Consider the following 461,373-nt stretch of genomic DNA (forward strand, 5'->3'; position numbering starts at 1 on the left):
AAAACAAATCCAAATTGAACGCCGTGATGAAATCGGCCAATTAGTACGGGCAAGCAACACTTTTATTCAGCACGTCCATTCGATTGTCTCAAGCGTTTTAACCAATGCTAATAAAGTGGCAGAGGTGTCACTACAGTTTATGCACAGTGCTGAAACAACAGAAAAATCAACCGACCAAATTGCGACGATAATTAATGAAGTTGCTCATGGCACGACAAAGCAATCGTCTCATACTACTGAAATATTAGAAATGATGCAAAAGAATGTAACACAAGTCGAACGTGGTAAAGAAAAGGTATGCAACACGACGACAAATGCAAAAAGTTCAACCACTACAGCCTATGCAGGAGAAGAAGCTATCCAAGAAGCCATTAAACAATTAGCAACTGTAAAAGAAACCGTTTCTTCTGTCTCTTCTTCCATCCATTCATTAGGTAAGCGTTCAGAAGAAATCGGTAATATCATCACGGTTATTACATCATTAGCTGAACAAACAAACTTGCTGGCATTAAATGCAGCAATTGAAGCAGCCCGTGCTGGTGAACATGGAAAAGGCTTTGCAGTCGTTGCAGAAGAGGTTCGTAAATTAGCGGAACAATCCAATCAATCTGCACAACAAATTACCGGACTTGTTCATGCTATCCAAGCGGAAACAGCAGAAACTGTACACATAATGGAAGACAATCTAGAGGCGGTCGAATCACAAGCTAACCTTATCCATAAAGGCGAACATTCCCTTAAAGAAATTGTTCATCAAGTAGAGGAAACCGAGCGTGCCGCAAAAGAAATCGAAGAGGTCTTCACGCTTATTCAACAAAACTCAAACTATGTTTTTGAGGCAATTGAAGGAATTTCAAGCATCAGTCAACAGTCAGCTGCTTCCTCTCAAGAAGTAGCCGCTGCTGCAGAGGAACAAACAGCAACTGTACAAGAAGTCACTGCGTCTTCCCATCACCTAGCCGAAACTGCCGAACGATTGAAACAAGAAGTAAGCAAATTTAATGTTTAAAAGAAGCCAGCAAGAATAAATATCTTGCTGGCTTCAAATGCTTTCGAGCATATTCATAGGGTAAATGTAAATAAATACAACGCAAAAATTAAAATGATACAAACCGTCAAAATCGTCAGCAGCCAAACAAAATAGCTTGATGCTTTAAAGGTTTGGTCATTAATTTGTTTCGTTTTCCTAAAGTAGCTAAATGTGGCCACTAAAATCGTAATAATTCCAATGATAAAAGAGATCAAACCGATGGCATTTGCAACTAGATCTCCTACTCTTGTGAACGATGCTTCCATCGTGTAGTGAAGATTTGTAATTAAAAAGCCAATCCCAATCACCGCAATGGCCGTGCGAACCCATGCTAAATAAGTTCGTTCATTTGCTAAATGCTGCTGGATATACTTTGAGTCTACCGTTGTTTTTTTCTCACTCATTTTTTCACCTTCATTAAAAAAGTTCCTAGTACCTCCCCTAGTATAACCTATAAGGATAAAATGTTAACTATTTTGCTTGCCTTTACTGATAACCACTTATTATATTTTCCCCCATTCCATAACGAACAACCAATATAAATATCTTTTTTTCAATGATGAATGTTTCATTTTAGAAAGGGAAGGAGACTATTAGACGAATATTAAGAAGGAGAGTGCGTATAATGGAAGAATGGATGACGAAATTTATTGAACAATACGGTTATCTCGGAATCTTTCTATTGATTGCATTAGAGAATATCTTCCCTCCTATCCCTTCTGAAGTGATTCTTCCGTTTGGTGGGTTTATGACAACGAAAGCAGACCTACATTTCCTCGGAGTGCTCGCTTCATCAACGACTGGTTCTGTTGTCGGTGCAATTGCCCTTTATGGCATTGGCTTATTGCTAGATGTGGAACGGCTTGAAAAAATTATTGAGCGTTGGGGACATATTCTCCGGGTTCGTAAAAGTGATGTTTACAAAGCAGATAAGTGGTTTGATCGGTATGGAAAACGGACGGTTTTCTTTTGCAGAATGGTCCCGCTTGTCAGAAGTCTTATTTCAATTCCTGCGGGTATGTCAAACATGAATTTTAAAATGTTTTTAACATTCACTACAGCTGGGACTTTAATATGGAACGCCCTATTAGTCGGAGCAGGCGTTGCTCTTGGGGAATCATGGCGAGAAATTCTAACCTATACAGGAGCCTATTCAAAAATTGTCGCTGTCTTACTGGGGGTACTAATTATAATTGCAATTGTTTGGTATGTAAAACGCCATCGTTCGTAGTTTTCGCGTCCGACGAAGCAAAAGATTTGCCACATTCCTTCTGTCAATATTACGATGTGCATGATTACTTACATCATAAGAGAAGGATGTGTCGTATGGATTTACAATTACAAGGAAAGTTAGTCCTCGTTACTGGCTCAACTCAAGGAATTGGAAAAGAAATTGCCGCTACATTTGTACGTGAAGGCGCAAGAGTCGTAGTTAATGGACGTACAGCTGAAAAAGTAGAACAAGTCGTGAAAGAACTCTCTAAATGCGGAGAAGTTCACGGTGTCGCTGCTGATCTTGCAACAGCAGATGGAGCCGAGAAGCTTATTCGAAAAGTTGATGAGCTTGGTGAGCTCGACGTCCTTGTAAATAACACAGCCTTTTTCGAGGTGAAACAGCTTGAAGATGTGACAGAAGAAGAGTGGATGGATTATTTCCAAACTAATATTATGAGTGTGGTACGGCTCTCTCGTCACTTCTTACCAAAGATGCTAAAACGTGATACAGGCCGTATTCTAAATATTTCGAGCGAAGCAGGGGTCAAACCATTAGCACAAATGATTCCATACTCCACTACAAAAGGGGCCGTTAACTCCCTAACACGTGGATTAGCTGAGCGAACGAAAGGTACAAACGTAACAGTCAATGATGTACTTCCTGGACCAACATGGACAGAAGGCGTAGCAAACTTCATGAAAGGCGCTGCAGAAGATGCAGGCGAAGACCTCGAATCATTCACAAAAAACTATTTCAAAAACAATGAACCGACTTCGCTTATCCAGCGCTTCGGCACAGTAGAAGAAGTTGCAAGCACAGTTGTCTTCCTAGCTTCCCCGCACGCTTCAGCTATTAATGGAGCAAGTCAGCGGGTCGAAGGTGGGATTATCCGCTCCATCTAGCATACAAGCTGCACAGCAGGCAAACGTTCTGCTGTGCTATATTTATGCCTTAATATAACCTGGAATCTCTGCTTGTAAATAAAGCTCTTCTCCAGAACGTCCATCTGCTGGATACAGCGCTGTGCGAAGCTCCAGTCCTAACTCTAACAAATCTATCTCAAAGGAAAGAAGGATCGCTATTAACCTTTCTGTAACAACCTTAACCTCCTCAGCTGTTTGAATGCTTGATAAAACAACAACAAACATATTATCGCAACAGGACAACAACTGATCACTCTCTCGAATATTCTGTTTGACTGCTTCCCCTAAAGCTGACATGCCTCCGGAAATTCGCTGCTGTAATTGTGCAAGCTGATGACAAGTTATTATAATGAGCGCTCCCTCTCTCTGTTGATGAAACGCTTCGTTCAAGTTATTTATTAAATGATTTTTATTAAGAAAGTGCTCCTCATACTTTACCCCAATCAAGGTGTCTCCCATCCTTCCTCTGTTCAATAATTCTGTTAAGTTCATATTACTATATTTTTTCAAATAATTGATAGTAAAAATACTATATACGCTAAATGTAGGGGTAATTTTTTGAGTTTGTTTGATTGACACAATGAGCGGGTAAACCAAAACCAACACATCATAAGAAAGGAGCATTTCATTTATGGGCGATAATAAAGGACTAAGCGATAAAGTAAAAGGCAATGTTTCTAAGGCAAAAGGCGAGGTTAAAGACCAAGTCGGTAATGCAGCTGATAAACCGCACCTTCAGCAGGAAGGGAAACGTGATAAAGACAAAGGTAGATATCAAGAAAAACGCGGAGAACTAAAGGACAAATATTAATGCAATCAAGCCGCCTGTATACATAAAGGCGGCTTGTTTTAGCTTCTTTCATTGATTAAATTCCCCCCTCTTCCCCCTCTCCATTTCTTTTTCACTTTACTAAAACCCTTTGTTCTTTTAGATTGGAAATTGATCTTTTTTCTATTTCATATCGTATTTATACTAAATACTCTATAATAAGGGCAACCAAATTAAAAGGAGCTAATGCTGTTGAAAGAGGATAACATACTCGTACAAAAAGTTGCTCAGGGCGACCAACATGCGCTCGAAACCTTATATGACAGGTATGAATCCCTGCTTTACTCATTTTTGATGAAAATGACTGGGCGGGCGGACCTTGCTGAAGAAGTGATTCAAGAGGTCTTCTTCAAGCTGTGGCGAAAGAAAGTCCACTTTAACCCAGCGAAAGGGAAATTTTCGAGCTGGCTCTTGTCAGTTACCCGTAATCAATGCATTGATCTGATGCGAAAACGTAAAATCACCTATGAATATACAGAAGAACAAGATGCACTACAGGTTGATTCAGCAAACATAGAAAAAACAGTTGTTTGGAAAGAAAAACAACAATTCGTTCAGCACTGTATTGAAGCATTAAAAGCTGATCAACGCGAAACGGTTGAATCATTTTACTATCAAGGCTTTACACAAAAGGACATTGCTCAGCGTATTAACATTCCACCTGGGACGGTCAAAAGCCGACTTCGCTTAGCACTCAAACATCTGAAAGACTGTCTGACTAAGAAGGGGGTGTCCCTAAGTGACTGAAAAACAGCAATGCCACCAACTACTTGATTATTACAACCGTGCCTTAACCCTTAAAGAGCATGAAGAATTCGAAAAACATTTAGAAACATGTGCTGATTGTAAGCAAGCACTACAGGAGCTTGAGGAATTACATGACATTATGCCTTACGCAAGCCCTTCTCTTACCCCACCGAAGCAAATGAAGGAGAGAATTTTCTCAAATATCCTTGGTGACGAACTACAAGAAAAGAAACGAAAAAGGGTTATTTTCAAAGGATTAAACCCATTACTAGTAGCATGCTTGCTTCTATCATTGCTTGGAAACTTGTGGGCTTATGTAAGTCTTACAAGTGAAGAAGCACCAGAAGAAGCAGTCCAAGTTATCAATACAAACAAACGAGTAGCGCTTAACCCGATGGATAACCAAGGTCAAGGTGCTGCAGCTCTTATCGAAAACGGCCAACAGCGCCAGCTTGTGGTAGAAGTGTCAGGCATGCCGCAAACAAAAGGCGATGAAACATTGCAGGTCTGGCTATTAAAAGACGGAAAGCCATACCGTTCAGGAACCTTTGTGCCAAATAATGCTGGTGAAGGTGCTGTCGTCTTCACGCTGGATAAAACGATGGCAGAGCAAGAATGGGACACAGTGGCCATTACCCATGAGCCGACACCAACAAGTGAAACACCACAAGGCCAAATGCTTATGGCAAGTGATTTTTAAGACGAACAATGTCGTTCGTCTTTTTTTTTGAAAAAAATTTATTTTTGTGTGATCCAAATGAAATCTCCTTTCGTAGGCTTAGTAGATTCTAAATTAAAAAGGAGAGGATTCATTGTGAATTGGAAAAAAACTTTAATCGCCGTACCACTTAGTGTGTCGTTAGTTGTCCCTGCTATGGCAGGCAGTCTCGCTACTGAGGCTCACGCAGCTGAAAAACCCTCTGTTGAAACACCCGCGGTTGACCTTCGTGCTCAACTTGGAACATTGTTAAGTGAACATGCCTATTTAGCAGTTGAAACGATGCGAAAAGGTGCAGAAGGAGCTCCTGACTTCCAAGCATCCGCTGAAGCATTAAATGAAAATACTGAAGCACTTTCAAAAGCGATTACCTCTGTATACGGAAAAGAAGCTGGTGAACAATTTAAGGATATTTGGAGTGAACATATCGGCTTTTTCGTTGATTATGTAAAGGCAACAGGCAATAACAATGAAGCTGGTAAAGAAGAAGCATTGGACAACCTCGACGGTTACAAAGCTGATTTCTCCGCCTTTTTAGAAAAAGCAACAAACAAACGTCTTGAAGCTGATATGCTCGCAAAAGGCTTGCAGGCTCACATTGACCAATTAATCGGCTCGTTTGACAGCTATGTGGCGGGCAATTATGAAGAAGCCTACATGCAAGAGCGCAAAGCAATTGCGCATATGCATATGGTTGCAAAGGGATTCTCCGCTGCAATCGCTGATCAATTCCCAGCCCAATTTAACCATACGAAAGCAGTCACTCCTGCTGGTGATTTACGTGCCGATTTAAATTATCTATTATCAGAACACGCCGGCTTAGCAATGATGGCGATGCAAAACGGTGTTGATGGTTCAGATGATTTCCAAGCTTCTGCTGCAGCCCTTAACGCCAATACAGAAGACTTAGCTGCTGCGATTGCGTCAATATATGGTGAAAAAGCAGGCATGCAGTTTAAAGAACTATGGGCAAGTCATATCGGCTTCTTCGTTGATTATGTAAAAGGCACTGCAGCAAATGATGAAGCTATGCAGCAAGAGGCATTAAACAACCTTGACCAATACCGACAGGATTTCTCGAAGTTCCTTGAAACTGCCACAGAGGGCGGCCTTGAATCAGACGCGGTTGCAATGGGACTCCAAACACATGTAAATCAACTAGTCGGTACGTTTGATAGCTATACTGAAAAAGACTACAACGAAGCATACGATACATTACGTGATGCGTATGCACATATGGCAAACCCCGCAAAAGGTATCTCCGGAGCCGTTGTTGCACAATTCCCTGACAAGTTCGCTCAAGCGGATAAGCAAGATGAGCAGATGAATATGCTTGTAACAAAGCTCCAAATTGGTCATAAGAAACTATGGTTAAATGACAAATCGCAAGCACTTGATGTCGCACCATTTCTTTGGAATAACCACACATTTATTTCACTACGTGCGTTAAGTGAAGCAGTCGGTGCTGAAGTTACATGGAACGCAGACGACCGCAGTGTAAAAGTAACAACAAACGGTAACACGGCAATGTTTTGGATTGGCAAAGACTATATGACATTCAACGGCGAGCGCAAGGACGTTGGCGCTGAACTAATGATTCGAAACAGCCGCACTCAAGTACCGCTTCGCTTCATTGCAGAACTTCTTGGTTGGAACGTTAACTGGGATGGAAGCAATGAAATGGTCACATTGACGAAAGAACAATAAAAAGACTCAACCCCCTGAGAAAAAGCTCAGGGGGTTCCTTTGTTTTTTCCTGAAGTTGGACTATCAACTTTTTGAAATTGTACATAAAAAAGCTACCAACTAATATAGTTGATAGCTTTAGAAAGGGTGTAATAATTTAGGGGGGATGGTTAAAGTCTATCCATTTAAGAATGTCTCTAAACGTCTAACTTTATGATTTTGCTAGTTTGTTAAATTCATAAACTTGATTCACAGTGATTTCATTACCAATTCAATACACCCTTTAGCATAAAATCACCTAAAATAATCCAAATATTCATGACTCGTTAACACTTCTAATTGATCGGTAATGCTCTCGATTGACTTCGCTTTATAGCTCATCGAACCCGTTCGCTTCGGTTGTTTTCGTGTACTGGCGAGACTTTTGTTCAAAGAAATCTGTTTTGCCTAAGTCAACTTCTTGATAAGCAACAATCCAGCGCAAAGGGTTCTGACGGTAGCCTTCAAATGGTGCTTCAAATCCTAATTGCTCTGCACGTTTATTCGCCATAAAACGAATATATGCCTCTACCTCTGGCATAAGGATCCCATCAATCTTATTACCAAGGATATGTTCTCCCCATTCAATTTCAAGCTCGGCCGCCTCTGCAAAAGTCTTCTTTCCGAATTCGCGAAGCTCTGCTGTGTCCTGTTCAGGGTATTCGCGCAATATCTCTTTAAAGATTTTTTCAAATAGCCCAACATGAATTTGTTCGTCCCGGTTAATGTAATTAATCATCGTGCTTGTTGCAACCATCTTTTGATTACGAGCTAAATGATAGAAGAACGCAAACCCTGAATAGAAGAACAACCCTTCTAAAATCACATCATAAACGATCGACTTTAACAAATTTTCAACAGTTGGATTTTCGGTAAAATCTTTATAGCCATTCGTCACAAAGTCATTACGCTTTCGTAAAATCGGCTCACTACGCCAATAATCAAATACTTCATCCTGCTGCTTCTTACTGACAACACTTGAAAGCACATAGCTATAAGAATGGTTGTGGATAACCTCCTGCTGAGCAAGAATAATCATCAAAGCATTTAGGCTCGAATCTGTTAAATAATCAGCAACCTTTCCTGCATAATCAGTTTGAATACTGTCCAACAGTGCAAGCAATCCAATAATCTTTAAAAAAGCATCCTGCTCTTCATCAGTAAGCTGCGGAAATTGCTTAATGTCCTTTGACATATTAATTTCAAATGGCGTCCAAAAGTTCGCGAGCATTGTTTTGTACTTCGGGTAGGCCCACGAATATCGAACATCATCCCAATTAAGAACATTCGAGCTTTTCCCATTAATGATACCAGTTGAACAATTCGGTGCTTCTGCATCCATTAACGTTCTTTTTTCTACAATTGTCATATGATCCTCTCCTTAACTATGGCAGTTTTCACAATCGTCAACCTGAGCACTTGATGTCGAACGTACATAATAGGTTGTCTTCAAGCCTGATTTCCAAGCATCAAGATGTAGGTCAAGCAATGCCTTTGCTTTAATATCATTGCGGACGTAAAAGTTGAATGAAACCGACTGGTCAATATGACGCTGACGCTTTGCATTCTGCTTGATGCTCCAATGTTGGTCGATTTGATACACAGTCTTGTAATACCATGTTGTCTTCGCTGATAAGTCAGGTGCAGTGACTGGAATTTTGAAATCCTTCTTTTCCTCTGAATATTCGCGCCGAAAGATCGGATCAATGCTCGCTGTCGAACCAGCAATAAGTGAAGTAGAGGAGTTCGGAGCTACTGCCATCACATAACCGTTACGCATGCCGTTTGCTTGAACACCTTCTTTTAAAGCCTGCCACTTTTCAGATGTATAGTTTTTCCGCTCAAAATAACGGCCTGTCTGCCATTCTGAACGTGGAAACGCAGGATATGAACCTTTTTCTTCCGCTAACTTTGCACTTGCCCGAATCGTATAATAAGCAATTTGTTCGTATAACTTATCACAATACTGCACCGCTTCTTCGCTTTCCCAAGCAATTCCTCTAACCGCTAATAAATGATGCCAGCCGAATGTGCCGAGTCCGATACCGCGGTATTTTTCATTTGTAATCTGCGCTTGTGGCACAGGAATGTTATTTAAATCAATCACATTATCAAGCATTCGCACTTGAATCGAAATCAATCGTTCTAGCACATCATCCATTACACTGCGCGCTAGTGAGATTGACGAAAGGTTACAAACAACGAAATCACCTGGCGTTTTAACAGTAATGATTTTACCGTCAACTGTTTGTTCTTCTTCCACCACTGTTGGACTCATGTTTTGCATAATCTCTGTACAAAGATTGCTGCAGTAAATCATTCCTTCATGCTTGTTCGGGTTGGTACGGTTAGCCGTATCTCGATAAAACATGTACGGTGTCCCTGTTTCAAGTTGTGACATCATAATTGATTTAAAAACTTCAATTGCCGGAACTTTTCTTTTGGATAACAAAGGATGTTCCACACACTTCCAATAGCGCTTACGAAACTCACCTTCTGCTAGTTCTTCGTCGTAGTAATCCTCCAATGAAAAGCCCATTGTCTTTCGCACTTCATGCGGGTCAAACAAATACCAGTCCTCCCGCTTCTCTACTAACTCCATAAATAAGTCTGGAATAGACACACCTGTAAATAAATCGTGCGTTCGCTGACGTTCATCTCCATTATTTAAGCGCGTGTCTAGAAATGCAAAAATATCTGCATGCCATACGTCCAAGTAAACAGCCACTGCCCCTTGTCTTTGCCCTAGTTGGTCTACTGAAACCGCCGTATTATTTAGCTGCTTCATCCATGGAATCACCCCGCCACTCACACCTTTAAATCCTTTAATATCACTGCCACGGCTGCGGATTTTCCCAAGATATACACCAAGTCCTCCACCATTTTTGCTTAAAGTTGCAATATCAGTGTTGGAATCATAGATGCTACGTAAGCTGTCATCGACTGTATCAATAAAGCAGCTAGATAGCTGACCATAGCTTTTCCCTGCATTTGCTAAGGTTGGGGTCGCAACTGTCATATATAAATTTGATAACGCCCAATACGCTTCTTGAATCAGCTGCAGTCGTTTTTCTTTCGGTTCATTTATCATCAAAGTCATCGCAATAATCATGAAACGCTCTTGTGGCAATTCATATACAGCCCCATCGTACAGCTTTGCCAAATACCGTTCAGCAAGCGTTACAATCCCGATATATGTAAACAAATAATCTTTTTCATAATCAATAAAAGCACCAAGTTGGTCAATTTCTTGTCGTGAATAACTTTCAAGTAACACTGAATCATAAATCCCTGCTTGTTGGAGTGATTGAATCAACCCATAAAAGGACCAAGCCTCTCGATTACTTTCTGCTTGCTCGTATAGCCTCTGCAAATAAAGATGGGCAGCTACATATGTCCAATCCGGTTCCTCAGCACAAATTCGTTCTTCTGCTGAAAGGATAAGCAGCTTTGTTAATTGCTGCTTGCTAAACATTTCTTTCATTTGAATAGATTGCAACAGCTTTTCCTTATAATCATCAAAATTAAGGTGAGGAAATTTCTGTTTAAGCTTTTCGATAAGTTCATTTATTTCAGTAACATCACCACTTTTCGGTAATGTAATAGCATGTTGTTTCGTTGCAAAAGCCACATTTATTCCTCCTAAGTATAAGTTTTCAACTTCTTAAGAGCATAAAAAAAACCATCCCTTAATATTAAGAGATGGAAGAGTACAACGTTGATAGACTAGTAGATCGCATCAAACTTGAAACCTACTAATTTACCCTCGTTGCATCTTCCTAGCTCCCGAAGAAGATACGACGCTTAAATAAGGCAGGTCTCCTGACTTGTGTATCACCCTACTCTAAGCCCTTCCCATCTTGTGACAGTGGTTTACGCTTATTTCGTCAACACTTACAGTTGCGGGGACAGCTCTGGATTTTCACCAGATTCCCTTTTCAGTCCTACATGGACACCTTATTTAACGGCATGAACACTAAATATAGTATTTTAATTTTCGACATTCACCAAATGTGGTGTTCTTTCATTATAAAGAGTGAAGCAATTCTTTTCAAGAGGGATTATTGCCGTGGTGCAAATAACATAATTCCAACACCAAGCAAACAAATGCCTGAGCCGAGCCAATCGTATAAATCAGGCGTCTTTTTATCTATCCACCATCCCCATAGCACCGAAAGCACAATAAATACACCGCCATAGGCAGCATAGACACGCCCAAAGCTCGGAAATACCTGCCATGTTGCAATTACCCCATATAGAAACAAAGCGACTCCGCCAAGCAGGCCGAGTATCCCCGCTTTTCCTTCTCGCAACCACATCCATATTAGGTACCCTCCGCCAATTTCAGCAATACCGGCTAATATAAAAATCATCACTGCTTTCAAAGCCACAGGATTCACCCCTCACTCACAGACATAAAAAAGAGCAGAACACTCACTCTTCTGCTCTACTCTATCATATTAACAGCAATCTGTTTCAGGCAAGCCTGTTATCGTCAAACTTTCGCCTTGACGGTCCAGTGTAGCATTGGTAATCATTTCTTCAACACCGTCTTCAATCGCAACAGTAATACCATTTACTTCTTGTAGTTGGTCATTGTCTTCTGCTTCGTCAAGCGAAAGGCCGACTTGTGGTCCACAGCAAGCCGTACCTGTGTGGTAGAAGCGGATATTTGAGGCTTCATTTTGCTCCATCGCTTCGATTAATAACTCTTTAGCCGCATTGGTAATATTCATTTTAAACGTTAACCTCCTTCATTTTCTCTTCTGACTGCCATGGGACAAGCGCTGTTTGATGTGCAAGTTCATTCTGCACTACTTGAAGCCATTGCACTTCACTGCTTGCTTTTTGTTTTAATATCGGATTCTTCGTCTCTGTCCCATATAAGCTTTGATTTACAATCCACCACCTTGGCTCAATCTCTGCCCGCTTTAAGTCCTCCTGCAGTCGGCGCGCTTCGTGAACAGGTGTTGCTTCTGGTAAAGTAACAATCAACACACTTGTTTCTTCTCTGTTACGCAGTCGTGGAAGAAGGTTCTGTACACTGACTGGAACTTCCCCTGTTGAACGCGTCAATTCCTTGTGATAAGACTGAGCCGCATCCAAAAGCAATAATGTATGACCTGTCGGGGCTGTATCAATTACGACAACCTCATCATTTGCTCGCCCAACAACATCCGCAAAAGCACGAAAAACCGCAATTTCTTCGGTACAAGGTGAATTCAAATCTTCCTGTAAATAAGCTAAGCCTTCTTCATGCAGCCCTTCCATCGCTCTTGCAAGAACTTCATCCTTATAGCGCTGAACCTCTACTTTCGGATCGATACGACTTATTCGAAGGTTCTCCCTTACTTCTTTATTTTTAAAATAAAATTCTAAATGTGCAGCTGGATCTGTTGTCGTTAAATGGACAGACTGCCCTTTTTCCGCTAACATAACAGCAACATTAGAAGCAATCGTTGTTTTCCCCACACCGCCTTTTCCCATTGTGAAAATCACACGGATATTCTGCTTTACCAAATCATCGATCATGTCATTGAGTGAGGCAAGATTCTCGACGAATCCTTCTGTTTCCTCTCCTTGTTTAACTTGCTTATCCTCTGTGGCAAAGAATTGACGAAGGCTTTGAAGTCCTGTCAGGGAAAAAGAAACAAATGGTAAGGAATACGTCTTAAGTTGCTGTAAATGACTTGGCAGTTGAGCCATGGCAGCTTGTTGCCGTTCTACGAAGGCGCTTGCAACTTCATCCCCACCGTCAATGTTTTGCATCAAGCCATTGATAATTAGAGATTGATTCATGATCCCAAGCTCTTTCAATTCTTGTGAAGCACGTTCCGCTTCATAAAAAGTTGAGGTATCAGGACGTGCAACAAGAATGAGAGTCGTTTGCTCTCGATTTGCTAAAGCTTTCACTGTTTTTGCATATAAGCTTTTCTTTTCTTGTAGCCCCGAAAGAGGACCAAGGCATGAAGCGCCATGTGTGCTCTCTTCTAAGAAACCACTCCAAGCTGATGGAAGCTGCAATAACCGCAACGTATGCCCTGTTGGCGCCGTATCAAATAAGATATGATCGAACCCATCCGTCATTTCTTCATTTGCTAAAAGGTTTGTGAATTCATCAAAGGCTGCAATTTCAACCGTACATGCGCCTGAAAGCTGTTCTTCCATTTGGTTGACTACAGCTTCAGGAAGCTTTCCGCGATAAGGACCGACAACTTTTTCCCGATACGTTCTTGCTGCTTCTTCTGGGTCAAGATTACAGGCAAAGAAATTCGCTATCCCCTCAATTTGTCTTGGCTTTGTGTTAAGCTCTACTCCGAACACATCCTGCAAGTTAGAAGCAGGGTCCGTACTCACAATTAGTACTTTCTTTCCTTCATCCGCTAATGCGACAGCTGTTGCACAAGCTGTTGATGTCTTACCGACACCCCCTTTTCCTGTAAAGAAAAGGAATGGTGTATTTGATACAACACGAGGGTGAAACCGCTCCATTACTGTCTCCACCTCTCCTATTAAATTTGTTTAAGATCGAATGAAAGCTTCGGCTTTTTCGGTTGCAGTTCTGCCTCATCAATACCAAACCATGCAGCAAATGTAGCATTTGTTGGGTATTCACCAACTAACTCAACTTTCTCATCTACAAGGACTACTGGAAGAGCATCTGGACCCTTTTCGTGTAAAACCTGATTAACGATTTTATTCTCAGCAAAGCTAGCTGGATCATTAGCAAGATTGTAACGCTTCACGTCAAATCCTTTTTTCTCTAATGAAAAAATAACAGATGCAACCCGTGTTAAAACTGGGTCCACACTTGGTCCACACACACCCGTTTCACAACACATTGCAGGGTCAAAAATTTCAACTTTCTTCATAACCTTCACTCCTTTTTCTTTATAAAAGAAGCCGAGAAAGCTCTCGGCCTTTATCTCTATTCACCCGTTTCGGCAAAACGCTTCAGACGCTCACCAATTTCGTCGCGCACACGTTGGAAGAACGTCCACTTCTCCCCTTCTGTTCCTTCCGCTTTAGCCGGGTCATCAAATCCCCAGTGCACTCGTTTAATATGCGGTGGTGTAACTGGGCAATTATCAGCTGCATGCCCACAAAGAGTAACAATTAAGTCTGCACTGTTCATGATTTCAGGGTCAATGATATCGGATGTTTGGTTTGAAATATCAATACTCACTTCAGCCATCGCTTTCACAGCGTTTGGATTTAAACCATGTGCTTCAATTCCAGCACTTTTCACTTCCCATTCGTCACCAAGATAGTGCTTGCCCCACCCTTCTGCCATTTGACTGCGGCAAGAGTTTCCGGTGCAAAGAAAATAGATTGTTTTTTTCGACATGTTTCATTTCTCCTTTGTTGTTAAATGATAAGCAGCCAAATATAAAGGCCAACAAGTGTAATAAAGAGTGTTGGCACGGTTAGAATGACACCAACTTTAAAATAATAGCCCCACGAAATTTTCACACCTTTTTGTGATAAAACATGCAGCCATAATAACGTTGCAAGTGAACCAATTGGCGTAATCTTTGGTCCAAGGTCAGAGCCGATCACATTCGCATAAATTAATGCTTCACGCATTACCCCTGAAGTATTCGTATCCGCTATTGCAAGTGCGTCAATCATAACAGTCGGCATGTTGTTCATAATGGAAGATAAAATTGCTGCAATAAAGCCCATCGCCACTGTCCCGACAAATAACCCTTGATCAGCTGCAGATTGAATTACACCTGCCAGCAAATCAGTTAAGCCAACATTTCGAAGACTGTATACGACTACATACATTCCAATTGAGAAGAACACAACTGCCCACGGTGCTCCCTTAATAACCGTTCTTGTCTGTACTGCAGGACTTCTGCGCGCCATCAGCAAGAAGAAAATCGCCACAATTCCAGCGATAAATGAAACAGGTATCCCTGCAAATTCACTAATAAAATAGCCTGCTAGAAGAACGATAAGCACACCCCATGATAAGCGGAACATCTTGAGATCTTTTAAGGCTTCATGTGGTTTGCGTAATTGAGTCAAATCATAGTCTGCTGGGATATGCTTACGATAATAAAGGTAAAGTACAAGAATACTTGCACCTAATGAAAAGAAGTTCGGTACAATCATTCGTGATGCATACTCCGCAAACCCAATCCCGAAATAATCCGCTGATACGATATTCACAAGATTGCTGACTATAAGTGGCAGTGACGTCGTATCTGCAATAAAACCACTTGCCATAATAAACGGCAAAATCATTTTCTCTTTGAAATTGAGCGCCCGTACCATCGCAAGGACAATCGGCGTTAAAATTAATGCAGCCCCATCATTTGCAAAAAATGCCGCGACAATCGCACCAAGCAATGTCACATAGATAAACATTTTCAAACCGCTTCCCCGCGCAGCACGAGCCATATGTAAAGCCGCCCATTCAAAGAAACCAATTTCATCTAAAATAAGTGAAATAATAATAATTGCAATAAATGCAAGCGTTGCATTCCAGACGATACCTGTTACAGTAACAACATCTCCAAAATCAACAACGCCCGCAAGCAGAGCTAACACTGCACCCCCACATGCTGAATAGCCAATTGACAAGTTCTTTGGCTGCCAGATAACGAGCACAAGTGTCAACAGAAAAATCAATGAAGCGAGTACGACTTGCGTCAAAACGTAAAACCTCCTACTTAGTTACATGAAATACGCAACCCTTTCCTTTCAAGCTCTTCTACTTTTTCCGCTTGATCAGGCAGGTGCTTCAGTATATTCTTTACCAGTGGATAATGTTCATTTTCCGTGTTTAACGAATAAATAATCCATTGGCTTTTCCGTTTTTCTTGAATAAGACCACTGTCTTTCAGTTTACGAAGGTGCTGACTAATCGCTGGTTGACTCATTTGAAAGATTTCTACAAATTCACATACACAAAAATCATCTTCAAGAAGCAAGCCAACCACCGCAAGCCTCGTTTTGTCACCGAGCAGCTTTAATACTTGAGCTGCAGCGATTACCTTTTGATCCATTATCAATAAGAATACCTCCTATCAAGTATATTGTTATTTGCTTATATAATAAAGTACTTATATAAAAAACACAAACAATTATTAACGGGAAATTTGTTAAATTACCATAAAAAAAGAAATATAACTGGGGATTACAAAGCGAGAGGTTCCGTTATGAAATCAAAAAGTCGGTACTCTAATAGGTTGATTTGACCTTTTAAAAGACACTTGGACCTAATAAAAAGTTATGCTGGGGGTTAAATTTAATTCATAAGCTTTTACTACCAGGCCCTTTCCACTTTTCGAGGAGAGAATCTTATTTTTTGTTTTTCATTTCCTCACTTAATTCCTTCATATAATTAGATACAAGCTGTTGAACTTTTTCATCGGCTCCGATGATTTCAAGATGAATGAGACACTTTTTAATAAGCGGGTGGTCATAGTTCAACTCTTCTTTCATCTTAACTCCCTCCTTCCCATAAACAGTCACGTATTTAGTAATTTTCTCCTAACAAAACTACTTTCCCTTGTGGCGCTTTAGCCACAATTTGGTTATGAAGGAAACGCAAATAAGCTTGAGGCAAACACCCCAAGCTTGTTTTCTTTCAATTTTTACTCCGTTTTCTTTATTTTATAATCAATACAGGACAGTCGACACGTTTAGCTACTTTGTGACTGACACTTCCAAGTACCATTTCCTGGAGTGTGTTAAGACCGCGGCTACCAATTGTGACAAGATCAAAATCATTTTCATTTGCATGCTTCACGATCGTCGGACCCGGTTCACCGTGTAAAATTTTTACACTGTAGTTGATACCAGCCTCTTCTGCTCTTCTTTCCACTTCCTCCATTTTTGCACGCCGTTTTTCAGCAATCCCCATGGAGTTCCAGTTATGTATAACGTCCCGCTTCGAGGTTTCCCCATCTACTACATAGACCACTTCTACAACTGCATTCGAATTAAGCTTTGCTAGTTCCAACGCTTTTTCTGCAGCCCGCAGTGAATGTTCTGATCCATCTGCCGCTACTAAGATTTTATTAAACAAACAATCGCCTCCAATTTTCACTCAGACACTCTCTTTCTACAGTATTACAAAGTATAGTTTGATAACTGAAAAAGCACAAGAAAGATCTGAAAATTCTTTTTTCATTATTTTTACTAAAAAAATTACAAATGACAAATCACCCTTTATAACTATGTATATAAGAGAATAACAGAGAATAAATAGAAAGTTAACGTTTACATGGAGATTTCACAAATCCTTCAAAAGACACTATAATGCATCATGTTAATAACGGACCCGACTTTCATGAGAGTTGAAAGTCACTATTTTCAAACAAAAATTTCATAGGAAGAGGTGCTGATTTGAACGCAAACAGTTTAAAACAAGCATGGTTTGGCAATGTGAAAGGCGATGTCTTAGCAGGTATCGTTGTAGCACTTGCATTAATTCCAGAAGCAATTGCCTTCTCAATTATTGCTGGTGTTGATCCAATGGTCGGTTTGTATGCATCTTTCTGTATTGCCGTTACGATTGCTTTTGTAGGTGGACGTCCTGGTATGATTTCAGCAGCGACAGGAGCTACAGCTCTTGTCATGACATCCTTAGTTGCAGAATATGGGCTTCAATATTTATTGGCTGCAACGATTCTAACGGGTGTACTTCAAATTATCATGGGGGCACTAAAGCTTGGACGTTTAATGAAGTTCGTTCCACGTTCAGTGATGACAGGCTTTGTAAATGCCTTAGCGATTTTAATTTTTACATCCCAGCTTCCTCATTTTAATGGGGAGTCATGGCCGATGTATGCAATGGTTGCAGGCTCACTTGCAATTATTTACATTCTACCTCGTTTTACAAAAGCAGTCCCTTCACCACTTGTGGCGATTCTATTTATTACAGCAATCGCAGTGTTCACAGGCAGTGGTGTACGAACAGTTGGAGATATGGGTGAATTGTCACAAACGTTACCAATCTTTTTGCTACCAGATATTCCATTAAACTTCGAAACGTTGCAAATTATTTTCCCTTATGCATTATCGATCGCACTTGTTGGTCTCGTTGAATCACTATTAACTGCGACAATTGTTGATGATATGACAGATACAGAAAGTGATAAGAATCAAGAAGCAAAGGGACAAGGTATTGCAAATATCGTTTCCGGTTTCTTTGGTGGTATGGCAGGCTGCGCGATGATTGGTCAATCCGTCATTAATGTAAAATCAGGCGGTAGAGGCCGATTATCTGCATTTGTAGCAGGTACATTCTTAATGACGTTAATTGTATTATTAAACGATTTCCTCGTACAAATTCCAATGGCTGCCTTAGTAGGGGTTATGTTCATGGTCTCTTTTGGAACATTTGATTGGTCATCTTTAAAGACGCTACACAAAGCGCCAAAGTCAGACACAGCCGTTATGGTCGTTACAGTTGTGACAGTGATCATGACGCATGATCTATCAAAAGGTGTAATTGCTGGTGTGATCTTAAGTGCCATTTTCTTTGCAGCTAAGATTTCAAAAGTTCATATTACTAGCATGGCAGTCGAAGGCTCTCATCAGAAAAAAGTGTATCGAATTTCAGGTGAATTGTTCTTCGCTTCTGTCACAGACTTCGTTAACAGCTTTGACTATAAAGAAGATATTGAAGAAGTTGATTTAGACTTTACCCGTGCACACTTATGGGACGATTCAGCCGTAGGTGCTATTGATAAAGTTGTGATTAAATATCACCAAAATGGAACAAAAGTTAACTTAATTGGACTGAATCAAGAAAGCAATCAGCTTGTCGATAAATTGGCTGTTCACAACAAACCAGGCGGCTTAAATAAAGCGGCCAACCATTAATACGAAACCACGCTTCTGCTACTAGCTTAAGCGTGGTTTTTTAACTGAGTTCCTCATTACTAAAAAAACAGACCTAAGCATGATTGCTTAGGTCTGGTTCATTTTATACTTTAAGTCCCGCTTCCTCAAATGTAATCATTTCACGATTCATCGCAGTTGCCGCTTCAATTAACGGGAAGGCCAGTACAGCACCGCTTCCTTCTCCAAGCCGCAAATCAAGGTCGAACATCGGTTTTAAACCTAAATGCTCCAGTGCTTTCTTTGCCCCTGCTTCTTTTGAAAGATGTGAAGGAATGAGATATTGCTTTACGTTCGGTTCAATTGTTGTCGCAATTAATGCAGCTGCCGAAGAAATAAAGCCGTCCACAACGACAGGAATACGGTTTGCTGCACAGCCAATCATGACTCCTGCCATTCCCCCAATTTCAAGCCCGCCAACTTTTGCAAGGATATCAACACCATCGCTTCGGTCTGGTTGATTGACTTCAATGGCTTTGCTAACAATAGCGGCTTTATGTAATAATTTTTCAACTGGATAATTCGCACCTAACCCTGTAACTTCATACGGGTCAGCCCCAGTCACAACAGATGTAATGGCTGCACTTGCCGTCGTATTCCCAATCCCCATTTCACCAGTCGCGATAACATGGACCCCTTTTTCAGCTAATTCATTAGAAATTTCAATACCTACTTCCAATGATTGAATAGCTTCCTCTCTTGTCATCGCAGGTCCTTTTGTGAAATTATTTGTTCCATACTTTACTTTATGCTGACGTACACCTTCTACATTAATGTCAGCGGCTACCCCAATATCAACTGGTACTACTTCAGCTCCTGTCTGCTTAGCAAAGGCGCATACCCCTGTAACTCCTTTGGAAAAAAGCTGTGTTTGAATAGCTGTCACAGTTGATGGATAAGCCGTTACGCCTTCTTGTACTACCCCATGGTCAGCGGCCATCACAACAACGGCTTTTTTGTTCATTTCAGGAAAGAGGTTTCTTGTGATACCAGCTAGTTGAATAAACAGCTCTTCTATCCTGCCTAGACTACCAATTGGTTTAATCAGTTGGTCTATCCTACTTCTCGCTTGTTCGCATATAGACTGATTAACATCATCAATACGTCCACATGTTTCGTTTAATAAATTCATAATTCCCCCCGCTTATCTCTCGTTGTCATAACTTTTTCTTATGTATTTACATAACAATTAAAATATTCACTTAGCTTACTTGTATTATAAGATTAATGTAGAGAAAAAGAAACCGAGGGAGTGAAGACAGCATGAATGTACAAATTGTTCTTTTTGATGGTTTCGATGAGTTAGATGCGATTGCTCCGTTTGAAGTATTAAAGCGCGGAAATGAAGCGGGGGCCAAATTTAACGTAAAGCTTGTTTCGCTGCATGAGACAGAAGAAGTAACAGCTTATTATGGGCTGAAGATAAAACCTGATTCTGCCATAAACCTTAATAATATACCTGATCTATTAATTGTGCCTGGCGGTGGATGGAACCATCGCGGCGAAACAGGAGCAAGAATAGAGGCAAAACAAAAAAAGTTGCCGAAGCTGATTAAATATTACTACGAACAAGGATCGATTATTGCAGGTGTTTGTACAGGTGGGATGTTAATGGCTGTTTCAGGAATTACAGAAGGAAGAACGACAACGATGCATCACCTCGCTGCTAAAGAAATGACTACCTACGGCTGCGAAGTCATTGGTGCCCGAATTGTAGAGGATGACCGTCTTCTAACAGCTCGTGGAGTTACGTCTGGCGTTGATCTAGCACTATGGCTCATAGAACGCTTTGCAGGAGCTCCAACAGCCTATGAGGTTGAGAAAAGACTTGAATATGAACGAAGAGGAACCGTTTGGCGAAAGAGCTAAAACAACAGGAAAGACCTGGTCCGATATTGGATCAGGTCTTTCTTACTTTTAATCTTCTTTTGTTCGAAATTGTTTTAACATTCCTTGGAGCTCTTCACTTAATTCGGCTAGCTTAGTAGCATCATGTGAGATATGACTTGCACCTGCTGCTTGTTGCTGACTTGCTGCACTTACCTGTTCTGCGGAAGCAGAGGACTGCTCAGTAACAGCCGAGATACTCTCCATATCTGCCCCAATCCCTTTGCTAATCGCTTCAAGTTCACGAATTGCACTATTGATTTGTTCATTTTGTTGCGAAACTTTTTCAACACTTTCAGTGATGTCTTCAAATGCATTTCCTGCTTGAATAACCGCATCAAGACCTTCTTCAACGTCTCTCGTGCCTGATTCAATAGACGAGACCGCTCGTTTGCTTTCTTGCTGGGTTTCTCCGATTATTTTTGCAATTTGCTCAGCTGAATGAGTCGTTTCAGCAGCAAGCTTACGTACCTCTTCTGCTACAACTGCAAAGCCCTTTCCACCATCTCCTGCTCGGGCTGCTTCAATACTTGCATTTAATGCAAGCAAGTTTGTTTGTTCCGCAATTCCTGTAATAATCGAGATGACATTTCCTATTTCTTTCGATTGTTGATCGACTTTGTCAATAATTGTTGCCGTTTGCTTCACAGTATCATTTGTTTTTGAAATCTTCTCGATGGCATCTTTGACATAGATGGTTCCTTGGTGAGCAGTTGCTTTACTTTCATCCGATGTTATTTTCACATCTTCCGCAAATTGTGAGATGTTGTCTAATGTATGGTTCATTTCCGAAACATTATTTGTTACATTTCCAACAGAGGTCACAATATCTGTCGTACCAGAAGCTAATTCAGAGATCGCTGTTGCCACTTGTTCAGCTGATTGCTTTGTTTCTTCACTTGCAGCAACCAGTACATCTGAAGAGCCTTTGACATGATTGGAGACACTGGAAATTTCACCAAGCAATTGTTGCATTTTTTTCACCATGGCATTGAAGTTCTGCCCTAAGGTTCCAATTTCATCAGCACTCTCATGATCAATATTAAGGGTTAAGTCTCCTTCCGCCACACGAGACGTTATTTCGCTCAATCGCTGTATCGGCCGTACCATTCGGGATGAGAAGACAATAACAATAACGACAGCGATAAGTAAGACAACAGCAGCCGTAACGAACGATAACTTCGCTAAATAAGATAGCTGCGTAGATGCTTCATCAACAGGTGCTGTTAAGAAGACTCCCCATCCAGTTGTTGGCAATTGTGTATAAAAGCTGTATTTGTCTACTCCTTGAAACGTATAGCGTGTAAAGTCGTGGTCGCCATTTTGAACACTTTCATGCGCTTTTGCAAGAGCTGGGACACCTAATTTTGTAACATTCTCTGACAAGACTAAGTCTTCGTCTGGATGGCTAATAATCAGCCCATTTTTTTGCGTAATAAATGCATAGCCTGTTTGCCCAATTTTCACTTCCCGAACAAGGGCATGTAAATTTTCACTTGGGAATGACGTACCAATAACACCGATAATATTGCCACTATCATTCTTAATTGGAGAAGCAAATACGATCGTTTCTTCCCCTGACGTTTTACTTTTCATTGGATCAGAGATGACATATGGTTCACCATTAATAATTTTGTTGAAATAGTCACGGTCCTTAATATTTGCCGTTTTCCCTTCAGTTGTATTTACATTTCCAGCTTCATCTGAAACGAAAAACATCGAATATGCAGGGTATTCATCCAGCTTCTGCTTCAAATATTTCATTTGCTGGGCTGTATCCATCCCATTAATATCCTGACTTGAAGCAATATTACTTAAAATTTCAACATGCTTGCTTAACCGTTCATCTAACTTTACTTGCAGTAACTCAAGTTGTGTCATGGCGTTTTCTTCAAAGTTTTGTTGCAAAAACTCCTTCGCCTTATTATGGTTGAGCCATGCTACTCCAAGCAGTGCAAGACATAAGATCGGAATAAAAATTGCCAACAGCTTAAACTTTACACTCTTCATTTTCCCCATCCTTTTGCTTAATAAAAAATTTACGAATAATTCCTTTTTATCACATATTGATATTTTTTTACATAATTTTAACCTTTAGATAGGTAAAAAGGTGTAAAGGTGTAAGGAATGTACAATAAATCATGTTAAAAAGAAATCCATTAAGCTCACAATGCAAAAGAAGCGCCCTGATTAATCAGGACGCTTCTTAACTACTATTGTATTTGTTTGTTCTCTTTTTCTGCACCTTCGCCTTCTTTTCCACGGTCTAGAAAGCGCAGCAGGTCACCTTCAATCACTTTATCTGAAAGCTCTAATTCATGCTGAGCCTTTTCTTGAATTGGTTCACACATTGAGCTATCAATTTGCTCACCAGTGTTGGCATCATAGCACGTGTCTCCAGCGTACAGATATTTATCTGTAATAAAGCTTCCATCACGCAAGACGACTAGTTCATCACGGTCCTTCTCAAATAAATCAGAACCGAACTGAATATCGCCTTTTGTTTCGACCCCAAGTAAGTGAAGTAATGTTGGCTTCATATCGATTTGACCAGATACTGTATCCATCACTTTACCATCCATACCTGGAATGTGGATAAACATTGGTACGCGCTGTAGCTTTGTATGTTGATATGGGTTGATTTCCGTACCCATAATCTCTTTCATCGCACGGTTATGATTTTGTGAAATCCCATAGTGGTCTCCAACAACCATAATCACTGAATTCTCATACAAACCTTGTTCTTTCAGATGAGTGAACATCTCTTGAATCGATTCATCTAAATAACGAGCTGTCTGAAAATATCGGTCAACTGTTCCGTCACCTGTCGTTGCTGGCTCAATCGTTTGATCCTCTTCAGACAATGTAAATGGATAGTGATGTGTCAATGTAATAAACTTCGCATAAAATGGTTGCTGCATGCTTTTAAGCATTGGAATGGACTGCTCAAAGAATGGTTTATCCTTCAGTCCGTAGTTAACGCTATTCTCAGGGGTAACTTCATAATTACGCTCTGAGAAAAAGTGGTCATATCCTAATGTTTTGTACATAATGTCTCGGTTCCAGAAACTCTTATTATTACCGTGAAGTGCTGCAGTTTCATAACCTTTTTCTTTCAGCATTTCTGTCATTGAATTGTATTCATTTTGTGCATTAGTTGTAAAAACAGCTCCACGTGACAATGGATAAAGGGAATTGTCTAGCAAAAACTCAAAGTCTGATGTCTTCCCTTGTCCAGTTTGATGATAAAAGTTCGGGAAGTAGAAGCTGTTTTTCTTTAAGCTATTTAAGAAAGGCGTAACCTCTTCACCATGTAACTTATAGTCAATTGCAAAGCTTTGCAATGACTCAACTTGTAAGATAATTAAGTTCTTCCCTTTTGCAGCACCAAATAATTCTCCCGGCTGATTCACATCACGCTGAACATAGTTTTCAACTTCGGTTAAGTCGTCACTTTCTGCAAATGTGCGTTGAGCTGATGCTTTGGAATGAACGACTAAATCATACATGTGATAGTTATACACACCTAAAAATTTCACAAGCATCTCACGATCGAACGTACGTGTTAACAGTTCAGGACGCTCATCATTCGCAAGATTAATATTTACGAATGCAAGCACAGCAGCCACTGTAGCAAACAAGACACGTCCTCGTGTTTTCTCTGCAGGCTTGAGTATTTTTTTGATAACCACATAGTAGACAGCAATATCAATAAATAACAAAATATCGTACGGCTGCATCAACCCTTTTGCACTGCCGCCTAAATCACCAAAGTTTTTAAATTGATATAGCACTGGGATTGTTATGAAATCTTCAAAGAAACGGTAGTAGACGACGTTCGCAAACAACAGCAATGTTGCGACGACATACATAATCATAAGCCCAAGTACTTTCTTTCTCTTAAACAATGTCATCGTAATCAGCGCCAAAATAATCGTTGAACTTAACGGGCTGATGAATAAAATAAATTCTTGCTTATTATTATCGAGCGGTAAATCAAAAAGAAACCGCATCACGAGATACGACTTTACCCATAACAGAAGAACCGTGAACAATAATGTGCGGTCCACTTTTAGTCCCTCTAACAATCTTTTAAATGTATCGTTCACAGACAATACCTCCTAGCTTTCCTTATCCACTACTAAGACGAGTTGAACTTAATAAAAGTTTCATAAACTTTTAATCTTTATTTTATATTCCTTTTACATTAGGATTTTACACTAAGATTACGGAAACGTACACTTTATTTCTTGGAATAAATGCCAAAAATTATCATTCGCCTTATCTTTGTCACAATCTAAGGGAAAGAAAACGAAAAGAAACAACGATGTTTCATAATAGCAGAAATTCGTAAACAAGCCAAGAAATAAATTTGCAATTAAAATTAAAAGAAAAGCTTGATAGCAATTATAAAGAACACAATCAATATAATAAATAATATCGATATTTGTTCTTAGTTTATGAGGGATTTTCAAAAAAACAATCAGAAAAAAGATAAGTTAACAAATGAAGTGAATATAAAAAGCTCAACTCCTTTCGCTTCAAACGATGTCGATTATTGCCGTGGAAATATTATTTACCACGACTATATTTTTGAAATCAAAAAAATTTTTCACAAGAAAGCCGGCTCTCTGAATTGAAAGCCGACCATTAAAAGTATCTTTTTAAAAACAAATTAATTTGCTAATTTTACTATTGAAAGTTACAAGGGAGAGTAAAGGTAAATATACTTCCTTCTTCTTTTATACTACTTACGTCTATCGTTCCTTGATGGGCTTGGATAATTGACTTTGAGATAGCAAGCCCTAAGCCTGTGCCTCCACTTTTTCGGGAGCGTGATTTTTCACCGCGATAAAACCGGTTAAAGACGAAAGGCAGGTCTTCCTTTGCAATACCGCTCCCATTATCAATAATTTCTACATTGAGATTGCCCTCATGCACATTCATGCTTACATCGATTCTCGTGCTGCCGTATCGAATCGCATTGTCAATCAAATTCGTAAGCACTTGCTGTATTCGCTGTGGGTCAATGTAAAGGCAGACAGAAGGAATCGGCTCAAAGATATCTAATTCAACTTTATGTTGGCGAGCGTCCATTTTTGCATCGTATAATACTTCTGAAAAGAATTCAGCACTATCGATTAACATTTTTTCGACCGGAAGTTGTTCTAACTCTAGTTTGGAGAACTCAAACAGATCCTCAATTAACCTGTCTAGCTGTTCAGATTTTGTCTGGATTACTTGAAGATAGCGTGTTTGCTTTTCTTCATCCCGCACTACGCCATCAAGCAGGCCTTCCACATAACCCTTAATCGAAGCTAACGGTGTGCGTAAATCATGAGAAATATTTGCGATTAGCTGTTTGCGGCTCTGCTCATATTGCTTTTGCTTTTTTAAAGATTCCTTTAAATGTGTTCTCATCAAATTAAAGCCATTAATAAACCGGCCAATTTCGTCATTTCGGCTATATGAGATTGGATAATCGAGATTTCCCTCTCTCATTTCCTCTGTTGCTGTATAAATTTCTTTTATCGGCTGTAAAACGGTTCGAGATATATACCACGTCCAACCTACAATTAATACGAGTAATGCAATCACTCCTGCTGCTAGGCTAACGAAAATGCCCTGAAGCATATGTTGAAACTGCCGAAAAGGCTCCACTTCCAATGAATTAGCAATAATGTCAACTTGAACAAATTCACCTTCACCTGTCTCAACCCGTACCTGCAAAAGCTGTGACATATCGGGAAGAAGCGACCTGTTTGTTTCCTTTTCATTCGGGCTAAACTTTCCCGAATCGAATAAGAGTTTGTCTTCTGCTGATTTAATTTTCAAACCGATTTCATACCTATTTAAAAGAGACGATATTTTTTCAAAAAAAAGTGCTTCATTATCAATATATTGAATATTTCTCCGTACTTCTGCTTTCACTTCAGAAAAGAGCTGCTCAATTTGCTGTTCATTTTGTCCAGCAGCCTTCTGTTCAAAACTGCTTGAGTAAAAGTAGAGCATTCCTATTGTAACAAAAATCGGAACTAGAATAATTGTTAAAAACGCAATGACAAGTCTTGTCTTTAGCCCAATCTTCATGAGGACCCCCGCTCAAACTTATAGCCGATTCCCCAGACTGTTTTAATAAACGTCGGCTTCGAGGGTGTTGTTTCGATTTTTTCTCTAATTTTACGAATATAAACAGTTATCGTATTTATATCACCATAGCGCTCATACCCCCACACGCGGTCAAAGAGCTGTTCTTTCGAAAAAACCTGTCCTTCATGTGTAGCAAGAAAATACAACAATTGAAATTCCTTTGCTGAAAGGTCGACTTGCTTACCTTCTACAAAAACGTTATAGCCTTTCTCATCAATTGTCAGTTCGCCAAAGCGAAGCAATTTCGCTGTTTCTTTCGGATTAGAAAAGTGATGAAAGCGACGAAACTGTGCTTTTACCCTTGCAACAACCTCACTCGGGCTAAAGGGCTTCGTCACATAGTCATCAGCGCCAATTCCAAGACCGATAATTTTGTCAGTATCACTTTTTTTCGCACTCATCATAATGATTGGAATATTTGAGGAGTTGCGTATAGCTCGACAAACTTCAACTCCGTCCATTTTCGGAAGCATAATATCTAGTAAAACAAGTGTTGGCTGCTCTTCCTCAAAACGTCGAAGTCCTTCTTCTCCATCTGCAGCTAGCACAACTTGATACCCTTCTATCTCTAAATAATCACGAAGCAACTCTGCAAGTTCCAATTCATCTTCAACGATTAAGATTATTTCTCGATTCATCCTAAACCGCCTTTATCCTTTTTCTTTGATTATGCCGCAACATCCCTCTTTTGAAAAACAGTCCATGAGATCGTTGTAAAGATTACAAAGTAAACAAGTAATACGATAACTGAAAATGTCATCGTCATTCCTTCAACGAGCGGTGTTCCAGACATATATTGTTGTAAATTTGTATTCGCGAATAAAATATATTTTGACCAATCATATCGGCTGAGTAGCTGGACGATTTGCTGACCCGTAAACATTAAAAATAATGAAAGCCCTATCGCTAATGAGCTGCTTCGGAAAACCGTTGAAATCATAAAAGCAAATGTCACCATCATAATTAAGTCAATACTTTTCAATCCATACAGCGTTAAAATGTATGAAACCATGTTATATTCTACTACCTGCCCACCACTGTATGCTAAATATGGAAGCTCAACACCCGTGAAGCCAAATAGAATAACTCCTATTATAAAAGAAGAAACAAACATGAATACAAGCAAAAACAAAGCAAATAAAAGAGTCGCAATAAACTTTGAAAGTAAGATTTTTGAACGACTAACAGGCCTAATCAGCAACAGCTTAATCGTCCCCCATGAAAATTCACTTGCAACAATACTTGCTGCAATTACGATTGTAAAAAGAGCCGCGATCCCGGTGAAGCTTGGCGCTGATGTCATGAATCCCCATAATGTCTTATCCTCCACAGGCGGTATGTCATGTTGGATTCGGTACTCATTAATAGCTATTTGTTGCTTGATTTGCTTAATACCTGATTCAGCCATTGGCATACTTTCTATCTTTTCAATCTGTTTTCTTAAATGCTCATTTTCTCCTTGCAGCTGCACTTGCCAGTTTTGCTGTTGATCATTGGTTGATGATACATATTTATTAAACAGACCGCCAGCGAAGACAGTCAGGATTAACAAGCCAATCATTACCCAAGTACCAGAGCGTTTATAAATCTTCATATTTTCATTTCGAACTAACTGAAGCATGCTAGACATGTGCTTCCCCTCCCGTCATCTCTAGAAACTTGTCTTCCAATGTTTGTTGCTCTGACACGATACTGTAGATTTTGTGACCATTTTTAACAAAATGCGCTACAATGGCCGGAATTTCATCACGAGCAACTTCGATAACAAGCTTTCTATTTATTACCGTCGCTTTCAACTCAGGAAAAGCATCTTTAAACTGCTTTTCAGCATTTTCAACATTTGCTACCTCAAAATGTACGGATAAAGCCTTATCATTGCTTACAAAATCGCTGACCGTTTCAACATTGATTAGCTTCCCCTGTTGAATGATCCCAATACGGTCGCACATTAGCTGCATTTCAGCTAGTAAGTGACTTGACACAAATACGGCAATCTTCTCTTCTTTTGCAAGCCGTCGGATATATGTGCGAATTTCACGAATACCTGCTGGGTCTAGTCCATTCGTAGGTTCATCTAAAATTAAGAGTGAAGGAGAATGCAGCAAAGCTTGCGCTAGCCCCAATCGCTGACGCATTCCAAGTGAATAGGTTTTTACTTTGTCCTTGATTCGCTCTTCCAGTCCAACGAGCCTTACAACTTCATCAATTCGTTCTTTTTTAACATTTGGAATCATTCTTGCGTAATGAACAAGGTTGTCATAACCTGATAAAAACTTATACATTTCTGGGTTTTCAATAATACCGCCTACATGACTTACCGCCTTCTCAAAATTTTTACGAACACTATACCCATTGATAAGAACTTCACCTTCAGAAATACTCATTAAGCCGACAAGCATGCGAATTGTCGTCGTTTTTCCCGCTCCATTTGGTCCTAGAAAACCAAAAACTTCTCCACGGTAAATGTCTAATGAAATATGATCAATAATTGTTTTATTCCCAATGTGTTTTGTAACATCCTTAAGCTGTACAATCGGTTTCACTTGCATATAACATGCCTCCCTTTGAACTTATTTTCTCAAGAAGGCCTTAATATACACTTATCAATTTATTAAAAAAGTATTAAAAAAGAATGCTTACCATAACAGCAAGCATTCTTTAAAATCGCTATTTAATTTTAGTACCCAGCAATAGCAACCCTCTATTTAAGCAACTAAATCTTTACACTCTTTCGCACATTTAAAGCAAACATCTGCACATTTTCGGCAGTGTTCATAATCTTGTTTTTGACATTCATTCCCGCATGCTTCACAAATAGTTGCACATACACCCGCTAAGTCAGTGACAAACGGCGTTCCTCTCACAAGTGCTTGTTCCAAATAGCCGCACATATCAGCACATTCTCGATCTAAGCGAATACATTCTGCTAACATTTCTGTATATTTGTCCTTTAAACATTCTTCATAACAATGGTTGCAAGCTGCCATACACTTATGCAATATTTCGATGAGATCGTGATATTTTCCGTGTGGCATGAAAAAGCCTCCTTTAAAATATCCTTACATTTCCTAGTAACACACACTTCATAACATTAAACATGAACCCATGGCTAAACTAAATAACTTGCTAAGGGGTAAAGTGATTCTTATTTATCTCATTATTGGAAAAATAAAATCTTTAATGATAAATTAGTATTATGATCATAATAAGTATAAAGGAGGAATTTTCATGTCAAATGAACTACATAATGTCCTTAACAAGCAAATTGCAAACTGGAATGTGCTGTATACAAAGCTGCACAATTATCACTGGTACGTAAAAGGTGAGCAGTTCTTTACGCTACATACAAAGTTCGAGGAGTTTTACAATGAAGCTGGCATCCATATTGATGAGTTAGCAGAAAGACTTCTATCAATCGGCGGTAAGCCTGTTGCCACAATGAAGGGCTATCTAGAGCTTTCATCGGTGGAAGAAGCAACAGGAGAGGAAACGTCTGAACAAATGGTTCAAGCGATTGCAAATGATTTCACTACACTTATTGAGGAACTAAAGAAAGGTATGTCTGTTGCTGAAGAAGCTGATGATGAAACAACAGGCGATATGCTGCTTGCCATTCATTCAAGCCTTGAAAAGCATGTTTGGATGCTACAAGCATTCCTTGGAAAATCAATCGGTTAACGCAAAAGGAGGTTGACTCTTAGGTCAGCCTCCTTTTTTCTTTATGAAGCAAGTCTTTTCTTCGTTTTTTGAGCAGGCAACTTTATAACAAAGGTAGTACCTTGTTCAACTTCACTAGTTACTTCAATTGTTCCTTTCAATGATTCAATGATCCGATAAACGACCATCATCCCAAGGCCTGTCCCTTTTATCCCTTTTGTTGAAAAATACGGCTCCCCTAATCGGTTTATTTGGTCTTTCGTCATACCAGAACCTGTATCAGAAATACATATCACAACATTCGATTTCTCAACTTTGCTTTCTACTCGTAGATATCCACCATTTGGCATCGCTTCGATTGCATTTTTCATTAAGTTGATAAAGCATTGTTGAAGCTTCGCTCGCTCACCTTTGATTGTTGTAGATGTAAAGTTTGTATCTATTATAACACTACTCATGTTAGCTAATGGCGTTATCACATTAACAGCTCTCTCTAATTCTTCTTCAACTTGAAACCGTTCACTCTCTTCAAAAGTAGGTTTTGCAAAAGTTAAATAGTCTCTTATGACTCCTTCTGCTCTATCTAACTCTTCAAGTGCAATGTGAATATACTTTTTGGACTTTAGAGGGAGCTTTTCTTCATTTAACAACTGCAAAAAGCCACGACTTGCTGTTAATGGATTCCGTACTTCGTGTGAAATACTTGAAGCTAAATGACTGACTACCTCTAATTTTTCATTCCGTATACTTTGTTTTCGAACAATTTCGTTCTTAATAATTGACTCGACAACATTGCACGTAATGAACGCTGCGATGAAATAAGCCAATAGATATCCTAACCAATGTTGATAATTCACCCAAACTAAGAGTTCAGGATGCATAAGCTCTGATAGCACGGCTGCTAATCCTGACATTGTCATAACTAACAGTATAATACTAGCAACACGAACTCTCGGCTCCCAAGTAAAAAACCGTCGATTCATCCACAGGACTGCACAAAGCCCAAAGATCACCACAATCATATTTGTATAAAAGCCAGCCATACCACCTACAAAAAAACGACAGATAACCGTAACGAACGATAACCCAACAGCAATCCATGTACCCCCGTATAGTCCCCCGACAATTAATGGCACACTTCGCAAGTCATAAATAAAGTCTTGACCGATATGAACCGGAAAAGACATACATAATACAATTGCCATCGCCGCAAAAGAAAACATCCCCAAGTCTCTTATCTTCTTTGACCATTCTCTTCTTTCAAACCAAAATTGATAAAGCAGTACTAAGAATAACATAAAGAATAAATTAGGTGATAATTCTTTTATAAACCAGTACACGGCCCCACCATTCCCATTTTTTATTTTATTTTTCTGTATGTTTACCAATTTATTAACCTATATTTCTTTAAAACACTACAAAACTCTCTTGTTAAGATTAATATGCTGTGGATATAAGATCTTATATGTAGGTATTGTACAATGTTTTTGCAATCTAAAAACATATTCGACAAAACTTCTTATAATTTTTCTGAATTTTTCATTATATTGCATAAAATGTCTTTTCATGTTAAGAAAGATCAAAAAACCGAAGGGAAAGCCCCTTCGGTTTTGAAAATATTACTTATTCTTCTGTGTCAGCATTTTCTTCTGTTGAAACGTGAACCGCTGCGTTAGAAGCTGCGTGCATTTTTGCTGTTTCATTTGCATGCTCACTTGCCTTTGATTTTGCTGCAGTTTCTTTTGTTTCTTCTTCAATTGCTTCTTCTTCAGGCTTTGCTTCTACATCTTCTGTAGCGTCTGTATCTACAGCTTCAAGCTTAGCGAGAACAGTTGTAAGAAAGTCTGCAAGCTTTTGAGCATCTTCCATTGTAAACTTGCTTGCCAACGCTTGAATAAGCTCATCTAGTGAAAGATTTGTTGCTTCTTCTACTGCTTCACCTAGCTCTTCCTCTGGTACGTCAACTTCTTCAACATCTGTTTCTTCTGTTTCCTCTTCTTGTGTATATCCTTTATCTTCTGTGTCCATTTCTGTTGCTTCTTCTGAATCTGTATTTTCTTCTCCTGCTGTTTCTTCAGTTGAAGCTTCCTTACCTTCTTCTTCGTTAACAGTTGCTTCTGCCTCAGTATCTGCTTTCTCTTCTGTAGCCTCTGAATCCATTTCAGTTGTAGCATGTACAGCTGCATTTGGTGCTGCATGTGCTTTTGCTGTTTCACTTGCGCGCTCACTTGCCATAGACTTTGCTTTATTGGCAACAGATGGGCTTACCTTTGTATCTTCTTCTGCTTGAACGTCTGCATCTGTTTCTTCTTCAAGTGTTGTATCCTCTGCTGAAACTTCAGCTTCAACTTTCGCATGAACAGCAGCATGTGATGCAGCATGTGATTTTGCCGTTTCGCTTGCATGCTTGCTTGCCATGGATTTTGACTTTTTCTTCATTGAATCTTTTGCTTCTTTTACAGCAACCTCTGTTTTTTCAATTTGCACTTTCTCAACTGAATCTTTCGCATGGCCTGCCGCTTCACTTACTTGACCACCAGCGAAAACTCCTACAGAAAGTACCCCTGCTAACACGAAAGATTTTACAATAGTTGTTCCTTTAATGTTCATTTTCATTTTGAATTCGCTCCTTTTTTCTAATTTGTTTTTAATTTAACGTACACTTAGAAAAAAAGAGCATTCTTTGGCGGTTGTGACGGGGGAGCATTAATCCATTGATTTTGAAAAACCCGTTCTCGAGAACCATAAGATTGAATGAGATTCAAACTTAGCTGTTTCTCGATTTCCAACCACTTTTCATTAAAATGACTAGCGTTCTGGCTGTTGCTTGTTCTGTCTTTAGACGAACTACCAGGCGTTTTCGTCTGTTGCTCTGAATGTATAATCTGAACGTCTACAGGATACTTTTCATGAGGCTGAGGTGGCTTTTCTTCTTGTGGTGCTGATTGTTCAGATGTCGTTTTTTTAGAAGTATCTTCATTTTTTTCGACAGGTTGGCTTGTACCATTCGCAACCTTTGGATTCTGAATTATTTTCATAGGTGTGTGACTCTCTACCTCAATACCCTTATCGTCGTTCGGTTTTTCAATTGGTTTTTCGACTGTCTTCTCAACCTGCTTCTTCTTAGGTTGAATGACCTTTTTATGTTGCGTAAGCTTATTTTTAGCCTTTGCTTGTTCCTTCTTTTCTCCCTGTTTCACTTCCGCTACTGTAGGCAACGTTTGTTTGGTGGTCTTGTTTGCATTCTTGTTTACAATATGTACGGCATTTTGTGCATGCTCTTTTGCTTGTTCTCGTAGCTGACCTTTATTTGGTTTTTCCATAGACTTTGCCTTTTCTTCATTCACACTGGCTTGTACTGGATTATTTGCTGTATCGGGCAGCTCTACAAGATGACTGTTTTGTTGAGCTGGCTTTGGAAGGATATTCTCTTTCTTCGCCATCGCGTCTGTTGGAAGCAATAAAGCCGTTCCTACGAGTAAGACTGTTATAATGACACTTCGGAAGTTCATCATCTCACCTCCTTTCTCCGTAAACTTCATTCATAATTAAAATTCGGCAAAACTCGACATTTTTTGTCCGCATTTCATATTTTTCTAAAAAATCAGCATTTTTCCCACCAAAAAAATCGCTTCCGCCTTCGGAAACGATTAAACGATGCTTCTATGTCATTTTCTCAACAGCTTCTGAAATATCATAATCACTTGGGTCAAGCTCGGTCGGTTTGCCAAGGGCAAGCTTAGCTAATTCTGCACCGAGATATGGACCGCTCGTTAAGCCTGAAGCCCCAAGGCCATTAGCGAGCAGCAAGCCTTCATAATAAGGACATACACCGAAGACAGGTAGAAAACCTGGCGTAAATGGCCGAAATCCTACCCTTGATTCAAGAATGGTGGCATTTTCTAACCCTGGCGCAATCGTCAAAGCCTTCGTAAAAATTTCCTGCATTCCACCTGCTGTAACACGGGTGTCGAATCCTTTGTTATCCTCATGTGTCGCTCCTGCCACTACACGCCCTTCATCAAATGTTAGGAGATAGTGATTAGTCGGTGGAATTACGACTGGCCAGCTATTTGTATCTTTATCCAGAAGTTCTAAATGAGCAATTTGTGCCTTCTGTGCTGTCACTTTAAAGTGAATATCTAATGGCTGTAACAGATGCTTAGCCCAAACACCTGCTGTTACAATTACTGTATCTGCTGTATACACTTGCTCATTTGCTTGAACACCTGTCACACGCTTTCCTTCAGAAATAAGTTGTGCTTCAGCTTCGACAAACGAAGCCCCGTACTTTTTGGCTGCCCGAATTAAAGCATTGCGGAGTGCACGCCCGTTTACACGAGCTGCTCCACTTACATGAACGGCACGATATTCATCTGATAACGGAGGGAACATCCGTTTCGTTTCTAAGCTTGATAAACGAGTAATTTCTCCAATTTCAGGGGCATCTTCTCGGCGTTTCAATGCACGCTCGATCATCTTTTCAAGCTTTCTCTCTTCTGTATGTAAGCTAATTGCGCCAACCCGTTTATAGCCTGTACTTGTTTCCCCATCTGCTTCTAACTCTTTAATTAACTGTGGATAGTAACGTGCTCCCCCACTAGCAAGCCGATACCATGTTTTATTACGACGCTGCGAAAGCCATGGACAAACGATCCCAGCTGCGGCATCTGTCGCCTGACCTTCGTCTTTCCTGTCCACAATTGTAACCTTCGCTCCTTCTTTTGCGAGCTGATAGGCTGTTGATGCTCCTAGAATCCCTGCTCCCACTACAATGTATGTTTGCACTGCTAACACCTTTTCCTATTTTTATTCGTCGTTCCTCTCGTTATTTTACAAGAGTTTTGGTCAGTGCTCAAACGAACAAATTTCAATCTTTCGTCTAGGAATGCGCTTCTACTTCAACTGGCAAATGTGCTGGTGCTTTCGGGACGTTTCGGGATTCATAATTAATGTTCTCGGACGAGTATATCGTAATAATCATCCTACCTCCTTGTACTTTTGCTCGGATGAGGACAGGCTGATTATAGTTATTTTTGAAAGCAAAGTCCGGGCCATACCAACTGACTGTTGCATCTCTCCCTGGTGGAACATACGGGACACGCCTGCTGTGTGAAAAGCGTTTTACAATCTGCACACCCGCTTGGTCAACAGCATTGAACAATGTGGATGAGACTTGGCATATTCCTCCTCCAATCCCTTCCGCTAACTCCCCTTTTACAATAACAGGGGCAGACATATAACCTTTTTCTTTTGTTCTTTTTCCGACTACTTGGTTAAATGAAAAAGTCTTGCCTGGAAACACGACATGGCTGTTAATCGCCTCTGCCGCAAGCTTAATATTTCGTGAACGTTCTTTATTAGTTGGATTGAAATAGGTAACATAAGAACCGATTTGTTTTGTGCGAATATTTGCAAGCAGTTCACTATCTACTTCTGGATGTAAAGTATGCTTTGGAATCTCCATTTCGGCTGAACCGCTACTGTAATAATAAGCATAAAATTGTGCTCTAAATTTATACTCGTTAAGCATATAGCCTGTTTTCCCTTCTTTAATTTTCCCATTATCATCAATCTTGGCGTTTACAGGCTTTAGGTGTATTTTTTCTTTTAATTCTTTTACAAATTGTTGATAACCTTGTTCATTGATAACTGTTTCCCCGAAAATAGGCATGTGCAGTTCAGCTCGATTAATTGAAGCAACTGGCTCTCCTTCATTTTTTACAGTTAAATTGTCAGTAACGTCCATTTGACTTCCCAGTAAATAAAAAAATGCAATAAGTGCAAATTTCATACTACGGCCACCTCCTGACAGTAGTATGTGCTAGGATCCACATTCTAAAAAATAAAAAGGATGCCCAAAAATTGGACATCCTTTTTTAATTGTTATGATGTTTTCTTACGCGGCTTCGGCTTAATATATAAACCAAGCTCTTTCTTTTCTTTTGTCAATGAACGATATAGTGAAAGCATCATAAGCACCATGATGAATGAGAATGGAAAGGCTGCAACAATCAAGGCATTTTGCAGCGCTTGTAGCCCACCACTATAAAGAAGAATTAATGCAACAGTTGATTGCGCAATACCCCATGTTAATTTAACAGCGTTTGGCGGCGTTAAAGAGCCATATGTCGTTTGCATCCCAAGCACGAATGTTGCTGAGTCTGCAGATGTAATAAAGAACGTACCAATAAGTGTAATCGCTACGAACGATAATAACGTTGATGCTGGGAACTGGTTAAAGATCGCAAACAATACTTCTTCTGTAGCAAACTGTGTTAAATCAACACTTCCTGCATTTTGGACTTCAATCGCAGAAGTTCCAAATACAGCAAACCAAAAGAAGCTAACAAGTGCCGGCAACAATAATACGCCAATTAAAAATTCGCGAATTGTTCGTCCACGCGATACACGCGCAATAAAGATTCCGACAAATGGTGACCAGGAGATCCACCAAGCCCAATAGAAAATAGTCCAACCGTTAATCCAAGCACGGTGTTCTTCATTTAAAGGCGCAATACGGAAGCTCATTTGGGCTATGTTTTGAATGTAGCCACCAATTGAGTCCGTAAAAATATTAAGCATCAAAATTGTTGGTCCAACAAAGAACATTAAGATTAATAAACCAATAGCTAAAATCATATTTGTGTTACTTAAATATTTAATTCCTTTGCTCAATCCAGACCACGCTGAAATCATGAATAGTACCGTAACTACAGCGATAATAAAGAATTGAGAAGTAAAGTTCTTAGGAATACCAAATAAATATGCTAAACCACCGTTTATTTGAGCTGCACCGAATCCAAGTGTCGTTGCAACCCCCACAACTGTCGCGAAAACTGCGAGCACATCTACAATTGTCCCAAGGAATCCGTCCATGCTTTTTCCTAACACAGGTTTTAATGTCGCTGAAATTAACCCTGGCTCATCTTTGCGAAATTTAAAGTAGGCCAAAGCTAATGCCACGATTGCGTATATTCCCCACGCATGAATACCCCAGTGGAAGAATGTGTAGCGCATCGCTTCTTTGTTTGCTTGAGCTGTTCCGCCTTCAGCTAGCGGTGGGCTCATGTAATGGGAAAGCGGTTCTGCTGCTCCCCAGAATACAAGCCCGATCCCCATACCAGCACTAAATAGCATTGCGAACCATGTGCCTTTTGAATACTCAGGCTTTTCATCAGGCTTCCCTAATTTAATTGTGCCGACAGGGCTGAAGATAAGAAAGATACAAAAAATCACGATCGTTGTCACTAAAATTAAATAATACCATCCAAATGTTGACGTAATAAATGACTGAATATTTGCTGTCACACTTTCAAAGCTGTCTGGTAAAGCAACACCAAACACAACCGACGCCAATACTAATGCAACTGTTATCCAAAAAACGTTTGATATTTTACCCATCCAATTTCTCCTTTTTTATTAAATTATTCCTTAGGCTGTAAAAAGTATCAGAATATTTACAATTATAACCAACACCCATGCCGAACCTCCTAAAGACAATCAGATATAAATATAACAGACTTGATAACATATTTCCACAAATAAAAATAAGTTTTTGTCCAAAAATGTCGAAAAACAGCTTTGAAGCAATAAAGATATCTTTTCCACTCTCATCAAACCTTAATCAAAATAAAAGCCTCAACTCTTATAAGGAAATCTCACTTATGCCTTATGAACAAGTTTTTGAGATGAGAGGAGGGGTAATATGTATATTAATAGCCATTTAGTGGGAGTGATTCGATGAGTGAAAATGCACGAAAGAGAGATATTGATTTAATATCCCCCGAACTTCGTAATCTTCTTAAATCAATCAGTACACCGAAAAAAATTTCAAAAGGAAGCTTTTTATTTCAAGAAGGAATGGAATCAGAAGAAATTTATTTAATACAAGATGGCTTAGTGCAAATTAGTAAGCTAACAGTTGACGGCAAAGAGCTTACACTGCGAATTTGCAAGCGTGACGATATTGTTGGGGAACTAACTCTCTTTTCTGACAATGCAAAATATATGCTAAGCGCACTGGCTGTTGAAGATAGTGAAATCCTAACAATAAAAAAAGAAAAATTAGAACAAGAGCTTGTAAAAAACTCAGAGCTGACATTCGAATTTATGAAATGGGTTAGTACGCATTTACGAAAAATCCAATCAAAAATCCGTGACCTTGTTCTTTCGGGGAAAAAAGGAGCTCTCTATTCAACACTAATTAGACTTTCGAACAGCTATGGCGTCCAAAAGGAAGAAGGCATCTTAATCGACCTTTCCCTTACAAATCAAGATTTAGCAAAATTTTGTGCGTCGACAAGAGAAAGTGTTAACCGAAGCTTAAGTGAGCTAAGAAAATTAGGCATCCTTTCAACAGAGCCCTCAGGGAAATTGTTCATCCGCGACATTGAACACTTAAAAGCAGAAATCGGCTGTGAATATTGCTCTGTTGACATTTGCAATATTGATTAATTTCCTCTGCATGTGCGAAACATCACATATCTTATCTCATTTTTCGTTTATACTTAAGTTATCAAGCATGAGAGCGGAGGAAGAACAATGATAAAATCTGACTATTTGTTATATCTTAAAAGTATTCCCGCCTTTCAAAATGCCAATAATTCGCTTCTTTCCAAAATTGGGAAAAACGCTAATCTTGTTGAATTAAAGCCAAACTTGGAAGTAAATGAATGTACAGAAACGGATCAGTTATATATTGTTCTAAACGGACAGGTCGAGTTGTCTCTCCAAAATAATTATGAACAGCTTGTTATCGCAGTGTTAGAAAGTGGAGAAGTCCTTCCTTTTTTTAATTCAAGTAACATGAACATCAAAACGACAAAACCAACAGTTTTGCTCAGTGTTTCAATTCACCTGCTAAGAAGGCTGATGCAGGAAAACCCAGCATTGCAAATTAACTTTCTTAAGTTGCTTCAAGAAAGCTTAAATTACTGTTATAACGTATTAGCATCTAATGTGCCGCGTGTTCAATAAAAAAAGAGGGTGACCTCCAAAAGAACTTTGAAGGTCATCCTCTTTCTTTTATAAATAAGGGTTTTCTGATCATCCGATGATGCGAGCTACAAAGTTTTCTAAGTTCGTCACATCAATAATATTTCGGTTGCATTGGTCACTGTCTATGCACATATAATTGCCATATGCTTTATAGGCGTCCACTGAGCTTGTCTCCTTATTAACAGCTGTTACGAGTGCCACTCTTTCATATTGATTGCAAAGTGAACACATATTTTTTTGTCGTATAGGTGTATATTTACCTTCAATGCCAATTAGCTCGCTATCCATTTCATAAACGAGATATATGGTGTTTGAACTATAGTCTTTCCAACCAATATACGTTAAAGATTTGTAATCAAGCTCTAATTTAGGCATTTTTAATTTCTTTACTTTTGGAAATAGACTCTGTAATTTCTTTGTATTAAGTTTGGGAAATTTCGTACGATAAATGGAAAGCATGTCCAGATAATTCGAGAACTCCTCTTCCTTCCGCATTTTCGCAATTGGGCGTAACAGCGCCTGTTGTTCAATTGTCATATCAGGAAACATATTAAAAACCTTCTCACGCGCACTTAATTTTACCGCTTCAATAATCTCAGGGTCTTTCACTGAATTAATCTGATATAGCACTTGATAAACTTGCTGTTTAATAAAATTAAAATGATGATTTCGAATAAATGGTTCCATCTGCATTTCCTCCTAGTTGTATGTTACGACCCTGTGAAAGAAGACCTTCAACGTAGTCGAAAAGAATCCTCTTAATCTACCATTCACCACTACAGACAGGTTGTAAACATATAGACAGACCCTTTTTCTTAATGTTTCTTTTACTTCAATGGAAGAAAGATATGAATCATCGATGTATCATCCTCTAATTTATTTCCGTTTATTAATTCTGCGGTGATTTCCGACAACAATGCATTCCCCATACCCTTATCACTATGGAATTTAGTTGATAAATAGTTGACAAGCTCTTGTTCATTGCATTTATACATATCGGATAAACCATCCGTATAAAGAAAAAGCCTTGCGTCTGTCTCCTCAAACGACATACTCTTACTATGGAATTCTTCAATGGGGATAATACCAATCGGCGGGATAAGTGATTCTAATTCTACAATCGTTTTCTCCATTACAAGAAGCGGCGCTGGGTGCCCTGCGTTTATATAGTCAATCCTCCGTTCTTTCGTATTAATTAATGCATAAAAGGCTGTAAAATATGGTTTTCGGTAATTATCTTCATAATTCATTAAAATCGACTTAAAGTTCGCTTGAAGGGCTTCCATTACCCTTTTTGGCTTCATATAAGTCGTTACAATTCTTCTTAAGTTCGAATGAATCGCCATTGTAATAAGCGCTGCTGGAATTCCATGCCCCATTACATCAATTAAAATAACTCCATACCTTTCTTCATCAATTTGATACCAGCTGTACAGATCACCCGACACTTCTGAACTTGAAAAATAAACCCCATGGATCAAAATTTTTTCATTCTCAATCGGAAGAGGCAATACACTTGTTTGAATAGTACTTGCCAGCTGTAATTCTTCTTGATGCTTCTGTTCTAAACGTTTTCGTTCACTAATGTCACCGCGAATACTAACATATTGATAGGGCTTATTTGTATTTCCATCAATAAAAGGAACGATGACGGTCTGAACCCAATAGAATGATCCATCCTTTGCTCGGTTACAAATTTCACCCGTCCAGCTCTGACCACTAGTGATCGTTTCCCACATTTCTTTGAAAAAAGTCTTTGGATGGTAGCCAGATTTAATAATTCGATGAGTAGCACCAATTAGTTCTTCCTCTTTATATTTCGATAACTCTATGAACTTGTCGTTTACATATGTAATAACTCCCTGAGCATTCGCTATGGACACAATCGCATGCTGTCCAAGGGCATATAAGATATTATTAAGTTGGCTATCGGCTTCCTTTGCTTTTTCTGCTTCGAGCATTCTTGTTTTATATTCATGATGTAATTTTAATGCTGATTTCACTTGAGCAAGCAAGTCGATCCGTTTAATTGGCTTTGTAAGATAAGAAAAGCACCCTGCTTCAAAGGCTGCTTCTAACTTTTTTTCATCATGAAAGGCAGTAATCATAACAACTGGAATATGTCCATACTCTTTACTTTCCTTTAGCGTTTTACAAAATTCAATTCCATCTACCTCAGGCATTTGAATATCAAGCAGAATGAGCTCAATTGTGTCGCATGAAACCTGCAAAACCTCTAACCCTTCAACTATAGAAGAAGCGGTGAATACGTCTTCATAGCCATATGCTTTTAGCATTTTCTTAATGAGCAGTAAATTCGTCTTATGATCGTCAATGGCTAATATCCCCATTCTTATCCCCCTGTATAACTGTCTCTTTCTTCTATTGTAAGCCCTTTTAACAATTTTAGTAATAAAAAAGTGCACCTCGTAGACAAGGTGCTAAGAGTTACGCGAAAAAGGATGTATAATACGACTTGCAACATTGAACCAATTAATTCGGTGATTGACCAATGCCCGTTCAACAAATTCTAAGCGAAATGCCTTTGTTAGAAGGTCAAGCTGATCATTACTTAACTGCTCAATTGCCCTGCGCAATGTAAGAGAATCATGATAGTTTTGAAATAACCCTTTTGTTAACTCTTCATACTTACCAAGCCCGCATAGATCGTGTGCAGCGTATATTCCTGAAATAATTGATGGCAGCTGTCCAAAACCTTGAAACGGGGTCATCACACCTAGACAATTACCTGTAAAGAAGGTATTACCAATTCTTGGATAACGCGCCTTTCCGATTACGAAATTATTTAATGAAAATGTCTCTGTTATGTGCAGATTTTGCCCCAACTTCTTACATGCCTCATCGTAGAATCGCTTCCACAACTCCTCTTTCTGTACACCTTCGTTTTCAGGATATTGCGGATAAGCAATGATCAAACTTCCTTCTGTTTGACAATGCGGAAGGAAGTAAGACACTCCTTTTGGTGCATAATGATGATTATGCCAAGTATGTATATCTGTAACTTCGAAGTTTCCCTTTACTAACGCTCCTTTAAAAGAAACCTTTACTGCTGTATCAAATGACTGTAGCATCTGTGTATAGCTAGGGTCACCGGTTGCTAGCACAATATGCGTGTACTCCTTAGCAATATCGTCATAGCTCACATCTTCATTAAAATAAATCTTCGTATGCAACTGTGCTTCAAGCTGCTTTTCATAGGAATGAGGATGTTTGCCCCGCATATTAATCGACCCTAAATGCCCTTCAAAACAAGCTGACTCATTAGGCGAATAAACATACATCTTACGAATATTACTGCTTGGCTTCAAATGTATATCATGTTCTTCTGAGAAATATTTCACGCCATCATCTATCGGAATATGCAGCATTGAAGACATCGTTTCTGCTACAACAAACCTATCACCAACCATCCCACGTTTTTCAAATATATCTACAAAATACCCATGCTTCTCCAAGGTGATTGCACATGCAAGTCCTGACAATCCTGCTCCAATAATCGCAATTTTCATCGTCCCACTCCATCCATTTCCTGTTAGGAATAGGTTTTGATAAAAATGAGTTCAATATTCAGTAGTATGTGTCGAATATTGCCAAGGAAATAATCCTTTACAAACAGAAGAACAGATTCTAGTCGTTTCCTATTCTATCTCACCAATCTCACGCTCCAAAATTTGTCCGCTGTCTGGGTGAACCCAGAAAATTCTCTTTACATTGTCATGAAATCCGTAGAAAAAATAATAGTCTTGCCGGTAATTTATTTTCACTTCCTCATAGTCATCTATCTCTATACCTTCTATATGCTCAAGCATTTGCCGTGCTTCCACATAGCTATAAATAGGTTTGAAAAAGAGAAATAGAATAGGCAAGATACTCAAGCCTACCAGCAAGCTTTTAATAAATTTCCTCATTGTTCGTGTCCGAAACTTTAATGCCCTTTCCCGCAAAACCAATGCCGAAACCGCTGTTATGATAAGTATCGCAAAAATATATTCCACCTGGATTGTTGGATAGGAACTAAGTAAAAAACAGAAAAAAATAAATTCGAGAACCGCGATAATACTAATTGTAAGTAATACTACCGAATAGGTCTTAATAATAATTTTCCGCTTATAATAATTTCCCCATTCTTCTCGCTGTTTTTTTAACCTATTTAAAGCTTCAAAACCATTAAGAATAAGAACGAAAATAAGCCCAAGTAGAATTGATAACCCGATATAATTAACTGTATCTTCCTTCAACATCATACCTAAAGGATTTTGAATAATAAGCACACCAATTCCTCCAAGCAGAATGATGAACGATTGAATGATGTTTCGCTTGTTCGTCATACTACCACTCCAAAATATTTATTTAAGAAATTCAGCCTAATAATAATGACTAAGGTTGGAAGTATAACATAATTATCCCTGCAATCAAAACGACAAAAGCTCCAGTCTTTATCAACTGGAGTTCTAAAAAGTATACCTCATAAAACATTATTCCAAAGTTATTTTCTAGTCATCATCTGGGTTTGGCTTGTCCCTATCGTCAGTTGTAGAAGCACTTTCTCCGCGGTCCGAACACCTTTCGTTATGTATGCGCCGCTGCTTAATAATAATAGCAAGCACGGCTCCCACTAGACCAAGAATCATTCCAATATCACTATTGTAATATAGTGACAAAAGAATCAAGATGGTTGATGGGATGACAATAATCATTTGTAATGTTCTCATCTAATCTCCTCATTGCTTCTATTCAATTTGTTGGTGACATCTCATTCTTTTTTAAATTTAATTTCACTATTTCCATTCACAAAATAACCTTAACATATTATCCCATAAAGTTCTAATTTTCTACTAATCTTTCTTTATAATTTCACCACTGTTTGGATGAATTAAAAAGGTTCCCTTCCCATCACTATTTTTCACTTGATAATAATAATGACTATCACTGTAGTTTGTTTTAACGTTAAAGTCAATAATGTTAACTGATTCAGTGCGCGCAAGAATGTGTTTCGCTTGCTCATAGCTGTAGGTAGGCTTTATTGATAAAAAAATAACCGGTAAAATGAGTATAATAAAAAAAACACCAATTACATTATATTTAATCGTCCGACGTCGTAACCTTTCTGCTTGCTGCCAAATAATAAGGTTCAAAATGATTACTATGTTAAGTGGTATGATGTATAAGGAAATACTCATCGTCGGATAAGAACTAGCATATATGAATAAACCAATCATCTCGAATACAGCAGTAAGGCTTAGTACCAATAAAATTTTCGGAAGCCTTAATCGCATTGAGTCCATATTAGCTCACCTGCCGTTCTGATTTTTGTTGTAACAACTCTTGCAAAGTATGAGCTATTTCCCACAGCAACCCCATAATTACTCCCAACAATACGGAAACACCATTAAAAGAATCTGTATCAGCTCCAATAACTGTGTCAAACGCTTGATTAATGACCAAACCTGTAAAGGCACCGCCAAATATCATTAAATAAATCGAACCATTTCGTATATTTTTCACCCTACTACCCTCCGCTTCAAATTCATACCCCTTGCACTCAGTTAACTCCATTTATGGAGCAAATGGATAAAACATAAACGCAACAAAGAACAAGGAAGCGACTACACCAACCCCATAAACCAAAGTAAACAAAATACCGAGTACAATCAGCGACCATCTTGTGCTCCCCTCTACTTCATAAGCTTTCTTAAAAATACGGAAATCAATAAGCACGACTAAGGTAATCATTAAGGTAATATAAAACGGAACAACCCAATCACCAAGCTCGATTGAACCGCCGCTTGAAAGCCATTCTCCTTTGTCTTTGAAGAACCCTGTCTTCGTCTTAATATATAATTCACCTGCTAGAAAGATAGCAATCATTCCGCCATATATACTGCCAAACCATAGCTTAACTTTCTTCGAAGCTCCTATTAAAAGGGCAGCTACAACCCCCCGCATAAAGCAGTGCGGCAATTTCCATATATGCTCCTCCTAAGTCTTTTTTTTGCAAGTTAACCCAACACAAAAAAACCATTCCCTAAAGATAACGAATGGGAATAGTAAATTGTTTCAAATTTAGCATAATTCTTCTTTTGAAATAGTGAAAATAGTTCAATTATCCTCCATATCTCTCAAAATTAGTATTTTACAAAAAACAAAAAGCTGCCACTTAGACAGCTTTTCCAATGTTATTCTTCTGGAATATCTTTATAATGGACGTAACAATTCTTGCCTTTATCTTTCGCATGATAAAGTGCTTCATCTGCATGTTTCATAAGTGATTCAATGTCTTGGCCATCTGCTGGATAAGCAGAAATACCGATGCTGAATGAAGAATCGATTTTATTTCCTTTAATATGAAACGGCTTTGATAGGTGAGCTAAAATTCGCTTGGCTGCTTCATCCGCTTCAGCTGGTGCAGAAAGTCGAGAAAGCAGAACGGCAAATTCATCCCCACCTAGCCTTGAAATCGTATCTTCTTCACGGATTACAGCTTGAAGTCTAGCTGCTACCTCCTCTAAGAAGTCATCACCGACATCATGGCCGAATGTATCATTAACCTTCTTAAATTCATCGCCATCCAAATAAAGAACCGCGAAACTATATTGATGGCGCTGAGCACTAGAAAACACTTTAGTAATGCTATTATAAAACAAACGTCGATTTGGCAGACCTGTCAGCTCATCAAAGAAAGCCATGCTATTCAGTTCTTTCTCATATTGAACCTGCTGCGTAATTTCCCTCGACACAAGAATGACATGAATCAAATTGTGTTTCTCATCACTAACAGGGTTTCCCTTTACCTCGTACCAAATCCATTCTTCATTATTTGTTCTCTTGCGGACCCGACATGTGAACGGCTGCTTCGTCATAATCGATTCATAGAAAAAGGCATTCAGCTTTTCCCTTTCCTCAGGATGGACGAGATTGCAAAGTGGTTGCTCCAACAGTTGATTCGGTTCATAACCGAGCAAATGACTATGTGAAGGAGAAGCATACGTGATTCGTCCATCTGTGCGGTGAACAGTAATCAAATCCTGTGAATGATCCGCAATTAACCGATAGCGTTCCTCACTTTCCTTCAATGCTTGTAATGCTTTATTCATCTCTGTCCGGTCTTGCCCGATACAGTACACACCAATTACCTTTTCATTGATGAAAATCGGTACATTATTAATTAATAACTGTCTTTCTACTCCATCTTTGCGAGTAATACGAGCTTCATAGGAAGATGACTGTCCTTCTAGCGCCTCATAAAAACGAGTACGGACGAGATCCATATCATCTGGTGTAATAAGTTGTAAAAAAGGCTTATCCGTTAGCTGCTCCTTCATACAGCCAATAAGTGTTTCGCAAGATGAATTCGTTTTCAATATATTCCCTTTTAAATCAAGTGAAAAAATTGCATCTGGACTATATTGAAAGAGTGATTGATAACGAGACTTACTTTCTTCTAAACGTCTTTCTGTCTCAATTCGCTGCTGATTGTCGCGAATAAACGAACTGATTGCCACTACCTCACCTTCAGAACTTCGAATAGGAGATAATGTAATCGAAACATGAACCTTCTCATTATTTCGGTTTGTTCTTGTCGTTTCATACGAGCGGATTGTTTCACCGTTTCGAACTCTTACAATAAGATCATTAATTTCATTTTCATACTCTTCCTCTGTAAAAGGAAGTCGCTTATCTATCAGTTCTTCAAGTTCCCACCCATATAATTCCTCAAATGCTGGATTAACCTGCTTTACAATGCCATCTGTACTAAGGATTGCGATTGCATCAGCTGAATGGGTTAACAATGAGCTAAGAATCTCATAGGTTTCCTCTAAATCACTACTCTTTTTATCAAACAACGGATATATTTTTTTTACATTATTCAGAACTTCTTTGAATCGATCCATATCGTTCTTCTCCCTTATTAATAAAATTCAGTATAGTAGCAAAAACTGAATTACAATTCATAATTTATCCATCATTTTTTTATCATATCATGAATAATGGACAGAGGAGAACTAATTCACTATAGTTTTATTTATATTAAACACCGTTTCAGAACATATTACTTCTTATTCATGAGATCTTTTGTAAAATATATGAATGGAGGTATGATGATGAAGAGCATTTATAGAAGTGAAAAAGGAAAAGAAACGATCCATGCGCATTATAGAACTTATCTCGATTCTTTTCCATTTGAGGTAGAACGAATATATGTAGAGACAAGCTTCGGAAAAACCCATATGCTTGTGACTGGACCTCAAAATGGTAAGCCGTTGTTTATTCTTCAGGGGGGGAATTGTATTAACCCAATGACCTTATCTTGGTTTTTGCCGCTTATAGAGCAGTATAGGATTTATGCCCCAGACACGATTGGTCACCCTGGGTTCAGTGCTGAAGCTCGCATTTCAGCAAAGGACAACAGTTTTGCTCAATGGCTGATAGAAATGATGGATTATCTTAATATTGAAAGCAGTGCATTTATTGGTCCTTCTTATGGCGGAGGCATCATTTTTCGGTTGGCTGCATACATGCCGAATAAAATTGATTGTGCTGTTCTCGTTTCACCTGCAGGCATCCAATTAGGCTCAAAACGGGAAATGATTAAAAAAATTCTCATTCCATTACTATTGTTTAAGGCAACCTCATCCGAAAACTACCTCACTACCATTACAAATATTATGTCAGCAAACAGTATGCAAGATATCGATAAGCAAATTATCGGGGAGATCTTTCAAACATTGAAGCTGGAACAGGAAATGCCTAAATTAACGGAAAAGAAAGAACTTATTCACTATAACGCTCCTACGCTAATCATTGCTGGGGAAGATGATATCTTTTTTCCACAGGAGCGATTATACAAAAAAGCGAAAGACATCATTCCGAACTTAACTGCCTTTAAAACATTAAAAATGGGCCATTTCCCATCACAAGAACATACCCTTTGTATCAACAACGAGATTAGACCATTTTTAAATAACTATTATTAACCAAACAAAAAAGACCGCTCTACCTTCTACAAAGGTGCTGCGGTCTTTCCACATTGCGATTAAACGATTACTTCGTTTCTTTATGCAATGTGTGGCGCTTTAAGCGTGGGCAGTATTTTTTAAGTTCAATACGCTCTGGGTTTGTACGCTTGTTCTTCGTCGTGATGTAGTTACGATCGCCAGTTTCTGTACAAGCAAGTGTAATATTAACACGCATGTCTATATCCCTCCATCAAACAATAATTTCAATTAATATCGCATAACGCTCCATGATCGTGAAGGCCTAAGCTCATACAATCACACCTTAATATCATAGCAAAACGTGACGTGACAATCAAGCATATGTTTTTTGGAGGGAGAACTTTTAGCAGGACTGCGTTTCCATTTGATTTTTGTAGGAAATTTGCGTATTCGAATCATGTTGCAGAGCTTCGTGCATAGAATGGATCGAATCCAATTGCTGAAAAACATGATGATATTCAAACAGTTCTTTTTCAGAACGTGCTGCTATCATATGAAAGTAAACGGAATCCCTTTCATATGGTGCGAGCATTCCTTCTACGCAAAGCGTACTGTCCACTCGTCCGCTTGCAAGTGGACGCCAGCATGCCTCATCAGGAGCATTGCGTAATTGATAGTAAGAAGGCCTAGCATCGTTCGACAATGCATAACGAATACTTTTATCAGCTGTTTTTGCATGGAGACCAAACAAGAAATATACGCCGTCTACATAATGGATAAAGCTTTGCTCGCATGGACTATAGAAACCAATTTGCTCATCTGTTTGTTCTTTAAAATTTTGATGAAACCATATCTCAAACGGTTTCGCCTTTTCTGTATTATTAAACAAGTCAACACGACGTTCAAAAAGAGGGAGCCCTGCATGAATCGTATTTACTGTTTCAAATGTTGTTTCCGTGCTTGAACCGATATGAAGAATTCCCCGCTCTGCCTCAAACCTCCGTTCAAACGCTTCAAGCCTATTGACCAAGCCATCACCAGACACATGTATTGTCACATCACAATTTTTATAACTTTTCATTTTAACTACACCCTTTGGAATTGTTGGATTTTTTTATTTATCAATTCAATTAAGACGTGTGGAATCTTTTTGTCTGTATAGATAACAATGCTGGGGTGATTTATTTCATATGTTAAATACAAACCTTCCCCAGACGAAAGTATTAATGAAAGAGCTTCTACATCCGGCGCCGCATAAAACCCTTCTTGTAAAAAGCTTTCTTTCAGTTGAGTCCATGCCTCATTTCCACAAGGCATTTCATAAAGAAAAAAACGCATATCACCTGAAGTGTGCAATACATTTTGATAACAACTATCTACCGTAAGCACGGTATGCTTGCCAATCCGCTCAAATGGCACATTCGGAAATGCGTGCTGCTTGTATGCACGTTCAAGTTCATATTGCTTCTTATTATTAAGTCTTTCACCGTTCTCATCTAAGCATTGAATAATGACATTGTCATCTTGCATCTCAAGATAGATACCGGCCACTCTTCCCTCATTTGCAGCAAGTGCAAAGCTTACGACTGGCAAAGAACCTGCCTTTTCTTCAAGTACATTAATTCCACCGCTCCGTACAGTATGAATAAAAATATCTTTTAGAAGGCTTGTATAAGGGTTGTTATCACTGCTTATGATAATTTCATCGCCCTCGCTAACAACTGCTTTGTAGGCACCTGCTAGATTTACAATGAATTCAGGTGTCATTTCAATATTTGCTTTTCCGATAATTGAGTGGCCTTGAAATAATGAAACAGGTTGATGATGCCCCCAAACAAGCGAGTGATCGAGAACTGTGTCATGCTCAATTTTTTTGTATGGCCATATCTTCACTTCCGGTCGGACAACAACATCTGCGCCAATTGTTGAAGCACTGCCAACAATGCCGTTCTCATATACCGCTGCTCCATTCCATAACACATTCTTTTCAGCAATAATCGCCCCGCGCAGTTCTGTTTTTTCACCGATATATGAATTTTGCCAAATGATGCTTTTTCTAATTGAGGCTTTATGCTGCACCTCTGCATGAGATCCGACTACAGAATAAGGGTCAATCTTTGCTCCTGAGCGGATAACTGCACCGCTTCCAATATATGCTGGACCTTTAATAAAAGCGCCTTCTTCAATTGAAACACCATCTCCCATCCACACACCGTACTCATCATTCCATACAGCTGAGAAATTGACATTAACTTTACCGCGAAGGATATCTTCATGAACTTGACGGTATTGTTCCGTCGTCCCAACATCCTTCCAATAGGCACTTGACGAATACGTATAAATTGGTTCACCCTCAGCAAGCAGACTCGGAATCAAATCACGACTGATATCCCATTCCACACCAACTGGAATATAATCGAAAATCCTACGGTTAAAAATATAAACGCCTGTATTCACAAGACGACTTTGCAAATTCGTACGGCGAGGTTTTTCTTCAAAGTCAGTAATTTTTCCATTTTCATCCGAAAAAATCACGCCATATTCTTGAGGCTTCGCAACTTCTACAGAAAACACCGTTGCAACTCCGCCATGTTTACGATGAAAAGCAAGTCCTTCTGCTAGATCAAAATCAGTCACAATGTCACCGCTTATTACGAGAAATGTCTCATCACAGAACCCTTGGGTACTATTGATTGCCCCTGCTGTTCCGAGCGGCTTCTTCTCTTCAAAATATTGAATATCTACATCAAATCCTTCTCCGTCTCCGAAATACCGCTTAATCGAAGTGGACATATACTCAACTGTTACCGCTGCTTCCTTTATGTGATAGCGTTGTAATAGTTCAATTAAATGTTGTAAAACTGGTTTTTCCATAATTGGAAGCATCGGTTTAGGAAGATTGCATGTCAGAGGCCGAAGCCGTGTTCCTTTTCCCCCTGCCAATATCACTGCTTTCATGTCAGGCACCCTTTCACTTAGTTCATTACCCTCACCGGCGCCCCATTCCCTATAGACTGCTGACAAGCACTTCTATCATTGACGTTTCTTACATCTGACTATGCTTTGTCTACAGTCAAATCTTATCTTTTTTTTGTATTATTTTGATAATTTAATGATACCATTTGTATTTCATATCCTACAATAAGTGGAAAATGTCGAATGCCGTCCTCCCATGCGCCTCAAGGTATTCCGCCTAGAAAAAAATTTCTGTTTCCTTTTACATTGTCTATATATATGAGGATCCGTTGGAAAAATGCATAAAACGACAAAATTACGCACTTATACATGTTTGAAAAAACTACAATTTTAGAGGTGATAATCATCAAAAAGAAATTTTTGAATGACAAGTTTTGTAGTACACTAGAGTTAACATTAAAAATTGGCAAACGATACCTAATAGTTTGGAGTGTTGACGCATGATGGAATGGGCAATTATTGGTTTATTTTCTGTCGCAATCATTCTATTAATTCTTTCTTTCTTTAAAGATGACAAATTGACAGAACTTGAAAACCAAGTTGACCAGCTTTCAATGACAATGATTAAGGAACATTATCAAATTAAGAAGAAGCTGAAAGTATTTGAAGAAGAGTTGATTCTTAACGAACAGCCCCTCACGGTTGAAAAGCAGCCAGTAAAGCCCCCTTATACGGCAATTGACCGTTCAGAAATGACCGACCAAGAAGAGGTACTGTTTCTCTATGACGCGGGGTTAACCTACGAGCAAATCGCCCAAGAAACAGGTCAACCCTACGATCAAGTGCAATTAATTATTGAACATATTGCAAAACGGGGGAGATAATAATGAGTCGCAATCACATCCGCTACTTTTCACTCGGATTAATCACGGCTTCATCCATCCTTTCACTCGTCTATTTCATCGAACCACAAACAGCTGAGACCACTCAAAAAGCGATTACAGAAGCAGACGTGACTGCTTACTTGGATGAACATGATTATGTCAAAGTGAGTGAAAAAGAATATTACGAACTTGTCGAAGCAAAGGAACAAGCCGACAAGACAAAGCAACAAGCAGAAGCAAAGCAACCGAACGAATTAGCTACTAACAATGCAACCGAACAAAAGAAGCCTGAAGCAAAACCGACCCAAGCCCAAGCTGAAAAAGCAGAACAACCAAAAGAAAAACCGAAGGAAGAGCCAAAACAAGCAAAGACATACACTCTTTCTATCCAATCCGGTATGAGCAGTGACGCTGTTGCCGCAAAATTAGCGGCTAACAAAATGGTAAAAAATGCAGATGACTACAATAACTATTTACTCAAAAACAATCTGCAAAGCTCAATTAGAATCGGTACATATAAAATCACAAGTGATATGACGTATCAACAAATTAGCAAAATTATTACCAAATCTACTAATTAAATAAAGAGTCACTGAAATCTAATATTCTCGTCCATAACATACAAAGCACCCAACCAAAAACTGGTATGGGTGCTTCTTATATAGGTGGCTTATAACGAAGAAATCTTCAGGTGCTTCATCACCTTCTTAATAACCGGCACGTGAAAGCTCTGCTTTCCAGTCTGCTTTCGTGATACAAATAAATGAAGCTTGTCCGTTAAGAGATTCCGTGCAATATGTCGGAAACGAAGCCCGTTTTCTTGACGTGTATCAAGAGCAATCGGCACTTGGTGGTGAATAGATTTCATAATTTCTGCATCCTCTGGAATTACCTCAAGCAATTCAATGTTAAGTAATGAAATAATATCTTCGACTGTAAACTGTGTCTCTTTCTCACAATAGCGATTTATGATCAAAAGCGGTGATGTTTCAAGCTGTTCGTCAAGCATACCAACAATGCGGTCAGCATCTTGAAGGGCAGTCTTTTCAGGTGTTGTCACAACGATCGCTTCCTCTGCAGCAGTAACCGCATTCTGAAAGCCTTGCTCAATGCCTCCCGGTGAATCAATTAATAGATAGTCATAGCCATCCTCAAGCTCACTTATGAGACGCTTTAGCGCATCAGGAGCAATTTCCGTATTCGAATATTCTTTAAAACCAGGGATAAAATGCAAATTTGACAGCCGCTTGTCTTTAACCAAAATGTTATCAAGTGTACAATCCCCATTAAAATAATCTCCAATATCAAAGATAACCCGTTCCTTTAAACCAAGCAGCAAATCAAGGTTACATAATCCGAAGTCAGCATCTATCAAACAAACCTTCTTGTCCATTAATGCAAGCGAGGTCCCTAAATTTGCTGTGATTGTCGTCTTGCCGACACCACCCTTACCGGAAGTGATTGTGATAATACGCGCCATCTTCCTTTTCCCTCCTGTCGAAACTCATTTCCTAATCCTTCACTCCAACAAATATGCCAAATGACCTATACTAAAGACATAATTACACCATTTTTCATACAAATACCTCTGTATATCGACATTTTTTTAAGATTCGAAGATAAATCCATTCTAATACTACTATAATAGTACTATTTAGACCTTAAAAGAATCTTAAAATTCTACAAATTTTTTATTTTTTTTAAGGATAATTGCAATTATTTGCTAGTGGAGTTGGCAAAACGATTTGAAATGAAATAGAGTAATTGAGATGATAGCCGTATTGCGCAGAATATTGTTAAAAAAATTAATGTCACCAGAACAACATTAATGAATCAGTATTTTGAATTTTAACGGTATTGATTGACAATGACTTATGTTAAATATTTCCCCTTTAAAAAAAGATTAAACACCTTCTTCTATAGAGCCAAAACAAAAACGCTGCTTCCTTACCTTTAAAGGAAACAGCGTTTTACCCTATTCATTCAAATCATAGCGGATGCCCTTTACAAGATAGAAGACTTCTTCGGCAATGTTAGTTGTATGGTCAGCAATGCGCTCAATATAGCGGCCAATGAAGGCAAGCTGCGTAATCTGTACGATCTCATCTGGAAAACGAGTTGACATCGGCATCAATTCTGGAACCATTTCTGCATATAAGCGATCCACATCATCATCTGTTTCAGCTACTTTCTTTGCAAGAACAACATCTTCTTCCACATATGCTTGAATCGCAGAAGAAAGCATTTCTTTGACCATTTTTCTCATTTTCGGAAGCTGTTCCATTTCAATGCGATGCTCGCGATTGCCCATCCGAATCACAGACTTAGCAATATTCACGGACAAGTCTGCAATTCGCTCTACATCTGCAGATATTTTTAAAGCAGCAATAATGCGACGTAAATCAATTGCAACGGGTGATTGACGTGCAATTAATATAATTGCTAAATCATTAATCTCTTCTTCCAAATCATCTGCTTTCTGATCTTCTTCAATCACTCGAAGCGCCATATCCACATCTTCATGCTCAAGAGCATAGAAAGCTTTATCCAATGAAACTTCAGCAAGCGTTCCTAATTCTAAAAGCATTTCTTTCATCGTTTTTAGCTTTAAGTCAAACTGTTCCCGTACACTCATTTCATAGCACTCCTAACGTTTACCCGAAACGTCCAGTAATATAATCTTCTGTACGCTTATCAGAAGGGTTCGAGAATAAGCGGTCTGTCTGGTCGAATTCGATAATTTCACCGTTTAAGAAGAACGCTGTCTTATCAGAAATACGAGCAGCTTGTTGCATATTATGTGTAACAATAACGATACTGAAATCTTTCTTCAGCTCTTGGACAAGTTCTTCGACTTTTAATGTTGAAATTGGGTCAAGTGCAGACGTTGGTTCATCCATTAGAATAACATCTGGCTCAATTGCAAGGCAGCGTGCGATACAAATACGTTGCTGTTGCCCCCCTGATAAGCCATATGCATTTTCGTTCAAACGGTCTTTTACTTCATCCCAAATAGCGGCACCACGAAGACTCTTCTCAACAATTCGGTCAAGCGTCTTCTTATCTTTGATGCCATGGATACGCGGACCATAAGCGATATTATCATAGATTGATTTTGGGAATGGATTTGGCTTTTGGAACACCATACCTACTTGAGTACGAAGCTCTTCAACCGGGTATGATTTATTAAAAATGTTGCGATCACGGTAATTGATTTCACCTGAAGTACGTACGATTGGTACCATTTCAACCATGCGATTTAATGTTTTAAGGAATGTTGACTTCCCACAACCAGATGGCCCGATAATCGCTGTTACTTGCTTTTCAGGAATTGCAATATCATTGTTAATAAGCGCGTGGTCATCACCATACCATAAGTTTAACCCTTTTACATTGAAAACCGTTTCTGCTGATGCTGGATTTGTTTTTGTTTTATTTTCCATTGCTTTTGCAACTTTCATCAGTTGAATCCTCCTTCATCTAAATAACCCTTCAAGATTAGTAACGCTTTTGAAATTTATTTCGAATAAACACAGCAATTGAGTTCATGATAATAAGCATTAATAACAGGACGATAATTCCGGCTGCTGCCACAAAGTGGAATTCTTCTTGCGGGCGACTCGTCCAGTTAAAGATTTGAATCGGCATAACTGTAAACCCACTTAAATAGTTTTCAGGCAAGTACGCAACGAATGTTAACGCACCAATCATAACGAGTGGAGCTGTTTCTCCAATCGCACGAGATAAAGCAAGAATCGCACCTGTTAAAATACCAGGAATGGCTGCTGGTAACACGACGCGACGAATTGTTTGCCACTTTGTCGCACCCATTCCAAACGATGCTTCACGAAGTTCTTTCGGTACAGAACGAATCGCTTCTTGTGCTGCTACAACGATAACAGGCAAGATTAAGAGACTCATTGTCAGCCCACCGGCAAGAATGCTTCGGCCAAGACCAAATGTACGAACGAAAATGGTTAAACCAAGAAGACCGAATACAATTGATGGTACACCTGCAAGGTTTTGAATGTTTGTTTGAATGAATGTCGTAAAACGATTTTTCTTTGCGTATTCTTCCAAGTAAAGCGCTGTTCCGACACCTAAGATAAGGGAAACTGGCGCAACAACTGACATCATCCACAAGCTTCCGTAGATCGCTGCTTTAATACCAGCCTCTTCAGCATGTCGAGAGGCGAAATTTTGAAAGAATGATAAATCAACATAACCTAATCCTTGAGTCAATACACGATACAATAACGTTGCTAATACAACCAAACCAAATGAAGTAGCTGTGATAAAGATATATTTGTAAAGGCCGTTCTTTTTTAGACGCTTTGACGTATTCTTTCTGACAAGTGATTGATCAACTAGTTTCATAATTAATATTCCTCCCTAAAGCGACGAGAAATCCATTGTGCAAATAAGTTCATCACTAGGGTGAATACGAACAATGTCATACCTACTGCATAGATACTATAATAAATTGTTGTTCCGTACCCTGCGTCACCTAGACTTACTTGAACAATATAGGCTGTCAACGTTTGGATGGAATCTGTTACATCCAATGTCACTTTCGGACTTGCTCCACCTGCAACGGTAACAATCATCGTTTCACCGATTGCACGAGAAATACCAAGTACGAAAGAAGCGATAATTCCTGATAAGGCAGCTGGCAATACAACCTTAAGTGCCACTTCTAAGCGTGTTGCACCTAAACCTAGTGCACCTTCACGCATTGCATTCGGCACAGAGCTCATGGCATCTTCTGAAAGCGAAGCAACCATAGGGATAATCATAACCCCAACGACAATTCCAGGGCTCAATGCGTTATAGATGGATAGTTCAGGAATAATACTTTTAAGAAGAGGTGTTACAAATGTCAAAGCAAAGTAGCCATATACAATAGTCGGCACACCTGCAAGTACTTCCAAAATTGGTTTAATCACACGACGTGTTCGGTCAGTCGCATACTCACTCAAGAAAATGGCTGAACCAAGACCAATGGGAATTGCCACAATCATAGCAATAACTGCAATTAATAGTGTTCCGTTAATAAGCGGCATAATACCGTAGTCCGGATTTTCGCCAAAGAACGGATACCATTCTGTACTCGTTAAGAACTCTACCATTGAGACACGGTCAAAGAATGTAAAAGTTTCAAACAATAGGGTAAATACAATACCCACTGTTGTAAGAACCGAAATACTCGCACATACAAATAAGAAAATCGGAACAAGCTTCTCAATTATTCCATGCATCGAACGTTTTGATTTTTTCTCTTTAATGATCTCGTTGACAGAGATATCCTCGGCAAAATCTTGTTTTTGCTTCGGTATTGCCATTATGAAAACCCCTTTCATTTACATGGCGAAGTGAGAAGTGAAGCTCACTTCCCACTTCAAACATTCATCTAATTACTTTCCAGCTGCTTCTTTCACTTTATCAAGCTGCTCTTGATATTTTTCATCTGGAAGTGCTACATAACCAACTTCCTCTGCTAGAGGACCTGCATTTTCAAGTGTATATTTTACATAGTCATACACATGCTCTTTTTCTTTAAGAGACTTCGTATTTACATATGTGAACAATGGACGAGAAAGTGGAGCATATTCACCGCTTTGAATTGTGTCACCATCAGGTTTTACTGCACCTTCACCGTTATCGATGCCTACAACGTTAAGCTTATCTTTGTTTTCAAGGAAATAAGCATAACCGAAGAATCCGATTGCTCCTTCTTCACCAGCGATACCGTTAACAAGTACGTTATCATCTTCTGAAAGCTGAGCGTCACGACGCATAGGCTCATCTTCAAGGATTACTTCATTCCAGTAGTCATACGTACCAGAGTCTGTACCAGGGCTGAAGAATTTAATTTCTTTGTCAGGCCATTCTGAACGGATATCAGACCATTTCTTGATTTCACTGCCTTCTTTCCACATCTTCTTAAGCTCTTCAACTGTTAAGTCAGTTGCCCAGTCATTTTCACTGTTTACTACTACTGAAAGACCATCATAAGCAAGTGTTAATTCTAAATATTCAACGCCATTTTCTTCGGCAAGTTTTTTCTCTTCATCTTTAATTGGGCGAGATGCGTTACTTAAGTCAGTTTCGCCAACTACGAAACGCTTGAAGCCGCCACCAGAACCAGATACTGCAACAGGTGCTTTAACTTTCGGCTGTTGTCCTGCATATTCTTCTGAAATAGCTTCCATAATCGGGAATACTGTTGATGAACCATCAATTGCTACTTCACCTTCAAGTTCGCCGCCACCGTTATTTCCTTCACCTTCAGCTGGCGCGCTATTTCCGCCGCCTCCGCATGCTGCTGCTACAACCATCACTGCAGCTAGTAAAAGCATTAGCATTGCTTTCTTCATGTGCTTCATTCCTTATTCCCCCTAATTTTTTTAAAAGATTGAGTTAGGCTTGTACATGTAACCTAACCTTTTGGGTTTGTGAAGCTTTTGGCCTGTTGCCCCGCTCCGATTAGTATATTACGCCTGTACTTTTAAAGACGTTTTAATCGAGTGTTAAGGTTTTGTAAACCTCGCATATTTCTACATACATCGGGAAAAATCTTTATTTTCAGAGAAAAAAAGAAAGTACCTGCCAATTTTGACAGGTACTTTCTTCATATGTTTCCTCTATTCAGTTGGTTGCTGTCCTTCAGCTGGCTCAGCCTTTTCTCCCTGTTCATCACCTTGCATTCGTTTCTTTTTCAAGTCATAATACGTTTCCATAATACGCTCACCAATATATTTATTAACAGCATAGTCATCATGTGTCCATGGCACAACTACTGCAAAGGATACTTCTGGGTTGTCATAAGGGGCATAACCGACAAGTGTTAAATTGTACGTCTGCTCAACTGGATCCCCAGGCTTGCGTTTTGGTCCATAATAGAAGGTTTGCGCTGTACCAGTCTTACCAGCAGGTTTATATTCAGCATCACCAAATGGACTATATGCTGTACCATTTGGTTCCTGCATAACTTGGCGTAACCCTTCTTTGACACGATTTATATGTTCATCACTCATACTGATTCGATTTAAAATATTTTTCTCATATTGATAAAGCACTTTACCTGGTTCATCTTTGTTAATCGCCGGTTCACGAATTTCTTTTAATAAATGAGGCTGAATGCGATAGCCGCCATTTGCAATTGTGGAAATGTACTGAGCAAGCTGAATCGGTGTATACGTATCAAACTGCCCAATCGCCAAGTCCATTAAGTTACCAATGCGGCGTGCTTCACCTGTAATTCCACCCGCTTCAAACGGTAGGTCAATGCCTGTTTTTACGCCAAGACCAAATTGACTGAACGAATTTCGCATCGCTTCAAATGCCTCTGGATTATTAAACGGTGCACTTTGATTTGGTTGGTAATTATATCCACCCATCATCATGGCAATCCTGAACATGTAAACATTCGATGATTGCTTCAAAGCTGTTAAATCATTAATCCAGCCCATGTTTTTCCACGATGACTTTTCAGACGTATTCTTAATGCGAATTGGTGTATCAAACAGCCGCTCTCCAGGCTCAATGACCCCTTGATCAAATGCAGTCAATACAGTCGCACCTTTGACGGCAGAGCCCATTTCGTAAGCTGATGTCACTGTACCAAGTGCATAATCATAAAACTCATACTTTCCTTCATCATTTTTTGTATACTTTTTACCTGCAAGCGATAAAACTTCTCCTGTATGCGGGTCCATCATTACTACAAATGCAGAGTCTAAGAAACGATTATAATGAGGATATTTCTGCTTCGCCTTTAACAGCTCTTCCTTAATAATTTTCTCAACCTCTTGCTGGAGCTCAATATCAAGCGTAAGTATTAAATCCTTTCCACGTTGACCATTTGCGACCACATTTGTTTTATCTAACTTACCAGAAGCGTCTATTACATTAATAATCTTTTCTTTTTGACCACGTAACGCATCCTCATATTGAAGCTCCAAGAAGCTCCGTCCAACTCGGTCGTTACGGCTATAGCCACGTGATAAGTAATATTCCAACGATTCAGCCGGTAGCCCTTGTTCAGATGACGACACATTGCCTAAGAAGGATTTAAACGTATCACCGTAGGCATACTTTCTATCCCAATCTGTCGTTGTATTGACACCTGGCAGTTCTTCAAGGTGCTCACTTACCACTGCATATTCTTCTTTCGGAACATTTTTCTTTACATATTGTGGTGTTAAATCATAGCCTTGATTCATCTCACGAAAAATGGCTAACACTTCAAGCTCTTCCTTAGAAAAGCTTTCTAGTTCTTCTTTTGGAATTCGCTCTAATTGCAGCTTATACAACTCTTTATCTTCGAGGTCCTCAATCTCTTTTTCAGATAATAATGCTTTCGCTTCATCTGGATGTGTTAGCATCCAATAATCTTTCTTATCTCGTTCTGTGACATGTTCTGGTGACTTCTCTATATACGCAGCAAGCTTGCGAGCAACCTTTAACGTATCCTCAACTGAAGTACCTTTCATACGGGTGTACGTAATTGTATTTAACGGTTCGTTATCAACAATCACTTGATTATTTCGGTCGTACATTTTCCCACGTGGAACTGGGGTATTAACAATGACATTTTCCGTTCGTTCAATTTCGTTCTTATATGTTTCTCCTTCGACAATCTGTACGACACCAAGCCGCAAGATAATACTTGAAAAAATCATAAATACGATAAAGAACAATATATTTAAACGAAACGGAATGTGAGATTTATTCTTTTTTTTCTTCACAAATCCTCTCCCTCTCCAATTAAAAAACAATCATTTTCTCTCTATATTATATAATGGATTTACATAGAACGAAAAGGGTCAGACTGTAGACCCTCCTTCTCCGTCCGCAAGCTCCGGCTTAACAACTGAGGCATTCCTTGTCGGCTCACGTTCTTCTTTTGGTTTAAAATAAATATTACGCACAAACAGTGAAATTACTAAGTGCCCTGCACCAATAACGGAAAGAAGTATTGGAATACTTGTTTGTTCATTAAAGAAGGTAACTGCAAATAGAAAGGAAACAATGGACGTAACTCGCCCGAAGTTTAAGTATAATTCACGAACGACAATATATTCAATCCTCATTTCTGCTGCACGCCAAGCCCTGCCTATTACATCATATGTAAGCGACAAATATGGCACAAGCAATAAAGGATACGCGATAGCAATAATAACCGCATAAACCATCAAACGTGGAAATGTCGGTGTGAAAATAATTAAGAAAATCCCAGCGTATAGAAGAAGACCACCTATTAAAATCGACCGCTTCCGATGGCGCGGTTTAATGAAACGCGTTGCTAAAAAGTACATGACAAACGCTACAGCTGAATTTAGCAACCCAAATGTTCCTAAAGCAAGCTCACTATTCGTTGACACGAAGACCCAAACAGAAATAACAAAAATAAATGTTCCTTCCCGTAAACCTTGAAAGTAATGTGCCCATAAAATGTTATTCCAGTTGCTGTTATTTTTGCGTTCTGCCATAATCCTTCGAAATGAAAAATTTCCTTTTGCCGGACGCCTTTTTAAAAAGAAACTTAAAAAGACAGCTCCAACAAATAAACCTAACGAAATGCTAAAAATAACTGTATACCCAGTGAACTTTTCCAAGCTAGAAATGATAAAGCCTGCCAGAAAAGGACCAATCATACCTGCAAATGATGTTAACAAGCCTAAAAAACCGTTAAAGAAATCACGTGTATCAGGTTCTGTTATTTCAAATGTAAGCACATTAAACGCAAGCCAGTAAAAACCATAGCCAATTCCAAGCAATCCACCTAACAGTAATAAAAAGCTTGAGGCATGCTCCCCAACAATTAACACAGTTAAATAAAAAATAGATAAAAAAATAACACCCATTCTCAGTACAATAACACGGTCTATTCGCTTTGCCCACCGCCCTGCTAAAATAAATGTTAGCGGCTGCATAATAACGATCGCTAAGTTATAAAGCGCAATATCACTGTACTGCCCCGATTGCTTCCACAAATACACATTTACAAAGGTATTTGATAGTGCAATGCTGAGCGCGTATAATCCACCAACAATAAGCAGTAAAATTAAATCTTTACTGACATCAATTTTCCCAGTAAAAAAACGCAATGCTTTGTTCATAGCCGACTCCCCTTTAAATGCTATTTCTAGTCTTCCGAAACAGTCATCTTTTATGCAAAAAAGGGGAGAAAGCACCAAATAAAAAAGACCGAAGACAAGTAAATCTTGTCTCCGGTCTTTTCTAAATTACTTAATTATTTTGCAGCGCTATAACGGTTTGCAACTTCGTCCCATTTTACAACGCTCCAGAATGCGTTGATATAGTCAGGACGACGGTTTTGGTAGTTAAGATAGTATGCATGCTCCCAAACGTCAAGGCCTAGGATTGGCGTTTTACCATCCATTAGAGGTGTATCTTGGTTTGGTGTGCTTGTGATTTCAAGCTCGTTGTTTTTGTTTACAACTAACCAAGCCCAGCCAGAACCGAAGCGGCCTGCTGCTGCAGCAGCAAATTCTTCTTTGAACTTGTCAAAGCTGCCAAATGTTTTGTTAATGTCCTCAGCTAGTTCACCTGTTGGCTCACCGCCGCCATTCGGGCAAAGAATTGTCCAGAATAGGCTGTGGTTTGCATGACCGCCACCGTTGTTACGTACTGCTGTTTGAATGTCATCAGGTACTTCGTTTAAGTTCGCCATTAAATCTTCAATGCTTTTGCTTTGAAGGTCGTTGTGACCTTCAAGTGCAGCGTTTAATTTTGTTACATACGTGTTGTGGTGTTTCGTATGGTGGATTTCCATTGTTGTTGCATCAATGTGAGGTTCAAGTGCGTTGTACTCGTAAGGTAATTTTGGAAGTTCAAATGCCATAAGTGAAACTCCTCCTTGTATTTTTAAGTATGTAATAGAAGTAAGAACCTTTTCGCAAGTTACTAAACAAAAATGTTTCAAAAGTTCTTACATTCATTACTTTAGCAGATGTGTCGTACTAGTTCAATTCTTTTGCTCATCATTTCCAAACCTTTGTTAGTATATGAAAAGTGACCAGCATTATACACTCGTATCCTTTTTCTAGTCCACTATAAAATGTACCCGATAATAAGAACTCCCAAACCATTAAAACGCAAAAAAACTGTCCTATTTATTGGACAGTTTGATATGAATGATTAAAATTTTAGTTGTTTACTTTCTTTTACTAACAATGGAAGTATTCCAACGTAGTAAGTAAAAGTATTTTGGTTGCACGATTGCACTACTCTTTTTTACTAACTTTGAAGTTGATTCGACGTAGTAAGTAAAAGTATTTTGGTTGTACGATTGCACTACTCTTTTTCATTAGCTAAGAAGTGATTTCGACGTAGTTAATGAAATTAATTTGGTTGCGGGGGCAGGATTTGAACCTACGACCTTCGGGTTATGAGCCCGACGAGCTACCAGACTGCTCCACCCCGCGACGGTTAAAAATATAGATTATTGAGTTCACTGAGCTTTACATGAGAACCATCCCGATTTCAGGTTGATTATTCAAGCTGTGGCTCAATCGGTATGCTGAAGTGATTGCTCCGATGCTTATTCGGACGTGCTCCACCCCGCGACGATAAGGAATTAAATTTTTTAAGTTCACTGAGCCTTACGATCCATCTTAAAAAATATTATGGCGGAGGAAGAGGGATTCGAACCCCCGCGGGCCGTAAAGCCCCTGTCGGTTTTCAAGACCGATCCCTTCAGCCGGACTTGGGTATTCCTCCGCAGTGTGTATGGTGGACCCTGCAGGACTCGAACCTGCGACCGGACGGTTATGAGCCGTCAGCTCTAACCAGCTGAGCTAAGGGTCCTTAATGGGGCGACTGATGGGAATCGAACCCACGAGTGCCGGAGCCACAATCCGGTGCGTTAACCACTTCGCCACAGTCGCCATTAAGCTTTTATAAAGTTATGTATGGTAGCGGCGGAGGGAATCGAACCCACGACCTCACGGGTATGAACCGTACGCTCTAGCCAGCTGAGCTACGCCGCCATATGGCTCCACAGGTAGGATTCGAACCTACGACCGATCGGTTAACAGCCGATAGCTCTACCACTGAGCTACTGTGGAATATTTTTTAAAAGACAAAATTGAATATATCATGTAAGAGAAAGGTTGTCAACCTCATCACTTTCTCTTAACGACGCAAGAAATACTATAACATAAAAAATAAATTTGTGCAATAATTTATTTTCCCAAAAAAGGATTCCAAATATATATATTCTTATTAAATTGGGCAGCGAGTTCCCCCGCTGCCCAACTAATTTACTTATGATTGTATTTCTTCCTCGCCAATAACCGCTTCAGCAATATTTACTGCATGGTCTCCGACACGCTCTAAGTTACTAATAATGTCAACAAAGATAATGCCAGCAGAACCTGAACAATTTCCTTGATTTACACGCAGGATGTGCTGCTTTCGAAGATTGCGTTCCATCTTGTCAATCTGGTCTTCTTTCTGAACAACTGCACGTGCATCCTCTTTATCAAGATTATGCAACGCTTGAATAGCCTGACGCAGTGTCGAAACAGTTAACTCAAACATTCCTTCAAGGTCTTTCATTGCATGCTCTGTCATTTTTACTTTATTTGAAAGCTGATAGTCAACAAGCTCAATTACATTCTCAAAATGGTCCCCAATACGCTCAATATCACGGACAGTATCCATTAGCATTGAATGCTTCTCAGACTCAGCATCTGATAGCTCACTTGCGGATAGTTCAATTAAGTAATCTGTTATTTTTCGATCCAAGTTATTTATGGCATCTTCATATTGCATCGCCATATCCGCATGCTTTTGCTGCTTATTTTGCATATAAAGGTGCGCTTCTTCCAGCCCTTTTACCGCAAATTCACTCATACGAAGCACTTCTTCTTTTGCTTGTCCAAGCGCAAGTGAAGGTGACTGCTGGATAAAGATCGGGTCTAAGTGCTGTGCTTTATACTCAACAAAGCTGTCTTCACCAGGAATGAGCTTCGTCACGATTAATGCAAGCAGTCCGATGAACGGAAGTTGAATCAAAGTATTTGTTAAGTTAAAGGTTCCATGAGCAAACGCGATTGTCATCGGTTCATTCAAGTTCATGGTACCTTGCAGCCATGTTATAAACGTCGTATATAACGGTAGAATAATCAAGAAAATGGTTGTTCCAATTACATTGAAAATAACGTGTGTTAATGCTGTACGACGAGCTGCAACAGTAGCACCAATAGATGCAAGGATAGCGGTAATTGTCGTACCAATGTTATCTCCAAATAATACTGGCAGTGCAGCATTCAAATCAATTGCACCTTGGCCAAACAACTCCTGCAAAATTCCGATTGTAGCACTTGAGCTTTGGACAATAACTGTAAATGCTGTCCCAATTACAACCCCAAGAATCGGGTTATCACTCATGCTAACCGTTAAATCTTGAAATGCTTGCAGGGAACGTAACGGCTTCATACCAGAGCCCATTAACTCTAACCCATAGAAAAGTGCCCCAAAACCAAACATTATCTGTCCCATATAATGAATTTTTTTGTTTTTAAAGAAGAATAACAGGATTGCACCTGCAGCAATTATCGGTAATGCATAGGCCCCTACATCAATCCCGATAATAAATGCTGTAACAGTTGTCCCGATATTTGCACCCATTACAACCCCAATTGCTTGACGCAATGTCATAAAGCCTGCATTAACTAACCCCACAGTTAATACGGTTGTACCTGAACTTGATTGAATCAAAATCGTTACAACTGCCCCAGCAATAACCCCCATAACTGGATTTGTTGTAAACTTGTCCAAAATATCTCGAAGCTTATCTCCTGCTGACTTTTGAAGGCCATCTCCCATATACTTTATCCCGAATAGGAAGATACCAAGACCTCCTAAGAATTCAAATATCATCTTTTGGACATCTAAATCCACAATATTCAACCCCTCATCTAAAAAATTTCGACATTCTTCATCAATAACCTTCACCATTATTAATTATACGTAATCCTTTTGTAAACCATTACACGCGTAAATTTACACAGAATTTACATTCGTTTTACGTTTCGTTTATAAAAAGGTCTATTAATTGAATATTCGCTATTTGTTTCAGTCGACATTATTAGATAAAATGTTCGATAGATATCATAAAAGGAAGTGCTCGTATACATGAATGTGTTCAAACAATTTTTCCAATGCTTTTATGCTTTAAGGAAAACAGCTGTCTATCGTTTTCAATCAATTGGCAAAACGATTCTGTACGTCTTTACGATGATGCTTATTATTTCGTTACCGACTGCTATTATGATCTACCTTGATGTTGACGACCTTTTCGAAAATGCAGCTAGTCAATTTAATGAAAATATGCCTGAATTTGAACTAAAAAACGGTCAACTGACTTCTGTAACGGACGAACCTGTTACGTGGACAAACAACGGCTATATCTACTACTTTGATCCAACGGGCGAAATCACAACCGAGCAAGTGACCAAACATGAAAATGCAGTCGGATTTCTTCAATCAGAACTTGTCTTAAAAAGAAGTCAACAACAGCAAACCTTACCATATGAGGGGCTATTTCTTCCTGAAAATCTAACTAAAGAAAAAGCGATTGATTTAATTAAAAAGCTTGAACAATGGCTACTGATTATTGGTCCGCTTTTCTTTCTCATCATGTATCTTTTCGCAACTGCATTAAAATTTATCGGCATCTCGGCTTTAGCTTTGGCTGGTCTTCTATTTAAAAATGCAATGAAGCGCAGGGTTAACTACAGCCAATTATGGAGGTTGTCTGCCTATGCAGCCACGATTCCAACAACAATCTTTGCTTTACTTGATGCCTTCCAAATAACAGTGCCAGGTGCCTTTCTTCTCTATTGGTTAGTTGCATTCCTATGTATCATTACCATCCTAAAAGGGGTTCCGAAACCCAAAAGTTGAACGCAGAGTTAACCATCACTAAAAACCACTCCGTACATGATCACTTTTTCATGTAAAGAGTGGTTTTTTGTTGACTTTTTTCCGAAATATTGTAATAATTAATTTACAAAACATTAACATTATTTACAACCATTTAATTTTATTTGTTAAATTTTCCTTGAGCTGTTCTAACGCCATAGACATACATATATATTATATTCTTAACTTTAAGGAGGGGCTAACAATGTTTATCGTTGAATATATTGCTTGGTGTGCTCTTATTTATGCAGGTTCCCTTGGAATTGGTTTAGCTACCCTTAAAACGAAATAAATTAAGATGCGAGCACTTAGCTCGCATCTTTTTGTTTGGCAATTTGAAATTCTTTCGTTAACTTAGCTAACGATTCGGACAGCTCCATTAGCTTCTTTCCAATTTGATGACTATCATTCATCTGACGCATCTGATCTTCTGATACGACCTGCATTTGCTCAGCGCTTGCTAATGTTTCCTGCGAAACTGACGCAAAGCTTTGGACTGATTGTTCAATTGTTGGTAACATCTGTTGCAATGATTGTAATTCCTGTTCAATGACTTGCATATCTCCGTTCATGACGTTAATTTCTTTCATTAAGTTATCAAATGAATGCTTTGATGTGACCGCAACATCTAAATGCTCAGAAATATTACTGCGCATTCCGTCAAATTGGTTTGCTGCTGTAAGTGAAATTTGCTCCATACTTTGAATGGAATGTGATATTTCTGTCGTAGCGTCTGATGATTGTTCTGCAAGCTTTCGTACTTCCTGCGCAACTACGGAGAATCCTTTACCAGCTTCACCTGCACGCGCCGCCTCAATGGCTGCATTTAACGAAAGAAGCTTCGTTTGTTCTGCAATATTGTTAATCAAATCAATGACATTTGCAATGGATAAAGAATGCTTTTTGACGTCATCGATTGTTTTTGCCATTGAAGTAAACTCTTTTTCAAACTCATCCATCGCATCAATCATATCTGTCATCCGACCTTCTCCCTCTTCAGCAGAGACGTTCATTTGTGATGCGCTTCTGAAAAGATTGTGCATATTCGTTAAAACGTGCTCAATCTGATGTTTCATTTCTCCAAACGTATGAATGTTTTCTTCAGAACGGGAGGCCGTTTGTTCAGCACCATGCTTCACAACATGGATTGCATCCATAAGCTGGTTATTATATGACTGCGCTGTATCAGAAGCGTGCCGCAGGTCATGGCCAGTCGATTCAAGTTGTGTTGTCGTCTGATTTACACGTGAAATCATTAATGACATTTGCTTCATCATTAAGTTAAAACTTTTTATTAGTGATGTAATTTCAGGGGTTGTAGTTGTAATATCAATATGCTGATTTAAATCCCCATTCCGTACTTTCCGCATCACATTTCGCAATTCAGTTAATGGCTTTGTTATACTTCGCACAATCATTCCAATCATTAAACTTGCAATAACGACACTAATACCTACTGCAAGTAGATTAAAACGCCCTAGCTGATAAATCGTCCCCATATAACTTTCGGTTGGAACAGCTAATAAATAGATCCCTCGTAATTCCTGGATAGTCTTAAATGCAAGTGTATAATCTTTATGATTTACCTCAGCATGGATGATACCATCTTCCATTTCATCTATGACTTTTAACACCTCTTGTGAAAAGGTCACCTTTGACGAGGCACTAATCGGAAACGGCTTTGCTTGTCCTCTTTCTACTAGAAAAAAGTCGGCTTCAAGACCGTCCTGAATTAACTGAGATGATTGCGTCTGAATAACTCTACGGTTCAAACGATTTTCAAATTTTTCCATATCCCCTGCATATGCCAACATCAAATTTCCAGCAATTTCACTCGTTGTGTCTACTTCACGTTCCAAACGACTTTCGATAATTTTCATGGTCGTTTCTTTTGACTTCGAATAAGATACATAACCGGTAGTGCTTAAAGACGCAACCAGTAATGTAATAAATAAGATAAACAAGCGTTGCTGCAAGCTAACTTTCATAAGAACTGTATCCTGAATCCACTTCATAAAACGACTTTCGCGTTTCTTCGGTGACCGTTTCTTTTTACTATTAAAGGAGCTTTTTGTCTGTTTATTTGTGAGCTCAAACCGCTTCCCATTCCCTATTTTCACACTAACACCCCTTTACCATATTCAAGTCAGAGTATGACAAACTTTTGTTAAAGAAGTGTAAAGAGGCGATAAACATTTTATTAAGAAGATACAGGAAATGAGAGAAATCTATTCCAAATGTCATCTTTCTACATGAAAAAAATATGTCCAATTTCGTTATTTTTCAAATGGACAAGCATAACTTGTAGTAAGAAATATTAAGGAGAGATGACAATGAAGAAGGTTCTACTTAGCTTACTAGCGACATTCATTTTATACGCAGCTTATTCAGACTTAACAACAGGTTCTCTTCGGGATACAACACCGGTTTATGCGAAAAAACAAGAGCAAAGGATTTCAGCACCATATGTCGAGCATAAAGTTCAGCCCGGAGACACATTGCTATCAATTACACAAACACTGCACGGTGGGAAAACTCCTGTTTTAATCGATCAACTTATCAAGGATTTTAAAAAATACAATAAAAACACAGAACCTATAAACATTCAAACGGATAAAGTCTATCGCTTTCCAACCTATTCGCTCGAGAAGAAACAATAACATACACCATCTAAAGCATTTTATGTTAGGATGGAGAAGACGTTAAGTTTTCCCTTCTAAAAGGACATCACACCCTTTATAATGAAGAAAGAAAACGAACAACAATGATCAAGCAAATTTGATCAAAGGAGCGATATTAGAAATGAATGAAATTACACATCGCACAAAAACACGCCCTGTCAAAGTCGGCAATTTGACAATCGGTGGAAATGATCAAGTTGTCGTCCAAAGCATGACAACAACAAAAACACACGATGTTGAAGCAACCGTTGCTGAAATCAAACGTCTTGAAGAAGCAGGCTGCCAGATTGTTCGTGTCGCATGTCCTGATGAACGTGCAGCAAATGCGATTGCCGATATTAAAAAGCAAATTAACATTCCGCTTGTAGTGGATATTCATTTTGATTATAAATTAGCCCTTAAAGCAATTGAAGGCGGTGCAGACAAAATCCGCATCAATCCAGGTAACATCGGAAAACGTGCGAAAGTCGAAGCTGTCGTAAACGCCGCTAAAGAAAAAGGGATTCCAATCCGCATCGGTGTCAATGCAGGCTCCCTCGAAAAACGTATCTTAGAGAAATACGGCTATCCGACTGCAGATGGTATGGTTGAAAGTGCCCTTCATCATATTCAAATTCTAGAGGAACTTGATTTCCATGACATTATTGTGTCGCTAAAGGCTTCTGACGTGAACCTTGCGATTGAAGCTTACGAAAAAGCCTCTCGTGCCTTTGACTATCCGCTTCACTTAGGGATTACAGAATCAGGAACACTATTCGCGGGTACTGTTAAGAGTGCTGCAGGCCTTGGAGCAATCTTGAGCAAAGGAATCGGTAACACTGTTCGTATCTCATTAAGCGCAGACCCTGTTGAAGAAGTTCGGGTTGCAAGAGAGTTGCTGAAATCATTTGGCTTAGCTGCGAATGCGGCAACACTTATTTCCTGCCCAACATGCGGCCGAATTGAAATTGATTTAATTAGCATTGCAAACGAAGTAGAAGAATACATTTCAACAATCAAAGCACCAATAAAAGTCGCAGTGCTCGGTTGCGCAGTAAACGGTCCTGGTGAAGCTCGTGAGGCGGATATCGGCATTGCAGGTGCACGTGGTGAAGGCTTACTATTCCGCCATGGAGAAATCGTTCGTAAAGTACCAGAAGAGATAATGGTTGAAGAATTAAAGAAAGAAGTCGACAAAATCGCAGAAGAGCATTATAAGAAGCAGGCTGAAGAAGCACAAGAAGCTTGACGAGAAATATCTCGTCAAGCTTCTTTTTTAGATTAGAACCAGACCCATTCAACGGTGGAATCAAACAACAGATTCTCGGCTGAACGCTTCTATGTTCTTTTCTATGCATATGCAATCCCTTTAAGCGATATCAAAAAAAGGGTGCAATAAATAATGATACGATAATCGCAGCTGCTCCGACACCGATAGCCCAAGCGCCTAAGCCTTCTGCTCCTCTTCTACGTGCCATAAAGCCGACAATAATGCCTGCTGCCCCTAAGATCACTGGCAAGAAGAACAGTGCAAGAATCGACATCGCTAGCGCAAACATACCAAGCCCTCTACCGTCAGTATCTTCAGCTTCTTGACGAGCACGCATATCATGCGCATCTTCTGCTCGAGTCTCACTGTTGACTTCAGGTAATCGAGCTGGTGCCATTTCAGCGGCTGTTTCTTCGCGATATTCACGCTCAGCGGCTGCTCGTACTTCCTCTTTATCGTAGGTTTTCGAATTGTTCTCAAAGTTATTTTCTGTCATTGTTCATCCCTCGCTTTCCTTTATAGAGAAGCATTCATAGTATGAAGCATAGGGAAGCGATTATAAGTGACAAATGTTTGCACTTCGAACAAATATGTTACAATATAACTTATGTTGAAAAGAGGTGGTTGCATATGAAATCAATTCGAATGGGTATCGACATTGACGGGACCGTCACATGCCCGAGCACATTTGTGCCATATTTAAATGAAGCATTTCAAAAAGATTTTACACTTGAAGACATCACACAATACAATCTTGTGCCATTACTTGGCGTTTCTGAAAAAGAAGTCGCTGCATGGTTTGCCAGAAATGAGCAACGCATCTATGCGGAGTCACCGCTTGCAGAAGGTGCGATCGACGTGCTAGATGACTGGAAGCACGAGCACGAATTCTTTTTCATTAGTGCACGAGGAAATCATTTGCTCAATACAACAAAAGAATGGTTTGAAAAACATAATATTCATTTCGACCATATTGAGCTAATTGGTCAACACGATAAAATCAAAGTCGCTCAAAACCACGATGTCGATATTTTCTTTGAAGACAAACATGATAACGCGGTTGAGATTAGTGAGGAATGCGACATTCCGGTCATTTTATTTGATACACCATATAATCGTAACCCTATCCCAGACAAAGTGATTCGCGTTTACAGCTGGCAAGAAGCCCAACACTGGGTCGAAAACTGGAAAAAAAGTGAATCATTACGACGAGAAGCATAAAAAAGCCCTCAGCATTTTCACCTTATTTGGTGATGCTGAGGGCTTTTTTCGACGTACAGGATGTACTAGCTCAGGCGTTGGCCCAGGATGTGCCGTTCTTAGCCAGCGTTCCTTTGATTTTGATCCAGCTATGGCGCCTAGGGGCTCGAGGTCATAAGTCAGCCTGCTGCGAGGACAAAAAACGGTCCTCTCCGCATTCTGCCTTATGCTTGTCGCCCCTGAGCAAGGCGCCTCCGCTTTTCTTTTGTCCAGCTATGGCGCCTAGGGGCTCGAGGTCATAAGTCAGCCTGCTGCGAGGACAAAAAGCGGTCCTCTCCGCATTCTGCCTTATGCTTGTCGCCCCTGAGCAAGGCGCCTCCGCTTTTCTATTTACATTCTGGGCATTTGCCGTAGATTTCGAATTTGTGGCCGGTGATGTCGTAGCCGGTGAAGTTTTCGTCTAGGCGTTCCATTGGGCAGGCATGGATTTGGGCTGTTTTGCCGCAGTCGAGACAGATAAAGTGATGATGATGTTCGTTTGTGGCGCATTTTATACGAAAGTGTTTTTCACCTTCTAATTCTGTTTCTTCCAAGATTTCTAGCTCAGCAAACAATGACAAGTTACGGTAAATTGTATCAAAGCTTAAGCTTGGGAACTTGCTTTTCATATAATCCAACACATCTTTTGCACGAATATAGCGATTATTTTCAACGAACAGGCGAAGCATTTCTTCCCGTTTATTCGTATATTTATACCCTTTATTTTTCAGCATATCTAAGGCATGATCAAGCTTCATAACGCTTTCCCTCCTGAAATAGAGAAACTATCTACGACTAATTTTTCTCCATACAATCGAACCTAACAAAATGAAGACAGCAAGAACAACAATTGTACCACCTGGAGCCAAATCTAAGTAATAAGCCCCTACAAGCCCTCCCATAACAGCTAACTCTCCAAAAATAACAGACATGAAGATGGTTTGTTTGAACCCTTTTGCAATACGAATACTTGCCGCCACAGGTAGTGTCATTAAGGAAGACACTAATAGTACGCCAACGATGCGCATAGAAGCAGCAATAACAAGGGCAACGATCACAATAATTATTGAATGAACAGCCTTTGTTTTAATACCAGATGCAATGGCATGTTCCTCATCAAAGGAAACAGCGAATAATTCTTTATAGAATAGAATCACTGTTGCAACAACAATGATCGTAATAGCAGAAATCATCCACAAGTCGCCGCGACTTACGGCTGTTACACTGCCAAATAAATAACTGAATAAGTCCGAGTTAAATCCATCTGCAAGTGAAATGAAAATAACACTTAAACCAATCCCACCGGATAAAATAATCGGAATAGCCAACTCCTCGTAATGCTTGTACACCTTCCGAAGCTGCTCAATAAATAGTGACCCAAGCACAGAAAAGCCCATTCCAAAATAGACAGGACTCAAGCCAACAAGCCCAAACTTCTTCTCTAACAGCATGCTTGCTGAAATGCCGGCAAGTGTAATGTGTGAAAGTGCGTCTGCAATCAATGATAGACGGCGCACAACGATAAACACTCCTAGCAGTGGCGCAATAAAGCCAATCATCATTCCTGTAAGCACTGCATTTTGCAAAAATTCATAACGAAAGAAGCCTTCAATCATGTGCATGCCCTCCATGATTATGTGTTAACACTTGGAGCGAATGACCATAGATTTGCGAAACATTCTTTTCTTCAAGCTGCTCAAATTCTTCGGCTTCTCCATGAAAATGCAAATGCTTGTTTAAGCAGGCCACATGTGTCACTTTATCAGTAATAGTCCCTATATCATGCGTAATCAGCAACAAGCTCATGTTTCGATTACGATTTAAATTCTCAAGCATGTCATAGAACATATTCACATTTTGAGCATCGACCCCTACTGTTGGTTCATCTAGAATCAACAGGTCCGGTTCGCTGACAAGTGCACGAGCAATGAAAACCCGTTGCTGTTGTCCGCCAGAAAGCTCGCCAATATTTTGGTTCGCATACGCCATCATATCAACCGCTTCAATTGCTTCATTCACTTTCTGCTTCTCTTTCTTCCCCATAAACCGAAAGAAACCGAGCTTTGAAACAAGTCCCATTGACACAACTTCATGAACAGTAGCTGGAAAGCCAGTGTTAAAACTGTTTGCTTTTTGAGAAACAAAACCGATACGGTCCCAGTCCTTAAACTTTTGAATAGGTGTGCCAAAAAGCTTTATGCTCCCGCTTCGTGGTTTCTGTAAACCGAGAATGAGTTTAATTAGAGTTGACTTACCTGAGCCGTTCGGACCGACCAGACCAAGGAAAGCTCCTTGCGGCAAGCTAAACGTAATATCTTCCAATACATCTTGCTTTTCATAACGAAAGTAGACGTGTTCAATATCTAAAATGGGTTCCTTCATGGTTCATCACCTATACTCACTTTAATAATTTGTAATCATTACGATTTATTACGATTTGCGTACCTAAGTATACTAAACTGATCTTCGAATGTAAACAATACCGCAAAAAAACCTGAGCTATACGTCTTGTACAGCCCAGGTTTCCTTTTTTAGCTATTGGTTATATGCAACAAGTTGTTCTTGTTTCTTTGCTTTATTTTGAATACGCTTCGCGTACCAGCTCTTAGCATGTCCATTTTCTTTCACGTAATTTTCCAAGCCATAAATGCCGCGATGATAAGCAGTTAATGCTTGGTCCCAGTCCCCTTCGTAACGTTCATGCAAAAAGTCCAAATAGACGACCGACAATTGAATGGAATAGTAAGGATTGTATAATAAGTCATCTTTGTATTCAATACCGGCCATATCTGCAATCCATGGCGCTGTATTTTTCATAAACTGGGATAACCCATAAGCATGTCCATATTGCGTTTTAGGACCTTTAAGCTTCGGGTCGAATGTGTCTCCTGTTTCAACGCGAATCAGCTCATATACAATGTATGGGTCAATCTCATACTGTTTTGCTTTGCTGATTAAAAATAGTCCCCATTCTTTTTTAAACTTTCCATCACTTTGTTCAACAAATTGATTGGCAAGCTTTTGAGCTTTCTGCCATTGTTTATAATTTGAAAAAGATACTTTCCCGATTTTTTCTTCCTCGTTATTCTGTGTATACTTCATCGCATCACGATACGTAATATTCTTTTCCTCTAACTCTGTTACCTCTGCCTCGAGCGCAGATACTTTATGTTGATAATGACTTTGCATTGCAACAAACACGCCTGCTCCAATGATTAACAGTGCCGTGAAAATATATCGAGGACGATTGATGAATTTCTTCACCTATAATCACTCCTTTTCTAAACTCATAGCGCTGATTGTAACGAAGTTTTTTACCTTAAGCAAGAGATAAATACACTCAAAAATAGGATAAATGGATGGTTGAAGCCCATTTCAAAGGGTTTAACGCCTTATTTTCTTGTAAAAACATTGACTAATCCTCATTTTCTTATGATTTCGTCAACAAACATGGTTTTTTTAAGTAAAAATCCAAAAATATGTTAAATAAAAAGCAGGTCGTAACCATCACGCCCTGCAAATTTCGGAAACGATTAATGAATCGGTGACTTGAACTTTGCACCTTTCGTTTCTTGTGTATTCATAATCGTAATAAATGCGCTTGGGTCCACATCATGGACAAGTGCTTTTAACTTTGTTACTTCTAATCGGGTAATAACGGCATAAATAACATCCTTCTCAGCATCCGTATAGCCGCCCTTTCCTTTCAACTTTGTCGTTCCGCGACCAAGCCGATCCAGAATTGCGTCCGATACTTCTTCATAACGGTCAGAGACAATAATAACAGCCTTTGTTTCATCAAGACCTTGGATAACGGTATCTATCGTTTTGAACGCTATGTAATAGGCTAAGATTGAAAACAACGCCTGTTCAAGACCAAATACGAAAGCAGCCCAACCAAAGATAAAAAGATTTATAAACATTACAAATTCCCCGACTGAAAACGGCAGCCGCTTCGTCATTAAAATACCGAGAATTTCTGTTCCGTCCATTGACCCGCCGTGACGTATAACAAGACCCACCCCAATACCGAGCGTTAATCCGCCAAACACAGCTGCAAGAATGGGTTCCTTCAAATCTATCGGTGCTGCATGGTGTAGAAAGCTTTCAATAATTGCAAGTGCTAAGATACCGAAAATCGATGAGAACACAAACGTCTTACCGATTTGCTTATAGCCATAGTACATAAATGGCATATTTAAAATAACAACAAGCGTCGCAAAGCTAATAAACGGCGAGAGATCACCGAATAAATGATCTAAAATAAGTGAAATACCAATAATACCGCCATCAATAATTTCATTTGGAACAAGAAAGAGCTCGATCGAAAATGCTGCAAGCCCTGCTCCAATGCAAATCATGACAAGTCGATACAATAAATGTGGTATGCTCTCCCTCTTATGCTGCTTCTTTGCCATAATTCCCTCCCGTTACTCCTTTTTACAACCCTCATTATGCAAGCGGAAAGGAAAAACTCACGGTAGTCCCAACACCAACTTCACTTTCAATTCGAAACGTCCCGTTATAATCATGAATAATTTTCTTACACATTGCCAGACCAATTCCTGTACCATTTTCTTTCGTTGTAAAAAATGGTTGTCCAAGCTGTAATAAGATATCCTCTGGAATCCCTGGACCATTATCCTGTACACGAACGACGTAATGATTCGAACTTACTGCTGTTGTAAGCGAAAATTGCGGTGAAGATTCCGTTCCATCAAATGCTTCAATAGCATTACGGAGCAAGTTCAACATCACTTGCTTAATCATTGCTTCATTAGCTAGTACATAGTGAGGGCAGTCTACTATATTATGGCGGAATTCGATATCATGAAGCAAACATTCTGCACGAATAATGTTGAGAATAGCACCAAGAACCTCATGCAAATAAACCTGCTCTTTTTTCTCATTCTTGCGGGCCATTGAAAGAAACTCCTCAATAATCCCTTCCATCCGGATCATCTCTGCCATAATTGTTTCATAATATTTGTCCCAGCCCTTTGTCATTTTCGACAATTGAAAGAAACCGCGAATAACAGCAAGTGGGTTACGGAGTTCATGGGCAACTCCTGCCGCTAGCTGAGCTACGGTATCCATCTGTTCCTTATAGACGAGTAAATTTTCAAATTTCTGTTGATAAGAATGATCATACAACATGACACATATGTTCTGACTCTCCTCTAAAATATGTGCTTTCAGCTGATAGAAGACGTCTTCTGTATAATAAATATGCTCGACCATCTGATTAATGAATAATACTTCCTTTATCAAAGACATCATCGTATTATGTAAAATATGCCCATTTAGACATCGGTCCAAGGATTCACCAATCATTTCCCCAGCATCCTTCTCGATAAACTTCACAAACGAATCATTTACAAATTGCACCTGCAAATCCTTATTCAAAATTAAACATGCTGTATCTAGATGATTTTTCACTAGCTCTTGAAAACATGTATCCTGCTTCCTACTTAACTCAATACTTCCTTTCATTCATCCGTCACCTCAGCAATAATTTTCCCAACAAGAACATGCACCATTTTCAACTGTTCCCATACTCTAATAAAAATTGTACTTTTGAAATCTTAAAAAATGCTTAAATCCTCTACGTGTGTATGTTATCGGCATATCGTAAACGAATCTTTAACTAAAGGACGTGACGTTGATGAACCCTTTTTTACAAACGATCGTCAATACGAAGATTAAACAATTAACCCCAGGTGAACTAATCCAAATGGCAGAGCAGTACGACATTTCCCTCACTAAATCCGAAGCTGAAAAAATCGTCATGATTCTACAAAAAGAAAACATCAATATCTATAACACGACTCAATTAAATCAACTGCTTGAAAAAGTACGCCGAATCGTTGGAAATGAAGCAGCAGGCAAAGCCGCTGAATTACTCGAACAATTTCAATCCGTTTTGTAAAAACATACAAAAAGAACGAGCTTTTGTACGCAGCTCGTTCTTTTTTATTTATCGGTATTAAACTCGACAACAAATAAACCAATTAAGCAAACAGCACTCACGATATAAAAAAACACCAATACAGATCCAGGAAAAAGGCGCAAGCCACTTGCTATAGGTGCAATCAACATGACAGCGATAAGCATAAGCCTTAATTGTAGGCCTGTCTTTTTCGTTAACTTCTTCACGATTCCCACCTCACATAAAGTAAAGACGCGAAAATGAATGAATTTTCGCGCCTCTCATCATTTACTCACCGCTTAAAATCTTTGTAAGCACATCTTCTTCAAACGATTTATTGCGGAACATCGTTATTTCATGTTTATATGGCGGCTTTTTATTTTTCTTATCTTCTCCGACATAAGGTGTTTCAAGAATCTTTGGAATATCATTAAATTGCGGATGATGCACAATCCTGTTTAATGCTTCAAACCCGATGTGACCGAAACCGATGTTTTCATGACGGTCTTTTGCAGCACCACGTTCATTTTTACTGTCGTTTACGTGTAGCACTTTCAACCGCTCAAGTCCAACGATTCTGTCAAATTCCTCAAGAACCCCATCGAAATCATCTACAATATCATAGCCTGCATCATGTGTATGGCACGTATCAAAACAAACAGAAAGCTTATCATTTAATGTAACGCCGTCCATAATTTTCGCCAACTCATCAAACGTTCTGCCACATTCGCTTCCTTTACCAGCCATTGTTTCAAGGGCAATTTGTACCTTTTGGTCTTTCGTTAATACTTCATTTAATCCTTCAATAATCTTTGCTATCCCAGCATCTGCCCCAGCTCCTACATGGGCGCCTGGATGCAACACTATCTGCTTTGCTCCAAGTGCTTCTGTCCGCTCAATTTCTGAACGAAGAAACCGAACACCGAGCTCAAACGTTTCAGGCTTTGTTGTATTTGCAATATTAATAATATATGGCGCGTGAACGACAATCTCATCAATACCATTTTCCTTCATATGTGCTGTGCCGGCTTCAATGTTAAGTTCTTCAATTGCTTTACGGCGCGTATTTTGCGGAGCACCTGTATAAATCATAAATGTCTTTGAGCCATAGGAAACAGCCTCTTCACTTGCGCCAAGCAGCATTTTCTTTCCTTTCATCGAAACGTGTGAGCCAATTTTCATTTCTTTCACTCCATTCCCCTATTTAAAACGATTGTTTCGCTTCATTTTACGTTTTACTTTTTCAATTTCTTGCTGACGTTTTTTCTTATAGCCAGGTTTGACTTTTTTCGGTTTCCGAACAAGCTTTTTAGCGGTTTTTTCGAATTCATCTGTTGTCTTTGCACGCTTTGCACGTTTATTACGCGGACCGATATCAATCCATTCATTATCCCGAAAATCAACATGTTTAAAGGAAATCCCCATCTTTTCAAGCTTATTCAATGAATCTTCGTCACTTAAGCTGTAGAGCGTAATCGCTTCACCCGAAAAGTCAGCACGCGCTGAGCGTCCAACACGATGAATATAAAATGTCAAATCATGGTGAGGAATATCTGCATTAAGCACATGACTGACACCTTGAATATCAATACCACGAGCTGCAAGGTCTGTACCGACCACGTACTGATATTCTGCCTTTTTGATTTTTTTCATCACATTTTTTCGTTCACGTGGTGTCAAATCACCATGTAGGCGTCCTACATTAAGCCCTTGTGCTAACAAATAATCCGCTATTTCATCTGCTTTCTTACGCGTATTAGCAAAAATCATCATCAAGTATGGATTAGCCATTACAGATAAATCATAAATTATTTTCATTTCATCACGATGACGCAGTGGCACAAGGTAATGGGTAATCTTCTCAGGTGTCGCTTGTGTCGGTTCCACATGGACAAAGCGCGGATTTTCCATATATTTTTTCATAAAAGGCTTCAGCTTCTCAGGAACGGTTGCTGAAAAGACAAGCATCTGTAATTTTTCAGGCATCTTTGCAGCAATTTGGTCCACATCTTCTATAAAGCCCATATCTAGCATTAAGTCGGCTTCATCAACGACAACCGTTTTTGCTGTATAAACAAACAACGCTTGTTCACGAACTAAGTCATTAATTCGGCCAGGTGTTCCAATCACGACCTGCGGCTGCGTGCTGAGCTTCTCCATTGTCTTTTGTTTATCTGTTCCGCCGATAAAGAATTTAACTGTCGCAGGTGTCTCTTTCGGAAAGCGATCAGCAATTTTACGAGCCTCCTGATAAATTTGCCGCGCTAATTCACGCGTCGGCGCTGTGATAACAGCCTGCACTTCGTTAAGGGTTGGATCGATATTCTCAAAGATCGGAAGCAAATATGCATGCGTCTTTCCAGTACCAGTCTGTGCTTGTCCAACCGCACTTTCTCCATTCAATATGCTCGGAATAATACGCTCTTGAATATCTGTCGGCTGGTAAAAGCCTAACTCCTGAACTGCCTCTATAATAAACGGTTTAAAATCAAAACGATCAAATTGTGTTTTCTTCATCAAACATTCTCCTTAAGTTAAATTCCATAGACTGTTCCGACGCAAAAAAAATTACGAGTCCACCTAACATTCTATTATAAGTGAAAAATAGGTCAACAACCAATTCTTCTGGGCATTTGTCTATTTTACATCGAAAGCACACCGAAACAAAGCATCTCTCATATTTTGTAATAGAGATTTGACTTGAACATTTTTTGAATCAGGATAGGAAAGGAGGAGTTATAAAATGTTCAGACCTCCAATGCCGCCCATGCCTACACGTGGCTATATGCCATTTTTCCAACAACAAATGTCACCTACAATGTTTCCTTCACAGCTTCCGATGGGTCAGATGCAAGGATTAAGCCGAGGGGGTGGGTTGCTTTCCCGTTTATTTAGTGGAGGGGCAGGGCGAAACGCCATGATGTTAAACGGCATGAGAGGCTTCTCTGGCTTCCCTGGTGCTCAACAAGGAATGCAAGGATTATCTGGCATGCAAGGTGGTCTCTCTAGCTTACAAGGCCTCACACAAGGTGCAGGCGGATTCACAGGTGTACTTGACAACCTTCAAAAAGGCTTAAAAATGGCGCAAACGGTCGGCCCAATGGTACAGCAGTATGGACCAATGATACGCAACATCCCTTCAATGATTAAATTGTATCAAGAACTTTCAAATATGGATGACGCAGATTCCAGCAACACTGAAAATGAAACAACTGAAACGGTCGTCGAAGAATCAAACGAATCTTCCATTGAACAAGAGACAACGAAAGAAAGCCGTCCTTACTTACTCTCGCCGCCTACTGACGATGAATTTGAAGAATCAGCTGATGATTTTGAGGACATAGATGAGAATACACTTGATCTTACGACAATTGGCGAATCACATATTGAGCAAGAAGAAAGTCTGAAACCAAAAGTTTCTCAGCCAAAGCTTTATATATAAATTTATTTTTTTAATATCTTGTTGTTTTGTATTCCATTCTGCTCTCCTTTATAATGAAGGTGGAATGTGCCCTGAATATGAATCTATCAGTAAGCTTTAGCACCAACTAAATAAAAGAGGTGCGAGCGAAATGGCGCATAATATACAGTTCGTAAGGCGTGTAGCTTCACCCTTTTCCACAGACATAAAGAGGAGGATAACAGAATGGAAGTTATTAAAATTGCCCCTCGAGGTTATTGCTATGGCGTTGTCGACGCAATGGTGATTGCACGAAATGCCGCTTTAGATAAATCATTGCCAAGACCAATTTATATTTTAGGAATGATCGTTCATAACGCTCATGTTACGCAGGCTTTCGAAGAAGAAGGTATCATCACCCTTGATGGTCAAAGTCGCTTAGACCTATTAGAAGGGATTAATGAAGGAACTGTTATCTTCACTGCACACGGTGTTTCGCCAGAGGTTAAGAAACGTGCAGAAGAAAAGGGCTTAACTGTGCTCGATGCCACATGCCCTGACGTAACGAAAACACACGATCTCATTCGAGATATGAAAGAAAAAGGCTATGAGGTAGTCTATATTGGTAAAAAAGGTCATCCAGAACCAGAAGGTGCATTAGGTGTTGCCCCCGATATTGTCCATCTCGTTTCCAATATGGACGATGTAAAAGACTTAGACATCCAATCTAATAAAATTATTATCACGAACCAAACAACAATGAGCCAATGGGATGTTCATGACATTATGGAAAAGGTTGTGGAACGTTATCCACATGCTGAATTTCATCGTGAAATTTGTATGGCAACACAAGTACGACAAGAAGCTGTAGCAGAACAAGCAAAAGAAGCAGACCTTACCCTTGTTGTCGGTGACCCGCGCAGTAACAATTCCTGCCGCCTAGCACAAGTTTCAGAAGAAATTGCAGGAACTCCTGCCCACCGGATCGCTGATGTGAGCGAAATCAGTCTAGATTGGCTGAAAGGTGTTCAAAAGGTGGCCATTACAGCTGGTGCTTCAACACCAACACCGATTGCTAAAGAAGTGATTAAATTCATCGAACAATATAACCTAGAAGACACCAGCACACATAATCCAGAACGTAAAGTTGCACTTAATAAAATTCTGCCAAAAGTAAAGAAAAAAGCATAACAAATGCCGCAGTCTCGCACTGCGGCATTTGTTTATTTTATAGAAATGTAAATGGGTCTGTATTCGGTTTTGAGGCGATTACCTCTGTTGCATACTTTTTCTCATCTAGAAAAGACTGGAGCACTTTTCGCACGCCGTCTTTCATTACTTTTTCAACATTATGGCCAGGATCGACAATGTTTAATCCTTCCATCATCGCATCATGTGCCACATGATAATACATATCACCTGTTACATATACGTCCGCGCCCTTGAATTTTGCATTCTTCCAGTACTTATTACCGTCACCGCCAAGCAGGGCAACTTTTTGTATCTTGTTGTCCAAGTTACCAACAACGCGAAGACCTTTTACATCAAATGCCTGCTTCACGTGTTCCGCGAACTCTTTTAGGGTCATTGCTTGGTCGAGCTTGCCAACACGTCCTAATCCAAGCACTTCACCTGTATTTTCAAGCGGATAAATATCATAGGCAGGTTCTTCATATGGGTGTGCTTTTAACATCGCACGAAGAACTTTATTTACCTGTGACTTTGGAACAATCGTTTCAACCTTTACTTCATTCACATGCTCTATTTCACCTTGCTTGCCGATGAATGGGTCTGTTCCCTCACCTGGTAAGAACATGCCAGTGCCTGGTGTATTAAATGAGCAATGGCTGTAATTACCGATATGACCAGCACCTGCGTCCCCTATCGCTTGACGCACACGGTCTGCTTGTTCCTCAGGTACGAAGACAACAATTTTCTTTAACGGGTCTTCATATGTCGGCACAAGTACGTCTGTTTCCTGTAAGCCGAGCGCTTCTGCCATAAGGTCATTTACGCCACCTTTGGCAACATCAAGGTTTGTATGAGCCGCATAGACGGTAATATCATGCTTCACCAGCTTTGCGACAAGCTTTCCTTGTCCTTCGTCAGTAACAAGCTGCTTTAAAGGACGGAAAAGGATTGGATGGTGAGCAATAATTAAGTCTACTTCTTCATCAATCGCTTCATCAACAACCTCTTCTAGAACATCAAGTGCAATCATTATTTTTTTTACTTTTTTATTTAACGTACCAATTTGTAAGCCAATTTTGTCGCCTTCAACTGCATATGACTTAGGCGAAAATCGCTCAAATGCTTGAATGATTTCTTGTCCATTCGCAAAGTTTGCCACTTTAAAGAACCTCCTCTGCCAATTTCATTCGCGATTCGATCTTTGCTCGCTTTTCAGCTAATGCTTCATTTTGTTCAGCACCTTCCATTTGCTGAACAATCTTTTTCCACTTCGCATATTCGTACTGCCACTTTTTACAGAATGCCTCATTTTTCTCTTTCATTAAAAAAGGACCAAACAAGAGTGCTGCTTCTTCACGAGCCTTATATGGCACATTAGCATCACCTCTGTCAGCAGTTAATATTTCATAAATCTTTTCGTCTTCCTCCAAGATTTGCTCACGCTTTAATTCCCAGCCATTGTCACGGAGCCAAATACGGATAAATCTCGCTCCGACGTTTGGCTGCAAAACAAGCCGTTTCACGCCAGCAAGCTTTTCCTTGCCATCTTCAAGAATTGAAGCAATTAATTGGCCACCCATTCCGGCTACAACAACAACATCCACCTCTCCAGGAGCCATAACTTCAAGACCATTTCCGCGGCGTACGGAAATTTTACTTTCTATCCCACATCGCTTTACTTGCTCAAGTGCAGATTTCCAAGGACCTTCATTAATTTCACCAGCAATACCTTCAGAAATAACACCACGTAAATACGCATAACACGGTAAATAGGCATGGTCCGAACCAATATCTGCAATCGTTGAATTTTTTGGAATCTCATCTACAACAGCGCATAATCGCTCTGATAATCGTATCTCATTCATCATTTTCACCACATTTTCCTTATTCCACAACTACTATCATACAAGTACACACAAAAAAAGAAAAGAGAAGGCGAACCGTCTGATACAAAAGAAAAAGCTTCTTGCCCCTAATCAGACAAAAAGCTCCTCTTTTTCACCTTATTTCTTTTCTGCTAGCCATTGTGCTAACTTGTCCTGTGCCTCACCAGTTACTAGGCCTCCAGGCATGCTTCCTTTACCGTTTTGAATAATACCCTTAATGTCGTCAGCTGATAGCTTGCTTCCAACCTGTGTTAAGTTTGGACCAGCTCCACCTTCAAGGTTCTGACCGTGACATGCTGCACAGCTTTGCTTGAAGATTTCTTCTGGATTTGCAGGTGCCGCTTCTTCTTGTGCTTCACCTTCTGCAGCTTCTCCTGGTGGATTACTTAACCCGTAACCTCCCAAGCCAACAATAAGAATAATACCAATAACCATCGTAATTAGGTAAGGCATTACTGGGTTGCGATTCATCTCTTTTCCTCCTTATGTATATGTACATTAGTACAGTGTACACGTACCACAAGCTATGTTAAAACACCTATATTTTACTGCAAATACTCGCTCTAGAAAAGGGGGTAGCCCTAAGTTATTCTCATTTTTATAAAAAGTTCATGTAAATGTCAAAACTCATCAAATATTTTAAAGAAAAATTACAAAAAAATTAAAAATTCTTAAAACTTTCCTAGAACGAATAATTGATATACTAAGATAGTATCATTCAATTCTTCTCATTTCACAAAAAACTATAGGAGACAAGCAATACAGCACTTGAAATTCCTGCAATTAGCAAATACGTTAATTTCGTTTTCCAACCTATAAGAGTCCAAGTCATACAGTTAAATAGAATGACGGTAACTAATGCCCACTGTGACGTACTTACATATGTACTCATTAAATGAACAGTTGCAAGGAACAAAACTAATGACCCCGTAATAATCGGTAAGTGCATCCATTTATCTTTTTTACGATAATAAATAATTCCAGTTATTACAGATACCCCTATAAATATGGAAAAGAGTCCGATTTGCAAAAGGAAAGACAATTCAGTAAAATAAATGACAAGAAATGTTATCGGTAATTGAGCGAACAAAATAAATAAAAGGAAATAAAATGGCATACGGGCTATGTTCACCTTATGCTTAGTCCTGGTCTTAGCCTGTTTTATGTGCTCCGTTTGTTGCGGTTCTTCTTCTCCCTCAGTATAAAGCTTGAGTAGAAAATCACAATACTGGGCAGGGAGTAAATGGTGTTCTTTCCAATAACGTATTTCTTTAATAATTGTTTCTTTGCGGTCACTCACTTCAACCACCTCAATGGGTTCTTTGAATACTAGAAAAACTTGGCCCATCGCCAAGTCAACCCTAGTGAAAGCCACCTTGTGTTCGCTATTATCCAAAAAATAGTTTACTCCATACGCAATGAAGTAAACTATTCTCTGAGCTGGACTTTATTCTAAGAAGTCTTTTAAGCGTTTGCTTCGGCTTGGATGACGAAGTTTGCGAAGTGCTTTTGCTTCGATTTGTCGAATACGTTCGCGTGTAACACCGAAGACCTTACCCACTTCTTCTAGAGTTCTTGTTCGTCCATCATCTAAACCGAAACGAAGTCGAAGTACATTTTCTTCACGGTCTGTTAACGTATCTAGCACATCTTCTAGCTGCTCTTTCAATAGTTCATATGCGGCTGCATCTGATGGTGAAGTTGCTTCCTGATCTTCAATGAAATCACCTAGGTGTGAATCATCTTCTTCACCAATCGGCGTTTCTAATGAGACAGGTTCCTGGGCAATCTTCAGAATTTCACGAACTTTGTCTGGTGTTAGTTCCATCTCTTCACCAATTTCTTCTGGTGATGGCTCACGGCCAAGATCCTGTAGTAGTTGACGTTGAACACGAATTAACTTGTTAATTGTTTCAACCATATGCACTGGAATACGGATTGTTCTTGCTTGGTCAGCGATTGCACGCGTAATTGCTTGACGAATCCACCATGTTGCATACGTACTAAATTTGAACCCTTTATCATAATCGAACTTCTCAACAGCTTTTATTAAGCCCATGTTACCTTCTTGGATAAGGTCAAGGAAAAGCATACCTCTTCCTACATAGCGTTTTGCAATACTTACAACGAGACGAAGGTTTGCTTCAGCAAGTCGGCGCTTGGCTTCTTCATCACCTTGTTCAATACGTTTTGCTAATTCAATCTCTTCTTCTGCTGAAAGTAAGTCAACACGGCCAATTTCTTTCAAATACATTCTTACTGGGTCATTTATTTTTATACCTGGAGGTACACTTAAATCATTAAGGTCGAATTCCTCTTCCTTGTCTAGTTGCTGCATATTTGGATCTTCTTCAGATTCTCCGATTACTTCGATTCCTTTATCCCCAAGGTACTCGTAGTATTCATCCATTGTATCTGAATCCAATTCAAAGGCTGATAAACGTTCAGCGATTTCTTCATATGTTAAGACACCGCGTTTTTTACCAATTTCAAACAGCTGTTCTTTTGCTTGCTCCAATGTTAATTCAGTTTCAACATTTTTTGAACGAGCTCGTTTTTCAGCCATATGTTCGCCTCCTTCCAACTAATAAACGCCGAACCACTCTCTTAATGCTTCAGCTGCTTCTTTAACTCAATAATCTTCATTCCTATTTGCGCTGCACGCACAATATCCTGCTGTCTTTCTGCTTCTTTCTTCTCTTGCTCGAATTCATGGACTTCCTTCCATCGCGGATGGTCCAATACACAACGAATATAATCGCTTAATTCATGTTCGGACACCTCAGCATTTACTTCTAGCATTGCTAGGTCTGAAACGAGGTTGCGCAACCCCTCGTCCTCAATTCGATGCATGAAATCACTAATCTCTAGGGTGTCATGTTCTTCATAATAAGCATAGAGCATAATCGCTATCGCATTATGTTCATCAATGTTAAAGGAACAGGCAATCTCATCCTGAATCTTTTCTGCGATATAAGCATCTTGCAGCATATGAGCTAACAAATACCGTTCCGCATTATGAAAAGCCGGAAGCAATTTTTTCTGCGTTAAAACTTTATATTGATGCTTATTATTTCTTTCAAAAGATGGATTATCCTTCGACTTGCGTGTTTGATAATAAATGCGACGTTGCTCATCTTTTAACGTATCTAATGATATTGAAAATTCATCGGCTAATTGTTTCAAATAGTGCTCACGTTCAACTGCTTTCGACAATTTCGTTATTTCTTTGAGAATATCTTCTATATATTGGATACGATCTCCTGCTTCTTGAAAGTTTTTTCCTTTCCGAAGCAGCCGCATTTTATAAGACATATAGGTCAAGCTTGCCCCTATTACACCTTTTCGAAAACTTTCAGCTCCATGTTTTCTGATGTAGTCATCAGGGTCCATTCCATCTGGCATAACGGCCACTTTCACCTGGCAACCAGTGGCTTGTAACATTTTCGCAGCCCTATCTGCAGCATCCATTCCAGCATCATCACTGTCATAACATATAATAACCGTATCAACTAGACGATGAAGAAGGTCAGCCTGCTCTTCAGTCAGTGACGTTCCAAGGGTGGCTACGCCATTTGTTACACCGGCCGACCATGCCGAAATAACATCAATATATCCTTCAAACAGCACGGCGGTTGACTCTTTACGCATGGTTTTCCGAGCAAGGTGAAAACCATATAAATTTCTTCCCTTCTTGAACAAATCCGTTTCCGGACTATTCAAGTACTTCGGATTACCATCTCCAATTGCTCTTCCACCGAAGGCAATTACATCACCGCGTTGGTTCCAAATTGGAAACATTACCCGCTCACGAAAGCGGTCATAATAAACACCATCTTGTTGACGCTGTGCTAAGATTCCTGCAGCAGACATTTTATCTAATTGGAAGCCACGCTTTTCCAAAAAAACAGCTGTCGTCTCCCAGGAATCAGGTGCATAACCGAGTTCGAACGCTTCAATTACGTCATTCGTGAAGCCGCGGTCCTTTAAATATTCAAGGCCACGTCGGCCCTCCTTTGTGTTTACGAGTAAATGATGGTAAAATTTCTTTAAAAGGTCATGTGCTTTACGAGTCTCATTCGTTCCACTTGGACTATCAGCATACCTATCTGATTGCTCAAATTGTGGAAGCTCAATATTAGCACGATCTGCAAGCATTTTTGCTGCTTCTGGAAATTCTTGACCTTCAATATTCATAATAAATGAAATAACATTCCCACCAGCTCCACAACCGAAGCAGTGATAGATCTGCTTATCTGGAGCCACCGAAAAGGAAGGCGTTTTTTCACCGTGAAAAGGACAAAGACCAAAGTAATTCCGTCCCTGCTTCTTCAATTGAACATATTCAGAGACTACGTCTACAATGTCATTCTCTGAACGAATTTTTTCAATCGTATCTTCAGGTATGCGATTTGTCATGTATTTATCACCGCGCCCTGTGTGGTATTCTTGATAAACAATTAAATTCCTGCAAGATTCGACAATATTTTTTCCAATTCTACACGGAAATGTTCTTTATCTTGTTTTGTATATGCTTTAGGTCCTCTTGTTTTTTGACCTGCTTGTCTTTGTTTCGCATGTACAAATCGAGAGAACAGTGCAGGTTCAATATTCGCCTCGTTATATTCTTTTCCTCGCGGGGATAACACATAAACGTTTCGTTTCAGCAAAAGCCCTGCTAGTCCAATATCTTGAGTAATAACAAGGTCATAAGGTTTTACATGATTGACAATATATAGGTCAACTTCCTCTTGGTTGGTATCGACAAAGACCCATTCACCACCAGGCTTATCATGAATCATATGGTTATAAGAAGAGATAAAAATGACTGAACAATGATAAGCAGCTGCAATCTCAACTATGTCTTTTTTCACAGGACATGCGTCCGCATCGACAAAGATCGTACACATGCTTTCGTCATATTTTTCTATTTCTACATCCCTCCTCATAATCCTTCTTTGAAATTTATGTTTTAAATTTCAGAATTTTGTCGAGCCCAGCAAAATTTTTGCAAAAACGAATCGTTTATCAGTGAATAAACTTATACTTTTCTAGTTTATTCCTAATTTCTCTACTCTAAACCTTTAAATAGTAACTAAATCACAATTTTTCATTATAATATACTTTAAGCAATTTGGCTATCATTTAGCCTAAACTTTTTTATAGAAAAGTTTAGGCTGTATGCCGTGAAAAATATAGAAAGCACAGTATTGACTGTGCTTTCTGAAGCAAACTTTCTTTGCTTTTATATAACGTACCATTTGATTATAAAGTTTCAATTTATTCACTACGATGATGTAGGATATTCAAAATAACATTAGCAGTTTCCTCTACCGCTTTGTGAGAAACATCAATGACTTCACAATCAATCCGCTTAATAACCCGTTCAAAATACTGAAGTTCTTCTTTAATACGATCAATGTTTGCATAACTCGCCTTGTCATTCAAACCAAGGGCTTTCAATCGCTCTCTGCGAATTGTATTTAATTTATCTGGACTAATTTTTAATCCGAAACATTTCATCGGGTCAACTTCAAATAATTCTTCTGGCGGTTCTACTTCAGGTACAAGCGGCACGTTTGCCACTTTTAAACGTTTATGAGCTAAGTATTGTGAGAGCGGTGTTTTGGACGTACGAGAAACACCGACAAGCACGATATCAGCTCGGAGAATGCCACGAGGATCACGCCCATCGTCATACTTAACAGCGAATTCGATCGCTTCTACTTTCTTGAAATAATCTTCATCGAGCTTATGTACAAGCCCTGGTTCATGTCGTGGGTCACGATTATACTTCGCTTGCATTTTATCAACCATCGGACCAATAATATCGACTGTTTCTACGCCTTGCTTTGTTGCCTCTTCTAATAAAAATTTCCGCATTTCAGGTACAACTAACGTAAAACCAACAATCGCGTCATTTTCTTTGGCTAGTTGAACAACTTCCTTTAAGGTCGCTGTATCTTCAACGTAAGGCACACGTTTTATTTCAATACCAAATGAATGAAATTGGCTTGATGCAGCTTTGACGACTAGCTCAGCCGTTTCGCCGACGGAATCGGAAACGACATAAACAATTGAACTACTCATTCCGTCTCCATTCCTTTCTATTTTGTAGTACAGGTTAGTGTATCACTATATCATTTCATCTTTTGCAAGTTCAAGCAACGCTTTTGTCATGTTTGTTTTGGTAATTCTGCCTACAACTTCATAGCCTTTCTCTGTCTCTTTCACAACTGGGACGGCATCAATTTGTTTCTCAATAATTTTCTGCGCCACATCAATTAATAAATCCTCTTTTTGAGCATACGTAATATTTGGCATGCGCGTCATAATAATGTTGACAGGGATGGCTTCAAGATCACGCTTCCCGATGCTTGCACGCAATAAATCCTTACGTGATAGCACCCCTACAAGTAAGGCATGCTTATCAACGACAAACAATGTTCCAACATCCTCAAGGAACATTGTACAAATCGCATCATAGACAGAGACGTTCTCTTCTACGACGACAGGAATTGATTGGTACTCATTCACACGAAGTTTGCGAATTTTCTCAGTCAACAATTGCGAACCAGTTTTTCCTGTATAAAAATAACCGACACGGGGTCGTGCTTCAAGGTAGCCAGCCATGGTTAAGATTGCGAGGTCTGGTCTAAGTGTTGCTCTAGTCAAATCAAGTCGATCTGCAATCTGTTCACCGGTAATTGGGCCATTATCTTTTACAATCTGCAAGATGTGCTCTTGCCGTTTATTCAGTTCGATTGTTCTCACCACCTTTGTACCATGGAAAACCATTAATGCTGAACAAATGCTGTTTCTATATAATATTATATCTGATATATACGATTTCCGAAAGAATCTTATATCATAATTAAAGATTTAGGTCATACTTTATAATACTAGCACATATAAGCGAGAAAAAAAGCCTGTTTATTCAACAGGCTTCTCATTCGAATAGCTTTATTTAAACACAATCTCATTGAAATGAGCAAATGTCTTGATTGTATTAGCGATACTTGCCATGAAGCTAAGTCGGTTTTCGCGTACTTTTTCATCTTCTGTCATAACCATAATATTATCAAAATAGTTGTCAATATGAGGCTTTAACGCAGCAAGCTGAGTATAGGCTTCTTTGACATTCCCATTGTCAATTGCTTCTACCACAGATGCTTCAACTTTTACATAGTTTGTATAAAGTTCTTTTTCAGGTTCTTCATGGAATAAATCGGCTTCATACTCTTCTGTTTTTGCCTTACTAGAAATATTCGTCACACGACTTAATGCTTCAACTGTTTCCTTAAATGTTTCATCGTGAAGCTTTTCTTGTAGTAATTCCGCTCGCTTCACAAGTACTGCAGGCTTCGCAATTGGACCGGCAAGCACTGCTTCAATCACATCATAACGAATACCTTTTTCATTCAAAATGTTTTTTAGGCGTAATTTGAAGAAATGAATAAGTTCGTCAAGTACATCGCTGCCTTGACGTTTTAATAATTGTAAATTCTTCATTTCCTCTACAGCTACTTCAAGCAATGTTTCAAAACGGATGCCCCATTCCTTCGTAATAAGCGTCTGCATAATGCCTGTCGCTTGACGACGCAATGCGTAAGGATCTTGTGAACCAGTTGGAATTAAACCGATGCCAAAGCAGCCAGCAATCGTATCTAACTTATCGGCAATACTGACAATAGCTCCAGAGTCAGTGCTAGGTACATCATCACCTGCTGAGCGCGGCATGTAGTGCTCATTAATGCCAATCGCTACTTGTTCATCTTCACCAAACAAGCGGGCATACTTTTCACCCATAATGCCTTGCAGCTCAGTAAATTCGTTTACCATATTCGTCACAAGATCGAATTTGCAGATAGTTGCAACACGATCTGCCTTCTGCTTCGTTTCTGTGCTGACTGAAGCAAGCGCACTGATTTGACCAGAAAGCTCTCGAACACGGCGAACTTTTTCTCCGATTGTTCCAAGCTCTTCATGAAAGACAATGTTATCCAAGCGTTTTAATGATTTCTCGATCGGTTGCTTCTGATCCTCTTCATAGAAGAACTGTGCATCAGCGAGACGAGCACTCAATACTTTTTCATTCCCTTTTGCAACAGTTTCAAGTGCACGTGCATCTCCATTACGTACAGTAATAAAATATGCCAACAAGTCTCCATTAGCATTTTTGACTGGGAAGTAGCGTTGATGCTCTTTCATCGACGTAATCAACACTTCTTCAGGCAAATTCAAGAATGCTTCATCAAATGTTCCATACAAAGCAGTTGGATACTCAACAAGGTTATTAACCTCTTCAAGCAGGTCTTCATCAATCGGAATAACCCAGCCTTCATCATCGGCAAGGTTATGTAATTGTTTACGAATTGCTTCTTTGCGTTCCTCAGCATCCGCAAGGACGAATTGTTCTTGTAATTTCATTTTATATTGGCTAGGGTCTTCGATTGTGATTTGTTCACCTAAGAAGCGATGGCCATACGTTGTATTGCTTGTTTTGACGTTTGTAATTTCAAATGGCACTACCTCTTTCCCAAATAGGCAAATGAGCCATTTGATTGGACGTGCATAGCGCATTTGATTTGTTCCCCAGCGCATATTTTTCGGGAAGTTCAAGCCTGTAATCACATCTTTCAATTGCGGAAGAAGTGTGAATGTTGGCTGACCTTCAGAAAATTTATTAACGAACACATACTCTGCGCCTTTAATTTCCTTGAAGAAAATGTCATTCACATCAGCACCTTGGCCTTTAGCAAAACCTTGTGCCGCTTTCGTCCAGTTACCTTCTTCATCTAAAGCAATTTTCCTTGCAGGTCCACGTGCTTCTTCACTAATATCTGCTTGCTTTTCTGCCACACCTTTTACAATGACTGCAAGGCGACGAGGTGTTGAGTAAGCTTGTACCCCTTCAATTTCAATACGGTTTTCTTCAAACCACACAGCAACTTTATCAGCAAGCTGCTCCATTGCATCCGTTACGAAACGCGCAGGTAATTCTTCTAGTCCGATTTCTAGCAATAAATCTTGTTTACTCATGATCAGCTGCCTCCTTACCTTTCAACATTGGGAATCCTAACCGTTCACGCTCTTCTACGTATGCTTTTGCTATGCCACGAGCTAAGTTACGCACTCGGCCGATATAACCTGTTCGTTCTGTTACAGAAATCGCACCTTTTGCGTCAAGCAAGTTGAACGTATGGGAACATTTCAACACATAATCATAGGCAGGGAAGACAAGACCTTCTTCCATAATGCGTTTTGCTTCTTTTTCATATGTGTTAAATAAGTTGAAAAGCATTTCTGTATCAGACATTTCAAATGTATATTTGGAATGCTCATATTCTGGCTGATAAAAGATATCCCGAACTGTTACTCCGTCAGTCCACTCTAGATCAAAGACATTTTCTTTATCTTGAATGTAAGACGCCAAGCGTTCAATTCCGTATGTAATTTCCACCGAAACAGGTTTTGCTTCAAGGCCACCGATTTGCTGGAAGTACGTAAACTGGGTAATTTCCATCCCGTCAAGCCATACTTCCCAACCAAGGCCTGCTGCACCTAGCGTTGGATTTTCCCAGTTATCTTCTACAAAACGAATATCATGCTCAAGTGGATTAATCCCAAGCGCTTTCAATGAATCTAAGTAAAGCTCTTGAATATTGTCAGGAGAAGGCTTCATAATTACTTGAAACTGATGATGCTGATATAAGCGGTTCGGATTTTCTCCGTAACGGCCGTCAGCTGGACGACGTGAAGGCTCAACATAAGCAACATTCCAAGGCTCAGGTCCAAGGCTTCGCAACAATGTCATCGGGCTCATCGTCCCTGCACCTTTTTCAGTATCATATGCCTGCATGATAATACAATTTTGATTGGACCAATGTTCTTGTAATTTCAAAATCATTTGCTGGATATTCATTTGTACACCTCCGAATAAATTTAAACTCTTCTTCGAGCATTAAGAAAACTCTCGTCTCTATGCTCGTATGCAACAAGCATAGGGACGAGAGTTCTCCCGCGGTTCCACCCTATTTGCCTTCTAAAAAAAAGGCCACTTTATAAGACGTGCTCCAGAGCGCCTTCCTTACTTCTCTATTCCCCGGCTCGCACTATCCCAGGTTCGCTTGTATAGAGATGAGGTAAGTACTACTCTCTTTCAATGCACATATAATGTTTGTACTTAATTTTATTAGAAATCATACATAATCCGCAACAAGTTGTCAACTTTCATTTTCAAAGTGGCTTAACTGCTCCAAGAAACGTCGAGACTTAAGAAAAACACCAGAATGTGCTTCATTATAAGCGGTTATCATCTTCTTCAACTCATCTTTTGTCTGTTGTTTAACAGAGACTGTACCGAGTTTTTTTATATCAAAATAAAAGAATAAGCGAAGTAGTTTCAATGCAGGCTGACTGACTTGCATTCTGTACGGATCGACGTTGAAACATTGATTACATAGCAAACCGCCCTCCCGAACGGAGAAGGCGAAAGTTCCTTCTGTGCGACCACAATTTGCACACCCATTTAAGTAAGGTGGGATGCCAGCTACCTCAAACATCTTCACCTCATAAATGTACATAAGAATGTCTAAGTCAATTCCTTCATGCATATAGATTAACGTCTGATACAGCAACTCAAAAAGAAATGGGTTTGGCTGCTTATCTTCTGTCAGCTTATCAGTTAATTCAACTATATACGCAGCATAAGCAGTCTTAAAAATATCCTCGCGCAAACTTCGAAATGATTGAATGAGTTCTCCCTGCTGCATGGAGCCCATCCCACTTCCTTTCTGCACGAGGAAACTTCCGTACGTAAAGAGCTGCGTTAGAGAGGCGAGCCGGCTTTTCGGCTTTTTCGCCCCTCTGGCCATAACAGCTATTTTCCCTAAATCTCTCGTAAAGAGGGTTACGACTTTGTTCGTTTCGCCATAATCACTTGTGCGGATGACGATTCCTTCTGTTTTTGTAAACAATCACGTCACCGCCCATACTATTAAGCAAAAAAGGTCTACCTAAGCTAAAGGAGTGTTGATTTCTGCCAGTTCTTCACTTTCGTCTTCAGGCTTTCCATTGTCTCTTTCAATTTCTTTCATCAGAAGATACGTATCAATATTTCCTGTTTCACTGAAAATCTTCCAAGTCAGATCTAACAAAAGAAACCCCACCTTTCGTGATTAGTTACACTAGCTGTGCTCCTCTTATCTTTTAGCTTGACCCTTGAATACTACAAAGATGTAAGAGAAATTTTGCTAATGGTTAAGCTTAATAATCATCCTTACGATAACCGTAGTCATTCAAATGAATTTGCTTATTTCTCCAATCTTTCTGTACTTTAACCCACAGTTCAAGAAATACCTTTGACCCAAGTAACGTCTCAATATCTTGTCTTGCCCGTTTGCCAACTTCTTTCAACATCTTACCTTGCTTTCCGATTATGATGCCTTTTTGAGAAGAACGTTCAACAACGATTGTTGCGCCGATATCGATTATATTACTGTCCTCACGGCGCTCCATATTTTCAATGTATACAGCAATCGAATGTGGTATTTCTTCTCGCGTTAGGTGAAGCACCTTTTCACGGATAAATTCAGAAACGATAAAACGTTCCGGATGGTCTGTCAGCTGATCTGCCGGATAGTACTGCGGCCCTTCTGGCAAATAGCCTTCAATCTGCTCAAGCAATGTTGATACATTATTTCCTTCAAGAGCCGAAATTGGTACGACTTCTGTAAAGGGATAAAGCTCCTTATATTGAGAAATAAGCGGAAGCAATTCATCTGGATGTATTTGATCGATTTTGTTAAGTACTAAAAACACCGGCTTCTTTCTTGACTTCAACCATTCAATAATAAACCGGTCGCCTTTTCCGATTCCTTGTTCTACGTTCACCATGAACAATATGATATCCACTTCATTTAACGTCGCTTGTGCAGCATCGACCATGAAATCTCCTAGCCTAGACTTCGGCTTGTGTATGCCAGGTGTGTCAATAAACACGATTTGGCTGGAATTTGTAGTATATACACCTTGCACTTTATTACGAGTTGTTTGCGGTTTGTCACTCATAATCGCAATTTTTTGCCCAATAACACGATTAAGAAATGTTGATTTTCCAACATTCGGACGTCCAATAATTGCCACAAACCCTGAACGGTAGCCTTCGTTATTCATTTAGATCCTCCGGTACGAATGCTCCTGGTAGTAATTGCTGCACAGTTGTCTCTTCAACATCGCCTTGTAGGTTTGTTAAAATAACGGGCATATCAGCTGGGCATAGCTCCACCATTACTTGACGGCAAGCACCGCATGGAGGAACTGGTCGGTCAGTGTCAGCAACTACCGCCATCGCTTGAAAGTTCCTTTCCCCTTCTGAAAAAGCTTTAAACATTGCCGTTCTTTCTGCACAATTGCAAAGACCATAAGCAGCATTTTCAATATTACATCCTTTGACGATTTCACCAGCTTCGGTTAGTAGAGCAGCGCCAACCTTAAACTTTGAATATGGTGTATACGCCTGTTCTCGTGCCTCTTTCGCTGCTTGAATGAGTGTTTCTTGATTCATAAAAACAATCCTTTCTTTCCCCTGTAAGTCCTGTTGCTGTAACTTCTTCAATTCCATTACTGAATCTATTTCAGTTATCAAACTTTGTATTCGGATCTTCTCTCTACCCACCAATAAACAAATGTCTCTCTATTCCTATTCTACAACAAATTGAATTCGTTTACATTATGTGTTTGTAAAGAAATTTAAAATGGGCTTATAAAATATTGCGATACCAATCACTACTGCGATAATGGTGTAAATGAGCACCGCAGCTGCCGCAATATCTTTTGCTTGCTTGGCAAGTGGATGAAATTCTTCCGTAACAAGGTCAACCACTTTTTCTACGGCAGTATTCATCGCTTCTAGGCTAAGAACTCCACCGATTAATAATAAAATAACAAAGATATCTTCTCTCGGCAGGTGCAAAAGCCAAGCCAATACAAGCACCAAAATTGTTATAACGACATGAATTTTCATGTTACGTTCATGTTTTACCACATAATACAGCCCACAAAACGCGTAAGAGAAACTTTGCCCTAGCCGCGACTTCCCTCTACCTGTGAAGGCCATATCCTTCTAAAATTTCCTTTTGTCGATTGGTCATGATTTTTTCATCTTCTTCATTCATATGGTCATAACCTAATAAATGTAAAAATCCATGCACACATAAAAAACCTAATTCACGTTGCATAGAATGCCCATATTCTTCTGCCTGTTCTTTCATCCGATCAATGGAAACGATGATATCTCCAAGCATACGTGGCAAATCAGTTCCTTGAATTTCAAGCTCACCTTCACCCATTTCCTCTAAGGCAAATGAAATAACATCGGTCGGATTGTCTTTTCCGCGATAATCGCGATTTATTTGTTGAATTTCCGCATCATCAACAAATGTTACTGACATCTCTGCATCTTTTTCAACGTTTTCTTTCGTAGCTGCATACTGTAGTAGCTTGTTCATTTCAGTTCTGTCTTCCTCTGATAAAAATCCTTGTTCATCAATAAAGTCAATATTCATGCTTGCTTCACCTTCTTCTTTGGCATTTCTGGATATTCAATTCGTGAATGGAAGATGCCATTCAATGTTTCACACATCGTTTTTGCTGCAATATCAATTTCTTTAAGTGTTAGATCACATTCATCAAACTGTCCATCTTGAAGACGGTCAGAGATAATATTACGGACAAGATTTTCAATTCGCTGCGGCGTCGGGTTCTGCATTGAACGTACGGCTGCCTCTACACTATCAGCAATACCGACAATTGCAGATTCTTTTGTCTGTGCTTTCGGACCTGGATAGCGAAAATCTGACTCACGCACATCCTTCGACTTCTCTTTTGCTTGATGATAAAAGTATTTTAACAAGGTTGTACCATGATGCTGCTCGGCAAAATCGATAATTTCTTGTGGGATTTTATATTCCCGCAGCATCTTTGCACCATCATATGGATGAGCTGTAATAATCGTTTTGCTGAGTTGTGGGGCAATTTTATTGTGCGGATTTTCCATATTAAGCTGATTTTCAATAAAAAAGCGTGGTCGTTTTGTTTTACCGATATCATGGTAATATGCCCCAACACGAGCTAAGAACCCGTCCGCACCAATTGCTTCACATGCTGCATCTGCCAAGTTTGCAACCATCACGCTATGATGATATGTTCCAGGTGTCTCGGTAAGAATCTTACGTAACAACGGATGATTCGGATTCGAAAGTTCAATTAACTTTATTGTTGATAGCATTCCAAAACCAGCCTCAAAAAACGGCATAAGACCGAGCGTTAACACGGCTGATAGAAAACCAGACAATGCAGCCATCAAAAGATATGTGCCAATTTCCAAACTTGTGTATTGTCCGTTTTTTATCATAAACAAAGCAGTAATAGCTACCATATTTACCACTGAAATATAAAACCCTGCTTGTAAGATTTTCGAACGGCGGTTATGTTTACTTAAGAAAATAACCCCGGTAATCCCACTCAAGAAAAAGTAAACACCAATAATAAAGTTAAAAGACTCAATGGTATCCTCATTAAAAATAATACTTCCGCAAATCGCAAGCGTCATGCTTGTAATAATAGCTGAACGATCGTTAATGAGCATTTTGATCAGCATGGTTGCCATTGCCACAGGTACAGCATAAGCGATAACTGAAAACTGCTGAAAAAGGCTCAAAATCTTCATCAGCGCAATCATAATTGCATACACTAGAACATAAATCACTAAGTATTTATTTTGACTATGAACTAAATCTGTCACATCTTTAAAGAAATAAGCGGTAAGAACGATTAAACACATAACAAGCAGCCCAAGTCCGATATATGTTAATGGATTAAGGCGTTCGTCCAACAACCCCACTAAATCAAGCTGACGGTATACATCACGATCAACAACTTGTCCTTCTTTTACAAGTACTTGACCTGCACGAATTTTCACAGGCTGAACAGATTCCATCATTTGTTGCTTCTTTTCAGCTGTACCTTTTACATCATATACATAGTTAGGGATTATCGCATATTGTCCAATTGCTACCATTGATGAGCGAAGGCCCGAAGGCAGGTTTACCTTTCGTAAATCTTTTGCAATCTGCTCTTTCACCTTATCCTCTTCCCCAAACTTAATGCGCCCTTTCATATTGCTCTGTACAGCAGTAATTGTTGTGTTTTTTGCTGTATCCAGCTGATCAAGCGATGCTGTCAGTAAATATGTCATCTCCTGTGGTGTAATCGCTTGACGCATTTCTTCTGCAACCTGCTTTTCAAACGCTGACAGTCTCTTACCCAAATTTTCCAACTCTTCATTTGCTTTAACCTTAATAGCCGCATCAAACAAATCCGCAACCATATCAACACGATGCTGTGTATACTCAGTTTTTAAAATATATTGATCTTCAACTGCAGCCGCTGCTTCCTGCCGCTTCTGCACAGTAGACTCCCAGTCTTCCACCGTGACAGGAGACAAAATATCACGATCAGCAATTGAAAATAACGTGATATTCAACTTTTCCGGCTGAATATTACTAAACATGGCGACGTAAAGCACGATACTTAGAAGTAAGTACAAGCTGACTGTAACGGCACGTTTATCTTGGATATGCTGCAAACTCGTTTTCCAACTTCTAATTGGTTTCATCCCTGCATTACCTCTTCCCTGGTACCCTGAAGGAGACCGCTCTTTGACTCCATAACAGATTGACTTATGACCTCGAGCCCCTAGCCGCCGTAGCTAGACATCTTGAAAAGCAAAGGCGGGCCGCTTAGAAATATTGTTCACTGGAGGCTTCTCACATAGAGGCGCTTTTTGCCTCGGTGTGGGAAGTTGAAGTGACACAAATTTCTGCCCGCCGTAGCTAGAGCAAAAAGAAGCCTATAACCTTTCTTTTCTCTACCATGTGAAAGCATTAGAAAAACTCGGCGTAAGCCGAGCTAATATGAAAACCGAAGCACGGCTTACACTACGCAAAACGAATAACCCTTTCTTTCCCTAAGACAAAGCGTTAAACAGTGTAAAGATAACCCAACGAAAACAAGGTTTCATTGGGTTAAGCTTCGTATTGTTCGTATGCTTCTATAATACTTTGAACGAGCGGATGACGAACTACATCTGCTTGCTCAAGATATAGAAATGAAATGCCTGACTTCCCCTTTAATACATGCTGAGTAACCGCAAGACCTGACTTTACGCCTTTCGGAAGGTCAACTTGTGTTATGTCGCCTGTTACGACCATTTTGGATTCAAAGCCAAGACGTGTTAAGAACATTTTCATCTGTGCAGGAGTCGTGTTTTGTGCTTCATCTAAAATTACAAATGAATCATCAAGCGTTCGACCGCGCATATAGGCAAGTGGTGCAATTTCAATTGTGCCGCGCTCAATTAAACGCTGGGTATGTTCTGCCCCTAATACATCATTTAATGCGTCATACAATGGGCGCAAATAAGGATCAACCTTTTCTTTCAAGTCACCTGGCAGAAAACCAAGACTTTCGCCTGCTTCTACTGCTGGTCTCGTCAAAATAATGCGCTTCACCATACCTTTTTTCAAAGCATCAACTGCCATAACTACGGCTAAGTACGTCTTCCCGGTACCAGCTGGGCCGATTCCAAATACTAAATCGTTTTTCTTAATTGCCGAAACATATTTACGCTGTCCTAGCGTTTTTACACGAATCGGCTTACCTTTGGCATTTTTCGTAATCTCTTGCTCGAATAATTCTGCAAATTGATCAAGCATCCCTTGCTGGCCAAGCTGAATCGCATAGACAATATCACGTTCAGAAATGTTCGCTCCTGAACGGATGACACTTAGCAATTGATGAAGCACCTCACCAATTAACTTGACGGTTTCTTCATCTCCAGATACACCGATTGCTCCGCCTCTTGTTACAATGGATACTTCGAGTTTTTCCTCGATAATCTTCAAATGCCTGTCGCCTGTACCAAATAAGGCGAGTGCTTCGTTCGGATTTTCCACATGTAAATCAATCGTATGCAAATCTTTTGTCATCCTTTAGTCTCCTTGAATGATTGGTTGTTCCACTGCAATATCTTCTATTACTTGGTAGTGTATTGTTAGTTTTACTTTACCATTCTCAATCGCTTGGTGCAAAACTTTTTCGCCCTTAATAACAGCATCTTTTCCAATCCGACTGATTAGTTCTTTTTTCGCCATTTTCTTACCTTCCATTACTGCTGTTTTCTGGTCATATTGTCGAAGAGATTGCTTTTTTTCGAGGTAGAGTTTTTGTTCATATGCAAATGGTGTTGTCCAATTTAAAAGCAGAAATGGCGTTTTCTTTGTATTCGTTTCATACGCTTCGTATGGCACCTCTTTGAACCCCCAAAATGGGAAGGAAAAGTTTCCGATGTAAAAAAGGTGCTTTGCCTGCTTCTCGCCTGTCAGTACACTGAATTTCGTTTTAAGCGGCACTACAACTCGTGACTGGTACCACACTTCCCCGAGCACTTCTCCTTTTGCAGCAGCCATTTTTGTTTGCCCTTCTTTGCCAATAATGCCTGAGACGAGCACGTCACCTTTGTCGACAAAATCATCAACTGATACAATCGGTTGTCCTTCTTCAACAAACATGTCATGAATAACAGCGCGCTTCTTCGCAACTAAATGTTGCGGCCCTTTCACTTCCTGAAGCTCTACCTTTTTCTCCTCAACAACCTGGAAGTGATAGGTTGTACCCTTTCGCTCCACACCAAGCCATGTAAGCCCGTCAACCTGAAGTGTTAATTCCCGCTGAATTACAGCTGTATCTGGCAGTGTAATGATTAGCTTTCCCCGTTTAATGCCATATTCATTAACTGCTTTCCGAAGGGCATGCTCGACATCTGGCTCTGCCCCTTTAATTTCAATCCCCCACACCATATTTGAAAGCACAAATAATAACACAATGAACGCCAGCAATCCTCCTACAAACCCACTGTTCCGAAGTGCCCTTGTTTGTAAAAAAGGCAATCCTCTCCGCTCGATAAATCGCAGTTTACAGTGATAAGCACGTGCGTAATGTCGAAGTGCTTTCACATCCTTTACTTGTACATAAGCTATAAAACTTTCTTCACCTGTTCGTTTCATTTCCCACATATGTATGCCCATTTTTGCACTATGATTTAAAAAAGGCTCAAGCAGCCTGCCCTCTACGACGACTTTCGTATATCCATAAAAAAAGGATGTCCAATGATTTTTCAACATCATCCCTCCGTATAGGACTGTCATTTATTCCGAATCATCTATAAAGCGAACCTCATCAATTTGTCCTTCAAGCAAAATTTCTTCTGGAAGCATTGTTTTAAGCACAAACTCCTTTCCCATTACAAGTAGCTGACCTTGCTTTAATGACAAACGCAGCTCATTGTCCGAGAACGCCAAGAGGCCGCGGTGATTTTCAATATATATGTGAAGCTGTCCAATCATTGTTATTCGCGGCAAATCCATCACAACATCTGCAGGAAGTTCAGCCTTCTGCATAACCCAGCGCTTCATTTTCTGTCTCCATTTCCTCAATTGACGAACCCCCTTTCAACTCATATTTATGACCCAACCAACACTTCTATCACTAATAAATAATATAATGGAGAATGTGAACTGCTTTACGAAAATAAAAAAAGCGCTGATGCCGAAATGGCAATCAACGCTTTTTCTGATAGATTCTTGCTGCTGAATGGGGTTTGCGAGAGCGAGGTTCTCCTAATATCTCTGAGAACATCACACCTTCGACGACTCTTTTTTTGGATAACGATCCAAATTGCCCTTCTATTTCTCGTTTCTTTCTTTTCTTTGGCTTTGAAACTTGCGGCTTTGCTTGTACTGTTTGCAGCTCCTGTTGCTTTTTCTTTAACTCTTCATAATAACTCTTAATAGAGCTCGTTTGCTCGCTAGGAGTCTCTTCAACATGGATAGACTCTCTGCGTACAGTTTCTTGCTTACGCGGTTCATAGGGTTGCTGTGGCTTTGATCTTTGCCGTTCGCGGGGTTTTTGGGGCGACTCCTTATTGCTGTCTCCGCCTGCAGCCCGCTTAATAACCCCCCACAATCCAACCAAAATAAATACGAGCACTGGTAGGTTTGCTAAGATCATTTCAAAGAGCTGTTCCATTATTGATCACTTTCGTCTTCATCGTCATCTTTCGTCAGCTTACCAATGGAATCACGCATATCTGTATCAGCCATCACATTTTGAAAGTTCATATAATCCATTACACCGATATTACCAGAACGCAACGCTTCAGCCATCGCAAGCGGTACTTCCGCTTCCGCTTCTACTACTTTTGCACGCATTTCTTGAACACGCGCACGCATCTCTTGTTCTTGTGCAACTGCCATTGCGCGACGTTCCTCAGCCTTCGCTTGCGCAATATTTTTATCTGCCTCTGCTTGATCCGTTTGTAATACAGCTCCGATATTTTTACCAATATCGATGTCTGCGATATCAATTGAGAGAATTTCAAATGCTGTTCCTGCATCAAGGCCTTTTTTCAGCACTGTTTGTGAAATCAAGTCTGGATTTTCAAGTACTTTTTTATGGTCATGTGAGGAACCAATTGTACTTACAATCCCTTCACCAACACGAGCAATCACTGTGTCTTCACCAGCACCACCGACGAGGCGGTCAATATTTGCACGAACAGTAATACGAGCTTTCGCTTTCACTTCAATCCCATCCATCGCCACACCAGCGATAAATGGTGTTTCAATTACTTTCGGGTTAACGCTCATTTGTACAGCTTCAAGTACATCACGTCCCGCAAGGTCAATCGCAGCACAACGCTCAAAGCTTAATTCAATATTTGCACGTTGCGCAGCAATCAATGCATTGACAACACGATCAACATTACCACCTGCTAAATAGTGACTCTCCAGTTGGTTTGTTGTAACATTCAAGCCTGCTTTATGTGCCTTAATTAATGGATTAATGACACGGCTTGGGATAACACGACGCAAACGCATTCCCACGAGTGTAAAGATACTGACATGGACACCTGCGGCTAACGCCGAAATCCACAGCATCACCGGAACAAATGTAAATAACACAATTAACGCAACAATAATAAGACCAGCAATTAATAATACTGCAATTGTATCTGGACCCAACATTTCTTTCCTCCTCTAGTTCGTACTCTTATAGTTGTTCTTCCTTAGCCTCTCGCACGATAATTCGTGAACCAGAAGCCTTAATGACGACAATAGGTTGGTCAGCAGCGATAAATCCTCCTTCTGTTACGACATCAATGCGGTCCTCCTCAATGAGCGCGGTGCCCGCTGGGTGCAGCGGTGTAATCGTTTTCCCGACCTTCCCGACTAATTCTAAGCGATTTTCATTTGACACATACCCTTTATCAGTGGATGTCGAGTCTGACAAAATAATATGCCTAAAAATCCCTTTCTTATAGCCAAGAAGCTTAAATAAAACAACTGAACCAATCACTGTAACAATAAAGGCAATTAAAATCGCCATTGCCATATACCCCACATCATTTCCACTTAAGATTAAACTTATAATAATTGCCGCCACACCTGCTAATCCGACAATCCCACCTGGAACAAATAATTCTGCTATTATTAGTACAATCCCTGCTATCAGTAAGATAATCGATTCCATTCCAGCTAACCCAGCCACTAAATGACCGTAGAAGAACAACACAAGTGCAGATGCCCCCATAATCCCCGGAATACCAAACCCAGGTGAGTAGAGCTCAACGACAAGCCCTAAACTTGCAATAGATAACAAGATAGGCACCACAACAGGATTGGTTACAAAACGAGCAATATGCTCAGCAAGTGATACCTCTGTTTCCTTAATTGTAGCCCCTGACATCTTTAAAAAATCTAAAATCTCACCTCGTGTTTCCACAATGGCATCTGCATAGCCAACTTCCTTCGCTTGGGAGGCTGTTAAAGTAAGCAGCTTGCCTTTCGGTGCGTCATATTTCGGTAAATCAACAGACGGATCTGCCATTGCAATTGCATAGACAGGGTCTCTGCCGCTATATTCTGCAGCACCTTTCATCTCAGCACGCCAATAGGATTCTGCCTTTTTGCCGGCCGTGTTTCCTTGCTGATCAATGATCGCTGCCGCTCCCATGGTTGCACCGGGTACCATCACAATATGATCGGCATTTAACGCAAGGTATGACCCAGCAGAAATGGCATTTTTATTAACAAATACAGTTATCGGAATCTTCGTTTCACGCATTAACTTCGCAATATCTGTTGCAGCAGGAACCGCCCCGCCAGGTGTGTTCATTTCGATAACAATTTGGTCAGCACCAGCTTCTTCTGCTTCTTCAAAAGAACGCTTCATAAATTGAAGAAGTCCTTTCTCAACTTCCTTTTCAAACGGGACGAAATAAACTAATCCCTTCTCTTGTGCATTTGCAGGAGTCAGTAGAATGCTTGAAAGCAATCCAACTAACAGCAGCGGAAGAATGACCAACCGCATCCACTTCATTCTGCTCCACCTCCCTTTATAGGTGTTCTATATTAAGTTTTCTATTGAAAGGAAAATAATATGCGTACCTCTAATACGTTAGCGATTTAAAAAAAGTTTCAAAGATCCGTGAGAAACTTCATAAAAATTACTTTGCCAAATAAAAAAGAACAACATCCTCGCAGGATGTTGTTCTTCCTTTATGAAAGGTGTTTCATGACTGCTTGGTTCACTTTGGAACCATCAGCTTTCCCTTTCACCTTGGGCATAATCGCGCCCATCACTTTTCCCATATCAGCTTTAGAAGACGCTCCAACTTCTGCAATTGTTTCTTGCACAATTTGGTCGAGTTCTTCATCTGACAATTGTTCAGGCATATATGTTTGCAACACATCGATTTCTGATTGTGTCTTTTCCGCTAAATCATTACGGCCTGCTTCTTGGAACTCGTGGAGGGAGTCTTTGCGTTGTTTCAGTTCACGATTAAGGATAGTAAGCTCTTCATCTTGCGAAAGCTCATCTTTGCCTAATTTAATCGCTTCGTTTTGCAATGAAGCTCTTACCATACGAATTACTGCAAGCTTATCTTTGTCGCGGTTTTTCATTGCTTGTTTCATATCGTCGGTTAGACGTTCAGCAAGCTTCATCAGAACACCCTCTCTTAAAATTTACGCTTTTTACGAGCCGCCTCCGATTTTTTCTTACGACGAACGCTTGGTTTCTCGTAAAATTCACGCTTGCGGTACTCAGCAAGTGTGCCACTCTTAGAAACACTGCGCTTAAAGCGGCGAAGAGCGTCCTCTAAAGATTCGTTTTTGCGAACGCGAGTATTAGACATAATTTTCCCTCCCTCCGAAACAGCCAATCACAATAAAAACATATCTACATGAAGTAGACACGTCTTTGGTCATTATATAACATCATGTATTTATTTGCAACAACATGATTTTTCGTCATACGTTGAGAACCTGTCCATATATTGGTGTAGAAGGAAGGTGTTCGGCGTATGCACATGTTAAGCTTTTTAATGGTCTTTATTATGATTTTTTTAATGGGGATGTCGATTATGCGTTATGGACTTTTTCACCTTGCCCATGACACCTTACAGCAAAAGTTAGTTCATATCACTGATACTCCATTGAAAGGTATGCTGGCTGGGACTTTGATTACCGCTGTTCTTCAAAGCAGCTCTGCGGTTACAGTAATGACGGTTGCACTTTGTGCAGCTGGGTATCTAACCTTTGAAAAAGCACTCGGTATTATTCTCGGTACCAATATCGGTACTACGGTCACACTTGAAATGATCAGTATCGACCTTGGACAACTAGCCTTACCTCTGCTTATTTTTAGCGCTCTTCTTATGATGATATCGCGAAAAAAATTATTTGACGTTGGAAGCATTTTATTTGGCTTTAGTTGCTTATTCATTGCAATGAACGGGTTTTCCTCACTTGCAAGCTTTTTTAGCGAATCACCACTTTTCACAAACTTACTTACAGCAGACACGAAAGGACATGTAAACGGGATTTTATTCGGAACCGTGTTAACAGCTATCCTTCAATCTTCCACTGCTGTAACAGGAATGGGTATGGGTATTATCGAAAAAAGCTCGATTCCTCTCTCAACAGGTATCGCCGTTATGCTAGGCGCAAATATTGGCACATGTATAACAGCTTTTTTAGCCAGCCTTCGTGCAAATAACCATGCAAAATTAACTGCATACGCTCACATTTGGCTAAATATTATTGGGGTCCTTGCCTTTTACCCACTTATTCAACTGCTGACAAATACAGCCATGATACTTGCTGATTCACCTGATGTTCAGCTCGCTCATGCCAGTGTTATTTTTAACGTACTTGTCTCACTCATTTTCTTACCACTAATTAAGCCGTTTGCAAGCTTCATCAAAAGGGTTCATCGCCAGGAATAGAAAAACCTCAAGGCAATACTTTACCTTGAGGTTTCGTTTTAAGAAATTTTTTCGCCGACATGATCATCTTCTACGACACGGACAAATTCACCTTCGCTGTATGGATAGCCCGCTTTTGTAATTTTCACTTTTACAATTTGACCGATCATTTCCTCAGTGGCTGGGAATTTCACCTTCAAATAGTTATCTGTATAGCCGACATAAAGGCCGCTTTCTGGGTCTTCCTTCGAAATTTCTTCTGGAATCACTTCAAGCACGTCACCTTCATATTGAGCTGCATATTCTTTTGCAAGCTGGTTTGAAAGTTCGATTAAGCGATGAACACGCTCATTTTTCACTTCTTCATCCACTTGGTCTTCCATACGTGCTGCAGGTGTGCCAGTACGTTTTGAATAAGGGAAAACATGAAGCTCTGAGAAACGGTTCTCTTTAATAAAATCATACGTTTCTTGGAATTCTTCTTCTGTTTCACCTGGGAAGCCTACAATCACGTCCGATGTAACGGCAAGCCCTGGTAACGCACGGCGCAAGTGGTCAAGGCGTTCTTGGAAGAACTCCATTGTATACTTACGGCGCATTCTCTTAAGCACAGAGTTTGAGCCTGATTGCAGCGGCACATGTAAATGGCGAACAATTTTATCAGACTGATCCAACACTTCAATAACCTCATCTGTTATTTGGCTTGCTTCAATAGAAGAGATTCGAATGCGTTTCAAGCCTTTTACTTGCTCATCCAAGTCACGCAGTAATTTAGCAAAGTTATAATCTTTCATGTCTTCACCATAACCGCCTGTATGAATGCCTGTTAAAACAATTTCTTTGTAGCCAGCATCTACAAGTTGCTGCGCTTGTCGAACAACTTCTTGTGGATCACGAGAACGCATTAAACCGCGAGCCCATGGAATAATACAAAATGTACAGAAATTGTTACAGCCCTCTTGAATTTTAAGCGATGCACGCGTACGGTCTGTAAAAGCAGGTACTTCAAGCTCTTCATAGACACGTGTTTTCATAATGTTGCCAACACCGTTGATCGGTTCACGTTCACGCTTATATTGCTCAATATAATCTAACATTTTCGTACGATCTTGAGTACCAACTACAATATCAACGCCTGGAATTGCCATAATTTCAGCAGGTGATGTTTGCGCGTAACAGCCTGTTACACAAATCACTGCATCAGGATTACGGCGAATGGCACGACGAATCACTTGACGACTCTTCTTATCGCCCGTATTTGTTACCGTACATGTATTAATAACATAAACGTCAGCACGTTTTTCAAAATCTGTTCGTTCATAGCCAGCATCAGAGAACAATTTCCAAATTGCCTCTGTTTCATAATGATTTACTTTACAACCTAATGTATGAAAAGCAACTGATGGCATGATGTTCACCTCAATAGTTCAGTTTGATAAGAGACAGCTGAAAGAAAATAAAGAGGTGCTGTTTCCGTTCGTAAAATGCGTGGTCCAAACCCACAGGAAACAAACCCTTCTGCTTTCAATGCTGAGACCTCTTCTTCTGTTAAGCCGCCTTCCGGACCAACAACAACAAAGATTTTATCGTCTTGCTTTATGTTTTGTAAAGCTTTTGCAAGCGCAGCTGTCTCACCTGCTTTCGCTTCTTCTTCATACGCGATTACTTTCACGTCCGCGTCTTTTGCTAAGCGTAATAATTCTTTAAACAAGACAGGTGTAGAAACCACTGGAATCACTTGGCGATGCGATTGCTCAGCCGCTTCCTTTGCAATCTTTTGTAATCGTTCCTGCTTTTTTCTTCCCTTTTTTTCATCCCACTTGACAATTGAGCGGGATGCAAAAAAAGGCAGAAAGCCCCTTGCACCAAGCTCAGTTCCTTTTTGAACAATGTATTCAAGCTTGTCTGATTTCGGTAGTCCTTGAGCAATTGTCACTGCCACAGGCAGCTCTTGCTCTTCTTCAAGCTGTTTAACTTTCTGTAATTGAACTGCTTGTTTGTCTACTTCTTGTACTTCACAGAGCCAGCTTTGACCGGCTTCATCGCAACAAATCACTTCATGGCCAGACTCCATCCGCATCACACGTGAAATATGGTGCGCATCATCACCTGTAATCGTATTATTTGTTCATTACTGACTTGATCATTTTGAATAAAATAACGCTGCAAAGCTGTTCACCTGCTTCTAGTTCTTTTTCGCAATAATTGCTACCCAGTCTTCCATATTTAACGTTTCTTCAATATGGAAACCGACTTCTTCTAAAGCGTGCTTTACTTGATCTCGTTTTCCTTTAATAATTCCTGATGTAATGTAGTAGCCGCCTTTTTTCACTTTATCATAAGCGTCCTGCGGGAAGCGAAGAATGATTTCAGCAAGCAGATTTCCGACAATGATATCTGCTTCACCTTCAACATAGTCTAGAAGGTTGTTTTGTTGAACAGAAATTTGATCATGAACTTTGTTTAGTTTCACATTCATTCTAGCACTCTTAACTGCTACGTCATCTAAGTCATATGCGCGGACACGTTCGGCACCAAGCAATACAGCAGCAATACTTAATACACCGGAACCTGTACCGACATCGATCACATCATCGCCTGGACGTACATACTTTTCAAGTGCTTGCATACATAGAACAGTTGTCGGATGTGTCCCCGTACCAAACGCCATACCCGGGTCAAGCTCAATAATTAACTCATCTGTGTTAACAGGCTGATAATCTTCCCAAGTTGGTGTAATCGTAATCCGCTCAGATACTTTCACTGGCTTATAATATTTCTTCCACGCTGTTGCCCATTCTTCTTCATTTACTTCACTAAGCTCAACCGTGTTATGCCCAAGGTCGATATCATACAGGAGAAGGTTGTTAATGCTTTGTTTAATCTCTGCAACTGTTTCTCCTAAGAAACTATTAACCGGGAGATACGCTTTAACCATAACACCTTCTTCTGGATAATCATCAGGATTCAAGTCATACATCTCTCCTAATGATGTATCCCATACTTTCACAAGGTCCTGCGGGTCTTCAATCACAACCCCACTAGCCCCTGCCTCATGCAAAATGTAAGAAATTGGTTCTACCGCTTCTTGTGTCGTGTGGATGCTAAGTTCTGACCATTTCATGTTTACCAGCTCACTTTTTTTGATTTCATGAACAACCTGCATGCCGATAACAGCATGCAGGCTGATTACTTCATCTTAATGAAAGTATAAAGGAAACTTACTCACCTTTAAAGGCGCGCTTCATTTTCGAAAAGAAATTGCTGTCAGTTGTTTCATCTCCGCTCACTTCACCGAACTCTTTCAACAGCTGCTTTTGCTTACTAGAAAGACTTGTCGGCGTTACAACCCGAATTTGTACGTGCTGGTCACCTTGACCATAGCCACGCACATTTTGCACACCTTTACCGCGCAAACGGAACTTTGTGCCTGTTTGAGTACCAGCTGGAATTTTCAGCTTTACCTTTCCGTGTAATGTTGGTACCTCAACTTCATCGCCAAGAGCAGCTTGAACGAATGTTAATGGCATTTCACAATAAATATCTGTATCATCACGCTCAAAGAACTCATGCGGCTTGACATGGAAAACAACAAACAAGTCACCAGGAGGGCCTCCATTGACACCAGGCTCCCCTTGTCCTGATACACGCATTTGCTGTCCCTCATCCACGCCAGCTGGAATCTTCACATGAATTTTCTTGCGTTTTTGAACCTTGCCGTCACCGCCGCATGTCGGACATTTCTCACGTACATACTTTCCTGTTCCGTTACAATGATGACATACACGACGGTTTACAATTTTGCCAAACGGTGTGTTTTGCTCAACATTCATTTGACCTGCACCATTACAGTGTGGACATGTCTCAGGGGTTGTGCCAGGCTTAGCCCCACTTCCATCACATGTGCCGCACTCTTCTTCACGCGGAATTTGAATGTCTGTTTCCTTACCGAAAGCAGCTTCCTCAAATTCCAATGACATTGTATATTGCAAGTCAGCACCTTGTCTTGGTGCGTTTGGATCACGACGTCGGCCGCCTCCACCAAAGAACATATCGAAAATATCGCCAAAGCCGCCGAAGTCAGCTCCGCCGCCTCCAAAACCGCCAAAACCTTGGTTCGGGTCAGTATGGCCGAACTGGTCATATTGTGCACGCTTCTGATCATCACTAAGGACTTCGTATGCATCTTTTGCTTCTTTAAACTTATCAGCTGCATCATCTTCCTTATTTACATCTGGATGATATTTGCGTGCGAGCTTGCGGTATGCCTTCTTTATCTCATCTTTTGAGGCATTTTTGTCGACGCCGAGAACCTCATAATAGTCTCGCTTGCTCATCAAATACCCACTCCCGATCATTTTTCACATAAATTTTATATTATCATTGATTGTAGACTTTTCGCAACAGTTTACAAGATCGTTATCACAGGAAAAAGCAGGCTGCTTTCTCTGTTTTCTTTTTCAAAAAAAGTCAAAGTCAAGAGGAACCTGACTTTGACTTTTTTAGGTCGTTATTTATTGCTTATTTCTTTTCGTCGTCGTTTACTTCTTCGAAGTCTGCATCTACGACGTCGTCATCTTGATTGCCTTCGCCTTGTGCTTGCTGTTGTGCTTGTGCTTCTTGAGCTGCTTGCTCGTAAAGCTTAACAGAAAGCTGTTGTACGATTTCTTCAAGTGCTTCTTTCTTTTCTTTGATTGCATCGAAGTCATCGCCTTCTAGTGCTTCTTTCAATGCATCACGTGCTTCTTCAGCTTTTTTCTTTTCTTCTTCTTCGACTTTATCGCCAAGGTCTTTCAACGTTTTGTCAGTTGTAAATACCATTTGGTCTGCTTCATTGCGAAGTTCTACTTGTTCACGTTGCTTCTTATCTGCTTCTGCATTTTCTTCTGCATCTTTAACCATTTGTTCAACTTCCTCATCAGAAAGACCAGAAGAAGACTTGATTGTAATTGTTTGTTTCTTACCAGTACCTTTATCAGCAGCAGATACATTTACGATACCATTTGCATCAATATCGAATGATACTTCGATTTGTGGTACGCCGCGTGGTGCTGGTGGAATATCAGTTAATTGGAAACGGCCAAGTGTTTTGTTGTGTGCTGCCATTTCACGCTCACCTTGAAGAACATGGATGTCAACAGATGTTTGGTTATCAGCAGCTGTTGAGAACACTTGTGATTTGCTTGTTGGGATTGTTGTGTTACGTTCGATTAGCTTTGTAAACACGCCACCCATTGTTTCAATACCAAGTGAAAGTGGTGTTACGTCAAGAAGTACAACATCTTTAACGTCACCAGTCAGTACGCCACCTTGGATTGCTGCACCAAGTGCTACAACTTCATCCGGGTTAACACCTTTATGTGGTTCTTGACCTGTTTCTTTCTTGATTGCTTCTTGTACAGCTGGAATACGTGTAGAACCACCAACAAGAATTACTTTATCAATTTCGCTTGCAGACATGCCTGAATCTTTAAGTGCTTGACGAGTTGGTCCCATTGTACGTTCAACTAAATCAGAAGAAAGCTCTTCGAACTTAGCACGAGTTAAGTTCATTTCAAGGTGAAGTGGACCTGCATCGCCTGCTGTGATAAATGGTAGAGAGATTTGCGTGCTTGTTACACCTGAAAGATCTTTTTTCGCTTTTTCAGCTGCGTCTTTCAAACGTTGAAGTGCCATTTTATCTTTTGAAAGGTCAATGCCGTTTTCTTTCTTGAACTCACTTACAAGGTGATCGATGATTACTTGGTCAAAGTCGTCACCACCAAGACGGTTGTCACCTGCAGTTGCGCGTACTTCGAAGATACCGTCGCCAAGCTCAAGGATCGATACGTCAAATGTACCGCCACCAAGGTCATAAACAAGGATTGTTTGGTCTTGGTCTTCTTTATCTAAGCCGTATGCAAGTGCTGCAGCTGTTGGCTCGTTAATGATACGCTCAACTTCTAAGCCAGCAATTTTACCAGCATCTTTTGTAGCTTGACGCTCTGCATCATTGAAATAAGCAGGAACTGTGATAACTGCTTTTTCAACTTTTTCCCCAAGATAATCTTCTGCATATGATTTGAAGTTTTGAAGAAGAATTGCAGAAATTTCTTGTGGTGTATAGCTCTTATCCTCTACTTCTACTTTATAATCTGTACCCATATGACGTTTGATTGATTGAATTGTGTTTGGGTTTGTAATTGCTTGACGCTTTGCAACTTCACCGACTTGACGCTCGCCGTTTTTGAATGCCACAACAGATGGTGTTGTACGGTTACCTTCTGGGTTTGGAATTACCTTTGCTTCGCCGCCTTCCATGACAGCCACACATGAATTTGTTGTACCTAAGTCAATACCAATGATCTTACTCATTGATGAAAGCCTCCTTTATTATTATGCTATGTATTTTCATTAGCGAATTATTGATTTACCTTTACCATTGATGGACGAATGACACGGTCATTCAATTTGTAGCCTCTTTGAAGCTCTTCGACAACAACATTTGACTCGTAGTTCTCATCTTCAACCTGCATAACTGCTTGATGCAACTGTGGATCAAATTCCTTTCCAACAGCCTCGATCTCTTCAAGACCTTCCTTCTTAAGTGCCTCGATAAGCTGATTATGCACCATTTGCATTCCTTTGAGAACAGATTCTGTACTGTCCTTTTCAGGGTCGACAGCTAACGCGCGTCCGAAGTTATCAAGCGCAGGTAAAACCTCTTCAATCAAGCTTTGTGCTCTATATTTACGATCCGCTTCACGCTCTTTGTTCACACGGCGGCGGAAATTTTCCATATCAGCCTGTGCGCGTAAATAACGGTTGTTGTATTCTTCAACTTTCGCTTGCAGTTCTTCAATTTCAGCTTGCTTCTTGGCAAGTTCATCTGTTTCTTGTGTTTCTTCAACTGAAACCTCTTCTTCAACAGCTTCTGCTTCTTTTGCAAGCTCTTCTTGCTCTTGGTTTAGTTTATCCTCAGCCAATCCCTTCACCTCCCTTATTACTCTAACAGCATAATGTGCATTAACACTATTGCATATATCTGCAAAACAATCCAATTAACATTCATTTATACATAGGAAAGCGATGGAAGTCCTTACCACTTCCACCCCTTAACAATATTGCCATTGTTACTTGGATTGATACAGTGACGAAAGAACCTTTGACAAGTCTGCAGAAAAGACATTCAACAAGCTGATCACTTTTGAATATTCCATTCGTGTTGGCCCGAGTACTGCAATTGTACCCATATGTTCGTTGCCGACTGAATAGGACGCTGTAATAATACTGCAATTACGCATCTCTTCGATTTTATTTTCTTGACCAATCTTAACCGAAATACCTGACTTTGATGTTCGCAGCATGTCATAGACAAGCTGGTCCTGCTCGATAAGAGACATAAGCGAACGCAATTTCTGTAAATCATTGAATTCCGGCTGAGAAAGCATATTCGTTTTTCCGCCAAAATAGATTTTTTCACTCTTTTGACTGCCAAATGTCTCAATCAACATTCGGTATACTTTCTCGTAATTGTAGAGATGGCGTTTTAATACATGCCCAACTTCCTCATTCAATCGTTCAGGCAACTCAATAAGCGGAATACCTTTCAAGCGCTCATTCAGGATATTGACCATTTTTTCTAATTCGCCTGGCTCTATCCCTTCTGGCATTGTAATTGTTCGATTTTCGACATGACCTGTGTCCGTCACGATTATCGCAACGGCCGTCGTATCTGTCAACGGAATCATTTGAAATTGCCGCAAACGAGTCTCGAACATTTCAGGCCCAAGCACGATTGATGTGTAACTTGTGAATTCCGATAAAATCTCTGCTGACTTCTGTGCCACCCGCTCTAACTCAAACACACGATCCGAAAAGAACGTATGAATAGATTCAAGCTCTCCTCGTGATAACTTTGACGGAGCAAGCAAGTTATCTACATAAAAGCGGTAGCCTTTTTCTGATGGAATTCGACCTGATGATGTATGAGTCTTCTCTAAGAAGCCCATGTCCTCCAAGTCTGCCATTTCATTGCGGATTGTCGCCGGACTGAAGGTGATTTCTTCCTTCTTCGCGAGTGTTCGCGATCCGACCGCTTGTGCAGAATGGATAAAATCATCAATGATCACTTGTAAAATCAACAGTTGGCGTTCTGTCAACATATGATGATCACCTCTGTTAGCACTCCTTTACATCGAGTGCTAAATCTAATATTAAATTACCAAATCCATTGTTGGATTGTCAACGTTAAGAATCCACTCTGCACAAAAAAATCGTTACCCGTTTTTATGTTATTCAAACACACCGAGGAAACTTTGAAAGACTTCATTCCCAAGTAAGAACCCTTTCTTTGTTAACCTTATGCGCTCCTCCGATTCTTCAAGCAATCCTTTTTTAACTGCATCTTTAATTTGCTTGTCAAACACCTCGTTCATACTTTTACCATAGCGAACGAAGAAACGTTGCTTGGACACACCTTCACGCTTTCGCAAGCCGAGAAACATTTCCTCTTCCATCTGCTCAGAAAGAGAAACCTTATGCTCTTCAATATACGGAAAGCCATTCTCTTCAATTCGTTGCATGTAATGAGGAAGCGGGCCAGCGTTAACTCTGCGCACCCCTGCAACATAACTATGTGCGCCTGCACCAAATCCAAAGTATTCGTTGTTATGCCAATATGTTAAGTTATGTTTGCTTTCATACCCTGGTACTGCAAAATTGCTAATTTCATATTGGGTAAATCCTTGGTTCTCCATTTCGGTCATTAACACTTCAAACATTTGCGCTTCATTCTCTTCACTCGGAAGGCGTAACTTCCCTTTTTTCATTAAATTGTAAAAGACAGTCTTCGGCTCTATTTGTAATGAATAACCAGAAAAATGCTTCACACCAAGACCAAACGCCGTTTGTAGCGTTTCTTCAAAAGAACTCATCTCTTGTCCAGGCAGCGCGTAAATTAAGTCTACATTGATATTGTCAAAGCCGACTGCTTGTGCTGTTTCAATGGTCTCAAATACATCTTTTGCCCGATGTGTGCGGCCGATTTTTTTCAACAGCTCATCATTAAATGTTTGGACACCGAAGCTTAATCGGTTTACTCCATAGTCTTTCATAAGCTGCAGCTTCTCTTTTGCCAAACCACCTGGATTTGCTTCAAACGTATATTCAACATTTTCAACAGCAAGCGGTAAGATGTACCGTTCAATCGTGCTCAAAAATTGTTCCATCTGTTCCATATTCAACGAAGTTGGCGTACCACCACCAACAAAAATCGTTTCTATTCGATCTGTCGGAAACCGTTCAAGTGAATGCTTCACTTCTGTATCAAGTGCTCTTAAATAGTCTTCAACAGGCTGGTTCTGAAGGAACACCTTATTGAAGTCACAGTAATAACAAATATGTTCACAAAACGGAATGTGAAGATACACTGCTTTTGCCATTCATTTTTCACCTTCCACAAACAAAAGCCGCAAGACAGTTGCTTGCGGCTTTGTGTTTTTTCCATTTATTTCTTCTCGTCGCTGTCCATTTTCAGAACCGCCATGAATGCTTCTTGCGGGACTTCGACGGACCCAACTGACTTCATTCGTTTCTTACCTTCTTTTTGCTTTTCTAGTAGCTTACGCTTACGAGAAATATCCCCGCCGTAACATTTTGCAAGTACGTTTTTACGCATTGCCTTAATTGTTGAACGAGCGACAATTTTGTTTCCAATTGCTGCTTGAATCGGTACCTCAAATTGCTGACGAGGAATAAGCTCTCTTAGCTTATCAGTAATAACCTTACCCCGCTCATATGCGAAATCACGGTGAACGATGAAGGATAACGCATCGACTTGCTCACCATTCAATAAAATATCCATCTTCACAAGGCGTGACTCTTTGTATCCGATTAGCTCATAGTCAAACGATGCATACCCTTTTGTTTGCGATTTCAACTGGTCAAAGAAATCATAAACGATTTCCGCAAGCGGAATATCATAAACAATATTAACGCGGTTTTCATCCATATATTGCATATCAATGAAATTACCACGCTTCGCTTGGCATAATTCCATAACCGGACCAACAAAGTCGTTCGGAACCATAACGGTTGCTTTCACATATGGCTCTTGTACTCGTTGAATGCTTTGTGGGTCAGGCATGTTAGATGGGTTATCGACAATCACTTCTTCTCCATCTGTCAGTTCTACCCGATAACTAACGCTTGGCGCAGTAGTAATCAAATCAATCTTGAATTCACGTTCAATCCGCTCTTGAATAATTTCCATATGCAGCATCCCTAGGAAACCACAACGGAAACCAAAACCAAGCGCCTGCGATGTCTCCGGCTCATATTGTAGCGAAGAATCATTTAACTCAAGACGTTCAAGTGCTTCCCGCAAATCATTATACTTATTCGAATCAATTGGATAGAGACCACAGAATACCATCGGGTTAAGACGCTTATAACCAGGAAGTGGCTCAGCAGCAGGTTTCTGTGCACTTGTGATCGTATCACCGACGCGCGTATCCCCAACTGTCTTAATAGCAGCTGTTAAGAAACCAACATCCCCTACTGTTAATTCATCCTGCGGCAATGGTTTTGGCGTGAAGACACCAAGCTCCGTTACTTCGAATTCTTTTCCTGTTGCCATCATACGAACCTTATCGCCGACTTTAACAGAGCCTTCTACAATTCGAATGTACGCAATAACACCACGATAAGGGTCGTATAAGGAGTCAAAAATAAGCGCTTTTAACGGCGCCTCTGGATCACCTTGTGGCGGTGGTACTTTTTCTACAATCTGTTCTAAAATTTCATCAATGCCAATCCCAGATTTCGCACTTGCTAATACAGCCTCTGAAGCATCAAGACCGATTACATCTTCGACCTCTTGACGGACGCGCTCAGGCTCTGCACTTGGAAGGTCAATCTTATTAATGATCGGAAGAATTTCCAAGTCATTATCAAGTGCTAAATAAACGTTCGCGAGTGTTTGCGCTTCAATGCCTTGCGCTGCATCCACAACAAGGATAGCACCTTCACACGCTGCAAGACTACGAGACACTTCATATGTAAAGTCGACGTGTCCTGGCGTATCAATTAGATGAAAAATATACTCTTCTCCGTCCTTCGCTTTATATTTCAATTGGACAGAGTTTAATTTAATTGTAATGCCACGCTCACGCTCTAAGTCCATCGCATCGAGCATTTGGCTTTTCATTTCACGCTGTGTCAAGGCGCTTGTTTTTTCTAGTATACGGTCTGCTAACGTACTTTTCCCATGGTCAATATGTGCAATAATAGAAAAATTACGTATGCGCTCTTGCCTTTTTCTCTTCTGTTCATTATTCAAATCGATCACTCCCACCATAACGGCAAAGATACACTAGCATAGATTATAGCAGTGAAGGTGCAGTCACACAAGTTTTCTTCGCTGTACACGTTACGATAATAAAATAAAAAGAACAGCAGTCAGAGCCACTGTTCTCTAAATTGGAATCTTCTCGATTATTTTTTCAAACGCAAAAATGCTTATTTCAATGATTTTTGTAAAGAGGGTTTCTAATATCTCTGACAGCTTCTTACCTAATTCTGAGAAAAAGTTGAAAGACTTGATGTGCTGGAGCTTCTCCTTCTTCTCTTCAATTTGGGTAGCATCAACCTCCTTGCCGAGCACAGAAGCTTCCACTACTCCATCTTCTCCTTCTTCGACACTTATCACTTCTTTCATTTCTGGATCATCATAACCTCTCATCTCTTCCATACTATTGTTCGCTTGCTGCATGCCAAGCAGAACGCCGAAAAATAAGAGTAGCGCAGAGCCAGCAGACAGAATAAGAAATTTCCACATTGCACATCCCTCTAATTGTTCACTTTTTTAGCCTGCCAATAATATTCCGCAAAAACATCTGCAATAGCTGAAGTCGTCCGATAGACTTCCTCAAGTGTATTCTCTGTTCCACCCATTTCGATAATAATCGCATTTTCAGATAAGTCTTGGTTGAACTTTCCGTTTGTTCCTGGTCCAGATTTTGTCGTGACCCCACGGCTAATACCTGGATATTGCTTCGCTAACAACTCATGTAGATCTGTTGCCAACTTTAAGTTCCGCTCATATTTGGCATGTTCTCCACCAATTACAAAATAAGTACGTGCATAGTTTTTTCCGTTTATTTCAACGGTTGTATTTTCCTTCGTCTGCCAGTCTCTGTGAATATCAAAGAAAAATTGCAAATCACGATTGTTTGCAATCGCTTGTTTGACAACAGGTCTTGACTGATCGTAAGAGCGTGAATAATGAATCCCGCCTTGCAGCAATTGACCGGTAATATCTGTCGTATCAACTGTTGCCCCAATCCCCCGCGCTTCCAGCTCTTCTGCTAATCGTGTTCCTACAAGCGTTACGTTTGCTTTACTATGGTAGGCTTCATCTCCACCTTTTGCCTCAGGAATCAGCGGCAAATACGATTCTCTTGAATGCGTATGGTAGATGAAAACAACTTGCTTTCCATTTGTCGTCATTTTCGGCTTTGCACTTTCATCTGGCTTGTCTGCTTTTTCTAAGCTTTCAAGCGATGCTTTACGCTCTTTCAACAGCACTTCTACAGGCGGTGCTGATTCGTACGGCATATTCGTATAGTCTGTCCCTTCTCCAGCCACAATAATTTCTCCGTCATAAATTGAAAAGTACGGCAGCTCCCGCCCTAAAAAGCTGCGCGGGTCGTCAAAGTTAATATTCGTGGCAATCTCAAATAAAAACGAAGAAACTTTCGGTCCAGCATTTCCCTCTGGAAGCACTTGAGAGAAATAAGGATTTTCAAACGTCATCAGATGAAGAAATGATTCGCCTGTTAACTTTGCTGCCCATTGATGTACTGATGAGGAAGAAAGCCGGTACTCTGGCTTCAATGACGTTAACGTGCCGATCATGATAAAGAGAATCATCATAATAACGGTAAAGAAAACAACTAACCGCACAATATGTGGACCTTCAATAATGACACCAATCCTTTGTGTTCTTGGAGGCCTCATCTTTCACACCCTCTCATCGCTATACTAGTAATCAGCATATGAGATGATAGAAAGAATAGAACTAGAAAAAGAGCAATGACTAGAATTAACGGGTATAGACCCCAACATTGTCATCGTTTATCGTTGGATGAAGAGCATCATTCAAGCCTTCTGCAATCAAATGAGCCATATCTTCCATGAAAATATCGACTTCTTTTGGGGTTACCATTAAGTTATGACCGATCGGTGCAAGAACCTCATGAATTAGACGCCTCTTCTCTTCATCAGGTAAAGTGCCTACGATCCCCAAGAACGTCTTCCGTTTCTCCTCATTCGGAAGGTCCTCTTCACTCAATGTCCGCTTTTCGCCAAACTGCATGCCAGCCGGTGCAAGCGAACGGGAAGGCTTATCTCCTTCACTCAACTCTCTACCAAAGTGCTTCAATAGAAAGTCAATCGCGTCACTTGTAATTGTCGCAGCATCCACAACTGTCGGAATACCAACCGCAATAACTGGAATCCCATATGTTTCCTTACTTATTTCTTTCCGTTTATTACCGACACCTGAGCCTGGGTGAATACCTGTGTCAGAGATTTGAATGGTTGAATTAACACGTTCAATCGACCGTGAAGCTAGAGCATCTACCGCAATAACGAAGTCAGGCTTTGTTTTTTCAATAATCCCGGCGATAATATCACTTGTTTCTATGCCAGTTAACCCCATGACTCCAGGCACGACACCACTGACAGAGCGATAACCATCTTGGACTCGTTCTGGTTCAAGCGTGAACAAATGCTTTGTAATGAGAAGCTGTTCAATCATCATCGGACCAAGCGCATCAGGTGTGACATTACGATTCCCAAGCCCGACAACAAGACATGTATCCTCGTCTTTAATGCCACACTCTTTCATTAAAGAAACCATTTCACGTGTGAAAGTCTGTTCAACACGCCGCTGAAATTCCGAATCACTACCTCTTATTTCTGGCGCTTCAATCGTAATATAGCGCCCAGGTTTTTTTCCCGTTATGTCAGCACCTTTATCTTCAATGCGAATATGCGTTAATTTGATCCCGTCAACCTCATGTTCTTTCACAACAACGCCATCAATCGTATTTTTCTTTTGTCCTTCTTGGCCCTGCCGTTCTACTGCCATATCCCGTGCTTCCAATGCCAAATCAGTCCGAACGGCATACACCGACAAATCAAGCGGTTCACTCATGAAAAGTCCCTCCTTCTCGTTACCATTTCTTGCTGACAGTTTTGCCATATACAGTGACATTCATGCACACTTAAATGAAAAACTCTTAATCCTCTATTGCAAAGAAACCGTCCGTTTGATAGAATACTTTGTGTTCTATATAAGAGTGAAAGTTAAGCTTCCATTCAAGGAGGTGAAAGGAATGCCAAACATTAAATCTGCAATCAAACGCGTAAAGAAGAACGATGTACGTCGCGTACAAAACGCTGCAATCAAATCTGAAATGCGTTCAGCAATCAAGAAATTCGAAACATTAGCTGATAACAAAGATGTAGATAGCGCAAAAACAGCTCTAGTTGACGCTGTTAAACGTATTGACAAAGCTGCTCGTAAAGGTCTAGTTCACCGTAACAAAGCAGACCGTCAAAAATCTCGTCTAACTCAAAAACTAAACGAACTTTCTGCTTAATTGCAGGAACGTAAAAGAAGCGTCCTTATTCACGCTTCTTTTTTGATACAAACAGGGGGAGTAGCGATTGGTTCGCACTCCCCCTGTTTCTATTCTTTCTTCAGTTTCATCAAAAACAATTCCACTGCCAGCTGTTTATCCAGCTTACCGCTTTTAATTCTGTAGTCCACTTCTGCCAGCTCATCCATCAGCCTTAACAGCTCATTCATTTCAAACAAATTGGCTTTTTGCATTGCAAGCTTTACACGAAATGGATGTACTTTCAGCGTTGAAGCAATTTGACTTTGTCCATACCCACGGCTTGCCAGTCCTTTCACTTGATACAATAAGCGAAACTGCTGTGTCAGCAAGGCAAGAATTTTGATCGGTTCTTCTTTTTGCTCTAACATATCATAGAAAATTCGCATCGCCTTTTGTAAATCACGTTTTAACACCATATCTGTTAGTGAAAAGATATTTTGTTCAAGTGAACGTGAGGCAAGCATCTCAACCATTTTCACGGTAATCTCTCCAGTATCAAATGCATAGAGAGATAGCTTGTCCATTTCTGTGCTCAGCATCATCAAGTCTGGCCCAACTGTTTCTAATAACAAAGCAACAGCTTCTGGCTCTATACTAACTCGCCGTTCTTTTGCCTGCTGATTAAGCCATTGCTTAATTTCTTTTTCCGTCAACGGGGCAGCGTGAACAAACCCGCCTCTTTTCTTGATTGCTTTAACTACTTTTTTTCGTTCATCCAGCTTCTCATACGGGGCAATCATCATGACAATCGATTCTGAAGATGGATCTTCTATATAACGCTCTAACTGCTTCAAGTCGTGCTCTACCTTTTGGTCATTCTTTTGAGCCGTCAAGAAATAAGCATTCTGAACAATCACGACCCGTCGTTCCCCCATAAAAGGAAGTGTCTCCGCATCTTCAATTGCCGCTTGAATCGGTGTTTCTGCCATATCAAAGAAGGATAAATTAAAATCACGATCTTCTTCACTTAATGTTTTTTGAATAAGTTTTTGTTTCGTATCCTCAATTAAAAAATTTTCTGTTCCATAAAATAGGTAGACCGGATAAAACATTCCATTCTTTATTTCACGTTGAATATCAATTATGTTCAATTTTCATTCACCTCAACCGCTCTCATCTTAAAGCCTTTCTTTAATAAGGGCAAGCGGTTTTTCCGAACAATTTTGACAACAGGACAAGTCAGTTAATTTTCCGGGAATTGTGGATTTATTAAGCAACACTATGTAAAATAAAAGGAAGAAGCAGTAGGGGCTTCTTCCCGATCTATATGAACGCTGAAGTCTGAGGCCTAGGACATCTGACTTCAGCGGTTAAAACGTGTGCATTTATAGTCTAACCGGCTGTTTTTGAACTATTTGTGACAACTCTTGTCAAGAAAGGCAAGAGTACAAATCCATCACTCACAGCTTATGGATTTTTTTTGCACCATCACTTATACTAAAAACTGCAATAGGAGGGATACATATGAACGAGTTTGAAAAAAACGTCCAAAGTAAACGCAACGACGCTGTTGACTCTGGTGTTGGCTTTGTAGTATCATTCGGATTCTTTTTTACAATCTTTATCATCGCGATTGTTATGAAATTCATCGGAAGCTAATTTATTTGTTTCCACAGGAGACTGCTTACAGCAGTCTCTTTTTCAGTTGTAACTATCTCCTATCATCACCTAATCTCTACTGTATCGTATGGTAGAACTGTCCGAAAGGTTCCACGATTCTGTGAAAAATTCCATTGAATCGCCCCAAATTGATCCGTCCTTAACACGGCTACCTTATTAGCTGAAAATCGCTTCAGCACTTCTGCATGCGGATGGCCATAGCGGTTGTCTTTTCCTGCTGAAATTACCGCTACCTGTGCCCCAATTTCCTGAATAAACACTTCTGAGCTCGATGTTTTACTGCCGTGGTGGCCGGCTTTTAATAGATCAGCTTGAAGCGCCGGAAAAGTGCGAAGCAGACGTTGTTCGCCTTCCTCCTCTAAATCCCCTGTAAATAACCACTTTTTCTTCCCAAGCTGCGCCCAGAGCACAACGCTTCTGTTATTTTTTTCGACTTCACTTCCAAATGGTGATAACACATAAAAGCTCGTCTTCCCTTCATGCCAGCCTTGTCCTGATTTGACACGAACAACATTCGTCTTTCGCTTCAACGCTGTTTGCAGGACATCCTTTTGCCAATCAGACGAATAATCTGCCCCACTTCCAATCATTAATGTCTTCACACGCATTGCTTGCAAAATATCCTCCGCATCTCCAATATGATCATAATCCCCATGTGTTAAAACAAACCGTTCAACTCGCCGCACACCATTTGCTTTTAAAAATGGTACGACGACATCCTTTCCAATTTGAAAGGGGTTATCTGTCTGTTTCCATTTCTCTTCACCGAAAGAAACGAGACCACCTGTATCAATGAGCATATTAGAGCGTCGATATGGCAGCTCAATATAAATGCAATCTCCTTGCCCGACATCTAACACCGTTACTTCTCCCCAAGGGTTTAAATACGGTAAACACCAGAGAAAAATAAGTGCAAGCACTACACGCGAAAACGAGACAGTAAAAGCACGGACATTGTCGTACTCTTCCCATGCTGCAAAGAAAAAAATACACGCTACACTGTACAGCATATTCCACCACATAGGCGGCCTGCCGAAGGTTAATGTCAGCCAGTCAATCCTCTCAAAGCACTTAAGAAAAACATAAGAAATCTGTAACAAGCCATTTTCAAACCAAATGAGCACATCAGAGAGTGGTGGAAAGACAAAGTGAAGAAAGAATGCGATAAAGGACAGTGGCATAATAATTAACGACATAAATGGAACAAACAAAAGGTTTAGAGGGATACTTAATAGTGAGAAGCCATAGAAATGATGCAGCATGACTGGTAGAGCACTCAACTGTGCAATAACCGTCACATATAGCATCTGTTTCCATGTCGATGAAGTTCTTGAAAAAATCGCGACAGAGGAGAGAATTAAAGCTGCGCTTACAATAAATGAAAGCTGAAAGCCTGCTTCAAACAAATAGGCAGGTCGATAAATTAGCATACATAAAGCCACAAGACTAATGCCATCAATCGGCAAGAAGTGAGCCTTAAAGCGAAGCGTAAACAACACACACATCGTCATCATCCCTGCCCGCACAACAGATGGAGCAGCGCCAGCGACAAGCATGTAAAGTGGCAGCAAGCAAAAGAGAAGGACATATGTTTTTTCCCTTGTAAGGCCAATACGTAACAATAGATAAAACAGCACTGCTGTCATAAACCCAACATGAAGACCTGAAATTGCCAATAAGTGAATAATGCCAAACTGCTGAAACAGCTTTTCTACATCAGCTTCTAAGTCTGCACGCCAGCCAAACACTAACGCTTTCGTAATTCCTTCTGCCGGCTGTGGGAAATGCTCACCTATGTATTCCAAGCCACTTTGCCTCCATATAGCTGGTTGACTCCACCGATATTTTGCAGGCGTACACTGCTCAATTCGAATAACATCAGGCTTAAATACCCAGTAAACATTTTGAGCATTTAAATAATCCTTGTAATCAAATGCACCGAAGTTACGAGCTTCTCCAGGTGCTTCAAACTTTCCAGTTAGCTTGCACGTACTGCCAACCTTTAAAGCCTTCAAGGTATCTCGTTCTTGCTTTGAAGCTAGCTTATAATGAACGAGGACGTGCTCATTGCCATTCAGGCGGAAGCGTACTGTATCACCATTAAATTCAGGGATTGTCGAGATCTCTCCAGTGAGGTTGTTCATTTCAGAAGTAATTGTAGTGGAGTGAAGTTGTTGATAAATAGGGGTATAGCCAAAGAAGAGGATAAAAACAAGAAGCATAGTCAGCATCGCTTTCACTGATTCACGCCGATACAAATAAACAAAGAATACGATTGTGATAAACAGTCCGAGCCATCGAAAAGATTGTGACAGCCATATTGCCATACATGCTGCAAACGCCGCATAACACCATTTTCCTTTCAAACCCACCCCTCCTATAATTTGTAAAAGAGCGGAACAGCTCCGCTCTTACATATAACTTGTAAATAACTTATTTGCTTGCTCATGAAGTTGACGTACTTCTTCTTCATTACCGCCGCTTTGGGCTAGCTTTTGAATCAAGCTTGATACGAACTGAAGCTTTTCATCGTTTTTGAAATCAATAATCATTTCATCCAGTTCAACTTGTTCCATGTGTACACCTGCATCGCGGAAAAGCTCTTCTGCGTACGGATGGTTTTTGTAATCCTTTGCATAATAGACAGCTTGAATGCCAGCTTGAATAATTGCTTTTGTACAGTGAATGCAAGGAAAATGGGTCACATAGATTTCTGAGCCTTCCGTTGGCACTCCAAACTTTGCACATTGAAGCAGGGCATTCATCTCCGCATGAATGGTCCGTACACAATGGCCATCAATCACATAACAGCCTTCATCCACACAGTGAACCCCACCTGAAACTGACCCGTTGTATCCACCGGCAATAATTCGTTTATCCCGCACAATTGTCGCTCCAACACTTAAGCGTGTACACGTACTTCGTAATGCTAATAGGTGACTTTGTGCCATAAAATATTGATCCCAAGAAATTCGTTCCATACACTTGTTCCTCCAATTCATCCCAACACGTTTTTTAATACCATTAAGTGTACAGAAATACTACAATTTTCGTCAATCTTTCTTTCTATTGAGCGATAATATCATCCTTCAGCTTTTCAAGTGAACGTTCTCCTATCCCTGAAACTTCTAACAGCTCTTCTACTGTTTCAAATTTTCCATTCTCTTCACGATAAGCAAGGATGGCCTCTGCTTTCGCTGGACCAACTCCATTAAGTGTTTGCAGCTCTGCAGAAGTAGCACTATTAATGTTTATCTTCCCTTCTTCTGCAGGTCTCAACGGTGTCCCTGCCACAATGTCTTCTTCACCTTCCTCTGGCACGTAGATAAGCATTTCATCACTTACACGAGAAGCGAGGTTTACAGCCTCTTGTGCAGCTTTATCAAGAAAGCCCTCTGCCTTCTCTATAGCATCAATTACCCGGCTTCCTTCCTGCATTTCATAGACACCAGGGGAGTGCACGGCGCCTTTCACATCAACAACGATAAGAACCGGTTCTACTTCCTGCAGTTCTTCCTTCTCAGGCTCTTGTACTTGAAAGAGTTCTTCTTCAACTTGTTCTGTGACTACATCATTCGGCCTAAATAAAAATAAAAAAAGACAGACGACTACAAGGAAACCAATTATACTTGAAAGGATCTTTTCACGGTTCGAAAGCTGAAAACGTAACATTCAGCGCCTCCTTTCTCGGAAAATCTTCATAAATGAAAACATCACTTCATACTGTTTAGGAGAGAGATTGTTTGCAAAGGGAGGGAACGTACAAGATGAAAATTGGAATGATAGGCACAGGAAACATGGGAACAATTCTCACAGAAGCATTTGCTGAGTCTAATGCGCTTGCCACAAATCAATTACTTATTACGAACCGAACGATCGAAAAAGCAGAACGTTTAAAGGAAAAATACCCGGAACTTCAATTAATGCCCTCAGCAGAAGAAATCATTGAGGAAGCTGATTATATTTTTATTTGTGTAAAGCCATTGGAATTTTATTCTTTGCTAAGTGGAAGGGAACCTGAGGAATTACAGGGGAAATGCTTTATATCGATTACAAGCCCTGTGCATACAGAAGAACTTGAGACAATGCTGCAATGCCCAGTGATACGCGCAGTGCCAAGTATCACCAACCGCGCTCATTCTGGTGCTACATTAGTGACGTTTGGAGAAATGTGTCAAGAACAACAAAAGAAAGATGTGCTCACCCTCTTAGAAGCCATTTCGACCCCTATTATTGTCGATAATGATTATATTCGAATGGCATCTGATCTTGCCAGCTGTGCACCAGCCTTTTTCAGTTACTTAGTGCAAGCCTATATTGATGCAGCGGTAGAGCAAACTAACATTTCGAAAGAAAAAGCAACACTGCTTGCAAGTCAAATGCTAATCGGTGTTGGAACGTTACTTGAAAAGCAAGTGTACACCCTACCTTCACTCCAAGAAAAGGTTTGCGTTAAGGGCGGTGTAACAGGAGAAGGAATTAAAGTCTTAGAAAAACACGCGGCAGGAATGTTTGAAGAGCTTGTAAAAGTTACCCATGACAAATACGCAGAAGACCGAGAAAACATTACAACCCAATTTAACACCTATATCAATTAATTACCACATCATCATGTAATTTCCTGCAAAAAAAAATCATCCGCATGAAATTTTTAGCGGATGATTTTTTTTGCTACGTAAAAGAGGCGTTCATTTGCATCATGCTTTTCAGAATGAAAGTCATAAACTTTCTTCTCAACCAAAAAACCTGCTTCACGAAGCCATTCATCATAGCTTTCTTCTGGGTATGTACGCTGCACATGTGTTTCATCAAATCGTTCATAAATCCCATTATCTTCAACAAAAAAGGTTAAATCATGCTCTACCGTTAACGGCGTTTCCCCTTCAAAACATTGCCAAATAAATGAAATTGCCGGATCATTTGAAGCATATGTTTGTCCAATAAACAGCTCTTTCATCTTATATACGGTATGCACATCAAACAAAAACAATCCATTATCAGTAAGGTTCTCATATACAGATGAGAATGTTTCCTTCACATCTTCTTCTGTCTGCAAATAATTTAAAGAATCACAAAAAATCGTGATAATATCAAACGGCTCAAATTGGCTCAACTTAGCCATATCCTGTTTCAAAAAGGTGATTGGTAAATGCTTCATATGTGCTTTCTGTTGAGCAACCGCCAACATATCTTCTGAAAGATCAGCTCCTGTCACAACCCAGCCTTTTTCTGCTAGTCTTACAGAGAGCTCACCTGTTCCACATGCTAAGTCTAGCAAGCGTTTTCCCTCTATGTTATAGTTGTTTGCTTGCTTTTGGACAAATTCAGTCCATGAATCATACGGCGCATCACTCATTAACTCATCATAAAGATAAGCAAAACCTTCATATGCCATCGTTCCACTCCTTTCTTCATAAAAGAAAACCCGGCGGATGTGCCGAGTTTTACATTATTGATGTAATTCTAATTCTTCACGAATATCTTCAACTGGTGCATCGCCCCAAAGACGTTCTAAATTATAATAGTCACGTTCTTCACGGTGGAAAACATGTGCGACAACATCACCCATGTCAACTAATACCCAACGTGCTTCATCCATACCTTCTAATTTTTTCACTACAATGCCTGCTTCTTCAGCCTGGTCTTTCATTTCCCGGGCAATCGCTTGCACTTGCTTTTCAGAATTCCCGTGACAAATAATAAAATAATCTGCCACAAGAGAAACACCTTTCATATTTAAAACGACAAGATCTTCTGCCCTTTTGTCGTCAGCCGCCTTTGCAGCTAATACAGCTAATTCACGTTCAGTCATTTAGCTGTTCGCCTCCTTTTTCCTCTTCATCACAAGGGAATTATATGTTTCGAATGTATCTGGATAAATCATTTGCTGTTTCTTTAACAAGAAATGCATCGTATTATGCAACGCCTTCAAAACAGCGGCATCTAAGCTTTCTTTTGCCAGCTCTCGCACTTCTTCTACGCCTGGAAACTGACGCCCCGGTTCAATATAATCCGCTAAAAAGACAACTTTATCAAGCGTTGTCATATGTGGATGTCCTGTCGTATGGTAGCGAATGGCTTGAAGTACCTCTCTATCCTCAATTCCAACCTCTGTCCTAACTAAAAATTCTCCGACAGGCGCATGCAGCAGTTCAGCTCCATGCTCAAGCAAATTTTGTGGCATATTTTGTTCTTGTACAATACGTTTCATTTCGTCTTTATGACGAAATTTCGCATAATCATGAAAAATTGCCGCAAGTTCCGCTTTCTTCTCATCTGCACTGTATTTCTTTGCAAGCTGTATTGCTGTTTCCACAACACCTAATGTATGTTGATAGCGATGCTCAGTTAACTGTTCCTTCACAATTTCCAGCGCACGGTTACGTTCCATACAACTGATTCTCCTCTATATAGTTTTTCACAATATCCGGCAATAAATAAACGGTATTTCTGCCTTTTTCAAAACGCTCCCGCAACGATGTTGAGGATACATCAAACTGCGGAACATCGACATATTGGACCGGATAATCTGTTTGAAACTGATAGCCAGGACGCTTCACACCGACGAATTGTACAATTTCCATTAATTCGTCAATTCGGTGCCACTTTGGCAAATACTCGACCATATCAGCACCAATAATAAAGAAAAACTCGGTATCAGGGTGCTGCTGTTTCAACAATTTAAGCGTATCAATCGTATACGAACGCCCATCGCGTTCAAACTCAATTAGTTGCATAGCAAAATGTTGATTCTCACCAATTGCCCTGCGCACCATTTCAATTCGATGCATACTGTCTGTCACCTTCCGCTCTTTGTGCGGCGGGACATTACTTGGCATGAACCATATTTGTTCTAATGATAACGCGCTTCGGACTTCTTCTGCAATCAACAAATGCCCATTATGCGGAGGGTCAAAAGTTCCGCCAATAATGCCGACCCGTTTCATAACCCTCCTCCTTTCCTCTTAAGGAAGTTTAATTTGCTTGTTTTCTTCTGATTCCTTATAGAGCACAATTACATTGCCGATCACTTGTACAAGCTCAGCATCTGCACCATTGCTTAATTCTTCTGCTACTTCCTTACGGTCATATTCGCAGTTTTGCAGTACGCTTACTTTTATTAATTCACGAGCTTCTAGTGCCTCTTCAATTTGTACAACCATATTTTCATTTACGCCGCCTTTACCAACTTGAAAAATTGGGTTCAAGTGGTGGGCTTTTGAACGTAAATATCTTTTTTGTTTTCCTGTTAACATATTTTAGCCTCCAAGCTGTTGTCTTACGATGCTCTCCATTCGTTTCATATCGGGCTGAATGCCTGTCCATCTTTCAAACGCAAGGGCTCCCTGCCCAACAAACATTCCTATGCCTCCATGTATAATAGCACCTTTTTCTTCTGCTGTACTTAACCATTTTGTTTTCAATGGGTTATAAATAATATCACTAATAATTTTCCCTTTTTCTAATCTACCTAATCTGAGCGGCATTTCATCAACTTTGGGACTCATGCCAACTGCAGTTGTCTGAATAATAACATCATAATCATTTATTGCTGTTTCAGCCTCCTCAAGGCTCAATGCCTTTGAAGCGGATGGAAATGGACAGTCTGCAATAATCGTTTCTGCTTTGGAAACAGTCCGATTCGCAATATCAACTTGCTTAACTCCACGGTTAGCTAATGAAACAAAGATAGCTCGCGCCGCTCCGCCTGCTCCAATCAGCAGTAGTTTCTGTGCTGAAAGCGGTGCTGTTAATTTCGGCAGTAATGACTCGATATAACCTTGTCCATCCGTATTATAGCCGATTAACTTACCATTTTCATTCACAACTGTATTGACGGCTCCGATTGCTGCTGCTTCTTCATCAATGACATCTAACAATGGCATAATATTCACTTTATGCGGAATCGTTACATTGAAGCCTTTTACACCTAACGCTTTTAACCCCTTTACTGCTTCTGTCAGTTCATCTGGATGCACATCAAAGGCATGGTAATGATGCGGCAAGTCTAGCGCTGCAAATGCATCATTATGCATGACAGGCGACATTGAATGTCCAACAGGATGTCCGAGCAGACCATACAATTCCCCCACAAATAACGCCCCCCTTATTATTAAATAATGGATGGTCGGATTGAGACACTAACTCCTTTTGGTACATATGCTCTTACCTTTGTTCCAGGTTCATTTACGACAACCCAGCCAAGGCCTGAGAAGACAATATCTGTTTTTGATTCACGAATCGTAAATTCATGCTTCACAAGCTCTGGAAATTCATCTAGTTGCTCTGGATATGGCGGTGTTAATAATTCACCGACGTTATTCTTATAGACGTCATCTGCTTTCTCTGTCTTTGTACGGTGAATATACAAGTCATTTGATACATAACAAGTAAAGGAAGTGCGTCCGCCTGAAACATGATCTAGGCGAGCAAGACCTCCAAAAAACAAAGTTTGCTCTTCATTTAGCTGATACACTTTCGGCTTAATTTCTTTTCTCGGTGTTATTACTTTAAGCCCTTTTGCGTCAACAAAATGAGCCATCTGATGATGATTAATAATGCCTGGTGTATCATACATCACTGCTTGGTCGTCAAGCGGAATATCAATTAAATCAAGCGTTGTGCCAGGAAATTGTGATGTTGTAATGACATCGTCCTTCTCATCAGAGAACTGTTTAATAATACGGTTGATAAATGTGGATTTTCCAACATTCGTACAACCAACAACATACACATCCTTGCCTTCCCGGTATTTATCAATAAGTGCTGCCAGTTCCGTAATGCCATGGCCTTTAGCTGCACTAATAAGCGCCACATCAATCGGCTTCATTCCAAGCTCTTTTGCCGAATGACGCATCCAATGCAACAGTTTGTTTTCTGTTACTGATTTCGGCAGCACATCCTGTTTATTTCCTACTAAAAGAATCGGGTTCTTCCCTGCAAAACGATGCAGGCCAGGTAACCAGCTTCCATTAAAGTCAAAAATATCGACAATCTTTACAACAAGAGCATCTGACTTCCCAATTCCATTTAAAATTTTAAGAAAATCATCATCTGTTAAGGAAACATCTTGAATCTCATTATAATGCTTCAAACGAAAGCAACGCTGACAAATGATATCGTCTTTTTCCAGCGCTGAGGGTGGCGCATAGCCCATTTCCTTCTTATCTTCTGTTTGAATCCTCACACCGCAACCGATGCAATACACTTGCTCTTCCACGTTCATTCCTCCCAATAAATCATCCCTTTTCGCTTCATCCAGCTTAGGATGCGTCTTTCCACACGGCGATTGAATTTTGTAATAAAACCATCTGACTGCGCAACAGGCACGACAAGAATCGTATGAAAACCTGCGCGATTTCCTCCTAATACATCTGTGAGCAGTTGATCGCCGATTACAACGACATCACTTTTCTTAAGCATCATTTCTTTCAAAGCACGCCTAAAAGCCCGCCCCATCGGTTTACGGGCCGCATAGATGAACGGAACACCTACAGGCTCTGCAAATTTACGAACACGCGCTTCTTTGTTATTTGAAATGATCATAACGAGAATCCCGTGGTCTTGCATAGATCGAAACCATTCTTGCAGCTCAGGTGTTGCATCAGGTCGGTCCCATTCAACTAATGTATTATCTAGATCGGTAATGACCCCGCGTACACCTTTTTCTTTTAATGCTTCCGGTTTTATATCCAAAATCGATTGTACATGTTGATCAGGTAAAAAATTCTTTATCAACTATATCCACCTCTATCTACGATACACTTTTACACACTTCGACTCACATTGGTATCTTCACTATGATAACGGATTTAATCGTCACTTTCAAAATAAAATTAAACACCATAATGGGTTAAATCTCGTTAAGATAGATGTTGTCCTAAAAACTTTCGACATTTTCTGACAAAACTAAGTGCCTGTGGATAACTTTGTACACATTATCCCCCTTGTATTATCAAGGCTAATACCATTTACAAACATATTACCCACAATTTATCCCCTTTACTCTGTGGATATAAGAACGATTGTTCTCTTTTTTGTTTCGTGATAAAGTATACATATCAACAAGAGATGCTTCATATATGCAGATACATCTTCAGATATACTTGTAAACATTTGCTGGAGGTGAAAGTATGCGTGCTGTAAACATGCAGAAATTATCAGATGACCTATTGATTGAATCATATTTAAAAGCGATTGAGTTACGTTTAAGCCCAGAATTTATTTTATTGATCGAACAAGAAATTGAACAGCGTTCCCTAACGAATAAAGTGAAAATTTCCTAAAAACATACGATTTATCGCAATACATTTAAACCGCTTTCCAATTTTGGAGCGGTTTTTTTATTTTTTTATCGTTTTTTGCAACATTCCTATAAATTTTTCGTATAATAAAGAGGCTTAGTCTGTTAAAAATTTCACAATATAAACTCTTTTCGAAAAAGTAAATAAATATTTGTTTTCTTTTTAAATAGGAAGAAACAGAACGAATCTTTTTATACCAACGATTCATAGCCGATTTCTGTTGAATAATAATAGGCTTTGTGCTTACAATTATAATGATGTTTTACACTTTTATTGCTATAAGAGAAAATTCAGTAGTGTTTTGAACAGTTCTTAAGACCCTAAAACTGAGCTTACTCTTTTAGCTTGCAAGATTAGAATATAAATAGAAATCAAAGAATTTTTTTATGCTTTAAAAAGGGGGAAATGTCATGCTGCATCTCGCCGTATTAGCGCCGTTATTATTCGCGGTGTTTGTACCGCTCTTGTATTCCAAAGTACGACCGTTACATACAGGCTGGTTTGTCCTCGTTGTACCAGTTACATTGTTTTCTTATTTTCTAACCTACTTCCCAACGATTCAAAATGGGGCAGCATTTAAACAGCTTGAATGGATACCATCATTAGGCATCAACTTTGACCTTTATGTCGATGGGCTAAGCTTACTATTTGCATTACTTATCACAGGTATTGGTTCACTCGTTGTACTTTATTCAATCTTTTATTTACATAAGAGTGAAAAGCTCGGACATTTCTATGTCTATCTCTTAATGTTTATGGGCGCCATGCTTGGCGTTGTTTTATCAGATAACTTGTTTGTATTATATAGCTTTTGGGAGCTGACAAGTCTATCGTCCTTCTTATTGATTGGATATTGGAATCATAAGGAACGTTCACGCTACGGTGCTCAGAAATCACTGTTAATTACTGTGTTCGGTGGACTATCCATGCTTGGGGGCTTTGTTCTTCTATCGATAACAGCTGGTTCAACAAGCATCAGGACAATTATTGAAAATGCAGATGTTGTTGTGAACAGCCCCGTATTTGCCGGAATTTTAATCCTAATTTTACTTGGCACATTCACAAAGTCAGCACAGTTTCCATTTCATATCTGGTTACCTGACGCAATGGAAGCGCCAACACCAGTTAGTGCTTATCTTCACTCCGCTACAATGGTTAAAGCAGGTATCTACTTAGTTGCACGTTTGTCATTGCTGTTTGCAGGGACAGACTTGTTCTTCCTGCTTGTCTCAGGCTTTGGCCTATTAACGTTGTGCTGGGGTTCATATATGGCTGTACGCCAAACTGATTTGAAGGCAATTCTCGCTTTTTCAACGATTAGCCAACTCGGTATGATTATGTCGATGCTTGGTTTTGGAACTGAAATTGCTGTTTTTGCGGCAGTCTTTCATATTTTTAACCACGCAACATTTAAAGGGTCTTTGTTTATGGTTGCGGGTATTGTTGACCATGAAACAGGAACACGGGATATTAGACGCCTTGGCGGTTTAATGACGTTAATGCCGATTACTGCAACACTTGCGTTATTCGGTACGTTTTCGATGGCAGGTGCACCGCTTCCTATTTTGAACGGTTTCTTAAGTAAGGAATTGTTCTTTGAATCGACTTTACACATTGCACATGAGGGTTCAAGTATTGTCGCAGCTGTTGCGCCATTCTTCCCTGTTGTTGCGATTCTTGGTAGTATCTTTACGTTTGTTTATTCAATGCTACTATTCTTTAAAACGTTTACAGGAAAAGGCGACTTAGCGCAATTGGAGAAAAAGCCGCATGAACCACCATTTGGCATGCATCTCTCTCCAATTATCCTTGTCGCATTCATTGTCGTCATTGGCTTGCTTCCAAATATCATTAACGGACCATTGATTACACCAGCGGTTAAGGCTATTCATGGGTCTGCACCACATGTTCATGTTGCATTCTGGCATGGCTTCAAGAGTGTACCACTGTTCATGTCACTTGTTGTCCTTTGCTTCGGTATATTTCTTTACTTAACACGTGAGAAATGGGCAGCAGTCTATAATATGCTCCCAGGCCCACTTAGTGCGAACAAAGTATATGACTACTCAGTTAAGAACATCTATACAGCTTCTGAGAAGATTACAAAGCTATACATGACAGGCTCACTGCGTCTGTACATGTTAATTATTCTAACTTTCTTAGTCGCCTTAACAGGGGTTGTTATGGCACTTACAGACGGATTTGCCATTTCTACAGAAGACTTAGCACCAATTAGTTGGACGGAAATTCTGATCGGGCTTACGATGATGGGGGCTGCGGTTGGTACTGTATTTGCGAATAATCGTATTACAGCGATTCTGGTATTAGGTGTCGTCGGTTATGGCCTTTCACTGCTATTTGTTATTTACCGAGCACCAGACTTAGCTTTAACACAGTTGATTGTCGAAACAGTTACGGTTGCGTTATTCCTGCTTTGCTTCTATCACTTACCGAACTTAGAGAAACGGGATAACAAATCTGCAAACAACGTTATTAACTGGATTATTTCAATTGCTGTAGGAACGATTGTGACACTTGTTGCAATCGCGTCTCATAGCTCCAAAATGTTCGAAACCATTTCAGACTATTTCGTAGAAACGTCAGTAGAACTCGGCGGCGGTCATAACATCGTAAACGTCATTCTTGTTGACATGCGTGGTCTTGATACCATGCTGGAAATTACAGTACTCGGACTTGCAGCACTTGCAATCTTTACGATGATCAAACTGCGGAAGAAAGGGGAGGCTGAATAGGGTATGGAAATTTTCATGTGTATTACAGCCGGTGTACTCTTTACAATGGGCGTATACATGCTGTTACAAAAACAAATCCTGCGCATTATTATTGGCACAGGCCTCATCTCGCATGGAGCTCATCTGCTGATTTTGACGATGGGAAAACTGAAAACAGGAGCTCCTCCCATCATCGTAGAGGGTGTTGAAAAGTATACGGACCCCTTACCACAGGCGTTAATCTTAACGTCCATTGTTATCAGCTTTGGTGTCACATCGTACTTGCTCGTTCTTGCTTATCGCACATATAAAACAAACAAAACAGATAATATGGAACAATTGAGAGGTACTGAAAATGAGTAACTTAGCCATTCTGCCAATTCTACTACCGTTTCTAACTGGTGTGCTGGCTGCATTTCTTCATAAACGATTAATTGCAGTACGCACAATTACAATTACAATGTCAATTGTCACGTTGCTAACATCTTTCTATCTGGCTACAATTATTTTTAACCAGGCACCGATTGTTCTTGAAGCAGGTGACTGGATCGCACCATTTGGGATTGTGCTTGTTGCCGACAAGCTTGCGATTACACTTGTTTTAGTAACAGACTTAATTGCGGTGGCCTGTGCCCTTTATGCATTCCGCTCACTTGATGAGGAAAAAGAACGCTTCTATTTCTATACTTTTTTCCAACTTCTTATTGCAGGTGTGAGCGGCGCATTCTTAACAGGTGACTTATTCAACTTGTTCGTATTTTTCGAAGTGCTATTAATGGCTTCATACGGTCTCATCATTCTTGGAGGCTCCAAAGAACAGCTAAGAGAATCATTGAAATATGTGTTAATCAATTTATTCTCTTCGATGCTTTTCGTTACTACTGTTGCATTTCTTTACTCTGTTATAGGAACAGTCAACATGGCTCAATTAGCGGAACGTATCGGTGAGGTTGAACAGCAAGGTATCTTAACAGCGATCTCAATTCTCTTATTCTTAGTATTTGCAACTAAAGGGGCTCTTTTCCCGCTGTATTTCTGGCTTCCAAAGTCGTATGCAGTACCAAGCCCTGTTATTTCAGCACTGTTTGGTGCTCTCTTAACAAAAGTCGGCGTATATTCGATTTTACGTGTTTTCACGTTGATTTTTATTCATAAGACAGACATTACACATGAGCTATTTGTTGTTCTCGCAGGTATTACAATGTTATTTGGTGTTATCGGGGCTCTATCTACACATAATATTAAGCTGATTGTTGCCTATAACATCATCCCTGCTGTTGGTTTTATGATGATGGGGATTGGCGTTTTCAACGAAACAGCTCTTGCTGGAACAGTGTATTACCTTGCACATGATATGATTGTTAAGGGCGCCTTGTTCTTACTTGCAGGAGCAATTATTAAAATTACTGGCACATCTGACCTTAGAAAAATGGGCGGATTAATTCACAATCATCAATTGCTTGGCTGGTTATTCTTAATAGCTTGTATAACACTTGCAGGTATTCCGCCATTCAGTGGTTTTATCGGAAAATATTTGCTGCTAACTGGTGCTATGGGTGAAGGACGATACTTCATCGTTGGAGCAGCTCTTCTATCAAGCTTATTAATTCTGTTATCGGTTATCCGCATATTCATTAATGCATTTTGGGGAGAAGTCAAACTTGAACGTCATCAAGAAAAAGGCAGTGAGAAAGGCATGGTCGCTCCAATTGCCCTACTCTTAGCATTTTCAGTCATGCTGGGCTTAGGTGCTGAATGGTTCTATCCATATATTGACCAAGTTGCAGAAGCACTTGCTGATCCGTCTATCTATATCAATACGGTGCTAAAGGAGTAATGACAATGACTTTTCAAATTGTTTTGAACATCCTTGTTGCATTTATATGGATGTTTTTGAATGAATCCTATGACTTCTCCACCTTTGTAATCGGCTACATCATTGGGATTTTTCTTTTATTCATAATGAGACGTTTTATTCCAGACTTTTTTTACATGGAAAAAGTGCTAGCCATTTTGAAGCTTATGCTTCTCTTTATTAAAGAGTTAATCTTAGCAAACTTATCTGTGCTGAAATTCGTCTATAAGCCAAATTTGAAAGAAGCGCAGCCTGGAATTTTTGCTCTTCCAACAGAGCTTAGTACGAACTGGGAGATAACATTACTTGCTAATTTAATTACATTAACTCCAGGAACATTATCTGTCGCGGTTTCTCATGACCAAACAACTATTTATATTCATGCAATGGATATTCCAGATGTTGAAGAATCCATTAACGGCATTAAAGATACGTTTGAAAAAGCAATTATGGAGGTGACAAGATAATGACGCCATATTTACATATCGTCATTGATATTTGTTCAGTCGCCACCGCTCTATCATTAGTTATGTTGTTATACCGGGCAATTAAAGGCCCGACAAGCCCAGATCGAGCTGTTGCGCTTGATACAATTGGGATTAATTTAATCGCCTTAACAGCGTTATACGCGATAAAAATTGAAACGACAAAGTTTAACGATATTATCTTGTTAATCGGTATTTTGGCCTTTATCGGAACAGTGGCCATCGCAAAATTCTTAGAAAAGGGTGTTATCATTGATCGAGATCGTCATTAGTTTCTTTCTAATAAGCGGCACCTTTTTTATTGTTTCTGGCTCCATTGGGATTCTTCGGTTTCCTGATGTGTACACAAGGTTACATGCTGCATCGAAAAGCGCGACTCTCGGTGTAGCTGGTATCTTAATTGCGGCTTTTCTTTTCTTTCTAGCTGAAGAACACGTCGTTAGCGGGAAGTTAATTCTTGGAATTATCTTTGTTCTGTTAACAGCTCCTGTTGGAGGGCATATGATTTCTAGAGCAGCCTACTTAAGTGGTGTGAAGCTTTGGGAAGGAAGCGTAAAGGACGAATTAAAAAACGTTACACCAAAAAAAAGACACGCACGGAGTTTAATACTCTGTACGTGTCTTTTTGCTTTAACGCTGACAGGTCCAGTAATAGTAGCACCCTCCACCAAGTACAAGCAGCAAAATAAGCAGGATGACAATTAACCAATAACCGCTGCCATAACCATAATACGGTGATGCAGGATAACCGTAAGGAGGATAATAAGGTGCGCCAAAACCATAACCATTAGCCATTGCACTTCTCTCCTTTAGATATTTTTACTACAGCATATGCCCTTGTAGACAAATTCGTTATGGACAAACGTCTAATTGTATAGGACTGACAATATAAAAAACGATGCTTTATTTAGCACCGTCAATTGAAGCGGAAGCGTGTAATTTGATTTGGCGAATAAGCAGCTCCTGCGTATCATCAAAAATATCTAATTCAATTCCATATATAAATGTATCAATAAACTTTTCCTGCCAAAGAACAGTGCCTTCAATCGAGAAATCTCTTTTCATCAATTCAAAATGAATCTCGATTTTTACTTCATTTTGCTTCGCATTTAAGTCTAATGGGGCTTTAATTTTCAAACCTCGTGGGCTGATATCATGAATCTTTCCTGCACCCTGTTTACTATTGTAAGGTTTATCATTTATTTGAATGATCGAAAATTTGCAATCTAAAGGGGTGCCAAATTCATAGCGAAATGCCTCGTCTCTTCGATAGATCATCATTTTCACCTCGAATACTTTAGAGATGGTGGAGATATTTATTTCTGATTATATCTTTCATTATCGTACAATCCAATGCTTTTTTATAGAAAAAGGCGAAGAAAAATTCTTCGCCTTTTCGTTTGCTATATTCGATAAATCATTTGTTGAAGGTGTGTACGTAGCTCTTTCAGCCCGACAATTTCTTCTTCCTTTGCAGGATAGAACTGCAATAGATGACCATATTCAAACGGGCGATAAACTGGTGAATGATCATCGCCAGGGAAAGCACAAACAACTGAATGGACAGGCTGGTGATTGAATTCATTTTGATTGTAGATATATTTCATGTTACCATACGCATCCATCTGTTTTGTTGCCCTCGTGTCACCATATGTCTGTGGATTAACGATATTACGAAGCGGGCTATACTTTACTTCAATAATCATCGTTTGAACAAACTTCCATGTATCACTGCCTTCTTCATACAAATCAACCCGGATATCAGGCTTTCGATGTTCACTATTTAAATAAAAATGCGTACCCTTCATTAATGCCTCTTGTGCCTTCAGCTCGATCATTTGATTATAAACTATATCAATTCGCTGACTATCTTTCGTCAATGTAACAGTAAAACCATCAGGAAGACCAGTCCCAGTAAGGGCAGTGGCAATTCGTCCTGACAAGTCTTTCTCTGGAGCAAATCCGCTCTCCATTACGGCGCGAACTGCTCCAAAGAAAACGTAGTATTCGTACAACAAATAAGATGGATGATATACAGGTACTAAAACATTGCTCGTCTGAAGCGTATGATCAAAGCATGCACGGCTTTCCCGCCACAGTTTTACAAACATTTGATAACCACTATGTCTACCGTTTAAAAGACGTGGCGGCATTTGTAAACGAATTCGGCTCCAAAAGACGTTGCTATAAACAGCTGTTAATTGTCGTTCCATCATTTCAAGCTCCGCAAGCACCTGTTCATAATCAAATAGCTGTTTCTTTTTCTTATTTAATTCATGCTCCTTCGTATACAACGCATTACGCCGGGTCAAGAGATGGCGTTCAGGCGTACGTGTATCTTCTAGCAAAAGCTCATACCTTCGTTTATATGCAGCTAGGTCTTCCTCCTGCATCAATACTTCTTCTTTTATTTCTTGAAGTGTACGATGCAAATCACGTATGCCTTGCTTTAAATCATCTATTAAGCGAAGCAAGCGAAATTTCACAAGGCGGTTTGCTTCATTATCGGTTTCTTTAACGAGACTTCGATTATAATAACGCTCTCCTCTCTTAACGCTTCCTTTTAACGTATTTTCAAAACGAGCGCTTCGGTAATCAAGCCGTTTCGGAAATGACTCTTCCGTATACACCTTGCCGATTTCAATGTGCGGATTGCTCATAATCATATGCAAGGATGAAAACAAATCCTTCCGATTATCTTGAAACCAATGTAATAGGCGCCAAAACGATGAACGGTGTAGTGGGTCAGACCGTTCTGCAAATTGCTTTTGATGCAAATAATCGACAATCAACCCTTGGAGCTGTTCATTTAATTGTTCATGAATCATCTCCATCTGCTTGCTGTTTAAGTTCTTCGGCAGAACCCGATAGCAGCTATAATACACATTGCCTTCCCAAACGATTTCGACAGGATAGACACCGCAACGCCATGGATATTCTTTACCTTTTCCATTTTCGAAAAGCTTTACTTCTGAAGTGTCCTGGTTCAAAGCATACCAAGACTGCGGGTCATCCCCATTTGATATACGATATAAACAGCCCCAATAGATTCTGACAGACGCATTCGCTTCTGTCTCAAGAATAAGCGTCAAATCAGTCAGCTCTGGAATGGAGATTTCATGCTTTGTTAGTTCTTCACGTCGTTCAGTAAATGAGAGTGTCTTCGTCTCATACCCAGCTTTCACATAAAGTTGAAAAGGCAATAATGCTGATACTGAATCAGTGGACGGGCTCTCCGGCACTGCATTAATTTGCAAACCCATACACACTCAACTCTTTTCGTTTCTGTTCGAGAACTTTAATTGTTTCAGAGAAATCAGAGACCTTCTGTGCTTCTTCGTTTTTCAAATACGTAATTAATGTGCCATCCATTGCTTCATTTCCGACAAGCGGTCCGACAAATGCTTCTAAACCTTTAATCTTTGTTGTAATTCGCTGCTTTACTTGAAGGTCAAATGCTCGTCTTCTTGAAATCAGCATCTCACCGTCTTCATTAACAGGAATATTTGAAATATATTTTGCAATCGCACTGACGACACGGAACGATATACCTTTTTGGTAATCTTGTTCATTTAGAATACGATTCATTTGATCAAGCACTTTCAACTCTTCTCGTGAAAGCTTGTTCAAACCTACCTTATCCTGAACCCAGTCCTCTCGCATTTGTTCGTACTCAATGACCATGAAGTCTGATTCTGTTTCATCAGTTGTTTGCTGCTGCATCACTTCCCACGCTTGTTCAAATGAAATCTTACGCGGGGTTATCACGTTCGTCCGATCAAGCAGACGGTCTGAAAATGCCTTCGTCGTTTCATCAAAGTTTACCGTACCGATAAAAAGGACATTATCACGAATCGTAACAGAATGATGATAGCCATTGACACAGTGACTGTTTTTATTAAAGAGTGCAAGGCGACGCTGATCGAGCGGCAATTCAAGCAATGTAATAAATGGACTAAACCAATACTCCACCTGTGATAAGTTCATCTCTTCAAAAATCACCATATACATCTTGTCTGGATGACGTTCTGCTTCAACCAATAAGCTTGTTAAGCCTGTTTCGCTTTCATGGAAGACTCCTGTCGTCGGATTTAAATAACCCAAAATATCATTCGGCTCATTGTAGGAAGGATAGACCGGCACGGTTAATAGCTGCTTACCAGGCTCCAGCCCCATTGTTTCTCCGTACAATTGCGCAAGCTGTGACTTCCCTGTTCCAGCCATTCCACCGAGAATGGTAATGCTGTTTGTTTTCACACTCGTATGAAACGAATATAAATCTTCTGTATTGTAGAATAAATTTCTCTTGGCAGCCCTTTCATTTAATAACTGCAAAAATTGCATTTCACTTTCTACAAACGTGTGGGCTTCAGGGAGAATCTTCTCTGTAACAAATGATATACTTGGTTCTTTAGAAAACGGCTCTACCACACGAATCTCTTCTGTTTTCTTACTTAGGCGCTTTGCTCGTTCTTTTACAATTGCTTTGAGGTCGTCCAAGCTTTCTTGTGGGATGAAATAGAGCTGATCATTAATTCTTGCATGAACGAACTTACGTAATTCAGGTACGTCCGCATAAATAATCTCTTCTTCTGTTTTCTTCTGTGTATAGGTTGTTGGGTTTTGCGTAGGACTTATGGAAATATTCGCATAAATAGTTTGGTGGTGAACGAGAAATTCAGGTGATGCAAACATATTCGGATAGCAAGGTAAGACGAAAGGACGGTTCTGTGCCAGTAATTTTGTTTCAAAATCTTCTTTTCGTTCTGCTGGCTTCAACTCTGGTCCTGGGATGGCAATATATGATTTGGCAGGCTGTAATTCTTCTTCAATATCTTCAAATTCAACATAGATATGATCTCTCGCTTGATTTACCCGAAGACGGAAAATAATTAACTTCCCTTTCAGAAATTCTTCTACTTTTTCGATCTTATCTACGTAATGAACACGTCGGTAATTCATCCATTCATCTAATTTTCGAACATTGTTATCACTTTTTGTTCCCCCGGTTAGTATGTTATTTTGATAGGTAAAATGCTCTTTGATCTCGTCTGGAATCGGACTTAGACATCGAATATAAAAATTCAAATCTTCATCAAGCTCATTAAATCGTTTCACAGGACTATCAAGCATCGTATACTTTAATTCATCAGGAGTCGCAAGTCTTCCGAGAAAGTAAGCGGAGGCCTCTAATTGTTTGTGCAACTGAAAAGGTATAATTGTCTCAAGCTTCATATTTCCATTCCCCTTCTAAGTAATATGCGATCTTTCGGACTACGGCTTGCTCATTGCCGTTAATAAAACATGTAAATGGAGACACTTGTCGCGCGACGTCTTCTAATTCAAACTGCTTCGATGTTGATAATCCTGTTGTATGAATAAATAATAGCTGGTCGCGATATTTGTCTTGCGCCTGCAAGAAGTGCTCGATGGGAACAATTTGCTCATCAAGCATGTACCCTGAAAACCTATCTGCCTCATAATCCGTCACAAGCCACACAGCTTCTCCGTAAAACAGCGGTTCATGGGTGCTTGTTTGTTTCGTATGCTCCACTTCTTCTAATTCTTTTTTCAATGCTGCAAACTCTGCTTTATAATATGCATGTAATTGACTTAATTCCTTCTGCTTAGATTGCTTGTCCTCCTGCAATGTTTCAATTGTTTCATTCAAATCATTAATTGTTTGCTCGTATTCATTTTTCAATGCAAAGGTTTCTTTCTTCTTCTTATCTAATGCTGCAGCCAAATCGTGACTGCGGTCTTGTTCTTTCGTTAGTTGTTCTTGCAGTTCTGCTTTCTCTTTTTCGTGTAACGTAAGTTTGTCTTGGATGGTTTCAAGACGTGTCAGTAAGGATGCATTTAATACCTTTTGTAAGTACATCTGTTCAATTATCGGCCACTCTCTCCACTCATCGACTGAACGTAAAATAAATTGAATATTCTCACTGCTCTCTGCATGACCAGCCCTTTGCAGCCATTCCTCTAAGCTACATTGTTCAAGATTGATGTGAATTTCTTCACTTGCTACTAATGATTGAGCTAATGCTTCAGACAACTCCTCAGCTTCTGTTGCTAATACGTAAAGCCAGTCTTCACGACTGCCTTGTTTATCAATTAGTTTATGAAATAACGGTTTACCTGCTTTCACATTGTCTCTCATCTTCTCTATGTGTTCGTCATACCAATTTGGTAATCCATAATAGGTTAAGATGAGACATTCAGCTGTGCTTAACGTCTCGTCTTGCATCACTTTCAATAAAAACTGTTGGTCATCTAATTCTGTATATTTTTCACGCTCATTTTCATAGTATTTTTTAAAGCCATTTTCTAATTGGAAAAATTGCTTCTTTGCCCGCCTAATTTTCATTTGTAAGCTCGTCACAGGTGCGTTTTCTATCTTTTTATTAAACCCTCTAATCTGCAGTCCTAAAGTTTTCGTTACACCTGCAAGCTCTTCCTTCGTCCATACATCTAGCAGCACCTCTAGCAATGTTTCAAACTCTCGCACATTTTTCTGTTGTAATTGTGCTGTCGACATTTCACGTCCCCCTTCATTCCCTTTTCGTAGAACACTCTACTAGTTAAAATTTAACACAACTGGGAGCCTATTTGTGTCCAAATATCGAAAACATTCTTGAACGTTTCGGGTGATCGAAAAAATGAGAAGCCCGCAGGCTCCTCATCTTTGTTCTTAATAGGCATCTTTTACAAGCTTCACAACTTCTGTCTGTTTCTCTCCATTTCGATAGAATGTTACTTTCATGCTCTCCCCGATCTTTTTCTTCGTATATAAGAATTTTCTCAAGTCCATATCATCCTTAATACTTTGTCCGTCTAGAGAAACAAGTACATCATATTTTTTCAAATTCGCTTTATCAGCTGGGGAACCAGGAACGACTTCTAATACAGCTACGCCATCCTTCACACCTTCTGGGAGCTTTAATGTTTCTTGCCAATGATACTGCGGGATATCTGATAGGGCTTGTAGTGCCACACCGATATAAGGTCTTTCTACTTCATGATGGATTTCCAAATCTTCAATAATCGGTTTTACTGCCGATGAAGGGATAGCAAGTCCAATTCCTTCTACAGATGTTTTGGAAATTTTCATCGAATTAATCCCGACAATTTGTCCTTTCATATTAACTAAAGCACCGCCACTGTTCCCAGGATTAATCGCCGCATCGGTTTGAATGACCTCTGACTGCCAATCAGGCTTTCCGTCGCCATTTAGATCAACTGGAATATCGCGATTTAAGCCACTAATAATCCCTTGTGTTACAGAGCCTGCAAATCTTTGACCTAACGGGTTGCCAATTGCAATAACAGGCTCCCCTAATTGTAAATTTTCAGAACCTCCAAGCTCCGCTACTGTCTTAACATGCTTTCCATCAATTTGCAGAACCGCTAAATCTGTCAGTGGATCAGTTCCGATAATTTTCGCTGATTCCTTCGTTCCATCAGTTAAGGTTACTTCCACACTTTCGGAGTCCTCAACAACATGATTATTCGTTACAATGTATGCCTTGCCATCAGCTTTCTTATAAATAACGCCAGACCCTGTCCCTGCCTGAGCCTGTTCTTCACCAAACATTGCTACACGCTGCATACTATTCACACTTACAACCGCATCGGAAACCTTCTCAACCGCTCCTTGAACATCACTTTGATTGTTTTCTATCTTTGCCTCAGATGAATTGACTGCCCTGTTATCATCATCTTTCGCAAATATGACCGAACCTTGTCCAACCGTAAGCCAAATCACAAAAAATAAACTCGTTATCATTGAACCGACAACTCCGCCGAACACAGAATACTTTATCCACTTAGAAGATGATTTCTTCTTTGACACATGTTGATCATAATAACCCATTACGAACTCCTCCTTGTTGGGTTTCTTCTCATTGAGCTGGTGCTATTTCCGCATTACTCATTTTGAATAGCTTTAATTTAGCAACTGAATGTGTCAGGAATATGTCAACGAAGAAAAATTTTCTTTTCCCATAGGACACGCACAAATACCTATATCCCTTCATATGATAGGTAAAGCAAACTCTTGTGGAGGTGAGGCTGTGTCGGGATTATTGATTGCGATTTCACACCTTGTGAAGGATGTCTGGTTCTTCGTCTCATATGTCAAAAACAATGCCTTCCCAAAACCACTGCCAGAAAAAGAAGAACAGAAATGCATTAAGCTGATGGCAGAAGGCGACAAGGAAGCACGCGACAAGCTGATTGAACATAACCTGCGGCTTGTGGCACATATTGTGAAGAAGTTCGAGAACACGAATGAAGATTCCGAGGATTTGATTTCAATTGGAACAATCGGTCTGATCAAAGCAATTGAAAGCTATTCGGTTGGCAAAGGAACGAAGCTTGCCACATATGCAGCTCGCTGTATCGAAAACGAGATTCTTATGCATTTACGCTCTTTGAAAAAAACAAGAAAAGATATTTCCTTGCACGATCCAATTGGCCAGGATAAGGAAGGTAATGAAATATCCCTTATAGACATATTAAAATCTGAAAATGATGATGTGATTGAACTAATCCAGCAAACACTTGAACTTGAGAAAGTTGCGAAGTATATTCATATTTTAGATGAACGGGAAAAAGAAGTGATTATCGGACGATTCGGTCTGCAGCAAGGTGATGAAAAAACCCAGAGAGAAATCGCCAAAGAATTAGGCATTTCACGCAGCTACGTCTCCAGAATCGAAAAGCGAGCGTTAATGAAGCTATTTCATGAATTTTATCGCAATGAGCAGAAGAAGCGACGGAAAACAAAGACATAAAGAAATGCGGTCCTCCACTTTATTGGAGGCCGCATTTTTATTGTGCTTCATTTTTTGGTTTATTTTGAACAGGTACCGCGTTGACATACTGTTCGAGTGTAATGTTTTGTGAATGGATTTGCTTTGCTGCTTCTACTCCTACATAACGGAGGTGCCATGGCTCATATTGATAGCCTGTGATTTGTTCTTTCCCTTTTGGATAGCGGATAATGAAACCGTATTTGTACGCATTATTCTTCAGCCATGTACCTTCTTTCGTTTCTTCAAATGATTGAGTGAGCTTATAGTTCATCTCTGGACTTGTAACATCAATTGCAAGACCTGTCTGATGCTCACTTTGACCTGGTAATGCCACGGCTTCATTTGCTTTCTCTTTGCCAACTCGGTTTACTTGCGCTTGATAGATTTGGTTTTGGCGATCATATGAACGATAGCCAGAAGCTGCGACTAGGTTTAAGCTCTGCTGTTTTGCACCAGCAAACAACGTTTCCAATGCTTTCGCTGCATTCTTTTGCATATGTTTCTTTGGCAACGCTTCTTCAAAATAAAAAGGGACATTTGGAATAACAAGCTCTGGCTTATAGTCTGATGGCAGGAAATTTGTTTTATTAACGAGCACTTGTAAGTTTGTCGGGTTTGTAATGACTTGCTTGCCATTCACTGACTTCACATATGTTGGGACCGCTTCTTGTTGTTCGTCCAGTTCTTGTTGCGGCTTTTTTTCTGGTTGTGTTTGTTCTTTGCTATCTTGTTTTGCGTTATCTTGCTCTGGCTTCTCTTCTGGTTGTTCTGTTGACTGTTGCTCTTGTTTGTTTGACTCTTTATCTACAGATTCTTGATCTGCTTCATCTGATTGATTCGGCTGTTGTTCTTGTTGTTGCTGGCTTTGGTCTTCATATGGCTGATCTGTTTCTAAGCTTGCACAGCCGGCGGTAAAGGTAAGTGATAATGCGGCAAGTATATAAAAAATTCTCTTTGTCTTCACGGTAACATCTCCTGCTGTTAGATTACGGTTCTTTCTTTTAACATACTAACGAACATTCTTAATGAAGACAATATATAAAAATCCTCTTCCTTCATATATAGAAGGAAGAGGATACATAACAAGGGCCCTTGTTTGTCTTAAGGGAGTCAATTCTATGGAGTGTGAAAATTCTTAGACAGATTCTACTTCGTTTGTTTTGCTAACGATTGCAATAATCTCGTCTGCCACATCATTTGCAAGTGACAAGTGTGAAGTGAAACCTACGCACGAGCAGTTCATTTCACCAAGCACATAGCAATCATTACCATCAGCATCTGTGTCAAGAATGAAGTCCGCAGTCCAAATTAGTGGAAGATCATAGCCTCCAAGCTTTGTAGTGATGGACTCTAAGCTGCCGATAAATAAATCCATCAAGTCTTTCCAATCTTCAGGCTTGTCATAGCGATATTGCGCACCTGAGAATAATGTTGCTGAGAATGCGTCTGCACCTTCTGCAGGTTTCTTATGCACGACATTCATCGGCTTATCATTAATCATAAAGATGCGAATTTCTCCTTCTTTAATACGTGGCATAAATGGCATATCAACAAGCATACCATTATCTCCAATAATGTACTGTTCACAGAAAGTCATGAATTCACCAAGTTCACGTTCTTCAACATGGTTATCCTTTGCTTCTGTACATTTAATCTTTGCATCTAATTTGACACTGCCGTTCTCATCAATTGCATCTTTATCCTGCAGCACAACACGCCAAATTCCTTCGCCAGTCGAGCCACGGTTTTGCTTCAGTACACGTTCACCATTAGCAATTTGTTTCGGGAAATTCTCCTTGAATTCTTCAATACTATAATATGCAAACGTATCTGTTGGCACTAAATCTGTATCACGAAGTTTTACGAGTGCATCTTTCGCACCGTAATTCGTCATTGCATCAGGATGTGCCATACCGATTACGCCGTTATCTGCAAGCTTACGAAGCATTTCAAAATATGCTTTCTCACTTTTCAGATTACCAGGGTTAACCCGACTTACATATGCGTCAGCTGTTTTGAAAACGTGTTCAAAAATTTCATCCTTCTTCTCATCCGAGTAGAAGATAACCTCTGCATCCCAATCACGCTCTTTAAGCGCGTTCACCATTGGCATAGTATCAGGTCTGTAACCGTCCGGGCCCTTGTCTGTACCTTCACGGACTTCAAAGAAAACGACTTTCTTCTTCAAATCTTCCACACTCCCTAATTATATATTTGATATTTGTTCAAGTATGAACAAATTAATCAACAAAACTATAACAATATTTAAAATATTTAACTTATAAATACATCTTACAACACAATTGTTAAGTTAATCTATAATAATTATGACAAAATTATGGATTTTATGTAATTGTTTTGTAAATATGTGAATTATAATAACTATCTATATTGTTAAAATAATCACAAATAGGTAATTATAACTATATAATCAATTCGTTAATATAAAACGTAATAATTCTTGTTTGCAAATCAGAACAATTACGATATAATAAGCAAGGACTTCATTTTAAGATGGCATAACGAGATAATATAAGAGGAGGTTTTACATATGAAAAATTGGACATTTTCTATTTTTGTTCTTATTTTGCTACTAGGTTCTATTCTTAGCGGATGCAGCGGACAACAAACAGATGAAGCTGTGCAAGCTGATGATGAACAGGGAAAGGAAAAATTAACGATTTATACAACGTTATTCCCGCTCCAAGATTTCGCGCAAAAAATTGGCGGTGAGCACGTCGAAGTGGACTCACTTATTCCAGCAGGTGCAGATGCTCATACCTACGAGCCAACAACTAAAATGATGATGAAACTAGCTGAAGCAGACCTATTCATCTATAACGGTGCTGGCATGGAATCCTATGCAGAATCAATGGCTGAATCCTTACAAGCTGAGAACGTCAAAATTTTAGAAGCTTCAAAAGAAATTGATTTAAAAGAACATGTTCACGCAGACGGGCATGAGGAAGATGCTCACTCTGAAGACGAAGCACATACTGAAGATGAACACGGGCATGAGGAAGACACTCACTCTGAAGACGAACACGGACATGAACACGGTGATAAAGATCCGCACGTATGGCTTGATCCAACGCTAGCTATTCAACTTGCAGAAAATATAAAAGAAGAATTAGTAAGCTTAAAGCCTGAAGAGGAAAAAGCATTTAATCAAAACTTTGAACAATTAAAAACAGACCTTCAAGCACTTGATCATGATTTTCATGATGTAGTAGAGAGCGCAAAGAACCCAAAAATCCTTGTTTCTCATGCTGCTTATGGCTACTGGGAACAAGCATATGGTTTAGAGCAAATTAGTATTGCTGGTCTCTCACCATCAAATGAGCCATCACAAAAAGAGCTTGAAAAAATTATTCATATTGCAGAAGAAAATCAAATTAAATACGTTATTTTCGAACAAAACGTTAAACCAAAAGTAGCAGATATTATTAAGAATGAGTTAAACGCAGATACTCTTCAACTTCATAACCTCTCTGTACGCACAGAAGAAGAGGTTAAAACCGATGAAGATTATTTCAGTCTTATGAAACAAAATATTGAAACATTAAAAACAGCTCTTAACTAGTTATAAAAGACCCAGCTGCCATTTCATACAGCAGCTGGGTCTTGTTCTTTTCATTTATTCAATTGAACGTACATATTCAGCAAGGGCTCTTACTTCTCCATCTGATAAATCTGGCTTTTCTTCATATTGATGTTTATTAATTGCGCCTTCAATTGTTTCTGCACTGCCATCATGTAAGTAAGGAGCCGTTGCCCATACGCCTCTGAGTGTCGGCGTGTCAAATTGATTTTTCTGACGTGGGTTTTTGAATTGTGCTCGTGCGTCACCGTCAGAATCTTTATCATTCGGATTAGTTGTCCCTATATCATGCAAATAATCCGTGTTATCAGTCGTTAAATTTCCGTCCCCGTCAACTGCTTTCACACTATCAGTAAAATTCGTTCCGCCATGACATTGCAAGCAGCTCGCTTTCCCTTCAAAAAGCTCTTGTCCTTTACGTGCTGTATCAGTCAATTCACCATTTTCATCTCGATATGGACTCTTCGGAGGTGGGAAAGAATCTGGCTGTTCCAGAAATGCAAGAATATCGTCATACATTTTCTGGACATCCTTAGGAATCGGCTTACTAGGGTCGAGTTCCATCATGCCGCCCATTTCCCCTTGAACCGTATGAATATAATCGGTAAAGTCATCACGGCTTCCATCCCAAAGAAATAAACCTGTTTCTGTTGTAACAACATTGCTTGGTATGTTGCGTGGTCCCTTTGGTGTAGTCAAGGTTAAACCGTTCATCTCACCATCAGCATGACAGGAAGCACAGCTCATCCAGTTGTTTCCTGTCAGGTCAATTGCAAACTCATCACTATTTCCGCTGTAGAACATCGTCTTGCCGCGACGTACTTGAGCTGAAAGAGGGTCCTTTTCAATTAGTGAAAGATTATCGCCATCCATCTTCACCCTGGCGTATGAGCTATCTCCACCTGTATCAATTGTCGCTAAATCATGACTCATTGCATTGTGTACATAAGCTTTCTCACCATCAGGAGACACGATAATTCCCCGTGGGTTATCCCCTTTAATTCGGCGAACGATTTGCATTGCATTTCCACCTCGAGATAAGTCAAAGACAACCAGGTCTTCACTGCCACTCATCACCGCATACGCCTTATTTCCGTCAGGTGAGAAAGCGACATCATAAGGGTTTGAAACAATCATTGCTTCATTCTTTGAATCCTGTACATTTATTTCTTCAAACAGTTCTTTTCTTTCATCAACCAGCTCTTTCTCTTCCTTCAAATCCACCACAGAAATTGCCGGAAAAATCGTTTCTTCAAAATGGATCGGAGTATCTGTATTCGTTAATAAATGCGGTATCCATGCTTTCATACCATCAGGCGAAATCACGAATTGCTCTAATGCATTTGGAATCCCTTGACTTTTTTTCGGATCATTTTTGTCTGGTGAAGCTGCCAATTTTATTTTCTTCGTCACCTCTAGATTTTCTGTAGCAATGACATTAATTTTTGCATCTAAATATTGTGGCACATAGAGTTTGGAACCATCTGCATTAATTGCCACGGTACGCGGGCGTGCCCCTACCTTCACCGTTTTAACTTCTTTCTTTTTTTGAAGGTCATAGACCGACAGTGTGCCTGAACGATAATTCGCTGTGTAGAGTTTCTTTCCATCTTGTGAAGTAATCAGTCCATAAGGCTCAATTCCTGTTTCAAGCGAATCAACGACTTTTTCTTTTTCTAAGGAGACAATGTCAACTTTATTATCCATCATACAGGACACATACAATGTTTTCTCATCAGGGCTTAAGGCCAGCTGCTTCGGCTTCTTGCCAACGGGAATTTCAGCCAGCTTTTTCTTTGATTGTGCATCGACTATACTTACCGTATTTACGTCAATATTAGCTGTATAAATCTTTGTACCTTCATTGTTCATAAGAATATTATTACTGTTAACTGCTTTCTTTCGGATGACCTCTTCCTTTACCACTTCCGCCACTGGATTTTGACAGGCGGAAAGCGCCCCTAATAAAACTAGGAGCGCTCCTATGAAAATAAATAACTTTCTATATCCCATACCTAATCCCGCCTTTTATTTTTTCACTTCTACCTCAACAAGTACTGGTGAGATACCAAATTCGCCATGACCTGCTTGAATTTGCGGTACAGTATCCCCATCTGTATTACCACTGTTATCATCCTTCTTATAGAAATCGCCAGTATCCCAGAACTCACTAACCTGCATGCCTTCTTCTAGTGATGGACCATCAATAACTGTACGATAAAAGTCTGTATATCGTTCGATAATGACATCACGCTCAAGATTTTCTGGTGCTTCGCTGTCACTTCCTTGATTGCTTAAGTTTTGAATACCGATACGGAAGACAGCTGAAAGAGCTCCTGCTGTGTATGGTGTATAGGTCATGTTATCACCATTTGTTTTATAGGCTTTCGCTTCTTCATCCCACATTTGTTTATCCATCGCTTGATAGATTGAACGTGCTGCGTCACGGTATTTGTCATCCTTTGTAGCCAAATAAGCAGCAGTAAGACCACGAATCGCTCCAAGTTGAGCGTCAAGTGTCGGCTCTGATTTGTCAGCTCCTTCGCCAATTGTATAGCTGTTTGCAACAAGACCATTATCAAGCAGCATTTTGTCCATAATGAATGAAGCTTGCTTTGTAATCATTTCAATTGCTTTCTTACCTTCTTCAGTCTCAAGGCCTTTTGCTGCTTCCCCGCTTGCATAGCCTACAGGCAGACCATCAACAGAACGTTGGAAAAGACGGAGTGCTTCCATTGTATAACCAGCATCAAACATATTCACTGTTTTACCTTGCTCTTCTCCGTTATGTTGTTCTACAAACGCCCCTTCAGCTTCATTGTAATGCATCGCTTCAATATTTTTGAACAGCATGTAGAGAACATCGCGATTTAATGTGTATGGGTCGTCTGATGCTACATCATTTGCTGGGTTGTCATCGATATTTTCTTTCGGTGCGCTCGGGTATGGATTGCCATCAAATAACGCACGGAATGATGGTGCTACATTTTCATTTGCAGTACGCTGGTCAGTCATGCCATAAAATTCAGCTGAAGGCCAAAGCATAAGCCACTGGTCGCGCAGCATACTACTTGCATCCGTTACTTCCAGGCTGTCTACGGTTGGAATCCCACTGTCGCCTTTCTCTTTCACACTAATTTCATGCGGCAAATAGAGAAGCTGTTCCTTAGGGTTATAAGCTACTCCTGACTTTCCTTGTTCAAGCTTTTTCGTGCTTGGGTTATAAAATAAATTGCCGTGAACGTATTTTAACTTATTCCAGATGCCTTCTGTTAAGATCATCCCTTGCATACCATCTGCACTACTTACACCAAGAGCAATGTTTTTGTCGTCATCATCTTTCGGTGTTTCGCCACCAAGCTCTTCATCTCCATCAACCGTATGGAAGCCGCCCATAAAATCGCCAGCCCACATTGCTTGCTTTAAGAATGTTGAGCCATAGGCTGCTGGTACAAGTGTTTTGTCCATCTTTTCACGATCCCAGCGTAAGCTCTTGAAATCTACTTGATAGACAGGAACATATGACCCATCCTCATTTGAAGCATATTCTTCTGTATTCACTTTCTCTATGTAATGCGGGTCCCCGCCTGCAAATTCAATAAAGGTTGGGTACATGTTGCGGAAGATTTCTTCTTTCGGATATCCTACTGCATCAGCCATTTGGTAGAAGCGCTCACCAAGCATTTCGCCTGGGTCTTTTTGATTTTTCTCTGCTAATTGATTTAGCATTGGGGCATTTACCATATGTAAACCAAGTCCTGATTTTTCAATTACCTCATACATTGCTTCCTCTGAATATTCATAGGATTCAACACCCGCTGTGTAATCAAATTCAGAAGGTTGATTGACTTCTTTCGGATCTAATACATCTAAGTTCAAACCAAGTCCTTCAACAAGCGGTTCACCTGATAGTTCAAATTCAGTATAGGCAAACATATTACCTGCTGTATCAAAGTGATAATCTTTAACAGGAACACTGACAGCACTTTTCTCTGCTTCTTCTTCTGCAGGCGCACTTTCATTTGTTGATTCTTTCGGTGTACAACCTGCTAACATAAGTGCAGACACGATTCCAAGCGAAGTGAGTGCCTTCCACGGTAACTTCTTCATTTATCTTCTTCCCCCTATATTCTCATAAAAATGATAATCATTATCAACATTTCGTATTATACATGAAGTGAGAATAAATCTCAATATCATTTACATGTAAAACACTGGTCTCTCCTCAGCTTGTGGTGCAGCTTGGCAATCCTCCTGCACAGGACAATATGTACAATGCTCTCCCTGCATCCCCGGCTTATAGCTATGAAAATTTGCAAACGCACCCTTTATCATTTTAATGTCTTCAAGAGCTTTATCATAATCACACGCCTGTGGGTAAAAAGTATAGGAATTACCATTAAGTAATGAGTCAACTTCAATACATTCAGGTAAACGGTTAAAGGCATTTTGCGAAAACACAATAACCATTTGCTTAAACAGCTGAACGAAACCAACATTTTCATCAACTAAAAACTTTCTTACTCGAAAACTATTCTCTGACCATTCAGCTACTTCAAAGTGTAGAGCTAAATGAGCATCAAGTTCGTTTAAATAAACATGGTGTTTCTCTTGAAGCATTAATGGTTGCTCAGCCGAAGAGTGTTTTCCTAATGATTGCAGCAAATGATCACTCACAACCGCGAGAATTTCATAATAATGAGCTTTTGAATGGAAAAGTGATACTTCTATCTTATCCCAATTCCGATCAATCAGCTTCAATACCGTAAGTGATGTCCGTTGGTTCACAGGGGTTTCATAATAATGCTTCACAACTTGATTAACTGCAGCTTGAACGACTTGTTTCCAATTCAATGATGATTTTCTTTTAGCAAATTCGTTATGATAAAATTCGCATGGACAGCGCATAAATGATTGAATGGCTCTGTCTGACATTGTCTTTACTTGAATAAGATGCTCCTTCACTTTATTCACTCTCTTTCTTATGAAATCTTTTCTAAGGTCTTCGCAATTGCACACCAAGAGCGTCGTGCAAAAACAGTTGGAATATTTCGTTTTTTCGCCTTGCTTTTTATGACGTTTGCTAGGTTGTGGTTAATGAAATCTGTTAACACGAGAATAATATCCACTTGCTCTGGAATCTCCCGGTGTACTGCTTTTACTTTTCTGCCATTTATATGTGTAATTTTACCGAAGCCATAATCCTTTAAGTTCGTTTCAATGTTCCCTAATCGATCAGCACCTATGATGAGAATATTTTGCATTTTCACCACTCCGTTTTATCATTTGTTTTCATTCTAATTGAGAATGATTATCTATGTCAACATAATTGAGAAATATTTTCACTAGAATATTTAAAAAAATGCTTCACAAACTAAGTGCCGTAAGTCCATATTTACTTAAATTAGGAGGAATAACTGATGGCACAAGATGTTCTATGTGAAGTAAGAAACTGTTCATACTGGGGTAACGGTAACAAATGTACAGCAGCGGAAATTTACGTTGTTAGTCATGCAGGAAATCAAGCTGAAACACAGCATGAAACAGACTGCAAAACATTCCAAGCAAAGCATTAATACAAAAAATCCGCTCATTTGATGGGCGGATTTCTCATCGTTTAGGGCATGTACGACAGTAGTCGGCCCCGTCTAATTGGTAATACAAGCAGCATGTTTGCCGAGTATTTTGTGGAGAATAAAATTTTGTTAACGGCTGAAAACGAGTTCCGAATAGTTCGGAAGATGCTTCATGGATTAGATAATGAAAATCTTCTGCAGCTCTTTTCCGAACAACCTCATCCGGGTGGTTTGCTAGAACTTGTTCATAGAGCCAGGAAATATATAATGCAGTGTTTTCCCACAGTGTCATAACAGGGGCACATGCTGAATTCTGTAATGCCTGCCAGACAGGTGCAAGATGGTCTAAAAATAACTTCCTTAAGACTGTATCCCGCCACTTTTCTCGCTCTCCTTCAATTGGCTCGATAGTTTGGAGATGCTCTAACCGCAGCTTCGGAAGCCAAATGCCATTCTCTTCGGCTCCCTCAATATAAATATTTTGAAAAGATAGTTCCATTTGCTTGTTATAAGCAGTCATAGCATAAAGAGCATGTACCGAAACGAGATAAGCGTACCGTTTTGAAAATTGCAGTGCTGTTACGACATAATTTGGTGCTTTGAATTTCGGACGCAACTCATCTAAGTATTCATTCAAAAAACTTACCTGCAACAGTTTCTCTGAACAGACGGATGCTCCACTTTCAATCGTCGTTAGGCGAAAATCATTCTTTAGCGTTTCAAGCTCGCTTCTGTTGAATCGCATCTGCATAACGCTGCTCCTTTTGCTTATTAAGAACTCTTCCTTTTCCGTGCGGGATACAAAACGGCGTACCAAACAGTGGGTCAGTCGTAATATCACAGTTCATGCCGAAGACTTCACGGACCATTTCTTCGGTGACAATCTCTTCTGGACGTCCTTGGGCGTAAATCTTTTTATTTTTCAGTGAAACGATATTATGAGCATAACGGCAAGCAAGGTTCAAGTCATGCAGCACCATCACAACTGTTCGTTGTTGCTGTTCATTTAACTCAAATAATAAATCAAGAATTTCAATTTGATGAGTTAAATCTAAATAAGTCGTCGGTTCATCAAGCAGAATAATATCCGTATCCTGGGCAAGCGTCATCGCAATCCAAGCTCGTTGACGTTGTCCCCCTGATAGAGAGTCAACAGCGCGATCTGCAAACTCCGTCATTTGCGTGGCTTGCAAGGCGTCTCCTACAATCTTCTCATCTTCTTCTGACCATTGCTTCAGCCATGACTGGTACGGATAACGTCCTTGCTTCACTAGCTGTAACACGGTTAACCCTTCTGGAGCTTGCGGACTTTGTGGGAGAATCGCTAGCTCTCTGGCACATTTTTTCGCTGACATTGTTTGCATTTGTTTGTCATTTAAGTAAATCTGGCCACTTTTTGGCTTTAGTAAACGAGCAAGTGAACGAAGTAATGTTGATTTACCACAACCATTTGCACCGATAAAAACAGTGATTTCCCCTTTAGGAATTTTCAAATCCAGTTCATCAATGATAATTGTTTCTCCGTAGCCGAGTGTTAGTTGTTTTGTTTCCATACCATTCATGATGTTTCCTCCCTATTGATTCTTACTCTTGTATAGTAAGTAAATGAAATACGGTGCTCCAAACGCTGCCGTAAACACACCTGCTGGGACTTCGAGCGGGGAAAATAATGTACGCCCTGCCAAATCAGCGAGCATAACAAGAATACCGCCAACCATTGCTGAAACAGGCATTAAAGCTCCAAACGTTGAACCAACAAGCCGCCTTGCAATATGAGGTGCCATTAAACCTACAAAGCCAAGTCCTCCTGCAAACGCAACAGCCCCACCCGTAAGCGCGGTACTTATTAATAGCAATAGCATGCGGTCTTTTTGAAGTGCACTTCCAACACCTTTCGCTAAATCTTCGCCTAATTCTTGAATATTCAATTGACGTATCATCAGCACACAGATAAGAAGTAAGAAAACAGTCCAAGGAACAAGTATTTGAACATCAGACCAAGAAGATCCATATACAGTCCCAGTCAGCCAAACATTCGCCTGATTTGCGCGATAAATCGGTCCAACAACCATAAAAAGCGTCGTTAGTGACTGCATCAACACGGATATACCAATTCCGATTAAAACTAAACGAAGTGGCGAAATGCCATCTTTCCATGCAAGCAAGTAAACAACAATTCCGATAATAAGTGCTCCTAGAAAGGCCGCAAGCGGCATCCACTTAATACTGACAGTTAGTGCATTGTTTTTATCACTAAAAATAGCAAGAAATGCGACGACTGCAGTTGATGCACCACCGACAATCCCAATAATGTCTGGTGAAGCAAGCGGATTGCGAGAAATGCCCTGTAGAATCGAGCCTGCTACCGCTAAAGCAATCCCTGCAAATAAAGCGATGATAATTCGTGGTAATCGAAATGATTGGATTACCAATGTATCCATTTCAGAGCCCATTCCGAAAAAAACTTTTATCACATTAAGCGGTGAGATCCGCATTTCTCCAAGCGCAGCACTTCCAATAAATACAGCAAATGATAAGAGTAAAAGCACCATTGTAACTTTTAATGCCTGTTTGCTTACTAAATACGAAACAGCTGGCTTTTTTATACGAAAACGAATGTATTTCTTCATAACCCTGACACCCCGCGACGAGCAATATATACAAAGAATGGTGTACCGATAATTGCAGTCATTACCCCAACCGGGACTTCTTGCGGCATAATGACATACCGCGCGCTAACATCGGCTACCATTAGTAAAATCCCGCCAAGTAAGGCTGCATAAGGAACAACCCAGCGATAATCCATTCCAACTAATGCACGAGCAAGGTGTGGAACAACGATACCGATAAAGCCAATCGGTCCCGCTACAGCAACCGACCCGCCAGCTAAAACAATAATCACAATAGCAGCACCTAATTTTACAAGACCTGTTCTTTGACCTAGCCCTTTTGCGACATCCTCTCCCATCATAAGCGTATTAATAGGCTTCGCAAGCAGGAAAGAAGCGAACCAGGCTATGCTTAGATAAGGGAGCAAATGGACAAGCTGCCCCATCTTTCTGCCTTGGACCGAACCAGCAAGCCAAAACAAAACTTCTTCAAGTGCTTTTTCATTTAATACAAGCAATCCTTGGGTCATCGATTGAAATAGAGCTGCCATTGCAGCACCAGCAAGCGTTAACTTTAATGGCGTTAACCCCTCTCTCCCGAATGAGCTTAAGAAATAAACCGATATCGCTGCAACTGCCGCTCCTAAGAAAGCAATCCACGTCAGTCCAGTAATCGAACCAACTGATAAAAATGAAATAGCTGTTACGATAAACAGCGAGGCGCCAGCATTTACCCCAAAAATTCCTGGTGATGCAAGTGGGTTACGAGTTAACGCTTGCATTAATGCTCCAGAAATAGCAAGACTCGCCCCTACCGCAGCACCAATTAAAGCTCTAGGAGTGCGTGAGTTTTTTATAATATAATGTTCATTTGATTGATCGAAGTGAAAATATGCATTGTAGGCTGTACCCCAATTTGTATCTGTATATCCATATACAATACTAACTCCAATACAAAATAGAAAAATGAACAAACCAATAAGTAGTCCAATCATTCTTGCCGAAGTTGTTTTCAAGACCATTGCTGTATCTCCTAACCATAACTTTCTATTACCCTTTAAGTTTATGAGAATAATTCTCACTTGTCAATGATATTGAAAATTATTATCAATTATCTATTGACAACCATTCTCAATGGTTATACGATACTTACTGTAATTGAAAATCGTTCTCTATTAGAAAGGGGTATACAACATGAAAACTTGGAAGTCTTACATAACAATGGCTTTACTACTTTCTTTTATGCTCGTATTAAGCGCATGCAGTGGTTCATCTGAAGAAAGCAAGGATGCTGCTCCAAAAGAAGAAAAAGAAGCTGCAACTCGAACAGTACAGCATGCGATGGGGGAAACAGAAGTTCCTGAAAACCCAGAGCGTGTCGTTATTCTTACAAATGAAGGAACAGAAGCCCTTCTTTCAATGGATGTGAAGCCTGTTGGAGCTGTTCAATCATGGACAGGTGAACCATGGTACAAACATATCGAAGACAAGATGACAGATGTAGAAGTAGTCGGAACAGAAAGTGAGCCAAATATCGAAAAAATTGCGTCTCTTAAGCCTGATTTAATCATCGGAAACAAATTACGCCAAGAAAAAGTATATGAACAGTTAAATGCAATTGCACCAACTGTATTCTCTGAAACACTTAAAGGTGAATGGCAGGAAAACTTCAAGCTATATGCAGATGCATTGAATAAACAAGATAAAGGTCAAGAAGTATTAGACGAATATAATGCACGGATTGAAAGCTTCAAAGAACAAGCAGGCGAAAAGCTTGATCAAAAAGTGTCAGTCGTCCGCTTCCTATCTGGTGATGTGCGCATCTATCAAAAAGATTCATTCTCAGGTGTTATTCTTGAGCAATTAGGTTTCCAACGCCCTGCTTCTCAAGATGTTGATGCATTTGCTGAGAAAAACGTAACAAAAGAGCGCATTCCTGATATGGATGGAGACATTCTGTTCTACTTTACGTATGAAACAGGTGATGGTGAAGCTTCACAAGTCGAAAAAGAATGGACAAATGATCCGCTATGGCAAAAGCTTAATGCCGTTCAGCAAGGCAATGTTCACAGAGTAAGCGATGCAACATGGAACACATCTGGCGGTGTCTTAGCAGCAAACGAAATGCTTGATGACTTAGAAAAAATCATTTTAGAAGAACAATAAGAATTGAGGCAGTCACAATTGTGGCTGTCTTTTCTTTTTATTTGCGATAAAATGTACGAAGGCATCATTTGAAAGGGGAACACTTTATGAAGAAGTTCATTTATTCTTTGTTACTACTCCTTCTCTTAGCTGTAAGTGGTTGTTCCGAGGAACAAAACAATACATTCGAGGCAACGGTACCATATGTTGTTGATGGTGATACATTAGACATACGGTTCAATGGAAAAGAAGAACGTGTAAGGTTGTTGCTAGTGGATACGCCTGAAACGAAGCATCCTGACAAACCTGTTCAGCCATTTGGTCCGGAGGCTTCTACTTTTGCAAAAGAAACACTTGAAGGCAAAACCGTAGAAGTCGAGCTTGATGTATCAGAGCGTGACAAATACGGACGTTTACTCGCTTACATATGGGTAGATGACAAGCTCTTTAACGAAATGCTGATTGAGCGAGGATTAGCTCGTGTAGCCTATGTCTTTGAGCCAAATACGAAATATGTAGACAGCTTTTATGAAACGCAAAAAGAAGCTCAAAAAGAAGGAATCGGCATTTGGTCGATTGAAAACTACGCGCAAGAAGACGGCTTCCACGCAGAAGAACAACGACAATCAACAAAGCAAAGTGATGATTGTACAATCAAAGGTAACATCAATTCTAAAGGGGATAAAATATACCATACAGAGGAATCACCATGGTATGAGCAAACAAAGGCAGAAATGATCTTTTGTACAGAACAAGAAGCACAACAAGCAGGCTTCCGCGCTCCACAATAACAAATAATATTAAACAAAGAAGACCAGTCCTCTTACATTGAGGATTGGTCTTCTTCTGTGATACGTCGTTTTATTTTCAATGAATTATAGTAAAAAAAGACACTTCCGAACAAGAATGCAAGCGTTGAGCTGAACATGACCATCAGTTGTGTTGACGTCTTTTCATCTGCAAGCAAAATGGCGCCCATAAAAAAGAACGAACCGAAAATGAGCAAGATATAGGCATATCGTGCATAATCTGTCATCTTTGCTTTCAATGCTTGAATCTGTTTGTCTTCCATGGTGCCACCTCCATCTCATAACCGATAGTTTCACTATAACATAGAAAATAACGGGGAAATGGAAGTAATATTCACTAATGTTACCGACTGTTGGTAGCTGCTTACTGCATGTCTTTCATTTTATCAACGAACGCTAATACGAGCTCTGAGGAATGAAAGGCAGCTTTATCTAAGAATTGTTCAAATGATATGTTTGAGTCTTTTCCAGCAATATCTGATAGGGCACGAATAACGACAAATGGCATATCAAATTGATAGCATACTTGCGCAATTGCCGCCGCTTCCATCTCTGCTGCATACAAATCAACGAACTTACTGCGGACGAATTCAACCCGTGCTGGATCATTCATAAATGAGTCGCCTGTTACAATCAAGCCCTTTACAGCTTGCACATCAGTAATTTCCTTGGCACACTCCATCGCCGCTTCAACAAGCTTTGCATCAGCTGTATAAGCAGCCGGCATGTTTGGCACTTGACCATATTCATATTCAAAAATAGTCACATCAACATCATGGTGACGCACTTCTGTTGAAACGACTAAATCGCCAACATTTAGTGAAGGATGAAAACCGCCAGCAGAACCTGTATTAATGACCATATCAGGGTTATGACGGTCTAACAGAATCGTTGTTGCCATTGCTGCATTTACTTTCCCAATTCCAGAACGAAGCAAGACAACTTCTACCCCATTAATGTCCCCTGTGTAAAACTCACAATTTGCAACTGTATCAAGTTCACGGTTTCCCATTTTATCTTTTAGGATTTGCACCTCTTCATCCATCGCACCAATAATACCAATTTTCATAACCTAACCTCTTTCCTTATGTACGTAGTCTGTTTCATTATACGTCCCCACCTGTTTCTTTCGCAAACCCAATTTAAAAAGAATATGATTTATATTAGAATAAGAGCGTACATATTGATGAAAGGACGATTGCTATGCAAATTAAACTTGATCGTATAGAAGATAAAATTGAGTTTTTCGAAGCAGGGACATTAAAGGAACTTGAAAAGAAAGTAAACGAAAAAGTTGAGCAAAATCAAGCGATTCTTCTACAAGTTCACTCCGTTTCCCACCAGTCACATGTTGATTATGAATCAGGTCGTACCTACTTCACTGCCGTTGTTCATTTTAAAGCTAAATAAGAAGAAAGCACCTCATGCTAGTGAGGTGCTTTCCATTATCCATGAGGATTTTGCTTTAACGTTTCAACACGGACAGGTTTCCAGCCTTGGCCTTCTACCCATTGCAGTAGTACCCGATATGTTTGTGACTTATCCTCTGGACTAACTGTGGCAGTTGAGGAGTTTGGACTTCCTCCATTTCCAAGCCACCAAACGACCATTTCATCTTGACTTAAGCCTGTCGCTCTTTCAACTGCTTGAAGCATTTCGTTCCAATCTTTTGAGCCTTTTTCATAAGAGGTGACATGGTTCCCTTGTTGATTTGTTTCAACAGGCTTCCAATCCCCAGTGATGACCTCGTTCACATTTTCTTTATCACTAGGCTTTCGGGTAACCTCGACGTCATCCTCATTCTCTTTGTCAGCATCTTTCTCTGACTTGTTCTTGCTGTCTGCTTCGTCCTCTGATGATTTATCTTCTTTCTTGTCCTTCTCATCATCACTAACAACCTGCTCCTCTTGCTTATCGTCTTTATAAGAGTCAGGCGTCGTTGGACCGTATACAAACTCAGAATCTTTGCCGCTGCCAACGAAAAAACTAACCATAAAGAGCAATAACAATGCGGCGAAAAACCCTGCGAAAATATACATTAACTTACTCGACTTTTTTCCTTGCGTCCGTTGTTGATAACGTGACTGTTCTTGAGGCATCTAGACATCCCCCTGTTACCTAAAATTAGTCAAAATTCCCCTAACTTATTCGCATTCGACAATCGAATTGTGGGGCATTATGTTATTCCCTACTCTAAAAGTCATTAATCATTTACTTGAATGATCAGAATCATAGACAGCTTTAACCATTTTTGCAAAAGTGTCATATGTCTTAGTCTGCCATGTCGTTTCATTTAAATCAACGACCACGAGGGCATATTTCGGATCTTCTGTCGGGAAATAACCTGCAAACCATTTATTCACATATCCTTTTTTGCCAATTTCAGCAGTACCTGACTTACCAGCAACAGAATATGGCAAATGGCTAAAACTCTGTCCTGTTCCAGTTTGTACTACATCGCGGAGCATTTGTTGAAGCTTACTAACCGTATAAGGTGATAGCGAAACTTCCCCAAGCTCCTGTGAATTGAAATCATATAACACAGCACCGTTTTTATAAATGATTTTATCGACTGCGCGCACTTGTTTCTTTTCTCCGCCTTCAGCAATTGAAGCCATCATATTTGCTGTAGCAAGCGGACTAATGCGAACTTCTTTCTGCCCAATTACTGTTTGTGAAATAGCCCGCTGAGAACCTTTGTCACGCTCGTCATCCCAGACGACTCCCCCCATTTCTTCTGGAAAGTGTGTGAATGATTGTATATGGAAAACATCCCCCTGCCAACCGACAGAAGAAAGTAAACCAAGCTTGTCTGCGTATTCTTCTATTATATCGGGGTTTTCCTTCACCATTTCATTACCCAGCTGTGCAAATGTTCGATTACAGCTTTGTGCAAAGCTTTCTCGAAAATTAAGCATGCCAAGCTTTCTTGATGCCAGTCCATCCCCATATAAATTTTCGTCACAATTAAAGGTACGGTCTCGAAGTTCAATATTTTCTAAGGCTGCGGCAGCTGTAACAACTTTAAAGATCGAGCCAGGGATTTGTGGTAGGACCATATAATTCTTTCCACCATCATCTTTAAATGGTGCCTGCATGTCCAGGTGCGGCCGGCTTACGCTTGCCAATACTTCTCTGCTTTCAATATCTAATAGCACTAAACCGCCTTTTTTCAACTTCAATTCATCTACTATACGTTCTGCTTCTGCTTGAAGTTCCCTCGATAACGTTGTTTGGACAGTTAATGGATAAAAAGGATTGGCAGGTGCTGCATATTTTACATCCAAACCAAATAACGGACTGCCTTGGTTATCAACATGATAAAGAAGCTTCGCCTCTCCCTCTTGAACGAGAAACTCATCGAACGCACGCTGTAAGCCTGTAATTCCAACTGGTGTCTGATAGGTCAGCCAGCCTTTATCCAGCTTGTCGCGATAACGCTTCTCTAATAATTCTTCATTCTCACGCACAAGTCCTATAAAATGTTCGGCAAAAGGCTTAGAACTTTCAGTTTGATGATAAGCAGCAATCACACCTGGCACCTTCAGGTCATTTATTGCCTTCATCTGCTCTTCTGTTAACTGTAGCGGACGATTATCACCAAATACAACAGGCCCTTCTGCCCCTTCCACTGTGTCCTCTAGTTTATCGACGGGCACTTGAAGAATCCGTGCGACCTCTTCTGCCTTCCAATCAAGCTGCTTCAAGAAAGGAAACAAAATTAAGCTTGGGTAATAGTTATCATAGAGTGGTTCACCATTTCGGTCAACAAATCTTCCTCGCCCTTGGTCAAGTACAATATATTGTGTACGCTGCTTAACACTTTCCTCTAACAAATTAACGTGATGCTTCGAAAAAGATTCTGTAGCGAACAGTTGAATATATGCTAACCGTGCTAGTAAAATGAGCAAACCCAATAAAATAATAAAAGCTGTATGATGAATTCTTAGTTTTGGTTTCATAAAAAACACCTCGCCTACATTTTCGACGAGGTGTTTGGAATTCAAACGCTTGTAAGAGAATATTTATTTAACATCAACGATTCTAACGTTGATTTCGCCGCCTGGAGTTTGGACAACAACCTCTTCCCCAATTCCACGACCGAGAAGTCCTCTTGCCATTGGGGAGTCATTTGAAATCTTACCTTCAAACGGGTCTGCTTCTGCACTTCCGACAATTTGGTATGTTTCCTCGTCACCATCTGGAAGTTCAACGAATGTAACAGATTTACCAAGCGAAGCGATTCCAGTGTCTCCTTGGTCCTCTTGAATAATAACAGAGTTACGAATCATTTTCTCTAATGTTGCGATACGTGACTCGACGAATGCTTGCTCATCTTTCGCAGCATCGTACTCTGAGTTCTCGGAAAGATCACCGAAGCCGCGAGCGATCTTAATGCGCTCTACTACTTCTTTACGTTTTTCAGACTTTAAATATTCAAGCTCTTTTTCTAACTTCTCTTTACCTTCTTCGGTCATAAAATAACTTTTTTCTTCTGCCATGACTGGTCAACTCCTTCACCAAAATAAAACTTAATTTCACTACTTGTCCTATATTAATATTCGTATTGCTCTCTCGTTCTTCATTCTGTCTGTTCTTACAATACGATGAAATGAACAAAAACATGTATAAAAAGCACAGCTTTTTCATCTTCTTCTCTAAAAGGTGAAAAAAGCTGTACTTTGAGCATTTATAATAATGTTTGTTCGATTGTTCACTTCAAGTGATATACTGCTTTTTCTATGCTATTACAAAATACGGTTTTCTTCAAGAATTGTTTGAATTTTAGTTACCATTAAATCAATCGCTACGTTATTCTTCCCGCCTTCAGGGATAATAATATCCGCATAACGCTTCGTCGGTTCAATGAACTGTTCATGCATCGGTCTTACAACAGACACGTACTGCTCAATTACAGAATCAATTGTTCTGCCACGCTCTTTCATATCACGCAATAGACGACGGATAATACGTAAATCTGCATCAGTATCAACAAATAATTTGATATCCATTAAATCTCGAAGACGCTCATCCTCTAGAATAAGAATGCCTTCTAGTATAATCACGTCTTTCGGTTCAATTGGAATGACCTGGTCAGAACGGGTATGACGCTCATAATCATATACAGGCTTTTCAATTGGTTCATAATTCAGCAGCTTATGAATGTGCTCAATTAATAGATCATTATCAAATGCAAGTGGGTGGTCATAGTTAGTCTGCAAACGCTCTTCCATCGGTACATCATGTTGATCTTTGTAGTAATAGTCCTGCTCAAGAACTAAAATGGATTGATCAGTAAAATGTTTGTGAATTGCTCTTGTCACAGATGTTTTTCCTGAACCCGATCCACCCGCAATGCCAAGGACTACGGGCTGTTTCCCCATGTTACATGTTCCCCTTCCGCATCATGTTATAAGGATATACAGGTTTGTCCACTTTAAAACGGACAATTTGCAATGGATGTCTTGCAGCATCAATTTCATTACCATCTTCATCCCAAATCTTATCGATCACTTGATTAAAGTTTTCAATCTCAGGACCGAAGAATTCTACTTCATCTCCAGGACGGAAATGATTACGCTCTTGAACGGTTACCATTTGTGTTTCTTCATTATAATCCATCACAAGACCAGCAAAATCGAATTTTGTTCTTTGGCTATGATTTTGGAATAATTGCTCTTGATATCCTGGCACCCCTTCAAAGAACGCTGGTGCTGTTGGGCGGTTTGCACATTTATCAAGCTCTTCAAGCCATTCTTTCTTAATCTTGAAGTTATCTGGGTCGGCGCAATAAGCATCAATAACTTTTCGATAGACACTAATAACCGTTGCTACATAGTGAATCGATTTCATACGCCCTTCAACTTTCAAGCTGTCTACTCCGATATCAATCATTTTTGGAATCGATTGAATTAAGTTCAAATCCTTCGGACTCATCGCAAATGGCGCGTCTTCTTCATTAAATAAGCGCTTCTCACCAGCACCGTCAAGAGCCATTAAGTCATAATCCCAACGGCAAGACTGACAACAGCCGCCACGGTTTGAATCACGTGCCGTCATATGGTTACTTAATGTACAACGGCCTGAATAAGAGATACACATTGCCCCATGGACGAATGCTTCAATTTCCACATCAACTTTTTCTTTAATTTCTTTTACTTCCTCATAGCTTGTTTCACGTGCAAGCACAACACGTTCTAGGCCTTCTTCCTTCCAGAACTGAGCAGCCTTCCAGTTTGTTAGAGACTGCTGTGTGCTTAAATGACGCTCAAGCTTTGGAGCTACGCGACCACATGTCTCAATGATTAATGGGTCGGCCACAATAATACCTGTAATGCCTGCTTCTTGAAGCCCAATTAAATATTCTTCAAGTCCGTCCATATTCTCGTTATGGGCATAGATATTTGTTGTCACATAGATTTTCGCACCGTATTGATCGGCAAACTTAACGCCTTCTGCCATTTCCTCTTGTGAAAAGTTATCCGCATTTGAACGTAAGCCAAATTCACGTCCGCCAATATAAACGGCATCTGCACCGTAACGTACGGCAATTTTCAACTTTTCAAGGTTTCCTGCAGGGGCGAGAAGTTCCGGCTTTTTCGTTATGACACGCTTTCCGTTCTCAACCTTTGAAGGTACAGCAATTGCCATCTTTCCCACACTCCTTAGTAAACTGTTTCTTTATAGAAGAAACCGGTATCCAGCGGACGATTATCAGGCTGAATGGCTTCAATTTCTTCTAACAGTTCGTCTTTTTTCTCATCATAAGCATCACGGTCATCAACACATAGATCAATCGCTTTACGCCAGATCTTCGTTACAGCGATGATATATTCAGGTGATTGCAGGACACCGTCAATTTTAAAGCTATCAACACCTGCATCAACCATTTCGTCAAAGTCATCTATGATACACATATCATTTGGACTCATAATGTGTGTGCCATTTGCATCTTCAAAAATCGGGTATTTATTATCACGCTCTGGGTCGAAAAGGAACATGTCCTTCTTCGCACGGCGATTTTCAACTTCCATCATTTTCCCTTGGTACTCAAAGTAATTCCCAATAAGTGAACGTTTTGATTGGAACATACATGTCATACCGTGTACTTGTACTTCAACTTCGACTTCTGCATTCTCTGCAATTTCTACAATTGCATCCATGTTAATTTCCCGGGCCAACACAGCACGTTTAGCACCTTTTCGGCCCCAGTAGTTACATGTAAACCAGTTTGTTGCTGTTGTTTCAGTGTTCCAATGCAGTTTCATAGCCGGTGCTACTTCACGGGCTGTCATCAGCACCGCTACATCACCAAATACAATCGCATCCGCACCTGCTTCACTTACAAACTTTACGTAATCAGGCAGTTCATCAACAACATCATTATGAAAAAGACCGTTCATTGCAATGTAGACTCTTAAGCCAAGATCCTTTGCAACTTCGATTGCTTTTGTAACATCTTCTCGTTTAAAATCACCAGCAAGACGCAAACCATAACGCTGTTCACCAATAATGATGGCATCTGCACCTGCATCTGCTAATGGTTGTATATCGTCAACGCACGTTGGCGTTACTAATAGTTCTGGCTTCTTCAACCTTCTCACCTCTTTGTACTTACTGCGATTCCATCTCCAACAGGTAGAATCGTCGTATCGAAACTTGACTGTTCAACAAGCCAAGTGTTATACCCACGAATTTTATCGGCAATTTTCTTCATGCGTTTATCCGCATCCTGACCATTTGCCACGAACCCTTTAAAAAGGACATTGTCTGAAAGAACAACACCGTTATCTGTTAAAAACGGTGTGTACATTTCAAAGAAGCGTTGATACTGACCTTTAGCCGCATCAATAAATATACAATCAAAAGGAGCATACTCTTTCACTGCTTGTTCCTGGTCAAGTGCATCACCGAACAACACATGAATACGCGAGGTCAGCCCAGCCTGTTCAATATTATGGAGTGCCTGCTTATAGCGTTCCTCATCACGCTCTAATGTGACGATTTCTGCATGTGGAAGAGCCTTTGCCATTCGAATTGCTGAATAACCGATAGCTGTTCCCACTTCCAGAATACGCTTTGGCTGCTTCATACGCAGCATTGAAAGCATTGTCTCAATCCCGATCAGTTCCATAATCGGTACGTGATTTTCCTTCGCAAATTGCTCCATTTCCTGCAATAGGCCATCACGCGCTGGGATAAGCTCCTCTACATATTGCTGTACATGTATTGGAATAAACAAGTGAAACCGCCCCTCTCTATTTCTAACCATCCTTCTAGTCAACTTATTAGAACCTTGGACTAGAAGTGAACCCGATATATTTTAACATAACGATAGGGGGAATGCGAAGTATTTATCACATTCCCCACTGAAAGCCTGTTGTTAATTTTTCTCTTTATATTGATCCCATTCATGCTTGTACTTATGCTTAACCTCGTTGTGCTCTTGAAGTGTTTTTGTAAAAATCACTTCACCGCTAGGTCGTGCGTAAAAGTACAAATACTTCGTTTCTGATGGGTTTAGAGCTGCTTGAATCGATGTCTCTCCTGGACTTGCAATTGGTCCTGGTGGAAGACCTGCATTTTGGTACGTGTTATATGGTGAATCAACTTCAAGGTCATCATAGGTAATCTGCACTTGGTGCTTTCCTAATGAATAAAGCACTGTTGGGTCCGTCTGTAATGGCATTCCTTCCTCAGTACGGTTATAGAAAACAGAGGAGATCTTTTCACGGTCAACTTCTTCTGTTGCTTCCTCTTCAATTAATGATGCCATTGTCATCACTTCATGTACAGAATATTGCTTCGTAGAAACGTCTTTTTCATATGCTTTCAGCACAGCTTCCGTTTTGCCAAGCATCTTTTCAATTATCTTTTCAAGCGATGGCTTCTTTTCATAAAAATGATAGGTTGCCGGGAACAAATACCCTTCAAGCGGATGCTTCACATTTCCCGCAAGAATTTCGTCTGTAAGTAGCGACGGATATTTCTTCATTAATTGTTTCACATATTGACGGTCATCTAACTTCTCCATAATTTCTTCTTTTGTATGATCGGTTTTCTTAGCAAGAATACCTGCGATTTCTGTAAGCTGCTTGCCTTCTGGAATCGTAACCTTTAATTCAGCCTGTTTCATTACTTTTCCTGTTTTCAGCTGAGCAATAATGTCATCGATTTTCATAGAAGGGCTGAAGACATAATCACCAGCCTGGAAACCTGTTTCGTTTTTGAACTTAATATAGTAACGGAACATTTTGTCATCTTTAATAACACCATTTTCTTCTAATATATTTGCAATTGAACGCGTCGAAGAACCAATCGGGATCGTTACATCAATCATTTTCTCGCTTTCCAGGTTGACTGGCTTTAATGCAGAACTAATATAGAAATAGCCACCGACAGCCCCACTAACGACGAGCAAGCCGACAGTAAGAACAATTGCTAGAACAATTTTTCGCACTGTTTTTGCCTCATCATGCCGTTCTTCAAAGCGGTCAGGCTTATGTTGGTTATCATCTGAATTTGTCGAACTCACACGCTCTCCTCCCCTCATGCGTCTCATTATACTACAAATTCCGCAAAATTCCCTTCCCAAATACAGAACTTAGACATAAAAAAACGGGGCCTCTTTTATAAAAAAAGAAGTCCCCATTCTTCTTACTCTTGTCCGTCTGTAAATGTGTTAAGCATTTCTTCAACCATATCCCATTCTTCATCCGTTTCAATTGGATAAAGTTCTAGGTCGTCTGGCTTTGTGCCTTTATCTTCATAACGGAATGCAAACACTTCTACATCCTCTTCATCGTCTACATTTGTATCAGCCGGTACGACTAGCATGTAGGATTTTTCCGTTTCATCTACATCGAATGTAAATAAAATCTCAAATAAATGCTCTTCCCCGTTTTCATCAGGGATTACGATACGTTCTTTTTCTTCAGCCATTGATGTCACCTCTTATTGTTTACTGTCTAAGTAGCCCTGCAAAATCATTACAGCGGCCATCTTGTCAATTACCTTCTTACGTTTCTTTCGGCTGACATCTCCTTTAAGGAGAACACGTTCAGCCGCCATTGTTGATAGCCGCTCATCCCAAAGAATGGCTGGGAGGGCTAGTTCTTGCTTTAACAGTTCCGCATATTCTTGACATGCTTCACCACGGGGACCGATCGTACCGTTCATATTCTTCGGCAGACCGACTACAATTGTGTCGACATTATATTGTTCGATCAACTCACGGATTCGCTCGATTCCTGTTTCTCGCATTTCATCATGCATATCAACTTTAATCGTTTCAATTCCTTGCGCTGTCCAACCCATTTCATCGCTAACTGCAACACCAATTGTTTTCGTCCCAACATCTAGACCCAATACCCGCATGACTACTTCCCTTTCCGATTTGTTTCTAAGTAAGACTTCACCAATTCCTCAATTAACGTCTCGTTCAAGTTTGCGGATGATGTTCCGCGCATCCTTATGACGAGGGATATACGCGGGGATCCCCTGACAATAAATACCCGACAATTTGATTAATTGGATGATAGCCTTTTTCTTGCAATGCATCGTGTACGGTTAATAAGACGTCCTTTACATTGGTGTCTACCGGTTCATCGTCAAAATTAAATTTCATCGTTTTGTCGAACTGACTCACGAAACGACACCTCTCATTTCTTGCAAAATTTTAGAAGAAAGAAAAGGTGAAAAGCTTGTCCTTTTCTTTCTTCTTCCTTCAAAACCAAATCTTCAATCAATATCTCTTTTCATTGTACACGATGAGCTTGGAATTAGGAAATAGATTTGACCCATTCTTTTGAATAAGCGAGAGCATCTTGTAATTGTTCAGGATTTTTGCCTCCTGCTTGAGCCATATCTGGACGACCGCCACCGCCGCCACCACAGCGTGTTGCAACTTCTTTAATCAGCTTACCAGCATGGAAACCTTTCTCGATTAAATCTTTTGTTACACCTGCAGAAAGATTGACTTTTTCACCATTTACTGTACCCAAAATGACGATGCCTGAACCAAGTTTATTCTTCAACTCGTCCACCATACTGCGAAGGTTATTCATATCCGCAGCGTTTACTTTTTTCGCAAGCAATTTCACACCGTCCATTTCTTCCACTTCATCAATAAGACTGCCTGCTTCAATGTTACTTAGCTTTGCAGATAGTGATTCATTTTCACGCTGAAGGCCTTTTAGCTCATCGTTTAATGCATCGATCCGTGAAGGGACATCTTTTAAGTTCGTTTTCAGTTTAGATGCGGCTTGCTTTAAGACGCTTACTTGATCATTAAGCAAACGATATGCCGCTTCACCTGTTACCGCTTCAATACGACGAGTACCTGCACCGATACCTGATTCAGAAACGATTTTGAACAAGCCGATATTTGCAGTGTTGCCTACATGACAACCACCACAAAGCTCTAAGCTATAATCACCAACACGTACAACACGGACGATATCACCGTACTTTTCACCAAATAGCGCCATTGCGCCCATTTGACGTGCTTCATCAATCGGTTTATTCATTGTTTCCACTTGAATGCTTTGCCATACCTTATCATTCACAATTTCTTCGATTTTCTCTAGCTCTTCCGGTTTTACTTGTCCGAAATGTGAGAAGTCAAAACGAAGACGGTCAGGTGCTACTAATGAACCTGCCTGGTTAACATGACTGCCAAGTATATCTTTCAATGCTTGGTGCAGTAAATGTGTCGCAGTATGATTTTTCACGATCTTACTGCGTTTTTCTGAATCAATAACACCTGTTACGTTTAAACCTTTTGTTAACGTTCCTTTTTTAACAAGAACATGATGCAAATGTTGACCATTCGGTGCTTTTTGGACATCTTTCACCTCAAGCTCTAGACCATTGCCGATAATTTTACCTTGGTCAGCAATCTGTCCACCACTTTCAGCATAAAAAGGTGTTTTATCAAGAATAAGGTGGCCTTCTTCACCTTCAGAAATGCTGTCTGCGTATTCTTTGTTTTGCAGAACAGCTGTTACAACAGCTTCAACACCATCTTTATCATAGCCTACAAATTCACTCTTTTCTGCTAAGTCAGACAGAACGCCGCCTTGAATTTGCATTGACCCTTCATCTTTACGAGCTGCGCGAGCGCGTTCACGCTGTGCTTCCATTTCACGTTTAAAGCCAACTTCATCAATAATCATGCCTTCTTCTTCCGCATATTCCTCTGTTAATTCATACGGGAAGCCATATGTGTCATACAACTTAAAGGCATCTTCACCAGGAATAGTCGTGCTATTGTTTGCTTTTTGCTTCTTAATAACATCTGAAAGAATAGCAAGTCCTTCACTTAATGTTTCATGGAAACGCTCTTCTTCTGTCTTAATTACATTTTGGATGAAATCTGTTTTTTCTTTTACTTCTGGATAATAATCAACCATAATTTCCCCTACGACTGGGACAAGCTCGTACATGAACGGACGATGGATATTGATTTGCTTTGCATAACGAACAGCACGGCGCAACAAGCGGCGTAATACATAACCGCGGCCTTCATTTGAAGGAAGAGCTCCATCACTAATTGCAAATGTTACTGTACGAATATGGTCCGCAATGACTTTAAATGCGACATCTTTTGCTTCAGATTCGTTGTAGCGCTGTTTTGAAATCTCTTCTGTCGCACGAATAATCGGAATAAACAAATCTGTATCAAAGTTTGTACGAACATCTTGGATAACGGATACCATACGTTCAAGGCCCATGCCTGTATCAATGTTTTTCTTCGGAAGCGGTGTGTACGTATCATCTGGGTTATGATTGAACTGTGAAAATACAAGGTTCCAAATCTCAAGATAACGCTCATTCTCACCGCCAGGATATAATTCAGGGTCGCTTGAATCATTACCATATTCTTCGCCACGGTCGTAGAAAATCTCTGTATTTGGACCACTTGGACCTTCACCAATATCCCAGAAGTTCCCTTCCAAACGGATAATCCGGTCTTCTGGTACGCCAACTTCATTTAGCCAAATGTCATAGGCTTCATCATCTTCTGGGTGAATCGTTACAGATAAACGATCAGCCTCGAAGCCAATCCATTTATCATCCGTAAGGAACTCCCAAGCCCAATGAATTGCTTCTTTTTTGAAATAATCGCCAATTGAGAAGTTACCGAGCATTTCAAAGAATGTATGATGACGTGCTGTTTTCCCAACGTTTTCGATATCGTTTGTACGGATTGATTTTTGTGCATTACAAATACGCGGATTCTCAGGGGTTACACGGCCATCGAAATATTTTTTCAATGTCGCTACACCGCTGTTAATCCATAATAGTGTAGGGTCTTCATGCGGGACTAGTGATGCACTCGGTTCAACATCATGTCCTTTTTCTTTAAAGAAATCTAAGTACATTTGACGTACTTGAGCTGACGTTAATTTCTTCATCGTATTGCCTCCTTGGATTGAATTGCTTTATTTTTGAACATAAAAAAACTCCCATCCCTGCAAAAAGCAGGGACGAGAGTTGATTCTCGCGGTACCACCCTGATTATGAACGAAACGAATCGCTCATCACCTCAAGTCTACCATAACGCGGTAGCAACGGCAGGTTTTAGACCCTGCACTCAGGACTAGCGTTCCGTTACTCTTCATTCAGGATTTCTCTCAGCCGCGGAAATCCCTCTCTTAATGAATGGGCTTTAACGTACTCGGTCCGTCTTCGTATTGCTTCGAAGTCATTTGTATGCGGTTATTATAGAAAATTCTATTACCTTTTGTCAATGTTTGCTGAAATGTTCAACAACATGAAGGATGACAACTTTAATAACAGATAAGACTGGAACAGCAAGGATAAGTCCAACAATTCCACCAATTTCACCACCAGCAAGCAGTGCAAAAATAATAAATACAGGATGCATATGCAAGCTCTTTCCGACAATCAGCGGTGATAATAAGTTCCCTTCTAAAAATTGCAGAACGATGATTAACACAACGACAACCCAGACCATTTTAATAGATACAGTAAAAGCAATGATCACAGCCGGCACCGCCCCAATGATCGGTCCGAAGTACGGAATAATGTTTGTAATCCCAATTATAAATCCAAGCACAAGCGGGTATTTCATACCTGTAAGCCACAGGGTTACAGCAGCTGCAGCTCCAATAACCGTACAAACTAACAATTGACCGCGGATATATTGGCCAAGTGTTGTATTAACATCACGAAGCACAACCCATAACGACTTTCGCCATTTACGAGGAGTTAGGTACCAAGCACTTTTTTTTTACGAGCGGGTAATCTTTTAATAGGTAGAAAACAATAAACGGAATGACCGCAAATAAGAAAATCGAATTCAGTAATTTTCCTGTGCTGTTTAAAAGGTTTGTGACGGTATCCTCTGCTTGATTTTCTGCCTTTCGTAAGAACTCATCTAAACCATCATGAAACCCTTCTGGTAAGAAGGCTGTCCGCTCATACATCGCTTGAAGATAAGTCTGATATGTTTGCAAAAATGTTGGGATATTGCGGCTTAAATCTTTCAGCTGTTCCACCATTATTGGGGTGAAACGATAGACAGCAAACGCAGCTCCACCAAAAAACAACGAATAAATTAGTAATACTGCAAGCGGTCTGGGCATGTTTCGAGCATGAAGTCCTTCAATTACAGGATGCAGTAAATACGCAATAAATGCAGAAATAAAAAATGGCAGCAACACACGCCAAAGCCCATGCCAAAAAGGGAGCCAAATTGGTGAAAGGCGCATAAAAAGAAAAAGAATAAGTGCAATTAAAACAAGATTCACTAAACGTATTAACCAAGTGACATTCGATGATTGCTTCATAAGAAAATTCCCTCCTGCCTATATTTTGCTTAGGCAGAAGGGAATTTATCCTTCTAACGAAATGCGCGTCGCATACGTCGGCGCATTCGTCTCATCGTCCGATTCATATTCATGTTGTTGCCATTGCTCATCATATATGCTGCCCCAATCCCTGTACCGATTGCCAGCAAGGAAGACATCATACCCCTCATTCGTTTCACCACCTCAGTAAAGAAAACTACATCTCAAGACGCGTTTCTTCTTCGGTAAACAAATCATCAAGCGAACTTAACGACCCATCTTCCTCAACTTGGTGCAAGTGTAAGCGGTCTTTCGAAATTGAAAGCTCGACGAAACAACCCCAGCAGTAATATTGGTTTACCCCAATTTTCCCTAAATCTCTGCAATTACAGTTTGGGCATTTCATTTACAGGCATCTCCTTTTTCATATCGTGCTTGACATGTCATCTCGACATGTGATAAATACTGCTTCTTCACCAATGGAGCAAGTTGAATACGCAGGAATTCTTTTCTTCCCCTCTGTCACATCAGCAAAAAAGCCATCCGATACTTGATATCCTGTAATTTTGCCCAATTCTTCCTGAAAGTATACGTCAGCAATCATTCCTAGCTTTTCGCCCTCTGTTGTATAGAGCGATTTTCCCCAAACACCTTTTTTCGGATCATGAAGATGATGCTCGTTTGGTTGCAGTACAGGTCGGTGGAATGCTGACTGTGTATAGGCTACGATAATTCCATCCCGACCGACGGCGCTCACCTTTTCGAACGGTAAGTAGCGGTCTCGCTTCAAGAAACCTTCTACATCAATGATAAAGCCTTTCACATTCCCCGCTTCATCAATACATACTTCTTCAATGACACCGATTTTTGCACCAGTTTGTTGAAGGAAAACAGGCAATCCTCTAATGCTCGAGAATGTTCGCAAAGGCTCTCACCTCTTTCGAACATTCTTATTTTCCTCACTCGTCCATGAAGTCATACGGTGAAAGGTTTTCCACATCTTCATTTTCAACAGGCTCACTGCTTTGAAAAACAGCCTGGAGACGTTCAGTTAGCGAAGTTTGACGCTTTGCATCGTCTGTACGTTCTATTCCCATCCGAAACGCTTCAACTTCCCCACATAAAATTAAAAAATCCTTACTGCGTGTTATCGCTGTATAGATTAAATTTCGGCGGAGCATCCGATAATAGCCTTTTACTATCGGTAAGATAACAATCGGAAATTCACTACCTTGTGCTTTGTGAATTGAGCAACAGTAAGCATGCGTAATGTTATTCAAGTCTTGTCGCGTGTACTGTACTTCTGTTCCATCAAAGGAAATAATCGTGAGATCTTCTTTATCCACGTTTTCTTTTGCATAAAGAATACTAACGATTTCGCCGATATCCCCGTTAAATACTTGGTCCTCAGGCTGGTTCACAAGCTGGAGAACTTTATCACCGACACGGTAAAGCTTGTCAGCGAACTTTAGTTCACGTCGCTGGTCGCTTGCAGGGTTGAACTCATCCTGAAGTACTTCATTCAGCTTTTCAATCCCTGCGCTGCCACGATACATTGGAGCTAACACTTGGACATCACGAGCGGTGTAGCCTTTTTTCAGCGCATTGGCACACACTTGAAGGACCACATCTGCAATATTGTCTTGCCGACAGCTAAAAAATGCTCGATCTGCTCTCCCCTCGGTTATATCATGAGGAAACTCACCACGCTTAATGGCATGAGCAATCTCCACAATGGAAGAACCTTCAGACTGACGATAGATATCCGTTAACTGCACAGATGGAATAACATCTGCTTCAAGTAAATCCTTCAATACTTGACCAGGTCCCACCGACGGAAGCTGGTCTTCATCACCTACTAGAATCACCTGCACATCAGCAGGCAGTGCTTTAAATAATTGATTGGCAAGCCACATATCTACCATCGATACTTCATCAACAATTAATAGCTTACCGTTAATCGGATTATCTTCATCATGCTCAAAATCAGAGCCATTCCAACCTAATAAACGGTGAATGGTAACAGCAGGAAGTCCTGTCGCTTCACTCATACGCTTAGAAGCACGTCCTGTTGGGGCAACAAGCAGCACTGGAAAAGGATTTTCTTCACTGTCATAATCCTTTACATCTAACGAACAGCCGTGCAGCTCTGCATAAATCTCCACAATTCCTTTAATAACCGTCGTTTTCCCTGTACCAGGACCACCAGTTAAAATCATCATCGGTGAAGAAACGGCTTTTTGGATCGCATCCTTTTGAGACGGAGCGTATTGGACGCCAAGGCGTTCTTCAAGCTCACCTAATGCTTTTAAAAATTCAGATTCGGGAAATTCGTCAGCAAATCCAAGCTGATCGCTTAGCCGTTTTACACTCGTTACAAAGCCTTTTTCAGCAAAGTAAAGGGACGGTTCATATATACGCGTCTCTTCTGTGACAACTTTACCTTCTTCTTCAAGTGCTGCGATTTCGGTTGCCAGCTCTTCTTTAGTCAGTTGGAGCTCACCATTTTTATCAAGCAGCTTGATTGCTTCCTCATATAGCATTTCAATATCTAAGTAGACATGCCCCTCCTGCAAAGAGGTATGAGTGAGCAAATACAAACAGCCTGCACGCAAACGTTCCGGGTGTTTCTCGGATAACCCGAATGCTTGTCCTAATTCATCAGCTCTGGCAAAACCGATCCCTTCAATATCTTCAATCAGCTGGTATGGATGATGTTCGATCATCGCAAGCGACTGTTCTTTATAAGCTTGATACACTTTCATTGAAAGCTTCGGGCCGAACCCATAGCGGGACAGCACCATCATTACCTGCTCTAACCCTTCATGCTCAAGCAACGTTTCATATAAGTTGCGTGCCTTTTCCTCTGACAGCTTCGGTACACTGTCTAATACAGTTGGGTCCTGCATAATACGTGAAATGGCACTTTCACCAAGAACATCGACAATATGCTCTGCTGTTTTCTTCCCAATCCCATGAAACAGATCGCTTGATAAATACAACACAACACCTTCTTTTGTTGAAGGAAGCTCTTTGCGAAAGTGCTCAATATTATATTGCTTTCCATATTTCGGGTGTGTGCGAAACTTCCCGTAAAATGTATAGGTTTCATCTGGATGCAGGGATGGGTAATTCCCATTCACAATAACTTCTTTCTCATCATAATTCTCATTCGTTTCAAGTACACGCACACGAGAAACCGAATAGAGGCTGTCTTCATTATGAAAGATCATCGCAACGATAACGCCTTTTATGTACTTTTTCTCTTCTTCTAGCGGAAAGGATTGTTGGTCCATCCGAGCTCGCTCCTACCTCCACGAATGTTCGTGTTAATTCTCATTCAGCAATGCTTCAATCTTTTCTTTACCGTTCGCAGCAAGCATATGGTCAGGCTGTACCTCCAGCGCTTTCTTGAACATCGCAAGCGTTGTTTCGGCATCATCTTTATAAGCGTAAGCCACACCTAAGTTATAATAAGCATCAGCATGCTCATCGTTCATAGCTACCGTTTGCTCTAACACGTTAATTGCTTCATCAATTTGATTTGTTTGTGCTAGGCATAAGCCATATTGGAAATGAGCATCAACATCATCTTGATTTAATTCAACTGCGCGCTGAAAATACGGCAACGCTAGCTTCGGCTGGTCAAGCTGATAAATCGACATAGCCAGCATAAAATAGGTATCTCCTTCTTCTAAGCCTTTTTGCAGTGCTTGCTGGAACATATCCTTTGCATCCGTAAACTGTTCCATTTTGTAAAAGGCATTCCCAGCACCATAATAAGCCGTCGCCATCTGCTCATCGATTTCAAGTGCTTTTTCATAGAAGGCAACTGCACGCTGTAATTCACCTAGTGCCGTTAACAAATTTCCGAAATTTGTATACGCTACCGCATCATCTGGTTTTTCTTCAATTGCTTCAGTAAATACTTTGGCAGCTTCTTCGTACTTTCCGGCCTGCATATATTGAATTCCTTGTTTATTTTTATCCGTCATGTTTGCACCTCTTTTTCACAAATCATCATTCTCACACTAGTATAACAAAGAATAAACCCCAATCCGATCATGGATTGAGGCAATTTTTGGGTTTAAACGTAATTCAGCTGTTCGCCATTTTTGTAGACTTTATCAATCGTTGCACCGCCAAGACATTCATCCCCATTATAGAAGACAACTGCTTGACCTGGTGTAATGGCACGCTGTGGTTCATCAAAGATAACTTCAACATGGCCATTATCAAGCATGTTCACTGTCACACCTTTATCTGGTTGGCGGTAACGGAATTTCGCTGTACACTTTAGCCCGCTCTCGACTAGTTTATCTGTTACCCAGCTTACATCTGTTGCAATCAATCTGTCAGAGTAAAGCAGGTCATTGTGAAAGCTTTGCGCTACATAGAGGACGTTGTCTTCTAGGTTTTTACCGACAACGAACCACGGATCTCCGCTTCCACCGATACCAAGACCATGGCGCTGTCCAATTGTATAGTACATCAAGCCGTCATGTTTTCCTTTCACTTCACCATCTAATGTTTGCATATCACCAGGCTGTGCAGGCAAGTAATTGCTTAGGAACTCTTTAAAATTCCGTTCACCGATAAAGCAGATACCTGTGCTGTCCTTTTTCTTCGCCGTTGCAAGCCCAGCCTCTGCTGCAAGCTTACGCACCTCAGGCTTAGGTAAATGGCCAAGCGGGAACATGACTTTTGACAATTGTTCCTGTGTTAGTTGATTTAAGAAATATGTCTGATCTTTATTCTCATCAACACCGCGAAGCATTTTCACTTCACCGTCACGGCGTTCAACTTGTGCATAATGACCTGTTGCTAAATAATCAGCTCCAAGTGTCATCGCATGGTCTAAAAACGCCTTAAACTTAATCTCTTTATTACACATCACATCAGGATTTGGTGTTCTGCCTGCTTTATATTCCTCAAGGAAATACGTAAACACCTTGTCCCAATATTGCTTTTCAAAATTAACTGCATAATACGGGATACCGATTTGATTACACACTCGAATAACATCATTATAATCTTCTGTCGCCGTACATACGCCGTTCTCATCTGTATCATCCCAATTTTTCATAAAAATGCCGATCACATCATAGCCCTGCTCCTTTAACAGCAGTGCGGCCACAGATGAATCGACACCGCCTGACATACCGACGACAACTCGTGTATCTTTCGGTGCTTTTTCCATTGTTGTCACCTCCACTTAACCCTATAACGAAGCCAAGCGTTTAACCGCTTTGGCAATTTCAACTGCAGCCTGTTCCACTTGTTCAACTGAATTTCCATAGCCAAAGCTAAATCGAACAGATGCAATTGTTTCAGGTGCTTCGCTCCCAAACATGGCCGTTAATACATGAGACGGCTCAATCGACCCTGCCGTACATGCCGAACCGCTTGAAGCTGCAATCCCTGCTAAGTCAAAATTCACAAGCAGTGCTTCAACATTTGTTCCTGGAAAATAAATATTCAAAATATGCGGCATCCCGTTCTCTATGCTGCCGTTTACTTGGAATGAAACATCTTCAGCTTTCAAGGTTGAAATCATTGCTTGTTGATAAGCACGATATTGTTCTTGACGCTCTTCTAGCTCTCGGATAGCAAGTTCTGCAGCATGCGCAAAGCCGACTATTCCAGGTACATTTTCAGTCCCAGCCCGGCGTTTACGTTCCTGCTCACCGCCGTATGAACGCGGTGTAAGCTTCACACCGTTTCGAGCATATAAAAAGCCCGTTCCCTTTGGTCCGTTAATCTTGTGGGCGGAAACAGACAGTAAATCAACATGACATTCATTTACATTAAGGGGCAGAACACCGTACGCTTGGACTGCATCTGTATGAAAAACGACATGTGGAGCTGTTTCTTTCAGCATTGCACCAATTTCACTAATCGGCTGAACCGCTCCTATTTCATTATTGCCATACATAATCGTAACAAGCAGTGTGTCATCACGTAATGCTTCCCGCACATCTTTCACTGCTACCACACCGTTACGGTCAACAGGCAAATATGTTACATCAAAGCCTTCTGCTTCTAACTGTTCACAAGCATGCAGAACAGCATGATGCTCAATAGCCGTAGTAATAATGTGGCCGTTTTTCTTCTGATTTGCATATACGGTACCGAAAATAGCAAGGTTATCTGCTTCTGTTCCACCGCTCGTTACAATAATCTCATTGGCAGCTGCACCAATTGTGTCCGCTAATACTTGCCTTGCCTCATCTAAATATTTACGGCTTTCTCGTCCAAAATGATGAATACTTGAAGGGTTGCCGTACACTTCAGCAAGCAACGGTGTCATCTTTTCAATTACACTCGGATGGACAGGCGTTGTTGCTGCATGATCGAAATAAATCCGTTCCATCTTAATTACTCACCTGCTTTACTCGTTCTATTAAATATAGAACATATATGCTTCTTGTTCTGCATCGTCATCATAGTCTGCTAAATATTGCAGTGTTGTTGTATCAAGTACATCTTTCACTGCATCACGAATTTTAATCCATAAATCACGTTTTGCCGGTTCTTCATCATCAATTACTTCAACAGGACTGATCGGCCCTTCAAGCACACGAATAATATCTCCAGCTGTAATACTTTCTGCATCTTTTGCTAAAATATAGCCGCCGTACGCACCGCGAATGCTTTTTACAAGTCCTGCGTTCCGCAATGGTGCAATTAACTGCTCTAAGTAATGCTCTGATAAGTTATATTCTTGCGCAATTGACTTCAAAGACGTCGGGCTGTCGCCTGTCTTCTTTGCTAGCGCGATCATTATTGTTAATCCGTAACGCCCTTTGGTTGAAATTTTCATTTTTTCACCCCTATAAAATACGTCAAACACATTCTCATTTAAACACGCATTATTATAGCACGAAATACGCGGTATTGCATTTAATGGCGATTAGTGCTGACTAGCACTCCTCCGTATTTTCGGCTGTGCATACATCCATTTTGACAAGAAACGACGACACTGCGGAAGAGCCGCCCCGACAACTGCGCCGATCGTCACGCTAAAGATAATCGTCCCAATAAAAATAGGGCCTCCAAGCAGCCAGCCAAAAAATAACACTCCCATTTCCATTGCAAAACGGATGCGCGGAAGTGTCCAACCTGTCATCTCGGTTAAGACCAACATCAAACTATCACGCGGTCCTGCCCCACAATCCGCCGCGATATATACCCCCATTCCGTACCCAATAATAAGAATACCGCTAAGAAGCATCACAATCTTCCCTACTACTGTCGACGGTGTTTGTAAAAATGGTAACAACATATATAAGTCAATGAAAACACCGACAAGCAGCATATTCAAAAATGCGCCAATTTGCGGAAGCTTCTTTGCCAGCAACGCAGAACTCCCTAACACAACTATCCCAATGATAATCGACCAACTTCCAATTGTAAGACCAACTTGCTTAAATAATCCGACATGAAGTACATCCCATGGAGCACTCCCTAAGTCTGCTTTAATCATAAGCACAATGCCAAATGCCATAATCAATAAGCCAACAAAAAAGACTAGCCATTGACGCATATTTATCTTTCTCTGCAACCCATTCACTCTCCATCCCCACTGCGTTATAGGAGGCGCTCGAAGCCCACCACCATTTAGAAAATTATAACATAACTTCTCTTCTAAACGATGTCAATGTAAACTGTTTGCCACACCTCATAAATCACGGTACACTTTTTGCAGAAGGAGCGATTTGCATGCTGAAAAAACCGTTAGCATACCGGATGCGTCCGAAACAGCTTGAAGATATTATCGGGCAGGAACATCTCGTTTCAAAAGATAAAATTTTATATCGAATGGTGAAAACGAAACATCTCTCATCGATGATCCTTTATGGACCGCCTGGAATTGGCAAAACATCGATCGCCACTGCGATTGCAGGCAGTACAAACTCTGCTTTCCGCACGTTAAATGCAGTCATTCATAATAAAAAAGATATGCAGGCAGTCGTTGAAGAAGCAAAGATGTCAAATCATTTAATTTTAATTCTTGATGAAGTGCATCGTTTAGATAAAAGCAAGCAAGATTTCTTACTACCGCACCTTGAAAGCGGCTTAATTACATTAATTGGCGCAACAACTGTAAATCCTTATCACTCGATCAACCCTGCAATACGAAGCAGGTGCCAAATCTTCGAACTTGAACCACTTGCACCGACAGATATCGAAAAAGCAATACTACGTGCATTAGAGGATGAAAAGAACGGCTTAGGAAAAAAGAATGTTCAAATCAAGGATGAGGCGCTAACAGGGCTTGCTGAGCTATGCGGCGGAGACGTCCGCAGTGCACTAAACGCCCTTGAGTTAGCTGTGCTTTCAACTGATCCAGATGAAGAAGGGATCATTCACCTAAGCAAACCGACAATCGAGGAATGCATTCAGAAGAAAACCTTCACACACGACAAGCAAGGTGATGCGCATTATGATGTCCTATCCGCATTTCAAAAATCGATCCGCGGCAGCGATGTGAATGCGGCTCTTCATTATTTAGCCCGGTTGATTGAAGCAGGCGACTTACAAAGTATAAGCCGCCGCTTGCTTGTCATCGCTTATGAAGATATTGGACTTGCCCACCCGTCCGCTGGTCAGCGTACACTTGCAGCAATTGAGACGTGCGAACGAATTGGTTTTCCTGAAGCACGTATTCCACTTGCAAATGCAGTCATCGAGCTTTGTCTTGCACCAAAATCTAATTCCGCCTATAAAGCAATCGATGCTGCGCTTTCTGACATTCGTTCTGGGAAAATCGGTGATGTACCTGCACACTTGAAAGATACACATTATAAAGGCGCAGCAGAACTTGGACGAGGTATAGAATACAAATATCCGCATGACTTCGAGAACGGCTGGGTTGAGCAGCAATACTTGCCTACCCCAATTCGAAACCGTGTCTATTACGAACCAAAAACAACCGGAAAGTTCGAACAAGGCTTAAGCAAAATCTATAACAACTTAATAAAGAAATTCAAATAAAAAAGTGCCTGGTTTCCCTCAGGCACTTTTGCTTTGATCAAATGATTCCTTCAATTGCTTCATTGATTGGTGAACTTGGTCCACTTGTTTCAATTGTTCAGTAATCGCTTCGTTCATATGAATCATTTGTTGTGTCGATTCATCTGTTTGCTTTGATACTTCTTCCATGGCCCCTGATATTTCCTTCGTCGCCTTCATTAAGCCGGAAGCATTGTCATTTAAAGTCTGCACAAGTTCAGAGTTTGAAAAGATAACCGAAATAATTTCTTCAAAATGCTGATTCATCCGCTTCACTTCTTCTGAGCTTTGGGTAATCTTTTGCACACGCGCATCAAAGGTTATTGCGATCTTTTCCACATTGCCAAGTATTTGTGTCACACGTTCTGTAATATTTCGTGTCGCCTCAGCTGAATTTTCCGCAAGCTTGCGCACTTCTTGTGCAACAACTGCAAAACCTTTTCCATGCTCCCCAGCTCGTGCTGCTTCAATGGAAGCATTTAATGCAAGAAGGTTCGTTTGATCCGAAATATCATGTATTAAATTAACGATGTCATTGATTTTTCGGATTTCATCAGAAAGATCAAAGATTTCTTCTTTTGAAGCAAGCGCTCCTTGAGCTGCATTGTTAATCATCTCTGTCGAATGTTCGATTTGTTGCATTCCTTGCTTTGATGATTGCTGCATTTCCTCAAATGATATGTAAAGCTTTTCTAAGTCACTTGAAGTAGAGGACATATTTTGTTGAATCATATCTGCAGACGTGTTTGTTTCTTGGTAGACGGCAAGCTGCTCTTCCGCCTTTGCAGATAATTCTGTAAAGACCGTATTAAATGTTTGCATATTATTACGCATTTTCGAAACATTATCGGACACTTGATTAGATTTGTCTTCTACAATGGTTAATTGTTGCTCTTGATTGTTCTCAAATGCTTGGATGTTATCAAACAATGTGTTAACTCGTTCACGAAGTAAAGAAATTTCATTGTTTCCTTTTAACTCGACCCTTGTCTCTTTGTGACCGTTATCAAATTCATTGATCGAGTGTGTAATGTTTTTAACCGGCTTAATGACGAAGTATTCAAGCATTAATGCAATCATAATCGTTGCCACAATGATATTCATCGAATTATTTAAGAGTAACCCAATAATCCCAAGATTCACTCCAGTGGCTTTAATCGCATCTAAAATAAACTTCGAAATCGCAGCATTAAAGAATAAAACTAGTACTAATGCAATAATAAATTTAAACCTAAGCCCCTGATAGAAACGAATTTGTTTCAATTCACCCATCCCCTTTAACCAACACTAATAGTCCTCTATACCCAAATGACTAGGAGATAAAACCATATATTAGCGGAACTAATATAGCTTTCTATTTTCTTATCGGCTATATGTATAAAGAACTGAATAACGAGAGATAATGAGATTTAAAAGCGAAAGTTAAGAGAGGAGCATTCATACGATGAAAGTTCGTCAAGATGCATGGTCACATGAAGATGATTTAATTTTAGCTGAAACCGTTTTACGTCATGTCCGCGAAGGAAGCACCCAACTGAAAGCATTTGAAGAAGTAGGTTCGCACTTACATCGCACAGCAGCAGCCTGCGGGTTTCGCTGGAACTCAGAAGTTCGTCAAAAATATGATCAAGCAATGGAAATTGCAAAAAAACAGCGTAAAGAAAAGCAGCGCAGTGAGGGAAAACAGTTTGCGATTGTTGAGATGCAGGAGGAGCCGCAAGAAAATATCCAAGAAATTACATCAACAGAAAGCACAACAGGGACACTCACGATTGATACAGCGATCTCCTACCTTACTCGCCTTAAAGTGGACGGTAATCACTTAAATCGTCAAGAAAAAGAGCTACTACAACTGCAAACAGAAAATGAAGCATTACAGCAAAAACGTACATCTCTTCAAAAGAAATTGGATACATTAACGGTTAAACATAAAGCGATCCAAGAAGATTATCAGTCATTAATCGGGATTATGGACCGTGCGCGACAGCTCGTTTTCCATACACCGGCTCCTGCTCAATCTAATGAACAACAAGCTTAAAAATTATCAAAGCGCTGAGAATTTTTCCCCAGCGCTTTTTTCTATGCTTTTCTTTCAATTGTTACGCCTTCTAAGATCTCACTTACGACATGTGCTGCCATAATCAGACCAGCTGCTGATGGCACAAAGGCATTTGAAGCTGGTGGTAACTTTGCTTTTCGAATCGATGTATCTTCATCCGGGACAATTTCTTTGCGAATATCTTCGCGAATACGAATTGGGCTTTCATCAGAGAAGACAACAGGAATTCCTTTGCGAATGCCTTCCTTTCGCAGCCGCTGGCGCACGACGCGAGCAATTGGGTCCGTGTGCGTTTTAGAAATATCCGCAATTTGAAAGCGAGTCGGGTCCATCTTATTCGCAGCACCCATACTTGAAATAATCGGAATTTCACGTTGAAGACATTCTTTCATCAAGTGAATTTTATATGAAATGGTATCAGATGCATCGATCACATAATCCGGCTTATAAGAAAAGAATTCTTCATATGTCTCTTCTGTGTAAAACATTTTTAGTGAAATAACTTCACATTCGGGGTTAATGTCTTTAATTCGTTCTTTCATCAAATCAGCCTTTGGCTGTCCAACTGTCGATAGCAAGGCATGCAGCTGACGATTTACATTTGTAATATCAACATCATCTTTATCCACAAGAATCAAACGGCCAACACCGCTTCTTGCTAAAGCTTCCACTGAAAAGGAACCGACGCCGCCGATACCGAGTACAGCAATTGATTTATTTTTCAAAAGTTCTAACCCTTCTTTACCGAAGGCAAGTTCATTACGAGAAAATTGATGCAGCATTTCTTCACACTCCAACATCTTCGTTATATTTTTTCATTGTATCCGAAAATGACTATAGCATACTTACGACAAAAATCAACCAAACCAATCGGAATTATATTGAAAATCCTTTGTTATGGTGCTATTACCCGTTAACAGTTCTCCTATAACATGCAAAAACCCTAAGAGAATAGCTCCCTTAGGGTTGATTGAGGAAATAAGTAAGTCCCGCAATGCCGTCATTATTAAATCCTTAGTTTTGAACCCGCTCTCGGCAGGTGGGTGCCCTGTTCCAAGTTTTATACTTCCTCTAACGAGAGGCCTGTACGCTGCTTGGAAACTTCAAGCTCCCCTAAATATAGCTGTTCGGTCAAAACGTTTCGGTTAATGACGAACATCTCAGGACTTTTGTTAATTGAATAATAGCACACAGGATGAAATGTTGCAAGTAGAACATTTCATCCTAGCGCATCTTTTTATATGATCATTATATTATTTTGCTCTAAGGTCACTTAAAGACGAATTTGTAGGTTTAAATCAAGCAATTGATCGGTACTTACATCGCCAGGAGCTTCTGTTAACAGGCAGCTTGCATTCGCTGTTTTCGGGAATGCAATTGTATCGCGAAGATTTGTACGACCTGCAAGAATCATCACTAAACGGTCAAGACCAAAGGCAATACCGCCGTGTGGTGGTGTACCATATTCAAATGCATCAAGAAGGAAGCCAAATTGCTCACGAGCCTCTTCTTCACTGAATCCAAGTAACTTCAGCATGCGCTCTTGAATCTCGCGTTCATAGATACGCAATGAACCACCGCCAAGCTCGTAACCGTTTAACACAAGGTCATAGGCTTGCGCGCGAACCTTCTCTGGCTTGTCATCTAGATATTGAAGATCTTCACGCACCGGCATTGTAAACGGGTGGTGTGCTGCAAAGTAGCGGCCTGCTTCAGGATCGAATTCAAGAAGCGGCCAATCTGTAATCCATAGGAAGTTGAATTTCGTTTGATCGATTAGCTCAAGGTCTTTTCCAAGCTTAACGCGCAATGCACCAAGGCTGTGTGCAACAACTTCTTTCGTATCCGCTACAAATAATAATAGGTCGCCTTCTTCTGCTTCAAGTGTTTGTTTAAGAGCTGAAACTTCTTCTTCACCGAAGAATTTCGCAATTGGACCACTGAAGCTTTCACCATCAGCTTTCAGCCATGCAAGACCTTTTGCACCGTATGGTTTTACGAAGTCTGTCAGCTTATCAATATCTTTACGAGAATATTTATCAGCAGCACCTTTTACATTGATCGCTTTTACTTGACCACCGCTGTTTACTGCACCTGCAAAGACTTTGAAGCCTGATTCTTTCACGATTTCTGATACTTCAATAAGCTCCATACCAAAGCGTGTATCAGGCTTATCAGAGCCATATCGTGCCATTGCTTCGTCATATGTCATACGCGGGAATGGTGCTTGGATGTCAAGACCTTTTGATTCCTTCATGACACGTCCCATCATTTTTTCCATCATTGCAAGAAGCTGCTCTTGGTCCATGAAAGATGTTTCGATGTCGACTTGAGTAAATTCCGGCTGGCGGTCAGCACGTAAATCTTCATCACGGAAGCAACGTGCAATTTGATAATAACGGTCGAAACCAGAAACCATTAACAGCTGCTTGAAAAGCTGTGGGGACTGTGGCAATGCATAGAACTTTCCATCATGCACACGGCTTGGCACTAGGTAGTCACGTGCACCCTCTGGCGTACTCTTCGTTAACATTGGTGTTTCAACTTCTAAGAAAGTCTCTTCATCTAGGAAATCACGAATTGTTTTCGTTACGCGGTGACGAAGCTTGAACGTTTCTTGCATTTCAGCACGACGTAAGTCAATATAACGATATTTTAGACGAAGCTCTTCTGAAACGTCTTCATCATCCACAAGAAACGGCGTTGTTTTTGCCTTATTTAAAATCGTTACATCATTTGCTTGAACTTCAATTTTGCCTGTATCAATTTTGTCATTGTATGTTTTCGGGTCACGTGCAAGCACTTCCCCTTCAATATTAAGAACAAATTCACTGCGGATTGTTTCTGCAATCTTTAATGCTTCCTCAGAAATTTCTGGGTTAAAGACAACTTGAACAATTCCTGAACGGTCACGCAAATCTAGAAAAATTAAGCCGCCAAGGTCACGGCGCTTTTGTACCCATCCTTTTAATTGAACCTTCTCACCTACATGCTCTTCTCTTAAGTCTCCACAATAATGTGTTCTGCCATATGCTTTTGACATGATTGTTCCTCCTCATTCCCCAATTGTTTTTGTCATATATGCGATGAATTGGTCTAAAGCAACCTCTTCTTGTTCACCTGAATCCATATTTTTCACGTTAATCACTTGTTGTTCAAGCTCATTCTCACCAAGCACTGCGGTATATTTTGCTGCTAGGCGGTTAGCGGATTTGAATTGTGCTTTCATCTTCTTACCTTGATAATCCTTCTCTGCTTTCACGCCTGACTTACGCAGTTCATTGAGTAATTCTACTGCTTTTGTTTCAGCTTTCTCACCAAGAGCGATTACGTAGCAGTCAATCGCCTGTTCTATTGGAAGATCGACACTTTCTGCTTTTAGCGCCAATAAGACACGCTCGATACCAAAAGCAAACCCAATACCAGGTGTTTCAGGTCCGCCGATATCTTCGACGAGCCCGTTATAACGGCCGCCGCCAGCAAGGGTCGTAATCGCACCAAACCCTTCTGCATCACTCATAATTTCAAATGTTGTATGATTGTAATAATCAAGTCCACGAACAAGCGTTGGATCAACGACAAAGTCAATATTCATTGCCTCAAGATACGCCTTTACTTTTTCAAAATACGCACGTGAGTCGTCATTTAAATAATCCAGAATAGCAGGAGCCGTTCCCATTAGTTCATGGTCACTGTCCTTCTTACAATCTAAGATTCGTAGCGGATTCTTCTCAAGGCGCTCCTGACAATCTGAGCAGAACTCCCCGATACGCGGCTTGAAGTGTTCAACAAGCGCATTACGATGTGCTGTGCGACTCTCATCATCACCAAGGCTGTTAATAACAAGCTTCAAGCGTTGTAAGCCAAGTGATTGGTAGATGTTCATTGCAAGCGCCACTACCTCTGAATCAATTGCAGGGTCATTACTGCCGAGTGCCTCCACACCAAATTGGTGAAATTGGCGCATACGGCCTGCTTGTGGACGTTCATAACGGAACATCGGTCCTATGTAAAATAACTTTGTCGGCTGCTGTGGCAGTCCGAATAATTTGTTTTCTACAAAGGAACGAACGGTTGATGCAGTACCTTCTGGACGAAGTGTAATACTGCGATCACCCCGGTCTTTAAATGTGTACATTTCTTTCTGAACGATGTCTGTTGTATCACCGACACCACGCTGAAATAATTCAGTGTGCTCAAAAATCGGTGTACGAATTTCTTTGTATTGATAGAGTTCGCATTGCTCGCGAACTATCTTCTCAATATATTGCCAAATTTCAACATCACCAGGTAGAATATCTTGCGTTCCACGTGGAATTTGAATTGCCATATTCATGCTCCTCCTTGTTGTCTATCGAAAGTTCAACATAAAAAAACTCCCGTCTCTTCTTTACATCACATGTAAGAAGGGACGAGAGTTTACCCGCGGTACCACCCTAATTAAAGCAAGTAATCTTGCTTTCACCTCAACAGTTAACGCCTGTATACGTCCTTCTCCTAATCAGCTGCGCCTTTCAGAGAGAAACCTTCAGAGTGTTGTTTCATTAAGTCATCATGTGGAATGCTTTCAGCCGCGTCATCCCTTCTCTGTCCATGTGTATTCTTAACTACTTTTCTCCGTCATTGGTTCAATGGTATGATTCCGTTCAAATTTTTCAATTGATTTTAATGTTACGGCGGATTTAGCATCTTGTCAAGACGAAACTTATCCTTTAAATTAATGTTGTGATATGGAAAAATTATGATCGATTCGACTGGTCTTTTAAATCTTTAAAACTGTTAGTACAAACGCCAAATTCATAAGAAGAAAACATCTGATTTGTTTGTTCTTCTTGCAGCAAACTTTCTTGGAATGAAGAATTTTCTATTTGATGAAAGGGACGCGTACAAATTTCCATTTTTCGTTTTAAATGCATGAACATCTTCCTTTTTATGCGAACTTGTACTCTCTTTTCTACTATGCCCATTCCAAACGGATTAATTTCAAGAAATCACAAGGAATTTTGCAGAATTTCCTCGAAAGTATTTGATTGAGATTCATGCACCAAGAAATACCAATATTATCAAAAGGGGGACTTCTGTTGTTTAGACAAAGTATTGCTATTGCTTTTTCGTGCATACTTATTTTTTCACTTGTATTCACTTCAGCACATACGGCAGAAGCCAAGCAAGCAAAAATCGCTGGCGACACAGTTATCGTTCGAGATAAACCAGGGTTAAATGGTGACATTCTCACAAAAGTTCACAAAGGTGATACATATGAAATCCTCGGTGAACAGCAAGATTGGGTTAAAATCAAGTTAGATAATGGAAAAATCGGCTGGGTTGCATCATGGCTCGTAAAAAAAACGGAAGCAGCTCCGTCTAATGGCAATTGGGTAAGCAGTAATGTGGACTCTCTGCGGGTTCGCAAAGGACCGGGTCTTCAATACGAAGCGATCGGTTATATGAATCCAGGAAAATCCTTTAAACAAATAGCTTCTGTAGAGGATTGGGTCAAAATTCAATACAACAATTCAGAAGGCTGGGCAGCCGCACGCTTTATAACAAATAGTGCCGCAACACCATCAAGCACTGCAGTAAGCAACAAAAGCGCTAGTGTAGCCGTACCGACATTAAACGTACGTAAAACTCCTGATTCATCAAGCACGCTTGTCGGTCAATTAAAAAATGGTCAATCTCTAAGTATCATGGATGAGAAAAATGGTTGGTATCACATTAAAGCCGGAAGTGTAAGCGGCTGGGTTGCTGCAAAGTATACAAATACAAAACAAGCTAGTTCAAAACCAAGCCAAACGACTTCCTCTGGGAAGGTGAAAGTAAGTGTTCCAACCCTTAACATTCGAAAACAGCCAAACACGAATAGTGAAATTACTGGAAGCCTTAAACAAGGAGAAATTGTATCATACTCTTCAAACCAAAATGGCTGGTACCAAGTAAATTCAAACAATCGAGCAGGTTGGATTTTCGGAAAGTTTGTAACAGAACAGGGACAAACTGCAACCAAAGCAGAATCTGGGCAAACAAAAGTCGTAACCGCAACGATTTTAAATATCCGAAAAGGACCAGCTATTTCAACATCGATTATTGGTCAGCTTAGTGCGTCTGATAAAGTAACTGTCATTGCGACAGATGGTAAGTGGAGTAAGGTTTCAACTGGTAATGGTACTGGCTGGGTTTACAACGAGTTTTTAAGTGACTCATTGCCGGAGAAAAAACCAATAACAGAAACAATTCAAATCTTAAATGCAGGTACGAACCTACGCAGCAAGCCGTCCTTAACCGCATCTATTGTAGACCAAGCAAGTAAGGGCGAAACGTTCCATGCAGTAAAAGAAAACAAAGACTGGTATAAGGTCCAGCTTAAGAACGGTCAAACTGCTTATGTTGCAGCTTGGATTGTATCAAGTGCATCAAATGCAAAGAAACATACAGATCCTTCTAATCCATTGAAGGGAAAAACAATCGTCATCGATCCAGGCCACGGCGGCCGCGACGGGGGGTACGGCCGGCAGTGGTGACACACACGAAAAGACATATACGTTGAAGTCAGCATTATCGCTCGCAAGTAAGCTTAAACAAAACGGTGCCAATGTGATTTTAACGAGAAGTGATGACAGGTACATCACCTTAAACTACCGCGTTGACATCTCGCACTATTATGATGCAGATGCTTTTCTAAGTTTGCATTATGACAGTACCGGAGATAAGAGTGTGAATGGAATCGGCTCTTTCTACTACAGCAAGCAGAAAGACTATCCGCTAGCTGAAGCGATTCAACGTTCACTTATACAGCAAACTGGACACACAGACAGACAGGCACGGTATGGAAATTACCACGTGCTGCGCGAAAACCGCCAACCTGCTGCTTTAATTGAACTAGGGTTCTTATCAAATGCAAATGAAGAAGCCATTATAAAAACAAATGACTTTCAATCAAAAGCAGTAGAAGGCATTTATAAAGGACTGGTGAATTTCTTCAAACAGTCCTAATGGGTTATTGGGGAATAGGGGGATATTTATGAAAAGCTTACGGGCAAAGATTTTAATCAGCTTTTTTATGGTTATTATTTTCAGTGTTATTATGGCACTCTATAACAACTACTCAATCTCAAAAGTAAATCAAGAAACAGAAGAAATCATTACAAAAGAAGTCCCATTGCTGATTACAGATGAAAAGCTCGCTTTAAACATTTCACAACGCATTTCACTTGCACGGGGGTATGTGCTATACGGTGATGAAGCGTACAAAGAAGATTTCTTGAGATATACAGAAGACAGTCAACGAATTCAAAATGACCTTCTAAAAATCAGTGAGTCTGAGGAAGTAAAATCATTGATTGATAAAAGTATTGAATGGCGCAAAATGATTATTGATGAGGTGTTTGCGGCTTATGACAGCGGGCAACAAGATTTGGCAGCACAGTTGTTAGCGGAGCAGGCTCAACCGCTTGCTCGTGAAATTATGGGCGGTTTCGAAGAGATGGCATTATCAAGGGAGGCCCATACCATTGAGCTTGGGAACAATATTATTAAGCAAGGAAAAAATATTTACCTTAGCGCTACGATTCTGTCCATTATCGCGGTTGTGATTGGTATTGTCATTGCCATGAGGACGGCAAACCAATTAACAAACCCGATTGTGAAAGTAATGAATCGTCTGCAGGAAATCGGTAAAGGAAACTTAGACAATGAACCTATTCATCATACTGACAATACAGAAATCGGTTCTCTTATTCATTCAACAAATGAAATGAATGCTCAGCTTAAAGATTTGGTCATGAAGATGTCTTCTGTTTCCACAACGGTCGCTGAACATAGCCATGACCTGACCCAGTCATCTAATGAAGTGAAAGAAGCCACAACACAAGTGGCCACAACAATGGAAGAGCTGGCAACAGGCACAGAAACACAAGCAAGTACAGCATCTGATTTAGCAGAAGGCATGAAACAATTTTACCAAGAAATTATGGAAACAAATGAAGCAGGTGATTATGTTTCAGAAGCTTCACAGCAAGTTCTGTCGATGACGAAAAACGGTCGCAAACTGATGGATAAATCTGTTCATCAAATGAGTGTCATTGATGAAATCGTGAAAGAAGCGGTCGAGAAGGTAAAAGGACTGGACAACCAGTCGAAAGAGGTTTCAAAGCTTGTCCAAGTGATTAAAGATATTGCCGACCAAACAAATTTATTAGCATTAAACGCAGCGATTGAAGCTGCACGAGCTGGAGAACATGGAAAAGGCTTTGCAGTTGTAGCCGAAGAAGTACGCAAGCTGGCTGAACAAGTTTCTCATTCCGTCGTCGATATTACGAACATTGTGGATAGTATTCAGCAAGAGTCAAACGGAGTAGCCTCCTCACTTCAGCATAGTTACGCACAGGTTGAAGAAGGAACAAATCAAATTAAAGTGACAGGAGAAACGTTCGCTGATATCCAGCACGCTGTAACAGATACAAATGAACGAACAGAGAAAATCTCAGCTACATTGAGAATATTGGCTCAACAGAGTAAAGACATGAATATGTCTATTGAAAATATCGCCTCCATTTCTCAGCAATCAGCAGCAGGAGTTGAACAAACATCCGCATCTATGGAAGAAACCAACAGCTCCATGGAACAAATTACAGCAAGTGCGGATTCACTATCAAACTTGGCTGACCAGTTAAATACATTAATCGGCCGCTTTCATTTAAGCAAAAGATAAAAAAACAGCCCCATTCACTTAGCTGAATGGGGCTGTTTAATGCTTATTTGCTTTTACTCTCCACAATCAATGTCACAGGGCCATCATTGGTAAAGGAAACATCCATCATAGCTCCAAAACTGCCTGTCTCGACTGTCACACCCTTTTGACGGAGTAAGTCGTTGAATTTCTCATACATTTCTTTCGCGAAGTCAGGCTTCGCCGCTTCCATGAAGTTCGGACGACGACCTTTGCGACAGTCTCCATACAATGTGAACTGTGAAATGGAGAGCACTTGACCTTCTACATCTAATAAAGAATGATTCATCTTCCCATTTTCATCTTCAAAGATTCGAAGGTTCGCTACTTTATCTGCGACATATGCAAGGTCTTCTTCTGTATCATCATGGGTAATCCCGACAAGCAGCATGAGACCGAAATCAATGCTGCCTATCGTTTCCCCTTCCACATCTACTGCTGCTTGTTTTGCACGTTGTACGACCACTCTCACGTTCAAACGACTCCTTCATTATGACTGCGTAATTCTTCGGACTGAATAGACATCTGGGATTTGTTTTATTTTATCGGCAATCTTTTGTAAATGACTAATGTTTTGAATGGACAAGGTCATATGGATAAACGCCATTTTGTTTCGATCGGTGCGGCCTGAAACGGCTGTAATGCTCGTCTTCGTATTATTCACAACGTGAAGCACTTCATTTAATAGGCCACTACGATCAAATCCTGAAATTTCAATATCAACGTTGTATGACTTTCCTTCTTTTGATCCTTCCCACTCAACAGGCAAGAGCCTTTGCTTGGCATCTGCTGTTTGAATGTTCGGGCAATCCGCTCGGTGTACAGAAACACCGCGACCTTTAGTAATATAACCGACAATATCATCGCCAGGGACAGGGTTACAGCATTTTGATAAACGAACAAGCAAGTTGTTAACACCTTTTACACTGACACCTGTATCGGTTTTTTTGAATGGAACATTCTTCACTTCTGAGATAGCTTCTTGAAGTGTTTCTTCCAAATCCGACCCGCGCTGACGGCGAACATACTCTGTCAGCCGCGTTGCAATTTGAGCAGCGGTAATGCCATTGTAGCCAACTGCGGCGTACATATCTTCTTCATTAGAAAAACTAAACTTTTCAGCTACACGCTTAATGTTAGCTGCTGTAAGCACTTCACTTGGTTCAACCTCATGGCGGCGGATTTCCTTGTCAACAAGCTCTTTCCCCTTTGCCACATTTTCCTCGCGGCGTTGTTTCTTAAAGTACTGACGAATCTTATTTTTCGCCTGCGACGTTTGGGAGAGCTTGAGCCAATCTTTGCTTGGACCATAGGAATGCTTCGAAGTCATAATTTCGACAATATCACCTGTACGAAGCTGGTGATCAAGCGGAACCATTTTGCCGTTTATTTTGGCACCAATGGTTTTATTACCAACTTCTGTATGAATGCGATAAGCAAAATCAATTGGCACAGAGCCTTTAGGTAATTCAAATACATCACCTTTTGGCGTAAAGACAAACACCATATCTGAGAATAAATCAATCTTCAGCGATTCCATAAATTCTTCAGCATCTGACGTATCATTTTGCCATTCAAGTATTTCTCTAAACCATGTCATCTTTTCCTGAAGGCTTTCCTGCTTCTCATTCAGCTTCTTGCCTTCCTTATATGCCCAGTGTGCAGCAACCCCGTATTCAGCAATCTCATGCATTTCCTTCGTACGAATTTGCACTTCAAGCGGGTCACCTTTAGGACCGATTACGGTTGTATGAAGGGACTGATACATATTCGCCTTTGGCATCGCAATGTAATCTTTGAATCGGCCTGGCATCGGTTTCCAGCACGTATGAATAATGCCAAGTACAGCGTAGCAATCCTTAATACTGTCAACAAGCACCCTTACAGCAAGCAAATCATAAATCTCATTGAATTGCTTATTCTGTAAAGCCATCTTTCGATAGATGCTGTAAATGTGCTTCGGACGACCTGAAATATCCGCATTAATATGGACATCACTCATCCGATTCTTGATTTCCCCAATCACTTCTTGAACATAATTTTCCCGCTCTGCACGCTTATTTTTCATTAAGTTCACAATACGGTAATACTGCTGAGGGTTTAAATAACGGAGTGCTGTGTCCTCAAGCTCCCACTTAATGGTTGAAATACCGAGACGATGAGCAAGCGGTGCGAAAATCTCTAACGTTTCATTTGAGATACGTCGCTGCTTCTCTGGCGGCAAATGCTTTAATGTACGCATATTATGAAGCCGGTCTGCAAGCTTGATGAGAATAACACGAATGTCCTGTGCCATTGCGACGAACATTTTGCGATGATTCTCCGCTTGCTGTGCTTCTTTTGATTTGTACTTGATTTTACCAAGCTTTGTAACGCCATCAACAAGCATCGCCACTTCTTTGTTAAAGGCTTTCTCTATATCCACAAGTGTATAATCCGTATCTTCAACCACATCATGTAAAAAACCAGCCGCTACCGTAATTGGATCCAGCTCTAATTCAGCGAGAATCCCAGCAACTTGAATCGGGTGAATGATATACGGCTCCCCCGACTTTCGATACTGCTCCCGGTGCGCTTTCTCAGCAAGCTCATATGCTTCTTCAACAAACAATGAGTCTTCCTCAGATAAATATTCCCGAACAAGATCCAACACTTGTTCAGCTGTTAACACATTATCCTTTGCCATGGAATCACCTTAATACAAGAGAATATAAATATTGTTTCTATTATCATGAAAAAACCGAACAATGTAAAGTGCAAAAACTTTCTGTACATTATAATAAAAGTGAAAAGCGCCTGCTCATCGGCGACCAGCACAAGACAAACGCTTCGAGCTAGACACCTCTAAACTGATAAGTAAAACAAAGAGTACCCTTCTAGAGAGCACTCTTTGTGTTTAATAGTGTAAGACTAATTTTAATATTGCATTAATGTATAAACGTCATAGCCTTTTAATTTTTCGCGACCATTTAAGTACGTTAATTCAATTAAAAATGCAAGTCCAGCTACAACGCCACCAAGCTCCTCAACAAGCTTAATTGTCGCTTCCATTGTACCACCTGTTGCAAGCAAGTCATCTGTAATTAAGACGCGCTGACCTGGTTTAATTGCATCCTTATGCATCGTTAACACGTCTTTTCCATATTCAAGACCGTAGTCAACTTTGATGACTTCGCGTGGCAGCTTTCCTTCTTTACGAACAGGAGCAAAGCCAATTCCAAGTGAATAAGCCACAGGGCAACCAACAATAAAGCCGCGTGCTTCAGGTCCTACGATAATATCAATATCTTTATCACGTGCATAGTCTACCATTTCATTGACAGCACTTTGGTAAGCTTTTCCGTTATCCATAAGTGTAGAAATATCTTTGAATCGTACGCCTTCTTTTGGCCAATCTTCGACAATTGTAATGTACTGTTTATAGTCCATTATTTTATTTCCTCCTCTAACTTAACACCATCACACATCTGCTGAAATGATTTGCGCAATACTTCATACGATGAGTATAGGAAATCATTTTCAAGCGTCATCTGGGTCTTCTTCTGCTGATAAATCTTTGAGTCAGATATATCTTTTTTTGCAGGCTTTTCCATTAGATTAATAAGTCCATTCTCTATTGTAGCAAAGTTCAACTCAAAAAACACCTGTGACATGAAATGAATCATATCAACAGACCAGCCTTTTCGCTTAGCGAGCAGCGGCGCATATTTTTCAAGGTTAAATGGCTGTTGCTTCAATAGAAATCCATAGTACCATTTAAAATGCTCACGTGTTGGAAGCATGCTGAAATAATGATCATCTTTATGATCAAGCACTGCATACAATCGTTCCGGCATACCATTTTGAAATAATGTTTCTAATTGATCGAGTGTATGTGGGAGGTCAAGCAACATTAAGTAACGGTCGCTTATGTTTGCCCCGTCTAACTGCTGAACCATTGCAATCTTTTCCAGCCAGTATTCAAGCCCTAATCTAGGGATTGTTTCCTCACGAAATGCCACCATCAACAGCTTATCTGCAGGTAAATTATCAATCACTTGGTCAATTCGCTTCTTACCACGCAAATCAAATAATTGCCAATTCTTCACTTCTGCATCTTGCACAACAATTTGCGGCTTTCGCATACCGTTCCACTCATTAACTGAAAGCTCACCATACAACGCGACTGGAGAGGACGGCGAAATTTCATCAAACAAATAGCCCATGCCAAATCCGATGCCGTCTAATGTCCCTTTACTGCTATCGATCGCCACTTTCAAATGACTCTGGTCACTACCGATGCGACGAATAACTTTCAAACTAGCATCTTCAATCATAACTTTTGGCTTCGGATTACTAACGCCGAACGGCGCCAGCTTAGCCATCTCTTCAATGACATTTAAGTCGACATCATCAGCCGTACAAATTAAGTCTACATAATCAACTGGAATAAAATCTTCAGCCGATAGGACTTCATTTGCAAGCTCATTTAACCGCTCGCGAAAGAGTTCAATATTTTCAACACGTAATGTCATTCCAGCTGCCATCGGATGCCCGCCATAGCCCATTAACAAATCCGCACATTCTGTTAAGTTTTCAAACATATGAAAGCCTTCAATACTTCGGGCTGAACCTTTTGCCTCACCTTTTTCATTGTCAATTGATAAAACAATGGTCGGGCGGTAGAAGCGATTCACAAGACGAGATGCAACAATCCCAATCACACCTGCATTCCAGCCTTCACGTGCAATAACGATAACAGACGGATTTTCAGCTTCCATCAGCTCTGCTACTTCTGCAATCGCTTCTTCCGTCATCACTTGAACAACTTGTTGACGCTCTTTATTTAAACTGTCTACCTGCTTAGCAAGAAACTCAGCTTCTTCTGCATCTTCCGTCATAAATAAATGCACCGCCGGGTCAGCGTCTCCTAGGCGACCTACCGCATTTATCCGTGGTCCAATGCCAAAGCCCACGGTTTCTTCTGTAATCGCTTGATTGTTTAGCCCTGCTTGCTTTAAAAGGGCACGCAAACCAGGATTAATTGCTGATGCAATTTGTTTTAATCCTTTTACAGCTATTAGACGATTTTCATCAACTAAAGGAACAAGATCAGCAATCGTACCAATCGCCGCAAACGCTAACAAATGTTCGGGTGCTTTCCCAAGCAAGGCATGTGCCAATTTGAAGGAAACGCCTGCCCCTGCTAGTTCACCGAAAGGATATGGCTCGTCCCCAATACGCGGATGAAGAATCGCATACGCATCAGGAATCACTGCCGGCGGCTCATGGTGATCCGTAATAATTAGATCGATACCAAGCTCCTTTGCAACTTCTGCTTCATGTGCACCTGAAATACCAGTGTCAACCGTCACAATTAAAGAGACACCCGCTTCCTTTGCTTTGCGGAATGCCGCCTCATTCGGACCATACCCTTCGTCAAAACGGTTCGGGATATAAAAGTCAACATTGGCACCGAGCTCATGCAATGTTTTCAGCATAATCGTCGTACTCGTTACACCATCCGCATCATAATCTCCGTACACGAGCACTTTCTCTTGCTGCTCGATTGCGCGCTGAATGCGTTCTACAGCAATATCCATTGAATGTATTAGAAATGGGTCATAAAAGTCTTGTGTGTCTACATGAAGAAACTGTTGTGCTTCTTCTACGGACTGAATTCCTCTTGTGGCGAGTAATTGCGCTACAAAAGAGGATACATTTAATTCTTTTTCAATCTCCGTTGCTAGTTCATTGGAAAACGATTTTACTTTCCAACGGGATTTCGCTTTTAACATAAAAACACCCCTCGACCAACCTATTATACTAAATTGGTCAAAGGGCGGTAAACCGTTTTTCGGCAACTGCCATTATTTCATTGTTGCTCACTTAGTTACGCTCATCATCGACTAATGAAACGGTCGATGCTTCTTGTACTTTATGCTTGTCACGGGTGTGATTGTTTTGCTGCGCAACTTCTGCCTCAAGCTCTGCTTTCTCACGCTCTAACCCTTTTACTTGACGCTGCAGCTTATAGATACGGACAAGTCCACCAAAACCGATGATCAGTGCCCCCATTAAAACTGAACATAAAATAACAAGAATCAATGGCCATTGTGCTGTTCCAAAGAGATAATTCACTTCAACAGCGTCTACATTAATAACGGCAAAGACAGCGACGATAACAGCAAAAATAATTGCAAGCAGCATACTCCATTGAATTTTCAAGATCACTCTCCCTCACTTTCTTTATTTCTCTGCATTATAAGGGTTGATATGCACCATCACATCTTGAACATTCGACACTTTCAATAGCTTTTCCTTTACTTTTTTTCCCACGCTATGACCTTTTTCGACAGTCATCAACGGATCAACAGCAATTTTCAAATCAACGATGACATAATGACCGTGTTCTCGTGCATGCAGTTCATTGATTAGTTTCACTTCTGGCACCGTGTATACGACTTTTCTTAGTTCTTCAACATCCTCTTCATGCAGGACGTGATCGAGTGTCGTATGAATGGATTCAGCTCCTAACTTCCATGCCATCTTTACAACAAGACCAGCAACGAAAACCCCCGCTACAGGGTCAGCGTAAATAAGCCAACCAATCTCGAAATAGCCTCCTACCATCGCACCGACAATCCCTACGAGTGCAGCAAGTGATGAAAAAACATCTGAACGATGCTCATAAGCATTGACAATAATAGCATCACTTTTGATTCTTTTACCCAGCCGGTACTTGTATTGAAACATTACTTCCTTAACAACGATCGAAATACTAACACCAATTATAGCTGCACTCGTTGGGGCTTCAAGCGGCTTGAAAAAGCTCTTAAAAGAAGAAAGACCAATTTCAAACCCGACAAGCATCAGCAGCACCGCCACAATAATCGCCGCAATTGATTCCGCTTTCCCATGTCCATACGGGTGATCTTCATCAGGCGGTTGCTTTGCTGCCCTTAACCCAACATAGACAGCAATTGAACCCATTACATCAGAAAAAGAGTGGGCCGCATCCGCAATTAATGCGCGGCTGTTCCCGATTGTACCGAGTACACCTTTTACAACTGCAAGAATAATATTTCCTACAACACCGACCATTGCGGCAAATTCAGCTTTCTTAAAACGCTCTTCCTTTTGCACAGCATTCACTCCTTGTGCAAGATTCACTTCTACTTATTATTCCCTAAAAGACGTGAAAGAACCGCGACATCTAGTCGCGGTTCTCAGACAGTTGAGAAACGCTCACATTCTGCGTTGCTTGATTTCTTCCGGTGCTCAAGACCACCTCGGTCGTTCCGCTCCTCAGAAAACCAAGCGCCTTGAATGCTAAGCGTTTTCATTCAGTCTGAAGATAGCTCACGATGAAAAGAACCGCGACATCTAGTCGCGGTTCTTTGGGCGTTCTATACTTGTGCTTCTGGTTCGTTATCTTTTTTCTTTTCTTTGTGGATTGGTTTGAAGCCATTTTTCTTCAGCTGCTTATACTTCCATTTCAGCCAAAGCTGAGATGCGATAAATAGTGAAGAATAAGTTCCGGCTACAAGTCCGATTAACAGGGCAATTGAGAAGCTACGGATTGATTCACTACCGAAGATTAATAACGCACCTGCTGCAAAGATAACAGTAATAACCGTGTTAATTGAACGAGATAATGTTTGGACTAAACTTTTGTTTACGACATCTGCTAAGTCTTCATAGGACTTGATACGCTTTTTCAGCTTCATGTTTTCACGAATTCGGTCAAACGTAACAATCGTATCGTTAATCGAATAACCAACAATCGTTAACACAGCGGCAATGAAGGTAATATTTACTTCTAATCGTAACAGGCTAAATGCCGCAATGATGAAGAATGCGTCATGCAGTAAGGCAACGATTGCTGCCAGCGCGTAATAAATTTCAAAGCGAATTGTTACATACAGAATAATACCAACCGAAGCAATCATTACTGCGATAAAGGCGTTGCGTGCCAGCTCTTTACCAACAGTAGGTGAAACCGTACTTACACTCGGTTCAGCTCCGTATTGTTTATCAAAATAGGTTTTTAATTGCGCAATTTCACCTTTATCAAGTACACCGATAAAGCGTGCTACTCCGATTTCATTGTTATTTCCTGAAAGCACAACTTCATCTGGCTCTAAGCCAAGCTGTTTGAAGTCTGACTCTAATTTCTGTGCTTGTAAAGGTTCGTTGGATACGACTTCAACACGTGTCCCACTTGCAAAATCAATTCCTAAGTTCAAGCCCATTGTTCCAAGCAGACCGACACCAAGAACGACCATTGCAATTGAGAACATGAAGTATTTCTTTGTATGCTTGACAAGGTTTAAATTCTTGAAGCGTTCACTAATTGGGACACCTTCTTCAACATCAGCAATGTCATGAATTTCATCCTTCTTAACATTGAAGAAGCCAGGCTTACCGTTGAAGAAACGGCTGTTGACCCATAGACCAAGCAATAAGCGCGTTCCATATACAGCGGTAATGAAGCTGACGAGGATACTGATGATGAGCATCGTCGCAAACCCTTTTACAGAGCTTGTCCCATACATAAAGAGAACAGACGCCGCGAGAATTGTTGTAATGTTTGCATCCAAAATTGTTGAAAGTGAGTTTCGATTCCCTGCACGGAATGCCGACATGATCGACTTTCCAACTTTTATTTCTTCTCTAATCCGCTCATATGTAATGATATTGGCGTCAACGGCCATACCAACACCGAGGATAAGAGCTGCAATTCCCGGCAATGTTAGAACCGCATTCATCCAATCAAAAACCTGTAAGATTAAGAAGATATAGACAGACAATGTGACCATTGCGATGAATCCAGGGAAACGGTAATAGAAAAGCATATATAAGAAAATAATCGCAACACCAATGATACCGGCAAATGTCGTTTTTTCTAGTGCTTTTTCCCCAAATTGTGCCCCAACTGATGTTGAATAGATTTCATTCAACTTCACTGGCAGTGCACCCGCATTCAATAAGTCAGCAAGCTGCTTTGCATCTTCTACAGTAAAATTCCCAGAAATCATGACGTTTTTCGTGTTCAATACTTCATTAACACTAGCTACAGAAATGATGTTCTGATTGTCCGGGTTTTTCTGATATGAATCGCCCTCTTGATAATCCAACCATGTCACCATATAATTGTTCGGCGCTAAGGATAAGACATGCTTTGTCGCTTCTGCGAACTCCTTTGCATCCTTTAACGTAAGCGTAACGATCGGTTGGTTTTGGTCGTTAAACGACTGTGCTGCTCCACCTTCAACGAGATCAGCCCCATCTAATAACAGCTTATCGTTCACATCACGAAATGAAATGTTTGCTTGAGTGGAAAGAATGTCCCTTGCTTCATTCTGATTCTCGACTCCTGCTAACTGTACACGTATTCGGTTGTCGCCTTCAATCTGAATATTCGGCTCGCTCACACCAAGTACGTTTACACGTTCATTTAACGCACTTACTGTACTAACAAGGGTTTCCTTGTCAATTGTTTGCCCTTCTTCTGCAGGCTCAACTTCATATAAAACCTCGAAACCACCCTGCAAGTCCAAACCGAGCTTAATGTCTTTTGCAATACCTTCTATGGTCGTCCCTATTGTTCCAGCAAGCAAAAGAACAATAAGAAAAAAGGCTACAATCCGCCCTTTCTTCACCATGACAGTGTTCCTCCTTCATATCCCTACATCTAAATAAATCAGCATATCACAAGTTTTGTCGAACCTTTAAATAAAATGCCAATATCCCCATTATAGAGAAATTTGTTTTTGAATGTCAATTTTCCGAATAATTGTACAGTCAACAAGAGCTGAGCAGTTTAAGAAGGATTTTCCTCATTAGCTGGCGGTTCCTCTTCAGGAGCCACATCACTCTTCTGCTTTTGCTCAAAATCTGCAAACCAGTCTTGATCATTTCGGTAAGACTCTTGCGTTAAGTAATTCATATAATCATGCGGTGATAATGATAAAACATCACTCACCACTTGATGAAGACGCAGCTGTTCATTTTTGTGCCAGCGCTTCTTCTTTAAACAGCTCCACACGTTATCCGCTGTCGCTCGTGTATAGCCAAGGTAATGTAATTCATCTACTTTACTTTTTATCGCAGGTTGAACTTGGTGTCGATATGTATCAACAGAATGCGGTTCAAACAATTCTTCACTCACGTGTAAAACCTCCGCTCATTTAGAAAATTGAATACGATAAAATTCCAATCCCGAGGCCTGCAATAATAACACCTGTTGTAATCGCAATTAATGCGTAACGAAAGCCAATTGCAAAAATAGAAGCCGCCACACATGCACTGTATGCACCTGTTGTTGGCAACGGTACCGCTGTAAAGAGGATGAGCCCAATTGCTCCATACTTCTCGACATTTCCACTTTTCTTCAGTGTGCGGTGATAAAGCCAATCATACATTTTTTCATACCATTTAAAGCGCATAAGCCAGTTACTAAGCGGCTGAAATAATAATAATAACGGAATAATCGGTAGAAAATTGCCAAACACACTTAGAAAAAACGACTTCCAAAACGAAAACTCAAATGTGGCATATGCCAATGGAAGTCCGCCTCTCAGCTCCAGTATCGGCATCGCTGATACGAGGATGACAATTAATTCTGGAGGTAGAAAGCTAAAGTTTTCAACCAAATAATCTACAATTTTCTCTTTCAAGCAAAAGCACTCCTCTTCTTACTTCGAACATTTTCTTTTTTAAAATATAAATGCGGTTCAAGCTTGTCATGCTTGCCCCCCTAATAAGCATATAGATTATTGTAGCGAATATCCATCTTTTTTTGAAGGCAGGGGGAAGCATGACGAAACAAACTTTTTTGAAAGGAACGCTTATTTTAATGGCAGCGGGATTGGTTACCCGTTTTCTCGGTTTTGTGAACCGAATTGTCGTCGCCCGGATCATGGGTGAAGAGGGTGTCGGCTTATATATGATGGCTGTCCCGACATTAATCTTGACAATTACCTTAACACAGCTCGGTCTTCCTGTTGCCATCTCTAAGCTTGTTGCTGAAGCAGAAATTGCAGGTGACCGAAAGAAGATAAAACGAATCCTCGTTATCTCGCTTGCAACAACCGGGACATTGAGTATTCTGTTTACAACAATGATGATGGTGGCTGCTCCAATGCTGTCACGAACACTTTTAACAGATGAACGAACCTTCTTTCCGTTAATGGCAATTGCACCGATTGTACCGATTGTCGCGTTATCTTCTGTCTTAAGGGGTTATTTTCAAGGGCTGCAAAACATGCGCCCTGTTGCCCTCTCACAGGTGATTGAACAGGTTGTTCGCATCACGCTTGTAGCAGTAATGACAAAGATGTTTTTGCCTTATGGCGTGGAATACGCCGCTGCCGGCGCAATGGCCTCGGTTGTTCTTGGTGAATTCGCATCGCTTATTTATATGATTACGATGTTTAAGCTTCGCAAACGAATAAAGATTCGCCGCCACTTTTTCTCGCAAATCAAATCTGGCCGTAAGACATTTTCAGAACTGATGAATATCGCTTTGCCGACAACAGGAAGCCGTTTAATTGGCTCGCTCTCGTATTTCTTTGAGCCAATTGTTGTAGCACAAAGCATGGCACTTGCCGGACTAACTGCTGTCACGACGAAGCAGTATGGTGAATTAACAGGCTATGCGCTACCCTTGTTGTTTCTGCCATCATTTATTACCCAGTCATTGTCTGTTTCATTAGTTCCAGCAATCAGTGAAGCTGCCGCAAGAAAGCAGCACCACCTTGTTGAACACCGTTTAAGGCAGGCACTGCGGCTTTCACTTGTAGCAGGGGGCTTATCTGTTGTTATCATGTACATATTCGCCGAGCCACTTATGCAACTGATGTACAGCCGGACAAGCGGAGCAACCTATGTCCAGCTTATGGCTCCATTCTTCTTATTCTTCTACTTTCAAGCACCATTACAGGCTGCTCTGCAAGGACTGGACTTAGCAAAGGCGGCAATGATGAACAGCTTAATCGGATCTGTGGTAAAAATCGCCGCCATTTTCGCTCTTACATCCAGGCCTGAATTCGGGATGATGGGTACGGCGCTTGCGATTGTAATTGGTTTTCTACTTGTGACAATGCTTCACTTCGCAACTATTATAAAAGCAATTAGCTATACGATTCATGCTAGGGATTACGTCAAGAGTTTGCTTGTCATGGGAATTTCAGGGATTTCTGGACATCTGCTCTATACAAATGCATTTTCAGAACTTACGATTTTTCCAAAAACAATGCTTGCAATTTTAGGTACGACGCTATGTTATTTCGTATTTCTGCTTGTATTTCGGTTGGTAACAGAGAAAGAATTAGCTCGAATTCCATTTATCAAGCCGCTAGTTCCCTTGTTTTTCTGGAACAGGTAAATGAAACCAAACGTTTGGAGATGACTCCAAGCGTTTTTTTGTAAACAAAAAAGACCACCGGTTCCTCCGTATGGTCTAAAATTTATTTATCACGTTTATCAACAAACAGCTGTCCTTTATCATCTAACGTACAGTATGAAATATCCTCAACCTTCTCATAGCCTAATTTTCGCAATTCATTTCGCAGCCATACTTGAGAGCGATTCAACAGCACTAAATGGTCATCTTGGACACGGCCATCCATAATTAATGGGTATGGTGGCACACCGTCACTTCCTTGCTGCTCATCCTTTTCAAACACAGATAATTTTCCTGATGGTTCTAATATTGCAAACTCCACGTCAGCGACTGATTTAACATCTTTGTCACGCAACTGCACCATTAAGTCATCAAAATTGTAACGCTGCTTTCGCATCTCTACTTCATCAATTGAACCATTGTTAATAAGAATCGATGGCTTTCCGTCCACTATTTCTCGAAGCTTTTGATTCTTTAACGATAAGTATGCCATCCCAATTTGGATAACCATAAGCACAAGAATAGGAAGGATTGTATTCAGAAGAGGTAACTTTGGGTCTTCGATTGAGAGTACAGCCATTTCAGCAATCATAATAAAAATAACGAGATCTAAAATACTTAATTCCCCAATTTCACGCTTTCCCATTAGACGAAACACAATAATAATTACAAAATACAGCAGCACTGTTCTGCTGATAATCGTTACAATCTCCATTACCTGCACCTCGTTTTGTTTGCATAATCTGTTGTTAGTATTGAACGGGCGCAGATGAAATATGAAAGACGAAGCGTTTTTTTTAAATAAAATAAATTAGATAACGAATATACAAATAGACGGTTGAAAGAATTAATGAAAAAATAACAACAGGCAGTCCAATTACAAAGAACTCCACAAATTTGATCGGCTGTTTTGCACCAGCTGCAAGGCCTGCGACAACGACATTTGCTGAAGCACCAATCAATGTTGCATTCCCTCCAAGGCAAGCGCCTAATGCAAGCGCCCACCATAATGGGTCCAAATTATTCATGCCGTAATCTTTAAATTCAAGAACCACAGGAATCATCGCGGCAACAAATGGAATGTTATCAACAAACCCCGATAACAGCCCTGAGCTCCATAGAATAAACAATGACGTCTTGGCTACATCGCCTTCTGTCTGCAGAATGATACTCCGAGCAATTTCATCGATAATGCCTGTACTTTCTAAGCCTCCGACAAGCATAAATAACCCCATAAAGAAAAACAGTGTAACCCACTCAACATCTCTAAGAATATCTTCCACTTCAATATTTCGGTATGTAAGCAGCATTAACAATAATGCGCCTGCCATCGCAATGCTTGTCAGCTCAATATGCAGCACAGGGTGCAGCACGAACCCAGCAATCGTACAGCACAAGACAAACAATGACTGAAACAAGGTCATATCTTTACGTAAATATTCTGCTGCCTGAATATTCATCAGTTCAATCCGTTTCGCTTCTGTCACCTTCAGCTGCTTTCGATAAAACCCTATAAGCGCCAGCATGACAGAACCAAAAATAATGACTACAATCGGTCCAAGGTTGAGCAGAAAATCATTAAACGTTAAGTCCTCGACAGCTTGGCCAATCATAATATTTGGAGGGTCACCAATCAGCGTTGCTGTACCCCCTATATTAGAAGCAAGAATTAACACAATTAAATACGGTGTCGACGGAAGGCCAAGTCTAGCAGTCATCGTTAATAAAACAGGCGCAAATAATAGCACAGTTGTGACATTATCTAACAATGCAGAACCGACAGCTGTTAACAAGGCCATAACAACGAGCAACGGTATCGCTCTGCCCCCAACCTTTTGCGCAAGTGTAATCGCAATATACTCGAACACCCCTGTTTTGCTTGTTACCGCAACAAGAATCATCATCGAAAACAACAGTGAAATGGTATTCCAGTCAATATACTTACCGAATGCGTCATCAAGTGTGTAGATGCCCCCAAGGATCATGAGCAAGCCGCCGGCACCTGCAATTAAGGCACGGTTCCACTTTTCTAACACAAGCATGACATAACAGCTGCCAAATATGACAAGCGACATGACCATGTCCATTCAGGTAGCCCTCCTTGTCCTTCATTCTCTATATACCTATGAAGAAATCCCGGAAAAATCACTCTTCTATTCAACCGCTGACATGCATATGCTTGTATCACACCACTGTATTGAAAATATCGGAACACATCGGGAGGGAAAAAGAATGGGGAAACATACGTGGATGGCTGTGCTGTACGGCATTATCGCCATTGTCGTTATCGTTCTTGTCTCAAGCATGATCCTGTCATTGCTTCTTAAAATGACAAACTTAACAGAGCAGTCGCTTGCATGGGTTATTTTAGTTCTTTCATTTTTAGCTTTATTTATTGGCGGATTTATTTCAGGTGGGAAAAATAAAGAAAAAGGCTGGCTAACAGGCGCCGGCACTGGAGCACTATTCACAGGGCTCGTCTTTCTTATTCAATACCTCGGTTATCAGTCAGCATTTTCGATGGAACAAATGCTTTATCACCTCGGCTATATTATGACAGCCGTACTTGGGGGCATTATCGGTGTGAATATGAAAGGTGGAGAAAAGCGAGCTTAAGGACCTAGCCACAAAAAAACACACTTCCCAGTTAATCGGGAGGTGTGTTTTTTTATGTATGCGTTATGCTTTTACAACTTCACGAACCGCATTACGGTCAAACGTTAAGCGTGAGCCATCACCGCAAAGAATGACAACTGTGTCTTCATCGACCGCATCAATTTTGCCATGAAGGCCGCCAATTGTAATCACGCGATCATTCTTTTGAATACTTGCCTGCATCTCTTGCACTTGCTTTTGTTTCTTTTGTTGAGGACGAATCAACAAGAAATAAAAAATCGCAAACATTAAAATAATCGGCAATACTTGTACGAGAAAATCCATTTCCTTTCACCCCTTTCAGCTTTTACAATATGAATCTACCCACTCCCGCAAGGAAGCGGCGGGAATGGAGAGGATCTTCAATTAGAAATTCTTCGCATTTGGTTTGTTGAAACCATACTTTTCAAAGAATTCATCTCGGAAATCTCCAAGACGGTCTTCTTGAATAGCTTCGCGCACTTGCTTCATCAATTTTAACAGAAAATACAGGTTATGATAAGTTGTAAGACGGAAGCCAAATGTCTCATTGCATTTTACAAGGTGGCGAATATATGCGCGTGAATAATTGCGGCATACATGGCAATCACAATTTTCATCCAATGGACGGTAATCGCGAGCAAACTTCGCATTTCTAACAACTAAGCGTCCCTCACTCGTCATGCATGTACCGTTACGCGCAATACGTGTTGGAAGCACACAATCAAACATATCGACACCACGAATTGCACCATCAATTAAAGAGTCAGGTGAACCAACCCCCATTAAATAACGCGGTTTCTCATTTGGAAGATGCGGCGTTGTGAACTCAAGCACGCGATTCATCACATCTTTCGGCTCACCGACTGATAATCCGCCAATTGCATAGCCAGGGAAATCTAAGGAAACAAGGTCAGATGCACTTTGCTTTCGTAAATCTTCATACTCACCGCCTTGAACGATACCAAATAAGCCTTGGTCTTCTTTCCGTTCATGGGCTCTCAAGCAGCGCTCTGCCCAACGGCTTGTACGCTCAACAGATGACTTCATATAATCATATTCAGCAGGGTATGGCGGACATTCATCAAATGCCATCATAATATCTGAACCGAGTGCATTTTGAATTTGCATCGCTTTTTCTGGAGAAAGGAAGAGCTTCTCACCACTTAAATGGTTGCGGAAATGAACCCCTTCTTCTTCAATTTGACGCAAATCGCTTAAACTAAAAACTTGGAAGCCGCCAGAATCGGTTAAAATCGAGCCGCTCCAGTTCATAAATTTATGAAGGCCACCTGCTTCTTTTACAATATCTTCACCAGGACGAAGCCACAGATGATAGGTGTTACTTAAAATAATGCCTGCTCCCATTTCCTCTAATTCTTCTGGGCTCATTGTTTTTACTGTTGCTAAGGTTCCTACAGGCATAAAGACAGGTGTATCAAACGAGCCGTGTGGTGTATGAACGCGGCCAAGACGTGCACCTGTTTGTTTACATGTTTTTATTAATTCGTAGCGAATTGCACTCACAATTGTGTTCCCCTTTCGTTACCCTTCAAGCTGATTCGTAATAAACATCGCATCACCAAAGGAGAAGAAGCGATACTTCTTCTCAACTGCTTCCTGATAAGCAGCTAAGACATTCTCCCGGCCTGCAAGTGCGCTGACAAGCATAATAAGTGTGGACTTCGGTAAATGGAAATTCGTAATCATCGCGTCAATTCCTTTGAACTGATAACCCGGATAGATGAAGATATCCGTCCAGCCTGATGCTTCTTTGAATTCACCGTCATAGGCAGAGGCGATCGTTTCAAGGGTCCGAGTCGACGTCGTACCAACTGAAATAATCCGGCCGCCTTTTTCACGCACAGTATTCAGCAGTTCTGCAGTTCCTTTTGTCATTTGATAGAACTCACCGTGCATGTCATGCTCTTCAACGTTCTCCACGCTGACAGGGCGGAATGTACCAAGTCCGACATGAAGTGTAATAAATGCCGTGTGCACACCTTTTTCACGAATCGTTTCTAACAATTCTTCCGTAAAATGAAGCCCTGCGGTTGGTGCAGCAGCTGAGCCGCGCTCTCGAGCAAATACAGTTTGATACCTGTCACGGTCATCAAGCTGTTCCTTAATATAAGGCGGAAGCGGCATCTCTCCTAAAGAGTCAAGCACTTCATAAAAAATACCGTCATACATAAACTCAAAGTTACGTCCGCCATGCTCGTTTGAACCAACACACTTTGCCTTTAAACGTCCGTCGCCAAAAGAAATAACCGTACCTTCCTTCACTCGTTTCGCAGGCTTAACAAGTGTTTCCCACATGTCACCTTCAATTTGCTTTAACAATAATACTTCAATCTTCGCACCCGTTTCTTCTTTCACACCATACAACCGAGCCGGAAGCACTTTTGTATCGTTTAAAACGAGGCAATCACCTGGGTTCAAATAATTCAATATTTCTTTAAATGTTTCATGTTTCGTTTGGCCTGTTTCTTTATCTAATACCATCAGCTTTGATGCTGTTCGGTCCGCAAGCGGTACTTGTGCAATCAATTCTTCTGGTAAATAAAAATCAAATAAATTGACATCCATAGCTCTATCTCCTTCTTTTGCTTAGCACATTATCGGAAGCGTCCAATGATGTAAAAAATAATCGTTAATACAATACTTGCGATAATGGATAGTGTCAATGGAAAGTAAAACGTCACATTTCCTTTCTTGAACACAAAGTTGCCTGGCAGCTTGCCAATGAACTGCCATAACAGCCCCGAGAACAACTAACGTAATGCCGATACCGATTAAGACTTTGCTCATCAGTCGGTTGGCACCTCCATTTGAAAATGTTCATACACTTGTGCTGTTACCATTCGCCCGCGCGGCGTTCGCTGTAAGAAACCGATCTGCATTAAGTATGGCTCATATACATCTTCAATTGTATCGGATTCCTCACCAATTGAAGCAGCAATGGTATCAACACCAACAGGACCGCCGCGGAATTTTTCGATCATGCTTAATAATAATTTATGGTCAATATGGTCAAGTCCTAGACGGTCAACTTGTAATTTCTCAAGTGCATCAACTGCAAGTGCTGCTGTAATCGAACCATCGCCTTGTACTTGAGCGAAATCACGCACACGACGCAGCAGCCTGTTCGCAACACGCGGTGTCCCACGTGAGCGTCTTGCCACTTCAATTGCGGCCGTTTCAGCAATCTCAACGTTAAAGACATCTGCTGTGCGTTCGACGATTTCTGTTAAGTCTTGGACATTATAATACTCTAAGCGGCTTAACACACCGAAACGGTCACGCAATGGCGCAGACAGCATGCCTGCCCTGGTTGTCGCACCGACTAATGTAAACGGCGGCAAATCTAAGCGAACAGAACGGGCACTTGGGCCCTTTCCGATTACAATGTCTAAACAGAAGTCTTCCATCGCAGGATAGAGTACTTCCTCCACCGTCCGATGCAGGCGATGCACTTCATCAATAAACAGCACATCTCCTGGCTCCAGAGCTGTTAAGATCGCTGCCAAATCACCAGGCCGTTCAATCGCAGGCCCTGAAGTAGTCCGCAGCTGCACACCCATTTCATTTGCAATAATCGCTGCTAATGTCGTCTTCCCAAGACCTGGGGGGCCATATAATAACACATGATCCAGCGTTTCCTCCCGCATCTTAGCTGCTTCTATGAAAATATTTAAGTTATCTTTTACTTTATTTTGGCCAATATATTGTGATAAAGTCTGCGGTCGTAATGACTGTTCCAGTGACTGTTCTTCTATTTCCGCTTCTGCAGATACTAGCCGTTCATCCACCATCCGGCCTCAACCTCCTGCATTATTTCAACAATAATCGTAATGCTTCTTTCACATACTGATCCGTTGTTTGTTCTTTCTCCGCAAGCTTTGGAATAACCTTCTTCAATTCACGTTCGGAATAGCCTAGCACCTTCAATGCTTCAATCGCTTCATCCAATTGTTCAGAATTTACGCCTGTTGTTTGATGCTTTTCATCCTGTGCAAAAAGGTTAGGAAAGGCATCTGGAAATAAATCATCAAGCTTGCCTTTCAAATCAAGGATCATCTGACGTGCCGTTTTCTTTCCGACACCAGGAAACTTCGTTAAGTACTTGTCATTTTCCTCTTCAATTGCACCTACAACTTGTTCAGGTGCACCTGAAGCAAGAATTGCAAGCGCACCCTTTGGCCCGATGCCTGAAACACTTAACAATTTCATGAAAAGCACTTTCTCCTCGCGTGTTTCAAACCCGTACAATGCTTGCGTATCTTCACGTACATAATGATATGTAAACACTTTAACTCGTTCATTTAATTTCTTCTGAAAGACAAACGGATTCGGACAGAACACTTCATAGCCAAGTCCGCCTGTATCAACAATAATCGATTCAGGACTGACATATTCAATCATACCTTCAATAAACGCGATCAACTTCTTCTCTCCCTTTGTTATACGAATGCGAACATGTATTTCTATTTGTTCATTCTATCATATCCGTTTACAAAAGTATAAGTTGACAGTATACCAATATAACACAACTTCATGCCTTCTTTCACCTTCTTTTTTTGAGATAGAACAACAAAGAAGCTGATCAGAATGGGTTGATCAGCTTCAGTAGGGCTTAGAGTTAACTGTATATTTACGAAAACTTTCTATTACATCTTCATACTGCTTCTTTGTTTTAATTGGAATCCCGTTCTTTAACTGCTGATGCTGAAGACTTTCAAGCTTCCCAACATCAATTTGAAAGAACGATTGAATAACCTTCTGCTGTTCGGGTTTTCCTGAAAAGATTGTCAAGACGCCTTGTTCATCTAATCCAACATATCCGTTTGCCTTCAGCAAAGGAGAAATATCGTTAATCTGCTTGCGAAAAATGACTTGACCACCTTCTTGATGTACAAGCTGCCAATCGGCGTAAGCAGACCAGAAATCTTCCATTGACCAAATAATTTCGGTTACTTTTTCTTCGCTCATTTCCCCATCCATGTAATGACGCTGCAAGGTCACCTCTACACTTAGCGGTTGAGCAATTTGTTCAACAACCTCACTCTGTGCTGGCTGTGCGGCTTTTTCTGTATCAGGCTGAGCCTCAACCTCATGAATCATCGGCAGAAAGAAAAAGGTCATAACCCCGCCAAACAACATCCCAAGCGCAAGCAACAGAGCAGCCTGTAGCTTTGAAATACGAGCAGTCATCACATACCTCACCTCGTACAAAGAAAGAGTAGATTGCAATCACAAATAAAAAACTTCTATCAGCATGATTAAGTGTTCTTACGCATAGCTTAACCACCTAATAGAAGTTTTATCCATTGACTACGAAACTTTCTCTTAAAGGCGAAGGGCAGGCTCTCCCATTTTGGCCGCTACAAAAATTTCTTTCGATAACTTTGCAAAAATTTCACCGCGCTTTGTATCCTGTGCATTTTTTCGTCGCTGTATATTTTCCCCACTTTGAATGTCCTACCATACAATACCCTATCCTCACGATTAAAAATTCGCGATTTTTCAATATATCATAAGAGGAGAACCTTCTAAAACTGTTCTGGCAGCTTTGCAAATGTTACAGCAGGGAATGGACCTTTGCATTCTGGCATAATGCCAAGTGACTTTAATTCAATACTCCACTCATCAACCATTTGAACAAGCCCTTCAGCTGATTGGCAGCTGATTAAATACGTTCCGTGCCACACCATATCATCCGTAAGGCCAGACTCTTGTCTGCTTAATAAATCCAGCTCTATATAACCGTCACTAATCGCCATAAGCTCCATATGTAATCGTTGACACACTTTTGCTTTCTCCATTTCAATCGCTTCGACAACTGTTTTTTCAATTTTCTTTTTCTCGAAAAAACGCTCTCCAGCTGGCAGTTCTTCCAACTCTTTGTATTGTCGCTCGATTTCAGGATAGCGCTCATCCATCATATATTCCCACGCGCTGTCATCCGTGTAGATGATAAACGTCCATTCATCCCTCCCTTTAATAAGGCGATGCTTTTCTTCAATTTGTTCTTTATAAGTATGTAGTACGTTTTCACACTCCGCCAATGAAGAGTACATCGTCCCATATGGCATCGGTAACAGAGTGAAAGTAGAATGGAGGCGTGAAAGGACTTGGTAATACTCTTCATATGTTATACCTTTATCTGTATACACGACAGCAAATTGGTCATTGCTAAAAGTTTCAAACGGAGCTAAAGAAGCTTGGACGACTTCTTCTACAGGAATAATTCCATATATGTATAGTGTTTGACCCTCCTCCATCAATATCACGCTCCTTTCAATTGGTAATCTATTCCCCTGTAGATATAAGAAATAAACCCACCATTTTTCAGGTGGGTTTATTTTTTGACATCTGTTAGCGGGCGTTGTTTTCGAATGGACGTGTGATTGCGTTGCCTAAATCATCCATAACACCACGGAGGTCTGAGCGGACTTCACGCATGCCTGCTCCGTCGCGAAGACGGTTGTCGATGTTTGTGACACGGTCATACATGCGTTCATCTGTTACGACACGTACGTTTTTACCGTTTGCCATTTGTTCAACCTTTGCGCGAACTTTGTTTTCAACATCTTTTACGTTGTTATCGTTCGTATCAACAGCAACAAGCACGGTGTCACGAGTAACGACTGCACGACAGTCATCAATATTGTTCATTTCAGAAACTGTGCGTGAAATACTTTCAGCCATTTTCCCGTTGTAATTGTTGTAATAAGACTTGTTAGCACGACCATCTAATGAATTATTCATTTGACCGTAATAGTTGACATCTTTACGCTTGTACTCCCCAGCTTGAGGTGTAGCGTTATTACGCATACCACGGTTCATATAGCGGTCAGTATCGCCACGCTCTTGATTTGTATAACGTGTTGTATAGTCACCCATACCCCAACCAAAGCCACGGCTATCGTCGTTATTTGTGTAATAACCAATCGGCTGTGTTGTGTCATTGTAACGAGTATCAAGTGCTTCATTATCTTGGGCACACCCTACAAGACCACCAAGCAAAAATGCAGTTGAAAGTGTCATTAACGTTTTCTTTTTTATCATTTGAAAAGCCCCCCTTCACTACTTAGAGTGACTAAGAGAGGCCTTCTTTAATCTGAGAAATACAGGGTTGATTATTAAAATTTTGGCGGTGATGCCGCAAGTGCACGTTTATGTGCTGTGTTGCGGTGCATGCGATCAATGATTTCTTTATCTTTTTCTGGAATTTCCTCACCGCGTAAGTATTTGTCAATTGTGTCGTAAGTCGTTCCCATTTCATTTTCATCTGTTTGACCTTCCCAAAGGCCTGCACTTGGTTTCTTTTCAACAATTTCACTTGGTACGCCAAGTACACTTGCCATTTCACGTACTTCACCTTTTTCAAAGTGAACAAGTGGTACAAGATCAACACCGCCATCGCCGTGTTTTGTAAAATAGCCTGTATGCCATTCAGCCGCGTTATCTGTGCCAACCACAAGATACCCATAATTGTTTGCGACTGCATATAGTGTACTCATACGCAGGCGTGCACGTAAATTAGCATCACCCATTTGTGCGCGGTCTTTGTGCCATTCGCCTTTATTCGTTAGTTGTTCTTCAATTGATGAAAACAATTCTTCATGTGTTTGCGAAAGGTCAATTGTAACGCTGTCAATGCCACAGCTATCGATTACTTTCTTCGCATCATCCTCGTCACCAGGATTGCTTTTGCACGGCAAAATAACGCCTAACGAATTGTCAGGGAATGCGCGTTTAATCAGGTGGGCGACAACCGCTGAATCGATTCCACCGCTGACACCTACAATTAGGCCGTTTAATCCCGAACCTTCAACTTTTTCTCTAAGCCATGAAACAAGCTTTTCAATTCTTTGCTCCATAATGTCATTCCTTTCCCCGTCAGTGTAGTTTGTTCATTATCTTATCATAGCTTGAATTTCTTCAACAAACAATTTCCGAGCATGATACTCTTTCAATGTCCACTGTTGAAGCTGTTTAATTTTCTTCTTAGATCCTTTACCACGAATCGACCGATTCCATTCACGAAAAAGATCTGTTGGATAGACGAGGGCTGCGATAAACCACTTCTCTGACGCTACCTGCGGAAAGGAAGAATTTTTACTCAGAGCGGTTAATGACCACTCTAAATGAGGCAGAATACGATTCGCGTACTGCAGGAAATCATATTCAGACGGAGCAATAGCCGCAAGGTCAAAATCAATTAAATACAGTTTGCCCGAGACACTGCGAATAAAATTATGCTCAGCTGTATCTCCATGAATGAGATAGCCGTTATCTTGTGCTTTTCGTTCAAGCTGAGGGAGCTTTGTACCTTGCAAGGCTGCCATACTCCAATAACCCCATTGCAACAATTCATGGACAACCTGCTTGCCTAAGTACGCTGCAAAAAGATGGGCATACTGATAAAATGTCGTGTAGCGCTCACTCCATTTTTCAAGTAATAAAAACTTTGGAAACTGCTGCTTCACTTCACTTGGAACATCTGCCAATGCATGATGAAAAGCTCTCAACAGTGCTGCACCATCATTTCGGTCACGACTTTTCGAATAAAGAAAGGAATGGCCATGCTTAATAAACGGAGTCATCGCCCAATCCTTATCGTTCAGTTGAATATGAAGCTTTCCATTTGCAAATGGGATAAATTGATACGTATGAGTAAACGCTGTTTCTTTTAATGCATTCGTTAGCGCTATTTGTGAGTGTAAGCGTGTATGAGAAGGGAAGCCTTTAATCATATAACTTCCTTCCTTACAGTAAAGCTTTATAACATAAGGCCGGACGATTTGGACCTCATCTACCTCAAACCCTGTAAGCTCCGATAAAAAGAGACGATTTCTAAAGAAATCGTCTCTGGCATGCTTCGTCATTCTTATTCGCTTTCCTCATCAAGATAATCATATTCGCGCATATAACCGCCGCCATAGTATGGATTCATCATCCCACCATCACCGCAGCCACAATCGCCACCGTAACCACCCATTTGTGGCATCATCTGTTGCTGAGGCATTTGCATTTGGTCCATCATCGCAGGGCTTACCGCTTGCGGCTGACCGTACTGAGGCATCATACCACCATGCATCATACCAGGCATCATTGGCATTTGGCCGTATTGCGGCATTCCTCCATATTGTGCTGGGCTTACTGCCTGCGGATAACCACCATAGCCTCCTGGAAGTCCTGTTCCTGGCATCATCGGCCCCATAGGTACACAGCCATAAGGAGAAACTGGCATCTGCGGCATCATCGGTTGTTGCATCATTGGCTGCTGCATCATTGGTTGCTGCATCATTGGCTGCTGCATCATTGGTTGCTGCATCATAGGCATTTGTTCCATTTCAACTCCTTGTACTTGGGGCATTTGCGGCATTTGCGGCATCTGTGGCATTTCTGGCATTTGGTACTTCATATCTTCCATCTCCTCTTTCTGTGTCACACCGGCTACTTTCTTTTCCGGCATTTTTTCTGGTTGTACGGCTGGCTTCTTATGAGGTGAGCTTTCACTTTCCATATGTGACGAGCTTTCCATATGCATTGGCATCATCATCGGCATCATCGGGTACTGCGGCAGGTTAAATGTATAATTCGCATACATTTGCTGCTGCATCTCGGGTGTTTGATAATTCATTTGCATCGGCATCACAGGCATCTGCATTGGTGCAGGCTGAGGTGCAGGTGCTTCTGGCATTTTTACCGGCTTAACAGCTTCTTTCTTCTGCGGCGCCGGCTTCGCTTTCGGTGGCATCATTTCTTTCGGCAGTGCCTTTTCCGTACTAATTGCCGGTTTGTATTCCGTTTTTCCTTTTACAGGAGCCATTTGTTTCATTTTCTCTTTCTTCACCGGCACACTTGATGTCGGGATTTTAATTTTCATCCCGGGCATAATCATATCAGGGTTACTTAAATGTGAGTTCGCTGATTTTAACTTATCAAAGTCAACTCCGTACTTTTGGGATAGCTTCCAAAGTGTATCCCCTTTTTGCACGATATGAATCTTCACAGTTACTACTCCCTCCTCAAAAATCTCTATATCTTATGAGTGAATTAGGCATTTTGCTACTCATGCTTCACAACAAAATATGCAGGAGTTTATCCGTTTATGTATGACAACCATCAACTGTCCAAAAAAATCTCCGAGTTTGTTAAAATAAACTTATGCACAAAACCCACTCGTTAGATACATATGCGAGCTTTTTCAAAGAGAGGACGATCTGAATGACAAAAGAGAATAAAAAAATACTTGGAGAAGAAAGAAGAGAGTTAATACTCCGTTGGTTAAAGGAAGCAAAAGCACCACTCACAGGAGGGGCACTGTCTGATAAAACCAATGTCAGCCGCCAAGTGATTGTTCAAGATATTTCATTATTGAAAGCACGAAATGAGCCAATTATCGCGACAAGTCAAGGCTATGTATACTTTTCATCACAAGAGCAGGAGAATAAAATCGAGCGTATTATTGCTTGTACGCATAAGCCTGAGGAAACAAGAGAAGAGCTGACCATTCTCGTCGATCACGGCGTTACCGTTAAAGATGTGAAAGTAGAACACCCGCTATACGGCGACTTAACAGCCTCGGTTATGGTGAAGAACCGCCTTGAAGTTGACCAATTCCTACAAAAAAATCAAAGAAACAAAGGCATCGCTCCTTTCTGAGTTAACAAACGGGGCACACCTTCACACCATTGAAGCTGACTCCACAAGCCAGCTTGATGAGGCATGCCAAGCTTTAAAAGAAGCCGGATTTCTTATTGAATAGAGGATCAAGAAAACCCGAACATTTTGTTCGGGTTTTCTTGATCTAGCAACAAATGCAGTGGCCGCTCCATCAAAATACTACGCTAAAGCTTATTTATCTTTTCTATTGACGATTAGAGTAATGCCCCACATCTACCTTAACTACCATTTGCGATCCGTTGTCCAACCTTATAGTATGGGTAGCTTCCGAGGACTTTTACTGTGCAGCCAAGTACTTCTAATTCTGCTTTCACACTTGGAAGTAACACGTCATCCATTTTCATTTCGACATCTATAATAAAGAAATAATTTCCGAGTCCTGTTTTCATCGGACGGGATTCAATTTTAGATAAATTCAATTTACGCCAAGCAAAGGCTGACAATACTTGATGAAGAGCACCGGCATAATCGGATGGAAGGGTGACCATAAATGTAGTGCGATAACCTTGGTGTTCAACTTTCGTTTCGGGAACGACTTCCTGACGATGCAAAATCACAAACCGCGTATGGTTGTTATCATAATCATGAATATCATGTTGAACGATTTCAAGCCCATATTCCTTTGCCGCAAGCTCGTTACCAATCGCAGCTGCCCGTAAGTCAGGGTGCTCATGCACAAATTCAGCCGCCGCACCTGTTGACTTTGTATAATGAAAATTCACTTTCGGAAGGTGCTTATGTAAATATTGGTGACATTGTGCAATCGCATGTGAATGAGAATGAACTGACTCAATCGTTGTCCAGCCTTCTCTGTTATTAGGATGGACCATCAAATGCTGACGAATCGGTACAATAATCTCTCCAACAATCGGAAGCTGCTGCTCATGTATGATGTAGTCGATCGTTAAGTTGACTGAGCCCTCGATCGCATTCTCAAGCGGCACAACGCCAAAGTCAATCTCTCCATTCTTCACGGCATCAATACAAGCAGGAATCGTCTCATATGAAACGGAATTTTCCTCTGAAAAGACTTGCTGCACTGCTAGCTTTGTAAATGTTCCCTTTGGACCTAGGTATCCGACTGTTATGGCCATTTTCCTTCTCTCCTCGTTATAGTCTCGTCTATTTATGCTCCTGTTCCCAAAATTTCGACTTTTTCAACGAATTCTAATTGTCTCAACTGGCTTAGTAATGCGTTCAAATCACTATGCATCCCTTGTGTGTTGAGTGACAAGGTGACATTAGCTTTACCTTGAAGCGGGATCGTCTGATGAATCGTTAACACATTACAGCCCATTTCTGCTACAACTGCTAGTAAGTTTGAAAGTGCGCCTGAACGATCTTCAAGATGAAAAAACAAGGAAATAATCTTTTCTTTCATCATCGTATGAAACGGGAAGATACAATCACGGTATTTATAGAATGCACTACGGCTCAATCCAACCGTTTGTACAGCTTCTGCCACTGAATCTGTCTTTCCTCGTTCGAGCAGCGCTTTCACCTCGAGCGTCTTCTTCATAGCATCTGGCAAAATATCTTCTCGTACTAAATAAAATTGTACATCTTTCTCACTCATTGTTGTTTCCCCTCCATAAAACCGCCTACACTATTTTACGATTGGACATTGGAGAGAAAGAAGGCTGCTCGGTTACAAACAGCCTTTTTTCACCATATCAAACATTTATTCACCTGTCATATTGTATCTTGTCCATCTCGTTAATCTACGAATTCAAATTCATACTCTAACAAGCGAACGGTATCGCCGTCTTTCGCTCCTCGTTCACGCAAGGCATCGTCCACACCAAATGAACGAAGCTGACGTGCAAATCGGCGAATCGACTCATCGTGATTAAAGTTTGTCATCTTAAACAAGCGTTCAATCTTAGAGCCTGAGATGACATAAGCACCGTCATCATCACGCGTAATCGTGAATTCTTGTGGACTTGCCACATGCTTGTATAAAACGTGTTCTTCTTCCTCTTCCTCAAATAACGGAAATTCAGATGTTTGTTCAAGTAGATCTGCCACATGGAACAGCATATCACGCATCCCTTGTTGTGTTGCCGCTGAAATTGGGTACACAGGTACATCTTCACCGACTTTTTCTTTGAATGCTTGTAAGTTCTCTTCTGCGTTCGGCAAGTCCATCTTATTCGCAGCAACAATTTGCGGACGCTCTGTTAAGCGAAGGTTATATTCCTTCAGTTCATCATTAATCTTCAAGAAATCATCGTATGGGTCACGGCCTTCCATACCGGACATATCGATAACATGAACGATAACACGCGTGCGCTCAATGTGACGCAGGAACTGATGCCCAAGTCCGACCCCTTGATGTGCACCTTCAATTAAGCCTGGCAAGTCAGCCATGACGAAGCTCCGCCCATCATCTGTTTCAACCATCCCAAGGTTCGGGACAATCGTTGTAAAATGATATTCAGCAATTTTCGGCTTTGCTGATGAAACAACAGATAGAAGGGTTGATTTTCCGACGCTTGGAAAACCGACAAGCCCAACATCAGCAAGCAGCTTCAACTCAAGCGTTATGTTTCGCTCTTGTCCCGGCTCACCATTCTCAGCAATTTCAGGCGCTGTATTTGCAGGTGATTTGAATCGAATATTACCGCGTCCGCCGCGTCCGCCATGGGCAATGACAGCACGCTGTTCATGCTGAGTTAAGTCAGCAAGCTTCTCACCTGTATCCTGGTCAGAAATAACTGTTCCAGGTGGTACTTTTACAATTAAATCATCGGCGTTTTTACCGTGCTTGCTCTTTGACATTCCATTTTCACCGCGTGATGCTTTGAAATGTCTTTGATAGCGGAAGTCCATTAACGTACGTAGGCCTTCGTCAACTTCGAAAACAACATCTGCGCCGTTTCCTCCGTCACCACCGGCTGGTCCGCCCTTTGGTACGTATTTCTCACGACGGAAGGCTACAATCCCATTCCCACCATCGCCTGCTTTCACATATATCTTGACCTGGTCGACAAACATGTCGGTCACCTCTCATTGTTGTTACATCTTCATTAACAATTCATCTGCAGCTCTATGGTGCATTCATTGTGATGGAGACTATAATTATTACACTGAAGCTCTTTCGATGTTTCCAGTGCTTGTAGCTTTGTTTCAAACTGTTCACGGTCTGCCCAGTCTGCTTGAATATCAAAATAGTAATCCACACAGCCTTCGCCAATTTCCATTGATAAGCTGACATGGTTTTCCCCATGCGGCACAACAGATTCTTTCAATAAATGAAAAAAGGCCTTACACCATTTCAGTATATCCTCTTCACAGTTCGATAAATCTCTTTCATCACCAAGTACTTCAAAGTCAACCTTGATGATATTCTCTCGCCAATTGTATGTCATTAAGTATGCAGCAAAATCCGGCATATTTAAACTAGATAGCTTTCCTTCATTTCGAGCATCAATGACGATTTCTTCGATAAGGTCATTTACACGTTCATATCGCTCTAGCGCCAGATTCCCTTTTATCAATTGAAGTTTATTTAACCAATCATGTCGAGAGTGCCTTAGAAGTTCAACAGTATCCCATTTTATATCCATAACTGCACTCCTATATATACAATTTAAATGCATTATAGCAAAGATTATCGAAAACTTGTACTACAGACATGAGGCATTTGCTTAAAGATTTCTTAAGGGCAAAGAAAAACTCTAACCTTTTGTGTAGGTTAGAGTTCTCTACTGTCATTATTGAGCTTCTGGATATACACTCACTTTTTTACGATTACGACCCACGCGCTCGTATTTAACAACACCAGCTACTTTTGCAAATAGTGTATCGTCGCCACCGCGGCCAACGTTTGCACCTGGGTAAATTTTTGTTCCACGCTGACGGTAAAGGATTTCACCGCCGTTAACGAATTGACCGTCTGCACGCTTAGCGCCAAGACGCTTTGAAATAGAGTCACGACCGTTTTTAGTCGAACCTACCCCTTTTTTCTGTGCGAAGAACTGAAGGTTAAGACGCAACATCTGTTCCACCTCCTCTAAAGTTCGATTACTTGTATATGTTTGCCATAGTCACGTTCAATCGTTCGTAGTGAAACGAGCATTCCTTCAAGCAAGACTTGGACATTGTGGCTTGTCTCTCCATCTAAATGAGCTGGAACCGTACAAGCTAGATAACCGCCGTCTTCTGCTTGTTCCACTTCAAGCGGAACCTCGCAAAGCTCGTACACGGCATTTACTGCTCCAAATGAAACAGATGAAACGCCTGCACAGACAAGGTCATATCCATATGGTCCGCTGTCCGCGTGCCCGCTTAATGTGAACGATTGAATTTTATCGTGAACGTCGCGTTTAATTTCTACTTTAACCATCATTCAATCCTTACGCGTTGATTTTTTCAACAACGACTTTTGTGTAAGGTTGACGATGACCTTGCTTACGCTTGTAGTTTTTCTTAGGCTTGTATTTGAAGACAGTGAGCTTCTTAGCGCGACCTTGCTTCTCAACTTTCGCAGTTACAGAAGCTCCTTCAACAACTGGGTTGCCAACTTTCACGTTGTCGCCGCCGACCATAAGAACTTTATCAAAAGTTACTGTATCGCCTTCAGTTACATCAAGCTTTTCGATGTAGATCGCTTGACCTTCTTCTACTTTCACTTGCTTACCGCCTGTTTCGATAATTGCGTACATTCTCTGCACCTCCTCTTAGACTCAGACTCGCCATTACAGGTGCAAAATCACTTTGCTTTAAAGACCTGCTCTGCGCGGTTGTAGCAACGGGTGCCACAAATAACAACACAGCTAACTGTACCATATTCTAAAAGTTATTGTCAACGATTATCGAGCAATTTCGCTGACTCGATTAGTTCAGCAGCTTCTCCTAAGCGACGAATATGAAATCTTTGCTTTAATGCAGCATTACGAACAAAAAAGATTTGCTTACGACATACTGCCTCAAGGTGCTCGAACCAATGCTGCTTAACGTATTCTGCAAAGGCCGGCAACACCTCAATAAGCACAGCTTCATCATCACTGCCTGCATACTCTATGAGTTCCTGTTCTAATTGTGTCACAGACGCCTCCTCTGTGAACGTTTTCCCTGTACCGTGACAACACGAACACTTCTCAGTTAATAGCTCACTGACAGACTGACGTGATTTCTTTCGCGTTACTTCCACAAGCCCTAAGCGTGTAAAGCCAATAATATGTACCGTCATCCGGTCTTTCGCCGTTTCTTGCCGAAGAATTTTCAATACTTCTTGCTTAAATTTCGACTGCCTCATGTTTATAAAATCAACCAAAATGATGCCACCAATGTTACGGATACGAAGCTGACGTGCAATTTCCTTTGCGGCTTCCTTGTTCACATCCGCTAATGTTTTCTCCTTATTTGTCCGTCCCGTAAACTTTCCTGAATTCACATCAATGACCGTTAGCGCTTCCGTCTGTTCGATTGTAATATTTGCCCCATTTTTCAGCCAAACGAACGGCTTTACTGCTTTTTCAACAGCTGTTTCAAGCTTATAAGCCACAAATATATTTTCTGAGTTCTTATGAAGGTGAACAGGAATAGATTCATATCCGAAGAGCTGTAGCTGATCAACAAGCAATCGTTTCCCTTCACTTGAATCGACAATGAGCTCATCACATGCAGAAAGAGGCCATTCATGAATGACCCGTTCAACAATCGTTTGCGGACGTACGAGCGGAGCAGGCGCTGACAGTTGTTTGGCCTTCATAAAGGTTTGGCTTGCTTTCTCCTTTAAGAACATCCACTCTCTTTCAATTTGCTCATCTGAAGTGGAGGCGCATTCTGTCCGAAAGATAATGCCTTCTTTCTCTTGACGTAACCTGATCCCTAATTTTGTGAGCCGCTCGCGTTCCTGTTCATCTTCAATTTTTTTCGAAACAGCTGTGTACTCACTGTTCGGCATATAAACGAGATATTTCCCCGGAAATTCGACAAGCTCTGTGACGACAGGACCTTTCTCGCCGACACCTTCTTTTTTCACTTGAACGATTAGCTCCTCGCCTTCGTGCACGAGCGATGAAATTTCTTTCTTCTCTGCACTATTTCGAAAAGCAGTCAATTCTTTACGTTCTAAGTAAGCGAATTTCTCAAAGCCGATATCAACGAATGCAGCCTGCATCCCAGGTACTACTTGGCGGACTCTTCCTTTAAAGATTTCCCCGACAATGTCATCATGACCAATACTTTCAATCATCAAGTCTTGCAGCTTTTCATTTTCAAGCCATGCAGCCTGCTTTTGGATGGATTTCACAGATAAAATAATTTGGTTCATACCTTCACCTAGCTTCTTTTCTTTTTTCCATCCTACATTTTAGCCGAAAAGTTCACCAACTGTACAGTTTGTCTGCTTTTCAGCAAAAAAAGCGTGCAGCACTTCATTTTCATCAAGTGTCAGTTGTCCACCGCCTTTTAATTGCATAATAATTTGGTGCTTATATCCACGGCAAAAGCCTGAGAAGACTTCATGCAAGTACGTCGTTTCCTCAACAAGAATGGATTTAAGCTGAGATATTTCCGTCTGCCTGCCATAATAGCGCTCAAGCAGAAAGCGCACATGCGTAAATTTCTGTTGTTTCCATTCTAAGACTTGAGACAACAACAAGAACCCAAGTATGATCCAAAGATTTAAATGATAGTAAGAAAAGATAAGATGAAGAAGAAGAACGATGCCAAATGCCGTAAAGGAAACAAGCAGCGCATAGCGATAAGCTTGAAGAAAAGGAACTCGACTTGAAAAAAGCGTTAATAGAATCCGCCCACCATCAAGCGGCCAGATTGGCAGTAAGTTAAAGGAAAGAATCATAACATTATGAAGAACAAATATGTTATGGAAGGTTTCTCCGATAAGTCCTGTTAGAAACAGAAGATATGACAGCCCAATCATCCAAACGTGCTGTGCTGGTCCTGCTAAAATTACGAGCATCTCTTCCTTTAACGGCCTGTTGCCATGTTCGTCAACCTCCGCTACCCCGCCAAATGGAAACAGCTCAATTTTCTTGATTTTCCAATTAAAAAAATGGGCCGTTGCGGCGTGACCCATTTCATGAATGAAAATAATTGCAAACACCATCGCCGTCTCCATAAATCGTCCTGACAACACACCAATTGCAGCAACAATCCAGAACAGCGGATGGATTGTACATTTTTTCATCAAGGAAACGAATTTACTCAAATTTGATCACCTGACTTGGATCGATGAATTCGCCATCACGCTTCATCGCAAAATAAAAGGAACCTGAGTGATTCTCTGCATTTGAAACCTTTCCAAGCGTCCCTTTCTTCTCAACCCATTCATAAAGTGCGACATCGATATTTTCAAGATGGCCGTACCATGTTTCAGTTCCATCTGGATGCTGAACGACGACAGTCTTACCGAGTTCGTCTTTCACACCTGCATAGATGACGACGCCTTTGTCAATCACCTCCACCTCAATACCTTGCCCTGTTGCTAACATGACACCTTGTCCATTCTTCTCAAATGTCTCCAGCACCTTCCCTGTTACAGGCAAAGCATAATCGAGCGGCTCATCAACGTTTTGCGCCTCCTGCGGCTTTTCTTGTACTGGAAGAAGCGACACAGGCGTCCCAAACGTTTCGTTATACCACTTTGACACGGCGGCAAACTGAAATTCTTGTTCAAACGTCTTCTCAACAAATGCCCTCGCTGAATCTAGCTGCGGATGCTGCGTCTTAAAAAGAATACCAGTCGTTAAAAATAAACAGCTAGCAAGCATCACCTGCATCACAAGCTTTTCTGGTGAAAATGTCTTTTTCTTTCCATCTTGCTGAAACGACGGTTCAAACAAATTCCCATCCGGCGGCGCGCCGAACCGTTCTTCATCTGAGGGAATAAAAGAAGCACCTGACCGCGGCGTACGAACAGGCTGCTGAAGCTTCCGTTGCTTCTTCCGCCGCTCAATTCGTTTGCGAGCTTCATTCACACGATTTCTCATCACTCACCATTCCTTCACTCTCTTGGCTTTGTACATCATATGACTTGTCCGAGAGAGATATGACCAGAAAAGGGGGAAAGAGAAATCGGTCGGCTGGTGAAATAAAACAAAAAAACACTTCGCAGAACCGAAGTGTTTTTAACGAATGCCGAAGAAGCGTTTGACCTTCTCCATAACTGTTGGTTTGTCTTCTAATGAAAGTAATGGTACGGATTCACCAAGGATGCGTCGCGCCATGTTTCGATATGCGATTGATGCCTTACTAGACGGGTCGAGCGCAATTGGCTCACCGTTATTTGAAGCTTTAATGACACTATCATCATCTGCAACGATACCTAGTAATTCAATCGAGAGAACATTCACAATCTCATCAACATCCAGCATGTCACCATTTTTCATCATATGATTACGGATACGATTAATAATTAAGCGCGGTGCTTCAATTTCTTCTTGCTCAAGCAAACCGATAATCCGATCAGCATCTCTTACAGAAGAAATTTCAGGCGTTGTAACGACGATTGATTTATCTGCACCAGCAACAGCATTTTTGAAGCCTTGCTCAATCCCTGCAGGACAATCGATTAAAATATAATCATAGTCTTCTTTTAACTCTTCAACGACTTTTTTCATTTGTTCTGGGCTTACAGCTGATTTATCTTTCGTCTGTGCAGCTGGAAGCAAATACAAGCATTCAAAGCGCTTGTCCTTAATCAATGCTTGGTTCAAACGACAGCGCTCTTCTACGACATCCACCAAATCGTAGATGATTCGATTTTCTAATCCCATTACAACATCTAAGTTTCGCAGCCCAATATCTGTATCTAATAGGCAGACTTTCTTTCCTGATAAGGCAAGCGCTGTACCGAGATTGGCAGTCGTAGTTGTTTTACCTACGCCGCCTTTTCCCGATGTTACGACAATTGCATCACCCACATCACATTCCCCTTTCTAGCCTCGTTAAATTCGGTCTAAGATGTGTCAATGTCTGCAGACGGTCTAAGATGATCTGTTTTTTCTCTCTATCTATGTAGGCACATTCCATTTCACTGGTTCCATCGTCTGAAGATGAATCAGGAGCACGGCTAATATAATCACTGATTCGCAGTTGAGCCGGCTTCATAACTGAAGCAGCGACAACCGAATTCTCCTCTCCGTAGCAGCCGGCATGCGCAATTCCTCGCAGTACGCCCATTACGAAAATATTTCCACCAGCCATAATCGTTCCTCCAGGGTTCACATCACCGATTAATAATAAATCACCCGGTACCTCTAACACTTGACCAGACCGGATAATCTTTGTTACAGATACAATCTCAGAGCTTCGTTTCCATTCAATCGCAGCTTGTTTGGAAATGACATCTGATTCGATCGTTTCAACAACAAGGTTCTTTTTTCCACGAATCAGCTTTCGTATATCTTCTTCCTGCTCCTTCCGCAAATAGCGGTTTCCTGTCTTGATATGAACGGTGATAAGCGGAACATCTTCTTGTTGTTGATGATTCGAAGATAACTTTTCCTCAAGTTCATTCATAATGTCTTGAAACGAACAAGTATCATCTAGATATAATGTCAGCCCATCCTTTGTACCCTTCATCACAACTAACTGTTGTTTTTGTCCCATTCCGCAATCTCACCTCAATTCACATATATTCGACAAATTTAAAGGGTTTCCTCCAATATACCTTCGTAACGGAAACAGAGAAGTGTACATATCCCTACATAAGTAAATATTTCCTACAGCGCTTCTTTTCTTTTTTTGTAAAGCTGTTCAAGAAGTCTTCGCAATGGATAAAAAGCAATAATTGTGAAAACACTGTTCAATAGCAAAGTCGGTAACAAGCGAATATTCGTGAACACTTCCCATGACATATTGGCCGAACCAATCAAGGTGTACACACTGTAGTTAAACACTTCAAGCAGGGCTGTAGAAAGGATGCCAAGCAATAAAACAATAAACAAATTCGCATGCAGCATCCTTTTTGCATAACCCATCAAATAAGCGATTACCCCGTACATAAACATATGTATGCCGAGCACTTCCGTATAGAAAACATCGAACAGAAAGCCGAAAATAACCCCTTCATATACCGCATGCTGACGGTCATAATAGATACCAATCATAATTAATAAAATTAATACAAAACGCGGGACAAAGATTCGCTCAGCTCCGAATACTTGAGCTCCAAGTAAATCTACAAAGACACTTTCCATAATGAAAAAGAAAAAGATAATGAGAGGAAGGATATATCGACTCAACTCGCTTCCTCCTCACTTTCTTCAGCCTCTCCCTCAGCAGGTGTTTCATACTGAGAGTCAAGCTTAGAAATTGCCGACCGGTCAAGAATCATCACATGATCAATGTTATAAAATTCAGCTGCTGGCTTTACAAACGCCGTTTGCGTTAGCCCGTATTCATCTGGTTCGACTTCAGTAATTTCTCCGACGACAAGCCCGCGTGGAAAGACGCCTCCGAGCCCAGAAGTAATAACGGTTTCGCCTTTCTTCACCTTTAAGTTTGCGGGAAGACGCTTAAGCTGGAGTGCTTCCTTCTCATCTTCATAACCTTCAATCAACCCAAAGGCATTTTCATTTCCTTTTACAATCGCGGAAATCCGATTTGTTCGGTCAAGGTCACTTAACAGCTGAATGGTCGATGTATATTGCGACACATTTTTCACTTTTCCGACTAGCCCTTGTGCTGTAACAACGGCCATATTTTTCTTCACACCATGCTGTGCACCTTTATTGACAATAATAAGCTCATCCCATTGTTCAGGGTTACGCGCAATGACGGTAGCTTGAATGGAGGTGAAACTTCGCAAGCTTTCCTTCTTGTCAAGCAGGTTACGCAGCCGTTCATTCTCTTCTTCAAGCTCTTTCGATTTCACCGATAGCGCAACGTACTCATCAAGCCTTGATTTTAATAGCTGATTTTCCTTATACACATCGCGAATTTCTCCGACGTTTTCAAAGAAACCCGCTGCATATTGAGCGGGTCGATGAAAGACTGATTGAAACCAACCGACAGAGTCTTTCACAAATTGTTCCGGCCATGTTAATTTATCCCTGTCATTAATCGAAAGTCCAATTAACGTAACGAGTAAAATAATGCTGATAAGCAGCAGAATCAAGCGTTTGTTCAAAAAAAATTGTGGCATGTTTTACACCTTCTTACGAAAAGCGCAGAGCGCCAGACATTCGGCTTCCTGTCTCCGACTGCCTCCAAGATGTGTTCGCCTTGAGACGGTGAGCCACTGGCGCTCGGAGCTAGACATCGTTGAATTTTTTTAGTTATGTTTTGCGTGAACGAGAAGTGATTCCTTGCTTAGATCGGAATAAATGAAGGTTTTCTAATGCTTTTCCTGTTCCAATTGCAACACAATCTAACGGCTCTTCAGCGACAAGCACTGGCATCTTTGTTTCTTCACTAATCACTTTATCTAAGTTACGAAGCAATGCCCCGCCACCTGTTAAAACAATCCCACGGTCCATAATATCTGCCGCAAGTTCTGGCGGTGTCTTCTCAAGTGTATTCTTTACAGCTTCGACAATTGAATCAACTGTATCCTGCAATGCACCTGTAATCTCATCTGCTGTTATGGTAATCGTCTTCGGCAGTCCTGTTAACAAGTCACGACCGCGAATATCCATATCTTCAATGCTTTCTGCCTTAGAAGCCGATCCGATCTCAAGCTTAAGAGCTTCTGCTGTTCGTTCACCGATCATAAGGTTGTATGTTTTCTTAATATGTTGAATAATCGCGTCATCCATTTCATCACCTGCGACACGAATAGACTGACTTGTAACGATTCCGCCTAATGAAATAACGGCTACTTCTGTCGTTCCACCGCCAATGTCAACAACCATACTTCCTGTTGGTTCCCAAACCGGTAAGTTCGCACCAATTGCCGCAGCAAACGGCTCTTCAATTGTAAATGCTTCCCGCGCGCCAGCTTGCTTTGTAGCGTCCTCAACAGCACGCTTTTCAACTGCGGTAATTCCAGATGGCACACACACCATCACGTTCGGTTTGCGTGAAAAAGCAGACTGATTCTTTTGAGCCTGCTTAATAAAATGCTTTATCATAATTGCAGTTGTTTCAAAATCGGCGATAACCCCATCCTTCATCGGCCTTACAGCTACAATGTTTCCAGGTGTTCTACCGATCATATTCTTCGCATCATTTCCTACTGCTTCGATCGATCCTGCATCCGTACGTAACGCGACTACAGACGGCTCACGAACAACAACACCTCTTCCTTTCACATAAACGAGGGTGTTCGCTGTTCCTAAGTCAATGCCCATATCTCGCGAAAAACCACCTAAACCTAGCATGTATGTATCTTCCTTTCTTAATGTCCAAACGAATTACATATTTGAATATATTTTTCCTAAAAGGCAATTTGCGTTCTTAGTTCAAACGTTTAACATTTTAATTATAAGACAAAAAAAAGGAAAAGGATAGTGTTACACATACCCTTTTTCTTTCATGCTTACATATTTTCTTTCCCCAATTATTAGGTGGTCTAACATTTCTATGCCAATTAATTTTCCACATTCCACAAGTCGTTTCGTTACTTCAATATCTTCTCTGCTAGGGCTGGGGTCGCCAGAAGGGTGATTATGAATACAGATGATCGAGGCAGCTGAGCGTCGGAACGCTTCTTTGAAGACCTCACGCGGATGCACGATCGAGGCATTCAAGCTTCCGATAAAAATGGTTTGTTTGTGGAGGACTTGATTTTTCGTATTTAAATAGAGGCATATATACCTCACATAAATACAAAGATAAGCCTCTTGGTACCTTATTCTAAGTTTATTACACCCAAATGCCGGTACTCAAGGTAATTTAGGTGGTAACTTTTTCTACTCAGAAACAGCATTGTCTATTTGGAAAATTTTTCTCTTCTATATAAATGTGTATGTTTTGCAATTAAGAAAGGATAATATTACCTTCGGTTAGGTTTACTGAAATATGACAGTACAGGTAAGAGGTTTATAGAAAGTTAAAATTATTCTAATAAAGCCGCTTAACATTTAGTTTAGCGGCTTAAATTCAGGAAGAACATTTATTTCTTTGTAATCCAGGAACATTGAACAGACATACCCTCCATTGCCAACCCAGTCATGTGTAATACACTTAACTGCATGCTCCACTAGCTCTTCAATAGAAGGTTTATGTTCAAACCCAAGATAAGCAATGTAGATGTCACCTTCTTCTCCATTCCAGTCTTTGAAGAATACAATTGATACTTGGTATTTTTGCTCTGGCATTTGGTTCACTCCTTTTGTTTTGTTAACAAAAGGATATGATTTTTAATCGTATGAATCAAAACAGGGATTTGTTAAATTCGCACTTTAAATTCTGTTAAGCTTTGTCAATATGCGTCGAAAATAGCGTGGTTTGGGCTTGAATTTCTCTATTCAAGATGCGAATTTATGAAATTGGTATTTTTATTTTTTCTAATAAAAAAACCTTACTCATTAGAGTAAGGAGCAAGTTAATAAGGGTGGTAAAAATCTATAAAAATTATAATAAAGGCTAAAGAGGTAATCGGAAAAACAATATCCCCTATAGAAATTCTTCCTTTTACTTCTTTTTTAAAGAATGGAATTAGACCTAGGGTGAAATGTTGAATAAAGTATAATAGGCTAAATACAATAAGAAAAGTTCCAAACACAGATATCCCATTTAATATTAAATTCAAATTCAACCCTCCTTTTCCATCTTTACTTTATTAATTATTTTTATTTTCTAACGCATTGAGTAACTTGCTTAATTCTTCAGGAGTTTCAATATCTAAGTCATCCATATACTCAGTCATAATCATTTCTTTATGTTCACGCTTTTGTTTATCATTAAGGAAGTTATTCACTTCGGATATAATGCTATTGCTTTGAAATTCCAAAGAACCAGGTCCATCTTGACTTGGAGGATTAATCGTTATCCCTCCACCTGCAGCTGAAACAATCAACACTCCTAATGCAAGAATTGAAAGCATTGGACCTCTTAATTTTACCTTTCCGGGTGAATTTACATTTATTTGAGTTTCAATAGCGTCCAGGTCCATATAAATTTTATCCGAAAACTCATTTAATTCATCGGCTAAATCGAGAATTTCTTTTCCTAGTGCAAAAAAAGATAACATTGGAATGTTCTCTTCTTTCTTCACTTTTAAAGATAATTGAGCATATTCTCCTCTTATATAAAAATCATGGATCATACTTTCAATTACATCATTATATTCATTTGCATCCGTAATTGTGTGTTGAGCATGTTGCAGAAGTTTGAACATAGGCATATCAACATCCCATTTGTGCACCTCTTTAATCCATTTTACCTTTTTCCTTTTCTCATAAGGGCATAACTTAGGATTAGCTTCTAATTCTTCTTCTGTAACAGCTTCTATATAACACTCATCTTCTAATACTTCCCCAATGGAAAACTTATTAGACGAAACACCTGTAATAACTACTGTGTCACCTTTTTTTATATGATTTTTAAAAATTCTTAGTTGGCTCGCAGTAGTGCCAGGTCTAGGTTTATCAGGGTAGTGTTCTTTTATCTTATGTGTCAATTCTTCATTGGTCAAATTATTAATATCTTCTAACTTAATCTCTTCCCAATTGATGCCTATGAACCCTTTCCTTCTAAATTCCCCGTAATACTTTCCTGATTGAGTTCTTACTAACCAGTAGTTCTTATCAGCCGGAATTACTGGAAACATATTCATAGCGATCCCCCCACTTATGTAATTTTTTTCTTTTTTCACTTTACTATAAAGTAGCAAACAAAAAAAGTCTTAACACAAATAAAATATAGCCCTGATGCTGCCACCAGGACCTTCAACAACTACTCATATGGTCGGTACTTCTTTCGAAGTTGCCCGAACTCTTTTTTCTTTTCTAAAATACTGCTCTTCAAGAAGACCTTAGGCTATTCCTTAGCTGGCTGTAACTTACCGCCTCTTACTAAATGTCCTATTCGAGCTTTTGATACCCCAAGCAACTCTGCCGCTTCTTTCACAGACAAAAGTTGTTCATTCAAATAGTCCAATAACTCTTAAGCGGATACAAAATGGTATTTCATTATTCTTACCTACTTCCAAAAGGTTTACTTAATGCGAACAGGCTGACTACCAAAGCTTAGACACTAACGATCATTGTTATCATGCCCACTTAAACCCCTCCTCGCTATGTGCTATTTTTCAGATTGGGAACGGAGGCGCAATCCCTAATGCTTACTTGACATCGGCTTACTTGTCGGTATCTTTTTGCTTTCGCGCCCTTATCATGTACAGGTTGATGAAAGTAGTGAGCAAATTTGTAATTGCTGTGATTAGCAGTATCCACTTACTTCAATATATAAGCCCTCACAAAATTGGAGGGCTTTATTGTTATTTCAATTCTTTCTGCAGTTGCTTCAAAGCCCACTTCCCACTCCCACTTGAAGTACCTTTCTCATGCAGTAGTTTAGCTAGGTACAAAATTTGATTTGTGTTGTATTTCTTCTCCATAAACTCACCCCTTATGACAGCTTCATAATCAAATTCAGGGCAGGCTTTCCAAGCGTACCCCGGGAATTCATTGTGCCCTTTGGTGCGCCTGTAGTTAGGCATGTCCTTTTTTAACGCATAATGCAAGTCGTACAAAGATTTCTTTTGTTCATCCGTGGGTTCTTCACTCCTAAAATCACCAACAAGACAAATACCGATAGCCTGCTTATTGGAATTTCCTACGTGATAACTTAACACACCAGGATTGTGACACCAGATAATTGTTCCATCCTTTAAGATAACAAAATGATATGCAATTCCTGGCCAACCGTGAGTACGAACATGGTAACGAGCAAATGCTTCAGCAGAACCCTCTTTAGTAAGTGAATGGTGAATAGCTTGATCACGTTTAGATCCAATTCCATAATCCTTATACTCCTTCCACGCATGAGAAGGCAGCTTGTAACGTCTATCAACAAGCAGCGGCAACAATTCAAAATTATACACTTTTTTCACCATCCCCAATACCAGGTGTAGCCGGGTCGATTACAATACCTCCAGCTACTAATACAGATAAAATTGCATCGACCAAACGTTGATATTCACCCGCATCTATAACATCAAATCTACCAAGAACTAACCCGGTAAGAGAAAAAAGAGCTACCCAAAAAGGATAGCTGCGCAACCGAGATTTAACATCGATTTTACTCATCTTAAAAACCTCCATTCAAAAATTTATTTAATGCTGCTATCAATTGAAAAAGCCACGGCGAGGCTACCGTGACTGTTAAGCCAATAATCCATTTCCGATTGTTTTTTCTATCTTCTTCAGTCTCCTGTACGACTTCCATTGCTCTTTTTGCTAATTCAGTCGCTTCTTTCGCTTGAGCTAGAGCTTCTTGGCTACGCTGGTCTGCCGTTACTGCAACATCTGTTTTCTCTTCCATATGCGTCATGCGTTGTTCCAGTCGCTGTAACACCTGGCCCATCCCCTTTACTTCATCGAATATTTCCCGAAATCCAATTGTTACACCATTTTGCTCCAAACCTCTTACCTCCTTTTTTCATAAAAAATAACGCTTTAATTTAGCGTCTTCATAGTTACCTCTGTATGTGATTGTTGAGCCAGTATTGTTTATGAATTCAACCGAATAGTTCCCCCATTTAATTGCAATCTCACTGCTGTCCGCCTGTCTGTACTTTCCTTTGAGTCGCAAATCAAAGGATATATTTCTGTTTGCTGCTTCACCTGCAGATGAAGCAATTTCTAACAAAAAGGCAAAACCAATAAAGTCAGGCGAACCATCTGGTGTGGAAGAATAAAATTGTTTAATCTCTTCCCATGTTAGCGATTCAATATCTGCTTTTGTGTTCCCTTCTGCGGCAGCAAGTTGAGCATCCGGACCACCTCCTTCAGTTAAACTGGAACCTACAAGTACAAACGAAATTCCATCCCATTTGTACCAGTCAATTCCGTCTCTTGTGAGCAAAACTCGAACATGGCCGTTGCCGCTTTCCAAGAATTCAAGCAAAATCTGATGTATCTCTTTCACATCACGCAAATCAAAAAGCCCGTCTGCGATGACGAGCTGAGCTTTTGGAACGGCGCTTATTTGTTGCTGCATTGATGGCACTGTACTATCTGGATTAGCCACACGATAAAAAAGTTTTCCGTCAGTTAAAACAGGCGCTACGATTGTAGGGTCAATCGCTTCCATTCCATAATCATTAAAATCAACTTCTGTCGGTTCTGCAGCTGTTGTTACAACTTCCCAAGCCCCCGTTTGTTGGTTATAGGTTTTCCATGCATTTTCGTGGTAAACCAAAGCCTTAATAACTGATAATCGCTCTATCTCTAGAATTGGTCGAAATCCACCTAAATTAGTTAAATGGGCTGTTCCATTTGCACCTGCAGACCAAGATGATGCAAACTCATTACCTCTACTGCTTCTGTAGGCAGACGAGGAAGATGTCGTAGAACTCCAACTCCATATACCATTCCAATTCCAAACATTATTGTCCCCGGCCACAAAAGAATGTTCGTATATACCTAATTTACTAATACAAATAGGAATACTTCCGGAACCACCGTCATTTCGAACTCCATTCGATATGAATAAACGGTAATCTTCGTATAGTGTGTCGTTGTCAATTGTAAAATACTTCTCTACGTTAGGCCTCCAATTCGTGTAAGTTATAGTTTGTGTGTCTAACGTTACCCAGCTAGACCCATCGTATCCTTGAAACTCCCATGCAGTAGGTACGTATGCTATATTCCCAGTGGTGGACGGGAAGTAAGGAACCTTTATCCCGTAAGATTTTACAACTTTGGTTTTTTTATGTTTATAGCTTAACCACGAAGGAAATGTACCATTACTTTCCCAAAAATCTGAATTGTCATTATTAAATGCTTTATACCCGAGGGTGATACCAGCGTCTGCATACGTCGAACTTTGGTTAACCACACCCTCAGGAGTTGTGTTACTTGTCATATTTGGAACAGAACTTACGTTGTTAACAATGTACTTATCCCATTCATTATTAGGGTCGGTAGCATCTATGCCGCCTGTTAGTATTCGAGTAACATAATTAAAATCACTAGACTGAAACGTATTTCCGTCGTTCATAACTACTCTAATGTTATCTACATAAAAATCCGCATACCTTAGTACTGCTACGGATTCAACACTTCCTCTAAACTCAATAACTTTTTTGCCAGTAAGATTAGAAACATCGATTTCTTGATTTAAAAATTCAACGTTCCTTTCCGTTTTATCCCAGTACGTTACCCCGTCAACGATAAAATAAGAATGTCCGTAATTATTCTGAACATCCTCGTGGGATAAAGTTTTGGCATCAAAAATAATCTTGTCAATATTGGTAAGGTCTACTGTTTGTTGTATTCCTATATGGTGCTGGGACGAGAAAGTACTACTATACGCACAGTTAAGGTAAAAAGATTTCCCACCACTTGTGGACCAATCTGTTTTTACACCAGTCCCTTTTGTTCCATCTGCTTGAGGTAAGTGTTTATTAAAAACCCAACCTATACTTTCACCTAATTCAAAATCACTGTTTATAATAGGGGATTCTACTTCTAGACTTGATAAAGGAACACCACTACCACTCGCAATACCTGCACTATTCAACGTATCCCAACTAATACTGTGTTGAATATTTCTGTCAGCTACTAAACGTTTTCTCCCGTTCCAATCTTCCACCATGATGTAATAGAAATCTCCATTAGGTGTAGCTGAACTTGATGTAGGAATAAAATCATTAATTCCATCAACATATGTTTCTTCTCCTAGATTAGAAAAAGCACCGACTTTATTTGCACTTGCAGTATAGTGACACCGAATGCGTTTACCTACTTCTAGATCACGAATGTCAGTTACTTCGTCTGGATGAAGGAGTCTGCCTGTGTTATCTATGTCGATATCAGACAAACTAAAAATAGTTGAATCATTACTTCTAAATTTTATACTATGTTTTACATTTTCTAATCCGCTTATCTCGTAAAAGAGAGTACTTTCTTGGTCAGATCCTAACTCACTAAAGCTATCAATGATTAGACCGTCTAATTCTACTTGAATATCTGAACTTCTAGTTGTATATCTCCATCCAATAAACCTAAATTTTGTACCAATGAAATCAATAGAAATTTCTACATCTGTTGATATTTGATTGTAAGAATCGTTAAAATCTAACCCTTCACCTTTTAACGGGATATTTCTGTAGGAATACCTCTTCCAACCACTTTCGGGTGAAGTTATTTGATTGCCAACAGACGCAACTAGCTCTCCACTTTGCACATCTAACGCATCTAAAGTAGCCATCCCATTAGTAGGGGTAATCACTACATTGTATATTACATTTTTATCTAAATTTAGTAGTTCAAATATTAAGGTTATGTTTTGAGCTGAACCTGCTTCGTTGTAATGATACTCTTGTCCGTTTATTGTAATTTTCACATCGGTTGATCGATTAGATGCACGGTACGTAATAATTCTAAGACCTGTTCCTTTGAAGCGAAATTGAACTTGACCTGATGAGCCAAAATAATAATGTGTTCCACCATACAAGTTGGGGCTCGATTCTGACCCTCCGCCTTTTAAATTAATATAACTATGCTTATTGTCATACCTTTTCCATCCGCTCTCTGGGGCTGTAAGTTGATCACCTACTGTAGCCATTTACAACTCACTCCTTTCTTTTAGTTTTCTTTGTATTGAAACACAGGGCGGAAACCCCTACTAGAAAAAATTTCGTTACTTAATTGTCCGTGTATAGACAAAGAAGAATCATACCCTCTCCCAATTCTATGCTTATTTCTTACGTCAGTTCCCAACCATCCATTTACAGGTGTTTCTTGACATAGCGTTACAATTCCACTCCAATGAAACACTTCATCTAAAGTAGCCCCATCTGCAATTAACTTACTAGGAAAATTCACAATGTATTTATCCCACTCATTATTCGTTGGAAAGCCACCATACCCTTTATCTGTTAAACTCATATTTCCATTTTCGTCTGCGCAAGCACAACCACCTGTGAGAGAACGAATGTATCCATTTTTAACGATAGTGTTATTTTCATCTAGGAGGTTAGAGTACTTTCCCTCTATCCACTTCTTGCTATTTAGCCAATCCCAACTTTGTGAATGAAGAACCACTCTATCTGCTACTAATAACCCTTTGGCTACTTTAATGCCGTACCAATAATACCCTGACATACCTGTTACTCCACCTATCGGAGATTCTGAATTTCCATTATCTACGTTTATTTGCCAAGAGTCGTAGTCAACCCAATTCCATAAAATATAATCCCCGATCTTCATATCCACTATATTTGTCCTTAACTGTCCTGTTGTTGCTGGCGCTGGCATATTAACCACCTCTATACTTTCTTTAAAAATGAACCTCCTAAAAACTAATTCTTTCAACATTCTTAAACTGTCTAACGTCAATCTGCCCTTCAAATACTTTCACTGAACCTTGCACACCAACTTCATTCATCTCAGATGTGTATTCTGTCTTCAACTTCATCTCACCATCGAAAACAACATACTGGCTATCAAATTTAAAGTCTGAAGCTTCACCATTTGTAAAGCTAGAATAATCGATTGACACGTCTGACTCTCCTTCTAAAATCAAGGCAAACGCGTGTCTGTCAAACGTAAAATTCGATGTTGAAAGGTTGATTGATTTGACGTCTCCTGGTCCAGCTGAAAGTTTAACAAATTGCGAATATCCATTTCCCCCACTGGAACTGACGATGGGCTGTATTTTCCCTGAATTCACATCATTCTCAAATACTTCAGATGAGGTAAAATCAATAGAAGCAATGTATATAGCTCCATTTTTTACAATTAGGTTATTTACTTTATACTCCTCGCCCTGCTGCCATTCTTTTGCTCCACCTTGAGATGAGATTGTGATTGTTTTTCCGATTGGATCTACGGTCAAATCGATGTTTTCACCTTGTAATAATTCCACGACATCATTCACTGTTGTTGCAGCAACATCCACTCCATTAGCCCGCACTGTTGCAAAATATTTGTTTTCACCAAGTCCATATTTGGCTAGCTGCATCTTAGAAGGCATACACGTTCACCTCACTCATGATCAATAAAAATTTCAAATTGCAAAGGTTCTAATCCAGTATATTGCGGAGCACCCTTCTCAACCTTTAGCCAAAACATCTGCTCTCCGCCTGGAACCAACGATGTAATTGCCAGTGTATCGCTATAAGTACCTGGAACGCCTCCAACGTCTGAAGATATGTCAGCCCACTGGTACCCGAATTTTGAATCGTACTGTTGAACCATTAGTTCAATATTTTGTGCAGTCATTACATTACTTGGGTTTTTTAGCGTCATTTGTACTTCCAGTTTTCCGTTCTGCATGTAACCGATATCTGTCTCTGTATCAGGTGCAAGTTCAGCTCCATTTTGTTCAACGATTAGATATGTTCCGTATTCATATACATCGCCGCCATAAAATTCTGAATCAATAGAGCCTATTAATGTATTGGTTTCATCTTTAACGTCTATTCTGCCGCTTAATGCGAGACGAGGAATTTCAAAAAGCACATAAGTGGTGCTTTGTTCAACTAGTTTTGATGAAACAAGTGAATTCGAATCATCATACAGTTCAACATTCCAACCAGGGAGTACATTTGTAATATAGAGTTTATCCCCTTTGCATAACACCATCCTATCTACATCAAAAGGAATGGTGCTGCCGCTTTTTAAAATTACACCAGCCTTTCCAGCTTCAAGTTCTGCGCTGTCTATATATTCAACTGTATCTCCTGTAACTCCGTAGAAGTCCCACACAAGCCCCATTCTTACTGCACGATATTTATCGTAGCTCTTTCCGCTAGTAAGCAACGTTTCTAGCAATTCGATTTTTGTTTCACTATCTTTCCAAACAATTAAGCCTGCCCTATCTACACTTTCGACTGGTACAAAGTCTGCCCAGAATTCAAGTGCTATGTCTTGTACAGGCAAATTAAAAAGCGCAAGAGTGTCTCCTGCGCTTGGCATTAATCTTAAATAACCTGGATTTTCTGTAGCATTAGCTTGACCTGAAATATTCCACCTAGAGTCTAGTATGTCAAATTGGTCATTTACAATAAGACCCGTTTCCCTGCGGTACATCCGCATAGCTGTCACCGCCTTAATAAAACTTTCTCCAATCCCAAATTGAATAAAAATTCGGCTTACCGAGCATTAGCCAAATTAATTCTTCTTCATCAATAAGCGTGCCAGGAATAGTTCCGCCTGGGATAATGCTTTCCCATCGATTTATTCTTTTGAAAGTCTCTAAAAATACATATATAGCACCCTTCTCAATAAATCGATTGCCCGACACATCCATGTGATATAGGGAAGGGATAATCTTTTTAGCATTTCCTGAATCATTAAACAAAAGCTGTGTATCGTAATGAAGATCGCGTGTGAATTTATCAAGCCAGTGCTGATAAGCATCATATACGTTTATTCGTGTACCGTTATGACCTTCATGCAATATAACATGTGAATGATTTACTCTTTCATTAAATCGACTTTCGAAGAAAAGCGAATCGCGTTCATTCTTCCGAAGGTACTCTTCGCTAAATAACTGTTTGCTTGTTATTAGTTTTTTTCTAGTCAGGTTTATTAAAGATGAATTCATCATGTGTTGGATTTCTTGTCTGCGTCCTTCAACATCTCTACTTAAAATGGACCGATAAAATTGTTTGACTGCAGCTGTTTGATAAATGTGTTGCAACGAAGTTTGCAAAGGGGATCCTTTGAATCGATAATTCTGTGAATTAGTTGCTTCAAATGTAATGTTTCTGATTGCTTTATCATGTGTGAACGTATGGCCAAAGAAACTGAGAGACCTTTTATAAGTGCTGATACTGCTTAAATTTGCTAACCTCATTTGGTTTAATTGCAGTCTAACGTTTTCAATCATAAAGGATGTATAGTTTAATAATCGATTTAGATAATCGTCTTGATGCTTTATTGTTTCTTTAATACCGTGTTTGACTGATTGTTCTTTATGAGATGTAACTGCAACCTTTGGTACCTGTTTATAGCGTTCATCTTCAAATAATAAAGATTCTTTGCCAAAGAGTTCCCCATTTTCTTTATTAAGATGAACTGACCGGTGTATAAATGCTTTTCGAAGTTCATCAGCTTGAACTTTCCCCGCATTCAGTGCAACTAACCTTAGTACCTTCTCCTGCTTCTCATTCAATGTATGGTGCTCATTTTGACGAGATAGTGTTAAGCTACTAGTTATTTCTGAATCATAAATATTGTTCCTCTTAATTATATGTGAACCAGCACTGACGGAATCTATTTCATTTAATCGTTTAGACGCTTGCGTGTTCGATATGCTAACCGATTGAACTCGATCACGTTCAGCTATGTGTTTATCCGTTATTTGTATTTCTTGCTCATTCTGCCTTGATACATAGCTTGGGTGTACAATCTCGATTTCATTTGACTGTATTTTTTGTACAGATTCACGCTTATTGTGGTAAACGTGATGTTTATGAATACGGTCACCTAGTTTATTTTCAACATGCTTGAATTCTCTATGCTTTGTTCCTGATAGTTTTACATCATTTTCTTTATGTGAAATGTTTTCTCTGTCCATTGAACTTTGCACTGATACAGCTGGTTCATAAACACTGTATTTATTCATTCTTTCTGCAGCTAAGAATGAATCTAGTACCGAATGGACGCTTTTAATTCTCTTTCCGTACGAATGTCCCTCAACCAGCTTGGCAGGCAATACAGAGCGTACAGGAAGCCTGAAAATATATCGAACTTTTGTATAAAGCCACGCCTTGTACATATTCAATTCAAAAGAATATTTTTTACTTAGCTCATGCTGGTTAACGTGCAACGCATATAGCTTTCTCAAGTATACGTCTGCTATCCGGCTTCTTATGATGTATGGATTAGGTTCACAATGAACATGTACTTTCAAAGCATACCGTTTTGATTTAAAAGAAGTGCTGGCTTTTATTCCATATTGCTTTACCTTCACCGGCCAGCACCTCCTCATTAATTACGTAAGATTATCAACTAATATCGCCACTCCAATTGGAGCAAACGGACTCACATTTTCAATACAAAACGGTGTTCGCGGTGTAGTAGGTAATGAATATCGATACTTTTGTTTATATAAATAACTTGCTAGAACTTTTGCTCCAGCTGTCGGTGGGGTTGTAAATTCAATTGTCTTCGTGTCAGGGTTATAAGTGTAATCAGAACCTTCTATTACTGCTGAACAATCTACCTGAACCTGCAGCGTACCTGTTTGAGCTGTTCGCTTTGTATCAAAGGTTTTACGTTCACTATTTCCGTCTCCAAGCCATTCGTTGGTAACGGTTTCTTCAACCTCTAAATCATCCGTTTGAGAAATACCTTTCGGGTGACATGCATACATATCATCGAGTTCCCCGACTTCTCCATCATTGGGGTGAACGATAAATATTCGACTGAAATGATGTTTGTCAGTATATTTAGATGGATTCAAGCGCCCATCATTTAATGGATCAATGGCCTTATCATGTGTAAAGAAGCTCAAATAATATTTTTGATAATACGCTCCTCCAATCGATTGCTGAATCAAGACACTATCATTTCCGTTTGATGTTTCTGCTCCGTAATCGATTATCACAGGCCCCAACTTGCTTCCAGGGCTGTATTTGATTTCATCGGAATCTCTTGTTCCTGATATGAGCGCCATATTCATTCTTGGCGATTGGTCAAACAGCTTAACCTTGCCTGCGTAGAAAGGGGAAAAATAAGCCTCATCAGCTCCACCAGCTGCATCAGGACGAAAGATTCCTGTTATCCGGTCCTTATTGGCTTGCCCCCAATAATACATATAGGAGTCGCGTTGCCACGCTGCACTAAATTGATCAGTAGATACAAATGACATTACGGTAGGTGGTGACGGAATCATATAAACAAGTGATTGATATACAGCTTCCATCAAACTTTCTATATCATCAGGATTAAATGAGTCTACTTCATAATCATTTATAGTGGTATTTGCAGTTCCTACCGGTATTCCACCTGCTAAAGATGTATAATCTACTGTTATTTCAGAACCTAATGGCGGAGCTGTATTAAAAGTGATTAGACCTGTTTCGTTGTCTACTGTATACTCTGTGGCGTCAACAAACTGTGCATCAATGTATACCTTTAAAGTTCCGCTTTTGATAGGAGAAGACGGTGTATAAAATTCTGTTGTAGTTCCATCTCCATCAGCAAGTTTTAAAGCTACATTTCCTGGAACGATTTTAGTATATGATACGGAAACAACCTTCCCGCTTGAAGGGGCGGTATTAAAAGTAATGTCTCCGGTTTCCAAATCAACTGTATACTCTGCAGAATCAACTAGATTATTATCTAAATAAACTTTCAAAGTTCCGTCTTTAATTGGTCCAGAAGGTGTTTTGAAGATAATTTTCACACCATCTCCGTTACCAATGGTAATTCCTGTGGTCGTTCCTTTCTTTTCTTGAAGATATACGGTTTTAAACGTAAAAAAAATAAGCCTATTTGGAGGCTCTGGTGCATTCCAAGCTAATTTGTATGTTGCCGAAACAACTTGACCAGGTTCCGGAGGCGTATCGAACGTCACTCTACCAGTCACTAAATCAACTTCATATTCTGCTTCATTGACTGGCACATCATCTATATGCAGCGTAAAGGGTTCATCGTCGCTAATAGGAAGGATTTTAACTTGAAATTCAACTTGTGTTCCATCAGCTATTCCTAGTTTTCCAAAGTTAGTATCGTTAAAAATAATACGCTGATCATTAAATTTAGAAGCGCTAGTATCATAACCATGCACCATACCCAAGTGTCTTATCTGCCCGTCTGTCCCTTTTGAGCGAAACAAACGGACATCTCCGAATTTTTGCCCTTTGTATATTCGATATTTCAAGAAATTATTCCAGCCTTCATTTTGAAAAAGGTCAGTTAAATCATCAGCAAAGCTTTGAATATATGAGGTTTTATCAAACCACGTCATGAAACATCACTCTCCTCGAGTAAACCTAACCCTACAGGGCGATAAGCAGTAGCAGGTATTTTAGTGAACGGTGAGATAGCCTCAATTAAAAAATAACGATAGTTATCGTATGAATCAGGACAGTATTGCTTTTCTACCTTTAAAATATCACCGTCTTGAATGGACATTGGCATTGTTGCAACGCAATTAGGTAAAATTCCTACATCACCATCATCCGCATGTTTAATGTAAATTGTAGATGAATGAACTTTGTTTGTATGTCTTGAAGGATTGTATTGATAATTCAAAAATGATGAACCGCTCTGGCGGAACGCTCGCGGGTACTCACCCCCATTTGGTCCTTTCCGTTCTGGCGGCATAGCGTTAGGCGAAACTTTCATGTTCAAATGGTGTGCTTGGTACCTCGAACCGCCAATTGTTTTATGAACCATAATGTTATCTACTCCGTTAGATGGGTTAGACATGTAGTTTTTTTGCAACGGTTGCAGAATAGAGTTTATTGGAGTCACACTATCAAATTCATAGTTTTGTTGTTTAGATGCCGTCGCACTTCCGGCAAATAGTGCATTCATTTTAAGTGTTTCATCGTGACACGCAAATTTCCCCCAAAACACAGGCATCATCGGAACTTGGTTTGAATCATAAGCAGCCGCTGCATCCGGCTCGAATATGACAAACATGGTTTCTCCATCTAACTGACCTCGAAGACGAATAATACTATCATTCCACCAGTTTGTATTTGTATCGACAAAGTTTGCTCCATGATCTGATTGATAGCTTTCAAGTGCTGGGACACGAATTCGTGCTTCCGCGATTGGCGACTGTAATAAATCTGGACGCGATTCCACCACCGTCACACGTAAAATTGGGTCACTTTGCGTAGGAATTGAATCGACTTTTGTTTCTATCACTTCAATGTCAAGCGCTGCTCGTTTTAAATCCCCTTCCCAAACAATAACAACATCCTCACCAGCTGGGGAATCAGTATTAACCTTTGGTACATGATTTGGCTCTTTTTCAAGCATGTACATGTACAATGTGTGTCCTTGTTTAAATAAAGGGAATTTATTTGTAAAGAAATTGGCTAAGTTAGCGTATTGATTGGCTTGGTCATTTTTAGGCTGCGCCTCATTTGGGATATCAAACATCATCATCGAAATATCTGCACCTATGGCCAAACCAAAGTACATGCCGGCCTGAGACTTCCAGATATAATGGTTCGCTACAAAACAATTAAATTTTGTAGAAGGAAAGGTCTCACTTAAAAATTCAGGGTCTAACCACTTTTTATCAAAAGCTACTTTCTTGAATTGCAGGACTAATTCCCATCCAGCTGTTGTTAATAACGATGATAAATTATTTTGAAGTTGTCCTTCTTGAAGTCTTTCATCGATCCAAGGCATCTTTTAACCTCCTAATCTCTTAACATAGAAAAATCGACAGCTACAGATTTATTACTGCCGCTGTCGTTGTGATAAATGAGTTCTATTTTTTCACCGGCTTTCACGGGAACGATGGCCATTAGATATATACCTTGCGGCACACGTTTGATATAAGATGATTCAATAACGAGATTGCTGTTCACTTTCAAATCCCATCTGTCCAACTCTTCATTTCGTCTAGCATCAACTGCAACAGCAATCAGCTCAACATCGAATGAAAGTGTGAAAGAATCTATTACAGGTCCTGTGCCATTTGGTATGGTGATGCGCCTTCCAAGCGTGTATGGTTTTGGCTTCGTTGGATAAAACGGTGGGTCAAGGCGACCTCCGCCTAGATAACTCGTTTCAAAAACCAATATTCTTCCTCCTATGGGATCGTGATTGTCGGCGGGATGGTTCCACCGCTTCCGCTACCAGGTGTGCCTAACGTTTGAACATCAACACTTTCTAAAATGCCATTTGTATATTGAAGTGTATATGTTTCGCTGTATCCATTTGGACAAGATGCGATTACCTGGTACAGAAAAACGCCACTGTATATCAAATCAACGGTATAAACAGTTTGTCCGTTCTCTTCACCAATCACTTGCGTCAACCTTCCATTAGATCGAACAAGACGCACCGGAACTTTTGCATCCAAGCAAGTGCAGCACGTTTGACCATTTCCTAGCCCGTCTACCTCTTTTTTCATCATCTTTTTTAGCATGTATTCAACCGGATAATACAAGTTATCGTGCGGTACCAAGCATTCACCTCCTACGTAAATTCAAGTTCGAGAAAATCAAAATATCCCTGTTCTGAATAGCTGGTCCGAATACCTTTGACCACATATTTTGCTGAAGCAGTTGATACAATCTCTTTTACTCGACATAAATCATATAATTCAATTCCTGGATGACCTACACTGGCAACTGATATTGACCGAAACTTCTGCCGCATGCGACGAAAGAAAGCTGCAGCTGCCATTTGTCGTTTCGCTTCCGTATCTGCCCACGGTATGTCAAGGACTTCTTCTCTAAACTGTCCATTCATGACATGATCTCGAAAAAAAGAGTTCACATAGGCATTCATACCATTTTCTGATTTGACCAGTACGTTTGAAAATATATCAATATCATCAATACGGTAACTCAACGACTGCAGGTTAATTGTCTCATCGAGGACATGGTCAGCTTGACTGCTTTGAGAATACTGCGGAACAGGCTCAACAATCGTCACACCGTCTGAGTTCGAGTGAATACGAGTATATGTGGAAAGTATTAAATCTGATACATACGAATCCCATGTACGACCTCTCTTAATCTCAAACTCTTTTACATCATAAATACTGTTTGTACCATGAATGAGTATTGGTGAAGCGCTGATCGATAAACCTATTCGGCTGTGAATATCAATCAATATGTCTCGAGCTGTTGTGTTTGTGTACTTATAGCTTTCACCAGTGATATTAGGGGTCTCCACCAATACTTTTTTATACATTGTTCTCCCAGTAATGGTTATTGTCTGCATTTCCGCATTCATAGCAACGGTATCCACTAGACCAGTGATTTGTTTTAGTAAATCATTTTCTGTTCCATAGCCAAGCCAAATTTCAACTTTTGTATTTGGCCATATCACCCCAGGCCAAGCATCTGACCAAGGATTATGAGATGGCTGCCCTCGGTCCATGCGGCTCAAGTCGTCGATTTTCCATTCCGCATAATCCGGCGACAGCCAGCCATCTTGATTGTCTGCTACAATGCGGAATTCTCCTGCTGGCGTATCCCAACGTTGGTCAACATCAATACTCATCACGCGATCTAAACGCATTTGTTCATTCGTGTTTTTATTGAAAAGGAAGACCGCTTGATTAGGCGCTCTTCCCGAAATTTGAAACTGTGATGATAAGTATTGAAGTAAGTCCGGATGAATCAGCCTCAATGTCCGACACCTGCCAATGCTGGTGAATGCAGCACACATTTCACCAGATATATTTTCCCTTTCTTGACTTGTTCTAAGGATTGAGGCAATAGAACACCACCATACATTCCTTCTTCTCCTTTTAGAATGTAGTCGCTTGTCAATCCCTTCATAAACTGATGATAGTTTGTTGTACCTTTGAAGATTAGCTGCATTTCAACCTGACAACCACGTTCAGATGTTGACTGATATCGTGTAGAACCATTTAATATGTTAATGCGAATCATTTCTTCCAGTGGCTGAGGTGGTTTTGCAAGTTCAATAGCTTCAATGATCTGCAGTTCCGGAAACTCTGTACAGTTCAAAAATCGTATTTTTGCTTCATCCCCAGCTTGGTAATTGCGAGTATTAAACTCAATAGTGCGGACACCTTCATCCACGAATACATAATGACGCGTCCACGGCCAACTAGCTCGATATGATGCTTTTTCATCACCATCAACTTTCACAAAAAATTCCCCTTGGCCAAGACGGCCATTTGCATCATTCGCTACTTTAGCATAAAAATCAAACGCCACCCAACCAGGTGTCGGAAAGGTGATATTTCGTAGAACACCACTTGTTACAGCAACTTCACCTGGTTCATTTACAAAGTTATTTCCACGTCTGTAAAGCTTTTTGAATCCCATATCCCTCACCTACAGCTTTCGAATTGCATAATTAAAGAAGTCTTGGGAAGCGTACGTTTGAATGTTTTTTCGAAGCTTTTCAATTGAGTCAACATCCGCAACATTTTTTACATTTAAATATAGATTTTCGATTTTAATAGTCTCTCCTTGCTGACCGCCAATAAAAGTTTTGGTAACAGGACCTGTGTTTTTTGTAGGATTGGTTTCTCTTCCGATGTTTGATCGCATAACTTGTCCTCTTTGCTTGCCTTTATCGATTATAGATGGGATAGCCAGATTAGATAACTCTGTTGCATTCGCCATTTTTTCTGCAGCTTGCCCGATTTTAGGCAAGTACCTGGTCATCCCAACCTCTAGCCCTTCACCTAAAAATCCACCGTATTCCACAAACACCTTAGACGGAGAAGCAATTCCTAACTTTTTCTTGAAGAATCCCATCACATTGTCCGCAACATCTGAAATAGCCTCTCTTGCCGCTTTTACTTTTGATTGAATCCCTTTCACTAATCCATTTACAACCTCGGCTCCTTTTTGAAAAAACTTTCCACTAAAGCTACCAATGATGTTAAGCATTTGTTGGAATTTTCGCCTTACATTATTCGCTGCATTTGCTAAGGCTCTTCCTACATCATTTGCGAATCTTCGAAATCGATTACCTAATCTTTGTGTTGCCCTCGAGATTTTATTCCAGTTTCGAACAACTAATACAACAAGTCCTACTACAGCCCCAACAATGAGTGCTATTGCAATAGTCCAAGGGTTTGTAAGTAATGGTATTAACATGCCTGCAAATCTAGCTAAAAAACCGCTTAACCTACCAAATATCCCAAAAACATTTCCAAGAACAGAAGGGGTTTTCCCTATTATTTGTCCAAACTTTGAAGCAGCTCCACCGGCTTTTGAGAATGCGCCAATAACTTTTCCAATTACTGACGGAATACCGCCCATAAACTGTGAAAGTATAGAAAAAAGCGTGAATATATTTCCGATTGAGCCAGCCAATGTCCCAATAATCATTAAGAGAGGTCCAATTGCAGCTGCAAACGCACCCCATTTCACGATATTTTTCTGTTGTTCAGAAGTAAGTGAATTAAACCACCCTGATAACAACTGAATTTTTTCCGATATAACTGGAAGCCACTGTTCAGCAATATCAAGAAGAACTTCTCCAAGAGGTATCAAGGCTTCTTTAGCATCCCCTATGACTCTTCTCATTCGTGCAGGAAATGCCTCTTTAATTGCCTCTCCTGCTTTGTCTGCAGCTCCCTCATACCCTTCAAGGCCACCTTGAACTTCAGCGAAAAACGTCGTAAATTCTGGACCTAAATCTTCTAGGGGTGTTCCCATCAAGGCAATTGCCAACGCGTCACGTTCTGCTTGGTCTTCAATAGCTGCCAATGAGGCCATGACGGTAGCAAACGCAGCATTCGATTCTTCTCCGCCACTCCGAATTTGCTCCATTACTTTTTCTGCTGGCAGGCCGAGGGCTTCCAAAGCCTCAATGCTGTCTTTTCTTCCTTCTTCACCAATCAGCAAAAATGTTTCTTTTGCAGTATCTCCAAGCTTGTCTAGTGACCAAACGCCCTTTTCAGCACCCTTTACAAAGATGTTCATCATTTCTTCTGATGTATAGCCAAGTGCCTTGAACTGTGGAGCATATTCAGAAATAGAGTCCATTAATTCGTCGCTAAAATCAGCTCCGTTTTGAATGGCATATGTCATCATATCAAAAGCTTTTTTACTATCATCGCCAAAAGTGGTCATTAATTGTTTTGCTGCTCTAAGAGTGCTGTTAATGTCTTGATCGAACTTTTGCTCGAGCATCACGGCATTACGAGTAATTTCCTCAAGCTCGGCTTCGTCCTTAATATCCTTAAAAAGCTGTTTTGTTGTAATCAATGCATTAGCAACTTGCTCCTGGGACTCACCAAAACCCTCATAGAAAACGTTTTGGACCGACTTCGCCAAAGATTCAGCTTCCGCTTTAACAACTCCTGTTTGCGCTTGAATATCTGCGACAAGGTTTTCGTATTCCATCGCAGCACTTACGGCTAAACCACCAATGCCGACAATAGGTGCTGTTATCCCAGCAGCTAGATTCCCTCCGACATCCTGAAAGTTTTGCCCGATGTCATTAAATTTATTTCCAAGCTCATTAAATGAACGTCCGACACTTTCAGCAGCTTGCGCTGCTCGAGATTCAATTCTCCCGATTTCTCGAATGGCCCCAGCATGTTCGATGACAATGCGACCGACTAGATCAAACAATTCAATCACGATTGTCACCACCAATCATACGTAATATATTTTGAGCTTTATCAATAGCTTCTTTAGCAGTTATTTCTTCCTCTTGATAAGAGCCGAGTCCAACACCATTCAAATATTCTTCATATTCCATCGGCTCGCCGTCAAAGATGCCAATAATCATATTCCGAATTTGCCAACCAAGAAATGCTGTCTTTGCATACTCATTTTTTTCTTCTTCATGCTTCCACTCGGAAATGTCCTGAAAAAGCTGCATCAATCGTGCATACGGCAATATATCAAGTACGTATTCATCGGTCCATCCATACCGTCCTTGGACTAAGTCTACTGCTTTTCTTACAGTGCGCTCGCTTTGTTCGCTATAGTCGCTCCCGTTCTTTTCTGAACGCTCATTTTGTCCATCATGGCGTTCACTTTGCTGAAAAAAGCCTTCATGTCGTTCCCTTCAAATACAGTTTGAAGTACATCGATTAGAGCGTCTGCCGGCATTTCTTCAAACTCTTCAACCTTCACTCCGATCTTGCTTGCAGCAAACTCCATAACTTCATTTTCAATGCGAGTTATATTTGAAACTAGTTTAAACCCTACTATTTTATAGTCGATCGAGCCTTTACCCGCAGGATCTTCACCATCTTTTTTACTTTGCTGCATCATACTTGCAAACTCACCTAATCCTAGCTTTGAAATCATGCGAACAAAGCGAAAAACATCCCGCGTTGAGAGACGTTTCACTTTGTATTCAGTTCCATCGATTGTGACCTTATCTCCCTCATTGAGTAATTCTTCCATCTTAATCCCTCCAAATAAAAAAGACTTGCTAAACGCAAGCCTTTTAATCTTTTAAATTATGGATTTACAGTGTATAAGAACGAGGCGACCATTGAGGTATCCGCCCCAACTACAGCAATAGCTTTAATTGTCGCTGTTGCTGTCAAATTAATAGGGGTCCCGCTATATAGTGTTCCTGTACTTGGCGTTGGTATACTTCCGTCTGTCGTGTAGTATATTTCTGCTGTCGGGTCTGTATGAAGCAATTCAACATCAACTGACGTTGTATGCGTTGTTCCGCCTGTAGGGTTAGCTGTAGGCATTGCAACAGGACTTCCGCCTTTAGGATACAAAATATAAAAAGGGATTGTTGTTGGTGCATCTTCTGTGTAACGTGATTCAAATTCTGCTTTTAACACCACATCATCTTTGCCCGTTCCAAACGGCAAATTAAATGCATCGATACATCGAGCGCGCTCCAACACAATAATAACTGGAATAGACTTCCCGGTAATCTCACCTACCAACGCGAGATTTTGAGCAGATGTTGGGGCAATCTCACCGTTGTGCTTAATAATGTCATAATCTGTATCATGAGTTTGAGCATTGAAAGATGGTAATTTCAAAAGAAGGTTATCGCGACTAATTTCAAGCAAGTTTGTCGAGACCTTGGCCACAGCTTTTATCAGCCATTCTGCACCTTCTACCGGTCCAAGCGTACCATCAATCTCAGCAACATGATATTCAATATCCATATTAACTTCATTACCGCCTTTTGTGGCGCCTAGCAGTTCTCCCCATGTTGACTCATCGTTTACTTTAAAGGCAGACAAATCAAAGTTTTTGTATAGAGCGCCAGGGCCAATCATCAGACGCTTGGTAGAACCACTTCTTAGGCCTGAACGATATTTATATGACATTTATTTCCCTCCTTTACAGTTCGTAACGAATGATAAACTTTACATTTAGCCCGAAAACGCTAGGGTCTTGCGATTCAATAGGTGTTGCTCGATCTAAGATAGAAATAATTCCGTCTGGCATGAGCCTGCGCCTATGAAGAAGATCTTTCAGTCTTTTATAAATAGCATAGACCGTTGATTTATTATTCTCTGCAAAAACATCAATTGAAAGCACTAATCGATTCAAAAGCTCATTCGCTTCCTGTGTATCAGACTCATTCCGCATCACAATATATGGCATATTCATTTTTTTCGGTGCATTTTCCTGAGCGATAGCCCTGAATCCTTTGTACGTAGAAAGGAGCGTTGCTAATAACATGTCATTTTCAAGAATACCTTGAATGCGATCGATTACATTCATCTTCGACCACCTACAATTTGTTTGATTTCTTCTCTTTTTTCTTCGAAAGTCGGCTTTAAATATGGTCTAGGTGCTTGATTATAGCGCCTTCCAGCAGCATCTACACCTACAAACCCAAATTCAAGCCGACGGGCATAGGGAACGCCGCGTGGACCTACCATTCCAACGAAACGATCTGGTAGTTGTTCAATTTCAAAGGAAATTGAACTTCTTAACTGCCCAAATAAAACTGCAGGCGGATCGCCTTCTGCCGAAGCAGTATGCCTCCGGTTTCTTGTACCAGGTACTTTATATTCATTGCCTGCTCCAGGCTTACTAAGTTTATCGATTACAGCATTTCTGACATGCAACAGCGCTCTGGTAAGATTTTCTTGTTCGAGCGCCTGTATGTCTTGCTGCGCTTGGCGAAAATAACTTCGAAATTCCATACCCATAATGTCACCCACTTTCCTTAATGACCAACACTACTTTTCTGATTTCAAAGTTTAAGTTCAATCTCTCCAAGGGTACTTCATAATGATGGCCGACATGTGATGGGTCTCTTGGCTCACTTTTAACTTCATAAAGTTTACCGTTATGAACAATACGGTCATTAGGTTCGATATCTTCCGGTAAACAGTAGAGAGTAAATACTGGTGTAAATTGCTGTTGTTCGTATTGTTTGACCTCATCATTTTTAGGTGTGCTTGTAGAAATACGACACTGGATATCCTTTTTGTGAACGAACTCTTCTTTCCATTCGTAGCCGTCGCGATATTCTTCTTCTCTAAAAACTGCTGCCGTATGAATCAATTGCTTCTTAAAACGTCGCTGACTTTTTCGGCTTGGTCTAGTCTTCATATTGGATATCTCCTATATCGTTCAAGGACAGACTTAACAGTATCAGTAATCCCTCCAACACCAATTGTTGATATTTTTGCGTATGACACCGACCAATCACCGATTTTTTCACTCGTAACCTGCTCATCTTCTTTACCTTCTTCATCAAAAAAGACGCTGCCGATTAGTTGTAGGCAAGCGTCTTCTAAATCATATGGCAATGTCCGAACATTTTCGGTATCGTTTGGCAGTACATAACCAGCCGTATATTCAACCACAGTGTCTTCCTTCCACTCAGCTTTGCGGTAAAGCATCCCTTCTTCTTTCATGAGAGTGACGTTAGTGTTTGTTTCACCATCAATTGAAAAAACATCTTGGACAGGATATTGCTTTAACAACAGCATATTTGTATGTGTTGCTTGAGCTACTTCTGTATGTTGCTGCAGCTTGAACTTTCGATTGCAATAGCCTTCAATAGTAGAAGAAGCAACGTTAATAGCACGCTCAATCAATTGATTTGGTACATTGTCTTCTTCATAGATACCTAGATAAGATATGGCTGTTGCAACGGTTGTTAGTGCGTTAGCAGAGAGCATTAAGACTGTTCCCTTTGCATCGCAGATCGATATTCAAATTCTTCAATTGCGCTCAAGTCAACCGTTAACTGCAATGAATGAGTAAAGATGCTATTCTTTAGTATTCGCAAATAATCAGTGACGTGACAAGTCAGAACCTGTTCATCTAAAAATATTTTAACCATTTCTTCAACCATCTGATTGTCATGACGAAAGTTTGCTACACCTAAACGAACGCTGATATTGCTGATATGCTTTTCAACCAGTTCAATTGCATCATAAGCTTCAAAATAGGTCGGTTGAAACTTCTTAATCACGTTTTCAAGCTTTAAAAAAACTTTCTTTTCCTCATCGGTCGGCTCTCCAGAAAAATTAACTACATGATCCGATTCATTTGGCGATGCAACAAAACTAAACTCACGATAGTTTGCGTTCATTTTTCCTCCCTCACTTCTTTTCTTCCGGACCATCAACTTTAGTAGCCTTCGGTCCTGGTCGTTTTCGACCGGATCCTTTTTCAACCTCGGCAATTCCAGATTCAATCCACTGTTCCGCGGTCTTATCATCAACATCAATAACAGCGCCGGGCTTTTTAGTTCCCGATGCTGTCATAATGCCCGCTTTTAATTTAATTTTCATTACGCACCAGCAACCTTCAAGACACGAATTGCCTTTGGACGAACAACACCGCCACCGACACGGCGCTTGTATTTGAAACCAATCAAGCCGTCTTCAATGTAAAGCTCATTCAAACGTGTGATAGAACCACCTTTACGATCAACAATACGATAACCAGCATTATAATCACCAAACGTAGCGATTTCAGATTCGTTTGCCACAGTGTCAAAATCATCCTGCGTATAAATTGGCTTGCCAAGGAAAGTGTTTGGCGTGCCAGCTTGTACGCTAGGCTGCCATAGGTAGTCACCTTGACTATTTTTGAGCGTGCGTAACATCATTTCCGTCTGAGAATGTACGACATACGAACCGTTTCGACGATACTGTGTAGGTACGTCATACATCAATTTAATGAAATCATCAATTGTAGCTGTACCAACCCCTGCAGTCACAGTACGCTGAACATTTGAATTAACCAGGATTCCTTCAGGCTGCTCGTTTGAGTGTCCAGTACCTTTTAAGAATGCTGTATCCTCTGCTTCAGCAAATGCACGGTTGAACGAAGATGCCATGAACTGCTGAAGGTTTAAATCAGTGTCTTCCAGCTCGTCCTCACCGATTTTGGTCAGGCCGAGTACGTCTTCGACATAAATCCATTCTTCATCCGGAGTCATATCGCTTTCAAAGTCTGCTAGTTTCTTTGTAGATGACGTTTCAAGCTTACCCCATCCTACAGATACTTCTGTCATTGAACGGCGGCGAATTCGGTCACGGTTGGTAGGGCGAACCGAAGCAAGTTGACGGAATACCGTCAATTTCGGAAGCTCGCGATAAATCTCTGCGTCCAGTGCTTCAGGTACAATAATTTGGCCTGTTGTGTCTTCCACAAGCGCCTTGCGTTCTTCCGGTGACATTCCACCTTTTCCTTCACGCAGGAATTTAAAGAAAGACTTTTGCTGCTCTGGTGTCAACTTTCCTTCCTCTGGATTTTGTGCTGGGTCGTGGTCTGGTTGAAATTTTCGATTCATTTTTGTTTCAGCTTGGTCGAGACGTTCTTTCAATTCGTTGAGCGTCTGATTGATGGTGTTAATTTTATTTTTCGTTTCCTGCGTCGCATCACCAAACTTTTTAATTTCATCAGCCTGCTTATCACCAGCTGCTTTAAGCTCCGTGAACGCTTCTTGAATTTGTGTAGCAAGTTCCTTAGTGCCACTGTCTCCGTTGAAATATTGAATATTTAAGTTTAATGGCCATTGAACTGCCTTTTTTTCTTTCATTGCCATTCATATTTCCTCCTTATTTTTCACAAAATAAAAAGCCTTACTGCATTGATTTAGCGTAGGCTTTCATTTCATCTACTATAGATTTTAGTTGCTTTTGTTCATCTTCATTTGGCAAGTTATCAGGTTCATCTTGCGTCTGAGGTTCCGCAGCATTAATAACAGCTTGCATGGCCTCAATAGCTGTCTTTAATAATTGACGATTTTTTTCACTGAGTACACGTCCGGCTTTCACTTCTTTTTGTAGCTCATAGACCACATCTAAGTGATTCCAAACATCATCAAGAGTTTTTACTCCACTAACTAAAGCTTGGCTATTTGCTCCCCAGGTAACAAAGCTGTATTCCCATAACTTTAATTGCAATAACTCTCGAGCATTTTCACCTTTATTCCATTTATCTTTCAAAGTATTAAACCCAATTGAAGTCTCACTAATCACACCATCATTCGCAAGAATAATTAAATCATTTCCAAGTGTCGTCTTAGAAATTTTGCTAACGGTGTACAACCCTTTGCTATCTTCTTCAATATGTTTTGGTAAACCAACTGGTGATTTAATATCATGCTGCCACAAAACTTTAATTCTACTTTTATCCTGTTTAACGGTTTGAGAAAACGCGCCTTTACGAACAATATCTCCATCTGAATCCTTAAAATCAAAGGTAGATACGTAAGCCTCAATCTCCCGTTTCTCCTCATCAACTTTAAATTCAGTTGGAAGTGACTTATACTTCAAAGTTTTCCCTCCTCTCATTCATCTGCAGGCTGATACTTCTCGCAACACCTGCACTGTATAACTTCTTTAGCAGGTCCGTCCGGGTCACCTGGATACATCATAAAATGACCGCCAACATCATATGGCTCATCGAACGGCTTTGTAACACCGTCCATTTTTTCATGAGACTTTCGAGTACGCTTATCTCTTGTTGCTACCCATGTTTTTGTAAGTGGAATGCCAGTGGCTTGAGCGCCTGCGCGATTACCATAATTACTTGCGCCAATTACTTCGGTTCGAGCAATGCGTATCGCTCGATATTTATCGAAGTCTTCATACTTTCGCTCAATATTTTTGGCAATTTCCTGTGTGCTTAATCTGTTGGCAACACCATCACCAATAACGAATTTCAAAAGCTCAATTGTGTATTCACTAATCCCTACTACCTCTTGCGCTACAATATCCGCAATGTAAGCCTGGATAAAGCTATTCTGCTCTTCAAAAAGCATAGCAAACGGGTTGAGCTTCACCTCAATATCTCCTGCAGCCTTTTTCAAATTGGTAAAGGAATCACTTCCAAATTCTTCAGTGACCGCAAGCCACACCGCTTTCAGTGTCTTCTGCCATTCAGTAGCTTGACTCTGCAGTATCTCTTCAACCCCATCTTGGCCTAATTTTTTATAAGCAGCTACAACCGTTTTCTTTTCAGCTTCAAACCTTTTCTTCACCTGCCTTTCAGCTGCTTTTATGAAAGGTCGCCTTCGCCTTTCGAAAGATTGGAAGTATCGGTCATTTGACTTTTGTTCGAAACTTTTTTCTTCATCACCTTCAGGAATATCAGTTTGATCATCAGGCGCATCTTCTCCCTCTGGGATAACACTTGCAGGAACTAATCGCACATTCCCGCCTTCAATCGCTTCATACCCAGCTGCTTCTCTTGCTTCGTTTATTTTTAGCCAACCGGCTGCCACTGCCTTATTATTTCGCTCGTAAACAGCATCTCGGTTTTCTTGAAGGGCTTCAACACGATCGGTGTCTACGGCAAGGAATAAGTTTTCTCCAAATTGAGGTGCCAGTTCATTATTCATTTTAGAAATTACTTTATTGAATACCGGAAGAACTGTTTCTTCATAAAAAGCACGCCTTGCCTCTTGGTAATTCGAATAGGTGGCATGCTCTTTATCTCCTACAATTTCAGGAGGAACACCAAAAGCCGCACATATCTCAGTGCGGCTCAATTTTTTTGATTGTATAAAATCCATATCTTTAGGATTAATTCCAATTTCTTGCCATTTCACACCACCATGCATCAAAAGGGCTTTTCCTGCATTTTTGATACCTGTATAGCTAGCATTAATCTTTGACATCATACGATTATATTGAGTATCATTCAAAGGCTCTTCATGTATCCAGGCTCCACTAGGACGTCCACTGTTCTGTAATAACGAAGCATTCCACGCGTTTGCTGCGTTATCTTGATCAATTCCACGTGCTGCCACTTGTATTGGAGACCACCCATAAAAATCCTCTAAAGGCGCAAAAAATTTAGTATGCATTACCTTTTCACTAGGAATTAAGATTTCTTCTCCGTTAGCCTGGTACAAATAAGAACCAATATATTTTTCTAGATGAGGGACAACACTTGTCCTATCAGGCCTTAGTAGCCATAATTCTCTTGATGGTCCTTTATTCGGTCCGTTCATCTCCACATAACTGTTTCCAGAAAGCATTTGAAAAGCAACCCACGCTTCAAAAAATTCTTGACCACTCTGTATAGCATTAGGTTTTTTCAATAAATCTAGCAATACATGTTGTTCAATTTCAGTTAACTCCTTACCTTTCTTTTCATAAAGAATAATAGGTAGGTATGATGCTGATTGAGCAATTGCCATGACACATCGATAAACCCAAATATTCCTTTGAAAACCCTCTTCAGCTAACTTTTCAAATCGTTGGGGTGTCCAAATAGGTTGCCCAACATACATGCTGACAATTGCTCGCTGCACTGCCTGAGATTTCATTAACCACTTGCTAATAAAATTCAACAACTATCACCTCCTCTATAACCCATGAGTGTAAATGCCATAACGTTCAGCATCCATTGCATGGTCATTCTTTTTGACCGGCTTATCTTCGCCACGTTCAGCAGCCTTCTCATCCCAAACATAGGAATAACGTTCTCTAATTAAATTTTTGCAACTTTTATGAGTGTAATTACGACCTTCAGAAATTGTAGTCGCAACATTTCTTATCCCATCTACTACACTATTTTTTGCTTTACGAACCATGAGTTTGCCATGCAAATGTATTTGAGCAATGAAAGATGCTGCAGAAGGGTCAATAATTACCATATCGGTGTATCCTTCACAAAAGGCTTCTAAGTCTTCATAGTACTCTCCATCGGTTTTTTGCTTACCTTTATTCCGACCATCATAATAATATTCTTTCAAGTTATAAAAGGTCGGAATACCCTCTTTATCGTAATAAATCCCTTGCAAGATAAATGCTGTAGGGTTCTGGGTTCCATAATCGATTGTAACTTGGTACTCATGAATTTCTTTCGGCCATTCATTTATGACATGCTCCTCTTCCTTCCACATATCATAAATGACACCCTCAGCTAAAACCCATAGGCCGAGAATGTAACGCTTAAAGAAAACACCGCTGTACATTCGCCGATAGCGCGCTTTCACCTTTTCAGAAAGAGACAGATTGTCATCCATCGTAAAATGTAAATGCAGCATGTTCTTTTCTTTCAGCTTATCCAGCCACTCTAACTTGAACCAATGGTATGGACCCGCAGGGTTACAGTTAAACCATAGCTTTGAACTTTCAACTGAACACCGAGCAGTAGCTTGGTCCACAAAACTTTTTGGCATTAAAGCAGCTTCATCAAAGAACATGCCAGCAAGAGTAATTCCTTGGATAAGGTCTTGCGAGGACTCATCTTTCCCGCCAAATAAATAAAAGTAATTAACTTTCCCTTTAAAAGTAATTGTTAAGTAGTTATCTGCACGATGGTCTTTTACTTTATATCCCCGGGAACGTAGCATGCGCTTTAAAGGGGTAATCACATTCCGGCGCAAAGCACCGATTGTCTTACCAGACATTCCGAGATTTTCTTCATGGAACGTCTCCATACCCCACATCACATAAGACAAGGACATGACAACCGTTTTGCCTGCACGAACGGAACCATCACATATAATACCGTCTTTCTCTTGATGTGGTGAATCATCACGCCACCAGGTCAATACTTTGAGCTGCTTTTTACTAAAAGGTTTAAATTGAAAAGGCGCAGGCTTTTTCTTTCTTCTCATCATGAAAGACACTTTATTACTCATCAGTGTCTTCATCTGACCACACCTCAACTGTTGTAGCATTCAATGCATCAATAAATCCGTCATCATCATACTCAACCAGTTCTTCAGAATTCCTAGTTTGCTCAATTTGCAAACGTGTCTGTTCAAGCGTTCTCTTATGTTCAAACACTTCTTCCATTTCATGTTTCAGCTTAATGGCTTTTAGCTTCTTATCCTGCACTCGAGTCAGCGCCTCTTCAATACGCAGAATATCATCGATAACGCGGTATTCTGTTTCTTCAACTTCTGTAATAACCAATTGCTCCTTAACACGAGGGACCACTTTCTTATCGCCTGTCTTTTCATCCACTACCTCAACAGGCTCTTTGACAGCCTTACGTTCCTGTAGAACGCGCTTTTGTTTCTCAGTAAGGCCATTCATTAAGTCTTGAATACGCTTGAGCATGCGCCGTTCTCGCAGGCTTAACAGACGTATATTTTCTTCAAGCTGCAGTCGTGGTCCTGTATCGATAGCAAAGAACATTGTTTGCTCTTCTTCATCCAGGACATCCAGATAAATCGTTTCAAACTCACCTGTCACCACTGCATTCTTGTTCTTCTGAGGTGCCCCGCCTCCTGGGTTTCCTAGTGCATTCTTATTGCCTTTGGGCGCTCCGCCGTTATTGCCTTTTGCATTCTTGTTACCCTTTGGGGCGCCACCTTTTCTCTTACGTTTATTTGCAGTACTACAATCATTTTTTTGCAGTACTGCATTCCATTTATCGCGTGACTTCCATGATGAGATTGTCTTTTCTTTCTCTCCAAGAATTTCTGCGATTTTTCTGTTTGTGATATTTCCATTGTGTTCTTTAAAAAGTTCAAACGCCTTGTCACGATTTGGATTCCTTGGTCTTGGCACTACATCTCACCCACCTCCCGAAAGAGCTTATGTTGAGTTTGTTTTATAGATCATCCTTCTGAAGCTCCAAGTCAATCTCGATAAGTTTCTTTAAGTCATCAACTGACTTAATTTCAATGCGCCCATCTTGGAAGTCTTTAACCCAGCGAGCAATCCCGGCTTGGATGATACGGCGATACTTTTCTTTGGATTCAAGTATGCTTTCTATGGTTTCAACTTCATATTCAAGTAAGAGTTGTTCTTGGTCATCATCATTAAAGGAACATTTGTTCTTATTTTTCATTGTATGCACCCCTGACTTGAATTAAAATAGTCATAAGATAGTGGAGCACATTCCTATTCAGCGGCCGCGGTGAGTCCACTATCTTTTTCCAGGGGTGTCTGGTTAAACAATTGGGAGGGCGTTGCAACGTCCTCCTTTTTTATAGCATGTTTTATGCTGCTTGCTTCCGATGTATCAGCACCGGCTCTTCGCCAGTCATCTCATAGAAACGCTTTTTAATGACATCACAAAAAACCAGATCCAATTCCATCGTCCGGCAAATTCGATTCATTTGTTCACATGTCATTAGCGTTGAACCACTACCACCAAAGAAATCAATTACAATGTCACCTTTTTTACTGCTGTTTCCAATTGGAATGGCCAACAGCTCTAAAGGTTTTTGAGTTGGATGCACATACTTCGTAACATCTCCTCGAGACACTTCCCATACTGTTGCTGGTTCTGGGTTTTCAACCTGCAATCCTGATTTCCAAACGGTGGTCTGCTTTCTATCCCCATACCAAGCTGGCGACTTGCCCTTTAAATGAGCATAAAAAACAGGCTCATGTTGAAAGCGATACTGAGCCCAGCCATATGATGCAGCGTTTTTCACCCAAATACATTGGGTTCTTACAGTAATACTCGCAGCATTCATATTATTCTCAAATTCCCGTTGATAAGAGGAACCATGAAAAACATAAATAGCTGCTTTTGTATCCATGATGCTTTTATAATTTTCAAAGACTGCTTTCAAAAAATCATTAAACTCTTCATCACTCATATCATCATTTTGAATCTTTCCTCTACCTGAGGAATTAAGCTCTTTAGATTCACTTTCAACTGCAACGTTATATGGCGGGTCCGTAACAATTAAATTGGCTTTATCCCCTCTCATTAGTTGTTTTACATCTGATAGCTTTGTCGCGTCTCCACAAACAAGTAGATGCCGGCCCAACTTCCATACATCCCCATATTGGGTTTCTGCTTCCTGAATTTCATCTAATGCTTCCTGGACATCAAATTCATCTTCTTCAACCGGTTCCTCAATTTCTGTATCTGTTTCCAACCCATTGAGTAATTGATCAAGTTCATCCTTTTGATAACCTGTCTGTACAGAAATTTCGTCCAAAGAAAAGTGCGCTGTTAGTTCTTCTAACAGCGCACTTAACATTTCTTCATTTGTTTGACCACGTAAATGACTAAGACTGATATTGAGCAGTTTTGCTTCTTCGTCAGTCGTTTCCACAATGACACAAGTAATTTCTTTTAAGCCAGCTTCTTTAGCAGCTCGCCAACGCTTTTCACCTTTGATAATGGTCATATCGTTTCGGACTAAAATAGGTTGAAGTACACCGTACCTTCGGATGCTTTCAACTAATGAATGATAGATATCCTTCTCCATGGTGTTTGGGTTCCATGTAGTGTTTTGAAGCTTTTTTAACGTTACATTCTCTATTCGCACTGCAATAGTCCCCTTTGCTATTTCTTGAGTTATGTTAGCTTTGGAGCCAAAGAAAAAGCACCACGATGGGTGCTGTTAATCAGTCCTTATATGTATTAAGATAATCAATTTCAGACACAAGATAGATGTCTGGAATTACCTCATTATCAAAACCAAGTACATGATGTATTGAAGCAATTCTATATTGTTGATTATATTTTAATTTACTTTTTCCGATATCATCACAAACCTTCTCGATTTGAGTCATTAGTTCATTTGCTACTAAAACTACGTCACCTTTTTGTAATGGGTAGGCATAACTGACTTCCCCTACATGGTGATAACCTCCAGTTTCTCTCTTATAGCCAAGATAAATATTATATTTGTACATTTAGTTCATCTCCTTTCTATGCCAACATTCGACAAAAGGAGATATTTTCCTTCACAAACACCAATAAAGCTTGTCCTCTAATGAACAAACTAATACTCTCCTCACTTTTTATGGCATACGCTTGATCCTTTGCTCATATCAATATATTAATCCAAAAATCGGAGGGTGATATAATTGAAGTGTAAATTTTCCAAAGAATTCGTTTTAGTTATTAGCAATAAGTCCTTCATTAGGTTGTATCTTTTTCATGAGGCGGGGGCACTAATCAGAGAAATAATTGATAAATGGCCCATGCCCCCTTTTTATTAGAACCCCCTAATTTGGGGTTCTTTTTTCATTTCTTAATACATCTTATTAAAGTAAATTATATATATTACAAAAAATTTCATTTAATTTACTTATGTCAACCATAAAATTTGTTGTTTTTCCATTCACCCGGAATCAAACCAAGCCCCCTTAAAGCTTATCTAGCCCAAGCGTGCAACCTTACACCATGAATGCATGATAAAATACCGCCATATCTTAATGCGTTGGAGGATTTCCACAGCTGCATTGATTAGCGGTTATTAGATAAATTATTATGAAATTATTAAGAGATAGTCACATTCAGAAGGACTTTCACCTTCTCACCTCGTAGCCACCACCGCAATTCAGCGCTCAGAACTCCAGCTGCTCCTCCATAAACCGTACAGCCTTCCCGGTTCCGTAGATGTACCCGAGTACGTCTTGATAAGGAAGGCGACGCTTCTCCCAGAGTTTTTCCCTCTAAGAAAAGCTTACTTTTTTCATAAATTATATTAGTCCCCCATTTTATCCCTTGATTCCTCGGGGTTTTATCGAACATTAGTAAATTAAATGAAAAACCTATATGATACCGAGTGCTGTTGCTATTTGAAATATAGCCTGTTTTTTGACTGTGTAATATAAATCTTTATCAATACCCATTTCTATATAAACTGTGATATCTTTGACTCTTTCTGGACCGAGGTACTTTCTTTCAATTACTTCACGCTCCAAGGTGTCCAAAGACTTTTCCAATGCACGTTGCATTTGCCTATATTTTAATTTACATATAACTTCTTCATCTTTTGAACGCATAGAAGGAAATAAACATGAAACTCCCTGTTCTTCAAGCTCCTTCTGGTTCTCCACGGCCACACGAATTGCTTTAAATAGCTTCAGTTCTGAAGCAACTTTACGACGGACTTCTTTCTCATCGATTTCTGGAAACAATGAAAGCTGAGCTGGCATAGCTTGTCCTCCTTACTTGAATCGTTTTTCTTCTACATTGAACAAGTACTGCAGATATTTAGAGCGATGAACAGGTTGAAGTACTCCTGTGCGTTTATCTTGCCGATACTGGTTTACTTTCCAGCGAATAATGTATTTCATTTAATTCACCTCTTTGTGCAAAATAAAAGAGGACACTAATTAAGTGCTGCGTGTGCAGCTAGCTTAATCAGTGTCCTCCAGTGGGCTGGTAGAACTTTAAACAGAAATATTAATTTATGGCTAAAAGGTTCTTTTTCTTTAAGAATTGACAAATGTCTTCGTAATAAGGTAGGTCAGGATATAATTGAAAAGTCCAATGCTCTTTCTTTAAAGCACTTTCTTCTGCATCAAGATGTTTGACCTTCTCTATCATTTCTAGCGGATTTCTCCCTTTATAATATAAAGGGTTTCTTGGATTTTTCTCATTTAATTCTTTCACATGTGCTCTATAATCTTCCTTAGTGCATTCATTCACCTTCATAAAATGACTAATTAACTCTTTTATTCGCTCTTCTGAATTGCTTCTCAAAGCAGAATGATTAAAGTGTTTAATACTATGACAATTGTAGCACAAGCATTTAATGTTCTTAAGAATCAAAACCCGACTTTCTTTATTAATTTTCCATTCTTCATGAGCTTGCAACTTTTCCTTATATCCACATACCATACACTCGTTGTTGTTTCTCCGATAAATTTCATACCTAATTTTATCCCAAAGGCTTGCGGGGAGAACTTTCCTTAAATTTTTGCCTTGTACGTATAATGGCATATTCAAAGTAATTGATAATTTCAAATCCATTTGATTACCTCTTTTTATCTAAAGTAATAAATAAATTTACGAATTAAAATATTCTCTAACTCTACCTTTTAGTATTAGGACGTCACTTTCTAAATCTAAGATATGCATCTTATCATGACAATTAGGACAAAGTGCTACTGTATTATAAATAGAATCTTCTCCGCCCCTTGACAACCAGTCAATATGATGAGTGTGAAGGTGTGGTTCTCCTTTAGAGTTAATAAAAGGTGCCAACTTCTCGCACAACTGACAAACGCCATCGGCCCATCGCTTAGCGTATTCTATTACAAGGGGATCCCGTACATATGTTGTAGTTGTAGTTCGTCTCTTAGCCCCTCTACTATTTGCATGGCGAGCTCTTTCTGCTAATTCTTCATCGGAAAGTCTCTTTACTTGCTTCTGTTGATATTCAGATTTCTCATCTAACAACTTTTTAGGTATATTAATGGGGCCTTCTCCATTAATTACACTTAGTGGAAATACCCAGACAGTTCTCAATTCACCACTATCATCTGGTTGGATTGTTTGATATGGTTGTCCTACTAATTGGACCTCTCCCATAAAAATGTATTGCCCTTCTCTAAAAACTTCAAATAGAAAAACAGATACACCGTTATGAGTAGACTCAGCCAAAGTTTTATTTTGCATATAATTAAGACTTTGCTGCCCTAATTGACCCATACCAGTATAATGTAATAGTCCATCAATCCATTTATCTTCATAAAGAGACTTGGTATGGTCTGACACAAGAACCAAGCTATTTGTCGTGTTTGATTTTCTCATACCTCCTGAAACACCACATTTAAAAATGTTCATTAATTCTCTATTATTTAAAATATCTCCTGGCTCTAATCCTGGTTGGAACTCCATTTTAAACATCTCCCTCTAACAAGCATTCATCAAACTAAAACCGGACAACACATAAGGACTTGCTTGATTCAATGTCTTCCGTAGACCAGCTATGTTTTTAAATAAGGTTTGATATCTATTTCAGGCAACGATACTTTAATATTGTCTTGTATAATGTCAACACTTTGAGATATTTGGGCAAGCAAAATATTTGATCCTATAAAATCACAAAAACCTCTACCTGGAAAATCATCGTTAACTATGTATGAACTAACTAAAAATTCACCAATCCTTTTAAATTCACTATTTATTTCTTCTCCTAAAACAATTTTATTACAATAAGCATTAAGTGAACTGGATAAAACATCTGCTGCTTGTATCAAAGGATTTTTCTTTGAATCACTCATTTGAAAATAACTTAGCTTATCTATAGAAAAAATGATGTTTGCACCATTCTCCAATACAAATTCCTCAGTATTTGCTGATTGAGAATATAACTGAAAAGTTTCTGGGTATGCTTTCCTAAATTGTGCAACTTCATCATGAAACATTCTGATTTTTTTAATTCCTGTATACTTTGAAAAACTCTCAATCATCTGAACGAAAGAGGTAAATACCGGGAGATTCAATGTGTGCAATGCATTTCTATCCATTGCATTCATTGTATGGGTTTCTTCCTCTAAAATTTCAGACATATACTTATCAGAACCTTTAATAGCAAAAGCAAGATCATGAAGGCCATTGGTCTCCAAATCTTCTACTAGATGTAATTGGGCATCCTTAATAGCTTCTAAGGTTGGATTGTTATGTGCTTCAGCAAACTTCTCAATTGCACCACTCGATATATGATATATTATTTCAGCTATATTTTTTTTCTGTTGATTCATCCAAGAAAAGGTTTCAGTAATTCGATCATTATATTCAGAATCTAAGTATGCCTCAACCATCTTAGCAGCCACACAATATCTTTTTTCAGCTATTATAAAAAAAGGCATACATTGAGCTGCCCCCATTTCTTCGATTAACTTTGAACTAAATTCAGCTCCTCTTTTCCTCTTTAATATTTTAGCACCTTTTAGCTCTTTAGCTTGAGGATAATAACCTTCTTTTAAATACTCAATTCTGTTTTTTGCTCTATAAGAAATACTTCTTTCTATCATCCATCCCGACAAAACATAAATAGGCTGGTTCGGGTCTAAATAATTTCCACCTGTGTTACCTGCTTCATCGCAGTAAATATCATAATTCATTTTTATCCCCTCTTTTTATTCCCTTATAAATTATAGTCATAATTCCCCGTTTTCCCTAAAATTCTTCACCCTCTTCATTCCTCATCCTCTTAACCTTCCCTTGATGCGTAATTATCTTATACTCCCCATGTTCCGGCAATCGACAAAATTTCGCTTTCCCACCACAATATACGACAACAAACGGCCTATTCCCTTCTTTTTCTAAATCTATTTCCAGCTTCATACTTTCACCAATTGTTAGCTCTTTTGATTTCATAAGGATTCCTCCTAAAAAAATAATAGTGTTATTGATCGAGTCTTTAGTCAGGGGGGGAAACCTGGCTTTTTTATTACAGTAGTATTTCTACAAAAATTATTGGTTATTATGGTAAATTAGTTTGACATTAATAGAAGAATAAAGTAAATTATTAGTAGTATTTTAATATTTGTGGAGGGGTTGGCATGCTGGTAATGCTAAGACGATTGATAATCGTCTGGTCGGATACCCGATCCGGGGGTTCAATTCCCCTCTCCTAACCACCAAAACATTTATACTTTAGACTTGATAGATTAAAAGAGGACAACTATGCATACACTGCATTTTTTGTCCTCTTTTATCATTTATTTCATTCTTTTAACTAAATCATTGGTTAATACGTTAAGCTGCCCCATCCTCACTCTGGTCATCCTCCGCTCCTTTACTGTCCGGCTCTTTTTTATCAGCACCCACTTCTTCTTCCTTATCCTCAGAGGAAGAACTTTCTCCTTGTTTCCATTCCCACCACTTCTCAGCTAGTGGAGCCACGCGCACTCGATACTCATCAATCAGATCCACTATCTTTCCTGAAGACATATCTAGCTCATTTGCAAGCTTCAAATACGTTTCTCCTTCTAGTCGGCGTTTTACAATGTTTGCAAAGTCACCCGGTAAGTCATCATAGTTAGGTGAAAAACCTTCACTAATAAACTGGTCAATGACTTCACGATCAATCTCTTTTTTCTCTTCCTTCGTAGGAATGTCTTCGGCTGGCATTCCTAAATCAGCTTCAAGCTGTTCCTGATCCGGTTTCACTTCTGACACAACCCCTCGTTGGTCCACTTTATACTGGATCATAGGTGTATCTGTCTGTGTATTCACTTCCACACTAAAGTTCACTATGGCTGACTCCATTGAGATATCAACCTTACCGCCAACCATTTCAGAAAGAGAATCAACTTTCCCTTTCAGAAGATTGACCGGAGCCTCAAGCTTAATCTCAACGATACCGTCCTTCTTAATCTGCGCATTCTTTACTAACGCTTTATAATCGATGTATGGCATTGTATTGTCCTCCTCATTATTGAATCAGTGATAACTGCTGCTCTTGTGCTTCCAGTGGCTTCACAAGAATTTCCACTCTTGGTTTTTCGCTGTACCACTTGCTGACTTGTAGCTCGACAACCTGGCTATCATCCTTCCAGATGACTTTGTTGCAGGCATCTTTGATGCCCTTTACATAATTGTCAACATCCGGCTTTGTCACCGGTCTAAGTTCCCCACGCTCAGCAGCTGCTTTCTTTTTCTTGCTGAAGCTCTTGAGTGAGGGCTTGTACACTTTCACATGCAAATACAACGGCCCTTCTAAGAGCTTCCTTGGAGCATGTTGAGAGGCGACCAACTGCACGTACGTTTTAAAATCTTTCGACTTTTTAGGGTCGTACATTCTCACTCTACCGTTAATAGTGGAGGCTCTTGGGCGTCCTTGAGCAACTGGTTCGCCGTATACCGTAAAGGTAATCATGCCCCTTCACCTCTGACATTTAAAAACTCTTCTTGCAGCTCACTGTACGTAAGCTCACTTAGGGAACGGCCGTTTATTTTATTGACTCCAATCCTTGCAAGAAATCCGATATATTCTTGGCGCTTTAATTCTACTGCTTTTCGTAACAATCCAGCTTGGTCATTCATAAAACTTCCTCCTTTCGCTGTTCATTCAACCGGTCAAGGTATTCATCAAACATCATCAGTCCCTTGATTACTTCAAGCTTTGAAATCGACTTGAGCTGCTCGTGCATTTCACTCTCGAAATCCTCTTTTTGCAAGACTTTACCGGTACACTCATAATGCTCTACTAACCTTTGAAACATTGGATTAGCACTCATTGCATGGCCCCCTGTCTACTTAAATCAACAAACCGCCCATATTCTTTTAAAAATGCGAGTTCAACTGTCCCGACAGGACCATTACGCTGTTTTGCAATAATCGCTTCTACAATGTTTTTCATTTCAGACTGCTTGTCATAGTAGTCATCACGGTATAAAAAGGTGATAATATCCGCATCTTGTTCGACGTTTCCGGAATCGCGAATATCGGACATCATTGGGCGTTTATCTTGACGAGACTCTACGCCACGGCTCAATTGTGAAAGCAATACAACCGGCACATTAAATTCTCTAGCCATATGCTTCAATTCACTTGAGATATGACCAATAGCTAGGTCATGACGTTCAAATTTTCCAACTGGTGTAATAAGCTGGAGATAATCAATAATCACAAGATGTTGTTTGTCAGGTTGTTCTTTTATCGATTTTCGAACTGCAGCCCGAATATCAAAAACCGTTTGAGCTGGTTTGTCATATATATTCATCAGCCACTTTTCAAAAATACCGATAGCTCGAGCGATAGCCTCATGGTCTTCAGGAGTAAAACGTTTAAAAGGATTCTGCCACTTGGATCCGTCTACTCTTGAAATGCCTGACAAAACTCGTTTGATAAGCTGGACATCACTCATCTCAAGGCTAAACACGTTAGACACACCGCCTTTATGTGAGTGATTCATCCCCAAATTTAATGCAAAAGCCGTTTTCCCTATTGAAGGACGAGCAGCCACGATAATTAAATCGCCGCCCTGAAGTCCACCCGTCATATCATTAAAATCCTTTAATCCAGTATCAACGCCAGTAATATCCCCACGCGGCGTATTCATTTCTTCGAATATCTCGATAAGGGCTTCCCTTTTAGAACGTGGTGCAGCCATGTCTACTTCCTGCAGCTCGGCAAGCTGATTATATATTTCAACAGCATTTTCATCTGTTGGATCCATACTTAGCCTTGAACCGAGCTGGTATCTCATTCTTTGCTGAAAAGCTTTGATAACCATACGCTCATATGTTCGAATTGTGGACGTAGAAGGGACTGAATCAGCCAACTTACTCAGGTAATCGACTCCGCCGATCTGCTTGACTGATTCTCCTAACTGAGTAACAACCGTAACCAAATCAATATTTATCCGTTCTTCAGCAAGCTTTCGCATGGCCTGAAAGATGTTTTGGTGTCCAGGTCGTGTAAATTGCTTGGGTTCAAGTCTGCAATCATGAATTAACTCTCCGTCCAATAGAATTGAACCCAGCACAGCTTGTTCTGCTTCGATGTTCTCCATCAAGGGTCTAGGTGTATTCATAAAATCACTCGTCTTTCAGCAACTTGTTATATTTATGCCTTAGCTTTTCTGGTAAAAAATCGACAAACGTTTTCGTATGTCCTGCTTTTCTAGCTTCTGCGACGGCCCGTTCCCACTGTCTGATATTCTCAAAGTGTGTATTCTCTTGTTTTGGCTGGGCTGCAATCTCAGCGATGGTTGGTGGAAATTTATTTTTAGCCATATGCTCATCAAGGTTGAATAGCACACGTTCATAAGGCATTGGAGTCAACTGCTTTACCCATACTTCGATTCGCTTTTCACCTATGCTTCCAGTCAAATCAAACTGAGTATAGGCAGCTGCAATCCGTTGTAAAATGTCAAAAGCTTGTTCCTCGTTCACAGTTCATCCCCCCTAGCCAACGCCATGCTTGCGTTTATATTCTTCAATGGCAGTCAGCGAATCATTTTTCTTTTTGGGTTGTTTAGAGAAACTTTGCTGAACAGGCACTCGCTGCTTTTCATGCTGAACAAGATCAGGAATCGTTTTTATCCCTGCCTTTGCCCAATTAGAAAGAGTCCGCCAAAGATATTGCATAACCCGTTTATCTGAATTACGCACACGCTCTATAGCTTCCAAGACTAATGATTCCTCCATGCCGTCCTGGTCAATATAGGACCCAAGCATTTCAGCATGGTTAGGACGCAAATCAAAATCAAAAACCTCACGCCACAATTCAACAATGTCTCCCCAAGTTGGTTTCTTAGGTTCGTGAACACGATCAGTCAGTCTGTCATTCTTTCTATCAGTCAGTCTATTTAATACTGCACAACTGTCTGCACGATTGCCTGCATGACTGCCTGCATGACTGCCTGCATGATTGTCTGCACAACTGTCTGCATTATTTGCAGGCAAATGGGTTTTACCTACATGGTTGTCTGCATTATTTGCAGACAGAGATAATAACTGATAAATTGCTGCTTGATTACCTGACCGAGATTTATAATCTATATAGCCTTTTGTTTTAAGCTCATTTCGAGCTTTATAGAAGGTTCTTTCTTTTAAACCAGCTTTCATACATAGCACCGATGCAGCTACCGTAAATCCTTTTGCCAATCCGTGTTTATTGCTTATGTGCACTAAGGAGTGCCATAGAGCAATGGCGGATGAAGTCAGTGGATTTGTTTCGAGCTGATCATAGAATGCATGAATGGTTTGTTCGTAACTCATCTATTCACCCCCAATAGTTAATCTATCCTTTCACAAAAGATGAAGCCGTCTCTTGCTTCCACTGGCTTGTAGTTCCGGTAGCCTTTCTTTAAATAATCCCTTACCTGGCGCTTGAACTCTTCAACATCCGTAAATTGCAGCTCCCAAATCTCTTTCTTTATCTTCACTCTATAAAGCACACCATTATCGATTAATTTCATTCAGATTGCCCTCATTTCATGAATGAGCTAAGGTACGTAGACAACCTTTCCTGTTAGTTCCTGAACTTCACGTTTGAACTCAGCTTCATCACTGTTTGTATCGCTTAAATGAAGTATCCAAATTTCCTGAACACGAGTTAAGTCATTTACTTTAAGAAATTCCTTTACATTCTCAAGGCTAAAATGGGACCGAATAAGACGCTTCTTCATAGCCTTGTGTACTTTGCCTGTTGCAATGTTCTCGTTTAGGATGCTCATGCTGTAATTACACTCAACCATAATGTGAGTTAAGCCTTTAAACCTGTATTTGATATAGTAAGTATCCGTAGCAAATAAAACCTTCTCGCCACTTTCATTCATTAACAAAAAGCCTAGTGGCTCTGATACATCATGCTGAACATCAAAGGGAAGAATCGTCCACGTGCCTATCTTAAATTGCATCTTAGCCTGAACTGGCTTTACTCGATGATGGACAAGGTTTAAAGCTTTTGCAGTGCCAGCAGACATGTAACAATCTATTCCGGCCTTAAGAACATCTTTGACAGACTTAGAGTGGTCACCATGTTCATGAGTTATTAAGCAACCCTTCACTTTAGACATTTGAAAGTTAAAACATCGTTGGATATCTCTATACCTAATCCCACATTCCAGCAACAAAGGAGTACTGCCATCATCAATGCGATAGCAGTTCCCCGCGCTACTAGAGGCTAAAGCTGTAATCTCAATCAAAACCCAGGACCACCAGTTCCGGTATCTTCGAAACGGATCGCCTGTTGCTTATGTTCTTCTGGCTGGTGACTAGCCGTAACTGGTTCTTTTTGTTGCGGAATATTCACCGTGTTTGATTGGGTATTTTCTAATCTTTCAGGCTCTGCCGGCGCTTCCTCATATTCAATATCAAGAATCTCCTGATTAGCATTTTGTTGAAGCTCTTCCTGCAGTTCTGCTTCTTCTCTTGCATCATCTGAACGATTGAAATGCTTCATTACAAGGCTGCCATCATCACTAGAGTTTAAAAACTTCTTGCACGCACGGTTAATGACTGTTTTCTTGGCCATTTCCTGTTTGAATTCATCATGCGTGCTGCCTTTCTTCTCAACCTTCTGGTCCTTGCCCCAAAATTGAGCTTTGCTCCAAGCCTGACGAATCTCGTCTATAGTCATTAACTCGTGATAAGTCTCCTCATCTTGCATTACAATCGTTGCGTAAGCACCTAGAATTTTATCTTTATTGATATTGCCAAACTTTTGCTTATGCGCAAGGTTCTTAACTCGGCCATTTTGCATTTCGTATTCAACCTCATCCCCTTCATAAATGACCGCAGCATCAATGCTTTTAGCACCCGTAACCCGTTTTGTTACGGCCATTGTTCCAAAATAAGAACGTTGGAAAGTAAGTTGATTGCCATATGCAATAAAATACCCTTGCTTCTTAGCTGGATTAAGGCCCTGCACAACCATATCTAACAAACTATTTGCAATAGAATCCTTTGTACAGTGTTCCAACACAGGGCCATACTTATCTTTTCCAACCTTTGCTTTCGTGCTTTGAAGTGTTAACCAAGCGCTTTTCATAGCGTTCTCAGGGCTGTAGTTCGCAGGAAAGTGGATTTCTCCACGTTCCTGGAACTCTTTCACTTTATTAGCTACAACATCCACCGTATCTTTTTTAACCATCGCTAACTCATTTTTGTTTTGAGCCAACTAAAACACCTCCTAATCTACTTGCAAAAACGTCATATATGCTCATTTAGATAGCCTCCCTCATATGCTCAGGCAACACTTCAATTCGCAATTCCTTATCCGGTTCACTAACAACAAGGCTGATAACTTGTGCATCCGTATCAATCAACCTTGTAACAGCTTCACTGTTGTCTACGAAAATTGGAGCTTGGAAGCCATAATGCTCTGATAGTGTATTAATGATGTCTAAGCCAATGTTGATTCGAGCTGCGTTATTCAAACCACCTGAATACGGCACACCCTCGTATAGCGTTTCACACGTTTCTTTTAAGCCATCGTTGATTTGAGTATCGAACAACTTAAAGCGAGCGTACTTAAACTTACTATTGATTTTCTCTTCTAACAGATTGACCTTTTGACGTATGAACTGCTCAGTAAGATAAAGCTGTTCTTCTAGTTGCTCAAATTCTTGAGCAAGCGTCTGTTCTTGGCTTTCCAGTTCAGCAATACGTCTTTCACATAATCGAATCTGAGCGAATTTAGCTTTGTCCTGCTCAATCATATTGATTTCATTGACCAGTTGACGTATTTCTTGGTGCACTTTATTCTCAGCTTCATAAGTAGATGCCTTTAACTCTTGAATCTCATGGCGTACTGCCTCAGTCTCTTGAAGCTTCTGATTGTAAGCTGGATTTTCAGTAATTTCTGTTGTATTAGATTGGAGTGTTTCGATGTCACTCTTCACTTTGGTTAGTCCTTGTTGTACTACTGCAGCTTTCTTCTTCAAGTCCTCAGTTTGTGCTTGATATGTTTCAATTGATTGATTTAAGTCTGAAATTACACTGTTAGCAGCTAAGCCTTGTTGCTTAATACGTTCCAGGCGTTCGGCTTTCTTACGGTTAAATTCTGCTTGAGCTTTTTTATGAGCTTCCTCTATTTGTTCTTCAGGTAAAGCTTGTCCACACGTTGGACAATTCTCATCATGGTGGAACTCATGTGTTTCTGCATTCACCTTATGCCACTGTTCACGTAGTTTATTTGCTTCTACCTCACGGTTATGGATGGACTCCTGGTTTAATCGAATTTGGTTTTCACAACGCACAATATCTGTATTAATCCCGTCTAAACGGCTTTGCGTCTGATATAGAAGCTGACGTTTTTGGTCGATTTTTCCGTAATTTGATTCACGTTCTTGATTCTTCAACTCCATTAATTCAGATTGAATCTCACGCAGCTTCTTTTCTAACTCTGATACTTGACCACCTGAACGAATTCGATTTAACTCTTGCTCTTTTGCTTCACGCTTACTTTGCAGTGATATGATTTGTTGCTCGATCTGCTGTTCATTTAAGCCAGCCACCTCTGGAATGGAACGTCTAACTTCACCAATTCGAACAGGAATCCGTTCTAACTCCTTATTAATCTCTGCACGACGAGCAGCAATCACTTTTCTTTGATCATCGATACTTCTACCATTTAAGATGCTAGGTAACTTTCTAAGCGATGAATCTGAAGCAATGACTTCCTCATCTGTAATATCACCGCAAATTTCAAGCAGAATCTCACGCCGTTTCTGCCAATGTAACTGTTCATTGAAATATGCAGGGTTTGTCAGAAGCTTAAAGATTTCTTCATCGATTATTTGTGAAACCTTATCAGCAAACTCTTTCTTCTTTGCTGGAACACCATCGATATAATAATCCGTTGTGTGCCCACTGAATTTTTTAATGGCTGAACCGCGCTTTTTCGTCCACTTCTCGTAATAAACTTTGCGCAAGCTCACCATTTGACCATTGATAGAGAATACACCTTCCACTTCGTGCTCTAACCCTGAAAGTTCTTTGCCGCGTTGATCAACTCGTTTGATTTGAAACTGCTTTTGATTGTGGCTATCTTTGTCAAAGAGCAACCAAACGAATCCATCAAATAACGTCGTTTTACCAGTAGCGTTATCTCCAAAAATACGGACATTTTGACCTTCAGCATCAAGGACGAAATGGGTAATGCCCTTAAAGTCGCGCAAAGAAAGTTTTATAAGCTTGATTTCCTTCACCTTTATGCCCCCTTAACTTGATTATTTTTCAGCTCAACAAAACGTTCATATTGTTGGCCGCTTTTAAATTGAAAAACAGGATTTCCGTTAGGTTTAATTGTGATACGTCCGCCAGCTAACGCTAGTGCTTTCTGAGCTGCAAAATCACTGCTATAAGGAATTTCACGCAATCTTCTCGCCTCCTTAGTTGAAAACAGAGGGCAAATTCAGATATACTAAAAGCAAATGTTATGGAACTTGCCCTCTAGATGGTCCGTGTTGCCGCACGGGCCATTATTCATTTCGATAGATAACACTGTACAAAAAGCAACCTCCGTCTTCGTCAGGCATGGTATTTAAATGAACTACCTCAACGTCCGGATTCTTCTTTGTCCATTCGTTAAATTCAGCTGAACCTACTAACTCAACCGAACTCAATAACCCTGATATCTCAGCATGACCAGTCATACATTCACCCCACTTTCTCATTCTGCAGCTCTTTCAATTGCTCTAATTTCTCAATAATCGAGATTTCTGTTCGAGCTAACTTTCTAGCGATATGTCGGTAACTGTATAACTTTCCATCACCAATAAGCTCCATATGCCCCAGAAGGTAAAACTCTTCATCCAAGGTGTAAGGCGGAAGAACATCTGAACCAATTTGTTGTCCTAGCTTCGATATTTTCACACCGACTTGGCATGTTCCAATACAATAGCGATGTGCCTCATGTTGACCGTATAAATTCCTGTTTTGATTCAAGATTTTGCAATCTCGACAAACGTTATCTAACAAGCGGATAACCTTGCGACGAATAACCGCCGGTTCAATCATTTGCTGTCCTCCTTTCGTATGTATTTGATGGGTCAATTCCCATCGTCATAGGCAGGAATCGGAATGGCAGTTCAGGGAGGGGTGAACCTGAAATTCCTACCTATGACGACAAGAACTGAAGTCCTTGCCGTACCACTTAAGTGGTGTTAAGATGTGTTTAAGCATGTAAGTTATTTTCCAACCTGGGAGCAGTGAGTGTGGGCACACTTACTGCTCTTTATTTGTGCTCCCATTTTCCAATTCAGTGCGAGCAATTGACGTTTTGCCTCCAACTCAACAGCTATTAGTAAGCATGGATTGCTAAGCGCTTTGGCGCATTCTTCTTTTACTTCCTTAGCAGTCATTAAACGACTAGCAGTTAAAACTCCATTCACATTTGTTCACCCTTTCAAATTAATAGATTCTTAATTACAAAGGTCTTGCTAAAGAAACTGTGCAATACAGCTGCATAACAAAAGGTTGCTGTTTCTCAAATGCTTTATTTCTTAACATTGGAATATTGTAGGCCATTTCCAAATCGGTCATTAGATTTGAAAGACGAATCCCTTTGATATGTTTGGGCGCGTTAGAGTCAACAATTTCATTGAAGCGTTTGGTGTATTGAAGCATTTCACCTGCGGTCACTGACTTCACCCCCTATAACAATGCGTGGTTCCCACTCCTGAATAACTACCTTCGATTTACAAATATTGCAGAAGCAACTGTTTTCTAACCAAGTAAACCAAACTTGTTGATCTGGCTTGAAATCTTCTAAACACTCACCACAATACTTGGCTGTTGTTCGTTTAATCGATGACAACTCTTCACCGCCTTCACCTTAATCCCACGTTTATTTAAACTCTTAATAAGTGCGGAAACCTGATTCTGCTCTACTCGAGCTTTCGTTAAACGTTGCAGTTCCTCACGACAACGTTCAGCTTCTGCCTTCCAATACTCAGCTTTGTCCATATCGCCAGTGATATCTTCATGATGATAAGTACGTTTTAAACACTCGATCATACAGTCATATAGTTTGCTAGCTTTCTGAACATCTTCAGGTAATACAATCTCTGAAAAATCCACTTTTCTATCCTCCATGAGCTTTAAGCTACATTTTTACGGTCTGCTTTTTTATACTTCCTAGCTATCAACTTCACTTTGTGTTCAGCCCATAGCTTTATCCAACTGAACCCATACTCTTTGCAAATCACTGCAACAAAATGCTTTAACGCGACGATTGCATCAATCGCCTCCATTAAGGCCCTCTTTAATTCATCACGTTGATGAGCTTCCATGAATGATGGGTTATTCGATAAACAAACTTTCTTAATTGCCTCCAATGCTTCTTCCAGCTCTTCCTCTGTTTTTGCTTTAACACTTGCCCGGTGTAGGTCTACAGCTTGGCCATCAAGCTTTCCAATTCCCCACCCGTAATATTCAGCTACTGCTTCAAGAGCCACAAAGGGGTCATTAAATTCATTAGTTAGCTGCTGTGCAATGTCTGCTGGAAGCTTGGCGCGTTCTGTTTCATAAGCTGAAAAGGATTCTCTTGATACATTGAAATCAAATGCCATCTGCTGTTGTGTTCTCTTGTTGTCGTCACGAAGTTGTTTCAACCTCTTACCGACATTCACTTAATTCACCTCTCTCTTTACCGCTATCCCAATCATTGTTCGATAGAATAATAGATAGCTAGAATTTAATACTTCGATTCGTTCCAGTAGAACGATGAACAACCTGAAGTTCATTCGGTAGACTTTTAACAACCAGCCAATTATTGAAGTTGTAGCCGGCATTAGCAATCAACTCTTTTTGCCGGCGTGTTGGCTTCTTACCTTGTTTCAACTGCTCACCTTCTTCCACAGTTAATTTGATGTTTTTCAAAGGGGCTCCATAAAGTATTGGAGCAGACGTCCTTAAGAAAAACTTTGCAATTTCAAGCTGCAATTCCGGCGAAAGGCTTTTTTCTTGTGGTTGTTCATGAGATGCGGTTGCGTTTTGTGACATGAATATTACCCCCTAGCTCGCAGTTGTAGTATCTTGTCGCTTTTCGCTACATTCATTAGCAAAAAAAATAGTCCAATCAAAATTCAATTCCTGAGCTATCTTTTGTGCTACTTGGACGCTCGGGCGACGAGAACCTGTTTCAATTTGAGTATAATAAGGTCTTTCAATGCCTACTTTCTCCGATACAACTTCTTGTGTATAGCCTTTTTCTTTCCGAAGATTAACAAGCCAATTACGTTTCATGCTACCACCCTCTTCCTTTTTGTAGCGATATGCGACTTGTTAACCTAAATATACAGTAGCAAATCGCTACAGTCAATGCTTTTTTGATACTTTTCGCCACAAAAGTTTATTTGTAGCTTATTGCTACAGTATAATGAGAATATAAAAGGAGGGGAAAAAGTGTTAGGAGATATTCTGAAACGCTTGAGACAGAGCAAAGGCTTAACTCAAACTGAACTTGCAAAAAAGTTAGATTTGACTCGAGGCACCTATGCACATTATGAAATAAACAAACGACAGCCAGATTATGAAACCCTCCATAAAATTGCAGATTTTTATAATGTTTCTACTGATTATTTACTTGGAAGAACAGATAAACCTCGCCCCGCAGAACCCAAAACAGTTCGTGTTGCTGGGCAAGAGTTTGAACTTTCTTCTGAAGAATATAAAGTCTTTGAAGAAATGAAGAAGCACCCTATTATGTTCCATGACTTAGCTAAAAATCCTGAGAAAAAAGTTAAGCAGCTAATTAAAATGTGGAAGTTCCAACGCGAAATGATGGAAGATGATGATGAAGAAGGCGAAGGTTTTGGAGAGTTCGCAGATGATTGATTACTATAGATTTTATAAGACACGCCTTAGAGTCTAACGTGTCTTTCTATTTACCCTTAAATAGAACGCACGTTCTTAATTTGTCGAATCAAAAGAACTATTGTCGAAATAGCACCTACATAACTTACATTTTGTTACAATGTTGATTGACTATTCATAGTACAAAAGGAGGGTGCATATGGGCTTTGGATTTAGAAAAAGCATAAAAATAGCTCCTGGCGTTAAAATGAACGTCGGAAAAAAAGGAGTTGGTGTCAGCGTTGGAGGAAAAGGGTTCAGGCACTCTATTAATTCAAGTGGGCGTTCAAGAACTACCTTATCTATTCCTGGAACAGGGGTATCTTATTCGAGTTATGGAAAGTCATATAGCTCACAAGCATATCAACGACGGCAAGAGTTAGCCCGTCAAGAAAGAGAATTGGAAAAGTTAGAACAAATAAGACGAAATGAACTCGAAGTGAAGTTGTTTGAAAATAAGTTAGAAATGATTAAGTCAATTCACAAGGAATCTGATGAGCCAATTAACTGGCATAAAGTCAAGTTAACTCCTCCCCCATTTATTAAAAATGAAACAGGACCAGCCGAGTATAAGGCCTTAAAAGCCCTAAAAGACTATGAGCCTTCATTTTTAGATAAGCTGCTGAAGAAACAGGTAAAGCAAAAAGTAGAACTTGAAGCACAAGTAAATAGAGCTAGATTAGAAGACCAACAAGCTTATGAAGAGTGGGAATATATGAATGAGACAGCCGAAAAAATTCTATCTGGAGATATTGATACTTATTTAGAGGTAATTAATGAGCTCAATCCTTTAGATGATTTGCTTGAGTTCGGTAGTGGCTTTGAATTCTTTGTAGATAAACCTGAATTATTGGAAGTGGAGTTCGATGTTCATACAGAGTTAGTGGTTCCAAGCAGTTTGAAAACCTTAACCAAGACTGGAAAAGTCTCAACAAAAAAAATGCCTAAAGGCCAATACTACGACCTGCAACAAGATTATATTTGTAGCTGCGTATTAAGAATTGCGCGTGATATGTTCGCACTTCTTCCTATAGAGACAATTTATATTCATGCAATGGATGAACAAGTGAATTCTGCTACCGGTCATAAAGAAAAGATTACGTTGTTATCAGTAAAAATCGATAAAGCAACATTAACTCAATTAAATTTTGACAGAATCGATTGTTCTGACTCAATGACCAACTTTGAGCACAACATGAAATTTCTTAAAACCAAAGGGCTTCAACCAGTTCAAAAATTACAAATTATAGAGAATTCCGTTACCAATTAATTTAAACATTCCAGTTCATTGACTGAGCTCACTCAGTCTTTTTCTTTAAACAGGAGTGGATATTTTATGCATCTAAGAAATATTATGTTAAATGAATCGCAGGATCATTATGAATCTCATGCTAATAGAATTATCAAACGATTTAACTTTAAATATCCTGATGAAATTGATATGTATCAGATTTGTTTTAAGTTTGGCATTAAAATCAAGCCACTCGCTGCTCCCTTCTATCCTTTTGAAATTGAAGAAGGAACAGAGTCATATGCCTCCCCGTTCCCAAATAGTAATCGTGGGCATATTTTCTTGAAACCAAATCTGGACCCTATTAGGAAGAAGCTGCTACTTGCTGAAGAATTTTGTCATATTCAGTTGCACTACCATAATCAACTTACTGTTTCTTCTCTTGAAATAAACAAATATGAGAAACAGGCTAGACGAATGGCAGCTTACCTCTTAATGCCTAAAAACTTTTTGGAAAATATCTACGTAACTGCAATCGATCAGTCAGTACTTGTATCTGATATTGCTGATCACTTTCTTGTCACAGAAGAATTTGCTCATTATCGTTTAAAACTGGAATTCGGGTATAAGGTTGAGGGGTTTAGCACAATCAGAAAGCAGATTCATAGTCTGGAGTGGCTAGAATAAAAGTCGGTGATTTCAATGTCGATATATTAGAAGGTTTGTCGAAAGCGTAGACCTTTTATCATAAATTGTTAAAATCATCCTATAAGCATATCACCCAAATTTAGGGGGTTATACCTTGGGCTTAAAGTTCAGAAAGAGCTTCAAAGTTGGCAAAGGAGTTCGCGTAAACGTAAGCAAGAAAGGTATTGGAATGAGTGTCGGCACTAAAGGAGCTCGTGTCAGCAAAGGACCGTCAGGTACACGTATCACGACTTCGGTACCTGGAACCGGACTTTCGTATGAGCAACGTGTTGGTCGAAAAAAAGGTGGTAAAAAAAGCAGCAGTCAAAGAACACAGCCAAAAGAAAAAGCTGAACCTAAATATGTTGTCACTGGATGCTTAGCAACTATCTTTCTTCTCTTCTTAGCAGGTGGTTTTATATGGTTTTTAATAACCATTCTATTTTAATAAAAACAAGGAGGCATTGTATCATGAAAAAGAAATTAACTTCTATTACTCTTGCAGCTGGTCTTATTCTTAGTTCAACTCCAGCTGTTGTCGACGCCCATCCTGGACGTACTGATTCAAGTGGAGGTCATTATTGCCGGACTAATTGTACTGAAAAATGGGGTCTTCAATATGGAGAATACCATTATCACAACGGTGGAGGTTCTAGCTCTTCAAGCAGCAGTAGTAGTACTTATACAGCTCCTGCTCCTAAGCCAGCACCAAAGCCTAAAGTTCAGACAGCTAAAGTCTACTTAAATGGTGTGTATCAAGACTACGATCAACCAGCTGTAGTAAAAGATGGACGTACTCTGGTTCCTCTTCGTCCAGTTTTTGAAGCACTAGGAGCAACTGTTCAATTCGATGCTGCTACTGAAACGATTGTAGCTACTAAAAAGAACCGTACAGTTGAACTTACAGTTGGCTCAACTTATGCAGAAGTAAACAATTCTGCTACTTATCTTGATGCTGCAGCTCAAGTAATCGATGGCAGAACAATGGTCCCTCTTCGCTTTGTTAGTGAGGCCATGGGAGCAACTGTTAAGTGGGAAGATGGACAAGTTAAAATTTCTTACTAAAAAATGAGGCACGCAGCAATGCGTGCTTTCCTCTTAGGTGGTGGATAGTTTGAAGAAGACCTTCCTCGCTCTTGTAATTGGAGCAATGTTACTAACAACTGGATGCGGAGATGGTGTAATAGTTGGCCAGAGTGACGAAACAAGCTCAAATATTAATGCCGAGCAAGACACAAAACTTGAGAACGAAGCTAAAGTAACTAATGTTGTTGATGGAGATACAATAGACATTATGCTCAACGGAAAAGAAGAAAGAGTTCGTCTTCTATTGGTCGATACACCTGAAACCAAACACCCTAATAAACCTGTTCAGCCATTTGGTCCTGAAGCTTTTGAATTTGTTAAAGACACCTTAACGGGTCAAACTGTTCAAGTTGAGTATGACGGACCTAAACGAGACAAATATGATAGGTTATTAGCTTATATATGGGTTGATGGAAAGAACTTTAATCAAATGCTTTTAGAAGAAGGATTGGCTCGGTTAGCGTATGTTTATGACCCACCCTATACACATTATGAGACATTTATGAAAGCGCAGAATAAGGCCATGAATGACCAACTAGGCATCTGGAGCTTGGATGGTTACGTTGCGGAAGATGGGTTTCAAGAAATTACAAACGTTGAGATTAATAATGACCAACCAACGAAGAACTACCTTCTGCTTCCGGCCTACAATATGATCCATTCGGACCCGATAGAGACTGTAGTGATTTTGAAACTCAAGCTGAAGCACAGGCTTTTTTTTGAAGCTGCAGGAGGACCAGCGAAAGATCCGCATCGACTTGATGGGAATGATAATGACGGGATTGTTTGTGAGGGATTGAAATGAACCAAATTATAACCGCAATAATAAAATTACTAGAACAACAAAATAAAGTCTCTATATCATTAATTATTATACTAGTAATAACTTTATTCTTTAAATATGGAAAAGATATTATTTCGCAAACAAGCCAAAAGACAGAAATAGAAAAATTATTTCTTCCTAAAGATGAAGTTAAATGGCATTTTGTAACAACCAAAATATATGATTATATTTTCTTCATATTATTCCTAACTTTTCTTTCCTTTATTTTTCATGGAATATCTAAGGTTGAAGAACCGGAAGTTTTGGTTGAAATTCTAGGATGGGGATATTATTTATCTTTACTCCTCCTCCTATCAATAGTATTTACAAAAAAAGTTTATTCCACAAAAGATAAGATTAAATGGATAGATATCCTTTTCAGCAAATATTCAAACTTTATATCTAAAATACATATTAATTTCAAAAAATCGGAAGATATGTATTTAAATATCTTTATAGGAAATTTCGCTATCCTATTATTACTATATTCATATTTTTTTGCAAGTATTTTATTTAACCTAAATGGTATAGTCTGGGCAAAAATTTTGATATTTTCTCTAGTACCCTTATTGTTTTTAAGCTTATATTTTCGTTTAAGTAAATACTTTAAGAAAAAAGGAAATAATTATAAATATACATTAAAATTAATAGACGAAGAATTTCTAAAAGAAAATAGATTGTTCATTCATTATACTATAAAAGATAATTACACTGTATTATCAAAAACACCTGATGAAACTAAATCTGATTCAATATATTTATACGACAGCAACCAAAATATTCTTTATGAAATCAAAAAAATAATTACTTAAGCTTACCCGTTAATTCGGGTTTTTATCTACCCATAAAACCGAACATATATTCTATTCAATGTAATTATTAGAGTACTTTGTAACCCTCAAAAAGTGAAATCTAATAATAACTTTGCATTCAGAATTATAACCCATGATTCTTTATATCTGTTTTGGGGTCTTCTTATCTTAATGGCGAGCAAAGCATACAGGCATAAACAAAATTATTAGAAGATAAATTTCAAAGGATGGGTTAACCATGCAAACTGCAATATATATTCGTGTATCAACTGAAGAACAAGCCCGTGATGGCTTCTCGATCTCAGCCCAGCGTGAGAAGTTAAAATCATACTGCCACCTTCACGATATGGATAACTATAAGTTCTATGTTGATGAAGGCATATCAGCAAAAGATACGAACCGCCCACAATTACAAGCCTTGTTAAAACATATTGAAGAAGGACATATCGATACAGTACTTGTTTATCGACTTGACCGTTTAACTCGCTCTGTCGTTGACTTATACAAGCTCCTAGAAACATTCGATAAATACAATTGTGCATTTAAATCAGCTACAGAAGTATATGACACAAGCTCGGCCATAGGACGTTTATTTATCACTCTGGTGGCTGCAATGGCTCAGTGGGAGCGTGAAAACCTTGGTGAACGTGTACGTATGGGACAAATAGAAAAGGCTCGACAAGGCGAATATGCAGCTAAAGCTCCGTATGGTTTTGAAAAAGATGAAAATGACAAATTAATCATTAACGAACGGGAAGAAACAGTGATCTTAGATATTATAAAGAAAATTAAATCTGGGGACTCGATTCGAAAGTTAGCAAATGAACTTGAGGAAAGTGGTATTCCTCCTATAAGAGGATACAAATGGCACATTGCGACTATCTTAGACATCTTACACAACCCTGCGCTATATGGAGCATTAAAATGGCGTGATGAGATCATAGAAGGAACTCACGAGGGAATTGTATCAAAAGAGGAATTTGAGCATATCCAGCAACTGCTTCACAGCAGACAGAATTTCAAAAAGCGTAAAACTTACTCTATTTTTATTTACCAAATGACTATTGTTTGTCCTACTTGCGGAAATCGATTAAGCTCTGAACGCAGTAAATACTACCGCAAGCGTGATAAGAAGTACATTGAGAGTAACCATTATAGATGCCAAGCGTGCGTGCTAAATAAGAGAAAAGCAACTGCAGTGAGTGAAAAGAAGATTGAAAAAGCTTTCCTGGAGTACATGAACAGCTTTCAATTCTATGTTAGTGCAAACCAAACAGCAGCCACAGCAGAACCGGATGAACGTGAGAAAATCATATCTGAAATTAAAAGAGTTGAACGTCAGCGTGAGAAGTACCAAAGGGCATGGTCAAAAGATTGGGTGACAGATGAAGAATTTTCAGAACGAATGAAAGAAACACAGGCTGAACTTGAAGAACTACAAATGCAGCTCAAACAAGTACAGCCTGCAGAAAAAGAACATGCTCTATTAAACGGAGAAAAGTTAAAAGCTATCGTAAATGACTTTAAGTTAAATTGGGGGAAGCTGAACCCTGTTCAAAAGAAAGAGTTCATCCAGACGTTTATTAAGGAAATTCACTTTAGCAAGACTAACGGCAAGGCTACTGTGCTCAGTGTACAGTTCTATTTATAATTCTTTGTGTTTACATCTAGTATAAGCAAACGAAATGCTCTTGTGATAGAAAGCGCATCTCATCCATAACAAGGTTAGCGCCATCTTCAGGTGAACGAATCGTATAGCCTTGTTCAAATTTCAGCCGCTCCAACCGTTTTCCTAGCTCAATTACAGCTAAGAGCTGAACAGCTTTCACCTCACCGATTCCTTTTAAGGCTGTCAGCTCTTGAAGTGATGCGTTCTTCAAGAGCCGTAGCCCGTCAAAGTGCTGAAGCAGCCTTGAGGAAAGCTGCATAACGGAGTCGCTTTTTGAACCGGTTCTTAAGATAATCGCCAGTAGCTCTTGGTTTGTTAACCGTTCTGGTCCTTCTGAAATAAGGCGTTCGCGGGGCTTTTCACTCTTTGGAAAATCACGAATCATAAGTGTGTCAGTCAATTGTCTGTCCGGCTATGCCGAACACGCACCTCCTTTAATGAAACGACGGTGCTGTTGTTCTACTTCCCCTCTTTAGCCGAGCACACCTTTTACACCAAGTGCACGTAATTCCTGGATAACGCGCATGATAGGCAGGCCGACGACATTAAAGTAATCGCCGCTAATTTCTTGTACAAAAGCACCGCCTAAATCTTGAATTCCGTAACTGCCTGCTTTATCAAACGGCTCTCCTGTTTGAATATAAGCGTCGATTTCTTCATCAGTTAATTCGCGGAACGTGACGTTCGTCGATTCATAGAATGTTTCTGTGCCTGCGTTAGTGATAAGCGCAACCCCTGTATAGACGATATGTGTGTTGTTTGAAAGCATCTGAAGCATTTCTTTCGCTTCCTGCCTATCTTTCGGTTTACCTAAAATATTACCTTCAAACACGACGACTGTATCTGCACCTAAGACAATGCCTTCTGGAAAAGCATTGGCGATATCTTCAGCCTTTTGCTCTGCTAACTGCATCACCACAGCTTCAGCGGATGCGCTTTCATCGACTTCTTCGTCTACCATGCTCGGCGCGACGACAAATGAAAAGCCAAATTTCTCAAGCAATTCTCTTCTGCGCGGGGAAGATGAAGCAAGGACAAATCGTTTCATAAATTTTACACCTCAATACGGTTTTATCACTACTCAGCATAGCAAAAGGAAGATGCTTCGACAATTGACGAAATTTACATTTTTGCAGGCAATAAAATGGTTCGTTTCTTGAAAATTCCTTTACGTCGGTATACGGATCCTTTTCCTCTGTTTCAATTTTTCATTTCTGCTTTTCATTTACGCTTTTTTGTTATTTTGCTCGGCAACCCACTTTTCATACGACTTAATCCCTTGAATAAGCTCCTGCTGTGCAGCATATGCATCATACGGAGACTGCTGCTTGGCGAACTTCTCTAGATATGTGGAGGCGGATTGAACATTTTTATAAAAAGGATACTTTTGAGCGTTGTCTTTCCATTTTTCAAGCAAAGCGGAAGCCTGCTTAATTTCTTCTGAAGAAACCGTCTCGCTCGTTAATACGTTGGAGGACAGAGTAATAAAGGATGTAAAGGTGTCGTGAATTGCGGTCACATCTTCTTTGGCAACATTCGCTTCTTCACTTCCACTTACCGTAAATGCCTTCACATAAACGTCTGCACCCCCGTCCTTAATCTTCTGGCCGAGTGCTTTTGCTTCCGCTTCATTCATCGCCGCACCAACAAATAGAAGCATCGGACTTGCATCTGTAAACACGACAGCAGGCTGTCCTTTTGCTTGGAACGTTTCAGCCATTTTCTCTGCTGATTTTTCTGTTGAAAAAGCACCACCTTGAACCATATACAGCGATAATTCTGGAATAGCTGTTGTCTTCTGTGTCGTTGCCACACTTGCTGGTGCAGATGCTTTGACCGCTTCTTCTTGTGCAGGCTGAGCTGCTTGTTGCTTCACAAAACCACCATTTTCACTCGTCATAAAAGAAAGAACAGACAACCCCAATCCTAACCCGACAAGAATGGCGATTGCTGGTATTAGCATTTTTCGTAACGACGGTGGTGTCGGCATTGTTCGCTTCTTCAATGCATTCACTTTCATACTTTTCATCTTCATTCTCGGTTTCTTCGTTCGGTTGCGGAACTCTTGGAAATCTACAATATTTTTTTCTTCTTTCGGTCTTGTCTCATTCTCTGGAAGAACCCATGGAAAAGAAGAATCTTGCTCTTCTGTATGAGAAAGGGACTCTTCATGCTTAAAGTCTTTTTCGCTGCCATTCACTCGAACTGAAATCTTTTTTCCACTCTGCTTGTCCATTTCTTCACCCCGCTTTTGTTAAAAACATTCACTTATGCGCTCAATGCTAGCACAGTTCCAAAAAAAAAGAACAAGACATTTGTCGTCTTGTTCTCAACGATTTGCGGCAAAAAACGGGGTGCTATCTCAGCTTACGACAAAGGGATTTTCAATACTTGACCGACCTCAACTCGATTCCCTTCTAAATTGTTCGCACGCCGAATAATTGCTTCTCCCTTTCGCGAACCGTAATATTTTAATGAAATTCGGTACAGATTTTCATTCTCTTGGACAGTATGCTTGATCACTTTGGCCTTAACAGCCTGTACTTGCGGCTTCGGCTTAGGTGCCGGCTGTTTCTGTGCAGACTGATTATTAGGTTCAGGTGCTTGAGGCTTCGGCGGCTCCTCTTCGATTTGAGGCTCTGCTTCCCGTTCATACGGCACCGCGAGCGGGTTATCTTTGTTACTTGGCGGAGGTGTGTCGATTGAAGGAAGCTTTTCAATTAACGTCGCAAGCTCAGGCATCGAATAAGCAGACAGGTTTACTTGATAAGTAAGTACTTCTTCCGATTGCGGAACCATTACCTTCTCAGGAACCCCAGAGAACGCCAGATTTTCAATAAGCAGTAAACGGTCCATCTCTTCAATCGTCGTTAAAAACTGCTGCAATGATTGATAGTCATTTGACTCTACCGAAATACTAATCTGAACTTTCTGCAACCCTTCCGGCATAGGTACTTCTTCTTGAGGTGTTCCCGCGGCTTCACCTGAGCGCTCTAACGGACCTTGTGGCGAAGCCTGTTCAGCTTGCTCAACTTCGTTTTCTTGGAAGCTCATCGTTGTAATATGACTGTCACTGACTACTTCAGCTTTTTCAAAATTTAAGATAAGTTCTTCAACCCGACCCTCTGTTGGAAGTTTCTTTTGCAGCTTGGTCACTTCGATATCTTCTAGAATGTTTTCTTTTCGTTCATTTCGCTGCATTGCTTCCAATGTATTCTCGTTTACTTCAATTTGCCGTTCGATACTTGTCAGTTCTTTATGAATAGGTCGAATAAGAAAGAAATACGTCAAACTTGCCGCAAGAACAATTATCCCTAAACTAATCGCAAAAACAATGGTTTGCCTTTTTGTAAGCTGTACTTTCATTCTGTTTCCTCCTGCAGCCTTGGGAACGCTGTAGCATCAAAGGTTAAGTCATACTGCGCGGTATAACGCGGAACTGTTTCAACATTTGAATTCTCTTCAGCAATCGGTGCAGTTGATAACGATAATAGCTTCGCTTCTGTAATCGCTTCTGAATCCTTCAAACGCTGTAAATAAAAAGCCGCTTCACGGGATGTATCAAACTGCACATTGAGTGAGACTTTTTCATCGTTTGTAATATTAACGCTAAGAAAAAAACCTCGCTGTGGAAGCAGTTCAGCTAAGTGCTTAATCAACGACACTGTCGAATATGATTTCTTTTCCGTCCAAACGACCGCATTCTCTAACTGTTGAAATGTTTGGGAACTTTCCACTTTCGCTTGTTTTTCTTTTTCAATTTTCACTAACTGTTCAGTGACACGCAGCTGGTCTTCCTGCTTGTCTAGCTGAGCCGCCTGTTTCTGATAATCGCTATACAGCCAAAAGGAAGCCAAACTTACCAGCGCAATAATGAGGACAATAAGAAGCAATGGGGCTAAGTTTCGCCTTTCCCGGTCTGGTATTAAGTTAATTTCAACCATCATTGCACCTCTTTTTTCATCGCCAAGCCAATAAGCTCAAAGTAATTGATGGACAGCCCCTTTTTGCCTCTTGATACAAACAGCTCTCGGTTAAGTATTTCCACGGGAATTTCAAACCTTGATTTTAACATCGTTTCGATTTTCTCTAGTTGCGGGTAATCGCCAGTAATCAGCACTCTCGTAACAGCCTCGCCGCCCTGCTGTAAGGAAAAACGATAGAAATCTGCAACTCTAACAATCTCATTAACAGCTTCTCGCAAATGAACGTCAATGTCTTCATCTGCTGCCCAAACGAGCTTCTCGCCTTCCTCTCCAGCTTGTACTTCCCATTGCTCATAATTTGTTTTCATCTTTATGTTCCGTGAAAAGATTGGTATATCTTTGTGAAAGATCGTCGTGTTCACATGATTCAAGTCAACGTTTAAGACAAGCAAATGCTCTTGCTCATACTCAAAACCGACTTTATTTAATAACCGGCAAAGCGATAAAGAGGCAATGTCCGCCACCACTGGTCGTAGCTTCACCTCTTCTAACAGCTCAATATATTGCTGCACAGTCGCTTCAGGCGCCGCTACAAGAATTACCTTTTTCCCTTGGTCCGTTTCTTCGATTAACGAAAAATCAATCACTGGATTTTCAAACGGCAGATGAATTGTTTCCCCAAGCTCCAAGTATAGATGACCTTTGATTTCATCTGCTGGTATTTGCGGTTCCACCTCGTTTGTCCTCACAATGACAGAGCTTTCAGGAACGAGGAAAAAGATTTTCTTTCGCTTCAGCTTCCATGTTTCAATACATTCTTCTAATGTAAAAAGTAAGGTTTCTCGGTCAATAATCTTACCATTATGTATAACACCCGGCGGCAAATAACGCTCTCCATACGAAACGATTGAGCGAAGGTTTGTTTGCTTTGCTTCGACATAGCGAATCACATAGTCTTTGATGACCAATGCAATTCGTTTATCCTGTTTTGAAAACCAACTCATATACTATCACCCAATCATCGTAGTAAACTGAATTAATATAATGAAAAATACGCACGCAAGACAGACTCTCCGATAAAATAAGCCATCAGCGCTCCTAATGCAATATGTGGTCCAAAAGGAATTGGTTCACCACGCTTTACAATTCCAGTTAATAACCCAATGATACCATAAATCATCCCTAAAAATGTGGCAAAAAAGAACGCAAGCAAGACAAGCTTCCAGCCAAGCACAAGCCCAAGAACCGCAAATAACTTCACATCACCACCGCCCATACCGCCACGACTGATAATCGCAATGAAAAGCAGCAGCCCAAACCCTACCACACTCCCAATATATGCATTTACAATTGAACCTATTGGAATAAATACCCTTAATAGCGCAAATAAAATCCCAAATACAAGCAAAACTTTGTTCGGAATAATCATATACGCCAAATCAGAAACCGTTATAATTATTAACAATGAAATAAACAACAGCGAAATGATTAATTCTGGATTCCAACCAACAAAAACAGGCGAAACCGCAAATAAAACCCCTGTTAACAGCTCCATCAACGGATAAATCGGTGAAATCTTATACCCGCACGCCCGGCATTTGCCTTTTAATAATAAATAAGAAAGAACTGGAATTAAATCACGCTCGGAAAGTGTACGTGAGCAGGAAGGACAATGTGAACGAGGAAAAACAATCGATTTCTTTTGAGGAACCCGAAGACCAACAACATTGTAGAACGAACCGAAAAGTAAGCCTAGAAGAAACAATACAACACACAGCCAAATTTCCATTTTCATCAACCTTTGTCATTATTATAAAAACCGCACCAATAGTATAACATTGGTGCGGTAAGAATTGGTTAATCTTATTTACCGATTGGTTTTAAATCAACATAATCTCTTCTCTTATCTGAGCGCAGAGCTTCAATGTTAATTAAGCCTGTATTCTTTGTGCCTGAATTAATTTCATCTTTTAAATTATTATTATCTGCTCCACCGATATAAGCGAAGTGTTCAGTGCCTTCTTTGCGAATAAGTTTCACATAATAATTAGGGTTACGATTATCATCAAGTCTAATGACAACCCGAGTTGATTTGTCTTCACTGTACGACCCTTCAGCTCCCGGAATTTCTGGTAAGCTTTCTAGATAGCCTTCTTCAACTAGATAACCTAACGAATACCCATAATCAAAATAAGCAGCATGTGCTGGATTTGTTGTTGTACCAGGCAAGTCCCCATTATTGCCTTCCATATCTGAAGCCATTGCTAACCTTGCTGCTGAAACGAGTTGTTCTGCATTGGCGATGTGTGCATCTTTCTTGCTGTTTTCAATAATATTGCCGATGCTTGGGACCGCAATTGCTGCGATAATTCCCAGTATTACGATAACTGCTAGCAATTCAATAAGTGTTAATCCCTTTTCATTGCGGGATAACCTTTTGAGCAATTTGCACACCCCCATACCCCATTACTCTTCTTATTTATTTATCAGCATCCAACCCAACTAAATCTCTCCCCTCACCATCTGTATCAGAACGAAGCTTAGTGATTGGCTGACTATTAATATAGAATTTGCTTCCTGTAGTTAGCGATATTGTATAAGACGGATCATTAGTTGAATCTCCTGGATTATACACGACTCTGGAAGTTGCTTTATTATATCCACCAGCATTTCCTGGTGATTCAGGAACACTTTCTAAAAACCCTTCTGAAACTAAATGTTCCATAGAATATGTGTTTGTAGCAATATCACCATCTACATTAGCTGCTTTCGCTAATCTAGCTGCTGAAACCATCTGCTCAGCATTTGCAATATGGGCATCCTTCTTGCTGTTTTCAATGATGTTCCCGATGCTTGGTACTGCGATTGCTGCGATGATGCCTAGGATGACGATAACAGCTAGTAATTCAATTAACGTTAAACCCTTTTGGTTGCGTAATAATCTATTAAGCATTCAAAGTTCCTCCAATTAAATATGTTATTTTGCACTTCCATCAAGTTTCACTTCATCTCTTCCACCATCAGCACGTAAATCAGAAATTGTTTTTTCTTTTATATAATAATCTTTATCCTCAGAATCTAAAGACACCGTATAAACATCTTTATTGCTTGATGTTTCTTCACTCACAACTACTTTAGAAGAAGCTTCAACGTAAGCCCCGGCGTTACCAGGTGCTTCAGGTACATTTTCTAGAAAACCTTCTTTCACTAAACCTTTCATGGTATAAGTACCAACTACATCATTAGTGGCATCGCTATCCCCATCTGCACTCATAACATTAGCAGCCTTAGCTAACCTAGCGGCTGAAACCATCTGCTCGGCATTTGCGATGTGTGCATCTCTTTTACTGTTATCGATAATATTACCGATACTCGGTACAGCGATTGCTGCGATGATGCCCAAAATCACGATAACTGCCAACAGTTCGATTAATGTTAAACCACGGTTGTTTTTCAAAAGCGCTTTGAACTTTTTGACCATGTGTACTCTCCCCTTTTGTTGATTTGATTTATGAAATAATAAAGCCAATTTTCCCTGAAGCAAGAAAATTGGCCGGTTGCACTAGTAGCTCCAAACCGCCCAAGTGCCCATATACAGACGGTTTTTCAACGCTTTCCTTATGAACTTTTTACCACATAGCAAACTATTAATCTTATTATATATAGGTTAACAAGAAATTTCTAGTATTTAAGTTATTTTTTCACAAAGTATACCTACATACCTATATTATCAAAGATCGCAAACATTGGAACGGCGATAGAGGCGACGATTCCACCAACGATGACAGACAGAATGACAATCATTAATGGTTCGATTAATGATTTGATCTGCTCTGTAGCCGTATCGACTTCTGATTCATAGAAATCAGCCACTTTATCAAGCATCGTGTCAAGAGCCCCAGCTTCTTCTCCGACGGCAATCATTTGTGTGACAAGCGGCGGAAAAGCCCAATGTTTTTTCATCGGCGTAGCGATGGATTGACCATTTTCGAGTGAGTTTCGCGATTCTTGCAGCACCCTTCCGATGACTTCGTTGTTGACAACCCGCTCTACAATGGTGACAGCTTGTAAGATCGGAACTGAGCTTGCGAACAATGAGCTTAAGGTCCGAGTCATCCGTGCTAAAATGGCCTTTTGGATTAGATTCCCGAAAATAGGGGACTTTAAAACTAGAATATCCAAATAATATTTTAAATGTTTATTTTTTCTAATATAGGCCAATATTACTGTGGTTACGATAAAAAACAGAACGACGACCCACCAAAATGACTGAAACCACCCTCCTAAGCTCATAACAAACTTTGTGATTGCCGGCAGTTCTGCATCAAAGGACTCGAACATACTAGCGAATGTCGGAACGACGGTAGATAATAAGAAGATGACAATACCGATTGAAACGATACCGACGAAGGCTGGATAAGCTAATGCGGATTTAACCTTTTGACGTGTGGCGTGCTGCTTTTCATAGTAAATGGCCAACCGATCTAGTATATCGTCCAAGTTACCGCCAGTTTCACCTGCTTTTATTAAATTTACAAATAAAGCAGGAAAAACTTTGCGGTGCTTGTCAGCAGATTCTGAAAAAGTCGTACCTTCCTCTAAGTTCTCTGCAATATCTTCGAGCGCTTTTTTTAACGTTTTGCTGCTCGTTTGTTCTGCAAGCACTTTTGTAGAATTTACGACAGACAGCCCGGCTTTTAATAGCGTTGAAAATTGACGGATGTAGATGACGAAGTCTTTGAGCTTTACTTTTGCTTCGAAAAACTGCAGGTCCTTATAAAGGATACTGTTGATTTCGTCAATTTTGATAACCCTTGTCCCTTTGTTTCGTAATTCCACTAACGCTTCTTTTCGAGAGTCCGCTTTTATCCGTCCTGTTGTTTTTCGACCTTTTCTGTCTCGTCCTTGGTAGCGGAAAACAGCCATTACATTTGCCCTTCTAACAAGTATGGTTCAGCCGTCTCTTCTGAAATCCGTTTCTTTTCAAGTAATTCCTTCACCGACATTGTTAGTGTATGCATGCCGACTGATTTGCTTGTCTGCATAACACTTGTAATTTGATGAATTTTTTCATTGCGAATTAAGTTTTTAATCGCGGCGTTATTAATTAAAATTTCAGTTGCGGCGACACGGCTTTTCTTGTCGGCTGTTTGAAATAAACGTTGGGAAATAATTGATTCTAGGACGGACGCAAGCTGGATGCGGACTTGCATTTGCTGACTTGGAGGGAATACGTCAATAATCCGGTCAATGGTTGACGGTGCATTTGTCGTATGTAACGTCCCAAGCACTAAGTGACCTGTTTCAGCCGCTGTAATAGCAGTCGAAATGGTTTCTAGGTCACGCATCTCGCCGACAAGAATAACATCTGGGTCTTGGCGGAGGCATGCACGAAGCCCGTTCGCAAAGTTTTGCGTATCAAAGCCGATTTCTCGCTGGTCAATGATGCAATAGCGATGCTTATGCAAATACTCAATCGGGTCTTCTAACGTAATGATATGGCGCTTCATCTGATGATTCATGTAATCAATCATCGCCGCAAGAGTCGTCGATTTTCCGCTTCCTGTCGGTCCTGTAACAAGCACCAGCCCTTGGTTACGAGCGGCAACTTTCTTTAACACGTCTGGCATGGAAAGCTCGTCTAATGTCGGAACTTTCGTCGGTACAACCCTGATCGCAAGGCTTACACACGAACGCTGCATATAGGTGTTCACCCGAAAGCGCGACACACCAGGAATGCCGTAGGAAAAGTCGAGCTCACCCTTTTCTTTGAAGGTCTCCCATAAGTCTTTCGGAATAATCGCTTTGGCCATTCCTTCTGTATCTGCAGGCTTAAGCGTGTTTTTACCATATTGCTTTAGTTCCCCATGCAAACGAAGAACCGGTGGTACACCAACGGTTAGATGCAAATCTGATGCGCCAATGTCATGTGATGTGCGCAACAATGTATCAAGCTGTTCCTTCATTCATTTTCACCTCACTAGTCATCTACTGCGACGCGCAGCACTTCCTCAATTGTCGTAATCCCTTGCTTCGCCTTCAGCAAGCCGTCATCAATTAAGAAAATCATCCCGCTTTTCATCGCATATTCCTTCAAATTCGCAAAAGAGCGGTTGTTCATCAGCCTGTTTCGCAATTCATCATCAAGCACTAGAATTTCGTGAATTGCAACTCGGCCCTTATAGCCTGTTTCATTGCATTTACTACATCCCTTTCCGCGGTAGAGCACACCAGGTGTTAAGCCGCGTTTTCGGAATAATTTCTCCTCCATTTCAGTCGGTTCGTATTCGGTTCGACAGTCTTTGCATACTCTGCGTAATAAGCGCTGAGCAACAATACCTGTTAAGGATGATACAACGAGAAACGGCTCAACCCCCATGTCAATTAAGCGCGGAATTGTTGCAAGCGAGCTGTTCGTATGAAGCGTGCTGAATACTAAGTGCCCTGTTAATGATGCACGAATTGCAATTTCTGCTGTTTCCGTATCACGAATCTCGCCGACCATTACGATATCCGGGTCTTGGCGTAAAATTGATCGCAACCCTTTTGCGAAGGTTAAACCGATGCCTGCTTTTACTTGCACTTGGTTAATCCCTTCGATTTGATACTCAACAGGGTCTTCAACTGTTACGATATTAACCCCTTCACTGTTAAGATGGTTAAGTGCTGCATATAACGTGGAAGATTTCCCTGAGCCTGTCGGGCCGGTAATCAGCACCATTCCCGTCGGCTGTTCAATTAACTTCAAGAAGCGCTGATAATTGATTTTATTGAAGCCAAGCTCTGACAGCTTATTCAACGCACTGCTTAAGTCGAGAATCCGGATAACAATCTTTTCACCAAAGACAGTCGGCAATGTCGATATCCGTAAATCAACTGGCTTTTCTTTAATCGTTATTTTAATCCGACCATCCTGTGGCAGCCGAACTTCAGTAATGTTCAAGTTTGCCATAATTTTAATTCTTGCTGTTAGCTGGTTTTGGATGTCTTTCGATAACGCTCGCTCTGTATGTAAGATCCCATCTACACGATAGCGAATAAGTATGCGGTTTTCCTGTGGGTCAATATGAATATCACTTGCCTTCTGCTGTGCACCCCATGCGAGCATATCGTTCACAAGCCGAACGATCGGCGCATCATCCTCATCAAGTGCTGCCGCTCCACCAATATCATCTGCCATTGATTGTTGAAGGCGATAATTCTTTTGCAGGGCGTTCACGATGTCATCTTTTGTAGCAATTGCGGGCGAAATTTCAAACCCTGTCGTTAACCGCAAGTCATCAATCGCAAAATAATCCATCGGGTCGTTCATCGCCACATACAATGTGTTGCCTTCTTTACGAAGCGGGATAACTAAGTTACGTTCAGCAAACTCCTTCGGCACAATTTTCAGCAAGCTCGTATCAACCGGATAACGATACAAACTAATGTGCGGAATACCTAACTGATATTCCAGCACTTCAATTAATTGGTCCTCAGTAATATAGCCATTCGCTAAAAGCGCATCACCGAGCTTTTGTCCTTTTTCTTTTGTTTGCAATGTATGACTTAACTGCTCGTCACTAATAATTCCTGCTTCAACAAGCAATTCACCTAAACGTTTGCGCTGTTCTGCCATCAGACATACTCCTTATTTAAAATAAGTCATTTTCCAATTCTGCCAGCGTTGACCGCCGTTTATCTTCATTGGTACGGTTCTGTTCCGTTGGTTTCTCTTCCTCTACCTGCAGCCGTTTTTCGAAAAAGTCGTCCTCAACCTCAATTTCTTCTACAGGCTCGCTTTCAGTACGCTCTTGCTCAGGCTCTTCACCTATGTCAAAGAGTTCGATTTCAAGTGCAGGAGATTCCGGCTGTGATTGCGGTTCTTCTCCTTCTTCTTGTCCAATATTCCAGCCAAGCTCTTCTAATTCGATTTCAACTTCAGGCTCATCCCGCACAGGCGATTCTTCTTCCTTTTGTCCAATTTCAATATCAGTAATCAGTGCTTCATCAACTTCCGCAATGAAAGACGGTTCTTCTTGTGGTTCCTCTTCGGGCTCGAAAGGTTCAAAGTCATGAAGTTCTTCCACTCCACTTTCCTCTAACGAAGTGGCTGCTAATTGGTCAGTCGGTGCTAATTCTTCAACGTGTTCTTCTTCAGGCTCAACACTTACATCCTCAGCTGGCAATGGTTCTGTCTTGAAACCAAGCATCCTGTCAATCTCTTCTTGTTCCATCTTAATTGACTTTGGCGCAGGCTGTGGAGTCGAAACCGGCTTATCAGCTTCTGGTTCTACTATGCTTTCTTCTGTTTGTTCCTCAAACTCCTCAGCCCGTATTATTTGCTGCTGTAGATAGAAAGCGGCGATTACAAGCAAAACCAACGCCACCGGCATCGCTACAAACCATGGATAGAGGGCAAAGAATAGCTTTGTAATAATAACAATTAGAAGTGAAGCGCCTGAGAACAGCAATGCATGAAACTTTGAATATTGAAATGGCCGTTGCTGCAGTACAAAATAAAAAATCAGTGCACTGACGAGCGCTATCGGTAAAAAAATCACGTTCTCACCTCGCTTCAGCTATGATTCTCTCTATTTTCCTTTTTGAGGACCTTCTTCATCACCCCAAAATTGTTCATCAGTTGGTGGAAGAACAGGTGTGTTACTGTTGTCAGTTGGTGCTTCGGAATCTTCATTTTGTTCTGGCTGTTCCCCGTTATCATCGGTTGTTTCATCCGAGCCTTCCTGATTGCTTGTGTTACTATTACTGTCTGTATTATTGCCTGCATTCCCATCAGCACCGTTCGAACCGGTTGCTTCAGAGGCCAGGCCTGATTTAACAATTTTCGGTTGTGGGGGATAGAAATCATCAGAGACAAGCTGTTTGCTAATTTGTTCACCGAATTGATTCGAAACCGTTTGATAAACATCAATAGCAGCTCCATCTTTCCCTTCAAAATCTACGCTTGTTTCCCACGGCCGCAGCATTGGAGTATATTGCACAACTGTTCGAGGTTCATACGTTTCTTCATTGTAAGTATTCCAATCATAGCGATATTGCAAAGGCAACCCTTTTATCGTTGTCACAAGTACACCGTTTACAAGTGAGAAAGTTACGTCATAAGGCACCGCATTTGGGTTGTAAAATGCAAAATCCATACCTTCATCATTCACCTTCGCTTCAAATCCAAGCTCCACATAAGGCGGATTAGTTGTACCGATAAAACGTTCTTTTATTAAGAAATTTGTCTTTAGTACCGCTTTATAAAGCCCTGAAGCAAGCACACTAAGGCCTCTCAACTCTTCATCTACGATAATATCTTTCTCGTATTCTGCTATTTCTAGCAGAGAAAATGAACTGTTCGCATTTACCGTCACGGTTCCTAATTTCTCTACCCAATGCTGCGCTAGCGGGGGCTACTTCAGCATCAAGTGAAGCGGTTTGCATTGTTACAAACTCTCGCTCATACAGTTCCCGCTCTTTCAAAAAATTTTCAAGCTGAAAAACCTCTTCACCCGTTTGAAAGCTGTTCGCCCTAGCTAGCATCACTTCTTGCAACAACTCTTCATTAACCTCACCTAACAGCTCATCCGGCATAAGCTGCAATATAAATTTTTCAAATATTTCACCATTCAGATTAAAGGTAACAGGCGAAACTTTACCGTCATGGCTCATGTTTACTGTTTCTTTTAAATCAACGATGTATATTTGATCGTCGACTTGAATCTTCTTATCTAAGTATGACATCACATAGTCTGTCTCTTGCTTCCATGTATCCACTTCTGTCAGCACATGCTCCCTCGCTTCATTCACAGTCATGCCGCTAATATTAATCGGCCCGACAAGTGTCCCTTCTTGAAAGCGTTCCTCTGTTGTCAAAACATTTGCCATAACAAAACTTCCAGTCTGAGATAAAGCGAAAATCAATACTACTTGAGCAAGTAAAATATATAAAATTTTCATATTAAGCTTCGGCATTTTATCACAACCTTATGCTTCATATTCTTGAAAACAATGTCAATAACCTCACATGTCTATCCATTTTTATATTATAATAGGAAGATACCTTTATTCTACACTTTTTTCGAATTTATGGCAGGTGGTGAGCACATATGCTTTATACTTTTTTCGCTAAATTGAAAAGCTTCCCTCTCCAACAACGGGGCTACACACTTGTTGAGGTGTTACTGGCAATTACAATTCTTTCAGTTATTTTTGTTTCTTTCTTCTATTTTTTCACAAATGCCTATCAATATACGAAGGAAAATCAAAGTAAGACCGTCGGCATACATGCGGCTCGTAATGCTGTCATTTACTTAGAAAATCAGTCGTTTGCTGATGTGAAGAATCATATAGGTGCGACAATTTCTACTGCCGATTGTGCAAGTACAACGTACAGTGACTTATTCACAGACGCCGCATTATGTGAGAGTATTTTAAATCCAAAGATTAATAATGTTCACTATGAAGTGGCACTAACAATCTCTGAATATGAAAATGGTGATCTAGATTCATCCGGCAACCTTCCAACTGTAGATGAAACCAAATTACAATCATTGCTCGTTCACACCTCTGCAAAGATTAAATGGAAAGAAGATAAAAATAATCGCGAACGAACATCTGTGGAAGGAGTGGTTGTTCATGAATCACTTCGATAAATATATACGAAACGACCGCGGCTTGACGTTGATTGAGCTGCTAGCAACGATTACAATTTCCGCTTTCATTATCGGCGGTATTTCCACTGTGTTAATCATGGGTGTGAATACATTTAACAAAACAATGGTTGAAGGTGAGATTCGGGATGAAGCTGATTATTTAGCATCGATGGTGATGAAGGAAATTTATGAGTTTTCACCTGATTATGTGGAAGAATTGAATGAGACGGGAAAGACTGGCATTATCGCTTATAAGTTCTCTGGCTATACAATAAATGACGAAGGTGTTCTTCTCTCACCGAAAGGAAAAGAGCCTGCACAGCAATTAGAGATTTTCTTAGAGGAAAATGCAGCTGGTAGCTCCGACTTAAAAGTGATCGGACCTTTCGTCTATAGCACCACAGCCGAGCCTGTAAAAATATTGAATGAGAATGGTATTACAATCGAAGAGAGTTCAAAATTAACTGTGAAATTCTCACAAGGTGACACCTACAAAGAAAGTGGTCAACTTTCTTTACAATTATCACTTACGAAAAATCCGGTAGAAAGCATGCTCATGGAAAGTACCTTTGGATTTTAAGCGAGGTTATTATATGAAAAAATTATTGCAAAATGAAAAAGGTTCAGCCCTGCTTATGGTCATACTGATGATGACGATCTTTTCAATCTTAGGATTAGCTGTACTGAAAGCTTCCCTATCTGGAGCAGTCAGAACAGAAACAAAGGAAGAGGATATCCGCAGTGTTCATGAAGCTCAGAAAGCCGTCCAACAAGGCACTGCATTACTGCAAGCTTATTTTGAAGAAAAGTCGTTAAAATCTATTGATACTTACGAAAATACAGATATTGCAAAATTCAACAATCTAGAGTTGACATACGAAAAGCCAGGCGATGGAAATAACCATAAAGATATTACTTACACAATTAAGAATATTACTGGAGATTACGGTAACATCGACACAAAGACCGACTATACAAGGGTGTTTAAAATTACTTCACCTGCAACCGATTCAGACACAAGTCATAAACGTACCTTCAGCCAGAAGGTTATTTTATCAGCAACACCAACTGCCCTTCAGCATGCTGTCGGCGCCGGGCAAAAGCTAATTCTAAACGGTAGTCCGGAAATTCATGGAGACGTGTTCACACAAAATCTTATCATGGATAAAAATGGATATTATATTTATTCAGGTGCACAGCAGCCATTTAAGACCCCTCAATTCACCAAATTTAAAGGCTTAAACCCTTCTGAAAAAGCTGTTCTTACACTGACTGATGAAACGGTTATGAATTATGTAAAAGGATTAAGCCTAGAGGATGATGAGCTTGCAGTTGAATACATGGCACCCGAAAAATACCAAGCTATCAATGTACAGGAAACATATGAGAAGAAACGGAATGAATTATATGAGAAGAAGCAGGGTGAATTAACCCCGGATGACTGTCTTGCCTTTGACGCAAATGGGAATGTACCGACTTCACCGACGGCAACGAATAGTCCTTTTCTCTTAAGCCATACATGTCCAGACAATCCGGTTGATGAGAATGGTGTAACCTTGGATGTTAATGAGTTTTCTGTGTACAATTTGCCGGATAGCTACGAGAATGAATGGATTATCGTTGATGGTGATTTAAATATCGTCGGCGTGCCAGATGGCAGTGCTTCAGAGACCGCGATAAAAGCAAACTTTCTCGTTGATGGTGATATTTATATCACGGGAAATGTCACACTTGAGTCGACGATTTATGCCTTAGGAGATGCGGAAATTCATGATGCAAATATTCAAGGGAATAGTGGTGAACAACTCGCCTTATTTACAGATGGGAAATTAATTTTATCAAGGATTAATGAATATGAAGCACCTGAGCCATCAAATGGCGAAATTAAAGCTTTTCTTTACAGCTCAAAAGACATTGATTTATACGCGGTCGGCTCCTTTATTCATATTATTGGAGGGATTTTTTCCGAGCAAACCTTTACCATTAATGCAGCTAGAGGGAATGTTACAAGTGTTGACGGAAACGGAATTGGTATGACAAGTGGCAAACCTCGCTTAATTGTAAAGCATGACCCAAAGATGATCTTTAACGCTGGGGCAAACGAGCTTCCTTTTGTTGATAAGCTATATGTTTTCACAGAAGGTATTAAAGAAGTAAAGTAAAAAAGGTATCCAATGTAGGATACCTTTTTTGTATTACCAGCGACCATCACTGCCTTCAATTGTTTTATTCACTTTCACATAAATGACAGTCGTTGCTGTGATTACTTCCCCATCTGGCTTCGTATAGGTCACTGTAATAACGGCATAGCCGCCTTCTTTCACAGCTGTCACGATGCCATTGCTGTCAACGGTTACAGCAGATGAGTCACTAGAACTCCAAGTTAGGTCTTGTGGGTTGAGTGCTGTATTACTAGGATTTACCTCAAGCTTATCAAATAAGTTTAGCGTCTTTCCTTCTGCTAAGGTATAGGAATCACCTAAAGAAATAGATGTTATTGGGATTTGGTCGATTTCAATTATGAATCGAAGTACACTATTTTCTTTAGCAAACCCACCTGATGCTCTGACCGTAAACTCTGTAAACTGTTGGTCTAATATTGAGGTATAAAGGCTAGCTTCGGTTAATTCAACCTCGGCTTCCCCTTCTTGTGTTAGATAGTAACGAACCTCACCATTGAAAGGTGGAATTAACTTATTAACATTTAATCCAATACGTGCAGTATCTGAGTCAATTTTATATGTTTCCGTAATGTTTGTATAAGGCACTTCAATCATGCTATTATCTTCTTTTTTTATTTTTACGTATGGAAGAAGATAAATGATGTCCTTACTTCCGTCGTTATACGTAACTTCGATTGCTGCTTGATTATCAATAAAACGCAAATCTTGAACTGCTTTATTTGATAATGTTACAGCAGTCGTTTCATTTAAATTAGCGAGACTGTTTCCTTTGTTTTTTGTTATATTTCCATCCGCCGCTCCCTCATAAAGTACAATTCCAGTACTATTCGTTTCTGTTAATTGTACATCTAAATGTATTGGTTCAGTTGGAGCTATTAGAGTGTTTGATAACGTTCCTTGATAATTACTATCTTCATAAAAAACAGTGGCAGGTGGTAACAGTTGGTCCATTGCCCAATTTGCCTGTAATTCGATTTGGGCAGTTAACGTTGAAGGTGTAAATGTTGTTTCTTTCTCTTCAACATTCTCCACTTTTGAAAAAATTGTTATTTTTTTAGGTTGTTTTCCAGTATTATTGTCGTCAAATTTATTGTTTGGAGACAATTGCAAATACTTTTCAGTACCGTCTACATACGTAACCAATACAGTAGTCGTCTCTTCAAAGTTCTCATCAGTTCGAATCGTTAGCTTCCAGTTTTTATTACTGTTTACCTGTATTTCAGTAATTCCTTCTGCTCCGTTATATTTATTTGCTCCTGACTTTTCAATTGGAAGATTGATAACCGTTTCTTTGATACCAAGATTATCCGTATCACTTCCTTCATAACTAACATCGTTCAAAGGAATGACCGCAATTCTTTGTCCGTTTGCATCAGTTTCGATTGAGTATTCGGTACCAACTAAATCAACACCATCAGGTAATGGCTGCTTTATTTTAATACCAGTTAAGGTCCCTGTTTTATTTCCACCACCTGGGGTTAAATCATAATTTACTACAAATGTGTTTTTGTTATCTTCAACATTTTGCTCATCTCTTCGTTTATACAGGTTTGTAACCTTGTCAGGGTCTGCAAAGCTTGCTATGCCGTTAAAAATTGGTGCTGTCTTATCGTGAACATTGATTATTATAGGTTCGATTGATGTTGCTGTAATCTCATTTCCTTCTAAATCTTTATACACAAGCTTCATATCGTCAAAGGTATACTCACCAGTTTTACTGAATGTTAGTGGTAGACTCTTTAGCTTATCTTCCTCACTGAGTACTGGGGTACCTTTCCCGACCTCGTATGGTACATCACTTAAACTAATGACCGTATAACCATCTTCATCTTCTGTTACATTTGCATCAGCCTGTAAACCGACATTGGCTGGCAATTTAACTTTTAGTTTTACTTCAGTCATTTGCAATCGATCGATTGTTTCGCTAAATTCTGTAAAAATTGTATTAATATCATCTGTTGAAGCATTTTTAGCTTGACCGCCTGTAACGGAAGATAATTCAGTTAAATATGGCATATCTAAATCGTTTTTCGAGCCAAAACCAATTGAATATAGTTTAATATCATTATTTGCAATCTGTGTTGCCGTATCTCTACCGTGCTGTTTTATTTGGTTGACAATTTGAGCATATGAGTAACCTAAATTATACTCGAATCCATTCTTCTTATAATAAGCATAGGCACTATTACCGACTATTCGATAAAATACTTCTATTGTTTCTAACGTTTCATCATAGATCGGGTTATTCCAACATTCTTCATACTCTACTCGTTCCCAATGTCCACCCCAGCCACCAACCCATTTATATCTATAATTTGTTACACATTTTCTTTCATACCTAATAAATACCTTGTCAGTTACAACTTCTTCTTGAGCTTCAGAAAACGTTGGTTCTCCATCTGTTAAAAAGATTATATATTTATTTCTCTCCGAATCCTTTAATAATTTATTTGCTTTTTCTAGTGCTTGGGTATAATTTGTACCTCCATATGCAGATAAACTTTGTCCGAAGTTTTCAATTTTATTCAAATCTGAAGTAAGGGGTTGAAAGCTTCCATCATTATTATATGAATCAACCGATTTTCCTACTTCACTTGAGAAAGGAATAAGAGCGAATTTATCTCCATTATGGTTATTTACTTTAAAGTAATCAACTGCTTCCTTCAAAGCTTCTTTCGCTGAATCAATTTTCTTCTCTCCTCTTACCTTCTCATCCATTGACCCAGACACGTCAAATACAAATACGACATCAATCGGCTGTCGCACTCCTTGGTCTGTTTCTCCTTTTGGGATTAACTCAACATTTAAGTTCCCTAATGCTGGCCCTGAAGAAGGCTTCAAAATAGCAGATTGAGAGGGAGATACTGACACTTCTAAAGAAGGCTCTGCTGCAGAGGCGAATGCGATATAGCCTAAGGCTGACAGAAAACCAATTAACACAATGATGACAGACAAACGTTTTAGATTAAATTTCCGAGTCATTCTTTCATCCCCCTCTCAATAAATTTACATAAGTTAATTATTTGACCAATATTTTCAATCTATTTTATTACTATTATACCAGAAAATAAACGATTTTCACTCTACATACATAGGTGATTTCAAATTAAATTAATTCAGCACGCACCCCAGCCACAAAATACAACGACCCAGCAAAGAGAATCACATCTCCCTCACCAGCATATCCCTTCACTGTTTCATATGCTTCCTGCCAGCTTTCATACACGGCTTTTTTTTCAGCTTTGGAGATTTCGTATAAGTCTTCTGCTTTGGCTGCGCGAGGGAAGTCGAAATCGACAAATGAAAGGCTTTCTGCAAAGTCGTCCAGCACGTTTAGCATTTCATCTAACTTTTTATCGTGAAGAGCTGCAAAAATAACGTGTACGTTTTTACCAGGGTAGTAGCGTTCCACTGTTTGCTGTAGTGTCTGCATGCCTTCTGGGTTGTGGGCACCGTCGATTATGACGGTTGGGTTCTGTTGGACAACCTCAAATCGGGCAGGCCAGCTTGCTTTCTTTAGGCCTTCGCGCATTTCCTCTTCGTCTACAATTAAGGAATAAAAGCGTTTCAAGTAATCAACAGTCATTAGCGCAAGGGACGCATTTTTCACTTGGTGCAAGCCTTTCATGGTGATTTCCAGGTTGTCTACGTTCATAAATGGTGACTGGAAGCTGAATGTTTCACCTGTTTCTGTGCGTTGCTCGTTCAGCGTCATAAATTCCTTGTTGGCACGATAGATCTTTGTGCGTTTGCCTTTCATTTCGTCTTCGATAACTTCTAGGGCTTCAGGCTGTGTGACGCCTGTGATGACTGGAACACCTGATTTGATGATGCCGGCTTTTTCACGGGCAATTTCTTCGATTGTGTCGCCTAATATATTTAAGTGGTCATGACCGATATTTGTAATAATCGAGACGAGTGGATGAATGATATTGGTTGAATCTAGACGGCCGCCAAGCCCTGTTTCAAATAGAACAAGGTCTGGATAAGCCGTGCGGGCAAAATATTGAATTGCCATTACGGTAACGACTTCAAATTCAGTCGGTGCGCCTAATTCCGCATTGTTATCGAGCTGTTCGACGAGCGGCTTCACATCATTGACCGCTTTAAGCAGGTCATCATCACTAATCGGCTCGCCATTCACACTAATCCGCTCATGAAATGACTCGATGTACGGAGAAGTGAATGTCCCCACAACAAGGTTAGACTGCTGGAACATATGACGAAGAAAGCTGACGACAGACCCTTTGCCGTTCGTTCCTGCGATATGAATCGTTTTCAAACGGCGCTCTGGGTTGCCAAGCTCCTCTAGCATCCATTCCATCCGCTCTAAGCCCGGCTTCATACCGAATTTCTCTCTGCTATGAATCCAATTCATTGCTTCTTCGATTGTTGTAATCATCATAATTCCCCCTGCATCAATCGTTTTTTTATCCACTAAAATTGTACTATATTCCGCTTTTTTTCGCTAAAAAGAAGAGCGAACCCCATTAATCAGGATTCGCTCTTCTAGTTGTCTAGCTGCGGACGTTATCGACTTGCCTAGTTACCCTTTCAACTCTCCAATACGTGCTTGGACTTTTTCACGTTTTTCAACGTAGTCTTTTTCTTTTGCACGCTCTTCTTCAACAACGTGTGCAGGTGCTTTGCCAACGAATTTTTCGTTGTTTAGCTTTTTCTGTACGCGGTCAACTTCTTTGTTGAGCTTGTCCAGCTCTTTTTCAAGGCGAGCAATTTCTTCTTCGATGTTGATTAAGCCTTCGATCGGCAGGTACAGATCAGCACCTGTGACAACAGCTGTCATTGCTTTTTCTGGAGCTTCTAGGTTTGTTTCAAGCTTCAGTTCGCTTGTGTTACAGAAGCGCTCTAAGTAGTTTCTGTTTTTCGCAAGCTTAGCTTGTGTTGCTTCATCCTTTGGCTGAATGTAGAGCTTGATTTGCTTGCTCATTGGTGTGTTCACCTCAGCACGGATATTACGAACGGAACGGATGATATCAACGAGCAGGCGCATTTCTGCTGATGCTTCCTCGTCTGTATGATCAGCTTGTACTTGCGGCCAATCTGCGACTGTAATTGACTCGCCTTTTGTCGGAAGGTGCTGCCAAATTTCCTCGGTAATAAACGGCATGAATGGATGCAAAAGACGCATCGTGTTATCAAGCACATATGCAAGCACTGAACGTGTCGTTTTCTTAGCAGCTTCGTCTTCACCATACAGCGGAAGCTTCGCCATTTCGATATACCAGTCACACACATCATCCCAGATGAAGTTGTAAAGCAGACGGCCTGCTTCACCGAATTCGTACTTTTCAACCATGGTTGTAACGCCTTCGATTGTTTCGTTCAAACGTGTCAGTACCCACTTATCAGCAACTGATTTTTCACCTGATAGGTCAAGCTCATCATGCGTGATACCGCCCATGTTCATCATTGCAAAGCGAGATGCGTTCCAAATTTTATTCGCAAAGTTCCAAGTCGACTCAACCTTTTCCCACATAAAGCGTAAGTCCTGACCTGGCGTACTGCCTGTCGCAAGCAGATAACGAAGGGAATCTGCCCCGTACTTGTCGATAACATCCATCGGGTCAACCCCGTTGCCTAGTGACTTACTCATCTTACGGCCTTCCGCATCACGAACAAGACCGTGGATTAACACGTCTTTGAATGGACGCTCACCTGTGAATTCAAGCCCTTGGAAAATCATCCGTGATACCCAGAAGAAGATGATGTCATAGCCTGTTACAAGTGCTGACGTTGGATAGTAGCGCTTGAAGTCAATGGAATCCTCTTCAGGCCAGCCCATTGTCGAGAACGGCCATAGCGCACTTGAGAACCACGTATCAAGTACATCCGAATCCTGCTCCCAGTTTTCAATATCAGCAGGGGCTTCATGCCCGACATACACTTCACCTGTTTCCTTGTGATACCAAGCTGGAATACGGTGACCCCACCATAGCTGACGAGAGATACACCAGTCGCGGATATTTTCCATCCAGTGTAAGTATGTTTTTTCGAAACGGTCAGGTACGAAGTTGACCTTCTCTTCTTTCTTTTGAAGCTCAATTGCTTGGTCAGCAAGCGGCTGCATTTTTACAAACCATTGCGTTGAAAGGTATGGCTCGACAACCGCTCCGCTGCGCTCAGAGTGACCAACTGAGTGCATATGGTCTTCGATTTCGAACAGAATGCCTTCTTCTTGAAGGTCCTTTACAAGCTGCTTACGGCACTCAAAACGGTCCATGCCTTCATACTTGCCAGCTTTGTCATTCATTGTGCCATCTTCATTCATAACAAGAATGCGCTCAAGGTTGTGGCGGTTCCCGATTTCAAAGTCATTCGGATCATGTGCAGGCGTAATTTTCACCGCACCTGAACCGAATTCCATGTCTACATAATCGTCCGCAACAATCGGGATTTCGCGGCCTGTAATCGGAAGCTTAACCGTTTTGCCGATTAGGTCCTTATAGCGCTCATCTTCAGGGTGAACGGCAACGGCTGTATCACCAAGCATCGTTTCTGGACGAGTTGTTGCGATTTCGATATGACCAGAACCGTCCGCAAGCGGGTAGCGCATATGATAGAAATGACCTTGAACATCCTTATAAATAACCTCGATGTCAGAAAGCGCTGTTTTCGTCGCTGGGTCCCAGTTGATAATATACTCACCGCGGTAGATTAAGCCTTTTTCATACAGCTTAACGAAAACTTCACGGACTGCTTTAGACAAGCCTTCATCCATTGTAAAACGTTCGCGTGAATAGTCTAAGCCAAGGCCAAGCTTTGACCATTGGTTACGGATAAAGTCTGCATATTCCTCTTTCCATGCCCATACTTGCTCAAGAAATTTCTCACGGCCAAGGTCATAGCGGGATTTTCCTTCTTCACGAAGCTTTGCTTCAACCTTTGCTTGTGTCGCAATCCCAGCATGGTCCATCCCTGGAAGCCATAGCACATCATAGCCTTGCATCCGCTTAATGCGCGTTAACATATCTTGAAGCGTTGTATCCCATGCGTGGCCTAAATGCAGCTTACCTGTTACGTTTGGCGGCGGGATAACGATCGTGTACGGCTGTTTCGTTTCATCATTTTTCGCTTCGAAAAACTTTCCGTTTACCCAATACTCATACCATTTACTTTCAACCCCTTGTGGGTCGTATTTCGTTGGTAAATTTACTTCTTGATTACTCATCATTCGTCCTCCAGTTCTTTTGATAAAAGCGAAAGGCGATTGCCTCAAGCTAGCTTTTAAAAACAAAAAACTCCTTCCGTTCCTATAAAAGGACGAAAGGAGTTGATTTCGCGGTACCACCTTTTTTCACTACGTGCAGACTGAATCTACACACACCTGTAGTGCTCTTAGTTTCAGGATAACGGCTTTTCACCGGCTCTTTCTACTTAGCATACCGCTGTTCAAAAAAGCTGCTCGAGGGCGACCTTCCACACATAACGAACACCTAAAGAAGCTCTCAGCTGCTGCTTCTTCTCTCTGAAAGGGGCTATGGGTGTACTCTTCCCTGTCTGCGCATCTTAACATTATTTTAAAAAAAGTATTCATACAGTCCAATTTTACATAAATTCGAAATGAATCGTCAATAAGTTTCGTCAAAATTTGCATGTTTTAAACGTATAGGCACAATTATTGGGTGTATGGCATACATTATCATAACCACAAGTAGCACACAGAAAAGGAGGAAGATGAATGAGTCGTTTTTATCGTCATCGCTTACCGCCATGGCTTCGCCAATGTGTGATTGTCATTGAACAGATCACGCTTCCGCTGGCGGCATTTCAGCTGTTAAGAACATTATTTATTCCGACCACATTTGATATTTTGCTGTCCGGCTTTTTAATTTTTCTTTATGTTTGCTTTATGATGAAGTGGATTTAGGCGGTTCATTTGAAGCAGGTTTCTTTTCAAGTGTGTCAAACACAAAATGAGAAATATTTTGTTTTAACCAAACAGCCCGCTGAAGTCGCTTAACCTGCTTCAGCTCGTTTTTTTGTTCACGGTGAGCTTGGGCGAGCTGAATGTCATGCTCGATCACACGCATCGAGAGCAGTTCCCAGCTTAGCAGCAGCTTTTCTTCTTCTGACAGTGGAAATAAGCGCTGATACGTCTGCATTGCGGTCAGGATTGATTTTCGGCCGTATGGCATTTTATAAAATTGATGCTCAATCAAAAACTTCAAATCTAAAATCGGCGGGCCGATATATGCGCGTTCGAAGTTAAGTAAATAGGGCTTCTCATTACGGTGATAGACGAGATGCTCGAGTCGCAAGTTTCCGTGGCATAAGCATGTGCGCTCTTTCTCCTTCTCTTCTGTCTGCTCATACCACGCTTCGAGCTTTTGCTTGGCAACCTCATCGACCTTCATTAACTCGGTATAGTGAAGGCAATAATTCAGCTCATAAGGCGACATATACACTTGTCTCTCACAGTATTCCAAATACTTCTCCAGCTTCTGACGCCGCTCATCCCACTCTTTCAAACTATATTCATAAAACTGCTTACGTGCCTCTTGTGTAATTGTTTGCTGCTGTGTTGTGCGTTGATGCAGACTAGCTGTTGCTTTGAAAAGGTCCACCACCCGCTCGCGTGCACTTACTTCCTTCGTTTCAACCCACGGCATTAAATAATAATAGGATGTGCCGTCATAACTGAAATAGTGCTTATGCCGCGTCGGAATAATTGGCACAGCATGATGGATATTACTTTGCTGTAGCAGTAGCGATATTTGCGACAGATGATTTGCATGCATCGCGTCGCTTCCAAGTTTTTTGAGCGCATAGACACCGTCCCATGTATACAGCTTATAGAGCCGCCCTTGCTCCTCAATATAATGCGGCTTCAGCTTATACTGCCCAAGCACCGACTGTAACTCTTTCATCCAAACACCTCCTGTCTTTCAATAAAAGCCCCACACCTTCCTCTTTGAAACAGCCTCCCTACCTTTCAAAAAAGACAGTAGAAGCGAAAAATGCTCGCATCAACCACAATTGTGCCGATACGAGCATGTTTTCTATGTGTTATTCGATTCTGCCGGCGGCGGTTGGGATATAAAGAATTTGGCCTTGTTCGATTTCATTACTGCTTTCTAGCTTATTAACTCGTAAAATTTGGGTTACAGGTACTTCATAGTTATCAGCAATTTCATCGAGTGACTCACCCTCTTGAATAATTCGCATCTTCACCTTTGTGAAAGCTTCCCGCTCGTTTGTCAGCATTTTTGTTAAGTACAGGGCGTTGTCATCACGTGTATGTGTTTTCACATTTTCAACGCCTTTTTCTTCTTGCTCTTCAGCAGGCTCTTCGTAGACCGGCTCATTCAGTTCTTCTTCACGCTCTATCACTGGCTCCTCATAGGCTGGCTCTTGTGCAATTGGCTCAGCTTCTTCTTCGATTTCTTCGATTTCTTCTACGTCATCGTACGTTTCAGCTTCGCGGAAGACGGAGAGCTCTGTTTCTTCTGGACGAGCTTTTACTTCAATTTGCGGTTCGTCGCGTTCTGGCTCCTTTTCTTCTTCTTCCCAGTCGTCAGCTTCTTCCTCTTCCAATTCAGGCTCTTTGCGTACTTCCACTTCAAACGATGGCACTTCCTCTAAATCCTCTTCCTGCTCCTCTTGCTCGACCTCCTCAAGCTCTTCCTCTTCCATCACTGTTTCAGCTTCTTCATCCGTTTCGACTTCTTCTTCACGGTCTTCGTTTAAAATGCCGCTAATTTCAATATCAGCGCTCAGCTGTAAGCGGTTTGACTGGGGAAGCTCATAATCAAATGACTCAATCGATACATAGACATCATTTAAATCTGCAATCCGTTCAATTGGAATTGTGATATCAATTGGAAAACGATGCTCCATCGCATAGATGCCATCTTCTGTTTCGTTCACTTCATCGACGGTCCGGCCCATCGCCGTATCGCGGAATGAATCAATGGACGCGTCATTTTCAACTTCTTCAGCACCACGATATTCTGCTGAGAGAAGCAAGCTGCCGACAATTGAAACATACTTCGCATTTTCCTTAATTGAAATTTCTGGCTCTAACGCAATCGATACTAAATCATCTACCTCTTGACCTCTATGAAATCCAACTGATTCTTGTACATGAAAACGCAGGTTTGAAGAACGAACGTCTGCCAATGTACATCCTCCTTTCAGCTCTCACACATATTTCATTATCCACAGTAAACTCATTGTTGAGGGAATTTCATAAAAATAGCTATGACATTAAAGGTGTATGTGCGAAGGAAGAGTATTATGAAGAAATTTTTTGTGGAACGAAAAAGCCGCACGATCTTCGGCTTGAGATCGTACGGCTTGAAGTGACTTATTTTTTAATTTTCGCAAAGACGCGTTCTGCGGCTGCGATTGTGTATTCGATATCTTCATCTGTATGTTCTGTTGATAAGAACATGCCTTCAAATTGGGAAGGTGGCAGGAAGATGCCTTCTTCAATCATTTCACGATAATATGCTGCAAACATGTCTAAGTCTGATGAAGAAGCCGCTTCGAAATTGACGACATCTTTATCTGTAAAGAAGAAGCCGACCATCGAGCCTGCACGGTTAATCGAATGTGGAATACCGTGCTTCTTAGCTGCTTCGCTTAAGCCTTCTTCTAAGCGCATCGCTTTCTGTTCAAATTCTTCGTATTTAACAGGGGTCAGGCGTGACAGTGTTTCATAGCCTGCAGTCATTGCAAGCGGGTTACCTGAAAGTGTACCTGCTTGATAGATCGGTCCGTCTGGTGCAATGCGGCGCATAATTTCTTCTTTACCGCCGTATGCGCCGACTGGAAGGCCGCCACCGATTACTTTACCAAGACACGTTAAGTCAGGTGTGACATCGAAATAACCTTGTGCACAATTGTAACCTGTACGGAAGCCTGTCATAACTTCATCAAAAATTAATACAGTTCCGTTTTTCTCTGTTAGTTCACGAAGCTCTTCAAGGAAACCTGGCTGTGGTGGAACAACGCCCATGTTCCCAGCAACAGGCTCAACGATAACACCAGCAAGATCGTCACCAAATTCTTTGAATGCATAGCGTACGCTTTCAATATCATTGTATGGCACTGTAATCGTGTTCTTCGCAACTGATTCAGGGACACCAGGACTGTCTGGGAGACCAAGTGTCGCAACACCTGAGCCTGCTTTAATAAGAAGAGAATCGCCATGACCGTGATAGCAGCCTTCGAATTTCATAATGATATTACGTCCTGTGTAGCCGCGAGCAAGACGCAGTGCGCTCATTGTCGCTTCTGTCCCAGAGTTCACCATTCGAACAACCTCGATTGATGGAACACGCTCAATGACAAGCTCAGCAAGCTTGTTCTCAATCTCAGTTGAAGCACCGAAGCTTGTCCCTTTTTCCGTAACTTTCTTCAATTGCTCAACAACTTCATCATGGGCATGACCTAAAATAAGCGGACCCCATGAAAGAACGTAATCAAGATACTCGTTTCCGTCAACGTCATAGATCTTTGAACCTTTGCCGTGGTCCATGAAGATTGGGTCCATGTTTACGGATTTGAATGCACGCACAGGGCTGTTTACACCGCCTGGCATGAGCTTTGTTGCTGATTTGTAATGTGCTTTTGATTTATCAAAACTGCGCATGTGGAACTCCCCTTATCGCAATGTTTTACTTACCTTCATTCAACCATTTCGCTGCATCTTTTGCAAAATACGTAATAATCAAGTCTGCGCCAGCACGCTTCATCGCTGTTAACTTCTCAAGGACAACTGCTTTTTCATCAAGCCAGCCGTTTTGGGCAGCTGCTTTAATCATCGCATATTCGCCGCTCACATTATAGGCAACCATCGGCGCGTTGAAGCGGTCTTTCACTTCACGGATGATATCTAAGTACGCAAGCGCCGGCTTGACCATTAAGAAATCTGCACCTTCTTCAAGGTCAGATTGTGCTTCACGAAGTGCTTCAAGGCGGTTTGCTGGGTTCATTTGATATGTTTTACGATCACCAAATTGCGGCGTGCTGTCCGCTGCATCACGGAACGGGCCGTAGAATGCAGAAGAATATTTCACTGCATATGACATAATTGGAATGTGTGTATATCCTGCTTCATCTAAGCCTTTACGAATCGCGGCTACGAAGCCATCCATCATGTTTGAAGGAGCAATAATATCTGCTCCCGCTTCCGCCTGGCTTACAGCTGTCTTTGCAAGCAGTTCAAGTGACGGGTCATTTTCAACATCACCATTTGAAATGACACCACAATGGCCGTGGTCTGTGAATTCACAAAGGCATGTATCTGCAATGACAAGCAGCTCAGGGAAATGCTGTTTAATTTGTGTAATCGCCTTTTGCACAATACCATGCGAATGATATGCTTCAGAGCCGACATCATCTTTATCATGCGGAATGCCGAATAGGACAACCGCTGGGATGCCTAAGCTTTGAACTTCTTCAATTTCCTCATTCAAACGGTCCAGTGACAATTGGAAGACGCCTGGCATCGACGGAACTTCCTTACGAATGCCCACACCTTCTGCCACGAATAATGGATAAATTAAATCTTCTGTATGTAAATGTGTTTCTTGTACCATCGCACGCATCGTTTTCGATGAACGAAGGCGACGATGACGCTTGAATTGTAGGTCTTTCATGCTTTTAAAACCTCCCTGAGTTAAAAAACGTTGCAATCGTATGTAGCAGCCCTTCAATCGTGTATTCCTCTGCAGTCAGAATGTTCGGGTAATGGTACTTCTCCGCTTCTTGGGCAGTAATTGGACCGATGCAGGCAACTGGCAGGCGGGCAATCGCATCGTGCCATGCCTCTCCGTCTAAGAGCTCAGCAAAGTGTCTGACGGTTGAAGGGCTTGTAAACGTAATCACATCAACTTGATGCTGAAAAATAATTTCCTTCAGATGCGCTTTCGCTGCATCATTGCGGGCTGTGCGGTAGATGACAACATCATCCACGTTACAATTTATTCCCTTTAACTGCTCTGGTAAGTCCATTCTCGCAAGATTTCCGCGTGCAAGCAACAAATTTGTTCCAGCCGCTAATGAAGGGGCTAGTTCATCAAACAGCACATCAGCCGTGTATTCGGTTGGGACGAAATCCACCGCAATGTGCTGAGCTTCAAGGGCACGCAATGTTTTCTTGCCAACTGCTGCCACTTTCGGAAGACTGTTCTTCCAGGTTGGAGCGGCATACCTTTCTGCATAGTGGACGAAAGCATCGACGCCGTTTGAGCTCGTTAACACAAGCCAATCATAATCACTAAGCGCAGTCAGGACCGCTTCTATCGGTGCTTCATCATGCGGAGGTGCAATCGTGATGAGCGGGACATTGACCGGAATGCCGCCATATTGCTCAATCTGCTTGGCGAAAGACTCGACTTGATGGGCAGCTCTCGTCACAAGCAAACGGACACCTTGAAGCTCAGTCAAGGTGTTCGTCATTACTGGTCGAGCTCCTCTTTCACTTGATCGAGAATTTCTTGTGCACCGCGCTCTTTCAAGCGTCTTGCCGCTTCTTCACCAAGCTGGACAGGGTCTGTTCCATATAGGTCTTCACGCAGTACGGTCTTTCCGTCTGGTGTTGCCACAAGTGCTGTTAGCTTAATTTCGTTTTCATCCGTAAAGATTGCGTAGCCTGCAACAGGTACTTGGCAGCTTCCTTCCATTTGGTAAAGAAATGCACGCTCAGCAGTTACGGTTGCTTCGACTGTTTTATCCGTCAGCTTCGCAAGGGCGTCCAATAATTCCTTGTCGTCTTCACGGCACTCAATCGCAAGCGCACCTTGACCGACAGCAGGAACACTAATATCCGCATCAAGGAATTCTGTTACAACATTATCAGACCAGCCCATACGTGCTAACCCTGCAGCTGCTAAAATAATTGCATCAAATTCTTCTGTTTCAAGCTTTGATAAACGTGTGTCAATGTTTCCGCGAATCCATTTGATTTCAAGGTCAGGGCGTGCTGCTAAAATTTGCGCACCACGGCGCAGACTACTTGTTCCGACTACTGAACCTGCTGGAAGATCAGCTAATTTCACATGATCCTTGGAAATGAACGCATCACGGTGGTCCTCACGCTCAGGAATACAACCGATAACAAATCCTTCAGGCAGCTTTGAAGGCATATCTTTCATGCTGTGAACAGCCATGTCGATTTCTTTGTTTTCCATTGCCTGTTCGATTTCTTTTACGAATAAGCCTTTTCCGCCTACTTTGGAAAGTGTGACGTTTAAGATTTGGTCACCTTTTGTCACGATTTTCTTTACTTCAAATTCAAATGGCAGGCCTGCTTCTTTCATTTTGTTAATGAACCAGTCTGTTTGTGTAAGAGCTAAATTACTTTTTCTTGAACCGATGACAATTTTTCGCATGAGAAACCCTCCGTCTTATGTCTATGATTTATACCCAAAAATGAAAATTTGAAAGTGTGCCAAATAGGAAGAAATTCGACAGCAGTACGAGGAAAGCGCCGATATTCCAATAAGCAAGCACTTTTCCTTGAAATCCTTTTCCTACTCGCAAGTAAAGATAGGTGCTGTAAGCAAGCAGGACTAAGAATGAGCCAAGCACCTTTGCGTCATACCAATGAAATGGGTCGAGGCTGATGTATGCCCATACGATTCCTAAGATTAATGAGACAAGCAACAGCGGCACACCGATCATGCTTAAGCTAAACGACATCTTCTCCAGCGTTGAAAGGTTACCGAGCCGTCTTAACCTTGTGCCCCATTTCTTCTTCTTAATTAACGTATATTGCAGCTGATACATCGCCGAGAAAATGAACGAAAGAGAGAATGCACCGTAAGACAACAATGCAATCGTAATGTGAATCACTAACAACTCAGACACTAATTGTTCTGACAAAATATCTGATTTATATTCCACTGGTGCAAACAAATGCAATGCCATAATAATGAAACCGAGTACATTTGTAAAGAAAACAAAAAAATCCACTCGAAAAATGCGGTTAATGACGAGTGAAAATGTGACAAGCACCCATGTATAAAAGTAAAGCCCCTCCGCCATGTTCAAAATCGGAAAGCGCCACATTTCGATCATACGGGAAGCTAGAAATGTTGTTTGCAAACCCCAAACAATAGAAAGCAACCAGAAGGCGTACTTATTTGCCTTCCGGTTGTTTTGCAAGAAATCAATGAAATATCCAAGCACACTTAAGGCATACAGGATAATTGTAATATCGTAAATCCAGCCAAACGTAAACATATACCTAATCCTCTCTTAGGATTGTCAGACTGCCGGTCTCCGTGTCCATTCAGCCTGCCTAAGCTTCTCTATTGCTACAAGCTCTAATTTTAGGATTGTTTCGATGTCTGGTGCGCTAACGTCCATCTCTTTTCCTTTTCAATTGGTACGACTACTTTGTTTTGAGCTTTCTGTAACTCAATCTCTTGCTGGACTTGTTCTTCTAAATCAAAGATTTTCATAAATAGCTTTAATGATTCTTCAGCTTCAGGCTCTGCTGCAAGCTCTTTGACGCGTGTAATCGGCTCGCGCAGCAATTGATTAATGATGCTCTTCGTATGCTTGTTAAGCACCTTTTTCTCACGGTCTGTTAAGTTCGGCATCTTGCGTTCGATGCTTTCCATCGTTTCTGCTTGAACGGAAAGTGCACGCTTGCGCAGTGATGAAATAATCGGCACAACGCCAAGTGTATCCATCCATTGTTGGAAGGCGATGATGTCCGCTTCAATCATCAAGCCGATTTGCTCAGCAGCCTGCTTGCGCTCAGCTAAGTTTGCTTCAACAATGCCTTCAAGATCATCAATATCATATAAGAAGACACCTTCAAGGTCATCAAGGGCAGGATCTAAATCACGCGGTACGGCAATGTCCATCATGAACAGTGGACGGCCTTTGCGTTTTTTGTCAATATTTTTCATCATATCCTTCGTAATGACATACCCCTTTTTGCCTGTGGAGCTGATGAGAATATCGCCTTCTAGTAAAGCCTTTTCAAGATTATCAAATGAGTAAGCTTGTCCGGAGAAACGCATCGCTAATTCCGTTGCTTTCTCGATCGTACGGTTGATGACAGTAATTTTCGCAGCACCGCTTCCGTGCAAGTTTTTCGCTGCTAGTTCACCCATCTTACCTGCGCCGACGATGACAACATGCTTATCTTCTAGACTTCCAAAAATCTTCTTTGCCAGCTCAACTGCTGCATAGCTGACCGAAACTGCATTTTCACCGATCTCTGTTTCTGAATGGCCGCGCTTTGCAAGTGTAACAGCTTGCTTGAAAAGCTGGTTAAACAGCGTGCCTGTCGTTTGTTCTGCTTGCGCAAGAAGAAACGCATCACGAACTTGCCCAAGGATTTGGGTTTCCCCAAGCACCATTGAGTCTAAGCCACACGCAACACGGAACAAATGCTCCACTGCATGCTCATTTTCATATATTTTTAAATAAGGAGAAAACTCCTCAATTTCGAGTCCGAACCATTCTGCTAAAAATGCTTTTGTATAGTAACGCCCTGTATGAAGCTGATCAGCCACGACATAAAGCTCTGTACGGTTACAAGTCGAGATAATAACATTCTCAAGAATGCTTTTCTGCTGACGAAGCGTTTGGTGCGCTTCTGATAAGCTTGCCTCGTTAAAAGTAAGCTTTTCGCGTATTTCAACAGGGGCCGTTTTATAATTTAAGCCAACAACAAGAATGTGCATCTTTCATACACCCCCACAAAAAAATCGCCAATCCGAAAATTCAACTATACATAATAATAACATACCCTGTTCGCTTACTTGTTAAAAAGTGTGAACAGAATATGACAACCTTCCCCCACCACAAAATAAATGTTTTCCAATAAATTATGCAGGAGAAATGCGACGTTTGTCATATACCTACCTTTAATCATACCAAACTAAAAACGTACGAATCAAGTACCTTTCGGGTGAAGGAGTGAGGCAATCGAATGAAAAAATATGGAATCCTGCCAGGCACGATCTTAATTGGTACAGGTTTGTATTTTTTTCTTTATCGAATGGATACGTTTCAAAATGGGCAGCAATTTTTCTCTTGGCCGACATTTTTGTTAATTATCGGCTTTGCTTTTCTACTTCAAGCATACATAGGAAAGGACCCTGCGAGTATTTTTTCCGGTGTGATGTTCACTGGTATTGGCGTTCACTTTCACGGACAGAACATGTTTGAGGCATGGCCTGTGCATTGGGGCGTGTACACCCTGCTCCTCGGCATCGCGTTCTTACTGCAGCACCAAAAGATGAAACGCGGCATCCTTCCAGGCATCCTCTTTCTCTTAATCTCGGTGATTGGCATCTTTGACACTGAAACGACGCAAGTAGTCAACCAAACAGGCGTCCTTGGCAAATGGTTCATGACCCTCTGGCCTGCCGCACTGATTGCGATTGGATTTTATTTATTGTTTATGAAGAAGTAGGCGGCTTCCTCTTCTTTGCGAGTTTCATTGCAATGAACTGCGGGATAAGATTTAACAAGGTAACCACGATCAATAATTGGTTCGGAGACAACGGCTTAAAATAACCGCCCCAACGTGGATCTCCAGTCATCCTGCTAATGAAAAAAGAAGAAATCAAGGCAGATGCCACATTCCCAGCGAGTATGACTGTTGTTCTGCCATTGAGAGCGAGAAGCGATGTTGTGATAATCATAATTAGGTACCCAATCATTGAACGATTTGCGAAGTCTTGATACATCGCAAAATAGACAAACGGAAAACAGTATACTGCAATGAGGAATTTCCTCATCAGTTTTTCTCTCCTCCTCATGCAAAAAGCCGGCGCTCTGCCGGCTTTTTTTGCTTATAACCTTGATTGAATGGCCTTCCACACTTCATCTTTCCCTTGTCCTGTTTGAGAGGAGAAGAGGATAAGGTCGTCATCTGGTTCCATTTCTAAAGTTTGTTTGACGATTTTCAAGTGCTTCTGGATTTGACTTTTCTTCACTTTATCCGCTTTTGTAGCAGCAACGATAACTGGAATCTCGTAATGCTTGAGAAAGTCGTACATGACGATGTCATCGTTGGATGGCGGATGTCGCAGGTCAACGATTTGAACGACGACCCGCAAACGCTCTGACGATGTAAAATAAATCTCCATCATCTTGCCCCATGTTTCGCGTTCCTTCTTGGAAACCTTCGCGAATCCGTAGCCAGGGACATCAACGAAATAGAGCATCTCGTTAATTAAAAAATAGTTTAATGTTTGCGTCTTACCTGGCTTGGAGGAAATACGGGCTAAGTTTTTGCGGTTCGTCAGCTTATTGATAAGCGACGACTTGCCGACATTAGAGCGGCCCGCTAGTGCGACTTCCGGATAATCCTCTTCAGGATAATGCTCTGGATAGACCGCACTCTTAATAAATTCAGACTTTGTTACTTTCATTACTTTTCACCTGCTAATGCATGTTTCAATACGTCATCTAGATGTGAAACAAGAATGTAATTTAAATCTTTACGCACACTTTCTGGAACATCTTCTAAGTCCTTCTCGTTCTCTTTCGGAATAATGATATCACGTAAGCCTGCTCGGTGTGCACTTAATGATTTTTCTTTTAAGCCGCCGATTGGCAGAACTCGACCTCTTAAGGTGATTTCACCTGTCATGCCGACTTCCTTGCGAACAGGTCGCTTCGTGAGCGCTGAAATAAGCGCTGTTGCAATCGTAATCCCTGCTGATGGACCATCTTTCGGAACGGCACCTTCTGGAACGTGGATGTGGATGTCATTTTTCTCAACGAAATCTGGATCGATTTCAAGCTCATCCGCACGTGAGCGAATATAACTGAAGGCTGCTTGTGCCGATTCCTTCATAACATCACCAAGCTTACCAGTCAGCGTCAGCTTACCTTTACCAGGATATAACGATACTTCAATCGAAAGCGTATCACCGCCTGCTGAGGTATATGCCAGGCCAGTTGCGGCACCAACTTGGTCTTCGATTTCAGCGCGGCCATAACGGAATGTCGGCTTGCCTAAGTAATCTTCTAAGTTGTTTTCGGTGAAGACAACACGTTTGCGCTCTTCGGAAACGATAATTTTCGCTGCTTTGCGGCACAGCTTAGCAATTTGTCGCTCTAGACTGCGGACGCCTGCTTCGCGTGTATAGCGGCGAATCAGCTTCAATAACGCATCATCACGGATTTGGATTTTTCCTTTTTCAAGACCGTGATCTTTCACTTGCTTCGGCAGTAAGTGATCGCGGGCGATATGCATTTTTTCAATTTCCGTATAGCCTGCGATTGTGATGATTTCCATCCGGTCAAGCAGTGGCGCTGGAATTGTACCGATATTGTTGGCTGTTGCGATGAACATGACGCTTGATAGATCAAATGTTTCATCAATGTAATGATCACTAAACGTCGAGTTCTGCTCTGGGTCTAACACTTCAAGCATTGCAGAAGACGGATCACCACGGAAGTCGCTTGACATCTTATCAATTTCATCCATCAGGAAGACAGGGTTATTCGTGCCCGCTTTCTTCATGCCTTGGATGATACGACCTGGCATCGCCCCGACATAGGTGCGGCGATGACCGCGGATTTCTGCTTCATCACGAACGCCACCTAATGAAATGCGGACGAAATTACGGTTCAATGAGCGTGCAATTGAACGGGCCAGCGATGTTTTCCCGACACCTGGAGGCCCTGCAAGACATAGAATCGGACCTTTCAGTGAATTCGTCAGCTGCTGAACAGCTAAATATTCAAGAACACGTTCTTTTACTTTCTCAAGGCCGTAATGGTCTTCGTCAAGTACATTTTCGGCGTTCTTAATGTTTAAGTTGTCTGTTGTTTCTTCATTCCACGGAAGGACTAATAACCAATCAATATAATTGCGAATAACAGAGCTTTCCGCGGAGCTTGCTGGGACTTTCTCGTAACGGTCTAATTCTTTGAATGCCGCTTCTTCTACCTTTTCAGGCATTTGTTTCTCTTCAATTTTCTTCTTCAGCTCGGCAACTTCACCTGTTTTGCCGTCTTTGTCACCAAGCTCTTTTTGAATGGCCTTCATTTGTTCGCGAAGGTAGTATTCTTTTTGTGTACGTTCCATTGAACGCTTCACACGTTTGCTAATTTTCTTCTCAAGGTTTAAAACTTCTTTTTCATTATTAATAATCGAGATTAAGCTTTTGAGACGTTCCTGCACGTTGAAAATCTCGAGAATCTCTTGCTTTTCTTTTATTTTCAATGATAGATGTGATGCAATTAAATCTGCCATTCTGCCTGCATCATCAATATCTGCGACTGAAGCGAAGGTTTCAGCTGAGATCTTCTTCGATAGCTTTATGTATTGCTCGAACTGGTCCAACAATGTGCGAGTGAGTGCTTCTTCTTCGACATCGTCTTCTCTTTCTTCTTCGATTTTTTCAACTTGTACTTCATATAGATCGTCTTCATTTGTATATTCGATGACGCGCGCCCGGTCTAATCCTTCTACTAGTACACGGATTGTACCGTTCGGCAGCTTCAGCATTTGTTTTACTTTCGCAAGCGTACCTACTTCGTAAATGTCCTCTTTGCTTGGCTCGTTAACCCCAACTTCCTTCTGAGTTACGAGGAAGATAATGTGCTCGTCCACCATTGCCTTTTCCAATGCTTGAACAGACTTATCGCGTCCGACATCTAAGTGCAATACCATAGATGGGTACACAAGCAGCCCACGAAGCGGCAGAAGCGGGACTTGCATCTGCGTCTTGTTTGCCATGAAAAACTACACCTCCAAAGTCTAAAACGGACCAAAAACTATTTAAACCTTTGTACAATTCTATCTTATTACTTCTCCGTTTGTCTATTAGTAAGGATACCAGAAGTGCCTGCTGGATAGGAAGAATTCACTAAAAAACATTTGAATTGCACATAAAGGCGCTCCCATGCCAGCGAATCCTTCAATTAAAGCGGTGTGAGCGGAACATCCTCTTTCATGAGGCTGAACTTTCTCTTAGTGAACGCTCCTATTACGGATAAGTCGATCCACTAGGCCTGGAGCTCCGCCCTTTTTCCCTTCATCGAACAACATCCGTGCACCTTCAATTAAAGTGGTGTGAGCGGAACATCTTCTTTCATGAGACTGGGTTTTCACTCAGTGAAATCTCCTGATACGGGTAAGTCGATCCATTTGGTGTGGAGCTCCGCCCTTTTTCCCTTCATCCGAATAACCTCCGTGCACCTTCAATTAAAGCGGTGCGAGCGGAACATCCTCTTTCATGGGGCTGCGCTTTCTCTTAGTGAACGCTCCTATTACGGATAAGCCGATCCACTAGGCGTGGAGCTCCGCCCTTTTTCCAAAAAACAGAGAAAACTTGGCTTATACAAACCAAGTCTTCGTATGACGTTTTTACAGTGATTGTGACGGCGGGAATGTTGTGCCTGTAGCCGGGAGAATGTCTTCGCCTTCTTTGACTTCTTTAACTTCTTCTGTCAGTGCGGCTTGGAAGACGTCACTTAAGTGGGTGACGGATTTGATCTCGATGTTCTTAATGTCACCAAACATCTGTTGGTAGTTGTCTTTCGGGATGATGACCATTTCTGCACCTGCCTGCAGAGCTGCTTTAATCTTAGCTGGAACACCGCCAACTGGCTTGACGTTGCCATGAATACTGATTTCGCCTGTCATCGCGACTGTATGTTTAACAGGAACTTGATAAATGGCGGAGTAAACGCCTGTTGCAATTGCAATACCGGCTGATGGACCGTCGACTGGAACGCCGCCAGGGAAATTAATATGAATATCATAATCGCGCTTAATGTAGCCCATTGATTTTAGAACGGTCATCACATTTTCAACGGAGCCTTTGACCATACTTTTGCGGCGGATTGATTTTGCGCGGTCGCCGATGCTTTCTTCCTCCACAATGCCTGTGATTGTGATTTTTCCTTCTTTGAAAGCTGGGATAGCTGTCACTTCAAGCTCAAGCAGTGCGCCTGTATTCGGGCCCGAAACTGCTAAGCCGTTAACAAGACCTGGCTTTGCTTCTTCGTGAATCATTTTCTCCCAGCGTGGAGTTAATTGGCTTGATTGGATGACCCATTCGAGGTCCTTCTCTATGATCTCTTCCCTTTTTTCATTGATTGCCAAACCACCTGCGATTTGCATTAAGTTGACTGCTTCCCGCCCATTTGTTGCATATTTGGCAAGCAGGTTCAAGCTGTCTTCTGTAATCGACAGCCCAATCCTCTTAACAGAGCGGCGGGCAATTTGTTTCACCTCGTCACGCTCTAGGGAACGGAAGAACACTTCTAAGCAACGGGAACGAATCGCTGGTGGAATCTCATCAGGTGTGCGTGTTGTCGCACCAACCATGCGAAAATCAGCCGGCAGACCATTTTGAAAAATATCGTGAATGTGGGACGGGATTTGCGTATTTTCTTCGTTATAATACGCACTTTCTAGGAAAACCTTTCTATCTTCAAGCACCTTGAGCATCTTGTTCATCTGAATCGGATGAAGCTCTCCAATCTCATCGATAAAGAGCACTCCGCCATGCGCATGGGTGACAGCACCTTGCTTCGGCTGCGGGATACCAGCCTGCCCCATCGCACCAGCGCCTTGATAAATCGGATCATGTACAGAACCGATAAGCGGGTCGGCAATTCCGCGTTCATCAAATCGTGCTGTCGTGGCATCAAGCTCCACAAACACAGCGTCATTTTTAAAAGGTGAGCGTGCATTTTTCTTTGCTTCTTCTAAGACAAGGCGTGCTGCGGCTGTTTTTCCGACCCCTCGGGGACCGTAGATGATAACGTGCTGTGGGTTTGGTCCGCACAGCGCCGCTTTCAATGTGCGAATGCCGTCCTCTTGGCCGACAATGTCAGCAAATGATTTAGGACGTACCTTTTCAGCGAGCGGCTCGGTTAAGGAGATCGCCCGCATCTTCCGCAGCTGCTCCATTTCTTTGCGTGATTCTTTATCAATCGAAACCTTCTGTGTACGCTGATTGCGTAATAAATTCCAGAAATACAGCCCAATAACAATTCCAAAAAACAGCTGCACCACAAGTGCAATTTGTGTCCACTCCATAACAAACCTCCTGCAATATGTACTCGTTACATCCTATTATCTCCCCGACTTGCCATAGATAAACAGGAACAGAAGGAATGAACCTTGGAAAAATCATACTGCACTTAAGCACAAAAAAACGGAGTCACCCCCTTGCTCTAAAGAGTAGAGCAAAAAGGAGTTAGACTCCGATAAGTCAGCCTCAAATTAATGAATTGTTATGCACTTTCACGTGGTGTTTCTTGGTCAAGCACAGTGCCGTCATTTAAGATTAGCTTTGGCTTCGCATCTTTTGTAATCGATTCTGCTGTAATGACACATTTTTCGATGTCATCACGTGATGGCAGATCGTACATGACATCAAGCATAATGCCTTCAATGATAGAACGAAGACCACGTGCACCTGTCTTACGCTCAATTGCCTTCTTCGCAATTTCAAGCAATGCATCCTCTTCGAAGTCAAGTTCCACATCATCAAGTTCAAGCAATTTTTCATATTGCTTAACAAGTGCATTCTTCGGTTTTGTTAGAATTTCAACAAGTGCGTCTTCATCAAGCGGCTCTAGTGCACCGATTACTGGAAGACGACCGATGAATTCTGGGATTAAACCGTAGCGTAGTAAATCTTCTGGTAAAACTTTTGCCAGAAGTTCGCCTTTATCTAGATCAGCTTGAGAAGCTTCGGAACCGAATCCGATGACTTTGTTACCTAGACGGCGTTTAATAATTTGGTCGATCCCATCAAAGGCACCACCACAAATAAACAAGACGTTTGTCGTATCGATTTGAATGAATTCTTGATGTGGATGCTTACGGCCACCTTGAGGCGGAACGCTTGCAACTGTTCCTTCAAGAATCTTCAGCAACGCTTGCTGAACACCTTCACCAGATACGTCACGCGTAATCGAAGGGTTTTCAGACTTACGGGCAACTTTATCGATTTCGTCGATATAGATAATCCCTTTCTCAGCCTTTTCAACATCGTAATCCGCAGCTTGGATTAGTTTTAGTAAAATATTCTCTACGTCTTCACCGACATAACCTGCTTCTGTAAGTGAAGTGGCATCAGCAATGGCAAATGGTACATTTAAGATGCGAGCAAGTGTCTGAGCAAGCAATGTTTTACCGCTTCCTGTCGGTCCAATCATTGCGATGTTACTCTTTGAAAGCTCAACATCGTCTACCTTGCTGTTTGAGTTAATCCTTTTATAGTGGTTATAGACAGCAACTGAGAGGTTCTTCTTCGCTTGATCCTGCCCGATAACATAGTCATCAAGGATTTCACGAATTTCACGTGGTTTCGGCACGTCCTTAAACTCAACTTCTTCTTCAGTACCCAGTTCTTCTTCTACGATTTCAGTGCAAAGCTCGATGCACTCGTCACATATATAAACGCCAGGACCAGCAACCAACTTACGAACTTGGTCTTGGGTTTTACCGCAAAACGAACACTTTAATTGACCTTTTTCATCGTTAAATTTAAACATGAAATCACCCCTTGCAAAAATTAACTGGGAAAGCCGAAAACCTAGGTGATTTGAGGTGGTATGAACTACCCTTGTCCCCAAATTGCCATCTTATGTCTTCTCAAAACTGATTATGTATTGCATTGTACCATACGAAACGTAGAGAGCGTTAATTATAAATCTCGAGCGCAAATTATGTATGAACGGATGCGGCCAGCGACTGCTACGAAAAGCTGTTGTTATTAACGTTACTTTCCATAAATGCAGGACTTCTAAACATGCTGACTTTCAGGAAGATTAATATGAGGCTGAAAGTTATGTGTATAAAACAAGGCACGAGGAACTCGCGCCTTGTTCGTCTTATTTATTATTATGCAACACTTTTGCGATTCTCTACAAGAAAATCGATTGCTTTGCGAACTTTTAGATCTTCTTTCACGCGATCTGTTGAGCCGCCTAGCATTTTCTTAAGCTCGTCTGCAGATGTTTGGTACATGCTTGCCATGTTTTCAAGCTCTGCATCTACTTCTTCATCAGTTGCTTCGATGTTTTCAGCAGCAGCGATTGCTTCAAGTGTTAGGTTTGTACGTACGCGCTTCTCAGCGTCTTCTTTCATTTGGCCGCGAAGTGCACTTTCGTCTTGACCTGAGAATTGGTAGTACATGTCAAGATTCATGCCTTGCATTTGCAGGCGTTGTTCGAATTCACGAAGCATTTGGTCCATTTCAGCTTCAACCATTGCTTCTGGAATGTCGATTGTTGCATTTTCAGCAGCTTTTTCAACTAGCTGGTCACGCAGGTTCGTATCTGCCTCACGCTCTTTACGTTCTTTAATTTGCTCTTGTAGCGTGCTTTTTAAACCTTCTAATGTTTCAACTTCGTCATTTACGTCTTTTGCGAACTCGTCATCAAGCTCTGGAAGCTGTTTATTTTTGATTTCGTGAACTGTTACTTTGAATGTTGCTGGCTTACCTGCAAGCTCTGTTGCATGGTATTCTTCTGGGAAGCTAACTTCTACGTCTTTTTCTTCGCCAGCCGCAAGACCTACTAGCTGCTCTTCGAAACCAGGAATGAATTGACCTGAGCCAATTTCAAGTGAATAGTTCTCAGCTTCGCCGCCTTCAAATGCTTCGCCATCTACGAAACCTTTGAAATCCATGACAACTGTATCGCCATTCTCAATTTTCCCATCCTCTTTCACAACTAGCTCTGCATGTTGTTCTTGCATGCGTTTTAATTCTTCTTGTACATCTTCGTCTGTTACAGTTGCGTCTTGCTCTTCAACTTCAAGACCTTTGTACTCGCCAAGCTCAACCTCTGGCTTCACAGTAACTGTTGCTGTGAAAATGAAGTTTTTGCCTTTTTCGATTTGTTCTACATCGATATCTTCTGGTTGTGCAACTGGATCGATTCCAGCTTCATCAATTGCACCAGCATATGCTTGTGGAAGCATAATATCTACTGCATCTTGATAAAGTGCCTCTACACCAAAACGTTTTTCAAACATAAAGCGAGGCATTTTCCCTTTACGGAAGCCTGGTACATTAATTTGTTTAACAACCTTTTTGAACGCTTGATCAAGTGCTTGATCGACTTGTGCAGCGTCCACCTCTACAGTTAACTTACCTTGGTTGCCTTCTAGTTTTTCCCACTTAGCAGCCATGTTCCTTTTCCCTCCAACATCTATTATTATCCATTTAATTTAATGACATTTCCCTATCTGGGAGCTTCATGTCTTTTGTTCAACAGCTGTTTTGTCAGCTGGATACGATACCTTTGTCACTGTTTTCGTAGATGACTTTGATAGGTACACACACTTACAACCATTACATTATAACACGAATTCGCATGGTTTCAATAGATACGGCAGATTGTAAGCAGGCTACTATTCAAACATTTCAACCTGCTCGACTTCCCACAGGAATTTCACTACCGGCATGATCGATTCTAGTTCGATTTCATAGCGCTGTGCAAGCTCGTGCAAATTGACGCCTGTCCCTTGCATATCAAAGCCGATCTTATGAAGCGCCGCCGCCCACACTGCCGCTTCTTCTGGTATAAATGGCAGAGGATAATGCATAAGCACAGTCCTTCGCCATAAGTCTAGCGTCAGTTCATATAGAACAGGATTTTCATGGCCGAGCACACTTTCAAGCACTGTGTCGACCTCCTGCTCAAACGGCTGTTCATTCGCATATAGAATGCGAGTCGGGTTGACGGTGATCGCTCTCGCAAACTTTCGAACGGTTACGTCACGGTCAATCTCTTGTTCTTTCAACATTTGAAGCAGTAACGACTGAATAAACGGATGGTAACTGCTGTCTCCGAGAAAGTGCTCAATCTCTTTCAAGTGCGGGCGGAGGTTTGCTTGCTGTAACGCTTGAATAATCGCCAACTGTTCACTAAGGTTCTCAGCCTGTAGCAATTGCTGCAGTTGCTCTTCAGTCCCTTCTTCCTTCGGTTCCTGCGGCTCGACTTCTGGTTCTTCACTAATCCGTCTGCAGACGTGGAGAACTTGATAGATTGCCTCTGCATACTCAGCAGGCGGCTTCTGTTCCTCCAGCACCGCTTCAATTGTTGTAACAACCTCGCTGTATTCCTTCAACTGCATCAAAATTGTTGTATAAATTTGCAACACTTCAAAATAGTTATCAACACCTTCATTCAGAAGCTGCTGACACCGCTCTTTCGCCTCATAAAGCCTGCCTAACTCTAGTAAACATAGAACAATTCCAATCTCCGCTTCTGCGATGTACGAATGCTGCTGCAGCTGGGTGAAGTACTCAAGCGCCTTCTCATAACCCTTTCTGTCCAGCTCCTCCATCCCAAGCTTCAGCAGCCGCTCATCCAAACGCGGAAACGGTACAACCTTCGATTTCTTCTCTTCCTTCATAGCATCGCCTCTTTTGCTCAGCCCATATGTAGCTTACAGTGTAGCAATTCATAAAATAAAACACAAGACGACATAATGACACAAACAAACCTTGGCAACATTGCGCCAAGGTTTGTTTGATTATTTAGCAGCTTCGTATGCTGAGATTTTTTCTTCGTATGTTAAAGTGACGTCGATTTCATCCCAGCCGTTCATAAGCATCTCTTTCCAGTATGGGTCGATTTCAAAGGATTGCTCAAAGCCGCTGCTGTCTGCGATTGTCTGTTGTTTCAAATCAACCTTCAGCTCATAGTCTGCTGCTTCTGCCTTCGCTTGTAGTTCTTTGACCGCATCGCTGTCAAGACGAATTGGGAGAATCCCATTTTTCAAGCAGTTATTATAGAAGATATCCGCAAATGATGGGGCGATAATCACTTTGAATCCATAGTCTTGCAGAGACCACGGCGCATGCTCACGTGAAGAGCCGCAACCGAAGTTAGGGCCTGCAACAAGTACTGTTGCCCCTTTATTTTCCGGCTTATTTAATTCAAAGTTTTCATTGTCGCTGCCGTCTGCGTTAAAGCGCCAGTCGAAAAATAAAAATTGACCAAAGCCTGTGCGCTCAACACGCTTTAAGAACTGTTTCGGGATAATTTGGTCTGTATCGACATTGACTCTTGGCATTGCCGCTGCTTTTCCTTTGTGCACGATAATTGGTTCCATTGTTCCACCCCTTATTTTACTAGTTCTGTTTGGTATTTGCGGACGTCGACGAAGCGTCCTTCAATTGCCGCTGCGGCTGCCATTGCCGGGCTGACAAGGTGTGTGCGGGCGCCTTTTCCTTGGCGTCCTTCAAAGTTACGATTGGAAGTTGATGCACAGCGCTCTCCTTCAGGAACGGTGTCTGGGTTCATACCAAGACACATACTGCAGCCTGATTCGCGCCATTCAAAGCCAGCTTCTGTAAAGATAGCATCAAGGCCTTCCTGCTCAGCTTGCAGCTTTATTTTTTGCGAGCCTGGTACAACAAGGGCACGAACACCTTGAGCAACTTTGCGTCCTTTTACAACTTCAGCTGCCGCACGCAAGTCACTCATGCGGGAGTTCGTACAGGAGCCGATGAACACGTGCTGGATTTCAATTTCGCTGATCGGTGTGCCAGCCTTAAGGTCCATGTAAGCAAGTGCTTGTTCTGTCGCCTTCTGATCCGTTTCCGATGTAAAATCAGCTGGGCCAGGTACATTTTCATCAATTGCAGCACACATTGAAGGGTTCGTTCCCCATGTTACTTGCGGCGCAATTTGTTCGCCTTTCATTTCAATCACAGTATCATATTCTGCACCTTCATCTGTTGCAAGAGCTTTCCACTCTTCAACTGCCGCATCAAATGCTTCATCCTGAGGTGCTAAGCGACGACCGCGGATATATTCGAATGTTTTCTCATCAGGGCTGATTAGACCAGCTTTCGCGCCGCCTTCAATCGACATGTTACAGACAGTCATCCGCTCTTCCATGCTCATATTCTTGAATACATCGCCTGTATATTCGATAACATGGCCTGTACCGAAATCAACGCCGTGCTTACCGATTACGGCAAGGATAACGTCCTTTGCAGTAACACCTGTTTGCAGCTCGCCGCTCACGTGAACTTTCATCGTTTTCGGCTTGGATTGCCATAGTGTTTGCGTTGCAAGCACATGTTCAACCTCACTTGTTCCAATCCCGAATGCAAGGGCACCAAACGCACCGTGTGTGGATGTATGGCTGTCACCACAGACAATCGTTTTACCAGGCTGTGTTAAGCCAAGCTCAGGTCCGATGACGTGGACAATCCCTTGTTCAGGGCTGTTTAAGTCGGCAATCTCAACGCCAAATTCTTCACAGTTTTTGCTTAGTGTATCGATTTGCTTCTTCGCAATTTCGTCTTTAATATTAAAACGATCGTCTGTCGGCACGTTATGGTCCATTGTCGCAAATGTTAAATCCGGACGACGGACAGGACGGTTCTTCAAGCGAAGACCTTCAAATGCTTGAGGTGACGTAACCTCATGAACGAGATGCAAATCAATGTAGAGCAATGCAGGCTTCCCTGGCTCTTCCATGACCGCGTGTTTGTCCCAGATTTTTTCGATTATCGTTCTCGGTTTCGACATGCTTTTCTCCCCCTATACTTCTAGTAATAACGATGTCAGCCAAATGATTGGCTGACATCCTGTGTGTTCTATTTGGAGTCAGCCGGATTAGTTCGCTGACACTTGTTTGGCTTGGTGAATGTGCGCTAGCGCTTCAAGCACTTTTTCCGTCATTTCATTTGTAGAAAGAGCCTTGCTCGGATCTTCAGCAATATCTGCTGTGCGGTGACCTTGTTCAAGGACACGCTCAACTGCTGCTTCAATTAACGATCCTTCTTCAGACATTTCAAATGAGTACTTTAACATCATTGCTGCTGAAAGAATAGTTGCAAGTGGGTTCGCTTTGTTCTGTCCTGCAATATCTGGTGCTGAACCATGTACAGGCTCGAACAAGCCAGGCCCCTCTGCTGAAAGGCTTGCTGAAGGAAGCATTCCAAGCGAACCTGTCAGCATTGCAGCTTCATCACTTAAGATATCACCAAACATGTTTTCCGTTACAATGACATCAAGTGCCTTCGGATTGCGTACAAGCTGCATTGCCGCGTTGTCCACGAGCATATGGCTGTATTCAACCTCAGGATAATCCTTTGCCACTTCTTCAACAATTTCGCGCCAGAATTTGCTTGATTCAAGCACGTTCGCCTTATCAACGGAAAGGAGCTTTTTCCCACGAAGTGTCGCAAGCTCAAAGCCTTTGCGCACGATGCGCTCGATTTCTGAACGGCTGTAGAAAAGCGTATCAACAGCTGCATCTTCTCCGTCTTCTGTCTTCGTCCGCTCACTTGGCTGGCCGAAATAAATGCCGCCTGTTAGCTCACGTACAATCATTAAGTCGATTCCCTCTAATACAGAAGGCTTCAAGGTTGATGCATCACTTAAGCTGTTAAAAGCCATCACTGGACGAAGGTTCGCAAATAAGCCAAGTGCTTTGCGGATACCAAGCAAGCCACGTTCTGGACGAAGGTCTGATGGGTTGTTATCCCATTTCGGACCACCGACTGCGCCTAATAGGATCGCATCACTATTGCGGCAAATCTCGACTGTTTCATCAGGAAGAGGTGTTCCGTCCTTATCAATCGCCTCTCCACCGATTCTTGCAAACTGAAATGAAAAGTCATGTCCATAGTAATCTGCTGTTCTTTCAAGCACTGAAATGGCGCTTTGTACAATCTCTGTGCCAATGCCATCGCCAGGCATGACTGCGATTTGTTTCTTCATCGAATTGCCCCCTTGTTCCACTTATCCTTTTACGACTTTTTGCTTCTCTTCCTGCCATTGTTCTTGAAGCAATACACGATTTATCGCACTTAGGTAGGCTTTCGCAGATGCTTCTAGGACGTCTTGTGCTGTTCCGCGTCCGCGTGATGATTTATTATGGAAGTTCACTCGTACGTATACTTCAGCCAATGCATCGCGCCCGCCTGTGTTTGATTGAATGCGGTAATCATCCAATTGAACTGGTGACTCAATCATTCGCTCTAACGTGTTATAAATCGCTTCAACACTACCTGCTCCAGTGCTTGCTTCCTGCAGTTCATTACCTTCTGGGTCTGTCAGTGTAATTGTCGCTGTTGGAATGTTATTTGTACCAAATTGTACTTGCAGTGCTGTCAATTCATAGTAAGAAGCGGAGGCGCCAAGACGCTCTTCTGTCATTAATGCCATTAGGTCATCATCTGTGATTTCCTTCTTCTTATCTGCCAGCTCTTTAAACGCGATGAAGACACGGTTTGATTCTTCATCTGACATCTGATAGCCAAGTGCTTCCATATGTGTACGGAACGCATGGCGGCCAGAGTGCTTGCCAAGAACCATTGAATTGGATGCAACACCGACAAGATCTGGTGAAATGATTTCGTACGTTGATTTTTCCTTCAGCACGCCGTCTTGGTGAATGCCTGATTCGTGTGCAAAAGCATTCTTTCCGACAACCGCTTTATTTGCTGGTACGACCATGCCTGTTAGCTTCTTAACAAGTGTGCTCGTACGCATAATTTCATTCAATGTAAGGCCTGTGTTGGCATTGTAGTAATCTTTGCGAATGTGAAGGGCAACAGCGATTTCTTCAAGGGCTGCATTACCAGCACGTTCACCGATTCCGTTAATCGTACATTCGATTTGGTCTGCACCATGCTCCACTGCAGCAAGAGAGTTGGCAACTGCCATGCCTAAGTCATCGTGGCAGTGAGCAGATAGTTCAACCTTATCAATGTTCGGAACGTTTTCCTTCAGATATGTGAACACTTTGCCGTATTCAATTGGTGTAATATAGCCGACTGTATCAGGAATATTAACAACGCTCGCACCTGCATCGATGACTTCCTTCACAATTTTCGCTAGGAAAGGAAGGTCTGTGCGACACGCATCCTCTGCGGAAAATTGGACAATTGGGAATTTGCGCGCTGCATATTTTACTGATTCAACAGCTGTTTCAATGACTTCTTCAGGTGTTTTGCGAAGCTTGTGTGTCATGTGGATTGGTGATGTCGCTATAAAGAGGTGGAGGCGCGGTTCAGCGCCTCCTTTCAAAGCCTCCCAAGAGATATCGATATCACGCATGTTTGAACGTGAAAGACCTGTAACAGAACATCCTTTGATTTGTTCAGCGATTTCTTGTACAGCACGGAAATCACCTTTGGAAGCGGCCGGAAAGCCAGCCTCCATAATATCCACTCCAAGACGTTCAAGCTGCTTCGCTACTTCCATTTTTTCAGAGAAGTTAAGGTTTACACCAGCGGATTGTTCGCCGTCTCTTAGTGTCGTATCAAAGATGTTAATTTTTCGCACTGCTGACCACTTCCTTTGGTTTTTTCGCTTTTACGAATGGCATCATTTCACGTAGCTCACGACCAACTTCTTCGATTAGATGTTTGTTTTCACGTGAATTAATTGCGTAGAACTCTGGACGGTTTGCTTGGTTCTCAAGGATCCAGCCTTTCGCGAATTTACCAGTTTGGATGTCTTTCAATACTTCTTTCATGTTCTCTTTCACACGCTCATCTACAACGCGTGGGCCTGATACGAAGTCACCCCATTGTGCTGTGTCAGAGATTGAATAGCGCATACCTTCTAAGCCGCCTTCATACATAAGGTCAACGATTAATTTTAATTCATGTAAGCACTCGAAGTATGCAACTTCTGGTTGGTAACCAGCTTCAACAAGTGTTTCGAAGCCTGCTTTTACTAGTGAAGATAAGCCGCCGCAAAGAACTGCTTGCTCACCGAACAAGTCTGTTTCTGTTTCTTCTTGGAAAGATGTTTCAAGAACGCCAGCACGTGCTGAGCCGATTTGCTTCGCATATGCAAGAGCTGTTTCTTTCGCGTTACCTGTTGTATCTTGATAGATACCGATAAGTGCAGGTACACCAGCGCCTTCAGTGTACGTACGACGTACTAGATGACCAGGGCCTTTCGGAGCCACTAGGAATACATCAACATCTGCTGGAGGAACAACTTGGTTGAAATGAATGTTAAAGCCGTGTGCGAATACAAGTGAGTTGCCTGCTTCAAGACCTGGCTTGATTTCGTTTTCGTATACTTTCGGTTGATACTCATCTGGTAGAAGAACCATAACGATATCTGCTGCAGCAGATGCGTCTTTCACTGACATTACTTCGTGGCCATCTTCTACTGCTTGATCCCAAGACTTACCTTGACGAAGACCAACAATTACATCAACGCCGCTCTCTTTCAAGTTCAACGCATGTGCGTGACCTTGTGAACCGTAACCGATGATTGCTACTTTCTTTCCATTAAGTACTGCCTCATTTGCATCGCCATTGTAATATACTTTTGCCATATTAAACATCTCCCTTTAATAGTTAAGTTTTTATTTTAAAATTATTGAATTAAACTAATGGAACGATTATCTTGGTTTGGCTTCACGCCTGTTCCTCGCGCAAAGGCTGTTGTACCTGTGCGAGCAACTTCTTTGATGCCATACGGACGAAGCAGCTCAATTAATGCTTCGACCTTAGCGGAATCACCAGTGACTTGAACGACGGTTGTCGTCCGGCTAACATCTACCACTGTCGCACGGAACGGGTCGATTAACCCTGAGATTTCACTGCGTGTCTGTGGTGTTGTGATGACCTTAATCAGCGCCAGTTCACGTGAAACCATCGGCTGGTCTGTAATGTCTTGAACTTTAATCACATCAATTTGCTTGTTTAATTGCTTCGTCAGCTGTTCAGCCTTGCGGGCATCATCAACATTAACGACGAATGTCATTCTTGAAATATCTGGTGTTTCAGTATGGCCAACTGTAATGCTCTCGATATTGTAGTTACGGCGAGAGAATAGGCCAGTAATACGGTTTAGTACACCTGAACGGTTATTTACTGTTGCAGTTACAATACGCTTCATAGTTTCACCCCCACCATTTCACTCAAGCCTTTGCCTGGCGCTACCATTGGATAGACATTTTCTTCAGGCGTTACTCTAAAATCAATTAACACTGGACCATCAATCGCAAGCGCGTCTTTCAATGCTTGCTCTGCTTCTTCTTCTGTTTCAGCACGAAGACCTTTCACACCGTAAGCGTCTGCCAGCTTAACGAAATCAGGCTGACCAGGGATAAGTGATTGAGAATAGCGCTTTTCAAAGAATAGCTCCTGCCATTGACGAACCATTCCAAGTGATTGGTTATTTAAAATAACAACTTTTACCGGAAGGTTGCGCTCTGCCATAACGGTTAATTCTTGCGCCGTCATTTGGAAGCCGCCATCTCCAAGAACTGCAACAACTGTTGAGTCTTTTTCAGCTAGTTGTGCGCCGATTGCTGACGGGAGGCCGAAGCCCATTGTGCCAAGTCCGCCGGATGTAACCCAACGATTCGGCTTTGTAAAGGAATAATATTGCGCCGCCCACATTTGATGCTGTCCAACATCTGTTGTAACAACTGCCTCACCATTTGTCAGCTCATGCACTAATTGGATTAAGCGCTGCGGCTTGATTTCTGGTGTTGCCTTCTTGTAAACGAGCGGATATTCTTCCTTCCAGTTGTACAGCTTCTTGCGCCAAATTGTCGTATCTGCAGGTGTTCCGTTTTCAGCGACAAGCTGTTTTAACGCTTCACGTGCATCCCCAACAACCGGGATATCTGTCGGTACATTTTTGCCGATTTCCGCTGGGTCGATGTCGATGTGTGCCACTTTTGCATTTGGTGCAAATTCTTCAAGGTTGCCTGTTACACGGTCATCGAAACGGGCGCCGATACTAATCAACAGGTCTGATTCTGTAATCGCCATGTTTGCTGTATACGTACCGTGCATACCAGCCATTCCAAGGAACAGCTTATGGTCGCCTGGGAATGAACCGAGACCGAGCAACGTGTTTGTTACTGGAATTTGCTGTTGCTCAGCGTATGCTAACAGCTCTTCGTGTGCATCGGCATGAAGAACGCCAGCTCCTGCTAGAATCAACGGCTTCTTCGCTTGGCTTACGGCTTCTGTCAGCTTACGGATTTGCAGATGATTTGGCATAACCGTCGGCTGATAGCTCGGAATGTTCACTGGCTGACTGTAATCAAATTCCCCTTCAAGAATCGCAATGTCTTTCGGAATATCGATTAGGACTGGACCAGGACGGCCAGTTGTCGCAATATGGAACGCTTCTTTAATTGTTTTTGGCAAGTCTTTGATATCACGGACTTGATAGCTATGCTTTGTAATTGGCATTGTAATTCCAATCACATCTGCTTCTTGGAAGGCATCTGACCCGATGACGCTTGAGTTTACCTGTCCTGTAAAAACAACGAGTGGGAGAGAGTCCATCATTGCATCTGTTAAACCTGTGACGATATTTGTCGCTCCAGGGCCAGAAGTTGCAATGACAACACCAGGCTTACCTGATACTCTTGCATATCCTTCAGCAGCATGAATGCCGCCTTGCTCGTGACGTGTTAACACGTGGTCAATACCTGCATCATATAAGGCATCATAGATTGGTAGAACTGCGCCGCCCGGATAGCCGAAAAGCACCTCTACATTCTCAGCCTTTAATGATTCGACAAACATATTAGCCCCATTCATTTTTGTACCTGACATTTGCATCTCCTTCTCTTTTAGCTCTGCACCCATTCGAACTCCTCCTCGGTTTGTTTTCTCCTAATCTCCTAAAGACTGAATGTTATGTGGTTATGAAATATTCTGAACTTGACTATTAGCTGAATATTTCGTTTTTTTGTTATTTAAAAATAGCTACGTTAACTTTTTTTGGGGTGATTTCCGCTGCAGGCGGTGGGTCTTCACCTGTCATGCAGCCAAAAAAAACAGAAGACCTTCTCACCCCATACAAGCCCCGTTGGCTTAAAGGGGTGAAAAGGTCTTCCTTTCCACGGTACCACCCTTTTTCGCGGGATTCTTTCGAATACCGCCTCGAGAACAGCCATCAGACTGTTCTTTTTTGTTAACGAGCAATGACCTGTGTCAACACTGCCCGGCCAATCCTAATCCTACTGTTTCAGATTGGCGCTCTGAGGTGAGCTTCATTACAGGGATAACACCGGCTCTCAGCGTATACCGGCTCTCTGGAGATATCCAGCTGCAACTACTTATCCTCTTCTGCGCTTTTGGTTATTTATTTATGAACTCATTTTTGCATTTTTATATACTTGAACTCCGTCTGATAAGACTCGCTCACGGAATGCTTTTAATAATGTTTGTGTATGTTCACCTGGCTTACCGTCTCCAACTTGGCGACCATCTACTTTGACGACGGCAATTACTTCTGCTGCCGTTCCTGTTAAGAACACTTCATCTGCAATGTAGACTTCGTGTCGTGTAAATGGTGTTTCAACGACTTCATAGCCATGTTCCTTCGCTAATTCGATAATAACATTTCTCGTTACACCTTCAAGGGCCCCTACGTGACCAGGTGGTGTAAGAATTTTGTTGTCTTTAATGATAAAGATGTTATCTGCGGAACCTTCTGCCACATAACCTTGGTCATTCAGCATTAATGCTTCACTTACATTTGCAAGATGTGCCTCAATCTTAACGAGGACATTGTTCAAATAGTTTAATGACTTAACCATTGGACTTAATACGTCTGGTCGGTTGCGGCGGCTTGCCACTGTGACAATTTCAAGACCTGTGTCATACAAGTGCTTCGGAAAAATCGAAAGCGGCTCACAGATTACGACGACGGAAGGTCGTTTACACTTATAAGGATCAAGACCTAAATCGCCGACACCTCTTGAAATAACGAGGCGAATGTATGCATCTTTTAGTTCATTCTTTGCGACTGTTTCTACCATGATATCCGTTAATTCCTCTTTTGTATAGGGAATATTCAGCATAATTGACTTTGCTGAGTTATATAAACGGTCAACATGGTCTTTCAGGCGAAAAATATTCCCGCCGTATACTCGAATCCCTTCGAAAACACCATCTCCATATAGAAAACCATGGTCGTAGACGGAAATTTTCGCGTCTTCTTTCTTTACAAATTCGCCATCGAGATAAATCCATTGTTCGCTCATACCGTCACGCTCCATTCGAATTGAAATGACTGTTGCCATTACTAGTGCTAGATTTAAAGGATCAGTTCGTAAGTAGAATATTATCTGTACGATAATTCTGAACATGAGTGAAGCGAATCTTTCATTGCGGTTAATTCGAGTACCAACAAGTGTTGTTCGCTTTATTTGAGGACTATCTTACGCCGAATTCAATGTTGCGTCAACACCTTTTTTTAAAATTATTAGATAATTTAGATTTGTTCTACAAATTGTATTCGCTTACATAATTGAAAAATCAACTATTTTCCCTTAATCAGACTTCATCAAACATTTTTTGATAATAATATTTTTGGGTTAGTTTTCTTGAAGCTGGATCATTTAGGCGGGCGGTTCCAAGCTGAGTGGTGAGCGAAAAGAAGGTGTTTTTTTACAGGAAAGTTATGATATTTGTATAGCGGTGTATGGAGGGTTTTTAGAGAAAAATAAAAAACCGTTGAACAAATGTTCACCGGTTTTGGAACGTCCCAGGAGAGATTCGAACTCCCGACCGACGGCTTAGAAGGCCGTTGCTCTATCCTGCTGAGCTACTGGGACAAGTATATGTATGGAGCGGGTGATGGGAATCGAACCCACGACATCAGCTTGGAAGGCTGAGGTTTTACCACTAAACTACACCCGCACAGCATTTATTTGCGACATAGTCTAATATATAAAATTTCATTGCGTTTGTCAAGAGGATTTCGGGGCCTGGTGTTGACCCCGTTTTCCTCCTTTATAACGTAGTCGTTACGCTTAGTTCTTTCACTTCTTCTCCTGCATCTGTATAGAATGACACAACTGCTTCGTTGTGCTTGACATCTAAGATGGCGTATGTTTTCTCTCTGCGCAGGCGCGGTAAGCGGATGCTGCCTGGATTAATGAATAATACGCCATTTGTATATTCAGCTCCTGCAATATGGGAATGGCCGTAGCAAACAATCTTCGCGCCGACTTCTTCAGCACGGTATTGTAAGTTCATTAACGACATTTTCACATTGTAGAGGTGGCCGTGCGTGACGTAACAGTTCACATCCGCGATTGGTACAGTGACATCATTCGGGTAGCTGTCGTCGTAGTCGCAATTTCCCCTTACACCTGTAAACGGCGCCATCTCTGCACAATCTTGCGCAAGCTCGGAATCACCGCAATGAATGAAGGCATCCACCTCTTCCTCATGACGCTCGTGGATTACCTTTAAAATGTCCGCATCGCCGTGATTATCACTGACAATCAGCACTTTCATTAAGAATCCTCTCCCTTAAAAAGGATCTCATCGTTCTCCAGCATAACACTCAGCTTCTTTAACGCATTCGCACGGTGACTAATTTCATTCTTCTCTTCTTTTGTCAGCTGTGCCATTGTGCGCTGTTTATCTTCTACATAAAAGATCGGGTCATAGCCGAAGCCGTTCTCACCCTGCGGTGCGGTCGTGATTTTCCCTTCACATGTTCCTTCGACAATGACTGTTTCTTTCCCCGGTACCGCCACAGCTAACGCGCAGAAAAAACGAGCAGTGCGCTTCTCATCAGGCACTGCGCTCATTTCTTCAAGCACCTTCGCTAAGTTCGCCGCGTCATCCTTGTCCTCACCTGCATAGCGGGCTGAATAGACACCTGGGCGACCGTCGATTGCATCTACAATCAAGCCGGAATCATCTGAAATGACAGGTGTTTGAAAACGCTCCGCAATTGTTTCCGCCTTCTTGCGTGCATTAGCAGCAAATGTGTCGCCGTCTTCGACAACATCAGGAATATCGCTGTAATCGAGCAAGGATGTAACTTTGATACCGAACTTTCCAATGAGATATTGAAACTCTCGCACTTTGCCTTTATTTTTCGTTGCGATAATGACTGATTTCATTTTTTCGCCGCTCCCTATTTACGCATTTAAAATTTTCTCTGTCAGCTCGTCTCCGATGATTTCTTTTTGTACATCAATTAATTCACTTACCCCTTTATTCGCAAGTGTAAGCATCTCATTCAGCTGCTGTGCTGAAAATGTTGCTTCTTCCCCCGTGCCCTGAAGCTCCACAAATTCACCGGCACCTGTCATAACAATGTTCATATCAACATCTGCCTTCGAATCTTCCTCATAGCACAAATCAAGCACGGCGCCTTGTTCTGCAAGCACGCCGACAGAAGTTGCCGCTAGAAAGTCTTTGATCGGAAACTTTTCAAGCTTATGCTTCTCAACAAGCTTGCCGACTGCAACCGCGACCGCAACAAATGCCCCTGTAATGGAAGCCGTTCTCGTTCCGCCGTCCGCTTGAATGACGTCACAATCAACCCAAACCGTCCGCTCGCCAATGCTGTCAAGGTCAATAACAGAACGAAGCGCACGCCCGATCAGACGCTGAATTTCCATTGTTCGGCCTGACACCTTTCCTTTGCTTGACTCGCGAATGTTGCGCTGCTGTGTCGCACGCGGAAGCATCGAGTATTCAGCGGTAATCCAGCCTTTTCCTTGCCCACGCAAAAAAGGCGGCACACGTTCTTCAATGCTTGCTGTGCAAATCACTTTCGTTTCACCAACCGAAATGAGCACAGACCCTTCTGGATGCTTTAAATAATTATTTTCAATATGTATATTTCTCAGTTGATCGGCTTGTCGTCCGTCATTTCTCACTACTACGTCCTCCTCGTTCATTCACTTGCTACAGTTCATAGCTATTATCTTATGATCTTTTTCATGCAAACATACGAAAAAAGGCGGCAGATAATATGCCAGCCTAATCACTCGGTTCCTATTATAACAAAAATCTCTCTCTAAAAACTACCTGTATTGACGCTTTGCGGACGTGAGACAGGTTCTGCTATTTCATTTCCTTCTTCATTATAAAGGACAGACTCCCCATTCACCTGCAGCGCTACCTTTTCAACATCAGGCTGTTCGGTCAGTGATAACACCAATGAATTTAGCAAATGCTCAGAAACAGCTGTCCCCTGCAGACTACCAAGCAATGCTTCATTAAAGTTCAACGTCACGACCCCATCTTCACGCTTCGGCTCATTCACCAACGTCATATCAGGGTGGAATTCACTGAGCAATTTCGAATCACGGGCAGGACCTTCAATCAACTCCTGGACCGTCGTTGCGACGATATCTTCTGACGCTTTCGCTTCCACACGTCTTGTTACAGGCACGTAATACATATCCTCATCGTTTTGTGCAAGAAAGTAAAGCGTCATCGCTTTACTATTCTGTACGTCCACCACATCACCATCATCAAAGTTTATGCCATTCGCACGGCTCATTCCTTCATTAATCGGCGTGCCATTCACCGGCATAAACGGCTGTTCATGCCCATTGATGCGAATTTTCACGCGATCAATGTTATCAAACTGCGTCAATGTCCACGTAATAGATTGCAGAATCTTCATCTCATCCTCTGGCGCATAGTTCGCAAACTCTTGTGAAAAGTCTGCAACGACCGTGCCTTCCTCTGGAATGTTCACACCTAAAATCTGCGTCCCCGGCGGAAGTACAGCTTTAAAGCCATTTGGCAGCAATTCCGTTACAGGTCCTTCCTGTACAAGGTATTCCAGTGACTGCTTCGCCACTTCCTTCGTCTTCGGAAGCGCTAACGACTGCGGCACCACATATCCATTTTGATCAATAAAGTAAAGCTCGCGGCTCGCTGATTCAGCCTGCTCCTCACTCTTCTGCTCTTCAGGCTGTTCTTTCAGCTTCTCCTCGCTTACATATGTTACATCTTGTGAAGGCTCCACTTCCTTCGCAGCTCGCTCTCCTTGAAACATTCCACACCCCGATAATAAAAGCACGAACGCCGCGCCAATGACGCCTGCACGAGAAATTTTCAAAGTCGGCATGTCATTCCCTCCTAAGGCAGTTTGTACTACCATGTATACGAGCTGTAAAAAAAAATAGACCAACCAAATCATAAAAAAACGCTTGAGCTTCACTATCGCCCAAGCGTCTCCCCTCTTATTTCAGTTTTTTTATTTTTTCTTAGCTGTTAAGCGTTACTCCCCCTTAAGCTTCTCAATCTCTTCTTCCGACAAATCAATAAATTCCTTAATTTCTTCTACTGTCAAACCCTTTTGCAACATCTTACGCACTACTTCTTGCCTTCCTTCTTCTCTCCCTTTCTTATGCCAAGATGTTTCAATCTTCATAACAGCTTCCTCCTCTTCTTGTGGTAAGGTGCGCAACAAAAGCCCTCCGGTTTCGGATGGGCTACAGCTCAATTGCATGGACGTTTTCAACATTTTGTTCAAACCACTTAGATGCGATTTTTTGGAACATTTCTTTTGAGCCTGTTGTGAGAAAGAGGTGGTTCGGTGTGACGTCATCTGTAACAAGCAGGCCGCTATGGTCGAGGATGGTACTGACTTCACGTGCCGTTTCATCGCCGGAGCAAATAATCGACACATCTGCACCGACCACTTCTTGGATAAGCGGTTCTAGAATCGGATAATGCGTACAGCCGAGAATTAATGTATCAATCTTTGTATCTCGCAATGGCTGTAAGGATTCCTTTACAATCTCGTAAGCTTCCAAGCCTTCAAACTCACCGCTCTCAACAATCGGCACGAATTTTGGACAGGCAAGCATCTCCACTTCCGCCTGACTATTAATACTTTGCAGCGCCTGCTTATAGCTGCCACTTTTGATCGTATTTTCTGTGCCGATTACACCAACATGGTTATTTTTCGTTATTTTCAACGCCGCACGAGCTCCAGGGTGGATAACGCCGATCACCGGAATGCTCAGCTTGTCGCGAATTTCTTTCAGCACGAGTGCTGTGGCGGTGTTGCACGCAATCACAAGCATCTTAATATGATGCTTCATCAAATAATTCACCATCTGCCACGTATAAGCTTTCACTTCCTGACGAGGGCGCGGGCCATATGGACAGCGCATCGTGTCGCCAAGATAGATAATTTCCTCTTTCGGAAGCTGACGCATGATTTCCTTTGCAACTGTCAATCCGCCGACTCCCGAATCAATTACGCCTATTGGTCTATTCAAAAGATCGCCTCATTTTTCTTGGTGTTTAGTATGTAAATTCTATTGCTGTATTGGACAAAAAAACTATTCGTACCACTCGTATATTTTACGCCTCACAATTCTTATGCGCCATCATTTTTTCTCGAAAAACAAAAAATAGCAACCGGCTTTCAAGCGAAAGCCGGTCTGCTCGTTACAACTCTAATTCGCCCATGCGCAGCAGTTCCACGACAGCTTGTGAACGTCCTTTGACTCCTAGTTTCTGCATGGCATTTGCGATGCGTAGTCATTGCAAAATACGTACCTTTTTTGACCTACCCTACACTCAGTTTCTTTCAAACTCGTAATGAATGTCAACCGTTCCATCTGGGTAGATGACAATGGCTTTGATTAGTGTTTGAAAAACGCTGTACAAATCACTCCCGTTCAGTTGCACAAAAGCTTCCCTCACATCTTTCACACTCGCATCAGTGGTTGCTGTCTGCCCGAGCATAGTGATTTGCTCACCAAGCCCTTGTATCTCTTCTTCCAGCTCCGTGCGCTTTGCTTCGAATTCATCCTTTGAAATGATTTTATCGAGGTACAAATCGAGTGCATCGTTTTTCTTCGCTTGCAGTGCGTCAGCTTTCTTCCGCAACGCACTCAGCTGGCCTTCACGCTCTTGCTCGCTTTCATTTTCAAGCTGAAGTGCGACATGATTTGCTTTTTCAATGATCCGTTCAATGATAAAGGAGCGAAAATCGTCGTACTGAATCGGGGCGTGGTTAACGCACGCATGCGTTCCTCCTCTGCGGTATGCACTGCATTTTAAGTAATTCCATGCACGCCGGCCGTTTCGTTGCTTTCTCCCTGACTGGAGAATCACAATATTCGCGCCACAGCTACCGCACTTTAGCAATCCGCGAAACTCATTCCAGGCGGACACTTTCTTTCGAGTGCGGATGTTCTCTTTATCGTTCGCTTGCTCAAACAGCTCTTTTGAAATAATCGCTGGGTGGTGATTTTCGAAAATCAGCCACTTCTCAGGCGGGTTCTGCACCTGCTTCTTGCGCCCTGCCACCTTCACAGAGCCATATTTATTTAAAATAAACGTCCCATAGTAGAGCGGGTTTTTCAATATGCGCTGGATCGTCGTAAGCTGCCATTTTCCTTTTTGCTTAGACGGGATGCCACGCTCATTCAGCTTATGCGTAATTGCCTTGTAGCCGAACTTATCGAATGTGTACCACTGATAGATCTGCCTGACGACTTCGGCTTCTGATTCGTTAATGACAAGCTTCTGTTCGATACGGTCATAGCCGTAAGGAACCTTTCCGATATGCTCGCCGCGCCTCACTTTCGCCGCAAGTGCAGCCGTTATGCCGCTTGATAAGGTGCGGCTGTACTGCGCAGAGAACAAAGACCAGAGCTCGAACGCCATATCATTTTTCCCAGCCTTATGTGAATCATAGCCTTCCTCAATCGAAATAATCCGCACGCCATGCCCCGTAAGCACCTCGCGAATCTCCAGTGAATCCTTCAGATCACGCGCCAGCCTGGAAATCGACTTGAACACGATCATCTCAATCTCTTTCTTCTTCGCCTTTTGTAGAATCAACTGGATTGCCGGTCGCTGCACAAGCAATGTTCCGGTGATCCCTTCATCCTTATAAACAGCCTCATCATCCCACGTAAATCCACTGCGCTCCAGCCAATTGCGGCATATATCAATCTGGTTTTCAACTGAAGACACCTGCTCATCTCGGTCCGTCGACACCCTCACATATACAGCATAGGTCATGTTCATCATCTCCATGGATAAGAACCTTTTTTTCTATTTTATATATCTAAAAACGACCTAAAGGCGCATCCAATTTCAAAAATTCACTCAAAGTTCCGTAGTGACCGTTTCTTCCCTTTAGAAAAATAAGGAAATAACGCCTGATATAACAGCTTTTCCAGCCGCTTCTCCCCATACGTTTCCTTACCAAGCTTCAACGGACTAGCTTTCTGCTTCTTCATCCACACCACCTCACTGCCAATCTATGCAACGTGAGGATGCGGACGACCCTGGGGATTTTCAGCACGTTAAATAAGCAGGAATATGTTAAAATTAAAGAAGATGAGTAGAAGAGGAATTTCCGACAGATAGATTTAAGAAATTTTTCAAGAAAGGAGGAAGAGCACATGGAAGAGATGTTCAAACTCGTTTTAGAGAAGCTCGATCACCTAAACGACAGCATGGACGAGATGAAAGAACAGATGGTCTCGATGGACAAGCGAATGACTGCAATTGAAACTCGTATGGATTCAATGGAATCTTGTATGAATTCAATGGAATCTCGTATGGATTCACTAGAAAACCGCATCACATATATTGAAGAAAACATGGCTACAAAAGACGATATCGCCCAGCTTGACGCAAAATTGAATGCCGTTTCTAAGCAAATTGCCGAAAATACAGAAAGCAAAGCTGTCATAAGCGACCTCCACACAAAAGTTAATGGCTTAACAACAGACGTCACATTATTAAAACGTGTCGTTGCAAATCAATAAGAGGCATGGATTAGACTGCGGGGAGGCAGTCTTTTTTGTACCCCCAAATTTATGAACATTCTGTGTACTCGCTGACAACTTAACATCATAAAGATTATAATAATAATGAGTACATCACCTAAATTAATCCAAATTCCCAATGAATTTTTTGAATATTTATGTAAAATTAGATATTGTGATTGTTATTTTGTATAAAAGTTGGTGAGGGAAAATGAAGTACACCGGCAGAATCGTTACATTTCTTATGGTGCTATCGATTAATACAACATATATCTTGTATTACTTTGCTCGAGATGGTGCGGTCAGCCCAATCGAAATCATTGGTCTCCCAATGATGTTAGCGCTCGCATGGTGGTTCGGGAACCAGTATGACAAGGCAAAGTATTATTCCGAGAAGGATACTCTAACAGGAATTTACAATCGACGTTTCTTGGAGGCTTGTTTTCCGAAGATTAAAGCTATGACAAAGCGAAATGGCCAAAAATTTGCCGTTCTCGTCATCGATATTAATGATTTCAAAATGATTAATGATCGTCTCGGCCATAAAGAAGGGGACCGTGTACTGAAAACTGTTGCTCAAGAATTAGTGAAAAGTGTACGAGATGCCGATATTGTAGCACGGTGGGGCGGAGATGAATTTGTCATCCTTTCCCCTGATCTGAAAATGAGAGAAAACATTGAGCTCATTGTCCAGCGAATCCATTACAACCTCTCTGCAGCAGACCTCGATGTAACCGTTTCCATTGGAACAGCCCTTTACCCGGATGATGGCGAAAGCTTTGAAGATTTATTAAAGGTCGCTGATCATCATATGTACGCGATGAAATTCCAAAGCAAACAACCCGAATACATCCCCTCTCCTTCTAACTAAGAAATGCGGCGAACACTAACGCCGCATTTCTCTTAAAATGTTGACCATCCTGTATACTCTTGAACTCGATAAATCACTTTTTTCCAAATTGAATTATCTTCATACGCTGCATAATCAGCTGTGTAGCTTCCACCTTCATTCGTCCAAATGCGCTCAAAATAACTGGAAACGTCTTTCTCCAAGCGATGACCTGTTGGCACAACAAGCTTCACATCTGTCTCCAAGTTAAAATCACCAATGTTTCGCTTCGTATAATTAGCTGATCCACCGATAATTTCCGTTTCTTCTTCCCCTTTAAAAAGCATCATTTTCGTATGGAACTGCTCACCATGTGTGTTGTACCAGCGCACAGCAATATTGCCGGCCCCTTTTGCGATTAATTCACTTGCGACAGGCCTTGTCGGAATACCATTTTTCGTTCGCCCGAATGCATCCTTATTGGGGTCAAGCACAAGCTTTATGAGCACGTCTCGTTCAGCTGCTTCAACGAGTTTTTTGATCACTTTTCGGTCAGATAAGTAGAAGGCCCCCACAAACACTTCGTCGCCCGCTTTCATCCGGTCCAACGAAGCGAGTATTTCATCACGGATCGCTCCCTCAGTGATTAATTTCGCTTTGATGGCACCTGTTTCCGGTTGTTTGGCAAATGATTTTGTTTCTAGTGAACCGTCTGAGAAATCTGACACCGCTTTTTCAGATTGATAGATGTCAGCTAAAAGATTGCCTTCCACAACAAACGCAATATTGGAATGACGGCCACTCGCATCATGCGGATTTGCCGACGTAACGAGCGCTTGCTTCTCTGTAAGCACAACTTTACGGTGATTAGCTTTAAAGTTTACGAGTTTCAAATAGGAAACCAACGAGACATCTGGCGAATCAGGACTAAATGGATTTGGCAAATAGCCGTTCCCCCACGGGTCCATCCATTGCAAATAGGCACGCCAAAACCCCGAATACAGGGGATTCGAATCACGCAGTGCACTTAAATTTGTATAAATCACATTAATCCCGTTATCTTCAAGCTTCTGAACAAACTGTGATTCATAAGAGGAATAAAATGTATTAATTGGGTCCGTTATAAACGTGATCTCCATCTCTGGTGATGCTTTCTTCTTCGCAATCAGTTTTTTCGTCAGCTGTTCTGAGATTTCAGGATAGCGCCCCTCCCCCTCCGTCTTACGCTCATATTCATCATTAAACAGAAACATATCAACGACAATATACTGCTCCGCTTCATCAATTAATCGGAACACACGCTCAAAGATCTCCTGCTCCTGCACCAAATCCCCGTTCTTTTCATAAGTGAGGTCATATAAAAATTCCACATCAGAAACGCGATGATAAGGCCCGTTCACAGAAATATCATTTGGAAGTGGTTTTATTAACCCGTAGACTGAGGTAAACAAAGAGAAAACCAATACGATGAAAAGAAATGTTTTACGTTTATCAATTTTATTATTTATAAGGTTCACATCATTCGACTCCTTTGTTACAATTCCACCCTAGCCTAATTTAAAAACGATATTTGCAAAGACTACACATCACATTTGAAATATGATTCCGCACAGTTTTTTCACTAATAAATAACTCCGCGGCAATTTCTTTTGTTGTTTTGTCTTGAACGAGCAACTCAAAAACTTCTCTTTCTCTTTTGGTGAGTAACGGCTTTGGCTGGTAGTTATTGTCCTTCAATCAATTGCTCCCTCCTTACTGGATCCTAAAGTTAGATTCAGAAGGGAATATATTCGTACTACATCTTATTATCATTTAGTAAAAATGGTTCCAAAAAAAGCACATTAGTTGAACTCTCGTACATTCGTTCTTATAATAGGAGATAGAGGTGGTTTTCACTTGAAATTACAAGATTATATCTACACTTCCCTAGAAAGGGAGATTATGACACTGTATCAGTTTTTCGGAATTGTAAGTCCGTCGCAAATTGATATGTCCCAAATCGCCCAAAAATTAAATATCTGGCTTTCCTTTATAGATTTTGAGAAAAAGTCATTACAAGCAGTACATTCAGATTTGTATATCTTTCTCAATAAGAATGACACAAGTGACAAACAATGGTTTGGCTTTGCCAAGGAATTAAGCCATTTCATTCATCATCACAAAAAGCAGCTGTCCCTTCCTTCTTCCGCAGTTACACTCTCTCATACGAAATCAAAGCAATTGGCTATGCACTTCTGTATCCCGACTTTCATGCTGACAAAATTAAATCTTCCAAATCATAAAAACAAAGCCATTCACCATATCGCTGACACATTCAATGTCCCAATTTCATTGGCAAAAGAACGCTATGAAGAGTTTGAAAAAGAAATCGCAGGCTCCCAATTCTTTAAAGCTCTGAATCAGAAAGTTCAAGCGGATCCAGAGAAAGAACGCCTAAAAGCTGTATGTAAAAAATATAACCTCCCATTAAAGATTAATCATTATGAACAGTTAACAACTGAACAAAAAGAGAGATTTGTCAAAAACTTAAAAAGTTGGTTTGGACTTAAGAATAAAAGTGAAGGTGACTAGCTGCCTTCGCTTTTTATTTTGTCCAAAATCTTACCTGCTCTACCGAAAGATATTAGTAAAAGCGGTAAGCTGCACCTCTATCAAATAATCCCATAAAACACTTAAGGTTTTTTGACTAAAACCTCCTAAGGTAACTCTTTTTATTGTATAATAGCAATAATTCAAACCTTTTAAAATTTTTATAGAGATTAGTGTGGCGAACGGGGAAACAGGGAGGAAAAACTTCATGTATAACATTAAGTTAGTCGATTTAGAAGCAACACATAAGGAGTATATCACAAGTTGGGTGAAAGAAAGCTTATCAGAACAAGCGACCATCATCACGCATGATGAACAGCACGCCCAAGTTGATATGGTGATTGTTCAAGTGCTCTCCACTTTCGACTGGGTTAAAGTAAACCGGTTAAGAAAGAAGCACCTTCAATCCAAGATCATTGTCGTGATGAATCAAGACATGGTTCACACTGCACCAATTGCTGTCGAATTAAATGTCCATTCTCTCCAAATTACGCCATTAAGAAGAAATTCGCTTATTCGGGCTATCCAGTCTGCTTCAGAAGAATTGAAAGACTTGCCGATTGTGAGAGAAACATTTTTACGCAGACTACTATATGGGGAAATCAAAACATTCGATGAGCTCGAACAATATAAGCGCTTTGCAAAAATGACCAACATTCCAAACGTCGTCTGTATACTACAAGGAAATGACCGTGCACAGGAGTTTATTGAAAATGAAGAAGGCCAAAGAATTCTTCGTTCCCACGTACGCTCTGTCATCAAGAACCATTTATCACACTGGGTAAAAGATGTGTCCTATGTATCATTCAGAAAATATTTAGCCGTCTTATTTCATATTCCGTTTATCTACAAATCAATCCGAGAATGGGACCAGCTTAACCATCATCTGTTCAAATTAATAAACGAGATTCATAAAGAATACGGCATTACACTGCACGTGGGGGTTGGCTCTGTCTACAATGACCCATTGAACTTGTATCAGCCGTACCAAGAAGCGAAGAAAGCACTTACCTACTCATTAAATGAAAACAAGCTGCTGTGCTTCTATGAAGAATTAACAAAAGATGAGAACTTACAGAAGTGCATCGAATATATTTCAAGCAATTATCATGAAGATTTATCTATCAAGAAAGTGGCGAACAAAGTTCATTTAAGCCATACGTATTTCTCAAGATTATTTAAGAAAGAATTAGGCATTTCATTCGTTGAATATGTCACAAATGTTCGAATCAAACGAGCAAAGTGGCTGTTAAGTCATACCAACGACACGATTGAAGCCATCGCAGCCCAAGTCGGGTTCAATACACCAAACTACTTTAGCTCCATTTTCAAAAAGCACGTTGGTGTGTCTCCAAGTGAATACCGAGAATCCCATATCATTACAGTTAATGATTAATTTTAAAATGGGACAAAGGTGAGCGTTCGTTCAGAGCTCACCTTTTTTCTTTCGACAAAAAAGGACAAAAGCCACCTATTAATCATGCGAAATCGCATTAATTTTTAGAAAAATAAAAATATTTTATATTTTTACAGCAAAATATTGTAAGGTATTTATGGGATTTTTACAGTATAATCTTAAGTGTTATATATCAGTTTTTATTCAATCTGATAAGAAAAAATGATTGAGAGGAGGTTGTACCTACAAACTGAACGACCACTCAGTTTATTTCCAACTAAGCAAAAGGGGGACAATTATTGTGAACGCTTACAAGAAAGAAGTATGGTTTACTGCCATTATGTCAATTCTGTTTTTGATTTCTGGTCACATGGGTTTTATCTTTTCAATTTTCCCAGTTGAAGGCACATTTATGGGCTTTCCAATTGACTATATTATCCCGATTCTTATGGGTTGGTTCGGTGTACTTGCCCTAACAATTATCACAGGAAAAATTGCAAATAAAATTGATGTCGCAATTGAAGAAGAAAATAAACTTAACTCGAAGAATCGTTCTTCTGAAGGTTCGAAGGAGGTTATTTAATGGAAGCGCAAAATTGGCAATTAGAAAATCCAATGATCGGGTTAGTCGTACTCGGTGCCTTCTTCCTAGCTTTCTATCTAATCAGCTGGTTCTCAAACCGTGCGAGTAAGTCAGTTGAAGATTTATACGTAGCAGGCGGCGGCGTTGGTCCTATTACAAACGGTTTAGCAATGGCTTCAACTTATATGAGTCTTGCAACATTCCTTGGGGTTACAGGTCTTATCCTTAAACTACAAGCACCTTTCGTATTCTTATGGATTCAAATGATTCTTGCTATTCCATTAATCACAATTATTTATGGTACGAGCCTACGCCGTATGGGCGCATTCTCTCCGGCTCACTTTGTGAAAGAGCGTTACGGAAACAAAGCAGCGATTATCGTAGCACTTTGGATGATTCTTATCTCTATCATGTACGCATTAGGACAAATGATCGGTGTTGCGAAAACATTTGAAATGTTATTCGGTATCCCTTACTTGACTAGCTTATTCATCGGTGGAATTCTAATCACTGGCTATGTAACAATTGGTGGTATGAGTGGTGCAACAAACAATGCCGCTGTTCAAATGGTTATCATTGCTCTAATGTTTATTCTTCCTTTAGGCGCAATTATGAAAGCAATGGGTGCTACTGGATGGTACTTCCCACCGCTTTTATACTCTGACATGGTTCCACAAATGTTAGAAACATTACCAACCTTCTTTGATTATCAATTTGATTCAAAGTGGTATTTCTCAATTATTCCTGCCATTACTCTTGGCTCACTTGGCCTGCCTCACTTAGCGATGCGTATCTACACAGCATCAAGCCTTAAGAGTGCTCGTCAAGCAATGATTTGGTTCGCACTTGTTCTTGGTCTTGTTTTCTCTGCAACATATGCAATGGGCTTTGCTGGCGTATACTTCAACAGTACAAACGGCGGCATTATCGCTCCAGAAGATGCAGACAAACTAACAATCATCTTGAACCTTGTATACAACCCTGAATGGGTAACAGCTCTTGTAATCGCAGGTGCAATCTCTGCAGGTATCTCTACATTAAGTGGTAACCTACTTGCAATCGGTGCCCTTCTTTCACAAGACATTATTACAACTTTAAAACCAAATATCAGCTCAAAAGCAAAAGTTCGTCTTGGTTACATCTCAATCTGTATTGGTGGTATTATCAGTGTCCTGCTTGGAATTAAGCCACCAGCATTCCTAGTTGTAAGTATTCTTTGGGCATTCGGTCTTGCGGCTGTAACAAATGCTCCAATTATCCTGTTGGGCGTTTGGTGGAAAGGTGCAAACAAATACGGTGCGATTACATCAACAGTTATCGCTGGTGCAATCTATGTTGTCGTTTCACCATTCGTATTCCCATCCATTACAGTAAGTGGCCATGCATTAACAGATTCTCTTGGATTGTCTGGCGCAATGCTTTGTGTACCAATCGCATTCTTACTACACATTGTTGTTTCAATGATTACAAACAACATGCCAGCTCTTCGCAACAGCTTAACAACTGATGCTGATGCGAAACTAGTAGAGCGCATCCATGGCTGGAGTGACGTGAACCCACTTCGCTACAACAGCAAAATCGGTGCTGCAACAGTTGTGATTCTTAGTGTCGCAACAATTGTGTGGTCCTTAATGCCTTGGAATATCTAACTTTCCCACAGATTCAGGCGTATTATACGTCTGAATCTGTCCTATTTTGTTCATCTAAGTCGGAGGTGACCTATGAATCTCATTCAGAACGTCCTACAAGCAATTCTATTAAAAGATGCATCTCTTCAGAACATTGCACAAAACGAAAAATTTAACACCCTTTCAAACCTTGCTAACCTAGCACTCGGTGTGGCGTACGGCCTTTTTACTATTCTTATCAACTATGATTATATTCAAAGCTTTCAAACAGAAATGCTACGGACCATTTTTATACCATTATTCTTCATTACCTCTGGCATTATTATGATGTTTATTACAAAAGTCGGCTTTATGTTTTTACTTTGGGCCGGAAGCCGTGCATTCGGCGGTCCAGGTCTCATGCGTGTATTAAATCGAATGACGGGCTTCATTTTAATCCCTGGTGTATTCGCATTACCAGCCTTTGTTCACTTCTCAAAAGGCAGTACACCTTCTGTTATCGCACTTATTGCTATGATCTTTGCGCTTGTTTGGATTTACATGCTTGCTGTTAAGTCATTAATCGTCTCACAAAACTTAGCAGCATGGAAGGCGTATATAGCGGTTATCGCTGTCTTCACCTTTTTCACAAGTGTCTATTACCTTGTCATTCCACCAGCTTCATAAAAAGAAGGTGTCCAATTATCGTATGGACACCTTCTTTTTTATTTTGGGTTAAATTTCCTAAAATGAAGGTTTCATCAAAAATAATGTTTTACAAAATACATTACGGGCTATGACTATTTATAAGCTTACACTAAAGGAGGCTAATGATGGCACACAGCCAATACCAAACCCTTATTGACACCCTACATGAATGTATGGAAGCTTGTAACCATTGCTATGACGCTTGTTTAAAAGAAGACAATGTAAAAATGCTAGCCGAGTGTATCCGTTTAGACCGTGAATGTGGAGATATCTGTTCATTCCTTGAACAAGCACTAGGACGCGGCACCCCATTCGCAGCAGAACTAGCTAGCGTCTGTGCAACAATTTGTGAAGCATGCGGAAATGAATGTAAAAAACACGACCACGACCACTGCAAAAAATGCGCCGACGCCTGCTTCAAATGCGCCGAACAATGCAAAAAAATCGCTTAATATACCGAAAAGCGGAGGCGAATCGCTCAGAAACCTTTTTTGCATACTCCTTCACGCATAGAGGCGTTCTTTGCCTCGGAGCGGGAAGGTGATTTCTATTCGCCGCAGCTAAATCAAAGGAACGCTGGCTAAGAATGCCACGTCCTGTGCATCGAAAAAATGGTTGTCCGAGGAGTCATTACATCTGACTATTTCGGACAACCATTTTCTTATCCTACATATTCTTGCAGCTTTGCTTTCATACTGTCCGTCCAGGCTAATGGCTTCCCTTCAGCTTTGGAAATATGTACAATTCGACCCCGGCCTGCTAAGCATGCTTCGCCATTCTCATCTTCTGCTTTGTAGTGCAAATCGAGTGACGTGTTACCTAATTGATGAACCTTTACATAGATCTTCAGGTCATTGTAGACATAGATTTGCTTTAAGAAATCACATTGCAAATCGGCTGTTACAATCAATGATTCACTGTTCTCCTTCATCCACTCATCCATAAACCCAAGATCTTTGAAAAATGACACACGAGCCTGCTCAAAATACACAAACGCAACCGTATTATTTAAATGGCCAAATAGATCTGTTTCTGAGAAACGTACTTGTGTCGGTGAATAATACTGAAACCCTTCTGACCATGTTTTGAAATCATCAATATATGAAATTTTCCCCATATGAGCCCCTCCTCGCTAAAAGAAAAGGGTCAGATCCCTCGCTATTAAGCGGAGGGAATCAGACCCCTGTGATTCAACCTATTTTTAATCGATTATTTGTCGCTTCCGAAGAAGTTCTTGAATGACTGAATCGCTGTGTCGCGGTTTAATGCAGCAATCGATGTTGTCAAAGGAATACCCTTTGGACATGATTGGACACAGTTTTGTGAGTTACCACAGTTTGCAAGTCCGCCATCGCCCATTAATGATTCAAGACGCTCTTCTTTGTTCATTTCACCTGTTGGATGTGCATTGAACAAGCGCACTTGAGAAAGCGGTGCTGGACCGATAAAGTTTGCATTGCTGTTTACGTTTGGACAAGCTTCCAAACATACGCCACATGTCATACATTTAGACAACTCATATGCCCATTGACGCTTCTTCTCTGGCATTCTTGGACCAGGCCCAAGATCATACGTACCATCAATCGGAATCCATGCTTTTACCTTCTTCAAAGAATCAAACATACGGCTTCGGTCGATAACTAAGTCACGAACAACCGGGAATGTACGCATTGGCTCAAGACGAATCGGCTGCTCAAGCTGATCAATAAGTGCCGTACAAGATTGACGTGGTTTGCCGTTGATAACCATTGAACAAGCGCCACATACCTCTTCCAAACAGTTCATATCCCAGTTAACAGGTGCTGTTGTTTCACCTTTTGTGTTTACTGGATTACGACGAATTTCCATTAAAGCAGAAATTACGTTCATATTTTTACGATATGGTACCTCGAACTCTTCTTGGTAAGGGGCAGATTCAGGTTTATCTTGGCGAGTAATAATGAATTTAACCAATTTGTTCTCACTCATTATTTAGCCTCCCCTTTCTTTTCATTCGCTTTCTTCTTAGAGTAGTCACGTTTACGTGGCTCGATAAGTCCAATATCCACTTCTTCATAAGAAAATTCTGGTGAATTTGTTGCTGGATTAAACCGAGCAATCGTTGTTTTCAACCATTCTTCATCATTACGTTCTGGGAATTCTGGCTTGTAATGTGCACCACGGCTTTCATTACGGTTATATGCACCAAGTGTGATTACACGAGCAAGGTGGAACATGTTTTGTAATTGACGTGTAAACATAACACCTTGGTTCGACCATTGAGCCGTGTCATTAATATTGATGTTCTTCCAGCGCTCCATCAGCTCTTGGATCTTCTCATCAGTTTGCTGAAGCTTATCATTTGTACGAACAACCGTTACGTTATTGTTCATCCATTCACCTAGCTCTTTATGAAGAACGTACGCATTTTCTGTACCATTTAAGCCCATGATTTCATTGTTCTTATCTTCTTCAACCTTCAATTGACGCTCAAATACTGCTTCTGGAATCGCGTCAGCTGATTTTTCAAGGCCGTTCATATATTCAACAGCATTCGGGCCGGCAACCATACCACCGTAGATCGCAGATAGTAATGAGTTTGCACCTAAGCGGTTCGCACCGTGCTGAGAATAGTCACACTCACCAGCTGCAAATAGGCCAGGAATGTTCGTTTGTTGATTGTAATCAACCCACATACCACCCATTGAATAGTGAACAGCTGGGAAGATTTTCATTGGTACTTTACGTGGATCATCACCCATGAATTTCTCATAGATTTCAATGATACCGCCAAGCTTAATGTCAAGTTCTTTCGGATCTTTATGCGATAGATCCAAGTACACCATGTTTTCACCGTTAATACCAAGTTTCAAATCGACACAAACGTGGAATATTTCCCGTGTAGCGATATCACGAGGTACAAGGTTTCCGTATGCAGGATATTTTTCCTCTAGGAAGTACCATGGCTTACCATCTTTATATGTCCATACGCGGCCACCTTCACCACGTGCTGATTCACTCATTAGACGAAGCTTGTCATCACCAGGGATTGCAGTTGGGTGAATCTGAATGAACTCACCATTTGCATATTTAACACCTTGCTGGTATGCAGCTGAAGCCGCTGAACCAGTGTTGATAACAGAGTTCGTTGACTTACCAAAGATAATACCAGGACCACCAGTTGCCATAATAACGGCATCACCTTTGAAGACTTGCGTTTCCATAGAATGAAGGTTCTGTCCAACTACACCACGACAAACACCATCATCATCTAGTACAAGTGAAAGCATTTCCCAGCCTTCATATTTCGTTACAAGACCTGCTACTTCGTGACGACGTACTTGCTCGTCCAATGCATATAAAAGCTGCTGACCAGTTGTTGCACCAGCAAATGCAGTACGGTGATGCTGTGTTCCACCAAAGCGGCGGAAGTCAAGCAATCCTTCAGGTGTACGGTTGAACATAACACCCATACGGTCAAGCAAGTGAATGATTCCAGGCGCTGCTTCTGTCATTGCTTTTACTGGAGGTTGGTTCGCTAAGAAGTCCCCACCATAAACCGTATCATCAAAGTGCTCCCAAGGTGAATCCCCTTCACCCTTTGTATTAACGGCACCATTAATACCGCCTTGTGCACATACAGAGTGAGAACGCTTAACAGGCACTAATGATAACAGGTCAACATGAACCCCTGCTTCTGCTGCTTTAATAGTTGCCATCAAACCGGCAAGACCGCCACCGACAACAACAAGATTTCCTTTACTCAATATGACCCACTCCCTACAAATGTTTACTTAAATGTTTATCCGAACTCGTTTCTTACATTCCTGCTAGCTCAGGGCTTACAAATGCAAATAGGGCACGCATCCCAACATATGTTAGACCAACGAATACAGCCATTGTGACATAAGTAGAAATACGTTGAGAACGAGGTGTTACAGTGATACCCCAGCTCACAAAGAAAGACCATAAACCATTAGCAAAATGGAAAACAGTTGATACAACACCGACGATATAGAAGACGATCATTGCAGGGTTATTTAAAATATTTTGCATCATTTCGAAGTTAACTGGCGTTCCAAATAACGCAGCGATACGTGTTTCCCATACATGCCATGCGATAAAAATCAATGTTACAACACCTGAGACACGTTGCAACAAAAACATCCAGTTACGGAAATATCCATAGTTACTTACATTATTTTTTGCTGTGAAAGCAATATATAGTCCATAGATCGCATGATACAATAACGGTAAGAAAATAACGAATATTTCTAGAAAATATCGGAAAGGTAATTCTTCTAAAAAGTGTACCGCTGAATTAAATTTCTCTGCTCCCTGTGTTGCCATGAAGTTCGTAATAAGATGCTCAAGTAAGAATAAACCGACTGGTATAACACCAAGCAACGAGTGCAATCGTCTGTTCGCAAATTCTTTATTACCTGCCATGGAAATCCCCCCTTATAATTTTCGACAATTTACGTAAAAAAAAACAAAATCTGCAACCCTTTTAATCTTTCTATATTCGGCTTGTTACACCCTCCCCCATTTAATGAAAGTTTATGCCCCAGAAGCCGACTAACATTAAGGCTCCTATGAATAATTTGTGACAAGTTTATTGTACTCTTGTGCACAACCTCCGTCAAGAAAACGCGTACATTATTTTTTCAAAATATTCGGTTTATTACAATATTTTGAAAGTGTGTTATAAATTCTTGACCTGCCACTCTAATGAGCATCGCTTCATCTATTTAATATCCCCTTTCGACATACTTTTTTTATTCCCTTGTTCTACTTTTCAAAAATAGTAATTTGTTAAAAATCTCACATAATTTTATAAAATATCATTGCCTATCTTATTTAAAAGCGTAATAATTATTTTGTGGAAAGGGGATGCACCACCATGAAATCTTCAAATCTATTTTCGATAAAACAGGCAACAGAAGAACTTCAATGTCCAGCATTTGCGTATGAACTGATGCGCGAAGTGCTTCTTCCTGATCTTCTAAGTGAAGATTATGAGGAGATTAGTTATTTTGCTGGAAAAAGACTTGCACGCAAGTTCCCGCTCGAAACAGTCCAAGAGCTTAATGAATTTTTCGAAACTGCAGGTTGGGGAACGCTGCAACTAATTAAAGATAAAAAAATAACACTCACATATGAGCTGACAAGCCCGCTTATTGAAAAGCGCTTCAATTATGATAAAGCACCATCTTTTCATTTAGAAGCCGGCTTTCTTGCAGAACAAATCCAGCAAATCAACGGTACACTCACCGAATCATCTGTCGAATTAAAGCCACGCCAAAAGAAAGCGGTCATCACCGTTCAATCAGAAAAATAGCGATTTTTCTGATTGAACGCATAGATGATTGTACCTAATTCGAAAAATTTTCAATAAATTCCTTGCATCCTCTTTTTGTTAACTTATAATGTAATTAAGTTAACATAAGGGGGTTTTACTTTGAATTGGAATTTATTAGCTGAGAAAAGTATAAGCGGTGAAGGATTAACAAACGAAGAGGCATTAAGCGTATTGGACGCTCCAGATGACGAACTTCTACCTTTAATGCACGCAGCTTTTCAAGTACGAAAGCACTATTACGGAAAAAAAGTAAAATTAAATATGATTATGAATGCAAAATCAGGCCTTTGTCCTGAAAACTGTGGATACTGTTCACAATCAATTGTGTCAGAAGCGAATGTTGATACATACAATTTGCTTGATAAAGAGCAGTTAATGAAAGGTGCCGAACATGCATACAACTTAAAGGCAGGTACATACTGTATCGTTGCCAGCGGACGCGGGCCTACAAACCGTGAAGTTGAAACTGTTGCGGAAACAGTAAAAGAAATTAAAGACCGCTTCGGCATGAAAATTTGTGCATGTCTTGGAATTTTAAAACCTGAACAAGCAAAGCTGTTAAAAGCAGCAGGCGTTGACCGTTACAATCATAACGTCAACACATCAGAAAGCCATCACGAAAACATCACAACATCTCATAACTATGATGACCGCGTAAACACTGTGAATACAGCGAAAGATGCAGGCATGTCACCTTGTTCTGGTGTTATTGTCGGCATGAAGGAATCAAGACAAGATGTTGTCGACATGGCGCATAGTTTGAAAGCGCTTGATGCAGACTCCATTCCAGTTAACTTCCTGCATGCAATTGACGGCACACCGCTAGAAGGAACGAGCGAGCTTGACCCGCGTTATTGCTTACGTGTCCTTGCTCTATTCCGCTTCATTAACCCAACGAAAGAAATCCGCATTTCAGGCGGCCGTGAAGTAAACCTACGAGGGCTTCAGCCATTAGGCTTATATGCAGCGAACTCGATCTTCATCGGCGACTACTTAACAACAAGCGGCCAAGAGCACACAAGCGATCACCAAATGATCGAGGATATGGGCTTTGAAGTTGAGTTAGTCGAAGAAAAGCAAGCTATTTAACGCCAAAAATCCGGAAACAGCATTAGGCTGTTTCCGGATTTTTATTTTTTCTTCTCATCTTGTAAATAGCGTACCACTTCTTCCGCTACGTGCTGCGGCAGACTTGCTTCCTTCAGCTCATCTACCGTTACTTCCTTCAGCTTTGCAACAGAACCGAACTTTCGGAGCAGTGCTCTGCGCCTTTTCTCCCCGATTCCTGGAATGTCATCAAGCACCGAACGAAAAGCACCCTTCCCGCGAATTTGACGATGAAACGTAATCGCAAAACGGTGCACCTCGTCTTGAATCCGCTGTAAGAGATAAAATTCCTGACTGTTTCTTGGAAGCTCAACCGGCTCAGGCGGACTGCCAAACAGCAATTCTGACGTGCGATGCTTGTCATCCTTCGCTAAGCCACATAACGGAATATCGAGCCCAAGCTCATTTTCTAGCACATCAATTGCTCCTTGCATATGCGCTTTTCCGCCATCAACGATAATTAAATCAGGCAACGGCAACCCGTCTTTCAATACGCGCGTATAGCGACGCCTAACGACCTCACGCATGGATGCATAATCATCAGGACCCTCGACAGATTTCACCTTATACTTTCTGTAATCCTTCTTCGACGGCTTTCCATCAATAAATGTCACCAGCGCTGAAACTGGGTCGGTACCTTGAATATTTGAGTTATCAAACGCCTCAATTCGCAGCGGTGTTTCAATGTTCAGCTGCTTTCCGAGATTTTCAACCGCTTTAATCGTCCGCTCTTCATCCCGCTCAATGAGCGCGAATTTCTCCTGAAGAGCAATCGACGCATTTTTCGTGGCTAGCTTTACGAGGTCTTTCTTCTGTCCACGCATAGGCTGGCTTACTTTTACACCAATCAGCTGCTCTGCATATTCACGATTCACCTCTGGAGGTAGAAAAATCTCCTTCGGCTTCAGATGATTTTTACTTTCATAAAATTGCCCGAGAAATGTGAGGAAGTCCTCTTCGGCTTCATCATAGAACGGAAACAGCGACACATCCCGTTCAATCAACTTACCTTGCCGAACGAAAAAGACTTGCACACACATCCAGCCTTTATCATAAGCAAAACCGAACACATCACGGTCTTTCAGCTCCTTAAGCGTCATCTTCTGCTTTTCCATTACCGCTTCAATATGGGCAATTTGGTCGCGGTACTCTTTCGCGCGCTCAAATTCCAACGCTTCAGATGCTTGCTGCATCTTCCCAGCTAACTCTTTCTTGATGTCCTGATAGCCGCCTTTTAGAAAACGAGTAATATTTTGGACAATTTCATTGTTCTCTTCAGCCTCCACCTCTTTCACACACGGAGCCAAGCACTGACCCATATGATAGTACAAGCACACTCGGTCAGGTAGCTTCGAGCATTTGCGCAGTGGATACAATCGGTCCAACAGCTTCTTCGTTTCATTCGCCGCCTGGACATTCGGATATGGCCCGAAATATTTGCCGCCATCCTTTTTCACCTTCCGGGTCGTAATTAAGCGAGGATGACGCTCATTAGTGATTTTAATATACGGATAACTCTTATCATCCTTCAGCATGACGTTATATTTTGGGTCATACTTTTTTATGAGATGAAGCTCGAGAATCAAGGCTTCAATGTTTGACGATGTAACGATATATTCAAAGTCTTGTATTTCATTGACAAGACGCAATGTTTTCCCATCATGTGAGCCAGTAAAATAAGAACGCACACGGTTTTTCAATACCTTTGCCTTCCCGACGTAAATAATCGTGCCATGCTTATCCTTCATAAGATAACAGCCTGGCTGGTCAGGCAAAATGGCCAATTTCTCTTTCAAATGGCTCTTCATAAAAACCACTTCCTTCACGTACTGCCTTTATCATAACATATGTTCGCACTTTTTAAGTCTGCCATATGTCTAGTTCTTTTTCCACTTATAAAGCTTAATTTCACCGTACACAGGGTCAAACAGCTCGTTCGAATGAAATTCCGCCACCTTCTCAACCTGACCGCTAATTTCCATTCCTTGCTGCTGAAAACCTTTCAATAGATGGTCAGTCACATATACCGTCTCCGTATCTGAATCCTTCATTTCTTCTTCAAAATAATGATATGTCCACAGCCGCTTATGCGGATAATCCGCCTGCAGGTATCCCATCACCCGTGTCTCTTCCCACGTGTACACGATGAAATTACCTGACTGCTCCTGTAAATAATGTGCCAGCTGATAGGTTGCGGGCAGTTCTTCACTCCGCTCATGCATCAACGACACACTCGTAAACAGCTGCACCCCAACGAGCACAACGACCATCAGCTCTGTCTTTCGCTTCAGTATCACAATCATTAACAGAAATACAATAAGCAGAGCAAACGGGGCAATATGCCTTGGTTTATCAATATTTTGTGCAAAAAGCACCCAAAGAAAATAACTGCCTGCCATCGTAAAGAGCAGCAGAAAATGTTTCTGTATAAAATGCTTCCGTGCCCCAATCAGCCCAAGCACAACGACTACAACAGCTCCGGCCATTAACCATGAATGAGCAAACAACGCACTCCATAGCCACTGCTTCGTCACAAGTACCGCAAACCTCGTTATCACAGAACCATCATCAGCCGCCGCAGTTCCGCCCCAATCTTCAAAATGGCCTTCCGTAAATGATAGCGCAATCCGCCAAAATGAGTGAAAGCCTCCAAGTGAAGCGACAAGCCCTGCAACCCAGATGAACTGAAAGAACACATTGACGCTCACATGCACCGCAAATCTGAACCACTTATTTCCTTCATACCCGCTCACATCTTTTATAAAAAGCCAGACCAAGCCAATCCCGAAACCAAGATAAGATAAGCGAATACCCATTAGCACCCCAAAGAAAAATCCCGGTAGCCAAATCCAGCGCCATTTCCCCGTTTCAAGAGCAACAAAAAGCGACCAAATATACCACCACAGCACCGCAATAGCCGCTGTCTCTGACATTGGCTGAACAGTAAGCACATTGAAAAAAGGAAGTGACTGTACAACGAGCACAACGAGCACAGCTTTTACAGGCAACAAATACCGTCTGCTAATTAGAAAAACCGGCACTACCGACGACCAGGTTAAGACCATATTAAAGAGCACAAGCGCTTCCACCGGGTCAGCCACAAACGACTTTAGCAGCATCCCGCCTAAAATAAAATACGGATAGCCGGGAAAATGAGGACGCATCTCAAGCAAATCAAACCGCTCCACTCCAAGCGCAAAATCAACCGCATCCCACGACGCCGCATAATCTGTTAGAAATACGAGGCGTAGCAGCGACACAGCCACCACCAGCCCCCAGACAAACCAAAACATCAAATTATTTCCCTGAAAATAATGTCGATTCCTCAACCACCAAACCTCCGCATCACAATTTCTCTCAAGCCAAAACCCTGCCACTCAATCAAGGTGGTGGGAGCGAAGCCTCCTCTCATAAACGAAAACCTCTTCTTCCCAAAGAAAGCTCCTTCTCCAAAACAACCGCTCATTTCGTGTGCGTACCTCCGCCCCTTTTCCAAAAACGACAAAAGACCCGCAGCGCTGACGGGTCTTTTCGGAAGGGGATTATAAATTCGAAACGTTACTTGTATTTGTCTTTACACTACTTTTTTCCTTTTTTCGCAAACGGAAAGGGACTCTTCCACTGTGAATGAGTTTCATCCACGCGAAGACAAATGCAAAGTAGAGCCAATAAATAGCAATTTGTTCAAATGACGGGTTGTGACTGTAGCCGAACATTGCTGCCATGAACAAGCCGATTTGTCCACTAACCATCACTTCGTTGCCTGTGTCACGTTCATAGTGCGCTTCATCCTGGTAATGCTCTGGCATCACATGAACGATGTTGTACATTTCTGTCGGCGTACCATCTGCTTGCTCAAATACAGAACCCATTTTGCCTAAATCCTGCAGCGTACCGACACCTTGGACAAGCAAGCCGGCTGCGATGAACATAATCATAATGCTTGTGATTTGGAAGAACGCCTTCAATGAAATCTTCATCGTACCTGTAAAGAACAGATAGCCAAGAATTAACGCAAGCATCAAGCCACTCAAGGCACCGTAGTTTGTTACTGCCTTCTCGATATCTCCGCCGCCGATTGCTGCGAAGAAGAACACTGTTTCCACACCTTCACGCACAACGACAAGATACGTGTGAATAATCAGTGCGGAAACACTTCCGGCTGTAATCGCCGCATTCAATTTCTTTTGCAGTTCACCATTTATATTGGCTGATTCCTTGGACATCCACACAACCATATGGGTCAGCAATAATACGGAAGCAAACATAATCGTCACTTTCATATAAACCTCTGAACCAAAGCTTGCAAACCCAGTGAAAACAACCTGGAAGACAAGTGCTACAAGAAAGCTTGTGACAAGCGCAAGCCCGACACCTGCGTACACCCATTTATGATATTTCTCAGCATTTAACCGTGTTAAGTATGATAGAATCAACCCGACAATTAAGATGGCTTCCAATGCTTCACGAAGCGTAATCAAAAACGCTTGAAAGTCCATTTGAAAATCCCCTTCCCTCTGTGTATGATGCAGACTGTTTTATAAGCGCCTTTTTTCAGTCTGTCTGTTTATTGCTGTCTTTTCTTTCGTTTATTCATAATGATTAAAATCACTAAAATTCCAAATAATCCAAGTGAAAACCAGAGCCAGAACGGACTGCTTTCACCATTTTCATCTCCAAATAGATTCAAATTCTCTTCAGTTAAATGTGATTCTCCGTCTTCTTTTGTCTCAGGAACAGGGAAGATTGGAGCGACACGGTCTATAATTGATTCGATTTCTTTCTCAAATGTTTCTTTATCACTTTCTTGGTTTCCAATGCCGAACAGGCCAGGATTCCCAAGGGATTCTAATGAGGTATCGAAGGAAGCATAAATGTCATTTACATACGCTTCATCTTTTTCTTCTTTCACGTATGGCGCAAGTACATTGAAAGTCCCGCGTGCTTTTGCAAGCAGAAGCTTTGCCTGCCCATAATCATCAAATTGCTCAACTGCGAAATGTAGCCTGCGCTCAATATTCAAACGCATCGCCGCTTGATAAGACTCAAGGATTAATTCTTTATCCTTTTTCTCGAAGCCTTCTTCAATGAGCGGAACGGTTTTCGTAAAGTATAGATCGAATTCTTTTTTGTATGTATCGTATACTTTACGCGCACTTTCCCAGTCGTCATTTTCAAGATGTGTTTTCAATTCTTTATACGCTTCAGCCAATTGCTCTTCACCAGGGTCTCCGTATGAATACGCATACACTTGTGAAACACCAGTAAAAATGAGAATCATTGTCATTAAAAAGGGTAACAGTAATTTTCGCATCTTTAACTTCCTCCTACTGAAAATGATAATAATTATCAACGAAATTGTCAATAAAAGATAAGCAATTTTGCTTACCTTTTATGACTTAACTGGTTATCGGGTACGATATGTGCATCTTTATCAATATTTACCTTTTCAACTGGTCGGAACATTTCCGTCGTGATTGCTGGAAGCACAGATGTCATATAGGACTTGAATTTGATAAATGACTCACCTTTCGTGCGCACTTTATATTCAATTGGAATCTCCTGCACACGGAACCCTTTGCGGACTAAATTTAACGTAACAACTTGGGCATAGTTGTAATCATGAATAATTTCCGCATGCTCTGCTGCTTGCTTTGAGAAAGCACGCATTCCTGACTGCCCATCATAAATCCATTTTCGAAGCAGGAGGGACTGGAGCATCGTAAAGCAATAATTACCAAGACGACGGTGGAGCTTCATGCCTTTAATTGTGCCAAGGAAGCGTGAGCCCATTACATAATCGGCTTCCCCATTCAATATTGGTGCGACAAGCTCAGGAATCTGCCATGCTGGATATTCGTTATCCGCATCAATCATCACGGCCAGGTCACCGCTGAGTCGGACGCTTTCTTGCAAGCCAGTTCGAACCGCTGCACCAAGTCCTTTATTTTTCTCATGCTGTACAATGTAATCAGCACCTGCTTGCTTGGCAACTTCGATGGTGCGGTCAGATGAGCCGTCATCGATGACAAGCACCTTTACCTCCACCTGCTCATGAAAGTGACGAGGAACGAGCTTTATCACCTCTGAAATCGAATCTTCTTCGTTGTAGGCAGGAAGAAAAACAATGATGCGCTGTTTATTCATGTTTGCCGTCCTCCTTCATTGCTTCTGTCAATACAGGACCTCTGCTATGGCTCGGATATGGCGCTCCAAGCAAGTACGCTATTGTCGGCGCAACCGATACAAGGCTATGCTTTTCTTTCACAAGATGGTTCTGCTTAATCGTTGGTCCGTGCATAATAAACGGCACATAGCGCTCGCCTTCATCTAAATGGCCGTGGCCCCCGATACCGTCAGCTTGTCCATGGTCTGCGCAAATCATTAGTGTTGTGTTTTCCATTTTACCTTCCGCTTCAAGCCAGCAGACAAAGTCTTCCACTAATGCATCTGCTTCTTGAATCTTTTGAATGTATTCATCATACAGCACGCCGCGACTGTGCCCAGTTTGGTCTGTGCTGATCAACTGCACAATGAACAAATCTGGGTCCTGTTCTGCGATAATATGCTTTGCGCGTTTCATGATGTTCGGGTCTGCCTCATCATTGTGCATCACAGCTGTAACCGTCTCCACATCTGAACCCATCGCATCAACAAGATGAGCAATCCCGAGCAGGCGTCCTTTTTTCCCTACTTTTCGCAATGAATCGAAAATACTTTCAACCTTAATGCCAAGCTTCCACACCATGTTCGACGTAATTCCATGTTCAAACGGATACGTCCCTGTAAACATCGAGGAAAAGCATACGACCGTCCGCGCTGGATAGACCGTTTCCATATTGGCATATTCGGTTCCTTCGAGACGGAGTTTATCAAGAAACGGTGTATTCGCTTCTTCAAACCGCTCTTTCCGCATTCCATCGATTACAATGACAATAACCTTCTCATTCACAGGTGTACTTGGCGGCTGTACATTTTGCGTATAATTTGGAATCACATTAGGCTTCCAGTCAAATAAATAACGATGCAGAACCCATGCAAACAGCCAAATTCCGAGGAAAAACACGCCTACTGTCGTCCACTGCAGGCTGTCCCCACGTGCAACTGCCTCATAATGAGTCCACCAAAGTGAAAGCAGGAGTAAAAATTTCGGCAGCTGCTCCTGTGCATTTCCGCTCGTTGAATCACTATTTTTCAAGACAAGCTTCCAAAAACGCGTGAAATTCCACCACGTCGTGCCAATCCGCAAATGATAATAGAGCGTTCCCCAGAAGAATACTGTGAAGAAGAAATAAAGCCCTGCCGCAAACAGCCACAAGCTTAAGTTCACACTATCCCACATTAACAAATATGCAATCAGCGGAAGCCAAAGAAAGTTCCGCAAAAACAAAGGAAAATCATAGATAAAATAAAGAGCAAGCAACGGCACAATCACAACGAAGCTTACCAACAGTGCCGGCCAATCAACCGACGCAAACAGTGCAAAGATCATCATCGCCCCAATTGTAAAAATCGGCGTAAATGGCTTTCCTTCATTCAGCAGGTTCCAGCACCGTGCCGCGAACTTTTCAAAGCGTGATGCTTTTTTCATCGTTTTCCTCCTCCCTTCCACTTCAATTCTTGCCATGATACATGAAAAGGCGCAATTAATAATAAAATCGCACCAACAATAAATGAAAAGAAAAACTTAAATGCATGTACTACAACGGCGATATGATAGCCTTCTGAAAGCGGAATATGCAGCACCGCAAGCGACGCACTCATTACGCTTTCATATGTACCAATTCCGCCTGGCGTAATTTGAAAGACACCGCCGGCAACAGACATACTGTTCACCCAAATCGCACCGAGCGGACCAAGCAGTCCATTTGCAAAAAGATACAGTACAACTGCTTCAAGCACCCAGCTGACAAACGTCAAGCTAAGCACCGCTACACCTTTCTTACCAGTCAGCCCTTCCCTTAGTGTCCGCCAATGCTTCTCAAGCCGTGGCAGCTGTTTCCGCACAAACGGCAAAGATACGATGAAAAAGCATGCAACACTAACTGCAAGTATCCAGCCTAAAAGCCCAATCGAAACGTTCACTGCCAAGAATACAGCGCCACTTCCAGCAATTAGTCCAAGGAATAGCAAATCAAGAAGCCGTAGTACAACGACCGAATGTGTGCTCTCTTCCCAGCTTAATGCTTTCCTTCTCACAGCTGTCATAACCCGTACCGCCTCACCTGCTTTAAACGGTAGTAAATGATTAAAGAACAAGCTAAGCCCAACCCCATAAAAGGCTTCCCGCACCGACAGCTTCCGGGCCACATAAAGATGCCAAGCCACTGCCCGCAAATAAAAGGCACCAGCATAAAGCAGAACGACAACGAGCAATAACAGAGGACTGTCTAGGAATGGCTGCAAATATGTAACGAGGCGTTCAAATGAAAAGAACTGCATCGTGATATAAACGAACAAGCCGATAAGCAGAAAGGCGACACTGCGCTTTAAGAATGATAGCATCTTTCTCTTCCTTTTCGATAGCATTCACTCAAGCAACCATTATAGCATACAGAACAGCACCGCGAGACAGTCGAAAAGCCGCTGGATATCAGCGGCTCTGACTTCAAACGATTATTGTAATTCATTTAACGTTGAAATAATTTGTTCGCTATACTTTGCTGCTTCTTCTGTATTCTCGTTCGAAACAGCTTCAAACCATTTTTCACCGTTTTCCATTGCTTGCTTTGTTTTCTCTTCGCCAAGCTTTTCATTCAAGTACATTTCGATATCCTTCATGAAGACATTTCCTTCAAGTGCTGCACCACGAGCATCTGTTACTTCACCAGCTTCAAGCTTTGTTGGCACCTTTTCATGGTAGCTCTTAATTTTACCAACGAAGGCGTTCGCAAATAGGTCTTTCACTTCAGCTGCTTTAATTGAAGCTGGCTCTGTTTCGTTCAAGCTGAACAATGTATTCAGCTTGTTCGCAGCTTCTTCATCTCCACCGCTAAGAGAACCTTTAATTGCTTGATAGAAGCCCCAGCCTTCAGCTTGCATAATTTGTAGTTCTTCTTCATTACCTTCTGCAACAGCTTTTTCAATCTTTTCAGCGTAAGATTGTGCTGCTAAGTAGTAGCTACGGTAAATCGATTTATCTGTAATTTGCTTATATACTTTGTAGTCGTCTACATTTCCACTGTTAAGTGCTTCTTCTTGAGCAGACAGTCCAGCATTGATGCTTTCTTCCATGCTGTTCTCACCACTTAATTCATAATAAGAATCACGCTTCACAGCTGTTGGGATGAACACGTCTTCTGCTAATGTTTTAATGTCTGCAAATAATGCTTTTGCTTCATCTGATTTGTCAGCTTCCATCGCCTCTGCAACTTGGCCATGAAGACCTTTTTGCTTTTGATAGAAGTATGATTGTGTTGTTTTGTCGACTAATTGACGTGCAATGTTTGGCTTAAGGTCACCGCTCTTGCCGCCTTCAAGCGCTGCTGTAATCGCTTGGTCAAACTCTCCATTCACTTCTGTTACAGCCGTTTGCAGGCCACCTTTATACTCTTCTAAAACTTTGTCCCAATCTACTTCTTGGTCTTCTTTTGCTTTGCCAAGCTCGTCCATCATTGCTTGGTATGTCGTAATTTGCTCTGTTACTGCGCTTTGCTCTGCTTGCTCATTGCTTTCTTGTTCTTGGTTTTCTGCTGGCTGTTCTTCTTGTTTCGGCTCTTCTGTTGCTTCTCCACCGCCGCTGTTACAACCTGCAAGAATTCCACCTGCTAATAGCATTGTTCCAAATAGTTTAAAAGCTCTCTTTTTCTCCATCTGTTCAGTACTCCCCTTTTTATATGTATAAGTAATAAGTGCTGATAATGATTTTCAATAACAATTATGATTATATTAAGAATGATTCTCAGTGTCAACAACTTTTTTCCTAGAAATAATTTTTCCAACAATAAAAAGGGACCAAGTCCCTCAACACCACCTCGATGATGTCGAAGGAACCTAGTCCCTACACGTTAATTTCTTTACTTATTATTGATGTTTGTTAAGAAGCTCAACAAGCGCGTCCTTCGGTTGGAAGCCAACAACTTGATCCACAACTTCTCCGTCTTTCATAACAAGAAGTGTTGGAATGCTCATTACGCCGAACTTACCTGCTGTTTCTTGGTTCTCATCAACGTCAAGCTTAACGATTTTTACTTTGTCGCCCATTTCAGAATCAAGTTCTTCAAGTACTGGTGCGATCATTTTACAAGGTCCACACCAAGGTGCCCAGAAGTCTGCTAGAACAATACCTGAACCTGTTTCTGATGCGAAATTTTGGTCATTAGCATTTACAATTGCCATGTGTAAAATCCTCCTCTTAACTAATACTGCTTAATGGAATTCAGTTCACATTATAACACTGCAGTGAATAAGTTAGCTAATCTTTTGCTTATATTTAAAATGTACCCATTTTTATCGTATGTAACACATCCTGTTTTGTAGAAGCAAAAGAATTTCTTATGCTTATCTTAGCAAACCTGCTCTACTTGTTCGAACATCATGCTTAGAAACACAACCGAAAGAACAAAAACGTGCAGGCTGGCTGCCCGCACGTTTTTCAAATTATGCGTTTACTTTTGCGTTTTTAAGCTCTTCCGTTAACATTGGAATCACTTCAAACAGGTCGCCAACGATACCATAATCAGCAACTTGGAAAATGCTCGCTTCTGGATCTTTGTTAATCGCAACGATAATTTTTGAGTTTGACATACCAGCTAAATGCTGAATTGCGCCAGAAATACCAGCAGCAATGTATAGGTCAGGTGTTACAACTTTACCTGTTTGACCGATTTGCAGTGAATAATCGCAGTATTCAGCGTCACACGCACCACGAGAGGCACCAACTGCACCGCCAAGAAGCTCAGCAAGCTCATCAAGAATCTTGAAGCCTTCTGCACTCTTAACGCCACGTCCGCCGGCAACGATTACTTTTGCTTCAGATAGATCAACGCCTTCAGATGTCTTACGAACAACTTCTTTAATCACTGTGCGTAAGTCTTTAATTTCAGCGCTTACTGATTGCACATCACCTGAGCGTGAATCGTCTTTTTCAAGGGCAGGAACGTTGTTTGGACGAATTGTCGCAAACACGATGCCATCTGTGATAACTTTCTTTTCGAATGCTTTCCCTGAATAGATCGGACGCGTGAAGACAATGTTTCCGTCCTCAGCCGCTACGTCAACTGCATCAGAGATCAAGCCTGAATCAAGCTTGCTTGCAAGACGTGGTGACAAGTCTTTCCCTTGTGCTGTATGACCCATTACAATGCCTTCTGGGCTTTCTTGATCAATAACAGCCATCATTGCTTGTGCGAAACCGTCAGATGTGTAGTTCTTTAATTGCTCATCTTCTACTGTAAGCACACGGTCTGCACCATATGCGATTAACTCATTTGCAACTCCGCTTACGTTATCGCCGCAAAGAACGCCGACAACTTCGCCGCCTTCTGCGATTGTTTTACCAGCAGCTACTGCTTCAAAAGATACATTACGTAATGCTCCGTCACGAACTTCTCCTAATACTAATACTTTGCGTCCCATAATTTATCTCCCCTCCGTTTATATTACTTTTGCTTCTGTTTGCAGCAAGTTCACTAATTCTTTTACTTGGTCGTTCAATTCGCCTTCAAGCACCTTACCTGCTTCTTTCTTCGGTGGCAGATAAATTTCAACGACTTTTGTTTTTGCCTCAACATCATCTTCATCTAGATCAAGATCATCTAATTCAAGCTCTTCAAGTGGCTTCTTCTTCGCTTTCATGATACCTGGAAGTGAAGGATAACGCGGCTCGTTCAAGCCTTGTTGTGCTGTTACAAGTACAGGAAGTGATGTTTCGATAACTTCGCTGTCCCCTTCAACATCGCGCTCGATTGTTGCAGAATCGCCGTCTACATCAAGCTTTGTAATTGTTGTTACGTAAGGAATTTCAAGCAGTTCAGCCAGACGAGGACCTACTTGACCAGAACCTCCGTCAATTGCAACGTTACCACCAAGGATGATATCGTATTCATTTTCCTTGAAGTATTGTGCAAGGATCTTCGCAGTTGAGTACTCATCGCCATCTTCAAGGTCATCTTCTGTATTCACTAATACAGCTTTGTCAGCACCCATTGCTAGCGCTGTGCGAAGCTCTTTCTCAGCTTCTTCGCCACCGACAGTAATAACAGATACTTCACCACCGTGCTCGTCCTTCAATTGAATTGCTTCTTCAATTGCATACTCATCGTACGGGTTGATGATGAACTCTGCGCCTTCCTCTTCAATGACACCGTTTTCAATAACAATTTTTTCTTCCGTGTCGAAAGTACGTTTCATAATTACATAGATATTCATATTTTCCCCTCCTATAAAATCGCTTTCATCTTGTCGAGCATACGCTCAATTTGGGTTGAAAAAAATTAACGCCCTGTAAAGTTAGGCTTGCGTTTTTCGATGAAGGCATTGACTCCTTCTTTGCCATCTTCAGACATGAAGACCTTCCCAAATAATTGTGCTTCACGTTCCACGCCCGAATCGAATGTGTTATTCTTGGCATGGTTAAGCAAATCAATGACATATTTGACAGACAGCGGACTCTTTGAAGCGAATTTTGCTGCTAGCTTTTCCGCTTCTTCAAACAACTGCTCTTCGTCGTAAGCGGCATTCACTAGACCCCATTTCAAAGCATCTTCACCGCTAATCGGCTCACTAGTCAGCATCATCTCGCATGCTTTTGCAGAGCCTACATAACGCGGAAGGCGCTGTGTTCCTGCAAATCCAGGGATGATTCCTAGCTGAAGTTCTGGTAAACCAAGCTTTGCATTCTTTGTTGCAAGGCGAACGTGACATGACATCGCCAGCTCTAATCCACCACCAAGTGCAGCACCGTGAATAGCAGCGATAATCGGCTTAGCAAATGTCTCAATTCGGTTGAACAACGCTTGACCTTTGTTTGCAAGCTTCTCATAATCTTCTTCTTTCTCCAAGGTTGTAAATTCTTTAATGTCTGCACCAGCAGAGAAGAACTTACCTTCGCCGCGGAAAATAATCGCGCGAATATTATCATCCTCTTCTAAAAGATCCAAAGCTTCTGAATATTCATCTAACACTGCTTGTGCTAGCGCGTTAGCTGGTGGACGATTTAATAATATTGTAGCAATATTTTCATTTTTTTGAATGGTTAAAAATTCCACTCACTCAGCCCCCTTGCCGAATTTTATGTATGATCTACACTGATCCCATTTACAAGCATATCAGAAACGATGGCCGTATTGGCAGTTAAATCATATCGCTCTTCTTTCATAATCCAGCTTGTCACGATTTCATCCATCGTACCGAACACCATCTGCCTTGCAAGACGGACATCTAAATTCGGCTTAAACACCCCTTCTTGCTTACCTTCTGAAAGTACTTGATCAATCAAATTCAAATAGGCTTTCAAAATGTTATTAATTTTCAAACGAAGCTGCTTATTTGATTGACGTAATTCCAACTGCGTGACAACAGCCCAATGCGGTTCTGTCGCAAAATGAGAAAAGTGCATTTCCACTAATGTTATTAACTTCTCGGTTGCTGTCGATTTTCCTGCTATTTTTTGATTGATTTTTTCGACAAATTGCCCCATTTTTTCTTGGAACAACGAAATGAGAATATCTTCTTTGTTCTTAAAATACAGATAAATCGTACCGTCAGCAACACCTGCTTGCTTAGCAATCTTTGAAACTTGTGCATGATGATAGCCATTCTCTGCAATCACAATCACTGCTGCATCTAGAATCTGTCTGTATTTTGGCTTATTTTTCTTCAAGTTTCATTTCTTCCTTTCTAGCAAAAGAGGATGATCTACCTCTCACTATTTATCATAACCATATAATCTCCTCCCTCGCAACAGAAAATCTGCAACTGATGTGAGGGAGGTTCATTTTTTCTGAAATGAATGATTGTTCATTCATTTGTTATTCTACTGAATAGAGTGAAAAATGTCAATATAGGGTTTGTTATTTCTTCTTTCCTAATGCTTGTTTCTTTGCTTCTTCTGACAATGTTCGGCGTAATATTTTACCGACAGCTGTCTTTGGCAGTTCTTGACGGAATTCGACTGCCCTTGGCACTTTATAGGCTGCAAGATTTTCTCGACAATAGGCCTCAAATTCTGTTTCTGTTAAGCTTGCACCTTCTTTCAAAACGATAAATGCTTTCACGCTTTCACCGCGATATTCATCTGGAATGCCGACTACGACGGCCTCTTGAATTTGCGGGTGTTCATAGAGCACTTCTTCAATTTCTCGTGGATAAATGTTAAACCCGCCAGCAATAATCATATCCTTCTTCCGGTCCACTACATAAAACCAGCCCTCTTCATCCATGTAGCCTAAATCACCTGTTAAAAGCCACTCATCATCAAGAAACGCTGCTTCCGTTTCCTCTGGGCGTTTCCAATAGCCTTGCATCACCTGTGGTCCTTTCACAACAATTTCGCCTACTTCACCAGGCTTTGCTGGCTGTCCGGTTTCCATTGAATGTACATAGCTGTCAGTTTCAGGCCACGGAATGCCGATACTTCCTTTGACTCGCTTTTCCCAAACAAAATTTGCATGTGTAACAGGGGATGCTTCTGTTAAACCGTACCCTTCTACAAGCTTTCCACCAGTAGCCGCTTCAAAGCGTTCTTGTACTTCGACTGGAAGCGGGGCAGAGCCACTAATACACGCCTTAATTGAAGATAGATCATACTGCTTTAGTTTCGGATGATTGAGCAGGGCGATATACATCGTCGGTGTGCCTGGAAACAGCGTCGGCTTCTGCGACTGAATTGTCTTAAGCACTTCATTTGGATTGAACTTCGGAAGCATAATCATTTTTGCCCCGATTAGCACTGAATAATTCAAAACAGTTGTCAGCCCAAACACGTGGAAAAACGGTAAAATGGCCAGTATCCGCTCTTCACCTTCTTTGCAATGATACAGCCATTTCCGACACATCAAAGCGTTTGCGGAAATATTGCGATGAGTGAGCATCACACCTTTCGGTTCGCCCGTCGTACCGCCTGTATACTGCAGCAATGCCAAGTCTTTGTTCGGGTCAATTTCAATCTCCAGGTCGACATCCTTCCCATGCTGAATTGCCTGCTTGAAAAGATGCACATATTCGCTCGCTTCAACATTCACAAGCAGCTTTGCCTGCTTCTTCTGGACTAAGGGGTAGAGTCGATTCTTCGGAAAGGGGAGATAATCTTTGACGCTTGTCACAATCGTATGTCTTACATCTGTGTGCTTCTTGATTTTTGCAGCATTCGGGTAAAATAAATCAAGGCAAATGAGAAATTCAGCACCTGCGTCATTCAGCTGATAACGCATTTCGCGGGCTGTGTACATCGGGTTCATCTGCACAACAGTTCCGCCAGCCATTAGAACAGCGTAATAACTGATCACACCTTGAGGACAATTCGGAAGCATAATAGCAGCTCGGTCACCTTTCTTCAAACCGAGATTTCGCAAATAATCAGCGAATTTACGGACTTGGCTGTACAGATCCTTATACGTCATTTCAAAACCAAAGAAATAAAGCGCTTTCTTTTTTGGAAAAGCTTCTGCCGTGTCCTGTAAATAATGATGAAGCGCCTTTCCGTCCTGTTCAATCTCAGCCGTTATTTCTGTTGGATAATGAGACAACCATGGCTTCTCTAACATTTTCTCCATGCTCCAGCTCCTTCCATCCACTTATATTTTCTTGCCTATTTCTATTATATATGATTATTGTGGCAATTTTGAATATTTTGTTTAAATAATTATTGGAAAAATACTGTTCATGTATTTTTCACATAAGAAAAGAGCCGACACTACTGCCAGCTCTTTCGTTTATGCAAATAAAATCCACCATATGACGCCAAATAAGAGAAATCCAGCACACACTATCATCAAAATTTTTGCGAGTCTTTCCATCCTAGTCTCTCCTTACCCAATTCCTGAACCGATGACATAGCTCAGCCCAATTGAAATCATCATTGAGATAAAGCCGACAGCACGGTTGTCATTTTCAATTTCCACATCAATATTGAACTTTGGCGTAAGAAATTCGTACATGAAATAACCAAATAATAAGAGCAAAAAGCCAAATATTCCTGATTTCATCATTTGAATAAGGGTATCATTATGTTCAATGGAATAACGAAAAATATTCGCAATTCCAAAGATTTTCCCCCCTGTGGCCAGCGCTACTGCAAGGTTCCCCTTCTTAATTTCCTCCCAGTTGCGATACCGGGTTACCAGTTCAAAGATCGCTAAAAAAACGATCATACACAGCACAGCGACACTGTACTGTGCTGCGGTTTCCACATAAATATTTTCCCAAAAGTTCGTCATTACACACGCTCTCCCCACATGTTGGATTCCGTGTTTATTTTAAGTCAGCAACCGTCGCACCGCTTCCGCCTTCATTCATACCGCCGAGACGAATATTTTTTACTGAGCGGTGACCATTCAAGTAGTCATGCACCCCTTTACGAAGCGCTCCTGTTCCTTTACCGTGAATAATCGTCACACTCGGATAGCCTGCTAACAGCGCGTCATCGATATATTTTTCCAGACGAAGCTGTGCATCTTCATAACGCTCACCGCGCAAATCTAACTCAGGCTTAACGTGATAGTTTTTCCCTTTTACAGAAGCAAGCGGCTTCTTCTCAACCTGCTTCGGCGTGTTGATGAATTGAAGGTCCTCTGTTTTCACCTTCATTTTCATAATCCCGATTTGTACTTCGTATTCGTTGTTTCCTGTCTTAGAAATGATATGACCTTTCTGATTAAAGGTTAACACTTTCACTTCATCACCAGGCATCAACTCTTTCTGCTGCTTCGCTTTCGGCTGTGCTTTTTTCTTTGATTTCTTCAGTTCAGGAGCAGCATCCTCTAGCTGCTTACGGGCTTCGATTAGTTCATGCTCTTTCACATCGGCATGCTTTTCTTGCTGAAGCTTTCTTAAGTTCTTAATAATCTCGTCTGCTTCGGCTTTCGCCTTCTTAACGGCCTGCTTCGCTTCTTGCTGTGCTTTCTCATACATCTCATCGCGCTCATCTTGAAAGGCAGCAAATTTTTCTTCTAAGTCGTGGCGAATCGTTTCCGCTTCTTCACGGAGACGAACGGTATCTTCCATTTCCGCTTCGGCGCGCTTCTTGCTTTCTTCTAGCGATGCAATCATATTCTCCACTTTATTTGATTCGGCGCTCATATGGCTCTTCGCTTTGTCAATAATCGTATCAGCAAGGCCTAACCGTTTCGAAATCTCGAATGCATTACTGCGACCTGGAACGCCTAGAAGCAGACGGTACGTTGGGCTCAATGTTTCTACATTAAACTCGACACTCGCATTCATAACGCCTTCTCGGTTATAACCATATGCCTTCAGCTCAGGATAATGGGTCGTCGCAACTACTCTCGCACCACGGTTATACACTTCATCAAGAAGTGCAATCGCCAGTGCAGCACCTTCCTGCGGGTCCGTCCCTGCCCCTAATTCATCAAACAGCACTAACGACTCGTGATCCACTTTTTCTAAAATATCTACAATGTTCGTCATGTGGGAGGAAAACGTACTTAAGCTCTGCTCAATCGACTGTTCATCACCAATATCAGCGTAAACTGCTTTAAAGACGGTCATTTTCGAGCCATCAAGAGCAGGAACCTGCAAGCCTGACTGTGCCATTAACGTCAATAAGCCAAGTGTTTTCAGCGTAACCGTTTTACCACCTGTGTTCGGTCCTGTAATGACAATTGTCGTAAAATCTTCGCCAAGCTCAATATCATTCGGCACCACTTCATCCACCGGAATCAACGGGTGGCGCGCCTTCTTCAAATCAATTACCCCATCATTGTTCATTTCCGGTTTCGATGCCTTCATACTCTGACCGAAACGCGCCTTCGTGAACATAAAGTCAAGCTCAGCTAAAATATCAACATTTACACGCAACGCATAAGCATCTTCGGCAACAAGCACTGTTAATTCTTGGAGGATTTTCTCGATTTCCTGCTTCTCCTGCACTCGTGCTTCCATCAGTTGATTGTTTAACGTCACCACTGACTGTGGCTCAATGAATAATGTCGCACCTGAAGATGACTGGTCATGCACCATCCCACCGAACGCTGTGCGATATTCCTGCTTAACCGGCACAACATAGCGGTCATTTCGAATCGTTACAATGCTGTCAGACAGCATCTTTTGCGTTGATGACGAGCGTGTAATGTTTTCAAGCTTTTCCCGGATACGCGATTCCGTTGTACGCAGCTTCGAACGAATCGAACGCAGACGGTCACTTGCACCGTCCATTACGCCGCCGTTGTCATCAATGCAATTGTTAATGCTCCGCTCTAGTTCAACAAGTGTTTGCAGCTCATCAATATAGCCTTCCATAATCGGAAGCTCAATTTCCTCTTCAAGCATATTCAATACATACTGCTTCGCTTGGCGAGAGGCATAGATCGTACTCGAAATATCCAACAGCTCCCGCGCATTCAAAATCCCCCCGATTTCCGCCCGTTTGACACTAGGGCGAACATCAAAGATTCCACCAAGCGGAAAACTTCCTTTCAACCGTAAAACCTTCGCCGCTTCATCTGTCTTGGCTTGGGCATCAATCACTTCTTCTAACTCATATGCAGGCTTCAACCGTTCTGCCTTTTCTTTTCCAAGAGATGAGGCAGCATACGTTTGAAGCTTTTCTTTTATTTTATCGTATTCTAAGACGCGCATCACACGCTTAAACACGGCATAATCCTCCTTGTTCGTTCACTTTACGACTGCTCATGCCGCTTCAAAAAGCCGCGCAGTTCTTCAAGTTCCCACGTATTGATCACAGACTCCTTCTTCACCCACCCGCGGCGGGCTGCAGCTGTCCCGATTTCCATATGCCCGAGCATATCGATTCGATGAGCATCTGTATTAATAACGAGCTTCACGCCTGCATCCTGCGCCTTCTTCAGCCATTCTGCAGCTAAATCCAGGCGGTTCGGATTGGCATTCAACTCAAGTGCTGTATCTGTCTTTGCCGCTACTTCAATTAACATCTCTAAATCTACATCATAGCCCTCACGACGTCCAATTAACCGGCCTGTCGGATGAGCAATAATATCGACATGATGACTTTCTAGTGCATTTGTTAACCGCTCCATAATCGTTTCCCGCGGCTGTGAAAAGCTCGAATGAATCGACGCAATGACGATATCAAGCTCACCTAGCATCTCATCATCATAATCCAACGTCCCATCAGGCAAAATATCCATCTCAACTCCTGATAAAATCGTAAAATCATCATATTTCTCATTCACTTGCTCGATTTCTTTCTTTTGTTTACGAAGCCGTTCTGCTGTCAGCCCATTCGCGACTTTCAAGTATTTCGAATGGTCGGTAATCGCAATATAGGAATAACCTCTTTCCCGTGCCGCTTCTGCCATCTCTTCAATCGAATATGCGCCATCACTCCAGGCTGTATGCATATGCAAATCACCGCGAATATCTTCTAACTGTACAGCTTCATATGGCTCTTTGAACACATCAAGCTCATCTGTTCCTTCTCTCATTTCCGGCGGAATAAATGCAAGCCCAAAATGCGCAAAGAATTCTTCCTCAGATGCAAAAGTAAGCACTTCCCCTGTCTCGTCCACTTCAACGCCATACTCACTAATCTTCTCGCCACGCGATTTCGCCAGCTGACGCATTTTCACATTATGGTCTTTTGAACCTGTGAAATGATGAAGTGTTGTCGCAAATGCTTCTGGTTCAATCAAACGAAAATCAACCGAAATGTCATAATCCCAATCCATTACAACAGACACCTTTGTATCTCCAGAAGCGATCACATCTGAAATACGATCAAGCGCTAGTATTTGTTCCCGAACATCTGCAGGTTTTGTTGTTGCAATAATAAAATCTAAATCCTTAATCGTTTCCCGAACCCTACGCAAGCTTCCTGCCCGTGAAAACTGTTCAATACCTGTCATTTCCTCAAGCTGTGCTTCAATCTTCTGTGCAACCGGCAGCATAAACGCGATTGGCAAACGGTCTGGGCGGCTGCCGATATCTTCGATCGCAGCTAGAATCTTTTCCTCTGTTTTCTTTCCGAAGCCAGCTAGTGTCTGCACTTGATTGTCTTCACACGCCTTCTTCAAGCTTTCCATATCGGTCACGCCGAGCTGTTGATAGAGCTTGGCAATTTTCTTCCCCCCGAGACCAGGAAGCTTTAACAGCTGCAACAGTCCTTTCGGCAGTTCCTCAACAAGGTCTTCTAACGTCTCAGATGTGCCTGTTTCGACTACTTCTTGAATGACAGCAGCTGTTCCTTTACCAATGCCTTTCATTTTTGAGAAATCATCAATATCAGACAGGCTCCGGTCATCATTTTCTAACGCCTGCGCTGCTTTCCGATAGGCTGACGTTTTGAAAGGATTTTCACCTTTTATCTCCATGTAAACTGCGATTGTTTCCAGTACTTTAATAACGTCTTTCTTGTTCGCTTTCATCTTTTACACCACCATCCTAACGGTTAAAAAACTTCTCCTATCGATTGGAGAAGTTTTGCTAAATTGCTTATCATGTTTGCTTCGTAAAGCTCGTCACACCGTAGTGCTCAAACCATAAGTCTTTTAGTTTCTCGGAAAAGACTGGTGTATGCTCGACCATCCCTTGTGCCAGCACTGATTGATTCAATGCTGTCTGCACAGATTCAAGCGGCACTAACGCCCCTACGTATAGCAAAAAGAATAAAAATAAATAGACTTCAACAAGGCCAAGTGCTCCACCAAGCCAGCCGTTGACTGTACTTAGCAGCGGCAAGTCAGCAAGGAAATCAAGCATCGTGCCGATAATCTGCATCACAATCTTAGTCCCGAAGAAAAGAATCGCAAATGAAATAGCACGATAATACGCCATCTCTGCATTCACTGTATCTAATAATAACGTTAGCGATGTATCTTCAGGCAAATTCGGGTACGGAATCCACAAACGAACGTGCGGCGTTAAATCGTCAAAATACATATACGCCACAACGAACGATAAGATGAAACCAACGATATGTACAATTTGCAGGACAAAGCCGCGCTGAAACCCGACAAAAAAACCGCCTGCTAATAAAATCAAAATAATCAAATCAACCATTGTATTAGTTTTCCTTTTCTTTCTCGTATTTCGCCTTTAATTTCTCATAATCATTTTGTAATTTCACATAATCATGTACAATATTCACAGCAGTCAATACTGCAAGCTTGTTTGTATCGAGGTAAGGGTTCATTTCATTAATCTCTCGCATTTTGCCGTCCACCATGCTTGCAACCATGCGGACCCGGCTTGAATCCTCATCCCCAACTATTGTATATTGTTGACCATATATATCAACCGTAGTTCGCGTTTTTTTATCCCCTGACACCTAAGAAAGCCCCCTTGTTCTTAAGATACCGTTCAAAAAGATCGATTAAAAGAGGACTAAAGATAAATATCTCTGTCGAATTTCTTTTTGAACAACGCATAAGAATCCTATTATTTATGATAACATGAAGCATCTGCTTTTCAAAACATTTAGATAGAAAAGGAACGGACGCTTTTTCCTGTTTCGTTCAGCTGTCCGGGTCATTAAGAAAGGATGTCTAATTATGTCGAATGCCGTTATTCAAGCATCAACAAGTGTGCTCACAAAAATGCAGGCACATTACGCTAAATACATACAACCGAAACAACCTCAAGGAAGTGTCTTCACTGCAAAGCCACCTGGCTGTACAATTACCGCCTACAAATCAGGAAAAGTACTGTTTCAAGGACAAAATGCTGAAGCGGAATCTGCCAAGTGGGGTACAGCGCTTGAGAAGAAAACAAAAAAGCCGAAAGCAACGTCACAATATGCTCCGCCATCTGACATTGCGAGTCAATCAATTATCGGCTCTGATGAAGTGGGCACTGGTGATTATTTCGGACCGATGACAGTGGTCGCTGCCTACATTTCCACTGACAATATGGACTGGCTAAAGAAGCTCGGTGTCCGTGATTCTAAGCACCTTAATGATACACAAATTGAAGAGATCGCCAAGGTGATTATGCCGCTTATCCCGCACAGCCTGCTCATTCTTCATAATGAAAAATACAATGAGCTGCAAGCAACAGGAATGACTCAGGGCAAAATGAAGGCGCTGCTTCACAACCAAGCGATCAACCATGTCGTCAAAAAAATCGGCGATGCCTCGCTGGACGGCATCCTTATCGATCAGTTTGTACAGCCTGATACGTATTTCAAACATATCACAGGGAAAAAGCGTGAATGGCGTGATCCGATTTATTTCAGCACACAAGCAGAGGGTGTACATCTATCTGTCGCAGCCGCATCGATTATTGCCCGCTATGTATTTGTGAAGGAATTCGAAAAGCTCAGCCTCCAAGCAGGCTTCACGCTTCCAAAAGGAGCCGGCCCACAAGTAGACAAAGCAGCTGCACGCCTAATCAAGCAGCATGGGGAAAAAGCGCTTTCAAAATTTACAAAAGTCCACTTTGCTAACACTGAAAAAGCAAGGCGGTTAGTTCGTTAAGAGGTTTCTAACACTATTCGTAAGCTACGTTGATCTAGTGTCCACTATAAAGAAAGCAGGTGCTCCCGAATGTGGGTGCACCTGCTTTTTTTCAATATTTAACCGCGCAATTGTGCACCAAGCTTTTCTTCTACAGCTTTTAGCACACCTTCGTGGACTTTTGTTACTTCTTCGTCTGTTAATGTTTTTTCCGGGTCAAAGTAGCGAAGTGAGAATGCAAGTGATTTCTTGCCTGCTTCTAAGTGTTCGCCTTTGTATAAGTCAAAGATTGATACTTCCTTCAACAGCTTACCGCCTGCTTCTTTAATGACAGCTTTGACGTCATCTGCTGGTACGTTTTCATCTAAAACAAGCGCAATATCGCGTGAAATTGATGGGAAACGCGGGATTGGTTCGTAATGAACCTCTTCCGTATCAGCGTTCAACAGCTTCTCAAGTGACAGTTCGAATACATATGTTTCATTCAAATCAAGTTCATTTTGTGCCTGTGGATGAACTTGACCAACAAAGCCAAGGTATTCATTGTCAAGTAAGATTTCCGCTGTGCGGCCAGGGTGCATTCCGTCCTTGTTCATTGCTTTAAACGTAATACGTTCGTTCACACCAAGCTCAGCGAATAAGCCTTCAAGCACACCTTTTGCAACGAAGAAATCAACTACCTTCTTCTCTCCTTGCCATTGGTTCATATGCCAGATACCCGTGAATGCACCAGCGAGGCGCTCTGTTTCCGTCGGCTGTTTCGTTACTTCCTTCTCACCTGACAAGTACACACCGCCGATTTCAAATACAGACACACTGTCAATCCGACGTGCTTTGTTATAGCTTAATACTTCAAGCAAGTGCGGTACAACGCTTAAGCGAAGCGTGCTGCGTTCTTCACTCATCGGCATTGCTAAGCGGACAGGCTCAGCTGTAATTGTTTCATCCTTGTATTGATGAACTTTTTCTTCACTTGTAAGTGAGTACGTAATCGTTTCATAGAGTCCTGCACCTTCAAGGTAACGTCGTACTTTGCGGCGATTTTGCTGATAAGGTGTCAGGCGGCCTGGTGTGAATTCACTAACAGGCAGTGTGATTGGCAAGTTATCATAGCCATACAGACGAGCCACTTCTTCAATTAAATCTTCTTCAATTGTAATGTCCCAACGACGCGACGGAACAGTTACCGTAAAAGTACCGTTATCTTCGTTGTATTCAAATTGTAGACGGTCAAAGATTGCCGCTACCTCTGATGTGCTTAACGCTGTACCAAGCACTTTATTAATACGTTCAACAGTAATCGAAACCGTTGTCGTCGTTTGTTGTAGGTGGTTCACTTCCACACGTCCTTGAAGCACTTCACCGCCGGCAAGCTCTGCCATTAATTGCGCAGCGCGGTCAGCGGCTAGTGGAGCACGATTTACATCCACACCTTTTTCATAACGTGCGCTCGCTTCACTTCGTAAGCCATGGTCTTTCGAAGCCGTACGGATACGCTGTGCGTCAAAGATTGCTGACTCAATTAATACATTTACCGTGTCACTGCCAACCTCTGAATCAGCACCGCCCATTACACCAGCAAGTGCAACAGGTTCTTTGCCGTTCGTAATCACTAAATGCTCATCTGTTAATGTACGTTCTTCATCATCAAGCGTTGTCAGCTTCTCACCTTGTTTCGCGCGGCGGACGACAACTTCCTTTGAATCGAAACGATCATAATCGAATGCATGAAGCGGCTGACCGTACTCAAGTAAAATGAAGTTCGTAATATCAACGATGTTGCTGTTTGGACGAATGCCCGCAGCCATCAAGTAGTTTTGCAGCCACATTGGTGATGGACCGATTTTCACGTTTTTCACGATACGTGCTGCATAATACGGGTTATCTTCAGGTGCTTCAATTTTTACCTCAATGTAGTCAGAAGCAGGCTCGCTCTGCTCTTCGACAGCTGTGTTTGGAAGCTTTACGTCTTTGCCTAGGATTGCCGCTACTTCATACGCAACACCAAGCATGCTTAAGCAGTCTGCACGGTTTGGTGTTAAGCCAAGCTCAAGCACCTGATCATGAAGGTTTAAGTATTCAAGTGCATCAGAACCAACTTCTACATCACCCGGGAAGACGAAGATTCCGTCTGCGAATTCTTTTGCAACAAGCTTGCTTTCGATGCCAAGCTCCTGAAGTGAACAGATCATGCCGTGCGACGCTTCACCGCGTAGTTTTGCTTTTTTGATTTTGAAGTTGCCTGGTAAGACAGCGCCAACCTTAGCAACAGCAACGTGCTGACCTGCCGCTACGTTCGGTGCACCACAAATGATTTGTACAGGTTCTTCTTCACCAATATCGACTGTGCAGACATTTAATTTATCCGCATTTGGATGCTGGTTACATTCTTTCACATAACCGATGACGACATTTTTAATACCTTTGTTTAATGCTTCAACCGCTTCTACTTCAATACCAGTTCGAGTAATTTTCTCAGCTAAGTCTTCTGCAGAAATGCCGTCTAATTCGACATATTGCTGCAGCCAGTTATAAGATACGTACACTTCGACACCCTCCTATTACGCGCGTTTAAATTGTTTTAAGAAACGAACATCATTTGTATAGAAATGACGAATATCATCAATACCGTACTTTAACATCGCAATCCGCTCCGGACCCATTCCGAACGCAAAGCCTGTATATTTCTTCGAATCGTAGCCGGCCATCTCCAATACATTTGGATGAACCATACCAGCGCCGAGAATTTCAATCCAGCCTGTGCCTTTACATACGTTACAGCCTTTCCCTCCGCACATTCCACAAGATACGTCAACTTCAACAGACGGCTCTGTAAATGGGAAGAAGCTCGGGCGTAAGCGAATTTCACGCTCAGAACCGAACATGTGCTTCGCGAACGCATCTAATGTTCCTTTCAAGTCACTCATTCGTACATTTTCATCAACAACTAAGCCTTCAATCTGTGTAAACTGATGAGAATGTGTTGCGTCATCTGTATCACGGCGATATACCTTACCAGGGCAAATGATTTTCACAGGACCTTTACCTTGATTCTTTTCCATTGTACGTGCCTGGACAGGAGACGTATGCGTGCGCATTAACAGCTCTTCCGTTATGTAAAAGGAATCCTGCATATCACGCGCAGGGTGACCTTTCGGCAGATTCAACGCCTCGAAGTTGTAATAGTCCTGCTCAACCTCTGGGCCTTCAGCAACCTCATAGCCCATATTCAAGAACAAGTCTTCAATCTCTTCGATAACCGCTGTTAATGGATGATGATTCCCTTGCTCAACAGGACGTCCTGGAAGTGTCACATCAATTGTTTCTTGTGCCAGCTTCTTTTCCACCGCTTCTTTCTCAAGCTGTGTTTGCTTCTCATCCACTGCTGTTGCGATTGCTTCACGCACCTCATTAGCAGCCTGCCCAATCTTCGGGCGCTCCTCCTTCGAAAGCTTCCCCATACCCCGAAGCACTTCCGTAATCGGGCCTTTCTTTCCTAAGTATGAAACACGGATATCCTGCAGTGCTTTCAGATCAGCAGCATCTTTTACTTTTTGCAGCGCTTCATCACGAAGCTCATTCAAACGATCTAGCATCTTTGCCATTCCTCCTTTGATTTGAAAAACATTTCAGGCGGTGTGAGCGCAGCTCCGCCAACTTTCCATAGAAAATAAAAAAACTCCGCCCCTAATGAAAGGGACGAAGTGTAGTATCGCGGTACCACCCTTTTTAACAACAAGCAAAAGGATACCTGCTGTTCGCTCAATTACGATAACGACTGTTGTATCAGCCGGGGCACCTTTACTTGCGTTAATCAAGGTCCAAGTGCCAGCTCCGAAGTGAATTCAGCTGCTTCTTCCATAGAAACGCTCTCAGTCTGTGGCGCTTCTTCCCTGAATGGCGAGCTTCAGCTTACTACTCTTCATCACTGCTTTTTAAGGAACTATTCGATTATTAACGTATTATAGTATAACACAGCTTGAACAGCAACTGTAGACGAAATTTTGGGCATTAGCCGCGTAAATGATAGAGCAGAACACCGCAAGCAATTGCTACGTTTAATGACTCCGCATGACCGTGAATCGGCACGTACAGGTTTTGCGTCGTTTGCTCTAATAAGGCAGGCTGAACGCCACTTCCTTCATTGCCGACGATTAAGGCAAACGACTCTGGCGCCTCAATTTCTGCATAAGGAACAGCGTTGTCAAGCGCACTCCCAAAGACAGGTACATCTGCTTCTCTCAGCCGATCTACCCACTCACTAAGATTTCCTTTTATAACAGGTAGATGAAAGAGCGAGCCCTGTGTTGAACGGATGACTTTGCTGTTATAAAGGTCAGCACAGCCTTCACCCGCAATGACGCCATCAAGCCCAACTGCATCTGCTGTACGAATGAGTGTGCCTAGGTTTCCAGGGTCTTGCACCCCATCCACAAGCAGCAGCTTTGTGCCATCTAGCTTCACACCCACTTCATCACTGTTCATTTTACAAACAGCTGCGATGCCCTGCGGTGTTTTTGTATCACTTACTGCCTTCATGACGTCCTTGCTGACAAGGTACACCTCTGTATTCACATTTTGCAAAAACGACGGAATCTCTTGATCGTCCTGAACTAAAATCGCTTCAAATGGGACATTGTATGTAGCAGCTTCTTCAACAAGGTGTGCCCCTTCAATTAAGTAGCTCTTACTGTCTTCTCGATGTTTCTTTTGATGCAAGCTTTTCCAATGCTTGACATGGTTATTCTTTGCCGACTGAATATGTTTCAAGGTCTCCACCTATCTTTCCTTACATATAAAAAATACTTTTTGCTAAACCTAAGTTTACGCTTCAACAGAACTTAAGTGAGGTGATATGTAATGAATCTTAACTTGCGCAATGCCATCATATCAAATGTGGCTGACAACTCCAAGCAGCAGCTAGAAGCAACAATTGTCGATGCAATTCAAAGCAATCAAGAAAAGATGCTTCCTGGTCTTGGCGTATTGTTTGAACTCATTTGGCAAAACTCGAATGAAAAAGAACAAGAAGAAATGCTAGATGCTTTAAAAAGCGCTCTTTCCACTCAGCAAAGAGCATAAGAAAACTCCCACAGCCTTATGGTTGTGGGAGTTTTTGCTTTTGACCAGCTGCGAAAGCCAAATCGTCGGGCTGCTTCGCTTCTTCTGTCGAAGGTAAAGAGCGACCTTCTCTGTCAGAAGCTCCACCAGCCGATCGATTTAAGCGGGCTTTCTCCGCATTTCTTAATTAAATGTAATCTCTTGTACTTTAGCTGCATCTAAGCGTTTGATAACCTCAACGATTAGTTTGACTGCATTGTCAAAGTCGTCACGATGTAGCATTGCTGCATGTGAGTGGATGTAGCGTGTTGCTACTGTGATTGAGAGGGCAGGAACACCGTTTGCTGTTAGGTGGATGGAGCCTGAATCTGTTCCGCCGCCTGCCATTGAATCGAATTGGTATGGGATGTTGTTTTCTTCCGCTGTTTCAACAACGAAGTCGCGCAGGCCTTTATGTGAAACCATGGATGCATCATAAAGGATGATTTGCGGACCTTCACCCATTTTACTGTTTGCTTCTTTGTCCGTGATACCTGGTGTGTCGCCAGCAATCCCTACATCAACAGCAAAGCCGATATCAGGCTTGATGAAGTTTGTCGCTGTTTTCGCACCGCGTAAACCAACTTCCTCTTGAACTGTTCCAACACCGTATACTTCGTTCGGATGGTCAGCACCTTGAAGGTTCTTCAACACATCAATTGCAATCGCACAGCCGATACGGTTATCCCAAGCTTTCGCAAGAAGCATCTTCTCGTTGTTCATTACTGTAAATTCAAAATAAGGAACGATCGAATCACCCGGAAGAACGCCCCATTCCATTGCTTCCTCTTTGCTTGATGCACCGATATCAATGAACATATCTTTAATGTCAACCGGCTTTTTGCGCGCTTCTGGAGGCAAGATGTGAGGTGGCTTTGAGCCGATAATGCCTGTTACATTGCCTTTTTTCGTCATGATTGTGACACGCTGTGCCAGCATAACCTGTGACCACCAGCCGCCGACTGTTTGGAAGCGAAGGAAGCCTTTATCTGTAATTTTTGTTACCATGAAGCCGACTTCATCTAAGTGGCCAGCAACCATAATTTTCGGTCCGCCTTCAAGTCCTGTTTTGCGAGCAATAATGCTTCCTAAGTTATCATGCATAATTTCGTCTGCATATGGTGCAATATACTTTCTCATCACATCGCGTGCTTCACGCTCATGACCCGGAATCCCTTTCGCATCTGTTAAGTCTTTCAGCATTGTTAACGTTTCATCCCACTTTGTCATATGTACCGTTTCCTCCTTCATTCATTTCAAGTATGTTTTTTAATAAGCACTTTCATTATTATACCCTTTTATGGCATTATTCACAAAAAATGCGTTTCCAAATTGCAGAAAGTTTGCTTAATAACCGCTGTCCTGCCGCTCATGATTCACTTCATTTTTCGCATCATAAGCCAATTCAATCTGCTCCACAGAAAAGCCTAATAGCTTTCCTAATATAAAGAATTCTGTCATCACTTGTTGATAACTTTCGACATCTTTTTTCTCTCGAATTTCTTGAATAACAGCGTAAAGCTGTTGAAATTGTTCCACAAGTGTCGTTTCTTTAAACGGCTGCTCTGCAACAACCTTATCCTCAAATCCAAGCTCAATTCCGATCGATAGAATGAAATGAAGGCCATCAACGTATTCCTCTAACACAATGTCCTCTGGTGCGGAAGGCTTCTTACTCCAAAACTTAAAGCATCGTGTTTCATTTGCCAGCTCACCAAGCTCAACAAACAGCGCCAGAACTTTTTCCTCAAACAAAGTACGATTATGTAATTGATGTTCTTCTTTAATACGCGCATCCAGTGTTCGTTGCATATCAAATAATTTTTTTAAAGAAATCATAAAAAAATCCTCCTTTTTTGAAACCTTTTTACCTCCCATCCGTATATGTACAAAACGGACGAACTACAGGCAGGTGAGTGAAATGTTTGTCATACTCTTCCGCTTATTTATTATAGCGGCGATCATTGCCCTTATTTACACCTTTACAAAGTATTTACTAAATCCGAAACGTAAATTAGAACTAGCCCAAGAAAGAGGGACTTTTTATTACCTTGATGACAAAAGCAATGTGCGCAAAAATTTATTTATTACGTACAAAGGTGTGCTTTTTGAAGGTGAAAAGTATTTAGGCACAACAGAACGAGCATTTGAAGTTGTGTCCATTACAATTTGGCCGCTTCATCCCGACAAGCTGCAAGGCTTGAGTCGTGATGATTTTTATTTTATCGAAAAAGAGCTGTTAATTCAGTACCCAGAAGCAACGATCGAATGGAAAAGTCCTGTCAAAGAATTCCTTAAAACACATTGATTAAGCTTGGCGCCGGCCAGGCTTTTTTTATTGCATCATTAAATAAAGCACGCCACCATAAATCAGTAGATTCAATAAGATACAAAACGGAACACCTACGACAAATGAGCGGTGTTTTGTTTTATGCCTAAACTGCTGCATACCGCCGTAAATACCAAATGCTCCGCCAAGCACTGCAAAACGCCACAATGTCTTTTCGCTTATACGGTTCCTTTGCTTTCCTTTGATAGCACGCTGTTTGTCAATGTAGACAACGATGAAGGCAGTTAAATTCATGCCAACCGCTAAGACAGCAAGAATAAGGTAACCCATTTCCATTCCTCCCGCATGCAAAAAGGTCACCCCTCGTTCGGGATGACCTCTATCTTAAAATTTATTTAAGGTTTTGTTTTGCAGTTTCAGCAAGTGCTGCGAAACCTTTTTCATCGTTTACTGCAAGGTCAGCAAGCATTTTGCGGTTTACTTCGATACCAGCTTGCTTAAGACCAAACATAAGACGGCTGTAAGAGATACCGTTCATGCGTGCTGCAGCATTGATACGAGCGATCCAAAGCTTACGGAAGTCGCGCTTCTTCTGGCGACGGTCACGATAAGCGTACATTAGAGATTTCATTACTTGCTGCTTAGCAGTCTTAAATAAAGCATGTTTCGAACCATAATAACCTTTAGCTAGTTTTAATACGCGTTTACGACGACGACGCGTAACTGTTCCACCTTTTACACGTGGCATAGCAATTCCCTCCTATTTCATACAATCCGTTTCGATTTTACTTCATGTTGTCAAGCATTTGACGGATACGTTTGTAATCGCCTGCGCTTACCATTGCAGACTTACGAAGCTTACGCTTTTGTTTTTGAGACTTGTTCGCAAACAAGTGGCTTGTATAAGCGTGTGAACGTTTTAGTTTACCAGAACCAGTTTTCTTGAAACGTTTTTGCGAACCTTTGTGCGTTTTCATTTTTGGCATATCGGTTTCCTCCTTGTCATTGCTGCGACAGACAAGTACTGAATTACTTGTCCTTATCAGGTTTTGGTGCAAGCATTAAGAACATGCTGCGACCTTCCATTTTCGGCTTTGTTTCCACTGTACCAAGTTCGGCACACTCTTCAGCAAAGCGTTCTAATACCTTTTGACCAAGGTCTTTATGGGTAATGGCACGACCACGGAAGCGAATGCTCGCTTTCACTTTGTCGCCCTTTTCCAAGAATTTACGTGCATTACGAAGCTTTGTATTGAAATCATGCTCCTCAATACCTGGGCTAAGGCGCACTTCTTTAATATTGATGATTTTTTGTTTTTTACGAGCTTCTTTGTCTTTCTTCTGTTGCTCGTAACGGTATTTCCCGTAATCCATGATACGGCATACCGGTGGTTTAGCATTCGGCGCAACCATTACAAGATCAAGGTTTGCGTTTTGTGCCATTTCTAATGCTTCATTGCGAGATTTAACTCCAACTTGGTCCCCGTTAGCACCGATGAGACGTACTTCGCGAGCGCGAATCGACTCATTCACAATCATGTCTTTACTAATAATCAGCCACCTCCAAGGTTTATTCGTGCTGCCATTACAGCAGCGTGATTCAGGATTTCCTAAATCTTTTGTTGCACGCGTTCGTTTGGGAGAAGATTTTGTTCGCACAAAAAAAGCGTCGGTACACATTGCACCCACACTACTCCTATCGCAAACTAAACCAAAGTTTAAGTTTAACAATATAAAACCCGCCAACTGCGCCCATGCGCGTCAATCAGGTGAGAAGCTGTGGTGCCTCTTCTTGCCGCAAACGTCTATTTATTTGATTACCTTGGTAAGCATAGCATAATTTCATTTCAAATGTCAAGAAACCATGATCGCTTCACAACGTTTTTTATCTTACAGGAAATCAATTCACTTGGCAATAGTTTTTTAAGAAACATTTTGCTCTACAAAAAATGACTGAGGAAAACTCCTCAGCCATTTTACACGGTTTTATTTATGATTGTTTACGACGTCTTTTAATTCTAAGACAAACTCGCTAAGTGGTTTTGTTGCTGAGTCTTTTTCGCCATATTTGCGAACATTAACCGCTTCTTCACTAATTTCGTTGTCCCCAACAACAAGCTGATAAGGGATCTTTTGCATTTGTGCTTCACGGATTTTGTAGCCAATCTTTTCATCGCGCTCATCCACTTCAACACGGAGACCTTCACGCTGCAGTTGCTCTTGCACTTTCTTCGCGTAATCAAGGTGTACATCTGCTGAAACTGGAATGACTTTTGCTTGAACAGGCGCTAACCATGTTGGGAATGCTCCTTTGTACTCTTCAATTAAGAAGGCCACAAAGCGTTCCATTGTTGAAACGACACCGCGGTGGATAACAACTGGGCGGTGATCTTTTCCGTCTTCACCTTTATATGTGAGATCGAAACGCTCTGGCAGCAAGAAGTCAAGCTGTACAGTTGATAATGTTTCGTCTTTTCCTAGTGCAGTGCGGACCTGGACATCAAGCTTCGGGCCATAGAATGCCGCTTCTCCGTCTGCTTCAACATAGTCTAGCTCAAGCTCGTCCATCGCTTCCTTCAGCATTGCCTGAGCCTTGTTCCACATTTCATCGTCATCAAAGTATTTCTCTTTGTCTTCTGGATCACGATATGATAAGCGGAAATAGTACTCATTTAAGCCGAAATCTTTGTACACTTCTTGAATTAAGTGAACAACGCGGACAAACTCTTCTTTAATTTGGTCGTGACGAGCGAAGATATGAGCATCATTCAATGTCATCCCACGCACACGCTGTAAGCCAGTTAGTGCACCAGACATTTCATAACGGTGCATTGTACCAAGCTCTGCAATTCGGATTGGTAGCTCGCGATAGCTGTGCAAGCTGTTCTTATACACCATCATGTGATGTGGACAGTTCATCGGACGAAGCACTAAGTCTTCGTTATCCATTTCCATAATTGGGAACATATCATCTTGATAATGGTCCCAGTGACCGCTTGTTTTATACAGCTCAGCACTTCCAAGTACAGGTGTATACACGTGATCATAACCTAGGCGTTCTTCTTTATCAACGATGTAGCGTTCGATAATGCGGCGAATTGTTGCGCCTTTTGGAAGCCAAAGCGGAAGCCCTTGACCAACCTTTTGTGAAACTGTAAATAAATTAAGCTCTTTGCCAAGCTTACGGTGGTCGCGCTCTTTTGCTTCCTCAAGCAGGCGAAGGTGTTCGTTCAGTTCGCTCTTCTTAAAGAAAGCTGTTCCATAGATACGTTGCAGCATTTTGTTGTCACTGTTTCCACGCCAGTACGCACCTGCAACGCTCATTAACTTGAATACTTTAATTTTACTTGTTTGCGGAACGTGAACGCCGCGGCAAAGGTCGAAAAATTCGCCTTGCTCATAAATTGTCAACGCATCACCTTCAGGGATATCATCGATTAATTCAAGCTTCAGGTCATCACTGATTTCCTGATACATTTGCTTTGCTTCATCACGGCTAACTTCCTTACGCACAACCTCTAGGTTTTCATCGACAATCTTCTGCATTTCCTTCTCAATTTTCGGAAGGTCTTCTGCTGAAATGTGTTCAGGTGTATCGATATCATAGTAGAAGCCGCCCTCAATAACCGGGCCAACGCCAAGCTTTACGTCGCTATACAAACGCTTAATAGCCTGTGCCATTAAATGCGCTGTACTATGACGAAGGATCTCAAGTGCTTCATCTGTACCTTCTGTCACAATTTCAATTGCACCATCCTTTTCAATCGGACGGCGTAAATCAATGATTTCACCATCTAACTTACCTGCGAATGCTTTTTTCTTTAAGCCAGGGCTAATGCTGGCTGCAATATCTTCAGTTGTCGTTCCCTTAGGAAACTCCTTTACCGCGCCATCTGGGAACGTAATATTAAGAACGTCAGACATACTTTTTCACTCCTTCATAAAATTTTGCATATAAAAAACACCCATCCCTAGAAAAGGGACGAGTGTTATACCCGTGGTTCCACCCTAAATTTCCATACAGATAGACTTCACCTGTACAGCTTCATTAAATGATAACGGCATTGGAGACCGTCGACGGTTGTTGCCCCGTCGAAGTTTAGAGGTGGTAAGCAGATCTTCCGTGTTAGGAAGCTCCCAGCCTTGGCTTCCCTCTCTGTGAACCGTAAAAATTGCTCATGTCCTCATCATCACTGTTAACAAACTCGATTAATAACTTATGTAGGATATTATATGCACAATTTGACACAAAATCAAGAATCAATTCGAGTTTGTTTCAGAGAGCCCCAATTTCTTTTTGCATGAATCGATATTCTCTCAAGAAAGATATTTTGCAATGTCCGCACAACACCTCTATCAGGCTCGTTTGTATAGATGTATAACCTTGCAGGTGCAATCGAAATGAGCGGTGCAATGACAGATGCTCCGGCATCTAAGTCATTCATCCGCCACAGTTCCTCATCAATTAACTGCAGTAAACGCTCTCGCTCAATGACTGACCCCGATGGAAGAAACACTTGAAACTCCTCCTCATCCACCACATGCAGCTCCCAATAAAGCGGCGGCTTCTCACTTAAGTAGTGACGTAAATGCTCCACAAATGCTTGATATTCCTGCTCAAGCTTGTATTCATCAATTGCCGCTTCCACCGTGACAAACAACCTCTCCTGATACTCCTTCAGTCGAAAATGTAAAAAAGACTCAAATGAAAAGGAAATATTCGGAGTTAAGAAGTTTTGCAATGCCTCCTCAATCAAATCAATGTGTGTTCGCTGTTTGCTGATTCGCTGCTGATAAATGACATCCTCCTTCTCACCATCAAGTAAAGAACGAGCAATCGAAAGAATCTGTTCCTGCTCTTCCTCATCTGTAAAATAAAACATCTGGCGAATCATTTGCTGCATCCATCGATTCTCCACCGTTGTCACAATAAACGTTCTCATGATTGGGATAAGCCATGTATGTAAGCCGCGCACACTTTGTCCGCCGCAATGGATTCGAATGATATTCTCTGGTGAAAAATGCCGTTCAATCTCAAAGTCTTGTTTTTTCTTCACCAACCGTAAAGCATCGTAGAAGGATGCCGCTTCCTCCCCTTTACGAAAATGAATCGCGATCACATTAGTCCCCCCTTCGCCAACAAACAAACATCGTTACCGTTACTCTTTACATTTATATGGGGACAACCTAAAAAAATACCGCCAGCTTTGAAAGCTAACGGTATTTTTTCGTTAATCAGTCATTAAATCGCGATAATTTGTGCCGCTGATCGGCATGGGCTTAGCTAAATACTTAATTCGCTCCATAATCCGGGCTGCCTTCAACTGTTCAACTTCACCACGCTGGGTATACGTAAGGTGGTGCTCAAGCTCTGAAAAGCTGGCATTAGAGGCGAAGAAGGTCGGCAGCTTCTCCATCATACGATATTGAAGAATCGTTCCGAGAACTTCATCCCTTACCCAGCTTGATACAGACTCAGCCCCAATATCATCGAGCATTAAGATTTCAGCAGTTTTTACGACTTCAAGCTTCTTATCCAACGTGCCGTCTTGAAGAGAGCCTTTAATCTCACGCAAAAATTCAGGTACATAGACGAGCATTGAACTCACATCGCGGTCAGCTAATTCATTCGCAAGGGCGCCAAGCAAATAGGTTTTCCCTACACCAAATTTGCCATACAAGTATAACCCTTTTTGAAAATGCTCTTTCTGATAAGTCCTTGCAAAGTTTAATGCCGCTTTAAATGCTTCCATCTTCTCTTTATTCGCGTTATTGAAATCAAAATCATCAAACGAAGCTCTGAGCACTTCTTTCGGCATGTACATACTCTGCAACATCCGTTGCTGACGCTGACGTTCTTCTTCTCGCCGCTGCTTTTGACACGTTTCATACTGGATATCAATACGAGAACCGCTAATAAACAGCCGTGGCCAATGCCCTTTGAAAATATTTTTGCACTCTCTTGCACTCGGACATTCACTGCAATCTTTCTTCTGTTCGACAAATTCATATAATTTCACTAAAGAACGTTCAATCATGTCACGGTTTAATTGTTGCTCATGCTCAGAGATAAATGCTTGTACATCGGGGTCATTCATCACTGTCTGCTTTAACATATCATAACGCTCTTTAAACCCCGGGCGGTTTGCGAAAGCGCGGAGTGATCGTTGAATTGGTTCCATCATTCCACCCTCTTATAGCTTAATTATCGTTCAGAACGTTTCTTTCGTAATTCTTCTTCTAATTCTTTGCGCATTTGGTCAAGGGACTCATCAGCTTGTCCTGATTGCTCATCTGTTTCATCCTTCTTAAACCAATCTGGAAGCTTTTCTTTCCGCACAAACTTCCGCTTCGGTGCTGAAGAGGAACGCTTTGACTTGTTCTCTTCCCACTCTTGATACTTTTGGTGCTCTTCTTTGGCGATCTTCATCGCCTCAGGCACTGTTCTCACATTCTTTCGCGCCCAATGGGAAGCAATTTTCCTCACGTACGGCTTTGACAGCTTCATATCACTTCTTAACATAACATATTGAAGCAAGACATTCACTACTCCAGCAGGCAGGTTCTGCTTAAGCATCACTTCTTCAACAAGCTGCAAATCCTCCGTTGACGGTACAGCCCCGTTTGACAGCTCATAAATGCACTCATATGGGGATATATTCTCCAAGTGTGCCACTAACTGCTCTTCTTGTGTTTGCGGCTCTTTCCCTCGCATCGTCTGTGTCGGAATTGGTTGATGCCGTTCACTAAGAGTCGGAAGATCACCGCCGTGCTCAAGCTGATACCAGTCACGTGCCGCTTTACGAAGCTGGTCAATTTCAATCTCATCAGTGGCTGGATTTAATGCTTGAATGACTAGCTTCTGCATCTCTAACGGACTAATCCGATACACAAACGCAAGCTTAACAATCACATCTTTCACATCTTGCGTAAAAACCTCCCGCGGCACCATTGATTTCGATAATCCATTATAAAATAACTCAAAATCAAATGACCGCTCCTCAATGCTTACAGGCTTCGCTTTCTCCCGCTCTAAATAGGCTTCTCCTGTTTCAGGCTTAAAATGCTCAAAAGCTTCCTTGCTTCTAGCTGTTAACTCAGATGCCGAAACAGACGAGAATGTCTCATAGAAGCTTCCAGTAATATCCTCATACTGTTCCTTTTCAACCGCCTGCTCAGAAAAATATTGCTTTAACTGATGAAAAGCACTTTTTCCAATTCGATTATATAAATAAACGTTCAACACACCGTCATAGAAAAACTGTGACGGCGTTAATGGAGGCTGAAGTTCGTACAAAAATGTCCGCACATTATCTTCATCTTTTTTCACATAGGTTTTCAACAGCCCAATGCCTTCTAGCTTCAACCTTTCGTTATAAATCACTTGCAGATTCAGCTGCATGCTATTCATTAACCGGTGATGACTAACTGTTTCAGTGAAACCATCAAGCCTGTCACTCTCCGTCCAGAGTGTCATATACAAACTCGTCGCCACTGCACCAATGAGCGGTTGATAAAGCAATGTGACGACATTCCGGTCATATGCATGCAGTAAGCCATTTTTTCGAACAATATATCGATCAACAGGAAGCACTTCTTTCCAATGCTGTGTCAATGCTATGCCCCCTTTATCTACAACTTCTATCCAACTTAAAATAGGAGCTTATACAAAGCTCCTATTCATCCCGCTTAATTAAGTCTTTTAGTTCTTTAATAAATACGTTTATATCTTTAAACTGACGATAGACTGAAGCGAAACGTACATAAGCTACTTCATCAATCTCAGCAAGGCGATCCATAATCATTTCTCCGATTTCCTCACTCTTAACCTCTGATGTGCCTTGATTACGTAGCGTTCTCTCGATATCCTGAACCATATCCTCTAGCTTCTGTAATGGTACTGGGCGCTTTTCGCACGCTTTAATTAATCCGCGCAGCATCTTTTCACGACTAAATTCTTCGCGTGCCCCTTCTTTTTTTACGACGATTAATGGAATTTCCTCCACCTTCTCAAATGTCGTAAACCGATAATGACACGCTTCACATTCACGTCTTCTTCTAATTGAGCGCCCGTCTTCGACAGGACGTGAGTCAAGAACCCTCGTCCCATTATGTTGACAATTTGGGCATCGCATGCAACCATCTCCAACCTTTAATCCGTTTAACTTTATCTTATTAAAAACACGAAACAGACACAAGCTATTTCCGTGAATGATCAAAAAAGAGGTGTGACTGTTCACACCTCTTTGGTTCTATTCCAATATTATTTTACAGTGCTTTTACGCTGCGATTTTCAACTTGAACAGGACCCATTCCGCGCGGTACTTCGATGTTCTCGCGTTTCTTGGATTCAAGTGCTTCTGCAATGTAATCCGCTGCAACATTCGGATCGATTCGGTCTCCACACGTATACACATCGATTGACGCATAACCGTGTTCAGGAAAGCTATGAATCGTTAAATGAGATTCAGAGATAATAACTACCCCACTAACACCATGTGGAGCAAATTTATGAAAAGCTACTTCTCTCACTTCTGCTCCTGCCTTCAATGCTGCATCCACAAAAATTCGTTCAATTAAATCCATATCATTTAACTTGTCAGTGTTACAATCCCATAACTCTGCAATGACATGACGACCCATTGTATCCATATTCATCGTCCCCCTTTAGGAATTTCAAAACTAAACAAGAACAGAAGCACGAAATGCAAACTACCACGGGGGAAAGTTAGTCCAAAGAGGTCCTAACCCTTTAAGTAGCCACATCATCTTCCGCTATATGTTTCACGGAGAACAGTATACTTCGTTTAGAAACGAATTGCAATAAGGAAATTTATTTTTTTACAAATAATATCTCTTATTACGCTTGACTTCTTTACATACTGTATCCTACATGGCTTTATACTATCCTTATCGTTAGCCTCTCCCCGTCATGAACGGCCGCTCCTGCCTGTTAATCATTCATATTTTTCCTGTTTTTTACCATAAATGAACCGGTACAGGGAATGTACCCTCGTACCGGCCAAGATTAAACATATTTACATTATGATACTTTTACCTTCGCGTCTTCAATAATTCCTTTTGCTACAAGCTTAGCAAGGTCAACAACACGATTTGAATAGCCCCACTCGTTATCGTACCAAGCAAGTACTTTTACTTTCTTCTCTCCGATTACCATTGTTGAAAGGCCATCGATAACAGCAGACAGCTGGTTGCTTGTAAAGTCGATTGATACAAGCGGCTCATCTGTAATGCCAACGATATCTTTAAGCGGACCTTCAGCAGCTGTACGGAACGCTTCATTCACTTCTTCAGCTGTTACATCACGCTCTAAGTCAATAACTAAGTCAACGAGTGAAACGTTTGGAGTTGGCACACGCAAGGCCATTCCATGTAACTTACCTTTTAATTCCGGAAGGACAAGTGATAACGCTTTCGCAGCACCTGTAGTTGTCGGAATAATTGACTGACCGCAAGCACGTGCACGGCGCAAGTCTTTATGCGGATTATCTACATTTTTCTGGTCGTTTGTATACGCATGAACAGTTGTCATTAAACCGTTTTCAATTCCAAATTGTTCATGTAATACTTTTACAACTGGCGCTAAGCAGTTTGTTGTACATGATGCATTTGAAATAACATGATGCTCGTCATGTACATAGTCGCCTTCATTAACACCCATTACGATTGTAATGTCTTCGTTCTTTGCAGGTGCTGTAATGATAACCTTTTTCGCACCAGCTTCGATATGTGCGCTTGCTTTTTCTTTTGAATTGAATTTACCTGTTGCTTCGATTACAATGTCAATACCCATGTCTTCCCATGGAAGTTGTTTTGGATCACGATTATTTAAAAGTGCCACACGTTTTCCGTCTACAATTAAAGCATCTTCTTCTGCTTTTACTTCACCTTGGAATACGCCATGTACACTGTCATACTTAAGCATATGTGCAATAGTCTCCGCAGGATAACTTGCATTCACCGCTACGACTTCTAATGTGTCATCATGAATCGCATTACGGAAAAACATTCTTCCGATACGTCCGAAACTATTAATCGCTACTTTTGCCTTCATGATAATCTCCTTCCGAATATATGTTATACTTTAACTACCCTTTCTGAAAAGTAGTATAACATATAAAAAATATTTGTGGGGAACTTTTTCATACTTTTTTATACGATTTATTATTAGTAATATTCAGACAACAAATAATATGTCCTTAAAATAGGAGAAAGCCTAAATAACACGAAAAAATCGGCTATTTATTTAGCCGATTTGTATATTCCATTGCTTTAGAATCTCGATTAATTGCTCCTTCGTTTCTTCTACTGTTCCATTGTTATCAATAACCTCATCCGCTAAAGATTTTTTCTCCTCAAGCGGCATTTGCGAAGCAATCCGAGCTTTCGCGTCCTGCTCACTAAGCTTATTCCGTTCCATTAAGCGTTGTAATTGAACGTCTTGATCAACATAGACAACAATTGTTTTATCAACCAAGTAGGTCAGCTTGCTTTCAAACAGAAGAGGAATATCCATCACAATTACTTGTTCACCTGCAGATATGTATGCTTCCTTCTGATTATTCATATATGCTCTTACAGCTGGATGCACAATCTTATTCAGCTTAATCCGTTCATTTTCGTCATTAAAAACAATGCTCCCAAGCTTCTCACGATTAATCGTACCATCTTCATATAAAACACTTTCACCGAATGTTTCGACAATTTTACGATACGCTTCTTCTCCTACTTCGACTACCTTCCGAGCTGCTTCGTCGGCGTCAATAACCGGAAAGTTCAGCCCTTTTAACATATAAGAAACCGTGCTCTTTCCACTAGCTATCCCGCCTGTTAACCCTATTATCATTGTTATAATCGCCACCCTATGTAAATATGCATGTCGGACAAGGGAGACCGAAATCCCCAGTCCGAATCTCATGTTATATTTTCAAAATCCCTAAGATAATTAGCAAAACACCTGGCAAAAATGCAAAACGCTGCATCCATTCAATATTTGCAAACAATTTTCCAGCCGTCAATCCAGCTGTTACAAATAAAGAGCTCATCACAGCAGTCGCCACCGCCATTATTAGCGGGGAATAGCCAAGCAATGCAGCTCCAATCCCTGCCCCAAACGCATCTAAAGATAAGGCCAAACCGAGCAAAAGCGCTTCGACCCCTGTAATTGTTCCAGAACGGTCAATATCCGCTTCCATCGAATTTCGTAAGATCCGAATCACAAGCCCAATCGATTTAATTTCAAGATTAAATAGCACGGCTTCTTCATTCATCTCGACCCTTTCTTTCTCAGGTCGAAAAAATTGATACAGCACCCATGCCCCGATTCCAATCAGCACAGCGCCTCCCATATGTTCAGCCGCTGCCGGTGAAAGCAGTTCCGCAATTAAAGAACCTCCCGCCATCGCAATCAGCATTGTCACCATTGAACAGCAGGCAATTACGAAAATTGACTTCATGGGAAGCGACATTTTACGAAGCCCATACGTAAATCCAACACTAAAACTATCTAAACTTACAGCAAGTGCTAAGAACAGTAAGGAAAGAAAGTATTCCATTATGAAAAAGCCCCTCCCTCCTAGGCGATACACCACTATATGCACCTAGCGATTAGGAGGTGACTTGATTACTTCTGACAATTCGAACAGAAATGCGTTCCTCTCCCGCCTACAACTGTCTTTTCAATTTGCTGCCCACATTTTTGACACGGCTGACCTTTTTTTCCATACACATACAGCTCCAGCTGAAACATACCGATTTGGCCTTGGGTGTTCACATACGAGCGAATCGTACTGCCACCTTTTTCAATGGCTTCAGCTAATGTCGCAATGATTTCGCGGTGTAACAGCGTTGTTTCTTTTATCGCTAATGTGTTGGCAATTCGTTCAGGATGAATCCCGCTTCGAAATAACGCTTCATCAACGTATATGTTTCCTAACCCTGTCACAATCACTTGGTCAAGCAGGGCTGTTTTCACCTTGCGTGTCGTCCTCTTCAGCCGCTCATCTAAATAATCAATCGTAAAACCTTCAGCAAACGGCTCGGGTCCAAGCTTATTCAGCGGTGGGTGCTTCTCTTCTTCTCCCTTTCGAAACACATGCATCGTCCCAAACTTCCGCACATCCCGATAACGTAATTCAGTCGAATCGGTAAATTTAAAAAACACATGTGTATGCTTGTCCGCTTCTTCATCTGCTTGATGCAAGCCATATTTCCCTTCCATCCGAAGGTGAGAAATGAGCACATCATCATCTAAGATAAACTTCAAAAACTTCCCGCGGCGTTCGATATGACGGATCGTCTGACCGCAAAGTCTCTCACAAAACTGATTCACATCATCAGGCTCTTTCACAAGCTTCGGCCAGCGAACTTCAATTTGTTCAATCGTTTTCCCTTTCACGAGCTCCAACAGAGTCCGCCTGACTGTCTCAACCTCTGGTAATTCCGGCATCTCACTTCACCTCAAATGCTGCAATTTCATTGTCATATCCATCTATTTTATCACGGAATAGAAAAAGGAGCAGGCATCCCGCTCCTCTTCCCTTATTTTGCATCAAACCATGTCGGACCGTATGAATAATCGACCTTCAACGGTACATCTAGTTTTAATGTATTCTCCATCACTTCAGGTACCAGCTTACTTAATGTTTCAATTTCATCCTTCGGCGCTTCAAATATTAATTCATCATGTACTTGAAGAAGCAGTCGCGCCTGCAAGCCTTCACTTTCTAAGCGCTCTGCCATATCAATCATTGCCTTCTTAATGATATCAGCTGCACTCCCTTGAATTGGGGTGTTCATCGCTGTTCGCTCAGCAAATCCGCGTACATTAAAGTTACGGCTCGTAATGTCAGGAATATAACGACGGCGATGCATTAATGTTGTAACAAACCCCTTATCTTTCGCCCCTTGAATGCTTGAATGCATATACTCCTGCACACCCGGAAAGCTTTCAAGATAGCGCTCAATAAATTCCTTCGCTTCCTTTCGGGTAATACCTAAGCTCTGAGACAAGCCGTAATCACTGATTCCATATACGATACCAAAGTTCACAGCCTTTGCTTGGCGACGCATGTTTGACGTCACATCTTCTTTCTCCACATGGAAGACATCCATCGCTGTCTTTGTATGAATATCCATATCCTGATTGAAAGCTTCTATCAAACGCTCATCTTGTGCAATATGTGCCAGGACGCGCAGCTCAATTTGTGAATAGTCAGCCGCAAAGATAACCCAGTCCTTTTCAGATGGAACAAATGCTTGGCGAATCTTCCTTCCTTCTTCAAGACGGATTGGGATGTTTTGCAGGTTCGGCTCTGTGGAACTTAAGCGGCCTGTCTGCGTAATTGCTTGGTTAAAACGTGTATGAATTTTATGACTGTCTTTATGCACTACCTTCAACAAACCTTCAATGTAAGTTGAATTCAACTTTCCTAATTGACGGTAGTGGAGAATTTTTTCTACAATTTCATGCTTGTTCTTCAGCTTTTCAAGTACATCTGCGGACGTTGAATAGCCTGTTTTCGTCTTTTTAATGACTGGAAGCTCAAGCTTTTCAAACAAAATAACACCAAGCTGCTTTGGAGAGTTAATATTAAATGACTCACCTGCCAGCTCGTGAATATCTTTTTCCATATCAGCCAATCGTTGGTTTAAGTCTTCTCCCATTTCCTTCAATCGGTCAACGTCAACTTGGACACCTGTTGCTTCCATTTCTCCGAGAATAATTGAAAGAGGCATCTCTAGGTCCTTGAACAAATCGTATTGTTCATTTTTCTTTAGTTCATCAATTAACCGTTCGTGCAGCTGAAAGAGTGCCTCGCCCTTACGAGTAAGATGCTGTGCAAGAACGTCTCGCTCTGGAACCTTTCGTTTCGCCCCTTTTCCGTAGACCGCTTCATCGTCCTGTACAAGCTCTAAACTGTTCCGGCGGGCAATAGCAGAAATTTCATGATTTGATTCAGATGGGTTAAGCAAATAAGATGCGATAAATAAATCAATGTCGATGCCTTTTAGCGTGAGGCCTTGCCAACTAAGTGCTACAACTGCTCGTTTCGCATCATAGACAATCTTCTTTTTACTTTCATCCTCCGCCCATGCTTTTAAGTCATCAGATGCGAGTGCGACATCTGTCGGGATAAAAAAGCGCCCATTTTCGTTAACCAGCGCAAAACCTTGAATGTCTGCTTCGTGATAATTTTCCTCTATCATTTCAACAATCAGCACTGCTTCGTCTGTCAGCATTTCCTCATTTATCTGTTCTGCAACCGTATAATCAATTTCCTCAAGTGGTTTCTTTTCCGCAACTCCATCATCCCCAATACGTGAAAGCAATGAGTTAAAACCTAAGTCTTTGAAAATCGCACGCACTTGTTCTGCCTTGTAATCACTGTAGGCTGCATCCTGTAATTTCACTTCAATTGGTGCATCGCACATAATTGTTGCTAGTTCTTTGCTCATCAATGCTTGTTCACGATTATCTTCAAGCTTTTCTTTCAGTTTCTTCCCGCTTACTTCATCAATTGAATCAAGCACTTTTTCTACCGTGCCAAATTGCTTTAACAGCTTTAAGGCTGTTTTTTCGCCGACACCAGGCACACCTGGAATATTGTCTGATTTATCACCCATCAATGCTTTCATATCAACAATCCGTTCAGGTGTAAAACCATATTTCTCATCGATTGCTTTCAAATCATATGTATCAACATCTGTAATTCCTTTACGTGTTAGTGCTACCTGCACGCGTTCTGTGACAAGCTGTAGCAAGTCTTTATCCCCAGTGATCACCTTCACATCGATATCCTCATCTGCCGCTTGCTTTGCAAGTGTACCGATAATATCGTCTGCCTCGTAGTTCTCTAGTTCATACCGCGAAATGTTAAAAGCATCAAGCACCTCACGAATAAATGGAAACTGCTCCGACAGCTCAGATGGTGTCTTTTCACGTGTTCCTTTATATTCTTTGTATGTATCGTGACGGAACGTTGATTTCCCTGCATCAAATGCCACAAGCATATGTGTCGGCTTCTCTTCCTCTAAGATTTTTAGAAGCATTGTCGTAAAGCCGTAAACCGCATTCGTATGCACACCTTTATCATTGCTTAATAACGGGAGTGCAAAGAACGCACGATAAGCAATACTGTTACCGTCCACCAGAATCAATTTATTTTTACTCATAAAAACCTCCTGATTTGAATCTATAAAAAAGCCGCCATTTCCTCTTTCTATTTTATCATGAGTTGAAATAGAAAGGAAAATGCGCGGCGGTTATCGTTATTCAGCTATCCCTTGGAGAAGCTCTGCATAGGAAGAATCAGCAGGTAATAGAATAACTGTTTCTCCATCAATTGTTTTCTTATAGGATTCAAGTGTGCGGTAAAGATGATAGAAGTCTGGGTCTTTTGAGAAAGCTTCATTGTATGTTTGAGCAGCTTTTTGTTCCCCTTGTGCCCGGATGGTAGCAGCTTGCGCCCCAGCTTTCGCGAGCATTTCTTTTACATCGCGATCTGTTTTGGCAATGATTCGGTTCTTCTGAGCATCACCCATTGAAAGATATTCTTGTGCTTTTGATTCACGCTCAGAAATCATACGAAGGTAGACAGACTGCTCATTCTCTGGCGGTAAGTCGATCCGCTTCATGCGTACATCTTTTACCGAGATCCCATAGTTATTTTTCGTAAGCAGGGAATTTACTTCGTCTGTGACACGTTCATTTAAGCTGCGGCGGTTTGATTTCTCATCATTAATAATTTCATCGTAATTTAAGCGACCAAGCTCTGAACGAATGACCGAATAAATAAACTCCTCCATCTTCGCTTCAGCATTTACAACATTTCTTACGTTCGAAATCATTTTCTTCGGATCATCAATTTGCCAAATGGCATAGTTATCAAGAATCATTCGCTTTTTATCTTTCGTATTCAATTCCGCTTTGGCAACATCATAGATCATTTGATTCTTTGGAAGTGTTGTAACCGACTGAATAAACGGAATTTTATAGCTTAAGCCTGGGTCTTTATCAATACGAACAATTTCCCCAAACTGCCTGACAACGCGGTATTCATTTTCTTTTACAATATAGATGTTGCTTATCGCAGTAATCAACAGAATGAGAAGAAGGATAATGAGCAATCCACTGCGCCAGTATTTCTTCCAATCGAAATCAAGATTCGATGATTTCCTTTCGCCCATGTTTATGATGTTTTTATCGCTCATTGATTGTCACTTCCTTTCTTCTGCTCCTGTGGTGCTGGGACTGGCTTTTCCATTTGCTGAAGCGGTAAGTATTTCAATGTATTGCCTTCATCATTCATAATATAGACCTTTGCCTCAGGAAGCACCTGCTCTAATGTTTCTAGGACGAGGCGCTCTCGTGTAATAGCTGGCTGGTTCTTATATTCTGCATAAAGGGCATTAAATTGAGCAACATCTCCGCGTGCTTTCTCAATACGGGCTGCTTTGTCACCTTCTGCCTGCGAAATCATCGCATCACGTTCACCTTCTGCTTCCTTGCTTCGTTTATTCGAGTATTTCTTTGCTTCATTTATTTTTGTATTCATCGTTTCACGGGCATCTGTTACTTTTGTAAACGCTGTGCGGACTTCTTTATTTGGTAAATCAACATCTTGAAGCTTGACGTTCAAAACAGAAATCCCGATATCATAATTTTCGACAAGTGAAATTAACAACTCACGGACATCTGCTTCAATTTCTGCTTTTCCGCTTGTTAATGCTTCATCAATCTTTGAGCTTCCGATAATGCCACGAAGTGAAGCTGAGGTTGCATTGTAGAGTACTTGCTTAGGATTTTCTGTGTTAAAGAGATATTTTTTCGGGTCAGTGATTTTCCATTGCACAACAAGATCTGCTTGCACAATATTTTCGTCACCTGTAATCATCTTCGTATCTTCTGGGTTCTCAGCCGTCACCTTTTCACCTTTCTGCTCGTAACCAAATTGCAGGCTGTATGTTTCTTTCGAAAGGACTGTTACAGACTGAATCGGCCACGGAAGCTTAAAGTGTAAGCCAGGCTCAGAAATGCCTTCTTGCACTTCACCGAATGTCATCGTAACCGCTTGTTCAGATTCATCCACTGTATACCAAGTCGTAGCCCCAATAAGTCCTAATAAAAGGAGTGCCACAACAAAACCGATAATGCGATATACCTTCTTTATGTTCATCGTATTCCCCCTCTTCCTAATCACTCTAATTGTATTACGAAAGAATACTTATAGAAGTTCCGCTTTTTTGTAGGAATTCCATTTCTAATTTCAACCAAAAGAAAAAGGACAGGAATGGGGTTACATTCCTGTCCAAAGATGGTTATTAGATGAAGGGGTTTTCAATTAGTATCATATCAAGCGTTTGTTAAGGAGGATTAAAATAATTGTTAACCTAATGTTAATTGTTGTGTTTAAATAACACAGTAAACACGGTTCCTTTACCCAGTTCGCTTTGTACTTCAATTTTCCCCTTATGTGCTTCTACTAAGTGTTTCACGATCGCAAGCCCAAGTCCTGTACCTCCGGAATTACGACTTCGGTCTTTATCAACTCGATAAAAACGTTCAAAAATACGTGGAATTTGCTCTTCTTTCATCCCAATGCCCGTATCTGCGACGGATACAGAACAATATTTGCCGCGTTTCCCAACCGAAACAGTTACCGAACCTCCTGCATGTGTGTAAGAGAGGGCATTATTAATCAAGTTGATAAAGATCTGCTTGATTCGATGAGCGTCTCCTTCGACAAGACAAGGTTCCTCTGGAAGATCGAGTTGCAGGTCTATTTCCTTTTCCTCTGCTTTATGACGAAGAATAAGCTCAATATCTTCAACAACACTTTGTAAATCCACCTGCTGCAGATTTAATTGAAACCCTTCCTGCTCAACTTTCGATAAGTCGAGCAAATCTTTAATAATATTTTGCAGCCGACCACTTTCTTTCAAGATAATATTAATGAAATATTCTCGAAGCTCAGGGTCTTCCATTGCGCCATCAAGAAGGGTTTCAGAAAACCCACGAATCGAGGTCATTGGGGTTTTTAGTTCGTGAGACACATTGGCCACAAAGTCTTTTCGCATTTGCTCAAGACGCTTTAGCTCAGTGATATCGTGGAAAACAAGTACAATCCCTTTCCACTCTTCGTTTTCCCCAATAATTGGCGCACCGTACACTTCAAAATGACGACGTTCAATCTTTATCGCTAAATGAAGCTGTTTGCGCACTTGCCGCTCTGTCATGAATACTTCTTCCACCACCCGGATCACTTCTTGGTGCGGAAGAGCTTCATGGTAAAGCTTATATAATAAATCTTTCGGGTTAATATGAAAGAACCGCTTAATGAACTTATTAACAAGAATAATATACCCTTTGCTATCAATTAAGATAAGGCCGCTTCCCATATTTTCAATTAACGTTCTTAGCCTGTCATTTTGCATTTCTTGAGCAGCCGTCATCTGCTGCAGATTTCTCGCTAAAATATTAATTGACTGACTGAGCATCCCTGTTTCTTCAGCTCTATCTTCATACGTCCGCGCCCGATAATTTCCTTTAGCAAGCTCATTTGCAACACGAGTTGCGTCTTCAATCGGCTTCGCATACTGCCTAGTAATACGAATGCCAAGCATTAGAATTATCACAAATGCAAGCCCTAAACTTAAAATCAGAAGCCACCAAATTTTCTTATTGAACTCTTTTAAAGGTTCAACCGAAAGTGATAGCACTAAATACCCTTCCTGTGTGTCATAGTTAAGAGGTGCTACATAGTGAAACAAACCCTCTAGATCATTCATTTCGTAGAAAGGCTCAAAATTCGTATTCTGTGTACCAATATAACGCTGTAACTTAGAAATTCGCTCTAAACTTGTATTTGTAAAATTCTCATCAGCTGTTTGAGCGACAATCTTTCCATTTGTCTTAAGAATGGTAATGTCAGCATTTAAATTCCCGCCAACTTCCTTAATTGTTTCAGCAATTGGTGTATTTGTCTCAGCTGAATTCTCGATCATTTGCGTAATCAATGCCGCTTCTTTATCAATTCGCCCTTCAAACGTATTAACGTAAAAGCTTTTAAACAACTGACCAATTAAGATACCAAGACAAACTAGGACAGCTAATATTAATGTCGCAAGCGCAAAGGTGATTTTTGAGCGGAATTTACTCATTCAGCTTTCGGCGCCTCCATTTTATAGCCTAAGCCGCGAATTGTTTTAATATATAGCGGCTTTTTCGTATTTGTTTCAATCTTTTCACGTAAATGACTAATATGCACATCTACAATTCGGGTGTCGCCAGCAAAGTCATAATTCCAGACAGCACTTAGCAATTGGTCGCGTGTCAATACACGGCCTTTATGCTTTACAAGATAAGCCAGAAGCTCAAACTCTTTCGGCGTTAAGTCCAGCTGTTTACCCATAAAATAGGCTTCATAATGCTCCGGCATAATGACAAGCTCTCCAAGCTCAACTTTTTGCATTTGTTCGTCATTGTTATCTTCACTGCCAGAAACCATTACCATTCGACGCAAAATTGCTTTCACGCGCGCCACAACTTCTCTCGGGCTGAATGGTTTTGTCATATAATCATCTGCACCTAGCTCAAGGCCAAGCACCTTATCAAATTCATCATCTTTCGCCGTAAGCATAAGAATGGGTACGTGAAGCTTTTGTTGGCGTAACTCTTTACATACTTCAATTCCATCTAATTTCGGAAGCATTAAATCAAGCACAATTAGATCTGGCGCTTCCTCTTGCGCTTTCTTTAGAGCTGCTTCCCCATCCATTGCTGTAATCACTTCATAGCCTGCTTGCTCCAAGTTGTACTGAAGCAACGTAATAATCGATTGTTCATCATCTACCACTAAAATTCGCTTACTCAAGAGCACTTCCTCCTGTTATGTATATTAAACCCCTTCGTTTCATCTCTTTTTTCTGTTTAACTTAATCATACTATGAAATACATGAATGCACAAAATGTAGTTTTACAATATATTTACTAACTAAAAAAAGGCACCCTAAACGGATACCTTTTGTAAAACGCTTTTTAATTTTCTGGATTTTTTAGCCATAAAAAAACTAAAAATTATCAAGCATTCGACCTGTGATTGGTTCAAATGGATATGGTGGGCATACATCAATTGTACCTTCTACAACAACTTCACCGCTTTCGCTTGTTGCAGAAACACCAATGATAACGATGTGTTCATCTGTTAAGACTTCGCGTACTTCAAACTCATAATTGATATTTTCATAATGGTATGCGGGATGTGGAAATGAAAACTGCTGTGCTTTTATCATGCTTCCTGGGCCAGGAAGATATTTTGTTACAGCAGATGTAATGATACCTGTAAGCATAATAGGAGGCACAATTGGCTGCTTCTGTGGTGTTCTTGAAGCGTAATCATGCTGAATATAAAGTGGGTTTGCGTCATCTGTTAAGCCAAGATATAACAGCAAATCCTTGTCTTCAATCTTTTCGGTGATGACGAGTCTTTCCCCTGTGGAAATTTCATCAATCTTACGACCTTGTGTCTTTCTTCGTTTCATAAGCATTTCAAAAAACCTCCCCATCTATTGAAACCGCTTTCAAATTCATTTTATCGAAAACAGGGTAGAAAATCCACCCTGTTTTCGATAAAACAAAACTATTCCAAAACTTTCATTACATTTTTAACTGATTCAACAGACTTCGCTAATTGTGCTTTTTCGTCGTCTGAAAGATCAAGCTCGATGATTTCTTCAATGCCATTCCCACCAAGAATTGTAGGTACGCCTAAGTAGATACCTTCATGTCCGTACTCACCTTCAAGGTAAGCAATTGCAGGTAAAACACGGCGCTGGTCCTTCAGGATTGCTTCAGCCATTTGAACAAGTGAAGCAGCTGGTGCATAATATGCACTACCATTACCAAGCAAACCTACGATTTCACCGCCACCCTTACGAGTACGTTCAACAATGGCATCAAGACGCTCTTGAGGAATCAGCTTTTCTAGCGGAATACCACCAGCATAAGAGTAACGTACTAATGGCACCATATCATCGCCGTGTCCACCAAGTACGAAACCTGTTACATCTTTAACAGATAGATTAAGCTCTTGAGCGACAAAGGTACGGAAACGCGCTGTATCAAGTACACCAGATTGACCGATAACACGGTTTTTCGGGAAGCCTGACTCTTTAAAGACAGAGTATGTCATCGCATCAACAGGGTTTGTTAATACAATGATATAACAATTTGGAGAGTACTTAACGATTTCTTTTGTAACAGTGCGCATGATTTTTGCATTTGTGTTTACAAGATCATCACGGCTCATACCAGGCTTACGTGCAATACCAGCTGTAATAATGACAATGTCAGATTCAGCAGTATCAGCGTAATCTGATGTACCAACTACATTGGCATCGAACCCTTGAACAGGACTTGCTTCAAGCATATCTAATGCTTTCCCTTTCGTTGGGTCTTCCATATCTGGAATATCAACTAATATAACGTCACCCAGTTCTTTTTCTGCAGCCATTAATGCAGTAGTTGCGCCTGTAAAACCGCCACCAATTACTGAAATTTTTCTGCGCTTAATTTTCATTTCCCAATGCCCCCCTATTCATTTCATTGTGCTTAGTTGTAATTATTTAGAGCCGCACATGTAGAATGACGGCTCTAAATATTACTTATTCAAGCATGAATTACTTCATGTTATTAATTAAAGCATCACCGAACTCAGAGCATTTCACTTCTGTTGCACCTTCCATTAGACGTGCGAAATCATAAGTAACAACCTTGCTACCGATTGTTTCTTCCATCGCATCAGTTACCAATTTCGCAGCTTCAAACCAGCCAAGGTGTTCAAGCATAAGTACACCTGACAGGATTACAGAAGATGGGTTTACTTTATCAAGACCGGCATACTTAGGAGCTGTACCATGAGTTGCTTCAAAGATTGCATGTCCTGTTTCGTAGTTAATATTTGCACCAGGAGCGATTCCGATACCACCAACTTGTGCAGCAAGAGCATCAGAAATATAATCACCGTTCAAGTTCATTGTTGCTACAACATCAAACTCGCGTGGACGAGTAAGGATTTGTTGTAGGAAGATATCAGCAATTGAATCTTTCACAATGATTTTTCCAGCTTCAACAGCTGCATCTTGTGCTTTGTTCGCTGCATCTTTACCTTCTGCTTCCACAATGCGATCATACTCAGCCCATGTGAATACTTTGTCACCAAACTCTTGTTCAGCAACATCATAACCCCAGTTTTTAAATGAGCCTTCTGTGAATTTCATGATATTACCTTTGTGCACAAGTGTAACGCTCTTACGGTTGTTATCAAGTGCATACTGAATTGAAGAGCGAACTAGACGCTTTGTACCTTCTTCTGAAATAGGTTTGATACCGATACCAGAAGTTTCTGGGAAACGGATGTTTTTAACGCCCATTTCATCACGAAGGAAATTAATGACTTTCTTCACATCGTCAGAGCCTTCTTGGTACTCGATACCTGCATAGATATCTTCTGTGTTTTCACGGAAGATGATCATGTCAACATCTTCAGGACGCTTAACAGGTGATGGTACTTTGTTGAAGTGGCGAACTGGACGCACACATGCAAATAAGTCCAATTCTTGACGAAGCGCAACGTTCAATGAACGAATTCCGCCGCCGATTGGTGTTGTTAAAGGACCTTTAATTGCAATTATGTACTCACGAATTACATCCAACGTTTCTGCAGGAAGCCATTCACCAGTTTGTTTGTACGCTTTCTCACCAGCTAGAACTTCTTTCCAAACGATTTTCTTTTCGCCATTATAAGCTTTATCTACTGCTGCCTCAATTACGCGAGAAGCTGCTGCCCAAATGTCCGGGCCAATGCCGTCTCCTTCAATGTAAGGAATAATAGTGTGGTTCGGTACATTCATTGATCCATTGTTAACTGTAATGCGTTCTCCTTGTGTCAATCTAATTACCTCCTAAAAAATCATCGTATCTTTTCTCTCTCTATTTTTATTATTAAGGTTATGAAAGAAACAGGCAAGGAGTTTTTCTCCTTGCTGCTTTTAACAATTATTAACGTTGCTCAAGTGGTACGTACTGCTGAATTTGCGGGCCCAGTATATTCCGCACGAGGGCGAATTAAGCGGTTGTTTGAATATTGCTCAAGAATGTGAGCTAACCAACCTGATACACGGCTAACCGCAAAGATAGGTGTGAATAAGTCATGATCAATGCCTAAGCTATGATAGACAGATGCTGAATAGAAGTCAACATTTGGTGGAAGGCCTTTTTCAGATGTCACGATTTCTTCCATCTTACGAGACATTTCATACCACTTAGCTTCTCCAGCAATACCAGTCAGTTCTTTAGACATTTTTCGCAGGTGCTTCGCACGTGGATCGCCTTCACGATATACACGGTGACCAAAGCCCATAATCTTTTCCTTATTCTCGAAAGCACGTTGCACATAGCCTTCAACTTTTTCTACTTCGCCGATTTCAGTAAGCATCTTCATTACGCGCTCGTTCGCGCCACCATGAAGAGGACCTTTAAGCGCACTAATAGCCGCTGTAACACCAGAGTATACATCGGAAAGTGTCGCTACACAGACACGTGCTGTAAACGTTGATGCATTTAACTCATGATCAGCGTGCAATACTAGCGCCTTATTAATTGCTTCTTCTGAAATGTCTTTTGGAACTTCACCGTTTAACATGTACAAGAAATTTGCTGCCATTGTTAAATCTGTACGAGGTGCAATTGGTTCTTGTCCTTTACGGATACGTGAAAATGCAGCGACGATTGTCGGCATCTTCGCTTGAAGACGAATCGCTTTACGATAGTTTGCCTCTTCATCCATTACATCTGCTTCACTGTCAAATAAGCCAAGCATTGAAACGGCTGTGCGAAGCGCTGCCATTGGATGAACCGTACTTAAATCATAAGATTTTAAGTGCGCAACTATTTCTTCAGGAATTGTTGCTTCCTCAGCTAGTTGGTTCTTAAGCGTTTCCAACTCATCTTTGTTTGGAAGTTTTCCGTGCCACAATAAATGAATTACCTCTTCAAAGCTTGCATTCTCTGCTAAATCATCGATATTATAACCAACATAAGTTAATTGGTCATCAATGATAGAACTAATTGATGATTGTGTTGCTACTACCCCTTCTAGACCACGTGTAGTTGTCATTTGACCCCACTCCTTTTTCAAAAAAATTCCCCTACCCAACTGTTCAGTCGTCAAAATAAGAAAATGCTTTCATTTCTCATAGTGAGAAAAATATGTAGGAAGGATTGGTGGAAACCTATGTACATTATAAACAATTATCAGACTTTTGTGAATGAAAAGTGTTCAATTAATTTTCATAAATATTTCTTATGACCCAAATAATTGCACGACTCTCATTGCTAGATAGGCAATACCAGCCCCAATTAATGGACCTACGGCGACACCATTAAATAAAGCAACGGCTAAAATGGTTCCGACTACAAGCGCTGCTGTTATATGCGGATCAGTTGTTAATAAGTGAATACCACTTTTAGCAATAAGTGCAACTGCCACCCCCGACAGAAGCGCGATCCATGCTGTATATGAGCGCAAAGCTTCCGTTAATTGCCTAAAACCAATTTCTCCTGTTGCAATTGGTGCTAAGACCCCGATTGTAATAACTGTCACACCCCAGCTGATGCCTTTTTGCTGAAGATAGGGGAAAATCTTCTCTCCTAAGCCGGTCATCTTGACAGCTAACAGGAAAAGCACCGCAATATTAAGTGATTGGTTCTTGGCAACAATACCAATCCCTAATAAAACGAGTAAAAAAACCGTTGCTTGTGAAAACAAGGTGATGTCATCCTTCCCTTTATGCGCTACCACAATTTATACTATCATACACATCCATCTTCTCCAAAAAAATGTTTTTGAAGCTTCGTATATTCAGAAAAAATAATTCTCTTTTGAAACATTGAAACTTAGGGAAAGATGGTAGCGTATATAATAGAGTGAAACAGGGAAAGGAGTGAAACTTTTTGAATACGACGCTTTGGCAGCGTATCTTACGTTTTATATTCGTCTTGGCGTGTATTATTATTGGTGGTTATGTGGCTTTTCAAATTTCGACCGTTACATATCCTTTTATTATTGCCTTAATCATCGCCTATCTCATTAACCCGATCGTTAATTTACTAGAGCAACGGTCAAAGATTCCAAGAGCGCTTAGTGTATTTATCGCACTATTATTTGTTTTTGCAGCGCTAGGAGGATTGCTTACATTAATTGTTGTAGAGGTTATCTCAGGGACGAAATATTTGGCTGATGTTGTACCAGGCCAGTTCGAAACACTTGTTATTTATTTCGAAGATTTCCTTACTGACCAAGTGATCCCGACATATAACCAAATAATCGGTATTTTTAATACGCTTGAGACAGGTCAACAAACAACAATTATTGAGAACGTTAAAAATCTTGGTACAAAGTTTGCTCAAAACGTTAGTGGGTGGCTAGAAAACCTGCTAAGGAGTATTCCTGATTTGTTCACCTGGCTTCCAAACGCTGTCACTGTACTTGTTTTTTCACTACTTGCGACATTCTTTATTAGCAAGGATTGGTACAAACTTGGTGCACTATTACGAAAGATTTTACCTTCAAAAGTTAAAACAAGTGGTAGAACAGTATTTACTGACTTACAGAAAGCTTTATTTGGATTCATACGAGCGCAATTCACCTTAATTTCGATTACAGCTCTAATCGTCATTGTCGGACTTCTGATTCTTCGCGTAGACCACGGCATTACTATTGGACTTATCATCGGACTTGTTGATTTGCTTCCATACTTAGGAACAGGACTTGTATTCGTCCCATGGGTCATTTACGCCTTGTTTTCCGGCAATACAGGCTTAGCGATTGGATTGGGTGTACTATACATCATTGTAGTTGTCCAACGGCAAGTGATGGAGCCGAAAATTTTATCCTCAAGCATCGGGCTTGATCCATTAGCTACACTCGTTGCATTGTTTGTCGGCTTTAAGCTTTTCGGCTTTCTCGGCTTAATCATCGGCCCTGTTACACTTGTCATCCTGAAAACTCTTCACGAAGCAGGTGTTATTAAAGACCTTTGGCTTTTTATTCTGAACAAACGAGAAGTATAAAAAAACCGGTTGCTATTGCAGCCGGTTTTTAAAATCGTTTTATCATCGTTATTTGACCGTTATCAATCATTCGCTTGACAATTTTGCGGAGACCGACTTTCGCAATCCCCCGTGTCGCTGGGATTAGGAGAAAGAACCCAAGTGCATCTGTAATAAAGCCTGGCGTTAACAAAACAACCCCGCCAACTAATACACAAATTCCATCAAAGACCGCCTCACCTGGAAGCTCTCCTCGCTGCATTTGCAATTGTGCAAGACGTAAAATTTCCAAGCCTTCCTTCTTCGCCAACCATGCCCCAATTACACCAGTTAATATAATTAACAAAATTGTCGGCCAAGCACCAAGTGTATTACCGGAAAAGATTAATAAACCGATTTCTAAAGCAGGTACAATGATTAGAAATGGCAGAATATATCGCAAGTTACTCACACCTTTCAGAGAAAACAACCTCTTATAGACAAGTATAACGATTTACCTAAAAAACATCCACGATCGTCTTCTCTCTATACAAAAAAGAGAAGGAGCGCAACCCTTCTCTTTTCTTACTTACAAGACATTCATTTGGCCATTGTAAATATCTCCACGTACAGCATCCACTGTTACTTCTTGTCCATCTTTAAATGCTGTCACTGCGTTACCAACGCCTACAATGACAGGAATACCTAAGTTCAAGCCTACCACTGCAGCATGACTTGTAAGTCCGCCTTCTTCTGTAATAATAGCTGAGGCTTTCTCTAATGCTTTCATCATGTCACGGTCTGTTCCATATGTGACAAGCACACAGCCTTCTTCCGCTTTATCGAGCGCTTCTTGTGTATTTTTTGCAATCACAACTTTACCAGTTGCTGACTTTCTGCCAATTCCTTGACCGCGGCCAATGCTATCACCGACAACATGGACTTTCATCAAGTTTGTCGTTCCTGACTCACCAACAGGTACACCTGCTGTAATAACGACTAGGTCCCCATTATTCACAACACCTGAATGAAGACCTTCTTGAACCGCGATTTCAAGCATTTCATCTGTAGAGCTTGATTGCTGACCGAGCTGCGGGGTGACGCCCCAGACAAGTGCTAGTTTGCGTGTCACATGCTCATTAGAAGTAACAGCAACAATCGGAGCTTTCGGACGATATTTGGAAATCATCCGAGCTGTATAGCCGCTTTCTGTTGGCGTTACAATCGCTGATACATTTAAGTTCAGTGCAGTATGGGCAACTGACTGGCTGATTGCTTCTGTAATTGTTTTGCCGATTTCACGACTTCTGCCTGCTAATATTTCATGGTACGCAAGAGCTGTTTCAGCTTTGGAAGCAATATTTCTCATCGTCTGTACAGCTTCTACGGGATAATTTCCAGCAGCCGTTTCACCAGAAAGCATAATCGCATCTGTTCCATCAAAAATCGCATTTGCTACGTCACTTGCTTCCGCACGAGTTGGACGCGGGTTACGCTGCATGGAATCCAGCATTTGCGTTGCTGTAATAACAGGCTTTCCAAGCATATTACATTGACGAATAAGCTCTTTCTGTACAAGCGGTACTTCCTCCGCTGGAATTTCCACGCCTAGGTCACCGCGGGCAACCATTAAGCCGTCAGACACTTCAAGAATACCTTCAATATTGTCCACACCTTCACGATTCTCAATCTTAGGGACAATATGAATGTTTGCATTATGCTTTTCTAATAGTTCACGGATTTCTAACACATCAGAAGGACGCCTTACAAACGAAGCAGCAATAAAGTCGACACCTTGTTCGATTCCGAATTTGATATCTTCTGCATCCTTATCTGTAATACCCGGTAGGTTTACACTTACATTCGGAACATTGACACCCTTTTTATTTTTTAACACACCTGTGTTCATTACGTTTGCAATAATTTCATTGCCTTCTGTCCCTGTTACTTCAAGCTCAATTAAGCCGTCGTCTAGCAAAATTTTTGAACCTTGGTGTACATCATTAATTAAGCCTTCATATGTGACAGAAATACGCTCTTTCGTGCCAAGCACTTCTTCCATTGAAACACGGATTTCTGAGCCTGCTTCAAGCTGAATTTCGCCATCCTTCATATTATGCGTACGAATTTCAGGCCCTTTCGTATCAAGCAAGATTGCAATTGTTTTATTTAGGCTTTCAGCTGCTTCACGAATCGTTTTAATTCGAGCTGCATGTTCTACATGATTGCCGTGTGAAAAGTTTAACCGAGCAACGTTCATACCTGCGTTCATCAACTTTGTTAAAGTTTCAATGTTTTCACTGGCAGGTCCAATTGTACAAACAATTTTCGTCTTTCGCATGGATGTTTTTCCTCCCAAATGTTAAATCCTTATTCCGATACACTTATCTTGTGATAAATGGATCGGTTTTAAATGGATAATTCACTAGATAGCTTGTAAATTTTATCATCAATGAGATGCTTTTGTGAAAGAGCATCAAGAATGTCATGGTCAACTAATTCATTGTTCTGAATGCCAACTACACGGCCAGCACTTCCAGCGATTAATAACTCAACAGCTTTTGCGCCAAGGCGGCTTGCAAGCATGCGGTCCACAGCTGTAGGTGAGCCACCGCGTTGAATATAACCAAGTACACTTACACGTGTTTCGAAGTTTGTGCGCTTCTGAATTTCTTTCCCGAATTCTACGCCACTTCCAACGCCTTCCGCAACAATGATAATACTATGCTTCTTCCCACGAGCATAAGCATTATTTAACCGTTCAATAATATCGTCCATCTCATAATTCATTTCGGGAATAAGAATGGATTCTGCGCCACCAGCAAGGCCTGCCCAAAGAGCAATATCCCCTGCATTTCGGCCCATTGTTTCGATAACATATGTACGTTCATGAGATGTTGCTGTGTCGCGAATTTTATCGACAGCATCAAGAACTGTATTCAACGCTGTATCAAAACCGATTGTAAAGTCTGTCCCTGGGATATCATTATCAATGGTGCCTGGAACCCCGATACAAGGATAGCCTTGCTCTGTTAATTTCTTAGCACCTTGGAACGAACCATCACCGCCAATGACAACTAAGCCATCGATGCCGTGCTTTTTCAACTGCTCAATTCCCTTTTGCTGACCTTCATAAGTCTTGAACTCTTCACAGCGAGCTGAATAAAGCATTGTGCCGCCTCGATGAATAATATCCCCAACAGAACCTACTTCGAGCTTCTGGATATCTCCATTAATTAAACCAGCATACCCATGATAAATGCCATACACTTCAAGCCCGTGAAAGATCGCTTTCCTTACAACGGCGCGTACTGCGGCATTCATACCTGGTGCATCTCCACCACTCGTTAATACACCGATTCTTCTCATTCAGAACACCTCATTTATTTAAAATTATCATCTTCAACTTCTTCAAGATCTTTTCCTTCTTCAAAGTAAGTATAAACACACATCTCACCTTGTATTAATTTGTGAGGATACCAATGGAAATCCCCTTCTAAATATAGCCAAAAGTCAACTATTAAAACAAATAAATTTATAGATATGGTTTAAAAATAACATGAAGAATCACGGAAAACAATACGAAAGTCTGACCTCTTACAACAAAGAACGTGCCCTTCACAACAGTGTTCCGGAGCACGTTCTAGGTATAATCAATGGTTAAACGTTTTCAAAGCTATACTTTCCGATTGCTTTATATTTTTCGTAACGATGTTCAATAAGCTGTGCTGGCTCTTTGTCAATCAACTCATTAAACGAACGCTCAAGAACTTCATCAATTTGATTTGCCTGCTGTTCCACGTCCTTATGAGCACCACCTTGGATTTCAGGGATGATCTCATCAACAACGCCAAGCTCTTTCAAATCAGGGGCAGTAATTTTCATCGTTTCCGCTGCCCGCTGTGCTTGGGTTGAGTCTTTCCATAATAAAGCAGCTGCACCTTCTGGAGAAATAACGGAATATGTAGAGTTTTCCAACATAAGAATATGATTGGACACACCAAGCCCAAGGGCTCCGCCGCTTCCTCCTTCTCCAATTACAATCGAAATAACAGGTACTTTTAACCCTGCCATTTCAAATAAATTTTTGGCAATCGCTTCACTTTGACCGCGCTCTTCTGCCGCTTTACCAGGGTAAGCGCCTTTTGTATCAATAAACGTAATAATCGGACGGTTGAACTTTTCCGCCTGCTTCATTAAGCGGAGCGCTTTTCGATAACCTTCTGGATGAGGCATACCGAAATTACGGCGAATATTTTCTTTCGTATCTTTCCCGCGCTGATGCCCAATAACTGTCACAGGCATATCTTTATACTTTGCAATCCCGCCGACAATCGCTTCATCATCTCCGTAATACCTGTCACCGTGACATTCGAGGAAGCACGTAAATAAACGTTCTACATAATCAAGCGTTGTAGGTCGAGCGCCATGACGAGCAATTTGTACACGATTCCATGGTTGTAGGTTTCCGTATATTTCATTCTCAAGTCGTTCAAGACGTTCTTCTAGCTTGACGATCTCATCTGTTAAATCGATATTTTTTTCTGCCGTAAACTTCTTTAGTTCTGTAATTTTATCTCGAAGCTCAACAACCGGGCGTTCAAAGTCTAACGGAGCATTCATTATTTCTTCCCTCCCGTCTGATGAATATCTAGTACTGTCGCAAGTGTTTCTCTCATTTCAGGTCTCGGAATAACACGATCAAGCTGGCCATGTTTCATCAAAAATTCTGCCGTTTGAAAGTCTTCTGGTAGCTTCTCACGAATTGTCTGCTCGATAATTCTGCGCCCAGCAAAACCAATCAATGCTTTCGGTTCAGCAAAGTTATAATCACCAAGTGAGGCGAAACTCGCTGAAACCCCGCCAGTTGTTGGGTGGGTCATAACAGAGATAATCAACCCGCCATGGTCACTAAGCTTCTTCAATGCAACACTTGTCTTCGCCATTTGCATTAAGCTTAAGACACCTTCCTGCATTCTTGCCCCACCAGAGGCTGTAAAGATTATAAACGGCAGCTGTGCTTCAATTGCTTGTTCAATAGCCCGAGTAATCTTCTCACCGACAACCGAGCCCATGCTACCCATCCGAAAACGAGCATCCATAATCGCAATCACTGTTCCAAGTCCATTTATTTCTCCTTTTCCCGTCACAACTGCTTCATTCAAATCTGCCTTCTTCATATCTTTCAGAAGTTTTTCTTCATAATCAGGGAAATCTAGTGGGTTTTCTGAGATCATGTCTGCATCAAATTCTTCAAACGTGCCTTCATCAAACAGACTGTTAATTCTCTCATATGCAGTCATCGGATGATGGTGCCCACATTGTGGACAAACCATTAAATATTTCTTCATTTCTTTCGTATATAGAATCGTTTTACACTCCGGACATTTCGTCATTATTCCTTCCGGGACATTTTGTTTTGCTTCCTCTGAAGGAACCGAAGCATATTTTTTCTTTTTGCTAAATAAATCTTTTAACAAGGGTATAACCTCCTCAATGCTCTGCATCACTTGCTTCTATTGTACACAGCAGGACTTGCTTATTTTGTAGAAGGTTGTCAAGCACTGTTCGACAAGTGGATACTTTTCAACTTTTCTCGTCATCGAGAAGTGTGTAGTAAATCTGTTCGTAATGCCGAAACGGCAATGGAGAAGCAGAATCACACACTGTTTGATAATAGTTGTTTAACATCATCCAAATTCGAAGCAACAGATGGTTTTTCGATGCTTGAACAATCAGCTTGTACAGTTTCTCATGATGTGTCATATGTATGGTGCCTGTGCGTTCATAGTAATCCCTTAGTTCATGAAATACTTCGCTTACTTGATTCTGTTCTTCTTCATTAATTCTTACACGTGCAAGGTTTAATGCCTGTAATTCAATCAGTTCAGTTGTTTCTCGCAAATCATCCTTTGCATGCTTTGCCTGCAGGACAAACGCAGCGATAACTTGGATTAACTCATGTTTTTCGGCATCCTTGATAAAAGTTCCTTCTCCCCGACGTGTTTCAATTAAGCCAACAAGTTCTAGGGCCCTTAATGCTTCACGCACAGATGAGCGAGCAACCTGCAATCGCTCTGCTAATTCACGTTCAGAAGGGAGCTTATCACCTTGGTTCAGCCCATCTTCTTCAATAATCATCCGTAGCTGTTGTAATATTTCAATATAGACTTTCTGTTTGATTGTCACCGTTCTTTTCATCCCCCACTTTCTCTTCTGGTGGGCTCATCAAATTTTTACGGTATGGGAAAGGAGCAGGAAGGTATTGCCCCCCTGCTCCACAACCTTATTGGTCTCCGTCTTCGTTAATCATTGTTAAGCGCCGTGTTTTTTCAGCAACTTGCTCTGGGGAAACAGTTCGTCTTGCAACCCCTGTTTCAACAGCAGCCTTCGCAACTGCTGCTGCAACGGCTGGAGCTACGCGTGTATCGAACGGTGCCGGAATAACATAATCAGAAGAGAGTTCATCTTCAGAAATTAATTCCGCAATCGCTTGGACAGCCGCAATTTTCATTTCTTCATTGATATGAGTCGCGTATGCATCAAGTGCCCCACGGAAGATACCAGGAAATGCAAGTACATTATTGACTTGGTTCGGGAAATCAGAACGACCTGTTCCAACCACCATTGCACCTGCTGCTTTTGCATCTTCTGGCATAATTTCAGGAACAGGGTTTGCCATTGCAAAGATAATCGGATTGTTGTTCATGCTTTCTACCATTTTCTGCGTCAAAGCACCTTCAACTGAAACTCCGATAAAAACATCTGCTTCTTTAATAACATCTTCAAGAGAGCCTTCAATTTTTTGAAGATTCGTGCGTTTGGCAATTTGTTCTTTCATATCATTCATACCGTAAGAGCGGCCTTCGAAAATTGCTCCTTTTGAATCACACATAATAATGTCACGTACCCCATAGCTGCGGAGCAATTTCATAATCGCAATACCAGCCGCACCTGCTCCGTTCATGACAACCTTAATATCTGATTCTGATTTTTGGACAATTTTCAATGCATTGACAAGACCTGCTAGTGTCACAATCGCTGTCCCATGCTGATCATCATGAAAAACAGGGATGTTTGTCTCTCTTTTCAAGCGGTTCTCAATTTCAAAGCAATTTGGTGCAGCAATATCCTCTAGATTAATGCCGCCAAATGTTGGCTCTAACCGTTTAACCGTTTCCACAATTTCATCAACATCATTTGTATTCAAGCAAATTGGAAAGGCATCAACACCTGCGAAGCTTTTGAATAAAACAGCTTTCCCTTCCATTACTGGCAATGAAGCTTCAGGGCCGATATTCCCTAACCCAAGTACAGCTGTTCCATCTGACACAACCGCAACCATGTTGCCTTTCATTGTATAGTCATAAACTCTTTCTTTATTCTCATAGATTTCCTTACACGGTTCAGCAACCCCTGGTGAATACGCCAAACTTAAATCACGCGCATTTTTCACTGGTACTTTTGCTTTTACCTCTAATTTTCCTCCGTTTACACGATGAATATGTAACGCTTCTTCACGTCTAATGGACACTTTTCGTTCACTCTCCTTGTAAATGACGGGCTGCTAAAAAATTCACTCAAAGCCAGACCTCTGTTGAAACTAATAATGAATGATTTGTCGGTTAATAACGATTTTTGTATAAAATAAAATGTATTCTTCGCTCATAAATAGTGGTCTGACCACGTAACTAGACTTTCTTAATTATAACAAACGTATCTCCCCTGTAAAGTCTAATGATTTCTAATCACCACATTGCTTTCACCAAGAAGATGACGGAGCTTTGTCAGACAAGCTTCTGAGGGATATGCATGAAATTGCTTGGTTAATTTTGTCGCTTTTTTATCTTTTTCATAATATAGGATCACTTCTACAGGTCCTGGAAACTGACGTAGAATTCCACTGATTTGCTGAAAGACCTGTGAGCTGTGATGTTCAATATCAACCTTTAAATAGAGCGTTTGATTGAGCAGCCCTTTCAGCCGTGAAGCCGGCGTTATTTTTTTGACGTTTACTTGCAGTCTGCCGTTTCTACGTTCAATATATCCGTCTACAACGTACGTTTTTTCTGATTGGAGGAATAAGTTGTATTGTTGATAAACATCTGGAAAGATTACAGCATCTACTTCCCCTGTTGAATCACTGAAATCAGCAAATGCCATTTGATCGCCTTTCTTTGTCTGAATCATTTTCACCCGGTGCAAATACACACCAAGCTTTACAAGCGTCTTATCACGCATTGCCTCTAATTCATGTATAGATGTAATGGCTAACTTCTCGAATAACTCCTTAAATTCATCCGCTGGGTGTGCTGACAAATAAAAGCCAAGCGCCTCCACCTCAAAACGTAGCTCGTCGCTTACCTCAAACGGTTCGGCCTCCGTATAATCAGGCTTCGGCACAACTTCTTCATCAAGGAAAAAGCCACCCTCATCCTCTGAAACTAACTCAACATAACTAAAGGCTGAATCCAAGCTTGCCAATAACACTGAACGCTCCTGCTTGAAATCATCAAAACAGCCTGCAAAAATAAGTGCTTCCATCACTTTACGGTTAATCACTTTTAACGACACTCTACGGCAGAAATCAAACAAATCTGCAAAAGACCCTTGCTTCCGCTGATTAAGAACTTCCCGAACAGCAGTCATCCCAACGCCTTTCACAATCGCTAAGCTGCAACGAATCGCCTCTCCTTCGACACGATAAGCAGCATAACTCTTATTAACAGAAGGGGGCAAGACCTCTATTCCTTTTAGTTTCGCTTCTGCTATGTATGCAGCTGTTTTGTCCTCATTGCCAAGCACACTTGAAAGCAAAGCAGCCATAAAGCAAAGCGGATAATTTGCCTTCAAATATGCAAGCTGATACGCAATCATACTATATGCAACCGCATGACTTCGGTTAAAGCCATAATTCGCAAATTGAACGATTAAATCATAGATCTCTTCTGCTGTCCGCTCATCATAGCCATTTTCCGTACACCCTGAAACAAAGGATTTACGCTGTTCATTTAGCACCTCTCGCTTCTTCTTACTTACAGCGCGCCGCAGTAAATCAGCCTGTCCGAGCGTAAAGCCAGCCATTGTAGACGCAATCTGCATGATTTGCTCTTGATACACGATAATGCCATATGTTTTTTCTAAGATCGGCTGTAAGACAGGATGCGGATAATGAATTGGCTTCTGACCGTGCTTTCTCGCAATAAAATCAGGAATTTGCTCCATTGGCCCAGGGCGATATAAAGCGTTAACAGCGACAATATCTTCAAAGCTTGAAGGTTGAAGTCGCTTTAATACACTGCGCATCCCTTCTGATTCAAGCTGAAATACACCTGTTGTATCTCCATTTCCGAGCAGCTGAAAGGTTTTCGCATCATCAAATGGTAAATCCCTTACTGATACTTGCCGGCCTGTTGAATGACGAATAAGACGTTGAATGGATTCGATTAAACTCAAATTTCGTAATCCAAGAAAGTCCATTTTCAATAGCCCTGCTGCCTCTAAATCTTCCATCGGGTATTGTGTTAACAACATCCCATGCTGTCCTGCTTGTACAGGAACATGCATTGAAAGTTCTCGCTCACTAATCACAACCCCCGCAGCATGTGTAGACGTATGGCGCGGTAGTCCTTCTATTGCTGTTGCTATTTGAAATAAGCGTGCTGCTTCATCAGATTGTTGCAACAACGCTCGTAATTCGTTCGAACTCTCAAATGCTTTTTTTAAGGTCATACCTGGTTTTGCTGGAATTGTTTTTGCTAAGCGGTCAATATCAGGTATTCTCATTCCTAACGCACGTCCTGTATCTCGAATTGATGCACGCGCTGCAAGCGTTCCAAATGTAATAATTTGGGCAACATGCTCACGGCCATATTTTTGCGCGACATATTCAATAATTTCGTCTCGGCGATGATCAGGAAAATCAATATCAATATCAGGCATGCTGACACGCTCAGGATTCAAAAAACGTTCAAATAAAAGATCATACTTTAATGGATCAACATTTGTAATGCCTAACACATATGCAACAAGTGAACCGGCCGCTGAGCCACGTCCAGGCCCTGTTAATATCCCTTGCTGATGTGCATACTTCATAAAGTCCCACACAATTAAGAAGTAATCACTGAACCCCATGCTCTTAATAATCGCAAGCTCATGTTTCAGCCTGTCTTGTGCGTAACTGTTTTCCCCATAACGTTTCTGAACACCTCTCTCACAAAGCCGCTCCAACCATTCATCAGCCGTTACACCTTGTGGAACTGGATATTTCGGGAGAAGTCGCTCACCTAGCTTTAGATGCACCTCACATTTGTCGGCAACTTTCTTTGTATTCGCTAACGCGTTTGGATAGGATGCAAACCGTCTTTTTAGTTCCGCTTCAGATTTCAATTGAGCCTCTTTGTAAGCAAGGTCCTTTAGACGTTCATCCTCAAGAGTTATATTATGCTTAATCGCCAGCAGACATTGATAAGCTAATGCGTCTTCCTGCTCCAAATAATAAACTGGATCAATTGCAGCGATTTCTATACCATGTTCTTCTGCAAGCGTAACAAGCCTCTCTTCAAGTGCAGTATTTCGCTGTGAAAGACCTACATAAAAGTCCTCCCCATATAATGTTTTATATTGTTCAATATTGTGCGCAACCTTTTCACACGGAGGTATTAACGCAATTAAGCCAGCGCTATACTGAGCTAATTGTTCCTGGTTCACACCGTTTAGTTCATTAACTTGTACGATACTTGTTAAATGAATTAAGTTTCGATAGCCTTGCTCATTCTTTGCCAGCAAGATTAATGGATACATTGTTTCATCAGTGCCTAGCACGGAGAGCTCTAACCCTAGAATTGGTTTTATGCCATGCTTACGACAAAGCTGATAAAACATAAGCGACCCATACATGACGTTTTTATCTGTTAACGCCACGGCAGGCATCCGCATTTCTTTCGCTTTCAATACCAGCTTCTCAAGGTGCACTGCGCTTTCTAGCAAACTATAGCCACTGTGGACATTTAAATGTATTACTTCCATGGACCGTTCCACCCTTTTAATCCGAATACTTGTTTCCATTATAGTACACAACCAACTAAAGAGGAAAAAACATAATCTCGGACACGCTGCCATAAAATTGAGTAAGACTCTATAAAAAATTGAGGTGCGGAGAATGGAAGAACGCTTTATGGCTTCCTTTTTGAATTGCTATTTTATCGGTTTTGGGGTTTTATTTGGCGGTGTACTCGTTGGGGGGCTTGGGGCATTTATTACTGGCGAACCACCGCTGACAATGATTTTTCGGCTTGAAAAAAGCTTGAAAATCTGGGCAATCGTCGCTGCGATTGGAGGGACATTTGATGCCATTTCAAACTTTCAGCGTGGGATTTTTTACGGCGAACCACTCAGTGCATTCAAGCAAATCTTATTGATTGTAGCAGCGATGGGTGGTACCCAAACTGCTTCGCTGTTTATTCAATGGCTCACCCAGGAGAGTACGTAATGCACATTCCTCCTTACTACAAATCCCCAGCATGGCAGCGCTTCTTTGCAGGCATGTTTGTCGGCATGCTAATCAGCTGGTGTGTATTTCTATTTATGTACGGAGAAATGCAGGAAAAACAAGTGACACAGCTTATTGAACAACAGTCACTTATCAACAGCTTAAAACAGCAAAACGAAATGTGGAAAGAAGATATTGAAAAGTTAAATGAAGAAAATCAAAAAAAGCTCGTCATCGATGATATTGCACTTTCATTAACAAACGCGAAGGCATTGAAGCTGGACCTCTTGACCGTTCATACATTAAAACAGCAAATTCAAGACGAACTGCAGCCCACACTTAAACAAGATATTGAAACGATTATTAGCAACAAGGACTTACTTATTAAAACGGTTGAAAACAAAGTCTACAAGCTCGACCAAGTTGGATATAAGGTAAAAGTAAAACAATTGTTTATCTCAACAACCTTAGAAATACATGCCGAAGTTAAACTTGTTGACTAAGCAAAAAAAGAATCGGGTGCCACACTAGCACCCAATTCTTTTTTATTTTTGCTGTTCAAACTGTTTGCATGCTGCATCCAAATCTGCAACTACTCTTTCAGCTTCTTCCCAGCTATACACGGTAGCACCTGATGCAAGCGGATGTCCTCCGCCGTTATATTTTTCCGCAACTGTGTTAATGACAGGACCTTTGGAACGAAGGCGAACTCGGATTTGGTCCTCTTCCTCGACAAATAAGACCCATGCTTTGATGCCCTCTACATTTCCAAGCGCACCAACGGTTTTCGATGTTTCATTTGCAGTTAATCCGTATTCATTTAATAATTCTTTCGTCAAATTAACGGATGCCACTCCCTCTTCGGTTGTCGAAAAGTTTTGTAGAATGTAGCCATTTAAGTGTGCAAGATTTTGTGGCATTTTATACATATTATTATACAGCTCAGAAAAGTTAAATCCTTTCTTAATCAACTCTGCTGCATATTCAAATGTATTAATATTTGTGCTTGGATATAAGAAACGGCCCGTATCTCCAACAATACCTGCATACAACAAACGGGCTGCCGCCTGCGTTAATTCTAAGCCTTGCTCTTTACCAAATTCATAGAACTCATAAATCATTTCACATGTTGCACTTGCATCAGTGTCGACCCAAATTAAGTCACCATACTCATCACGATTCGGATGGTGATCAATTTTCACTAGCTTGTCACCTAAGTGATAACGCTCATCACTAATGCGCTCTTGGTTTGCTGTATCACAAACAATAACAAGCGCGCCCTTGTATTGCTCATCTGAAACGTCATCAAGATGAGTCATGAAAGCTAACGAAGGTTCTTCCTCTCCAGTTAGCAAGACTTCTTTTTCTGGAAATGATGACTTAATAATTTCACCAAGCCCTCCTTGTGAGCCTAGCGCATCTGGGTCAGGACGTACATGGCGATGAATAATAATGCGATCATATTCTTTAATGGCATCCAGTATCTCTTGTTTCATTGGAAGCTTCCTCTCTATTTTTCATTTTGTGTTCACCTTTCACACTAGTATTTCATTCTATCCCTCGTTACAATAGAAGACGAATGAAGAATGGAAGGTGTGAACCCAATGCCTGTTTTTGGCTTTTTATCTGTTTTAGCAATTGGTTTTTATTTGTTTTATAAAACAAAGTATTTTCGTTCGAGACGCCCTATGGAAAAGCAATGGCTGTCAGCAAAGTCAAGCATTGCTCTCGGCGCATTTGTATTCTTATTTGGACTTAACCAAATCATTGTCTGGAACACGACAATTTCAAATGTGATTGGCATATTGTTTATTCTTATCGGCGGTATGAGTGCATTCTTTGGCTTCAAAGCAAAGAAACATTACTTCCCTCTTGCTGTTGACGAAGCAGAAAAGCTGAACAAATAGCTTCTTGAAAAGTCATGTCTAGTTGTGGACATGACTTTTTATTATCGATCAATTAATTGTGCCATTAATAAGGCTTTTCCAACAAGCTTTCCTTCGTTGTAGACTTCAACATCGACTTTCCCAAATTTACGCCCCATCTCAAGCACTTTTGGCACAATCTCTAACACACTTTCTAACTGAACTGGCTTGATAAAATAAACGGTAATATTCTCAACGACGAGATCACCTTTTTTATAGCTACGCATCATTCGACTTCCTGCTTCTGTTACAAGCGTTGTGAAGACGCCATAAGAAACAGTTCCAAGATGATTCGTCATCTGCGGGGTTACTTCACAGCGGTACACATTTGCGCCCGCTTCTGGCACACTAATAAATTGATTTGTTACTAAGTCATCAATTGTTTCGCCGACTTGTGGCTGACGCTGGATCATTTGTAGTGCTTTCAAGACGTCCTGCCTGCTGATAATTCCTAGCAGCTTATAATTATCATCAATGACAGGCAGTACCTCAATTCCTTCCCACACCATCATATGAGCAGAGTTTGCTACAGATGTCTTCCCGTTCACAACCATTGGATTCTTCGTCATCACTTTTTCAATCGGAAGATGACGGTCCACTCCGATAACATCCTTAGCTGTTACCATGCCAGTTACCTTCAATTGATTATCAACAACAGGATAACGGCTATGCTTTGTCTCATCATTAAGTTCAAACCATTTGCCCACATTATCATTTACATGAATGTAAAATGTACGGTCTAAAGGCGTTAAAATGTCTTCAACGAAGATAATTTCTTTCTTAATCAGCTGATCATAGATTGCACGGTTAATCATTGTTGCAACAGTAAACGTGTCATAGCTTGTAGAAATAATTGGTAGCTTATATTCATCTGCAAGCAGCTTCACATGCTCGTCTGTATCAAAGCCACCTGTAATTAAAACTGCTGCACCTGCTTGAAGTGCTTTTTCATGTGCTTTCGTACGGTTCCCGACAATTAATAAGTTACCTGCACCTGTGTAACGCATCATCGCTTCAAGCTTCATCGCACCGATGACAAACTTATTCAATGTCTTATGCAAGCCTTCTCTTCCACCAAGCACTTGTCCATCAACAATGTTAACAACTTCAGCGTATGTAAGCTTTTCGAAATTTTCTTTCTTCTTTTGTTCAATACGGATTGTGCCGACTCGTTCAATTGTACTAACCAATCCTTTATTCTCTGCGTCTTTAATTGCACGATATGCAGTTCCTTCACTGACCTGCAATTCTTTTGCAATTTGGCGCACAGAAATTTTATTCCCGACATCTAAGTTTTCGATGTGTTGTAAGATTTGCTCATGTTTTGTTGCCAACTGCCTCACCATTCTTTCTGTTCATCCCGAACTGTTCGGTCTGCAAGATATTCTAGCTATATTATACTTCTCATATCTCTGCACATCAATTGCCTTCGCAATTCAGCGGTTTTCAAGATAAATTTATTTTTTTCAAAAGATGTGTATAAAATTCATCCGATGAGCCATTCTATAGAATGTCAACACAACACAAGGAGGAAATTTCACATGGCACAACAACAAGCACAACAAGCGATTCAACAAGCGCAAACAGCAATGCAACAGGCTCAACAAAATCCACAACAAGCTCAGCAAGCATTGCAACAAGCTGCAAATGAACTTCAACAAGCAATGAGCGCTGCACAAAATTCAGCAAACCCTACATCAATTCAACAAATCCAAAACGCTCAAAATGCAGTTCAACAAGCGCAAAATGCTGCTCAGCAACAACAGCAAAACCCACAGCAAGCGCAACAAGCGATTGATCAAGCTGTTCGTGCGTGTCAACAAATTCAAAACATGCAGTAATTTCCTCAACGGAACATCGCTGCCTGCCCGTAAAACGTCAGGCAGCTCTATCGATGGGCCATAGCCAAGCGGTAAGGCAACGGACTTTGACTCCGTCATGCGTTGGTTCGAATCCAGCTGGCCCAGTTAGAAAACTTGAAACGAAAAGCTGGCTGTCATTTTGACAACCAGCTTTTTCATTTTATAGATCAAGTGTATCGCCGGCATTCATTACTTTTCCTTCAACACCATCAATCGCTGCTAACTTTGCTGTATAGGCTTCTGGATTTTGTTCAATTGGCGGGAATGTGTTGTAATGAATCGGCACAACAAGCTTTGCTTTTAACCATTCTGCCGCAACAGCTGCATCATCTGGTCCCATTGTGAAATTATCTCCAATTGGCAGGAATGCCACATCAATGTTATTCATTTCTCCGTACATTTTCATATCCGTGAACAACCCTGTATCCCCTGCATGGAAAACCGTCTTGCCTTCAGCATAGAATAAAATTCCTGCAGGCATGCCTGTATACACAATCTTTTGGTTTTCTTCTTCTGTATAGCTTGAACCGTGGAATGCTTGTGTTAGTTTCACTTTACCGAAATCAAATTCACGGGAACCGCCAATATGCATTGGATGTGTGTTCAAGCCTTTCCAGCCAAGGTATGTAGCAAGTTCGAACGGAGCTACAACTAACGCATCATTACGCTTTGCAATATCAACTGTATCTCCTACATGGTCATTATGCCCATGCGTTAATAAGATGACGTCACATGTCACATCATCTGCATTTAAATCACATGTCTCATTCCCCGAAATAAACGGGTCAATTAGAATCTTCTTTCCGTTTGTTTCGATCATTACAACTGAGTGTCCATGATAAGAAATTTTCAAAGCTATTCCGCTCCTTTTTTCTTAAAAGTTTGCCTACTTCATATTTACGACATCAACGGGCAAAACCCTGCCTAATTCACCCTAGTAATGCGACCATGCCTGTTCATATAATGTGATTAAACGAGGATGAATCAATGTGTTCGGTTGTAATTCTAATAACCGTCCTTGGTCATCGTAAAACTTCTCATCTTCATCTTTTCCAAAAAAGGTGAGCGCTGATAACATCTCTTCTGATAAAAACTTCGTATCAACCTTAAGCTTAAAAGGCGTTAACTCAATTTCTTCTCTAGATGCCATCACAAAGCCCCAATTTCCAAAGCTCGGAATATCAACATGAAAATTTTCCGTATGCAGTTGTGCCGCCTCAATTGTTTCATTAATGGTCCAATATACTTTCGGTGCAAATACAGGACTCGTTGATTGTACCATCATCTTCCCACCAGGCTTTAAATGATTACGCAGCAACGAATAGAATTCCATCGTATACAGCTTATTTAACGATTCATTATTCGGATCAGGCAAATCAGCAAGAATGACATCATACCATTCGTCAGTACTTTCCATGAATTTAAATGCATCCTTATGTACAACCTGCACACGTTCATTCTCAAATGCATGCTTATTAAGCTTTACTAAATCTGGATTCGTTGAAGCAATCTCAACCATTCGTGGGTCGAGATCGACGACGGTAATTTGTTTTACGTCATCATATTTCAATAACTCACGAGCCGCTAACCCATCGCCACCGCCAAGAATGAGAACATTGCTTCTATCCCTCGCAAGGGACATCGGCGGATGAACGAGCATTTCATGGTACCGATATTCATCGCTGGAACTGAATTGCAAAGAGCCATTCAAGAACAGCCGAACGTCGTCACGCGATTTGGTCATCACAATATGCTGATATGCTGTTTCCTCTGATAAGATAAGCGGGTCACGATACAGCTTCTGTTCAAATGTAAAAGCAATCTTTTCACCGACAAATACGCCGCCAAATAAAACGACTAAGATGAACGCTCCTGCTGTTACGTATCTTTTAAAATGATTGATTTCACGTCGGAACAAAAAGAGAATCCACATAGCTGTCGCGGCATTAATCATCGCAACGAGAAAAGCAGACTTAACAAGACCAAATTGCGGTCTGAGCAAAAAAGCAAACAACAGCCCTCCAATTAATCCGCCTGCATAATCAGAGAACAACACCCGCGCTGTACTCCGATTAAGCTCAACACCTATCTCATTCGCCTTCCGGATTAAGATTGGAAGCTCCAAGCCTGTCAATGCACCTACTAAAAGCGTAACAAAATATAGAAAAAAAGCATCTGAACCATCGGCCATATAGGCAGTAATTCCAAATAACAAGAAGCTTGAAAAACCACCGATAACTGCGACTGCATATTCAATTATGACAAATGATGTGATTAACTGCTTCATCACTTTCTCACTGAGCGATGCCCCAATTCCCATGCCGGTCAAGAACAAGGAAATCGTTAACGTATATTGCTTCACACCGTCGCCGAGAATATACGAACCGAGAGCACCAAACAAAACTTCAAAAATAATGCCACAAATCGACACAATGCCTGAAGCCCAATAGATACTTTTACTTTTCTTCTCTGCAATTGTTGTCATCTTCTCACCTGCGTTTCTAACAACTTATAAACCCTCGAAACGCGCTGTTTCGAGGGTCTCCTAACACCTTATGTAATCGACGCACCGATAACGAATGCCAAACCGACTGATACACAAAAGCTGACAATACCGACAGCTATGTTCCGTTGTTTCAATTGTTCTTCAACAGAAAAGCGGCGTGTGAACAGCTCAAACAGCAAATAAGCTACCATTTGCAGGACAATTCCAACTCCGCCCCAAATCAAGGTTTCAACAATCGTATCATTTGTATAAATGGAAAAGGTTAAAATAATGCAAATACCAATGATTTTCCCGCCAATTGACAATGCAACAGCATAGTTTCCTTCAGCAATCTCCTGCCAGTCTTTATATTTTGTTGTAATCAACTCGAAGATTACAAGACCGACAACTACGATTGCTATTGCTGCCAAAAAGTAATAAACAGTTAATAAATACGGCTCCATTCCTATCCCTCACTTTCAGTTATTTCCCTGCACCTGGCCCTCCACCTCTGACGGATGATGAATAACCACGGAAACTTGGTTTTTTGCTCGGACCAATGTAACTGCCTCCTGTTGTGCTATAACCACGATAACAGTTATTATTTGCCTCATAGCAACGTTTTTTCTGCCTTTTTCCCCAATCATCCACATCCAACACTTCATCTAAAAACCACAGCACAAACAAGCCATCAAAGAAGCTAGGAGAAAAATTATCACGAACAAATGGATATTCAGCAAGCTCAACCATCGTGTTTGCTGGCTCGTTTTCATCCTGTGTCAATATGACAAAAAGACGTGGATTATCATAGATTAAAACTTGTTTGTCATTTTGACGCTCACTTATTTCACGTGGTACAGCCTGTTCTTGAAGCTCAGTTGCAACTTGGTCAATTGATTTATCAGTTGCGCGATACACTTTTGAAACATCATTATTATTGACACTACTATTAATGATTTCCACAAATTCATAATTCTTATCAACATATTGGAGGAGGGCGCTTTGCTGCTCCTTTACACTTTGCCCTGAACTATCGAACAACTCTGGTTCGGACTGCTCAACAACATTCTCATTCCCACCGCATGCTGCTACAAAAACAAGCATAAGAGAGGCCATAAGTATACCTAATTTCCTCAACATTCTCTCACCTCTTTTCCAAAAAGAAGGGGAAAGCCTATTCTTTCCCCAGTTTCTTCTTTAATGCTGCTAACTCTTTGTCAACATCACTTTCACCTAAGGCATCAAATTCATCATCAAGTGAACGGCTTGAAGACTTCATATCATCGCTTGTTTCTGCTTCTGCTTCATACTGAAGTACCTTCTCTTCCATTCGTTCAAAGCCACGGCGTGATTCTTCTCCCCCGATGCTCGACATCGTACGGTTCATCTTCGTACGTGTTTTTGCTGATTCTGCTCGTGCTTTAAGCGAATCCTTCTTCAGCTTCATCTGCTGATATTCTGCTTTCATTTCTTCAAGCTTTTTACGCAGTTCACCAGCATCTGCACTTGCACGCTCATAGGCTTCTTGGAGCTGTTCCATGTTACGCTGTTGGTCTTTCTTATCTTCTAGTGCACGGCGAGCTAAATCCTCATTCCCAGCATCAAGTGCTTTTAACGCTTGTGCTTCTCTCTTTTCAACAAGCGCTTTAGCGTCCGCATGCTTTTTCTCAAGCATCTTTTCATTTGCAATCTGCTTTGCAACAGCTGTTTCTGCTTCACGAATATCCGCTTCCATCTCGCGCATATATTGTTCGAGCATTTTGACCGGGTCTTCTGCTTTATCCAATGCTGCATTCAACTCTGAACCTACAACTGTTTTTAAACGTCTAAAAAATTGAAACATCTTAATTCCTCCTTCTTTTCATTAGCTTCCTGCTAGAATTTTCACTTCCATCTCCTCAATTTCAAAACCATAGCTTACTTCAACTTCAGAACCCCACACTTCTACAGAAAGAAATTGTTCTTCTTCATCATCACAGTAATCATAATACTGAATTGTCATACCACTAACATTTCTACCGCGGCCTTCGCCGCGAACATTAGCAGTTCCTTTTTCGTCTAAATAATAAGTAACACCATCATACTCCAATTTTTCAGGCAGTGGTGTTGTGAGCTTCAAATTAGCATGTTTATAGATGCATAGTTCAAGCTGATCATCCATTTCAGCACTTAACCAAATTGTCTCGTTCGTGCCTTGAAGCTGATAAGCAAACCACTGAAAGCCGTGATCATTGTAGGAAAGTGTTCCAACTACTTGATAATCCACTAAATCATACGTTACAATATCGCCAACTTTTATGTTAAAGACATTTCGCTCCTCAACCTTCGGAACTTCTTTTTCTTTTTGAAACAAGCGTTTGAACAAGCTCACGATCACACCTCTTTCTACTTTGATCCCTTTCTATATGTATTAACGAAAGAATGACGCAAAAGTTTCATAATCTATTCATTTTCCATGATAAAAGCAGGCACCTCGATTATTAGAAGTACCTGCTTCACTGGCTTAACGAAGTGAATTTCGTTCCTTATCTTCATCTATTTGCTCTACTACACCGCTTTGGTAAGCTTCTGTAATTTGATTAAATACTTCTTTCTCACCAGCTTCATCATATGAGACGGCTTGTTGTTGAAACTTTAGCTCTTCTTGTTTCTTTCGCATACATTCACCCCCTTTAAGGAGTTGTAGAAAAATTTTAACAACTTGCTTATGAAAGAAATGTTTCCCATGTTATACTAAAATAAATACAGGTAATCAAAGGGAGGAACGAATTATGAGCCTTACTTATAACAACATTTTAATTGCGGTTGACGGTTCCAAAGAAGCTGATAAAGCCTTTTACAAAGCAATTGATATTGCAAAACGAAATGATGCGCACCTTATCATTACTCATATCGTTGACACACGTACATACGCTACTGTTGAAGCATATGACAGCACAATTGTAGAACGCGCTGAAAAACACGCTGAGGACCTTTTGAAAGAATACAAGCTAGAAGCATCTGAAAGCGGTCTTTCTCATGTAAGTACGGTAATCGAATACGGTTCTCCGAAAGTAAAAATTTCAAAAGATATTGCCCCGAAACACAATGTAGACTTAATTATTTGTGGAGCTCACGGCTTAAATGCGGTAGAACGATTCTTCATCGGTAGTGTTTCCGAACACATTACCCGCTATGCAAAATGTGACGTATTGATCGTCCGCTCTCAAGCTGAATAAAACTATAAAAAAGACGTTGGCAACATTAGTTTGCCAACGTCTTTTTTGCATTTTCAATTGCCTGAGTAACTTGCGCAAAGCCTGTGCCGCCAAGGCTTTCACGGCGTTTTACAACCGTTTCTGGCTCAAGCACCTCATAAATGTCTTTTTCGAATAATTCAGAGGCATTTTTGTACTCTTCGAATGAAAGATCGAGCAGGTAACAGCCTTGCTGAATACATGTCAGTACAAGCTTACCGACAACTTCATGGGCATCACGGAAAGGCATTCCCTTTGATGCAAGGTAATCTGCCAATTCAGTTGCATTGGAGAAATCACTGCGAACTGCTTTTTCCATCACATCCGTACGAACGGTCATCGTATCAATCATGCCAGCAAAGATTTTCAACGAACCTTTTACTGTTTTCACAGCATCAAACATACCTTCTTTGTCTTCCTGCATATCTTTGTTATATGCAAGCGGCGTCCCTTTCAAGACAGTTAACAGTCCGAACAAGCTGCCGTAGACACGCCCTGTCTTCCCGCGAATTAACTCCGCCATATCCGGGTTCTTCTTCTGAGGCATAATGCTGCTGCCAGTTGAGAAGGTATCATCCATCTCAATGAATTTGAATTCCTCACTTGACCATAGAATCAACTCTTCACAAAAGCGAGACATATGCATCATCATGATAGAAGCACTTGATAAGAACTCAAGAATAAAGTCACGGTCACTTACCGCATCCATACTGTTCTGATAAACACCGTCGAACCCTAGCAATTCCGCACTGTATTCACGATCAATCGGGAAAGTCGTGCCTGCAAGTGCACCAGCACCTAACGGCGAAACATTAATACGCTTTAACGCTTCACTCATACGCTCGCGGTCGCGCTGGAACTTCCAGAAATACGCCATTAAGTGGTGTCCAAATGAAACAGGCTGAGCGCGCTGCAAATGCGTATAACCTGGAATAATTGTTTCTACGTGCTGTTCTGCTTTATTAACTAACACCTCTTGTAGTGTATGTACACCTTCAAGGATTTCATTTACTTGCTTGCGTAAATAGAGGTGCATATCTGTTGCAACTTGGTCATTACGACTTCTACCTGTATGAAGCTTTCCACCGACAGGACCAACTTCATCAATAAGCATTTTTTCAAGGTTTAAGTGAATATCCTCATAGGAAACGGAGTATTCAAGCTTTCCGTTCTTTGCTTTTTCAAGCAGTGTGTGGAGGCCGCCTTTGATTGTATCCGCTTCTTCGTCTGTAAGAATGCCGCATTTTGCAAGCATTGTTACGTGTGCAAGACTTCCTTCTATATCTTCTTCAACTAATTGCTGGTCGAATGGGATCGACGCATTGAATTCGTCGACCCATTCTTCAGCAGTTTTTTGAAAGCGTCCACCCCAGAGTTTTTTCACACTGTCACCTTCTTCGTTTCCTTGTTCACCATGCTGTGTACTTGCGTTGGAAGACCCCAAAGCTTCGTAAAGCCAACCGCCGCATTATGGTCAAATTCATCATCAGATGTATATGTTGCAAGCTTCTCATTGTAAAGAGAATAATCAGATTTACGTCCTTCAACGATTGCATGCCCTTTGAATAGTTTCACACGAACTTTACCTGTTACTGTCTTTTGTGTTTCTTTCAAGAATGCATATAGGGCATCATTTAATGGAGAGAACCAAAGACCGTTGTAGATCACTTCTTCAAACTTTAATTCAACTGTTGGTTTAAAGTGTGCTGTTTCACGCGGTAGTGTTAAGTCTTCAAGCTCTTTATGTGCCTTAATTAATGTAATTGCAGCTGGGCACTCGTATACTTCACGAGACTTAATCCCAACAAGGCGGTTCTCAACGTGATCAATGCGGCCCACACCATGGTTTCCAGCAATTTTATTTAACTTTAAGATTAGTTCGTGGAATTCATAAGATTCACCATTCAATGCAACTGGTTTTCCTTGTTCGAAATCAATTTCAATAATTTCAGGTGTATCTGGCGCATCTTCAATTGAATTTGTAATATCATAAGCATCTTCTGGAGGTGTTGCCCACGGATCTTCTAAGATTCCGCACTCATTTGCACGTCCCCAAAGGTTTTGGTCAATTGAATATGGGCTGTCTAGCTTGATTGGTACTGGAATATCATGCTTCTTCGCATATTCGATCTCTTCCTCACGTGACCAGCTCCACTCACGTACCGGAGCGACCACTTGTAAGTCTGGGTTAAGCGCTGCAAACGAAACTTCAAAACGAACTTGGTCATTTCCTTTTCCTGTACAGCCATGTGCAACTGCAATTGCACCTTCTTCTTCAGCTACTTCCACTAGTTTCTTCGCAATCAATGGACGAGACAACGCTGAAACTAATGGATATTTGTTTTCATACATTGTGTTTGCTTGAAGTGCCGGAAGAACGAAGTCTTCAGCAAATTCTTTCTTTGCATCAATCACAACAGATTTAATAGCACCGACTGTTAATGCTTTTTCTTTAATAAAATCAAGGTCTTTTCCTTCGCCTACATCTAAGCAAACCGCAATCACATCATACCCTTGCTGTTCTAACCATTTAATTGCTACAGATGTATCTAATCCGCCTGAATATGCTAATACCACTTTTTCTTTCGCCATGTTAAATGCCTCCTGTTTATTGTATAAAGATACTCTTAGTTTAATATTTATTCATACTATGCAAAAAAATGAATGAGGCGATAATGACGCGGAAAAAAGAACTGTCATCACCCTCAAACTCTTGTCTTCGATTTGATATTTAATACTCTAACAACTTTCTTATTATTTTTCAATAGTTATACAGAAAAAAGTATAAAAATAAATTTTGATGCTAAAAAACTGCCACACAAAGCATTTTTCATAGTGTGTACGATAATGATAGTATATAATGTAGGAACTTCACGTCGATATGAGGGGGAACTATGAGAGACTACTTTATTTATGATGAACGACTCGGAATTGAATTGCCAATGTTAGAGGAAGAGTGGAGTGCTTATACAGAACAAACACAACAAACCATTCTTTCACACTGGGAAAAAGTACGCGGAAAAATTCCTGACCGCATCGCTGATATCGAAGTCATTATCAATCGAAAGCAAGCAGCACTTAATATAGAAGAAGACTTCGATACTTCCTGTCGTCTTAATTCAGAAATCTCTGACCTTGCATCTGTCATTAACGACCTCTGGATTTGGTACCGCACGAATGAAGACGTTACAGAAAAAGTTCATGCATAGACACAAGCCCCGACCACTTATAATTGTCGGGGCTTGTATTTTAATCTGATTGCTTTTGTTCTTTTTCTTGTAAATAGCGTAGTTGATAGAAGTGATGTGCAAATTCTGTTACTTGGCGTGAGAGCTGATAATTCATACTCGCACCAAGTGCCATACCTAGTAGTGGAATGCCTTGGATTAGTTTTTTGCGGAAGGTGAGGATAAATAAAGCTTTCAACAGCTGCTTTAACGGTTGGTCGAACCATGTTTCATCTGTCAATTCACCATCACCTGCATACAGATAGGTCTCTTCTTCCGCTTCTTTTAAATCTTCCTTCAAGTTCTCCCAGCCTGCTCCCCGCATTCGTTTCGGAAGTGCGGCCATATGAAAGACTTTTAATGAGGTCATCATTTCGAAAGGCTTGCTAACTTCATAGCCATATGTCATCGCAATCGTCTGCACAGCTTTTAGATTTAAGATAGCCATCATCGGCAAGTCTAAGCCTAGCGTTAACAACCCGCCGCTACCACTCACACCCCCTTGTGCAAAAGATAAAAGCCTTTGCTTTGCAATCCTTTGTTCTGATAAATAGAGGATTTGCGGCAACGTGAGCTCTTTCATCCCTTCAATTGAGTCAATCTCTTCATTAAAAATCCGCGCATCTGTAATAATACGATTTCGTTCATCGCTCTGCATCTGCGTGTTTTGAATAAACGCATGCATATGAAAAAGCCACGTATCCATCCTTGCAAAGAATCGCTGCTTCACAGATTCCTCAATTTTATTAAACCCAGAAACAAGCCATTTATCATATGTACGTTCAAAGTCGGTCGGTTCATACGTATGCAAACTTTCTTCCCAGCGTGATAATTCATTTAGAATTTCATTTTCTGTCTTCGTCCACTGCACATGCTGCACCTCCACCAATTCATTTTCTTGTACTTCATTTTAGCTGTTTTTTAGTTTACTTTCCAATCCAAACAAAAAAGTCCTTGTGCATTTTTCACACAAAGACTTTTAAATCAGATTAATTTGAAAGCTTCACTGTATCGCGAGCAATCATGACTTCTTCATTTGTTGGGATGACAATAACTTTTACAGGTGAATGAGGATAGCTGATGAACGCTTCTTTTCCACGTAATCCTTCATTCAATGTTTGATCCCAATAAACGCCCATAAACTCAAGACCTTTTAAGACGCGAGCGCGTACGACATCACTGTTTTCACCAACACCAGCTGTAAAGATAATCGCATCAACACCGCTCATACGTGCTGCATATGAACCGATGTATTTGTGAATACGGTTTGCGAATACTTCTAAGGCAAGTTGTGCACGTTCGTTTCCTTGAGCAGCTTTAGACTCAATGTCACGAAGATCACTAGAAAAGCCAGAAACAGCAAGCATACCACTTTTCTTATTTAAGATGTCAATTACTTCTGCAGCTGATTTCCCTGTCTTCTCCATGATAAATGGAATTAACGCTGGATCAATATTACCTGAGCGTGTACCCATTGTTACCCCTGCAAGCGGAGTAAAGCCCATAGATGTATCGATGGAACGTCCGCCATCAATTGCAGCAATACTTGCACCGTTACCTAGATGGCATGAAAGTAAGCGAAGTTGTTCAACCGGACGCCCTAGAATTTCAGCGGCGCGTTGTGACACATATTTATGAGATGTCCCGTGGAAACCATATTTACGAATACCATAATCTTTATAGTACTCATATGGCAGGCTGTATAAATAAGAATTCTCTGGCATTGTTTGGTGGAATGCTGTATCAAATACTGCTACATGTGGAACATTTGGTAAAATTTCTTTAAATGAACGTACACCGACAAGGTTGGCAGGGTTATGAAGTGGGGCAAGCTCTGAAAGCTCATCAATTTTCTTTTCCACTTCTTCTGTAATTAATACAGAATGATTGAACTCTTCACCGCCATGAACAACACGGTGACCAACACCATCGATTTCATCGAACGATTTAATAATGTTATGAGCAAGTAACTTTTCAAGTAATAACTTTACCGCAACAGAATGGTCGCCAATATCCGTTACAATCTCGTGCTTTTCTCCATCAACTGAAATGCTAAAAATAGCATCCTGCAAACCAATGCGCTCTACAAGACCTTTAGTCAATACAGTTTCGGAAGGCATGTCAAACAACTGAAATTTCAAAGAGGAACTGCCAGCATTAATCGCCAATACTTTAGTCATAAGAAGACATCTCCTTCTGTGTTAAACAAAATATTAAATCTATATAACAGATATCATGAAATAGTAAATAATCAACAATAATAAAGCGTAACCGAAGATATCCTGTAATAATAGAATAAACTAATACAACTAATACAGATTGTGTTTTACCTTATCTATTTAAACATTCAAACGCCTGCTTTTCAAGCAAAAATACTAAATGATAACGCTTACTCCGAAATTCCTTATTTTCTGAATTGGGGCATTTTTTATTATATACATTCCGCGCTATTATGACCTTTGCAATGCTCTGTTATTTTGTTTTCCACCAAAATAACTAAAACACACACATTTTTTAATAAATGTGTGTGTTTACTCGATCATTCTATTTTTGAATTTGGTTATCAAACCACTCGTCTATTTGCTGGATAATACTTTGCATCGCTCGCTTATTTGAGAAGCTCGGTAGTTCTGCAACCATTGCTTGCTTTGGTACTGCGACACCTTCGCCTTTCTTACGAATGATAAAGATACTTTTTCCGAACTTTTCTTCTTTAAACATTGTGAGCGGAAGTTGAAGGACTCCATAAATCACTGCTTCTTCCTTCAAAAAGGCATTCAATTTTGATGCTTCTTCACTTTCAAATAAGAAGTTAGGAATTAGGAAAATAAGGTAGCCGCCTTCTTTTGTATATTTTAAGCTCTGTTCAATAAATAAATGATGGGCATAGGAATGACCTTCATCTGCTTTAAGCTTATAACTAGAGGCGGTTACATCATCAGGATAATACCCGACAGGTAAATCACATGTAACAACATCAACTGGGTCAACAAGCAGCGGCTGTAATGAATCTTGATTAAACAATTCCACCGGCTGTTGTTGTAGATTTGCATTTGCATATGCAAGCTTTACTAATGTCTCATCAACTTCTACTCCGTAAGCAGTTGCTTCTTTCGTTAATTGATTTAACACTGCTGTTACTAAATTCGCCGTTCCGATTGCCGGGTCTAATAAGGAAAGATTTTGCTTGTTTTCTATTACTTTATTTACAATGTAGCCGATAAATAAAGCAACAGCATCAGGGGTCATCATATGGTTTGGCTGTACCGCTTGCTTCATTCCTTTTAACACGGAAAGCTGAAATGCCTTTCGCACATCTTCCTTTGCAAACTCTTCAAGTTTAATGGTGTCATAATGCTTTTGCAGTCGTTTTTTAACTAATTCTGAAACATCGTGAACAATTGTTTGTTGAAAAATATTTTCGCCTGTTTCTGCCAACGCCTCTAAATACGAGATACTTAATTCGTTTTCAAGTATGTTAGCAGTTTCCGAAAATACTTCAAACAATTTTTCCATCTTTGAAAATTGATTCATCTATTTTGCCTCCTGCACCCAATTCATAATTAAAGCCAAGCAAAATTCTATCAGAAACTTGGGAGATAGTGAACTTTTCTACTTATACAAAAACCCCGGCAGTTTTTGCCGGGGTTCTTAAGAAGTTAAAACTTACTCAGCTTTTTTAGCTGCTTCAAGTGCACTGTCGTAATCTGGATGGTCTGTTGCTTCTTTCACGTACTCTACATATGTAACTTCGTCATTGCTGTTTACAACAAATACAGCACGAGTCAACAGGCGAAGCTCTTGAATCGCAACACCGTACGCCTCACCGAAAGAAAGGTCACGATGATCAGAAAGTGTTTGAACGTTTTCAATGCCGTTCGCTCCACACCAGCGCTTTTGCGCGAATGGAAGATCTACACTAACTGTCAGTACTTTTACGTTACCAAGCTTGTCTGCTTCTTCATTGAAACGGCGTGTTTGTGCATCACACACTCCAGTATCAAGAGATGGAACAACACTGATTAAGCGTACTTGGCCTTTTGTATCGTCAAGTGTCACTTCAGAAAGGTCATTTGCTAGAACTGTGAAATTTGGTGCTTTGTCTCCAACGTTTACTTCATTACCAAGAAGTGTTACAGGATTACCTTTGAATGTTACGTTTGCCATTAATAAAGCCCTCCTTAATTATTCACGATACTCACACTTGCTATCATAAATAAGCTGAGAAAGAATTTCAACTATTCTCTCTTCTCATGCCTGATAAAGAAAAGCCGCTAATCTTAAATTGGCGGCTCATTGTCGTAGCGTTCTTCTTTTTTAGAATAATTATTGGAATGATTATCATTCTTCCCATTTAACAGGTTTTGAATTTTTTCAACAACTTGGGGTGCTAAATCAATTAACTTGTCATACAAATGGACACTATCATTTAGCGGCACCATTCGAACACCAGTTTTACCTACAATTAAGAAAGCAATCGGTGTAATTGAAACGCCGCCCCCGCTTCCTCCTCCAAATGGGTGAGAAGGTGATGTTCCACCATATTGACTTTGACGGTCACTGTAAAACTCACTGCCACCTGCAGCAAACCCGAAACCTACTTTCGAAACACTAAGAATGATACTGCCATCAGGCGTTTCGACAGGATCACCGATAATTGTGTTAACGTCAATCATTTCTTTCAAGTTTTCCATTGCTGTCGTCATCAAGCCTTGAATCGGATGTTCTGACATGCTCTTCTCCTCCTATGTCAACATTCTTCCAATACTTCAAGATACGAAATCCCGCGCCTATAGCATGCCACACCCGAAATGAAAACATACATATCAGCTCTGTCCTAGAAAAAAGTTCTTGAAAATGAGGAGTAATCTGCAAAACAGGCTGGACATTCAAACGCATATAATGAGCCAGCAAACCAATAATACCGCCTTTTAAAGACCATAAAGCACCTGAAAATGTCCCTGTTGTTGCGGCATCTCCTGTACCAAAAGCAGAATGCCACTCAAACTTTCGAACCGTTACATGAGTTAAAAACCGTTTAACAATCACATGTAAATTAATAATATGTTCAATATAATCTTTTACTTTTTGAATTTGATTGAGAATTTCAGTAGGGGTAATTTTACGTTCTTTTTCTTTCGCAGTTTGTTTCCCTTCACCTGTTTTTGTCTCTTCTTCTATAACAATTGAAGCAGAATCATCAGATATTTTTAAGAGCGGTATTTCAGTTGTATAAGAAAGTATGCCCCAGGCCTTTATTGTAACTCGTATAAAGTCATTATCCTGCGCATGCAGAACATGAACGGTTATTGAAATTTTTGTCCATAATATGATTGAGAGAAGAATAATGATTCCCGCAGCAATCCATGCCCACCACATTTTTTACACTCCTTCTGCCTCCATCATTTCCCACGCAGAAAAAAATAAACCTGCCGTATTCAAAAACGACAGGTTTCATTACTGTTCAATTAGGAGCGATCATGAATCACATACGTATCCGCTATCTTATCATGCCAAGCCTGCTTTCTCCCGGAAACAGCTGCAGCAAGATAGCCGACAAAGAAAAGCGTCTTTGAAATAAACTTTCCGACAACTTCACGAAAAATAACAGTCGCCCAGGACGGTCTTTGCCCTTCTAAATTAACCACCTTCAAACCGAAAACCATCTTGCCAACCGTTTGTTGAAAAAACTTCGTCATAAGTACAAAGTAAACAAAGCCGATAATCGTTGTCGCAATGGCGGCAGGAGCAAACATGAAAGATTGATCTACTGGCGTTTCAGTCAGATGAAACACTGGGTAGACAAGCAAGCGATGTAAACTGCCTACCACAATTAAATCAACGATAAAGGCCCACAAACGCATCCAAAAACCTGCATACCATACATCAAGCACAGGCTTTTGATAAGAAGGCTTGTCATCGACTTGATGCTGCTCATTTTTAATCGTTGTATCCATTAATGTTCCCCCCTTATTATTTTGTATAAAGATACATAAGCCGAGGAGCATTCGGTTGACTGAACATACGAAGCAACTCGATTTCTGATTTGCTGCTCATCATCGATTCTGCAGAAGCTGCCAAGAATGAAGGAAGACCAAAGTTCTCTTCATATTGGACCACTTTTACATTTCCAAGCTTCTCATCTTTTCGAAGCGCGCTAATCGTATCATCAAAGTAACCAAAGCTGTCAATTAAGCCTAACTTTTTCGCTTGTCTTCCATCGTATATCCGCCCATCTGCAATCTTTCGTACTTCCTCTTCTGACATACTTCTTCCTTTTGCAATGACATCAACAAATCCTTCATAAGAGTTATCTACCATCGATTGCAAGATTTTTCGTTCCTCTTCACTCATATCACGATACGGTGAGAAAATATCTTTATATTTTCCACTTTTAATGGTTTCGAATTCAATCCCTAGCTCATCTGCTAGTTCAGCATAATTCATTCCTTGCATAATAACCCCTAAGGAACCTGTTAATGTTTCAGGGCTTGCATAGATTTTGTCAGCAGGAGTTGAGATATAATACCCTCCTGAGGCAGCCATTGAGCCCATTGACACATAGAGAGGCTTGTCATACTGCTTTTTGAATTTCGTTAATTTATCATGAATTTCTGCACTTTCTACAACACCACCGCCCGGTGAATTGACGCGCAGAATTACACCTTTTACACTTTTGTCTTCTCCTGCATGTTCAATCATTCGCAAAAACTTTCGATGGTTGTAGCCAGGAGCGGAAAACATCCCTTGGACATTACCTGTATCCTGAATCGTTCCATTTACATTTAATACAACTATTTTCCCTTGCTTTGTACCAGGTTCAACCACCTTCTCAGTAAATTCTTCTCCTTGTGCATTTAAGAAATTACCTTCCAGCGCTTTAAACTGGTCGGCTTTATTTGCAGTAGCAAAGTCCACCACCCAGGACCCAATAAATAAAAGAACGGCTGCAAGCAAAGCAAGCCACCTTTTTTTACTCACGCAAAAGCACTCCTTTCAAGTATCAATAAATGGGATCTCACGTATTATACGGAAGAAAGCACAAAGAAGTTTCATAGCATACGATACGGTTCGTCAAAGTTTTTTACATGTTTCATAAAGCTTTTCTAGAAAATCTTTGATACACTATTAGATAAAGGAAAATGAATGATGACTTACAGCTAAGGAGGATTTTCATGCCAAATCGCAGAAATATCTTTTTCTTCTACCAAAACAACCAATGTAAAGATGACGTTGATAACTTAAAGCAGCTTGCACACCAGTATAATTTTAACGTTGTGGAAGATTCCACAGACGCCAACATTATCGTTAGTGTCGGTGGGGACAGCACCTTCTTACAGGCTGTAAGAAAGACTGGCTTTAGACAAGACTGCTTATATACAGGCATTTCGGCTGACAACACATCTTATTTCTATTGTGACTTCTATATTAAAGATACAAAAAAAATGATTGAAGCGATGACAAACGAACAAATTGAAGTACGCCGCTATCCAACTATAAATGTAACAGTTGATGATAAAGTGTCCTTTAATTGCTTAAATGAATGTACAATCCGTTCCTCGGTTATTAAAACATTTGTGATGGATGTTTGCATTGATGATTTGCAATTTGAAACATTCCGTGGAGATGGTTTAGTAATCGCGACACCAACAGGAAGCACAGCCTATAACAAGTCTGTCAACGGTGCAGTTGTCGACCCGATGCTTCCATGCATGCAAGTCAGCGAACTCGCTTCATTAAATAATAACCGTTACCGTACACTTGGTTCATCCTTCATCTTAAGTGGTAACCGTAAGCTTTCTTTAAGTATTGTTCAAGACGGTAACGACTACCCGGTCATTGGGATGGATAATGAAGCATTGAGCATTCAACATATTAACAAAATCGACTTTGAACTTAGCGATAAAATCGTCAAAACCGTAAAGCTAAAAGACAACTCCTTCTGGCAAAAGGTCCAGCGCACATTTTTATAGATATCGTGGTTTACGAAAAGAACTTGGCATTGCGCCAAGTTCTTTTCATTTATCTTCGTACATGACATCGCCATCAACAACCGTCATTTTTACGTTCGTTTGTAAAATATCTCGATACTGAATTTGAAATAGGTCTTGGTCTAAGACTGTAAAATCTGCGACATATCCTTCTTTAATTAAACCTCTTTCATGTTCTCTGTTAATAGCATAGGCACTGCCTATTGTAAAAAGCTGAACCGCTTCAAACATCGTTAAGCACTGCTCTTGCCCATACGTATGCCACGGTGTATCAGGATGAGCACGGGTGACAGAGGCAAAGATTCCAAGCAACGGATCAGCCTCTTCAATCGGTGCATCTGACCCTCCTGCACAATGAATACCTTCTGTTAAAAGTGTTCGCCATGCATATGAGTAAGTCATTCGGTGTTCTCCGAGGCGCTCAATTACCCACGGAAAATCCGAGGAAGTAAAGGTCGGCTGTATATCAAAAATAACAGGCATCTTCTTTGCCTTTTCAATTAAATCTGGGCGCATAATTTGAGCATGAATCAAACGGTCTCTACCGCTGTTAACTGGTGGGAACTTCTCCATTGCGGCAAGGGCGTATTCCGCTGCTAGATCACCTATCGCATGGATTGCAACATTCATTTCAAACTTCCTTGCCTGCTGTACTAACTGCTCGAGCTTTTCAACAGTATGAATCGCCATACCTGATGCTTCTGGCACATCATTATATGGTTTACTTAAAAGTGCAGTTCTTCCACCAAGGGCACCATCAGAAAAGATTTTCATCGCACCAAATTCAACAAATTCGTTCTGCATTTCCTGAATCTCTCTATCCTCATTAAACTCCTCAACAACCCCATGGTGAACAAGTAGATGGGCTCGATATTTAACTTGCTCGCCATCAATAACATGAAAGAAGCTTTCTGCAGTACGTTTAAAGCCCCCATAGTAGTTCAGATCCTCTGTATGTGAGCCGACGAGCCCCATCCGTAGCAAATCTTCCACTGATACCTGAAGAGCCCGCTGCAGCTCTTCCGTACTGATTTCGGGAATAACAGCTTTGACAAGCTCCTGTGCTTGGTCTAGTAAATACCCAGTCGACTGGTCGTCAACATCCCGAACAATGACCCCACCTGATGGATTTGGAGTATCTTTCGTAATGCCAGCCAGTTCTAACGCTTTCGTGTTTGCTAAAATGGCGTGGCGACATACCCTTGTTAACATCATCGGATTTTGAGGTGCAATCTCATCTAATTCAAGGCGATGAAAAATTTTTCGATCAGGAAACACATTTTCATTCCAACCTTCACCAATAATCCATTCACCTTCATTTGTTTCCGCTACCTTCTGCACAAGAGCTTCCTTCATTTCTTGAGATGATTGATATTTTGATAAGTCTAAGCGAATTAACTTCTCGCCATGCCCTATTAAATGCATATGACTATCTACAAACCCCGGATACATCACATTACCCTTTAAATTTACCTCATCCGTTATTTCAGATTGATAAGTTTCTTTCAACTCATTATATGAGCCCATTGCTTTAATGAAGCCGTCTTCTGTGAATACAGCTTCGACCGTTTCCCCTTCTTTACTCATTGTATAAATGACACCATTATGCCACAATTTCCCCACATTAATTCTCCTCACTTTAACTAATAAAAGTAACACTAACGTAACACACTCTTTTCGCTTATTCAAAAGCTTTACAAAGCGAGGGGTCTAACCTTCTTCTCCTATAGAAAAGCCCTCGAGCATATGCTCAAGGGCTTTGTTTTAAAATTAAGCTTTTTGTGCCATTTCTTTTTGGCGAAGTTCAACGCGGCGGATTTTACCTGACGTTGTTTTCGGTAATTCCTCTACAAATTCAACTTTACGTGGATATTTGTAAGGTGCCGTTAAATCTTTAACATGGTCTTGAAGCTGTTTAACATATCCTTCTGCATTCGAGTCAACGCCTTCTTTCAAAACGATGAAGGCTTTAACAACATTACCACGAACTTCATCAGGACTTCCAACAACCGCACACTCTTTAACATCAGGGTGCTTTACAAGAGCATCTTCTACTTCAAATGGTCCAATTGTATAACCAGAACTGATGATAATATCATCACCACGGCCTTCAAACCAGAAGTAACCATCTTCGTCTTTACTCGCTTTATCACCTGTTACATAGTAATCACCGCGATATTGCATTGCAGTACGTTCAGGATCTTTATAGTAATGCTTGAATAACGCAGGTGTATCTTTATGAACAGCGATGTCACCTACTTCACCAGCAGCAACTGGATCGCCATCTTCATTAATGATTTCAACAAGGTTACCTGGCGTCGGTTTACCCATTGAACCTGGTTTTACTTCCATTCCTTCAAGAACACCTACAAGTAGCGTATTTTCCGTTTGACCATAACCATCACGAACAGTAACGTTGAAATGATTTCTGAATGTGTCAATAACTTCACGGTTCAATGGCTCACCTGCTGATACAGCACTTTTTAATTCTGGAAGCTTGTACTCATCAAGGTTATCAACCTTTGCCATTACACGATACTCTGTTGGTGTACAACAAAGAACATTAACTTTATTATCTTGAAGAAGCTGTAAGTATTTATTTGCTTCAAACTTACCATTATAAACAAAACCTGTTGCACCAGAACCTAGTACAGAAAGGAAAGGACTCCAAATCCATTTCTGCCAACCAGGTGCAGCTGTTGCCCAAACCTTATCACCTTGATCGATGTTCAACCAGCCTTTTGCTGCAGTGCGTAAGTGAGCGAAAGCCCAACCATGTGTGTGTACAACACCTTTTGGATTTCCTGTTGTACCAGAAGTATAAGATAAGAACGCCATATCATCACGTTTTGTATCCGCTTTCTCTAATTCGCCACTTTCTTTAGCCATTAATTCGTCAAGACTATACCAGCCTTCAGCACTTCCGCCAACGACGTATTTATTAGGCAAGTCCATGTCAGTTAACTCATTAAATTCAGGGACGAATGGCTCATAACTAATAACACCTTTGATTTCCCCATGATTAATACGGTAACGAAGGTCTTTAGCACGAAGCATTTCCGATCCAGGGCTTACGACAATCCCTGCTTTAATACAACCAACATATACTGCATATGCTTCAACAAGGCGTGGGATAACAATAATCGCTTTATCGCCTTTTTTAAGACCTGTATTTAATAAAGCGTTTCCAATTTTGTTCGCTTTCTCCATCAAATCAGCATAAGTAAGCTCTTCTTTATTTCCCTCGCTGTCCTGCCAAACAATCGCCTTGTTTTCAGGATTAGCAGCAAAACGTTCAACTTCCTCCACTAGGTTGTAATTCTCTGGTGCAATCATCTCAGCTTTATTCATATATTCTCCCCCTATAAATTATTCACCGTTAAACTTCATTGAGCAACCGCTCACTTTTAGCACAAAAATCATCTAACGGCTATTGTACTATTTTTATTATACAAAAAAATATAAATTTTTTAAATATTCTTTTTGGTTTTTTGAAATATTTTCTTCGCCCAAGTCAAAATTCTGTCGAATATCCGAAAAGCGGAGAAAGGCGTTTAGGCTGTGAGATTGCTGGAACCTTTACACAGAGAGGCGCTCTTTGCCTCGGAGTGGAAAGGTGAAGCAACTCGCGCAGCCTGCCTTTCGCAGCTAGACATATCCGAAAAGCGGAGGCGGCTAGATCAAAGGAACGCTGGCTAGAAACGTCACGTCCTGTGCGTCGAAAGCGAAGGAAGGCGTTTAGGCTGTGCGATTGCTGGAACCTTTTCCAGCACACATAATCAAAACCACCAGTGTGAACTGGTGGTTTGCTCTGCGGCTGAAAGCCTCTTTTACCGGCCTCGGCCTTAAAGGCCCACTGAAAGGGTTTCCCTTATGCACCACATTCACTCACCAATTCTAAAGAATTTCCTTATTTTTTCTTATTTCTTTGTCCTGTGAACGGATCAAACTCTTCGAACAATGTTAACTGGTCAGCTCGATAGTCTTCCACCAGCTGATTTCGAATGTAGTCTTGTATTCGCTTCTTGTTTCGACCCACCGTATCAACATAAAAGCCTCTACACCAAAATTTCCGGTTTCCATATCGGTATTTTAAATTGGCATGTCGATCGAAAATCATGAGACTGCTCTTCCCTTTCAAGTAACCCATGAATTGAGACACACTCAATTTAGGTGGGATACTAACTAACATATGAATGTGGTCCGGACAGGCATTGGCTTCATGGATCACCACACCTTTTCGTTCACATAGATCCCGGATAATTTGTCCAATACTCTTTTTATATTTTCCATAAATAATCTGTCTTCTGTACTTTGGCGCAAACACAATGTGATACTTACAATTCCATGTTGTGTGTGCTAAACTATTCATGTCCTTCAAGGGGCATTCCTCCTTCTATGGCGAGATAAAGTGGTCGGGAAACCAACTTTATCTTACCATGAAGGGGGATTTTTTTATTACCACGCTATAAGCTATCTAGAACCCCCGGCATAGCCAGGGGTTTTCTAAACCATTAAAAAAACCCTTTCCAGGAAATCCTGAAAAGGGCTTAGCCATGATTATATAGTTGTGGACTACTTTTGTTGGTAACCACCCATTTGTTGTTCAGCCATTTGAACTAGACGCTTTGTGATCTCACCACCAACAGAACCGTTAGCGCGTGCAGTAGCATCTGGACCAAGTTGAACACCAAATTCTTGAGCGATTTCATATTTCATTTGGTCGATTGCTTGTTGTACACCAGGTACAACTAGTTGGTTTGTATTTCCTTGTGCCATGTTGTTTCACCTCCTTTGGTGTTCATATAATGTGATAAAAGAGGTGAAACCATTCATGGAAAGTCTATGGTAATTGTTTCATATTTATTTTGTTATTTATAACAACTCACCAAACTGTTCTTCTACTTCATCTACTGTAGTTATTTCAAGTACTTCTGTTCGCTCAACAACATCCTGAACCAATTTCTCAATGTCGAGTGATTGTTCATATTTATTAATATTTGCTCGCTTTGGTTTTGTCTTCGGTGCTGATGGTAGAAAAATGGTACAGCAGTCTTCATACGGGCGAATTGAAATCTCATACGTATCAATTTTTTTGGCAATATCAATAATATCAAGCTTATCCATTGCCATTAAAGGACGCAAAATCGGAAAATTCGTCACTTCATTAATAGCATGCATGCTTTCTAACGTTTGACTTGCAACTTGACCAACACTTTCACCAGTCGCAATCGCAAGGGCATTATTCTTCACAGCTAATTGCTCTGTAATACGCAGCATCATTCTTCGTAACGCAGTCATTGAATAGTTGTCTGGCACTTCACGGTGAAGTGTTTGCTGTAATTCTGTAAAAGGCACAACATGCAAGCGCACCTTTCCTGAATAACGTGTTAATTTCTTTGCAAGATCAATGACTTTTTGTTTGGCGCGTTCACTTGTATAAGGCGGGCTGTGAAAGTGGACAGCTTCAATCCGCACACCACGCTTCATCGTTAAATAACCTGCAACAGGACTATCAATTCCACCTGATAGCATTAACATTGCCTTTCCACTTGTTCCAACAGGCAAGCCACCTGCACCTTGCTCCTTCAAGCATGTGATATAACAACCATCTTGAAGAACTTCAACACGCACCATAATATCAGGGTTATGAACATCTACAGAAAGCCCTTCGACATTCTTTAGAAGGTGACCACCAATTTCATGGTTTAAGGCTTGTGAGCGGACAGGGAATTGTTTATCTGTGCGCTTTGATTCAACTTTAAACGTCATATTCGGCTCTTTCATTGCTTCGCGCAGAGCTACTAAAGCACCTTGTCGAATTTCATCGATTTCTTTTTCAGTACGCAAACCTAGGCTTAACGATTGAATCCCAAAAATTTCTTTAAGTCGGTCCATAACCGCCCTGTAATCTTCACCATTTAATTCAATGAACATTCGGTCATGTGTTTTACGAATTTTTAAATTGCGAAACTCTTTCAGTGCCTGCTTCACATTAGACTTTAACTGACTTGTAAATTTCGAACGATTTTTTCTTTTTAACGCCATTTCTCCATAACGAACAAGTATATGGTTATAATTCATGATGATGACCCCATTATTCTTTGTAATTTTGGTAATACCGCACGCAAAGCATTCAAAAATAGCTCAACCTCTTCTTTTGTCGTTTCAAACGACATACTCAGACGAATTGCACTTACAGCTCGTTCCTCACCAAGCCCAGCAGCCATTATTACCTTGCTGGCATCAGCATGTTTTGAAGAACATGCTGATTTTGTTGAAACGTATACGTTGTATTCTTCTAATGAATGAATTAATACTTCAGGCTTCACGCCTAATGCAGAGAAATTAACAATGTGTGGAGCACTA

General features: G+C 40.9%; 463 protein-coding genes, 10 tRNA genes, 1 other RNA gene, 12 pseudogenes, 2 riboswitches and 7 other annotated features (2 of these 495 cut by a window edge). Of the genes and pseudogenes, 83 read left to right on the top strand and 403 right to left on the bottom strand.

The window, feature by feature from the left end; all coding sequences use genetic code 11:
- Nucleotides 1-1,009: the 3' portion of a methyl-accepting chemotaxis protein gene (locus LC040_10790; protein WLR49793.1), read on the top strand. The gene continues 971 nt to the left of window position 1, outside the view; only the last 1,009 of its 1,980 coding nucleotides appear in the window; its start codon lies beyond the left edge, outside the window; its stop codon occupies nt 1,007-1,009.
- Nucleotides 1,010-1,062: 53 nt separating this feature from the next.
- Here the strand turns inward: LC040_10790 and LC040_10795 are convergent, their stop codons facing one another.
- Nucleotides 1,063-1,434 (bottom strand): DUF202 domain-containing protein, encoded by a 372-nt coding sequence (locus LC040_10795; GenBank protein WLR49794.1) that lies wholly within the window; start codon nt 1,432-1,434, stop codon nt 1,063-1,065.
- A gap of 221 nt (nt 1,435-1,655) precedes the next feature.
- Between LC040_10795 and LC040_10800 the strand changes: the two genes are divergently transcribed.
- Together LC040_10800 and LC040_10805 are read left to right on the top strand one after the other, a co-directional pair.
- Nucleotides 1,656-2,261 carry a DedA family protein gene (locus tag LC040_10800; GenBank protein WLR49795.1) on the top strand — a complete coding sequence of 202 codons (606 nt, stop codon included), beginning with the start codon at nt 1,656-1,658 and terminating at the stop codon, nt 2,259-2,261.
- Between the two features lie 95 nt (nt 2,262-2,356).
- Nucleotides 2,357-3,148 (top strand): SDR family oxidoreductase, encoded by a 792-nt coding sequence (locus tag LC040_10805; protein WLR49796.1) that lies wholly within the window; start codon nt 2,357-2,359, stop codon nt 3,146-3,148.
- A 42-nt stretch (nt 3,149-3,190) separates the two neighbouring features.
- Here the strand turns inward: LC040_10805 and LC040_10810 are convergent, their stop codons facing one another.
- The gene (locus LC040_10810; GenBank protein WLR49797.1) at nt 3,191-3,616 is read right to left on the bottom strand and encodes a hypothetical protein; all 426 of its coding nucleotides are present in this window, start codon (nt 3,614-3,616) and stop codon (nt 3,191-3,193) included.
- Between the two features lie 184 nt (nt 3,617-3,800).
- On the opposite strand from LC040_10810, the gene LC040_10815 reads away from it, so the two are divergent.
- The 4 genes from LC040_10815 (at nt 3,801) to LC040_10830 (ending at nt 7,170) form a co-directional block, all read left to right on the top strand.
- Entirely contained in the window at nt 3,801-3,980 is a 180-nt protein-coding gene (locus LC040_10815) for a CsbD family protein (protein ID WLR49798.1), read from the top strand.
- Nucleotides 3,981-4,190: 210 nt separating this feature from the next.
- Nucleotides 4,191-4,745: an RNA polymerase sigma factor gene (locus LC040_10820; GenBank protein ID WLR49799.1), complete on the top strand. Its 555-nt coding sequence runs from the start codon at nt 4,191-4,193 to the stop codon at nt 4,743-4,745.
- Nucleotides 4,738-5,445, top strand: a complete 708-nt coding sequence (locus LC040_10825; protein ID WLR49800.1) for an anti-sigma factor — start codon at nt 4,738-4,740, stop codon at nt 5,443-5,445. Before LC040_10820 ends, LC040_10825 begins: the two co-directional genes overlap by 8 nt.
- Nucleotides 5,446-5,559: 114 nt before the next feature.
- Nucleotides 5,560-7,170 carry a copper amine oxidase N-terminal domain-containing protein gene (locus LC040_10830; protein WLR49801.1) on the top strand — a complete coding sequence of 537 codons (1,611 nt, stop codon included), beginning with the start codon at nt 5,560-5,562 and terminating at the stop codon, nt 7,168-7,170.
- Nucleotides 7,171-7,519: 349 nt separating this feature from the next.
- Here LC040_10830 and LC040_10835 read toward each other — a convergent pair whose 3' ends face one another.
- From LC040_10835 to LC040_10885, 11 genes are all read right to left on the bottom strand, one after another.
- A complete protein-coding gene (locus LC040_10835) occupies nt 7,520-8,557 on the bottom strand; it encodes a ribonucleotide-diphosphate reductase subunit beta (GenBank protein WLR49802.1) in 1,038 nt (345 codons plus the stop codon).
- A 12-nt stretch (nt 8,558-8,569) separates the two neighbouring features.
- A complete protein-coding gene (locus LC040_10840; GenBank protein ID WLR53265.1) occupies nt 8,570-10,759 on the bottom strand; it encodes a ribonucleoside-diphosphate reductase subunit alpha in 2,190 nt (729 codons plus the stop codon).
- A gap of 223 nt (nt 10,760-10,982) precedes the next feature.
- Nucleotides 10,983-11,163: riboswitch (cobalamin riboswitch) on the bottom strand.
- An 86-nt stretch (nt 11,164-11,249) separates the two neighbouring features.
- The gene (locus LC040_10845) at nt 11,250-11,561 is read right to left on the bottom strand and encodes a YnfA family protein (GenBank protein ID WLR53266.1); all 312 of its coding nucleotides are present in this window, start codon (nt 11,559-11,561) and stop codon (nt 11,250-11,252) included.
- Nucleotides 11,562-11,648: 87 nt separating this feature from the next.
- Complete coding sequence (locus tag LC040_10850) at nt 11,649-11,924, bottom strand: adhesin (protein WLR49803.1); 276 nt, start codon at nt 11,922-11,924, stop codon at nt 11,649-11,651.
- Nucleotide 11,925: 1 nt separating this feature from the next.
- Nucleotides 11,926-13,680: an arsenical pump-driving ATPase gene (gene arsA / locus LC040_10855; protein ID WLR49804.1), complete on the bottom strand. Its 1,755-nt coding sequence runs from the start codon at nt 13,678-13,680 to the stop codon at nt 11,926-11,928.
- A 20-nt stretch (nt 13,681-13,700) separates the two neighbouring features.
- A complete protein-coding gene (gene arsD, locus LC040_10860; GenBank protein WLR49805.1) occupies nt 13,701-14,060 on the bottom strand; it encodes an arsenite efflux transporter metallochaperone ArsD in 360 nt (119 codons plus the stop codon).
- 56 nt (nt 14,061-14,116) lie between these two features.
- On the bottom strand, nt 14,117-14,536 hold the full coding sequence (gene arsC, locus LC040_10865) for an arsenate reductase (thioredoxin) (GenBank protein ID WLR49806.1): 420 nt from the start codon (nt 14,534-14,536) through the stop codon (nt 14,117-14,119).
- 20 nt (nt 14,537-14,556) lie between these two features.
- Nucleotides 14,557-15,852, bottom strand: a complete 1,296-nt coding sequence (locus tag LC040_10870) for an arsenic transporter (GenBank protein WLR49807.1) — start codon at nt 15,850-15,852, stop codon at nt 14,557-14,559.
- Between the two features lie 17 nt (nt 15,853-15,869).
- Nucleotides 15,870-16,205 carry a metalloregulator ArsR/SmtB family transcription factor gene (locus tag LC040_10875; protein ID WLR53267.1) on the bottom strand — a complete coding sequence of 112 codons (336 nt, stop codon included), beginning with the start codon at nt 16,203-16,205 and terminating at the stop codon, nt 15,870-15,872.
- A 295-nt stretch (nt 16,206-16,500) separates the two neighbouring features.
- Nucleotides 16,501-16,644 carry a hypothetical protein gene (locus LC040_10880; GenBank protein ID WLR49808.1) on the bottom strand — a complete coding sequence of 48 codons (144 nt, stop codon included), beginning with the start codon at nt 16,642-16,644 and terminating at the stop codon, nt 16,501-16,503.
- Between the two features lie 166 nt (nt 16,645-16,810).
- Nucleotides 16,811-17,230, bottom strand: coding sequence for a universal stress protein (locus LC040_10885; protein ID WLR49809.1), 420 nt, complete (start codon nt 17,228-17,230; stop codon nt 16,811-16,813).
- A 320-nt stretch (nt 17,231-17,550) separates the two neighbouring features.
- On the opposite strand from LC040_10885, the gene LC040_10890 reads away from it, so the two are divergent.
- Nucleotides 17,551-19,032, top strand: a complete 1,482-nt coding sequence (locus LC040_10890; protein ID WLR49810.1) for a SulP family inorganic anion transporter — start codon at nt 17,551-17,553, stop codon at nt 19,030-19,032.
- A 103-nt stretch (nt 19,033-19,135) separates the two neighbouring features.
- Here the strand turns inward: LC040_10890 and cobT are convergent, their stop codons facing one another.
- Nucleotides 19,136-20,182, bottom strand: coding sequence for a nicotinate-nucleotide--dimethylbenzimidazole phosphoribosyltransferase (cobT, locus tag LC040_10895; protein WLR49811.1), 1,047 nt, complete (start codon nt 20,180-20,182; stop codon nt 19,136-19,138).
- Nucleotides 20,183-20,313: 131 nt separating this feature from the next.
- Here cobT and LC040_10900 point away from each other — a divergent pair, with 131 nt between their 5' ends.
- Complete coding sequence (locus LC040_10900; GenBank protein WLR49812.1) at nt 20,314-20,919, top strand: DJ-1/PfpI family protein; 606 nt, start codon at nt 20,314-20,316, stop codon at nt 20,917-20,919.
- A 48-nt stretch (nt 20,920-20,967) separates the two neighbouring features.
- On the opposite strand, the gene LC040_10905 is transcribed toward LC040_10900, so the two are convergent.
- The 7 genes from LC040_10905 to LC040_10935 form a co-directional block, all read right to left on the bottom strand.
- Complete coding sequence (locus LC040_10905; GenBank protein WLR49813.1) at nt 20,968-22,947, bottom strand: methyl-accepting chemotaxis protein; 1,980 nt, start codon at nt 22,945-22,947, stop codon at nt 20,968-20,970.
- A 203-nt stretch (nt 22,948-23,150) separates the two neighbouring features.
- A complete protein-coding gene (locus LC040_10910) occupies nt 23,151-25,046 on the bottom strand; it encodes an LTA synthase family protein (GenBank protein ID WLR49814.1) in 1,896 nt (631 codons plus the stop codon).
- 583 nt (nt 25,047-25,629) lie between these two features.
- Nucleotides 25,630-27,027: an ATP-binding protein gene (locus LC040_10915; protein ID WLR49815.1), complete on the bottom strand. Its 1,398-nt coding sequence runs from the start codon at nt 27,025-27,027 to the stop codon at nt 25,630-25,632.
- Entirely contained in the window at nt 27,024-27,725 is a 702-nt protein-coding gene (locus tag LC040_10920; GenBank protein WLR49816.1) for a response regulator transcription factor, read from the bottom strand. The genes LC040_10915 and LC040_10920 overlap by 4 nt, the downstream gene beginning before the upstream one ends.
- 29 nt (nt 27,726-27,754) lie before the next feature.
- A complete protein-coding gene (locus tag LC040_10925) occupies nt 27,755-28,717 on the bottom strand; it encodes an ABC transporter permease subunit (protein WLR49817.1) in 963 nt (320 codons plus the stop codon).
- Nucleotides 28,710-29,630 carry an ABC transporter ATP-binding protein gene (locus LC040_10930; protein WLR53268.1) on the bottom strand — a complete coding sequence of 307 codons (921 nt, stop codon included), beginning with the start codon at nt 29,628-29,630 and terminating at the stop codon, nt 28,710-28,712. The genes LC040_10925 and LC040_10930 overlap by 8 nt, the downstream gene beginning before the upstream one ends.
- Nucleotides 29,631-29,792: 162 nt before the next feature.
- Nucleotides 29,793-30,122, bottom strand: a complete 330-nt coding sequence (locus LC040_10935) for a four-helix bundle copper-binding protein (GenBank protein ID WLR49818.1) — start codon at nt 30,120-30,122, stop codon at nt 29,793-29,795.
- 193 nt (nt 30,123-30,315) lie between these two features.
- On the opposite strand from LC040_10935, the gene LC040_10940 reads away from it, so the two are divergent.
- Complete coding sequence (locus LC040_10940; protein ID WLR49819.1) at nt 30,316-30,765, top strand: Dps family protein; 450 nt, start codon at nt 30,316-30,318, stop codon at nt 30,763-30,765.
- 41 nt (nt 30,766-30,806) lie between these two features.
- On the opposite strand, the gene LC040_10945 is transcribed toward LC040_10940, so the two are convergent.
- From LC040_10945 to LC040_10970, 6 genes are all read right to left on the bottom strand, one after another.
- Nucleotides 30,807-32,084, bottom strand: coding sequence for an ATP-binding protein (locus LC040_10945; protein WLR49820.1), 1,278 nt, complete (start codon nt 32,082-32,084; stop codon nt 30,807-30,809).
- A gap of 283 nt (nt 32,085-32,367) precedes the next feature.
- Nucleotides 32,368-33,360, bottom strand: coding sequence for a hypothetical protein (locus LC040_10950; GenBank protein WLR49821.1), 993 nt, complete (start codon nt 33,358-33,360; stop codon nt 32,368-32,370).
- A gap of 47 nt (nt 33,361-33,407) precedes the next feature.
- The gene (locus tag LC040_10955) at nt 33,408-34,259 is read right to left on the bottom strand and encodes a hypothetical protein (GenBank protein ID WLR49822.1); all 852 of its coding nucleotides are present in this window, start codon (nt 34,257-34,259) and stop codon (nt 33,408-33,410) included.
- Between the two features lie 148 nt (nt 34,260-34,407).
- Nucleotides 34,408-35,532, bottom strand: a complete 1,125-nt coding sequence (locus LC040_10960; protein WLR49823.1) for an FAD-binding oxidoreductase — start codon at nt 35,530-35,532, stop codon at nt 34,408-34,410.
- Nucleotides 35,533-35,626: 94 nt separating this feature from the next.
- The gene (locus tag LC040_10965; GenBank protein WLR49824.1) at nt 35,627-36,538 is read right to left on the bottom strand and encodes a VanW family protein; all 912 of its coding nucleotides are present in this window, start codon (nt 36,536-36,538) and stop codon (nt 35,627-35,629) included.
- A 92-nt stretch (nt 36,539-36,630) separates the two neighbouring features.
- Nucleotides 36,631-38,148, bottom strand: coding sequence for a BCCT family transporter (locus tag LC040_10970; GenBank protein ID WLR49825.1), 1,518 nt, complete (start codon nt 38,146-38,148; stop codon nt 36,631-36,633).
- Between the two features lie 339 nt (nt 38,149-38,487).
- On the opposite strand from LC040_10970, the gene LC040_10975 reads away from it, so the two are divergent.
- Nucleotides 38,488-39,201: a Crp/Fnr family transcriptional regulator gene (locus LC040_10975; GenBank protein WLR49826.1), complete on the top strand. Its 714-nt coding sequence runs from the start codon at nt 38,488-38,490 to the stop codon at nt 39,199-39,201.
- Nucleotides 39,202-39,288: 87 nt separating this feature from the next.
- Nucleotides 39,289-39,723 (top strand): cyclic nucleotide-binding domain-containing protein, encoded by a 435-nt coding sequence (locus LC040_10980; protein ID WLR49827.1) that lies wholly within the window; start codon nt 39,289-39,291, stop codon nt 39,721-39,723.
- 69 nt (nt 39,724-39,792) lie between these two features.
- On the opposite strand, the gene LC040_10985 is transcribed toward LC040_10980, so the two are convergent.
- The 9 genes from LC040_10985 to LC040_11025 form a co-directional block, all read right to left on the bottom strand.
- Nucleotides 39,793-40,431, bottom strand: a complete 639-nt coding sequence (locus LC040_10985; protein ID WLR49828.1) for a FusB/FusC family EF-G-binding protein — start codon at nt 40,429-40,431, stop codon at nt 39,793-39,795.
- 140 nt (nt 40,432-40,571) lie between these two features.
- Entirely contained in the window at nt 40,572-42,095 is a 1,524-nt protein-coding gene (locus tag LC040_10990) for a SpoIIE family protein phosphatase (protein ID WLR49829.1), read from the bottom strand.
- A 90-nt stretch (nt 42,096-42,185) separates the two neighbouring features.
- Entirely contained in the window at nt 42,186-43,274 is a 1,089-nt protein-coding gene (locus LC040_10995; GenBank protein WLR49830.1) for an NAD(P)-binding protein, read from the bottom strand.
- A 129-nt stretch (nt 43,275-43,403) separates the two neighbouring features.
- On the bottom strand, nt 43,404-44,093 hold the full coding sequence (locus tag LC040_11000; GenBank protein WLR49831.1) for a hypothetical protein: 690 nt from the start codon (nt 44,091-44,093) through the stop codon (nt 43,404-43,406).
- Nucleotides 44,094-44,258: 165 nt separating this feature from the next.
- The gene (locus LC040_11005; protein WLR49832.1) at nt 44,259-44,477 is read right to left on the bottom strand and encodes a hypothetical protein; all 219 of its coding nucleotides are present in this window, start codon (nt 44,475-44,477) and stop codon (nt 44,259-44,261) included.
- A gap of 123 nt (nt 44,478-44,600) precedes the next feature.
- Nucleotides 44,601-45,050: a hypothetical protein gene (locus LC040_11010; GenBank protein ID WLR49833.1), complete on the bottom strand. Its 450-nt coding sequence runs from the start codon at nt 45,048-45,050 to the stop codon at nt 44,601-44,603.
- Between the two features lies 1 nt (nt 45,051).
- The gene (locus LC040_11015) at nt 45,052-45,270 is read right to left on the bottom strand and encodes a hypothetical protein (GenBank protein ID WLR49834.1); all 219 of its coding nucleotides are present in this window, start codon (nt 45,268-45,270) and stop codon (nt 45,052-45,054) included.
- A 51-nt stretch (nt 45,271-45,321) separates the two neighbouring features.
- Entirely contained in the window at nt 45,322-45,726 is a 405-nt protein-coding gene (locus tag LC040_11020; protein ID WLR49835.1) for a hypothetical protein, read from the bottom strand.
- Nucleotides 45,727-45,941: 215 nt separating this feature from the next.
- Complete coding sequence (locus LC040_11025) at nt 45,942-47,657, bottom strand: PAS domain S-box protein (GenBank protein WLR49836.1); 1,716 nt, start codon at nt 47,655-47,657, stop codon at nt 45,942-45,944.
- Nucleotides 47,658-47,861: 204 nt separating this feature from the next.
- On the opposite strand from LC040_11025, the gene LC040_11030 reads away from it, so the two are divergent.
- Nucleotides 47,862-48,740 carry an alpha/beta hydrolase gene (locus LC040_11030; protein WLR49837.1) on the top strand — a complete coding sequence of 293 codons (879 nt, stop codon included), beginning with the start codon at nt 47,862-47,864 and terminating at the stop codon, nt 48,738-48,740.
- Between the two features lie 67 nt (nt 48,741-48,807).
- On the opposite strand, the gene rpmG is transcribed toward LC040_11030, so the two are convergent.
- The 3 genes from rpmG to LC040_11045 all read right to left on the bottom strand — a co-directional run bounded on the left by rpmG (nt 48,808) and on the right by LC040_11045 (nt 51,659).
- On the bottom strand, nt 48,808-48,957 hold the full coding sequence (gene rpmG / locus LC040_11035; GenBank protein WLR49838.1) for a 50S ribosomal protein L33: 150 nt from the start codon (nt 48,955-48,957) through the stop codon (nt 48,808-48,810).
- Between the two features lie 147 nt (nt 48,958-49,104).
- Complete coding sequence (locus LC040_11040; GenBank protein WLR49839.1) at nt 49,105-49,782, bottom strand: hypothetical protein; 678 nt, start codon at nt 49,780-49,782, stop codon at nt 49,105-49,107.
- Between the two features lie 5 nt (nt 49,783-49,787).
- Entirely contained in the window at nt 49,788-51,659 is a 1,872-nt protein-coding gene (locus LC040_11045; GenBank protein WLR49840.1) for a sugar phosphate nucleotidyltransferase, read from the bottom strand.
- A gap of 458 nt (nt 51,660-52,117) precedes the next feature.
- Between LC040_11045 and LC040_11050 the strand changes: the two genes are divergently transcribed.
- Together LC040_11050 and LC040_11055 are read left to right on the top strand one after the other, a co-directional pair.
- Complete coding sequence (locus LC040_11050; GenBank protein ID WLR49841.1) at nt 52,118-52,501, top strand: hypothetical protein; 384 nt, start codon at nt 52,118-52,120, stop codon at nt 52,499-52,501.
- Nucleotides 52,502-52,503: 2 nt separating this feature from the next.
- Nucleotides 52,504-53,082, top strand: coding sequence for an endolytic transglycosylase MltG (locus LC040_11055; protein ID WLR49842.1), 579 nt, complete (start codon nt 52,504-52,506; stop codon nt 53,080-53,082).
- A gap of 89 nt (nt 53,083-53,171) precedes the next feature.
- On the opposite strand, the gene minD (LC040_11060) is transcribed toward LC040_11055, so the two are convergent.
- The 16 genes from minD (LC040_11060) to LC040_11135 form a co-directional block, all read right to left on the bottom strand.
- Complete coding sequence (gene minD, locus LC040_11060) at nt 53,172-53,981, bottom strand: septum site-determining protein MinD (GenBank protein WLR49843.1); 810 nt, start codon at nt 53,979-53,981, stop codon at nt 53,172-53,174.
- Between the two features lie 495 nt (nt 53,982-54,476).
- Complete coding sequence (gene phoU, locus LC040_11065) at nt 54,477-55,136, bottom strand: phosphate signaling complex protein PhoU (GenBank protein WLR49844.1); 660 nt, start codon at nt 55,134-55,136, stop codon at nt 54,477-54,479.
- A gap of 19 nt (nt 55,137-55,155) precedes the next feature.
- Nucleotides 55,156-55,962, bottom strand: coding sequence for a phosphate ABC transporter ATP-binding protein PstB (gene pstB / locus LC040_11070; protein WLR49845.1), 807 nt, complete (start codon nt 55,960-55,962; stop codon nt 55,156-55,158).
- A gap of 37 nt (nt 55,963-55,999) precedes the next feature.
- Nucleotides 56,000-56,878 carry a phosphate ABC transporter permease PstA gene (gene pstA, locus LC040_11075; GenBank protein ID WLR49846.1) on the bottom strand — a complete coding sequence of 293 codons (879 nt, stop codon included), beginning with the start codon at nt 56,876-56,878 and terminating at the stop codon, nt 56,000-56,002.
- A gap of 2 nt (nt 56,879-56,880) precedes the next feature.
- Nucleotides 56,881-57,843: a phosphate ABC transporter permease subunit PstC gene (gene pstC, locus LC040_11080; GenBank protein WLR49847.1), complete on the bottom strand. Its 963-nt coding sequence runs from the start codon at nt 57,841-57,843 to the stop codon at nt 56,881-56,883.
- A 72-nt stretch (nt 57,844-57,915) separates the two neighbouring features.
- Entirely contained in the window at nt 57,916-58,887 is a 972-nt protein-coding gene (locus LC040_11085) for a PstS family phosphate ABC transporter substrate-binding protein (GenBank protein ID WLR49848.1), read from the bottom strand.
- A gap of 258 nt (nt 58,888-59,145) precedes the next feature.
- Nucleotides 59,146-61,251, bottom strand: a complete 2,106-nt coding sequence (locus LC040_11090) for a penicillin-binding protein 2 (protein ID WLR49849.1) — start codon at nt 61,249-61,251, stop codon at nt 59,146-59,148.
- A gap of 78 nt (nt 61,252-61,329) precedes the next feature.
- Nucleotides 61,330-62,625, bottom strand: a complete 1,296-nt coding sequence (locus LC040_11095) for an MFS transporter (GenBank protein WLR49850.1) — start codon at nt 62,623-62,625, stop codon at nt 61,330-61,332.
- 134 nt (nt 62,626-62,759) lie between these two features.
- Complete coding sequence (locus LC040_11100) at nt 62,760-63,371, bottom strand: superoxide dismutase (GenBank protein WLR49851.1); 612 nt, start codon at nt 63,369-63,371, stop codon at nt 62,760-62,762.
- A gap of 506 nt (nt 63,372-63,877) precedes the next feature.
- Nucleotides 63,878-63,954: transfer RNA gene (locus LC040_11105), tRNA-Met, on the bottom strand.
- 202 nt (nt 63,955-64,156) lie between these two features.
- Nucleotides 64,157-64,249 (bottom strand) — tRNA-Ser (locus LC040_11110).
- A 10-nt stretch (nt 64,250-64,259) separates the two neighbouring features.
- A tRNA-Ile gene (locus LC040_11115) sits at nt 64,260-64,336 on the bottom strand.
- Nucleotides 64,337-64,340: 4 nt separating this feature from the next.
- A tRNA-His gene (locus LC040_11120) sits at nt 64,341-64,416 on the bottom strand.
- Between the two features lie 25 nt (nt 64,417-64,441).
- Nucleotides 64,442-64,518: transfer RNA gene (locus LC040_11125), tRNA-Met, on the bottom strand.
- Between the two features lie 3 nt (nt 64,519-64,521).
- Nucleotides 64,522-64,596, bottom strand: a tRNA-Asn gene (locus LC040_11130).
- 199 nt (nt 64,597-64,795) lie between these two features.
- A complete protein-coding gene (locus LC040_11135; protein ID WLR49852.1) occupies nt 64,796-66,436 on the bottom strand; it encodes a Na/Pi cotransporter family protein in 1,641 nt (546 codons plus the stop codon).
- Between the two features lie 234 nt (nt 66,437-66,670).
- On the opposite strand from LC040_11135, the gene LC040_11140 reads away from it, so the two are divergent.
- Nucleotides 66,671-67,441, top strand: coding sequence for a DUF1189 domain-containing protein (locus LC040_11140; GenBank protein WLR49853.1), 771 nt, complete (start codon nt 66,671-66,673; stop codon nt 67,439-67,441).
- 326 nt (nt 67,442-67,767) lie between these two features.
- Here LC040_11140 and LC040_11145 read toward each other — a convergent pair whose 3' ends face one another.
- Nucleotides 67,768-69,579 (bottom strand): methyl-accepting chemotaxis protein, encoded by a 1,812-nt coding sequence (locus LC040_11145; protein ID WLR49854.1) that lies wholly within the window; start codon nt 69,577-69,579, stop codon nt 67,768-67,770.
- Between the two features lie 213 nt (nt 69,580-69,792).
- Between LC040_11145 and LC040_11150 the strand changes: the two genes are divergently transcribed.
- Nucleotides 69,793-70,119 (top strand): LisM domain containing protein, encoded by a 327-nt coding sequence (locus LC040_11150; protein WLR49855.1) that lies wholly within the window; start codon nt 69,793-69,795, stop codon nt 70,117-70,119.
- Nucleotides 70,120-70,261: 142 nt separating this feature from the next.
- On the top strand, nt 70,262-71,368 hold the full coding sequence (gene ispG / locus LC040_11155) for a flavodoxin-dependent (E)-4-hydroxy-3-methylbut-2-enyl-diphosphate synthase (protein WLR49856.1): 1,107 nt from the start codon (nt 70,262-70,264) through the stop codon (nt 71,366-71,368).
- A 130-nt stretch (nt 71,369-71,498) separates the two neighbouring features.
- On the opposite strand, the gene LC040_11160 is transcribed toward ispG, so the two are convergent.
- Nucleotides 71,499-71,786 carry a DUF4190 domain-containing protein gene (locus LC040_11160; protein WLR53269.1) on the bottom strand — a complete coding sequence of 96 codons (288 nt, stop codon included), beginning with the start codon at nt 71,784-71,786 and terminating at the stop codon, nt 71,499-71,501.
- Between the two features lie 233 nt (nt 71,787-72,019).
- Here LC040_11160 and LC040_11165 point away from each other — a divergent pair, with 233 nt between their 5' ends.
- A complete protein-coding gene (locus LC040_11165) occupies nt 72,020-72,610 on the top strand; it encodes a hypothetical protein (GenBank protein ID WLR49857.1) in 591 nt (196 codons plus the stop codon).
- A 365-nt stretch (nt 72,611-72,975) separates the two neighbouring features.
- On the opposite strand, the gene LC040_11170 is transcribed toward LC040_11165, so the two are convergent.
- From LC040_11170 to LC040_11195, 6 genes are all read right to left on the bottom strand, one after another.
- Nucleotides 72,976-73,386 carry a Fur family transcriptional regulator gene (locus LC040_11170; GenBank protein ID WLR49858.1) on the bottom strand — a complete coding sequence of 137 codons (411 nt, stop codon included), beginning with the start codon at nt 73,384-73,386 and terminating at the stop codon, nt 72,976-72,978.
- Nucleotides 73,387-73,413: 27 nt separating this feature from the next.
- Nucleotides 73,414-74,244, bottom strand: a complete 831-nt coding sequence (locus tag LC040_11175) for a metal ABC transporter permease (protein ID WLR49859.1) — start codon at nt 74,242-74,244, stop codon at nt 73,414-73,416.
- A complete protein-coding gene (locus LC040_11180; protein ID WLR49860.1) occupies nt 74,237-75,010 on the bottom strand; it encodes a metal ABC transporter ATP-binding protein in 774 nt (257 codons plus the stop codon). The genes LC040_11175 and LC040_11180 overlap by 8 nt, the downstream gene beginning before the upstream one ends.
- 153 nt (nt 75,011-75,163) lie before the next feature.
- Nucleotides 75,164-75,892: a transglycosylase SLT domain-containing protein gene (locus LC040_11185; GenBank protein ID WLR49861.1), complete on the bottom strand. Its 729-nt coding sequence runs from the start codon at nt 75,890-75,892 to the stop codon at nt 75,164-75,166.
- A gap of 269 nt (nt 75,893-76,161) precedes the next feature.
- Nucleotides 76,162-77,046: a YitT family protein gene (locus LC040_11190; GenBank protein ID WLR49862.1), complete on the bottom strand. Its 885-nt coding sequence runs from the start codon at nt 77,044-77,046 to the stop codon at nt 76,162-76,164.
- A 34-nt stretch (nt 77,047-77,080) separates the two neighbouring features.
- Entirely contained in the window at nt 77,081-78,121 is a 1,041-nt protein-coding gene (locus LC040_11195) for a PAS domain-containing sensor histidine kinase (GenBank protein ID WLR49863.1), read from the bottom strand.
- A gap of 172 nt (nt 78,122-78,293) precedes the next feature.
- Here LC040_11195 and LC040_11200 point away from each other — a divergent pair, with 172 nt between their 5' ends.
- The gene (locus LC040_11200; GenBank protein WLR49864.1) at nt 78,294-78,557 is read left to right on the top strand and encodes a DUF2624 family protein; all 264 of its coding nucleotides are present in this window, start codon (nt 78,294-78,296) and stop codon (nt 78,555-78,557) included.
- A gap of 44 nt (nt 78,558-78,601) precedes the next feature.
- Here the strand turns inward: LC040_11200 and LC040_11205 are convergent, their stop codons facing one another.
- The 3 genes from LC040_11205 to LC040_11215 all read right to left on the bottom strand — a co-directional run bounded on the left by LC040_11205 (nt 78,602) and on the right by LC040_11215 (nt 81,074).
- The gene (locus LC040_11205) at nt 78,602-78,784 is read right to left on the bottom strand and encodes a hypothetical protein (GenBank protein ID WLR49865.1); all 183 of its coding nucleotides are present in this window, start codon (nt 78,782-78,784) and stop codon (nt 78,602-78,604) included.
- Between the two features lie 61 nt (nt 78,785-78,845).
- Entirely contained in the window at nt 78,846-79,739 is an 894-nt protein-coding gene (locus tag LC040_11210; protein ID WLR53270.1) for a deoxyribonuclease IV, read from the bottom strand.
- An 18-nt stretch (nt 79,740-79,757) separates the two neighbouring features.
- Complete coding sequence (locus LC040_11215) at nt 79,758-81,074, bottom strand: DEAD/DEAH box helicase (GenBank protein WLR49866.1); 1,317 nt, start codon at nt 81,072-81,074, stop codon at nt 79,758-79,760.
- A 226-nt stretch (nt 81,075-81,300) separates the two neighbouring features.
- Here LC040_11215 and LC040_11220 point away from each other — a divergent pair, with 226 nt between their 5' ends.
- Nucleotides 81,301-81,999, top strand: a complete 699-nt coding sequence (locus LC040_11220) for a YqfQ family protein (protein ID WLR49867.1) — start codon at nt 81,301-81,303, stop codon at nt 81,997-81,999.
- A gap of 204 nt (nt 82,000-82,203) precedes the next feature.
- Nucleotides 82,204-83,148 (top strand): 4-hydroxy-3-methylbut-2-enyl diphosphate reductase, encoded by a 945-nt coding sequence (locus LC040_11225; GenBank protein WLR49868.1) that lies wholly within the window; start codon nt 82,204-82,206, stop codon nt 83,146-83,148.
- Between the two features lie 37 nt (nt 83,149-83,185).
- Here LC040_11225 and LC040_11230 read toward each other — a convergent pair whose 3' ends face one another.
- The 26 genes from LC040_11230 to rpsU form a co-directional block, all read right to left on the bottom strand.
- A complete protein-coding gene (locus tag LC040_11230) occupies nt 83,186-84,307 on the bottom strand; it encodes a Nif3-like dinuclear metal center hexameric protein (GenBank protein ID WLR49869.1) in 1,122 nt (373 codons plus the stop codon).
- A 1-nt stretch (nt 84,308) separates the two neighbouring features.
- Nucleotides 84,309-85,013 carry a tRNA (adenine(22)-N(1))-methyltransferase TrmK gene (locus tag LC040_11235; GenBank protein ID WLR53271.1) on the bottom strand — a complete coding sequence of 235 codons (705 nt, stop codon included), beginning with the start codon at nt 85,011-85,013 and terminating at the stop codon, nt 84,309-84,311.
- Nucleotides 85,014-85,151: 138 nt separating this feature from the next.
- A complete protein-coding gene (locus LC040_11240; protein WLR49870.1) occupies nt 85,152-85,505 on the bottom strand; it encodes a cytochrome c in 354 nt (117 codons plus the stop codon).
- A 262-nt stretch (nt 85,506-85,767) separates the two neighbouring features.
- Entirely contained in the window at nt 85,768-86,430 is a 663-nt protein-coding gene (locus LC040_11245) for a hypothetical protein (protein ID WLR49871.1), read from the bottom strand.
- Nucleotides 86,431-86,481: 51 nt separating this feature from the next.
- Nucleotides 86,482-87,600 (bottom strand): RNA polymerase sigma factor RpoD, encoded by a 1,119-nt coding sequence (gene rpoD, locus LC040_11250; protein ID WLR49872.1) that lies wholly within the window; start codon nt 87,598-87,600, stop codon nt 86,482-86,484.
- A gap of 41 nt (nt 87,601-87,641) precedes the next feature.
- Nucleotides 87,642-89,453: a DNA primase gene (gene dnaG / locus LC040_11255; protein WLR49873.1), complete on the bottom strand. Its 1,812-nt coding sequence runs from the start codon at nt 89,451-89,453 to the stop codon at nt 87,642-87,644.
- 41 nt (nt 89,454-89,494) lie between these two features.
- Nucleotides 89,495-89,983 (bottom strand): DUF188 domain-containing protein, encoded by a 489-nt coding sequence (locus LC040_11260; GenBank protein WLR49874.1) that lies wholly within the window; start codon nt 89,981-89,983, stop codon nt 89,495-89,497.
- A 331-nt stretch (nt 89,984-90,314) separates the two neighbouring features.
- The gene (locus LC040_11265; protein WLR49875.1) at nt 90,315-91,124 is read right to left on the bottom strand and encodes a pyruvate, water dikinase regulatory protein; all 810 of its coding nucleotides are present in this window, start codon (nt 91,122-91,124) and stop codon (nt 90,315-90,317) included.
- A 45-nt stretch (nt 91,125-91,169) separates the two neighbouring features.
- Nucleotides 91,170-91,832 carry a helix-turn-helix transcriptional regulator gene (locus LC040_11270; protein WLR49876.1) on the bottom strand — a complete coding sequence of 221 codons (663 nt, stop codon included), beginning with the start codon at nt 91,830-91,832 and terminating at the stop codon, nt 91,170-91,172.
- A gap of 165 nt (nt 91,833-91,997) precedes the next feature.
- On the bottom strand, nt 91,998-94,076 hold the full coding sequence (glyS, locus tag LC040_11275) for a glycine--tRNA ligase subunit beta (GenBank protein ID WLR49877.1): 2,079 nt from the start codon (nt 94,074-94,076) through the stop codon (nt 91,998-92,000).
- Complete coding sequence (gene glyQ / locus LC040_11280; protein ID WLR49878.1) at nt 94,069-94,959, bottom strand: glycine--tRNA ligase subunit alpha; 891 nt, start codon at nt 94,957-94,959, stop codon at nt 94,069-94,071. Before glyQ ends, glyS begins: the two co-directional genes overlap by 8 nt.
- A 301-nt stretch (nt 94,960-95,260) precedes the next feature.
- Nucleotides 95,261-96,013 (bottom strand): DNA repair protein RecO, encoded by a 753-nt coding sequence (gene recO / locus LC040_11285; protein WLR49879.1) that lies wholly within the window; start codon nt 96,011-96,013, stop codon nt 95,261-95,263.
- A gap of 39 nt (nt 96,014-96,052) precedes the next feature.
- Nucleotides 96,053-96,193 (bottom strand): YqzL family protein, encoded by a 141-nt coding sequence (locus LC040_11290; GenBank protein ID WLR49880.1) that lies wholly within the window; start codon nt 96,191-96,193, stop codon nt 96,053-96,055.
- A 109-nt stretch (nt 96,194-96,302) separates the two neighbouring features.
- Nucleotides 96,303-97,211: a GTPase Era gene (gene era / locus LC040_11295; GenBank protein ID WLR49881.1), complete on the bottom strand. Its 909-nt coding sequence runs from the start codon at nt 97,209-97,211 to the stop codon at nt 96,303-96,305.
- Complete coding sequence (locus LC040_11300) at nt 97,204-97,659, bottom strand: cytidine deaminase (GenBank protein WLR49882.1); 456 nt, start codon at nt 97,657-97,659, stop codon at nt 97,204-97,206. Before LC040_11300 ends, era begins: the two co-directional genes overlap by 8 nt.
- Nucleotides 97,660-97,767: 108 nt before the next feature.
- Nucleotides 97,768-98,154: a diacylglycerol kinase family protein gene (locus LC040_11305; protein WLR49883.1), complete on the bottom strand. Its 387-nt coding sequence runs from the start codon at nt 98,152-98,154 to the stop codon at nt 97,768-97,770.
- Nucleotides 98,138-98,602, bottom strand: a complete 465-nt coding sequence (gene ybeY, locus LC040_11310; protein ID WLR49884.1) for an rRNA maturation RNase YbeY — start codon at nt 98,600-98,602, stop codon at nt 98,138-98,140. The genes LC040_11305 and ybeY overlap by 17 nt, the downstream gene beginning before the upstream one ends.
- Nucleotides 98,599-100,713 (bottom strand): HD family phosphohydrolase, encoded by a 2,115-nt coding sequence (locus LC040_11315; GenBank protein ID WLR49885.1) that lies wholly within the window; start codon nt 100,711-100,713, stop codon nt 98,599-98,601. The genes ybeY and LC040_11315 overlap by 4 nt, the downstream gene beginning before the upstream one ends.
- A gap of 409 nt (nt 100,714-101,122) precedes the next feature.
- Nucleotides 101,123-102,085, bottom strand: coding sequence for a PhoH family protein (locus LC040_11320; GenBank protein ID WLR49886.1), 963 nt, complete (start codon nt 102,083-102,085; stop codon nt 101,123-101,125).
- 3 nt (nt 102,086-102,088) lie between these two features.
- Nucleotides 102,089-103,282: a sporulation protein YqfD gene (gene yqfD, locus LC040_11325; protein ID WLR49887.1), complete on the bottom strand. Its 1,194-nt coding sequence runs from the start codon at nt 103,280-103,282 to the stop codon at nt 102,089-102,091.
- 21 nt (nt 103,283-103,303) lie between these two features.
- Entirely contained in the window at nt 103,304-103,570 is a 267-nt protein-coding gene (gene yqfC, locus LC040_11330) for a sporulation protein YqfC (protein WLR53272.1), read from the bottom strand.
- Nucleotides 103,571-103,715: 145 nt separating this feature from the next.
- Nucleotides 103,716-104,183: a hypothetical protein gene (locus LC040_11335; protein ID WLR49888.1), complete on the bottom strand. Its 468-nt coding sequence runs from the start codon at nt 104,181-104,183 to the stop codon at nt 103,716-103,718.
- Nucleotides 104,183-105,178 carry a flotillin-like protein FloA gene (floA, locus tag LC040_11340; GenBank protein WLR53273.1) on the bottom strand — a complete coding sequence of 332 codons (996 nt, stop codon included), beginning with the start codon at nt 105,176-105,178 and terminating at the stop codon, nt 104,183-104,185. Before floA ends, LC040_11335 begins: the two co-directional genes overlap by 1 nt.
- 28 nt (nt 105,179-105,206) lie before the next feature.
- Nucleotides 105,207-106,535: a nodulation protein NfeD gene (locus LC040_11345; protein WLR49889.1), complete on the bottom strand. Its 1,329-nt coding sequence runs from the start codon at nt 106,533-106,535 to the stop codon at nt 105,207-105,209.
- A gap of 179 nt (nt 106,536-106,714) precedes the next feature.
- A complete protein-coding gene (locus LC040_11350; protein WLR49890.1) occupies nt 106,715-107,161 on the bottom strand; it encodes a GatB/YqeY domain-containing protein in 447 nt (148 codons plus the stop codon).
- 14 nt (nt 107,162-107,175) lie between these two features.
- On the bottom strand, nt 107,176-107,352 hold the full coding sequence (gene rpsU / locus LC040_11355; protein ID WLR49891.1) for a 30S ribosomal protein S21: 177 nt from the start codon (nt 107,350-107,352) through the stop codon (nt 107,176-107,178).
- A 168-nt stretch (nt 107,353-107,520) separates the two neighbouring features.
- Here rpsU and LC040_11360 point away from each other — a divergent pair, with 168 nt between their 5' ends.
- Complete coding sequence (locus LC040_11360; GenBank protein ID WLR49892.1) at nt 107,521-108,444, top strand: Na/Pi symporter; 924 nt, start codon at nt 107,521-107,523, stop codon at nt 108,442-108,444.
- A gap of 38 nt (nt 108,445-108,482) precedes the next feature.
- Here LC040_11360 and mtaB read toward each other — a convergent pair whose 3' ends face one another.
- The 12 genes and pseudogenes from mtaB to gpr all read right to left on the bottom strand — a co-directional run bounded on the left by mtaB (nt 108,483) and on the right by gpr (nt 122,623).
- On the bottom strand, nt 108,483-109,832 hold the full coding sequence (mtaB, locus tag LC040_11365; GenBank protein WLR49893.1) for a tRNA (N(6)-L-threonylcarbamoyladenosine(37)-C(2))-methylthiotransferase MtaB: 1,350 nt from the start codon (nt 109,830-109,832) through the stop codon (nt 108,483-108,485).
- Between the two features lie 5 nt (nt 109,833-109,837).
- A pseudogene (locus LC040_11370) lies at nt 109,838-110,592 on the bottom strand (16S rRNA (uracil(1498)-N(3))-methyltransferase).
- A 16-nt stretch (nt 110,593-110,608) separates the two neighbouring features.
- Nucleotides 110,609-111,547 carry a 50S ribosomal protein L11 methyltransferase gene (gene prmA, locus LC040_11375; protein WLR49894.1) on the bottom strand — a complete coding sequence of 313 codons (939 nt, stop codon included), beginning with the start codon at nt 111,545-111,547 and terminating at the stop codon, nt 110,609-110,611.
- Between the two features lie 97 nt (nt 111,548-111,644).
- Nucleotides 111,645-112,760, bottom strand: coding sequence for a molecular chaperone DnaJ (gene dnaJ, locus LC040_11380; GenBank protein WLR49895.1), 1,116 nt, complete (start codon nt 112,758-112,760; stop codon nt 111,645-111,647).
- 184 nt (nt 112,761-112,944) lie between these two features.
- Complete coding sequence (gene dnaK, locus LC040_11385) at nt 112,945-114,777, bottom strand: molecular chaperone DnaK (protein WLR49896.1); 1,833 nt, start codon at nt 114,775-114,777, stop codon at nt 112,945-112,947.
- A gap of 47 nt (nt 114,778-114,824) precedes the next feature.
- Nucleotides 114,825-115,388: a nucleotide exchange factor GrpE gene (gene grpE, locus LC040_11390; protein WLR49897.1), complete on the bottom strand. Its 564-nt coding sequence runs from the start codon at nt 115,386-115,388 to the stop codon at nt 114,825-114,827.
- 147 nt (nt 115,389-115,535) lie between these two features.
- Complete coding sequence (hrcA, locus tag LC040_11395; protein WLR49898.1) at nt 115,536-116,567, bottom strand: heat-inducible transcriptional repressor HrcA; 1,032 nt, start codon at nt 116,565-116,567, stop codon at nt 115,536-115,538.
- Between the two features lie 129 nt (nt 116,568-116,696).
- A complete protein-coding gene (gene hemW / locus LC040_11400) occupies nt 116,697-117,845 on the bottom strand; it encodes a radical SAM family heme chaperone HemW (GenBank protein ID WLR49899.1) in 1,149 nt (382 codons plus the stop codon).
- A 65-nt stretch (nt 117,846-117,910) separates the two neighbouring features.
- Nucleotides 117,911-119,743 (bottom strand): translation elongation factor 4, encoded by a 1,833-nt coding sequence (lepA, locus tag LC040_11405; protein ID WLR49900.1) that lies wholly within the window; start codon nt 119,741-119,743, stop codon nt 117,911-117,913.
- Between the two features lie 135 nt (nt 119,744-119,878).
- Nucleotides 119,879-120,241, bottom strand: coding sequence for a DUF3679 domain-containing protein (locus LC040_11410; GenBank protein WLR49901.1), 363 nt, complete (start codon nt 120,239-120,241; stop codon nt 119,879-119,881).
- An 11-nt stretch (nt 120,242-120,252) separates the two neighbouring features.
- Nucleotides 120,253-121,422: a stage II sporulation protein P gene (locus tag LC040_11415; GenBank protein ID WLR49902.1), complete on the bottom strand. Its 1,170-nt coding sequence runs from the start codon at nt 121,420-121,422 to the stop codon at nt 120,253-120,255.
- 85 nt (nt 121,423-121,507) lie between these two features.
- Complete coding sequence (gene gpr / locus LC040_11420) at nt 121,508-122,623, bottom strand: GPR endopeptidase (GenBank protein WLR49903.1); 1,116 nt, start codon at nt 122,621-122,623, stop codon at nt 121,508-121,510.
- Between the two features lie 181 nt (nt 122,624-122,804).
- Here gpr and rpsT point away from each other — a divergent pair, with 181 nt between their 5' ends.
- A complete protein-coding gene (gene rpsT, locus LC040_11425; protein WLR49904.1) occupies nt 122,805-123,071 on the top strand; it encodes a 30S ribosomal protein S20 in 267 nt (88 codons plus the stop codon).
- An 89-nt stretch (nt 123,072-123,160) separates the two neighbouring features.
- On the opposite strand, the gene holA is transcribed toward rpsT, so the two are convergent.
- Nucleotides 123,161-124,183 (bottom strand): DNA polymerase III subunit delta, encoded by a 1,023-nt coding sequence (holA, locus tag LC040_11430; protein WLR49905.1) that lies wholly within the window; start codon nt 124,181-124,183, stop codon nt 123,161-123,163.
- A gap of 373 nt (nt 124,184-124,556) precedes the next feature.
- On the opposite strand from holA, the gene LC040_11435 reads away from it, so the two are divergent.
- On the top strand, nt 124,557-124,691 hold the full coding sequence (locus LC040_11435) for a YqzM family protein (GenBank protein WLR49906.1): 135 nt from the start codon (nt 124,557-124,559) through the stop codon (nt 124,689-124,691).
- Nucleotides 124,692-124,756: 65 nt separating this feature from the next.
- Here the strand turns inward: LC040_11435 and LC040_11440 are convergent, their stop codons facing one another.
- The 3 genes from LC040_11440 to LC040_11450 form a co-directional block, all read right to left on the bottom strand.
- A complete protein-coding gene (locus LC040_11440) occupies nt 124,757-127,078 on the bottom strand; it encodes a DNA internalization-related competence protein ComEC/Rec2 (protein ID WLR49907.1) in 2,322 nt (773 codons plus the stop codon).
- 45 nt (nt 127,079-127,123) lie between these two features.
- Nucleotides 127,124-127,693, bottom strand: a complete 570-nt coding sequence (locus LC040_11445; protein ID WLR49908.1) for a ComE operon protein 2 — start codon at nt 127,691-127,693, stop codon at nt 127,124-127,126.
- Nucleotides 127,694-127,778: 85 nt separating this feature from the next.
- Nucleotides 127,779-128,384: a helix-hairpin-helix domain-containing protein gene (locus LC040_11450; GenBank protein ID WLR49909.1), complete on the bottom strand. Its 606-nt coding sequence runs from the start codon at nt 128,382-128,384 to the stop codon at nt 127,779-127,781.
- A 95-nt stretch (nt 128,385-128,479) separates the two neighbouring features.
- Between LC040_11450 and comER the strand changes: the two genes are divergently transcribed.
- A complete protein-coding gene (gene comER, locus LC040_11455) occupies nt 128,480-129,310 on the top strand; it encodes a late competence protein ComER (GenBank protein WLR49910.1) in 831 nt (276 codons plus the stop codon).
- Between the two features lie 53 nt (nt 129,311-129,363).
- On the opposite strand, the gene LC040_11460 is transcribed toward comER, so the two are convergent.
- From LC040_11460 to LC040_11495, 8 genes are read right to left on the bottom strand one after another with little or no spacing between them, the layout of a single operon-like run.
- Nucleotides 129,364-130,107: a class I SAM-dependent methyltransferase gene (locus LC040_11460; protein ID WLR49911.1), complete on the bottom strand. Its 744-nt coding sequence runs from the start codon at nt 130,105-130,107 to the stop codon at nt 129,364-129,366.
- Between the two features lie 54 nt (nt 130,108-130,161).
- Nucleotides 130,162-130,524, bottom strand: coding sequence for a ribosome silencing factor (gene rsfS / locus LC040_11465; GenBank protein ID WLR49912.1), 363 nt, complete (start codon nt 130,522-130,524; stop codon nt 130,162-130,164).
- The gene (gene yqeK / locus LC040_11470; GenBank protein ID WLR49913.1) at nt 130,525-131,103 is read right to left on the bottom strand and encodes a bis(5'-nucleosyl)-tetraphosphatase (symmetrical) YqeK; all 579 of its coding nucleotides are present in this window, start codon (nt 131,101-131,103) and stop codon (nt 130,525-130,527) included.
- Nucleotides 131,093-131,659 carry a nicotinate-nucleotide adenylyltransferase gene (locus tag LC040_11475; protein WLR49914.1) on the bottom strand — a complete coding sequence of 189 codons (567 nt, stop codon included), beginning with the start codon at nt 131,657-131,659 and terminating at the stop codon, nt 131,093-131,095. The genes yqeK and LC040_11475 overlap by 11 nt, the downstream gene beginning before the upstream one ends.
- Nucleotides 131,660-131,677: 18 nt before the next feature.
- Nucleotides 131,678-131,968: a ribosome assembly RNA-binding protein YhbY gene (yhbY, locus tag LC040_11480; GenBank protein ID WLR49915.1), complete on the bottom strand. Its 291-nt coding sequence runs from the start codon at nt 131,966-131,968 to the stop codon at nt 131,678-131,680.
- 3 nt (nt 131,969-131,971) lie between these two features.
- Entirely contained in the window at nt 131,972-132,805 is an 834-nt protein-coding gene (gene aroE, locus LC040_11485; protein ID WLR49916.1) for a shikimate dehydrogenase, read from the bottom strand.
- Between the two features lie 20 nt (nt 132,806-132,825).
- Entirely contained in the window at nt 132,826-133,932 is a 1,107-nt protein-coding gene (gene yqeH / locus LC040_11490) for a ribosome biogenesis GTPase YqeH (GenBank protein WLR49917.1), read from the bottom strand.
- A 2-nt stretch (nt 133,933-133,934) separates the two neighbouring features.
- Nucleotides 133,935-134,450: a YqeG family HAD IIIA-type phosphatase gene (locus LC040_11495; GenBank protein ID WLR49918.1), complete on the bottom strand. Its 516-nt coding sequence runs from the start codon at nt 134,448-134,450 to the stop codon at nt 133,935-133,937.
- 410 nt (nt 134,451-134,860) lie between these two features.
- Here LC040_11495 and LC040_11500 point away from each other — a divergent pair, with 410 nt between their 5' ends.
- The 7 genes and pseudogenes from LC040_11500 (at nt 134,861) to mnhG (ending at nt 140,652) form a co-directional block, all read left to right on the top strand.
- Nucleotides 134,861-134,998: a sporulation histidine kinase inhibitor Sda gene (locus tag LC040_11500; protein ID WLR53274.1), complete on the top strand. Its 138-nt coding sequence runs from the start codon at nt 134,861-134,863 to the stop codon at nt 134,996-134,998.
- Nucleotides 134,999-135,429: 431 nt separating this feature from the next.
- Entirely contained in the window at nt 135,430-137,769 is a 2,340-nt protein-coding gene (locus tag LC040_11505; GenBank protein WLR53275.1) for a Na+/H+ antiporter subunit A, read from the top strand.
- 3 nt (nt 137,770-137,772) lie between these two features.
- Nucleotides 137,773-138,111, top strand: coding sequence for a Na(+)/H(+) antiporter subunit C (locus LC040_11510; protein ID WLR49919.1), 339 nt, complete (start codon nt 137,773-137,775; stop codon nt 138,109-138,111).
- Nucleotides 138,104-139,585: a Na+/H+ antiporter subunit D gene (locus LC040_11515; protein WLR49920.1), complete on the top strand. Its 1,482-nt coding sequence runs from the start codon at nt 138,104-138,106 to the stop codon at nt 139,583-139,585. The genes LC040_11510 and LC040_11515 overlap by 8 nt, the downstream gene beginning before the upstream one ends.
- Nucleotides 139,586-139,590: 5 nt before the next feature.
- The gene (locus LC040_11520; protein ID WLR49921.1) at nt 139,591-140,070 is read left to right on the top strand and encodes a Na+/H+ antiporter subunit E; all 480 of its coding nucleotides are present in this window, start codon (nt 139,591-139,593) and stop codon (nt 140,068-140,070) included.
- Nucleotides 140,070-140,360: a Na(+)/H(+) antiporter subunit F1 gene (locus tag LC040_11525; protein ID WLR49922.1), complete on the top strand. Its 291-nt coding sequence runs from the start codon at nt 140,070-140,072 to the stop codon at nt 140,358-140,360. Before LC040_11520 ends, LC040_11525 begins: the two co-directional genes overlap by 1 nt.
- Nucleotides 140,332-140,652, top strand: a pseudogene (mnhG, locus tag LC040_11530) (monovalent cation/H(+) antiporter subunit G). Before LC040_11525 ends, mnhG begins: the two are co-directional and overlap by 29 nt.
- Before the next feature lie 339 nt (nt 140,653-140,991).
- Here mnhG and LC040_11535 read toward each other — a convergent pair.
- The 5 genes from LC040_11535 to LC040_11555 all read right to left on the bottom strand — a co-directional run bounded on the left by LC040_11535 (nt 140,992) and on the right by LC040_11555 (nt 147,961).
- Nucleotides 140,992-141,369, bottom strand: a complete 378-nt coding sequence (locus tag LC040_11535) for a PilZ domain-containing protein (GenBank protein WLR49923.1) — start codon at nt 141,367-141,369, stop codon at nt 140,992-140,994.
- 122 nt (nt 141,370-141,491) lie between these two features.
- Nucleotides 141,492-143,351 (bottom strand): DUF2357 domain-containing protein, encoded by a 1,860-nt coding sequence (locus tag LC040_11540; protein ID WLR49924.1) that lies wholly within the window; start codon nt 143,349-143,351, stop codon nt 141,492-141,494.
- Nucleotides 143,335-145,323, bottom strand: a complete 1,989-nt coding sequence (locus LC040_11545) for a hypothetical protein (GenBank protein WLR49925.1) — start codon at nt 145,321-145,323, stop codon at nt 143,335-143,337. Before LC040_11545 ends, LC040_11540 begins: the two co-directional genes overlap by 17 nt.
- Nucleotides 145,313-146,626, bottom strand: coding sequence for a hypothetical protein (locus LC040_11550; GenBank protein ID WLR49926.1), 1,314 nt, complete (start codon nt 146,624-146,626; stop codon nt 145,313-145,315). The genes LC040_11545 and LC040_11550 overlap by 11 nt, the downstream gene beginning before the upstream one ends.
- A gap of 153 nt (nt 146,627-146,779) precedes the next feature.
- On the bottom strand, nt 146,780-147,961 hold the full coding sequence (locus tag LC040_11555) for a trypsin-like peptidase domain-containing protein (protein ID WLR49927.1): 1,182 nt from the start codon (nt 147,959-147,961) through the stop codon (nt 146,780-146,782).
- A gap of 199 nt (nt 147,962-148,160) precedes the next feature.
- Here LC040_11555 and sigK point away from each other — a divergent pair, with 199 nt between their 5' ends.
- On the top strand, nt 148,161-148,883 hold the full coding sequence (gene sigK / locus LC040_11560) for an RNA polymerase sporulation sigma factor SigK (GenBank protein WLR49928.1): 723 nt from the start codon (nt 148,161-148,163) through the stop codon (nt 148,881-148,883).
- Between the two features lie 37 nt (nt 148,884-148,920).
- Here the strand turns inward: sigK and LC040_11565 are convergent, their stop codons facing one another.
- Both LC040_11565 and LC040_11570 read right to left on the bottom strand, forming a co-directional pair.
- Nucleotides 148,921-149,868 carry a M15 family metallopeptidase gene (locus tag LC040_11565; GenBank protein ID WLR49929.1) on the bottom strand — a complete coding sequence of 316 codons (948 nt, stop codon included), beginning with the start codon at nt 149,866-149,868 and terminating at the stop codon, nt 148,921-148,923.
- Nucleotides 149,869-150,039: 171 nt separating this feature from the next.
- Nucleotides 150,040-151,092 carry a Cj0069 family protein gene (locus tag LC040_11570; GenBank protein WLR49930.1) on the bottom strand — a complete coding sequence of 351 codons (1,053 nt, stop codon included), beginning with the start codon at nt 151,090-151,092 and terminating at the stop codon, nt 150,040-150,042.
- Nucleotides 151,093-151,455: 363 nt separating this feature from the next.
- Between LC040_11570 and LC040_11575 the strand changes: the two genes are divergently transcribed.
- Nucleotides 151,456-152,487: a zinc ABC transporter substrate-binding protein gene (locus LC040_11575; protein WLR49931.1), complete on the top strand. Its 1,032-nt coding sequence runs from the start codon at nt 151,456-151,458 to the stop codon at nt 152,485-152,487.
- Between the two features lie 54 nt (nt 152,488-152,541).
- On the opposite strand, the gene LC040_11580 is transcribed toward LC040_11575, so the two are convergent.
- The 4 genes from LC040_11580 to LC040_11595 form a co-directional block, all read right to left on the bottom strand.
- Nucleotides 152,542-154,518 carry a beta-propeller fold lactonase family protein gene (locus LC040_11580; GenBank protein WLR49932.1) on the bottom strand — a complete coding sequence of 659 codons (1,977 nt, stop codon included), beginning with the start codon at nt 154,516-154,518 and terminating at the stop codon, nt 152,542-152,544.
- Nucleotides 154,519-154,533: 15 nt separating this feature from the next.
- On the bottom strand, nt 154,534-156,615 hold the full coding sequence (locus LC040_11585) for a hypothetical protein (GenBank protein WLR49933.1): 2,082 nt from the start codon (nt 156,613-156,615) through the stop codon (nt 154,534-154,536).
- A gap of 90 nt (nt 156,616-156,705) precedes the next feature.
- Nucleotides 156,706-157,470: a hypothetical protein gene (locus tag LC040_11590; protein WLR49934.1), complete on the bottom strand. Its 765-nt coding sequence runs from the start codon at nt 157,468-157,470 to the stop codon at nt 156,706-156,708.
- Nucleotides 157,471-157,487: 17 nt separating this feature from the next.
- Nucleotides 157,488-157,769: a DUF2325 domain-containing protein gene (locus tag LC040_11595; protein ID WLR49935.1), complete on the bottom strand. Its 282-nt coding sequence runs from the start codon at nt 157,767-157,769 to the stop codon at nt 157,488-157,490.
- 156 nt (nt 157,770-157,925) lie between these two features.
- Here LC040_11595 and LC040_11600 point away from each other — a divergent pair, with 156 nt between their 5' ends.
- Entirely contained in the window at nt 157,926-158,081 is a 156-nt protein-coding gene (locus tag LC040_11600; protein WLR49936.1) for a DUF1540 domain-containing protein, read from the top strand.
- A gap of 34 nt (nt 158,082-158,115) precedes the next feature.
- Here the strand turns inward: LC040_11600 and LC040_11605 are convergent, their stop codons facing one another.
- From LC040_11605 to LC040_11620, 4 genes are read right to left on the bottom strand one after another with little or no spacing between them, the layout of a single operon-like run.
- On the bottom strand, nt 158,116-158,832 hold the full coding sequence (locus LC040_11605) for an IucA/IucC family C-terminal-domain containing protein (GenBank protein WLR49937.1): 717 nt from the start codon (nt 158,830-158,832) through the stop codon (nt 158,116-158,118).
- On the bottom strand, nt 158,801-159,643 hold the full coding sequence (locus LC040_11610) for an ABC transporter ATP-binding protein (protein ID WLR49938.1): 843 nt from the start codon (nt 159,641-159,643) through the stop codon (nt 158,801-158,803). Before LC040_11610 ends, LC040_11605 begins: the two co-directional genes overlap by 32 nt.
- A 12-nt stretch (nt 159,644-159,655) precedes the next feature.
- On the bottom strand, nt 159,656-160,711 hold the full coding sequence (locus tag LC040_11615) for an iron ABC transporter permease (protein WLR49939.1): 1,056 nt from the start codon (nt 160,709-160,711) through the stop codon (nt 159,656-159,658).
- A complete protein-coding gene (locus LC040_11620; protein WLR49940.1) occupies nt 160,708-161,712 on the bottom strand; it encodes an iron ABC transporter permease in 1,005 nt (334 codons plus the stop codon). Before LC040_11620 ends, LC040_11615 begins: the two co-directional genes overlap by 4 nt.
- A 172-nt stretch (nt 161,713-161,884) precedes the next feature.
- Between LC040_11620 and LC040_11625 the strand changes: the two genes are divergently transcribed.
- Together LC040_11625 and LC040_11630 are read left to right on the top strand one after the other, a co-directional pair.
- Nucleotides 161,885-162,856 carry an iron-siderophore ABC transporter substrate-binding protein gene (locus tag LC040_11625; GenBank protein WLR49941.1) on the top strand — a complete coding sequence of 324 codons (972 nt, stop codon included), beginning with the start codon at nt 161,885-161,887 and terminating at the stop codon, nt 162,854-162,856.
- 86 nt (nt 162,857-162,942) lie between these two features.
- Nucleotides 162,943-163,626: a thermonuclease family protein gene (locus LC040_11630; protein ID WLR49942.1), complete on the top strand. Its 684-nt coding sequence runs from the start codon at nt 162,943-162,945 to the stop codon at nt 163,624-163,626.
- Between the two features lie 32 nt (nt 163,627-163,658).
- Here the strand turns inward: LC040_11630 and LC040_11635 are convergent, their stop codons facing one another.
- The gene (locus LC040_11635; protein ID WLR49943.1) at nt 163,659-163,907 is read right to left on the bottom strand and encodes a YrhC family protein; all 249 of its coding nucleotides are present in this window, start codon (nt 163,905-163,907) and stop codon (nt 163,659-163,661) included.
- Nucleotides 163,908-164,008: 101 nt separating this feature from the next.
- Nucleotides 164,009-164,713, bottom strand: a complete 705-nt coding sequence (gene mtnN / locus LC040_11640) for a 5'-methylthioadenosine/S-adenosylhomocysteine nucleosidase (GenBank protein ID WLR49944.1) — start codon at nt 164,711-164,713, stop codon at nt 164,009-164,011.
- A 134-nt stretch (nt 164,714-164,847) separates the two neighbouring features.
- Between mtnN and LC040_11645 the strand changes: the two genes are divergently transcribed.
- A complete protein-coding gene (locus LC040_11645; protein WLR49945.1) occupies nt 164,848-165,054 on the top strand; it encodes a YrzA family protein in 207 nt (68 codons plus the stop codon).
- Nucleotides 165,055-165,089: 35 nt separating this feature from the next.
- Here the strand turns inward: LC040_11645 and LC040_11650 are convergent, their stop codons facing one another.
- The 22 genes and pseudogenes from LC040_11650 to LC040_11755 form a co-directional block, all read right to left on the bottom strand.
- Nucleotides 165,090-165,743: a YrrS family protein gene (locus LC040_11650; GenBank protein ID WLR49946.1), complete on the bottom strand. Its 654-nt coding sequence runs from the start codon at nt 165,741-165,743 to the stop codon at nt 165,090-165,092.
- Nucleotides 165,744-165,851: 108 nt separating this feature from the next.
- On the bottom strand, nt 165,852-167,606 hold the full coding sequence (locus LC040_11655) for a penicillin-binding transpeptidase domain-containing protein (protein WLR49947.1): 1,755 nt from the start codon (nt 167,604-167,606) through the stop codon (nt 165,852-165,854).
- Nucleotides 167,607-167,669: 63 nt separating this feature from the next.
- Nucleotides 167,670-168,146 carry a transcription elongation factor GreA gene (gene greA, locus LC040_11660; GenBank protein WLR49948.1) on the bottom strand — a complete coding sequence of 159 codons (477 nt, stop codon included), beginning with the start codon at nt 168,144-168,146 and terminating at the stop codon, nt 167,670-167,672.
- 246 nt (nt 168,147-168,392) lie between these two features.
- Nucleotides 168,393-169,028, bottom strand: coding sequence for a uridine kinase (gene udk, locus LC040_11665; protein WLR49949.1), 636 nt, complete (start codon nt 169,026-169,028; stop codon nt 168,393-168,395).
- A 1-nt stretch (nt 169,029) separates the two neighbouring features.
- Nucleotides 169,030-170,295: a U32 family peptidase gene (locus LC040_11670; GenBank protein ID WLR49950.1), complete on the bottom strand. Its 1,266-nt coding sequence runs from the start codon at nt 170,293-170,295 to the stop codon at nt 169,030-169,032.
- Nucleotides 170,296-170,309: 14 nt separating this feature from the next.
- Nucleotides 170,310-171,239 carry a peptidase U32 family protein gene (locus LC040_11675; GenBank protein ID WLR49951.1) on the bottom strand — a complete coding sequence of 310 codons (930 nt, stop codon included), beginning with the start codon at nt 171,237-171,239 and terminating at the stop codon, nt 170,310-170,312.
- A gap of 5 nt (nt 171,240-171,244) precedes the next feature.
- The gene (locus tag LC040_11680) at nt 171,245-171,880 is read right to left on the bottom strand and encodes an O-methyltransferase (protein WLR53276.1); all 636 of its coding nucleotides are present in this window, start codon (nt 171,878-171,880) and stop codon (nt 171,245-171,247) included.
- A gap of 147 nt (nt 171,881-172,027) precedes the next feature.
- The gene (gene mltG / locus LC040_11685) at nt 172,028-173,179 is read right to left on the bottom strand and encodes an endolytic transglycosylase MltG (protein WLR49952.1); all 1,152 of its coding nucleotides are present in this window, start codon (nt 173,177-173,179) and stop codon (nt 172,028-172,030) included.
- A 122-nt stretch (nt 173,180-173,301) separates the two neighbouring features.
- Nucleotides 173,302-173,586: a DUF1292 domain-containing protein gene (locus LC040_11690; protein WLR49953.1), complete on the bottom strand. Its 285-nt coding sequence runs from the start codon at nt 173,584-173,586 to the stop codon at nt 173,302-173,304.
- Between the two features lie 12 nt (nt 173,587-173,598).
- The gene (gene ruvX, locus LC040_11695; protein ID WLR49954.1) at nt 173,599-174,021 is read right to left on the bottom strand and encodes a Holliday junction resolvase RuvX; all 423 of its coding nucleotides are present in this window, start codon (nt 174,019-174,021) and stop codon (nt 173,599-173,601) included.
- Nucleotides 174,022-174,023: 2 nt separating this feature from the next.
- A pseudogene (locus tag LC040_11700) lies at nt 174,024-174,292 on the bottom strand (IreB family regulatory phosphoprotein).
- 133 nt (nt 174,293-174,425) lie between these two features.
- Complete coding sequence (gene alaS / locus LC040_11705; protein WLR49955.1) at nt 174,426-177,062, bottom strand: alanine--tRNA ligase; 2,637 nt, start codon at nt 177,060-177,062, stop codon at nt 174,426-174,428.
- Between the two features lie 65 nt (nt 177,063-177,127).
- Nucleotides 177,128-177,346: a binding site (T-box leader), on the bottom strand.
- A 48-nt stretch (nt 177,347-177,394) separates the two neighbouring features.
- Nucleotides 177,395-178,460 (bottom strand): annotated as a pseudogene (locus LC040_11710) (AI-2E family transporter).
- Between the two features lie 53 nt (nt 178,461-178,513).
- On the bottom strand, nt 178,514-178,651 hold the full coding sequence (locus LC040_11715; protein ID WLR49956.1) for a DUF3918 family protein: 138 nt from the start codon (nt 178,649-178,651) through the stop codon (nt 178,514-178,516).
- Nucleotides 178,652-178,677: 26 nt separating this feature from the next.
- On the bottom strand, nt 178,678-178,866 hold the full coding sequence (locus tag LC040_11720; protein WLR49957.1) for a hypothetical protein: 189 nt from the start codon (nt 178,864-178,866) through the stop codon (nt 178,678-178,680).
- Between the two features lie 18 nt (nt 178,867-178,884).
- Nucleotides 178,885-179,385, bottom strand: coding sequence for a PRC-barrel domain-containing protein (locus LC040_11725; GenBank protein WLR49958.1), 501 nt, complete (start codon nt 179,383-179,385; stop codon nt 178,885-178,887).
- A 34-nt stretch (nt 179,386-179,419) separates the two neighbouring features.
- A complete protein-coding gene (locus LC040_11730; protein WLR49959.1) occupies nt 179,420-181,756 on the bottom strand; it encodes an ATP-dependent RecD-like DNA helicase in 2,337 nt (778 codons plus the stop codon).
- Between the two features lie 33 nt (nt 181,757-181,789).
- Nucleotides 181,790-182,455 carry a tetratricopeptide repeat protein gene (locus tag LC040_11735; protein WLR49960.1) on the bottom strand — a complete coding sequence of 222 codons (666 nt, stop codon included), beginning with the start codon at nt 182,453-182,455 and terminating at the stop codon, nt 181,790-181,792.
- Between the two features lie 92 nt (nt 182,456-182,547).
- The gene (gene mnmA, locus LC040_11740) at nt 182,548-183,660 is read right to left on the bottom strand and encodes a tRNA 2-thiouridine(34) synthase MnmA (GenBank protein ID WLR49961.1); all 1,113 of its coding nucleotides are present in this window, start codon (nt 183,658-183,660) and stop codon (nt 182,548-182,550) included.
- 21 nt (nt 183,661-183,681) lie between these two features.
- Complete coding sequence (locus LC040_11745; GenBank protein ID WLR49962.1) at nt 183,682-184,833, bottom strand: cysteine desulfurase family protein; 1,152 nt, start codon at nt 184,831-184,833, stop codon at nt 183,682-183,684.
- A gap of 30 nt (nt 184,834-184,863) precedes the next feature.
- Nucleotides 184,864-185,283, bottom strand: coding sequence for an Rrf2 family transcriptional regulator (locus LC040_11750; protein ID WLR49963.1), 420 nt, complete (start codon nt 185,281-185,283; stop codon nt 184,864-184,866).
- 90 nt (nt 185,284-185,373) lie between these two features.
- Entirely contained in the window at nt 185,374-186,006 is a 633-nt protein-coding gene (locus LC040_11755; protein ID WLR53277.1) for a YitT family protein, read from the bottom strand.
- Between the two features lie 176 nt (nt 186,007-186,182).
- Here LC040_11755 and LC040_11760 point away from each other — a divergent pair, with 176 nt between their 5' ends.
- Complete coding sequence (locus LC040_11760; GenBank protein WLR49964.1) at nt 186,183-187,457, top strand: replication-associated recombination protein A; 1,275 nt, start codon at nt 186,183-186,185, stop codon at nt 187,455-187,457.
- Nucleotides 187,458-187,475: 18 nt separating this feature from the next.
- On the opposite strand, the gene LC040_11765 is transcribed toward LC040_11760, so the two are convergent.
- Entirely contained in the window at nt 187,476-188,738 is a 1,263-nt protein-coding gene (locus LC040_11765) for a HAMP domain-containing methyl-accepting chemotaxis protein (GenBank protein WLR49965.1), read from the bottom strand.
- A 181-nt stretch (nt 188,739-188,919) separates the two neighbouring features.
- Here LC040_11765 and LC040_11770 point away from each other — a divergent pair, with 181 nt between their 5' ends.
- Nucleotides 188,920-189,513 (top strand): RsfA family transcriptional regulator, encoded by a 594-nt coding sequence (locus LC040_11770; GenBank protein WLR49966.1) that lies wholly within the window; start codon nt 188,920-188,922, stop codon nt 189,511-189,513.
- Nucleotides 189,514-189,554: 41 nt separating this feature from the next.
- On the opposite strand, the gene LC040_11775 is transcribed toward LC040_11770, so the two are convergent.
- The 5 genes from LC040_11775 to LC040_11795 all read right to left on the bottom strand — a co-directional run bounded on the left by LC040_11775 (nt 189,555) and on the right by LC040_11795 (nt 194,450).
- Nucleotides 189,555-190,316, bottom strand: a complete 762-nt coding sequence (locus tag LC040_11775) for a tRNA threonylcarbamoyladenosine dehydratase (protein ID WLR49967.1) — start codon at nt 190,314-190,316, stop codon at nt 189,555-189,557.
- Nucleotides 190,317-190,516: 200 nt separating this feature from the next.
- A non-coding RNA gene (ssrS, locus tag LC040_11780) (6S RNA) lies at nt 190,517-190,704 on the bottom strand.
- A 103-nt stretch (nt 190,705-190,807) separates the two neighbouring features.
- Complete coding sequence (aspS, locus tag LC040_11785; GenBank protein WLR49968.1) at nt 190,808-192,577, bottom strand: aspartate--tRNA ligase; 1,770 nt, start codon at nt 192,575-192,577, stop codon at nt 190,808-190,810.
- 12 nt (nt 192,578-192,589) lie between these two features.
- Entirely contained in the window at nt 192,590-193,864 is a 1,275-nt protein-coding gene (hisS, locus tag LC040_11790) for a histidine--tRNA ligase (protein ID WLR49969.1), read from the bottom strand.
- A 74-nt stretch (nt 193,865-193,938) separates the two neighbouring features.
- Nucleotides 193,939-194,167, bottom strand: a binding site (T-box leader).
- A gap of 106 nt (nt 194,168-194,273) precedes the next feature.
- The gene (locus LC040_11795; protein WLR49970.1) at nt 194,274-194,450 is read right to left on the bottom strand and encodes a hypothetical protein; all 177 of its coding nucleotides are present in this window, start codon (nt 194,448-194,450) and stop codon (nt 194,274-194,276) included.
- 165 nt (nt 194,451-194,615) lie between these two features.
- Between LC040_11795 and LC040_11800 the strand changes: the two genes are divergently transcribed.
- Genes LC040_11800 through LC040_11810 form a run of 3 tightly spaced genes read left to right on the top strand, consistent with a single transcriptional unit; the run spans nt 194,616 to nt 198,244 of the window.
- The gene (locus tag LC040_11800) at nt 194,616-196,055 is read left to right on the top strand and encodes an SH3 domain-containing protein (GenBank protein WLR49971.1); all 1,440 of its coding nucleotides are present in this window, start codon (nt 194,616-194,618) and stop codon (nt 196,053-196,055) included.
- Between the two features lie 22 nt (nt 196,056-196,077).
- Nucleotides 196,078-196,527 carry an N-acetylmuramoyl-L-alanine amidase gene (locus tag LC040_11805; GenBank protein WLR49972.1) on the top strand — a complete coding sequence of 150 codons (450 nt, stop codon included), beginning with the start codon at nt 196,078-196,080 and terminating at the stop codon, nt 196,525-196,527.
- A 28-nt stretch (nt 196,528-196,555) separates the two neighbouring features.
- Nucleotides 196,556-198,244, top strand: a complete 1,689-nt coding sequence (locus LC040_11810; GenBank protein WLR49973.1) for a methyl-accepting chemotaxis protein — start codon at nt 196,556-196,558, stop codon at nt 198,242-198,244.
- Nucleotides 198,245-198,287: 43 nt separating this feature from the next.
- On the opposite strand, the gene dtd is transcribed toward LC040_11810, so the two are convergent.
- The 9 genes from dtd to LC040_11855 all read right to left on the bottom strand — a co-directional run bounded on the left by dtd (nt 198,288) and on the right by LC040_11855 (nt 208,923).
- Entirely contained in the window at nt 198,288-198,734 is a 447-nt protein-coding gene (gene dtd, locus LC040_11815; GenBank protein WLR49974.1) for a D-aminoacyl-tRNA deacylase, read from the bottom strand.
- 18 nt (nt 198,735-198,752) lie between these two features.
- Complete coding sequence (locus LC040_11820; GenBank protein WLR49975.1) at nt 198,753-200,948, bottom strand: bifunctional (p)ppGpp synthetase/guanosine-3',5'-bis(diphosphate) 3'-pyrophosphohydrolase; 2,196 nt, start codon at nt 200,946-200,948, stop codon at nt 198,753-198,755.
- A 230-nt stretch (nt 200,949-201,178) separates the two neighbouring features.
- A complete protein-coding gene (locus tag LC040_11825; protein ID WLR49976.1) occupies nt 201,179-201,691 on the bottom strand; it encodes an adenine phosphoribosyltransferase in 513 nt (170 codons plus the stop codon).
- Nucleotides 201,691-204,039, bottom strand: coding sequence for a single-stranded-DNA-specific exonuclease RecJ (recJ, locus tag LC040_11830; GenBank protein ID WLR49977.1), 2,349 nt, complete (start codon nt 204,037-204,039; stop codon nt 201,691-201,693). Before recJ ends, LC040_11825 begins: the two co-directional genes overlap by 1 nt.
- 91 nt (nt 204,040-204,130) lie before the next feature.
- Nucleotides 204,131-204,469: a DUF1049 domain-containing protein gene (locus LC040_11835; protein ID WLR49978.1), complete on the bottom strand. Its 339-nt coding sequence runs from the start codon at nt 204,467-204,469 to the stop codon at nt 204,131-204,133.
- A gap of 21 nt (nt 204,470-204,490) precedes the next feature.
- Nucleotides 204,491-205,387: a cation diffusion facilitator family transporter gene (locus LC040_11840; GenBank protein WLR49979.1), complete on the bottom strand. Its 897-nt coding sequence runs from the start codon at nt 205,385-205,387 to the stop codon at nt 204,491-204,493.
- A gap of 263 nt (nt 205,388-205,650) precedes the next feature.
- On the bottom strand, nt 205,651-207,909 hold the full coding sequence (gene secDF / locus LC040_11845; GenBank protein ID WLR49980.1) for a protein translocase subunit SecDF: 2,259 nt from the start codon (nt 207,907-207,909) through the stop codon (nt 205,651-205,653).
- A 158-nt stretch (nt 207,910-208,067) separates the two neighbouring features.
- Entirely contained in the window at nt 208,068-208,415 is a 348-nt protein-coding gene (locus LC040_11850; GenBank protein WLR49981.1) for a post-transcriptional regulator, read from the bottom strand.
- Nucleotides 208,416-208,434: 19 nt separating this feature from the next.
- On the bottom strand, nt 208,435-208,923 hold the full coding sequence (locus tag LC040_11855; GenBank protein WLR49982.1) for a small multi-drug export protein: 489 nt from the start codon (nt 208,921-208,923) through the stop codon (nt 208,435-208,437).
- Nucleotides 208,924-209,063: 140 nt separating this feature from the next.
- Here LC040_11855 and spoVB point away from each other — a divergent pair, with 140 nt between their 5' ends.
- A complete protein-coding gene (gene spoVB / locus LC040_11860) occupies nt 209,064-210,632 on the top strand; it encodes a stage V sporulation protein B (GenBank protein ID WLR49983.1) in 1,569 nt (522 codons plus the stop codon).
- An 82-nt stretch (nt 210,633-210,714) separates the two neighbouring features.
- Here the strand turns inward: spoVB and LC040_11865 are convergent, their stop codons facing one another.
- Together LC040_11865 and LC040_11870 are read right to left on the bottom strand one after the other, a co-directional pair.
- Entirely contained in the window at nt 210,715-211,365 is a 651-nt protein-coding gene (locus tag LC040_11865) for a DUF421 domain-containing protein (GenBank protein ID WLR49984.1), read from the bottom strand.
- 82 nt (nt 211,366-211,447) lie between these two features.
- Entirely contained in the window at nt 211,448-212,737 is a 1,290-nt protein-coding gene (locus LC040_11870) for an ArsB/NhaD family transporter (protein WLR49985.1), read from the bottom strand.
- Between the two features lie 145 nt (nt 212,738-212,882).
- On the opposite strand from LC040_11870, the gene LC040_11875 reads away from it, so the two are divergent.
- Nucleotides 212,883-213,266, top strand: a complete 384-nt coding sequence (locus tag LC040_11875; GenBank protein WLR49986.1) for a TIGR04086 family membrane protein — start codon at nt 212,883-212,885, stop codon at nt 213,264-213,266.
- Between the two features lie 63 nt (nt 213,267-213,329).
- On the opposite strand, the gene yajC is transcribed toward LC040_11875, so the two are convergent.
- From yajC to safA, 13 genes and pseudogenes are all read right to left on the bottom strand, one after another.
- Nucleotides 213,330-213,590, bottom strand: coding sequence for a preprotein translocase subunit YajC (gene yajC / locus LC040_11880; protein ID WLR49987.1), 261 nt, complete (start codon nt 213,588-213,590; stop codon nt 213,330-213,332).
- Nucleotides 213,591-213,671: 81 nt separating this feature from the next.
- On the bottom strand, nt 213,672-214,811 hold the full coding sequence (gene tgt, locus LC040_11885; GenBank protein ID WLR49988.1) for a tRNA guanosine(34) transglycosylase Tgt: 1,140 nt from the start codon (nt 214,809-214,811) through the stop codon (nt 213,672-213,674).
- A gap of 18 nt (nt 214,812-214,829) precedes the next feature.
- A complete protein-coding gene (gene queA, locus LC040_11890) occupies nt 214,830-215,873 on the bottom strand; it encodes a tRNA preQ1(34) S-adenosylmethionine ribosyltransferase-isomerase QueA (protein ID WLR49989.1) in 1,044 nt (347 codons plus the stop codon).
- Nucleotides 215,874-215,902: 29 nt separating this feature from the next.
- Nucleotides 215,903-216,095: pseudogene (locus tag LC040_11895) on the bottom strand (DUF2905 domain-containing protein).
- A complete protein-coding gene (gene ruvB, locus LC040_11900; GenBank protein ID WLR53278.1) occupies nt 216,095-217,096 on the bottom strand; it encodes a Holliday junction branch migration DNA helicase RuvB in 1,002 nt (333 codons plus the stop codon). The pseudogene LC040_11895 and the gene ruvB overlap by 1 nt, the downstream one beginning before the upstream one ends.
- A 22-nt stretch (nt 217,097-217,118) precedes the next feature.
- Nucleotides 217,119-217,730, bottom strand: coding sequence for a Holliday junction branch migration protein RuvA (gene ruvA, locus LC040_11905; protein WLR49990.1), 612 nt, complete (start codon nt 217,728-217,730; stop codon nt 217,119-217,121).
- 180 nt (nt 217,731-217,910) lie between these two features.
- Nucleotides 217,911-218,498 (bottom strand): intercompartmental signaling factor BofC, encoded by a 588-nt coding sequence (locus LC040_11910; GenBank protein ID WLR49991.1) that lies wholly within the window; start codon nt 218,496-218,498, stop codon nt 217,911-217,913.
- Nucleotides 218,499-218,654: 156 nt separating this feature from the next.
- A pseudogene (locus LC040_11915) lies at nt 218,655-218,772 on the bottom strand (YebC/PmpR family DNA-binding transcriptional regulator).
- Nucleotides 218,773-218,836: 64 nt separating this feature from the next.
- Nucleotides 218,837-219,568 (bottom strand): GvpL/GvpF family gas vesicle protein, encoded by a 732-nt coding sequence (locus LC040_11920; protein ID WLR49992.1) that lies wholly within the window; start codon nt 219,566-219,568, stop codon nt 218,837-218,839.
- Nucleotides 219,569-219,662: 94 nt separating this feature from the next.
- On the bottom strand, nt 219,663-220,355 hold the full coding sequence (locus LC040_11925) for a YhcN/YlaJ family sporulation lipoprotein (GenBank protein ID WLR49993.1): 693 nt from the start codon (nt 220,353-220,355) through the stop codon (nt 219,663-219,665).
- 74 nt (nt 220,356-220,429) lie between these two features.
- Nucleotides 220,430-221,170, bottom strand: coding sequence for an NAD(+) synthase (nadE, locus tag LC040_11930; protein WLR49994.1), 741 nt, complete (start codon nt 221,168-221,170; stop codon nt 220,430-220,432).
- 36 nt (nt 221,171-221,206) lie between these two features.
- Nucleotides 221,207-222,178, bottom strand: coding sequence for a phosphotransferase (locus tag LC040_11935; protein WLR49995.1), 972 nt, complete (start codon nt 222,176-222,178; stop codon nt 221,207-221,209).
- A gap of 2 nt (nt 222,179-222,180) precedes the next feature.
- The gene (gene safA / locus LC040_11940) at nt 222,181-223,308 is read right to left on the bottom strand and encodes a SafA/ExsA family spore coat assembly protein (protein ID WLR49996.1); all 1,128 of its coding nucleotides are present in this window, start codon (nt 223,306-223,308) and stop codon (nt 222,181-222,183) included.
- Nucleotides 223,309-223,523: 215 nt separating this feature from the next.
- Between safA and LC040_11945 the strand changes: the two are divergent.
- Nucleotides 223,524-224,064 (top strand): annotated as a pseudogene (locus LC040_11945) (transcription repressor NadR).
- Between the two features lie 136 nt (nt 224,065-224,200).
- Here LC040_11945 and pheA read toward each other — a convergent pair.
- The 58 genes and pseudogenes from pheA to LC040_12235 all read right to left on the bottom strand — a co-directional run bounded on the left by pheA (nt 224,201) and on the right by LC040_12235 (nt 273,123).
- A complete protein-coding gene (gene pheA / locus LC040_11950) occupies nt 224,201-225,076 on the bottom strand; it encodes a prephenate dehydratase (protein WLR49997.1) in 876 nt (291 codons plus the stop codon).
- Nucleotides 225,077-225,108: 32 nt separating this feature from the next.
- Complete coding sequence (locus LC040_11955) at nt 225,109-225,558, bottom strand: ACT domain-containing protein (GenBank protein ID WLR49998.1); 450 nt, start codon at nt 225,556-225,558, stop codon at nt 225,109-225,111.
- Nucleotides 225,559-225,698: 140 nt separating this feature from the next.
- Nucleotides 225,699-226,979, bottom strand: coding sequence for a GTPase ObgE (gene obgE / locus LC040_11960; GenBank protein WLR49999.1), 1,281 nt, complete (start codon nt 226,977-226,979; stop codon nt 225,699-225,701).
- A gap of 32 nt (nt 226,980-227,011) precedes the next feature.
- On the bottom strand, nt 227,012-227,551 hold the full coding sequence (locus tag LC040_11965; protein ID WLR50000.1) for a Spo0B C-terminal domain-containing protein: 540 nt from the start codon (nt 227,549-227,551) through the stop codon (nt 227,012-227,014).
- 147 nt (nt 227,552-227,698) lie between these two features.
- Nucleotides 227,699-227,983 (bottom strand): 50S ribosomal protein L27, encoded by a 285-nt coding sequence (gene rpmA / locus LC040_11970; GenBank protein ID WLR50001.1) that lies wholly within the window; start codon nt 227,981-227,983, stop codon nt 227,699-227,701.
- A gap of 14 nt (nt 227,984-227,997) precedes the next feature.
- Nucleotides 227,998-228,330, bottom strand: a complete 333-nt coding sequence (locus tag LC040_11975; GenBank protein ID WLR53279.1) for a ribosomal-processing cysteine protease Prp — start codon at nt 228,328-228,330, stop codon at nt 227,998-228,000.
- Nucleotides 228,331-228,340: 10 nt separating this feature from the next.
- A complete protein-coding gene (gene rplU, locus LC040_11980; protein WLR50002.1) occupies nt 228,341-228,649 on the bottom strand; it encodes a 50S ribosomal protein L21 in 309 nt (102 codons plus the stop codon).
- A gap of 13 nt (nt 228,650-228,662) precedes the next feature.
- Nucleotides 228,663-228,739, bottom strand: a sequence feature (ribosomal protein L21 leader region).
- A gap of 50 nt (nt 228,740-228,789) precedes the next feature.
- Nucleotides 228,790-230,262: an Rne/Rng family ribonuclease gene (locus LC040_11985; GenBank protein ID WLR50003.1), complete on the bottom strand. Its 1,473-nt coding sequence runs from the start codon at nt 230,260-230,262 to the stop codon at nt 228,790-228,792.
- 39 nt (nt 230,263-230,301) lie between these two features.
- Nucleotides 230,302-231,162 (bottom strand): M50 family metallopeptidase, encoded by an 861-nt coding sequence (locus LC040_11990; protein WLR50004.1) that lies wholly within the window; start codon nt 231,160-231,162, stop codon nt 230,302-230,304.
- Complete coding sequence (locus tag LC040_11995; GenBank protein ID WLR50005.1) at nt 231,155-231,943, bottom strand: M23 family metallopeptidase; 789 nt, start codon at nt 231,941-231,943, stop codon at nt 231,155-231,157. The genes LC040_11990 and LC040_11995 overlap by 8 nt, the downstream gene beginning before the upstream one ends.
- Before the next feature lie 138 nt (nt 231,944-232,081).
- Nucleotides 232,082-232,876, bottom strand: a complete 795-nt coding sequence (gene minD / locus LC040_12000) for a septum site-determining protein MinD (GenBank protein WLR50006.1) — start codon at nt 232,874-232,876, stop codon at nt 232,082-232,084.
- A 1-nt stretch (nt 232,877) separates the two neighbouring features.
- Nucleotides 232,878-233,564, bottom strand: a complete 687-nt coding sequence (gene minC / locus LC040_12005) for a septum site-determining protein MinC (GenBank protein WLR50007.1) — start codon at nt 233,562-233,564, stop codon at nt 232,878-232,880.
- Between the two features lie 113 nt (nt 233,565-233,677).
- Entirely contained in the window at nt 233,678-234,199 is a 522-nt protein-coding gene (gene mreD / locus LC040_12010; protein ID WLR50008.1) for a rod shape-determining protein MreD, read from the bottom strand.
- A complete protein-coding gene (mreC, locus tag LC040_12015) occupies nt 234,196-235,101 on the bottom strand; it encodes a rod shape-determining protein MreC (GenBank protein ID WLR50009.1) in 906 nt (301 codons plus the stop codon). The genes mreD and mreC overlap by 4 nt, the downstream gene beginning before the upstream one ends.
- A 133-nt stretch (nt 235,102-235,234) precedes the next feature.
- Nucleotides 235,235-236,278 carry a rod shape-determining protein gene (locus tag LC040_12020; GenBank protein WLR50010.1) on the bottom strand — a complete coding sequence of 348 codons (1,044 nt, stop codon included), beginning with the start codon at nt 236,276-236,278 and terminating at the stop codon, nt 235,235-235,237.
- A 132-nt stretch (nt 236,279-236,410) separates the two neighbouring features.
- Nucleotides 236,411-236,713: pseudogene (gene radC, locus LC040_12025) on the bottom strand (DNA repair protein RadC).
- A gap of 267 nt (nt 236,714-236,980) precedes the next feature.
- A complete protein-coding gene (locus tag LC040_12030; protein ID WLR50011.1) occupies nt 236,981-237,217 on the bottom strand; it encodes a hypothetical protein in 237 nt (78 codons plus the stop codon).
- Between the two features lie 227 nt (nt 237,218-237,444).
- Complete coding sequence (locus LC040_12035) at nt 237,445-237,651, bottom strand: hypothetical protein (GenBank protein ID WLR50012.1); 207 nt, start codon at nt 237,649-237,651, stop codon at nt 237,445-237,447.
- Nucleotides 237,652-237,681: 30 nt separating this feature from the next.
- Complete coding sequence (locus LC040_12040; protein WLR50013.1) at nt 237,682-238,677, bottom strand: hypothetical protein; 996 nt, start codon at nt 238,675-238,677, stop codon at nt 237,682-237,684.
- A 203-nt stretch (nt 238,678-238,880) separates the two neighbouring features.
- Nucleotides 238,881-238,991, bottom strand: coding sequence for a helix-turn-helix domain-containing protein (locus tag LC040_12045; GenBank protein ID WLR50014.1), 111 nt, complete (start codon nt 238,989-238,991; stop codon nt 238,881-238,883).
- A 349-nt stretch (nt 238,992-239,340) separates the two neighbouring features.
- Nucleotides 239,341-239,946, bottom strand: coding sequence for a peptidoglycan recognition family protein (locus tag LC040_12050; protein WLR50015.1), 606 nt, complete (start codon nt 239,944-239,946; stop codon nt 239,341-239,343).
- A complete protein-coding gene (locus LC040_12055) occupies nt 239,939-240,151 on the bottom strand; it encodes a phage holin (GenBank protein ID WLR50016.1) in 213 nt (70 codons plus the stop codon). The genes LC040_12050 and LC040_12055 overlap by 8 nt, the downstream gene beginning before the upstream one ends.
- A gap of 1 nt (nt 240,152) precedes the next feature.
- Nucleotides 240,153-240,485 (bottom strand): hypothetical protein, encoded by a 333-nt coding sequence (locus LC040_12060; protein WLR50017.1) that lies wholly within the window; start codon nt 240,483-240,485, stop codon nt 240,153-240,155.
- A gap of 18 nt (nt 240,486-240,503) precedes the next feature.
- Nucleotides 240,504-243,635, bottom strand: coding sequence for a hypothetical protein (locus tag LC040_12065; protein ID WLR50018.1), 3,132 nt, complete (start codon nt 243,633-243,635; stop codon nt 240,504-240,506).
- Between the two features lie 20 nt (nt 243,636-243,655).
- Nucleotides 243,656-244,327 carry a hypothetical protein gene (locus tag LC040_12070; protein ID WLR50019.1) on the bottom strand — a complete coding sequence of 224 codons (672 nt, stop codon included), beginning with the start codon at nt 244,325-244,327 and terminating at the stop codon, nt 243,656-243,658.
- 37 nt (nt 244,328-244,364) lie between these two features.
- Nucleotides 244,365-245,045, bottom strand: a complete 681-nt coding sequence (locus LC040_12075; GenBank protein WLR50020.1) for a hypothetical protein — start codon at nt 245,043-245,045, stop codon at nt 244,365-244,367.
- Nucleotides 245,046-245,056: 11 nt separating this feature from the next.
- A complete protein-coding gene (locus tag LC040_12080; GenBank protein WLR50021.1) occupies nt 245,057-246,109 on the bottom strand; it encodes a hypothetical protein in 1,053 nt (350 codons plus the stop codon).
- 13 nt (nt 246,110-246,122) lie between these two features.
- Nucleotides 246,123-247,991: a hypothetical protein gene (locus LC040_12085; protein WLR50022.1), complete on the bottom strand. Its 1,869-nt coding sequence runs from the start codon at nt 247,989-247,991 to the stop codon at nt 246,123-246,125.
- 21 nt (nt 247,992-248,012) lie between these two features.
- Entirely contained in the window at nt 248,013-249,992 is a 1,980-nt protein-coding gene (locus LC040_12090) for a DUF2460 domain-containing protein (GenBank protein ID WLR50023.1), read from the bottom strand.
- A complete protein-coding gene (locus LC040_12095; GenBank protein ID WLR50024.1) occupies nt 249,989-251,395 on the bottom strand; it encodes a hypothetical protein in 1,407 nt (468 codons plus the stop codon). Before LC040_12095 ends, LC040_12090 begins: the two co-directional genes overlap by 4 nt.
- A gap of 11 nt (nt 251,396-251,406) precedes the next feature.
- Complete coding sequence (locus tag LC040_12100; protein WLR50025.1) at nt 251,407-251,790, bottom strand: Low copy number virion structural protein; 384 nt, start codon at nt 251,788-251,790, stop codon at nt 251,407-251,409.
- An 11-nt stretch (nt 251,791-251,801) separates the two neighbouring features.
- Nucleotides 251,802-252,179: a hypothetical protein gene (locus LC040_12105; protein WLR50026.1), complete on the bottom strand. Its 378-nt coding sequence runs from the start codon at nt 252,177-252,179 to the stop codon at nt 251,802-251,804.
- 11 nt (nt 252,180-252,190) lie between these two features.
- On the bottom strand, nt 252,191-253,354 hold the full coding sequence (locus tag LC040_12110) for a hypothetical protein (protein ID WLR50027.1): 1,164 nt from the start codon (nt 253,352-253,354) through the stop codon (nt 252,191-252,193).
- Nucleotides 253,351-254,022 carry a hypothetical protein gene (locus LC040_12115; GenBank protein WLR50028.1) on the bottom strand — a complete coding sequence of 224 codons (672 nt, stop codon included), beginning with the start codon at nt 254,020-254,022 and terminating at the stop codon, nt 253,351-253,353. The genes LC040_12110 and LC040_12115 overlap by 4 nt, the downstream gene beginning before the upstream one ends.
- 9 nt (nt 254,023-254,031) lie before the next feature.
- Nucleotides 254,032-256,299, bottom strand: coding sequence for a phage tail tape measure protein (locus LC040_12120; GenBank protein WLR50029.1), 2,268 nt, complete (start codon nt 256,297-256,299; stop codon nt 254,032-254,034).
- Complete coding sequence (locus tag LC040_12125) at nt 256,292-256,543, bottom strand: hypothetical protein (protein WLR50030.1); 252 nt, start codon at nt 256,541-256,543, stop codon at nt 256,292-256,294. Before LC040_12125 ends, LC040_12120 begins: the two co-directional genes overlap by 8 nt.
- An 80-nt stretch (nt 256,544-256,623) precedes the next feature.
- Nucleotides 256,624-257,076 (bottom strand): hypothetical protein, encoded by a 453-nt coding sequence (locus tag LC040_12130; GenBank protein WLR50031.1) that lies wholly within the window; start codon nt 257,074-257,076, stop codon nt 256,624-256,626.
- A gap of 56 nt (nt 257,077-257,132) precedes the next feature.
- Entirely contained in the window at nt 257,133-257,975 is an 843-nt protein-coding gene (locus LC040_12135) for a chitobiase/beta-hexosaminidase C-terminal domain-containing protein (GenBank protein WLR50032.1), read from the bottom strand.
- A 13-nt stretch (nt 257,976-257,988) separates the two neighbouring features.
- Complete coding sequence (locus LC040_12140) at nt 257,989-258,375, bottom strand: hypothetical protein (GenBank protein WLR50033.1); 387 nt, start codon at nt 258,373-258,375, stop codon at nt 257,989-257,991.
- Nucleotides 258,372-258,809: a hypothetical protein gene (locus tag LC040_12145; GenBank protein WLR50034.1), complete on the bottom strand. Its 438-nt coding sequence runs from the start codon at nt 258,807-258,809 to the stop codon at nt 258,372-258,374. The genes LC040_12140 and LC040_12145 overlap by 4 nt, the downstream gene beginning before the upstream one ends.
- A gap of 4 nt (nt 258,810-258,813) precedes the next feature.
- The gene (locus tag LC040_12150) at nt 258,814-259,215 is read right to left on the bottom strand and encodes a hypothetical protein (GenBank protein ID WLR50035.1); all 402 of its coding nucleotides are present in this window, start codon (nt 259,213-259,215) and stop codon (nt 258,814-258,816) included.
- Nucleotides 259,212-259,790: a hypothetical protein gene (locus tag LC040_12155; GenBank protein ID WLR50036.1), complete on the bottom strand. Its 579-nt coding sequence runs from the start codon at nt 259,788-259,790 to the stop codon at nt 259,212-259,214. The genes LC040_12150 and LC040_12155 overlap by 4 nt, the downstream gene beginning before the upstream one ends.
- Nucleotides 259,790-260,206: a hypothetical protein gene (locus tag LC040_12160; protein WLR50037.1), complete on the bottom strand. Its 417-nt coding sequence runs from the start codon at nt 260,204-260,206 to the stop codon at nt 259,790-259,792. The genes LC040_12155 and LC040_12160 overlap by 1 nt, the downstream gene beginning before the upstream one ends.
- Before the next feature lie 10 nt (nt 260,207-260,216).
- A complete protein-coding gene (locus LC040_12165) occupies nt 260,217-260,408 on the bottom strand; it encodes a hypothetical protein (GenBank protein ID WLR50038.1) in 192 nt (63 codons plus the stop codon).
- Nucleotides 260,408-261,670 (bottom strand): phage major capsid protein, encoded by a 1,263-nt coding sequence (locus tag LC040_12170; GenBank protein WLR50039.1) that lies wholly within the window; start codon nt 261,668-261,670, stop codon nt 260,408-260,410. The genes LC040_12165 and LC040_12170 overlap by 1 nt, the downstream gene beginning before the upstream one ends.
- Before the next feature lie 37 nt (nt 261,671-261,707).
- The gene (locus tag LC040_12175; protein WLR50040.1) at nt 261,708-262,403 is read right to left on the bottom strand and encodes an HK97 family phage prohead protease; all 696 of its coding nucleotides are present in this window, start codon (nt 262,401-262,403) and stop codon (nt 261,708-261,710) included.
- 14 nt (nt 262,404-262,417) lie between these two features.
- Complete coding sequence (locus tag LC040_12180) at nt 262,418-264,430, bottom strand: phage portal protein (protein ID WLR50041.1); 2,013 nt, start codon at nt 264,428-264,430, stop codon at nt 262,418-262,420.
- Between the two features lie 12 nt (nt 264,431-264,442).
- Entirely contained in the window at nt 264,443-265,738 is a 1,296-nt protein-coding gene (locus LC040_12185; GenBank protein ID WLR50042.1) for a PBSX family phage terminase large subunit, read from the bottom strand.
- Entirely contained in the window at nt 265,719-266,603 is an 885-nt protein-coding gene (gene terS, locus LC040_12190; GenBank protein WLR50043.1) for a phage terminase small subunit, read from the bottom strand. The genes LC040_12185 and terS overlap by 20 nt, the downstream gene beginning before the upstream one ends.
- Before the next feature lie 43 nt (nt 266,604-266,646).
- Nucleotides 266,647-266,886: a hypothetical protein gene (locus LC040_12195; GenBank protein WLR50044.1), complete on the bottom strand. Its 240-nt coding sequence runs from the start codon at nt 266,884-266,886 to the stop codon at nt 266,647-266,649.
- Nucleotides 266,887-267,037: 151 nt separating this feature from the next.
- Nucleotides 267,038-268,327, bottom strand: coding sequence for a DNA methyltransferase (locus LC040_12200; GenBank protein WLR50045.1), 1,290 nt, complete (start codon nt 268,325-268,327; stop codon nt 267,038-267,040).
- Nucleotides 268,328-268,406: 79 nt separating this feature from the next.
- Entirely contained in the window at nt 268,407-268,697 is a 291-nt protein-coding gene (locus LC040_12205) for a hypothetical protein (GenBank protein WLR50046.1), read from the bottom strand.
- An 864-nt stretch (nt 268,698-269,561) separates the two neighbouring features.
- Complete coding sequence (locus LC040_12210) at nt 269,562-269,948, bottom strand: ArpU family phage packaging/lysis transcriptional regulator (GenBank protein ID WLR50047.1); 387 nt, start codon at nt 269,946-269,948, stop codon at nt 269,562-269,564.
- A gap of 12 nt (nt 269,949-269,960) precedes the next feature.
- Entirely contained in the window at nt 269,961-270,089 is a 129-nt protein-coding gene (locus LC040_12215) for a hypothetical protein (protein ID WLR50048.1), read from the bottom strand.
- Between the two features lie 109 nt (nt 270,090-270,198).
- The gene (locus LC040_12220) at nt 270,199-270,768 is read right to left on the bottom strand and encodes a hypothetical protein (GenBank protein WLR50049.1); all 570 of its coding nucleotides are present in this window, start codon (nt 270,766-270,768) and stop codon (nt 270,199-270,201) included.
- Between the two features lie 36 nt (nt 270,769-270,804).
- Nucleotides 270,805-271,638, bottom strand: coding sequence for an HNH endonuclease (locus LC040_12225; GenBank protein ID WLR50050.1), 834 nt, complete (start codon nt 271,636-271,638; stop codon nt 270,805-270,807).
- Nucleotides 271,639-271,727: 89 nt separating this feature from the next.
- Nucleotides 271,728-272,867, bottom strand: a complete 1,140-nt coding sequence (locus tag LC040_12230; protein WLR50051.1) for a DUF3800 domain-containing protein — start codon at nt 272,865-272,867, stop codon at nt 271,728-271,730.
- Nucleotides 272,868-272,922: 55 nt separating this feature from the next.
- Nucleotides 272,923-273,123: an XtrA/YqaO family protein gene (locus tag LC040_12235; GenBank protein WLR50052.1), complete on the bottom strand. Its 201-nt coding sequence runs from the start codon at nt 273,121-273,123 to the stop codon at nt 272,923-272,925.
- Nucleotides 273,124-273,296: 173 nt separating this feature from the next.
- Between LC040_12235 and LC040_12240 the strand changes: the two genes are divergently transcribed.
- A tRNA-Ile gene (locus tag LC040_12240) sits at nt 273,297-273,389 on the top strand.
- 115 nt (nt 273,390-273,504) lie between these two features.
- Here LC040_12240 and LC040_12245 read toward each other — a convergent pair.
- The 20 genes from LC040_12245 to LC040_12340 form a co-directional block, all read right to left on the bottom strand.
- Complete coding sequence (locus tag LC040_12245) at nt 273,505-274,167, bottom strand: 2-methylcitrate dehydratase (protein ID WLR50053.1); 663 nt, start codon at nt 274,165-274,167, stop codon at nt 273,505-273,507.
- Between the two features lie 16 nt (nt 274,168-274,183).
- Nucleotides 274,184-274,627 (bottom strand): RusA family crossover junction endodeoxyribonuclease, encoded by a 444-nt coding sequence (locus LC040_12250; protein WLR50054.1) that lies wholly within the window; start codon nt 274,625-274,627, stop codon nt 274,184-274,186.
- Entirely contained in the window at nt 274,624-274,794 is a 171-nt protein-coding gene (locus tag LC040_12255) for a Fur-regulated basic protein FbpA (protein WLR50055.1), read from the bottom strand. Before LC040_12255 ends, LC040_12250 begins: the two co-directional genes overlap by 4 nt.
- Complete coding sequence (locus LC040_12260; GenBank protein ID WLR50056.1) at nt 274,791-274,988, bottom strand: hypothetical protein; 198 nt, start codon at nt 274,986-274,988, stop codon at nt 274,791-274,793. Before LC040_12260 ends, LC040_12255 begins: the two co-directional genes overlap by 4 nt.
- Nucleotides 274,985-276,286, bottom strand: coding sequence for a replicative DNA helicase (gene dnaB / locus LC040_12265; GenBank protein ID WLR50057.1), 1,302 nt, complete (start codon nt 276,284-276,286; stop codon nt 274,985-274,987). Before dnaB ends, LC040_12260 begins: the two co-directional genes overlap by 4 nt.
- A gap of 4 nt (nt 276,287-276,290) precedes the next feature.
- Nucleotides 276,291-276,647, bottom strand: coding sequence for a replicative helicase loader/inhibitor (locus tag LC040_12270; GenBank protein WLR50058.1), 357 nt, complete (start codon nt 276,645-276,647; stop codon nt 276,291-276,293).
- A gap of 12 nt (nt 276,648-276,659) precedes the next feature.
- Nucleotides 276,660-277,475 (bottom strand): DnaD domain protein, encoded by an 816-nt coding sequence (locus LC040_12275; protein ID WLR50059.1) that lies wholly within the window; start codon nt 277,473-277,475, stop codon nt 276,660-276,662.
- A gap of 17 nt (nt 277,476-277,492) precedes the next feature.
- The gene (locus tag LC040_12280; GenBank protein ID WLR50060.1) at nt 277,493-277,675 is read right to left on the bottom strand and encodes a hypothetical protein; all 183 of its coding nucleotides are present in this window, start codon (nt 277,673-277,675) and stop codon (nt 277,493-277,495) included.
- Nucleotides 277,676-277,702: 27 nt separating this feature from the next.
- Nucleotides 277,703-278,404, bottom strand: coding sequence for an MBL fold metallo-hydrolase (locus LC040_12285; protein WLR50061.1), 702 nt, complete (start codon nt 278,402-278,404; stop codon nt 277,703-277,705).
- Nucleotides 278,401-279,378: a recombinase RecT gene (locus LC040_12290; GenBank protein ID WLR50062.1), complete on the bottom strand. Its 978-nt coding sequence runs from the start codon at nt 279,376-279,378 to the stop codon at nt 278,401-278,403. Before LC040_12290 ends, LC040_12285 begins: the two co-directional genes overlap by 4 nt.
- A 46-nt stretch (nt 279,379-279,424) precedes the next feature.
- On the bottom strand, nt 279,425-281,410 hold the full coding sequence (locus LC040_12295) for a hypothetical protein (GenBank protein WLR50063.1): 1,986 nt from the start codon (nt 281,408-281,410) through the stop codon (nt 279,425-279,427).
- A gap of 2 nt (nt 281,411-281,412) precedes the next feature.
- On the bottom strand, nt 281,413-281,580 hold the full coding sequence (locus LC040_12300) for a hypothetical protein (protein ID WLR50064.1): 168 nt from the start codon (nt 281,578-281,580) through the stop codon (nt 281,413-281,415).
- 103 nt (nt 281,581-281,683) lie between these two features.
- Entirely contained in the window at nt 281,684-281,878 is a 195-nt protein-coding gene (locus LC040_12305; GenBank protein WLR50065.1) for a hypothetical protein, read from the bottom strand.
- Nucleotides 281,862-282,221, bottom strand: coding sequence for a zinc-finger domain-containing protein (locus tag LC040_12310; GenBank protein ID WLR50066.1), 360 nt, complete (start codon nt 282,219-282,221; stop codon nt 281,862-281,864). The genes LC040_12305 and LC040_12310 overlap by 17 nt, the downstream gene beginning before the upstream one ends.
- A 170-nt stretch (nt 282,222-282,391) precedes the next feature.
- A complete protein-coding gene (locus tag LC040_12315; protein WLR50067.1) occupies nt 282,392-282,595 on the bottom strand; it encodes a hypothetical protein in 204 nt (67 codons plus the stop codon).
- Between the two features lie 34 nt (nt 282,596-282,629).
- Nucleotides 282,630-282,845, bottom strand: coding sequence for a hypothetical protein (locus tag LC040_12320; GenBank protein ID WLR50068.1), 216 nt, complete (start codon nt 282,843-282,845; stop codon nt 282,630-282,632).
- Nucleotides 282,846-282,971: 126 nt separating this feature from the next.
- The gene (locus LC040_12325; protein ID WLR50069.1) at nt 282,972-283,283 is read right to left on the bottom strand and encodes a hypothetical protein; all 312 of its coding nucleotides are present in this window, start codon (nt 283,281-283,283) and stop codon (nt 282,972-282,974) included.
- A gap of 20 nt (nt 283,284-283,303) precedes the next feature.
- The gene (locus LC040_12330; GenBank protein ID WLR50070.1) at nt 283,304-283,834 is read right to left on the bottom strand and encodes a helix-turn-helix transcriptional regulator; all 531 of its coding nucleotides are present in this window, start codon (nt 283,832-283,834) and stop codon (nt 283,304-283,306) included.
- A gap of 58 nt (nt 283,835-283,892) precedes the next feature.
- Nucleotides 283,893-284,207 (bottom strand): hypothetical protein, encoded by a 315-nt coding sequence (locus LC040_12335; GenBank protein WLR53356.1) that lies wholly within the window; start codon nt 284,205-284,207, stop codon nt 283,893-283,895.
- A 12-nt stretch (nt 284,208-284,219) separates the two neighbouring features.
- Nucleotides 284,220-284,450, bottom strand: coding sequence for a helix-turn-helix transcriptional regulator (locus LC040_12340; GenBank protein ID WLR50071.1), 231 nt, complete (start codon nt 284,448-284,450; stop codon nt 284,220-284,222).
- A gap of 159 nt (nt 284,451-284,609) precedes the next feature.
- Here LC040_12340 and LC040_12345 point away from each other — a divergent pair, with 159 nt between their 5' ends.
- From LC040_12345 to LC040_12380, 8 genes and pseudogenes are all read left to right on the top strand, one after another.
- On the top strand, nt 284,610-285,041 hold the full coding sequence (locus LC040_12345; GenBank protein ID WLR50072.1) for a helix-turn-helix transcriptional regulator: 432 nt from the start codon (nt 284,610-284,612) through the stop codon (nt 285,039-285,041).
- 178 nt (nt 285,042-285,219) lie between these two features.
- A complete protein-coding gene (locus LC040_12350; protein WLR50073.1) occupies nt 285,220-286,329 on the top strand; it encodes a DUF4236 domain-containing protein in 1,110 nt (369 codons plus the stop codon).
- A gap of 66 nt (nt 286,330-286,395) precedes the next feature.
- On the top strand, nt 286,396-286,977 hold the full coding sequence (locus LC040_12355; protein WLR50074.1) for an ImmA/IrrE family metallo-endopeptidase: 582 nt from the start codon (nt 286,396-286,398) through the stop codon (nt 286,975-286,977).
- A 115-nt stretch (nt 286,978-287,092) separates the two neighbouring features.
- Nucleotides 287,093-287,293: pseudogene (locus LC040_12360) on the top strand (DUF4236 domain-containing protein).
- A gap of 155 nt (nt 287,294-287,448) precedes the next feature.
- A complete protein-coding gene (locus tag LC040_12365; GenBank protein ID WLR50075.1) occupies nt 287,449-288,042 on the top strand; it encodes a copper amine oxidase N-terminal domain-containing protein in 594 nt (197 codons plus the stop codon).
- 49 nt (nt 288,043-288,091) lie between these two features.
- A complete protein-coding gene (locus LC040_12370) occupies nt 288,092-288,868 on the top strand; it encodes a thermonuclease family protein (protein ID WLR50076.1) in 777 nt (258 codons plus the stop codon).
- A complete protein-coding gene (locus LC040_12375; protein ID WLR50077.1) occupies nt 288,865-289,698 on the top strand; it encodes a hypothetical protein in 834 nt (277 codons plus the stop codon). The genes LC040_12370 and LC040_12375 overlap by 4 nt, the downstream gene beginning before the upstream one ends.
- 238 nt (nt 289,699-289,936) lie before the next feature.
- Nucleotides 289,937-291,349, top strand: a complete 1,413-nt coding sequence (locus tag LC040_12380; GenBank protein ID WLR50078.1) for a recombinase family protein — start codon at nt 289,937-289,939, stop codon at nt 291,347-291,349.
- Between the two features lie 19 nt (nt 291,350-291,368).
- On the opposite strand, the pseudogene LC040_12385 reads toward LC040_12380, so the two are convergent.
- The 16 genes and pseudogenes from LC040_12385 to LC040_12460 form a co-directional block, all read right to left on the bottom strand.
- Nucleotides 291,369-291,752 (bottom strand): annotated as a pseudogene (locus tag LC040_12385) (hypothetical protein).
- A gap of 87 nt (nt 291,753-291,839) precedes the next feature.
- Nucleotides 291,840-292,415, bottom strand: a complete 576-nt coding sequence (locus tag LC040_12390) for a Maf family protein (protein WLR50079.1) — start codon at nt 292,413-292,415, stop codon at nt 291,840-291,842.
- A 177-nt stretch (nt 292,416-292,592) separates the two neighbouring features.
- On the bottom strand, nt 292,593-293,603 hold the full coding sequence (locus LC040_12395; GenBank protein ID WLR50080.1) for an SPOR domain-containing protein: 1,011 nt from the start codon (nt 293,601-293,603) through the stop codon (nt 292,593-292,595).
- A 131-nt stretch (nt 293,604-293,734) separates the two neighbouring features.
- Nucleotides 293,735-294,733, bottom strand: coding sequence for a LysM peptidoglycan-binding domain-containing protein (locus tag LC040_12400; protein WLR50081.1), 999 nt, complete (start codon nt 294,731-294,733; stop codon nt 293,735-293,737).
- The gene (locus LC040_12405) at nt 294,730-295,314 is read right to left on the bottom strand and encodes a hypothetical protein (GenBank protein WLR50082.1); all 585 of its coding nucleotides are present in this window, start codon (nt 295,312-295,314) and stop codon (nt 294,730-294,732) included. The genes LC040_12400 and LC040_12405 overlap by 4 nt, the downstream gene beginning before the upstream one ends.
- Entirely contained in the window at nt 295,311-296,297 is a 987-nt protein-coding gene (gene pilM, locus LC040_12410) for a pilus assembly protein PilM (protein ID WLR50083.1), read from the bottom strand. Before pilM ends, LC040_12405 begins: the two co-directional genes overlap by 4 nt.
- A 32-nt stretch (nt 296,298-296,329) precedes the next feature.
- Nucleotides 296,330-297,082, bottom strand: a complete 753-nt coding sequence (locus tag LC040_12415; protein WLR50084.1) for a prepilin peptidase — start codon at nt 297,080-297,082, stop codon at nt 296,330-296,332.
- 74 nt (nt 297,083-297,156) lie between these two features.
- On the bottom strand, nt 297,157-297,738 hold the full coding sequence (locus LC040_12420) for a type II secretion system protein (GenBank protein ID WLR50085.1): 582 nt from the start codon (nt 297,736-297,738) through the stop codon (nt 297,157-297,159).
- A 34-nt stretch (nt 297,739-297,772) separates the two neighbouring features.
- Nucleotides 297,773-298,246 (bottom strand): type II secretion system protein, encoded by a 474-nt coding sequence (locus LC040_12425; protein ID WLR50086.1) that lies wholly within the window; start codon nt 298,244-298,246, stop codon nt 297,773-297,775.
- Nucleotides 298,247-298,270: 24 nt separating this feature from the next.
- Nucleotides 298,271-298,774, bottom strand: coding sequence for a type II secretion system protein (locus LC040_12430; GenBank protein WLR50087.1), 504 nt, complete (start codon nt 298,772-298,774; stop codon nt 298,271-298,273).
- A 61-nt stretch (nt 298,775-298,835) separates the two neighbouring features.
- Nucleotides 298,836-298,919, bottom strand: a riboswitch (cyclic di-GMP riboswitch).
- 88 nt (nt 298,920-299,007) lie between these two features.
- Nucleotides 299,008-300,219, bottom strand: coding sequence for a type II secretion system F family protein (locus tag LC040_12435; protein ID WLR50088.1), 1,212 nt, complete (start codon nt 300,217-300,219; stop codon nt 299,008-299,010).
- A complete protein-coding gene (locus LC040_12440; protein ID WLR50089.1) occupies nt 300,219-301,259 on the bottom strand; it encodes a type IV pilus twitching motility protein PilT in 1,041 nt (346 codons plus the stop codon). Before LC040_12440 ends, LC040_12435 begins: the two co-directional genes overlap by 1 nt.
- Before the next feature lie 14 nt (nt 301,260-301,273).
- Nucleotides 301,274-302,911 (bottom strand): ATPase, T2SS/T4P/T4SS family, encoded by a 1,638-nt coding sequence (locus LC040_12445; GenBank protein ID WLR50090.1) that lies wholly within the window; start codon nt 302,909-302,911, stop codon nt 301,274-301,276.
- Between the two features lie 16 nt (nt 302,912-302,927).
- Nucleotides 302,928-303,836 carry a hypothetical protein gene (locus tag LC040_12450; GenBank protein ID WLR50091.1) on the bottom strand — a complete coding sequence of 303 codons (909 nt, stop codon included), beginning with the start codon at nt 303,834-303,836 and terminating at the stop codon, nt 302,928-302,930.
- Between the two features lie 30 nt (nt 303,837-303,866).
- The gene (locus tag LC040_12455; GenBank protein WLR50092.1) at nt 303,867-304,652 is read right to left on the bottom strand and encodes a G5 domain-containing protein; all 786 of its coding nucleotides are present in this window, start codon (nt 304,650-304,652) and stop codon (nt 303,867-303,869) included.
- On the bottom strand, nt 304,579-305,166 hold the full coding sequence (locus LC040_12460; GenBank protein ID WLR50093.1) for a hypothetical protein: 588 nt from the start codon (nt 305,164-305,166) through the stop codon (nt 304,579-304,581). Before LC040_12460 ends, LC040_12455 begins: the two co-directional genes overlap by 74 nt.
- A gap of 221 nt (nt 305,167-305,387) precedes the next feature.
- Here LC040_12460 and LC040_12465 point away from each other — a divergent pair, with 221 nt between their 5' ends.
- Genes LC040_12465 through LC040_12475 form a run of 3 tightly spaced genes read left to right on the top strand, consistent with a single transcriptional unit; the run spans nt 305,388 to nt 308,095 of the window.
- Nucleotides 305,388-305,933: a prepilin-type N-terminal cleavage/methylation domain-containing protein gene (locus LC040_12465; GenBank protein ID WLR50094.1), complete on the top strand. Its 546-nt coding sequence runs from the start codon at nt 305,388-305,390 to the stop codon at nt 305,931-305,933.
- Nucleotides 305,917-306,513 (top strand): prepilin-type N-terminal cleavage/methylation domain-containing protein, encoded by a 597-nt coding sequence (locus LC040_12470; GenBank protein WLR50095.1) that lies wholly within the window; start codon nt 305,917-305,919, stop codon nt 306,511-306,513. The genes LC040_12465 and LC040_12470 overlap by 17 nt, the downstream gene beginning before the upstream one ends.
- Nucleotides 306,514-306,526: 13 nt before the next feature.
- On the top strand, nt 306,527-308,095 hold the full coding sequence (locus tag LC040_12475) for a hypothetical protein (GenBank protein WLR50096.1): 1,569 nt from the start codon (nt 306,527-306,529) through the stop codon (nt 308,093-308,095).
- A 33-nt stretch (nt 308,096-308,128) separates the two neighbouring features.
- On the opposite strand, the gene LC040_12480 is transcribed toward LC040_12475, so the two are convergent.
- The 3 genes from LC040_12480 to LC040_12490 all read right to left on the bottom strand — a co-directional run bounded on the left by LC040_12480 (nt 308,129) and on the right by LC040_12490 (nt 315,305).
- Complete coding sequence (locus tag LC040_12480; protein ID WLR50097.1) at nt 308,129-311,098, bottom strand: VWA domain-containing protein; 2,970 nt, start codon at nt 311,096-311,098, stop codon at nt 308,129-308,131.
- Nucleotides 311,099-311,222: 124 nt separating this feature from the next.
- Complete coding sequence (locus LC040_12485; protein ID WLR53280.1) at nt 311,223-312,518, bottom strand: folylpolyglutamate synthase/dihydrofolate synthase family protein; 1,296 nt, start codon at nt 312,516-312,518, stop codon at nt 311,223-311,225.
- Between the two features lie 144 nt (nt 312,519-312,662).
- On the bottom strand, nt 312,663-315,305 hold the full coding sequence (locus tag LC040_12490) for a valine--tRNA ligase (GenBank protein WLR53281.1): 2,643 nt from the start codon (nt 315,303-315,305) through the stop codon (nt 312,663-312,665).
- 85 nt (nt 315,306-315,390) lie between these two features.
- Nucleotides 315,391-315,646: a binding site (T-box leader), on the bottom strand.
- Nucleotides 315,647-315,815: 169 nt separating this feature from the next.
- On the opposite strand from LC040_12490, the gene LC040_12495 reads away from it, so the two are divergent.
- Nucleotides 315,816-316,004, top strand: coding sequence for a hypothetical protein (locus LC040_12495; GenBank protein ID WLR50098.1), 189 nt, complete (start codon nt 315,816-315,818; stop codon nt 316,002-316,004).
- Here LC040_12495 and ysxE read toward each other — a convergent pair.
- The 8 genes from ysxE to hemA form a co-directional block, all read right to left on the bottom strand.
- On the bottom strand, nt 315,985-317,004 hold the full coding sequence (gene ysxE / locus LC040_12500; GenBank protein WLR50099.1) for a spore coat protein YsxE: 1,020 nt from the start codon (nt 317,002-317,004) through the stop codon (nt 315,985-315,987). The genes LC040_12495 and ysxE overlap by 20 nt on opposite strands.
- 139 nt (nt 317,005-317,143) lie before the next feature.
- Nucleotides 317,144-318,256, bottom strand: coding sequence for a stage VI sporulation protein D (gene spoVID / locus LC040_12505; protein ID WLR50100.1), 1,113 nt, complete (start codon nt 318,254-318,256; stop codon nt 317,144-317,146).
- A gap of 187 nt (nt 318,257-318,443) precedes the next feature.
- Nucleotides 318,444-319,733, bottom strand: a complete 1,290-nt coding sequence (gene hemL / locus LC040_12510) for a glutamate-1-semialdehyde 2,1-aminomutase (GenBank protein ID WLR50101.1) — start codon at nt 319,731-319,733, stop codon at nt 318,444-318,446.
- 25 nt (nt 319,734-319,758) lie between these two features.
- Nucleotides 319,759-320,742, bottom strand: a complete 984-nt coding sequence (hemB, locus tag LC040_12515; protein WLR50102.1) for a porphobilinogen synthase — start codon at nt 320,740-320,742, stop codon at nt 319,759-319,761.
- Between the two features lie 4 nt (nt 320,743-320,746).
- Entirely contained in the window at nt 320,747-321,544 is a 798-nt protein-coding gene (locus tag LC040_12520; protein ID WLR50103.1) for a uroporphyrinogen-III synthase, read from the bottom strand.
- Complete coding sequence (gene hemC / locus LC040_12525) at nt 321,544-322,476, bottom strand: hydroxymethylbilane synthase (GenBank protein ID WLR50104.1); 933 nt, start codon at nt 322,474-322,476, stop codon at nt 321,544-321,546. Before hemC ends, LC040_12520 begins: the two co-directional genes overlap by 1 nt.
- A 28-nt stretch (nt 322,477-322,504) precedes the next feature.
- On the bottom strand, nt 322,505-323,329 hold the full coding sequence (locus tag LC040_12530; GenBank protein WLR50105.1) for a cytochrome c biogenesis protein: 825 nt from the start codon (nt 323,327-323,329) through the stop codon (nt 322,505-322,507).
- 89 nt (nt 323,330-323,418) lie between these two features.
- Nucleotides 323,419-324,789: a glutamyl-tRNA reductase gene (hemA, locus tag LC040_12535; GenBank protein WLR50106.1), complete on the bottom strand. Its 1,371-nt coding sequence runs from the start codon at nt 324,787-324,789 to the stop codon at nt 323,419-323,421.
- Between the two features lie 248 nt (nt 324,790-325,037).
- On the opposite strand from hemA, the gene LC040_12540 reads away from it, so the two are divergent.
- Entirely contained in the window at nt 325,038-325,523 is a 486-nt protein-coding gene (locus LC040_12540) for a DUF5668 domain-containing protein (protein ID WLR50107.1), read from the top strand.
- On the opposite strand, the gene LC040_12545 is transcribed toward LC040_12540, so the two are convergent.
- From LC040_12545 to LC040_12670, 26 genes and pseudogenes are all read right to left on the bottom strand, one after another.
- Nucleotides 325,510-325,851: a hypothetical protein gene (locus tag LC040_12545; protein ID WLR50108.1), complete on the bottom strand. Its 342-nt coding sequence runs from the start codon at nt 325,849-325,851 to the stop codon at nt 325,510-325,512. The two genes, LC040_12540 and LC040_12545, sit on opposite strands and share 14 nt — an antisense overlap.
- Nucleotides 325,852-325,905: 54 nt before the next feature.
- Entirely contained in the window at nt 325,906-326,487 is a 582-nt protein-coding gene (yihA, locus tag LC040_12550; protein WLR50109.1) for a ribosome biogenesis GTP-binding protein YihA/YsxC, read from the bottom strand.
- Nucleotides 326,487-328,808, bottom strand: coding sequence for an endopeptidase La (lon, locus tag LC040_12555; GenBank protein WLR50110.1), 2,322 nt, complete (start codon nt 328,806-328,808; stop codon nt 326,487-326,489). Before lon ends, yihA begins: the two co-directional genes overlap by 1 nt.
- Nucleotides 328,809-329,438: 630 nt before the next feature.
- A complete protein-coding gene (gene lonB / locus LC040_12560) occupies nt 329,439-331,121 on the bottom strand; it encodes an ATP-dependent protease LonB (protein WLR50111.1) in 1,683 nt (560 codons plus the stop codon).
- A gap of 197 nt (nt 331,122-331,318) precedes the next feature.
- Nucleotides 331,319-332,587, bottom strand: a complete 1,269-nt coding sequence (gene clpX / locus LC040_12565) for an ATP-dependent protease ATP-binding subunit ClpX (protein ID WLR50112.1) — start codon at nt 332,585-332,587, stop codon at nt 331,319-331,321.
- A gap of 349 nt (nt 332,588-332,936) precedes the next feature.
- Nucleotides 332,937-334,229 carry a trigger factor gene (gene tig / locus LC040_12570; protein ID WLR50113.1) on the bottom strand — a complete coding sequence of 431 codons (1,293 nt, stop codon included), beginning with the start codon at nt 334,227-334,229 and terminating at the stop codon, nt 332,937-332,939.
- A gap of 222 nt (nt 334,230-334,451) precedes the next feature.
- Nucleotides 334,452-335,459: a hypothetical protein gene (locus LC040_12575; protein WLR50114.1), complete on the bottom strand. Its 1,008-nt coding sequence runs from the start codon at nt 335,457-335,459 to the stop codon at nt 334,452-334,454.
- 120 nt (nt 335,460-335,579) lie between these two features.
- Nucleotides 335,580-336,161 (bottom strand): 3-isopropylmalate dehydratase small subunit, encoded by a 582-nt coding sequence (leuD, locus tag LC040_12580; protein WLR50115.1) that lies wholly within the window; start codon nt 336,159-336,161, stop codon nt 335,580-335,582.
- 11 nt (nt 336,162-336,172) lie between these two features.
- Nucleotides 336,173-337,591 carry a 3-isopropylmalate dehydratase large subunit gene (leuC, locus tag LC040_12585; GenBank protein ID WLR50116.1) on the bottom strand — a complete coding sequence of 473 codons (1,419 nt, stop codon included), beginning with the start codon at nt 337,589-337,591 and terminating at the stop codon, nt 336,173-336,175.
- Between the two features lie 87 nt (nt 337,592-337,678).
- Nucleotides 337,679-338,788, bottom strand: a complete 1,110-nt coding sequence (gene leuB, locus LC040_12590; protein WLR50117.1) for a 3-isopropylmalate dehydrogenase — start codon at nt 338,786-338,788, stop codon at nt 337,679-337,681.
- Nucleotides 338,789-338,809: 21 nt separating this feature from the next.
- The gene (locus LC040_12595) at nt 338,810-340,357 is read right to left on the bottom strand and encodes a 2-isopropylmalate synthase (GenBank protein WLR50118.1); all 1,548 of its coding nucleotides are present in this window, start codon (nt 340,355-340,357) and stop codon (nt 338,810-338,812) included.
- Complete coding sequence (gene ilvC / locus LC040_12600; GenBank protein WLR50119.1) at nt 340,344-341,369, bottom strand: ketol-acid reductoisomerase; 1,026 nt, start codon at nt 341,367-341,369, stop codon at nt 340,344-340,346. Before ilvC ends, LC040_12595 begins: the two co-directional genes overlap by 14 nt.
- A 41-nt stretch (nt 341,370-341,410) precedes the next feature.
- The gene (gene ilvN, locus LC040_12605; protein ID WLR50120.1) at nt 341,411-341,935 is read right to left on the bottom strand and encodes an acetolactate synthase small subunit; all 525 of its coding nucleotides are present in this window, start codon (nt 341,933-341,935) and stop codon (nt 341,411-341,413) included.
- Complete coding sequence (ilvB, locus tag LC040_12610) at nt 341,932-343,650, bottom strand: acetolactate synthase large subunit (GenBank protein ID WLR50121.1); 1,719 nt, start codon at nt 343,648-343,650, stop codon at nt 341,932-341,934. Before ilvB ends, ilvN begins: the two co-directional genes overlap by 4 nt.
- A 229-nt stretch (nt 343,651-343,879) precedes the next feature.
- Nucleotides 343,880-344,145: a binding site (T-box leader), on the bottom strand.
- 8 nt (nt 344,146-344,153) lie between these two features.
- Nucleotides 344,154-345,053, bottom strand: coding sequence for a branched-chain-amino-acid transaminase (gene ilvE / locus LC040_12615; GenBank protein WLR53282.1), 900 nt, complete (start codon nt 345,051-345,053; stop codon nt 344,154-344,156).
- Between the two features lie 499 nt (nt 345,054-345,552).
- Nucleotides 345,553-345,626, bottom strand: a tRNA-Arg gene (locus tag LC040_12620).
- Nucleotides 345,627-345,637: 11 nt separating this feature from the next.
- Nucleotides 345,638-345,711: transfer RNA gene (locus LC040_12625), tRNA-Gly, on the bottom strand.
- 93 nt (nt 345,712-345,804) lie between these two features.
- Nucleotides 345,805-346,314 carry a metallophosphoesterase gene (locus LC040_12630; GenBank protein WLR50122.1) on the bottom strand — a complete coding sequence of 170 codons (510 nt, stop codon included), beginning with the start codon at nt 346,312-346,314 and terminating at the stop codon, nt 345,805-345,807.
- Nucleotides 346,314-346,931 carry an XTP/dITP diphosphatase gene (locus LC040_12635; protein WLR50123.1) on the bottom strand — a complete coding sequence of 206 codons (618 nt, stop codon included), beginning with the start codon at nt 346,929-346,931 and terminating at the stop codon, nt 346,314-346,316. Before LC040_12635 ends, LC040_12630 begins: the two co-directional genes overlap by 1 nt.
- 18 nt (nt 346,932-346,949) lie before the next feature.
- Nucleotides 346,950-347,696 carry a ribonuclease PH gene (gene rph / locus LC040_12640; GenBank protein WLR50124.1) on the bottom strand — a complete coding sequence of 249 codons (747 nt, stop codon included), beginning with the start codon at nt 347,694-347,696 and terminating at the stop codon, nt 346,950-346,952.
- Nucleotides 347,697-347,836: 140 nt separating this feature from the next.
- Entirely contained in the window at nt 347,837-348,901 is a 1,065-nt protein-coding gene (locus LC040_12645) for a GerMN domain-containing protein (GenBank protein WLR50125.1), read from the bottom strand.
- A gap of 153 nt (nt 348,902-349,054) precedes the next feature.
- The gene (locus LC040_12650) at nt 349,055-349,207 is read right to left on the bottom strand and encodes a hypothetical protein (protein WLR50126.1); all 153 of its coding nucleotides are present in this window, start codon (nt 349,205-349,207) and stop codon (nt 349,055-349,057) included.
- Between the two features lie 61 nt (nt 349,208-349,268).
- Nucleotides 349,269-350,063 carry a glutamate racemase gene (gene racE / locus LC040_12655; protein ID WLR50127.1) on the bottom strand — a complete coding sequence of 265 codons (795 nt, stop codon included), beginning with the start codon at nt 350,061-350,063 and terminating at the stop codon, nt 349,269-349,271.
- Nucleotides 350,064-350,235: 172 nt separating this feature from the next.
- A pseudogene (gene gerE, locus LC040_12660) lies at nt 350,236-350,322 on the bottom strand (spore germination transcription factor GerE).
- A gap of 45 nt (nt 350,323-350,367) precedes the next feature.
- The gene (locus LC040_12665) at nt 350,368-351,822 is read right to left on the bottom strand and encodes a recombinase family protein (GenBank protein ID WLR50128.1); all 1,455 of its coding nucleotides are present in this window, start codon (nt 351,820-351,822) and stop codon (nt 350,368-350,370) included.
- A gap of 83 nt (nt 351,823-351,905) precedes the next feature.
- Nucleotides 351,906-352,043 carry a hypothetical protein gene (locus LC040_12670; GenBank protein ID WLR50129.1) on the bottom strand — a complete coding sequence of 46 codons (138 nt, stop codon included), beginning with the start codon at nt 352,041-352,043 and terminating at the stop codon, nt 351,906-351,908.
- 165 nt (nt 352,044-352,208) lie between these two features.
- Between LC040_12670 and LC040_12675 the strand changes: the two genes are divergently transcribed.
- Nucleotides 352,209-352,577: a DUF1664 domain-containing protein gene (locus LC040_12675; GenBank protein WLR50130.1), complete on the top strand. Its 369-nt coding sequence runs from the start codon at nt 352,209-352,211 to the stop codon at nt 352,575-352,577.
- Nucleotides 352,578-352,788: 211 nt separating this feature from the next.
- Complete coding sequence (locus tag LC040_12680) at nt 352,789-353,448, top strand: GGDEF domain-containing protein (protein WLR50131.1); 660 nt, start codon at nt 352,789-352,791, stop codon at nt 353,446-353,448.
- Nucleotides 353,449-353,480: 32 nt separating this feature from the next.
- Here LC040_12680 and LC040_12685 read toward each other — a convergent pair whose 3' ends face one another.
- Both LC040_12685 and LC040_12690 read right to left on the bottom strand, forming a co-directional pair.
- Nucleotides 353,481-354,923: a phospholipase D family protein gene (locus tag LC040_12685; GenBank protein ID WLR50132.1), complete on the bottom strand. Its 1,443-nt coding sequence runs from the start codon at nt 354,921-354,923 to the stop codon at nt 353,481-353,483.
- 40 nt (nt 354,924-354,963) lie between these two features.
- Nucleotides 354,964-355,143: a helix-turn-helix transcriptional regulator gene (locus tag LC040_12690; GenBank protein ID WLR50133.1), complete on the bottom strand. Its 180-nt coding sequence runs from the start codon at nt 355,141-355,143 to the stop codon at nt 354,964-354,966.
- Nucleotides 355,144-355,302: 159 nt separating this feature from the next.
- Between LC040_12690 and LC040_12695 the strand changes: the two genes are divergently transcribed.
- The 6 genes from LC040_12695 to LC040_12720 all read left to right on the top strand — a co-directional run bounded on the left by LC040_12695 (nt 355,303) and on the right by LC040_12720 (nt 360,741).
- Complete coding sequence (locus tag LC040_12695) at nt 355,303-355,977, top strand: ImmA/IrrE family metallo-endopeptidase (GenBank protein ID WLR50134.1); 675 nt, start codon at nt 355,303-355,305, stop codon at nt 355,975-355,977.
- Between the two features lie 226 nt (nt 355,978-356,203).
- On the top strand, nt 356,204-357,391 hold the full coding sequence (locus tag LC040_12700) for an AraC family transcriptional regulator (GenBank protein WLR50135.1): 1,188 nt from the start codon (nt 356,204-356,206) through the stop codon (nt 357,389-357,391).
- A 301-nt stretch (nt 357,392-357,692) separates the two neighbouring features.
- Nucleotides 357,693-357,974, top strand: a complete 282-nt coding sequence (locus LC040_12705) for a hypothetical protein (GenBank protein ID WLR50136.1) — start codon at nt 357,693-357,695, stop codon at nt 357,972-357,974.
- Nucleotides 357,974-359,623, top strand: a complete 1,650-nt coding sequence (locus LC040_12710; protein ID WLR50137.1) for a sodium:solute symporter — start codon at nt 357,974-357,976, stop codon at nt 359,621-359,623. Before LC040_12705 ends, LC040_12710 begins: the two co-directional genes overlap by 1 nt.
- A 72-nt stretch (nt 359,624-359,695) precedes the next feature.
- Complete coding sequence (locus tag LC040_12715) at nt 359,696-360,268, top strand: hypothetical protein (GenBank protein WLR50138.1); 573 nt, start codon at nt 359,696-359,698, stop codon at nt 360,266-360,268.
- Nucleotides 360,269-360,414: 146 nt separating this feature from the next.
- On the top strand, nt 360,415-360,741 hold the full coding sequence (locus tag LC040_12720; protein WLR53283.1) for a four-helix bundle copper-binding protein: 327 nt from the start codon (nt 360,415-360,417) through the stop codon (nt 360,739-360,741).
- 209 nt (nt 360,742-360,950) lie between these two features.
- On the opposite strand, the gene LC040_12725 is transcribed toward LC040_12720, so the two are convergent.
- The 4 genes from LC040_12725 to LC040_12740 all read right to left on the bottom strand — a co-directional run bounded on the left by LC040_12725 (nt 360,951) and on the right by LC040_12740 (nt 364,717).
- Nucleotides 360,951-361,406: a thioesterase family protein gene (locus LC040_12725; GenBank protein WLR50139.1), complete on the bottom strand. Its 456-nt coding sequence runs from the start codon at nt 361,404-361,406 to the stop codon at nt 360,951-360,953.
- Nucleotides 361,407-361,498: 92 nt separating this feature from the next.
- On the bottom strand, nt 361,499-362,257 hold the full coding sequence (gene sdhB / locus LC040_12730; protein ID WLR50140.1) for a succinate dehydrogenase iron-sulfur subunit: 759 nt from the start codon (nt 362,255-362,257) through the stop codon (nt 361,499-361,501).
- Nucleotides 362,257-364,035, bottom strand: coding sequence for a succinate dehydrogenase flavoprotein subunit (gene sdhA, locus LC040_12735; protein ID WLR50141.1), 1,779 nt, complete (start codon nt 364,033-364,035; stop codon nt 362,257-362,259). The genes sdhB and sdhA overlap by 1 nt, the downstream gene beginning before the upstream one ends.
- A 52-nt stretch (nt 364,036-364,087) precedes the next feature.
- Entirely contained in the window at nt 364,088-364,717 is a 630-nt protein-coding gene (locus LC040_12740; protein ID WLR50142.1) for a succinate dehydrogenase cytochrome b558 subunit, read from the bottom strand.
- 454 nt (nt 364,718-365,171) lie between these two features.
- Between LC040_12740 and LC040_12745 the strand changes: the two genes are divergently transcribed.
- Nucleotides 365,172-365,609 (top strand): YslB family protein, encoded by a 438-nt coding sequence (locus tag LC040_12745; GenBank protein ID WLR50143.1) that lies wholly within the window; start codon nt 365,172-365,174, stop codon nt 365,607-365,609.
- Nucleotides 365,610-365,729: 120 nt separating this feature from the next.
- Nucleotides 365,730-366,719 (top strand): biotin synthase BioB, encoded by a 990-nt coding sequence (gene bioB, locus LC040_12750; GenBank protein WLR50144.1) that lies wholly within the window; start codon nt 365,730-365,732, stop codon nt 366,717-366,719.
- Nucleotides 366,720-366,760: 41 nt separating this feature from the next.
- Here bioB and uvrC read toward each other — a convergent pair whose 3' ends face one another.
- The 19 genes from uvrC to zapA form a co-directional block, all read right to left on the bottom strand.
- Nucleotides 366,761-368,545, bottom strand: coding sequence for an excinuclease ABC subunit UvrC (gene uvrC, locus LC040_12755; GenBank protein WLR50145.1), 1,785 nt, complete (start codon nt 368,543-368,545; stop codon nt 366,761-366,763).
- Nucleotides 368,546-368,614: 69 nt separating this feature from the next.
- Complete coding sequence (locus LC040_12760) at nt 368,615-370,030, bottom strand: glycosyltransferase family 39 protein (GenBank protein WLR50146.1); 1,416 nt, start codon at nt 370,028-370,030, stop codon at nt 368,615-368,617.
- A gap of 249 nt (nt 370,031-370,279) precedes the next feature.
- Nucleotides 370,280-371,236, bottom strand: a complete 957-nt coding sequence (locus LC040_12765) for an FTR1 family protein (protein ID WLR50147.1) — start codon at nt 371,234-371,236, stop codon at nt 370,280-370,282.
- Between the two features lie 68 nt (nt 371,237-371,304).
- Complete coding sequence (locus LC040_12770; protein WLR50148.1) at nt 371,305-372,051, bottom strand: hypothetical protein; 747 nt, start codon at nt 372,049-372,051, stop codon at nt 371,305-371,307.
- A 71-nt stretch (nt 372,052-372,122) separates the two neighbouring features.
- Nucleotides 372,123-372,884 carry a glycosyltransferase family 2 protein gene (locus LC040_12775; GenBank protein WLR50149.1) on the bottom strand — a complete coding sequence of 254 codons (762 nt, stop codon included), beginning with the start codon at nt 372,882-372,884 and terminating at the stop codon, nt 372,123-372,125.
- The gene (locus tag LC040_12780) at nt 372,877-374,328 is read right to left on the bottom strand and encodes an alkaline phosphatase family protein (protein ID WLR50150.1); all 1,452 of its coding nucleotides are present in this window, start codon (nt 374,326-374,328) and stop codon (nt 372,877-372,879) included. The genes LC040_12775 and LC040_12780 overlap by 8 nt, the downstream gene beginning before the upstream one ends.
- Nucleotides 374,325-375,242 carry a lysylphosphatidylglycerol synthase transmembrane domain-containing protein gene (locus LC040_12785; GenBank protein ID WLR50151.1) on the bottom strand — a complete coding sequence of 306 codons (918 nt, stop codon included), beginning with the start codon at nt 375,240-375,242 and terminating at the stop codon, nt 374,325-374,327. Before LC040_12785 ends, LC040_12780 begins: the two co-directional genes overlap by 4 nt.
- A 111-nt stretch (nt 375,243-375,353) precedes the next feature.
- Nucleotides 375,354-376,550, bottom strand: coding sequence for a hypothetical protein (locus LC040_12790; protein WLR50152.1), 1,197 nt, complete (start codon nt 376,548-376,550; stop codon nt 375,354-375,356).
- Nucleotides 376,551-376,760: 210 nt separating this feature from the next.
- Nucleotides 376,761-377,075 (bottom strand): thioredoxin, encoded by a 315-nt coding sequence (gene trxA / locus LC040_12795; GenBank protein ID WLR50153.1) that lies wholly within the window; start codon nt 377,073-377,075, stop codon nt 376,761-376,763.
- A gap of 261 nt (nt 377,076-377,336) precedes the next feature.
- Complete coding sequence (locus LC040_12800; GenBank protein ID WLR50154.1) at nt 377,337-378,314, bottom strand: electron transfer flavoprotein subunit alpha/FixB family protein; 978 nt, start codon at nt 378,312-378,314, stop codon at nt 377,337-377,339.
- Nucleotides 378,315-378,332: 18 nt separating this feature from the next.
- The gene (locus tag LC040_12805) at nt 378,333-379,106 is read right to left on the bottom strand and encodes an electron transfer flavoprotein subunit beta/FixA family protein (protein WLR50155.1); all 774 of its coding nucleotides are present in this window, start codon (nt 379,104-379,106) and stop codon (nt 378,333-378,335) included.
- A 65-nt stretch (nt 379,107-379,171) separates the two neighbouring features.
- Nucleotides 379,172-379,945, bottom strand: coding sequence for an enoyl-CoA hydratase (locus LC040_12810; GenBank protein ID WLR50156.1), 774 nt, complete (start codon nt 379,943-379,945; stop codon nt 379,172-379,174).
- Nucleotides 379,946-379,968: 23 nt separating this feature from the next.
- Nucleotides 379,969-380,559 (bottom strand): TetR/AcrR family transcriptional regulator, encoded by a 591-nt coding sequence (locus LC040_12815; protein WLR50157.1) that lies wholly within the window; start codon nt 380,557-380,559, stop codon nt 379,969-379,971.
- A gap of 190 nt (nt 380,560-380,749) precedes the next feature.
- Nucleotides 380,750-382,450 carry a long-chain-fatty-acid--CoA ligase gene (locus LC040_12820; protein WLR50158.1) on the bottom strand — a complete coding sequence of 567 codons (1,701 nt, stop codon included), beginning with the start codon at nt 382,448-382,450 and terminating at the stop codon, nt 380,750-380,752.
- Nucleotides 382,451-382,705: 255 nt separating this feature from the next.
- A complete protein-coding gene (locus tag LC040_12825) occupies nt 382,706-383,113 on the bottom strand; it encodes a DUF350 domain-containing protein (GenBank protein WLR50159.1) in 408 nt (135 codons plus the stop codon).
- A gap of 34 nt (nt 383,114-383,147) precedes the next feature.
- Nucleotides 383,148-385,508, bottom strand: coding sequence for an endonuclease MutS2 (locus tag LC040_12830; protein ID WLR50160.1), 2,361 nt, complete (start codon nt 385,506-385,508; stop codon nt 383,148-383,150).
- Nucleotides 385,509-385,534: 26 nt separating this feature from the next.
- Nucleotides 385,535-387,259, bottom strand: coding sequence for a DNA polymerase/3'-5' exonuclease PolX (gene polX / locus LC040_12835; GenBank protein WLR50161.1), 1,725 nt, complete (start codon nt 387,257-387,259; stop codon nt 385,535-385,537).
- A 70-nt stretch (nt 387,260-387,329) separates the two neighbouring features.
- Nucleotides 387,330-387,893 (bottom strand): CvpA family protein, encoded by a 564-nt coding sequence (locus LC040_12840; protein WLR50162.1) that lies wholly within the window; start codon nt 387,891-387,893, stop codon nt 387,330-387,332.
- A 4-nt stretch (nt 387,894-387,897) separates the two neighbouring features.
- Nucleotides 387,898-388,161 (bottom strand): cell division protein ZapA, encoded by a 264-nt coding sequence (zapA, locus tag LC040_12845; protein WLR50163.1) that lies wholly within the window; start codon nt 388,159-388,161, stop codon nt 387,898-387,900.
- 223 nt (nt 388,162-388,384) lie between these two features.
- On the opposite strand from zapA, the gene rnhC reads away from it, so the two are divergent.
- On the top strand, nt 388,385-389,308 hold the full coding sequence (gene rnhC, locus LC040_12850; GenBank protein WLR50164.1) for a ribonuclease HIII: 924 nt from the start codon (nt 388,385-388,387) through the stop codon (nt 389,306-389,308).
- A 98-nt stretch (nt 389,309-389,406) separates the two neighbouring features.
- On the opposite strand, the gene pheT is transcribed toward rnhC, so the two are convergent.
- The 3 genes from pheT to LC040_12865 form a co-directional block, all read right to left on the bottom strand.
- Complete coding sequence (gene pheT, locus LC040_12855; protein ID WLR50165.1) at nt 389,407-391,833, bottom strand: phenylalanine--tRNA ligase subunit beta; 2,427 nt, start codon at nt 391,831-391,833, stop codon at nt 389,407-389,409.
- Nucleotides 391,834-391,848: 15 nt separating this feature from the next.
- On the bottom strand, nt 391,849-392,883 hold the full coding sequence (pheS, locus tag LC040_12860; protein ID WLR53284.1) for a phenylalanine--tRNA ligase subunit alpha: 1,035 nt from the start codon (nt 392,881-392,883) through the stop codon (nt 391,849-391,851).
- Nucleotides 392,884-392,979: 96 nt separating this feature from the next.
- Nucleotides 392,980-393,225 (bottom strand) — a binding site (T-box leader).
- A 73-nt stretch (nt 393,226-393,298) separates the two neighbouring features.
- Nucleotides 393,299-394,057 (bottom strand): RNA methyltransferase, encoded by a 759-nt coding sequence (locus LC040_12865; GenBank protein ID WLR50166.1) that lies wholly within the window; start codon nt 394,055-394,057, stop codon nt 393,299-393,301.
- 90 nt (nt 394,058-394,147) lie between these two features.
- On the opposite strand from LC040_12865, the gene sspI reads away from it, so the two are divergent.
- Nucleotides 394,148-394,369, top strand: a complete 222-nt coding sequence (sspI, locus tag LC040_12870; GenBank protein ID WLR50167.1) for a small acid-soluble spore protein SspI — start codon at nt 394,148-394,150, stop codon at nt 394,367-394,369.
- A 162-nt stretch (nt 394,370-394,531) separates the two neighbouring features.
- Here the strand turns inward: sspI and LC040_12875 are convergent, their stop codons facing one another.
- Nucleotides 394,532-395,617 (bottom strand): M42 family metallopeptidase, encoded by a 1,086-nt coding sequence (locus LC040_12875; GenBank protein WLR50168.1) that lies wholly within the window; start codon nt 395,615-395,617, stop codon nt 394,532-394,534.
- A 117-nt stretch (nt 395,618-395,734) separates the two neighbouring features.
- Complete coding sequence (locus LC040_12880) at nt 395,735-396,226, bottom strand: dUTP diphosphatase (GenBank protein WLR50169.1); 492 nt, start codon at nt 396,224-396,226, stop codon at nt 395,735-395,737.
- 82 nt (nt 396,227-396,308) lie between these two features.
- Here LC040_12880 and LC040_12885 point away from each other — a divergent pair, with 82 nt between their 5' ends.
- Nucleotides 396,309-396,695: a sigma-w pathway protein ysdB gene (locus tag LC040_12885; GenBank protein WLR50170.1), complete on the top strand. Its 387-nt coding sequence runs from the start codon at nt 396,309-396,311 to the stop codon at nt 396,693-396,695.
- A 27-nt stretch (nt 396,696-396,722) separates the two neighbouring features.
- Here the strand turns inward: LC040_12885 and LC040_12890 are convergent, their stop codons facing one another.
- The 24 genes and pseudogenes from LC040_12890 to LC040_13005 all read right to left on the bottom strand — a co-directional run bounded on the left by LC040_12890 (nt 396,723) and on the right by LC040_13005 (nt 421,525).
- The gene (locus LC040_12890; protein ID WLR50171.1) at nt 396,723-397,007 is read right to left on the bottom strand and encodes a DUF1294 domain-containing protein; all 285 of its coding nucleotides are present in this window, start codon (nt 397,005-397,007) and stop codon (nt 396,723-396,725) included.
- Nucleotides 397,008-397,068: 61 nt separating this feature from the next.
- Complete coding sequence (rplT, locus tag LC040_12895) at nt 397,069-397,425, bottom strand: 50S ribosomal protein L20 (GenBank protein WLR50172.1); 357 nt, start codon at nt 397,423-397,425, stop codon at nt 397,069-397,071.
- A 37-nt stretch (nt 397,426-397,462) separates the two neighbouring features.
- Entirely contained in the window at nt 397,463-397,663 is a 201-nt protein-coding gene (rpmI, locus tag LC040_12900; GenBank protein WLR50173.1) for a 50S ribosomal protein L35, read from the bottom strand.
- A 43-nt stretch (nt 397,664-397,706) separates the two neighbouring features.
- Nucleotides 397,707-398,231, bottom strand: a complete 525-nt coding sequence (gene infC / locus LC040_12905; protein WLR53285.1) for a translation initiation factor IF-3 — start codon at nt 398,229-398,231, stop codon at nt 397,707-397,709.
- A 100-nt stretch (nt 398,232-398,331) separates the two neighbouring features.
- Nucleotides 398,332-398,477 (bottom strand) — a sequence feature (ribosomal protein L20 leader region).
- Between the two features lie 186 nt (nt 398,478-398,663).
- Entirely contained in the window at nt 398,664-400,601 is a 1,938-nt protein-coding gene (thrS, locus tag LC040_12910) for a threonine--tRNA ligase (GenBank protein WLR50174.1), read from the bottom strand.
- A gap of 329 nt (nt 400,602-400,930) precedes the next feature.
- Complete coding sequence (ytxC, locus tag LC040_12915) at nt 400,931-401,797, bottom strand: putative sporulation protein YtxC (protein ID WLR50175.1); 867 nt, start codon at nt 401,795-401,797, stop codon at nt 400,931-400,933.
- A gap of 111 nt (nt 401,798-401,908) precedes the next feature.
- Nucleotides 401,909-402,859: a primosomal protein DnaI gene (dnaI, locus tag LC040_12920; GenBank protein WLR53286.1), complete on the bottom strand. Its 951-nt coding sequence runs from the start codon at nt 402,857-402,859 to the stop codon at nt 401,909-401,911.
- Nucleotides 402,860-402,882: 23 nt separating this feature from the next.
- Nucleotides 402,883-404,292: a replication initiation and membrane attachment family protein gene (locus LC040_12925; GenBank protein ID WLR50176.1), complete on the bottom strand. Its 1,410-nt coding sequence runs from the start codon at nt 404,290-404,292 to the stop codon at nt 402,883-402,885.
- A gap of 61 nt (nt 404,293-404,353) precedes the next feature.
- Nucleotides 404,354-404,812 carry a transcriptional regulator NrdR gene (gene nrdR / locus LC040_12930; protein WLR50177.1) on the bottom strand — a complete coding sequence of 153 codons (459 nt, stop codon included), beginning with the start codon at nt 404,810-404,812 and terminating at the stop codon, nt 404,354-404,356.
- Between the two features lie 133 nt (nt 404,813-404,945).
- Complete coding sequence (speD, locus tag LC040_12935; GenBank protein ID WLR50178.1) at nt 404,946-405,329, bottom strand: adenosylmethionine decarboxylase; 384 nt, start codon at nt 405,327-405,329, stop codon at nt 404,946-404,948.
- Nucleotides 405,330-405,720: 391 nt separating this feature from the next.
- Nucleotides 405,721-406,752, bottom strand: coding sequence for a glyceraldehyde-3-phosphate dehydrogenase (locus tag LC040_12940; GenBank protein WLR50179.1), 1,032 nt, complete (start codon nt 406,750-406,752; stop codon nt 405,721-405,723).
- Nucleotides 406,753-406,944: 192 nt separating this feature from the next.
- Nucleotides 406,945-407,550 (bottom strand): dephospho-CoA kinase, encoded by a 606-nt coding sequence (coaE, locus tag LC040_12945; protein ID WLR53287.1) that lies wholly within the window; start codon nt 407,548-407,550, stop codon nt 406,945-406,947.
- Nucleotides 407,551-407,617: 67 nt separating this feature from the next.
- Nucleotides 407,618-408,253, bottom strand: a complete 636-nt coding sequence (ytaF, locus tag LC040_12950; protein WLR50180.1) for a sporulation membrane protein YtaF — start codon at nt 408,251-408,253, stop codon at nt 407,618-407,620.
- 68 nt (nt 408,254-408,321) lie between these two features.
- Nucleotides 408,322-409,146, bottom strand: coding sequence for a DNA-formamidopyrimidine glycosylase (mutM, locus tag LC040_12955; protein WLR50181.1), 825 nt, complete (start codon nt 409,144-409,146; stop codon nt 408,322-408,324).
- 92 nt (nt 409,147-409,238) lie between these two features.
- The gene (gene polA, locus LC040_12960; protein ID WLR50182.1) at nt 409,239-411,872 is read right to left on the bottom strand and encodes a DNA polymerase I; all 2,634 of its coding nucleotides are present in this window, start codon (nt 411,870-411,872) and stop codon (nt 409,239-409,241) included.
- A 96-nt stretch (nt 411,873-411,968) separates the two neighbouring features.
- A complete protein-coding gene (locus tag LC040_12965) occupies nt 411,969-412,910 on the bottom strand; it encodes a protease modulator HflC (GenBank protein WLR50183.1) in 942 nt (313 codons plus the stop codon).
- Nucleotides 412,907-413,875 (bottom strand): FtsH protease activity modulator HflK, encoded by a 969-nt coding sequence (gene hflK / locus LC040_12970; protein WLR50184.1) that lies wholly within the window; start codon nt 413,873-413,875, stop codon nt 412,907-412,909. The genes LC040_12965 and hflK overlap by 4 nt, the downstream gene beginning before the upstream one ends.
- A 220-nt stretch (nt 413,876-414,095) precedes the next feature.
- Nucleotides 414,096-415,859 carry an ATP-binding protein gene (locus LC040_12975; protein WLR50185.1) on the bottom strand — a complete coding sequence of 588 codons (1,764 nt, stop codon included), beginning with the start codon at nt 415,857-415,859 and terminating at the stop codon, nt 414,096-414,098.
- On the bottom strand, nt 415,856-416,572 hold the full coding sequence (locus LC040_12980) for a response regulator transcription factor (GenBank protein WLR50186.1): 717 nt from the start codon (nt 416,570-416,572) through the stop codon (nt 415,856-415,858). Before LC040_12980 ends, LC040_12975 begins: the two co-directional genes overlap by 4 nt.
- A gap of 196 nt (nt 416,573-416,768) precedes the next feature.
- A complete protein-coding gene (locus tag LC040_12985) occupies nt 416,769-417,245 on the bottom strand; it encodes a MaoC/PaaZ C-terminal domain-containing protein (GenBank protein WLR50187.1) in 477 nt (158 codons plus the stop codon).
- A gap of 92 nt (nt 417,246-417,337) precedes the next feature.
- Nucleotides 417,338-418,276, bottom strand: a complete 939-nt coding sequence (gene mdh, locus LC040_12990) for a malate dehydrogenase (GenBank protein ID WLR50188.1) — start codon at nt 418,274-418,276, stop codon at nt 417,338-417,340.
- Nucleotides 418,277-418,376: 100 nt separating this feature from the next.
- A complete protein-coding gene (icd, locus tag LC040_12995; GenBank protein ID WLR50189.1) occupies nt 418,377-419,648 on the bottom strand; it encodes an NADP-dependent isocitrate dehydrogenase in 1,272 nt (423 codons plus the stop codon).
- Nucleotides 419,649-419,757: 109 nt separating this feature from the next.
- Nucleotides 419,758-420,874 (bottom strand): annotated as a pseudogene (gene citZ, locus LC040_13000) (citrate synthase).
- A 186-nt stretch (nt 420,875-421,060) separates the two neighbouring features.
- On the bottom strand, nt 421,061-421,525 hold the full coding sequence (locus LC040_13005) for a DUF441 domain-containing protein (GenBank protein WLR50190.1): 465 nt from the start codon (nt 421,523-421,525) through the stop codon (nt 421,061-421,063).
- 185 nt (nt 421,526-421,710) lie between these two features.
- Between LC040_13005 and ytvI the strand changes: the two genes are divergently transcribed.
- Complete coding sequence (gene ytvI, locus LC040_13010) at nt 421,711-422,829, top strand: sporulation integral membrane protein YtvI (GenBank protein ID WLR50191.1); 1,119 nt, start codon at nt 421,711-421,713, stop codon at nt 422,827-422,829.
- Nucleotides 422,830-422,857: 28 nt separating this feature from the next.
- On the opposite strand, the gene LC040_13015 is transcribed toward ytvI, so the two are convergent.
- The 8 genes from LC040_13015 to dnaE all read right to left on the bottom strand — a co-directional run bounded on the left by LC040_13015 (nt 422,858) and on the right by dnaE (nt 433,815).
- Nucleotides 422,858-423,250: an FxsA family protein gene (locus LC040_13015; protein ID WLR50192.1), complete on the bottom strand. Its 393-nt coding sequence runs from the start codon at nt 423,248-423,250 to the stop codon at nt 422,858-422,860.
- 126 nt (nt 423,251-423,376) lie between these two features.
- Entirely contained in the window at nt 423,377-425,128 is a 1,752-nt protein-coding gene (gene pyk / locus LC040_13020; GenBank protein ID WLR50193.1) for a pyruvate kinase, read from the bottom strand.
- 68 nt (nt 425,129-425,196) lie between these two features.
- Entirely contained in the window at nt 425,197-426,156 is a 960-nt protein-coding gene (gene pfkA / locus LC040_13025) for a 6-phosphofructokinase (protein WLR50194.1), read from the bottom strand.
- 291 nt (nt 426,157-426,447) lie between these two features.
- Nucleotides 426,448-427,410, bottom strand: coding sequence for an acetyl-CoA carboxylase carboxyl transferase subunit alpha (gene accA, locus LC040_13030; GenBank protein WLR50195.1), 963 nt, complete (start codon nt 427,408-427,410; stop codon nt 426,448-426,450).
- The gene (accD, locus tag LC040_13035; protein ID WLR50196.1) at nt 427,410-428,267 is read right to left on the bottom strand and encodes an acetyl-CoA carboxylase, carboxyltransferase subunit beta; all 858 of its coding nucleotides are present in this window, start codon (nt 428,265-428,267) and stop codon (nt 427,410-427,412) included. The genes accA and accD overlap by 1 nt, the downstream gene beginning before the upstream one ends.
- A 106-nt stretch (nt 428,268-428,373) precedes the next feature.
- The gene (locus LC040_13040) at nt 428,374-428,988 is read right to left on the bottom strand and encodes a GntR family transcriptional regulator (GenBank protein WLR50197.1); all 615 of its coding nucleotides are present in this window, start codon (nt 428,986-428,988) and stop codon (nt 428,374-428,376) included.
- 85 nt (nt 428,989-429,073) lie between these two features.
- The gene (locus tag LC040_13045) at nt 429,074-430,321 is read right to left on the bottom strand and encodes a malic enzyme-like NAD(P)-binding protein (GenBank protein WLR50198.1); all 1,248 of its coding nucleotides are present in this window, start codon (nt 430,319-430,321) and stop codon (nt 429,074-429,076) included.
- Nucleotides 430,322-430,521: 200 nt separating this feature from the next.
- On the bottom strand, nt 430,522-433,815 hold the full coding sequence (dnaE, locus tag LC040_13050) for a DNA polymerase III subunit alpha (protein ID WLR50199.1): 3,294 nt from the start codon (nt 433,813-433,815) through the stop codon (nt 430,522-430,524).
- Between the two features lie 133 nt (nt 433,816-433,948).
- On the opposite strand from dnaE, the gene LC040_13055 reads away from it, so the two are divergent.
- Nucleotides 433,949-434,278 (top strand): YtrH family sporulation protein, encoded by a 330-nt coding sequence (locus LC040_13055; GenBank protein ID WLR50200.1) that lies wholly within the window; start codon nt 433,949-433,951, stop codon nt 434,276-434,278.
- Nucleotides 434,278-434,781, top strand: coding sequence for a sporulation protein (locus LC040_13060; protein WLR50201.1), 504 nt, complete (start codon nt 434,278-434,280; stop codon nt 434,779-434,781). Before LC040_13055 ends, LC040_13060 begins: the two co-directional genes overlap by 1 nt.
- A gap of 42 nt (nt 434,782-434,823) precedes the next feature.
- Here LC040_13060 and LC040_13065 read toward each other — a convergent pair whose 3' ends face one another.
- Entirely contained in the window at nt 434,824-435,774 is a 951-nt protein-coding gene (locus tag LC040_13065) for a bifunctional oligoribonuclease/PAP phosphatase NrnA (GenBank protein WLR50202.1), read from the bottom strand.
- Between the two features lie 108 nt (nt 435,775-435,882).
- Between LC040_13065 and LC040_13070 the strand changes: the two genes are divergently transcribed.
- Nucleotides 435,883-436,185, top strand: a complete 303-nt coding sequence (locus LC040_13070) for a YtpI family protein (protein WLR50203.1) — start codon at nt 435,883-435,885, stop codon at nt 436,183-436,185.
- Nucleotides 436,186-436,226: 41 nt separating this feature from the next.
- Here the strand turns inward: LC040_13070 and LC040_13075 are convergent, their stop codons facing one another.
- Complete coding sequence (locus LC040_13075) at nt 436,227-437,537, bottom strand: CBS domain-containing protein (GenBank protein ID WLR53288.1); 1,311 nt, start codon at nt 437,535-437,537, stop codon at nt 436,227-436,229.
- Between the two features lie 207 nt (nt 437,538-437,744).
- Here LC040_13075 and LC040_13080 point away from each other — a divergent pair, with 207 nt between their 5' ends.
- Nucleotides 437,745-438,044 (top strand): hypothetical protein, encoded by a 300-nt coding sequence (locus LC040_13080; GenBank protein WLR50204.1) that lies wholly within the window; start codon nt 437,745-437,747, stop codon nt 438,042-438,044.
- Between the two features lie 54 nt (nt 438,045-438,098).
- Nucleotides 438,099-438,170, top strand: a tRNA-Gln gene (locus LC040_13085).
- Nucleotides 438,171-438,225: 55 nt separating this feature from the next.
- Here the strand turns inward: LC040_13085 and LC040_13090 are convergent.
- The 7 genes from LC040_13090 to LC040_13120 all read right to left on the bottom strand — a co-directional run bounded on the left by LC040_13090 (nt 438,226) and on the right by LC040_13120 (nt 443,209).
- Nucleotides 438,226-438,918, bottom strand: a complete 693-nt coding sequence (locus tag LC040_13090) for a metal-dependent hydrolase (GenBank protein ID WLR50205.1) — start codon at nt 438,916-438,918, stop codon at nt 438,226-438,228.
- A gap of 81 nt (nt 438,919-438,999) precedes the next feature.
- Entirely contained in the window at nt 439,000-440,550 is a 1,551-nt protein-coding gene (locus tag LC040_13095) for a polyamine aminopropyltransferase (protein ID WLR50206.1), read from the bottom strand.
- 68 nt (nt 440,551-440,618) lie between these two features.
- Nucleotides 440,619-441,014 carry a DUF350 domain-containing protein gene (locus LC040_13100; GenBank protein ID WLR50207.1) on the bottom strand — a complete coding sequence of 132 codons (396 nt, stop codon included), beginning with the start codon at nt 441,012-441,014 and terminating at the stop codon, nt 440,619-440,621.
- Nucleotides 441,015-441,033: 19 nt separating this feature from the next.
- Complete coding sequence (locus LC040_13105) at nt 441,034-441,690, bottom strand: DUF4247 domain-containing protein (GenBank protein WLR50208.1); 657 nt, start codon at nt 441,688-441,690, stop codon at nt 441,034-441,036.
- A gap of 34 nt (nt 441,691-441,724) precedes the next feature.
- Nucleotides 441,725-442,393, bottom strand: a complete 669-nt coding sequence (locus tag LC040_13110; protein WLR50209.1) for a PspA/IM30 family protein — start codon at nt 442,391-442,393, stop codon at nt 441,725-441,727.
- Between the two features lie 21 nt (nt 442,394-442,414).
- Nucleotides 442,415-442,921 carry a DUF4178 domain-containing protein gene (locus LC040_13115; protein ID WLR50210.1) on the bottom strand — a complete coding sequence of 169 codons (507 nt, stop codon included), beginning with the start codon at nt 442,919-442,921 and terminating at the stop codon, nt 442,415-442,417.
- Between the two features lie 132 nt (nt 442,922-443,053).
- A complete protein-coding gene (locus tag LC040_13120; GenBank protein WLR50211.1) occupies nt 443,054-443,209 on the bottom strand; it encodes a hypothetical protein in 156 nt (51 codons plus the stop codon).
- Between the two features lie 112 nt (nt 443,210-443,321).
- Here LC040_13120 and LC040_13125 point away from each other — a divergent pair, with 112 nt between their 5' ends.
- Complete coding sequence (locus tag LC040_13125) at nt 443,322-443,768, top strand: universal stress protein (GenBank protein WLR50212.1); 447 nt, start codon at nt 443,322-443,324, stop codon at nt 443,766-443,768.
- 25 nt (nt 443,769-443,793) lie between these two features.
- Here LC040_13125 and argH read toward each other — a convergent pair whose 3' ends face one another.
- Entirely contained in the window at nt 443,794-445,170 is a 1,377-nt protein-coding gene (argH, locus tag LC040_13130; protein WLR50213.1) for an argininosuccinate lyase, read from the bottom strand.
- Nucleotides 445,167-446,378, bottom strand: coding sequence for an argininosuccinate synthase (locus LC040_13135; GenBank protein WLR50214.1), 1,212 nt, complete (start codon nt 446,376-446,378; stop codon nt 445,167-445,169). The genes argH and LC040_13135 overlap by 4 nt, the downstream gene beginning before the upstream one ends.
- A gap of 302 nt (nt 446,379-446,680) precedes the next feature.
- Here LC040_13135 and LC040_13140 point away from each other — a divergent pair, with 302 nt between their 5' ends.
- Nucleotides 446,681-446,995 (top strand): hypothetical protein, encoded by a 315-nt coding sequence (locus tag LC040_13140; protein WLR50215.1) that lies wholly within the window; start codon nt 446,681-446,683, stop codon nt 446,993-446,995.
- A 40-nt stretch (nt 446,996-447,035) separates the two neighbouring features.
- Here LC040_13140 and LC040_13145 read toward each other — a convergent pair whose 3' ends face one another.
- The 8 genes from LC040_13145 to sppA all read right to left on the bottom strand — a co-directional run bounded on the left by LC040_13145 (nt 447,036) and on the right by sppA (nt 453,994).
- Nucleotides 447,036-447,884 carry an EcsC family protein gene (locus LC040_13145; GenBank protein ID WLR50216.1) on the bottom strand — a complete coding sequence of 283 codons (849 nt, stop codon included), beginning with the start codon at nt 447,882-447,884 and terminating at the stop codon, nt 447,036-447,038.
- A gap of 118 nt (nt 447,885-448,002) precedes the next feature.
- Nucleotides 448,003-449,193: an acetate kinase gene (locus tag LC040_13150; protein WLR50217.1), complete on the bottom strand. Its 1,191-nt coding sequence runs from the start codon at nt 449,191-449,193 to the stop codon at nt 448,003-448,005.
- A gap of 364 nt (nt 449,194-449,557) precedes the next feature.
- Entirely contained in the window at nt 449,558-450,547 is a 990-nt protein-coding gene (locus tag LC040_13155) for a class I SAM-dependent methyltransferase (protein WLR50218.1), read from the bottom strand.
- A gap of 132 nt (nt 450,548-450,679) precedes the next feature.
- On the bottom strand, nt 450,680-451,180 hold the full coding sequence (tpx, locus tag LC040_13160) for a thiol peroxidase (GenBank protein WLR50219.1): 501 nt from the start codon (nt 451,178-451,180) through the stop codon (nt 450,680-450,682).
- Between the two features lie 113 nt (nt 451,181-451,293).
- Nucleotides 451,294-451,746, bottom strand: a complete 453-nt coding sequence (gene ytfJ, locus LC040_13165; GenBank protein ID WLR50220.1) for a GerW family sporulation protein — start codon at nt 451,744-451,746, stop codon at nt 451,294-451,296.
- Nucleotides 451,682-452,392 (bottom strand): DUF2953 domain-containing protein, encoded by a 711-nt coding sequence (locus tag LC040_13170; GenBank protein WLR50221.1) that lies wholly within the window; start codon nt 452,390-452,392, stop codon nt 451,682-451,684. The genes ytfJ and LC040_13170 overlap by 65 nt, the downstream gene beginning before the upstream one ends.
- A gap of 89 nt (nt 452,393-452,481) precedes the next feature.
- Nucleotides 452,482-452,970, bottom strand: a complete 489-nt coding sequence (locus LC040_13175) for an RDD family protein (GenBank protein ID WLR50222.1) — start codon at nt 452,968-452,970, stop codon at nt 452,482-452,484.
- 16 nt (nt 452,971-452,986) lie between these two features.
- Nucleotides 452,987-453,994: a signal peptide peptidase SppA gene (sppA, locus tag LC040_13180; GenBank protein ID WLR50223.1), complete on the bottom strand. Its 1,008-nt coding sequence runs from the start codon at nt 453,992-453,994 to the stop codon at nt 452,987-452,989.
- 194 nt (nt 453,995-454,188) lie between these two features.
- On the opposite strand from sppA, the gene LC040_13185 reads away from it, so the two are divergent.
- Nucleotides 454,189-454,986 (top strand): NAD kinase, encoded by a 798-nt coding sequence (locus tag LC040_13185; protein ID WLR50224.1) that lies wholly within the window; start codon nt 454,189-454,191, stop codon nt 454,984-454,986.
- A 45-nt stretch (nt 454,987-455,031) separates the two neighbouring features.
- Here the strand turns inward: LC040_13185 and LC040_13190 are convergent, their stop codons facing one another.
- The 6 genes from LC040_13190 to LC040_13215 all read right to left on the bottom strand — a co-directional run.
- A complete protein-coding gene (locus LC040_13190; protein WLR50225.1) occupies nt 455,032-456,627 on the bottom strand; it encodes an amidohydrolase in 1,596 nt (531 codons plus the stop codon).
- A gap of 147 nt (nt 456,628-456,774) precedes the next feature.
- Nucleotides 456,775-458,355: an acyl--CoA ligase gene (locus tag LC040_13195; GenBank protein WLR50226.1), complete on the bottom strand. Its 1,581-nt coding sequence runs from the start codon at nt 458,353-458,355 to the stop codon at nt 456,775-456,777.
- 559 nt (nt 458,356-458,914) lie between these two features.
- The gene (gene tnpA, locus LC040_13200; GenBank protein ID WLR53289.1) at nt 458,915-459,376 is read right to left on the bottom strand and encodes an IS200/IS605 family transposase; all 462 of its coding nucleotides are present in this window, start codon (nt 459,374-459,376) and stop codon (nt 458,915-458,917) included.
- Between the two features lie 203 nt (nt 459,377-459,579).
- Complete coding sequence (locus LC040_13205) at nt 459,580-459,783, bottom strand: alpha/beta-type small acid-soluble spore protein (GenBank protein WLR50227.1); 204 nt, start codon at nt 459,781-459,783, stop codon at nt 459,580-459,582.
- Between the two features lie 96 nt (nt 459,784-459,879).
- Complete coding sequence (gene thiI / locus LC040_13210) at nt 459,880-461,091, bottom strand: tRNA uracil 4-sulfurtransferase ThiI (GenBank protein ID WLR53290.1); 1,212 nt, start codon at nt 461,089-461,091, stop codon at nt 459,880-459,882.
- On the bottom strand, nt 461,085-461,373 hold the end of the coding sequence (locus tag LC040_13215; protein ID WLR50228.1) for a cysteine desulfurase family protein. It continues 857 nt past the right edge of the window; the window shows 289 of its 1,146 coding nt (coding positions 858-1,146); its start codon lies off the right edge, out of view; it ends in the stop codon at nt 461,085-461,087. The genes thiI and LC040_13215 overlap by 7 nt, the downstream gene beginning before the upstream one ends.

It is taken from the genome of Bacillus tianshenii, from assembly GCA_020524525.2.
GTDB lineage: Bacteria > Bacillota > Bacilli > Bacillales > Bacillaceae_N > Bacillus_AV.

Bases quoted from the DNA above. Each gene is read 5' to 3' on its own strand.
- LC040_10795 (WLR49794.1), bottom strand. From the start codon at position 1,434: ATGAGTGAGAAAAAAACAACGGTAGACTCAAAGTATATCCAGCAGCAT.
- LC040_10800 (WLR49795.1), top strand. From the start codon at position 1,656: ATGGAAGAATGGATGACGAAATTTATTGAACAATACGGTTATCTCGGA.
- LC040_10805 (WLR49796.1), top strand. From the start codon at position 2,357: ATGGATTTACAATTACAAGGAAAGTTAGTCCTCGTTACTGGCTCAACT.
- LC040_10815 (WLR49798.1), top strand. From the start codon at position 3,801: ATGGGCGATAATAAAGGACTAAGCGATAAAGTAAAAGGCAATGTTTCT.
- LC040_10835 (WLR49802.1), bottom strand. From the start codon at position 8,557: ATGACAATTGTAGAAAAAAGAACGTTAATGGATGCAGAAGCACCGAAT.
- LC040_10845 (WLR53266.1), bottom strand. From the start codon at position 11,561: ATGATTTTTATATTAGCCGGTATTGCTGAAATTGGCGGAGGGTACCTA.
- LC040_10850 (WLR49803.1), bottom strand. From the start codon at position 11,924: ATGAATATTACCAATGCGGCTAAAGAGTTATTAATCGAAGCGATGGAG.
- arsA (WLR49804.1), bottom strand. From the start codon at position 13,680: ATGGAGCGGTTTCACCCTCGTGTTGTATCAAATACACCATTCCTTTTC.
- arsD (WLR49805.1), bottom strand. From the start codon at position 14,060: ATGAAGAAAGTTGAAATTTTTGACCCTGCAATGTGTTGTGAAACGGGT.
- arsC (WLR49806.1), bottom strand. From the start codon at position 14,536: ATGTCGAAAAAAACAATCTATTTTCTTTGCACCGGAAACTCTTGCCGC.
- LC040_10875 (WLR53267.1), bottom strand. From the start codon at position 16,205: ATGGATCAAAAGGTAATCGCTGCAGCTCAAGTATTAAAGCTGCTCGGT.
- LC040_10880 (WLR49808.1), bottom strand. From the start codon at position 16,644: ATGAAAGAAGAGTTGAACTATGACCACCCGCTTATTAAAAAGTGTCTC.
- cobT (WLR49811.1), bottom strand. From the start codon at position 20,182: ATGAATTTATTAAACGAAACATGTGGACGTATTGATGATGTTAATCAG.
- LC040_10900 (WLR49812.1), top strand. From the start codon at position 20,314: ATGAATGTACAAATTGTTCTTTTTGATGGTTTCGATGAGTTAGATGCG.
- LC040_10905 (WLR49813.1), bottom strand. From the start codon at position 22,947: ATGAAGAGTGTAAAGTTTAAGCTGTTGGCAATTTTTATTCCGATCTTA.
- LC040_10915 (WLR49815.1), bottom strand. From the start codon at position 27,027: ATGAAGATTGGGCTAAAGACAAGACTTGTCATTGCGTTTTTAACAATT.
- LC040_10920 (WLR49816.1), bottom strand. From the start codon at position 27,725: ATGAATCGAGAAATAATCTTAATCGTTGAAGATGAATTGGAACTTGCA.
- LC040_10925 (WLR49817.1), bottom strand. From the start codon at position 28,717: ATGTCTAGCATGCTTCAGTTAGTTCGAAATGAAAATATGAAGATTTAT.
- LC040_10935 (WLR49818.1), bottom strand. From the start codon at position 30,122: ATGCCACACGGAAAATATCACGATCTCATCGAAATATTGCATAAGTGT.
- LC040_10940 (WLR49819.1), top strand. From the start codon at position 30,316: ATGTCAAATGAACTACATAATGTCCTTAACAAGCAAATTGCAAACTGG.
- LC040_10950 (WLR49821.1), bottom strand. From the start codon at position 33,360: ATGAAAATGAACATTAAAGGAACAACTATTGTAAAATCTTTCGTGTTA.
- LC040_10955 (WLR49822.1), bottom strand. From the start codon at position 34,259: ATGATGAACTTCCGAAGTGTCATTATAACAGTCTTACTCGTAGGAACG.
- LC040_10965 (WLR49824.1), bottom strand. From the start codon at position 36,538: ATGAAATTTGCACTTATTGCATTTTTTTATTTACTGGGAAGTCAAATG.
- LC040_10970 (WLR49825.1), bottom strand. From the start codon at position 38,148: ATGGGTAAAATATCAAACGTTTTTTGGATAACAGTTGCATTAGTATTG.
- LC040_10975 (WLR49826.1), top strand. From the start codon at position 38,488: ATGAGTGAAAATGCACGAAAGAGAGATATTGATTTAATATCCCCCGAA.
- LC040_10980 (WLR49827.1), top strand. From the start codon at position 39,289: ATGATAAAATCTGACTATTTGTTATATCTTAAAAGTATTCCCGCCTTT.
- LC040_10985 (WLR49828.1), bottom strand. From the start codon at position 40,431: ATGGAACCATTTATTCGAAATCATCATTTTAATTTTATTAAACAGCAA.
- LC040_10990 (WLR49829.1), bottom strand. From the start codon at position 42,095: ATGGGGATATTAGCCATTGACGATCATAAGACGAATTTACTGCTCATT.
- LC040_10995 (WLR49830.1), bottom strand. From the start codon at position 43,274: ATGAAAATTGCGATTATTGGAGCAGGATTGTCAGGACTTGCATGTGCA.
- LC040_11000 (WLR49831.1), bottom strand. From the start codon at position 44,093: ATGACGAACAAGCGAAACATCATTCAATCGTTCATCATTCTGCTTGGA.
- LC040_11005 (WLR49832.1), bottom strand. From the start codon at position 44,477: ATGAGAACATTACAAATGATTATTGTCATCCCATCAACCATCTTGATT.
- LC040_11010 (WLR49833.1), bottom strand. From the start codon at position 45,050: ATGGACTCAATGCGATTAAGGCTTCCGAAAATTTTATTGGTACTAAGC.
- LC040_11025 (WLR49836.1), bottom strand. From the start codon at position 47,657: ATGGATCGATTCAAAGAAGTTCTGAATAATGTAAAAAAAATATATCCG.
- LC040_11030 (WLR49837.1), top strand. From the start codon at position 47,862: ATGATGATGAAGAGCATTTATAGAAGTGAAAAAGGAAAAGAAACGATC.
- rpmG (WLR49838.1), bottom strand. From the start codon at position 48,957: ATGCGTGTTAATATTACACTTGCTTGTACAGAAACTGGCGATCGTAAC.
- LC040_11040 (WLR49839.1), bottom strand. From the start codon at position 49,782: ATGAAAAGTTATAAAAATTGTGATGTGACAATACATGTGTCTGGTGAT.
- LC040_11045 (WLR49840.1), bottom strand. From the start codon at position 51,659: ATGAAAGCAGTGATATTGGCAGGGGGAAAAGGAACACGGCTTCGGCCT.
- LC040_11050 (WLR49841.1), top strand. From the start codon at position 52,118: ATGATGGAATGGGCAATTATTGGTTTATTTTCTGTCGCAATCATTCTA.
- LC040_11055 (WLR49842.1), top strand. From the start codon at position 52,504: ATGAGTCGCAATCACATCCGCTACTTTTCACTCGGATTAATCACGGCT.
- minD (WLR49843.1), bottom strand. From the start codon at position 53,981: ATGGCGCGTATTATCACAATCACTTCCGGTAAGGGTGGTGTCGGCAAG.
- phoU (WLR49844.1), bottom strand. From the start codon at position 55,136: ATGAGTGTACGGGAACAGTTTGACTTAAAGCTAAAAACGATGAAAGAA.
- pstB (WLR49845.1), bottom strand. From the start codon at position 55,962: ATGAAAGTTGCAAAAGCAATGGAAAATAAAACAAAAACAAATCCAGCA.
- pstA (WLR49846.1), bottom strand. From the start codon at position 56,878: ATGAAACTAGTTGATCAATCACTTGTCAGAAAGAATACGTCAAAGCGT.
- pstC (WLR49847.1), bottom strand. From the start codon at position 57,843: ATGGCAATACCGAAGCAAAAACAAGATTTTGCCGAGGATATCTCTGTC.
- LC040_11085 (WLR49848.1), bottom strand. From the start codon at position 58,887: ATGAAGCACATGAAGAAAGCAATGCTAATGCTTTTACTAGCTGCAGTG.
- LC040_11095 (WLR49850.1), bottom strand. From the start codon at position 62,625: ATGAACAAAGCATTGCGTTTTTTTACTGGGAAAATTGATGTCAGTAAA.
- LC040_11100 (WLR49851.1), bottom strand. From the start codon at position 63,371: ATGGCATTTGAACTTCCAAAATTACCTTACGAGTACAACGCACTTGAA.
- LC040_11140 (WLR49853.1), top strand. From the start codon at position 66,671: ATGAATGTGTTCAAACAATTTTTCCAATGCTTTTATGCTTTAAGGAAA.
- LC040_11150 (WLR49855.1), top strand. From the start codon at position 69,793: ATGAAGAAGGTTCTACTTAGCTTACTAGCGACATTCATTTTATACGCA.
- ispG (WLR49856.1), top strand. From the start codon at position 70,262: ATGAATGAAATTACACATCGCACAAAAACACGCCCTGTCAAAGTCGGC.
- LC040_11160 (WLR53269.1), bottom strand. From the start codon at position 71,786: ATGGCACCAGCTCGATTACCTGAAGTCAACAGTGAGACTCGAGCAGAA.
- LC040_11165 (WLR49857.1), top strand. From the start codon at position 72,020: ATGAAATCAATTCGAATGGGTATCGACATTGACGGGACCGTCACATGC.
- LC040_11170 (WLR49858.1), bottom strand. From the start codon at position 73,386: ATGAAGCTTGATCATGCCTTAGATATGCTGAAAAATAAAGGGTATAAA.
- LC040_11175 (WLR49859.1), bottom strand. From the start codon at position 74,244: ATGATTGAAGGCTTCTTTCGTTATGAATTTTTGCAAAATGCAGTGCTT.
- LC040_11180 (WLR49860.1), bottom strand. From the start codon at position 75,010: ATGAAGGAACCCATTTTAGATATTGAACACGTCTACTTTCGTTATGAA.
- LC040_11190 (WLR49862.1), bottom strand. From the start codon at position 77,046: ATGGCAAAGAAGCAGCATAAGAGGGAGAGCATACCACATTTATTGTAT.
- LC040_11195 (WLR49863.1), bottom strand. From the start codon at position 78,121: ATGAAAGGAAGTATTGAGTTAAGTAGGAAGCAGGATACATGTTTTCAA.
- LC040_11200 (WLR49864.1), top strand. From the start codon at position 78,294: ATGAACCCTTTTTTACAAACGATCGTCAATACGAAGATTAAACAATTA.
- LC040_11210 (WLR53270.1), bottom strand. From the start codon at position 79,739: ATGAAAATTGGCTCACACGTTTCGATGAAAGGAAAGAAAATGCTGCTT.
- LC040_11215 (WLR49866.1), bottom strand. From the start codon at position 81,074: ATGAAGAAAACACAATTTGATCGTTTTGATTTTAAACCGTTTATTATA.
- LC040_11220 (WLR49867.1), top strand. From the start codon at position 81,301: ATGTTCAGACCTCCAATGCCGCCCATGCCTACACGTGGCTATATGCCA.
- LC040_11225 (WLR49868.1), top strand. From the start codon at position 82,204: ATGGAAGTTATTAAAATTGCCCCTCGAGGTTATTGCTATGGCGTTGTC.
- LC040_11235 (WLR53271.1), bottom strand. From the start codon at position 85,013: ATGAATGAGATACGATTATCAGAGCGATTATGCGCTGTTGTAGATGAG.
- LC040_11240 (WLR49870.1), bottom strand. From the start codon at position 85,505: ATGAATCGCAACCCAGTAATGCCTTACCTAATTACGATGGTTATTGGT.
- rpoD (WLR49872.1), bottom strand. From the start codon at position 87,600: ATGGCTGAAAAACGAGCTCGTTCAAAAAATGTTGAAACTGAATTAACA.
- dnaG (WLR49873.1), bottom strand. From the start codon at position 89,453: ATGACAAATCGCATACCTGAAGATACGATTGAAAAAATTCGTTCAGAG.
- LC040_11260 (WLR49874.1), bottom strand. From the start codon at position 89,983: ATGAGGAGGGATGTAGAAATAGAAAAATATGACGAAAGCATGTGTACG.
- LC040_11265 (WLR49875.1), bottom strand. From the start codon at position 91,124: ATGAGTAGTTCAATTGTTTATGTCGTTTCCGATTCCGTCGGCGAAACG.
- LC040_11270 (WLR49876.1), bottom strand. From the start codon at position 91,832: ATGGTTTTCCATGGTACAAAGGTGGTGAGAACAATCGAACTGAATAAA.
- glyS (WLR49877.1), bottom strand. From the start codon at position 94,076: ATGAGTAAACAAGATTTATTGCTAGAAATCGGACTAGAAGAATTACCT.
- glyQ (WLR49878.1), bottom strand. From the start codon at position 94,959: ATGAATATCCAGCAAATGATTTTGAAATTACAAGAACATTGGTCCAAT.
- era (WLR49881.1), bottom strand. From the start codon at position 97,211: ATGAATAACGAAGGCTACCGTTCAGGGTTTGTGGCAATTATTGGACGT.
- LC040_11300 (WLR49882.1), bottom strand. From the start codon at position 97,659: ATGGAATTGAAGAAGTTACAGCAACAGGACTTACAGGGGAAAGAAAGG.
- LC040_11305 (WLR49883.1), bottom strand. From the start codon at position 98,154: ATGGCCTTCACAGGTAGAGGGAAGTCGCGGCTAGGGCAAAGTTTCTCT.
- ybeY (WLR49884.1), bottom strand. From the start codon at position 98,602: ATGAATATTGACTTTATTGATGAACAAGGATTTTTATCAGAGGAAGAC.
- LC040_11315 (WLR49885.1), bottom strand. From the start codon at position 100,713: ATGAAACCAATTAGAAGTTGGAAAACGAGTTTGCAGCATATCCAAGAT.
- LC040_11320 (WLR49886.1), bottom strand. From the start codon at position 102,085: ATGACAAAAGATTTGCATACGATTGATTTACATGTGGAAAATCCGAAC.
- yqfD (WLR49887.1), bottom strand. From the start codon at position 103,282: ATGATGTTGAAAAATCATTGGACATCCTTTTTTTATGGATATACGAAA.
- yqfC (WLR53272.1), bottom strand. From the start codon at position 103,570: ATGAAGCGCTGGGTTATGCAGAAGGCTGAACTTCCTGCAGATGTTGTG.
- LC040_11335 (WLR49888.1), bottom strand. From the start codon at position 104,183: ATGGAACAGCTCTTTGAAATGATCTTAGCAAACCTACCAGTGCTCGTA.
- LC040_11345 (WLR49889.1), bottom strand. From the start codon at position 106,535: ATGAAGTGGATGCGGTTGGTCATTCTTCCGCTGCTGTTAGTTGGATTG.
- LC040_11350 (WLR49890.1), bottom strand. From the start codon at position 107,161: ATGAAGCTTGCTGAACGTCTAACCGACGATATGAAACAAGCAATGAAA.
- rpsU (WLR49891.1), bottom strand. From the start codon at position 107,352: ATGTCTAATACTCGCGTTCGCAAAAACGAATCTTTAGAGGACGCTCTT.
- LC040_11360 (WLR49892.1), top strand. From the start codon at position 107,521: ATGCACATGTTAAGCTTTTTAATGGTCTTTATTATGATTTTTTTAATG.
- mtaB (WLR49893.1), bottom strand. From the start codon at position 109,832: ATGCCATCAGTTGCTTTTCATACATTAGGTTGTAAAGTAAATCATTAT.
- prmA (WLR49894.1), bottom strand. From the start codon at position 111,547: ATGAAATGGTCAGAACTTAGCATCCACACGACACAAGAAGCGGTAGAA.
- dnaJ (WLR49895.1), bottom strand. From the start codon at position 112,760: ATGAGCAAGCGAGACTATTATGAGGTTCTCGGCGTCGACAAAAATGCC.
- dnaK (WLR49896.1), bottom strand. From the start codon at position 114,777: ATGAGTAAGATCATTGGTATTGACTTAGGTACAACAAATTCATGTGTG.
- hrcA (WLR49898.1), bottom strand. From the start codon at position 116,567: ATGTTGACAGAACGCCAACTGTTGATTTTACAAGTGATCATTGATGAT.
- hemW (WLR49899.1), bottom strand. From the start codon at position 117,845: ATGGCAAAAGCAGTGTATCTTCACATTCCGTTTTGTGAACATATTTGT.
- LC040_11410 (WLR49901.1), bottom strand. From the start codon at position 120,241: ATGTGGAAATTTCTTATTCTGTCTGCTGGCTCTGCGCTACTCTTATTT.
- LC040_11415 (WLR49902.1), bottom strand. From the start codon at position 121,422: ATGAGGCCTCCAAGAACACAAAGGATTGGTGTCATTATTGAAGGTCCA.
- gpr (WLR49903.1), bottom strand. From the start codon at position 122,623: ATGAGTGAACCGCTTGATTTGTCGGTGTATGCCGTTCGGACTGATTTG.
- rpsT (WLR49904.1), top strand. From the start codon at position 122,805: ATGCCAAACATTAAATCTGCAATCAAACGCGTAAAGAAGAACGATGTA.
- LC040_11435 (WLR49906.1), top strand. From the start codon at position 124,557: ATGAACGAGTTTGAAAAAAACGTCCAAAGTAAACGCAACGACGCTGTT.
- LC040_11445 (WLR49908.1), bottom strand. From the start codon at position 127,693: ATGGAACGAATTTCTTGGGATCAATATTTTATGGCACAAAGTCACCTA.
- LC040_11450 (WLR49909.1), bottom strand. From the start codon at position 128,384: ATGTTACGTTTTCAGCTTTCGAACCGTGAAAAGATCCTTTCAAGTATA.
- comER (WLR49910.1), top strand. From the start codon at position 128,480: ATGAAAATTGGAATGATAGGCACAGGAAACATGGGAACAATTCTCACA.
- LC040_11460 (WLR49911.1), bottom strand. From the start codon at position 130,107: ATGGCATATGAAGGTTTTGCTTATCTTTATGATGAGTTAATGAGTGAT.
- rsfS (WLR49912.1), bottom strand. From the start codon at position 130,524: ATGACTGAACGTGAATTAGCTGTATTAGCTGCAAAGGCGGCTGACGAC.
- yqeK (WLR49913.1), bottom strand. From the start codon at position 131,103: ATGGAACGTAACCGTGCGCTGGAAATTGTGAAGGAACAGTTAACTGAG.
- LC040_11475 (WLR49914.1), bottom strand. From the start codon at position 131,659: ATGAAACGGGTCGGCATTATTGGCGGAACTTTTGACCCTCCGCATAAT.
- yhbY (WLR49915.1), bottom strand. From the start codon at position 131,968: ATGTTAACAGGAAAACAAAAAAGATATTTACGTTCAAAAGCCCACCAC.
- LC040_11500 (WLR53274.1), top strand. From the start codon at position 134,861: ATGCAGAAATTATCAGATGACCTATTGATTGAATCATATTTAAAAGCG.
- LC040_11510 (WLR49919.1), top strand. From the start codon at position 137,773: ATGGAAATTTTCATGTGTATTACAGCCGGTGTACTCTTTACAATGGGC.
- LC040_11515 (WLR49920.1), top strand. From the start codon at position 138,104: ATGAGTAACTTAGCCATTCTGCCAATTCTACTACCGTTTCTAACTGGT.
- LC040_11520 (WLR49921.1), top strand. From the start codon at position 139,591: ATGACTTTTCAAATTGTTTTGAACATCCTTGTTGCATTTATATGGATG.
- LC040_11525 (WLR49922.1), top strand. From the start codon at position 140,070: ATGACGCCATATTTACATATCGTCATTGATATTTGTTCAGTCGCCACC.
- LC040_11535 (WLR49923.1), bottom strand. From the start codon at position 141,369: ATGATGATCTATCGAAGAGACGAGGCATTTCGCTATGAATTTGGCACC.
- LC040_11540 (WLR49924.1), bottom strand. From the start codon at position 143,351: ATGGGTTTGCAAATTAATGCAGTGCCGGAGAGCCCGTCCACTGATTCA.
- LC040_11545 (WLR49925.1), bottom strand. From the start codon at position 145,323: ATGAAGCTTGAGACAATTATACCTTTTCAGTTGCACAAACAATTAGAG.
- LC040_11550 (WLR49926.1), bottom strand. From the start codon at position 146,626: ATGTCGACAGCACAATTACAACAGAAAAATGTGCGAGAGTTTGAAACA.
- LC040_11555 (WLR49927.1), bottom strand. From the start codon at position 147,961: ATGGGTTATTATGATCAACATGTGTCAAAGAAGAAATCATCTTCTAAG.
- LC040_11575 (WLR49931.1), top strand. From the start codon at position 151,456: ATGAAAAATTGGACATTTTCTATTTTTGTTCTTATTTTGCTACTAGGT.
- LC040_11580 (WLR49932.1), bottom strand. From the start codon at position 154,518: ATGGGATATAGAAAGTTATTTATTTTCATAGGAGCGCTCCTAGTTTTA.
- LC040_11585 (WLR49933.1), bottom strand. From the start codon at position 156,615: ATGAAGAAGTTACCGTGGAAGGCACTCACTTCGCTTGGAATCGTGTCT.
- LC040_11595 (WLR49935.1), bottom strand. From the start codon at position 157,769: ATGCAAAATATTCTCATCATAGGTGCTGATCGATTAGGGAACATTGAA.
- LC040_11600 (WLR49936.1), top strand. From the start codon at position 157,926: ATGGCACAAGATGTTCTATGTGAAGTAAGAAACTGTTCATACTGGGGT.
- LC040_11605 (WLR49937.1), bottom strand. From the start codon at position 158,832: ATGCAGATGCGATTCAACAGAAGCGAGCTTGAAACGCTAAAGAATGAT.
- LC040_11610 (WLR49938.1), bottom strand. From the start codon at position 159,643: ATGAATGGTATGGAAACAAAACAACTAACACTCGGCTACGGAGAAACA.
- LC040_11615 (WLR49939.1), bottom strand. From the start codon at position 160,711: ATGAAGAAATACATTCGTTTTCGTATAAAAAAGCCAGCTGTTTCGTAT.
- LC040_11620 (WLR49940.1), bottom strand. From the start codon at position 161,712: ATGGTCTTGAAAACAACTTCGGCAAGAATGATTGGACTACTTATTGGT.
- LC040_11625 (WLR49941.1), top strand. From the start codon at position 161,885: ATGAAAACTTGGAAGTCTTACATAACAATGGCTTTACTACTTTCTTTT.
- LC040_11630 (WLR49942.1), top strand. From the start codon at position 162,943: ATGAAGAAGTTCATTTATTCTTTGTTACTACTCCTTCTCTTAGCTGTA.
- LC040_11635 (WLR49943.1), bottom strand. From the start codon at position 163,907: ATGGAAGACAAACAGATTCAAGCATTGAAAGCAAAGATGACAGATTAT.
- mtnN (WLR49944.1), bottom strand. From the start codon at position 164,713: ATGAAAATTGGTATTATTGGTGCGATGGATGAAGAGGTGCAAATCCTA.
- LC040_11645 (WLR49945.1), top strand. From the start codon at position 164,848: ATGCAAATTAAACTTGATCGTATAGAAGATAAAATTGAGTTTTTCGAA.
- LC040_11650 (WLR49946.1), bottom strand. From the start codon at position 165,743: ATGCCTCAAGAACAGTCACGTTATCAACAACGGACGCAAGGAAAAAAG.
- LC040_11655 (WLR49947.1), bottom strand. From the start codon at position 167,606: ATGAAACCAAAACTAAGAATTCATCATACAGCTTTTATTATTTTATTG.
- greA (WLR49948.1), bottom strand. From the start codon at position 168,146: ATGGCAGAAGAAAAAAGTTATTTTATGACCGAAGAAGGTAAAGAGAAG.
- udk (WLR49949.1), bottom strand. From the start codon at position 169,028: ATGGGGAAACAGCCCGTAGTCCTTGGCATTGCGGGTGGATCGGGTTCA.
- LC040_11670 (WLR49950.1), bottom strand. From the start codon at position 170,295: ATGGCAATTGCTGTACCTTCAAAGGTTGAGAACGGAAAGCGTGTCATA.
- LC040_11690 (WLR49953.1), bottom strand. From the start codon at position 173,586: ATGGCTGAAGAAAAAGAACGTATCGTAATCCCTGATGAAAACGGGGAA.
- ruvX (WLR49954.1), bottom strand. From the start codon at position 174,021: ATGCGGGTATTGGGTCTAGATGTTGGGACGAAAACAATTGGTGTTGCA.
- alaS (WLR49955.1), bottom strand. From the start codon at position 177,062: ATGAAGAAATTAACGTCAGCTCAAGTACGTCAAATGTACTTAGATTTC.
- LC040_11715 (WLR49956.1), bottom strand. From the start codon at position 178,651: ATGAGGGGTATGATGTCTTCCTTGCTGGCAATCGGTACAGGGATTGGG.
- LC040_11720 (WLR49957.1), bottom strand. From the start codon at position 178,866: ATGAAATGCCCAAACTGTAATTGCAGAGATTTAGGGAAAATTGGGGTA.
- LC040_11730 (WLR49959.1), bottom strand. From the start codon at position 181,756: ATGGACCAACAATCCTTTCCGCTAGAAGAAGAGAAAAAGTACATAAAA.
- LC040_11735 (WLR49960.1), bottom strand. From the start codon at position 182,455: ATGACGGATAAAAATAAACAAGGAATTCAATATATGCAGGCCGGAAAG.
- mnmA (WLR49961.1), bottom strand. From the start codon at position 183,660: ATGGAAAAAGCACCGAAAGATACACGAGTTGTCGTCGGTATGTCAGGC.
- LC040_11745 (WLR49962.1), bottom strand. From the start codon at position 184,833: ATGGAACGGATTTATTTCGATCATGCAGCAACAACGCCTGTCCATCCG.
- LC040_11750 (WLR49963.1), bottom strand. From the start codon at position 185,283: ATGAAAATTTCAACCAAAGGGCGTTACGGATTAACAATAATGATCGCG.
- LC040_11755 (WLR53277.1), bottom strand. From the start codon at position 186,006: ATGCGTCAATGGCTAGTCTTTTTTGTTGGCTTATTGATTATGGCATTT.
- LC040_11760 (WLR49964.1), top strand. From the start codon at position 186,183: ATGCTGAAAAAACCGTTAGCATACCGGATGCGTCCGAAACAGCTTGAA.
- LC040_11770 (WLR49966.1), top strand. From the start codon at position 188,920: ATGAAAGTTCGTCAAGATGCATGGTCACATGAAGATGATTTAATTTTA.
- LC040_11775 (WLR49967.1), bottom strand. From the start codon at position 190,316: ATGCTGCATCAATTTTCTCGTAATGAACTTGCCTTCGGTAAAGAAGGG.
- aspS (WLR49968.1), bottom strand. From the start codon at position 192,577: ATGTCAAAAGCATATGGCAGAACACATTATTGTGGAGACTTAAGAGAA.
- hisS (WLR49969.1), bottom strand. From the start codon at position 193,864: ATGGCAATTCAAATTCCACGTGGAACGCAAGATATTCTACCTGGTGAT.
- LC040_11795 (WLR49970.1), bottom strand. From the start codon at position 194,450: ATGCATTTAAAACGAAAAATGGAAATTTGTACGCGTCCCTTTCATCAA.
- LC040_11810 (WLR49973.1), top strand. From the start codon at position 196,556: ATGAAAAGCTTACGGGCAAAGATTTTAATCAGCTTTTTTATGGTTATT.
- LC040_11820 (WLR49975.1), bottom strand. From the start codon at position 200,948: ATGGCAAAGGATAATGTGTTAACAGCTGAACAAGTGTTGGATCTTGTT.
- LC040_11825 (WLR49976.1), bottom strand. From the start codon at position 201,691: ATGGACTATAAACAGTACATTACAATTGTCGAAGATTGGCCAAAAGAA.
- recJ (WLR49977.1), bottom strand. From the start codon at position 204,039: ATGTTAAAAGCGAAATCCCGTTGGAAAGTAAAATCGTTTTCCAATGAA.
- secDF (WLR49980.1), bottom strand. From the start codon at position 207,909: ATGGTGAAGAAAGGGCGGATTGTAGCCTTTTTTCTTATTGTTCTTTTG.
- spoVB (WLR49983.1), top strand. From the start codon at position 209,064: ATGACGAAACAAACTTTTTTGAAAGGAACGCTTATTTTAATGGCAGCG.
- LC040_11865 (WLR49984.1), bottom strand. From the start codon at position 211,365: ATGGAGATTGTAACGATTATCAGCAGAACAGTGCTGCTGTATTTTGTA.
- LC040_11870 (WLR49985.1), bottom strand. From the start codon at position 212,737: ATGGACATGGTCATGTCGCTTGTCATATTTGGCAGCTGTTATGTCATG.
- LC040_11875 (WLR49986.1), top strand. From the start codon at position 212,883: ATGGGGAAACATACGTGGATGGCTGTGCTGTACGGCATTATCGCCATT.
- yajC (WLR49987.1), bottom strand. From the start codon at position 213,590: ATGGATTTTCTCGTACAAGTATTGCCGATTATTTTAATGTTTGCGATT.
- queA (WLR49989.1), bottom strand. From the start codon at position 215,873: ATGGATGTCAATTTATTTGATTTTTATTTACCAGAAGAATTGATTGCA.
- LC040_11910 (WLR49991.1), bottom strand. From the start codon at position 218,498: ATGACTGCTCGTATTTCAAAGCTACAGGCTGCTCTGTTGCTTGCGCTT.
- LC040_11920 (WLR49992.1), bottom strand. From the start codon at position 219,568: ATGGAGGAGGGTCAAACACTATACATATATGGAATTATTCCTGTAGAA.
- LC040_11925 (WLR49993.1), bottom strand. From the start codon at position 220,355: ATGATAAAAAAGAAAACGTTAATGACACTTTCAACTGCATTTTTGCTT.
- nadE (WLR49994.1), bottom strand. From the start codon at position 221,170: ATGGAGCAAAGAATTGAAAAGCTTGTTTCATGGCTTAGAGAAAAAGTT.
- LC040_11935 (WLR49995.1), bottom strand. From the start codon at position 222,178: ATGACGAAGCATGCCAGAGACGATTTCTTTAGAAATCGTCTCTTTTTA.
- pheA (WLR49997.1), bottom strand. From the start codon at position 225,076: ATGGCCATAACAGTCGGATACCTAGGTCCAAAGGGAACATTTACAAAG.
- LC040_11955 (WLR49998.1), bottom strand. From the start codon at position 225,558: ATGAGTGAGAAAGATGTACAATTTTATTTAGTACGAGAAGATATTTTG.
- obgE (WLR49999.1), bottom strand. From the start codon at position 226,979: ATGTTTGTCGACCAGGTCAAGATATATGTGAAAGCAGGCGATGGTGGG.
- LC040_11965 (WLR50000.1), bottom strand. From the start codon at position 227,551: ATGGATATAAAATGGGATACTGTTGAACTTCTAAGGCACTCTCGACAT.
- rpmA (WLR50001.1), bottom strand. From the start codon at position 227,983: ATGTTGCGTCTTAACCTTCAGTTCTTCGCACAGAAAAAAGGGGTAGGT.
- LC040_11975 (WLR53279.1), bottom strand. From the start codon at position 228,330: ATGGTTAAAGTAGAAATTAAACGCGACGTTCACGATAAAATTCAATCG.
- rplU (WLR50002.1), bottom strand. From the start codon at position 228,649: ATGTACGCAATTATCGAAACAGGCGGTAAGCAAGTGAAAGTAGAAGAA.
- LC040_11985 (WLR50003.1), bottom strand. From the start codon at position 230,262: ATGAACCAAATTATTTTATCTGTGAAATCCATCCAAAAGCAGGCTGCA.
- LC040_11995 (WLR50005.1), bottom strand. From the start codon at position 231,943: ATGAGAAATCGTGTGAATGAAGCTCGCAAACGAATTGAGCGGCGGAAG.
- minC (WLR50007.1), bottom strand. From the start codon at position 233,564: ATGGGACAAAAACAACAGTTAGTTGTGATGAAGGGTACAAAGGATGGG.
- mreC (WLR50009.1), bottom strand. From the start codon at position 235,101: ATGCCACAATTTTTTTTGAACAAACGCTTGATTCTGCTGCTTATCAGC.
- LC040_12020 (WLR50010.1), bottom strand. From the start codon at position 236,278: ATGCTAGGTTTAGGTGGTTTTTCGCGAGATATGGGCATTGACTTAGGA.
- LC040_12030 (WLR50011.1), bottom strand. From the start codon at position 237,217: ATGCCAGAGCAAAAATACCAAGTATCAATTGTATTCTTCAAAGACTGG.
- LC040_12040 (WLR50013.1), bottom strand. From the start codon at position 238,677: ATGAATATGTTTCCAGTAATTCCGGCTGATAAGAACTACTGGTTAGTA.
- LC040_12055 (WLR50016.1), bottom strand. From the start codon at position 240,151: ATGAGTAAAATCGATGTTAAATCTCGGTTGCGCAGCTATCCTTTTTGG.
- LC040_12065 (WLR50018.1), bottom strand. From the start codon at position 243,635: ATGGCTACAGTAGGTGATCAACTTACAGCCCCAGAGAGCGGATGGAAA.
- LC040_12070 (WLR50019.1), bottom strand. From the start codon at position 244,327: ATGCCAGCGCCAGCAACAACAGGACAGTTAAGGACAAATATAGTGGAT.
- LC040_12075 (WLR50020.1), bottom strand. From the start codon at position 245,045: ATGCCTTCTAAGATGCAGCTAGCCAAATATGGACTTGGTGAAAACAAA.
- LC040_12080 (WLR50021.1), bottom strand. From the start codon at position 246,109: ATGCGGATGTACCGCAGGGAAACGGGTCTTATTGTAAATGACCAATTT.
- LC040_12090 (WLR50023.1), bottom strand. From the start codon at position 249,992: ATGACGTGGTTTGATAAAACCTCATATATTCAAAGCTTTGCTGATGAT.
- LC040_12095 (WLR50024.1), bottom strand. From the start codon at position 251,395: ATGCCTTGGATCGATGAAAGACTTCAAGAAGGACAACTTCAAAATAAT.
- LC040_12115 (WLR50028.1), bottom strand. From the start codon at position 254,022: ATGGGATTCAAAAAGCTTTACAGACGTGGAAATAACTTTGTAAATGAA.
- LC040_12125 (WLR50030.1), bottom strand. From the start codon at position 256,543: ATGCAGCTTTTTCAGGACATTTCCGAGTGGAAGCATGAAGAAGAAAAA.
- LC040_12130 (WLR50031.1), bottom strand. From the start codon at position 257,076: ATGGAAGAATTACTCAATGAGGGAGATAAGGTCACAATCGATGGAACT.
- LC040_12135 (WLR50032.1), bottom strand. From the start codon at position 257,975: ATGTCATATAAATATCGTTCAGGCCTAAGAAGTGGTTCTACCAAGCGT.
- LC040_12140 (WLR50033.1), bottom strand. From the start codon at position 258,375: ATGAATGTAATCGATCGCATTCAAGGTATTCTTGAAAATGACATGTTA.
- LC040_12145 (WLR50034.1), bottom strand. From the start codon at position 258,809: ATGGGTATGGAATTTCGAAGTTATTTTCGCCAAGCGCAGCAAGACATA.
- LC040_12150 (WLR50035.1), bottom strand. From the start codon at position 259,215: ATGAAGACTAGACCAAGCCGAAAAAGTCAGCGACGTTTTAAGAAGCAA.
- LC040_12155 (WLR50036.1), bottom strand. From the start codon at position 259,790: ATGCTCTCTGCTAACGCACTAACAACCGTTGCAACAGCCATATCTTAT.
- LC040_12160 (WLR50037.1), bottom strand. From the start codon at position 260,206: ATGAACGCAAACTATCGTGAGTTTAGTTTTGTTGCATCGCCAAATGAA.
- LC040_12165 (WLR50038.1), bottom strand. From the start codon at position 260,408: ATGAAAATTAAATTAAAAGCGGGCATTATGACAGCATCGGGAACTAAA.
- LC040_12170 (WLR50039.1), bottom strand. From the start codon at position 261,670: ATGGCAATGAAAGAAAAAAAGGCAGTTCAATGGCCATTAAACTTAAAT.
- LC040_12185 (WLR50042.1), bottom strand. From the start codon at position 265,738: ATGAAGACACTGATGAGTAATAAAGTGTCTTTCATGATGAGAAGAAAG.
- LC040_12195 (WLR50044.1), bottom strand. From the start codon at position 266,886: ATGAAAAATAAGAACAAATGTTCCTTTAATGATGATGACCAAGAACAA.
- LC040_12205 (WLR50046.1), bottom strand. From the start codon at position 268,697: ATGTACAAATATAATATTTATCTTGGCTATAAGAGAGAAACTGGAGGT.
- LC040_12210 (WLR50047.1), bottom strand. From the start codon at position 269,948: ATGCCAGCTCAGCTTTCATTGTTTCCAGAAATCGATGAGAAAGAAGTC.
- LC040_12215 (WLR50048.1), bottom strand. From the start codon at position 270,089: ATGAAATACATTATTCGCTGGAAAGTAAACCAGTATCGGCAAGATAAA.
- LC040_12220 (WLR50049.1), bottom strand. From the start codon at position 270,768: ATGGATTTGAAATTATCAATTACTTTGAATATGCCATTATACGTACAA.
- LC040_12225 (WLR50050.1), bottom strand. From the start codon at position 271,638: ATGGAGTTCCAACCAGGATTAGAGCCAGGAGATATTTTAAATAATAGA.
- LC040_12230 (WLR50051.1), bottom strand. From the start codon at position 272,867: ATGAATTATGATATTTACTGCGATGAAGCAGGTAACACAGGTGGAAAT.
- LC040_12235 (WLR50052.1), bottom strand. From the start codon at position 273,123: ATGAAATCAAAAGAGCTAACAATTGGTGAAAGTATGAAGCTGGAAATA.
- LC040_12245 (WLR50053.1), bottom strand. From the start codon at position 274,167: ATGCCATACATCGATTATAAAGCGTTAGTAAAGAATGCGCAGATTAAG.
- LC040_12250 (WLR50054.1), bottom strand. From the start codon at position 274,627: ATGATTACCTTTACGGTATACGGCGAACCAGTTGCTCAAGGACGCCCA.
- LC040_12255 (WLR50055.1), bottom strand. From the start codon at position 274,794: ATGAATGACCAAGCTGGATTGTTACGAAAAGCAGTAGAATTAAAGCGC.
- LC040_12260 (WLR50056.1), bottom strand. From the start codon at position 274,988: ATGAGTGCTAATCCAATGTTTCAAAGGTTAGTAGAGCATTATGAGTGT.
- dnaB (WLR50057.1), bottom strand. From the start codon at position 276,286: ATGAATACACCTAGACCCTTGATGGAGAACATCGAAGCAGAACAAGCT.
- LC040_12275 (WLR50059.1), bottom strand. From the start codon at position 277,475: ATGAGTTACGAACAAACCATTCATGCATTCTATGATCAGCTCGAAACA.
- LC040_12280 (WLR50060.1), bottom strand. From the start codon at position 277,675: ATGAAATTAATCGATAATGGTGTGCTTTATAGAGTGAAGATAAAGAAA.
- LC040_12305 (WLR50065.1), bottom strand. From the start codon at position 281,878: ATGAGAAAGTGGGGTGAATGTATGACTGGTCATGCTGAGATATCAGGG.
- LC040_12310 (WLR50066.1), bottom strand. From the start codon at position 282,221: ATGATTGAACCGGCGGTTATTCGTCGCAAGGTTATCCGCTTGTTAGAT.
- LC040_12335 (WLR53356.1), bottom strand. From the start codon at position 284,207: ATGTCACAAAACGCAACCGCATCTCATGAACAACCACAAGAAAAAAGC.
- LC040_12340 (WLR50071.1), bottom strand. From the start codon at position 284,450: ATGAAACGTAATTGGCTTGTTAATCTTCGGAAAGAAAAAGGCTATACA.
- LC040_12350 (WLR50073.1), top strand. From the start codon at position 285,220: ATGGGCTTTGGATTTAGAAAAAGCATAAAAATAGCTCCTGGCGTTAAA.
- LC040_12355 (WLR50074.1), top strand. From the start codon at position 286,396: ATGCATCTAAGAAATATTATGTTAAATGAATCGCAGGATCATTATGAA.
- LC040_12365 (WLR50075.1), top strand. From the start codon at position 287,449: ATGAAAAAGAAATTAACTTCTATTACTCTTGCAGCTGGTCTTATTCTT.
- LC040_12375 (WLR50077.1), top strand. From the start codon at position 288,865: ATGAACCAAATTATAACCGCAATAATAAAATTACTAGAACAACAAAAT.
- LC040_12380 (WLR50078.1), top strand. From the start codon at position 289,937: ATGCAAACTGCAATATATATTCGTGTATCAACTGAAGAACAAGCCCGT.
- LC040_12390 (WLR50079.1), bottom strand. From the start codon at position 292,415: ATGAAACGATTTGTCCTTGCTTCATCTTCCCCGCGCAGAAGAGAATTG.
- LC040_12395 (WLR50080.1), bottom strand. From the start codon at position 293,603: ATGGACAAGCAGAGTGGAAAAAAGATTTCAGTTCGAGTGAATGGCAGC.
- LC040_12400 (WLR50081.1), bottom strand. From the start codon at position 294,733: ATGAAAGTACAGCTTACAAAAAGGCAAACCATTGTTTTTGCGATTAGT.
- LC040_12405 (WLR50082.1), bottom strand. From the start codon at position 295,314: ATGATGGTTGAAATTAACTTAATACCAGACCGGGAAAGGCGAAACTTA.
- pilM (WLR50083.1), bottom strand. From the start codon at position 296,297: ATGAGTTGGTTTTCAAAACAGGATAAACGAATTGCATTGGTCATCAAA.
- LC040_12415 (WLR50084.1), bottom strand. From the start codon at position 297,082: ATGGAAATTTGGCTGTGTGTTGTATTGTTTCTTCTAGGCTTACTTTTC.
- LC040_12425 (WLR50086.1), bottom strand. From the start codon at position 298,246: ATGCTTAATAGATTATTACGCAACCAAAAGGGTTTAACGTTAATTGAA.
- LC040_12430 (WLR50087.1), bottom strand. From the start codon at position 298,774: ATGGTCAAAAAGTTCAAAGCGCTTTTGAAAAACAACCGTGGTTTAACA.
- LC040_12435 (WLR50088.1), bottom strand. From the start codon at position 300,219: ATGGCTGTTTTCCGCTACCAAGGACGAGACAGAAAAGGTCGAAAAACA.
- LC040_12440 (WLR50089.1), bottom strand. From the start codon at position 301,259: ATGAAGGAACAGCTTGATACATTGTTGCGCACATCACATGACATTGGC.
- LC040_12445 (WLR50090.1), bottom strand. From the start codon at position 302,911: ATGGCAGAACAGCGCAAACGTTTAGGTGAATTGCTTGTTGAAGCAGGA.
- LC040_12460 (WLR50093.1), bottom strand. From the start codon at position 305,166: ATGGCAAATGTTTTGACAACAGAGGAACGCTTTCAAGAAGGGACACTT.
- LC040_12465 (WLR50094.1), top strand. From the start codon at position 305,388: ATGCTTTATACTTTTTTCGCTAAATTGAAAAGCTTCCCTCTCCAACAA.
- LC040_12470 (WLR50095.1), top strand. From the start codon at position 305,917: ATGAATCACTTCGATAAATATATACGAAACGACCGCGGCTTGACGTTG.
- LC040_12475 (WLR50096.1), top strand. From the start codon at position 306,527: ATGAAAAAATTATTGCAAAATGAAAAAGGTTCAGCCCTGCTTATGGTC.
- LC040_12480 (WLR50097.1), bottom strand. From the start codon at position 311,098: ATGACTCGGAAATTTAATCTAAAACGTTTGTCTGTCATCATTGTGTTA.
- LC040_12485 (WLR53280.1), bottom strand. From the start codon at position 312,518: ATGATTACAACAATCGAAGAAGCAATGAATTGGATTCATAGCAGAGAG.
- LC040_12490 (WLR53281.1), bottom strand. From the start codon at position 315,305: ATGAGTAATCAAGAAGTAAATTTACCAACGAAATACGACCCACAAGGG.
- LC040_12495 (WLR50098.1), top strand. From the start codon at position 315,816: ATGAGTCGTTTTTATCGTCATCGCTTACCGCCATGGCTTCGCCAATGT.
- ysxE (WLR50099.1), bottom strand. From the start codon at position 317,004: ATGAAAGAGTTACAGTCGGTGCTTGGGCAGTATAAGCTGAAGCCGCAT.
- hemL (WLR50101.1), bottom strand. From the start codon at position 319,733: ATGCGCAGTTTTGATAAATCAAAAGCACATTACAAATCAGCAACAAAG.
- hemB (WLR50102.1), bottom strand. From the start codon at position 320,742: ATGAAAGACCTACAATTCAAGCGTCATCGTCGCCTTCGTTCATCGAAA.
- LC040_12520 (WLR50103.1), bottom strand. From the start codon at position 321,544: ATGACGAACACCTTGACTGAGCTTCAAGGTGTCCGTTTGCTTGTGACG.
- hemC (WLR50104.1), bottom strand. From the start codon at position 322,476: ATGCGAAAAATTGTCATCGGTTCAAGAAAAAGTAATTTAGCTCTTACA.
- LC040_12530 (WLR50105.1), bottom strand. From the start codon at position 323,329: ATGTTTACGTTTGGCTGGATTTACGATATTACAATTATCCTGTATGCC.
- hemA (WLR50106.1), bottom strand. From the start codon at position 324,789: ATGCACATTCTTGTTGTTGGCTTAAATTATAAAACGGCCCCTGTTGAA.
- LC040_12540 (WLR50107.1), top strand. From the start codon at position 325,038: ATGAAAAAATATGGAATCCTGCCAGGCACGATCTTAATTGGTACAGGT.
- LC040_12545 (WLR50108.1), bottom strand. From the start codon at position 325,851: ATGAGGAAATTCCTCATTGCAGTATACTGTTTTCCGTTTGTCTATTTT.
- yihA (WLR50109.1), bottom strand. From the start codon at position 326,487: ATGAAAGTAACAAAGTCTGAATTTATTAAGAGTGCGGTCTATCCAGAG.
- lon (WLR50110.1), bottom strand. From the start codon at position 328,808: ATGGCAAACAAGACGCAGATGCAAGTCCCGCTTCTGCCGCTTCGTGGG.
- lonB (WLR50111.1), bottom strand. From the start codon at position 331,121: ATGGAGTGGACACAAATTGCACTTGTGGTGCAGCTGTTTTTTGGAATT.
- clpX (WLR50112.1), bottom strand. From the start codon at position 332,587: ATGTTTAAATTTAACGATGAAAAAGGTCAATTAAAGTGTTCGTTTTGC.
- tig (WLR50113.1), bottom strand. From the start codon at position 334,229: ATGGCTGCTAAGTGGGAAAAACTAGAAGGCAACCAAGGTAAGTTAACT.
- LC040_12575 (WLR50114.1), bottom strand. From the start codon at position 335,459: ATGAAGGAAGAGAAGAAATCGAAGGTTGTACCGTTTCCGCGTTTGGAT.
- leuD (WLR50115.1), bottom strand. From the start codon at position 336,161: ATGGAACCAATTATCGTGCACAAAGGAAAAGCAGCGGCAATGCCAAGA.
- leuC (WLR50116.1), bottom strand. From the start codon at position 337,591: ATGTCGAAACCGAGAACGATAATCGAAAAAATCTGGGACAAACACGCG.
- leuB (WLR50117.1), bottom strand. From the start codon at position 338,788: ATGAAGAAACAAATCGCAGTCATGCCTGGCGATGGCATTGGCACAGAG.
- ilvC (WLR50119.1), bottom strand. From the start codon at position 341,369: ATGGCAAAAGTATATTACAATGGCGATGCAAATGAGGCAGTACTTAAT.
- ilvN (WLR50120.1), bottom strand. From the start codon at position 341,935: ATGAAGCGTATTGTAACTGCAACAGTAAATAACCGTTCAGGTGTACTA.
- ilvB (WLR50121.1), bottom strand. From the start codon at position 343,650: ATGGGTGCAGAGCTAAAAGAGAAGGAGATGCAAATGTCAGGTACAAAA.
- ilvE (WLR53282.1), bottom strand. From the start codon at position 345,053: ATGAGCGAACAATGGATTTATCTCGATGGCGAATTTGTAAAGAAAGAA.
- LC040_12630 (WLR50122.1), bottom strand. From the start codon at position 346,314: ATGAAAGTGCTGATTGTCAGTGATAATCACGGCGATGCGGACATTTTA.
- LC040_12635 (WLR50123.1), bottom strand. From the start codon at position 346,931: ATGAAATCAGTCATTATCGCAACGAAAAATAAAGGCAAAGTGCGAGAG.
- LC040_12645 (WLR50125.1), bottom strand. From the start codon at position 348,901: ATGCCGACTTTGAAAATTTCTCGTGCAGGCGTCATTGGCGCGGCGTTC.
- LC040_12650 (WLR50126.1), bottom strand. From the start codon at position 349,207: ATGAAGATTGAAACATCTTGGCATAAGAAAGGGAGAGAAGAAGGAAGG.
- LC040_12665 (WLR50128.1), bottom strand. From the start codon at position 351,822: ATGACCTATGCTGTATATGTGAGGGTGTCGACGGACCGAGATGAGCAG.
- LC040_12670 (WLR50129.1), bottom strand. From the start codon at position 352,043: ATGAAGAAGCAGAAAGCTAGTCCGTTGAAGCTTGGTAAGGAAACGTAT.
- LC040_12675 (WLR50130.1), top strand. From the start codon at position 352,209: ATGGAAGAGATGTTCAAACTCGTTTTAGAGAAGCTCGATCACCTAAAC.
- LC040_12680 (WLR50131.1), top strand. From the start codon at position 352,789: ATGAAGTACACCGGCAGAATCGTTACATTTCTTATGGTGCTATCGATT.
- LC040_12700 (WLR50135.1), top strand. From the start codon at position 356,204: ATGTATAACATTAAGTTAGTCGATTTAGAAGCAACACATAAGGAGTAT.
- LC040_12710 (WLR50137.1), top strand. From the start codon at position 357,974: ATGGAAGCGCAAAATTGGCAATTAGAAAATCCAATGATCGGGTTAGTC.
- LC040_12715 (WLR50138.1), top strand. From the start codon at position 359,696: ATGAATCTCATTCAGAACGTCCTACAAGCAATTCTATTAAAAGATGCA.
- LC040_12720 (WLR53283.1), top strand. From the start codon at position 360,415: ATGGCACACAGCCAATACCAAACCCTTATTGACACCCTACATGAATGT.
- LC040_12725 (WLR50139.1), bottom strand. From the start codon at position 361,406: ATGGGGAAAATTTCATATATTGATGATTTCAAAACATGGTCAGAAGGG.
- sdhB (WLR50140.1), bottom strand. From the start codon at position 362,257: ATGAGTGAGAACAAATTGGTTAAATTCATTATTACTCGCCAAGATAAA.
- LC040_12740 (WLR50142.1), bottom strand. From the start codon at position 364,717: ATGGCAGGTAATAAAGAATTTGCGAACAGACGATTGCACTCGTTGCTT.
- LC040_12745 (WLR50143.1), top strand. From the start codon at position 365,172: ATGAAATCTTCAAATCTATTTTCGATAAAACAGGCAACAGAAGAACTT.
- uvrC (WLR50145.1), bottom strand. From the start codon at position 368,545: ATGAAGAGCCATTTGAAAGAGAAATTGGCCATTTTGCCTGACCAGCCA.
- LC040_12760 (WLR50146.1), bottom strand. From the start codon at position 370,030: ATGTTTTGGTTTGTCTGGGGGCTGGTGGTGGCTGTGTCGCTGCTACGC.
- LC040_12765 (WLR50147.1), bottom strand. From the start codon at position 371,236: ATGGACTTTCAAGCGTTTTTGATTACGCTTCGTGAAGCATTGGAAGCC.
- LC040_12770 (WLR50148.1), bottom strand. From the start codon at position 372,051: ATGCGAAAATTACTGTTACCCTTTTTAATGACAATGATTCTCATTTTT.
- LC040_12775 (WLR50149.1), bottom strand. From the start codon at position 372,884: ATGAATAAACAGCGCATCATTGTTTTTCTTCCTGCCTACAACGAAGAA.
- LC040_12780 (WLR50150.1), bottom strand. From the start codon at position 374,328: ATGAAAAAAGCATCACGCTTTGAAAAGTTCGCGGCACGGTGCTGGAAC.
- LC040_12785 (WLR50151.1), bottom strand. From the start codon at position 375,242: ATGCTATCATTCTTAAAGCGCAGTGTCGCCTTTCTGCTTATCGGCTTG.
- LC040_12790 (WLR50152.1), bottom strand. From the start codon at position 376,550: ATGGAGAAAAAGAGAGCTTTTAAACTATTTGGAACAATGCTATTAGCA.
- trxA (WLR50153.1), bottom strand. From the start codon at position 377,075: ATGGCAATTGTAAATGCTAATGACCAAAATTTCGCATCAGAAACAGGT.
- LC040_12800 (WLR50154.1), bottom strand. From the start codon at position 378,314: ATGGGACGCAAAGTATTAGTATTAGGAGAAGTTCGTGACGGAGCATTA.
- LC040_12805 (WLR50155.1), bottom strand. From the start codon at position 379,106: ATGAATATCTATGTAATTATGAAACGTACTTTCGACACGGAAGAAAAA.
- LC040_12820 (WLR50158.1), bottom strand. From the start codon at position 382,450: ATGGAGAAAATGTTAGAGAAGCCATGGTTGTCTCATTATCCAACAGAA.
- LC040_12825 (WLR50159.1), bottom strand. From the start codon at position 383,113: ATGACGAACTTTTGGGAAAATATTTATGTGGAAACCGCAGCACAGTAC.
- polX (WLR50161.1), bottom strand. From the start codon at position 387,259: ATGAAAGCGAACAAGAAAGACGTTATTAAAGTACTGGAAACAATCGCA.
- LC040_12840 (WLR50162.1), bottom strand. From the start codon at position 387,893: ATGGTTGATTTGATTATTTTGATTTTATTAGCAGGCGGTTTTTTTGTC.
- rnhC (WLR50164.1), top strand. From the start codon at position 388,385: ATGTCGAATGCCGTTATTCAAGCATCAACAAGTGTGCTCACAAAAATG.
- pheS (WLR53284.1), bottom strand. From the start codon at position 392,883: ATGCTAGATCGTTTGAATGAGCTTCGTGATGAAGCGCTGCAAAAAGTA.
- sspI (WLR50167.1), top strand. From the start codon at position 394,148: ATGAATCTTAACTTGCGCAATGCCATCATATCAAATGTGGCTGACAAC.
- LC040_12875 (WLR50168.1), bottom strand. From the start codon at position 395,617: ATGACAAAGTGGGATGAAACGTTAACAATGCTGAAAGACTTAACAGAT.
- LC040_12880 (WLR50169.1), bottom strand. From the start codon at position 396,226: ATGATTTCTTTAAAAAAATTATTTGATATGCAACGAACACTGGATGCG.
- LC040_12885 (WLR50170.1), top strand. From the start codon at position 396,309: ATGTTTGTCATACTCTTCCGCTTATTTATTATAGCGGCGATCATTGCC.
- LC040_12890 (WLR50171.1), bottom strand. From the start codon at position 397,007: ATGGGTTACCTTATTCTTGCTGTCTTAGCGGTTGGCATGAATTTAACT.
- rplT (WLR50172.1), bottom strand. From the start codon at position 397,425: ATGCCACGTGTAAAAGGTGGAACAGTTACGCGTCGTCGTCGTAAACGC.
- rpmI (WLR50173.1), bottom strand. From the start codon at position 397,663: ATGCCAAAAATGAAAACGCACAAAGGTTCGCAAAAACGTTTCAAGAAA.
- thrS (WLR50174.1), bottom strand. From the start codon at position 400,601: ATGTCTGACGTTCTTAATATTACGTTCCCAGATGGCGCGGTAAAGGAG.
- dnaI (WLR53286.1), bottom strand. From the start codon at position 402,859: ATGGAACCAATTCAACGATCACTCCGCGCTTTCGCAAACCGCCCGGGG.
- nrdR (WLR50177.1), bottom strand. From the start codon at position 404,812: ATGCGATGCCCAAATTGTCAACATAATGGGACGAGGGTTCTTGACTCA.
- speD (WLR50178.1), bottom strand. From the start codon at position 405,329: ATGGATACAATGGGTCGTCATGTCATTGCAGAGTTATGGGATTGTAAC.
- LC040_12940 (WLR50179.1), bottom strand. From the start codon at position 406,752: ATGAAGGCAAAAGTAGCGATTAATAGTTTCGGACGTATCGGAAGAATG.
- ytaF (WLR50180.1), bottom strand. From the start codon at position 408,253: ATGGAATACTTTCTTTCCTTACTGTTCTTAGCACTTGCTGTAAGTTTA.
- mutM (WLR50181.1), bottom strand. From the start codon at position 409,146: ATGCCGGAATTACCAGAGGTTGAGACAGTCAGGCGGACTCTGTTGGAG.
- polA (WLR50182.1), bottom strand. From the start codon at position 411,872: ATGAGTAAAAATAAATTGATTCTGGTGGACGGTAACAGTATTGCTTAT.
- LC040_12965 (WLR50183.1), bottom strand. From the start codon at position 412,910: ATGAGCGATAAAAACATCATAAACATGGGCGAAAGGAAATCATCGAAT.
- hflK (WLR50184.1), bottom strand. From the start codon at position 413,875: ATGAACATAAAGAAGGTATATCGCATTATCGGTTTTGTTGTGGCACTC.
- LC040_12975 (WLR50185.1), bottom strand. From the start codon at position 415,859: ATGAGTAAATTCCGCTCAAAAATCACCTTTGCGCTTGCGACATTAATA.
- LC040_12985 (WLR50187.1), bottom strand. From the start codon at position 417,245: ATGCTTATGAAACGAAGAAAGACACAAGGTCGTAAGATTGATGAAATT.
- mdh (WLR50188.1), bottom strand. From the start codon at position 418,276: ATGAAAATTAAGCGCAGAAAAATTTCAGTAATTGGTGGCGGTTTTACA.
- pyk (WLR50193.1), bottom strand. From the start codon at position 425,128: ATGCGAAAGACGAAAATTGTTTGTACAATTGGACCTGCCAGTGAAAAC.
- pfkA (WLR50194.1), bottom strand. From the start codon at position 426,156: ATGAGAAGAATCGGTGTATTAACGAGTGGTGGAGATGCACCAGGTATG.
- accA (WLR50195.1), bottom strand. From the start codon at position 427,410: ATGAATGCTCCGTTAGACTTTGAACGCCCGGTTGTTGAGCTTCGAGAT.
- LC040_13040 (WLR50197.1), bottom strand. From the start codon at position 428,988: ATGAAAAGAACGGTGACAATCAAACAGAAAGTCTATATTGAAATATTA.
- dnaE (WLR50199.1), bottom strand. From the start codon at position 433,815: ATGGAAGTAATACATTTAAATGTCCACAGTGGCTATAGTTTGCTAGAA.
- LC040_13055 (WLR50200.1), top strand. From the start codon at position 433,949: ATGGAAGAACGCTTTATGGCTTCCTTTTTGAATTGCTATTTTATCGGT.
- LC040_13060 (WLR50201.1), top strand. From the start codon at position 434,278: ATGCACATTCCTCCTTACTACAAATCCCCAGCATGGCAGCGCTTCTTT.
- LC040_13065 (WLR50202.1), bottom strand. From the start codon at position 435,774: ATGAAACAAGAGATACTGGATGCCATTAAAGAATATGATCGCATTATT.
- LC040_13070 (WLR50203.1), top strand. From the start codon at position 435,883: ATGCCTGTTTTTGGCTTTTTATCTGTTTTAGCAATTGGTTTTTATTTG.
- LC040_13080 (WLR50204.1), top strand. From the start codon at position 437,745: ATGGCACAACAACAAGCACAACAAGCGATTCAACAAGCGCAAACAGCA.
- LC040_13095 (WLR50206.1), bottom strand. From the start codon at position 440,550: ATGACAACAATTGCAGAGAAGAAAAGTAAAAGTATCTATTGGGCTTCA.
- LC040_13100 (WLR50207.1), bottom strand. From the start codon at position 441,014: ATGGAGCCGTATTTATTAACTGTTTATTACTTTTTGGCAGCAATAGCA.
- LC040_13105 (WLR50208.1), bottom strand. From the start codon at position 441,690: ATGTTGAGGAAATTAGGTATACTTATGGCCTCTCTTATGCTTGTTTTT.
- LC040_13110 (WLR50209.1), bottom strand. From the start codon at position 442,393: ATGTTTCAATTTTTTAGACGTTTAAAAACAGTTGTAGGTTCAGAGTTG.
- LC040_13120 (WLR50211.1), bottom strand. From the start codon at position 443,209: ATGCGAAAGAAACAAGAAGAGCTAAAGTTTCAACAACAAGCCGTCTCA.
- LC040_13125 (WLR50212.1), top strand. From the start codon at position 443,322: ATGAGCCTTACTTATAACAACATTTTAATTGCGGTTGACGGTTCCAAA.
- LC040_13135 (WLR50214.1), bottom strand. From the start codon at position 446,378: ATGGCGAAAGAAAAAGTGGTATTAGCATATTCAGGCGGATTAGATACA.
- LC040_13140 (WLR50215.1), top strand. From the start codon at position 446,681: ATGAGAGACTACTTTATTTATGATGAACGACTCGGAATTGAATTGCCA.
- LC040_13150 (WLR50217.1), bottom strand. From the start codon at position 449,193: ATGACTAAAGTATTGGCGATTAATGCTGGCAGTTCCTCTTTGAAATTT.
- LC040_13155 (WLR50218.1), bottom strand. From the start codon at position 450,547: ATGAATCAATTTTCAAAGATGGAAAAATTGTTTGAAGTATTTTCGGAA.
- tpx (WLR50219.1), bottom strand. From the start codon at position 451,180: ATGGCAAACGTAACATTCAAAGGTAATCCTGTAACACTTCTTGGTAAT.
- ytfJ (WLR50220.1), bottom strand. From the start codon at position 451,746: ATGTCAGAACATCCGATTCAAGGCTTGATGACGACAGCAATGGAAAAC.
- LC040_13170 (WLR50221.1), bottom strand. From the start codon at position 452,392: ATGTGGTGGGCATGGATTGCTGCGGGAATCATTATTCTTCTCTCAATC.
- LC040_13175 (WLR50222.1), bottom strand. From the start codon at position 452,970: ATGGATACAACGATTAAAAATGAGCAGCATCAAGTCGATGACAAGCCT.
- LC040_13185 (WLR50224.1), top strand. From the start codon at position 454,189: ATGCCAAATCGCAGAAATATCTTTTTCTTCTACCAAAACAACCAATGT.
- LC040_13195 (WLR50226.1), bottom strand. From the start codon at position 458,355: ATGAATAAAGCTGAGATGATTGCACCAGAGAATTACAACCTAGTGGAG.
- tnpA (WLR53289.1), bottom strand. From the start codon at position 459,376: ATGAATAGTTTAGCACACACAACATGGAATTGTAAGTATCACATTGTG.
- LC040_13205 (WLR50227.1), bottom strand. From the start codon at position 459,783: ATGGCACAAGGAAATACAAACCAACTAGTTGTACCTGGTGTACAACAA.